The 418619-nt window shown below is 44.8% G+C and carries 433 protein-coding genes, 23 tRNA genes, 1 other RNA gene, 2 pseudogenes, 1 riboswitch and 1 other annotated feature (1 of these 461 cut by a window edge); of the genes and pseudogenes, 138 read left to right on the top strand and 321 right to left on the bottom strand.

Translation table 11 applies throughout. The annotated features are described in order from the left end of the window. Window positions 1-15 precede the first annotated feature (15 nt). Window positions 16-291: a hypothetical protein gene (locus IPO96_05230; GenBank protein QQS64931.1), complete on the top strand. Its 276-nt coding sequence runs from the start codon at window positions 16-18 to the stop codon at window positions 289-291. Between the two features lie 4 nt (window positions 292-295). On the opposite strand, the gene IPO96_05225 is transcribed toward IPO96_05230, so the two are convergent. The 4 genes from IPO96_05225 to IPO96_05210 form a co-directional block, all read right to left on the bottom strand. Further along, window positions 296-865: a cob(I)yrinic acid a,c-diamide adenosyltransferase gene (locus IPO96_05225; GenBank protein QQS64930.1), complete on the bottom strand. Its 570-nt coding sequence runs from the start codon at window positions 863-865 to the stop codon at window positions 296-298. 166 nt (window positions 866-1031) lie between these two features. Beyond that, the gene (locus IPO96_05220) at window positions 1032-1706 is read right to left on the bottom strand and encodes a hypothetical protein (GenBank protein QQS64929.1); all 675 of its coding nucleotides are present in this window, start codon (window positions 1704-1706) and stop codon (window positions 1032-1034) included. Window positions 1707-1737: 31 nt separating this feature from the next. Further along, window positions 1738-2247 (bottom strand): hypothetical protein, encoded by a 510-nt coding sequence (locus IPO96_05215; GenBank protein QQS64928.1) that lies wholly within the window; start codon window positions 2245-2247, stop codon window positions 1738-1740. Between the two features lie 12 nt (window positions 2248-2259). Further along, entirely contained in the window at window positions 2260-2517 is a 258-nt protein-coding gene (locus IPO96_05210) for a glutaredoxin family protein (protein QQS64927.1), read from the bottom strand. A gap of 134 nt (window positions 2518-2651) precedes the next feature. On the opposite strand from IPO96_05210, the gene IPO96_05205 reads away from it, so the two are divergent. From IPO96_05205 to IPO96_05115, 19 genes are all read left to right on the top strand, one after another. Continuing rightward, on the top strand, window positions 2652-2993 hold the full coding sequence (locus IPO96_05205) for an AtpZ/AtpI family protein (GenBank protein QQS64926.1): 342 nt from the start codon (window positions 2652-2654) through the stop codon (window positions 2991-2993). Continuing rightward, on the top strand, window positions 2986-3813 hold the full coding sequence (locus IPO96_05200) for a F0F1 ATP synthase subunit A (GenBank protein ID QQS64925.1): 828 nt from the start codon (window positions 2986-2988) through the stop codon (window positions 3811-3813). Before IPO96_05205 ends, IPO96_05200 begins: the two co-directional genes overlap by 8 nt. A 110-nt stretch (window positions 3814-3923) precedes the next feature. After that, on the top strand, window positions 3924-4130 hold the full coding sequence (locus tag IPO96_05195) for an ATP synthase F0 subunit C (protein QQS64924.1): 207 nt from the start codon (window positions 3924-3926) through the stop codon (window positions 4128-4130). Between the two features lie 23 nt (window positions 4131-4153). After that, complete coding sequence (gene atpF / locus IPO96_05190) at window positions 4154-4747, top strand: F0F1 ATP synthase subunit B (GenBank protein ID QQS64923.1); 594 nt, start codon at window positions 4154-4156, stop codon at window positions 4745-4747. Between the two features lie 16 nt (window positions 4748-4763). After that, window positions 4764-5174: a F0F1 ATP synthase subunit delta gene (locus tag IPO96_05185; GenBank protein QQS64922.1), complete on the top strand. Its 411-nt coding sequence runs from the start codon at window positions 4764-4766 to the stop codon at window positions 5172-5174. A 12-nt stretch (window positions 5175-5186) separates the two neighbouring features. Further along, entirely contained in the window at window positions 5187-6731 is a 1545-nt protein-coding gene (locus IPO96_05180; protein QQS65429.1) for a F0F1 ATP synthase subunit alpha, read from the top strand. 8 nt (window positions 6732-6739) lie between these two features. After that, window positions 6740-7120, top strand: a complete 381-nt coding sequence (locus tag IPO96_05175; GenBank protein QQS64921.1) for a four helix bundle protein — start codon at window positions 6740-6742, stop codon at window positions 7118-7120. A gap of 51 nt (window positions 7121-7171) precedes the next feature. After that, window positions 7172-8044, top strand: coding sequence for an ATP synthase F1 subunit gamma (gene atpG, locus IPO96_05170; protein QQS64920.1), 873 nt, complete (start codon window positions 7172-7174; stop codon window positions 8042-8044). A gap of 204 nt (window positions 8045-8248) precedes the next feature. Next, window positions 8249-8512, top strand: coding sequence for a hypothetical protein (locus IPO96_05165; protein QQS64919.1), 264 nt, complete (start codon window positions 8249-8251; stop codon window positions 8510-8512). A gap of 51 nt (window positions 8513-8563) precedes the next feature. Beyond that, window positions 8564-8815, top strand: coding sequence for a hypothetical protein (locus IPO96_05160; protein QQS64918.1), 252 nt, complete (start codon window positions 8564-8566; stop codon window positions 8813-8815). Between the two features lie 47 nt (window positions 8816-8862). Continuing rightward, window positions 8863-10266 (top strand): F0F1 ATP synthase subunit beta, encoded by a 1404-nt coding sequence (atpD, locus tag IPO96_05155; GenBank protein ID QQS64917.1) that lies wholly within the window; start codon window positions 8863-8865, stop codon window positions 10264-10266. A gap of 1 nt (window position 10267) precedes the next feature. Then, complete coding sequence (locus tag IPO96_05150) at window positions 10268-10540, top strand: hypothetical protein (GenBank protein QQS64916.1); 273 nt, start codon at window positions 10268-10270, stop codon at window positions 10538-10540. Further along, on the top strand, window positions 10537-10755 hold the full coding sequence (locus tag IPO96_05145) for a hypothetical protein (GenBank protein QQS64915.1): 219 nt from the start codon (window positions 10537-10539) through the stop codon (window positions 10753-10755). The genes IPO96_05150 and IPO96_05145 overlap by 4 nt, the downstream gene beginning before the upstream one ends. Further along, complete coding sequence (gene atpC / locus IPO96_05140) at window positions 10755-11174, top strand: ATP synthase F1 subunit epsilon (GenBank protein ID QQS65428.1); 420 nt, start codon at window positions 10755-10757, stop codon at window positions 11172-11174. The genes IPO96_05145 and atpC overlap by 1 nt, the downstream gene beginning before the upstream one ends. Window positions 11175-11220: 46 nt before the next feature. Next, window positions 11221-12483 carry a hypothetical protein gene (locus tag IPO96_05135; GenBank protein ID QQS64914.1) on the top strand — a complete coding sequence of 421 codons (1263 nt, stop codon included), beginning with the start codon at window positions 11221-11223 and terminating at the stop codon, window positions 12481-12483. 48 nt (window positions 12484-12531) lie between these two features. Then, window positions 12532-13275 (top strand): aquaporin, encoded by a 744-nt coding sequence (locus IPO96_05130; GenBank protein ID QQS64913.1) that lies wholly within the window; start codon window positions 12532-12534, stop codon window positions 13273-13275. A 142-nt stretch (window positions 13276-13417) separates the two neighbouring features. Beyond that, complete coding sequence (locus IPO96_05125) at window positions 13418-14647, top strand: CapA family protein (GenBank protein ID QQS64912.1); 1230 nt, start codon at window positions 13418-13420, stop codon at window positions 14645-14647. Window positions 14648-14692: 45 nt separating this feature from the next. Further along, on the top strand, window positions 14693-15028 hold the full coding sequence (locus IPO96_05120; GenBank protein ID QQS64911.1) for a hypothetical protein: 336 nt from the start codon (window positions 14693-14695) through the stop codon (window positions 15026-15028). Window positions 15029-15068: 40 nt separating this feature from the next. After that, window positions 15069-15662: a hypothetical protein gene (locus IPO96_05115; protein ID QQS64910.1), complete on the top strand. Its 594-nt coding sequence runs from the start codon at window positions 15069-15071 to the stop codon at window positions 15660-15662. 309 nt (window positions 15663-15971) lie between these two features. Here IPO96_05115 and IPO96_05110 read toward each other — a convergent pair whose 3' ends face one another. Together IPO96_05110 and IPO96_05105 are read right to left on the bottom strand one after the other, a co-directional pair. Beyond that, entirely contained in the window at window positions 15972-18791 is a 2820-nt protein-coding gene (locus tag IPO96_05110; protein QQS64909.1) for an ATP-dependent helicase, read from the bottom strand. A 32-nt stretch (window positions 18792-18823) separates the two neighbouring features. Continuing rightward, window positions 18824-20254 carry a hypothetical protein gene (locus tag IPO96_05105; protein QQS64908.1) on the bottom strand — a complete coding sequence of 477 codons (1431 nt, stop codon included), beginning with the start codon at window positions 20252-20254 and terminating at the stop codon, window positions 18824-18826. 71 nt (window positions 20255-20325) lie between these two features. Here IPO96_05105 and queA point away from each other — a divergent pair, with 71 nt between their 5' ends. The 3 genes from queA to IPO96_05090 all read left to right on the top strand — a co-directional run bounded on the left by queA (window position 20326) and on the right by IPO96_05090 (window position 22513). Then, window positions 20326-21336: a tRNA preQ1(34) S-adenosylmethionine ribosyltransferase-isomerase QueA gene (gene queA / locus IPO96_05100; GenBank protein ID QQS64907.1), complete on the top strand. Its 1011-nt coding sequence runs from the start codon at window positions 20326-20328 to the stop codon at window positions 21334-21336. A 77-nt stretch (window positions 21337-21413) separates the two neighbouring features. Then, window positions 21414-21935, top strand: a complete 522-nt coding sequence (locus IPO96_05095) for a hypothetical protein (protein ID QQS64906.1) — start codon at window positions 21414-21416, stop codon at window positions 21933-21935. Window positions 21936-22009: 74 nt separating this feature from the next. Then, entirely contained in the window at window positions 22010-22513 is a 504-nt protein-coding gene (locus IPO96_05090; GenBank protein QQS64905.1) for a hypothetical protein, read from the top strand. 67 nt (window positions 22514-22580) lie between these two features. Here IPO96_05090 and IPO96_05085 read toward each other — a convergent pair whose 3' ends face one another. Both IPO96_05085 and IPO96_05080 read right to left on the bottom strand, forming a co-directional pair. Then, entirely contained in the window at window positions 22581-22898 is a 318-nt protein-coding gene (locus tag IPO96_05085; protein QQS64904.1) for a hypothetical protein, read from the bottom strand. A 38-nt stretch (window positions 22899-22936) separates the two neighbouring features. Beyond that, window positions 22937-23011 (bottom strand) — tRNA-Gln (locus IPO96_05080). Between the two features lie 136 nt (window positions 23012-23147). Between IPO96_05080 and IPO96_05075 the strand changes: the two genes are divergently transcribed. The 7 genes from IPO96_05075 (at window position 23148) to IPO96_05045 (ending at window position 30393) form a co-directional block, all read left to right on the top strand. Then, window positions 23148-24005, top strand: a complete 858-nt coding sequence (locus IPO96_05075) for a D-alanyl-D-alanine carboxypeptidase family protein (protein QQS64903.1) — start codon at window positions 23148-23150, stop codon at window positions 24003-24005. A 60-nt stretch (window positions 24006-24065) separates the two neighbouring features. Beyond that, window positions 24066-25148, top strand: coding sequence for a hypothetical protein (locus tag IPO96_05070; GenBank protein QQS64902.1), 1083 nt, complete (start codon window positions 24066-24068; stop codon window positions 25146-25148). Between the two features lies 1 nt (window position 25149). Beyond that, a complete protein-coding gene (locus tag IPO96_05065; protein ID QQS64901.1) occupies window positions 25150-25965 on the top strand; it encodes a hypothetical protein in 816 nt (271 codons plus the stop codon). Window positions 25966-26094: 129 nt separating this feature from the next. Next, on the top strand, window positions 26095-27027 hold the full coding sequence (locus IPO96_05060; protein ID QQS64900.1) for an alpha/beta hydrolase: 933 nt from the start codon (window positions 26095-26097) through the stop codon (window positions 27025-27027). After that, complete coding sequence (locus IPO96_05055; protein QQS64899.1) at window positions 27024-28130, top strand: glycosyltransferase family 4 protein; 1107 nt, start codon at window positions 27024-27026, stop codon at window positions 28128-28130. Before IPO96_05060 ends, IPO96_05055 begins: the two co-directional genes overlap by 4 nt. After that, the gene (locus IPO96_05050) at window positions 28127-29293 is read left to right on the top strand and encodes a glycosyltransferase family 4 protein (protein QQS64898.1); all 1167 of its coding nucleotides are present in this window, start codon (window positions 28127-28129) and stop codon (window positions 29291-29293) included. The genes IPO96_05055 and IPO96_05050 overlap by 4 nt, the downstream gene beginning before the upstream one ends. Continuing rightward, on the top strand, window positions 29290-30393 hold the full coding sequence (locus tag IPO96_05045; protein QQS64897.1) for an AI-2E family transporter: 1104 nt from the start codon (window positions 29290-29292) through the stop codon (window positions 30391-30393). The genes IPO96_05050 and IPO96_05045 overlap by 4 nt, the downstream gene beginning before the upstream one ends. Here the strand turns inward: IPO96_05045 and IPO96_05040 are convergent. From IPO96_05040 to IPO96_04990, 11 genes are all read right to left on the bottom strand, one after another. Beyond that, window positions 30387-31358, bottom strand: coding sequence for an alpha/beta fold hydrolase (locus IPO96_05040; GenBank protein ID QQS64896.1), 972 nt, complete (start codon window positions 31356-31358; stop codon window positions 30387-30389). The genes IPO96_05045 and IPO96_05040 overlap by 7 nt on opposite strands. Beyond that, window positions 31343-32710 (bottom strand): cysteine--tRNA ligase, encoded by a 1368-nt coding sequence (locus tag IPO96_05035; protein QQS65427.1) that lies wholly within the window; start codon window positions 32708-32710, stop codon window positions 31343-31345. The genes IPO96_05040 and IPO96_05035 overlap by 16 nt, the downstream gene beginning before the upstream one ends. After that, window positions 32694-33314, bottom strand: a complete 621-nt coding sequence (locus IPO96_05030) for a cyclase family protein (GenBank protein QQS64895.1) — start codon at window positions 33312-33314, stop codon at window positions 32694-32696. Before IPO96_05030 ends, IPO96_05035 begins: the two co-directional genes overlap by 17 nt. Further along, window positions 33311-34297, bottom strand: a complete 987-nt coding sequence (locus tag IPO96_05025; protein ID QQS64894.1) for a DHH family phosphoesterase — start codon at window positions 34295-34297, stop codon at window positions 33311-33313. The genes IPO96_05030 and IPO96_05025 overlap by 4 nt, the downstream gene beginning before the upstream one ends. Before the next feature lie 40 nt (window positions 34298-34337). Further along, on the bottom strand, window positions 34338-34943 hold the full coding sequence (gene recR, locus IPO96_05020) for a recombination protein RecR (protein QQS64893.1): 606 nt from the start codon (window positions 34941-34943) through the stop codon (window positions 34338-34340). A gap of 84 nt (window positions 34944-35027) precedes the next feature. Next, a complete protein-coding gene (locus IPO96_05015) occupies window positions 35028-35321 on the bottom strand; it encodes a YbaB/EbfC family nucleoid-associated protein (GenBank protein ID QQS64892.1) in 294 nt (97 codons plus the stop codon). A gap of 54 nt (window positions 35322-35375) precedes the next feature. After that, the gene (locus IPO96_05010) at window positions 35376-36557 is read right to left on the bottom strand and encodes a hypothetical protein (GenBank protein QQS64891.1); all 1182 of its coding nucleotides are present in this window, start codon (window positions 36555-36557) and stop codon (window positions 35376-35378) included. A gap of 531 nt (window positions 36558-37088) precedes the next feature. Then, window positions 37089-38450 (bottom strand): replicative DNA helicase, encoded by a 1362-nt coding sequence (gene dnaB, locus IPO96_05005; GenBank protein QQS64890.1) that lies wholly within the window; start codon window positions 38448-38450, stop codon window positions 37089-37091. Between the two features lie 4 nt (window positions 38451-38454). After that, window positions 38455-39996 carry a DNA polymerase III subunit gamma/tau gene (gene dnaX / locus IPO96_05000; GenBank protein ID QQS64889.1) on the bottom strand — a complete coding sequence of 514 codons (1542 nt, stop codon included), beginning with the start codon at window positions 39994-39996 and terminating at the stop codon, window positions 38455-38457. 70 nt (window positions 39997-40066) lie between these two features. Further along, entirely contained in the window at window positions 40067-40951 is an 885-nt protein-coding gene (locus tag IPO96_04995; protein QQS64888.1) for an EamA family transporter, read from the bottom strand. Window positions 40952-40963: 12 nt separating this feature from the next. Then, entirely contained in the window at window positions 40964-41473 is a 510-nt protein-coding gene (locus tag IPO96_04990) for a hypothetical protein (protein ID QQS64887.1), read from the bottom strand. Between the two features lie 253 nt (window positions 41474-41726). On the opposite strand from IPO96_04990, the gene IPO96_04985 reads away from it, so the two are divergent. After that, the gene (locus IPO96_04985) at window positions 41727-42404 is read left to right on the top strand and encodes a hypothetical protein (protein QQS64886.1); all 678 of its coding nucleotides are present in this window, start codon (window positions 41727-41729) and stop codon (window positions 42402-42404) included. Window position 42405: 1 nt separating this feature from the next. Here IPO96_04985 and IPO96_04980 read toward each other — a convergent pair whose 3' ends face one another. The 6 genes from IPO96_04980 to IPO96_04955 all read right to left on the bottom strand — a co-directional run bounded on the left by IPO96_04980 (window position 42406) and on the right by IPO96_04955 (window position 46299). Continuing rightward, a complete protein-coding gene (locus IPO96_04980) occupies window positions 42406-43377 on the bottom strand; it encodes a methionine adenosyltransferase domain-containing protein (protein QQS64885.1) in 972 nt (323 codons plus the stop codon). Window positions 43378-43497: 120 nt separating this feature from the next. Further along, window positions 43498-43598, bottom strand: a riboswitch (SAM riboswitch). Between the two features lie 31 nt (window positions 43599-43629). Further along, the gene (locus IPO96_04975) at window positions 43630-44250 is read right to left on the bottom strand and encodes a hypothetical protein (protein ID QQS64884.1); all 621 of its coding nucleotides are present in this window, start codon (window positions 44248-44250) and stop codon (window positions 43630-43632) included. A gap of 72 nt (window positions 44251-44322) precedes the next feature. Continuing rightward, window positions 44323-44703, bottom strand: a complete 381-nt coding sequence (gene rplL, locus IPO96_04970) for a 50S ribosomal protein L7/L12 (protein ID QQS64883.1) — start codon at window positions 44701-44703, stop codon at window positions 44323-44325. Window positions 44704-44783: 80 nt separating this feature from the next. After that, window positions 44784-45308 carry a 50S ribosomal protein L10 gene (locus tag IPO96_04965; GenBank protein QQS64882.1) on the bottom strand — a complete coding sequence of 175 codons (525 nt, stop codon included), beginning with the start codon at window positions 45306-45308 and terminating at the stop codon, window positions 44784-44786. 153 nt (window positions 45309-45461) lie between these two features. Further along, window positions 45462-45592, bottom strand: a sequence feature (ribosomal protein L10 leader region). A 30-nt stretch (window positions 45593-45622) separates the two neighbouring features. Further along, the gene (locus tag IPO96_04960; protein ID QQS64881.1) at window positions 45623-46087 is read right to left on the bottom strand and encodes a hypothetical protein; all 465 of its coding nucleotides are present in this window, start codon (window positions 46085-46087) and stop codon (window positions 45623-45625) included. A gap of 50 nt (window positions 46088-46137) precedes the next feature. Then, the gene (locus IPO96_04955; protein QQS64880.1) at window positions 46138-46299 is read right to left on the bottom strand and encodes a hypothetical protein; all 162 of its coding nucleotides are present in this window, start codon (window positions 46297-46299) and stop codon (window positions 46138-46140) included. Window positions 46300-46660: 361 nt separating this feature from the next. On the opposite strand from IPO96_04955, the gene IPO96_04950 reads away from it, so the two are divergent. Continuing rightward, window positions 46661-47080 carry a hypothetical protein gene (locus IPO96_04950; GenBank protein QQS64879.1) on the top strand — a complete coding sequence of 140 codons (420 nt, stop codon included), beginning with the start codon at window positions 46661-46663 and terminating at the stop codon, window positions 47078-47080. On the opposite strand, the gene IPO96_04945 is transcribed toward IPO96_04950, so the two are convergent. From IPO96_04945 to IPO96_04935, 3 genes are all read right to left on the bottom strand, one after another. Further along, window positions 47058-49421, bottom strand: a complete 2364-nt coding sequence (locus IPO96_04945) for an FAD-dependent thymidylate synthase (GenBank protein QQS64878.1) — start codon at window positions 49419-49421, stop codon at window positions 47058-47060. The two genes, IPO96_04950 and IPO96_04945, sit on opposite strands and share 23 nt — an antisense overlap. Window positions 49422-49447: 26 nt before the next feature. Next, window positions 49448-50221, bottom strand: coding sequence for a deoxycytidine triphosphate deaminase (locus IPO96_04940; protein QQS64877.1), 774 nt, complete (start codon window positions 50219-50221; stop codon window positions 49448-49450). Between the two features lie 83 nt (window positions 50222-50304). Continuing rightward, complete coding sequence (locus IPO96_04935; GenBank protein QQS64876.1) at window positions 50305-50793, bottom strand: NUDIX domain-containing protein; 489 nt, start codon at window positions 50791-50793, stop codon at window positions 50305-50307. A 299-nt stretch (window positions 50794-51092) separates the two neighbouring features. On the opposite strand from IPO96_04935, the gene IPO96_04930 reads away from it, so the two are divergent. Continuing rightward, complete coding sequence (locus tag IPO96_04930) at window positions 51093-52895, top strand: hypothetical protein (protein QQS64875.1); 1803 nt, start codon at window positions 51093-51095, stop codon at window positions 52893-52895. Window positions 52896-53774: 879 nt separating this feature from the next. Here the strand turns inward: IPO96_04930 and rplA are convergent. The 6 genes from rplA to secE form a co-directional block, all read right to left on the bottom strand. Continuing rightward, window positions 53775-54752, bottom strand: a complete 978-nt coding sequence (gene rplA / locus IPO96_04925; GenBank protein QQS64874.1) for a 50S ribosomal protein L1 — start codon at window positions 54750-54752, stop codon at window positions 53775-53777. A gap of 210 nt (window positions 54753-54962) precedes the next feature. After that, the gene (locus IPO96_04920; protein ID QQS64873.1) at window positions 54963-55265 is read right to left on the bottom strand and encodes a hypothetical protein; all 303 of its coding nucleotides are present in this window, start codon (window positions 55263-55265) and stop codon (window positions 54963-54965) included. A gap of 336 nt (window positions 55266-55601) precedes the next feature. Continuing rightward, window positions 55602-56030 carry a 50S ribosomal protein L11 gene (locus IPO96_04915; protein ID QQS64872.1) on the bottom strand — a complete coding sequence of 143 codons (429 nt, stop codon included), beginning with the start codon at window positions 56028-56030 and terminating at the stop codon, window positions 55602-55604. A gap of 141 nt (window positions 56031-56171) precedes the next feature. Beyond that, on the bottom strand, window positions 56172-56399 hold the full coding sequence (locus IPO96_04910; protein QQS64871.1) for a hypothetical protein: 228 nt from the start codon (window positions 56397-56399) through the stop codon (window positions 56172-56174). A gap of 39 nt (window positions 56400-56438) precedes the next feature. Beyond that, on the bottom strand, window positions 56439-56981 hold the full coding sequence (gene nusG, locus IPO96_04905) for a transcription termination/antitermination factor NusG (GenBank protein QQS64870.1): 543 nt from the start codon (window positions 56979-56981) through the stop codon (window positions 56439-56441). A 13-nt stretch (window positions 56982-56994) separates the two neighbouring features. Next, entirely contained in the window at window positions 56995-57399 is a 405-nt protein-coding gene (gene secE / locus IPO96_04900; GenBank protein QQS64869.1) for a preprotein translocase subunit SecE, read from the bottom strand. A 172-nt stretch (window positions 57400-57571) separates the two neighbouring features. Between secE and IPO96_04895 the strand changes: the two genes are divergently transcribed. Continuing rightward, window positions 57572-59065 (top strand): glycosyltransferase, encoded by a 1494-nt coding sequence (locus tag IPO96_04895; protein QQS64868.1) that lies wholly within the window; start codon window positions 57572-57574, stop codon window positions 59063-59065. A 278-nt stretch (window positions 59066-59343) separates the two neighbouring features. Here IPO96_04895 and IPO96_04890 read toward each other — a convergent pair whose 3' ends face one another. The 3 genes from IPO96_04890 to IPO96_04880 form a co-directional block, all read right to left on the bottom strand. Then, window positions 59344-60450 (bottom strand): PAS domain S-box protein, encoded by a 1107-nt coding sequence (locus tag IPO96_04890; GenBank protein ID QQS64867.1) that lies wholly within the window; start codon window positions 60448-60450, stop codon window positions 59344-59346. 108 nt (window positions 60451-60558) lie between these two features. Then, a complete protein-coding gene (locus IPO96_04885) occupies window positions 60559-61278 on the bottom strand; it encodes a M48 family metallopeptidase (protein QQS64866.1) in 720 nt (239 codons plus the stop codon). A gap of 77 nt (window positions 61279-61355) precedes the next feature. Then, window positions 61356-62009: an ATP-binding protein gene (locus IPO96_04880; GenBank protein QQS64865.1), complete on the bottom strand. Its 654-nt coding sequence runs from the start codon at window positions 62007-62009 to the stop codon at window positions 61356-61358. Window positions 62010-62083: 74 nt separating this feature from the next. Here IPO96_04880 and IPO96_04875 point away from each other — a divergent pair. Next, window positions 62084-62158 (top strand) — tRNA-Trp (locus tag IPO96_04875). Between the two features lie 321 nt (window positions 62159-62479). On the opposite strand, the gene IPO96_04870 is transcribed toward IPO96_04875, so the two are convergent. Then, window positions 62480-63274 (bottom strand): hypothetical protein, encoded by a 795-nt coding sequence (locus IPO96_04870; GenBank protein QQS64864.1) that lies wholly within the window; start codon window positions 63272-63274, stop codon window positions 62480-62482. 68 nt (window positions 63275-63342) lie between these two features. On the opposite strand from IPO96_04870, the gene IPO96_04865 reads away from it, so the two are divergent. Continuing rightward, window positions 63343-64089 carry a coenzyme F420-0:L-glutamate ligase gene (locus IPO96_04865; protein QQS64863.1) on the top strand — a complete coding sequence of 249 codons (747 nt, stop codon included), beginning with the start codon at window positions 63343-63345 and terminating at the stop codon, window positions 64087-64089. Between the two features lies 1 nt (window position 64090). Here the strand turns inward: IPO96_04865 and IPO96_04860 are convergent, their stop codons facing one another. The 4 genes from IPO96_04860 to IPO96_04845 all read right to left on the bottom strand — a co-directional run bounded on the left by IPO96_04860 (window position 64091) and on the right by IPO96_04845 (window position 68363). After that, a complete protein-coding gene (locus tag IPO96_04860) occupies window positions 64091-64765 on the bottom strand; it encodes a cytochrome o ubiquinol/quinol oxidase subunit IV (GenBank protein QQS64862.1) in 675 nt (224 codons plus the stop codon). A gap of 9 nt (window positions 64766-64774) precedes the next feature. Next, entirely contained in the window at window positions 64775-65392 is a 618-nt protein-coding gene (cyoC, locus tag IPO96_04855) for a cytochrome o ubiquinol oxidase subunit III (GenBank protein ID QQS64861.1), read from the bottom strand. Beyond that, window positions 65359-67359, bottom strand: coding sequence for a cbb3-type cytochrome c oxidase subunit I (locus IPO96_04850; GenBank protein ID QQS65426.1), 2001 nt, complete (start codon window positions 67357-67359; stop codon window positions 65359-65361). The genes cyoC and IPO96_04850 overlap by 34 nt, the downstream gene beginning before the upstream one ends. 83 nt (window positions 67360-67442) lie before the next feature. Further along, complete coding sequence (locus tag IPO96_04845; GenBank protein ID QQS64860.1) at window positions 67443-68363, bottom strand: COX aromatic rich motif-containing protein; 921 nt, start codon at window positions 68361-68363, stop codon at window positions 67443-67445. Between the two features lie 126 nt (window positions 68364-68489). Between IPO96_04845 and cyoE the strand changes: the two genes are divergently transcribed. Further along, window positions 68490-69356 (top strand): protoheme IX farnesyltransferase, encoded by an 867-nt coding sequence (gene cyoE / locus IPO96_04840; GenBank protein ID QQS64859.1) that lies wholly within the window; start codon window positions 68490-68492, stop codon window positions 69354-69356. Here cyoE and IPO96_04835 read toward each other — a convergent pair. Beyond that, a complete protein-coding gene (locus IPO96_04835; protein QQS65425.1) occupies window positions 69351-69827 on the bottom strand; it encodes a transglycosylase family protein in 477 nt (158 codons plus the stop codon). The two genes, cyoE and IPO96_04835, sit on opposite strands and share 6 nt — an antisense overlap. A gap of 430 nt (window positions 69828-70257) precedes the next feature. Beyond that, entirely contained in the window at window positions 70258-70467 is a 210-nt protein-coding gene (locus IPO96_04830; GenBank protein ID QQS64858.1) for a DUF378 domain-containing protein, read from the bottom strand. 406 nt (window positions 70468-70873) lie between these two features. Between IPO96_04830 and IPO96_04825 the strand changes: the two genes are divergently transcribed. From IPO96_04825 to IPO96_04815, 3 genes are all read left to right on the top strand, one after another. Continuing rightward, window positions 70874-71074, top strand: a complete 201-nt coding sequence (locus IPO96_04825; protein QQS64857.1) for a hypothetical protein — start codon at window positions 70874-70876, stop codon at window positions 71072-71074. Window positions 71075-71334: 260 nt separating this feature from the next. Continuing rightward, window positions 71335-71526 (top strand): hypothetical protein, encoded by a 192-nt coding sequence (locus IPO96_04820; protein QQS64856.1) that lies wholly within the window; start codon window positions 71335-71337, stop codon window positions 71524-71526. Further along, the gene (locus IPO96_04815; GenBank protein ID QQS64855.1) at window positions 71523-71813 is read left to right on the top strand and encodes a hypothetical protein; all 291 of its coding nucleotides are present in this window, start codon (window positions 71523-71525) and stop codon (window positions 71811-71813) included. The genes IPO96_04820 and IPO96_04815 overlap by 4 nt, the downstream gene beginning before the upstream one ends. A gap of 45 nt (window positions 71814-71858) precedes the next feature. On the opposite strand, the gene IPO96_04810 is transcribed toward IPO96_04815, so the two are convergent. Further along, a complete protein-coding gene (locus IPO96_04810) occupies window positions 71859-72155 on the bottom strand; it encodes a hypothetical protein (protein ID QQS64854.1) in 297 nt (98 codons plus the stop codon). Window positions 72156-72199: 44 nt separating this feature from the next. On the opposite strand from IPO96_04810, the gene IPO96_04805 reads away from it, so the two are divergent. Next, entirely contained in the window at window positions 72200-73783 is a 1584-nt protein-coding gene (locus IPO96_04805; GenBank protein QQS64853.1) for a hypothetical protein, read from the top strand. 19 nt (window positions 73784-73802) lie between these two features. Beyond that, entirely contained in the window at window positions 73803-74006 is a 204-nt protein-coding gene (locus IPO96_04800) for a hypothetical protein (GenBank protein QQS64852.1), read from the top strand. 148 nt (window positions 74007-74154) lie between these two features. Here the strand turns inward: IPO96_04800 and IPO96_04795 are convergent, their stop codons facing one another. Together IPO96_04795 and typA are read right to left on the bottom strand one after the other, a co-directional pair. After that, a complete protein-coding gene (locus IPO96_04795; GenBank protein QQS64851.1) occupies window positions 74155-74343 on the bottom strand; it encodes a hypothetical protein in 189 nt (62 codons plus the stop codon). Between the two features lie 36 nt (window positions 74344-74379). After that, window positions 74380-76194 carry a translational GTPase TypA gene (typA, locus tag IPO96_04790; GenBank protein ID QQS64850.1) on the bottom strand — a complete coding sequence of 605 codons (1815 nt, stop codon included), beginning with the start codon at window positions 76192-76194 and terminating at the stop codon, window positions 74380-74382. 122 nt (window positions 76195-76316) lie between these two features. Between typA and IPO96_04785 the strand changes: the two genes are divergently transcribed. The 3 genes from IPO96_04785 to IPO96_04775 are packed head-to-tail and all read left to right on the top strand — an operon-like array spanning window position 76317 to window position 80706. Then, window positions 76317-77567 carry a glycosyltransferase family 4 protein gene (locus IPO96_04785; protein ID QQS64849.1) on the top strand — a complete coding sequence of 417 codons (1251 nt, stop codon included), beginning with the start codon at window positions 76317-76319 and terminating at the stop codon, window positions 77565-77567. After that, window positions 77560-78771, top strand: coding sequence for a polysaccharide deacetylase family protein (locus IPO96_04780; protein QQS64848.1), 1212 nt, complete (start codon window positions 77560-77562; stop codon window positions 78769-78771). The genes IPO96_04785 and IPO96_04780 overlap by 8 nt, the downstream gene beginning before the upstream one ends. Further along, window positions 78772-80706, top strand: a complete 1935-nt coding sequence (locus IPO96_04775) for a glycoside hydrolase family 15 protein (protein ID QQS64847.1) — start codon at window positions 78772-78774, stop codon at window positions 80704-80706. A 96-nt stretch (window positions 80707-80802) separates the two neighbouring features. Here the strand turns inward: IPO96_04775 and rpmG are convergent, their stop codons facing one another. From rpmG to rplC, 38 genes are all read right to left on the bottom strand, one after another. After that, window positions 80803-81009: a 50S ribosomal protein L33 gene (rpmG, locus tag IPO96_04770; GenBank protein QQS64846.1), complete on the bottom strand. Its 207-nt coding sequence runs from the start codon at window positions 81007-81009 to the stop codon at window positions 80803-80805. A gap of 256 nt (window positions 81010-81265) precedes the next feature. After that, window positions 81266-81340, bottom strand: a tRNA-Thr gene (locus IPO96_04765). A gap of 493 nt (window positions 81341-81833) precedes the next feature. Continuing rightward, window positions 81834-81910, bottom strand: a tRNA-Thr gene (locus tag IPO96_04760). A 3-nt stretch (window positions 81911-81913) separates the two neighbouring features. Continuing rightward, a tRNA-Tyr gene (locus IPO96_04755) sits at window positions 81914-81999 on the bottom strand. Window positions 82000-82054: 55 nt separating this feature from the next. Beyond that, on the bottom strand, window positions 82055-82711 hold the full coding sequence (locus tag IPO96_04750; protein QQS64845.1) for a tetratricopeptide repeat protein: 657 nt from the start codon (window positions 82709-82711) through the stop codon (window positions 82055-82057). Window positions 82712-82735: 24 nt separating this feature from the next. Next, entirely contained in the window at window positions 82736-83557 is an 822-nt protein-coding gene (locus IPO96_04745; GenBank protein ID QQS64844.1) for a hypothetical protein, read from the bottom strand. Beyond that, window positions 83554-84417, bottom strand: a complete 864-nt coding sequence (locus tag IPO96_04740) for an RluA family pseudouridine synthase (GenBank protein QQS64843.1) — start codon at window positions 84415-84417, stop codon at window positions 83554-83556. Before IPO96_04740 ends, IPO96_04745 begins: the two co-directional genes overlap by 4 nt. 106 nt (window positions 84418-84523) lie before the next feature. Further along, window positions 84524-85537 (bottom strand): tryptophan--tRNA ligase, encoded by a 1014-nt coding sequence (gene trpS / locus IPO96_04735; protein QQS64842.1) that lies wholly within the window; start codon window positions 85535-85537, stop codon window positions 84524-84526. 701 nt (window positions 85538-86238) lie between these two features. Continuing rightward, on the bottom strand, window positions 86239-86634 hold the full coding sequence (gene rpsI, locus IPO96_04730) for a 30S ribosomal protein S9 (protein QQS64841.1): 396 nt from the start codon (window positions 86632-86634) through the stop codon (window positions 86239-86241). A 1-nt stretch (window position 86635) separates the two neighbouring features. Continuing rightward, the gene (gene rplM, locus IPO96_04725; protein ID QQS64840.1) at window positions 86636-87085 is read right to left on the bottom strand and encodes a 50S ribosomal protein L13; all 450 of its coding nucleotides are present in this window, start codon (window positions 87083-87085) and stop codon (window positions 86636-86638) included. Continuing rightward, window positions 87085-87561: a 50S ribosomal protein L17 gene (rplQ, locus tag IPO96_04720; GenBank protein QQS64839.1), complete on the bottom strand. Its 477-nt coding sequence runs from the start codon at window positions 87559-87561 to the stop codon at window positions 87085-87087. The genes rplM and rplQ overlap by 1 nt, the downstream gene beginning before the upstream one ends. 1 nt (window position 87562) lies before the next feature. Then, window positions 87563-88510, bottom strand: coding sequence for a DNA-directed RNA polymerase subunit alpha (locus IPO96_04715; protein QQS64838.1), 948 nt, complete (start codon window positions 88508-88510; stop codon window positions 87563-87565). 13 nt (window positions 88511-88523) lie between these two features. Continuing rightward, entirely contained in the window at window positions 88524-89141 is a 618-nt protein-coding gene (rpsD, locus tag IPO96_04710; protein ID QQS64837.1) for a 30S ribosomal protein S4, read from the bottom strand. 1 nt (window position 89142) lies between these two features. Next, window positions 89143-89547, bottom strand: coding sequence for a 30S ribosomal protein S11 (rpsK, locus tag IPO96_04705; GenBank protein QQS65424.1), 405 nt, complete (start codon window positions 89545-89547; stop codon window positions 89143-89145). A 73-nt stretch (window positions 89548-89620) separates the two neighbouring features. Continuing rightward, entirely contained in the window at window positions 89621-90007 is a 387-nt protein-coding gene (gene rpsM, locus IPO96_04700; protein ID QQS64836.1) for a 30S ribosomal protein S13, read from the bottom strand. A 1-nt stretch (window position 90008) separates the two neighbouring features. Further along, window positions 90009-90125, bottom strand: coding sequence for a 50S ribosomal protein L36 (gene rpmJ / locus IPO96_04695; GenBank protein ID QQS64835.1), 117 nt, complete (start codon window positions 90123-90125; stop codon window positions 90009-90011). A 97-nt stretch (window positions 90126-90222) separates the two neighbouring features. Then, window positions 90223-90444 (bottom strand): translation initiation factor IF-1, encoded by a 222-nt coding sequence (infA, locus tag IPO96_04690; protein ID QQS64834.1) that lies wholly within the window; start codon window positions 90442-90444, stop codon window positions 90223-90225. Between the two features lie 53 nt (window positions 90445-90497). After that, a complete protein-coding gene (secY, locus tag IPO96_04685) occupies window positions 90498-91973 on the bottom strand; it encodes a preprotein translocase subunit SecY (protein QQS64833.1) in 1476 nt (491 codons plus the stop codon). A 125-nt stretch (window positions 91974-92098) separates the two neighbouring features. After that, window positions 92099-92569: a 50S ribosomal protein L15 gene (rplO, locus tag IPO96_04680; GenBank protein ID QQS64832.1), complete on the bottom strand. Its 471-nt coding sequence runs from the start codon at window positions 92567-92569 to the stop codon at window positions 92099-92101. Continuing rightward, the gene (gene rpsE, locus IPO96_04675) at window positions 92569-93234 is read right to left on the bottom strand and encodes a 30S ribosomal protein S5 (protein QQS64831.1); all 666 of its coding nucleotides are present in this window, start codon (window positions 93232-93234) and stop codon (window positions 92569-92571) included. Before rpsE ends, rplO begins: the two co-directional genes overlap by 1 nt. Beyond that, entirely contained in the window at window positions 93203-93559 is a 357-nt protein-coding gene (locus tag IPO96_04670) for a 50S ribosomal protein L18 (protein ID QQS64830.1), read from the bottom strand. Before IPO96_04670 ends, rpsE begins: the two co-directional genes overlap by 32 nt. 124 nt (window positions 93560-93683) lie before the next feature. Next, the gene (rplF, locus tag IPO96_04665; protein ID QQS64829.1) at window positions 93684-94223 is read right to left on the bottom strand and encodes a 50S ribosomal protein L6; all 540 of its coding nucleotides are present in this window, start codon (window positions 94221-94223) and stop codon (window positions 93684-93686) included. A 96-nt stretch (window positions 94224-94319) separates the two neighbouring features. After that, entirely contained in the window at window positions 94320-94715 is a 396-nt protein-coding gene (gene rpsH / locus IPO96_04660; protein ID QQS64828.1) for a 30S ribosomal protein S8, read from the bottom strand. 106 nt (window positions 94716-94821) lie between these two features. Further along, a complete protein-coding gene (rpsN, locus tag IPO96_04655) occupies window positions 94822-95091 on the bottom strand; it encodes a 30S ribosomal protein S14 (GenBank protein QQS64827.1) in 270 nt (89 codons plus the stop codon). Beyond that, complete coding sequence (rplE, locus tag IPO96_04650; GenBank protein ID QQS64826.1) at window positions 95091-95687, bottom strand: 50S ribosomal protein L5; 597 nt, start codon at window positions 95685-95687, stop codon at window positions 95091-95093. The genes rpsN and rplE overlap by 1 nt, the downstream gene beginning before the upstream one ends. Further along, window positions 95687-95998, bottom strand: coding sequence for a 50S ribosomal protein L24 (rplX, locus tag IPO96_04645; protein QQS65423.1), 312 nt, complete (start codon window positions 95996-95998; stop codon window positions 95687-95689). The genes rplE and rplX overlap by 1 nt, the downstream gene beginning before the upstream one ends. A 27-nt stretch (window positions 95999-96025) precedes the next feature. Beyond that, entirely contained in the window at window positions 96026-96394 is a 369-nt protein-coding gene (gene rplN / locus IPO96_04640; protein ID QQS64825.1) for a 50S ribosomal protein L14, read from the bottom strand. Next, window positions 96391-96693 carry a 30S ribosomal protein S17 gene (rpsQ, locus tag IPO96_04635; GenBank protein QQS64824.1) on the bottom strand — a complete coding sequence of 101 codons (303 nt, stop codon included), beginning with the start codon at window positions 96691-96693 and terminating at the stop codon, window positions 96391-96393. Before rpsQ ends, rplN begins: the two co-directional genes overlap by 4 nt. After that, on the bottom strand, window positions 96693-96893 hold the full coding sequence (gene rpmC, locus IPO96_04630; protein QQS64823.1) for a 50S ribosomal protein L29: 201 nt from the start codon (window positions 96891-96893) through the stop codon (window positions 96693-96695). Before rpmC ends, rpsQ begins: the two co-directional genes overlap by 1 nt. Next, window positions 96893-97306, bottom strand: coding sequence for a 50S ribosomal protein L16 (gene rplP, locus IPO96_04625; protein QQS64822.1), 414 nt, complete (start codon window positions 97304-97306; stop codon window positions 96893-96895). The genes rpmC and rplP overlap by 1 nt, the downstream gene beginning before the upstream one ends. Then, window positions 97306-97935: a 30S ribosomal protein S3 gene (rpsC, locus tag IPO96_04620; protein QQS64821.1), complete on the bottom strand. Its 630-nt coding sequence runs from the start codon at window positions 97933-97935 to the stop codon at window positions 97306-97308. The genes rplP and rpsC overlap by 1 nt, the downstream gene beginning before the upstream one ends. A 1-nt stretch (window position 97936) precedes the next feature. Further along, a complete protein-coding gene (gene rplV, locus IPO96_04615; GenBank protein QQS64820.1) occupies window positions 97937-98311 on the bottom strand; it encodes a 50S ribosomal protein L22 in 375 nt (124 codons plus the stop codon). 3 nt (window positions 98312-98314) lie between these two features. Beyond that, window positions 98315-98587, bottom strand: coding sequence for a 30S ribosomal protein S19 (gene rpsS, locus IPO96_04610; protein QQS64819.1), 273 nt, complete (start codon window positions 98585-98587; stop codon window positions 98315-98317). Then, a complete protein-coding gene (locus IPO96_04605) occupies window positions 98580-98801 on the bottom strand; it encodes a hypothetical protein (GenBank protein QQS64818.1) in 222 nt (73 codons plus the stop codon). The genes rpsS and IPO96_04605 overlap by 8 nt, the downstream gene beginning before the upstream one ends. Before the next feature lie 2 nt (window positions 98802-98803). Beyond that, window positions 98804-99658, bottom strand: coding sequence for a 50S ribosomal protein L2 (rplB, locus tag IPO96_04600; protein QQS64817.1), 855 nt, complete (start codon window positions 99656-99658; stop codon window positions 98804-98806). Window positions 99659-99660: 2 nt separating this feature from the next. After that, on the bottom strand, window positions 99661-100053 hold the full coding sequence (locus tag IPO96_04595; protein QQS64816.1) for a 50S ribosomal protein L23: 393 nt from the start codon (window positions 100051-100053) through the stop codon (window positions 99661-99663). Next, window positions 100046-100717, bottom strand: a complete 672-nt coding sequence (gene rplD, locus IPO96_04590) for a 50S ribosomal protein L4 (GenBank protein ID QQS64815.1) — start codon at window positions 100715-100717, stop codon at window positions 100046-100048. The genes IPO96_04595 and rplD overlap by 8 nt, the downstream gene beginning before the upstream one ends. Further along, the gene (gene rplC / locus IPO96_04585; GenBank protein ID QQS64814.1) at window positions 100717-101328 is read right to left on the bottom strand and encodes a 50S ribosomal protein L3; all 612 of its coding nucleotides are present in this window, start codon (window positions 101326-101328) and stop codon (window positions 100717-100719) included. The genes rplD and rplC overlap by 1 nt, the downstream gene beginning before the upstream one ends. Window positions 101329-101560: 232 nt before the next feature. Here rplC and IPO96_04580 point away from each other — a divergent pair. After that, window positions 101561-101766, top strand: a pseudogene (locus IPO96_04580) (four helix bundle protein). 190 nt (window positions 101767-101956) lie between these two features. On the opposite strand, the gene IPO96_04575 reads toward IPO96_04580, so the two are convergent. The 13 genes from IPO96_04575 to tig form a co-directional block, all read right to left on the bottom strand. After that, window positions 101957-102226 carry a hypothetical protein gene (locus IPO96_04575; protein ID QQS64813.1) on the bottom strand — a complete coding sequence of 90 codons (270 nt, stop codon included), beginning with the start codon at window positions 102224-102226 and terminating at the stop codon, window positions 101957-101959. Window positions 102227-102268: 42 nt separating this feature from the next. Next, window positions 102269-102547 (bottom strand): hypothetical protein, encoded by a 279-nt coding sequence (locus IPO96_04570; protein QQS64812.1) that lies wholly within the window; start codon window positions 102545-102547, stop codon window positions 102269-102271. Window positions 102548-102551: 4 nt separating this feature from the next. Then, the gene (gene rpsJ, locus IPO96_04565; GenBank protein QQS64811.1) at window positions 102552-102893 is read right to left on the bottom strand and encodes a 30S ribosomal protein S10; all 342 of its coding nucleotides are present in this window, start codon (window positions 102891-102893) and stop codon (window positions 102552-102554) included. A 271-nt stretch (window positions 102894-103164) separates the two neighbouring features. Next, window positions 103165-104346: an elongation factor Tu gene (gene tuf / locus IPO96_04560; protein QQS64810.1), complete on the bottom strand. Its 1182-nt coding sequence runs from the start codon at window positions 104344-104346 to the stop codon at window positions 103165-103167. Between the two features lie 414 nt (window positions 104347-104760). After that, window positions 104761-106848 (bottom strand): elongation factor G, encoded by a 2088-nt coding sequence (gene fusA / locus IPO96_04555; protein QQS64809.1) that lies wholly within the window; start codon window positions 106846-106848, stop codon window positions 104761-104763. Window positions 106849-106923: 75 nt separating this feature from the next. Continuing rightward, window positions 106924-107334 (bottom strand): hypothetical protein, encoded by a 411-nt coding sequence (locus IPO96_04550; GenBank protein QQS64808.1) that lies wholly within the window; start codon window positions 107332-107334, stop codon window positions 106924-106926. A 1-nt stretch (window position 107335) separates the two neighbouring features. Next, a complete protein-coding gene (gene rpsG / locus IPO96_04545; GenBank protein QQS64807.1) occupies window positions 107336-107809 on the bottom strand; it encodes a 30S ribosomal protein S7 in 474 nt (157 codons plus the stop codon). Further along, complete coding sequence (gene rpsL, locus IPO96_04540) at window positions 107806-108240, bottom strand: 30S ribosomal protein S12 (protein QQS64806.1); 435 nt, start codon at window positions 108238-108240, stop codon at window positions 107806-107808. Before rpsL ends, rpsG begins: the two co-directional genes overlap by 4 nt. 188 nt (window positions 108241-108428) lie before the next feature. Then, on the bottom strand, window positions 108429-112235 hold the full coding sequence (gene rpoC / locus IPO96_04535; protein QQS64805.1) for a DNA-directed RNA polymerase subunit beta': 3807 nt from the start codon (window positions 112233-112235) through the stop codon (window positions 108429-108431). Window position 112236: 1 nt separating this feature from the next. Next, window positions 112237-115653 carry a DNA-directed RNA polymerase subunit beta gene (locus IPO96_04530; protein QQS64804.1) on the bottom strand — a complete coding sequence of 1139 codons (3417 nt, stop codon included), beginning with the start codon at window positions 115651-115653 and terminating at the stop codon, window positions 112237-112239. A gap of 220 nt (window positions 115654-115873) precedes the next feature. Beyond that, complete coding sequence (locus IPO96_04525; protein QQS64803.1) at window positions 115874-116626, bottom strand: hypothetical protein; 753 nt, start codon at window positions 116624-116626, stop codon at window positions 115874-115876. Between the two features lie 388 nt (window positions 116627-117014). Further along, on the bottom strand, window positions 117015-117599 hold the full coding sequence (locus tag IPO96_04520; GenBank protein QQS64802.1) for an ATP-dependent Clp protease proteolytic subunit: 585 nt from the start codon (window positions 117597-117599) through the stop codon (window positions 117015-117017). Between the two features lie 235 nt (window positions 117600-117834). Beyond that, the gene (tig, locus tag IPO96_04515) at window positions 117835-119115 is read right to left on the bottom strand and encodes a trigger factor (protein ID QQS64801.1); all 1281 of its coding nucleotides are present in this window, start codon (window positions 119113-119115) and stop codon (window positions 117835-117837) included. Between the two features lie 305 nt (window positions 119116-119420). Between tig and IPO96_04510 the strand changes: the two genes are divergently transcribed. Continuing rightward, window positions 119421-119954 (top strand): CDP-archaeol synthase, encoded by a 534-nt coding sequence (locus IPO96_04510; protein QQS64800.1) that lies wholly within the window; start codon window positions 119421-119423, stop codon window positions 119952-119954. Between the two features lie 6 nt (window positions 119955-119960). On the opposite strand, the gene IPO96_04505 is transcribed toward IPO96_04510, so the two are convergent. From IPO96_04505 to IPO96_04490, 4 genes are all read right to left on the bottom strand, one after another. Then, on the bottom strand, window positions 119961-121271 hold the full coding sequence (locus tag IPO96_04505) for a histidine--tRNA ligase (GenBank protein QQS64799.1): 1311 nt from the start codon (window positions 121269-121271) through the stop codon (window positions 119961-119963). A 77-nt stretch (window positions 121272-121348) separates the two neighbouring features. Continuing rightward, window positions 121349-121609, bottom strand: a complete 261-nt coding sequence (locus tag IPO96_04500) for a hypothetical protein (protein QQS64798.1) — start codon at window positions 121607-121609, stop codon at window positions 121349-121351. Window positions 121610-121784: 175 nt separating this feature from the next. Next, entirely contained in the window at window positions 121785-122198 is a 414-nt protein-coding gene (locus IPO96_04495) for a hypothetical protein (GenBank protein ID QQS64797.1), read from the bottom strand. 46 nt (window positions 122199-122244) lie between these two features. Further along, window positions 122245-122979, bottom strand: coding sequence for a CDP-alcohol phosphatidyltransferase family protein (locus tag IPO96_04490; GenBank protein QQS64796.1), 735 nt, complete (start codon window positions 122977-122979; stop codon window positions 122245-122247). A gap of 169 nt (window positions 122980-123148) precedes the next feature. On the opposite strand from IPO96_04490, the gene IPO96_04485 reads away from it, so the two are divergent. Then, a complete protein-coding gene (locus IPO96_04485; protein QQS64795.1) occupies window positions 123149-123571 on the top strand; it encodes a hypothetical protein in 423 nt (140 codons plus the stop codon). Here the strand turns inward: IPO96_04485 and IPO96_04480 are convergent. Then, window positions 123561-123842: a hypothetical protein gene (locus IPO96_04480; protein QQS64794.1), complete on the bottom strand. Its 282-nt coding sequence runs from the start codon at window positions 123840-123842 to the stop codon at window positions 123561-123563. The two genes, IPO96_04485 and IPO96_04480, sit on opposite strands and share 11 nt — an antisense overlap. Window positions 123843-123927: 85 nt before the next feature. Between IPO96_04480 and IPO96_04475 the strand changes: the two genes are divergently transcribed. Continuing rightward, the gene (locus IPO96_04475) at window positions 123928-124884 is read left to right on the top strand and encodes an IS30 family transposase (GenBank protein QQS64793.1); all 957 of its coding nucleotides are present in this window, start codon (window positions 123928-123930) and stop codon (window positions 124882-124884) included. A gap of 158 nt (window positions 124885-125042) precedes the next feature. Here IPO96_04475 and IPO96_04470 read toward each other — a convergent pair. The 6 genes from IPO96_04470 to IPO96_04445 all read right to left on the bottom strand — a co-directional run bounded on the left by IPO96_04470 (window position 125043) and on the right by IPO96_04445 (window position 130810). Then, window positions 125043-125127, bottom strand: a tRNA-Leu gene (locus tag IPO96_04470). 25 nt (window positions 125128-125152) lie between these two features. Next, entirely contained in the window at window positions 125153-125731 is a 579-nt protein-coding gene (locus IPO96_04465; protein QQS64792.1) for an RsmD family RNA methyltransferase, read from the bottom strand. Window positions 125732-125791: 60 nt separating this feature from the next. Then, window positions 125792-126529, bottom strand: a complete 738-nt coding sequence (locus tag IPO96_04460) for a hypothetical protein (GenBank protein ID QQS64791.1) — start codon at window positions 126527-126529, stop codon at window positions 125792-125794. Between the two features lie 186 nt (window positions 126530-126715). After that, window positions 126716-128740: an ATP-dependent DNA helicase RecG gene (gene recG, locus IPO96_04455; GenBank protein QQS64790.1), complete on the bottom strand. Its 2025-nt coding sequence runs from the start codon at window positions 128738-128740 to the stop codon at window positions 126716-126718. A gap of 49 nt (window positions 128741-128789) precedes the next feature. Then, window positions 128790-129554: a class I SAM-dependent methyltransferase gene (locus IPO96_04450; GenBank protein ID QQS64789.1), complete on the bottom strand. Its 765-nt coding sequence runs from the start codon at window positions 129552-129554 to the stop codon at window positions 128790-128792. A gap of 8 nt (window positions 129555-129562) precedes the next feature. Beyond that, window positions 129563-130810 carry a tyrosine--tRNA ligase gene (locus IPO96_04445; GenBank protein ID QQS64788.1) on the bottom strand — a complete coding sequence of 416 codons (1248 nt, stop codon included), beginning with the start codon at window positions 130808-130810 and terminating at the stop codon, window positions 129563-129565. A 342-nt stretch (window positions 130811-131152) separates the two neighbouring features. On the opposite strand from IPO96_04445, the gene radA reads away from it, so the two are divergent. Continuing rightward, window positions 131153-132505: a DNA repair protein RadA gene (gene radA, locus IPO96_04440; protein ID QQS65422.1), complete on the top strand. Its 1353-nt coding sequence runs from the start codon at window positions 131153-131155 to the stop codon at window positions 132503-132505. Here radA and IPO96_04435 read toward each other — a convergent pair whose 3' ends face one another. The 4 genes from IPO96_04435 to nusA form a co-directional block, all read right to left on the bottom strand. Then, entirely contained in the window at window positions 132506-135364 is a 2859-nt protein-coding gene (locus IPO96_04435; protein ID QQS64787.1) for a penicillin-binding protein, read from the bottom strand. 451 nt (window positions 135365-135815) lie between these two features. Beyond that, on the bottom strand, window positions 135816-136781 hold the full coding sequence (locus IPO96_04430; protein QQS64786.1) for a hypothetical protein: 966 nt from the start codon (window positions 136779-136781) through the stop codon (window positions 135816-135818). A gap of 54 nt (window positions 136782-136835) precedes the next feature. Next, window positions 136836-139304: an ATP-dependent Clp protease ATP-binding subunit gene (locus IPO96_04425; protein QQS64785.1), complete on the bottom strand. Its 2469-nt coding sequence runs from the start codon at window positions 139302-139304 to the stop codon at window positions 136836-136838. A gap of 175 nt (window positions 139305-139479) precedes the next feature. Then, window positions 139480-140637: a transcription termination/antitermination protein NusA gene (gene nusA / locus IPO96_04420; GenBank protein QQS64784.1), complete on the bottom strand. Its 1158-nt coding sequence runs from the start codon at window positions 140635-140637 to the stop codon at window positions 139480-139482. 149 nt (window positions 140638-140786) lie between these two features. On the opposite strand from nusA, the gene IPO96_04415 reads away from it, so the two are divergent. Further along, entirely contained in the window at window positions 140787-143408 is a 2622-nt protein-coding gene (locus IPO96_04415) for a M1 family metallopeptidase (protein QQS64783.1), read from the top strand. Here the strand turns inward: IPO96_04415 and IPO96_04410 are convergent. The 4 genes from IPO96_04410 to tadA form a co-directional block, all read right to left on the bottom strand. Continuing rightward, entirely contained in the window at window positions 143386-143727 is a 342-nt protein-coding gene (locus tag IPO96_04410) for a YraN family protein (GenBank protein ID QQS64782.1), read from the bottom strand. The two genes, IPO96_04415 and IPO96_04410, sit on opposite strands and share 23 nt — an antisense overlap. Before the next feature lie 21 nt (window positions 143728-143748). Next, entirely contained in the window at window positions 143749-144321 is a 573-nt protein-coding gene (locus IPO96_04405; GenBank protein ID QQS64781.1) for a ribonuclease HII, read from the bottom strand. 86 nt (window positions 144322-144407) lie between these two features. Beyond that, on the bottom strand, window positions 144408-144923 hold the full coding sequence (gene rplS, locus IPO96_04400) for a 50S ribosomal protein L19 (GenBank protein ID QQS64780.1): 516 nt from the start codon (window positions 144921-144923) through the stop codon (window positions 144408-144410). A 75-nt stretch (window positions 144924-144998) separates the two neighbouring features. Next, window positions 144999-146597: a Flp pilus assembly complex ATPase component TadA gene (tadA, locus tag IPO96_04395; protein ID QQS64779.1), complete on the bottom strand. Its 1599-nt coding sequence runs from the start codon at window positions 146595-146597 to the stop codon at window positions 144999-145001. Window positions 146598-146711: 114 nt separating this feature from the next. Here tadA and IPO96_04390 point away from each other — a divergent pair, with 114 nt between their 5' ends. Both IPO96_04390 and IPO96_04385 read left to right on the top strand, forming a co-directional pair. Further along, a complete protein-coding gene (locus tag IPO96_04390; protein ID QQS64778.1) occupies window positions 146712-147212 on the top strand; it encodes an RNA methyltransferase in 501 nt (166 codons plus the stop codon). Between the two features lie 29 nt (window positions 147213-147241). Beyond that, on the top strand, window positions 147242-148300 hold the full coding sequence (locus IPO96_04385; GenBank protein QQS64777.1) for a CAP domain-containing protein: 1059 nt from the start codon (window positions 147242-147244) through the stop codon (window positions 148298-148300). A gap of 312 nt (window positions 148301-148612) precedes the next feature. On the opposite strand, the gene dnaE is transcribed toward IPO96_04385, so the two are convergent. From dnaE to uvrB, 15 genes are all read right to left on the bottom strand, one after another. After that, window positions 148613-152245, bottom strand: coding sequence for a DNA polymerase III subunit alpha (dnaE, locus tag IPO96_04380; protein ID QQS64776.1), 3633 nt, complete (start codon window positions 152243-152245; stop codon window positions 148613-148615). A gap of 167 nt (window positions 152246-152412) precedes the next feature. Beyond that, on the bottom strand, window positions 152413-152679 hold the full coding sequence (locus tag IPO96_04375; GenBank protein QQS64775.1) for a hypothetical protein: 267 nt from the start codon (window positions 152677-152679) through the stop codon (window positions 152413-152415). Then, entirely contained in the window at window positions 152660-153064 is a 405-nt protein-coding gene (locus IPO96_04370; GenBank protein ID QQS64774.1) for a YtxH domain-containing protein, read from the bottom strand. The genes IPO96_04375 and IPO96_04370 overlap by 20 nt, the downstream gene beginning before the upstream one ends. 8 nt (window positions 153065-153072) lie before the next feature. Then, a complete protein-coding gene (locus IPO96_04365) occupies window positions 153073-153321 on the bottom strand; it encodes a hypothetical protein (GenBank protein ID QQS64773.1) in 249 nt (82 codons plus the stop codon). A 43-nt stretch (window positions 153322-153364) separates the two neighbouring features. Then, complete coding sequence (locus IPO96_04360; protein QQS64772.1) at window positions 153365-154246, bottom strand: NTP transferase domain-containing protein; 882 nt, start codon at window positions 154244-154246, stop codon at window positions 153365-153367. Beyond that, a complete protein-coding gene (locus IPO96_04355; GenBank protein ID QQS64771.1) occupies window positions 154246-154794 on the bottom strand; it encodes an NUDIX hydrolase in 549 nt (182 codons plus the stop codon). Before IPO96_04355 ends, IPO96_04360 begins: the two co-directional genes overlap by 1 nt. Before the next feature lies 1 nt (window position 154795). After that, window positions 154796-156271: an Asp-tRNA(Asn)/Glu-tRNA(Gln) amidotransferase subunit GatB gene (gene gatB, locus IPO96_04350; GenBank protein QQS64770.1), complete on the bottom strand. Its 1476-nt coding sequence runs from the start codon at window positions 156269-156271 to the stop codon at window positions 154796-154798. Window positions 156272-156403: 132 nt separating this feature from the next. Further along, window positions 156404-156832, bottom strand: a complete 429-nt coding sequence (locus IPO96_04345; GenBank protein QQS64769.1) for a hypothetical protein — start codon at window positions 156830-156832, stop codon at window positions 156404-156406. Next, on the bottom strand, window positions 156833-158299 hold the full coding sequence (gene gatA, locus IPO96_04340; protein QQS64768.1) for an Asp-tRNA(Asn)/Glu-tRNA(Gln) amidotransferase subunit GatA: 1467 nt from the start codon (window positions 158297-158299) through the stop codon (window positions 156833-156835). Further along, window positions 158296-158589, bottom strand: a complete 294-nt coding sequence (gatC, locus tag IPO96_04335) for an Asp-tRNA(Asn)/Glu-tRNA(Gln) amidotransferase subunit GatC (protein ID QQS64767.1) — start codon at window positions 158587-158589, stop codon at window positions 158296-158298. Before gatC ends, gatA begins: the two co-directional genes overlap by 4 nt. 67 nt (window positions 158590-158656) lie before the next feature. Further along, the gene (locus IPO96_04330) at window positions 158657-159178 is read right to left on the bottom strand and encodes a hypothetical protein (protein ID QQS64766.1); all 522 of its coding nucleotides are present in this window, start codon (window positions 159176-159178) and stop codon (window positions 158657-158659) included. 20 nt (window positions 159179-159198) lie between these two features. Beyond that, the gene (locus tag IPO96_04325) at window positions 159199-160536 is read right to left on the bottom strand and encodes a nucleotide sugar dehydrogenase (protein QQS64765.1); all 1338 of its coding nucleotides are present in this window, start codon (window positions 160534-160536) and stop codon (window positions 159199-159201) included. Between the two features lie 17 nt (window positions 160537-160553). Continuing rightward, window positions 160554-160724: an LPXTG cell wall anchor domain-containing protein gene (locus tag IPO96_04320; protein ID QQS64764.1), complete on the bottom strand. Its 171-nt coding sequence runs from the start codon at window positions 160722-160724 to the stop codon at window positions 160554-160556. Window positions 160725-160804: 80 nt separating this feature from the next. Continuing rightward, window positions 160805-161818: a glycosyltransferase gene (locus tag IPO96_04315; GenBank protein ID QQS64763.1), complete on the bottom strand. Its 1014-nt coding sequence runs from the start codon at window positions 161816-161818 to the stop codon at window positions 160805-160807. A gap of 370 nt (window positions 161819-162188) precedes the next feature. Continuing rightward, window positions 162189-164156: an excinuclease ABC subunit UvrB gene (gene uvrB / locus IPO96_04310; protein QQS64762.1), complete on the bottom strand. Its 1968-nt coding sequence runs from the start codon at window positions 164154-164156 to the stop codon at window positions 162189-162191. Between the two features lie 620 nt (window positions 164157-164776). On the opposite strand from uvrB, the gene IPO96_04305 reads away from it, so the two are divergent. Continuing rightward, window positions 164777-165259, top strand: a complete 483-nt coding sequence (locus tag IPO96_04305; GenBank protein ID QQS64761.1) for an LOG family protein — start codon at window positions 164777-164779, stop codon at window positions 165257-165259. Continuing rightward, the gene (locus IPO96_04300; GenBank protein ID QQS65421.1) at window positions 165256-165489 is read left to right on the top strand and encodes an LOG family protein; all 234 of its coding nucleotides are present in this window, start codon (window positions 165256-165258) and stop codon (window positions 165487-165489) included. The genes IPO96_04305 and IPO96_04300 overlap by 4 nt, the downstream gene beginning before the upstream one ends. A gap of 142 nt (window positions 165490-165631) precedes the next feature. Here IPO96_04300 and IPO96_04295 read toward each other — a convergent pair whose 3' ends face one another. The 6 genes from IPO96_04295 to IPO96_04270 form a co-directional block, all read right to left on the bottom strand. Beyond that, complete coding sequence (locus IPO96_04295) at window positions 165632-166867, bottom strand: hypothetical protein (protein QQS64760.1); 1236 nt, start codon at window positions 166865-166867, stop codon at window positions 165632-165634. 13 nt (window positions 166868-166880) lie between these two features. Continuing rightward, on the bottom strand, window positions 166881-167456 hold the full coding sequence (locus tag IPO96_04290) for a carbohydrate kinase family protein (GenBank protein ID QQS65420.1): 576 nt from the start codon (window positions 167454-167456) through the stop codon (window positions 166881-166883). Window positions 167457-167487: 31 nt separating this feature from the next. Continuing rightward, window positions 167488-167898, bottom strand: coding sequence for a carbohydrate kinase family protein (locus tag IPO96_04285; GenBank protein ID QQS64759.1), 411 nt, complete (start codon window positions 167896-167898; stop codon window positions 167488-167490). 157 nt (window positions 167899-168055) lie between these two features. After that, window positions 168056-168967: a class II fructose-bisphosphate aldolase gene (locus tag IPO96_04280; protein ID QQS64758.1), complete on the bottom strand. Its 912-nt coding sequence runs from the start codon at window positions 168965-168967 to the stop codon at window positions 168056-168058. Window positions 168968-169026: 59 nt separating this feature from the next. Beyond that, entirely contained in the window at window positions 169027-170004 is a 978-nt protein-coding gene (locus tag IPO96_04275; protein ID QQS64757.1) for a transketolase family protein, read from the bottom strand. 138 nt (window positions 170005-170142) lie between these two features. After that, a complete protein-coding gene (locus IPO96_04270; protein ID QQS64756.1) occupies window positions 170143-171021 on the bottom strand; it encodes a transketolase in 879 nt (292 codons plus the stop codon). Window positions 171022-171120: 99 nt separating this feature from the next. On the opposite strand from IPO96_04270, the gene IPO96_04265 reads away from it, so the two are divergent. Continuing rightward, window positions 171121-172041: a hypothetical protein gene (locus IPO96_04265; protein ID QQS64755.1), complete on the top strand. Its 921-nt coding sequence runs from the start codon at window positions 171121-171123 to the stop codon at window positions 172039-172041. On the opposite strand, the gene IPO96_04260 is transcribed toward IPO96_04265, so the two are convergent. The 5 genes from IPO96_04260 to IPO96_04240 form a co-directional block, all read right to left on the bottom strand. After that, entirely contained in the window at window positions 172038-172673 is a 636-nt protein-coding gene (locus IPO96_04260) for a hypothetical protein (GenBank protein ID QQS64754.1), read from the bottom strand. The two genes, IPO96_04265 and IPO96_04260, sit on opposite strands and share 4 nt — an antisense overlap. A 149-nt stretch (window positions 172674-172822) precedes the next feature. Beyond that, complete coding sequence (locus IPO96_04255) at window positions 172823-173272, bottom strand: RpiB/LacA/LacB family sugar-phosphate isomerase (protein QQS64753.1); 450 nt, start codon at window positions 173270-173272, stop codon at window positions 172823-172825. A 132-nt stretch (window positions 173273-173404) separates the two neighbouring features. Further along, complete coding sequence (gene gap / locus IPO96_04250) at window positions 173405-174415, bottom strand: type I glyceraldehyde-3-phosphate dehydrogenase (GenBank protein ID QQS64752.1); 1011 nt, start codon at window positions 174413-174415, stop codon at window positions 173405-173407. A 95-nt stretch (window positions 174416-174510) separates the two neighbouring features. Beyond that, entirely contained in the window at window positions 174511-175098 is a 588-nt protein-coding gene (locus tag IPO96_04245) for an NUDIX hydrolase (GenBank protein ID QQS64751.1), read from the bottom strand. Beyond that, a complete protein-coding gene (locus tag IPO96_04240; protein ID QQS64750.1) occupies window positions 175099-175626 on the bottom strand; it encodes an inorganic diphosphatase in 528 nt (175 codons plus the stop codon). It abuts the gene before it with no gap. Window positions 175627-175698: 72 nt separating this feature from the next. Between IPO96_04240 and IPO96_04235 the strand changes: the two genes are divergently transcribed. Continuing rightward, complete coding sequence (locus tag IPO96_04235; protein QQS64749.1) at window positions 175699-176373, top strand: glycerophosphodiester phosphodiesterase; 675 nt, start codon at window positions 175699-175701, stop codon at window positions 176371-176373. A gap of 19 nt (window positions 176374-176392) precedes the next feature. On the opposite strand, the gene IPO96_04230 is transcribed toward IPO96_04235, so the two are convergent. From IPO96_04230 to IPO96_04215, 4 genes are all read right to left on the bottom strand, one after another. Continuing rightward, complete coding sequence (locus IPO96_04230) at window positions 176393-177436, bottom strand: FAD-dependent oxidoreductase (protein ID QQS65419.1); 1044 nt, start codon at window positions 177434-177436, stop codon at window positions 176393-176395. 183 nt (window positions 177437-177619) lie between these two features. After that, on the bottom strand, window positions 177620-177970 hold the full coding sequence (locus IPO96_04225; protein ID QQS64748.1) for a four helix bundle protein: 351 nt from the start codon (window positions 177968-177970) through the stop codon (window positions 177620-177622). A gap of 108 nt (window positions 177971-178078) precedes the next feature. Next, window positions 178079-178327, bottom strand: a complete 249-nt coding sequence (locus IPO96_04220) for a glutaredoxin family protein (protein ID QQS64747.1) — start codon at window positions 178325-178327, stop codon at window positions 178079-178081. Window positions 178328-178491: 164 nt separating this feature from the next. Further along, entirely contained in the window at window positions 178492-178968 is a 477-nt protein-coding gene (locus IPO96_04215) for an FKBP-type peptidyl-prolyl cis-trans isomerase (protein ID QQS65418.1), read from the bottom strand. 245 nt (window positions 178969-179213) lie between these two features. On the opposite strand from IPO96_04215, the gene IPO96_04210 reads away from it, so the two are divergent. After that, the gene (locus IPO96_04210) at window positions 179214-180020 is read left to right on the top strand and encodes a hypothetical protein (protein ID QQS64746.1); all 807 of its coding nucleotides are present in this window, start codon (window positions 179214-179216) and stop codon (window positions 180018-180020) included. A 154-nt stretch (window positions 180021-180174) separates the two neighbouring features. Then, complete coding sequence (locus tag IPO96_04205) at window positions 180175-181395, top strand: hypothetical protein (protein ID QQS64745.1); 1221 nt, start codon at window positions 180175-180177, stop codon at window positions 181393-181395. A 126-nt stretch (window positions 181396-181521) separates the two neighbouring features. Here IPO96_04205 and IPO96_04200 read toward each other — a convergent pair whose 3' ends face one another. Both IPO96_04200 and IPO96_04195 read right to left on the bottom strand, forming a co-directional pair. Further along, entirely contained in the window at window positions 181522-182700 is a 1179-nt protein-coding gene (locus IPO96_04200; protein QQS64744.1) for an aminotransferase class I/II-fold pyridoxal phosphate-dependent enzyme, read from the bottom strand. A 47-nt stretch (window positions 182701-182747) separates the two neighbouring features. Then, entirely contained in the window at window positions 182748-184520 is a 1773-nt protein-coding gene (locus IPO96_04195) for an ABC transporter ATP-binding protein (GenBank protein QQS64743.1), read from the bottom strand. 35 nt (window positions 184521-184555) lie between these two features. On the opposite strand from IPO96_04195, the gene IPO96_04190 reads away from it, so the two are divergent. After that, entirely contained in the window at window positions 184556-185239 is a 684-nt protein-coding gene (locus tag IPO96_04190; protein ID QQS64742.1) for an HD domain-containing protein, read from the top strand. Between the two features lie 159 nt (window positions 185240-185398). Beyond that, window positions 185399-186031 carry an MgtC/SapB family protein gene (locus IPO96_04185; GenBank protein ID QQS64741.1) on the top strand — a complete coding sequence of 211 codons (633 nt, stop codon included), beginning with the start codon at window positions 185399-185401 and terminating at the stop codon, window positions 186029-186031. Here IPO96_04185 and pheT read toward each other — a convergent pair. From pheT to pheS, 5 genes are read right to left on the bottom strand one after another with little or no spacing between them, the layout of a single operon-like run. Beyond that, window positions 186028-188529 (bottom strand): phenylalanine--tRNA ligase subunit beta, encoded by a 2502-nt coding sequence (gene pheT, locus IPO96_04180; protein ID QQS64740.1) that lies wholly within the window; start codon window positions 188527-188529, stop codon window positions 186028-186030. The two genes, IPO96_04185 and pheT, sit on opposite strands and share 4 nt — an antisense overlap. Before the next feature lie 4 nt (window positions 188530-188533). Then, on the bottom strand, window positions 188534-188968 hold the full coding sequence (locus tag IPO96_04175) for a pyridoxamine 5'-phosphate oxidase family protein (GenBank protein ID QQS64739.1): 435 nt from the start codon (window positions 188966-188968) through the stop codon (window positions 188534-188536). Further along, window positions 188961-189350, bottom strand: a complete 390-nt coding sequence (locus IPO96_04170) for a RidA family protein (protein ID QQS64738.1) — start codon at window positions 189348-189350, stop codon at window positions 188961-188963. The genes IPO96_04175 and IPO96_04170 overlap by 8 nt, the downstream gene beginning before the upstream one ends. Next, a complete protein-coding gene (locus tag IPO96_04165; GenBank protein ID QQS64737.1) occupies window positions 189334-190074 on the bottom strand; it encodes an alpha/beta fold hydrolase in 741 nt (246 codons plus the stop codon). The genes IPO96_04170 and IPO96_04165 overlap by 17 nt, the downstream gene beginning before the upstream one ends. Window positions 190075-190095: 21 nt before the next feature. Next, window positions 190096-191112 carry a phenylalanine--tRNA ligase subunit alpha gene (pheS, locus tag IPO96_04160; protein QQS64736.1) on the bottom strand — a complete coding sequence of 339 codons (1017 nt, stop codon included), beginning with the start codon at window positions 191110-191112 and terminating at the stop codon, window positions 190096-190098. A gap of 81 nt (window positions 191113-191193) precedes the next feature. Here pheS and IPO96_04155 point away from each other — a divergent pair, with 81 nt between their 5' ends. Genes IPO96_04155 through IPO96_04145 form a run of 3 tightly spaced genes read left to right on the top strand, consistent with a single transcriptional unit; the run spans window position 191194 to window position 193648 of the window. Beyond that, the gene (locus tag IPO96_04155; protein QQS64735.1) at window positions 191194-191769 is read left to right on the top strand and encodes a hypothetical protein; all 576 of its coding nucleotides are present in this window, start codon (window positions 191194-191196) and stop codon (window positions 191767-191769) included. Between the two features lie 16 nt (window positions 191770-191785). Next, a complete protein-coding gene (locus IPO96_04150; GenBank protein QQS64734.1) occupies window positions 191786-192283 on the top strand; it encodes a YajQ family cyclic di-GMP-binding protein in 498 nt (165 codons plus the stop codon). A 39-nt stretch (window positions 192284-192322) separates the two neighbouring features. Then, complete coding sequence (locus IPO96_04145; protein QQS64733.1) at window positions 192323-193648, top strand: glycoside hydrolase; 1326 nt, start codon at window positions 192323-192325, stop codon at window positions 193646-193648. Here IPO96_04145 and IPO96_04140 read toward each other — a convergent pair. Further along, the gene (locus IPO96_04140; GenBank protein ID QQS64732.1) at window positions 193645-194214 is read right to left on the bottom strand and encodes a hypothetical protein; all 570 of its coding nucleotides are present in this window, start codon (window positions 194212-194214) and stop codon (window positions 193645-193647) included. The two genes, IPO96_04145 and IPO96_04140, sit on opposite strands and share 4 nt — an antisense overlap. 68 nt (window positions 194215-194282) lie before the next feature. Next, window positions 194283-195338, bottom strand: coding sequence for a DNA recombination protein RmuC (locus IPO96_04135; protein ID QQS64731.1), 1056 nt, complete (start codon window positions 195336-195338; stop codon window positions 194283-194285). A 355-nt stretch (window positions 195339-195693) separates the two neighbouring features. On the opposite strand from IPO96_04135, the gene IPO96_04130 reads away from it, so the two are divergent. Continuing rightward, window positions 195694-196878 (top strand): replication-associated recombination protein A, encoded by a 1185-nt coding sequence (locus tag IPO96_04130; GenBank protein QQS64730.1) that lies wholly within the window; start codon window positions 195694-195696, stop codon window positions 196876-196878. Between the two features lie 83 nt (window positions 196879-196961). Here IPO96_04130 and IPO96_04125 read toward each other — a convergent pair whose 3' ends face one another. Both IPO96_04125 and IPO96_04120 read right to left on the bottom strand, forming a co-directional pair. Continuing rightward, window positions 196962-197813: a hypothetical protein gene (locus tag IPO96_04125; GenBank protein QQS64729.1), complete on the bottom strand. Its 852-nt coding sequence runs from the start codon at window positions 197811-197813 to the stop codon at window positions 196962-196964. A 178-nt stretch (window positions 197814-197991) separates the two neighbouring features. After that, the gene (locus tag IPO96_04120; GenBank protein ID QQS64728.1) at window positions 197992-199644 is read right to left on the bottom strand and encodes an FAD-binding oxidoreductase; all 1653 of its coding nucleotides are present in this window, start codon (window positions 199642-199644) and stop codon (window positions 197992-197994) included. A 65-nt stretch (window positions 199645-199709) separates the two neighbouring features. Here IPO96_04120 and IPO96_04115 point away from each other — a divergent pair, with 65 nt between their 5' ends. Together IPO96_04115 and IPO96_04110 are read left to right on the top strand one after the other, a co-directional pair. Then, on the top strand, window positions 199710-200894 hold the full coding sequence (locus IPO96_04115) for an FAD-dependent oxidoreductase (GenBank protein ID QQS64727.1): 1185 nt from the start codon (window positions 199710-199712) through the stop codon (window positions 200892-200894). A gap of 91 nt (window positions 200895-200985) precedes the next feature. Continuing rightward, entirely contained in the window at window positions 200986-201729 is a 744-nt protein-coding gene (locus IPO96_04110; GenBank protein ID QQS64726.1) for a hypothetical protein, read from the top strand. A 227-nt stretch (window positions 201730-201956) separates the two neighbouring features. Here IPO96_04110 and IPO96_04105 read toward each other — a convergent pair whose 3' ends face one another. From IPO96_04105 to IPO96_04095, 3 genes are all read right to left on the bottom strand, one after another. Continuing rightward, window positions 201957-202505 carry a hypothetical protein gene (locus IPO96_04105; protein QQS64725.1) on the bottom strand — a complete coding sequence of 183 codons (549 nt, stop codon included), beginning with the start codon at window positions 202503-202505 and terminating at the stop codon, window positions 201957-201959. Window positions 202506-202751: 246 nt separating this feature from the next. Further along, window positions 202752-203225, bottom strand: coding sequence for a hypothetical protein (locus tag IPO96_04100; GenBank protein QQS64724.1), 474 nt, complete (start codon window positions 203223-203225; stop codon window positions 202752-202754). Window positions 203226-203315: 90 nt separating this feature from the next. Then, on the bottom strand, window positions 203316-203963 hold the full coding sequence (locus IPO96_04095; protein QQS64723.1) for a hypothetical protein: 648 nt from the start codon (window positions 203961-203963) through the stop codon (window positions 203316-203318). Window positions 203964-204263: 300 nt separating this feature from the next. Here IPO96_04095 and IPO96_04090 point away from each other — a divergent pair, with 300 nt between their 5' ends. Further along, window positions 204264-204914: a Type 1 glutamine amidotransferase-like domain-containing protein gene (locus IPO96_04090; GenBank protein ID QQS64722.1), complete on the top strand. Its 651-nt coding sequence runs from the start codon at window positions 204264-204266 to the stop codon at window positions 204912-204914. Here the strand turns inward: IPO96_04090 and IPO96_04085 are convergent. Continuing rightward, window positions 204904-205593, bottom strand: coding sequence for an aspartate/glutamate racemase family protein (locus IPO96_04085; protein ID QQS64721.1), 690 nt, complete (start codon window positions 205591-205593; stop codon window positions 204904-204906). The genes IPO96_04090 and IPO96_04085 overlap by 11 nt on opposite strands. Before the next feature lie 690 nt (window positions 205594-206283). Between IPO96_04085 and IPO96_04080 the strand changes: the two are divergent. After that, a pseudogene (locus tag IPO96_04080) lies at window positions 206284-206736 on the top strand (recombinase family protein). Here IPO96_04080 and IPO96_04075 read toward each other — a convergent pair. From IPO96_04075 to IPO96_04065, 3 genes are all read right to left on the bottom strand, one after another. Continuing rightward, the gene (locus IPO96_04075; GenBank protein ID QQS64720.1) at window positions 206710-206973 is read right to left on the bottom strand and encodes a hypothetical protein; all 264 of its coding nucleotides are present in this window, start codon (window positions 206971-206973) and stop codon (window positions 206710-206712) included. The pseudogene IPO96_04080 and the gene IPO96_04075 overlap by 27 nt on opposite strands. Before the next feature lie 473 nt (window positions 206974-207446). Next, a complete protein-coding gene (locus tag IPO96_04070) occupies window positions 207447-207641 on the bottom strand; it encodes a hypothetical protein (protein ID QQS64719.1) in 195 nt (64 codons plus the stop codon). A 173-nt stretch (window positions 207642-207814) separates the two neighbouring features. After that, window positions 207815-207888, bottom strand: a tRNA-Gln gene (locus IPO96_04065). Between the two features lie 470 nt (window positions 207889-208358). Here IPO96_04065 and IPO96_04060 point away from each other — a divergent pair. Further along, complete coding sequence (locus tag IPO96_04060) at window positions 208359-208967, top strand: hypothetical protein (GenBank protein QQS64718.1); 609 nt, start codon at window positions 208359-208361, stop codon at window positions 208965-208967. Between the two features lie 3 nt (window positions 208968-208970). Here IPO96_04060 and IPO96_04055 read toward each other — a convergent pair whose 3' ends face one another. Beyond that, entirely contained in the window at window positions 208971-209495 is a 525-nt protein-coding gene (locus IPO96_04055) for a hypothetical protein (GenBank protein ID QQS64717.1), read from the bottom strand. A 124-nt stretch (window positions 209496-209619) separates the two neighbouring features. On the opposite strand from IPO96_04055, the gene IPO96_04050 reads away from it, so the two are divergent. The 3 genes from IPO96_04050 to IPO96_04040 all read left to right on the top strand — a co-directional run bounded on the left by IPO96_04050 (window position 209620) and on the right by IPO96_04040 (window position 211187). Then, window positions 209620-209793 carry a DUF1508 domain-containing protein gene (locus IPO96_04050; GenBank protein ID QQS64716.1) on the top strand — a complete coding sequence of 58 codons (174 nt, stop codon included), beginning with the start codon at window positions 209620-209622 and terminating at the stop codon, window positions 209791-209793. Window positions 209794-209867: 74 nt separating this feature from the next. Continuing rightward, the gene (locus IPO96_04045) at window positions 209868-210437 is read left to right on the top strand and encodes a hypothetical protein (GenBank protein QQS64715.1); all 570 of its coding nucleotides are present in this window, start codon (window positions 209868-209870) and stop codon (window positions 210435-210437) included. Between the two features lie 96 nt (window positions 210438-210533). After that, window positions 210534-211187: a hypothetical protein gene (locus IPO96_04040; protein ID QQS64714.1), complete on the top strand. Its 654-nt coding sequence runs from the start codon at window positions 210534-210536 to the stop codon at window positions 211185-211187. Window positions 211188-211530: 343 nt separating this feature from the next. Here IPO96_04040 and trmD read toward each other — a convergent pair whose 3' ends face one another. Beyond that, window positions 211531-212178 (bottom strand): tRNA (guanosine(37)-N1)-methyltransferase TrmD, encoded by a 648-nt coding sequence (gene trmD, locus IPO96_04035; protein ID QQS64713.1) that lies wholly within the window; start codon window positions 212176-212178, stop codon window positions 211531-211533. 14 nt (window positions 212179-212192) lie between these two features. Here trmD and IPO96_04030 point away from each other — a divergent pair, with 14 nt between their 5' ends. Beyond that, complete coding sequence (locus tag IPO96_04030; GenBank protein ID QQS64712.1) at window positions 212193-212630, top strand: hypothetical protein; 438 nt, start codon at window positions 212193-212195, stop codon at window positions 212628-212630. Between the two features lie 427 nt (window positions 212631-213057). On the opposite strand, the gene IPO96_04025 is transcribed toward IPO96_04030, so the two are convergent. The 17 genes from IPO96_04025 to IPO96_03945 form a co-directional block, all read right to left on the bottom strand. Further along, window positions 213058-213564 carry a KH domain-containing protein gene (locus tag IPO96_04025; GenBank protein QQS65417.1) on the bottom strand — a complete coding sequence of 169 codons (507 nt, stop codon included), beginning with the start codon at window positions 213562-213564 and terminating at the stop codon, window positions 213058-213060. Window positions 213565-213630: 66 nt separating this feature from the next. Continuing rightward, the gene (rpsP, locus tag IPO96_04020; GenBank protein QQS64711.1) at window positions 213631-214092 is read right to left on the bottom strand and encodes a 30S ribosomal protein S16; all 462 of its coding nucleotides are present in this window, start codon (window positions 214090-214092) and stop codon (window positions 213631-213633) included. Between the two features lie 322 nt (window positions 214093-214414). Further along, entirely contained in the window at window positions 214415-215113 is a 699-nt protein-coding gene (gene rnc / locus IPO96_04015) for a ribonuclease III (protein ID QQS64710.1), read from the bottom strand. After that, complete coding sequence (locus IPO96_04010) at window positions 215113-215613, bottom strand: NUDIX domain-containing protein (protein ID QQS64709.1); 501 nt, start codon at window positions 215611-215613, stop codon at window positions 215113-215115. The genes rnc and IPO96_04010 overlap by 1 nt, the downstream gene beginning before the upstream one ends. Before the next feature lie 7 nt (window positions 215614-215620). Next, window positions 215621-216112 (bottom strand): transcription antitermination factor NusB, encoded by a 492-nt coding sequence (gene nusB, locus IPO96_04005; protein QQS64708.1) that lies wholly within the window; start codon window positions 216110-216112, stop codon window positions 215621-215623. A gap of 38 nt (window positions 216113-216150) precedes the next feature. After that, window positions 216151-216357 (bottom strand): 50S ribosomal protein L32, encoded by a 207-nt coding sequence (locus IPO96_04000; GenBank protein ID QQS64707.1) that lies wholly within the window; start codon window positions 216355-216357, stop codon window positions 216151-216153. Between the two features lie 190 nt (window positions 216358-216547). Continuing rightward, entirely contained in the window at window positions 216548-217003 is a 456-nt protein-coding gene (locus IPO96_03995) for a hypothetical protein (GenBank protein QQS64706.1), read from the bottom strand. Between the two features lie 392 nt (window positions 217004-217395). Further along, window positions 217396-219936, bottom strand: a complete 2541-nt coding sequence (locus IPO96_03990; protein ID QQS64705.1) for a leucine--tRNA ligase — start codon at window positions 219934-219936, stop codon at window positions 217396-217398. A 61-nt stretch (window positions 219937-219997) separates the two neighbouring features. Further along, window positions 219998-221512: a hypothetical protein gene (locus tag IPO96_03985; GenBank protein ID QQS64704.1), complete on the bottom strand. Its 1515-nt coding sequence runs from the start codon at window positions 221510-221512 to the stop codon at window positions 219998-220000. 232 nt (window positions 221513-221744) lie between these two features. Continuing rightward, on the bottom strand, window positions 221745-222530 hold the full coding sequence (locus tag IPO96_03980) for a hypothetical protein (GenBank protein ID QQS64703.1): 786 nt from the start codon (window positions 222528-222530) through the stop codon (window positions 221745-221747). 40 nt (window positions 222531-222570) lie between these two features. Continuing rightward, window positions 222571-223494, bottom strand: a complete 924-nt coding sequence (locus IPO96_03975) for an aminotransferase class IV (protein ID QQS64702.1) — start codon at window positions 223492-223494, stop codon at window positions 222571-222573. 5 nt (window positions 223495-223499) lie between these two features. Further along, window positions 223500-224405 carry an ATP-grasp domain-containing protein gene (locus IPO96_03970; GenBank protein ID QQS64701.1) on the bottom strand — a complete coding sequence of 302 codons (906 nt, stop codon included), beginning with the start codon at window positions 224403-224405 and terminating at the stop codon, window positions 223500-223502. Between the two features lie 9 nt (window positions 224406-224414). Further along, window positions 224415-225611 (bottom strand): hypothetical protein, encoded by a 1197-nt coding sequence (locus IPO96_03965; protein QQS64700.1) that lies wholly within the window; start codon window positions 225609-225611, stop codon window positions 224415-224417. A 12-nt stretch (window positions 225612-225623) separates the two neighbouring features. After that, complete coding sequence (locus tag IPO96_03960) at window positions 225624-226979, bottom strand: hypothetical protein (GenBank protein ID QQS64699.1); 1356 nt, start codon at window positions 226977-226979, stop codon at window positions 225624-225626. A 61-nt stretch (window positions 226980-227040) separates the two neighbouring features. Next, window positions 227041-227952, bottom strand: coding sequence for a hypothetical protein (locus IPO96_03955; protein QQS64698.1), 912 nt, complete (start codon window positions 227950-227952; stop codon window positions 227041-227043). 58 nt (window positions 227953-228010) lie between these two features. Next, window positions 228011-228196, bottom strand: a complete 186-nt coding sequence (locus IPO96_03950; protein ID QQS64697.1) for a hypothetical protein — start codon at window positions 228194-228196, stop codon at window positions 228011-228013. Window positions 228197-228219: 23 nt separating this feature from the next. Then, a tRNA-Ala gene (locus IPO96_03945) sits at window positions 228220-228296 on the bottom strand. Between the two features lie 288 nt (window positions 228297-228584). Here IPO96_03945 and nadE point away from each other — a divergent pair. After that, a complete protein-coding gene (gene nadE, locus IPO96_03940) occupies window positions 228585-229415 on the top strand; it encodes an ammonia-dependent NAD(+) synthetase (GenBank protein ID QQS64696.1) in 831 nt (276 codons plus the stop codon). 19 nt (window positions 229416-229434) lie between these two features. Continuing rightward, window positions 229435-230112 (top strand): NUDIX hydrolase, encoded by a 678-nt coding sequence (locus IPO96_03935; GenBank protein QQS64695.1) that lies wholly within the window; start codon window positions 229435-229437, stop codon window positions 230110-230112. A 45-nt stretch (window positions 230113-230157) separates the two neighbouring features. On the opposite strand, the gene IPO96_03930 is transcribed toward IPO96_03935, so the two are convergent. From IPO96_03930 to IPO96_03920, 3 genes are read right to left on the bottom strand one after another with little or no spacing between them, the layout of a single operon-like run. Next, on the bottom strand, window positions 230158-231156 hold the full coding sequence (locus IPO96_03930; GenBank protein ID QQS64694.1) for an ADP-ribosylglycohydrolase family protein: 999 nt from the start codon (window positions 231154-231156) through the stop codon (window positions 230158-230160). Then, window positions 231156-232172: a hypothetical protein gene (locus IPO96_03925; protein QQS64693.1), complete on the bottom strand. Its 1017-nt coding sequence runs from the start codon at window positions 232170-232172 to the stop codon at window positions 231156-231158. Before IPO96_03925 ends, IPO96_03930 begins: the two co-directional genes overlap by 1 nt. Next, entirely contained in the window at window positions 232159-233031 is an 873-nt protein-coding gene (locus IPO96_03920) for a hypothetical protein (protein QQS64692.1), read from the bottom strand. The genes IPO96_03925 and IPO96_03920 overlap by 14 nt, the downstream gene beginning before the upstream one ends. A 117-nt stretch (window positions 233032-233148) precedes the next feature. Between IPO96_03920 and IPO96_03915 the strand changes: the two genes are divergently transcribed. From IPO96_03915 to IPO96_03890, 6 genes are read left to right on the top strand one after another with little or no spacing between them, the layout of a single operon-like run. After that, window positions 233149-233841 (top strand): isochorismatase family protein, encoded by a 693-nt coding sequence (locus IPO96_03915; GenBank protein ID QQS64691.1) that lies wholly within the window; start codon window positions 233149-233151, stop codon window positions 233839-233841. Beyond that, window positions 233838-235118: a nicotinate phosphoribosyltransferase gene (gene pncB / locus IPO96_03910; GenBank protein QQS64690.1), complete on the top strand. Its 1281-nt coding sequence runs from the start codon at window positions 233838-233840 to the stop codon at window positions 235116-235118. The genes IPO96_03915 and pncB overlap by 4 nt, the downstream gene beginning before the upstream one ends. A 10-nt stretch (window positions 235119-235128) precedes the next feature. Next, window positions 235129-235788, top strand: a complete 660-nt coding sequence (locus IPO96_03905) for a nicotinamide mononucleotide transporter (protein QQS64689.1) — start codon at window positions 235129-235131, stop codon at window positions 235786-235788. Then, on the top strand, window positions 235775-236770 hold the full coding sequence (locus IPO96_03900; protein QQS64688.1) for an AAA family ATPase: 996 nt from the start codon (window positions 235775-235777) through the stop codon (window positions 236768-236770). Before IPO96_03905 ends, IPO96_03900 begins: the two co-directional genes overlap by 14 nt. Beyond that, the gene (locus IPO96_03895; GenBank protein ID QQS64687.1) at window positions 236763-237425 is read left to right on the top strand and encodes an NUDIX hydrolase; all 663 of its coding nucleotides are present in this window, start codon (window positions 236763-236765) and stop codon (window positions 237423-237425) included. Before IPO96_03900 ends, IPO96_03895 begins: the two co-directional genes overlap by 8 nt. Then, entirely contained in the window at window positions 237425-237616 is a 192-nt protein-coding gene (locus tag IPO96_03890) for a hypothetical protein (protein QQS64686.1), read from the top strand. Before IPO96_03895 ends, IPO96_03890 begins: the two co-directional genes overlap by 1 nt. Before the next feature lie 53 nt (window positions 237617-237669). Here the strand turns inward: IPO96_03890 and ligA are convergent, their stop codons facing one another. The 4 genes from ligA to IPO96_03870 all read right to left on the bottom strand — a co-directional run bounded on the left by ligA (window position 237670) and on the right by IPO96_03870 (window position 242190). Further along, a complete protein-coding gene (gene ligA, locus IPO96_03885; GenBank protein QQS64685.1) occupies window positions 237670-239670 on the bottom strand; it encodes an NAD-dependent DNA ligase LigA in 2001 nt (666 codons plus the stop codon). Continuing rightward, a complete protein-coding gene (locus IPO96_03880) occupies window positions 239667-240671 on the bottom strand; it encodes a hypothetical protein (GenBank protein ID QQS64684.1) in 1005 nt (334 codons plus the stop codon). The genes ligA and IPO96_03880 overlap by 4 nt, the downstream gene beginning before the upstream one ends. Window positions 240672-240674: 3 nt before the next feature. Further along, on the bottom strand, window positions 240675-241550 hold the full coding sequence (locus tag IPO96_03875; protein ID QQS64683.1) for a M48 family metalloprotease: 876 nt from the start codon (window positions 241548-241550) through the stop codon (window positions 240675-240677). Window positions 241551-241617: 67 nt separating this feature from the next. After that, on the bottom strand, window positions 241618-242190 hold the full coding sequence (locus IPO96_03870; protein QQS64682.1) for a LemA family protein: 573 nt from the start codon (window positions 242188-242190) through the stop codon (window positions 241618-241620). Window positions 242191-242362: 172 nt separating this feature from the next. Between IPO96_03870 and IPO96_03865 the strand changes: the two genes are divergently transcribed. Next, window positions 242363-242683 carry a hypothetical protein gene (locus tag IPO96_03865; protein QQS64681.1) on the top strand — a complete coding sequence of 107 codons (321 nt, stop codon included), beginning with the start codon at window positions 242363-242365 and terminating at the stop codon, window positions 242681-242683. A gap of 213 nt (window positions 242684-242896) precedes the next feature. On the opposite strand, the gene IPO96_03860 is transcribed toward IPO96_03865, so the two are convergent. Then, window positions 242897-242973: transfer RNA gene (locus tag IPO96_03860), tRNA-Val, on the bottom strand. A gap of 57 nt (window positions 242974-243030) precedes the next feature. Here IPO96_03860 and IPO96_03855 point away from each other — a divergent pair. Then, window positions 243031-243735, top strand: a complete 705-nt coding sequence (locus IPO96_03855) for an LAGLIDADG family homing endonuclease (GenBank protein ID QQS64680.1) — start codon at window positions 243031-243033, stop codon at window positions 243733-243735. Next, window positions 243700-243786, top strand: a tRNA-Leu gene (locus IPO96_03850). The genes IPO96_03855 and IPO96_03850 overlap by 36 nt, the downstream gene beginning before the upstream one ends. Window positions 243787-244112: 326 nt before the next feature. Here IPO96_03850 and IPO96_03845 read toward each other — a convergent pair. The 4 genes from IPO96_03845 to IPO96_03830 form a co-directional block, all read right to left on the bottom strand. Then, window positions 244113-244682, bottom strand: a complete 570-nt coding sequence (locus IPO96_03845; protein ID QQS64679.1) for a hypothetical protein — start codon at window positions 244680-244682, stop codon at window positions 244113-244115. Window positions 244683-244729: 47 nt separating this feature from the next. Continuing rightward, a complete protein-coding gene (locus IPO96_03840) occupies window positions 244730-245353 on the bottom strand; it encodes a hypothetical protein (protein QQS64678.1) in 624 nt (207 codons plus the stop codon). A 395-nt stretch (window positions 245354-245748) separates the two neighbouring features. Then, the gene (locus IPO96_03835) at window positions 245749-246906 is read right to left on the bottom strand and encodes a hypothetical protein (protein ID QQS64677.1); all 1158 of its coding nucleotides are present in this window, start codon (window positions 246904-246906) and stop codon (window positions 245749-245751) included. 95 nt (window positions 246907-247001) lie between these two features. Beyond that, the gene (locus IPO96_03830; GenBank protein QQS64676.1) at window positions 247002-247958 is read right to left on the bottom strand and encodes an IS30 family transposase; all 957 of its coding nucleotides are present in this window, start codon (window positions 247956-247958) and stop codon (window positions 247002-247004) included. Window positions 247959-248085: 127 nt separating this feature from the next. On the opposite strand from IPO96_03830, the gene IPO96_03825 reads away from it, so the two are divergent. From IPO96_03825 to IPO96_03815, 3 genes are all read left to right on the top strand, one after another. Further along, entirely contained in the window at window positions 248086-248805 is a 720-nt protein-coding gene (locus tag IPO96_03825; protein ID QQS64675.1) for a hypothetical protein, read from the top strand. A gap of 456 nt (window positions 248806-249261) precedes the next feature. Further along, window positions 249262-249642 (top strand): DUF4406 domain-containing protein, encoded by a 381-nt coding sequence (locus IPO96_03820; protein QQS64674.1) that lies wholly within the window; start codon window positions 249262-249264, stop codon window positions 249640-249642. 48 nt (window positions 249643-249690) lie between these two features. After that, the gene (locus IPO96_03815; protein QQS64673.1) at window positions 249691-250455 is read left to right on the top strand and encodes a slipin family protein; all 765 of its coding nucleotides are present in this window, start codon (window positions 249691-249693) and stop codon (window positions 250453-250455) included. Window positions 250456-250585: 130 nt separating this feature from the next. On the opposite strand, the gene IPO96_03810 is transcribed toward IPO96_03815, so the two are convergent. The 11 genes from IPO96_03810 to IPO96_03760 all read right to left on the bottom strand — a co-directional run bounded on the left by IPO96_03810 (window position 250586) and on the right by IPO96_03760 (window position 261376). Further along, window positions 250586-252223 (bottom strand): FAD-binding oxidoreductase, encoded by a 1638-nt coding sequence (locus IPO96_03810; protein ID QQS64672.1) that lies wholly within the window; start codon window positions 252221-252223, stop codon window positions 250586-250588. A gap of 132 nt (window positions 252224-252355) precedes the next feature. Beyond that, window positions 252356-253093, bottom strand: coding sequence for an SDR family oxidoreductase (locus tag IPO96_03805; GenBank protein QQS64671.1), 738 nt, complete (start codon window positions 253091-253093; stop codon window positions 252356-252358). Window positions 253094-253110: 17 nt separating this feature from the next. Continuing rightward, a tRNA-Leu gene (locus IPO96_03800) sits at window positions 253111-253196 on the bottom strand. A 417-nt stretch (window positions 253197-253613) separates the two neighbouring features. Beyond that, window positions 253614-255404 (bottom strand): peptide ABC transporter substrate-binding protein, encoded by a 1791-nt coding sequence (locus tag IPO96_03795; GenBank protein ID QQS64670.1) that lies wholly within the window; start codon window positions 255402-255404, stop codon window positions 253614-253616. 33 nt (window positions 255405-255437) lie between these two features. Further along, on the bottom strand, window positions 255438-255653 hold the full coding sequence (secG, locus tag IPO96_03790; GenBank protein QQS64669.1) for a preprotein translocase subunit SecG: 216 nt from the start codon (window positions 255651-255653) through the stop codon (window positions 255438-255440). Next, window positions 255646-256017, bottom strand: a complete 372-nt coding sequence (locus tag IPO96_03785) for a phage holin family protein (protein QQS64668.1) — start codon at window positions 256015-256017, stop codon at window positions 255646-255648. The genes secG and IPO96_03785 overlap by 8 nt, the downstream gene beginning before the upstream one ends. A 111-nt stretch (window positions 256018-256128) precedes the next feature. Then, window positions 256129-257316: an aminopeptidase P family protein gene (locus IPO96_03780; GenBank protein QQS64667.1), complete on the bottom strand. Its 1188-nt coding sequence runs from the start codon at window positions 257314-257316 to the stop codon at window positions 256129-256131. Between the two features lie 5 nt (window positions 257317-257321). Continuing rightward, the gene (locus IPO96_03775; protein ID QQS64666.1) at window positions 257322-258134 is read right to left on the bottom strand and encodes a prephenate dehydrogenase; all 813 of its coding nucleotides are present in this window, start codon (window positions 258132-258134) and stop codon (window positions 257322-257324) included. A 199-nt stretch (window positions 258135-258333) separates the two neighbouring features. After that, window positions 258334-259953, bottom strand: coding sequence for an excinuclease ABC subunit UvrC (locus IPO96_03770; protein QQS64665.1), 1620 nt, complete (start codon window positions 259951-259953; stop codon window positions 258334-258336). Window positions 259954-259980: 27 nt separating this feature from the next. After that, entirely contained in the window at window positions 259981-260301 is a 321-nt protein-coding gene (locus IPO96_03765; protein ID QQS64664.1) for a hypothetical protein, read from the bottom strand. A gap of 217 nt (window positions 260302-260518) precedes the next feature. Beyond that, window positions 260519-261376, bottom strand: a complete 858-nt coding sequence (locus tag IPO96_03760) for a rhodanese-related sulfurtransferase (protein ID QQS64663.1) — start codon at window positions 261374-261376, stop codon at window positions 260519-260521. 186 nt (window positions 261377-261562) lie between these two features. Here IPO96_03760 and IPO96_03755 point away from each other — a divergent pair, with 186 nt between their 5' ends. Continuing rightward, entirely contained in the window at window positions 261563-263353 is a 1791-nt protein-coding gene (locus IPO96_03755; protein ID QQS64662.1) for an ABC transporter ATP-binding protein, read from the top strand. A gap of 98 nt (window positions 263354-263451) precedes the next feature. Here the strand turns inward: IPO96_03755 and IPO96_03750 are convergent, their stop codons facing one another. Next, window positions 263452-264129: a 50S ribosomal protein L25 gene (locus IPO96_03750; protein ID QQS64661.1), complete on the bottom strand. Its 678-nt coding sequence runs from the start codon at window positions 264127-264129 to the stop codon at window positions 263452-263454. A 133-nt stretch (window positions 264130-264262) separates the two neighbouring features. Here IPO96_03750 and IPO96_03745 point away from each other — a divergent pair, with 133 nt between their 5' ends. After that, the gene (locus IPO96_03745; protein QQS64660.1) at window positions 264263-264898 is read left to right on the top strand and encodes a DedA family protein; all 636 of its coding nucleotides are present in this window, start codon (window positions 264263-264265) and stop codon (window positions 264896-264898) included. Here the strand turns inward: IPO96_03745 and IPO96_03740 are convergent. The 4 genes from IPO96_03740 to IPO96_03725 all read right to left on the bottom strand — a co-directional run bounded on the left by IPO96_03740 (window position 264895) and on the right by IPO96_03725 (window position 271496). Beyond that, window positions 264895-265908, bottom strand: a complete 1014-nt coding sequence (locus IPO96_03740; protein QQS64659.1) for a class F sortase — start codon at window positions 265906-265908, stop codon at window positions 264895-264897. The genes IPO96_03745 and IPO96_03740 overlap by 4 nt on opposite strands. A 199-nt stretch (window positions 265909-266107) precedes the next feature. Continuing rightward, the gene (locus tag IPO96_03735) at window positions 266108-267694 is read right to left on the bottom strand and encodes a BspA family leucine-rich repeat surface protein (protein ID QQS64658.1); all 1587 of its coding nucleotides are present in this window, start codon (window positions 267692-267694) and stop codon (window positions 266108-266110) included. 43 nt (window positions 267695-267737) lie between these two features. Continuing rightward, the gene (uvrA, locus tag IPO96_03730; GenBank protein ID QQS64657.1) at window positions 267738-270548 is read right to left on the bottom strand and encodes an excinuclease ABC subunit UvrA; all 2811 of its coding nucleotides are present in this window, start codon (window positions 270546-270548) and stop codon (window positions 267738-267740) included. A 48-nt stretch (window positions 270549-270596) separates the two neighbouring features. Further along, entirely contained in the window at window positions 270597-271496 is a 900-nt protein-coding gene (locus IPO96_03725; GenBank protein ID QQS64656.1) for a hypothetical protein, read from the bottom strand. A 92-nt stretch (window positions 271497-271588) separates the two neighbouring features. Between IPO96_03725 and IPO96_03720 the strand changes: the two genes are divergently transcribed. Next, complete coding sequence (locus IPO96_03720) at window positions 271589-272020, top strand: hypothetical protein (protein ID QQS64655.1); 432 nt, start codon at window positions 271589-271591, stop codon at window positions 272018-272020. Between the two features lie 121 nt (window positions 272021-272141). Then, window positions 272142-272327 (top strand): hypothetical protein, encoded by a 186-nt coding sequence (locus IPO96_03715; protein ID QQS64654.1) that lies wholly within the window; start codon window positions 272142-272144, stop codon window positions 272325-272327. Window positions 272328-272336: 9 nt separating this feature from the next. Here IPO96_03715 and sbcB read toward each other — a convergent pair whose 3' ends face one another. Together sbcB and obgE are read right to left on the bottom strand one after the other, a co-directional pair. Continuing rightward, on the bottom strand, window positions 272337-273761 hold the full coding sequence (sbcB, locus tag IPO96_03710) for an exodeoxyribonuclease I (protein ID QQS64653.1): 1425 nt from the start codon (window positions 273759-273761) through the stop codon (window positions 272337-272339). Window positions 273762-273763: 2 nt separating this feature from the next. Continuing rightward, window positions 273764-275044: a GTPase ObgE gene (gene obgE / locus IPO96_03705; protein QQS64652.1), complete on the bottom strand. Its 1281-nt coding sequence runs from the start codon at window positions 275042-275044 to the stop codon at window positions 273764-273766. Window positions 275045-275231: 187 nt separating this feature from the next. On the opposite strand from obgE, the gene IPO96_03700 reads away from it, so the two are divergent. Then, window positions 275232-275885 carry an HAD-IA family hydrolase gene (locus IPO96_03700; GenBank protein ID QQS64651.1) on the top strand — a complete coding sequence of 218 codons (654 nt, stop codon included), beginning with the start codon at window positions 275232-275234 and terminating at the stop codon, window positions 275883-275885. Window positions 275886-276436: 551 nt separating this feature from the next. Here IPO96_03700 and IPO96_03695 read toward each other — a convergent pair. The 16 genes from IPO96_03695 to IPO96_03620 all read right to left on the bottom strand — a co-directional run bounded on the left by IPO96_03695 (window position 276437) and on the right by IPO96_03620 (window position 295427). Continuing rightward, window positions 276437-277570: a CHAP domain-containing protein gene (locus IPO96_03695; GenBank protein ID QQS64650.1), complete on the bottom strand. Its 1134-nt coding sequence runs from the start codon at window positions 277568-277570 to the stop codon at window positions 276437-276439. A gap of 238 nt (window positions 277571-277808) precedes the next feature. Further along, complete coding sequence (gene mltG / locus IPO96_03690; GenBank protein ID QQS64649.1) at window positions 277809-278852, bottom strand: endolytic transglycosylase MltG; 1044 nt, start codon at window positions 278850-278852, stop codon at window positions 277809-277811. Beyond that, on the bottom strand, window positions 278852-279247 hold the full coding sequence (gene ruvX, locus IPO96_03685; GenBank protein QQS64648.1) for a Holliday junction resolvase RuvX: 396 nt from the start codon (window positions 279245-279247) through the stop codon (window positions 278852-278854). The genes mltG and ruvX overlap by 1 nt, the downstream gene beginning before the upstream one ends. A gap of 3 nt (window positions 279248-279250) precedes the next feature. Beyond that, the gene (locus IPO96_03680; protein QQS64647.1) at window positions 279251-280876 is read right to left on the bottom strand and encodes a hypothetical protein; all 1626 of its coding nucleotides are present in this window, start codon (window positions 280874-280876) and stop codon (window positions 279251-279253) included. Between the two features lie 7 nt (window positions 280877-280883). Continuing rightward, window positions 280884-282197, bottom strand: coding sequence for a pilus assembly protein PilM (gene pilM / locus IPO96_03675; GenBank protein QQS64646.1), 1314 nt, complete (start codon window positions 282195-282197; stop codon window positions 280884-280886). 52 nt (window positions 282198-282249) lie between these two features. After that, entirely contained in the window at window positions 282250-282450 is a 201-nt protein-coding gene (locus IPO96_03670; GenBank protein ID QQS64645.1) for a hypothetical protein, read from the bottom strand. Beyond that, window positions 282447-284408 (bottom strand): alanine--tRNA ligase, encoded by a 1962-nt coding sequence (locus IPO96_03665; protein QQS64644.1) that lies wholly within the window; start codon window positions 284406-284408, stop codon window positions 282447-282449. Before IPO96_03665 ends, IPO96_03670 begins: the two co-directional genes overlap by 4 nt. A gap of 27 nt (window positions 284409-284435) precedes the next feature. After that, entirely contained in the window at window positions 284436-285479 is a 1044-nt protein-coding gene (gene mnmA, locus IPO96_03660) for a tRNA 2-thiouridine(34) synthase MnmA (protein QQS64643.1), read from the bottom strand. 118 nt (window positions 285480-285597) lie between these two features. Continuing rightward, the gene (locus IPO96_03655; GenBank protein ID QQS64642.1) at window positions 285598-286326 is read right to left on the bottom strand and encodes a DUF3800 domain-containing protein; all 729 of its coding nucleotides are present in this window, start codon (window positions 286324-286326) and stop codon (window positions 285598-285600) included. 551 nt (window positions 286327-286877) lie between these two features. After that, on the bottom strand, window positions 286878-287747 hold the full coding sequence (locus IPO96_03650; GenBank protein QQS64641.1) for a PKD domain-containing protein: 870 nt from the start codon (window positions 287745-287747) through the stop codon (window positions 286878-286880). Between the two features lie 85 nt (window positions 287748-287832). Further along, a complete protein-coding gene (locus IPO96_03645) occupies window positions 287833-288807 on the bottom strand; it encodes a hypothetical protein (protein ID QQS64640.1) in 975 nt (324 codons plus the stop codon). A gap of 381 nt (window positions 288808-289188) precedes the next feature. Beyond that, window positions 289189-290244 carry a hypothetical protein gene (locus tag IPO96_03640; GenBank protein ID QQS64639.1) on the bottom strand — a complete coding sequence of 352 codons (1056 nt, stop codon included), beginning with the start codon at window positions 290242-290244 and terminating at the stop codon, window positions 289189-289191. A 74-nt stretch (window positions 290245-290318) separates the two neighbouring features. Next, on the bottom strand, window positions 290319-291569 hold the full coding sequence (locus IPO96_03635) for a hypothetical protein (protein QQS64638.1): 1251 nt from the start codon (window positions 291567-291569) through the stop codon (window positions 290319-290321). Window positions 291570-292138: 569 nt separating this feature from the next. After that, entirely contained in the window at window positions 292139-293419 is a 1281-nt protein-coding gene (locus IPO96_03630) for a hypothetical protein (protein QQS64637.1), read from the bottom strand. Between the two features lie 493 nt (window positions 293420-293912). After that, window positions 293913-294698 carry a hypothetical protein gene (locus IPO96_03625; protein ID QQS64636.1) on the bottom strand — a complete coding sequence of 262 codons (786 nt, stop codon included), beginning with the start codon at window positions 294696-294698 and terminating at the stop codon, window positions 293913-293915. A gap of 36 nt (window positions 294699-294734) precedes the next feature. Further along, window positions 294735-295427 (bottom strand): hypothetical protein, encoded by a 693-nt coding sequence (locus IPO96_03620; GenBank protein QQS64635.1) that lies wholly within the window; start codon window positions 295425-295427, stop codon window positions 294735-294737. Between the two features lie 140 nt (window positions 295428-295567). Here IPO96_03620 and IPO96_03615 point away from each other — a divergent pair, with 140 nt between their 5' ends. Continuing rightward, complete coding sequence (locus IPO96_03615; GenBank protein ID QQS64634.1) at window positions 295568-296611, top strand: hypothetical protein; 1044 nt, start codon at window positions 295568-295570, stop codon at window positions 296609-296611. Here the strand turns inward: IPO96_03615 and IPO96_03610 are convergent. The 19 genes from IPO96_03610 to IPO96_03520 form a co-directional block, all read right to left on the bottom strand. Next, on the bottom strand, window positions 296608-296949 hold the full coding sequence (locus IPO96_03610) for a hypothetical protein (protein ID QQS64633.1): 342 nt from the start codon (window positions 296947-296949) through the stop codon (window positions 296608-296610). The two genes, IPO96_03615 and IPO96_03610, sit on opposite strands and share 4 nt — an antisense overlap. Window positions 296950-296951: 2 nt before the next feature. Further along, window positions 296952-298235 carry a F0F1 ATP synthase subunit beta gene (locus tag IPO96_03605; protein ID QQS64632.1) on the bottom strand — a complete coding sequence of 428 codons (1284 nt, stop codon included), beginning with the start codon at window positions 298233-298235 and terminating at the stop codon, window positions 296952-296954. Between the two features lie 20 nt (window positions 298236-298255). Continuing rightward, a complete protein-coding gene (locus tag IPO96_03600) occupies window positions 298256-299113 on the bottom strand; it encodes a F0F1 ATP synthase subunit gamma (protein QQS64631.1) in 858 nt (285 codons plus the stop codon). A 144-nt stretch (window positions 299114-299257) separates the two neighbouring features. After that, entirely contained in the window at window positions 299258-300685 is a 1428-nt protein-coding gene (locus tag IPO96_03595; GenBank protein ID QQS64630.1) for a sodium-transporting two-sector ATPase, read from the bottom strand. Beyond that, window positions 300682-301350: a hypothetical protein gene (locus IPO96_03590; protein QQS64629.1), complete on the bottom strand. Its 669-nt coding sequence runs from the start codon at window positions 301348-301350 to the stop codon at window positions 300682-300684. Before IPO96_03590 ends, IPO96_03595 begins: the two co-directional genes overlap by 4 nt. A 6-nt stretch (window positions 301351-301356) precedes the next feature. Next, complete coding sequence (locus IPO96_03585; protein ID QQS64628.1) at window positions 301357-301974, bottom strand: hypothetical protein; 618 nt, start codon at window positions 301972-301974, stop codon at window positions 301357-301359. Between the two features lie 36 nt (window positions 301975-302010). Further along, window positions 302011-302844, bottom strand: coding sequence for a hypothetical protein (locus tag IPO96_03580; GenBank protein ID QQS64627.1), 834 nt, complete (start codon window positions 302842-302844; stop codon window positions 302011-302013). Between the two features lie 165 nt (window positions 302845-303009). After that, window positions 303010-304137 (bottom strand): cysteine desulfurase, encoded by a 1128-nt coding sequence (locus IPO96_03575; protein ID QQS64626.1) that lies wholly within the window; start codon window positions 304135-304137, stop codon window positions 303010-303012. Window positions 304138-304140: 3 nt separating this feature from the next. After that, window positions 304141-304506 (bottom strand): hypothetical protein, encoded by a 366-nt coding sequence (locus IPO96_03570; GenBank protein ID QQS64625.1) that lies wholly within the window; start codon window positions 304504-304506, stop codon window positions 304141-304143. Between the two features lie 9 nt (window positions 304507-304515). Then, window positions 304516-304884 carry a hypothetical protein gene (locus tag IPO96_03565; GenBank protein QQS64624.1) on the bottom strand — a complete coding sequence of 123 codons (369 nt, stop codon included), beginning with the start codon at window positions 304882-304884 and terminating at the stop codon, window positions 304516-304518. Then, window positions 304881-305654: a TatD family hydrolase gene (locus tag IPO96_03560; protein ID QQS64623.1), complete on the bottom strand. Its 774-nt coding sequence runs from the start codon at window positions 305652-305654 to the stop codon at window positions 304881-304883. Before IPO96_03560 ends, IPO96_03565 begins: the two co-directional genes overlap by 4 nt. 320 nt (window positions 305655-305974) lie before the next feature. Further along, on the bottom strand, window positions 305975-307417 hold the full coding sequence (locus IPO96_03555; protein ID QQS64622.1) for a methionine--tRNA ligase: 1443 nt from the start codon (window positions 307415-307417) through the stop codon (window positions 305975-305977). Between the two features lie 295 nt (window positions 307418-307712). Further along, on the bottom strand, window positions 307713-309110 hold the full coding sequence (locus IPO96_03550; protein ID QQS64621.1) for an aldehyde dehydrogenase: 1398 nt from the start codon (window positions 309108-309110) through the stop codon (window positions 307713-307715). A 176-nt stretch (window positions 309111-309286) separates the two neighbouring features. Then, a tRNA-Leu gene (locus tag IPO96_03545) sits at window positions 309287-309372 on the bottom strand. 33 nt (window positions 309373-309405) lie between these two features. Continuing rightward, window positions 309406-309479 (bottom strand) — tRNA-Cys (locus IPO96_03540). A gap of 34 nt (window positions 309480-309513) precedes the next feature. Further along, window positions 309514-310224, bottom strand: coding sequence for a hypothetical protein (locus IPO96_03535; GenBank protein QQS64620.1), 711 nt, complete (start codon window positions 310222-310224; stop codon window positions 309514-309516). A gap of 343 nt (window positions 310225-310567) precedes the next feature. After that, window positions 310568-310644, bottom strand: a tRNA-Gly gene (locus IPO96_03530). A gap of 246 nt (window positions 310645-310890) precedes the next feature. After that, the gene (locus tag IPO96_03525) at window positions 310891-312840 is read right to left on the bottom strand and encodes an ABC transporter permease (GenBank protein ID QQS64619.1); all 1950 of its coding nucleotides are present in this window, start codon (window positions 312838-312840) and stop codon (window positions 310891-310893) included. After that, window positions 312837-313499: an ABC transporter ATP-binding protein gene (locus IPO96_03520; protein QQS65416.1), complete on the bottom strand. Its 663-nt coding sequence runs from the start codon at window positions 313497-313499 to the stop codon at window positions 312837-312839. Before IPO96_03520 ends, IPO96_03525 begins: the two co-directional genes overlap by 4 nt. 471 nt (window positions 313500-313970) lie before the next feature. Between IPO96_03520 and IPO96_03515 the strand changes: the two genes are divergently transcribed. Next, the gene (locus tag IPO96_03515) at window positions 313971-314381 is read left to right on the top strand and encodes a hypothetical protein (GenBank protein ID QQS64618.1); all 411 of its coding nucleotides are present in this window, start codon (window positions 313971-313973) and stop codon (window positions 314379-314381) included. A gap of 80 nt (window positions 314382-314461) precedes the next feature. Beyond that, window positions 314462-315442: a Fic family protein gene (locus IPO96_03510; protein QQS64617.1), complete on the top strand. Its 981-nt coding sequence runs from the start codon at window positions 314462-314464 to the stop codon at window positions 315440-315442. A gap of 228 nt (window positions 315443-315670) precedes the next feature. Here the strand turns inward: IPO96_03510 and IPO96_03505 are convergent. Beyond that, window positions 315671-315746: transfer RNA gene (locus IPO96_03505), tRNA-Phe, on the bottom strand. A 477-nt stretch (window positions 315747-316223) separates the two neighbouring features. Between IPO96_03505 and IPO96_03500 the strand changes: the two genes are divergently transcribed. Further along, window positions 316224-317234, top strand: coding sequence for a beta-lactamase family protein (locus IPO96_03500; GenBank protein ID QQS64616.1), 1011 nt, complete (start codon window positions 316224-316226; stop codon window positions 317232-317234). Here IPO96_03500 and IPO96_03495 read toward each other — a convergent pair. Both IPO96_03495 and IPO96_03490 read right to left on the bottom strand, forming a co-directional pair. Further along, window positions 317231-317407 (bottom strand): hypothetical protein, encoded by a 177-nt coding sequence (locus tag IPO96_03495; GenBank protein QQS64615.1) that lies wholly within the window; start codon window positions 317405-317407, stop codon window positions 317231-317233. The two genes, IPO96_03500 and IPO96_03495, sit on opposite strands and share 4 nt — an antisense overlap. 1 nt (window position 317408) lies before the next feature. Beyond that, a complete protein-coding gene (locus tag IPO96_03490) occupies window positions 317409-317846 on the bottom strand; it encodes a hypothetical protein (protein QQS64614.1) in 438 nt (145 codons plus the stop codon). Window positions 317847-318006: 160 nt separating this feature from the next. On the opposite strand from IPO96_03490, the gene ssrA reads away from it, so the two are divergent. Then, window positions 318007-318401, top strand: a transfer-messenger RNA (tmRNA) gene (gene ssrA, locus IPO96_03485). Between the two features lie 70 nt (window positions 318402-318471). On the opposite strand, the gene IPO96_03480 is transcribed toward ssrA, so the two are convergent. Next, the gene (locus IPO96_03480) at window positions 318472-319227 is read right to left on the bottom strand and encodes an SIMPL domain-containing protein (protein ID QQS64613.1); all 756 of its coding nucleotides are present in this window, start codon (window positions 319225-319227) and stop codon (window positions 318472-318474) included. A gap of 110 nt (window positions 319228-319337) precedes the next feature. Here IPO96_03480 and IPO96_03475 point away from each other — a divergent pair, with 110 nt between their 5' ends. Then, window positions 319338-319517 (top strand): hypothetical protein, encoded by a 180-nt coding sequence (locus IPO96_03475; GenBank protein ID QQS64612.1) that lies wholly within the window; start codon window positions 319338-319340, stop codon window positions 319515-319517. A 3-nt stretch (window positions 319518-319520) separates the two neighbouring features. Here the strand turns inward: IPO96_03475 and IPO96_03470 are convergent, their stop codons facing one another. The 10 genes from IPO96_03470 to ppsA form a co-directional block, all read right to left on the bottom strand. Then, the gene (locus tag IPO96_03470; protein ID QQS64611.1) at window positions 319521-320804 is read right to left on the bottom strand and encodes an MFS transporter; all 1284 of its coding nucleotides are present in this window, start codon (window positions 320802-320804) and stop codon (window positions 319521-319523) included. Between the two features lie 173 nt (window positions 320805-320977). Then, window positions 320978-321772 carry a ribosomal RNA small subunit methyltransferase A gene (gene rsmA, locus IPO96_03465; protein QQS65415.1) on the bottom strand — a complete coding sequence of 265 codons (795 nt, stop codon included), beginning with the start codon at window positions 321770-321772 and terminating at the stop codon, window positions 320978-320980. A 21-nt stretch (window positions 321773-321793) separates the two neighbouring features. Beyond that, on the bottom strand, window positions 321794-322123 hold the full coding sequence (locus IPO96_03460) for a hypothetical protein (protein QQS64610.1): 330 nt from the start codon (window positions 322121-322123) through the stop codon (window positions 321794-321796). 238 nt (window positions 322124-322361) lie between these two features. After that, window positions 322362-323579 (bottom strand): G5 domain-containing protein, encoded by a 1218-nt coding sequence (locus IPO96_03455; protein ID QQS64609.1) that lies wholly within the window; start codon window positions 323577-323579, stop codon window positions 322362-322364. Window positions 323580-323634: 55 nt separating this feature from the next. Further along, the gene (locus IPO96_03450) at window positions 323635-325791 is read right to left on the bottom strand and encodes a UvrD-helicase domain-containing protein (GenBank protein QQS64608.1); all 2157 of its coding nucleotides are present in this window, start codon (window positions 325789-325791) and stop codon (window positions 323635-323637) included. A 22-nt stretch (window positions 325792-325813) separates the two neighbouring features. Next, window positions 325814-326329, bottom strand: coding sequence for a hypothetical protein (locus tag IPO96_03445; protein QQS64607.1), 516 nt, complete (start codon window positions 326327-326329; stop codon window positions 325814-325816). Beyond that, on the bottom strand, window positions 326329-327126 hold the full coding sequence (locus IPO96_03440; protein ID QQS64606.1) for a triosephosphate isomerase: 798 nt from the start codon (window positions 327124-327126) through the stop codon (window positions 326329-326331). Before IPO96_03440 ends, IPO96_03445 begins: the two co-directional genes overlap by 1 nt. Window positions 327127-327290: 164 nt before the next feature. Then, window positions 327291-328592 (bottom strand): phosphoglycerate kinase, encoded by a 1302-nt coding sequence (locus tag IPO96_03435; GenBank protein QQS64605.1) that lies wholly within the window; start codon window positions 328590-328592, stop codon window positions 327291-327293. An 11-nt stretch (window positions 328593-328603) separates the two neighbouring features. Further along, window positions 328604-330043: a pyruvate kinase gene (pyk, locus tag IPO96_03430; protein QQS64604.1), complete on the bottom strand. Its 1440-nt coding sequence runs from the start codon at window positions 330041-330043 to the stop codon at window positions 328604-328606. 94 nt (window positions 330044-330137) lie between these two features. Then, window positions 330138-332510, bottom strand: a complete 2373-nt coding sequence (gene ppsA / locus IPO96_03425) for a phosphoenolpyruvate synthase (protein ID QQS64603.1) — start codon at window positions 332508-332510, stop codon at window positions 330138-330140. Between the two features lie 89 nt (window positions 332511-332599). Here ppsA and IPO96_03420 point away from each other — a divergent pair, with 89 nt between their 5' ends. Continuing rightward, window positions 332600-333220, top strand: a complete 621-nt coding sequence (locus IPO96_03420) for a nucleoside monophosphate kinase (protein QQS64602.1) — start codon at window positions 332600-332602, stop codon at window positions 333218-333220. 93 nt (window positions 333221-333313) lie between these two features. Here IPO96_03420 and IPO96_03415 read toward each other — a convergent pair whose 3' ends face one another. Beyond that, the gene (locus IPO96_03415) at window positions 333314-334972 is read right to left on the bottom strand and encodes a 2,3-bisphosphoglycerate-dependent phosphoglycerate mutase (GenBank protein QQS64601.1); all 1659 of its coding nucleotides are present in this window, start codon (window positions 334970-334972) and stop codon (window positions 333314-333316) included. Window positions 334973-335014: 42 nt separating this feature from the next. On the opposite strand from IPO96_03415, the gene eno reads away from it, so the two are divergent. The 3 genes from eno to IPO96_03400 all read left to right on the top strand — a co-directional run bounded on the left by eno (window position 335015) and on the right by IPO96_03400 (window position 338631). Beyond that, window positions 335015-336289, top strand: a complete 1275-nt coding sequence (eno, locus tag IPO96_03410; GenBank protein ID QQS64600.1) for a phosphopyruvate hydratase — start codon at window positions 335015-335017, stop codon at window positions 336287-336289. A gap of 56 nt (window positions 336290-336345) precedes the next feature. Continuing rightward, entirely contained in the window at window positions 336346-337176 is an 831-nt protein-coding gene (locus IPO96_03405) for a hypothetical protein (protein QQS64599.1), read from the top strand. 72 nt (window positions 337177-337248) lie between these two features. After that, window positions 337249-338631: a hypothetical protein gene (locus tag IPO96_03400; protein QQS64598.1), complete on the top strand. Its 1383-nt coding sequence runs from the start codon at window positions 337249-337251 to the stop codon at window positions 338629-338631. Here IPO96_03400 and IPO96_03395 read toward each other — a convergent pair. Next, complete coding sequence (locus tag IPO96_03395) at window positions 338587-339066, bottom strand: hypothetical protein (protein ID QQS64597.1); 480 nt, start codon at window positions 339064-339066, stop codon at window positions 338587-338589. The two genes, IPO96_03400 and IPO96_03395, sit on opposite strands and share 45 nt — an antisense overlap. Window positions 339067-339400: 334 nt before the next feature. On the opposite strand from IPO96_03395, the gene IPO96_03390 reads away from it, so the two are divergent. Together IPO96_03390 and IPO96_03385 are read left to right on the top strand one after the other, a co-directional pair. Beyond that, window positions 339401-339475: transfer RNA gene (locus tag IPO96_03390), tRNA-Glu, on the top strand. 281 nt (window positions 339476-339756) lie between these two features. Then, on the top strand, window positions 339757-340548 hold the full coding sequence (locus IPO96_03385) for a hypothetical protein (GenBank protein QQS64596.1): 792 nt from the start codon (window positions 339757-339759) through the stop codon (window positions 340546-340548). Window positions 340549-341139: 591 nt separating this feature from the next. On the opposite strand, the gene IPO96_03380 is transcribed toward IPO96_03385, so the two are convergent. The 5 genes from IPO96_03380 to IPO96_03360 all read right to left on the bottom strand — a co-directional run bounded on the left by IPO96_03380 (window position 341140) and on the right by IPO96_03360 (window position 351257). Beyond that, window positions 341140-343842, bottom strand: coding sequence for an efflux RND transporter permease subunit (locus IPO96_03380; protein QQS64595.1), 2703 nt, complete (start codon window positions 343840-343842; stop codon window positions 341140-341142). Window positions 343843-344021: 179 nt separating this feature from the next. Then, complete coding sequence (locus IPO96_03375) at window positions 344022-346031, bottom strand: DUF11 domain-containing protein (GenBank protein ID QQS64594.1); 2010 nt, start codon at window positions 346029-346031, stop codon at window positions 344022-344024. A gap of 234 nt (window positions 346032-346265) precedes the next feature. Then, complete coding sequence (locus tag IPO96_03370; GenBank protein ID QQS64593.1) at window positions 346266-347945, bottom strand: hypothetical protein; 1680 nt, start codon at window positions 347943-347945, stop codon at window positions 346266-346268. A 53-nt stretch (window positions 347946-347998) separates the two neighbouring features. Next, window positions 347999-350170 (bottom strand): hypothetical protein, encoded by a 2172-nt coding sequence (locus tag IPO96_03365; GenBank protein ID QQS64592.1) that lies wholly within the window; start codon window positions 350168-350170, stop codon window positions 347999-348001. A 25-nt stretch (window positions 350171-350195) separates the two neighbouring features. Continuing rightward, window positions 350196-351257 carry a hypothetical protein gene (locus IPO96_03360; GenBank protein ID QQS64591.1) on the bottom strand — a complete coding sequence of 354 codons (1062 nt, stop codon included), beginning with the start codon at window positions 351255-351257 and terminating at the stop codon, window positions 350196-350198. Between the two features lie 64 nt (window positions 351258-351321). On the opposite strand from IPO96_03360, the gene IPO96_03355 reads away from it, so the two are divergent. The 3 genes from IPO96_03355 to murD are packed head-to-tail and all read left to right on the top strand — an operon-like array spanning window position 351322 to window position 353618. After that, on the top strand, window positions 351322-351906 hold the full coding sequence (locus tag IPO96_03355; protein QQS64590.1) for a 1-acyl-sn-glycerol-3-phosphate acyltransferase: 585 nt from the start codon (window positions 351322-351324) through the stop codon (window positions 351904-351906). 11 nt (window positions 351907-351917) lie between these two features. Beyond that, entirely contained in the window at window positions 351918-352286 is a 369-nt protein-coding gene (locus tag IPO96_03350; GenBank protein QQS64589.1) for a response regulator, read from the top strand. A 21-nt stretch (window positions 352287-352307) separates the two neighbouring features. Next, entirely contained in the window at window positions 352308-353618 is a 1311-nt protein-coding gene (gene murD / locus IPO96_03345) for a UDP-N-acetylmuramoyl-L-alanine--D-glutamate ligase (GenBank protein QQS64588.1), read from the top strand. Here the strand turns inward: murD and murI are convergent. Both murI and IPO96_03335 read right to left on the bottom strand, forming a co-directional pair. After that, window positions 353613-354275 carry a glutamate racemase gene (gene murI / locus IPO96_03340; protein QQS64587.1) on the bottom strand — a complete coding sequence of 221 codons (663 nt, stop codon included), beginning with the start codon at window positions 354273-354275 and terminating at the stop codon, window positions 353613-353615. The two genes, murD and murI, sit on opposite strands and share 6 nt — an antisense overlap. Next, the gene (locus IPO96_03335; GenBank protein QQS64586.1) at window positions 354272-355084 is read right to left on the bottom strand and encodes a bifunctional 5,10-methylenetetrahydrofolate dehydrogenase/5,10-methenyltetrahydrofolate cyclohydrolase; all 813 of its coding nucleotides are present in this window, start codon (window positions 355082-355084) and stop codon (window positions 354272-354274) included. Before IPO96_03335 ends, murI begins: the two co-directional genes overlap by 4 nt. Before the next feature lie 88 nt (window positions 355085-355172). Between IPO96_03335 and IPO96_03330 the strand changes: the two genes are divergently transcribed. Beyond that, window positions 355173-356150, top strand: coding sequence for a hypothetical protein (locus tag IPO96_03330; protein QQS64585.1), 978 nt, complete (start codon window positions 355173-355175; stop codon window positions 356148-356150). Between the two features lie 415 nt (window positions 356151-356565). On the opposite strand, the gene IPO96_03325 is transcribed toward IPO96_03330, so the two are convergent. The 4 genes from IPO96_03325 to IPO96_03310 form a co-directional block, all read right to left on the bottom strand. Further along, a complete protein-coding gene (locus IPO96_03325) occupies window positions 356566-357135 on the bottom strand; it encodes a hypothetical protein (GenBank protein QQS64584.1) in 570 nt (189 codons plus the stop codon). 281 nt (window positions 357136-357416) lie between these two features. Then, window positions 357417-357493: transfer RNA gene (locus IPO96_03320), tRNA-Arg, on the bottom strand. Window positions 357494-357514: 21 nt separating this feature from the next. Continuing rightward, complete coding sequence (locus tag IPO96_03315; GenBank protein ID QQS64583.1) at window positions 357515-357688, bottom strand: hypothetical protein; 174 nt, start codon at window positions 357686-357688, stop codon at window positions 357515-357517. Between the two features lie 80 nt (window positions 357689-357768). Continuing rightward, window positions 357769-358602, bottom strand: coding sequence for a DUF817 domain-containing protein (locus IPO96_03310; protein QQS64582.1), 834 nt, complete (start codon window positions 358600-358602; stop codon window positions 357769-357771). Between the two features lie 17 nt (window positions 358603-358619). Between IPO96_03310 and IPO96_03305 the strand changes: the two genes are divergently transcribed. Together IPO96_03305 and IPO96_03300 are read left to right on the top strand one after the other, a co-directional pair. Further along, window positions 358620-359468: an N-formylglutamate amidohydrolase gene (locus tag IPO96_03305; GenBank protein ID QQS64581.1), complete on the top strand. Its 849-nt coding sequence runs from the start codon at window positions 358620-358622 to the stop codon at window positions 359466-359468. After that, window positions 359465-359932 (top strand): dihydrofolate reductase, encoded by a 468-nt coding sequence (locus IPO96_03300; GenBank protein ID QQS64580.1) that lies wholly within the window; start codon window positions 359465-359467, stop codon window positions 359930-359932. The genes IPO96_03305 and IPO96_03300 overlap by 4 nt, the downstream gene beginning before the upstream one ends. A gap of 199 nt (window positions 359933-360131) precedes the next feature. On the opposite strand, the gene IPO96_03295 is transcribed toward IPO96_03300, so the two are convergent. Both IPO96_03295 and IPO96_03290 read right to left on the bottom strand, forming a co-directional pair. Continuing rightward, a tRNA-Lys gene (locus tag IPO96_03295) sits at window positions 360132-360208 on the bottom strand. A 179-nt stretch (window positions 360209-360387) separates the two neighbouring features. After that, window positions 360388-360948: a hypothetical protein gene (locus IPO96_03290; GenBank protein QQS64579.1), complete on the bottom strand. Its 561-nt coding sequence runs from the start codon at window positions 360946-360948 to the stop codon at window positions 360388-360390. Between the two features lie 35 nt (window positions 360949-360983). Between IPO96_03290 and murB the strand changes: the two genes are divergently transcribed. Together murB and IPO96_03280 are read left to right on the top strand one after the other, a co-directional pair. After that, window positions 360984-362000 (top strand): UDP-N-acetylmuramate dehydrogenase, encoded by a 1017-nt coding sequence (gene murB, locus IPO96_03285; protein QQS64578.1) that lies wholly within the window; start codon window positions 360984-360986, stop codon window positions 361998-362000. A gap of 8 nt (window positions 362001-362008) precedes the next feature. Further along, a complete protein-coding gene (locus IPO96_03280) occupies window positions 362009-362713 on the top strand; it encodes a YdcF family protein (protein ID QQS64577.1) in 705 nt (234 codons plus the stop codon). On the opposite strand, the gene IPO96_03275 is transcribed toward IPO96_03280, so the two are convergent. After that, window positions 362676-363941 (bottom strand): serine hydroxymethyltransferase, encoded by a 1266-nt coding sequence (locus IPO96_03275; protein ID QQS64576.1) that lies wholly within the window; start codon window positions 363939-363941, stop codon window positions 362676-362678. The genes IPO96_03280 and IPO96_03275 overlap by 38 nt on opposite strands. Before the next feature lie 406 nt (window positions 363942-364347). Here IPO96_03275 and IPO96_03270 point away from each other — a divergent pair, with 406 nt between their 5' ends. Both IPO96_03270 and IPO96_03265 read left to right on the top strand, forming a co-directional pair. Then, window positions 364348-365877, top strand: a complete 1530-nt coding sequence (locus IPO96_03270; GenBank protein QQS64575.1) for a helix-turn-helix domain-containing protein — start codon at window positions 364348-364350, stop codon at window positions 365875-365877. 36 nt (window positions 365878-365913) lie between these two features. After that, window positions 365914-365988: transfer RNA gene (locus IPO96_03265), tRNA-Gly, on the top strand. 345 nt (window positions 365989-366333) lie between these two features. Here IPO96_03265 and IPO96_03260 read toward each other — a convergent pair. Together IPO96_03260 and IPO96_03255 are read right to left on the bottom strand one after the other, a co-directional pair. After that, window positions 366334-367674: a hypothetical protein gene (locus tag IPO96_03260; GenBank protein QQS64574.1), complete on the bottom strand. Its 1341-nt coding sequence runs from the start codon at window positions 367672-367674 to the stop codon at window positions 366334-366336. A 437-nt stretch (window positions 367675-368111) separates the two neighbouring features. Further along, window positions 368112-368188: transfer RNA gene (locus IPO96_03255), tRNA-Arg, on the bottom strand. 330 nt (window positions 368189-368518) lie between these two features. Here IPO96_03255 and IPO96_03250 point away from each other — a divergent pair. Continuing rightward, a tRNA-His gene (locus IPO96_03250) sits at window positions 368519-368593 on the top strand. 186 nt (window positions 368594-368779) lie between these two features. Here IPO96_03250 and IPO96_03245 read toward each other — a convergent pair. Genes IPO96_03245 through IPO96_03235 form a run of 3 tightly spaced genes read right to left on the bottom strand, consistent with a single transcriptional unit; the run spans window position 368780 to window position 371522 of the window. After that, on the bottom strand, window positions 368780-369424 hold the full coding sequence (locus IPO96_03245) for a hypothetical protein (protein ID QQS64573.1): 645 nt from the start codon (window positions 369422-369424) through the stop codon (window positions 368780-368782). After that, window positions 369424-371346 carry a KUP/HAK/KT family potassium transporter gene (locus IPO96_03240; protein ID QQS64572.1) on the bottom strand — a complete coding sequence of 641 codons (1923 nt, stop codon included), beginning with the start codon at window positions 371344-371346 and terminating at the stop codon, window positions 369424-369426. The genes IPO96_03245 and IPO96_03240 overlap by 1 nt, the downstream gene beginning before the upstream one ends. Continuing rightward, complete coding sequence (locus IPO96_03235) at window positions 371343-371522, bottom strand: hypothetical protein (protein QQS64571.1); 180 nt, start codon at window positions 371520-371522, stop codon at window positions 371343-371345. The genes IPO96_03240 and IPO96_03235 overlap by 4 nt, the downstream gene beginning before the upstream one ends. A gap of 93 nt (window positions 371523-371615) precedes the next feature. On the opposite strand from IPO96_03235, the gene cadA reads away from it, so the two are divergent. After that, on the top strand, window positions 371616-373478 hold the full coding sequence (cadA, locus tag IPO96_03230; GenBank protein ID QQS64570.1) for a cadmium-translocating P-type ATPase: 1863 nt from the start codon (window positions 371616-371618) through the stop codon (window positions 373476-373478). Here cadA and IPO96_03225 read toward each other — a convergent pair. From IPO96_03225 to IPO96_03215, 3 genes are all read right to left on the bottom strand, one after another. Further along, on the bottom strand, window positions 373471-374040 hold the full coding sequence (locus tag IPO96_03225; GenBank protein QQS64569.1) for a DUF4352 domain-containing protein: 570 nt from the start codon (window positions 374038-374040) through the stop codon (window positions 373471-373473). The two genes, cadA and IPO96_03225, sit on opposite strands and share 8 nt — an antisense overlap. Before the next feature lie 299 nt (window positions 374041-374339). Further along, on the bottom strand, window positions 374340-375695 hold the full coding sequence (locus tag IPO96_03220; protein ID QQS64568.1) for a hypothetical protein: 1356 nt from the start codon (window positions 375693-375695) through the stop codon (window positions 374340-374342). A 210-nt stretch (window positions 375696-375905) separates the two neighbouring features. Beyond that, complete coding sequence (locus IPO96_03215; GenBank protein ID QQS64567.1) at window positions 375906-377357, bottom strand: ADP-ribosylglycohydrolase family protein; 1452 nt, start codon at window positions 377355-377357, stop codon at window positions 375906-375908. 773 nt (window positions 377358-378130) lie between these two features. On the opposite strand from IPO96_03215, the gene IPO96_03210 reads away from it, so the two are divergent. The 6 genes from IPO96_03210 to IPO96_03185 all read left to right on the top strand — a co-directional run bounded on the left by IPO96_03210 (window position 378131) and on the right by IPO96_03185 (window position 381594). Then, complete coding sequence (locus tag IPO96_03210) at window positions 378131-378397, top strand: hypothetical protein (protein QQS64566.1); 267 nt, start codon at window positions 378131-378133, stop codon at window positions 378395-378397. A 49-nt stretch (window positions 378398-378446) separates the two neighbouring features. After that, window positions 378447-379523: a hypothetical protein gene (locus IPO96_03205; protein ID QQS64565.1), complete on the top strand. Its 1077-nt coding sequence runs from the start codon at window positions 378447-378449 to the stop codon at window positions 379521-379523. Window positions 379524-379697: 174 nt separating this feature from the next. Beyond that, a complete protein-coding gene (locus IPO96_03200) occupies window positions 379698-380027 on the top strand; it encodes a hypothetical protein (protein ID QQS64564.1) in 330 nt (109 codons plus the stop codon). A 68-nt stretch (window positions 380028-380095) separates the two neighbouring features. Continuing rightward, window positions 380096-380392 carry a transposase gene (locus tag IPO96_03195; GenBank protein QQS64563.1) on the top strand — a complete coding sequence of 99 codons (297 nt, stop codon included), beginning with the start codon at window positions 380096-380098 and terminating at the stop codon, window positions 380390-380392. Next, a complete protein-coding gene (locus tag IPO96_03190) occupies window positions 380389-381279 on the top strand; it encodes an IS3 family transposase (GenBank protein QQS64562.1) in 891 nt (296 codons plus the stop codon). Before IPO96_03195 ends, IPO96_03190 begins: the two co-directional genes overlap by 4 nt. 30 nt (window positions 381280-381309) lie before the next feature. After that, window positions 381310-381594: a hypothetical protein gene (locus IPO96_03185; GenBank protein ID QQS64561.1), complete on the top strand. Its 285-nt coding sequence runs from the start codon at window positions 381310-381312 to the stop codon at window positions 381592-381594. A 563-nt stretch (window positions 381595-382157) separates the two neighbouring features. Here the strand turns inward: IPO96_03185 and IPO96_03180 are convergent. The 7 genes from IPO96_03180 to IPO96_03150 form a co-directional block, all read right to left on the bottom strand. Then, a complete protein-coding gene (locus IPO96_03180; GenBank protein ID QQS64560.1) occupies window positions 382158-382949 on the bottom strand; it encodes a methyltransferase domain-containing protein in 792 nt (263 codons plus the stop codon). Next, on the bottom strand, window positions 382946-383659 hold the full coding sequence (locus IPO96_03175) for a hypothetical protein (protein QQS64559.1): 714 nt from the start codon (window positions 383657-383659) through the stop codon (window positions 382946-382948). The genes IPO96_03180 and IPO96_03175 overlap by 4 nt, the downstream gene beginning before the upstream one ends. Window positions 383660-383916: 257 nt before the next feature. Continuing rightward, a complete protein-coding gene (locus IPO96_03170; protein ID QQS64558.1) occupies window positions 383917-385032 on the bottom strand; it encodes a hypothetical protein in 1116 nt (371 codons plus the stop codon). A gap of 48 nt (window positions 385033-385080) precedes the next feature. Beyond that, window positions 385081-385599 carry a DUF4365 domain-containing protein gene (locus IPO96_03165; GenBank protein QQS64557.1) on the bottom strand — a complete coding sequence of 173 codons (519 nt, stop codon included), beginning with the start codon at window positions 385597-385599 and terminating at the stop codon, window positions 385081-385083. Further along, the gene (locus IPO96_03160; protein ID QQS64556.1) at window positions 385541-385957 is read right to left on the bottom strand and encodes a hypothetical protein; all 417 of its coding nucleotides are present in this window, start codon (window positions 385955-385957) and stop codon (window positions 385541-385543) included. Before IPO96_03160 ends, IPO96_03165 begins: the two co-directional genes overlap by 59 nt. 60 nt (window positions 385958-386017) lie before the next feature. Further along, window positions 386018-386875 (bottom strand): hypothetical protein, encoded by an 858-nt coding sequence (locus IPO96_03155; protein QQS64555.1) that lies wholly within the window; start codon window positions 386873-386875, stop codon window positions 386018-386020. Beyond that, entirely contained in the window at window positions 386875-387135 is a 261-nt protein-coding gene (locus IPO96_03150) for a hypothetical protein (GenBank protein QQS64554.1), read from the bottom strand. Before IPO96_03150 ends, IPO96_03155 begins: the two co-directional genes overlap by 1 nt. A gap of 86 nt (window positions 387136-387221) precedes the next feature. On the opposite strand from IPO96_03150, the gene IPO96_03145 reads away from it, so the two are divergent. Next, on the top strand, window positions 387222-387608 hold the full coding sequence (locus IPO96_03145) for a hypothetical protein (protein QQS64553.1): 387 nt from the start codon (window positions 387222-387224) through the stop codon (window positions 387606-387608). On the opposite strand, the gene IPO96_03140 is transcribed toward IPO96_03145, so the two are convergent. The 9 genes from IPO96_03140 to IPO96_03100 form a co-directional block, all read right to left on the bottom strand. Beyond that, window positions 387574-387650: transfer RNA gene (locus IPO96_03140), tRNA-Pro, on the bottom strand. The two genes, IPO96_03145 and IPO96_03140, sit on opposite strands and share 35 nt — an antisense overlap. Before the next feature lie 283 nt (window positions 387651-387933). Further along, window positions 387934-388545 (bottom strand): class IV adenylate cyclase, encoded by a 612-nt coding sequence (locus tag IPO96_03135; GenBank protein QQS64552.1) that lies wholly within the window; start codon window positions 388543-388545, stop codon window positions 387934-387936. Then, window positions 388542-388865 (bottom strand): nucleotide pyrophosphohydrolase, encoded by a 324-nt coding sequence (locus IPO96_03130; GenBank protein ID QQS64551.1) that lies wholly within the window; start codon window positions 388863-388865, stop codon window positions 388542-388544. Before IPO96_03130 ends, IPO96_03135 begins: the two co-directional genes overlap by 4 nt. Further along, a complete protein-coding gene (locus IPO96_03125; protein QQS64550.1) occupies window positions 388862-389230 on the bottom strand; it encodes a histidine phosphatase family protein in 369 nt (122 codons plus the stop codon). The genes IPO96_03130 and IPO96_03125 overlap by 4 nt, the downstream gene beginning before the upstream one ends. 14 nt (window positions 389231-389244) lie before the next feature. Further along, window positions 389245-389397: a histidine phosphatase family protein gene (locus IPO96_03120; GenBank protein QQS64549.1), complete on the bottom strand. Its 153-nt coding sequence runs from the start codon at window positions 389395-389397 to the stop codon at window positions 389245-389247. Window positions 389398-389460: 63 nt separating this feature from the next. Next, a complete protein-coding gene (gene rny, locus IPO96_03115; GenBank protein ID QQS64548.1) occupies window positions 389461-390975 on the bottom strand; it encodes a ribonuclease Y in 1515 nt (504 codons plus the stop codon). A gap of 165 nt (window positions 390976-391140) precedes the next feature. After that, window positions 391141-391530 carry a tRNA (adenosine(37)-N6)-threonylcarbamoyltransferase complex dimerization subunit type 1 TsaB gene (gene tsaB, locus IPO96_03110; protein ID QQS64547.1) on the bottom strand — a complete coding sequence of 130 codons (390 nt, stop codon included), beginning with the start codon at window positions 391528-391530 and terminating at the stop codon, window positions 391141-391143. Then, complete coding sequence (tsaE, locus tag IPO96_03105; protein QQS64546.1) at window positions 391527-392009, bottom strand: tRNA (adenosine(37)-N6)-threonylcarbamoyltransferase complex ATPase subunit type 1 TsaE; 483 nt, start codon at window positions 392007-392009, stop codon at window positions 391527-391529. The genes tsaB and tsaE overlap by 4 nt, the downstream gene beginning before the upstream one ends. Further along, complete coding sequence (locus IPO96_03100) at window positions 391924-393471, bottom strand: lamin tail domain-containing protein (protein ID QQS64545.1); 1548 nt, start codon at window positions 393469-393471, stop codon at window positions 391924-391926. Before IPO96_03100 ends, tsaE begins: the two co-directional genes overlap by 86 nt. 195 nt (window positions 393472-393666) lie before the next feature. On the opposite strand from IPO96_03100, the gene IPO96_03095 reads away from it, so the two are divergent. Further along, entirely contained in the window at window positions 393667-394188 is a 522-nt protein-coding gene (locus IPO96_03095) for a hypothetical protein (GenBank protein QQS64544.1), read from the top strand. 72 nt (window positions 394189-394260) lie between these two features. Next, a complete protein-coding gene (locus tag IPO96_03090; GenBank protein ID QQS64543.1) occupies window positions 394261-394566 on the top strand; it encodes a hypothetical protein in 306 nt (101 codons plus the stop codon). 4 nt (window positions 394567-394570) lie between these two features. Here the strand turns inward: IPO96_03090 and IPO96_03085 are convergent, their stop codons facing one another. From IPO96_03085 to recA, 4 genes are read right to left on the bottom strand one after another with little or no spacing between them, the layout of a single operon-like run. Further along, window positions 394571-395170, bottom strand: a complete 600-nt coding sequence (locus IPO96_03085; protein ID QQS64542.1) for a RecX family transcriptional regulator — start codon at window positions 395168-395170, stop codon at window positions 394571-394573. Continuing rightward, complete coding sequence (locus tag IPO96_03080; protein QQS64541.1) at window positions 395167-395604, bottom strand: hypothetical protein; 438 nt, start codon at window positions 395602-395604, stop codon at window positions 395167-395169. Before IPO96_03080 ends, IPO96_03085 begins: the two co-directional genes overlap by 4 nt. Then, entirely contained in the window at window positions 395601-396041 is a 441-nt protein-coding gene (locus IPO96_03075) for a hypothetical protein (protein ID QQS64540.1), read from the bottom strand. Before IPO96_03075 ends, IPO96_03080 begins: the two co-directional genes overlap by 4 nt. A 5-nt stretch (window positions 396042-396046) precedes the next feature. Further along, a complete protein-coding gene (recA, locus tag IPO96_03070) occupies window positions 396047-397069 on the bottom strand; it encodes a recombinase RecA (protein ID QQS64539.1) in 1023 nt (340 codons plus the stop codon). A gap of 173 nt (window positions 397070-397242) precedes the next feature. On the opposite strand from recA, the gene IPO96_03065 reads away from it, so the two are divergent. From IPO96_03065 to IPO96_03015, 11 genes are all read left to right on the top strand, one after another. Continuing rightward, a complete protein-coding gene (locus tag IPO96_03065; GenBank protein QQS64538.1) occupies window positions 397243-399015 on the top strand; it encodes a type II/IV secretion system protein in 1773 nt (590 codons plus the stop codon). A gap of 1 nt (window position 399016) precedes the next feature. Beyond that, a complete protein-coding gene (locus IPO96_03060) occupies window positions 399017-400228 on the top strand; it encodes a type II secretion system F family protein (protein QQS64537.1) in 1212 nt (403 codons plus the stop codon). Window positions 400229-400324: 96 nt separating this feature from the next. After that, window positions 400325-400849 (top strand): prepilin-type N-terminal cleavage/methylation domain-containing protein, encoded by a 525-nt coding sequence (locus IPO96_03055; GenBank protein QQS64536.1) that lies wholly within the window; start codon window positions 400325-400327, stop codon window positions 400847-400849. Window positions 400850-400935: 86 nt separating this feature from the next. After that, window positions 400936-402504, top strand: a complete 1569-nt coding sequence (locus IPO96_03050) for a prepilin-type N-terminal cleavage/methylation domain-containing protein (GenBank protein ID QQS64535.1) — start codon at window positions 400936-400938, stop codon at window positions 402502-402504. 2 nt (window positions 402505-402506) lie between these two features. Then, window positions 402507-403097: a prepilin-type N-terminal cleavage/methylation domain-containing protein gene (locus IPO96_03045; GenBank protein QQS64534.1), complete on the top strand. Its 591-nt coding sequence runs from the start codon at window positions 402507-402509 to the stop codon at window positions 403095-403097. Next, window positions 403094-404683 carry a type II secretion system protein gene (locus IPO96_03040; protein ID QQS64533.1) on the top strand — a complete coding sequence of 530 codons (1590 nt, stop codon included), beginning with the start codon at window positions 403094-403096 and terminating at the stop codon, window positions 404681-404683. The genes IPO96_03045 and IPO96_03040 overlap by 4 nt, the downstream gene beginning before the upstream one ends. Window positions 404684-404720: 37 nt before the next feature. Beyond that, window positions 404721-405047, top strand: coding sequence for a hypothetical protein (locus IPO96_03035; protein ID QQS64532.1), 327 nt, complete (start codon window positions 404721-404723; stop codon window positions 405045-405047). Between the two features lie 20 nt (window positions 405048-405067). Further along, entirely contained in the window at window positions 405068-405787 is a 720-nt protein-coding gene (gene pilM, locus IPO96_03030; GenBank protein QQS65414.1) for a pilus assembly protein PilM, read from the top strand. Continuing rightward, complete coding sequence (locus tag IPO96_03025) at window positions 405784-406398, top strand: hypothetical protein (GenBank protein ID QQS64531.1); 615 nt, start codon at window positions 405784-405786, stop codon at window positions 406396-406398. Before pilM (IPO96_03030) ends, IPO96_03025 begins: the two co-directional genes overlap by 4 nt. Beyond that, entirely contained in the window at window positions 406395-406988 is a 594-nt protein-coding gene (gene pilO / locus IPO96_03020) for a type 4a pilus biogenesis protein PilO (protein QQS64530.1), read from the top strand. Before IPO96_03025 ends, pilO begins: the two co-directional genes overlap by 4 nt. Beyond that, complete coding sequence (locus IPO96_03015; protein QQS64529.1) at window positions 406985-407293, top strand: hypothetical protein; 309 nt, start codon at window positions 406985-406987, stop codon at window positions 407291-407293. The genes pilO and IPO96_03015 overlap by 4 nt, the downstream gene beginning before the upstream one ends. Before the next feature lie 80 nt (window positions 407294-407373). Here IPO96_03015 and IPO96_03010 read toward each other — a convergent pair whose 3' ends face one another. The 9 genes from IPO96_03010 to IPO96_02970 all read right to left on the bottom strand — a co-directional run bounded on the left by IPO96_03010 (window position 407374) and on the right by IPO96_02970 (window position 414651). After that, window positions 407374-408210, bottom strand: a complete 837-nt coding sequence (locus IPO96_03010) for a PH domain-containing protein (protein QQS64528.1) — start codon at window positions 408208-408210, stop codon at window positions 407374-407376. Between the two features lie 8 nt (window positions 408211-408218). Further along, complete coding sequence (gene ruvB / locus IPO96_03005; protein QQS64527.1) at window positions 408219-409259, bottom strand: Holliday junction branch migration DNA helicase RuvB; 1041 nt, start codon at window positions 409257-409259, stop codon at window positions 408219-408221. Between the two features lie 89 nt (window positions 409260-409348). Further along, window positions 409349-409924, bottom strand: coding sequence for a CDP-alcohol phosphatidyltransferase family protein (locus IPO96_03000; GenBank protein ID QQS64526.1), 576 nt, complete (start codon window positions 409922-409924; stop codon window positions 409349-409351). A gap of 8 nt (window positions 409925-409932) precedes the next feature. Next, window positions 409933-410511, bottom strand: coding sequence for a Holliday junction branch migration protein RuvA (gene ruvA / locus IPO96_02995; protein ID QQS64525.1), 579 nt, complete (start codon window positions 410509-410511; stop codon window positions 409933-409935). Window positions 410512-410643: 132 nt separating this feature from the next. Next, entirely contained in the window at window positions 410644-411204 is a 561-nt protein-coding gene (locus IPO96_02990) for a hypothetical protein (GenBank protein ID QQS64524.1), read from the bottom strand. A gap of 159 nt (window positions 411205-411363) precedes the next feature. Continuing rightward, window positions 411364-411840, bottom strand: a complete 477-nt coding sequence (ruvC, locus tag IPO96_02985; protein ID QQS64523.1) for a crossover junction endodeoxyribonuclease RuvC — start codon at window positions 411838-411840, stop codon at window positions 411364-411366. Beyond that, window positions 411837-412475, bottom strand: a complete 639-nt coding sequence (locus tag IPO96_02980; GenBank protein ID QQS64522.1) for a Type 1 glutamine amidotransferase-like domain-containing protein — start codon at window positions 412473-412475, stop codon at window positions 411837-411839. Before IPO96_02980 ends, ruvC begins: the two co-directional genes overlap by 4 nt. Then, on the bottom strand, window positions 412472-413176 hold the full coding sequence (locus IPO96_02975) for a YebC/PmpR family DNA-binding transcriptional regulator (GenBank protein ID QQS64521.1): 705 nt from the start codon (window positions 413174-413176) through the stop codon (window positions 412472-412474). Before IPO96_02975 ends, IPO96_02980 begins: the two co-directional genes overlap by 4 nt. A 35-nt stretch (window positions 413177-413211) precedes the next feature. Next, entirely contained in the window at window positions 413212-414651 is a 1440-nt protein-coding gene (locus IPO96_02970; protein ID QQS64520.1) for a ComEC/Rec2 family competence protein, read from the bottom strand. Window positions 414652-414772: 121 nt separating this feature from the next. On the opposite strand from IPO96_02970, the gene IPO96_02965 reads away from it, so the two are divergent. After that, window positions 414773-415633: a zinc metallopeptidase gene (locus tag IPO96_02965; protein ID QQS65413.1), complete on the top strand. Its 861-nt coding sequence runs from the start codon at window positions 414773-414775 to the stop codon at window positions 415631-415633. A 95-nt stretch (window positions 415634-415728) separates the two neighbouring features. Here the strand turns inward: IPO96_02965 and IPO96_02960 are convergent, their stop codons facing one another. The 5 genes from IPO96_02960 to rimK form a co-directional block, all read right to left on the bottom strand. Further along, on the bottom strand, window positions 415729-416496 hold the full coding sequence (locus tag IPO96_02960; protein ID QQS64519.1) for a hypothetical protein: 768 nt from the start codon (window positions 416494-416496) through the stop codon (window positions 415729-415731). A 237-nt stretch (window positions 416497-416733) separates the two neighbouring features. Next, window positions 416734-416810 (bottom strand) — tRNA-Lys (locus IPO96_02955). 102 nt (window positions 416811-416912) lie between these two features. Next, on the bottom strand, window positions 416913-417392 hold the full coding sequence (locus tag IPO96_02950) for a hypothetical protein (GenBank protein QQS64518.1): 480 nt from the start codon (window positions 417390-417392) through the stop codon (window positions 416913-416915). A 66-nt stretch (window positions 417393-417458) separates the two neighbouring features. Continuing rightward, window positions 417459-417950 (bottom strand): DUF192 domain-containing protein, encoded by a 492-nt coding sequence (locus IPO96_02945; GenBank protein QQS64517.1) that lies wholly within the window; start codon window positions 417948-417950, stop codon window positions 417459-417461. Beyond that, window positions 417898-418619, bottom strand: partial view of a 30S ribosomal protein S6--L-glutamate ligase gene (gene rimK / locus IPO96_02940; protein QQS64516.1) — the 3' portion only. Its footprint extends 190 nt past the window's final position; only the last 722 of its 912 coding nucleotides appear in the window; its start codon lies off the right edge, out of view — the gene reads right to left on this strand; the stop codon is at window positions 417898-417900. Before rimK ends, IPO96_02945 begins: the two co-directional genes overlap by 53 nt.

The raw sequence follows: 418619 nt of genomic DNA, 5'->3' as shown, positions 1-418619 counted from the left end.
GATCCTGAATGTCCGGTGCTAAAAGATCCTAGCTTAAAAACCTGTAAGAGGTGTGTAGAAGGGTCGGTTGGCTTCGTAATTGGTCTGTTGGAGGGCAATGGATATGGTCAAAAAAACGCTGAGCTCCTAGCTGAAAGTATTATGCCTAGCATAGCTACGATTACACAGTCTAATTCTCCAGCTTGGATGGTTCGAGATCAAGGTATCTCTTTCGACTGCGATGCTATGAAAGCTACCATAAAAAGCGCAGCAATAGCGATAGTAGATAGCCAAGCAAAACCAAGTAAATAACTGTTTAGTAGTCGATGCCCTTATTGGCCAGGAACTTATCGTCGAAATGGTGCTTGAGCTTGGTCATATTTGTGGCTATGTCTGTTAGTGCTAATAGTTTTGTCGGAAAATTGCGTCCAGTAAGACACAAACTCGTTTGAGGCGCACGAGATTTGATTAGTTCCTCGATACGTGCCAGCTTTAGTAATTTGTCATTTACGGCATTGTTGATTTCGTCACAGATAACTATGTCGTATTTACCGCTTGTGGCGGCTTCTAAACTGACCCTAAAAGTCTCTTCTGCGGCTAGTTTGTGTTCTTTTGCGCTCACATCTTTGGCGCTGAGATCGCCAGCGTTGTAAAAACCCTTGCCGCCTTTGTAAAACATGAAATCGTCAGCATAGAGTGGTGCGATTTTTGCAAAAAACTTATGTTCGCTTACTTCCCAATGCTTAATAAATTGGATGTAAGCTACCCGCCATCCCGCACCTAGGGCGCGTACGCATAGGCCGACGCTTGCGCTAGTTTTACCCTTCCCTTCGCCGGTATATACTACCACTACAGATTGTTTGGTCTTAAAATCCTCAAAAGCCATAATTAAAGTTTAGCAGACAGGAATCACGCGTTTGCACCTTTTTGGCGAAAATCTCCGTTCCGTGCTCAACACAGGTTAAGTACGGCTCGGCTTGCGGTACTCGATTTTCATCCGAAAATGCACTAAACGCGTAATTCCTGGCGGAATAATCTGATTTTAAGAGGCACTAGAATAGTTTAAAAAGGTGTGGATATATATTTGTAGATAATCTTTTATGCCCCCGTACCGACTCAATCTGGTGAAAAACAGTTGGAATCTCTTTTTCGGGGCTCATACCTATTGCCCATGAAACGATATGGGGTCCAGTTAGAGTTAAGTCTAAAAAATCACCATTTCTATCAGCTTTAATTATGTTATGCCCTGTAACTTGTGGGCTTGTTGTCTCGTCTGATAGTTCTTCTAGTTCTTGCGAGATTTCAGATGGGTCAAAACTAGCTGCTTGCTTTAGTAGTAGTCTAGCTGCCCCCTCAACTAGAAACCAAGTCCCTAAAACACCAATCCCTTCTGCCGCAAAGCCGTTTTCGCTTTTGAGGTCAGTGTGTACTCCAGTTATTGGCGTGAGCCTTCCAAATATCGGTGGGTTTTTTATTATTTTTGCATTTGGTGAAAGTTTTGGAGTCGAATGAGTGTTGATTGTATGTATGGCAGTATCACGAACTAAAGCCGGTACTTCCGAAGATTTTATAGCGTCTCGGCCATCTGCTTGAGTAATCACACGGGGATTTTGCTGGCCGATATAGTCAGCAATTGGTAATACAAGAGCCGTTAGTCCACCGCCGTTAAAATCCGGAAGTGTCTTGATGTATTCGTCATGACTCTTGGCGTACAAGACCGTACTCATGTAGATATTATATACGAAAAATATAAAATAATCAAGCGGCAGTCATGTGACTGCTAGAAAAGTTTTGGTCTGGCTGAGTTTTTAGGCCATGAACAGTATTAATCAGCCCCTCATAGCAAATTAAGAGAGTTGAAGATCTCGATTCTTTAAATTCATCCGGAAAATGGACTGCACGTTGTTCTTCGATTAGCAGAACCAAGCCTGTTATCGGGTCGTATTGTTGGGCGTAAGAGCTTATATCGTCATCAGACATATGCTCCGTAAGTGCCACTGAAAGCTCATGATTGTCCGTGTTTTTCCATTTTTGGTAAAGCAACCTCACCTCTTTGTCGGCAATGTGTCGCGGTTCAATACCCCGCTTTGCAAAGCCAATTGCTGTCAAGCCAGGAGAAAAAGATAGTCTTAGGCCGCCAATAAATAGTCGGCCATTTTCGTTTACGTATCTTGCCAATTCAGGGTAGGACTTTTGAGGCTCTGTTGACTCAGCGAGAGCGCCAAAGAACTCCGCCCTTTCGTATCTTTGCTCGGGCGTTTCGTACATCCTTGGTCCTCCTTATATTAAATGCAGTTCTTGTAGTGCAGCATCTATGCGTGGTCGATCAAAGCCAATGATGTATTTACCGCCGATGTTCGTAACAGGAACGCCCATCTGACCAGTAGCTTCAATAATCTGTTGTCCGGCGGCGCGGTCTTCCTCGATATCTACTTCATCAAAATCAACACTGCGGCCCTTGAGGTAAGTTTTGAGCATTTTGCAATAACCACACCATGTAGTTGAGTATACTGTCACCTTTGCTTTTGAGTTTGCCATTTGTACTCCTCTGTAAGTATGGATATATTTTACTATTTTGGAGGTGTACAGGTCAAACTAAAAACAGAGTAATTATAAAAAACCAAGTATCTGCTTGTAACAGGCTAGCGCATCTGTTACAATACTATCAAAATATGGGTAAAAAGCTTATTGGTAAGCGCAAATTAGCATTGGGCAATGACCCTGCTTTAGCGTATCTGCCAGAGTTTGACGCTCGAAATGAACTAATTTCAAACATTGCTGGTATCGGCTGGCGCATGGCCTTGATGATTATTGTTCCTGTAATTGCGGGCATTAAGCTCGACGAGAAGCTTAACAGCAAGCCGTCATACACTTTGGCGGCTTTTTTTATTGCAATTTTTGGCTGCGGCTACCTAATAAACCGTACTTACAAACAGATAAATGCAGACATGGCATCCCGATTTAAGTCAAAAAAGAAAATTAAACCAACACCACAGAAAGGATTAGATGATTAATTTACTTAGTAGATTTGCGGAAGCCGAAAGCAAAGGTCCGGCTATCCACATTACGCCGTCCGAGCTTTTTACTTACAATGGCCTACACATTAGTAATTCAATGTTTTATGGAGTTATAACATCCTTGGTTATACTGCTCGGGCTGAAAATTATTGCTCGCAAGATGACTCTGCGACCAAAGCGAGGCATTTTTCAGCTAGTCGAGATTGGTACGGAATTTATTATTAGTACCATTCAGAACTCGCTAGGTAGCCGTGAAAAAGCCATAAAGTATGCGCCGTTTTTCACTAGTGCGTTCTTTTTCGTGATGTTCTCTAACTGGCTTGGTCTACTACCAGGAGTTGGCGAAGCGATTACCTACAACCATTCACCGCTTTTTAGACCTTTTACGGCTGACTTGAACGGGACTCTTGCAGCTAGTACCGTGATGATGATTTTGGTGCAGGTTTTTGCGATCCGTGAGAGCGGCTTCAAAAAGCACATTCGCCACTACTTTGCTGGCTCGCTAAAAAATCCTGCTACTTATTTACTGGGTATCTTTGAGCTCTTCAGCGAACTAACCCGTATCGGTTCTTTGGCACTTAGGTTGTTCTTAAACGTTGCCATTGGCGAAATCATTATCTCGATCTTTACCTACCTAGGCAGCAAAATCGGGCCGGTCACTGCCCTGCCGTTTGTTGGCCTGGAGCTTTTCGTAGGCGCTTTACAGGCCTACATCTTCACCATGCTTACCATTATGTATCTGTCGGCAGCGATCCATCACGACCATGAGTCGGAGGATCATTTGCAGGCAGAGTTAGCCAAGGAGGCTACCGCATAAGGGGAGAAATGAAGTACTAGGTACGTAGTACACGGTACGAAGACAACTGCGTTTAACAAATTAACAAAATAATTTAATTGTCCGGCTTAATCCCGGAAGGAGTAAAAAATATGGACTTAACAGTTCTAGCAAAAGGAATCATGATGGGCTTTGGTATGCTTGGCCCAGCTATTGGTATCGGTTTGATCGGCTCAGCGTTCATGAATGCTGTTGGTCGAAACCCAGAGGCTGCCAAATACTTTGGTCAGACCTTCGTGATCATCGCTATCGTCGAGTTGATGGCGCTTTTGGTATTCGCAAGCTTGTTCATTATTTAATATTTAGCCTAAAGGAAAATTGAATGACATATAAGATTTTAGGCGCAAGCGAAGGCCATAACATGAGTGAGCCACAGGCTGAGACGCATACTTCAACCGAAGCTACTCCAGCCCCAGCAGAACACTCAACCGGTGGGATTCTCGGTTTCAGCGTTGAGGCTTTCTTGTTTCAGATCATAACTTTTGTGTTAATTTTTACGTTACTCAAAAAGTTTGCATTTGATCGGATCGTCAAAATGCTCGACAAGCGCCACAAAACAATCGAAGCCGGTGTAAAGCATGGCCTCGAGATGGAAAAAGAAAAAGCAAAAATGGAAGAAATGACAGCCAAAATCGTGCGAGATGCACGTCACGAGGCTGATGCGATAATTGGCGACGCCCAAAAAGAAGGCCGCGAACTTGTTCGTGAGGCTGAGAAGTCTGCTCACAAGAAGTCGGAGGCAATGCTATCTGATGCAGAAGAGCGGATCAATGAAGAGGCTCGACAAGCAAAACACCGTTTAGAAAAAGAAATTGCCGGTTTGGTTTCTGAAGCAACTGAAGCAGTTGTTGAAAGTAAGGTTGATGCCAAAAAAGACGCCGACATAATTGACCGCGCGGTCAAGAAAGGTCGCTAAAGGTACAAAAAGCCCTATGCAAAGCATTACCCGCGCTCAACTAGCAACAATCATCGGCCAAAAAACCTTAGAGATTAAAGACTCTAAAGAGTTAGCAAGCGCCGTAAGCGCCTACTTGGCTGAGGAGCGTTTGGCGACGATTGATGTGAGTGTTTTGATGCGCGATGTAATGCAATATCGTTTAGAAAATGGACTTTTAGAGGCGCACGTTGTTTCGGCGCACGAGCTTACTCCTCTCGTGCTGAACGATGTAGAAGCGCTGCTAAGACGCCACTACCCTGCTGTTAAATCGATTACACTAGTGCCGATTGTCGACACTAATTTGGTTGGGGGTGTCAGGATTGAACTGCCTCAAGAGATTCTCGATTTGTCGGTACGTGGTAAGCTGAACAGATTTAAACGATTAGTGGCAGAAGGCAAAGCCTAAGGAATTATTATGATGAAAGATTTTACGATTACAGAATTATCCAAAGACATTCGTGCGGCCATAGCTGAGCTAAAGAATCGGCCGGAGATTGAAGAGACAGGCGTTGTTACTCGTGTTGGCGACGGCGTTATCTGGATTTACGGTCTAACCCGCGTTGGTTATAACGAAATGATTGAAGTTGAAGCGACTGACGGATCAAGTATCACGGCTTTTGCCTTCAACTTAGGTAGTGATGAAATTGGTGCTGTGCTTCTCGGAGACGATACGTTGGTCAAAGCAGGCGCTCGCGCCTCTAGGACTCGCCGCATCGTCGAAGTGCCAGTTGGCCCAGAACTAGTCGGACGAGTAGTTGACCCACTTGGTCGGCCACTTGACGGCAAAGGCGCTATCAAAGCCAGCGCTACCAGCCCTACAGAGAAAATCGCTCCCGGCGTGCTAGCTCGTAAGGGCGTGCATGAGCCAATGATGACAGGTATTATCGCTATTGATTCAATGGTGCCAATCGGTCGCGGTCAGCGTGAGCTTATCATTGGCGACCGTCAAACTGGTAAAACGGCCGTGGCGCTCGACACTATGATCAACCAACACCGTCAAGGAACCGGTGTGATCAACATTTACGTTGCAATTGGGCAAAAAATGAGCAAAATAGCTAGACTTGTCGAGCGATTAAAGCGTGAAGGCGTCATGGATCAGACGATTGTGGTAGCTACAAGCGCAGCCGACCCTGCTCCAATGCAGTATCTTGCGCCATATTCTGGTGCAGCGATGGGTGAGTATTTCCGTGACAACAAGCAACACGCTTTGATTATCTATGACGACCTAACCAAGCACGCTGCGGCTTATCGACAGATGAGCTTGCTGCTGAGGCGTCCACCGGGCCGCGAAGCTTATCCGGGTGATGTGTTTTACTTGCACTCTCGCCTACTTGAGCGAGCCGCCAAACTTAGTGATGAGCTAGGCGCAGGATCTTTGACAGCTCTACCGATAATTGAGACGCAAGCCGGCGACATTAGCGCCTATATCCCTACTAACGTGATTAGTATTACTGATGGTCAGATTTTCATGGAAACTAACCTGTTCTACCAGGGTATTCGCCCAGCTGTTTCAGTTGGTTTGTCTGTGTCCCGTGTTGGTGGTTCGGCCCAGACCAAGGCTGTTAAATCGGTTGCTAAATCACTTCGTGTTGATCTAGCACAGTTCCGTGAATTGGCTAGCTTTAGCCAGTTCTCGACTGACCTAGATGCTGACACCAAACAGCGCATCGAGCGCGGTCAGCGTCTAACTGAGCTACTTAAACAACCTCAGTACACCCCGTACGCTACATGGCAAATGTACGTCATGCTGCTGGCTGCTACCGAAGGCTGTTTTGACAAAGTTGAGATCAGCAAAATCAAAAATGCCGAAGGTGCCCTGCTCCGTGAATTCAAGAGCAAGCACGGCAAATTACTAGAGAAAATTGACGCTGGCGCAGAACCAGATGACAAAGAAAAAGAAGCTATTTTGGCACTAGCCAAAAAAGTAGCCGAAAGCTACCACCCAGTGGAGAAAAACAAGTAGGTAGTAGTATGCAGCAAGTAGCAAGCAAAATAACTAGCTTTACAGATTTAACAGCGTGGCAAAAAGGCCATGAGCTTGTGCTTGGCATCTACAGTGTGGCGCAGAGATTCCCTGTCGCAGAACAGTACGGTCTAACTAGTCAGATTAAGAGGGCTAGTGTTTCGATAACATCAAATATAGCCGAAGGCTTTAGTAGACGCACAAAGGCAGACAAGATAAACTACTATCATATTGCGCTTGGGTCGACTACTGAAGTTCAAAACCAACTATTAATTGCGCGTGACCTAAAATTTGTAGACAAAGCTTTATTTAAACAGCTTGCTGATCTCAGCGTAGAAGTTAGCAAGGTACTAAACGGGCTAATTAAATCGTTGAAGGTGGTTAAGTAAAAATGCTTACTACTTACTACTTACTACTTACTACTATGAACGGAGTTCATTGTGGCTAGTACGCAGCAGCTTAAGAGACGTATCGCGAGTGTCAAAAACACTAAGCAGATTACTAAAGCTATGGAGCTAGTGGCTGCCAGTAAGATGCGCAAGGCTACGGAAGCCGCACATTCGGGCCGTGCCTACCGTGAGGCAGCTCACTCTATGCTGGCGCGACTTGCAAGCGTTGTAGAAATTGCTGATCACCCACTTTACACTAAGCGCAGTGTACGAACACGGCTATATGTAGTTATTACTAGTGATCGCGGTCTAGCCGGTGCGTACAACTCGAATATTATTAAACTGCTAGCTAAAAACGTTAAAGCGGATCGTGAGAAGTCGATCAAGAGCCAGATTATTATCATAGGTAAACGGGGGGCACAGTTCCTCAGGCGCGTCGAGGGCGTCGAAATAACGGCCGCTTATTCTGAATTCGGCGATCGGCCAAGCGCCAATGACATACGTCCAATTCTTAACACCGTTGTCGAAGAGTATTCGCGGGCTAAAGTAGATCAAGTGGTGGTGTTATTTACCGAACACAAGAGCAATATCTCACAGATAGCCGAACAATCTGTTATCCTGCCAGCTGAGTTCCGTGAAGAAGCCACTGACGAGCAAGGTTTGAGCAATGTGACGTTCGAGCCGAGCGTACAAGAGGTGCTCGACAACGTGACGGAGCGTCTTTTAGAGGTGGAAATCTGGCAAGCGCTGCTAGAGTCGATTGCAAGTGAACAGTCGATGCGTATGCTTAGCATGAAAAACGCTACCGATAACGCGACAGAGATTATTGACGACCTGACACTAGAGTTTAACACCGCTCGCCAGTCTGCTATTACTCAGGAACTCGCCGAAATAACAGGAGGCGCCGAAGCGATTGCGGCATAGGTCTATGATTAGCAATATTTTATCCACACTGGTTAAACAAAATCGCAAGAGGAATTGCGATTTTGAGAGGAGAAGCAGCGGTAAGCTGCAGACACAAAATTTAATTTTGTTGTCGGAAGCTGGTAGCTTGCTTGGACGAGGCGCGGAGGCGATGAAATGATGATGATTAATGATGAACGATTAATGATTAAAGGAGGCCTTTAAATGAGTGGCATTCCTTTAGGAACACGAGAAGAGGTTGATAGCTTTATCAGTGGTGTTGAGAATACTGGGGCTATTCAAAAGGAGGCTTGGGGGCCAAATGCCGACATTTATCGGGGCAGTACTCTATTAACGCTTGAGGAGTTTGCCACCAGACTAGCTGTGCTAGCTGGAATAGATGACCCGACAGCGAACAGGGTAGCCAGCGTTTTGTCCAGCACAGCAATGTTGTCTTTCGCAAAGCCAAAACCGGAGGTTATGAAATAATGTCTGAGAGTCAGCGGCGAGGAATAAACAAGGAAGGGCTTGAAGGTTAGAATGGCTGAATTGATGCCCGGAGAGGCTACCGCTAGAGAGCTCGCTAAACCTATTGCTGAGAGGTTTAAATACCTTGACCTGCCCGATGGTGTGTTGGCATATATCGTAGAAGCAGTGGTAGATGCCGCCCACGAAGGATTAACAGTTGCCGAAGGGCTACGCGGCAATATTCAGCCCCCCCTAACTCACTATGTACTTGGCTATATTCATGGCTTAACAGATGTAGAAAGAGGTCACAGAGATTCGGTATGAAAAGTAATTGTATAAGCAGTAATTCATAAAGTCGATAAGGAGATAATATGGCGGAAGCAACAGTAAAAAGTAAACAGTCAGCAGTCAACAAAAAAGGCCGAATCAGCCAGGTAGTGGGAGTCGTTGTCGACGTAGCGTTTGACGACGGACATTTGCCGGCGATCTATAACGCTTTGACTGTCGATACAAGCGGACAGGTGCTTTATTTTGAAGTTGCGCAGCACCTCAGCGAAAACAGCGTGCGAGCCGTTGCGCTGGGTTCAACTGACGGCCTAGAGCGCGGCACAGAAGTTACCGACACTGGCGCGCCAATCAGTGTGCCGATCGGTGAGGAAACTTTGGGTAGAATGTTTGACGTTACAGGTGCGCCGATTGACGGCGGAAAAGCCCTCAACAACGAACGAGCTCCGATCCACCGCTCTGCCCCAGCCTTTACCGAGCAGTCAGGCAGCGTCGAGATTTTGGAGACGGGCATCAAGGTCATCGATCTTATCAGCCCAATCACCAAAGGTGGTAAAGTCGGTTTGTTCGGTGGCGCTGGTGTCGGTAAAACGGTTTTGATCCAGGAGCTTATCAGTAACATTGCCAAGTTCCACAGTGGTTACTCGGTGTTTGCGGGCGTTGGTGAGCGTACTCGTGAAGGTAACGATCTTTACTACGAGATGAAAGATTCTGGTGTGCTAGACAAAACCAGTCTAGTTTTCGGCCAGATGAATGAGCCGCCAGGCGCTCGCCTGAGAGTTGCGCTAAGTGGCCTTACGATTGCAGAAGGTTTCCGCGACAAAGGTAGCGACGTGCTGCTTTTTGTTGACAACATATTCCGTTTCACTCAAGCTGGTGCCGAAGTATCGGCCTTGCTTGGACGTTTGCCTTCGGCTGTGGGCTATCAGCCAAACTTGGCCGTCGAGATGGGTGCTTTGCAGGAGCGCATTACTTCAACACGCAAAGGTTCGATCACTAGCGTTCAGGCCGTCTATGTGCCAGCCGATGACCTTACCGACCCAGCTCCAGCTACGACTTTTGCTCACCTCGACAGCACAATCGTGCTAAACCGTGCATTGACTGAGCTAGGTCTCTACCCTGCTGTTGATCCACTAGATTCCAGCTCGACAATCCTAGACCCAGAAATCGTAGGTGAGGAACATTACCAAGTTGCTCGTGAAGTGCAGCGAATCTTGCAGCGCTATAAAGACCTCCAAGACATCATCGCTATTTTGGGAATGGAGGAGCTTAGCGACGAAGATAAGTTGACGGTGGCTAGAGCTCGCAAAATTCAGCGCTTTTTGACTCAGCCATTCCACGTGGCCGAAGTCTTTGTGGGTAAGCCTGGTAAATATGTCTCGCTTGCTGACACGGTTGCTGGCTTCCGCGAGATTTTGGATGGTAAACACGACGACAAACCTGAGTCAGCCTTCTATATGAAAGGTGATATCAGCGAGGTAAAGGCATAGTATGGGCGATTCACTAGAAGGATTTAGTTTGCCGCACCGGTTTCTGTTTGCGAACGAGGGAGCAGACACTATCGCCCAAATGCGCGAGGGCTATGCTCCGCAACCAAACCTCAATGATCAGATGTCGCCAGAGCAAATGCGGCTTTTTAGGACCTACATGCAACTAGGCGATGGAGCGTTGGCTGAAGTGGATGATGATGGAGTAGAAATACGCTTTCTGGATCAAAATATGCCGGCCCACCTAACAGGTCGGCCAGAAGGAGAGGAAGCATGAGTGCACCGAGACCAATCCGTGATTTTGACATGGGAGCTGACAACTCCTCAGTTTTGCGACCAGAGACACCCGAAGTTGACGTTAGTAAAATCGCTTTAGTGATGGCTGTTGGTGCAGTAGCCACGGCTGGTATGCTGGTAAAAATCGGCGCCGACAGCGCCGCAGGGTTTTTTGCTAGAGCTTCTGCCAAAGCTAAGGAGTTGATAAAAAGATGATCAGGTTTCAGCTAGTGTCACTCGATGGCCTGCAGTTTGACGAGGATGTTTACGAAGTAACTATCCCGACTATGGCTGGCTATATCGGTGTGCTGCCAGGTCACATGCCACTTATCAGTGTGGCAAAAACCGGCATTGTTTCGGTGCGCCGCACAGCTGGAGAGCGCGACGACATGCGTGAGCAGTTTGCGATTAGTGGTGGCGCAGTGGAAGTTAGCGGTAACACTCTAAGGGTCTTAGTAGACGAAGCTGACAATAGCGAAGAGATCAATGAAGAAGAAGCCAAAGCGGCACACGACAGAGCCCTAAAACTTAAAGCTGACGCCAAAGATCAGTTAAGCCTAGAGCACGCACAAGCGTTGCTGGATCGCACCGCTGTCCGATTGCAAGTAGCCGGCCTAAAACGCCGCAAACGCTAGCAGAATGCTATAACCACATTAAATTAGTGTATCGAGAATAATTACAATGAACTCTTCGAAAATCAGTCTTTCAAGATATCTACCTAAAAATTCATATTATTATTATGGTTATCCAAGTGGTCAAAATGACGATTTTTTAAATCTTGTACCTCCAGAGGTAGAAGAATTAGTTGCAGCAAGGGCACTTGTTTGTGCGGGTGAAGATGTTAAAGTTTTATGTTTTAAACAAGCTTATGAGGCTTGTCAGAGTGAAATTTACAATATCTTTGGTACTAAAAATATTTATTCAGAAAATGTAGTATTATTCCCATCTCAAATTGATGTCGGTCTTTTCGGGGATAAAAGGAATGCTGCGGTCAAAGAATTCCTAAAAACAAATTTACAAAATAAAGAATTGCTGATGGCTCAGCCCTTTACTAACGACGAAATGAAAGGGTTATTTTTGATAGACCCATCTTTGACAAATTGGCTGAATGATAAAAGAAATATTCCTGAATTTATTCCTAGCGAGTATCATACTAAAAGATTGGCAATGTACAAAAACGGTAGAGATTTTTTAAGAAATATACCGAATGATATTGATGCATGCGTCGTAAAGGTGTCTTCTTCTAGTGCTGGGGACGGGGTGTATCTGTGTAAGAGTAAATCAAGATTAGCAGATGTAGCCAATGAATTGTCAAACTCAACGTCAAATATACTAATTGAGGAATATGTTGATGCTGTAAGAAACTACGGAATTCAATTCGCTATCGATTACAACAATAGCAGCAAAATCGAAATAATCGGAATAAGTAATCAAGTAACTACAACTAAAGGGGAGTTTATAGGGGGGCTAATTCTCAATAATGAAGATTCATCGGATCTAGATGGGGTAATACAATGTATTAAAGATATCATTTTACCTGGGGTAGCAAAGTTGGGTTGGTATGGAGTAGGATGTTTCGATGTTTTGGTGGATAGATCAGGCAGATCATATATAATCGACTGCAACTTTAGGATGACAGGAATGACTGCATATTTGATGCTAAAAGCTAACGGTATTATCGCCAAAAATGTTGCTACGTTTAACGGGCTTTTTGCTGAAGGATCAGAAAAATTAACACAAAAACTAATGATGTTAAAAGAAACGATGGGTGAAGAATTTCTTCACATTTTAGCCCTTACTGTTAATGATGGAATATGTCGTATGAACGCAGCCATACTATTTGATGACATAAATAGCATGAAAAATATCGCTAAGTTATTTTTGGGCATAGGGATCCAGTCGAAGGCATTAAAAAAGTATGCCTCATATAACGCTATTGATTAATAATACAAATAATGTACGATTAAGGTATAACTAGGAGGGTTATAGGATATGCAAAGAAATAAAATAGGCATGGTGATGGCCGAGTTTGTCGGCACGCTAATGCTAGCTAGTCTTGTGCTGGCACAGGCAAATGCGGTGGGCGCAATATTAACATCAACTTGGTTTGTAGCTGCAACGGCTGGGCTAACACTGGCGGTTTTGGTGCTGGCGTTAGGTAGAGTTTCTGGTGGCCACTTCAACCCGGCGGTTACGCTGGGTGCTTGGTCCGTCAGAAAAGTAGAAACAACCACAGCGTTGGTCTACATTGCTGCGCAAATGTTTGGCGGTTTGTTGGCGTTGGTCTTGTTCCAGTACTTCAGTAACTCAACAGTTGCAAATGTTGGCGGTGGTTTTGATAGCCGCGTCTTCTTTGCTGAAATGGGCGGAGCTTTCGTGTTTACGCATGGAATTGCGGCGGCCGTTATGCAAAAGCTAAGTGGCTATAAGCAAGCATTTTTGATCGGTACTTCGTTAATGCTGGGTGCAATTGTGGCTTCAACAGCCAGTAGTGGTATACTAAACCCAGCTGTAGCACTTGGGCTAAATTCATGGAGTTGGACGTACGCTTTGGCCCCTGTAGTTGGTAGTCTTCTAGGTTTTAACGTGTATGCGCTATTCTTTGCCCCAATGGAAGAAATGAAGCTTGCTGAAAGCCGAAAAGTAGCCAGTGTAGTTAGCGGCGACGCTCCAAAAGTCACTGTTACAACTAAAAAGGTAACAACCAAAAAAGCTAAGACCAAAAAACGCCGATAATAAGCGTTGGTAGTTGGTAGTTGGTAGTTGGTAGATGGTAGATGGTAGATGGTAGTTAGTAGTTAGGAGTAGGGCTAGAGTCTATCTAGCCCTATGTATTAGTTGTTTTTATTAACGTGATTACTGTGTAATAATCAGATTTGTGAGAGTCGAAAGGCATTTGGATAAATACAATCGACGCAGAAGTTCAAGAATTATTTTGGCTTTGGCTATTGTGCTGTTGATAGTTACTGTTGCTTCTCTAGCATGGTTGTTATTAAGTTCACAAAATAAAGCAAAACCGAAAACCTCTTCACCGAATCAGTCACTAAACAATAATGCCTTTTCAGCGAAAACGCCGACCAAAATTAGTGGCCGTTACTTATTCAGTGGTACGGTTGTTATTGCTAGAGCGACAGCTTATTACGCCAATGGCGATTTTAACCAGCCATTCTCAAAACTAGCTAGCTTTAGCCCAGAAAAATATGATGAATGGGCGGTTGATTTGGAATGTCCGATGACTACCAAGCGGCAAAGCTTTCAGTATGAGGTTGCTAACATAGTCTTTAATTGTCACCCAGAATTCCTGACCGCTATGAGTAAGTATTTTTCAATTTATGCCCTGTCTAATAATCATACTGCTGACTTAGGGCCGACCAGTATGGCTGAGACGCAAAAACATCTAGAGGATGGCGGAGTACAATCTTATGGGAATTACGACCCTTCCGTAGTCGAAGATGCGTGCAGCATCCTGGCGGTTAAGACTCATCTAATCTACCCCGACGGCAAAGCTGATGTGGCTTCGCTACCAATCGCTTTTTGTGCCTGGCATTATTTTGAGCGGGCCCCTGCCCCGGGCGAGATGGAAATCATGAAGCAATACGCAGAAATAATGCCTGTCTGGGGCTTTTCTCAAGTAGGCGTGGAATACCAATCTAGTGCAGACGAAAGGCAGATAGATATTGGTCATAAATTGATCGATTACGGGGCAGATTTTGCCATCGAAAATTCGCCTCATTGGGTGCAGCAGAGCGAGGTCTACAAAGGCAAGCCAATTTTTTATTCTACCGGCAACTTCATTTTTGATCAGCTAGATCCTGAGACTAATCGTGGCGTGTCGATCGATGTGAGTATGCAAATAAAATACGACGAAAATGTTGGGAAGTGGCTCGAGCTTGCTAGAACATGTAACCCCATGAAGCTACGTGATAATTGTTTAGAGCAAGCTCGCTTGCGACAATTAAAAAAGTTTTTCCCCGAATACAGATATGAAGTTATAGCAAGCAAAACTGGCCTACGAAAAATAACTGAACGCGGTGATGATGAGCTGCAAAAGGCAGTTGAGCAAAGGTTAGATTGGACGGATACGAGGGCACAATTAGGCCAAAGATAAATAGTTTTTCTTGCATTCTCTACAATTAAGAGTATAAGTATGTTTATGAATAAAAGATTCGGGGCCATAGTAGCAGCAAGTTTACTGGGCAGTACCTCATGTGCTGAGAAACCCCCTTCTAGTCTTGAGGTGTTTGATAGCTCACGAGGTGCGTTGGTCAGACTTGTGCTAGGCAATAATGTTTATTTGGAACAGTGCCCAGTTTCGTTTGATGGTGTGGTTGATGGAAGACATAGTGAAGACGTATTGTCTTGCCCGACATTTGTTGTAATTCTCCCCCGGGGGGATACGGCAGAAAGATTTTTTAAGCAGAGGCGTGTACCGCCCGGAGATATTGTCGGCTTTCAGGTTAGCTCAAGTAGAATGCCATCCGGCAACTAGATTTTTTTTCGGAGATTGGCAAAAGGTATATAATTGAAGTATGAAATCGATTAAAGACTTGTTTAAAAGAACAGATAAAAAATATTGGAAAATACTAACTGCTGGAGCTGGGTTGGGCGCCCTGGCCTCATTTATACAGTTGATTGAGAGGATTTCTTGGGCAGATAAACCAGACCAAATACTGCGATGTAACATCAATAGCGTTTTTTCTTGCAGCAGTGTTTTTGATGCATGGCAATCCTCCGTTTTTGGTTTCTCTAACACGATTATGTGCCTGCTCTTTTTTGGTGTGATGTTAGGAGTGGGACTCACCATGTGGTTTTCGGATGGCAAGCTTAACAAAAACTTTAGATTGGTTATGCAGTTTTTATCGGTGTTTTTCTTGCTATTTGGCTATTGGTACTTAAGCCAAAGTGCGCTTTCGATTGGTGCGCTGTGTGTATTCTGCATTTTTTGCTATATCGGGGTTATCGCTGTCAATTATTCGTGGCTTAGGCTAAATGTCGATGACTTGCCTCTAAGCAGAAAAGCGGCTAGCAATCTCAAAAAATCTATCGAACAAAACAATGACATCTTTGGCTGGGCACTCCTGGCAACTTCATTGCTGCTGATTTTTCTATATGCGTTCTTGTAAGACAATTAGGTTAGAGGTTAGAGGTTAGAGGTTAGAGGTTAGAGGTTAGAGGTTAGAGTGATTAGGACTACGGACTAGTTGTTGGTAGTTAGTAGTTGGTAGCTAGTAGATATTACTCCGTACCGCGTACCCTGTACTGCGTACTGTTCAAATAGAGCCAAGAGTCAAGAGTCATGAGCCAAGAGCTAGGGTCTAGGGTCTAGGGTCTAGGGTCCTGGGTCCAGGGTCTATTTAGAATTTAGTGCTTAGGATTTAGAATTTTACGCTTACTACCAACTACCAACTACTTACTACTATTCCCCTATCTCCTTACGGGTGTATGCAATGTTCATGGCGACTTGAGCCGAGTGGAAAATGCTTGGACTTAACCATTTCTGCGGAGTCAGCAAGGCGTTTTCTCAAACTTTCAATTCCCTTATCGGTTTTGCGTACCGACGCCTCAATCCCAGTGTCGATGAACTCGAGACTGAGCTTGTCGGGCAGTTGGCCTTTTTGGACAAACCAAGCTAGCGCATACATACTAAGCTGGACACTGCCTTGAGCTCGCTTTTTGGCTTTTTCTTCACTATTAACGCCTATACCAGATTTGTAGTCTCTAATCTCAACACCTGCTTCGTCATCATAAGCAACGTCGTATCGTCCGCGCAAGACTACGCCTTCGTCTTCGAGTAGGACGGTAAAAGGCTCCTCGATATATGTCGGTGTGCGCCTTTCGGCTAATGCGTTGAATAGCCTCGTAAGGGTGGCTTTTGCCGTTTTGTAAGCGCGTCTCTCCTGTGCCTTACTGGCGTAGCCTGATTTTACCCAGTTAAGTGACAGCTCTTGTTCTAGAGATTCTAAACTTACGGCTTCACCACCCGGCATCAGCGAGCGGTTCATGTGCTCTATAAGAGCGTGAAGTGCTGTACCATAGCTGGTCTGAGGTTCGGGTTTTTCTGGAGCTCGTAGAATAAATTTGTAGTAAAAATCTAATGGGCAGTTCAGTAAGCTAGCTGCCTGACTAACACTTAAGTAAACGTATTTGCCATCGTAAATCTCGGTCGGTATTTCTAGTGCTGTGGATAGGTGTTGTTCAGGATTTTCAATATCGTTAGAATTGTTGTGCGAAGGAGTAGTTTCTGGCAAAAGCTCAAATATTTCACCCAAAAAGCGTGAAGCTGTACGCTTGCTGCTACTACTTCCCTGAAAATCTGAATAACTAAAGATGAGATTTTGTTTGGCTCTAGTCATTGCGACATACATGAGTCGTCTTTCTTCGTGGTAGTGATCTTTGGCCTCGTCGTACGGACTCATGAAAAGCCCATCGGGTAGCTGCAAACCTTCGGCCATTTTCTTGAGCGGAAAGCTGCCTTCCACTAATTGGGGTATATACACCGTCTCCCATTCTAGACCTTTGGCTTTATGGACTGTTAGGACGTTTACTTGGTCTTCAGAAATATCTAGCGTGTCGTCAAGTCTGTCTCCAGCAGACTTTAAGGCTGGCAAGCTTAACATATATTCATAGACCGTTGGTTGCGAGGCGATGGCCTCAAAGCTCTTAAGAGAGCCGAAGTACTGCCCAAGAGCCAGAACGGTATCGGCGGAATTTTCGTCGTGCTCGGCAGCTTTAAATAGCTCTGCTTTAAAGCCTGTTTGCTCAATTGCTTGGAATAATAGTTGTCCGACGCTTTTGGTCGCAGCAGATTCTCGCCATTTTTGAATCAATAAAATCGGCTCGATCACATGCTTCTTACCGCTTGAAAGCAGAATGTCTTCGAGCGGCTCGTGGTTATAGCGTGCGTTGACGGCTTCGTTGGCTAGATCGGCGTTTGGAATACTAAAAAGTGCACTGGTGAGGGTGTGGTGTAGTGAATTATTGTTGCTTGGTTCGGCAATGGTGCGTGCTAGCTCAGTTAGCATGCGCACTGCTGGTTGGGCATACATATCTTCACGAAAACCTACCAGCTTATGGCTAACTTGGTGCCTTGTTAGGGCGCTAGCTACAAGCTTGGCTGTTTGTCGCCGTCTTGCAAGAACTGCAATTGAGCCAGGTTTCTGGCCGCTGTTTATGCGCTTGGCGATATCTTCTGCTAACCACTCAATCTCAAAGTCTATGTGCTCGAAATGCCGAAGCTGCGGCTCTTCACCAATTACATCACTGACTAGCTTTTTGTTGATCTTGAGCGTTGTTTCGAGCCGATGAGGGTTGTTGTTTTGAATTAGTTTGTAAGCAGCATCTAGTATCGGCTGACTACTGCGGTAGTTCTTTGTTAGAGCGACTTCTTTTGCAGTTTTGAATCGCTCTTTGAAGCTCAAAATATTGCTTAAATCTGCACCGCGAAAACCGTAGATACTTTGATCATCATCACCGACTACTATTAGGTTTTGCTCTGCCGAAACTAGTAGGTCGATTAGTGACGACTGCATGAAGTTAGTATCCTGAAACTCGTCTACAAAGATGTAGGCGTATCGTTTCTGGAGGACCTGGCGGATGTTGGGTCGTTTATGAAGCAGTTGAACTAAGAGGAAGATTTGATCATCATAGTCGATCAGGTTCTCGGCTGCGCAGAGTCTGACGTAGGAGTTGTAGGCACTCGCTAGCTCAATGTGTTGTTTTCTTTCCAGCTGTTCGGCTTCGCTGGTTGTCGGCATCTTATCCGCAAAAGCCTTGTACTGCTCTGGTGTTACCAGGCTTTGTTTGGCTCTACTAAACAGATCAAGCAGATCGCTGATGACGGAATCTGGCAAGTTGGCGAGCGGCAGAAAATAGTCTAGTCCAAATTCGTCTATCCGCTCGCGGACAAAAACTATCTGTGCTTGCTCGCCTAAAACACGGAAAGATCGCCCGAGACCAATATGGTTAGCGAATTCACGCAATATCGACTCGCCAAAAGCGTTAAACGTCATCATCGGGATTTCAAGGTTTAGCTTGTCAGTTTCTTCTAGAAGCCGGTCTAGCATCTCGCGAGCTGCTTTTTCGGTGAAAGTAAGCGCCAGTATTGACTCTGATTTTATACCAGATCCCAGCAGCTGTTTGACCTTCTCTATTACAGTGGTGGTTTTACCGGTACCAGCTCCTGCTACAATAAGCATCGGGCCTTTGTCGTGCTCCAACACTTCTTTCTGCTTATTGTTTAACTCGGTAGCCATGGTTATATTCTACCGAAGTTCGACACTCATAGCTAACTTGGTGGAATTAAATTATCCTTTATCAAACTATATGGCATATAGATAAATTCACGTCTTTTTTCCGAGATTAAGTGTCCGTCCTCGTTAAGCTCTGTAACTTGCCCCGCAATAATGCCAAAAATGAAGATATCGGTTATTGGACTATCTCCGTCTAAAGATCTAGGAATGGCACCAAGATATGCAAATGGGAATAACGATGATTTATTGTGCTGAGTCGCCTCTATCAATTCTGAGTTTACCAATGTCCAAAATCGAGGTGTTCTTACATAAATTCTGTTTGTGCCTTCGTCTAACATCAGATTGAGCAAGTTATTGTCTTCAATTTTGTCGGCTATATTGGGTATAAGGCCGTAGCATTTCTCAAATTTTTCTTTGAAAGTATTTATCGATAGGCTAAGTAAGTCAGTCAGGGCTTTAGCTTGGGCTTCGTGGTTACCCTCATCGAAATATTGTTTGAGAAGTTCGATTGAGTCTTGATAACTTTGCTCGAGAGAAAGCTCGGAGTTTCGGTAAAGTTCTAACTCCATGTTTGACGCATACTCCTCAACATTAGAATCGTACAATGAGCTCAAAACGCTAGCGACACTATCGGCATCGGCGTAATCTTGTGTCGGGCTAATCGCATCAACGAACCTGTCCTCTGTGTCTTCGATAGTTTCTGTGACTGCAGCAAGGCTTAGCGCTGCTCTATTAAAGTGCGTCGTAATACCATTTCGACTGTCTTTGAGTGAGATAGCTAAAGAACAGTAATCTTGGTACTTGTCACTATATTTCTGTCTTTTAGACCCAAGCACGGTTAGGAATCTGCCATCCTTCAGTAAGTGTTGGTATAGTTGGCGCTCGAATACTATATCTTGATTTGTCCGCGTGAAATCTAAGTATCCATTAATACTTGATAGGCTCAGATTTGCTTGCTGATCTTCAGCTAAGCCGTTACGTCTAAAATCTATATATTTGTTGAGTATATCTTCGACTGAACTAACAAAACCTAATGCTACTCCTCTGTTCTTTAGCTTATCCAATGCCACTTTAACAAAAGCAGCATTGTCATAAGAGAGAGAATCACTGTCTAGTTCATCACCAAAAAGGTTGAAGCTTGCCAGCTTTCCTGTCCCGTCAAAAATAACTCTGATTACTACCGCCTCCTCGTTATTCAGAGGATCATAGTCGCTGGTATCTTCACCATCATGAATAGTGAACTCCATAGATTCTAAAAATCCGTCACTTCCAACAGTACTAGTAAATACTGCAAAACAATCATCAAGGTCGACTTTGGCAATAGTTTCGGTGTATTTTAGCCCGTGTAAGTCTAGAGTTTCGGCCGATAGGTTACATAGATGATCTATCTGACTAACATCGGCCTCTTGGCCCCAATCGCCGTAATTAACACGTCCCCATTCACTTTCATAATTCTCGCCTGGCATTTGCGAATTATAACAAAAGGTAGTTGCAAAAACTACCATATTTATAAGATTTAAAGTTATAATTAGTATAAGTGAACGATCTGTACAATTTTATATTGCCCAAAGAGCTAATTGCTCAAGAACCAGCCAGCCCCAGGGACTCCGCTAGGCTGTTAGTATATGAGTGTAGCACCGGTAAAATCGTGGACTCGGTATTTAGGGTACTTGGGAAACATCTCAAAACCTCAACCACAATTGCACTAAATAATTCTAAAGTTGAGCATTGCCGGTGGCTTTTCGATGGGGGAATAGAAATTTTTGTTTTGCAGAAGCTAGACACAAACACGATTACAGCAATGGTTCGAAAAGGTAAAAAATTTCAACCCGGTAAAGATGTACAACTTACCGATTGGCTTACTGTCTCGACTGTGGCCATAGATGAAAACGGGCTAAGAACTTTGAGATTAAGCGTCCCACACGATGATAGACGCTTGCAAAAGTATGAGCATGTCCCGATGCCTCCATACATTGAGCAAAATGATAAATTAGCAGATGAATATCAGACAGTTTACGCTAAGCCCCTCGGTAGCAAAGCTGCGCCAACTGCCGGGCTTCACTTCACCGAAGAGTTACTTACCGAACTGTCCAAAAGTTTCCCTATTGAGGAGATTACACTTCACGTTGGTCTGGGTACTTTTGCGCCGTTGACAGAGAAGCAGCTTAGCACAGGCAAGCTACACCAAGAGTACTTTGAAATAAGTGATCGTAGCCTTGTAGCTATAAACGCCGCTAAACACATAACAGCTGTAGGCACCACAACGGTGAGAACACTCGAAACAATTTTTGGCCGTAGCGGTCAAAAAACCTACGGATACACCGACATTTTGATAAGAGCTGGTTATGATTTCAGAAGAGTTGATGCAATGATTACAAATTTTCACTTACCTTCAACTTCCCTGCTCATGTTGGTGGCGGCGTTTATAGCTGACAAAAAAGGCTTATCCGAAAAACAGGCTGCCGCAGAGCTAATGCGAATATATGCTCACGCTATTGCCAAAAAATACCGATTTTACTCATTCGGCGACGCTATGCTGATCGTATAAAAAAGTACTTGTGCTTATTAAGAACTAAAGCTATATTTATGTTGAGGTTCAAAAATCGAAATAAAAAGGATCGATGTATGAAAAGAGGCCATTATCCAAGGAATTTTAAAGGATTAGTGATGCCGCCATCTCCAGTAGAATCATGCGAAGAGCTAATAATGCAAGGAACAGCGCCGAATCACCGGCGCTGTTTCGTTTCAAGACACCACTTGTATTGGCCACGAACCCTGTATGAAAAAGACGAACTAAGCCATGAATTTAGAGAGCACCCTTTTAACAGAGTTTGGATGCTAGATTGCCAGCATGGGTTAATTCACAAAGAGTATATCGGAACGCGGATTCCTGACGCTCAAACCATGGCAGAATTTTTAAAGGAAGCAGATTTACTTCGTACTTTGGGGGTATCCATTAGGGCTGTTGAGGGTATCAATAATGCGCTAGAACAGAGTAAAGTGCGTAGGCTTAATCACTCTCTTGATAACCGTGCGCATCATCTGGAAGTCATAAGAGGTATTACCCGGACTCCAATAGAAATTATTCACCCACAAATTGCAATGCCAATACTTAGAACTGCATTAATACATCTTAATGCCGCATAAATTGATATAAAATGCTTGTATTTATCATTAACTAAGACTATATTTGAGCTATAAATGAGGGAGGTTATTGCATTATGGAAAACAATCAACTAAAAAAAGCAGAGGACGGACTTGCTGGACTATTTAGTAAGCTGCCGGCGATGCCAGAAAACGGTAAAAAAACGCTGGTAGAGTGGTTTCCTTGGATTTCACTTGTTTTTGGTGTGCTGAGCTTGCTAGCTGTGTTGTCTTTCTGGCGGACTGCGCATGCCGTAGATAGGTTAATTGATTACAGTAATGCTTTTAGTAGGGCTTACGGTACGGGTACAGTATCAAATAATCTAGGGTTATTTTTCTATCTTACATTGGCTGTCGCTTTAGTCACTGGACTTTTGGGTGTAGTAGCCTTCTCTGGTTTGAAAGCAAGAAGCAAGAAAAAGGGTTGGAATTTATTGTTTCTATCACAATTAGTTAGCTTGGGAGCAGGAATCCTAGGCGCTTTTAGCGATTACCGTTACGGTGCGGGGATAATCGGCACCTTATTGGGGGCAGCTATCGGATTTTATCTTCTTTATCAAGTGCGCAGTTACTACAAATAAGATAAGCAATAAGTAATTATTATCCGAATTTTTGGGTAGTTCTACGAAAAACCTTAGGGCCCTCTTCTTAGAGCCCTAAGGTTTTATCCGCCCCACTTTTCTCAATTGCCGCGAGTAGTTCTCGATGCCTTAGTTTATCTCTTTTATTTTTTCTGTCACCTCTGCGGATCAACCTGTAGGGAACAAGCCAGATTCCGAAAAAAAGATACCAAGATGCAACAACGATCCATGCAAAAGAAATCAGCAAAAGAGCTACCGGGACGAATACCAACCACCTTTTCACTGTATTATCTGTATCTGTGATTTTCCATATTCTAGCAGCCGAGCCATGAAAAGACATTGGCGCTGAGACGACAACTTTTTCAGATGATAAGCGATTTTCCATTGTGTTTCTCCTCTTAGCTAGATTAATATATCAATTTTTGGCTGGGGCGAAGAGATTCGAACTCCTGAATGCCAGGACCAAAACCTGGTGCCTTACCACTTGGCGACGCCCCATGACTTTTTAAATTCTAAATCTCAAATGCTAAATTCTAGATTGCTTGCGAGCATTTTTGAATAAATTTGTAGATTTATAAATTTGCTCTGTTATTATACTGTATTTGCTGGCAAAAGTCTCTATAATGGTTAGCATATGCGGATTATTGAACCAATAAAGACAATTGACGGTAAACCAAAACGTAATTTGCGTAAGATAATAATTTTTGTGGTTGGAGTGATGGCGATCTTGGTTAGTTTGTGGCTAATATTTGCCAAAAAACAAGCACCAACCTCTTCGAAAACATACTCTCAACCAACAGCCGCAAGCTCACAGGCAGCATCTGCTGAACCAGAGCAGGCTAAACCAAAGCAGCTGCGTAAGCTCACCGGTGCAGAAATCAAAACTTTTCTGGACAGCTTTTCTTACCCGAATGTTAGTGAGATTCAAGATCTGCCGTTAATCACTGGCAATATTGAAGCTGACAAAAAAATTAGGCAGCTAGCTGAAGCTCGCGGTTATAGGCAACGCGCCATACCAAACACTTCTTTAGTCAAAGTAGATAATTACAGTTTGCAGCAAAAGGCTATAACTTCTTGGCAAGCACTCAAAGCTGCTGCGGCCCGGGACAGCATAAGTCTGCAGTTAAACGAGGGTTTTAGATCAATTGACGATCAAAGGCAGCTTTTTATGGCGCGATTTTCGGCAGCAGGCGGTACTGCCAGTAGCGTTGCCGCTGGCAATCAGGATGCACTTGTCGACAAACTCTTGGAGGTTACCGCGATACCTGGTTATTCCAAACATCATACTGGCTTCACGGTCGATATTGCCTGCGGAGACTCTGGAGACGTTTTTGAACGAACTCCCTGCTTTGCATGGCTCTCGAAAGATAATTACGTCAACGCCAAGCTAGCTGGCTGGTTGCCTAGCTACCCGGAAGGGGCACCCGCACAAGGTCCGAACCCTGAGCCTTGGGAATACGTTTGGGTCGGCCCCGATTCACTTTATGAGTAGGGCCTATTAGCACCAATCAACTATTGAGTTTATACAATAGTTTTGATACAATTACCACTTATGAGTTTTGAGTTTGACCCACATGCAGTACAGATGTACATTGATTTTGCCGCACAGCAGTGTAATATCCCCGTAAAGAATACAATTTATAATGCTAATGGCCTGATCAGTAATATTGAAAACTTGAGAATTATGAGGTTCTATGATCAGGATAATCCAAGTCCTGACCTTCAAATGACAAAAGTTGCGTGGGTTGCTAAAGATAGCCGTGGGGTAGATTATTACTTCTGGGAGGAGAAAAGTAACTTAGATGACCAGCAAGATCGAATTGTTTTTGGTTACGGTAGCGGTTTGGCTGCTACAAAAATATGTACTTTTGTCGACAGAAACAAAAAAGGAACTAGTTGTAGCTACGCGCTATTTGACAGTAGCTACCTAAACGCTGATGTAGTGGGTACTATGGTGTGCACGGATGCTGACACTGAGAAGCCGCTAGTTATGAGGGTCGACGCTGAGACCCAAGAAGAGGTGCTGACTCTGACCGGCGAAGTTTGCGAGTTGGTAGAACAGCTTAGTGGGCCTGGCAGTCGACAGTCAAAAGAGATAGCCGATAGACTTTCCGAAGTGTTAGAAATACCAGATGTATATCCATCTCTAAGCTTAGACATTAAAGATAAATCAAGGTTCCCTGATGTAGAAGAAGTTTTAGCCAAACTAGCACTTAATACAAGTGGCATAGAAAAAGAAGAACATATAGACATAAGAGGAAACGTTATTATCACCAAAATTACCGTTGACCCAGCCAGAAAAGCGATTATTAGCACCGCGCAAGTCGGGGCGTTAGGCGATAACCAAGACACATTAGAGCTATCTCGCATAGTCGGTGATCCTAACGATAGTACTAGGATCAACTACTTAGTAGGCGAACATCACGGTCTTATTGGTTCGCCGGACGCCGAGAATGTTCGAAAAAACCTGCACAGAATCGCAGGGTTACTAGGGCTAAGATACTTCCTGCACCCAGAGCGGGATGCGGTAATACCGGGTCTGATAGAAGACTACAGAGCTTTTGTCGATATACTTAACGACGCAGCGCGGGCTCAGATAGGAACTGATACATTTCAGACAGACAGACAGACATAATTTGCCCATCACAGAGCTAGATTCAGCCGATGAAGAATTAAGAAGGAAGTATCCCTTCATTAATCCCGGCAATAATCTTGCGGTAGATAAAGTCCTATTGCCCAACGACCATAGCAGATATTTCAATCACTCTGAATATGCAAGATTAATGACTGTACTAAGAAATCGAATAAGCGCCGAAGATGTCGTGTTAGGCAATGATGTATTGCTGATGGCTGACGATAGCGAATTAAAGGCATACTATGGGAGGAGGCTCAAACCACTTGGTGGGATTTCCGGCCAAGACAATGAAATCATAAACAAAGTATTGATTAATTGTAATTCAGTTGATGGTACACATAACTGTGTAATTTTTGGGACTAGAAATGAGGAAAGTATAGGCAACTACACCGAATCAGCTATGATTAATCCTCGAATCGACAATGATAGTTTGCGACTACATTACTATCGTAGTCCAACTGTGTATTTTAGCTTAGGAAACTCAAAACTACTGCTCACTACAATTTCTGCGGATGACGGCTATAATCGTACTAGAAGGGTTAAATCTGTAGTCGTAGATTTAGATAATTATAAAAAGCGTAATCTTCCTTGGCGGTATCGAGCAGAGGTGGACTTACCGGATGTATTAGCAAGATTTAAGGAAGCTAAAGCTAAAACCGAAGCAGCAGGAGTTGACTTCAAAAAAGCTTGTGAAGTTAGTCTTGCTACAGTATTGCCTAACCTAGTGCCTGAAATTGCAGCTAAAATACCAGAACTAATGGATGCGCAAGGGGCGACCCAGCCCTTACGAAAACGTGGCTGGTTCCAACGACACTAAAGGTAGCTTTGATAAACATCAAACAAGACTAAAATTTTGCCTATCCAAACTACTGTCTAGACAGTGGGTCCAAGCTATTTCTGTTAAGTTGGTTGCGGCTGAGCGCTATATCTGTTAGCTTATATCTATATGGCAAAAAGAATAATCAACAAAAATCCGTTCATACAACCCCTTGAAATCAATGGCCTAACAGGCAGAGTGTTACAGATCCCTGCTCCAAAGAATAAAAAACGAGAAATAATGTTCATTTACGGTCATCATTCGTCAATCGAGCGGTGGTATGGCGTGGCAGAGGCACTAAACCAATACGGGAGAGTAACCGTACCAGATTTGCCGGGTTTCGGCGGGATGGATTCGTTTTATAAGATTGGCATGGAGCCGACAATTGATAACTTTGCCGACTATTTGGCGGCTTTCGTTAAACTCAAATATAGTCGCAAGAAAGTGACCATTCTTGGAATGTCCCTCGGCTTTGTGGTAGTTACAAGAATGCTCCAGCGCTATCCGGAGTTAGTAGATCGAGTGAATATGCTAGTTAGTTTCGCAGGATTTTCTCACAAAGATGATTTTATTTTGTCGAAGCGAAACATGGTTTTCTACAGAACAATGTCCAGTCTATTGGGTCGGAAATACCCAGCAAAGTTCTATAAGAATGTAGTACTTCATCCATCATTAATCCGAGCAGCATACAGTAAAGCTCCCAATGCCAGACAGAAGTTTAGCGGAATAAGTGAGTTGGAGAAGAAAAGGTATCTCGAACTAGAGGTAGAGCTTTGGCGTAATAATGAAGCCAGGACTTATTTAAACACGGCTCGCGAGTTTCTAAATTTAGACCAGCTTGCTCCTCCAGTTCGCGCAAAGGTGTGGCATATTGCAATCGACGGCGATAGATATTTTGATAATAAGGTGGTGGAGCAACATCTAAAAATTATTTATGATGATGTAAAGGTCGCTTACGCCGAAGCTGACAATCATGCCCCAACAATCCTAGCCACTAAAGATGAGGCTATGAAATTTATTCCTGCTATACTTCAAAGAGAAATCAATAAGACTCCAAAATGAAGATAGCAATAGTTTGTCCTTATAACCTAGAGATTCACGGTGGGGTGCAGGAACATGTCATGGCGGAAGCTATAGAATTGCGCAAGCGGGGCCACAAGGTAGTGGTTGTTACACCTAAGCCGAGAAGACGAAAAACCCCAGCCGACAAAGGCATATACTACATTGGTCAGTCTGCGCGCATACCTACACCCGGCTCGACTAGCTCCGATGTTTCGGCCGCAATCGACAACAGTTCAATAGACGAATTCTATGAGACTTTCCAGCCTGATTTAGTTCACGTACATGAACCGGTTGTGCCTTTTATGGCGCGCCAAGTTATCGCCGAAGCCACCTGCCCCGTCGTTGGGACATACCACGCTGCGCGACCAGAGAACGCTATGGGTCGCTCGCTGATCACATCGGCAATGCCGTATACCAGAACAATAACTAAGCAGTTGACGGCGATTACGATTGTGTCCAGAGCAGCCATGATGCTACTCCAAGACAGTATGAATAGTCCGCAGATTATACCTAATGGTGTCGATCTAAAAACCTATAAGCCCCTCAAAGTGGCTCGCGACGAAAATAATGTTTTATATGTCGGGCGGCTAGAAAAACGTAAAGGTGTTTATCAGTTATTAGACGCTTTTTATGTACTACGGCAGATTAATCCAAAGGCTAACCTAGATATCGTTGGCGGCGGTCCCTTGTGGAAAAAACTTCAGGCCAGAGTTATCGAATTAGGCCTAAGTGGAGCTGTGACCTTTCATGGCTTTGTGAGTGCGGCCGAAAAGCGACGGCTAATGTCGAAGTGCGGTGTATTTGTGTCGTTAGCGTTATATGGTGAGAGCTTCGGCATAGTTCTAGTTGAGGCTATGGCAATGGGAGCGCCAACTGTCGCTGGTAACAATGAGGGTTATGCTTCGGTTCTGTCAGGCAGAGGACAATTGTCACTGGTGGATCCGTATGACAGTGTTGAGGTTGCCAATCGACTCAATCTACTAATGCAGGATAAGTCCCTTGCTAATTTGTGGCGGCAGTGGGCTAGACAATCAGTCAAGCAGTACGATTGGCCGCGAGTCGTCGACAAATATGAAGCGCTGTTTAATTCTTTGGTTAGATGAAAAAACTGAAAATTGGTTTTGTGCTAGACGATAGGCTTGACAAGCCAGATGGTGTCCAGGCCTATGTCACGACTGTTGGCGGTTGGATGAGCAAGCAAGGACACGAGGTTCATTATTTAGTCGGCAACAGTCCTGGCTATAGCGGTGATACCCGGGTGCACCACCTAAGTAAAACCAAAAGTGTACGATTCAATAAAAACCGCATGAGCATCCCCTTGCCCGCCAATAAAAAAGCCATCAAGCAGCTTCTAGGCCAAATAGATTTTGACGTTCTGCATGTGCAGATGCCTTACAGCCCATATTTGGCTGGTAGGGTCATAAAGAGCATGAAGCAAAAAACGGTGTTAGTTGGTACGTTCCATATTTTGCCGTATTCGCTAAAAGAAAAACTTGGTACCAGGGCTCTGAGCCGTTTGGTTGGCTCTACAAAAAAGCGTTTCGACCGCGTTTTTAGCGTCAGCAGTGCAGCGCAAACTTTTGCCCGCTCGCACTTTGGCATTAAGTCAATTGTCATCCCGAATGCTGTAAATCTAACAAATTACAAAACCCCAAAACCAGTTCAAGAGGAGCGTGCTAGAATCGTCTATTTAGGCAGATTAGTCGAGCGCAAAGGTCCGGCGTATCTCATAGCAGCTTACGCCAAGATTTTGGATAATGACCGAAGTATGGCCAAGAAGACAGAGTTAATAATTGGCGGCAAGGGCCCTGATCTTCAAAAATTAAAAAAACAAGCCGACTCAATTGCCAAAATCCACAAAGACGTCAAAATCCAATTTCTTGGGTTTGTATCTGACGCCGAAAAACCTAGTTTTCTCGCTACGGCCAAAATAGCCGCCTTCCCTTCTACTGGAGGTGAAAGCTTCGGCATTGTGCTCGTAGAAGCGATGGCTGCTGGCGCTAGTGTGGTAATTGGCGGCAATAATGACGGCTACAAAACTGTTTTAGGTGATGAGCTACCAGTTGTTTTTAATCCTAAGGATACTACGCAGTTTGCCGAGTGCCTTAAAACCCTACTTAGCGATCACGAGCTATTAAAAAAACTGCACAATAAACAGCAAAAAGATGTTCTTCAGTACGATGTGAGCGTGATCGGCAAAGAGCTAATAGAACAGTATTCTCAGCTTGTGCAAAAAAGATCATTAAGGCATAATAAAGCTAGATGAAGCACTACCAAGAGACACATGTAACTATCTCGAACAAAACACTGGTACGGATTGTGCTGTTCATAATCGGCACATTCTTTATATTCAAGTTTATTAGTCAAGTAGTTCATCCGCTGACGATGATCTTTGTTTCGGCTTTTTTGGCCATGGCCTTGAATCCTTTTGTTAACCTAGTGAAAAAGCGCCTAAAAATTAAGAAACGTGGAGCTGCGACCGCCCTCGCCTACTTGATTGTGTTACTAGTTCTCGGGGCTTTCTTTGCACTAGTGTTGCCGCCATTTATTTCGCAGACGGTCGAATTCTTACGAAACGTACCAGGCCACATCCGTGGGCTAGAAGATCAAAGCGGCTGGGCTGGTGACCTGGTCAGGCGCTATCATCTTGGCGATCAGCTAAACAATTACGCCAAAGATTTCGCAAACAATTTCAACTTTACCAACGTTGGTACTACTGCTATTAGTTTCGCTAATCGGGTTTTAGGTAATGTTATATCCATAATTACAGTGTTGATTTTAACATTTATGATGTTAGTTGAAGGACCTTCTGTATTCAAATGGTTTATCGCGCAGTTCCCGAAACAGCGTGGTGAGCGCTTAGCAAAGCTCATTTTACGGATGTATAACGTTGTTCGGGGATATGTCACCGGCCAGGTTATTGTCGCGCTACTTGGTGCTTTCTTCTCGTTTATTATGCTGACGATCGCCAGCACAGTCATAAAGGCTGATGTTAATGCTCTGGCTTTGGCGGCGCTTGTATTTGTTTTTGGATTAATCCCTACGATTGGCAGTTACATCAACGCCCTAGTAATCACACTAGTTTCGCTGTTTAGCTCGCCGACGTTGGCCATAATTATGCTAATTTACTATGTAGTCTACCAGCAGATTGAAAACGCCACGATTCAGCCTTATGTACAGTCTAAAACGAACGAGCTAACACCCCTGACTATTTTTATTGCTGCGCTTTTAGGTCTTGGTTTTGGCGGCATCTTGGGCGGTTTGGTCGCAATACCGCTTGCTGGTTGTGGCAAAATTCTATTAGAAGATTGGCTAGATGACGGCGAGTATAACGCTTCATCGATAGTCGAAAAAAAAGATCAATAGATTGTTTGAATTAGTGCCTGGTTTACAGACCTAGTTTCGGGGTCGTTACTATGAGAAGCAAGCGTCATGAACAGCTTACTATTTTTTACTAGTTTGTGAATCTTATATGCCGTTATTGGCGGGCAGCACATGTCGTATCTTCCTTGTATTATGAAGAGCGGGCAGTTTATTTTGCTGGCGTTTTTTAAGATGTAGCTCTCACTCAAAAAACATGAGTGGCTTAGGTACCAGGCAAATATTTTGTAAGGCACAAAGTCAAATTCTTCGGGCATATCATTTGGTTTATTGTCTAGCTGTATGTCATTGAAACCCGGCCAATCGAAGGCTAGTAGCGGACCTTCAAGCTCAGACAAAGCTTTTGCAGAAGTCTGAAAGTTTTCGGGGTCGCTGCCATTTAAAATCTCATAATGATATTCCGCCGGCTTGCTTCGGTTTTCAGCAGGTACGGTTCCCAAAAAGCGCTCCCAGACTTCTGGATAATGGTTGATGAATAAGCCTTTATCTATCCAGTTAATTTCGGATTGGGTACCCGTAAAAACTCCACGGATAACTAAGTCCTGGCACTTTTCTGGGTGCTTTATGGCAAAAAGAAGTGCTAGCGTTGAACCCCATGAGCCACCTTGAATGTGAACTTTTTTTACTCCCAACTCGTCGAGTATCATAAGCGCATCATTAATTAGATCTTCGGTACGATTATGATCAGTGCGGCCGTAAGGTAGCGAATTGCCACAACCTCGTTGGTCGAAGATGATAGCCTGGTGTTTCTTTGGGTCTAGATTGTATTTGTGAGATGGCTTATAACCGCCGCCGGGACCTCCGTGAAAATAGAGAACTGGAACGCTTGCATCTTTGTTGCCCCACTGCTCATACCACACTTTATGGCCATGACCGACTTCTAACCAGCCCGACTTTATTGTGTGCTCGTCTGTCTTAATTTGACGGGGTTCTTCTATACTCGAAACCACAGCGTTCCTTCCTTGGTGTCATTTAGCTCAACCCCCTGCTCTTTTAGACTATCTCTTATTTTGTCAGACTTACTCCAGTCGCTAGATGTGCGGGCTTTTTGCCTTTCCCCCATGAGGGCTTTTTGATCGGGGCTGATGTCGTCGCCAAGTAGTTTGATGCCTAGTGTGTTTGTGATCAACTCAATTAGTTCTCGACTAGGAGCGCGTGATTCTTTCTCGCACAGATCAAAAGCTTGTTCGATTAATGATAAAGCTTCAGGACTGTTTAGATCATTTTGCAGTGACTCAATAATAGCGGCGTTGCTGTCGTCGTCGTTTTGAGGCGGTAATTGCCAGATCCGATCAGCCATAGCCCGCCAGTTATTTAGGCGGTTCTGCGCGGCCTCTAGAATCTCCCAAGTAAAATTGCCTTCTGTTCGGTAATGCTTTCCTAGAATCATGAGTTTGAAAGCATCTAGACTATACCCTTTGTCTAGAATGTCTTGAAGTGTATAAATATTTCCAAGAGATTTGGACATCTTGCCGCCATCTACTTTGAGATGGTTGTTGTGTACCCATATCTGCGCAAATTGTTTGCCTGTGACGCTTTCTGTCTGAGCGATTTCGTTGGTATGATGCACGGCTATGTGGTCAACCCCGCCACAGTGGATATCGATCTGGTCACCCAGGTTCTCTCTAGCGATTACAGAACATTCAAGATGCCATCCTGGGAATCCTTTGCCCCATGGGCTGTCCCACTCCATGTCACGCTTGGCATCTTTTGGGCTAAATTTCCATAACGCAAAGTCTGTTGGATTACGCTTGCCGGCTACCTCTACTCTGGCGCCTTGCTTGAGCCCTTTGATATCGAGCCGCGCAAGCTTACCATAGTCTTTAAGCTTGGAGGAGTCAAAGTAGACTCCTTCACTCTCTATGGTATAAGTAAACTCTTTTGCTTCAAGTTCTTTGACGAAATCTATCTGCTCGTCTATGCACGAGGTTGCACGGATGAGAGTTGGTCTTATCAGTTCGAGTTGCTCATAGCCCTCGTGTTCTACGATGTCGATATACTTCTCTGCTACTTGCCATGCCGTAATACCTTCGGCTCGAGCACCTTTTTCCATCTTGTCTTCACCGCTGTCATCATCACTAACAAGGTGTCCAACATCGGTGTAGTTTTGCACTCTCTTAACAGTTAAGCCTTCAGCTTGCAGTGTGCGCTGTAGTACGTCCCAGTAGATATAACCAACCCAATTGCCAATGTGGGGTTGGCCGTATACGGTAGGCCCACAGGTATACACTGTGACTTCATTGCTATTGAGCGGGTTTAGTACTTCGATGGTTCTTGTGAGTGTGTTATACAGCTTCATCATGAACCTCTGCAAAAACTCTAGCTGGCGAAGCATCTACAGTCAACTTTAATGGTATGGCATAAACTCGAAATTCTTTTTGAAAAAGTTTGTCCAAGTTGGCTAAGTTTTCGATTAAAAGGATCTCACTAGAAAGTAGTTTCTTGTGAACTGGAAAATTGTCGTCTTTGTCGAAAGAACAGGCATCGATGCCGACCATCATTGGTTTTTTGCTGATGATATATTCTATAACCTGCTCACTCATAACCGGGTAATCCGTAAAGTACGTCGCATCATGGTAGTCTTTTATTCGGCCGGAATGTAGTAATAATATTCCACCCTGCTCTAGATCTGAAGCTAAAACCTCACTGTAGTCAGAGCTTGAAATGTTAATTACCTGACCCTTTCCGATGAGTTTGTCTAGCGAAAATGAATCTATAGATTTAGCGTTTTGCAACATATGCATAGGAGCATCTATGTGTGTCCCGACATGTGTGCCAACAGAAATTAGGTGATCACAAAAACCGTCTCTAGAAAGTACACCGGCAGGTTTAATAGACGTTTCTGGATCCCCGGGATAAACTGGCGTAAACTCGTCAAGCTTAACAGATAGATCTACAAAGCTCATGATAGTAGCTCCTCTGCCTTTCTGATTGTCTCTTGCTTAATTTCTTCAAATTTACGGCCATCGGTGACCTTGAAACCGGCTGCATATGGGTGACCTCCACCTCCAAAATGGGCAGCTAGTTTGTCGGCAATGTGTCCACCTGGGTTTGATCGGATTTTGGCGGTTATTCGTCCGTCGGGATAGGTTTTGAAGCCTATGCAGACTCTTACACCAACCGTCATACGCATGTCATCGATCGCCAGCATAGTTGGATTATATATACTGCTATACTTTTCGATCTCTGGCCAAGGGATAGTAATAGTAGCGATCTGGCCGCCGCCGTGCAACTCGACTCGCTGCAGCAGCTCACCTTTATAATTCAGTAATTCAGGCTCTCGTTTGTTTAGTTCGCGGCGAGCTGTATCTAGCTTAGCTAGGTCGACTCCGCGGTCGACTAAATCAGCTACTATCCTTAAATCATCAGCAGAAGTTGCCTCACTGGTAAACCCCAGCGAATCACTCAGAATAGAAACAGTGAGCATCTCACAGGCGTCTACAGGCAGTGGCCACCCGGCCTCTTTGGCAATACGGTAAATAATTGCACCCGTAGCCACCGTTTCTTCGCTAAGAGTCTCGCTGGCCCAGCTTATACCGCCCGCTTCAGTATGGTGGTCGATAACTATAGTTGGTTTGGTTTTTAGCCAGGCCATCTGGCCGTTTTTGTCGAGCGATTCAAACATAGTTTCGGTATTGGCATCGACGATCACAACCAAATCTGTCTCTCTTGGAGCATCTTTTGCTACTCTGTCCCAACCGCTTAGGTATTTTAAATGGGCTGGCATGTCGATACCGCAGACCATCGACACTCGCTTGCCAAGATCGCTGAAAATCGCTTCTAAAGCCAAGCTAGAAGCCAGACTGTCGCCGTCGGGGTTATCAGCCTGAATAATACAGATGTTTTTTGCACTGACGACTAGGCTAATAATTTTTTTGTAATTATTCATCATCTCTAATTCTAAACAGTAAACAGTAAACAGTAAACAGTTATAAAATGGTGCGGCCTTCTAAGGCGCGGCCGAGCGAGAGTTGATCGGCGTATTCTAAGTCGACTCCTACGCTCAGGCCTTGTGCAAGACGCGTTATTTTTACTTTTGTGTCACTTAACTGTTGCTGAATATATAATGCGGTTGTTTGACCTTCGACGCCAGCATTAGTCGCTAAAATGACTTCAGCCACATTGTCTTTATCGATACGCTTAATTAGCTCGGGAATGTGAAGTTCATTTGGCCCGACGCCGTCTATCGGCGATATTAGCCCTCCCAGAACATGGTAAGTTCCGCGGTACAGACCGGTTCGTTCTAAGGCGATCACGTCAAATGCATCAGCCACAACTGCAACAACCGTTTTGTCACGGTTATTGTCGTCGTATAGCTCGCTTACATTTTTAGAACTATCGATCCACATGTAGGTTATAGGACATGTCTTAATGCCTTCGTGTAACGTGCGGAGAGCATCAGCCAGTTTCTGGGAGGTTGCGGGCTCGCGCTTCAATAAAAAGTAGGCGTAGCGCTCCGCACTGCGAATGCCGACTCCGGGCAAAGCACCCAAAGCTTCGATCAAATCCTGTAATGACTTGGGTAAAACACTCAACTTTGGACTCCGTCAGAGGTAAGTAACGATAAACGATGAACGATGAACGAAGAAGATTCTTTGAAAATTGAAAACTGGTCCACTCTACATTCCCATATTGCCGAGCATGCCCATAAACGGCGCCATCTTCTCTTGAGCATGTTTTTGACTGGCTGCAATTGCTTCCTTGACGCCTTCTTCAACCCAGCGCTCCAACTGGCCGATGTCCTCAAGGTCGACATAATCTGGATCGATTTTGACTTTTTTTAGCTTCATCTCGCCAGTCATTTCTACGGTTACTGCTCCCTCACCGGCGGTTACTCGAATAACTGCGTTCTGCAATTCTTTTTGAACTTTTTTCACTTGCATTAACATTTTAGCCTGATCAAATTTTGACATATCATCTCCTTACTTTGCTTATATTTTAACAGATAGACCCAGATCGTTGTAGCTCTATTGTTTGATCGAGTAAAGCTCTTTAGTGGCGGGAGATTTTGGCCAAGCCACAAAGTATCGTTCAAAGTGGTAAAACATACTAAAGCCAATAGCTATCGCCATAATCACTACACCAAGATTCTTTGCAATTGGATTTTTCGGGAAAGTTTCAAACCAAGTACCGAGCATAAATGTCATGCCATTGGCGATAACTATGTACAAAAACGGAACCAGCATTATGGCTACCTCTAGACCGGCGAATCCAACTATCGAGGTGATTGTAAGCAGACATATCCAGACTAAAGGAGTGCGTTTCATACGCAGGTAATAGCGGTAAGCGTAAAGTCCTAGAAGCAGCATTGTTCCACTGAATAAATCAAGTAGTGGCAAGCCGGCAATCCAAAACTCAGGTCGGTACGGCGCAGCATAGAATAACGCTCTTGGTAATGCGATTAAGTTTTGCATGAAGATTTTTGGTGTCAGCGGGTCTGGTATTAACAGCCATTCCTTAATCAGATGGTTCTTAAACAGCGCGTAGGATAGCAGACCAACAAAGATTGCCGTAAATGTTATCAAGATCAGTTGGTGCTTTAGTGCTAGTTTTCTAAATAAAGTTGACGCCCTTTTTCCATATAAAATGGCGAAGATTATCAACAAATATATGGTTCCTGGGACGTAGAGCGCGACTAAAGTTACTAGAGTAGCTAGGTAAATAGCCAAACGACGACGAGAACTATGTCTTATCCAGAATAAACCCTCAATCAGTACAAACCATATCAAAAATAACGAAGTAGGTGTCGCGTTTCGTCCAACTGCTAATAGCCAGCTAGAACTAGCTAGCAGTGCCGTGCTGACAGCTGCAATTTTTGGAGAGTGCCATTTGCGCATCAACCGGTAGAACAGGAATATAACTGCGACTACAAAAAATGCGGAAATTGCACGGTAGGCTTCGACTTTTTGAATACCTAAACGATTTAACACATACGACCCTGCTCTATGTGGTAGGTATAGAGGATTAGCCTGAATGTCTTCTCTCGTAACCGAACGACCAATACTCGTAACTTCACGGCTGGACATATTTGGCTGAACACCATCAAGATTATAGGTATAAAGAAAGAATACTGCTAATAAGCCAATCATTCCCAGTATGGTACTTCTGGTTGCAAACCTTTTGGCAAAATCGGCGACATCCACCTTCATAATTTTAGTATACACCCCAATTCGTCAGAATGACGAATGAGCAGCGAGGTGGGCTAGCGATTAGCTTGTAGCGTTGAGGGGCTAGTAGCAAGTAGCTAGTAGTTAGTAGTAAGTAGCAAGCGTAAAATTCTAAATTCTAAAGCCCTAAATTCTAAAATAGACCCTGGACCCTAGACCCTAGTTCTTGGCTCGTGACTATTGACTCTTGGCTCTATTTGGACGACAGGTACGCAGTACAGTCTCCCCCCCCCCCGCCCCCCTGTGGTACGCGGTACGGAGTAATTTTTACTAACTACTAACTACTAACTACTAACTACTAACTACTAACTACCAGTCCCTAGTCCCTAGTTCTTGGCTCATGACTCTTGACTCTTGACTCTACTTGAACGGTACGCGGTACGGAGTAATTTTTACTAACTACTAACTGCTAGCTACTTGCTACTAGTCCGTAGCCCTAATCACTCTAACCTCTAACCTAACCCTGGCTCTTCTATAAACCATCAACCATAAACTATCAACTCGCCCTAACCCCTAGCTATCAAAAGTCGGCTCGCTGCGCCTTGTATCGAGGCTTCTGAATCGCTGCTTTTCGTTATCAAAGAATAGTTCTATCTGTCCAACAGGACCGTTACGATGCTTCTTAATTAATAGATCAACAATTCCTTTTCGCTCGGTATCAGGATTATAGTAATCTTCACGATAAATGAACATTACAAGGTCGGCATCCTGCTCAATCGAACCCGACTCACGAAGGTCGGCCAGTTGCGGTATCTGTGGGTGACGGCTCTCAACGGAGCGGCTTAATTGGCTTAGTGCAATAACGGGCACATTTAGCTCTCTGGCTATGCCTTTGAGGCCACGAGAAATCTCAGAAATTTCCTGAACGCGGTTCGAGTCGCCGCCAAAACGAGAGCCGCCACTCATCAGCTGTAAGTAGTCGACAATTACTAAGCCGACATCTCTCTTGTGGGCTTCTCGACGGGCCTTGGTGCGCAAATCACTGACTGTTAGCCCAGGTGTGTCGTCGATATAAATCGGCGCCTCACCAAGGGTGCCCATAGCGTGGCTGATCTTCTCAAAATCTTGGTCGGTCAGGTTGCCTGTGCGCAAGTTCCACGAGTCTACTCCTGCTTCACTGGCTAGCATACGATCGACCAACTGTTCTTTACTCATTTCGAGCGAGAAAAACAGCACGCTTGATTTGGCCTTAATTGCCACATTCTGCGCAAAGTTTAGAGCTAGCGCCGTTTTACCCATGCTTGGTCTCGCAGCCAAAACTATGAGGTCACTTTTTTGGAAGCCAGCGAGCTTGTTGTCTAGGTCTCTATAGCCAGTAGATACGCCGCGAATCTTGCCCTTGTCCTTGTGGAGCTCGTCAAGTCGCTCAAAACTATCGCCTAGAACGTCCTCAATACTGACTAGGTCCTGACCAGTTCCGGCCTGGCTAACTTCAAAGAGTCGTTGCTCTGCTGTTTCGATTAATTCTTGCAAAGATTTTTGTTCGTTAAAGCCTAGCTCGGCAATGTCTTGCGAGGCGCGGATTAAACGGCGGCGCATGGCTTTGGTGGCAACTATGTTGGCATATTCTTCGACGTGGGCCGCAGTCGGTACAAAGTTTGTTAATTCAGTGATGTAGCTAGCCCCACCAACCTCATCGAGTATATCCGCTCCCTTCAGCTGGTCAGTTAGTGTCAGAACATCAATCGGTCGGTGATTGTCGTAGAGGGATTTAGCAGCTTCATAAATATAGCGGTGACGTTGCTCATAAAAATCGTCGGCGCTAACAATGTCAGCGATCTTAACGATCGCTTCGGCATCGAGCATCAGTGCGCCTAGAAGTGAACTTTCAGCGTCTAAACTTTGGGGTGGAATTTTAGCAGAACTTGGTTCCATGATCTTAGTCTAACAACTCCGCTCCGCCAAAAATATTGCTTATGGTTTCTATCTCGTCGTTTTTTTGGATTTCGCTCTCCTCATTTTTTATTGGCTCAGCTAACTCAAAATTATTTTGATCAATGGACTCGGGCTGACAAGGCTCAATTTCTATTTTGCTGACAGGGTAGCCTAGGTCGTTGATAATCGACAGCAGTTTGGCGTTGTTCTTGGAATTACCAGCTTGCTTAGCATGAAACGGGAACGCAAAGCTCAAATAGAGGTTGTCCCCTTCTAACCGAGCGCTTGCCATGCGCAGCATACCATACAGCGAACCATGGGTTGTTTTTGCGCTGTTCAGTACCGCTAGCCAGTCAAAGTCAATCTTCGCAGAGTTAGTAAGCCTAGGAAGTTCAGGCGGAACCTTTTCTTTTCGTATAGAATCTTTAGAAGCTTTGCTTTCATTTGGAGATTCTGTTTGAGGTTTTGTCTCGGTTTCGGGCTGTGCTTCGTCCTTGCCTGAAGTCAGAGCTTGGTTTTCTTTAGAACTATCCTGCTCTACACTAGTTTCATGATTAGGCGGCACATAGTCGTTAGGTGCGGAGCTATCAGGCGGACTGGCAGCCTCAATCAGAGCTATTTCGAGTGCAGCCATTGGATCGGCGAACTCATTTAGGCTAAGAAGCTCGCGCAGCAAGTTGAGTATTGCGCGTTTATTTAGATTCGTACTATCTAAAAGCATAGCTCGCAAGTGTTTTGCTAAGCTGGTTGCTGCTTGATTGGCGGAAACGCCCTCAATTGTCAGCTGATTGATGGTCGCAATTATACCAGAAATATCTTTGGCCTGCAGGTGATCGATGATTAGTTTAATTTGCTCGTCTGCGGGCAGCCCAAGGCTAGATTCAACTTCGGCTTTATTGATTTTTCGCTTACTTGAAGAGATTTGGTCTAGCAAGCTAATTGAGTCACGAGCGCTGCCTTCTCCGTATGTCACAATTTTGTCGATTGCTTCATCGTCGATGTCGATTTTTTCAGCATTTGCAATCTTTTTGAGGTGAGCTTTCATGTCATTGCTAGAAATTTGGCGAAAAGGAAAACGCTGAGTTCGGCTGATTATCGTAGCCGGCACTTTGTGCAACTCGGTGGTGGCAAGGATAAAAATAGCGTGCTCCGGTGGTTCTTCGAGCGTTTTTAAAAGCGCGTTAAAAGCCTCTCTTGTCAACATATGGACTTCGTCAATAATGTAGACTTTATACTTTGCGCTAGTTGGTGTAATGTGAACTTTGTCGCGCAAGTCTCGAATCTCATCAATACGGCGATTACTAGCGGCATCAATCTCTATGATATCTAAGTGCGTTGACTCATCTGTGTATTCAAGCTCATTTATCTCGTGAGCTAGGATTCGTGCCACCGTAGTCTTGCCGACACCTCTAGGGCCAGTAAACAGGTAGGCATGACGTACATTGCCGTTTTTGAGTGCGTTTGTAAGAGTCGTTACGACATGCTCCTGTCCTACGACTTCCGATAGTTTTTTAGGCCGCCAGCGGCGGTACAAGGCATCCCTCATTTAGTACTTATTATGACTGATTGTCGCCAGCTTTAACAGATAAATGCTACGTAATTTTAGCTACATTTGCCTACAAAGCAACAACCAGTAAGCCGATAAACGACAGAGTTGCGGCTAGAACTAATAGCCAGCCGTTATCTTTTTCTTTTAGCCAAAAGTGGCTAACAATTATACTGAGTGGCATCTGAAAAGTGGTGAGTAGAATAGCAAAACCAATGTTGTTAAGCTTATTTAAAACCGAGATGTAAGTAAAACCGCCCATTGCAGCAAAAAAGCCAGTAAGAGCTGCACCAGTTAACTCAAAGCGGTTTAGTTGATGAACAGTTTTACGGCGAAACTCTGGTAACGCCGCTACTGTCGTGCCTAAAGCCTGAACGCCATAGCCGACGATGAAGTAGGCTGCCGCATTGAACTTACCCAAAGCCGCCTTCTCTGCCACTAATACAATGCCCAGTGCAATACCTGAAATTGCAGCCAGCACTGAACCACGTAGCGAATGCTTGTCTTTGCCGGCTTTTCGCTTGGCAGAGTGGATTGCTAAGTAGCAACCGACTAGCATTATTATGCCTCCAATAACTTGTTTGGGCGTTAGTTTCTCGCCTAGCAGTGCCCAACCAAGAAGCGTAGCCACCAAAACATAAAGTTGCGACAGTGTTAGGTAATTTGTTACAGTAATCAGTTTCTTAGAATCATAGGCAGCGATACCAAAAACAGATATAAATAAGCCAATCACAAAAAGTAGCGAAAAAGTTGCGACATTCCAAACAAACACTCTTTTGTCCGCTAACAGCCCGATTACCAATCCTACAGGTAGAACTCCGAGAGTATAAGAAACTGCTGAAACTAGCCTAGCTGAAAGCTTGGTACGAACTGCGAACCAACGCGAAAAAACTGAATGACCTACGGCAAAAAAGTAATAAGAAACAAGATAAACTGGCCAACTCATATCAGTCACCTAGTAATTCTACTAGAGTGCGGCTTCTAGTGCTGCCCACTCGGCGTCTTTATCGTCTTCGGGAACATTAATACTAACCTGATCGCCAGGCTTGGCTTTGAAGTAGGTGACGCTTGCTAGTAGTACTCGGAACTCTCTTTCCCCGACAGTAACGATATAGTGTCCTTGGTCCTGGGTTAATACACCTACAACTTGCTTACGTGGGATTGGGCCTATTTGTTTGTACATAAAGGCCCCGTCATCAGCGATAGTGAGCTTCAAGATGTCGCCTTGAACTAGTTTTGATTTACTGGCGTAGTTAGCTGGAACTGGGTAGGTTTTGCCGTCTGCGCCCACCATATTTTGCCCGTCGAAAACTCCTTCGATTACTTTACCGATGTTTTCCTCGGTTGTTGCATGAGTTGCTGCCGGATCATCTCCTACAAGTGAAGATAACAATTCCTTGGCTGCCGCTAAGTTTGTTTCGGCTTCGCCGATTAAGGCTCTCAACCTCTTAATCTGTTTATCTGGTACATCTGCCATTTTTGTTTACCCCTATTTCCTAGAAACCCCTTTTGTTTTACTCGCAATATTCCACCTAAACGTAGCACGAACCCACAATTTAGTCAAAGAAAAACATGGGAATCTGTGGATAAATTAAGTATCTCCTGCTCTGTCTTCTTGTTAGAAATTATCCTGAAGTCAACTTAAATGCTACTTAAAATTTTCATTTTCTAACGCTTATGCTATAGTAAAGTTATAAATCAAAAATGGTGGGACAAAAATGGAGGGTAAAATGAAAAGCTCTAATTTCCGCCGTAGCACAAGTATCGTAATAGCAATACTTTTGGGTATTGCTGTTGCTAGTGTATTTCATAAAACAAAACAAGAGTTAGCCGAGCCAAAAAATCAATCAGCCCAGAACCAACTTGAAACAGTAGAAAAAGAATCTGGTTCGGGAGACGGTCTTACTGTTACATCAGAGGGTAGTATTGATGCCTCGGCTGTGCAACAGGCTGCACCGACGGCCGAAGCGCCAACTACTCAAGCAGCCGATGCGGCCGCTTCTTCGTCGACAACCGCGACAGCTGGTAATAGTACACCGTCTACAACAAAGGTTGCAGAAGAAGCTAACGGCATGGTAGGCGGCGCCACTGTAACTACGAGCGGCGATGTATTTAGTTATACGGCTCAAACTGGCGATTCCTACACCGTCCTTGCGCGTAAGGCTATTCAAACTTACGGTCTGACGGAAAAGGTTAACCTGTCTGAAGCCCAGATTGTCGCTGCCGAAACAGCATTAACCCAAAACGGCCACGATAAACTGCTAGAGATCGGCCAAAAAGTAGATATTGCTAAAAATGATGTAGCCACTGCCGTAAAAAACGCTCAAAGTTTGTCGACTAGTCAGCTAGCCGACTGGCAAGTCTATGTGCCAAGTGTTAATTTCGACACTAGTAAAGCCGGCCAGTAGCCTAACACTCCCAGGAGAAGTCGGGGTGACCGAAGTGTCCGTAACGAGCTGTTTGCTCGTACTGCGGACGCTTTAAGTCTAAGTAATCAATAATACCCTTCGGTGTCAGGTTGTAACCTTTTACTTCTTCTTGCTTGCCGTCGATTGTCACTGTGGCTTCTAGCGGTTCGGCGTAGCCAATCGCGTAGGCTAAGTGGCAAAATACTTCACGAGCGCCGCTTTTTTTCAGATAGTCGATAGCTATTTGTCGTGCCATATATGCAGCAGAGCGATCAACTTTGCTTGGGTCTTTACCACTAAAACAACCACCGCCAATCGGTATGCGTGGTCCGTAGTTGTCAACTACTAGTTTTCGCCCGGTTAGTCCCGTATCGGCGTCAAAACCTCCCTGGTGCCAGTCGCCAGCCGGGTTTATGTGTAGATTTGCAGACTTTTCGGTAGGCGAGTCTATCGTCGAGAGCCAATCTTTGACAGCGTTTTCTAGCTCGGTTTTTTTTGCGTTTTGAAAACTAGCAACAACGCTAGTGATCATGTTATTTTTGAGTGTAATTTGTGTTTTTCCGTCGTAGGGCCATTTATCAAACAAAAATTGATTCAAACTTCTCGAAAGAACTACCTCGAGTGGTAAAAGCTGAGGAGTTTCATTGCAAGCATAGCCAACCATAATACCTTGATCTCCTGCTCCGCCGATGTCAACACCTGCCGCAATTTCTGGACTCTGCTTAACTAGCCGAACTTCTACTTCGACATCTTCGCCAGCTATTCTTTTAACTATTGGTTCTATTTCTGGGTGTACTTTAGAAGTGACTTCGCCGACAACAAACACTTTGCCATGACCTCCAACAGTTTCAATCGCTACTCGTGAATTAGGATCTCCGCTAAGATAGGCGTCCAATACTGCATCGCTAATTTGATCACAAAGTTTATCTGGATGCTTAGGGCTAACACTTTCTGCTGTTCTGAAGTTTGACATGTAATTTTATTCTCCTTGTTTTGAAAAATTGTAAATTGATAATTGAAAATTAAGCCTAGTTTCACAAAAAATATAAAAAGCCCGGCTATACAGGCCAAGCTTTAGTTGTCGATAATCTTATGCATATCTTTCCTTTCGGCTGAATTTGACACCGTTTGACTTATCGTCTCGGTTGTCGGCGGATCAGAGGGTCAGTTCCCTTCCCGCACTCTAGATATTATTATGCAAATTCATTTTACCACATTAAGCCTACTACTTGAGAAGTTCTTCCCAATTTTGTTCAGCTATAGCTTGTTCGTTGGCGTAGATTGCCCACAGTCGTTCTTTTTCCCAAGACTCTGTCAATCGAAAAGCGGTGACCCCAATACCCGTGTTGATTGCTAGGGTGCAGAGTTCGTCGCTGATTGTTAAGGCTGGGTAGAACTCCTGAAAACGTTTGGCTGCCAGAGAATCTAGTAACGGAACGGTTTCCGGACGCCTTTTTATGCCCAAGGCCATCACATCAAAAATAGTAGAGATTTTTTGAGCTGGGTCTGCTTTAACTGAGTAAGGATTATCATTTATGAAATCTCTTGCCACAGACTTCTTGAACTCTGCATCTACGCCTATAGTAAGTAGCATTTGAGCAACTACTAAAGTGCCCGAGTAAGCAACAATCATGTCAAATTCGGCTTGCAACGCTTCGCTTTGACAAGGCAGTCTAGAATCTACAATTGACATACAGGATTTACTGACGTCTGCTGGCATAAGTCGCAATGTTGAGACCGTCAACTCGGCTTGCTGGTATGCAGCATGCAAGCTGCTTTGGGCGTATGTAGACATCAAGCCACATCCGTCATATGTATAACTATCGGGCGGAACGTACCTACTCATAAAGTTAATTTATAACAAATTCGTAAAAAAATAAAGCGGGTGTTACCCCGCTAAATTTTTTAACAGTACTTATTAAGCTAGCTCTACTGTAGCGCCTGCCTCTTCGAGGGCTTTCTTGGCAGCTTCAGCGTCTTCTTTCTTAGCTTTTTCTAAGACGGTTTTTGGAGCGCCATCAACAATTGCTTTGGCTTCACCAAGACCAAGACCAGTTACGTCTTTAACGGCCTTGATAACAGCAACTTTCTGTGCGCCTGCGTCCTTAAGGACTACATCGTACTCTGCTTTTTCCTCGGCAGCTGGAGCAGCATCGCCGCCTGCGGCAGGGCCAGCAACAGCAACAGCAGCAGCTGCAGGCTCGATGCCGTACTCATCTTTTAGGATATTTTTTAGTTCGTTTACTTCGAGAACGCTAAGCTTGGTTAGTTCCTCTGCTAGTTTCTTTACATCTGACATTTGAATTCCCTTTCGATTAATGATTTGTGATGAATGATTAAAGAAGTAAATCCTTAATCGTTAATCGTTCTTTTTGGCCTTTAGGCCGATGCTTTGGCGGCTACTGCGTCGAGCAATCCGTGCAAGTTGCCAGAAAGTGCGTTGGTAACATCGTTGACTGGCGCTAGTAGCATAGCAACTGTTTCAGCGATAAGCTGATTTTTGCTAGGCATTTTAGCCAGTGTTGTCACCTCATTAGCGTCCAAAAACTTGCCGTCTGCGCTAATTGCTCCGACAAATTTGAGGCTTGGCTCGTCTTTGGCAAATTTATCCAAAACTTGAGCAGCAGCTACTTCGTCTTGCGGGTTGAAGGCATAAAGCAGCATGCCTTTTAGCTCGCTTGTCGAAACGTCCTTTAGGCCGTCATTTGCCTTCAGGGCTTGTACTACAAGTCGGTTTTTAACAACTTTTACAGTTGTGCCAGCTTGCTTTGCATGCTTTCTGAGGGACTGTAGTGATTTAACAGTGGCTCCTTGGTACTGGCTGACCACTGTCATCTTTGAAGTTGCCAGAAGGTCTGAGACTTCTTGCACAACTTCGTTCTTTTTTACTTTGGTTAGTGCCATGAAAATAGAGTTATGAGTCGCGAGTCACGAGCAAGAGAAGTAATGTATTCTTATCTCTTGTCTCTTATCTCTTGTCTCTAACTAATTCTCCTTTTCAGTTAGTTTATTTTTTGTTGAGCAGCTCGACCTTTGTATTGTTGCTCGCCTTTTGTTACCGAGAATCAAAAAACGTCCTCTTAATCGAAGACGCAATCTAATGCTCAAAAACAATAAAGATTTATTGCCTCGGCGACCTTTTCAAGAATTTCTTCCGTCGCTGTCTTCGGTAACAGATGAATTATAGCAGATTTAACCGACAACTACAATACAAAAATCTATGCTCTAGTCATCAATAAATCTCTGATTTTTCGATGGACGTCGGCGCCTTTTTGGCTTTGAACTGTTTTTGTGGCATACGACGTAGCGACCGGGTAAAACTTACCAAAAATACGAGGGCTTGTTAGGTTGATAGTATCTAAGGCATGGGCTAAGGCCAACTTACCCATATTACCTATTAGAGGGATATGAATGTTTTCGGGTATGTTTGGGTAGTCGTATAGCGCATGCCGCATTTTTTCAATGAGCATCAACGCCCTCACTTCATTTAGTTGTTCCGCTATAGATTGCGCGCTTTCGTATGGTGTTCTTTTGCTCGTATCTACAGCGAGCTGGATAGACAGTACGTCGCACTCTGGGCTAGACGACACGTCAGTATTAACTGTGAACCCTGCGTGAGTCCAGCCTGTAGAATGGACAAACATAAACCTAACAGATCTGTCGGCTAACGGTATAATGGACATTTCATAATTAGTTTGGGTGCTTCCCCACGCTATTGCTGGACCCCTAGTCTTCATTTTTCGGTTTCGTTTCTTACTAATTTTAGATCTGGCAGCATAGCAACTAAGTGTGTTGGTACGACTGCGCCATTTTTTATTCTCCACTCGGCGTCTTCTAGCGCGGACTGCGGTCTTCTCATTTTTTCTGGGTTAAAGCCGTATATTTCGTATTCCATACTAGTCGCTGTAATCCTCGTAGTAAACATAAGTCGCATTTTCGGTAGCGCTAGCGCCTAACTCTAAGATGTAGCTTAGCGGTATTCTGTGTTCGTAATGAGCTGGTGACGGGTATTTTGATTCCACTTTGTAAAACTCCTAAATATTAAAAAACTTCGATTTTGGATCGAAGCTTCTGTTTTTTGGCTTGTGCAGGTTGTTTTATCTATGCTTCGACCCAATTCCAACACAAGCCACGTCGAGAATCACGAGACTTACCTTGCTGAAATCTGCTGTATTTAACATATACAAACCAGAATAAACATGACATCAAAGGCTGTCAATATTGACAAAAATAGAAACTAGAGTATAGTACTGTCGATGTCGGATATTTCTAGACAAAGGTTCTCGGATCCAAATTGCGAGTCAAAGGTGACGGATAGCGCTGTTGTAGGTGAGCGCGTAGCTTCGTTTACCTTACAACATTTACTGACACAGGATTTTGTAGATGTTCTTTTTTCGGGCGTTAGTTCTTATGACGAAAAGGAGAGGAGAGCGAGGTTTTTAGTCGATGAATCGTCATTATTCACCATAGGTTTTCTTGGTGTCTTCGGCGTCACTACGATAGAAGATTTTAACAGTGTATTAGCAGACATGGAACCACCATTCGGTGCCGTTGCGCTGTCTATAAACTGCGAACAAGTGAGTGAGCAACAGAGAAAAGACTTACTTTCGCGAGTGTCGGCCGTGCCGAATCCTCCTGTGATTCTAAGGATATCTAGACTAACTGATCTAGCTTAAATTGCGTTGCTCGCTCCGCTGCGAGTCTTGTAAGTTCGGGATCCTCTGCCACATTGACGAACTTCATTCCCCCGGCAATGATTGGATGTACCTCGGAGAGTTTTTCGTGCATTTGTAGCACTAGTTTTCGGTAACCAGGATGACCTTGAGGGCTGGTGCGAAGTTCATTGAAGTGGTAGGCTTCGCGTGCATTGTAAGTCATCTTCCAGCGCATCTTGTGGCCCAGTAAAGTGGCGTATTGTGATTCTAAACTATAGCCCTTCTCTGTAAGATAGCTGTGCAGCGCCAAACTTAAAGCGAAGGCTTGCTCAAATAATTCTGTCAGGCCCGCTTCTTCGACAAGTTCAGGGATCTCGTATCCGTAGCGAGGCGTCAGCTGCTGCCATTCCATATCGTCTACCATTCGATGACGCTGAAGGTCGCGGAAAATCCCATAATCACAGATCAGATCCCAGCTATAGTGAGCTTTTTCGAATGCCCGCCCAGGCTTGTGTCGTCTATTTAGTCGTTCGCCGATGTATGCTTTAAGAGTTTCGATTTTTTTGTCTACGGGCCAGCTTGTCACCTCATTTCTGATGGTCAGAAGCGGTAAATTACTGTGTTCGTAGACTATTTCAGCAACCAAATCTAATTCGTTTCTTGGCCATACATCTGTCAAGACCACTGGGTTCTTAGCCGCAGGCGCAAGATTTTGTGGAAGATTCTGGTTGGCTATATTGGCAACCGCTTTTTTAGTAATATTGCGGTAGGCGATTGTTGCGCCGCCACGATCAGGCTTATCGGCTCTCTCTAAGAAAGTACTGACTACTTTTCGTGATTCTTGTAATATCTGCTGTCCAACTTCTCGTGCTTCTGGCAGCTCATCGGCTAGAAGATTCATAATCATATTCTCGAGTGCCTGGCCGCTAGCAAAAATTCCGACGGTAGATTTGGTGGCAACTGGCAACATGTGTCGTGCAGCATCGCAAGCTTGAGCCCGAGTTGCTCCCTGCCAGGCCACGTCTCGCTCATCCTGAGGAGTTTTTGAATTACTTCGGACGTAAGTTGTCAGATCATGCACCAGCTTAGAGTAGACATCAAAGATAGCATCCATAACTTTACAATACTGAGTTTTGACGGCTTCATTGAAGTGAGTTGGCACAAAGTATTTATAGTTCCCCTGGCTATCCTTCTGATCGTAATAAATGTAGCGGGTTGATTGCTCCAAGTAAGCTGCTAATCTTCCCCATTCGAGCTTCTTTGTTAGCAAATTACTAGCATTCTCGACTACAATGTGTTGGCCGACTAACTGTTGGACGGAATCATCGCCATAGGCCGTGATCACACGTTGCAGTAGCTTCTCGTCTTTGTTGGCTTTGCTGCTGGCAAATTCATCAAGTAGTGTTACTCGCATATCATCACCGCGGCGGCTAAGCCTAGCCATGGCGGCAGCGATAGTTATAGGGCTCATTTCATCTGTAAATGCGTAAACATTACCGCTGACGTTGGTGACGGCTGATTGCAAAAAGCGCTTGCCAGATTCCGTTATCTCATAAGACCCGTTTGGTTGTTTCTGAACGAGTGGTTCGTTGGTTAGATCAAGAGGCGGCGGCGAAGTTTCACCCCTTGGACTCTCGTGCTTAATAAGCTTACCTTGGCCCTTTTTGGCCTTAGGCAGGTCCTGCTCAATCAGTTTCCACAGCATATCGTGAATAGCCGCTTTACTCATCATCTCGCCGCTTCTAACGCAGTCCACTCGAGCGAAATCCTTCGGCATCAAAGTGCAGAGTTCATCATAAACCATCACTGCTTTTTTGAGGTGTTCTAAGTCTGCTTCATGAAGATCGCGTTTTTTGTCGGTGTAGTCTCGCTTAGCTTTTTGATCGACAAGCTTCTGGGCAATTTCTGCCGTAGCACGCAGGACAAAATTCTTTGTAGGACGAGGAATCCCGAGCATGCCAAACTCCAGATTATCGAGCCACAAAAAATAGCCTTTTCGTTCTTCACTGGTGTCAAATTTAGTTCCCTGATGGCCCATGTTACTGGCAACAAAGCGATTTGACAGTACTATATAACCATCTGCTAGAGCTTCTTTGATCTGATCGCGTGCGGCGAAACGATCTAGTGCATAAAAAAGCGAAGCTGTGAACGGCCCAACTTCTTCGCTTGTGCCATAGTTGCCATTCAAATACTCTCTGACGTAGTAGCTGCTGGGCTCGCTGTATCTAGGGAAATCGAAGACTGCTACTTTGTGACCAGCCTCAACTAAGCGTTTGGTCAGTAGCTCAAATTGAGTTCCTTTACCTGTTCCGTCGGTGCCCTCAATTACAAAAAACAGACCGTTTTTTTCGCTAATGTTCATTTTGCGTCTTCCATTCTCTTCATTTACTATCGTGCTTTTAAACCGGCGATCACTCCCGGTAATGTTCTTTGATCTTTGTAGGCTCTAGGCAACATTTGCTCTGGCGTCCAGCTGGCAATGATCTCCTCGAGGTCACTTCCCTGCTGGTACTTGCCGCTGAATCCTTGGTCGCGGCCTTCGCCATAACTGCCTTCAACTTCACCGGTTGTCAAGAAAACGGCCTGGGCTATTCTCTCACCTACTGGTAGTAGAACAGTTTCGTGTTCGTTCAGGTTATAAATCTCCAGAGTAAGACGATTGATGTAACCCGGGTCGACCCAGCCAGCATCAAAACAAACCGAAACACCGTTACGTCCCCAACTTGAACGAGCTTTTACTTGGTAAGCACCAGGCGGTTTGATGCCAAAAAATTCATGGGTGTGGGCCAGAATTCTCTCGCCAGGGCGAAGTGGTATTACGGGATGATCAAGCGGAATGTTAGCTAACGGCTTTACGCCGTTGGCGTTGCACCAATCTTGGTGGCTAACGGCTTGTTGTAGTTCGCCGAAGTAGCGGCGTACGTCAGATTCGTCAAAAGGATTATAGACAAAGCCGCGCTTCTCTTGACCGGTTCGGTAGTAATAATAGCCTAAGGTGACGTCGAGGCTTGCGTGGGCTACATGTTTAGGGTTATAGGGCTGGCAAATTATGTGGCCATCAGCTATAGCCTTTCGGATGTCAATATTGCTATAAACACCGGCCTGTGGCAAATTAGACTGCGTGCTGTCATTACTAGACGAACTGTTACCCTCACTCGACATACCTATAGTTTACTTATATTGAGAGCTGGTGTGAATAGCGGTTTGTTGTGTTTTTGTAAAAGTTGTTATTATTACGCTATTGCTTAAAAGTATTTTTTGGCGATCCACTCGCAAATTTGATACGTCGCCTTAAACAATTTACCATCGTCTAACTTTGCCGCTACTTGTTCGAGTGTGAACCAGCCTATGGCGCTGGCACCATCAGGATTTTTGGTTAGAGTAGCCGTTTTTGCCTTGACTAGGTACGTTAGGTCTATGTGCTGGTGGGTAGGACTAAAGTTATGTTCACTCAGATAAAAAGGCAGTGGTAAGGTCGCTTCGGTAGTTAAGTCGTGATCTACTTTTGGGTAGTCTGGTTGGCCGACGAAACCCCACTGGTCTGGCTTAAGGCCAGTTTCTTCATATAATTCGTGATTCAGAGCTTGGATAGGGTTTTCTTTTAGCTCAATGTGCCCGCCCGGCTGTAGCCACCTCCCAATTTTGTTGTGATGTAGTAGCAAAAACTGTGGTTTTTCAGGGTGCAAGACAAAAGCGCTGACAGTGAAGTCCTTTAACTCGTGTATGTGTGCCATAATTCCACTATACTGACCCTAGCTCGACATAACAACACCTATAAATATACATTTTAGCTAGTAAAAACTTAGTTTCGGAGTGTTTTACGTAGCGGTTAACACGTAAAATACGTCGTAGCGATAAGATTTACAGATACAAATTAATATTTACTTGGGCTGACTAATGTCGAGCTGGGGTTAAACTATAAAAATTATGTTAATTTAGGAAGACATTAAGAAAAGAAAAGGATAGTTGTCTAACACAGACCGCCACTCGCGGACTATTGAATAATAGTTAAAATATGATACAATAAAACAACATGCACGGAGATTTACTTACTAAACAACCTATTTATGGGTTCTTATCGACAACCGAGTTAGGTGTTGGAGATATTAGTGGCGTTATGGTTCCAGGTACAGCTGGCGATAAACGTACGCAGTTTTATCTTGAAAGCACAGCTGAGAGTACGCCGTGCTTAAGTTCTAGAGAGCTTGGCGCTACTGCTCTAACCGACAGATCAGAAAGCCATCAATCAGACACAGAAACACCAGTCACTTTAGACACCGAAGAGGCAGCCAGAAAAAAGATATTAAGGTCTAACACTAACCGGCTAAATAACTGGTATGGCGACTCGTTTATTAAAGGCGAGCTTAATAGCGACGGAAGCTATGCCGGTAACGGTGCCCGTGAGTTATTAGCTCCCTACATGGAACAATTGGACTTTGCTTTTCAGCTGAAGAAGATTATACCCAACCCCCACCAGGCCCTACAGACACTGCGAGCTAACCACAGTTATATAGCCGCAATTTTAGAGAGACACTACTATGAGCAGGGAGAGATTCGGCTGACGGAGCCTAAGAACCCATACGAGCTAGCCGCGTCGGTAGGCTACAAACTTCATGGTCCGCTTAACTTGGTAGATGAAGTAGCGGCCTTTGAGCGTGATTACAGAGGCGGCGAGAGGCTTTGCACCTTTAAAGAAATACCAGAGAGACTAAAGCAGTACCATATTATGTGGCTGCGTCACAACGATGCCGATGATACTCTGCCGGCTAATGAGCTGACTGCCGATAACTTAAGCGAGGCCTGGAAGCAGTACCTTCGTATCATAAACAGGTACGACCCTGAAACTGATAGGTATGATCTAATCAGGCTTGCACCAACCCGTGAAGACCCATACGGAGTATCCAGTATGTCGGTACAGATCAGCCGCAGTGGCAACCATGTATCTATTAAAAACCGCTACAATCATACAGTCACTAACCCAGATAATACTTACAGCAACGATCTTGACGCTGTTGCTCACGGACTAAGACATGCACTTTATCATCATGTTGGGCGTGATGATTTGATGAAGCTTGGAAATACGAAACTGGGTGACAACTATACATTAGACAATGACGGCGGTATCCACTATTACTACTACGAACAGGACAACGTATACCTAGGTCATTATGAGCACATCAAAAACGGCCTAGTAACAAAAATAGACAAAGGTCACTACGACATGCTCTCGCCAACACTCTACGTCAGTAAAGACGGTCAGGGTAAACTAGCAGGGATTGATCACGATACCAGATCTAATATTAAAGTCCTTGCTGATGGCCGACATGAGCTAGTGCTTTACGGTGATAAAGGTAGTCCAACCCATACTTACCACTATACCTATAACGATAAAGGCTTTGTCGTAAACCTAGAACTAGCAGTTGAAGCGGCAGCAGAGGTAAATGATATTTTTCTATATCCGAACCTTACCAGCCTAACCATTGCTGAGGGTGCAAAAACTTGGAGTATATATGGTAACCCGAACCTTACCAGCCTAACCATTGCTGAGGGTGCAGAAGCTGGGAGTATATATGATAACCCGAACCTTACCAACCTAACCATTGCTGAGGGTGCAAAAACTTGGAGTATATATGGTAACCCGAACCTTACCAGCCTAACCACTGCTGAGGGTGCAAGAACTCTGGGCATATGTGAAAATCCGAACCTTACCAACCTAACCATTGCTGAGGGTGCAGAAGCTGGGGACATATATGATAACCCGAACCTTACCAACCTAACCATTGCTGCGGGTGCAGAAGCTGGGACATATATGATAACCCGAACCTTACCAACCTAACCATTGCTGAGGGTGCAAAAACTTGGAGTATATATGGTAACCCGAACCTTACCAACCTAACCATTGCTGAGGGTGCAGAAGCTGGGAGTATATATGATAACCCGAACCTTACCAACCTAACCATTGCTGAGGGTGCAAAAGCTTGGAGTATATATGATAACCCGAACCTTACCAACCTAACCATTGCTGAGGGTGCAAAAACTTGGAGTATATATGGTAACCCGAACCTTACCAGCCTAACCATTGCTGAGGGTGCAATTGTCGGCGGATAAAAGGTAATAAGCTTAATTTCAGGAGATACCGTTAGTTAGTTTATTATCTATAGATAGTTAACGTTTAAACCTTAAACTCCAGGAATTACGCGTTTAGTGCATTTTCGGATGAAAATCAAGTACCGAAAGCCGAGCCGTACTTAACGTACAGTGAGCGCGGAACGGAGATTTTCGCCAAAAAGGTGCAAACGCGTGATTCCTGAAGTCTAAGCACTAGATAGTATCAAGTATTAAGTATCATGTATAAAGTATGAACCTTTGAGTAGTAGTAAGTAGTTGGTAGTTGGTAGTAAGCGTAAAATTCTAAATCCTAAGCACTAAATTCTAAAATAGACCCTGGACCCTAGACCCTAGACCCTAGACCCTAGTTCTTGGCTCTACTTGAACTGTACGCGGTACGGGGTACGCGGTAGGGTAATATCTACTTGCTACTAGCTACAACCTACTAACTACTACTACCTACTAACTACTACTAGCCCATAGCTCTAATCACTCTAACCTCTAACCTATAACCTCTAACCTAATCATGGCTCTTGGCTCTATTTGAACAGTACGCAGTACGGAGTACGAGGTACTATGTATACGGTATTCAGTGTTCGGTATTTTTCTATAGCTCGGAGTTTAGAACCTTGATGCTTGGGCCCATGGTGGTTGTCAGGTATATGCTCTTAACGTAAATACCTTTGATACTTGATGGCTTGTTAGACTTGATGCTTGCTAAAATTGCGGCAGCGTTTTTCTCGAGCCGGACAGCCCCAAAACTAATTTTTCCAGCTCCTACATGGATAATGCCAGTTGAGTCGACTCGGTACTCTACTCGACCAGCCTTTGCCTCTGCGACTGCTTTGGCGGGAGTAGGTGTAACCGTGCCGCTCTTTGGGTTTGGCATGAGTCCTTTTGGCCCCAAAACGCGGGCATATTTACCAAGTTTTGCCATGACTTTAGGGGTAGCGATTAAAATATCAAAGTTAATTATGCCTTTTTCGAGCTGAGCCAGTAGCTCCTCGTCGCCTGCAATGTCGGCGCCGGCTTCTTTGGCGGCTTTGGCATCGTCAGGTTCGGCAAACACAGCCACCCTTACAGTCTTGCCAGTTCCTTCGGGTAACATAAGATTGTCTCGAAGGTTCTGGTCGGCTTGGCGTGGGTCGACGTTTAAGCGTATATGCAGCTCGAGCGTTGAGTCGAATTTGGTGGTACTAGTTTTGGTGGCGAGTTCAAGTGCTTCTTTGAGGGTGTATTCTTTAGACCTGTCGATAAGTTTGGCAGCCTCTTTCATTTTCTTACCAGCTCGTTCTAGACGCGTGCGGGTAGGTTTGATCGTAGTTTTAGAGGGCGAAACGGTTGACTCATCTTCATTTGTCTTTGACAGAGCTTCTTCTTTTTCGGCTACAGCCTTGGCGCTTCTTTTGCCAGCTTTGGCAAACTCTGCCTTGTGATCGCTCACAGGCAATGCTTCTTTGTCGTGTTTTTTGGGGGCTGCTTTGGCGATTTCTTCGCGTAGCTCTGCCATGGTGTTGTTGGCGTTGACGTGTTCAATGCCAAGCGCTTTTGCTTGTTTGATTAGATCGGCTTTTGTTTCGGCCATAAGTTTTTTCGCTTCGCTTTTGAGGACAACCTATCGGTTTTCCTCAACGCGCCGAGCAAAAAATATGATTTTTTGCTCGGGCTGCTCTTTTCCCTTTTTCGGAGCCCGCGAAGCTCTCCTTTCGTGGTAGTGGCGCCTTACTATGATTCAGACTCCCACAAATTAATTGTTTATAATGAGATTATATCATTTTACGCACGCTAACTCAAACTAACTGATATTCATGCGGCTAGCGTGGTGGTCATCGTATCTGACTTTACCCATAAGATATGGAAGTCCAAGTTTATCCATAAAGTATCGTGCTTGATGGCTCGGAGGGGTTTGATTTGCTAATCTACGAAGGTTTGATTCAAGAAATTTGTTAGGCATTGTTCGTCTATCTTCATTGAACGCCGCTACTGCGGCATGAGCGAGTGTGCGGAGTTGCTCGGTAAATAGATATTTGCCGTCTATGCCTGGTATAGTTTCTGGCTCACCAGCATCTTGGCCATTATAGTTTTCGACAACACTCATTAAGCTTATTGTAAGCCAGTGGGGCATTCATTTCCACTAAAAGGCTCTACTAGATTTTGGAAAAATCAGATTTAGCTGGGGGTTCTAGAATTGGCGGAGTCGTTTGTCTTAGTCTGTTAACTATATTCAGCTCTCTACTAAGTTGTTCGGGAGTGTATTGCGAATTTTGATTACTATTGTCCGCTCTTGTGGGGTAGTTACCAAAAAATGCAGCGCTAGGAAGTGATATACGGGTATCCGGTGGCCCGAAGACTCTTATAAAAGTATCTCTTTCGGAATCATTAGCGCGTGTAAGCCCCTGCTCAACTCTTTGACCCCAGCTTCTAGAAGACATGGTTAGCTTTCGACTTCTACACCCATGCTGCGGGCAGTGCCAGCCACCATTTTTTTGACAGCCTCTACGTCGTCGGTATTCATGTCTATCGCTTTTTCTTCGGCAATTTTGGTTAGTTGCGCCTGAGTGAGCTTCTTGCTAACCTTTTCCTTGTTGGGTACACCCGAACCTTTTTGAACTCCAAGCTCTTTAAGGATACGAACATCAGTTGGAGTGCTGACGACGCGCCAAGCCATGGTGCGGTCTTCGAAAATCTGGATGTGAACTGTTACGTCCTGACCCATCATGTCTTTGGTTTGGTCGTTGAAAGGCTGGATAAAGTCCATCATGTTCACGCCGTACTGACCAAGTGTGCTACCAACTGGAGGCGCAGCCGATGCCTGGCCGCCTTTTAGTTTCATCTTGAGGTTTGCTTTTACTACTTTTGCCATAATTTACGATTTTTGATTATCGATTACCGATTCTCGGTATTACGATAAGCTTAATAACCTTTCGTGATTCTTGGGCTAGAAGCTCCCAAGTAGTTTATGTGCGTAACTTCGTATAATATTACTACTTTTTATCCCTGTTGTCTATAGATGTGGTGGAATTCTGTAGTCGTCAAGAAAAGGTTCGGGTTGTAAGGCGCGCATTTTAAGCATTGCCGCAGCTCTATCCCAAACTGCCGCGTATTCTTCGGCTCTGTCGTCATGTTTCGTAGTGTATTCTAGTGAAATTGCACTAAGTCCAATCCTCGCCACTTTATCTGGATTTTTGGCAAAAAAAGCTCTTGCAAGATCTTCTTCAAGTTGCCAAGGCATCCTTTCAATGATGTTTTCAGATGTTTTTCGGAAAACATCTTAGACCTTCTTAACTTGCAGGCCGTCGAGCTCGACTGGGGTTTCGCGGCCAAACATATTTACCAGTACCTTAAGCTTGCCTTTAGCTTCGTCAACCTCGGCAATCGATCCTTCGAAGCCCTTGAATGGACCATCAGTTATGCTTACAACTTCGCTAACAGAATAATCCATCCTGTGTTTTGGCTCTTCTTTGCCCATGCGCTTCATAATTTTGTCCATTTCATCTTGCTCTACTGGGCTAGGCTCGGTGCCTGTGCCGACAAAGCCGGTAACACTTGGTGTGTTTCTGACAATATACCAAGCATCTTCGCTCATTTTCATCTGAACAAGTACATAGCCCTGGAAAATACGCTTTTCGACAACTTTGCGCTTACCGTTCTTGATCTCGATCATCTTCTCTTTTGGCACTAGAACGGCAAAAATCTTATCTTTCATATCTAGTGAGTCGGCGCGCTGGCGTATTGACTCAGCCACTTTCTCTTCATAGCCGCTGTAGGTGTGAATTGCGTACCACTGTTTGCTAGTATCATATCGTTTTGTCATATATAACCTTTTCTTATTTACGAAGTAATAATTGTTTAAAGATTTTATCAAGGCCAAAGTCGACTAAAGCAATGACCAGCCCAAAGAAAACAGCAAAGATAAATACAGCCAGTACTAGTTTCCAGGTTGTGCGACGATCTGGCCAAGTTACCTGTTTAAGCTCGCGCCAACTGTTGATGAGATACATCGGTGTGAAACGGCGAGTTTTGGTCATAAAACCCCAAAAACCTTTGTCTTTTTGCGGAATAGCGTGGTAAGGTTTGTGTCCGGCTTGCCAAAGACGTTTGACAGGGATCCTAAGCCGTCCAGCACCGCCCTTAAGTCGTCGGATTCGGCCAGCTCTCAGTCGGCTACTTTTTGCCGCGCGCTCTCGAATGGACTCTGTTTTTCTGATAGCTTTTTTCTTCTTTTCTACCACTTATGTCTCCTAGAATTAAAAAAGACTATTTGAATATAGTCTTCTTGCTAGTTGTCAATATAGCATATTCTGCTCTGACCTGACAAGGAATAAAATGCCCAAGCAGTTGCAGGGGATGTTAGTGTCTGCCAAGATCGTTGTTTAATAGTAGTCTGGCACTTATAATGAGCTTATGGTTGCAGCGGTATATATTTTGTTAGGCGTCGAGGCTGTAATGGAGTTCATTCTGACTAGAATTGAATATCAAAAAACCATATACCGTCTAATGTCGGCTTCAATCCTACTCTTCTGTTTATTGTTCTGTGCTTTTTGGATATTTTTTGATCATATAACTTGGACGACCACAATCCTATTTGCGGTAAGCCTCTTTAGAGCGCTCAATATCATGCGTTTTGGTTACGGTCGTATGGGCCAAGGCTACCTAAAGAAAGTAGTCAGTCGAAGCAGCTGGCGCCTAACGATTCTACAGATTATCTCGTTTTTACTTGTTTATCTGGTAGTAAATCAGCCAACCATTCTTGTCCCGCTGCTGTTAGGCAGCAGTTTACTAGGCCTATGCCTTATGCTAAAAAGCCTATTGAATAATATTAGACCAACCAAGATTGTAGACGTAGACATAACTGGCAACGATGTGCCCGTAGTGACAGTTGCCATACCTGCCCGAAACGAAACTGATGACATGGCGGCCTGTATCCAGTCAATTCTGGAAAGCGACTATCCTAAACTTGAGGTTTTGGTGCTTGATGATTGCTCGCACGATCAAACCCCAGAAGTAATCAGGCAGTTTGCCCACGCAGGCGTGCGTTTTATTCAGGGAGAAGAACCCGAGAATGGCTGGTTGGCAAAAAATTCAGCTTATCAACGGCTTAGTGATGAAGCTACGGGTGAATATATACTTTTTTGCGGTGTTGATATTAGGTTTGACAGTGGTGGAATAACCGACCTTATCAATTACATGTGTTCAAAAAAGTTAAATATGATCAGCTTGCTACCAAGAAGAGTGAGGCACATTCAACAAGCTCTGTTCTTCCAGGCAGCTCGCTATGGCTGGGAAATTGTGCTACCCCGTTTTTTGGACAAAGAACGTCCACCCGCACTTTCATCTTGCTGGATGGTGAAAAAAAGCTTTTTGGGTGCGGGCGGTTTTAAGGCCGTATCTCATAGCGTAATGCCTGAGCGGTTTTTTGCTCGTAAAGCCTCGGCTATAAACTCTTATAATTTTTTGGCAAATCGCAACCTAAAACTAGCCCATAGCCATAAAACTGCTAAGCAGCAACATCAGACGGGTATACGTCTTCGCTATCCTCAGCTTCGAAAAAGGCCTGAGAACGTAGCTTTGTATCTGATGAGTTTGGTCTGGCTGTTCTTTTTACCGAGTACCCTACTGCTCTCTGGACTTATTTCTTCAATCCCTATGTCTTGGGCAATTTTATCGATTACCATTATATTATGCTGGTCGATTATTTCTTACAAACTATTCACAGTTGTGACTGGGCGAACTGTAGCAACCTTGTTGGCGGTTATTTTTCCACTGGTAATTTTGGTTGACATATATACCTGCCTGATTTCACTCTGGCGATATGAATTTGGGCAAATCGAATGGAAGGGTCGCAACGTTTGCTTGCCAATAATGCATGTACTGCCAAAATTGCCAGAGATTGAGTAGTGCCGCAAGCTTTGATTAGGTTAGAGGTTAGAGGTTAGAGTGATTAGAGCTATGGGCTAGTAGTTAGTAGTTGGTAGTTGGTAGTAGTTAGCAAGTATTAACCCCGTACCGACTAGGGACTAGGGACCAGGGTCCAGGGTCTAGGGACTGGTAGTTAGTAGTTAGTAGTTAGCAAGTATTACCCCCGTACCGACTAGGGACCAGGGCCCAGGGTCTAGGGTCTATTTTAGAATTTAGTGCTTAGAATTTAGAATTTTACGCTTACTACTAACTACTAACTACTCGCCACTTTCTGGCAAGTTCGGTACGTGTATCGTAAACGTACTCCCCTCGCCTAGCTGGCTCTCCAAAGATATATCTGCTCCTAGTATCTTAGCCAACTTCATAGTGACGTAGAGTCCCAGCCCAGTGCCGCTTTGTTCGCGGGTTTTACTATTGTCGGCTCGAAAAAACTTTTCAAAAACTTTTTCGCGGTCGGCTTTGCCAATGCCAATGCCACTATCGCTTACCCGGAACTCTACACCGTCTTGGTAAGGTCTGGCAGAAACACTGACGTGACCCGTCTCGGTGTACTTAATGGCATTTGTAATAAAGTTTTGTAGTACTTCGCGGACGTATAGTTTACTCGAGTATAAAACTTCTAAATCTGGTGCTGTTTCTGTGAATAGTTTTAACCCCTTGGCAAATGCGCTTTGCTCGTAGTTTTTCTGAAGATCTTTTAACAGATCTGTAATGTTTATTATTTCCCTATCGGCCTGAAGTTTGCCTCGTTCGGCGCGAGATAGAGTCGAAAGGTCATTAATCATCTGAGCCAAGAATAAAACTTGTTCATGGGCGCTTTTGAGCATCGACTTAATTTGATTTATATCTGATGATTTATCGAGTAAAAATTCGGCGTTACCAATCATACCCTCTGTTACGGCGATAGGCGTGCGTAGCTCGTGACTAACAACGCTAATAAACTCGTTACGTTCTTCTTCAAGAGATTTCTCATGAGTTATGTCACGGAGTAGAATTACAAAACCTCGATCCCCTTGCTGGCCATAGCCTAAGTGTACCGGTGCGATGCTGGTGTATAAGTTTACTTGGCTTTCATCTTCATAAACAATTCGGAGGTCACGGCTGGCGGTTTGAGTTTCTGTTCCCAGTACCATTTTTTGGAAATCTACTTCTTCGTGTTTGCCGTTGATGGTTTTGATGACGTTTCCGATTTTTCTGCCCTTGATCTCTGTGTTGCGATCAAGAATGTTCATCGCCGCGCCGTTATAGAGCACGATAGTGCCTTTTTGATCAGTGGCAATAACGCCATCTGCCATGCTGTTGACGAGGCTTTTTAGGCGCTGCTGGTCTAGCGTAGCGTCTTCGGTGTTTGTTGTGAATGCCATTACATATATTTAAACACAAGCGGGAAAAAATTCTAAATTCTAAGAACTAAGTCCAAAGAAATACTAAAAATGAAAGCTAAAAAATTTTAAAGTTTTAGAGCTCATGTTTTAGAGTTTAGGGCTTTCTGTTGCATTTGCAACGACTGCAGTTTGTTTGTTTTTTAGTTCTTTTCGCAAAGTTTTGTGTGGTGGACAGTGTTTGGCGACAAGAGACCAAAATTTATCAGAATGATCGTGGTGCGCGGTGTGTGCTAGTTCATGCACAATCACGTAATCTATTAGTTTCCAGTCGTATTGGACTAGGTATGAGTTTAGTGTGATTTCTCCCCTGTTACTACAGTGTCCCCAGCGACTTTTCATGAATTTCACATCGCCGATTTTGTAGTCTAGCTCGGTTTTGTCGGACCATGCTTTTAGTCGTGGTAGAAGGTATTTTTCGGCTTCTTTTTGTAAGGCTTTTTTTGATCCGCGGGTGGCAGCTTCTTGGACTTCATTCATATAAGATTTTAGGTTTCTTGGGAACTTTACGACTATAGTTTGCCCGTGTAGTCTTGCTGTTGGTTTGGTAACTTCAAATGGCTCAAAGAATAATTTGTGGCTTTTGCCAATTTGGTCGCCACTTTTTAATACCCTTGCCTCATCTTTTTTGTGTTTTAGAATCCAATGGCGGCGGCTATTTAAAAACTGAAGCGCAGCTGCTTCGCTAACGCCAAAAGGCATACCAAGACGGACTTTGTCGCCACTGATACTAATACGAATATTTCTAGTGCCCTTGCGCTTAGCTAGTATTACTTCGCCAATTCCCTCAACCTCAATTAATTTCTGCATTTTCTATATTTTAACAACTAATTTACGTTATGACGCCTCTGCAAAATAGCTTCCAATAAAAGCTACTGGTTAGAAAATTAGCGGATTAATACGTTACGACGAGCCATGTTAACGCGGCCTTGAGACTGAGGAACTAGGTTTACTAGTCCAGGCTTAGTTATCGGGGTCTCTTGAGTCCGTTCGACCAAGCCCTTCTCAATCAAATGCCTGACGATCGTGTTGCGTTGAGTATTAAAAGTGTGTTTGCCAGAAATAACTACATAATCTTCGTTTTTTGGATTTTGCATACGGCTGATAGCTTGTTTAAACATTTCAGTGCTATAGGCGGCTGCATATTTGTCGTCGGCTTTACGTCGATCTCGGCGTTGCAAACGAGCATAGGCACTTTCAAAATCTGTCTGCAGCCAAACCAGTACAGGTTCAGCCTTTTTACTTCTGGCCATGTTTCGCAACGACATGCGTTTTGCTGCTCTGTCGGCATTTTCATCTAAGATTACAGATACGCCAGCCTGTAAAAATTGCTCAGCCATGAATTCATTTAGATTATCTACAACCTCATTTTCATCAGTACTAAAGCTAGGCTTTTCAAAAAGTTCAGCGCGAATCCGATCGCTCTGTAGGTGTGCGCAAGGCAAAACTTCACATAACTGACGTGCAAAATTTGTCTTGCCGGATCCTGGCGAGCCATAAAGCAAGATAAACAGAGGTTTGGTGGTCGTTAACTTCTGCATTTGATTTCTATAGTAACAGATTTTACTAGACTTCCGCTAGTAGCCGATATAATCTATAATACTGCTATTGCCATAGGGGCATAGTACATCGGCTAGTATAAAGGTCTCCAAAACCTTAGAGGTAGGTTCGACTCCTACTGCCCCTGCCACGAACAATCGAACGATTTATCACAGAGTCGAACCATAGCGCCATACAATCAGATAAGTATGTACCAATTCGAAACACGACTTTTAAACATATAAGCAATCTACCCGTGAACTCATAGTGCCACTGGCACTATTCGGGTTCGACTCCTACTGCCCCTGCCACGAACAATCGAACGATTTATCACAGAGTCGAACCATAGCGCCATACAATCAGATAAGTATGTACCAATTCGAAACACGACTTTTAAACATATAAGCAATCTACCCGTGAACTCATAGTGCCACTGGCACTATTCGGGTTCGACTCCTACTGCCCCTGCCATTTATCCTTGAATAGAACTTCTAGCGGCTTTTTCTAAAGTACCATTACGACGAGATTTGTTGTAATTTATTATTCCTGAGAATAAAGCTAAGCCACCAAACAGCATTGGTCCCCAGAAAATCATATAGCTACCGCCATTGTTTCTGACGCTCAAGTACCACACTAAAGTAACGACTGCTGCACCGGAGGCAATCAGAGACGACTTAAAAAGTTCATTTTTTGATTGCTGAGCCAGCTTGTTAGCTGCGTCTTGGTGCATAGGATTTTCTGTCCTTGTGCGTGTTGGTTTACGTGACCAGGCGAAAAGGTAAGCCGAAAGCAGACAGAAAAATCCTGCTAAACCACCGTAAATGTACATTAGCCTGCTATCAGTCGATTTTGCCTTATTGTATTCCTGCTCAAAGATTCTATCTTCATTCTCTACTGCCGCTTGTAGCTCATCTGAGGCCACCCCAAGACTCTGGACATTACCTGTTTCGTATGCGAGCTTAAACGAATTAAACTTGATCTTAACTTTTTCTATTGCGTTAGCAATCAATTTGTTTGAAATGACCGAGCTAGCTCTAAGTTCGTCTATAGCAGCGTCCATAGTGCCTGAAAAAGCTGGGTAATCTTTGCCCAAAAAATCATCAAATTTTGCAGTGTCGCCTTCTGGGATTTCGGACATTTTTTGCCAAAAAGACAGCCTCGTATTAATATAGTTTTCGAATTTCGGATATGCCGAAGCGTAAACAGCACTACTTGATATTAGAATCGTAGCTAAACTGGCGAAACTGAGTTTAAAGACATTTTTCACTTATTGCTCCCTCTTTATATGCGTAGATTACGCTTAAAAAATCTAAAATTCAAGGTATAATTAAATCAATGAAAGCGGTAGCAATAAAAACCGAGCGAGTAAGTACTGGATCAATCTCTTTAACCGAACTCCTAGATAAATATTTGACTGAGTTTAAAGAGGGTAATGTGCTGGCTATTACATCAAAAATAGTTGCGATTTGTGAAGGGTCGGTGGTGGCAAAAAATACTATAGTAGATAAACAGGCCTTTGTGGCCGAGCATGCCGATTTTACTCAGCTAGAGGCCCATAGTAAGTATGGTATAAACTTTACAATTAAAAATAACACCTTAATACCTAATGCCGGTATAGACGAGTCTAACGCTGGTGGTTTCTACATACTTTGGCCAAAAGACTCGCAACGTACGGCTGCAGAGGTGAGAGCTTATATCAAACATCGCTTTGGAATTAAATACTGCGGGGTTGTTATTACGGATAGTACTTGTAGAACTATGAGACGAGGCGTAAGCGGTATAGCGTTAGGTTTTAGCGGCTTTAATCCACTCCATAACTATGTTGGCACACCAGATCTTTTTGGGCGTGATTTTAAGGTCTCGCAGGCTGACATTGTTGGCGGGCTAGCCGGCATAGGCGTGTTTGTGATGGGCGAAGGCAGCGAATCGACACCACTAGCTGTCATTTCGGAGTTAGATAATGTAGAGTTTGCTGACCGAGAACCGACCGACGAAGAACTAAAAAATATCGCCATACCGCTAGAAGAAGATTTGTTTGAGCCATTTCTGAGTAGGGTAAAATGGCTGCGAAAGCCGGACTAGGTTACTTCTCTACAGTAAAGAACGCACCAACAGTTGGGTCTACGTGATCGTGAAACTTATACTGCCCCGCAGTGTTGAGGGTTATGGTTTTAGACCTACCAGCCGCTAGTGATATCTCGTATACACCACCATAGGCTTCGTGGTTTTCGTGCTCGCCGAAAGTTATTTCGCGGTTGATGCTGTCAAGATTGGTAATCGTCAGCGTGTCGCATAAAACCGCATGAATATGATCTGGAGTGACTAGCTCGTCTTTTATTACAGCTTTGTGGTTAACGCCTAAACCTTGGCATCCACCTGTTTTCTTGCCAGCAATTTCGGCGATACCTTCTTTTTCGCCAATTTTTGTGGTCACCTCAGCAGGACTCATGTTGCGATAAAGATTGTCCATGATGAATATCGAACCAAAGACCACGACCAAAATCATACCGAATGTAGCAGTGAAAAATATAACATTATAAAAAGGCTTTGGCCCGCGACCAAGGTGAAGAAAGAAAAATATCTGGATAAACATTTGTATGAAGGCAAAAGCCAAAACAGTAATCAATAATTTTTGGCCGGTCATACCGCCGGACCTAACCATATAGTAAGGAACCAATGTAAATGCTAGCGAAAGAAGATAGCCAACTACATATGATTTTATGCTACCGTGCGAAGATTTGTGTTCGTGACTTCTCATACCTCAGCCTCAATTTATGAATGACATTAAATAAACTACCGTGAAGATAAAAATCCAAACGATGTCCAAAAAGTGCCAAAATAAACTAATGAGTGCCAGCTTTCGAATCTTATGATGATTCAGGCCCTGGCGTGCAATGTAGCGTAAAGTAACTGCCAACCACAGTATGCCAGATGTAATATGCAGTCCATGAGTGCCAACAAGCACAAAAAATGAAGACAAAAAGGCACTGTCGCGCCAACTATGCCCTTCGTGAAGAATGGTACTAAATTCTTTAATTTCAAGTGTTAAGAATATTAAACCAAGTAGCATGGTTACACCGAACCAAAGCATTACTTTAGCTTTATCCTTGTTTCGTGCAGCAATCATGCCAAGGCCACAGGTAAAACTGCTGGTAAGAAGTATCAACGTCTCAATTAAAACGAACGGTAGGCTAAAAATATCTTTCCCTGAGGGCTCGCCCGCCGTATTGTTACGCAGTACAGCAAAAACAGCAAACAGCGCAGCGAACATAAGGAGGTCGGTCATAAGATAGATCCAAAAGCCAAACATCACTCGGTCGGTTGAAGCTTCTTCGTGCGACTCTACATGATTCATTTTTTGTGCCTCGCTAAGCCAAGCAACCATTTCCAAACGATCTTAATGAAGTCACTTAAGCCCATATCATACTCAGGGCCGATCTTGCTCTGATCTCGGCTTTTCTCTACTTCTTGCATCTTGACAAAATGTTCTTGCTCCGATTTTTCTACATCGCTTGCTGCAATCTTGTATTCCGAGTCTTCATCAAAGGTCCGAGTGATAAACGTGTATATCATTCCAACAATACCGACGATAATCAGCCACTTAATATCCCACACAAAACCAAAACCAGTTAAGAATGCGTAGATAGATAGGTATATGCCGCTTGCGGTATTTTTGGGCATATGAATATCTTCGTATGTCGGCTTTTGTAGCCCAGTTTGTTTCATTGCCCAGAAACCGTCGCGTTCACTTACGTCAGGAAGCGCGGCGAAGTTGTAGGCTGGAGCTGGTGATGCTACTGACCACTCTAGCGTGCGGGCGTCCCAAGGGTCTCCTGTAGTATCCATCAAACGCTTCTTCTCTATAAAACTAGCTATAATTTGCACTACTTGCATGGTAACCCCAGCAGTGATAACTATGCCACCGATCAACGAAACAATGAAAAATGGTTGCCAGCCGGTCGAAGCATCATAATGGTCTAATCTTCTTGAAGCGCCCATCAGACCTAAAATAAACATCGGTACAAAGGACATAAAGTAACCAACAATCCATAGCCAAAAGGCATATCTTCCTAAACGCTCATTTAGTCTGAATCCTGTAAATTTTGGGAACCAATATGATATACCGGCGAATACCCCGAACACTACTCCGCCGATAACCGTCGAGTGAAAATGAGCCACCAAAAATAGGCTATTGTGTAGCTGGAAATCAATTGAAGGAACAGCCAATAAGACTCCAGTTATGCCGCCGATAGCAAAGACGCCGGCAAAACCCAGAAACCAGAGCATGGGTGTGTCTAGCCTAATCCGTCCCTTGTACATTGTAGCTATCCAGTTAAAAACCAGAACAGTTGTTGGTATGGCGACGAAAACCGTCATTATACCGAAGAAGGCATTAACATCGGCACTCGAACCCATAGTGAAGAAGTGATGTAACCAAACTACGAGTGATAGCGACGCGACGCCAATAAGACCAAAAACGTTTGATTTATAATTAGCCACCGGTTTGCGACTAAATACTGCAACTATCTCAGAGAAAATAGCATATGCTGGCAAAATTAATACATAGACTTCCGGATGTCCCCACATCCAAATCAGGTTTGAATATAGCATGGCGTTACCACCGGCAGTTGTCGTAAAAAAGTGAGTGCCTAAGTAGCGATCAAAAAAGACTAAAAAAAGCGTCATGGTAAGAATTGGAAAAATAGTTGCTGCCATTAACATGCTGCATAGAGATCCCCAGGTGAAAGCCGGCATCTTCCACAGCGTCATTCCTTTTACACGCATTTTTAATATTGTCATTATGAAGTTAATCGCGCCGAGAGTCGTACCAATACCTGAAATCTGTAAACTCCATATCCAATAATCGACCCCGACCCCAGGGCTAAACTCCTTTCCGGAAAGTGGTGCTACAGCCAGCCAGCCGGTTGCAGCGTATTGTCCGCCAAAAAGGAAAAACATATTCACCATCACCACGCCGCCGACAAACAGCCAAAAGCCTAATGTATTCATGAATGGAGAAGCCAGATCTCGCGCGCCAATCTGGAGGGGTACTATGTAGTTTATCAGCCCAAAAATAAAAGCCATGGCCACAAAAAAGACCATGATATTGCCATGAGCCGTAAATATTTCCTGAAAGTGTTCAGAAGATAGGTAGCCATGAGAGGCACCAGCTGCTAGAGATTGCTGCAGCCAAATCATTAGTGCGTCAAGGATTCCGCGCAAAAGCATAAATCCGCCGACTATGAAATACATTATGCCAATTTTTTTGGGATCAACAGATGTTAACCATTCTTTCCATAGCCATTTCCAGCGTTTTTTGTAAGTGAGATAGCCAGCAATCAATAGCATCATTAAAACGAAGGCAGCCGTTCCACCAATTGTGAACCACTCGTGAGGCAATGAATTGCCGTCTAGCTTACCGATTAAAAATTCTCTCAATGGTGCCCTTCGTGATTAGTTTCGCTGTCGTCGCCGTGCATCGACATGTATTTCATAAGCATTTTATCATAGAGATTTTGATCATAGCTTGCGTAAAAAACACTGTCCGTTTTTTCGGTTGGCAGTAGTAGTTCATCATATTTACTTAAAGAAAGGGTGTTGTTATTAGCTTTTGTACTAATTACCCATGCCTCAAAGTCTTGCGCCGAGCTAACACGGGTTTTAAATCTCATTCCAGCGAATCCTTCACCATTAATCTCAGGGGTGCTACCAGTATAGTCACCTACTTCGGTACCCATTACGTTGATTCTATTAACATGTCCTGTCATTGAGTATATTTGCCCGCTCAAATGCGGTATCCAAAAAGAGGTCATAGGCGCATCGTCGGCCGTTACCTCAAACCTAACGGGTGTGTTTTCGGGAATTTGAACGTAGTTCAGCGAAGCGATTTGCTGCTCTGGGTAAAGGAATAACCATTTCCAACGCATCGCAACAACCTTAACCACCAGAGGTTTTTCGATCTCACTAATTGGTTTTTGTGGTGCTAGGCGGTGGGTAGACTCCCAAACTATCAGTGAAATAAGTACCCCGACGCTAATTGGTATCATCCAAAGCACAAACAGGAATAGCGCACTGCGTTCTGATTCTGTTTCGCGAGTGGCCTTGGTGTTGGTATCACGGTATCGCCAGACAATTAAATATAGCAATCCCACAGAGGGAATCCCAATTGCTAAAACAATTGCTAAGACCGTCATCGACAATTTGAATTGTTCGTGGGATATAAAACCTTTAGGCTGTAATAGCGCCACATCTTGACCAGCCAGGAAGTAGGCCATCAGTAGTATTAGCCCTAAAAAGCCTAAAAATACCAAAAATATCGACATCTTCTGTTTTTTATGTCTCTTGATTTGTTTCATCTAAAACTCACCCAATCTACTCTGCCTTTTGCTTCTAGTTAAGCATAATCAATTCTGTAAAATCAATGAAATTCTTTGTAGTTGCACATGAGGGCGTGGTCTAGTTATCGTGCTAAACTTACCTAAGTGATAAAGGTTTACTTACTCTTAACAAAGCCCGGTATAGTGCTTGGTAACCTTCTGGCTGCAGTAGGCGGTTTCATGCTAGCCTATTCTTTAGGTGGTACTACTGCTTTTAGGTGGGCGGCTTTTTGGGCGTTTATGATTTCTACTGCTCTAATTATTGCTAGCGCCGGGATAATAAATAACTATATTGATAGAAACATTGATAAAAAAATGGAGCGAACCAAGAGTAGAGCCTTTGTCTTGGGTTCCGTCGTTGTTAGTAGGGCTTTATCTCTAGCAGTTTTATTGGCAATTTGCGGTTTTATGTTGCTGTATTTTCATACTAATAAAGTTGCTTTTTTAGCTGGGATAGTTGGCTTTTTGGGGTATCTAATACCATATGGGCTGGCTAAGCGCCATGGATCTTATGGCACGCTTGTTGGCAGTATCCCTGGTGCCGTTCCGCCGCTAGCTGGATACTTAAGTTTTGCTGGGCGTATTGATGTCACTGCGATCTGGCTATTTACTGCAATGGTATTGTGGCAGATGCCTCATTTTTATGCCATCGCCGTTCGCCGCCTTGATGATTATAAGAATGCCTCTATACCTGTTCTGCCGTCCGTTCATGGCGTTAACCGTACTGTCAAATCCAGCTTATTCTATCTTGCATTATTCGTAGTGGCTGTGGCAATGGTTTTTCGGACGCAGCCCAGAGGGGCTTGGGTGTTCATCGGAATCATGACGGCTATGGGCGCCTGGTGGATGTACGTTGGTTACAAAGGTTTTCGCGCCCTAGATAAGGTAGTCTGGGCGCGAAAATTCATGAAAGCTTCAGTTAAGGTTTTACTAGTTTGGAGTCTTTTAATGCTAGTAACGCCGTTACTATAGTAAGCCAAGCTTACGTGCGCAGGCTGGCCAAGGGCCCCAGCCTCTGCGGGATTGAAGACGAGTCGCAATATCGATCTGTTGTTCTCGTGTGGCTAGATCAGCGCGTGGTGCGTAGGCGCCACCGCCATTAGAAAGCCAAGTCCCGTAGTCAAACTGGACTCCACCGTAGAAACCATTACCAGTGTTGATGTTCCAGCGTCCACCTGATTCGCACTGTGCTAAACGGTCCCAAACGCTACCGCTTGGAGCAACTGGCGCGGCTGCTTGCGGCTGAGTCGTAGTTTGACGATGTGTGCTAGCTTTTGGCTTAGTAACCACAACTGGCGCAACTACAGGCAAAGCTCTGTCTGTAAGCTGCTCATCTGCCTTAGGAATGCGCAGTTTTTGACCCGGATAAATAATATCTGGGTTTTTAATTTCTTCGTTAGCGTTATAAATTCGCACATAAGTCGTCTCGTTTTCTTGTGCTATTTTGCTAAGGTAGTCGCCAGGCTGAACCTCGACGATTTTTGGTTGATTGGTTTCTGTTTTTACTTCTTCGGCATGTACTGCCTTAGGACTGGCTAAAATGGCGATGACGCCAAAAGTAGCTAGACCGATTGTGTATGCGGATTTACGCATAACCCTCCTTTTTTGGGGTGCTTTAAAAGACCTTTTTAGTCTTTATGTTTTTGCACCACCTTTATTTACTATTTTAACCAGTAAGCGATCATTGTAAGCGCACCTTTAAACGCCCATTCGCATAAACTGATTTTCGCTCTCCACCTCATTTTTGAAGAGACGAATTAGTAGAGTAGCTTAAGCGCCTTCAATTTGTCAAAATTGTTGTGCTATAAAATGTAAATGCCTCCGCGAATAACGGAGGCACTACCTTCTACGTTGTGGAATTTACTATACTAACTTATTCAGCTGACTTTTTTCCGCCCATTTTAGCCCAAAGAACGTAGAGTGTTGCTAGGCCCACAAGCACGTAGACTACCCTGGCAAGGTCGAAGTCTAGTTTCAGGTAACCGACTAGTAGGTCTTTTTCAGAAAGCCCAACCAACAGCCAGTTGAGTCCGCCGATCACCATCAGGGCCATCGCTACTTTGTGTGCGCTTAGGTTTTCCATTATAGTTTCCTCCCTTAGACACCGTTTATCTGGTGCTAATTTGAATATACTCTTTGCCCGCCAAAAAGCAATAGCGCTTTGGGCATTTGTGCTACAATTAGGGCAAGTTGTGTTAGGGCTTCAGCGGCCGCTCTCGGCGAGATTCCTCCTAACAAACTCTATCAATACGCATCGTAGCCGAATAAAATCGCCTACTCGTCTCGGCTGAAGCCGAAAGTAGTAAAATCTAAATCATAAATTCTAAAGGAACGTTTTCTGGTTTTATAGCTTTTTAGGATTTAGAGCTCTCTCCGTTGGTGGTATGAGCGTTAAACCACGCAAAAATTGAGCAGGCAAACAGATGTCTGTCGAATTTCTGTAATCTTCCCTATGACTAATTACTAAATTATCTGAATGGAGTTTAAAAATGCGTATTTATTATTTTGGGAAACTTATTAAAGATACCGATGATCCTGGTGTCGAACAGAGCTTGAACAATATGGCTGAAGCGCCTGGCGCGGGGTCAATCGATCAGGCGGTCAATAAAGAGCCAGAGGCGGTGGGCAGTATCTTGTCTCGACTAGATATAGCTAGCGCTTCTCGCCGTATTCATCTGAGGATATTGTAGGGTATATAATCGATCCCGCTAAGACCACACAAGTATTGCATCGTTTTGCCAGCATCACGCCACAGGAGGCTTATTCTATGTACAAGTTAAGGAAAACAAAAAAACAAAAAGACTTAATGTCAATCTTTCCTAAAAAATAAAAAGGCCTTCCGCAAGTGTGGTGTATAAACCACCGCCGAAGGTCTTATGCCACCAATATAACATAAGCATTCAGATATTGTCAATAAAAAGACCCTAGAAGCATTAGGAGCTAACATCATATGAGAGAAAGTTGGAAACTTTTGTCAGAAGCCTTGCATTTGCCGATTTTGCAAGGCGCCGGCGAAGCCCGCAGTGAGGCGTATTGTCCATACGTTGAGCGAGTACTACGGCCGGCAACACAGCAAAAAGGTAAAAACCTAGCCAGAGCGCAGGCTCTGCCTGTATTTGGCAGGAGGTGCAAGGGCTTATGAGAGAAAGTTTAGATGAGCCCGTTAGCGTAGTGACACTGTACAACGCCAAACTTCAGCGCTTTCAGCCCTACCGGCTAACATGGCAAAACCAAGACTACATACTCGGCAAGGTTGACTATCATCACAAAACAAAAAACGGTAACAAACTGATACACCACTTTAGCTTGTGTGATCAAAAAGAAACTATGTACTTTAAATTAGCGCTCGATACCGAAACTCTCCACTGGGTAATAGAAGAATACATGCCCGCCAGCGAAGCCACGGTGGTTTGCCAGACTGTAAGCTAGGTGAAAATTTTAAACTGTGGCTGCTGGCAAGAAAGTCCTAGCGTTTTATCGTCCGTTATTCAAGTCTTCTAGAAGTACTGCGGCACATCCCCTAACGGTAGTAACTCCTACTAACTCAAAATCTGGTCCTCTTCTGTACCCTGCGTCCCTAGGCCCTTTAGCCTTCATTAGCCCTTCAGCATCTAAGGCATTTAGAATGTTAGAGTGATCAAATGTACTCCTTTGGAGGCGATCGTCGTAACCAGCTACAGTAACGAACCGTACGTGCTCTCCTGTTTTTGGTAGCGTTTCGCATGTAATACCGTCTATAGAATTGATTTTTTTAAAACCTTCGTAGTCCACAGTAACTCCTTAATAATTTTATCTAAACTATATTTTAGCAAATTATGAAAGAAAAGTCAAGCCCCCATCTACCACTTACTACCTACCATCTACCATCAAAGGCTTTGCCTTTGATTATGCACATTGATCTCAATAGTTGCTTTGCAACAATTGAGGCGCAGGCCAATCGCCTGTTACGCGGGCGGCCAGTCGGTGTAGCGGCCTATGATACTCCCAGAGGTTTTGTTTTGGCTGCTAACTATGCGGCGAAGGCCAAAGGCGTGAAACTAGGCGTAAATGTGGCTGAAGCTCGAGTGCTGGCACCTGGCATCGTGATTATGACACCTGATCCAGCTAAGTACCGCGATGCTCACAACAAGTTCAAAGAACTTTTACTGGAGTACACCGATGACGTGCACCCGAAGTCGATAGATGAATTCGTGCTGAACCTGCAGGGTTCCCAGGTACTGAAGAAAAAAAAGAAGCTTATTGTTATGATTGGGACTGTAATTTTCAGTTCTCAATTTTCAATTTCTAATCAATCCTTAAAGTCCAATTATCAGACTGACTACTCTTTGCTTATATCGTCTAAAATGTCACCGATAAAAGACGAACATAGACTTTATAGCCAGGCCATGCGAATAATAGGCTATGAGATAAAGCAAAAGATCTATGAGCGGCTGGGCGAGGCCGTAACAGTTAATGTCGGCATTGGGCCGAACAGGTTTTTGGCTAAGTACGCCGCCGGCTTCAATAAACCAAATGGCATGACACTAATTGACCATACTAATCTTTTGGAGTTCTACCAAGGAATGGATCTGGTTGATCTTCCGGGTATCAATACGCGGTTTCGACGAAGGTTATTCGCTTGTGGTGTCACTACGCCGCTACAGTTTTTGGAGGCCGATCGTTGGCTACTGCAAAAGCAGGTTTTTAAAAGCATAGTTGGCTACTACTGGTATTTGCGGCTGCGTGGCTACGAAATTGATAGCGCTGAAAGCAAGCGTTCGAGCATTGGGCATCAGTATGCTCTGCCCCACAAAACGACAGACGTTACTGAGCTCAAAAGGTTGCTGCTGAAGCTGTGCGAGAAAACCGGCCGTAGGCTGCGTAAGAGCGGGCTTTATGGGCAGGGCATACATTTGTATTTTGGCTTTGTAAGCCAGGAATTTAGCAAGTTCCAATTTTCAATTTCCAATAAATTTTCAGATGACAGGTTTTCAAGAGAGCTGCCGTCATCTTTTGAGAATATGCATAAGTTGCGCAGTTGGAAACAAGGCATGAAAGTCGACCATAGGCTATATAGCACCGAGGATATTTACCGTGCGGCCTGCTACTTGCTAGAGAGGGCTGCGATTTATGACAAAGTCAAACTAATGTCGGTTACAGTCTTCGACCTACACGACTGGGACCCAGAGCAACTTGGGCTGTTTGACGCCGAGAATGACGCTAAACAGTCTTTGCTAAACGATAAACAAGCTATTGTGCAGTCTGATTTTAGGGCTATGAGCGCCAAGCGGCGAATGAGTGATGCGATAGACATTATCAACAATCGCTACGGCGAATACGTCGTCACGCCGGCCACGATGATGGATATGCGCGGCGAGATACTAGACCGCATTGCCTTCGGCCAGGTGAGGGATATGTAAAGCGGTGTATAATAAAACTATGAGTGATTACGTAAACAAAAAAGATCTCGAAGAAGCTCTAGAAAAAAACAATAAGCTAATTGTTGGTGAACTTGCAGAGGTCATGGATAGTATGATGTCACGCATTGATGAAAGATTTAACAATCTTGAGCTGAGAGTTGACAGACTGGAAGCACGGATGAGCAACTTACCAACACGATTGATGGCTTTGTTAAGCGGCTAGATGATAATGATACAGAAAATGCTGCCCGCGATGCGCAGTATGCAAGGTTGGTAGTTTGGGCGAAAGAAGTTTCTGCCAAGACCGGCATTGCTATGCCCCAGTTATAGCTATGCCCATGGCCGGATAGCCTCGGCCAGGTAAGAGACAATTAGGAGAAAACAACTTCAAGTAGCTGGCCAGAACCAAAAGCAGCTGCAGCAAACTCGGCTTCAGAAAACGGCCTATCTAATGGCCTAACAGCCTCCATCGTAGTACCTTTGACTTTGTAGCCCTTGACGTAATTTGTGTCATTGCCAAGATCAAAAGTGTTAGTTTTTGGGTCAAAAAAATGTTCCATAGTGCTATAGTAACACAGATATGAGAAATTTACAAACTAATTTTTATTATTTCTTTTTCGGAGGTTATGGTCTAGTTCTCGTTTTCTAAGACGCAAGGATTTCGGTGTCACTTCAAGTAGTTCATCATTCTCAATAAAGTCCAGGCATTGTTCAAGGCTCATTTTGATCGCAGGCGTAAGCTGAGTAACGCCATCGGAAGCTTTACTACGCATGTTGGTGAGGTGCTTTTCTTTACAAACGTTAACCTCGAGGTCGCCCGAGCGGTTGTAAAGGCCAACAATTTGTCCGGCATAAATCGGCTCATTTGGGCCGACAAAGAGTACGCCCCTCTCTTCAACTGGCTCTAGTGCATAAGGTGTCGAGGTACCCGATTCCCAGGCGACAAGAGCGCCGTTTCTTAGTTGTTCTAGGGCAGCTGAAAGTGGTGCGAAGCCGTCTAATAGTGTGTTCATAATAATCGTACCGCGAGTTGCGGTGAGTAAAATGTTTCTCGCTCCTAACAGCGAGCGAGTTGGAAGTTTGTAGACTAATTTTGTTACGCCTTTGTTTGAACTGAATTGATCGATCTGCTCTGCTCGCCTGCGTCCAAGCTCCATCTGGACTGCACCTACGTGTTCAGCCGGGACTTCGACGTTAAGCTCTTCAATTGGCTCGACTTCAACGCCGTTTTCGATATGCGTTACAACTTGCGGTCGCCCAACCTCTAGCTCGTAGCCTTCGCGGCGCATCGTTTCGATCAAAACGCTTAGGTGTAGCTCGCCTCGACCAGAAACCAAGAAGCCAATTCCCTGTTCTACGACTCTTAGGCCAACGTTTGTTTCGAGTTCTTGGCGCAAACGGTCGCCGATTTGTCGACTAGTTGTGAACTCACCTTCTTTAGACTTAAATGGGCTGGTGTTGGGCCCCAGGTATATCTGAAGAGTTGGAGCCTCAATTTCTATAGGAGGCAGTGACTCAGGGCTATCAATATCAGTAACAGTATCACCTATCTGGGCGGTGCTTAGACCCGTTACGCTGACAATGTCGCCAGCGACTGCTTCTTCAACCTCAAAGTATGATAAGCCTATAGTACGGTAGATTTTATCAACTTTTGTTTTGATAGTTTTATCTTTTTGGCAAAGGCTGACTGCTTGGCCGCGCTTTAAATGTCCGCGTTCAACTCGTCCGACTGCGTATTTACCCTGAAAACTGTCGTAACGTAGAGAAGAGACTAGTAACTGTAGATTGCCAGAGGTCTCTACTTTTGGAGGAGAAATTTGATCTCGAATAGCTTCAAAAATCGGCACCAAATCAGCGTTTGCGGTTGGGTCAGTTGGAATGTTGTTCCACGCCTTGCCTTCCCGACCAATCGCATAATATATGGGATAATGTAGCTGATCTTCATGAACCGCCAATTCCAAAAACAGGTCAGCTAACTCGTCTTCGACTTCTTTTAGGCGTGAAGCCTGTTTGTCGATTTTGTTGATCACAACAATCGGTTTGAGCTCTAATTGTAGGGCCTTACTAAGGACGAATTTGGTTTGAGGCATTGGCCCTTCTTGGGCATCAACAACCAAGATTACGCCGTCGGCCATGCGCAAGGTGCGCTCAACTTCGCCACTAAAATCAGCGTGACCAGGTGTGTCGATGATGTTTATGCGAAGCCCCTCCCAGTCAACGGCCGTGATTTTGGCTGTTATGGTAATGCCACGCTCCCGTTCTTGGTCGCCACTGTCCATAATTAGGTCTTGGCTCATCTCAGCTTGGTTATCACGAAAGGTGTGGGATTGTTTTAATAGACCATCAACAAGCGTTGTTTTGCCGTGATCAACGTGTGCGATTATAGCTATGTTACGGATATTATCTTGCATAAAATAAACGCGTTTTACTAACGCGTCCCTTCAGATTTATTATAGCTCGTATAACAGATTAAATCAAGCGCTAAAACGGTTGTGTTTAAAGAGTTAAGTTATTATAATTAAATCAAACGAATGTGTGGGATAAAGAAAAAATGCGTATCTTAATGCTTGGCTGGGAACTACCACCGCACTATGTCGGTGGTATGGGTATTGTTTGCGATCAGTTGACTCGTCACATGGCTAACAGCGGTGCAGAGATTGAGTTCATTCTGCCTTTTGAGGCCGATTACTCTCACATATCTCACATGAAAGTCACTCCAGCGATTCACCAACACGCAAAACTACTGATGGACGGCGGTAGTACGTATGACTCGTTCCGTTACGAGGTAACTACAATAAATGGCACAAAAAATGTGAGGACATTGCATGAACAGGTTGAGTTATTTGCACAAAATGTTTCAAGCATGACTAATCTTGGCGAGTACGACGTTATTCACGCTCACGATTGGCTAACATTTAGAGCTGGCCTAGCATTAAAACAAAAAAGCGGTATGCCACTTTTTGTGCATGTTCATGCGACAGAGTTTGACAGGGCTGGCGGAAAACACGGTAACCCGCTCGTCCACGATATTGAGTACGTCGGTTTTCACATGGCAGATCATATCTTCGTACTTTGTGAACGACAAAAAAATATTATCGTCGAAAATTATCACGTTTCGCCAGACAAGATTTCGATTGCTGAAAACTACATGGAAATTCCAGCTCATCTACGCATTGAAGAACATGAGACCTACCCCTATCTAGTAAAAATGAGAGAATTGGGTTATGGCGTGGTGCTTAACGCTGGAAGAATGACGGTTCAAAAAGGCATTTTTCATCTTATTACTGCTGCACAAAAAGTAGTAGCTACTCGTCCAAAAACTTTGTTTTTGTTTGTTGGTGGGGGCGAGCAGATACCAGAACTATTGGAGTACGCTGCATCGTTAGGCCTGGCCGGGAACGTGATTTTTACAGGAAGAGTCGAAGGTGTTGGTAAGCAATGGCGTGATAGTTTCAGAGCTGCTGACTTGTTCGTGATGCCATCGGTGTCTGAGCCAATGGGTTTAGTGCCTTATGAATCGATAGCATACGGAGCGCCAACACTAGTTTCCAAGCAATCTGGGATTGTCGAGTATCTCACCAACACTTTGAAGGTTGACTACTGGGATACGGACGAGATGGCTAATCAAATTTGTGCGGTTCTTGAAAATAACGACCTAAGACAAACACTACTCCAAAATGCACAAAACGAATACGATAAACGGTCGTGGAAAGGCACAGCATCTCATATTTTGGACAGTTACAATAGGGTGCTTACTCAGCAAAGAGAGGCTAGCTATGTCTGATAAGCGAGCTTTGGTGCTATATCTCCATGTCCATCAGCCATTTAGACTGCGCCATTACACTATATTTGACGCAGGCATTAAGCATGACTATTTTGATTCGCCGGGTGGTTCAAGACAAAACAATTACGACATCGTTCGTAAGGTCGCAGAAAAGTCGTATTTGCCAACAAATCAAACGCTAATGCAGTTAATTGACAAGCACCCTGAATTTCGTCTTTCCCTCTCTATTAGCGGCACTGCTTTGGAACAGTTTGAAGTTTATGCGCCAGATGTGCTTGAGAGCTTTAAAAGACTAGTTGCAACAGGCAGAGCTGAAATACTAGCCGAGACATACCACCACTCGCTGGCGTTTTTCTACTCAAGAGGTGAGTTCGAAGCTCAAGTACAGATGCACAAGGAAAAGATTCAACAGCATTTTGGCATTACTCCGACTGCTTTTAGAAACACGGAGCTTGCTTATAACAACGATCTGGCTCACTGGGCAGATCAAAAAGGCTACAAAGCTATTGTCGCTGAAGGTTGGGATCCGGTACTTGGACATCGTAGCCCTAATTTTATGTACAGACCTGCTTATACAAAAAACATCAGACTTCTGATGAAAAATTACCGTTTAAGCGACGATATTGCTTTTCGTTTTAGCGATAAAAACTGGGCTGAACATCCATTCAATACTGATAAGTTCATGGATTGGACTTCAAAATTCTGGGATCAGCCACTTTTGAACTTATTTATGGATTACGAAACCTTCGGCGAGCATCAGTGGTCGGATAGTGGTATTTTTGACTTCTTAAGCCACTTGCCTACTGCATGGCTATCCAACAAAAGCCATACATTCATGACTGTATCTGAAGCGGCGGAAGCATATCAATCGAGCGACTATGTAGATGTGCCGCAAACTGTTACTTGGGCAGATACCGAGCGAGACCTAACAGCCTGGCTAGGTAATTCTATGCAGCAAGGCGCAATTTTGTCGCTGTATAATCTGGAAAAACAGGTTATATCTACTAGCGATCTTGGGCTGATCGAAGATTGGCGTAAGCTTCAGACCAGTGATCATTTTTATTATATGTGTACCAAATGGTGGAGTGACGGCGATGTCCACGCATATTTTAGCCCTTATGACACGCCGTATGAAGCCTATATGAACTTTATGAATGCTTACCATGACATCAAGTTCCGGCTTGCCGAAAAAGGACTGTACTAAATGGGTCGGCCTGTAGTTTTAAGTAACGGTCAGTTAGTTGTTGGTTTGAATGAAAAAGGTTTTGTTCACGATTTTTATTTTCCGTATGTCGGGCAAGAAAATCTGACTACTTCACGCAAGATCCACCACCGCATAGGCGTTCATGTGGATAATCAGTTCAGTTGGCTAGATGACGAGAATTGGCATACCGAGCTCGGTATTGATTCAACAAGTCTGACCACATCGATAGTTATGAGAAGCGACAAATTTGGGTTAAGACTGCATTTTTCAGATTTCGTAGACACTGAAAAAAACGTGTTTTGTCGCCTTTTGAATATCCAGAATCTTAGAAACGAAAAGCGCGATGTAAAGGTATTTTTCCATCAGGTTTTTGAAATTAGCAATCATGGTCGTAGCGATACGGCAATGTTTGTCCCGGACGGCCCATACCTACTTGATTACAAGGGTCGACTTTGCCTGTTAGCCTATGCGCGGAATAATGAAGGTAAAGATTTTGATCAATATACCTGTGGCTCATACGGCATTGAAGGTAAAGAAGGTTCTTTCAAAGATGCCGAGGACGGCGAATTAACAAATAATGCCGTTGAACATGGCGGAGTCGATTCAGTTTTAAGAGTGTCACAACAGCTAGAAGCTGCCGCAGAGGCTGAGATCGAGTACTGGGTTTTAGCGCACAGTTCTCAGTTCCATTTAGAGCGCGAACATGAATTTATGAAGCGCGAAGGCGCTCAAGCAAGGCTTGAACATACAAAGGATTGGTGGAAGAATTGGTTGGCTCCTGCCATGCTTCGTATTGATAAGCTGCCTCTTAGTGACGATGAGAGGTCTGCAGTCGTGCGCTCCCTCATGATTATTAAAGCTCACTGTGATCAACGAGGCGGTATTGTCGCTTCGTGTGACTCCTCAATCTACAACTATAACCGAGATTACTACAGTTACGTATGGCCACGTGATGGCTGCTTTGTAATTTGGCCACTGATTAGACTTGGATTATACAAAGAGGCTAGAAAGTTTTTCAATTTCTGCTCTGATATACAAACCGAAGACGGTTATCTGATGCACAAGTACCTTAGCGATCGCTCTATAGGAAGTACGTGGCATCCGCTTATGCGCGGTCAAAGACACGAGCTGGCAATACAGGAAGATGAAACTGCTATTGTCGTATTTATGCTCGGGGAGTATTTAGACTATTCCAAAGACGAAGAGTTTACTAATGAAATGTTTCAAAAGTTTGTGGTGCCGGCGGCGAACTTTATGGCTCGATTTATTGACCTAGACACTGGATTGCCGCACGCCAGTTACGATTTGTGGGAAGAAAAGTTTTTGACTCACACTTACACAGTTGCGTTAACCTATAGGGCACTACTGGTTGCAGTAAGTTTAGCCAAAAGATTCGGAGAAGATCAAAATAGTGATGAATGGGAAAACGCAGCACGTAAGATGCAGCAAAATTCTAAGATACTATTCAATGAGGATTCTAAGTCTTATCGAAAAGGAATCTTGCTCGATGCTAGTGGAGACATAACCTTCGATAATACGATCGACGTTTCCAGTATGTACGGTCCAATGATGTTTGAATTTGGTCTCGATAAAGCTTTAACTGCTCAGACTGCTCACGCTGTCGAGTCGAAATTAAAAGATTCATGCCCAGAAGGCGGCGTACCACGTTATGAACATGACAACTACTTTGCTACACAACCGCAATATGAGGGTAACCCATGGTTTGTGACATCTTTATGGCTAGCTCAGTACTATATAAGAACAGGTAGATTAGAAGATGCTCGACAACTAATTGATTGGGCACTAGAGCATCGAAGCAGCACCGAAACGCTACCAGAGCAGATAGGTGCAAGTGGCGGAGCAAGAGTCGGTGTCGAGCCATTAGTTTGGAGCCACGCCGAACTCGTAAATACCCTCCTAGACTACTATGGCTAATGAGAGTTTAAAGTTGATCGTTCATAGTTTAAAGAACAAAAAAGCAGCAGCTACTAACTGCTATCAACTATTAACCATAAACTATTAACTTATAGTTTAGCCTTTACGAGGTTTGACTTCGTTGCGGCCTAGGTTTTTCTTAGTCTCTTCATAGACCACGTGTTTTCTTGCAATCGGGTCGTATTTTTTGAGCTTAAGTTTGTCTGGAGTATTCATCGTATTTTTAACAGTATAGTAAGTACGATGGTTTGTCTCACTGCTAACCAGGCCAACTAGTTTTCTTTTATCGCCTTTTTTCGCCATAGATCTTATTTTAACAGATATAGATTATCATTACAACATGTTAACCAAATTTGGTGGATATTCAATTAGACCTAGTCCGTAATCAATCTCGTTTATTTGGCGTAAAAGTGTAACAATGCAAGACCTAGCCAATTTTCTGCTAGAAATAAGAAATAAATTCATATTTAATTTTGAAAGGAGTACTTCAACTAGACCAAACTAAAAGTCGGCCATTTGATTGCCGACTTTGCATGTTTGTTTGATTAGTTGTACGGCATGGAGCCACGTTCGAGACTTGAACTCGAGACCCCTTCCTTACCATGGAAGTGCTCTACCACTGAGCTAACGCGGCACTAAAATAATGGAGCCACCTGTCGGATTATTGCTTCGCTTTTAGCTTCAGCATATATTCAATCGAACAGCCCGCTACGCTGGGGATTACTACTGAATATCGAACCTTCAATTCTCATCCGCCATGTGTCTGGAGCCACCTGTCGGATTATAGCTTCAGTGTGGTGCACTTTAGCATATATTCCGCCCGTTTTGTCCGCTTTGCAGCGGACGGGGGAATATCGAACCTTCGGTTCTCATCCTCCATGTGTCTGGAGCCACCTGTCGGATTATAGCTTCAGTGCGGTGCACTTTAGCATATATTCCGCCCGTTTTGTCCGCTTTGCAGCGGACGGGGGAATATCGAACCTTCGGTTCTTATCCTCCATGTGTCTGGAGCCACCTGTCGGATTATAGCTTCAGTGCGGTGCACTTTAGCATATATTCCGCCCGTTTTGTCCGCTTTGCAGCGGACGGGGGAATATCGAACCTTCGTTTCTCATCCTCCATGTGTCTGGAGCCACCTGTCGGATTCGAACCGACGACATTCAGTTTACAAAACTGACGCTCTAACCAACTGAGCTAAGGTGGCATGTGGTGCAGAGGGAGGGATTCGAACCCCCGAAGGCGAAAGCCAACAGATTTACAGTCTGCCGTGTTTGACCGCTTCACTACCTCTGCATTTCTTTAAGACACTAAAGCATTTTAACAGAGAGGTAAATATTTTTAAAGTACTTTAGACAACGACGCGCTTGGGGCGAAGTATGCGACGGCGTTTGCCTGTGGTGGTTGTAATCATCTTTTGCAGCCTACGCTCAATTACGCTTGCCTGCTCGTGCATATCGCGGTCCAAATAGGCTTTGTGCAGAAGTTTAAAAGATTCTTGGTTTGGTTCTAGTTCAGCTGCTTTCTCTAGTTCGCTTAGCACCACCCTGCCGTTACCTAACTTTTCTTGAACTTTTGCGTAGGCAATATGTCTTGCAGCTAGGTCGCCCTCTAGCTTAAGGGCTTGTTCGAATGCCAGTGCTGCTTTTTCGTAATGCTCCGTTTCGTAATATATTAGACCGAGATTATGTAGTGAAGACGCTGATGGCTCGATGCTACTGGCAATTTCGAAACAATCAATAGCATCTTTGAACTCTTTCTGTTTGGCATAAAGGATACCGAGACGGTTGTAGGCAGCTGCATTTTTTTGATCAATTTTCAGTATTGTTAGCAGTGCTTTTTCAGCTCTTAAAAAACGGTTTTCACGCATACCGTTATGGGCAATATCCCATAAACCGCCTAGCCGATCGCTTAATTTGAGGGGTACGGGTGAAGCTTCCTCGTCTTTTAGCTTTCCACTTAGTAGAGCAAAAACGGCCAAACCAAAAACGATTAAAATTGCAGACATATATTTATTATAACTTGGAATTAGCTAGAGTGACAAAGCCAAAGCACTTAAAACGGTTTTTTTGTTAACTTTTGCTGCTAGCTGCCTCTCGGCCAAGCGTGCTTGTTTGTGAATTCCGATCAGTTTATGTAGGCGGTTGGCTGGAGGTGACTGTTCGATTGCTGCTTGCGTTACAATAATCAAATTCGCGACCAATTCCCCAGCGCGGTCTTTGTTGTCTTCTGCGAAGCATAAGCGGTCAAACTTACTCGCACTCAAAAAATTCTTTGCTTCATTTAAACCATTCGTTAGATTCTCGTTCTCATTTTTTAGTATGCTAGTTAGTGCCTCTGGGTAGCCACGGCTTAGGATGTATGCGCGTTTGATCTCGCTCGGATCATAACCTTCATAGTGAGCTGAGGCAGCAACTTCGCTCACTGGTAGGATTTTTAATATTTTGCAGCGCGACATAACGGTTGGCAGTAGAGTATTGACTTGTCGTGCGAGCAAAATAATCATACTGCCCGCGGCGGGCTCCTCTAGTGTTTTTAAGAGTGCGTTTTGGGCTTCTTCGGTCATGAGATCAGCAGGTGCGATAATTGCGACACTCGTAACAAGATCACCACTACTCTTGCGACTCATTAGAGAGTTTAGTTCCCTTACCTGGTCTATACCGATCATCTTGTTTTCTTCGGGTTTCACAAAAACAGGCTTCAAGAGTGGATTTATACGACGAACTAAAATATTGGCCATAGCAGTTTTGCCGCTTGCCATGGGTCCAGAAATAATAAGTCCGTGTGGAGGATTTGCAACAAAAAGATCTAACGTCTTGTCGTTTTTTGGGTTAATTAATGGCCCTAACGTCATAAGTAAAAAGCCTTCGGTATCTTACTCGTAAAGGTTTTGTCCTCACCGTTAGGTAGCTTAAGCTTTAGACTGGCTGCATGCAAAAAAAGCCGATCTGCGGGTTTACCGTCATAGAATTCGTCCCCAATTATCGGACGATTTATGTATTTTAGATGGAGTCTAAGTTGGTGGGTCCGGCCAGTCCGTGGCTCTAGCTGCAAGAGTACACCGCTCGGTGTTGGAGTCAAAGTTTTGTAGTGCGTCAAAGCAGACTTACCCTGCGCGCTGACCATAAAACGCTTTGGATCATTTGGATTTCTGGAAATCGCTGCATCGATGATTGCTTCGGCTTTTTCTGGCGCTGACTCGATAAGCGCTATGTATGTTTTTTTTACATTACGTTTTTGAAATTGATTCTGCAAAAATTTCATGGCGCGCTCGTTCTTGGCTGTAATCATGACGCCGCTAGTTGCTCTATCAAGACGGTGGACTATGCCGCTACGCTCTGGTGTGCCGTTCTGCGGAAGGGCACTTTTGCTATGAGACCGAATAAAAGACGCGACAGACGGCTCTTGCCAATAACGACCTCGGCTATGGCTAATAATACCGGCTGGTTTATCTACTACCAGAACGTCGTTATCCTCGTATAGAATAGGTAGTTCGACAACGTCGGGCTCTTGATCTAGGGGTGAGATGTCGGCCTCGATTAGTGTGCCTGGCTTTAGTTTTTCACCGGGTTTAATACTTTTACTGTCTTTTTTTACGAGGTCATATTCAAACAATTTTGCTATTGCAGCTCTGGAGTACTGAGGATAAAGGCCAGCTAAAAACTTATCGGCTCTTACGACACCCTGCTCTTCTGATACAGTAAAACTTTTCATTTCTTGAACGATTTAAATGGCGACAAAAGGATATGGCCAATAAATTCGGCAATTTTGTCTAAGGGCCAAAAAATTGATCTTTCGCCAGAACTTTTTAGTTGCTCACTCATCTAAGTCCGACAGCTTTCTGGACTGCTGCCAATACCTCGCCAGCCTGACTGTTCATGGCCGCTTCGCTTGACGCCAACTTAGCTCGGAGTTGGTTCTCATTAACTTGTGACAACCTTGCTTGAAAATCGATCAAAAACTCTACGACTTTATCGGCAGCAGCAGTCTTGAGCTCCCCATAACTAGCCGAGCCAATAAAATCTTGGGCGTTTCCTCCAAATAGCTCTAGCAGCTCAAGCAGATTGGATATACCGGGTTGTCGCTCTCTATCATGCGCAATTTTGCCAAAACTGTCAGTTTCGGCCGACATAATCTTTTTACGTGCATCTTCTGGGCTGTCATTTAAGAATATTACACCCTTGCCTGTTTCGTCACTTTTGCTCATCTTTTTGGTAGGATCGGCTAGGTCTTTGATACGTAAACCTTGGTCTTTGCCAAAAAATTCGTGCTGTTCTTTGACTGATACTGGCACGGTAAACAGGTTGCCAAATTTAGCGTTCATACGTACGGCAATATCTCGGGTAAATTCTAGGTGTTGAGTCTGGTCATCGCCAACAGGTATATACGAAGCACCATACAACAATATATCGGCAGCTTGCAGCACTGGGTAATCAAGTAGACCTAGACTAACCCTATCCTTACCCAGTTTTGTCGATTTTTCTTTATACTGGATCATTCTTTCCATTTCGCCAACGCCAGTAAAGTTGTTTAGTAGCAAGGTTAGCTCACTGTGCGCTGCTACGTAACTTTGCCGATAAATATGTACATTTGGGTTTTCTAAAGGTAAACCTGCAGCCACAAAAACTCTCAACGAGTTCATGATGCTCGACTGTAATTTATTATGGTCGATTGGCGTAGTAAAACTATGTAGATCAGGCATAAACAAATTAATCTGATATTTTTCAGATTTTGCCTTTGCCATGTCTACAATTGGCAATAACGCACCAAAGTAGTTGCCAATGTGCAGATCATTATTGGCGCGTATGCCAGTTAATATTACTTTATTACTCATATTGTTAATTATATCTCATTTGTTACTTCTATGCTGGCCTGTAAGACTGCTGTCGGCATTTTTTTTTTTTTCCCCCCCGGCATTTCAACTAGTTACTTGTGGAAGCAATAGGGTCACGGTTTGAAGGTTCTACCGACACCCCGTTGAAGTACAACTTATAAGTCTAACTTCCACAACGTGCTACTAATTGTCACGTTCTGGCTTCCACAGTAAAAGGTGGACGGAAAGTCAAAATGTCTATTACAAGTGCCTATGGGACGCAGCTTTTTTGATTAAATTTGATCGAGTTCCAGCACCGCTGAACATGGACTCAAAATGATTTAATTTCGTTACTGTCTTGTTTAACTAGTATATCCATCTACTAAATTTCCTGATTAATGTTATGTTTACAAAAACCCCCGCTAAGGTTAGCACTTCAACTGATTAAATATGATTTTTCAATATAAACAATACCGCCAACTTTGAGTGCTTACATACCAGTGATAAATGCTAAATTAACTCTCATCCAGGTTCTCCCCCCCCCCCCCCCCCCCCCCCCCGCTCCTACCCCTTGAAAAAGCCTTCTGGGCAAAGCCCTTTGTTTTGTACTTTTCAGGGTCAGACGATATTATTAAATCTAATCTTGTCTCCCCCTGAGACACATAGTGGTCAAGGATTTCACCAAAACTTGGGTTGCTCCTGTTACTCATATTTACAATACCCTATCGCTTGGTAAACTGGCGTTGTTTTCGGGCGCCTTTGAGACCGAACTTCTTGCGCTCTTTCTCTCGGGTGTCTCGGCTAAGTTGCCCGGCTCGCCGTAGCGTGCTTTTGAGCTCTTCTTTTTCAGTAGCTAGGCACTTGGCAATTCCAAGTCGTATTGCGTCAATTTGTGCTGAATGGCCACCGCCAGTAACTTTTACAGAAACGTTGTGTGACTTCTCATTTTCAATAGCTCTAAAAGGAGCAAACAGTTCATGCATCAAGCTGGCACTTCCGGCAAAGTAATCGTTGGCTGGTTTCCCGTTCACTGTGATTTCGCCCTTGCCTTTTGTTAAGCGTACGCTAGCTACGGCGCTTTTGCGGCGTCCGAGCGAGTAAGTATATCTTTCGGCCATATTATTTTGCTTCCTTTCCTACGCGTACCGCTACTGGCTTCTGGGCAGCGTGCGTGTGTTCACTACCAGCGTAAACTTTAAGTCGCTTTAATCTTTCAGGTCGTAGTTTGTTGACTGGCAGCATTCCTCTAACGGCCTTCTCAATAATCAAAGTAGGGTCTTTTACACGTTGCTGAGCTAAACTTGTCTCTGTTAAACCACCCGGAAAACCGCTGTGGTGATAGTACATTTTGTCGGTTTCGGCTGTGTTGCCGGTAACAATTAGCTTGTCGGCGTTGATGACGACCACAAAATCTCCGCAATCAATGTGATGAGTGAATTGAGGTTTTTCTTTGCCTGTTAGAAGCGTCGCGATCTTGGTGCTTAGACGTCCAAGTGGGACTTCTGCAGCATCGACAACCCACCAGTTTCTAGTCACATCTGAAGGCTTGGCGCTGTAAGTCTTATTCATTATTTTGCCTCCTTCTTGGCCGCAGGTTTCTTAGCCTGGGTAGCTTTAGCGGCCGGCTTTTTCTTTGGAGTTTGCTCAGTCTTTGCAGTTGCAGTATTTTCCTCTTTGACCGCAGCATCGAACTCAACAAATGAGACTGTAGCTAATTGTGCGTTATCGCCTCTTCTTAGGCTTGTTCGCTCAACTCGTACATGACCGCTGTTTCTTGATTTTAATTTTGGCGCTAACTCATCAACTAATTTGTGGGCGGCCTCTACTGTCATCAGATCGGCAATTACTTGTCGACGGCTATGAAGATCACCTTTTTTAGCCTTAGTAATTAGTTTTTCAATGTATGGTACGATTTCCTTTGCCTTAGGCAAAGTAGTCTCGATTTTTTCGTGCAGTACAAGTGATTCAGCGAGACCCTTCATCAACGCTCGCCGTTGATCGGTTTCTCGTCCGAATTTCTTGCCTTTATATCCGTGTCTATGCATCTTATAGTTCCAATTCCGCCATATATTGTTTGACTTCATCGAGGGCTTTACTGCCAAAGCCTTTAAGGTCTCGTAGCTCTACATCAGTTAACGACACTAAGTCTTTTAGTGTGGCAATGTCGTTGTTAATTAGCGCATTGGTTGTTCGAGCACTTAGATTGAGATCCTCGATTGACATACTAAGGCTAGCCGTGCCCGGATCTTCGCTTATCTCGGTATCGGCCGACTTCTGCGATGAACCCAGCGGCGCACTGACAGCAACACGAGTTTGTCCGGCAAGCGCTGTATACTGATTAACCAAAATAGCAGCAGCTTCTTCAAAAGCATCTTGAGGTGAAATGCTGCCATCTGTTTCGATTGTCATGACGACCTTATCAAGATCAGTCATTTGTCCTACGCGTGTATTCTCTACTTTGTAACGAACTCGAAGCACTGGGCTAAAGATAGCGTCAATAGCTACCATGTCAGTGCTAGCACGTCGTGCACCAGATTCTTCGATGGTGCGATAGCCACGCCCAGTGTCGACGACAATATCAGCACCAAAACTAGCTTTGTCGGCTAAAGTGGCAATAAGCTGATCCGGGTTTACTATCTCAACATCTGCATTAGTCTTGATGTCCTTAGCGGTTACTGCGCCGGCACCTTTCTTCTCGATACGTAGTGTTTGTGGTTCATCGCTGTAGACCCTAAAGCGAATTTGCTTGAGATTTTGCATGATATCAATGACGTCTTCTACGACGCCTTTAATAGTTGTGAATTCGTGTGTTGCACCGTCGATCTTAAATGACGTGACCGCTGCGCCTGCGACGCTAGATAATAGTACTCGACGAAGGCTGTTTCCAAGAGTCATACCGTAACCAGTGTGTAGTGGCTCAATAACAAAAGTTGCCGAAGTCTTACCATGGTCGGTTACTGATGCTAGTGAAGGTGTGTGAATAGTTTTTGACATTAAGTTCTCTCCTTTAGCGTGAGTAATACTCGACGATTAATTGTTCGTTAATTCCGAGCTCCGCATCATCACGAGTTGGGGCGCCGGTTACTTTGATTGTTAGTTTCTTGCGATCAGCGTTAATCCAGCTAGCTGTTACTTCGCTCGGTGGGCTGACAGTGTCAAGATTCTTAAAATATTGGCTACTTTTGCTGTGATCACGAACTATTAGCTCGTCTCCAGCAACTAGTCTTACTGAAGGAATATCGAATCGGCGTCCGTTAAGCATGAAATGTCCATGGCTAACTAGCTGTCTTGCGGCTCTACGACTAGGCGCTAAACCTGCTCTATAGACTGCATTGTCGGCTCGCTGCTCTAGGAACCTCAGCAAGGTCTGGCCGGTCTGGCCGCGAGAACGGGAGGCTTCCTTCATTAGATTTTCAAATTGTCTCTCAAGAAGACCGTAAAGTCTTTTGACTTTCTGCTTCTCGCGCATCTGTAGCGCGTATTGGCTAGGTTTGTTTGGTCGTCTACCGTTTGCACTAGCGCCGGGCATTCCGCTGCGTTTTACTAAAGCTTTGTGTGCTTTAGGATGAAGAGCGTAGCCTTCTCGGCGAGACTGCTTAACAATACTGCTTCTATCTCTTGCCATACTAGTTCCTCCTTGCCTTTCTTGGACGAACTCCGCCATGAGGAACACCGGTGACGTCCTTGATGCTTTCAATAGCAATGTCCATATTCAAAATAGCTCTCATCGCCATATCTCGTCCTTGGCCAATACCTTTAACAAAAATGTCTACCTTTGAAAGTCCGTATTGGGTTTTAGCTACGTTAGCAGCTTTTTCGGCCGCAACCTGGGCTGCGTATGCAGTGCCTTTTTTGCTGCCGCGGAATCCGCAAGCACCCGCGCTGGACGTCGATAATACGCCTCCAGCTTGGTCTGTGAAGCTAACAATGGTGTTGTTGAACGTTGCCTGGACATGCATTTGTCCGTAAGCAACAGTTTTTTTCAGTTTTTTCTTTTTTGATGGTGCTGTTGCAGCTGGACTGTCTGGCATTTCCTGACTAACAGGAGTGTCAGTAGTCTCAGTAGCTGTGGTTTTAATCTCTTCTTCAGCCATAACTTACCCCTTAAGTCTTAGACGGCGCTTTCTTCGCCGTTCCGCCTACAGTTACCTTCTTACCACGCCTAGTACGTGCGTTGGTGCGAGTTCGCTGTCCTCTGGAGGGAAGATTAGCGGCGTGCCGCAATCCGCGGTATGATTTGATTTCTTTAAGGCGTTTAATATTCGTGCTAACTACGCGCTGAAGCTCACCTTCAACAGTGTAGGTTTCGTTAATATAATCTTGGATTCTAGAGACCTCTTCGTCAGTCAGGTTTTTTACTCTAACCGTAGGATCGACTTTGGCTGCCGCTAAAACATCTTTAGCAAACTTCGGTCCGATGCCGTAAACATAAGTCAAGGCAATCTGAATCTGCTTTTCGTTTGGAATGGTTACACCAGAAATTCTAGCCATACTATCCCTGCCTTTGCTTGTGTTTAGGCTTTAATTTATTTATAACGTAAAGGCGTCCTTTACGGCGCACCAACTTATCGTCGGGGCTGATTTTTTTTACGCTTGCACGGACTTTCATTATTTACTAATGATCCTTTCATCCGGATCCACCATATTTTTTAAGTGGTGGACTCACTGCATTAATTTATTAAATTCGTAAGTCTTAATATATAAAACTACGATTTTCGGTAGGTTATTCGACCCTTACTGAGATCGTAAGGTGTCAGCTCAACCGTTACCTGGTCGCCAGGTACTATGCGAATGAAGTGCTTGCGCATTCTTCCGGCGACATGGGCTATAATCTGATGGCCATTGTTGAGCTCGACACGAAACTGAGTACCCGGAAGGGTCTCTACAATAACGCCTTCAAGCTCGATCACTTCCTTATTGCTAGCCATAGAGTATATTCAAGGTTGATTATAGCAAATTCTACCACACCCTGTAAAGAGTTTTATTTCTTTTTACGCTTTAGAAAATTAAATCTTTTCTTCGAAGATTTTTCGGTTTCACCATAGAAGAAATCTGGTCTTGAATAGTCATCATAAGTAACCATCAGTGCCCTGGATTCGATTGCTCGTAGTGTTTCAAGTGATACCGCTACCAAGATCAAGATAGAAGTTCCACCAAGGCTGATGCTTGTGTTTAGGAAAACTTGGCCGATGATTGGTACGATTGCTAAAAAGCCCAAAGCCAATGCACCAAAAAAGGTTAGGCGATTGATGGTTTTCTTTAGATGCTTTTCGGTGCTGTTGCCAGTTCTGACGCCTTCAATAAATCCGCCTTGCTTCTGTAGGTTCTCGGCTATCTCCTTGGTGTTAAAAGTAATAGAAGTATAAAAATACGTAAATACAAAGACCAAGAAGAAGTAAGTGATTGGGTAGATATAGGGTATCCAACCACCTTGGGCAAAAGTTTGGGCGCTTGGGTTTTGGAACCATAGCGAGAGATTGGCGCCGAGTTCCGCCAAACGCGCGCTACTGTTTGTCGTAAGGAGCTGACCTGCAAAAGCTGGAACGCTTAAAAACGCCAAGGCAAAGATAATCGGAATCACCCCGGCCGTTATGAGCTTAACTGGTAGAATTGTGGTCACTCCGCCATACGTCCTGTTGCCTTGAACTCTTTTGGCATAGTGTATTGTGATCTTCCTTGCGGCCTCATTTAACTTAACCACAAAATAAGTAAGTAGCACCGTCACGAACGCAATAACGCCAACAGTAATAATTGTGTCGCTGCTAGCTTTTATAGTAATGCCAAATATTCTAGTTGTGTCTGATCCTGTGAACAGTGCCGAACCAATGCTAGCAATTGTACTAGGAAGTGACGATACGATACCAGCGGTTATGAGTAGACTTATGCCATTGCCGACACCTTGCTCAGTTATTATTTCACCTAGCCACATAAGAAGCATCGAGCCAGCAGTAAGTGCACCGACCATAACAAACCAGGTCAGAGGGCTTGCGCCAGCAGTGATGCTGCCGACACCAGCTACCTGGGTTGCAGTTTGTTGTACTAAGTAAATCGCGCCAACAGATTGAATGATGGCAAGCGGGAACGCGAGAAGCCGAGTATATTGATTGATTTTTTTGCGCCCAAACTCACCTTCTTTGTTTAAGGCCTCCAGCTTAGGTATGGCCTGGGTTAGAAGTTGCATGATGATGCTGGCATTAATGAACGGGCCCAAACCTAGTAGTACTATAGAAAAACGGGACAGAGCGCCGCCAGAGAGCACATTCAAAAAGCCGAGTAAGCTCGACCCTTGCGAAGCGGTGAATAAATTTTCTAGTAGCTGTTTTAGTGTTTCGCCATTTCCAATCGGAATAGGTATCTGTGCCAATACACGAAATATCAGGATCATACCCATGACTGCCAACAGGCGCTTTCGCATGTCGCCATGTTTTAGACTTTGAAAAATTAGCTTCCAGTTCATCTACTACGCTTACCGTTACTTGGGTTTGCATTTGTTAGTCTAGGGGTTAAATCCAAAAACACACTAATTACTAAAACCTAACGGCTCCCTCTCATTATTATTTAACTATTTTTATTATAGCAAAATTATTTTGTGTCTGATGATTTGGCGCTAACTCTAGCGACGCGATCAATCTTTTCAAAAGTTCCACCGGCTTTTTCGATAGCTGCTATGGCCATCTTGCTTGCACCCTGAAGTTTTACACTAAGTTTCGTTGTAACAGGCTTTTTACCTAATACCAATCTGACGGATAAGTGTTTGTTGTCAATTAAGCCGGCCTCTGCAAGACTATCGTTAGTAACGGTGATCAACTCAGCTACTTTATCGGTCGTAACAGTAATTGCGCTTGCCCAAAATGGTTTGAAACCACGTAATTTTGGAACTCTCTGCATTAGAGGGTTTGAGCCGCCTTCGAAACCAGGCTTTGCGGTTTTACCAGTACGAGATTTTTGACCCTTAGTGCCGCGACCGGCAGTTTTACCTTGTCCAGCAGAAATACCGCGACCAATGCGGTTACGGCTTTTGTTGGCGTTTAGGCTTAGTTGGTTGTATTTCATTATTTGTTGCCCTCCTTAGCTTTAGCGGCGGTTGGAGTTTTCTTTTTTGTGGCTTCTTTCTTAGCTGCTTTGTCGTCATTCTTGACTCTTGTCTCTTGACTCTTGTTGCTACTATTTAGCCATTTGTCTTTTGGTAGGCTAATTCCCAGAGCCTCTAGAGTAGCGTAAGCCATATTTATCTTGTTGCTACTACCTAGGCTCTTGCTTAGAGCATTTTGAACGCCTCCAACTTCGAGTATTGTACGAACTACGCTGCCGGCGATAAGACCAGTACCTGAAGTTGCTGGCTTAATCAAAATTCTAGCTCCACCAACGCGTCCTTCGACTTCGTGCGGGATAGTCTTGGCCTCATTTTTTGTAACCGCTATATAAACAAAATTCTTTTTAGCAATTTCGGCGGCTTTACTTACTGCGGCAGTGACATCTGCTCCTTTGGCTACACCTGCGCCAACTTTTGACTTATTGTCGCCAACGACAACTAGTGCGCGAAAACGGAACCTTCGTCCGCCCTTTACGACACGAGCAACACGATCGACGGCAACTACTCTTTCGTCAAACTCCTTAGGCTCTGGCGCCTGGTCGCGCCCACGACGACCTTGCCTTGGATTATCCGATGAATAAGATGACTGCATGTTAAAAGTCCAATCCTTCCTGGCGTGCTGCATCTGCTAGGGCCTTAACCCTACCGTGGTAGCGATTCCCGCCTCTGTCGAAAACAACAGTTTTTACTTTAGCTTTCTTGGCTTTTCCGGCTACTTCGGCGCCGATTATTGCGGCCTTTTCACTCATTGTCTTACCCGTGAGCTTTGCTCCGACGGTCGTTGCGGCTGCTAGCGTTTGATGGGTGTCATCGTTTATTATCTGTGCTGAAATATGAAGATTACTGATGTGTATACTAAGTCGTGGCCTGACTTCGGTGCCTTTAGTGGTTTTACGTACTCTGGCCTGTCGGCGGAGCTTATTTTGCTTTGCAAGTTTTAATTCAGACATTATTATTTATCCTTCCCTGGTTTAGCGGCTTTGCCTTTTGAGGACAACCTACGGTTTTCCTCAACGCGCAGGGTTTGAAGTAAATCCAAACTCTGGCTGCTCTTTTCCCTATAGCCAAACATCATTATTTATCCTTCCCTGATTTACCGCTCTTACGTAAGACTCGTTCACCCTCGTAACGAATACCCTTACCCTTGTAAGGTTCGGGTTTCTTTAGGGCTCTGATTTCGGCCGCTACTTGACCAACTTGTTGTTTGTCGATACCGCTAATAGTTATGGTATTTTGCTCAACAGTTGCCACAGTTCCTTGAGGCATCTTGTAGATAACGTCATGAGAAAAACCTAAGTTAAGTTTGAGGTCAGTGCCCTGCATAGCCACGCGGTAGCCAACACCTTGAATTTCTAGTTTTTTCTTATAACCTTCGGTTACACCTGTGGCCATGTTAGACACTAGTGTTCTAAGCAACCCGTGCCTTGCGCGGTGTTCACGTGCTTCGCTGGCACGCTTTAATTCAGCAACTCCTTCAGAAATGTTAAGCGTTATGCCTTCCAGTAAGGGCGTAGATAGCTCTCCTTTGGGGCCCTTAACGTGAACACGGTCATTATCGACAGTGATTGTCACGCCCGATGGGATTTGGATCGGTAGTTTTCCTATTCGACTCATTATTTAAATCTCCGATTTAAATGATTAATGATTTACGATTGATGATTAACGAATTTATTGATTCTTTAATCTTTTATCTTTAATCCTTAATCTTAATTAATATACTTTACAAATTACTTCACCGCCCAAACGCTCTTTTCGAGCATTTGCACCGGTCATAACACCCTTGCTAGTTGAAACAATCAACAGCCCTCTTCCCTGCTTTACTTGAGGAAGTTCACTTGATCCCATATAGACTCGTCGTCCTGGGCGACTAACTCGCTCAATCTCAGTTATAGTGGCATTTTGGGTGTCTTCATTAATCTTAATAACTAGTTCTTTGAATACGCCGCTGTCATCTACAACGACTGACTGAAGATATTTATTGTCAGCCAATACCTTGGCAACAGACTCTTTTACGCCGCTGTGTGGCATCCGAACTTCGTTTTTACGTACGGCAATCGCATTTCTGATGCGGGTTAGCATATCTGAAATTGGATCTGAACTTACCATATAATCGCTCCTTTCGTCACTTTAGAGCCCTGAGTCACGAGACTCGAGACACGAGCAACTGCTTTTGAAAATTGAAAACTACGGAAAATTGTAAACTTCATACCACTTACCAACTAGCTTTCGTTACGCCCGGGATTTCGCCCTTTACAGCGTGTTCACGGAACGATAGACGACTTAAGCCAAACTTTCGCATGTAACTTCGTGGTCGTCCGCTTTCGACACAACGGTTTTTTCGTCTAGTCGGGCTAGAGTTACGTGGAAGCTTAGCTAGTCCTTCTTGGTCGCCAAGTTTCTTCAGCTCCGCTCTTTTATCCGCATACTGTTGGTACATTCGCTCGCGCTTAGCATCTCTAGCGATAATTGATTTCTTAGCCATTATTTTTTCTCCTTTTCAAATGGCATTCCAAACTTTTCAAGTAGTGCCCTACTGTGCTCAGCGCCATGAGATTTAATCACGAAAGTTATTTGTAGGCCGTGAGGACTACTGATCTCGTCAAAAGTTAGCTCCGGAAAAACAGACTGGTCTACGAAACCTAAAGAGTAATTACCTTGAGCATCGAACTTGGTGCCGACACCGTGGAAGTCACGAAGACGAGGTAGTACAATGTTAATGATCCTATCCATGAACTCATACATGCGATCACCGCGCAATGTGACCTTGATACCAATCTTGCTGCCTTCGCGAAGCTTGAACGTAGCGATAGACATCCGAGCGATAGTCTCGACTGGTTTCTGGCCAGTGATTTTAGTCAAAGTATTGGTTGCAATCTCGATAACCTTCTTATCGTCCTTGGCTTTACCTAGTCCGCAAGATACAACTATTTTTTGGAGTTTAGGAACGTCGTTAACGTTCTTGATGCCTAGTTCTTTTTCCAGTTCAAGCGCTATCTTGTCGTTGTACTGGCTTTTAAGCCTAGCTGTATATTTGCTTGCTGACTTAGTCTGAGGTTTTGAGGCTTTAGTGTCTGCCATTACTTCATCTCCTTGCCGGATCGCTTAAAGACGCGGACTTTGTTGCCCTTGGTGTCTAGTTTAAAAGCAATTTTGCTTGGTTTTTTGCTGTTGGGCTCTACAACCGCAACCTTGCTGACCCAGATTGGCTTGGTTATTTCTTCGATACCGCCTTGAGGCTTGGCCTGTGATGGTTTCCGGTGTTTCTTAACAATATTGATCCCGGCAACCGTAACCTTGTTGAGATTGGGATGGGTGGCGGTTACCTCACCAGTTTTACCCTTGTCTTTGCCAGATAGAACGACGACATTGTCGCCTTTTTTGAGGCGAATTTTGTAAATCATATTAGAAGCTTTCATCTAAAGTACCTCCGGTGCTAAGGATATTATCTTGGCGTAACCGAGGTCACGCAGCTCTCGCGGAATTGGGCCAAAAATTCGAGTACCCTTAGGCAATTTGTCGTCACCGATAATTACTGCTGCGTTATCGTCGAAACGAATGGTTGAGCCGTCAGCTCGTTTAAGTTCGCGTCGGCTGCGCACTACTACTGCCTTAACGACTGATTTTTTCTTAACGTTACCACTAGGGTTGGCCTGCTTAACGGTTGCCACAATGATATCGCCAACTCGTGCGTATCGGCGGCGCGTACCGCCAAGTACACGAATACACAAAATCTCTTTAGCGCCACTGTTGTCACAGACGACTAGTCTTGACTCTTGTTGTATCATGACTTGGCCTCCTCTTCTGGTAATGCCGCTACGGCGTCAACTCTATCAGACTCTGTGATTGCAGCCTTTTCGATTACTTTGCGAAGCGCAAAACGCTTACGAGCGCTAAGCGGTCTGGTTTCGATAATCGAAACACGATCGCCAACCTTGGCTTCGTTTTTCTCGTCATGTGCCATGAATTTCTTAGTAGAAACATAGGTCTTTTTATAAATTGGATGTGTTTTTCGGGTACGCGAGGCTACGACAATAGTTTTGTCTGCTTTGTCGGATACGACTGTACCTACTATTCGACGCGCCATTATGCATTCTCCTTTGTCAATTGTTCACTTAGAACCGTTAGAACTCTAGCTAGATCTTTGCGCTTTGCTCGCACAACTCGTACGTTTTGCATTTCACCCATTTTGAGCCGTCGTTTCATCTCTGAAATTTCTTCACGAAGGCGTACGCTCTCCTCAGTTAGTTTCTCTGTTGGCAGTTTACGGATTTCAACGATTTTCATTATCTGCCCTCCTTCTCAATGAACTTTGTCTTAACTGGCAACTTGTGGCCAGCAAGGCGCATAGCTTCTTGGGCTACTTCGCGTGTGACGCCGCCCATTTCGAACAAGACTGTTCCGGTTTGGACTTTTGCCACAAAAAATTCTGGATTGCCTTTGCCGCTACCCATCTTTACATCATGTGGCTTGCGACTAACAGGAGTATGCGGGAAAATTCTTATCCAGATTTGACCACCACGCTTAATGTAGCGAGTCATTGCCTGACGCGCAGCCTCGATCTGTCTGCTGGTAATGCGCTCGTTTTCGAGCGACTGTAGACCAAAATCACCATGAGCAATGTAGTTAAGTCTAGTTGCGACACCTTCGTTGGTGCCTTTTCGTACCTTGCGGTACTTGGTTTTGTTAGGTAACAACATTACAAAACCTCCCCTTTGTAAATCCAGACTTTGATACCGATAATCCCGGCAGGAGTCTGAGCGTCAACTTGTGCAAAATCAATATCGGCACGAATGGTATGCAGCGGCACACTTCCGGCTACTTCTTTTTCGCGACGAGACATTTCAGCGCCATTAAGACGACCAGCAATCTCGATACGAACGCCTTTAGCGCCAGCACGCATGGCATTGGCACTGGCTTGTTTAATCGCACGGCGGAATGAAATACGTCGTTCAATCTGGTTGGCGATGTTTTCGCCGACCAACTTTGCGTAAAGCTCTGGCTTTTTAACTTCCTCTATATTTAGTCTTGTAGGAGTCTGATATACCTTCTCGATAGCAGTCTTCAATTCTTGAACGCCTGCACCACCACGCCCAATCACTACACCAGCCTTGGCTGTCTGAAGAGTTACAGTTATAAGGTTTGGCGACCGCTCAATGTCAACTTTGTTAATAGCTGCTCTTTTGCCTAGCTTATCTTTGATAAGTTTTCGAACCTCGAGGTCGTCTTTTAGATACTTAGCGTAATCTTTGCGACTAGCAAACCATTTGCTGCGCCAGTCTTTATTCACTTGCAATCTCATGGAGATCGGGTTAACTTTTTGTCCCATACTATTTCTCCTCTACTTTCGTCGCTTTAGCTGGTTTCTGACGTACTTCACCAGTTACAACAACACGAATATGGCTTGAACGACGCTGAAAAGGCAATGCGCGACCATGAGCCGCTGGGCGGTAGCGCTTGATACGCGGTCCACTTGTAACACTGATCTCGACTATTTTAAGTGTGTCTGGCTTTAGGTTGAAGTTGTGTTCGGCATTAGCTCTAGCACTAGCAATCACTTTCTCAACAACAGAAGCAGATCTGCGGGGTGTGTGGCTTAAAATGACCATAGCGTCAGCAACAGTGCGGTTGCGAACAAGGCTGGCAACAACACCAACTTTGCGTGGGCTCATTCGTACACCTTTGGCGGTAGCAATAACGTTCATACTTTATGCTCCCTTCGCCATCTTACCGCCATGTTTGCGGAACTTACGGGTTGGGGCAAATTCTCCGAGTTTGTGGCCAACCATGTTCTCTGTTACGAAAACAGGAACATGCACCTTGCCATTATGCACAGCAATGGTGCGGCCGACAAATTCTGGCGGAATAGTACTGGCTCTTGCCCAGGTCTTAATAATTGTGCGGTCTTCAGCGCCAAGAGCATTCACCTTCTTAGCAAGCTTGAAATCCACGAATGGTCCTTTTTTAAGACTCCTACTCATTTTCCGCCCCTATACTTACGATTTTACCTAACTGTTGCTCGACAAGAAGTGTTTCGTATATTGAAGGCTTGATATATTTTTCATCCAATAAATTTTCTAATGATGTTATACATTCAGGAGAGCCCGCATTGTTGCCGCTGCAGATAGCACCCTCTGATAGTCTGCGGATCTGCATAACTGGACAATTTCTGCAAATATTTAAAGTATTACTCATAATTATTTCCTCTTGGCCGCGTGACGGCTTCTTACGATAAATTTATTAGTACTCTTACGGGTTCGGGTCTTGAATCCGAGTGTCTTCTGGCCCCAAGGTGTGCGAGGCGCTGCACCGTGATTAGTGCTACCACCAACACCGTGACGACCACCGTCTCCACCACCGTGAGGGTGATCGACAGCGTTCTGGACAACACCACGCACGGTTGGACGAATACCTCGTTTGCGAGTTCGGCCGGCCTTACCGTAATTGATGTTCTGATGTTGCTCGTTACCAATTACGCCAATGTGTGCCATACAAGTAGGCAAAACGATGCGGATTTCACCGCTTGGCATTTTTAGCTGAATTTGGTGGTCTTCTTTGGCGACAATTTGAACGCTCTGGCCAGCAGAACGAGCGATTTGGCCGCCTTTGCCTGGCTGCAATTCTACAGCATAAACACTGGTGCCGGTCGGTATGTTCTTAAGCTGTATTCTATTGCCGATAACAATTGGAGCTTCATCTCCACTCTCGATCTTGGCGCCCACTTTTATGCCGTTGGCCGCCAAAATGTAATGGTATTTGCCGTTTGCTTCCTTGATACGGGCAAGTCTTGCTGTGCGGTTAGGGTCATATTCTATGTGCTCCACAACAGCCTTGGTGCCGCTTGCAAGATTAAAGTTTACTAGTCGGTAGTACTGCTTGACTCCGCCCCCCTTGTGCCTAGTGGTTATACGGCCTTGGTTGTTTCGGCCACTAGTTTTTTTCTTGATCTTAATTAGCGAACGAACGGGTTTACGGGTAGTAATGCCGTCAAAATCCTGCGTACTCATACCGCGCTGGCCAGGAGTAGTAGGTTTAATGGATCTTAGAGCCATGATTATTTTTCCTCCTTCTTAGAAGCACGCTTTAGCAAGCTTTTTTTGGGTTTATCTGACGACTTAGCCTCTTTGGCAGGTTTTGGAGCTTCCGCTTCTTCAACTGCTGCAAAAATTGGCAATGACTGTCCGGCCTTAATGGTTACATAAGCCTTTTTGTAGTCGCTACGGCTACCGCTGACCATTCGCTTGCTGCGATAGGCACGCGTTGTCTTGCCAAGTTGATTAACGATCGCAACCGACACTACTTCGACGCCGTATTGTGCGGCAACAGCTCTGGCTACCTCATGCTTGTTTGCGGTCTTAGGAACCACAAAAGCAAATCGATTGAGTGAGCTGCTGGCGCCATATGCCTTTTCGCTAACCACAGGGATGAGGATTGTAGTCTTACTCATTATTTTTTCCTCCTTTGGCTGCTGGTTTTTCGGAAGCCGCCAGCCAATCGTGCACGGTCGATACTGCATCTGCGGTAAGTACGATGTGATCTGCATTGATGATGTCAAATACGTTTAGGTAGCTAGCTGCCGCTAGTTTGACATTGGCAAGATTTCTGAAGGCTCTAACTAGCTCTGGAGTTTTTGCAGAAACCACAACCAGAACACTACCGGTTGCGCCGATTCTACTTAATAGGTTGTTTGCTGCACTGGTTTTAGCTTCCTTTAGCTCGATCGATTCAATTATTATCAGTTTTGATGAGCTAGCAGATAAACTAAGCGCTTGCTTAATGGCTGTTTTCTTGGCTGCTTTGTTTAGCTTGATCGAGTAGTTCTCATTTCCGGTTGGGCCAAAAACAATACCACCACCGCGCCAGATTGGCACTCTTGAAGAGCCAAAACGAGCGCGTCCAGTACCTTTTTGTTTCCACGGTTTCTTGCCGCCACCACGCACTTCACCGCGCTTTTTGGTCACAGCTAGGTTAGCCCTGGTATTAGCTTGATCCGCGAGGTAAGCCTGCTTGATAAGATCATGCGTTTTTACTTCTAGCTCAAAAACTTCCTTCTTAAGACGACTAGGAGCTGCAGCTTTGGTGCCAGACTTTGTATATGTTGCAACACTCATTATTTCGCCTCCTTAATTAAAACAATTCCCTTTTTTGGTCCGGGAACTGCTCCATAAACACCGATAACATTGTTGGTAACATCGACAATCGCTACTTTAAGGCGCTTTACTGTAACTTGTTCATCGCCCATTTGGCCGGCCATGCGCTTGCCTTTAAAAATCTTTTGAGGATACATCGAGCCGATAGAGCCAACTCGTCTGTAGGAACGGCCACCATGAGTTTTGCGGCCTCGTTTGAAATTGTGGCGCTTGATAGTACCGGCCCAACCTTTACCCTTGCTAGTTCCAGTAACGTCTACTTGGTCGCCAACAGAAAAGACCTCGGCTGTAAGCTCTTTGCCTACTGCGAGGTCTTCGCTGGGTTCTGTTATTCTAAATTCACGGATAATTTTTGGTGTGGCTTTTGATTTTGCTAGATGGCCAGCGAGTGGCTTAGCTATATTTTTACCTTCTTCGAAGCCAAGCTGTACGGAATTATAACCGTCGTTGTCCTCGGTCTTGAGTTGTGTAATTACACATGGTGTAGCGGAAAGCAGCGTCACAGCAGCGACAGAACCGTCTTCGGCCATAGCGCTGATCATACCAATCTTTCTCGTAATGAGAGCTTTCATACTGGTTTAAACCTTTTGTTTATAGTTAATAATTTGATACCGGCCGATTGTTGCCTCAAGGAGTTTTGGATCCATTCCTTAAGGCACAAAAATTCTTGGCTTCAAGCAGTATCCGTAGACTTGCTCGATAACCAAGTTTCGATATTGATTACAGATTAGCACAAAACTATAACACCTGTCAAGATGTTGAGGATTCTACAATGAAGTTAGTAAAGTTAGGATTATGAAGTTTATGTCATTCGAACAGATAAATGCCTGGCAAAAATCAAAACTGCTTGCTGTAGGCATATACAAAATCCTTAAAAACTGCAATGATTATTCATTCAAGGATCAGTTGCAGCGGTCAGCTGTGTCTGTAATGAGCAATATGCCGAAGGTTACGAGCGAAATGGTAACAAAGAGTTCAGAAACTTCTTATACATATCAAAAGGCTCATGAGCTGAAGTAAGGTCAATGCTTAGCTTAGGAATAGAAATTGGACTTTTCGATGAGAAAGAGGCTGTTGAACTTTCGGAGCTAGCTATTGAAATATCAAAAATGCTTTCAGGTTTGATAAAAACTCTATAACTAAAAACTTTATGAACTCTATAACCTTATCAACTTTAAAAACTTTATATACTTTTGAACTTTATAAACTAACTCGTACGCCAATTGGTAGCCAGAAGCCAACCAAACAAGCAAGCAGCAGTACCGCGTATTCTATCTTACGATTGATCGCAAAATGGTCGCGGCTCGCAAACCAAAGACCCAGCAGAAGCCCAAATGGAATCGGTAACTGCCACTCAGGAAAACGTTCTACTCTCAGCCACAAACAGCCAAAGACCAAGAACATAACTAACTTCAGAAAAAACTCTTCATCAGAGTCTTTTATTAGACTTTTTCTATTTTTCTTAACCATAAGCATATTTTACACTAAAAGTTAACTTTATTAAGCTCAATATTAGTGCTTGAATAATGTGGTTGCTTTAGACTGCTCCTCAGGGCAGAAAGTCCGCTGTATTAAGAACGCTGCCTTATCTGCAAAGTTTACAACTTGCATAGGATCTTCTGTTGGAACGACATGAGTTGTCTCTACGGATGCTATAGTCACTTGTTCTGTGTCTATGGTGTTTGCGCTTATCATACCGCAAGTAAGGTTAGACAGTACAAAAAAACGCACACGTATTTGGCCTTTCGGAATCGGAAAATTTATTTGATTACCGACGAATTCGATGTTCATTAGTTTACATCTTGATTTCGGCGTCGCAGCCTGCGGGCAACGAAAGGTTCATCAATGAATCGATTGTTTTTGGAGTAGGGTTTAGCACATCGATTAGGCGCTTATGGACACGCATCTCAAACTGTTCACGGCCCTTTTTGTAGACATGCGGGCTCTTAACTACTGTGTAGGTAGTTTTACGAGTTGGCAAGGGGATCGGCCCTGCAAGTGTAGCTCCGGTTCGAAGTGCAGTATCTACAATCTGCTTAGCAGACTGATCAATCACTTTGTGATCATAGGCCTTAAGGCGAATGCGGATTCTCGCCTGCTGGCTTGGTTGGTTTGTTGGTTTCTTGGCCTCTGCCATAATTTGACTCCTCTCAGTCATCTGTGCAGACCATGGTCCTTGGCTCTTAGTCCATAGAAGCTACTGTGGACTATTTACTACAGTCTATGGTCTATCTTGGTGTAACATCTGTTTGCTGAGGGGCATTTTTGGGGCCATCGCTCTAAGTCAAACCGACTTTTAGTCACCTTAAAATGTTATTACAATATGATTGTACAACAAATCTTCTAATGACACAATCAAAAGAAAAAGCCCGGTCTTACAACCGAGCTTTGTTCTGACCTTAGCGTTACTACTTATTAATTTTAGTAACAACACCAGCGCCGACGGTACGGCCACCTTCGCGAATAGCGAAACGTAGGCCCTGTTCCATGGCGATTGGAGCAAGTAGTTTTACCTTGAAGGTGATAGTGTCACCAGGCATAACCATTTCTTTGTCAGCTGGAAGCTCAACCTCACCAGTAACGTCCGTAGTACGGAAGTAGAACTGTGGCTTGTAGCCCTTGAAGAATGGAGTATGACGTCCGCCCTCTTCTTTGGTAAGGATATAAACTTCTGCGTCAAACTCTGTGTGTGGAGTGATTGAACCTGGCTTGGCAATAACCTGGCCACGCTCGATATCATCACGCTCAACACCACGAAGCAGCAAGCCAACATTGTCACCGGCTTGACCTTGGTTAAGGTTCTTTTTGAACATTTCGACACCAGTCACAACACTCTTAGTCGTTGGACGGATACCGACGATTTCAACTTCTTCATTAACTTTAACGATACCAGTCTCAATACGTCCTGTAGCTACAGTTCCACGACCTTTGATCGAGAAGACGTCTTCGACGCTCATCATGAATGGCTTGTCTAGATCGCGCTTTGGTTCTGGAATGTAGTCGTCCATAGCTTTGACAAGTTCCATAATTGCATCTTCGTTGGCTGCATCGCCCTCAAGAGCCTTAAGAGCAGAACCCTTAACGATAGGAGCGTTTTCATCAAAACCGTTCTTAGCAAGAAGTTCACGGATATCCATCTCGACTAGCTCAACGAGCTCAGCGTCGGCCATGTCCATCTTGTTAAGGAAAACAAGGATAGAAGGTACGCCCACTTGACGAGCAAGCAGTACGTGTTCGCGAGTCTGAGGCATAGGGCCGTCGGCGGCAGACACGACAAGAATTGCACCGTCTACCTGAGCAGCACCAGTAATCATGTTCTTGACGTAGTCAGCGTGTCCTGGCATGTCAACGTGCGCATAGTGACGCTTCTCTGACTCGTACTCTTGGTGAGAAGTAGCAATGGTAATACCACGAGCTTTCTCTTCTGGAGCGTTGTCGATTTGGTCGTAATTAATTGGTTTGTTAACGTCACTTGGTAGCTTCTTGGCTAGTACGTGAGTAATAGCAGCTGTAAGAGTAGTTTTACCGTGGTCAACGTGACCCATAGTACCTACGTTTACGTGTGGCTTGCTTCGATCAAAATCTGCCATGTTTTAAAAATCCTTTCATGATTTTTATTAGGGTTAGCGATTGGCTCGTAGGTTTTAGCTTTCTATACCTCCGACCCTATACGCATTACCCTGATTTTTTAAGGGTTTAATGAATTTTTAACTTTCGCGATCCATATTTCTTTTAACATTAAGAAAAGCCCTCACGCGAGTTACACTTAAGATTATATAGTAGCTAGCCTAAAGTAGCAAGACTTAGGTTGATCTAAGCCTGACCGGTGAGCGGGCAAACTGCTTGAGCATTCGGCTTCACGTGCCAGATGGGCGCCAATAATGTAAACTGCTTGTCAATTTGCGTGCAGAGCGCAGTCTTAAACCGCTCTTACCTTTTGGCTACGCAGGTGGGCACTTTGAGACCTATTTCATCTCAGGTGTTTGTATACCAAAAGCCTATACTTATTTTCCGTTTTTGGCGATGATTGCTTCGGTTACGTTGTTTGGCACGTCGGCATAGTGGTCTAGCTCCATCGAGCTACTGGCACGGCCCTGAGTCATCGAACGGAGGTTAGTGGTATAGCCAAACATCTCGCCAAGTGGAACGAAGGCAGTGATCTCCTTTACTCCGGCACTTAGGTCTTCCATGGTTTCGATTCGGCCACGCTTGCTGTTAAGATCACCGATCACGTCACCCATAAATTCTTCTGGCGTGACAACGACGACCTTCATGACTGGCTCAAGTAGTACTGGGCTGGCTTTCTTGACGCCTTCTTGCAGCGCCATGCTACCAGCAATTTTGAAGGCCATTTCGTTACTGTCAACTTCGTGGTAGCTACCGTCGTAAAGCTCGGCTTTGACGTCAACTACAGGGTAGCCAGCCAAAACACCGTTGTTCATCGCTTCTTCGATACCTTGCTGGACTGGCTTGATGTATTCACTAGGAACAACTCCACCCTTGATAGAGTTTATGAACTCAAAGCCGGCTCCTTGATCGTTAGGTGAAATTCTTAGCCAAACATCACCGTATTGACCACGACCACCGGACTGGCGGATGAACTTGCCCTGGACTTCTACGTTGGCTTTTCTGATAGTCTCACGATAAGCAACTTGTGGCTGTCCGATGTTTGCTTCGACGTTGAATTCTCGCTTCATACGGTCAACCAGAATTTCTAGGTGAAGCTCACCCATACCACTGATAATTGTTTGACCGGTTTCGTCATCTACACGAACTCGGAAAGTTGGGTCCTCTTCGGCAAGCCGCTGAAGAGCAATACTCATCTTTTCTTGGTCAGCCTTAGTTTTTGGCTCGATCGCAATAGAGACAGGTGGCTCTGGGAACGTAATGCTTTCTAGCTCGATCGGATTGGCTGGATCGCACAGAGTGTTACCGGTTGTTGTGCCTTTTAGACCCACAATGGCTGCAATGTCGCCAGCCCCAACTTCGGTTACGTCGGCTCTCTTGTCAGCTTGGAGCCTTACGATACGTCCAACGCGCTCTTTTTCTCCTGTTGAACTGTTTAGCACGTAAGAACCGGCAGTGATCTTACCAGAATAAACACGGAAGTAAGCTAGCTTACCGACAAATGGATCAGTTGTGATCTTGAAAGCTAAGCTTGCAAATGGCTCGCTTTCGCTAGGTTTGCGCTCAATTTCGTCGCCGCTTTTTGGGTGTTTGCCCCAAGTAGAGCCTTTATCAAGTGGGCTTGGCAGATAGTCGTTAACCATGTCTAGGACTTTTTCGACAATCACACCACGACCGTCACCGCCGGTTACAGCATAGAACTTACCTGTTAGTACGGCTGAGCGAATGGCCTGTTTGATCTCATCGACGCTCAGACCCTCTTCGCCAACTTCAAAGTATTTCTCTAACATGGCTTCGTCTTCAGCTACAGCATTTTCGATCAAAAGGCTGCGATATTTCTTGACTGAGTCCATCATGTCGGCAGGAATCTCTCCCTCGACAAGTTCGTGATCGGTAAAGTCCTTGTAGGTATAAGCCTTCATGCTTACTAGATCAACAAGGCCATTGATGCTCTGCTCAAAGCCAATCGGTAAGTGAACAGGAAACGCGCGTTTACTAAGTCGGTTGTGAATAGAGTCAAGCGACTTATAAAAATCCCCACCTGTTTGATTGATCTTGTTGATAAAGCAAATACGAGGCACACCATATTTATCTGCTTGGCGCCAGACTGTCTCTGACTGGCTTTCAACGCCCATTTTTCCGTCGAAGACAACGCAGGCCCCATCAAGCACACGCAGTGAACGCTCTACCTCGACAGTAAAGTCAATGTGACCTGGTGTGTCGATGATGTTAATCTGCTTACCCTTCCAGAAACAAGTAACACTAGCGGCCACAATGGTGATTCCTCGCTCACGCTCCTGTGCCATCCAGTCAGTTGTAGTCTCGCCTTCGTGTACGGCGCCAATCTTGTGTTTAAGACCCGTACGATACAAAATACCTTCGGTTGTTGTTGTCTTACCCGCATCAATGTGGGCAATAATCCCTAGGTTGCGAATGTCTTTCATTTCAGTTTTTTTATCTGCCATAATCTTTGAGAGAAACTGCGTTTCCCTCAACGCGCCGGGCAAAAAGCGTGGTTTTTGCTCGGGCTGCTCCTTTCCTTAATTAGTGTCTATGGTTAAAAAATTTCTTCTTGCTGCTGTTTCAAAATCGCCTTTGTCCCATAGCCAGCTAGATGGATCTGTTTTTGGTCGCCCCTGTAGTTCTTGTTCTAGTCCTTCTGGTCCAATTATGAAACATAAAGTTCCTTGCGTTCCCAGAAAACTACCCTTTTCTATCCTAGCTATTGCTTCAGCATCATTATTATCCGTATTTAACACTAGTTCTACTTGACCATCGCCACAGATTACTTTGTCTATTAATCTTGTTGTGAAATCTATACACTCTTGCGTTGGCATATAGTATCTGGGTAAATCGCCAAGGTTATACAGACCTAAAAATTGAGAATTTACGACATTGGCAACAGAATTTTGCGGGGAAAAGTAATGTTTTTCTGGTAGTACTAAGCCCATTTCATCTCGCGAAGTGAGCGAAGGCTCGGTTAGATTCGGCCATTTTGTGAGTATCGTCTTTTTTCTTGAACGCTGTACCAGTTTGGTTATAAGCATCAGCAAGTTCAGCTGCAATACGTTGGCTCATTGGAATGCCTTTTTTGGCACGAGCAGCAGCTACAAACCACATGATTGCTAGGTGTTTTTGGCGCTGACCTTTTACTTCAAATGGAATCTGGTAGTTAGCGCCACCGACTCTGCGAGAGCGAGTTTCGACAAACGGAGTGATGTTTTTGAAAGCCTTATCGAAAACCTCTAATGGGTTATCGCTGTTAACCTTCTTGGCCGCTAGTTCCATACCTTCGTAAACCAAACGTTCAGCGAGCTGTTTTTTACCATCACGCATGACACGATTAATAAGTCTCTGGACCATCTCATTGTCATATTTGCGATCTGGTAGTTTTTCTCTTACTAGAGCTTTGGTAGTCTTTCTCATTTTTGACCTCCTTCTAATGCCGTCCCGTCCTTCTTGGTACCGTACTTACTACGTCCACGCTTACGGTTGTTTACTCCCTGAAGGTCAAGTGCGCCACGCACTATGTGGTACCGCACACCAGGAAGGTCAGGCACACGACCGCCACGAACTAGCACTACCGCATGTTCCTGAAGGTTGTGACCTTCACCGCCAATATAGGCCCATACTTCGTAGCCATTGTTTAAACGAACACGAGCTACCTTACGTAGAGCTGAGTTTGGTTTTTTGGGTGTTTTGGTAGTTACTTTTACGCAGACGCCTCGTTTGAACGGGCCGTCTTTTTCGTAAGACTTGGTTTTGAGGTTGTTGACAACTCGCTGCAAGGCCGGAGACTTTGTCTTGGCCCTGATAATACGGCGAGGTTTCCTCACTAGTTGATTTATTGTTGGCATTTATCCTCCTAAACTTTGGATGTTTAAGATATACATAGAGAAAGATAGCAACAATCGTACTACTCATTAGCCACAGCAGTGGCTAATGATGAATTCTCTTTGTAATCTACCGCTACGATCGCCCTGCCTTGGTGGCGATAGCTCGGATTACACTTATTAACATATTTATATTAGCAGATTTATAGCACTTATGCAATCTGTTCGTCGGTGTCGATATCTTCGACTTTTTTGACACCCGTTCCAACTGGGATCCTGCGACCCAAGATAACGTTTTCTTTCAACCCATAAAGATGATCGACTTTACCACTTGTAGCAGCACCAATTAGTACACGTGTAGTGTCCTGGAAACTTGCGGCGCTAAGGAATGAATCTGTAGAAAGCGATGCCTTCGTGATTCCAAGCAGCAACTGAGAGTATTGCACTAGCCCCTTGCCTTCGGCACTCAAACGCTCGTTTTCGCCTAAGACAGCTTGCTTGCTAACTACGTCTCCGGTTACGAACTCGCTATCACCAGCGTCCTCGATAATGACACGGCTAAACATCTGTCGAACAATCACTTCTAGGTGCTTGTCGGAAATATTCTGACCTTGAGCGGCAAAAATACGAAGGATCTCGTTCATGATGTAGCGCTGGGTCTCTTCGATTCCAGCTAGTCTCATTAGGTCATGAAGATTGATCGAACCGTTAGTTAGACGTTGTCCAGCCTTGACTTTGTCGCCATCTTTTACCATCACCTGTTTGAAACCAGGGATTTCATAGCGAACAATACTCTGCTTAGTCGGTACAAGATAGCTGCCCTTTTTGTTGTACTCTAGGTGTCCAGCAATCGGAGCGACCAATGGGTTTGCGCCCTCATCGTCTGTAGCTAGTACGTCGCCAGCTGCGACACTACTGCCTGATTTGAGCTTCCAAGTCCGGCCGTTTAGCAGTAGTTCTACTTTTGCGCCTTCGTCGGCCGTGATTTGGGCGATATATTTCTCACCTTCTTCCCAAACATTAACAACTCCGTCGATATCTGCCAAAAAGGCTTGTCCTTTAGGCGCACGAACTTCAAACAACTCTTCTACTCGAGGTAGACCTTGGGTGATGTCGTCGGCAGCGGCCGAACCACCACCGTGGTAAGAACGAAGCGTTAGCTGCGTACCTGGTTCACCAATACTTTGGGCAGCGATTACGCCAATAGGATGAAACTCAGTTACTAATTGGCCCGTGGCTAGGTCAAGGCCATAACTACGCTGAGGAATCCCTCTGATAGATGGAGCTGTTAGAGCGCTCATAATACGCACGACTGTTACGTTTTCGTCTTTTTCAATGGCGGCTGCAATTTCTGGTGTAATGATCTGGGCTTTTTTGACATGTCCAGTCACAGCGGCTGCAGCATAACGTCCAACCAAACGCGAAGCGTAATCAACGTTTATATCGATGGCATCTTGACGATACATCGGAAAGCCTGGGTCATCTAGTTCTTCGTTAGTCGTGAAGACGTCTTGTGCGACGTCGACCAATCGGCGAGTTAAGTAGCCAGAGTCAGCCGTCTTTAGTGCAGTGTCAATCATAGTTTTTCGAGCACCACGAGTAGCCGTAAAGTACTCTAGTGGTGTGAGCCCTTGCTTATAGTTGCTCTTAATTGGCAGCTCGATCGCCTTACCAAGAGTGTCCATCGTTACGCCGAGCATACCGACAGCAGTCTTAACCTGACCGATGTTACCTCGAGCACCAGATACAACGGCAATCGACATTGAGTTGTCCTCACTGGCGAATTGCTCAGTAAGCATTGCTTGGACTTCACTATCTGTATCGAGCCAGTTATCGACTGTCAAACGGTAGCGTTCTTCGTTGGTGATGAATCCATCTTCGTATTGCTTGCTAATTTCGGCAGCTTTTTTGTCACCACCAGCAAGTGCCTTGTCTAGACCAACAATTTCACTGAAATCGTCCATGCCCATTGAAAGGCCAGATCCTGTTGCATATTCAAAGCCAATATCCTTAAGGTCGTCGGCGATTTCGGCCGTCTTCTCCTGTCCATAGGCTTGGTAAACTGCCGCCATGACGCGGCCAAGCATCTTCTTGGTCATGGGCTCATTAACAAATGGGAAGTCACTAGGGAACACCTCGTTAAAGAGGATTCTGCCTAATGTTGTGTCGTGTACTTCACCGCGGAATTCAACTCTGATTGGATCCTGTAGGCTTAACTCTGCATAATCACGAGCCATAATAGCTTCGTCAAGCGAGCTAAAGCTTCGTCGCTGCTTTTTCTCGACTCCAGGACGGTCGTAGGTCAGGTAGTAGCAACCAAGCACGATATCTTGTTCAAGGTGAAGGATCGGAGATCCGTCTGCTGGCTTGAGCAGGTTGTGGTTACTGGCCATGATCTCTTTAGCTTCTGCCTGGGCTGCATCGCTAAGTGGAAGATGCACCGCCATCTGGTCGCCGTCGAAGTCAGCATTGAAGCCTTTACAGACCAATGGGTGTAGCTGGATAGCTTTGCCTTCGATCAAAACTGGCTGGAAAGCCTGAATACTCAAGCGGTGAAGACTTGGGGCTCGGTTTAATAGCACATATTTGCCACGAATTACGTAGTCAAGTGCATCCCAAACCTCGGCATCACCAAGTTCGATTAGTCGAGTTGCGCTGCGGATATTGTGAGCGTGATCGTTCTCGATAAGATAGCCGATTACGAATGGCTTAAACAGCTCAAGTGCCATCATCTTCGGCAAGCCACACTGGTCAATCTTAAGCTCAGGTCCGGCCACTATTACCGATCGGCCAGAATAGTCAACACGCTTACCAAGTAGGTTCTGACGGAAGCGTCCTTGTTTGCCTTTTAGCATGTCAGACAAAGACTTAAGTCGTCGTCTCTGTCCGGTAGCGGCTACAGCACGTCCGGATCGAGTTGAGTTATTGTCGATCAAAGCATCTACTGCTTCTTGAAGCATACGCATTTCGTTGCGCCTAATTACCTCTGGCGCGTTAAGCTCGATCAGTTTCTTCAAGCGGTTATTGCGGTTTATCACTCGACGGTACAGGTCGTTAAGATCACTAGTAGCGAAACGTCCACCGGTTAATTGCACCATTGGTCGAAGATCTGGAGGGATCACCGGAAGAACAGTCAGACACATACTTTGAGGCTTAATACCTGCTCGCTCCATACCTTCGAGCATACGCAGTCGTTTCATCAACTTCTTCTTGCGCTGGCCTTTGGCCTCCTCGGTTTCTGCACGTAGATCTTCTATAAGCTTATCCAGATCAATCTGGTCAAGCAGTCGTTTAATTGCTGAACCACCCATATCCACATGAACTAGCTCTTGCAGCTCATCTGGCATATTGCGGAAATCTGTTTCGTTGATGAGGTTAAACTGGCGAAGTGAGTCAAGCTGAGCTTTGAGCTCTTCAAATTCCTTAGCAATTTCTTCAAGTTCTTTGGTCTGCATTTGTGCCAAAGCCTTAACATTTGCGCCTTCTTCTTTAGCTTCAGCTTCGTAGCGAGCTTTGACAGCTTCTTGGGCATTTGAGTAGGCCGTTTCACGGTCAAGCAGCATTTGCTCAAGCTTAGCTTCATCAACATCTATAACGACATAGGAAGCAAAGTATGCAATACGTTCAAGATTCTTAACGGTCATGCCCAGTAGCAGGCCAACCGCGCTAGGAGTGCCTCGCAAAAACCAAATGTGCGCAACAGGACTAGCAAGTTGAATATGGCCCATGCGTTCACGACGTACAATCGACTTGGTCACAACTTCGCCGTTCTTGTCGACAGCAGCTTCGCGACTCCTTACGCCTTTATACTTAGCATCATGCGGGTTAATATCCTTGACTGGTCCGAAAATTCTTTCACAAAACAAACCATCTCGCTCAGGTTTTTGAGTTCGGTAATTTATAGTTTCAGGTTTTAGGACCTCGCCATGACTCCATCTTGAAATATCATCTGCGCTAGCTACGCTAAGACGCACGGCATCAAAATCACTGATATTGACTCCGGTTCCGTATTTTCTCATATTAGACCTCCGTCCCTTCGTCATCTTTATCGACTGAATAATCATGCTCCTCGGCAGCGATATCGTTAGCAATTACTTCTTCTATTTGTTCACCATCTGAATCTACTACAGCAAATTCTTCGCTGATGGCAGCATCCTCGCTGACATCGATATCTGAGATTTCATCTTTTGGCACTTCGACTGCAGGCATGTGTTCTGCTTCGTCTTTGATAGTGCTAGCAAGCACTGTCTCAGCGTCAAGGGACTGCTCGGTAGACTTCTCGATTAAATCGACCTTCAAGCCTAGGCCTTGAAGTTCTTTGACAAGCACGTTGAAGCTTTCTGGAACCTTAGGACCAACAATCTCGGTTCCTTTAATTATTGATTCGTAGGCTTTTGAGCGTCCATATACATCATCAGACTTAATCGTTAGCATTTCTTGAAGCGTATTTGATGCGCCGTAAGCTTCAAGCGCCCAAACTTCCATTTCTCCGAACCTTTGACCACCATTTTGGGCCTTACCACCAAGTGGCTGTTGAGTCACCATAGTGTATGGACCCGTTGATCGTGCGTGTATTTTGTCGGTAATCATGTGGTTGAGCTTGATCATATACATGCTGCCGACTGTGGTGTGCTCTTGGAACGGTTGACCAGTACGGCCATCATAAAGCTGCTGTTTACCGCTTTCTGGCAGCCCTGCTTCTTTGAGTAGCTCTTTGACTTTTTTGTTCGTTACACCATTAAAAGACGGACTGGCAACATTGATACCTAGAGCCCTTGCCGCCATACCAAGGTGAGACTCAAACAACTGCCCAACGTTCATACGACTCGGCACACCTAGAGGGTTCAAAACGATATCAACTGGAGTACCATCTTCCATAAATGGCATATCTTCGACAGGCAGAACACGGGCAATAACGCCCTTGTTTCCGTGGCGGCCACCAAGCTTGTCGCCAACACTGATCTTGCGCATTTGGGCAACGAAAACTTGGATCTGCATAATGACACCTGCTTTGAGCTCGTGTCCTGTCGCGCGACTGAAGATTTTAACACCGACAACTTTACCATGTTTACCGTTACTCATTCGTTGAGAAGTATCTCGGACTTCTTTGGCTTTCTCGCCGAAAATAGCTCGCAATAGCCTCTCTTCGCTAGAAAGTTCCTGCTCACCTTTTGGTGTAATCTTACCAACCAAAATGTCTCCCGGATGAACCTCGGCTCCAATTCGGACAATTCCGTCTTCATCTAGATGTCGTAGCGCTTCTTCTGAAACATTTGGAATATCACTTGTAACAATTTCAGGGCCTAATTTGGTCTCACGAACTTCTGTCATGTAATCGACAATGTGAACACTAGTAAGCTCATCATTCTCTACGAGTTTACGTGAGATAACGATAGCGTCTTCGAAGTTATAGCCATTCCACGGCATGAAGGCAACCAGTAAGTTCTTGCCAAGGGCGAGCTCACCGCCGGATACGCTCATGCCCTCAATCATTATGTCGCCTTTTTTAACTTTGTCGCCAACACGCACAACAATTTTTTGATTTATTGAAGTACCCTCGTTACTACGAACAAAATGCAAAGGACGATAAGTTTTTTTAACTTTCGCATAAGATACGACTAATTCGTTGGCTTCTGCGTGAACAACTTCACCGTCATCTTCGGCAAGAACCACTTGACCAGAGTTGCGCGCAACTACTCCTTCTAGACCCGTACCAACAATTGGCGCTTCGGGATTTACTAGCGGTACGGCCTGACGTTGTTGGTTACTACCCATCAATGAACGATATACGTAATTCTTTTCAACAAATGGAATCAAGCCAGCGCTAGAACCAATGATCTGCCGATTAGCTGCATCCATGTGAGTCACATCGGCAGCATCTACAGTCCCGGCAACTAGTCTGTTACGGGCGCTAACACGCTTATTAACAAATTTGCCACTAGCATCTAAAGGCTCGCCACCAGCTGCGATAACGGCTTTTTCTTCTTCAGATGCATCTAGGTATATTACTTCATTTGTTACCTTGCCTTTAACAACTTTTCGGTATGGCGTCTCCATGAAACCATAGTCGTTAATCTTGGTATACATAGCCATATTGAGAACTAGTCCAATGTTGGCACCTTCAGGGGTTTCTACAGGACAAATTCGGCCATAGTGCGTTGCATGAGCATCACGGACTTCAAAACCTGCTCGCTCACGGCTCAATCCGCCAGGGCCCATCGAGCTTAGGCGACGTTTGTGAGCAAGCTCACTCAGTGGATTAATTTGATCCATGAACTGGCTCAACTGGCTGCTGGCAAAAAACTCTCGCACGGCTGCTACTACTGGCCGAGCATTAATAAGTTGAGCTGGAGTAACTGTCTCGATTTCGCTCATACTCATGCGATCTTTGGCATTTCTTTCCATTCGCAGCAGACCAATACGGAACTGCCTTTGAACTAATTCTCCAACCAATTTAACTCGTCGATTGGCGAGGCTGTCGATGTCATCAGCTGGTTCTTGAGTGTTGTTTAATCTAATAACTTCAGAAACTACCGCAACTAGGTCTTCGAGTCGCATGACACGGTTCTCGGCGGTATTGGCAATATCCATACCGAGGCGCTTATTCATTTTGTAACGACCTACACGACTAAAGTCGAAACGTTTGTAATTAAAGAACATGTTTTCTATCAAGCTTTTGGCGTTATCAACTGTTGCTAAGTCACCTGGTCGGATTCTTCGATACACTTCAATCAATGATTCGTTAAAACCCTTGGCTGGGTCTTTGTCATGGGTAGCTTGAATATAGCTTAACTTACCGTTATCAACTTTTTTGAAGGCGTCACGCATCTGCGCATCGCTCATGCCAAGAGCACGCATCAAAGTTGTGACTGCAATCTTTCGTTTGCGGTCAATCTTGACATAGATTGCTCCATTATTGGCAGTTTCAAACTCAAGCCATGCCCCACGGCCAGGTATAACTTTGGCTCCATAAAGTGTGCCATTGTTTCCGGCTTCAGCTGTAAAGAATACACCGGGTGAGCGAATAAGCTGACTAACCACAACTCGCTCAGCACCATTGATAACAAAGGTGCCACGGTCAGTCATCCACGGGTAGTCGCCTAGGTAAATCTCTTGGTCTTTTACTTCGCCAGTAACTTTATTAGTTAGTTCTAGTGTTGCTTTAAGGGGTGCTTCGAAGCTCACGTTGTTTTCACGTGCTTCGTTCTCAGTCATTTTTGGCTCTTCGAAGTGATACTGTTTGAACCTAACGCTTAGTTTCTGACCGGTGTAATCATCGATTGGGCTAATCTCGCCAAAAAGCTCTCCCAGACCTTCGTCGACAAACCATTGAAAAGATCGTTTTTGATGATCAACAAGATTTGGTAGATCTAGCTCGTCTTGCTTTGTGTAATAAATTCGTTGTTTGTTTTTTGCTTTTAGAGTCACTTTTGCCATAAGCGAACACATACCCCTTCCCACAACTAGTGGTGTAATTATTACTATGTTTTGTTGGTCGAAGATTCCCTACGCATACTAGATGCTTTTTGCAATTCACCTCTGTTTTACAGGCAAACTTGAGTGCGCGCGTACACTACTTCTTATATGATAGAGTACAGATTAAAGAGTCATGAGTCAAGGAAAACAACAAATATACTAAGATATCAAAAGCCAAAGCCTAGGCTATAACCACTGCGGGGCGGAATGCAACGTAACGGTAGTCGATCTGGCGATCGCGCATGCCACGGCCCGTCTGCGACTCGTACACGTACGCAACCGGAGCGCTGCGGCGGTCCGCCCTTTTCGCTTCACCGGTAAGCCATACCCATTCGTTGATTTCAGGGTTGACAGCAGCTAAGGCTGCAGCATCCTCAAGTGTAATGCCAGAGAGGTTTAGTCGTTTTGTCTCTGCAACGCTACTATCCCAATTGCGTTTTGGATCATAATCTTTGTTTGGGTTGTTGCCCAAGTCGATACCTTTAGTTGCTGTGTGCATCACTTTAAATACGTCGGCTATAACGTTGTCGTTTTCATCTACAATTTTAGATATTATAAGATCAAACTCATCTTCAGGTCGCTTAAACTCGCCAGCAAGCCTTGTGATTTCCTGCTTTGCTTTAGCCCTTTGCTCTGTAGTAAGTAGTTTCCAGATGTCAATTTTCTCTGGTGCTGGCTGTTCAGTGCCCAGTGCGTCTTGAGTTTCTACTTCTTCTAGTGGATTCAGAAAAGTAACTCCGGTTTCTTGCGACAGTGCAAGCGCGTAATCAGCTGCTTTACTAAATCGAGTATGCAGTTCATCTCTTTTAGCTTGGAGCGGGCCTATGGCATCGCCAGTTAATCCGGGTGTAGCTAGATGTGTGTCTAATACTCTTAGCTCACGTAGCATCTCTAGGCCAGTTCTGTTGATTGTGGTATTATGAGGCTTATTCATAAGCAACATAATATTACAAATCAACCTTTTTGTCAACAAAATCGTAAGCAAACCTCTTATGGTAACGCTTCGGCTTGTGGGCCTTAACCAGCGACTGATAGCTTGCACTGTTCTTTGTGGACAGTCTGGCGTCTAAGAGCTATCATGCATAAGCTTGTCCTTAGTCCCTAGACGGTACGTGGTACGGGGTAGCTTGCCCTAGTCCTGGACCTAGCCTTGGCTCTGACTCTTGCTCTTGGTCTTGAACGGTAGTATCCGCGGTAGGGGACTTTTGCTGACCTAGCTCCTAGTCCCTAGACCCTGGTCCCTAGTCGGTACGGGGTAATACTTGCTAACTACCAACTACTAACTACCAACTACTAGTCCATAGCCCTAATCACTCTAACCTCTAACCTTTATCGGCTATCCCGTATTTCACGGCTTCGTCGGCTGTCATCCAGCGATCACGTTCCATATCATCATGAATTTTGGACTGCTTTTGTCCGGTGTTTTTAACCATTATCTCTTCTAGAAGTTTTTTGACTCTTAGACTTTCTTTTAGATCAATCTCTTGGTCTGTAACTTTCCCACGAGTGCCGCTACTTGGCTGGTGAATCATAACAGTTGCGTTAGGTAAGATCATGCGCTTACCTTTAGTGCCACTACTGAGTAGAAATGCGGCTGCACTGGCCTGCATACCAATTCCTACTGTCTGGATGTCACATTTAACAAAATTCATCGTGTCGTAGATTGCTAAAGCGTCGTAAACGCTGCCGCCTGGACTGTTGATATAAAAGATGATGTCTTTGTCTGGATCTTGATTCTCCAAGAATAGAATCTGTGCAACCACCAAATTGGCAGTGTGCTCGCTAACCGCATCCCCTAAGAATATTATGCGGTCTTTTAAAAGCCTACTATAAATATCATAAGCCCGCTCATACTGACCTTCTTTTTCTATTACTGTTGGGATTAAAACAGATTGATGTTTGTTCATAATAACCAAGTATATCGTACCTAATTAGCACTCGTCAAGTCCGAGTGCTAATTGTGTGCTTTTCGTGAGGTTTTTTCCTCAAAAACCACAGGACCACCTAGGTCAACGAACCGTTTCCCAAGGGCTCTTAGCACTTTTCTCAGAGGAGTTTTTTGTCTTAAACTTTCAGCTCCGTAGACTGATGTAGCTATTGCGGCGTATGATTCGTGCCAACTTAATTCGGGCTAGTATTCCATTAGTTAATTTTTTTTGTTAGGAACGCTATGGTTTTTTCACTTAGAATTCTAGCGGCTATGTCCTGCTGATTCTCACGCTTATCAAGTTGTTTCACCATTTCAGCATCACTATACTGCTTCTTAAGCGCCATTATCCTTTTATCAAGCTCACTCTCACTTACTGTAAGTTTTTCGGCTTCAGCAATTGCACTTAACACTAGCCCTGCTTTTATTCTTTCGGCGGCGGCTGGTTTGATCACTTCTTCAAGATATTCATCTTCAGTTTTGCTCAAATTTTTAACAAACTCCGGCCAAGTTTGCCCCTGAGCTGCCAAGTCACGCTTAAATTGACCAAGCATTTCCTCAGCCTGCTTATCTATAATGATTTGCGGTAGCTCAACGCTCGATTTTTCAGAAATCTCCTTGATCACAGCGGCCTCGTAATCACGCCTACTGGCTTCATCTTTCTCAAACTGTAGCTGTGTTTCTATGTCGGCTTTTAGTTGCTCAATCGACTTAAAAGGCCCCATTTTTTTGGCAAATTCATCATTGAAATCTGGTTTAATAACTTCTTCAACCTTGTTTAGACTGACCTCAAAAGTTACTTTTTTGTTCTGTAGGTCAGCTTGCCCATAATTTTTTGGAAAAGTAACTGTAAAATTAGTTTTATCGCCTGCTTTAAAACCGCTAAGGTTCTCCTCAAAACCAGGAATAAACGTTTTACTACCCAATATAAGTGGATAATCTTTGCCGTCAGCTCGTTCGATAGGGTTGCCTTTACTGTCTTTGCCAACAAAATCTATCCAAACACGGTCGCCCTGCTTGCTTTTTCGTTCCACCAACTTATATTCGCTAGCTCTAATAGCTAAGTTATCCAAAACAGTTTGAATTTCTTTGTCTGAAACTTTTGCTTCTAACAACTTTGCTTTGTGTTTTTTGTAGTCCCCGAGTTTTAGTGGCCCGACAGTCGGTACCTCGAAGTCTAATTCGAGCTGCGTGAAGGGCACAAAAGCCTTTATTGAAACTTTTGGTTGATCGACAGGCCGAAGCTTTTCCTTTTTTACAGCAGCTTGATAAAGCAAATTTATTGCCTCGTCCAAAAACACTGATTGTAGTCGATTGCTGTCGATATTCTTCTCGACAACTTCACTAGGCACATGTCCAGCTCTAAAGCCAGGAACCTTTATTTCACTGCTTAAGCTCTTTAGTACCTTGTTTTTTATGGAGTTGAGCTCTTCGCTACTAGCTGTAATTTCAAGCATGGCTAAAGTAGGATTTTGATATGTGGTATTTAATTGCATTAGGCTATTTTAACAGATAAGAGGAAAAAGGAGCAAGCCTAATTCCTAGTCCCTAGACCCTTGTCCCTTGTCCCTAGTCGGTACGCAGTAGTATCCGCTAGATTTTAGCTCCTAGTCCCTAGTCCCGAGACAGTACACGGTACAGGGTACGAGGTACGGGGTAATACTTACTAACTACCAATTACTAGTCCCTAGCCCTAATCACTCTAACCTATAACCTCTAACCCAATCATGGCTCTTCTATAAGCTATCAACTTGCTCCCTGCAATTCCTCATTCACCACTTCTGGCCTATAATATCTAAGAATGAACACAGTTATTGACGCGTTATACTTCTTCCTTCCTGCAGGATTAGCCAACATGGCACCGGTTTTTGCCACTCTAGTACCAGGCTTAAAGAACATTAACGCACCCCTAGACTTTGGCCGCAGCTATCGAGGCAGGCGTATATTTGGAAGCAACAAAACTTTGCGCGGAATTGTAAGTGGCGGACTTTTAGGAAGTCTTACGGCGTTAGCTCAATTCTACGCCTCCAAACCAGAACTTCTAAGCGCTCAGAGCCTAGGCAGATGCCTATTGTGTGGTGGAGCAATGGGATTAGCTGCATTACTGGCTGATGCCATTAAAAGCTTTTTCAAAAGACAGATTGGCGTCGCGCCAGGCAAGCCTTGGATACCCTTCGATCAAACCGATTATATATTAGGGGGTCTGCTCGTTTCGATACAGTTCGTACACTTAAGCGCCTTGCAAGTTGGTTCTATTTTGGTGATCTATACTGGGGGACATTTACTAGCTAACTTCGTCGGCCATCGCCTCGGTTTAAGAAAATCTCCTATCTAAACCGAGCTAACGTCGGTTGCGCTGATCTTTGATAATACTGACTACTCGCTGGGGACTGTGTTTCTCTTCTTTGCCGGAAATAATATCTTTAATAGTTAGCTGATCTTCGGCTAGTTCATTCTCGCCCAAAAATGCGACGAAGCGAATTGATTTTTTCTCGGCAGACCTAATACACTTGTCTAGTTTGCGACCACTCGCATCGACGGCCACATTCAAACCCATTTCACGTAGTTCATGTATCAGCTTTTGAGCTTTTTCGTAATAGCCTTCGAATACTACTGCATACAACTCGGTCTCGCTGTTCAGTTTTGGCAGCAGATCATGGCTCTCCAAGAAAAGCTGCATTCCTACATCACCCTGACCAAAGCCAACTGTTGGCACTGGGTCGACGCCAAACATACCAACTAGCCCGTCATAACGGCCACCACCGAACATCGCACGATTATTGTCGGGATGAAGATCGAAAACCTCAAAAACTACCCCTGTGTAGTAATCGAAGCCTCTCATTAGGGTAATGTCAAAACGGGCGTTAGACACACCAGCTTTTGCCAGCATCGAAAGTACTGTAGCAATTTGGCGCAACGATCGATGAGTCTTCAACTCTTCTGGTAATAGCTCAATGTCCTTTACTTTCAGTATCGACTGCAACTTGTCGAGCACTCCACTCTCTCTGTGTGACGGGGCAAGGCTTGCCTCAGCTAAGACCTCAAACTCGCCATCTGGAAGTTTATACATTTTATCAATAAGCTTAGCGATTGAGTGTGCCTCAGTATCGCTAAGTCCTAGATGATCTTTAAGCAAAAAATCGACAAACTGACGGTTGTTCAGGCGAATCTCATACATATTTCTCTTAGCTCCAAATTCACGCATAATCTGGTCAGCGAGCAAGATTATCTCGTGTTCTGCCTGCGCTCCCTCAACGCCGAATATGTCGACATTTAGCTGCCAGTGTTGCCTAAGTCTACCTCTTTGTGGTCTATCGTATCTCCATAAATCTGGGATCGAATACCAACGAAGCGGGTACGCTAGCTCTTGCCGTCGACCAGCCACCATACGACTAACGCTAGGTGTCATTTCTGGCCTTAGCGCAAGTCGACGATCACCTTTATCTACTAAAGTGTACATCTCTTCGTTCACAATCTCTTGGCCACTTTTAGCCTCAAATATTTCAGCAGATTCTAAAACCGGTGCAGTATATTCCTCATAACCAAAGCGCTCACAAATCTGACGCCAAACATCAAAAATATGTTTCTGAAGCCTCATGTCTTCGGGATAGAAATCCCTAGTACCTTTATACGGTTGTGTTGATAGACTCATAATTCCTCCTTATGTTAACAAATTTACTGCAAAATATTAACTTTCTAAGCAGCAGATAAAAATCAGCGACTTATTTATCACCTTATTTTTCGCAATCGTATAGACTCTTGAATATAGTCTAAACATACTTCTGCCGGCACTAACAGCCTCTCAGGACCTTGTATATTTAAGTCTACCGTTCTTGGGCCAAAAGTATTGTATCTTTTTGATTCTAACCTAGCACGCCTGTCGAACAGCAGCCTTGCTTGATTAACGTAAAGCCCTTCAACAACTCCTAAATCGCCTTCAATAGCACAACGCCACTCACCGACGTCTTTATAAATTTCAAAATCATTCATATATATCCTTTCTTAACTATATTTTTTTTAAGACTAAAAAACGCCGGAGATACCCGGCGTCGTTTGTGCAAAAAAATATTTAAACTACCGGGTGGACTCCGGCGATATATGTGTCAATTTTGTAATCTCAAATATCATAACAATACTTTAACAGTGTATGGAGGATCGTGCAAGCCTAGTTCTTAACAACGTTAATGTTTACGGCGTTCAGAGTAAATGCGGCCTGCCGCAAAATATCGGCGCCTGACCGTCTAAAGTTCTTGCGGAATACTCTCGCAAGTTCGGGGTTCTTTAAAAAAGATTTAACTAATTCATCGGCTGGCAATGAACAGAAGTCTGGAACTTCAACTGTAAAGCCCCTACCGTTTAGCGTTTGGCAAGCGTAAGCTAATTCATTGTCCTCTGACCGTTGCGACAAAACATCAACAAATGTAATATCACCTACCTGAGGGCCAAAAACTTGAATTCTCCTTTGTGCCACTGTCATACCTTCGGCGAGGTTTACGTAAGCAGAACCGCTCCCAACTATTTCGTATGGCCCACACCTACTCGCAAAATCAGCAATTGGTATAAAATTCCATAAACTCATAAAGTTACTTTAACATATTTTTATGCTTGCGAATACTTTGTTACACTTACTCTAGCTCATCGGGCTGCAGACTGCGCCAAACCGTCATAAGAATAACGTAAATATTCCATACCACCAGCACTACCCGCCCAAAGGAGTTGTGATGTTCTCGGAAACTGGCCATACATGCCATAGCCAACATCGCCGCAGTGGTCAAAGGTATTGTGACTACACGAAACTGCTTTGAACTTAGCGCATGAAAAAACTTAACCTTGGGCGTTAGCGTCAACACAACAAGCACGCTTGAGGCCATAAGGTTAAATGATTGGCTAGTGCCAAGCATCCAGAATGCAGTAACTACTAGGTTCCATGCTGTCGGGAAACCCCTAAACCACATATCTTTGGTTTCGATGTCCTTGCGGGCAAACCAGATGACAGAAACGTACAAAATCGCACCGATTATCCAGTTTTCAACTTGAGCTGGAAAAATATCAAACCTAGCTGCGAATGCCATTGGCACTACAACGCACGTAAGATAATCAATAACCAAATCTAAGATGTTACCGTCAACGACCGGGACATACTTTTGCACCTGATACTTACGAGCCAAAGGGCCGTCTAAACCATCTACAACCTGGGCAAGCAGCAGCCAGAGCAACGCGTGCCCCGGCTTATGATGATAAATACTTACAACAGCGGCCATGGCAAGTAGCACCCCACTCGTTGTAAACAAATGAACACCCCAAGCAATCGCTTTATTTCTGGTCGTTACTGTGTTTTTTCTTTCAAAGCTAAGTTTCATAACTCACCTTAAAGTCTATCATGACTTCTACTGGTCCACCATACCACCTGTTAGTCGACATAAAAGCCACGATCGTGGCTTTTATGTCGACACCTTTCTTATAAGAAAATTAGTTGTCTAGGATTTAGTCGCTATCAAACTTCATGTTTGCTGGTATAATTTTTAAGTCGTGAGTATAAAAAATATAAAAAATCTATTTTCAAATGAAACAAGACAAAAAACCGAAAAGTACTGGCTAGTTATTTGCATAGTTTATGCAGCACTGCGCACTATCCTAGTAAATTATATATTTGGCAAGCATGGGGTTAACCCCTGGGGTTATTTTGCCTGCGACCTAGTTTCATCAATCTTTTTCGCCAAGTTTTCGTTTGGCCTAATCACAGCGTGGGTCGACAACGACAAGTCAAAATTCCGCCTTTATCTCATCTTAACAGCTACCAGTTTTTTTGCCCCCGATTTGTATATTTTTATAAACGGTCAGTCCGTACCACATACGACTTATATATTATTTTTCATGTATCTCATTGGTGCGACAGTCATTACATTACTTTCTTTGATGAGTGATTATAGGAAAAAACGAACTAATCAATAGGGAACTGAAGTCCAGTAGCCCTTTCATAAGTTTCGGCTTTCGCAATATTATCAAAGTATTCCTGCCTTCTTAATTCTCGCAATCCGTCAGCCCCTAGTCTCCTCAATAATGCAACACTTGGGTGAATCCCAGTACCCCTTTCGTAGCGCGTAGGTCGTTTTATTTTCAAAAGTGGCACATCTACAGGGAAAGATAAAGTATCTATTACAGTACCAGTTTCTAAGTAAAGCTCGTACGAACTCTTTATTTGTGTCTTTTGTGTATCAACCATTGACACAAGTATAGTCTATTGGCATGCAAAAAAAAAGCTCCAGGCTCGTTTGAAGTAGGACACTAACCAAGAAAGGTTGGTGTCAGTGAAGAGATCAAAAGATAATGATCAGATGGGAAAGCACTATGATCATTTAAGCTATGAGGATCGAGTCAAGATTGAACATTGGCACAAAAGCGGAAAGAGTATCCGCTTCATAGCACGTGAGCTGGGGCGAAGCCCCAATACCATCAGCTATGAACTAAATAACCTTCGAGTGTCTGGTGAATACGTTGCCAAGAAAGCTAAGGTGAAAGCATACCAAAAACGTAGGCTGGCTCGAACTTGGAGTAACAAAGTTGCCAGAGACAAAGACCTGCGAACCTATGTTGACGATAAACTGGATCTCGGCTGGTCACCCAAAGTCATTGCTGGTCGCGCTCAAGCCGATCTCAACATTGCTGTGTCGAAGGATGCGGTCTACCGCTATGTACGTCTGTACGCCCTTCACCACAAGCTGTACTTCAAAGGTAAGCCAAAGAGACGGAAGACAATGTATCGTCGCTCGCTGATTGGTGACCGGAAATGGATCGAGGAACGTATCCTGCGTGATGAGATCGGTCACTACGAGCTCGACTTCATTGTCAGCAGGCACAGTAGAGCTGTGTTGTTGGTTGCTGTAGATACGCTGAGCAAAAAGACACTCATCGAGCTTCTACCCAACAGAACGAAGAAAGAGGTGTCAAAGGCTCTGAGAGTGATGTTTGACGGTTGCACCGTTAAAACCATCCTGACCGACAATGACATTGCTTTCAAGCAGTGGCAGGAGTTTGAGAAACTATTGCATGCCCCAATCTACTTCTGTCACCCATACCACTCGTGGGAGAAAGGGCTTGTTGAGAACGCCAACAAGTGGATACGGCACTTTATACCGAAGAAGACAGACCTACAATTCGTTACTAAAGAAAAAATACACGAGTGCCTCGTGTATTTAAATGATCGTCCAAGAGAAGTGCTTCAGTTCAGAACCGCCAATGAAGTATACTGGGAGGAATTAACTTGAAGTGTCCTACTTCAGTGCCGACTGTACGAATATGTCTATAAAAAAATAATGACACGGTTCTTACCCTTTGACAAGCGGATCCCATATTTCTACAGTTTAAGGACTAACTCTCAACAAAAAGTCCTCCATAGTTTGGCAAAAAGCCAAACGACAGAGGATGGTGCGCGAGAAAGGACTTGAACCTTCACGTCTTGCGACACTAGCTCCTAAGGCTAGCGTGTCTACCAATTCCACCACTCGCGCATGAGATACGGGAATAAGATACATTCTACCCTACACGTCGGTAAAAATCCAGCCTTGCGTCGCCATAAAGCTTAGTAGACAGTAGGTGGTAGGTAGTAGGTGATAGTTCGAAGTTAGTGTCAGACGGCAAAGAAAGCACTACAATACCTGATATCTTTACGGAGTTGGCAATTTTTTCCAACAACTCTGGGCGCACATCATCATAGGGTGGGTCAAGAATAACAACATCAAAAGTGGCATCGAGATTTGTATCTAGCCAAGAACTAATATTGGCCTGGGATAACTTAATAACAGATGACAATTTGAGCTCATCAATATTTTTACGTATACACCTTACAGCTTCTTTGTCTTGGTCGACAGCTTGTACGAACTTAGCACCTCGGCTCACTGCCTCGGCGCTAACTGCTCCGCTACCTGCAAAGGCATCCAGTAAGCTCAAGCCCTCAATATCACCAAGCGCGTTAAAAATTGCCCCTCGAATCTTTTCACTCATTGGGTGAGTACGATGGCCGTGCGGCTCGTGTAAAATCCTGCCCTTCAGATAACCAGCAATAACTCTCATGTCATTAGTATTATGTATCAAGTATTTTGTATCAAGTATCATGAATCAGGTATGGGGTATTTTTATACATGATACCTGATACAAAATACTAAATACAAAATTTTACTTCTTAGTTCTCAGAAGCCCAGCGTCTCTCATGGCCGAATACCATGCCAATGTAACTGTTTTGATAATGGTCGGCGCAAGCTCGTTACGCACTTCTCGCGCCAACTTGAGCGTCCAGCCGCGAGAACAAAATCTATCGTACATGTCTAGCATCGCAATTTGTCTAGCACTTCTGGCGAACCATTCTTCTATTCCGATTTCATTAACTTTTTTCATATTTGCTTCTGTAGGAATAGCTTTTTTGAATTTTAAGGGCGATATCATGACAGCAATCCCTATCTCAAATAATCCGTGCATACTCATCAATCCGTCCGGGCCCCACATCTTCCAGTTGTTTTTTAGTGAATCCAGCACTGTTTCACCCGGCATCAACAACTTATCTTTGATACTGGTTCTGGTGTCGATGCTCTCCCCTCGAATTTCGATCAATTTTTCTTCGTATGGGAAGTGATGTGCCGGAGTGAGCCCGTCGACTATAGCGTGAGCTAGCCAGGCTGCGTCATAGGCTGCGCGGGTTGGCGTGCCCTTACGGAGATTAGCCACTAGTTCGTCATAATGCATCCTAAAATACTCAAGTAGGCGTGTGTCTTCGTTGTCGAAGGGGTTAAAATAATGCCACTGCTCATCTTGTGCAGGACTTTTGCGTTTTATGCCGTCTGGGCCATTTTTACCCTCAAAATGCAAAATATCACGAATAGTTGGAAAGCCTTTGGCACCGTTTGTATTTTTTTCCAAATGCGAAAACGCTGTACGGTCAATCTTTTGATGCGCTCCCAGTACAGCTCCCGAAAAATTAGTTAAAGTTGTCCCCGAATACATATTTACTGTCTTTTGCAGTTAGTTTTAGAGATTTCTCTCGAGTGAGTTTTCTGTAATACCTTATGTAGCAAGCATATAATACAGCACGATCGTTAGTACTTACTAGTTTAGTTTTACGATTTTCCTTAGCTCATTAGTTGAATTACCTAGCTGCGGCCACTCTGAGATTTTTTCTCTTGCAATAAAGTCGACAGCAGCTTGGCGTGCCAGGATAATAAGCTTAGTGTCGGTAAGCTGGGCTATCCGGAGGTCTAACGCGCCATGTTGGAGTGTGCCATAAATTGCGCCAGGGCCTCGTGACTTTAGATCAAATTCAGCAAGCTTAAAACCATCGTAGACTGTAGTCATTGTCTGAAGACGGCTTGGAGTCTGCTCGCTATCGCTAGGAACTAGTATGCAGAACGATTGATGCTCGGCTCGGCCAACACGCCCACGCAACTGATGAAGCTGCGCCAACCCGAACTTGTCGGCACCCATGACTACCATTAGACTGGCGTTAGGAACATCGACTCCAACCTCGATAACGGTAGTAGCTACCAATACATCGACCGTTCCCGAGACAACAGCTGCCATTATTGATTCTTTTTCTGCTTGTTTTTGTTTACCATGAACTAGACCGACCTTGGTGTGTGTTAATTTTTGCCGCAAATATTCATGCATGTTTTCGGCAGCCAGTAGATCATTTTTATTTTTTTCATTCGAAATTAGTGGACAAACCACAAAAACCTGCCTGCCGAGCTCTAGTTCTCGTTCAATAGTTCGAAGTACCTCATTCAATACTGCCGGTGAGACAATAGAAGTTAGAACATTTTTTCGCCCCAAAGGTTTCTCGTCTAGGACGGAAACATCGAGTTCTCCATAGAGTGTTAGAGCCAAACTTCTAGGAATAGGGGTGGCAGTCAGATAGATAGCATGTGGCGTTAGCTGGGCTTTGTTTTGAAGTTTTTTACGCTGCTGCACACCAAAACGATGCTGCTCGTCTACTATAACAAGCTGCAGTTTCGGAATCTCCACGGCATCCTCGATGAGTGCGTGCGTACCGACAATTAGGCTAACTTTTCCATTTTTTATAGCCTCTTGCGCTAGTTTCTTGGCTTTGGGGCTTAAAGAACCGACCAGCAGACTTACCCTGTCATCAAGCCCAACTGAGCTCAAAATCTTGCGTAACGTTTCGGCGTGTTGACGGGCCAAAATTTCAGTTGGGGCCATGAACGCTACTTGACCGCCAGATTCCATCACCATTACCGCCACCATCGCCGCTACAACTGTTTTGCCCGCTCCAACATCACCTTCAATTAACCGATTGGACGGCTCTGATTTTTCAATATCCTTATATACTTGCCAGGTAACTTTACGCTGAGCATTGGTTAATTTGTAGGGAAGTTGTGAAACAAATTTTTTTGCTAATTCCAGCCTGAATGGTACTGGTTTGGCTTTAACCTCCAACAGCTGCCGGCGAGACAACTGGCTTGCTAGCACTAACCTAAACAACTCTTCGAACTTAAGCCGTCTTATAGCCAGCTCAAGTGCTGATTGTGAAACTGGAAAGTGAATATCAGCCATGGCTGTAGAAAACTTTACAAAATTGTACTTTTCGATAAGCCAGCCTGGCAGCGTTTCGGCTACTTCAGTAGCCGCTAGCGCTGATTTAACGAACTTTCTTATCTGCTTGGAGCTTAAACCGGCGGACTCTCGGTAAATCGGCACAATTCGCCCGGTGTGCAGTGGCTCGTCGTCGGCTGGCTCGATCATCGGACTAACAATGTTGACCCTTCCTCTTTGAAACTTTAGCTCTCCGCTTATGAACCATTCGTTAGAAGATTCTAGCTGCTTGACTCGGTAGGGCTGCTTGAACCAGATAACCTTTAAACTGCCTGTACTGTCACTAGCGATTGCCTCTGTAACGTGCATGCCTTTTCGGGCGTAACGAGCTTTTATAGAACTAAAGCGCACTCTGGCTGTTATGTGTCCGAGCTGCGCACTTTTCAGCGCTGTAAACCTACTTTCATCACGATAATCACGCGGCAGATACCATAGTAGATCTCTAACAGTAGACAATCCGGCTTTTTTGAGGCTTTCGGCTGTTTTTTGGCCAATACCAGTAAGATTAGCTAACTCCTGATCCATAACTACAATACTACTTTAAAAAAGTCGACTTTCGAAATATATAGGCCGATTACTTTGAGCGCTTACGAAGTAGGTAAACCGTGCTTGGTCCAAAATAGCTTTTGGCGAGTGGCTGTTGTAGTGATTTTTCAAGCCCCAACAAAACTTTTTTCGGAAGAAACTTTTTTAATACCGGAGAGCGCAGATTGCTGACACTCAAGACTTTTTCGAGCTTAAATCCTGCATGAGCAAGCAGTTTTTTAACCGTTTTTGGGTTATAGTTGACGAATGGGATATTGCTGGTCTTGTCGGTTCTGATGTCTACTGGTTCGACGGGTAACTTCTTGAATTTTGCAGCGTATTTAAGGCGATTTTTGAAGTTTGAGTAGTTGGCAAACTCAATCAGGAAGTAGCCACCGTCTTTTGTGACTCGTGCGATTTCAGCGAAGAATTCTGCAGGATCTGGAATGTGGTGAATTACACGAATAACCATTGCTAAATCAATCTCGCCGTCGTCAAATGGCAGCACTTGGCCTTTTGTTAAAACCATGTCTACTTTTGGTTTGTTTTTGAGAAAATCTTTGGCTATGTTTAGCTGCTGCTTGGACGGCTCACACAAAAACACTTTGTCGGCATAGTTCCGCAGCACTACGCTCATACGGCCATAGCCGCCGCCTACATCTATAGCCTTGTTAAATTTCTTCCCCTTTAGTAAACGATGTAGTGCGATTTCCTCGGCTGCCTGTTCGTAGTCACGACCGTCCCAGTATCTTAAATAGTTGTGAGACGGGTCATTGTATTGATCGGCACCTTTAACAGAGGTTTTTTTGTTCATGGCTTCCTTTAGTTTAGCTTTACTAAAATTGTGTTGTTTTTACCACGTCGGAGAACCGCATAGCCGTGAATGTTATCTGAGCCGTCAAGCGTTTGCTTCTCGCTAGAAAACTGTTCGCCGTTAATATAAACGGCATTAGAGGCCAAAAATCTTCGTGCTTCGCTCTTGCTGGCCGCCAAATCACCTTCGATCAAGATATCACTCAGTGTTTTGTCGTACCCCGATTCGACAACCGGTAACTCACCTGCTAACACTTCCATATCCTCCGAGCTAAGCTCTGAATAGTTTTGGCCGCCAAAGAGAGTTTCGCTTATCCTCTGCATAGAGTCAGCCGTTTTTTCACCATGCAATATTTTTGAAACTTGATAAGCAAGATGCTTCTGTGCCAAACGATTGCCCTTTGACTGATTATGAGATTCCATTATTTCGTCTATTGATTCTTTGTCTAGCTCTGTGTAGACCTTGAGATAGCCCTCCACACCGTCGTCATCTAGGTTTATCCAGAACTGGTAAAACTTAAACGGACTAGTCTTGGTTGGATCTAACCACACTGCCCCTTCTTCACTCTTACCAAACTTTTTACCTGTAGCTCTGTTTATGACTAGAGGTAGTGTTATTGTATGGACCTCAACGCCACGAGCTTTACGTATTAGATCAACACCAGAGAGGCAGTTGCCCCACTGATCTGAACCACCAAGCTGCAGTGTTACTCCATACTTGTCGTATAAATGAAGAAAGTCCATTCCTTGCAGAAGTGTATAGCTAAACTCAGTGTAGCTAATACCAGCTCCGCCTTCACCGATACGCTGCGCAATGTAGTCTCGTTGTATCAGCGGCGTCATCGAGTAATGCTTACCGATATCGCGCAGGAAACTCAGAACAGTCATATCCCTAGTCCAGTCAAGATTATTAACCATCTCAAACTCCAGGCCATCAAAAATTTTGCTTAACTGAATCTGTGCCTGAGCGACGTTGTGAGCAATTGTTTTTTCATCCTGAAGAACTCTCTCTTTGTCTTTGCCGCCGGGGTCGCCAATCAAACTAGTCGCACCGCCCGCCAAAATCACCGCCTTACAACCGTGCCGCATGAGAACTTTGTCGAACATCATCGCCGCAAGATTGCCGACAGTCTGTGAATCAGCACTGGCATCAAAGCCGTGATAAAAAGCTGGCTTCGTCTTGTCGATTGCTTTTAGGTCTTGGTACGTTGTTTGCTGGACGAATCCTCGCCACAGTAGCTCCTCTGATAATGTCATGCTTACATCTTACAACGTTAAGCGATTGGGGTAAAGGGATTGGGGGATTAGCGTAAAGGGTTCAGGGTTTAGTGGTTAAGGTTTAGTAGCAAGTAGTTAGTAGTAAGCATCAAGCATGATATTCTAAATCCTAAACTTTAAACGATGATAGTATCAAGTATTAAGTATCATGTATAAAGTATGAGTTTCTCTCAGTAAACAGTCATCAGTAAACAGTAGCCAGTAATTTTCTATAAACCATAAACTATCAACCATAAACTCCCCCTAACCCTTATACGCTATATGCTAACTGCTAGCCCCCTCGTTCCTCTTGACTCCTACCCACCACCTAAACCATACTAACTGCAAATGGCCAAGAGTAAAACTAGTTTTTTGTGTGCAAATTGTGGGGCTGTCTACGGTAGTTGGAGCGGCAAGTGTAGTTCGTGCGGCGAATGGAACACACTAGAAGAACAAGTCTCCATAGCTGCCAGTCCAGGCACAAAAGCGGCACATGGTGTCCCGCTAAAAGCCGAGAAACTAGTTAAGGGATTCCGTGATGATGAGAAACGACTAAAAACTGGCGTAGGCGAGATAGATACAGTTTTAGGTGGAGGTTTTGTACCCGCTAGCGTGCTACTTCTCGCTGGAGAACCCGGCGTTGGCAAGAGCACGCTACTGATGCAGATCGCCAAAGCGATAGCAGATTCAGCCAAGGTGCTTTACGTTAGCGGCGAAGAATCTGTCGGCCAGGTTGCAGACCGCGCTCGCAGGCTAAAGGCCAATCATGATGAAATAGAGCTTGCTGCTAGCAGCTCAGCCAACGATATAGCGGCCGCCATCGCCAGCAAAAATTATGGATTGGTTATCGTCGATTCTATTCAAACTGTTGCATGCGCAGAAATCAGTTCTGCTGCCGGAACGATGAGTCAAATAACGCATAGCTCGCAGCTGCTCACTCAAGCTGCCAAAAGAAGCGCAACCATACTGATAATTGTTGGGCATGTGACCAAGGAAGGCTCGATTGCCGGCCCTAAACTACTTGAACACAGCGTAGATGTAGTACTCAATCTCGAAGGCGACAAATTCGGAGGATTCAAGCTGTTACGCGCTCAGAAAAATAGATACGGCGCGACGCATGAGGTGGGAATTTTTGAGATGGCTGAATCTGGCCTTTCGCCGGTCGCTAACCCTTCTGCCGCTCTTTTAGCCGAACGGGTAAGTAGCGACGGTTCAGTCGTAATGGCAACTATCGAAGGTAGCCGCGCGCTATTAGTCGAAATCCAGGCATTAGTGAATCGTAGCAGTTTTGGCTACCCTAAGCGTACAGCCAGCGGCTTTGATGTCAATCGACTAAATCTACTGGTCGCTATGCTCGAAAAGCGAACAAAGCTCCAGCTTTCTGACAAAGATATTTTTTTGAATGTTGTTGGCGGCATAAAACTAAGCGAGCCAGCTAGTGATCTTGCAGTTTGCATGGCAATCGGCTCAGCAGCGAAGGGTCTCAAGCTATCCAAAAATGCTGTTGTCTTCGGTGAGGTCGGACTTTCTGGCGAAGTCAGACACGTGCCATTTGTAGATAAACGCGTCGATGAAGCCACAAAGATCGGCTTCGAAGTTGCCATAGGACCAAAAGTACTAGGTAAAGGCAAAAGCCCAACCAAGCTTGAAACAGTCGGCGATATCAAGACCGCGCTTAACACTTATTTGAAGTAATTAGAAGCCAGTAGCCGCAACCAAGCGCCAACCGCGGCTTATTGAAGAAACTGTATTGTTTTGGTTCGAAGGAACGCTAGCAACCGAGAATGTAAAGCTCTTGGTATCGCTAGCAGAGTACAGGACACTGTCAACCACTTCTGCGAAAACATCTTTTGAGCCGCCGCTAAGAGCCGTGAATTCAGCAGTAACACTACCTGAAGCTGCAACTTCGAAGCTACCGTTTGGAATGTCGGCGCCTGCAACTTTTATTCTTACAGTACCCTTTCTCGCATCAGAAGAAAGCGGGTGCGTTCCACTAGCATAGACAGCACTTATGATATAAACACCTGGGCTACCGGGTTTAGCCGCCACAGAGACGGTGATCGTTGGTTTTACATCGTCACATTTATGTACATCGTCTTTTTCTTCGTTTGTGACAGTACCGCCCCCAACAAACTTATCCCCAGAGAAACTGGCGATTGCTGAATCGTTTAATGTCTTTTTGGCGAGTTCTGGTGTACAATCGGTGGCAAGTTTATTGGATACAGTGTCGATAGTCTTGGTCTCGGTTTTTACGTTAGGCTTTTTGTACCAAGACGGATATAGGTCGGTGGCCGAGCTAGGCTCTTGTGATCCGAGGCCCACATGCGTACGAACAACATATGCTGGTAGTGTCTGAACCCCTGCTGGCTTCTCTCTCTTGACTGGCGTTAGTCCATCATGCGCGCGGTTCATCCAACCTTGCCAAATTGGCTGAGTCATAACCTCCATAAACTGTCTGGTAGCCACTCTTCCTGTATGATGCCCAACCCATACGCCAGCTGAATATTTAGTCGAAAAGCCCATCAACCAACCGTCTTTGCTATCATTTGTCGTACCAGTCTTAAGTGAAAACTCCCAGCCTTTGTAGCGGTGTGGTTTATTACTAAAATAACTCGCTCTAGGGTCGGCCATCATATCAGCTACGATGTAAGCTGAATCTGGTCGAACCACTTGTTCTCCATTACTGGGTTTCCACTCTTTGACTAGACGACCACTGCCATCTGTTACTTTCAAGATATAGGTTTGGGGAATCTTATTACCGTTTCGTGAAATTGTAGCATATGCATGAACATGCCTGTCCAAGCTCAAGTATGCACCGTCTCCGATACCAGCCGAAGCATAGCAGTCTCGAACTATGGTTTTGGCATCATCCTCAAAACATCGATAACCATCATTCCCGCCACCATCACCCATTTCGTTCGATGCAGCCTCGCCTTTTAAGCCCAACGAGTCAGCTACGCCAATTGTCTCTTTAACTCCAGTTGTTAAAATCGCTTTGATGGCTGGCACATTACGCGAGCCACCTAATGCGTACCTAAGAGTCATAGGCCCAGGGTATCTGAAATCGTAGTCCCAAAGACAGTTACCACCAGCCGTCGGACGGGCTTTACTGGTACAAGGATAGCCTTCTAGCGGGCCTTGGGTATCATATAAAACTGTACCGGCACCAAAATTTTCGTTCTTCTCGATAAGCGCAAGGTAATCATACGGCTTAAAGCTAGAACCGGGTGGCAGCGGCGTTTGGGCATAGTTTATTTCGCCAGACCTTGCCTGATCGAAGAAATCAGAACCGCCCACAAGCGCCACAACCTGTCCTGTAGTTACGTCTTCAGCCGCAAATGCTGCTTTATCAAAACCGTTGGCGAAAATTCTGGGCATACCTTTCTGGACTTCTTCTTCAGCTATTTTCTGCTTTTCCATATCTAGAGTTGTAGTGACCTCGAAACCACCGGTTTTGTAACCCTGCTCTCCAATAATACTTTCGAGCTGTCGTTTGGCGGCTAGCACAAAATATGGTGCTGTGACGCCTTGATACTTGTTGGGTTGACGTTGTTTGATAGTTGCAATTACGTCTACCTTTTTAGCCGCCTCAGCTTGCTCGCGGGTTATTCTTCCCATATCGGCCATTCCGTCGAGTACATAACCTATGCGCCCTTGGAGTGTCTCTTTTTCGAAGTCACCAGAATATGGCGAGAGATAGCGGATCGACTTAGGGATAGAGGCCAAGAATGCAGCTTCTTCCAGAGTTAAATCTTTGGCATCTTTTTGGAAGTAGGTTTTAGACGCTACCTGCACACCGTATTCTAAACCGCCATATGGAGCAGAGTTTAGATAGCCGTTGAGGATTTCTTCTTTTGAATAACTACGTTCTAGCTCTACAGATAAGATTAGCTCTTTTATCTTTCTTGAAATTGTACGTTGATTTATAAAATCTGGGTTATTTAGCTTAACGACTTGCTGGGTGATAGTCGAACCACCCTGTGTGCTACCGCCTCTAGCATTGTTAAGTGTGGCCCTAACAATTCCTTTGACATTAAAGCCATTATGGTTATAGAAGTCTCTGTCTTCTGCCGCTATAGTTGCATCGCGCATGACTTGTGCGATTTGCTCTCGCTCAACTGGGTTGCGTTTTACAGCATCATAATCTTCCCAAAGCAGCGTTTTACGTTCACGGTCGTAATACCTAATACTACCGCCAATCGAATCGCCAGAAATGTCTTTTAAGTTTGGCAAGTCTTTTCTAAAATAAGCAAAAACAGCCATCAGGCTGAAAAATAACACCACGATCGCCACACCTGTAAGTTTGAGAGCCATAATCGCACCGTCTCGACTGAACCAGTATCTTACAACTCTTTTTGGATGCAGCCTAAATAATACTCTTTTTAGTCGTGATTTTGGTAAGCCCCTCATTCGCTCGGCCTTGCGAAGCGCCTTAGCCTCCTGGCGAGCCTTAGAGCGCTCCATAAGAGTACGATTTACTTTGATAGTTTTGCCCGACTTAGTCAAAAATTTGTTACCCGATACCCGGCGTTTGCCGGTGAACTTGTTTGCCATATCTTATAGTTTCCTCATTAGTTCTGGACTCAATTATACATGAGAGTCGGGCCATGTGTTAAGTTTTAATGATCGCGACTTAACGAAACTAGCAGCCAGTCTATAAAAATATGCTGCGTACCGTGTACCGTTCAAGTAGAGCCAAGAGCCATGATTAGGTTAGAGGTTATAGGTTAGAGTGATTAGGACTACGGACTAGTAGTTAGTAGTTGGTAGTTAGTAGTTGGTAGTTAGTAGTTGGTAGTTGGTAGTTGGTAGTTAGCAAGTATTACCCCGTACTGCGTACTGTTCAAATAGAGCCAAGAGTCAAGAGTCATGAGCCAAGAACTAGGGACTAGGGACTAGGGACTAGGGACTGGTAGTTAGTAGTTGGTAGACTAGGAGCTAGTAGATAGTAGTTAGTACCGCGTACCATTTACTGTTCTTGTTCGTCGCCCCTACTCACAACCCTCTAAAGCGCATCCACTCTCGTATCGATGGCATCGAGGAGTGTTTGCTCTTCTAGAGCAACATTGTTACGTTCGGTAACAATTTGATTGTAGTCGTTTACTAATTTTTTTACTGCACTAAGCGCTGCATTATATTGCCGTACCTGTAGATTGTATTGCGCAGCCAACTGATTAAACTCGGCAGCGCTATTTGAATTACGCTTTGATTCTAAGCTACTTCTTTGCGATTCTAAGGAGTCAGCCTGCCGTTTTAGGTCAGCCTCGCTACTATCGATTTTTGTTTTTAGATCAGCTAGTCGCACATCATAGCTCTGCACCAACGCCTCTCGTTTAGTAAATTCTTCAGCGTAGGAACTGGCATGGGCTGTAACCTTGCTGCGATCAGAAAAATACTTTTTGTAATACTCTTCCAACTCTGAAGTCAAGTTTTTTAGTTCACTGCCAAAAATCGAATGCATTTCGTTGACAACACTTTGGGCGTCACTCTTACGGTAGGCTTCGATGGTTTCGAGTACTCGTTTGTCGGTTACTAGTTTCTCTTGTTCCAACAATAGCTTGTTTAGATTTGTTTTGTCTTTAGGGCTTAGTCTGGCATAAGCAGCGTGAAGCATCTCATGGGCAGCCGTGACTTCTTCAACTCCATCCAACCGCTCGTCTGTCACATCTAGCAGATAAATGTTTTGGGTACTTATATAGCAACCTAGAACTATTGATTCTTCAGAATTTGTACAGTAGCTACGGAAATTTTTTCTATCTTTTAGCGTAGGATAGTTTATGTAAAAAAGTTTTCTACCCTGATCATTAAAGCCTGAATTCGAAACCAGCGAGCTAATAGTTGCGTCTGGGGTATACTTTCTAAGTCTGAGCCAATCACTAATGTTTTGCTGGTTCTTCCAAAACCAAAAAATACAAACCAAAAAAAGCAGATAGGCTAGAAACTTAAAAACAGACTTTGGTTTTCCTGGCATAAGCACATTATACGGGAGAAATTTATGACAGCGAAGTAATAATATTCATAGCCGTTAACTAAATTTAAGCTCGTTGTTTGCTTCAGAAACATGCACCACTGTTCCTTTGGCGTATTTTTCGTCGAGGATATTAACTGCTAGATGATCTTCGATATCGTCTTGGATAAGCCTTCTGAGAGGCCTCGCGCCGTTCTTTGCATCATAGCCATGCTCAATTAAGTAGTCACGAGCTTTATTGTCCAAGACTATACTAAGCCCATGTTTGACCAGTCTTTCTTTGAGTTCATTTATCTGCAGGTCGATAATTAACCGAATATTTTCTTTTGTCAGTGCTCGAAAAACCACGACCTTGTCGATACGGTTAAGCAGCTCTGGTCGTAATAGCTTTTTGAGTTCATCTTTTACTTTCTGCTGGTTAGCTTTGTGTAGTTCGTCAAGATTTTCAAGGTCCTTGGCAGAACTGGCACCGAAACCAAAAGTAGCTTCTTTTTGCAATTTATCGGCACCAATGTTGCTAGTCATGATTACAATTGTATTAGTAAAATCGACACGTCGACCTTTGGCATCCGTTAGGGAGCCGTCTTCTAGCATTTGCAGTAGCATATTAAAAATATCTGGATGAGCTTTTTCGATTTCATCGAAAAGTACTAGGCTGTATGGCTGACGGCGAACTTTGTCTGTTAACTGACCACCATCTTCGTATCCAACATAGCCAGCTGGTGCGCCTACTAGTCTTGCCGAGGTATGGCGTTCAGAAAATTCGCTCATGTCGATCTTGATAAGGGCCTTTTCGCTACCAAAATATTCGCGCGCCAAGACCTTGGCTAGTTCGGTTTTACCGACTCCGGTCGGGCCTAAGAAAATAAATGAACCAACGGGCCGCTTCTCGCTGGCAACCCCACTGCGGTTTCGCCTAACTGCTCGGGCAACAGATTCGACAGCTTCTTCTTGACCTATGATATTGTTTTTGAGCTTTGACTCTAAGTTTAGCAGGTACTTTGCCTCAGCGCGCATAACCTTACTAGCTGGCACGCCCGTCATCCGCGAGACAACCTCAGCAATATCATCGCTATTTAGTCTTATTCTTTTGCCGCCCTTGGATTTGGCTTTGACGGCCTCGAGTTTTTGCTCAACTAGCTTGGCCTTCTGCTTCTGTTTGGCGGCTTCTTCGTAGTCTTCTCGCTCAACTGCGTCTTCGATTTTTACTCCAAGTAGTTTCAGTTCTTTTTCAAGGTTTCTAAGCTCAGGCGGTGTCTTGCCCTTTGCCACTCTGAGATGAGCGGCTGTTTCGTCTAACAAATCAATCGCTTTGTCAGGCATATAACGGTCGTTAATGTATCTTGCAGACAGTTGAACAGCGTCGTCTATCACTTCATCAGAAATTATTACATTATGAAAATCCTCGTAATGCTTTCGCAGACCTTTGAGAATAGCGACCGTTTCTGTTTTGCTAGTTTCTGGTACTATTATCGGCTGGAATCGACGCTCTAGCGCTGCGTCTTTTTCGATATGCTTGGTGTATTCGTTGGTCGTAGTGGCGCCAATTAGTTGAATTTTGCCCCGAGAAAGTGCGGGCTTTAAGATATTGCCGGCATCCATTGAGCCTTCGGCGCTGCCTGCCCCTACAATTAGATGAAGCTCGTCAATAAAGACTATCTTATCGCGATCTTCTTCGAGCTCAACCATTACTTTTTTGAGTCTTTCTTCAAACTCACCGCGGTATTTCGTACCAGCCACCATCGCTGCCATATCGAGCATCAGGATTTGCTTATCAAGTAAGGAGTCTGGCACATCCTCGGCGATAATGCGCTGTGCAACACCTTCGACAATAGCTGTTTTACCAACTCCGGGCTCGCCTATCAGCACGGGGTTGTTTTTGGTTCGGCGATTCAGGATCGTAACCAGTCGTCGAATTTGAGTTTCGCGGCCCACGACCGGGTCGAGCTTGCCGGCTCTAGCTTGCTCAGTTAGATTGATAGAATACTGCTCGACAACTGATTGTTTGCGTGTTTTGGTTCGCGTTTTCACATTTACACCGGCACCACTGGAGTGCGTTTGTCCTGCCTTTTGCTCTAATGCCCTCTCTATTTCAGTCGCCAATATATCAGTGTTTACATTTAACTGTCTTAATAGGTTTACGGCACTGGCTTTGCGCTGTCCCAGAAGACTAAGCAGTATATGTTCTGTACCGCAGAATTCTTGGTCGTACTCCTGGGCAATTTCCCATGCCATTCTTAGTGTCAACTTTGCGGCTTCGCTTAAGCCTTTGCTGGCATCGCTCATGACTACTTTGGCAGGATTCATATCCATGGCCAATCTGGCACGATTTAAGCTAACCCCCGCTGACTTTAACAGCTTAGACCCCATTGATTCTTCTTGAGCTAAAATCCCGAGCATCATATGTTCTGTGCCAACATAGGCCTTACCTGTACCACGCGATATAGCTTCGGCGTGCTTAAGGCTATGTAGCGCATTATCGGTTAGATGGTTAAGAATATTCTGCAAGTCTTCGTCGTTATTCATAGCGATTCCTAAAATAGTTTAATTATCGTAAGGCCATTCTAACAAAACAAATTAGCACTCGTCAACCCCGAGTGCTAATTATTCACTTAAAATGACCTTTTGTTTAGTACTGATTGACCCACAGCTCTAATTAAATTCGAGCAAATACTGAGGGTAAGACCCTCCCTAAAAATCATCACTCGCCGTGCTGTTCGACAGCTTCTAATAGAGAGTTTTCAAGGTCGCTCTTACGTTTCAGCTTAGGCTTCTGTACGCTGTCAACGGTTTCTGGAGCTTTACGCTCTCGCTTTGTTTCACCTTCTGCCTCGATATCAATGTCAAAACCTGTCAGTTTGCTGGCCAGACGAACGTTTTGGCCGCCCTTGCCGATGGCAATGCTTAGCTGGTCGTCCATAACATAAACTGTCGCCTTATTGGTTGCCTTGTCTACTAGCACGCGGCTAACCTTGGTTGGACTAAGTGCATTCTCAATGTATGTGACTGGATTTTCGTCCCAAACTATTATATCGATTTTTTCTTGCTCGCCGACTTCGCTCATAACGGCATTGACCCTAGTACCATGCCCACCAACAAATGTACCGACTGGGTCTACACCTTGAACCAAGGAGCTTACGGCGATTTTGCTTCGAACACCAGCTTCACGTGAGATATTCTTGATTTCTACAGCTCCACCATCCATTTCTGGCACTTCGGCAGCAAAAAGTTGTCTCATAAAATCGGCACTACCGCGGCTAACGATCGGCTGTGGTCCACGAAATCCCTTTTCGATATCCTTCAACAGCACTTTGATTCTTTGACCCGGGAAGTAACGCTCGCTTTGAATCTGTTCGCTAGCAGGCATGATGGCCTGGGTTTTACCAAGATCTACTCGGACAATCCTAGCCTCAACTCGGGTGACAATGCCATTGATGAGTGTGCCGATTTTGTCCTCGTACTCGGCCATGACGATTTCGCGCTCGGCTTCACGAAGACGCTGCAAGATAACCTGCTTTGCAGTCTGAGCAGCTACACGGCCGAAACTTTCAACTTTATGATGAACCTCTATTGTCTCGCCAAGTGTAGCGTTTTTGCGCATTACTTGAGCTTCTTTAAGCGAAATCTGATTTTGCTTGTTTTCAACTTCATTAACGATTTCTTTTGAGATATATGCGTCGACGTCTCCCGTGTTAAGGTTCATCGTTACGCGCACTTCTTGCTCACGATCACCGAAGTCTCGGCGAAAAGCGGCAGCCAAAGCTTGCTCTACAATCTCTTGTACTGCGGCGCTATCAAGATTTTTTTCTTCGGCGATCAGCTTGATTGCTGCTGCCAGTTGTTTCATGTCTAAATCCATAGTTTTCCTTTATTATTTTTACAGCGTAAATATTGCTATGTACGGTTTGGTTATTAAAAAGTCCGACCTGTCGGCCGGATTACAAATACAGTATAATGTACCTAGACTAAAATATGCAAATTAAGCTTTAGAGGGGAGAAACAAAAGTAGTGCCCAAAGATGTCGACAGACTGTATCATCAATTTAAACCAGAGCATTACGACCTGTCACTGAAGCTCGATCACAAAGACTTAAAATTCGAAGGCAGGGTAGTTATCAGAGGCCATAAAGTCGGTCGCCCCAGCAAACGCCTAACCTTTCACCAAAAAGACTTAAAAGTAGATAAGGCCGAGCTGATACATTTTGACAAAAAAGGTACCTCCTCGACTATTCAGCTAGACCGCACTAACAATCACGCAAAATACGACGAGCTAAGACTACACTCGACCCAGATGCTTTATCCTGGCCTTTACCAAGTCACTATCCATTTTAGCGGCAAGATCACTAAGCCAATGGACGGCATTTATCCTTGTTATTTTGAGGCTGACGGCAAAAAACAACACCTGCTTGCGACACAGTTCGAAAGTCACCATGCACGCCAAGCCTTCCCATGTATTGACGAGCCCGAGGCCAAAGCGACCTTCCAGCTTTCAATTACTACCAACTCTGATCATAGTGTTATCTCCAATACTCCAATACTTGAAACAAAATCAACCACGTCCAATGCCCATAAAACAGTTTACTTTGAAAAAACTCCTGTTATGAGTACCTACCTATTGGCCTTTGTGAGTGGTAATATTTCTTATAAAGAGGCCAAGACGAAGTCCGGCGTGCTGGTGCGTACTTATGCCACTCCAGACAATGTTGAGCACACTAGTTTTGCGCTAGACACAGCCGTAAGAGTGCTAGACTTCTACGAAGATTACTTCGGTATCGCCTATCCCCTGGCCAAATGCGATCATATAGCCTTACCGGACTTTGCTTCTGGGGCAATGGAAAACTGGGGCTGCATCACGTACCGCGAACAATGCATGCTGGTTGATCCAAAATACACATCACTAGCCACAAAACAGTTTACAGCACTAGTGGTCGCCCACGAATTAGCTCATCAATGGTTCGGCAATCTTGTGACTATGAAGTGGTGGAACGATTTATGGCTTAATGAAGGTTTTGCCAGCTGGATTGAGTACCTGGCGATCGACCACATCTATCCAGAGTGGCAGCTATGGACACAGTTCCTAGTCGACGACCGCGAAACTGGACTCAAGCTTGACGCACTTGAGCACACTCATCCCATCGAAGTACCGGTTCATCATCCTGACGAAATCAGAACTATTTTTGACGCCATTAGCTACAGTAAGGGCGCGGCGATTATTAATATGCTTCATCAATACCTGGGACCAAAGAACTTTCAAGATGGCCTACGCCACTACCTGAACGAGCACGCATACAAAAACACTACCACGGCAGACTTATGGAGATCGCTCGGAGATGCATCAAATCAAGACGTAGAGCAGTTTATGAACGCTTGGACAACACAACCAGGCTTTCCTGTCATCGCAGCAGAGGCGACTAACAATTTTGAGATGAAATTGTCTCAACACCGTTTTTACTTACGCAAACCGACAAAAGACCAAGCTGCAACTTGGCCAATACCGCTCTTAAATGATGCTTTTGATAAGAAGCTATTGACTGCAGAATCAAATACTTTTAGTCACAATAGAGATTTTATTATTAATCAAAGCCAGAAAGGTTTCTACAGGGTAGTTTATGATAGAAGTTTTCTATCGCAGATTGAGGACTTGATCGTTACTGGTAAACTAAACACCGAAACTAGATTGGGCATTTTGAGCGACAGCTTTGAGACTTCCAAGGCGGGCTATCAATCTATAATCAACACTTTGAATTTAATTGAATCTTACAAAAACGAGGATAATGCTGCAGTATGGGATGTGCTTGCTGCTGGCATAGCTACTATTCGATCGGTTATGGATGATGAGGAACTAAGAGAAAATATGAAGCCATATATCCGAAATCTCACCGCAAAACAGCTTAGGCGTCTAGGCTGGGAGAAGAAAAAGAATGAAGCTCATTTTGACAGTTTGCTGCGACCGATTATCCTGGCGATGGCTGCGGCAGCTGATGATCCTAAGATCACAAAAAAATGCTTAGATTTATTCAGTCACATGGCTGCCAGCAACGAGCTAAACCCAGAGTTAACTCAATCTACACTGCCAAAGCTCACTGGTCTGCCTAACGAAATTGACCCAGATACTCGAGGTGTCATATACGGTACCGTCGCCAGACTTGGTGGCCATGATGAATTCAACAAATTACTCGCACTACACAATGCCACGACAAACAGCGAAGAGCGAACTAACATTGCTGCCGCTCTTACGGGTTTTAATCAGCCGGAATTAATTGATAAAGCGCTGGGACTAATTACAACCGATGCTGTCCGTTTGCAAGATGTTGCTTATTGGGTTGCTTATTCTTTCATGAATCGTTTTGCTCGAGATAAAACATGGCTATGGCTTAAAGATAATTGGAAGTGGCTCGAAGAAAACTTCGAAGGCGATCTAGGATTTTACCGTATGCCAGTTTTTGCGGCACGCTCTTATAGCAGTGAGGATTTCAGAGAAAAGTTTGAAGAGTTTTTTGCCAAAAAACGTAGCCCTGCCTTTAACCGCTCTATCGATCAGGGACTTGAAATATTGGATTGGCACATTTCCTGGCGGAAGCGCGACCTTCAGGCTGCTTCAGCTTGGTTTAAAAAATTAGCGTTTCGATAAAGTCCACCCCACCGTAGGAATTAACGGCAGCTGCTGCCAAACAGCACTCACCTTCCCAGTTATGATTTGCCAACCAAAACTCAGCTGCAAATTTCATCTGATTAAGCTTCTTCCTCGTAATGTAATCTAGCCCGCCTCCCCATACATCACGTGCTCGAAACTTTGATTCAACAAAATAGAGGCATTTACCCTTAAGAGCGATAATATCAATTTCACACCAGCGTGTTTTCCAGTTACGAGCGATTATCTCATAACCGGTCATCTCTAGGTACATAACAACTGCGTCTTCGCCGATATCACCGTAATCCTTATTGCTCATGAGCTTAGTATCGCCGATTTTTTATCGGTTTGCTACTAATGCTTTAATTGGCTTGAAAGAGTTTCGGTGAACTCTGCATGGGCCAAATAAACTAAGGGCTTGCCGATGATTGACTGTACCATAGCCAACATTTTTTTGAAAATTATAGTCTGGATACTTTTGCGATATTTCTACCATCAACTGATCTCTAAGCACTTTCGCAACCACTGACGCAGCTGACACGATTGGTAGCGTTTGATCAGCTTTGATTTTTGTTCGAACGTTTACATATGAGGTGCTGTCTAAAAAATTAATGTTTCCATCGATAACTATTTCTTCATTCTTGGAAACTGCAACATCCATCACGGCAAGCATCGTCGCACTCTTCAGAGAACGACTAAGGCCTAGTTTATCAATCATATCAGCGCTGACCCAGCCCTGGCCGATATCGCATGATTTTACGATTTCGACGGCTAACGATTGTCTTTGTTTCGCGGACAACAACTTTGAGTCTCTTAGCCCAAGGGGTAATTTTTGTCCTGGCTTAAGTCTAGCGGCTACCACTAAAAGCGGTCCTGCCCAAGCACCCCTGCCCACCTCATCAATGCCTATCATTATACTGATTATAGTTTAGTGGCTGCAGATTAGCCAAGAAACCTTCAGCTATGAGGAATTGATTTTAGATTTAGAAAATCGAGTTTTTAGGCGTCGTGAGCTTTGACAGCTTCTTCGAACTTAGCTTCTTCGGCAGCTTTTGCAGCTGCTTCTTCAGCCTCTTTAGCGGCGTGTTCAGCCTCAGCCTTAGCCTTAAGCTCTGCTTCGGCTTTTTCGGCTTCGGCGTCATGAACAGTGTTGACTGCTCGTTTGTCAAAATCTACACCTGAGAGTCTTGCTGACTTACCTTTAAGTGCACGCATATAGCTTAAGTAGTTGCGGCGGACTTTGCTGCGTTTGGTTACTTCAACTTTTGTTACTAGCGGACTATGAAGAAGATAGGTTTTCTCAACGCCGATGCCGCTTGAAATACGTCGGACAGTGATAGTACTGCCAACACTTTGCTTCTTGCTGGTACGGATAACTAGACCTTCGAAAATCTGTACACGCTCTTTGTTGCCTTCTTTAATTTTTTGATGAACACGCACTGTGTCACCGCTTTTAACATCAACCACTTGCTTTTTTAGAGCAGCATTTTCTACTTTTCGTAAGATCGATTCCATATAAACCTCTGATTATTTTTACTTAGATTACAAGCATTGTACCATATCTGTTACGATATTGAAAATGAAATATGTCTAACCAACGACGCGGGCGACTTCTTCTAGTGTGGTTTCCCCGCGTAAAACCTTGATAAGTCCGTCCTGATACATTGTTCGCATGCCGCTTTTTACGGCTGCTTCTTCTATGTCTTGGGCGGTAATGTTTTTGCCGCGACTCTCTAAAAGTTTACGTAGTTCGCCGGTCATCAAAAATTGTTCGCGTATCGCGGTTTGTCCGCGATATCCATATGGGTTATCAGAGTTAGGAACAGGATTATACAGGGTCGGATTGTCAACGTTTTCGGGTATCTGAGACACATCTAAACCAGCTAGCCCCTGATGGATTCTGTCTATTGTCGCATCGTCGGGTTGGTAGCCAGATTTGGAACTGTCATCAAGTTTCCTAACCAGCCTTTGGGCCATAACTAACCTGATTGCCGACAAGAATAGTGGGTTATCGCCTATAATATCGCCAAGTCTAGTAAGTGCGGCAGCTGCAGATGAGGCGTGGAAAGTACAAAGAACCAGATGCCCAGTGAGCGATGCTTGTAATGCAGTTTTGGCGGTCTCCATATCTCTAATCTCACCAACCATAACGATATCTGGGTCTAGACGTAAAACCGCCTTTAGCCGATCGGCGAAAGATATATTGTTATTGACGGTGTTGATTGGCAGTTGGCTGATCCCCGGAAACTGGTACTCGACCGGATCTTCTAGAGTTATGATTTTGCGTTCTTCGTTGTTCAATGAATTGAGCATTGAATAAAGCGTAGTTGTCTTACCGGAACCAGTAGGCCCCACCACCATAACCATGCCTGATGGTTTGTTAATAATGTCATCAACTACTTGCCTCTCATCGGGCGATAGACCAAGCCTATCCAGTTGATACATCTCAGAGCTCATATTAAACAATCGCATTACAACTTCTATACCGTTGATTCCTGGTACAGTTTCGAGCCTTAGGTTGACGTCTACCTCTGCGCCATCAGCCATTATTATGTGCTGTGCAATATGACCTTGCTGCGCATCTTCACTTGACGTGTAAATATTGCCTGCGGCTGCAACTGCCGACATGAGCACCCTAAATTTCTCATAAGATAACCTAGCGATCACATGAAGCACACCATCGACGCGGAACCTGATTCGAACGTACCCCCGCTGTGGCTCGAGATGTATATCTGAGCCGCCAAGGCGGTGAGCTTGCTGAACAAGGTAAGCCAAAATATCGTTGGCCTTTACTTGCTCTAAAATTGCCGAGACTTCTTTGACTTTGTCGATGTTGCCTGCATTCGACATCTCAATGTTGGTATACTCTACTTTCTTGGGCGGGTCGTAGAGAGACATGTATTCCCGATAGCCGGCATCAGATATCAGTAAAAAACTTACCTGCTGGTCGAGAAATTGATTTTTTAGATTCCGCATCGTGTCGCGTGAAGTAGTATTTGTGATACCAAATTGAATAAAGTGATCACCAATATTCAGCGGGATAATCCTTAATGCATACAGGTCATTAAGAGGCAAGAAATCTTTAAAAAGAGGCTTATCCTTGTTGTAAGTATCAGCATAGGCCAAGCCAAGAATCTGCGCCCGATTACGCGTGTTCCTTTCTTCGTCAGCCCTTGCGTCTTGCGACATCTATAGCCCCCACCATTTCATCATGCTTATCATTATAATCGGAGTGCGCCCTATGAACAATCAAATTGTTTACTTGTTGCTAGTGGGCGTGGTCTTTAGCTAGACTAATAAATAATGGCTAGTATAGTTTTGGTTCTAGACGGTCTAAGAAGCACCCACAATGTTGGCTCAATTCTAAGGACAGCCGACGGTTTTGGCGTTAGTCGCATCTATCTTTGTGGCATAACACCTTACCCAACCAATTCAGAAGACAAAAGACTACCACATCTATCAGAAAAAATCACCAAACAAATCAGTAAGACGGCTTTGGGCGCCGAACAGAACTTGAATATACACTACCATAAGCACATCTTAGAAGTGATAGAAAAACTCAAAATAGAAGGTTACAGTATAGTGGCACTTGAACAGTCTAAGAAGTCTGTGAAATTAATCGATTTTTTACCTGGGACCAAGACTGCTTTGGTTGTTGGTAATGAAGTAACCGGAGTGGACAGCCAAGTCTTGTCTCTGGCAAATAAAATTGTAGAAATACCCATGATGGGGCGCAAGGAATCTTTTAATGTAGCAGTTTCGACAGCTATCGCGCTATATGACCTCATGCAGAAGACAAAATAAAGCAATAATATGATATATTAAAAACAGTTATGGCTAAAAAACAAACAAAAAAAGTTACTAGGACTTCGAGAACCAGTCGAGCCCACCCTTCAAAGACTAATCACTCTCAAAGCTTTCTTAAAGTTTATTGGCCCTATATACCGTTGTTAATAGTGGCTTTTGCCGGTCTACTAGTTACCTTTTTTCAGCCTGCTCGCAAAGTTGCCCAAAAAGCAGTTCTAGCTTACGCAACAGAAATGAGCCGTGAGGGGCTCATAAGTGGCCATAATGCCAATCGGGCTAGTGCTGGCCTGGCTCCCTTAACGATAAATTCTTTACTGAACCAAGCAGCTACCAACAAGGCCAATGACATGAAAAACCGAGATTACTGGTCGCACAATACGCCAGACGGTCAAGAGCCGTGGATCTTTTTTGATCAGGTCGGCTACAGCTACTACAAAGCTGGCGAAAACCTAGCTTATGGCTTTGCTTCTAGCGCCGATACTATTCAAGGATGGATGAATAGCCCAGGTCACAGGGCCAATATCATGGACTCTAATTTTACGGAGGTGGGCTTCGGCTTTGTTAATATCCCTAATTATGTCGGTTCTGGCGAAGAAACACTTGTTGTTGCTATGTATGGAAAACCGAAAGTTGTTACACCAGCCCCAGCGCCGGCTGTAGCTCCAACACCTAAGCCCACTCCTACAACAGTAACAGCTCCAACTAGTACTGAACCAGCTAATGTGCCTGCCGAGGTTCTAATCAACAAACCTGTCGAAGAGGCTACCAAACAGCCCGAACCAGAAAATATCTCAGAGGCTTTAGCTTTTTCTAGTGACCTGCCAGCCGGCACGGAAAAAGCAAGCACCCAGATTACAAGAGTACAATCCTGGACAAAAGGCACCTTGCCTTGGAGTGCCGCCTTCCTCGCCATAATATCGTTTACTGTTGCGGGGGTTTGGATGGGTAAACATGCAAGAGCAGTAAAACGAGTGTTGATCCACGGAGAAGAACTGGTACTACATCATCCTATGATTGATATAGCTGTGGTCGTATTTATTCTTTTAGTCGCCTACCTAACGATGACAACTGGCGTTGTTAAGTAAAGTATCGACTCGGCCCGAGACAGTACGCGGTAGTATCTGCTAGACCTTAGCTACTAGTCCCTAGTCCCTGGACCCTAGTCCCTAGTCGGTACGCGGTAATATTTGCTAACTACCAACTACTAACTACCAACTACTAGTCCTAATCACTCTAATCCTCTAACCTCTAACCTCTAACCTAATCATGGCTCTTGGCTCATGACTCTTGGCTCTACTTGAACGGTACACGGTACGGGGTAATATTTGCTAACTACCAACTACCAACTACTAACTACTAACTACTAGTCCATAGCCCTAATCACTCTAACCTCTAACCTAGTGTAATTTGACGTTTTCAGCTCCAAAAAGCTCAGCCACTGCACGCATACTCTGTTCGTTGACATTAATTTTGTATGGAATTTTTATAGCTTTTTTATGATCTGCCGGCCCCGTCACCAAGACTACATCAGTTTCGCCGCTGTAATCATCCAGTGTTTGTTTTAGGCCTTCGAGTAGACCTAGATTACTACTGTCGGCACAGCGTATAAACAGCCTTTTCGGCTTAGAATTTTCAGTTTTTAGACTTGACTTTGAAGACGCAGGTTTTTTCGGAGGCTTGCCCGTAGGTTTATAACTCACTGCTTGCTCATGCGTTACCTCGCGAAGTTTATTGGCCATTATTTTAACCTCGTCACCCATGCTGCCATCCCGGGATTTAGCGTCGACTTTGCCTTCGATTATCAGAACGTTATCAATTTTAATAATTGAAGGTGTGAGCTCATAAACTTTAGGAAAAATAATAACCTCTATATCTTTGTACTCGTCAGCTAGTTTCAAGAACGCCATTTGACTGCCAGTTTTAGTAGTAACTGTTTTAACTTCTAAAATAGTACCTCCGACTGTCGCTTTTTGGTCATGCATTTCGGGCTTGAGTTCATTAATCGGTATCGTTTTTTCTCCAAGTATACTTCTAAAATCCTGCAATGGATGTTCAGACAAGTACAACCCTAGAAGCTCTCTCTCCCACTGTAGCTGATCGCGTTTTTCAATCACTGAAGATTTTGGTAGCAAGCTAATGCGTGCAACTTGGTGTTCGTCAATAGTGCCGCTTTCTCCGAATAGATCTGTTTGACCGCTGTCCAGCTCTTTTTGTTTCTTAGCAGAAAATGCGATCAAATTATCAATATTTTCTAAGAGATGTGCCCGGTCGCCAAACCGATCGAATGCTCCAGTTTTTATCAGACTTTCTAGTACCTTTTTATTTATTATGCGGCTGTTGTTGCGCGCAAAAAAATCCTCCAGTGACTGATAGTTACCACCTTCAGTTCGTACCCGAACTATCTCTTCAGCTGCGCCATGACCAACGTTCTTAATAGCTGCCATGCCAAAACGAATTGCTTTTTGACCAGGCACAACCGCAAACTCAGCAAAAGATTCATTAACGTCTGGCGTTAAAACATTAATACCCTGATGCAAACATTCGCTTATTTCAATACTGAGGCGATCGGTATCATCGGAATCACTAGTCATCAGGGCCGCCATAAATGCGTCTGGAAAGTGCGCTTTAAGATATGCAGTCCAGTACGAGATCATGCCATAGCAGGCCGAGTGTGACTTATTAAAACAGTAGTCGGCAAAGCCTAGTAGTTTTTTCCAAAAATCCTCGATCATAGCGCGGCTGATACCTGAATGTTCGATAGCGCCTTCTATGAACCGTGTTTCCATTTTGGCCATGACATCACGCTTTTTCTTACCGATTGCCTTTCTGAGCGTATCGGCCTCACCCCCACTAAAACCACATACATCGCGGCTTATTTGCATAAATTGCTCCTGATAGACAAGCACGCCAAAGGTGCTTTCAAGTGCTGGTTTCATCGCAGGATGATCGTATGTCACTTTTTGCAGGCCGTTTTTACGCTTGATAAAGCTATCAGTTAGGCCCGCACTTAGAGGCCCAGGACGATACAGGGCACCCATGGCCACAATATCGTCGAACTGTGTTGGCTTAAGTTCGCGTAAGTATTTTTTCATTCCGGCCGATTCAAACTGAAAAACCCCAGTTGTATCACCACGTTGCAAAAGCTCGTAGGCGGCACTGTCATCAAGCGGTAAACTATTAATGTCTATATCCTGGCCATGGACACGTTTAACTATGCGCAAAGTATTCTTAATAATGGTGAGATTAGAAAGCCCCAAAAAATCCATTTTTAGAAGTCCGAGCTCTTCAATAGGCCCCATGGAATACTGGGTAGTAACAACGCCTTTTTGAGCCATCTCGAGTGGTGTAAATTTTACAATTTCATCAGGTGCTATCACCACACCGGCCGCATGGACACCGTGACTTCTGATAGTCCCCTCGATCCGAACTGCTAGATCAAAGACTTTTTTGCTAATCTCGCTGGCATTGTATTCGTTTTTAAGGTCTGCGTTATCTTCTAATGATTTAATCAATGGGATATGGCGACCCTGAACAGGTGGTGGTATCATCTTGGCTATCCGATCAGCCTCTGCGTAAGGTACTTGTAAAACTCTGGCAACGTCGCGTACGGCGTTGCGAGCGGCCATTTTACCAAAAGTTACGATGTTGGCTACTCTATCAGAACCATATTTTTCAACACAATACTTTATGACTTCGTCTCTTCTTGTATCCTGGATATCTATATCAATATCTGGCATTGATATTCGATCAGGGTTGAGAAAACGCTCGAAAAGCAGATCGTATTTCATTGGGTCAAGCGTAGTAATATTTAGGGCATAAGCAATTATCGAACCTGCAGCACTTCCCCTTCCAGGACCAAAAACAATCCCTTGGTCCTTGCCCCAGTTAATAAAGTCGGCAATAATCAAAAAATAACCATTAAATCCCATTTGTTGAACAACTGAAAGTTCATATTTAGCTCGTTTCCTAACATCTTCTGATAGTTTTTTGATCGATTGGTCTACTGATAGCAGCTTTGATTTCACTCGATCAACCCCGCCATAACGCCACGCTAAACCCTGATAAACCAACTTATCAAGATATGATTTTTCGTTTTCTCCTTTGGGTACTGGGAATTTTGGAATTAGAATCTTGCCAAGCTCAATTTGAACGTTGCAGCGGTCTGCAATTTCTCTAGAATTTAGTATCACTTCTGGGTTAGTTTTTGCCCATCGGTCGACAATCTCTTGAGGGTCAGTAAGATGAAGTTCAAAATTCTTTAGACTCATCCTGTTTTCGTCGCTTAAAAAGGAGCCTGTCTGAACACACAATAGGATCTCATGCGCCTCTTGGTCTTCATGACGTAAATAATGAGCGTCGCAAGTAACGACCGTCTTAATCCTTAACTCACCTGCCAACTGAAGCAACTGGGTATTAACTTTAGCCTGCTCACTCCAATGAGAGGGATGATCTGGATGTCCATGATCTTGGATTTCAATGTAGTAACGATCACCAAAAATTTGCTTATACAGTTTAGCTCGTTCTAGGGCCTGATCGTACTGATCTTGGCGCAAGAAATCCCCTAGCTCTCCTCCGATACAACCAGAAAGTACGATTAAACCTTCATTATACTTTTTAAGTAAATTGTGATCGATTCTCGGCCTGTAGTAAAAACCTTCGAGGTTAGCTATTGTAGAAAGCTGAAGTAAATTTTGATAACCCTGATTGTTCATAGCTAAAAGTGTAAGATGGTAGTTTGGCTTATCCTTTACCGCTTCCTTTTCTCGGTGACTTCTGGCGGCTATGTAAGTCTCCATGCCGATAATCGGCTTAATACCGACAGCTTCGGCCTCCTTATAAAACTCAATGCTACCACTTAAAGTGCCATGGTCTGTAATGGCCACAGCCTTCATATTAAATTCTTTAACTGCCGCTACCATTGGTGCGATTTTCTGGAGACCATCTAAAAGAGAATAGTGAGTGTGGTTATGCAAATGAACATAGTCACTAGCACTCACTTCTATAGATTTCTGTTTTTTACCCTCGCTCATTAGCTATATTATAGCGTTAATGGCGCTGTAATTTGTCCGTGATAATAACAACAAACTAGCTAACCTACCCAACCCCGGCTCGACATTGGTCAACCCAAGAAAATATAATACAATCTCTACTAGCTAAAATGTACATTTATAGCTGTTGTTATATCTAGTTAGGGGGGTTAATTAGCCGCATTGACTGCGTTGACTATTTTTTCAACTAGACTGTCCAAAAACCAGACATTTTTGAATAAACTTATCAACCAAAGAAATAATGCCACGCCAACAGTAGCGCCAATAACTCCACCGAAACCCGTTACCACACCTTTAAAAAAGCTGGTTTTGAAAAGCTCTTTTCGGTTTATTTTTCCGGTTTCAAAAATGGCTACTACAGCACTGCCGATTTCGATTAGTTCGCTCTGACTGCGCTTATTTTTTCTTGGCAACATTCTTGACGAAAGCTTTTAGATTAGAAAAAGCGCTGTGTGCATCATCTAGCGCAGCTTGAAGTGCGGCGTCGTCTTTTTTGTCTGCAGCTTTAGAAGCAGCAGCCTTTACTTTGTCTCGCGCTTCTTCTGCTTTATGTTTTAACCTGACAAGCTCGGCCTTAGCTTTTTCTTCCAAAGTTGACTCGACTTTTTTTGCTTGAGCGAAAATATCTTCAGCTTCCTTCTGAACTTTATCTATGAGTTTTTCGGCAGCTTGTTTAATATCTGCCCTAGTTTCTTTGCCGCTTTTTGGAGCAAACAAAAGTCCGGCTACAAATCCGCCTACAACCCCAAGAACTGCACCGACAGCGACCTTTGCACCATTCGATTTGTTATTCTCTGACATAATTCCTCCTAGCGCTTATTACGTGCCTTTTTAAATATCCTATCAACCATTGAAAGCAGCATTCCTCCGCTTGCAAGTTTACTTACTGAACCTGTAAGCTGTGATACATTATCAGCTACAAGGCTTACCTTTTCGCTTGCGTTTTTAGCTTTTTTTAACAACCTCAGGACCATAAACAATGCCGCGATTGCAACAAATAAGAAGATCGTTAATGTTACTGATAATATTATTACTAGTACTTGAAACCATGTGTTCATAATCTAATTATACTCTTTCTTTATTAATTTCGTGCGCAGTTAGCTATAACATTGTTCTAAGGTAATCTTTAAGCGGCTCGGCCATTTTTTCATTTTTGAGCGCAAAGTTAAAAACTGTTTTTAAGTATTCTAGTTTTGTGCCTGTGTCAAAGTACTCAGCTCCGACAATCTTTCTTGCATAAAAATCATGCCCGTCATCTATCATTTTTTGCACTATAGGCTGGAGCATTAGCTCCCCATCAGTATGCGACTCGGCAGCTTTCTCGACATATTTTATTACATCTGGAGTGAATAAGTAGCCACTGACACTAGCCATATCTGATGGGGCGTTTTGTTTGCCTGGTTTTTCGATTATTGTCGACATTTTTATGGTGTTTTCATCTATATTTTCACCCGCTGCAATGCCATATCGGTCGTACTCTACGTCGTTAATCACTTTTTTGCAGGCGAACACACTGGACTGATACTGTTCGTGGACTTCAATAAGTTGTTTTGTCCTGCCCGTTTCTGCAACAAAAAAGTCATCGGCGAGCGTAAAAATAAATGGCTCGTCTCCGATCAGATGCGCTGCCGAAAGTATAGGGGTGGCAAGACCATACGGCCCCTTTTGTCTGACGTAAATAAAATTGGCTAGGTTGGCGATTTGCCTAACCTCGTCCAGTAATTCCGCTTTTGCCTCACCCCCAGCCTTTAAATTTGCTACGAGGTCTTGGTTTGGGTAGTCAAAGTGATCCTCAATACTACGCTTGCTGTAGCCTGTGACGATAATAATATCTTGGATGCCGGCAGAGACCAGTTCCTCAACAACGTACTGAATAACTGGTTTATCGATTAGGGGCAACATCTCTTTTGGCATGGCTTTTGTTTGCGGCAAAAATCTAGTTCCAAAACCAGCAGCTGCGATAATTGCTTTTCTAACTCTCATCATTCCCCCTTTTTTATTTCCATAAGCCTATCATACGCCATAAGTACAGCTTGCGGATCGGACATTAGACCAATCTTTGCGTTTTTTATCAACTGATCAATGCTAATTTTACGCACCTCAATATTTTCAGAAATATCTGGATTATTCCCTCTAGCAAGAGGCTCACAGTTGAGTGCCAGATAAAAATAATAATACCCATTGGTATATGAGTCTTTGAAAGCAGACCCTATGCACTCTATAGCTCCAACGCGATACCCTGCTTCTTCGGCTAATTCTCTCTTTGCTGCTTCGAGGGGTACTTCGCCATCCTCAACGGCGCCACCAATGACTTCATCAAATATTGCTTCTGGGCCAGGCCTAAATTGACGAACTATTATAACCTCGTTCTGTTTAGTAAGAGCAATTACGCATGCATATTTTTTGCCAACACTATCTAAAGTAGTAAATACGCCTTCATACCCATTTGGTAGGCGGAATTTTTTATGAACCAGCCACCTCCAGCCAACTTTTTCCGTTTTGTCCGTGCCCACTCTTTGCCACTTTTGCATCTTATACCCCAAGTTGCTTTTTGATTAGTTCTTGAAATAGTTGTGGGTTTCCCTGCCCTTTAGAAAGTTTCATGCACTGACCAATCAGGAATCCAATAGCTTTTGTCTCGCCATTTCGTACATCGTCTGCCGCCTTTTGATTGCCCGTTAGTACTTCGCTGACTATTTTATCAAGCTCGCTAGTATCTGACAGCTGGATTAGCCCTTCTGCTTTGGCAAAGCCTGCTATGTCCTTCGGCAGTTTTTTTGACTGCAAGACACTCTCAATCAACTGTTTTGCGGCTGTCGAACTTAGTTTGTTTGTTTTGAGTAAGTCGTCCACTGCTACGATCAGAGTTTTTAGGTCTGGCATTTTCAAGCCAATATTTTTTTCTCGTTTCAAGGGTGCCAGAAGATTCACCACCCAATTTGCATAACGCTTAGTCAGTACTTTATCGTCCGAGAACTCGACTATAAGATCTAGATACTTAGAGTCTTCAAACTCAACTTCAGCGTCCAAAAGCGCCTCGGCTAGTGACGTGTCAAAACCCAGCTCAGTAAACTTTTTGCGCCATTCATGCGGTAAAATCGGTGTTTCAGCCTTGGCTTTCTCAATCTGTGCATCTGTCAGCACCACAGGTGGAACATCTGACTCCGGCATATAGCGATAATCGTGGGCATCTTCCTTACTACGCTGTGAAAAAGTTTTTTGTTTGTCATCATGCCAGCCACGGGTCTCTTGAACAACTTGCTCACCTTTCTCTAATAGCTCGATCTGGCGTTTAATTTCATACTCGACAGCCTTTTCGACACTGCGGAAAGAGTTGAGGTTTTTGGTCTCGCTGCGAGTACCAAATTTACTTGGGTCACGACTTACGCTTACATTAACATCGAAACGCATGTTGCCGTAATACAAATTAGCATCAGATACATCGGCAAACTTCATGCGCAGGTACAGCTCACGCGCATAAGCTTTGGCTTCGGCCGCTGAGTGAATTTGCGGCTCGCTGACAATTTCTAGTAGTGGCGTACCGGCGCGGTTCAAATCTACTAAAGAATAATCGGCGCCATTTGGGTGTGTAGACTTACCAGCATCTTCTTCTAGGTGCGCTCGCGTAATTGCAATCTGTTTAACTTTGCCATTGACATTTATCTCAACCGACCCACCCAGAATTATTGGTTCATCATACTGAGTAATCTGATAGCCCTTGGGTAGGTCCGGATAAAAATAGTGCTTACGATCAAATTTACTAAATTGTTGTGGCACTGTCTCTAGTGCAAAAGCGGCGCGACATGCAATCTCGATTGCCTTTTCATTTAGTACTGGCAATGCTCCGGGCATACCAAAACATATATGGCTAACGAGTGTATTCGGGGCAGCTTCACGTGCATCATTACCAACTGCAGCAAACAGCTTTGTTGCGGTTTTGAGCTGCACATGACACTCTATCCCTATAGTTGGATAATAGCCATTTACTTTATATTTCTCCTCAACCATATATTACCGCTTCACAATTTACAATTTTCAATTTGCAATTTTTAATCAATTTCCAATAATCAATATCTAATAAACTACTTTTTCTTTTAATGGGAGTGGATGCAATTCTGAAAATTGAAAATTGCCTTGTAATCACTTAAGCGCTCCTATGTCTTTTAAAGCTTGTCTTATCGCAAGTAACGCACTTTTAACATCTTCTTGGTTAGGCATCTTTAACTCTCCATGAGCAATTTTGTTTCGAAGTTTATGAGCCGCCCAAACAGCATCGTGATCTGAAAACTTTTTTTGAACTTTAACCATTCTTTCGCCCATGCTAGATCCGCGCACCTTACGTTTTTTGAGCACTTCATCAAGTAGAGCATCAGCATTTAATACTGCCATCGGCCACTGTTTTTTGTCTTTCAAAAGAGACTGAATCTCACGCCATCGCTCTAGGTACATGTCTGACTTTAATTTCCGTGGTTTTTTCTTTAGCAGCAATACAAAGCCCAGAATTAGAACTATCCCAACAAGCATAATCACGAGGAGCTTCTCTGGTGTAATATTGGTTAAGTCTTTCATTTATATCTCCTTTTCAACAAGCTTACTAAGTTTCAATAGTTTGGCATCTTGTTTTTGTGGCGCCATTAACTGTAGACCGACTGGTAGCTGCCCAGCGCTTACTGATAGAGGTAAGCTTATAGCGGGCACGCCCACCAGATTAGCTGAAACAGTCATAATATCTGATAGATACATCTGCAGCGGGTTATCTGTGTTTTCGCCAATTTTGAACGCCTGGGAAGGTGTAGTCGGCCCGACAAGCAAATCTATCTTTGTAAATGCATCATTAAATTCTTTGATAAGTTTGGTTCGTACTGTCTGAGCCTTTTTGTAGTATGCATCATAGTAGCCGCTACTAAGAACATAGGTACCAATCATAATTCTCCGCTTAGCCTCTGCACCGAAACCTTGGCTTCGACTTAGAGAATAACTGTCTTCAAGAGACTTAGCATCGGCATTGGAGTACCCATAACGCTGACCATCATAACGGGCCAGATTACTGCTAACCTCAGCAGGCACAACTATATAATAAACTGCTAAAGCAAGTGGCAGACTAGGCAGCGAAATGTCGATAATCTCGGCCCCGGCCGCCCTTAGCTTGTCAATGCTGGCTAGGACTTTTTCTTTAACAATTGGCTCGAGTCCTTCTTTCATGTACTCGCTAACCAATCCGATTTTTAGACCCTTTAGACTAGCTTTGTTTGTAGATCGGTATGAATCTTCGCGTTCGATGGTAGTAGAATCTAGCGGATCCTTACCCGCCATCACATCAATCACAACGCCCATGTCTCGGCTGTTAGTAGTAAAAGCGCCGATACAGTCGGTGCTACTGGCCATAGCCACTACTCCGCTACGACTAATTAACCCGTAGGTTGGTTTGTAGCCCACAATGCCGCATAAGCTAGCTGGCTGACGGATTGAACCGCCAGTATCACTACCAAGGGCGAACGGTACACAGCCGAGTGCTACAACAGCTGCCGAACCACCCGAAGACCCGCCAGGAACTCTAGACTTATCATGCGGGTTTTTAGTGACCATAAAGTCGCTATTTTCGGTGCTAGACCCATGAGCAAAGGCATCAAGATTGGCCTTGGCTACACAAATCGCACCTGCTGCCTCTAGTTTGTTAATGGCCGTTGCCTGATAAGGTGCTTCAAAATTTTCCAGGATGTTGCTCGCAGCGGTAGTTTGCCCGCTCAGTACCAAAAAATTATCTTTGGCGACAAAAGGCACACCGGCCAAAACCCCCACGTCTTCGCCGCGCGATAGTCTATTATCAATCTGCTTGGCTCTAGCAACCGCTGAGTCTTCTAGTAAACAGATGCTGTGATTGAAGTCACTAGTTTCTTTTAGTCTCTTTAAAGCCTCGTTAACGTTTCTAAGAGCACCAAATTTACTATCGGTAACCTCTTTGGCTATGTCTTCAATCAGCGGCCAAGCCGAACGCGCTCCGTCATCATCGCTAACAGTATTGGCCAGCCCGCTCATACAATCATCCTTTTAACCTTGATCTGGTCATCTTGGGTAGCCGGAAGGTTTTTGAACAGGTCGGCTTTTAAGGTTTGATTAGTATCGACTACGTCTGGCCTGGTCACATTTTGTAAGCCAGTCACCTGATAAGTCGGCATAAGGTCGCCAACATCAACGTTATTCAGCATCTCGACGTAGCTCAAAATTGCGCTTAACTCGTCCTTAAAATGTAGCGCTTCATCTTCAGACAATTTGAGGCGAGCCAATTTGGCCAAATGAAAAACTTCATCCAGAGTTAATTTCGACATCTTATAAATAATTATACCAGAAAAGCCCCGGCCAATGCTGGGGCTTTTCTTTTTTGCGTTTTAGGATTTATCGATCTGTTTTGATTTTGCGCGTGGCTAGCAACAAACTAACAGCAAAGATTATCGACAGTCCACAGACTAGCTGCGCTGTCGTGCCATGCCCTGTAGTTTGAAGTCCTAGAACTTTTGGAATAGTCAAGCTGTGCTTGTCGCTACTGCAAACCTGTAGCTGCAAGCCGTCCCTAACGCAGACAACCACTGTGTTATTAACATTGGCGGTTTGGCTAGATGGTACCATGTACTGCGCTTGGTACAGCCAGATCTCACCGGCATCTAGCTTAGCATTTGAGTTGGTGTCGCCTGATACGTAAGTACCCACTCCGGCAATATCGTCTATAACCGATTCAATCGACAAAGTTGTATCACCTGTGTTTGTAACGCTGAAGTTGTAGGTGACTTTGCCGCCTGCTGGAGCCGATGCAGGCCCTTCCTTGACTACTTTGATGGCCGGATGAAGAATATCGGTAGTATGAGTGCTAGTTCCACAAACATCGCCCGAAAGATCTTCGAAGGTTATCGGTCGCATCATTTCTTTAAAGAAATGAGTACCTATTTTAAGTTTTTACCTATTCCGGAGTACCTAACATCTACGTTTCTAAACATTTCCGTATCAAACGCATTACGTCCATCAAGCACATATTTAATGCTACTCTTCTTAATAATTTCTTTATTAATAGAATCTATATATACCGTATGAGCTGTTGCTAGAATAAACGCATCACATGTGTTTAATAACTCATCTAGTGTGCTTGACACTCCCACGTTCTTTATTGATTCAAGGTACGACCTATCAACATACGGGTCATGTATAATAACTTTTTGACATTTTTGGACGAGCGAATTCACGAGATCAATTGCAGGGCTCCTTCTTGGGTCAGCTACGTTTTCTTTGTAGGCTATTCCTAGTATTCCAACTTTCATACTCTTAAAATTTTTACCATCAGATTTGACCATAGTTTCAAGTTTATACACTGCGTAACTCGGCATACCGTCATTAAAACGTACAGCACCGTCTAAGAGACTAGTGTCTAAACCGCTTTGTCTTGCCCTGCTAATAACATAGTGAATATCTTCTGGGATACAATGCCCACCAGGTCCAATACCGGGCTTAGCTAGCTTGAGACCGAATTGTTCAACTTTTGAATTGAGCCCAAGTAGTACATTATCGATATTCATTCCTAATGAATCACAAATAACCGCAGCTTGATTTGCTAGCGCTATCATTACATTGCGGTGACTATTTTCCCATGATTTTACAAATTCGGCTTCTTCAGTCGTATCAAGTTGAATGATTTTAGCGTTTATAATTTTTCTATAAAACGCGGCCGCTTTTTCGCTACACTCTAAGCTAATTCCACCCACGACACGATTTAGGTTTTTAACATTAAATCTTTTGTTGCCTGGGTCAATTCTTTCTGGACAATGCGCAAGGTGGAAATCTATTCCTGCTGTAAGGCCCGACGCTGACTCAAGGATTGGTAAAACTTTGTCTCGTGTTACTCCAGGATTAATAGTACTCTCTAATAGTATAAGATGACCTTTTTTCAATCTTTTAGCTATTTCTTCCGCAGTAGATTCTACATAACTATAATCTGGGATGTTATTATCAGTAGGAGTCGGAACACATATGATAACTACATCAGAAGATACGATAGGGCCATAAGATGTATGGGCTTTTAGGCTACCACTTTCAAGGCTTTGTAACTCATGTTCAAATCCAGGATCATTTACAAAAGGTGAGATTCTGCTGTTTACTTTATCGACAATGTCTTTATTAAGATCGATACCAAATACGGTAAATCCTTTGTGCGCCGCTTGTACGGCAAGAGGTAAGCCAACATATCCAAGACCAATAACACAAACTGAACCAAGATCATTCTTAGTCATACTGTTTGGCTATTTTTTTAGTTGCTTTTTCTTCTGCTAAGAAAAACAGTAAGTGTTAAAGTTATTAGCGTCGCGCCTACGGCTATAGACATCACTAACGGAGCTCCTGTCTTAGCTAACGCCACAGTGCTTGCTACTGTTGTTGACGCTCCGAGAACTGCTGTTCCTGTATTTCCAGTTTCACTCATTAAAAATCACTCCTTTAAAAAAACCTATTACAACTATTATACATGAATTGTTAAATTCTTCAAAAAAAGAAAAATCTCTCTTATCGCGTACCCCACTTGGTATCTTTTAGCGTCATAAGTGCGTATGGCAATTGCCAGAATAAAATAATGCTGACCAGCGATGAAATTAGCGAAGCTCGAAGCCAGTTTTTACTTTGTGAATTGTGTATTTTGTAAAATAAGCCGAAACAACTCGCAAATATTAAAATTCCGACTAGGTAAGCATAAAATGACGCAGTGTTAACAAAAGAGTGGAAAAGGAAGATCTGAATAATTACTATTGGTGCAAGGAAAGGTGTAATGATATCTATACCAATCATGAGAGATACTATAGGATTTCTCTTCCATACGAACGACATTACTACGACACTTTCACGTGCCCAAGATTTTTTCCATCTTAATTGCTGTTTAGCAAATTTTTTATATGTATGCGGGGCTATCGTATATGCTACAGCTTTTTGGTTATATACAGTATGATGTCCGTCTTTAAGAATGAAATTAGTGAGACTTCTGTCATCGCCATATGTACATTTGGCTCCTAAGAATGATTGATCTAACCACGGTTTTAGGATCTTTTTCATAGCGGTTCTTTCGTATGCAGAACAACATCCTGGACAACATGAAACAAAACCAAGAAGACTCTCGGCAGCTTTAGTGGATCTGAAAGCATTGAAATATCTAATTTCTTGCATTTTTGTTAGTAGATTTACATCACTATTCCATACTAGTGCATGACCAGATACGGCACGAATCTTTGAATTTTTACTATAAAAAGGACGAATCAACTCTTTCAAACAATCTTTTTTTATTTTACTATCACTATCAACAAAAACTACGTACTCACTTTTTGTTTTTCGAAAACCAGCCGCCATCGCTTCTTTTTTACCTTTATTTTTTCTAAAGTTAATGACAGCAACATTTCGCTTTTTGTATTTTTCTTGAGCTCGCTTCATATGTGCAAGCGTATCATCTGTTGAACCATCGTTAATTAGGACGATATTCAATCTATCTTTAGGATAGTTTGAATTATTTATACTTCGTACAGTTTCATACACAGCACTTCCTTCATTATAACCAGGTATTATAATGTCTATTGACGGCCATTTTCGAGGCCTAATCATCGCCCATCTATCTTGTGGGTGGAAAAGACATGCAACGTATTTTATCAGTAGTGTTACAAGAGTCAGGACAGAGTATAGATAAAATATGTCAGAAAGACTACTGGAGTTGAATGACTTAAATTTATAGTAAATTATAAAAATTATGCCATTAAAAAATAAAAATATATATAAATATATAATGCTGTTATTTTTTAATTCGTCCCAGAACTCATCAACAATAGATTTCAAATAGTTCGCCTAATTACTTATTAAAAGTTATTATAACACTATTCTATTACTCATGTAAAATTTTTTTAATCTATTTCTATTCAAGCTTTGCGTTTATCTCTTTTATTAGGTCACGCAGCTCGGCTGCTTTTTCGAATTCGAGGTTGGCACTAGCCAAGTTCATCTGCGATGTTAGATCACGGATCAGGTGCTTATATTCTTCTTTTGGAATTTTGCGCAGGTCAATCTTTTTCTTCTTGTCGTCGGCCGAATCTTCATGGCTGAGCCGCTCGGCAATACGCTTCTTGACACTAGTAGGCGTGATCCCGTGTTTTTCGTTGTAGCTTTGCTGGATTGTGCGTCGTCGATTGGTTTCATCAATCGCAGTTTTCATGCTACCGGTTATTACGTCGCCATACATAATTACCTTGCCCTGTTCATGTCTTGCGGCGCGACCAATTGTCTGGATAAGCGCTGGAGCTGAACGCAAGAAACCTTCTTTGTCGGCGTCTAAAATTGCAACCAGCGACACTTCCGGCAAGTCTAGCCCTTCTCTTAGTAGATTTATGCCCACCAAAACATCATAAACACCGAGTCTTAGATCCCTCAATATATCGCTTCGCTCCATCGTATCAACATCGCTGTGAAGATATGCAACCTTCATTCCTAGTTCCTGGAGATACTCGGTGAGGTCTTCGCTCATACGCTTGGTTAAAGTTGTCACCAAAACTCGTTGGTTGGCGTTAACCCGTTGGCGAATTTCTGCTATCAGATCATCAACTTGGCCTTCGACGGGCCTCACCTCAATCGGCGGATCAATTAGCCCGGTCGGTCGAATCACCTGCTCAACGGGCTTAGGGCTGCGGCTCAGCTCGTACTCGGCCGGGGTTGCACTAACATATACAACCTGATTAACGTGCCGCTCAAACTCACTAAACGTTAGGGGGCGGTTGTCCAATGCACTAGGCAATCGGAAGCCGTAATCTACCAAAACCTCTTTGCGAGCTCGGTCGCCATTATACATTCCTCTAATTTGCGGTAAGGTCATATGACTCTCATCGATCAGCATCAAAAAATCATCTGGGAAGTAATCTAGCAGCGTTGCGGGCTGTTCACCTGGTTCGCGGTCTGTCAGGTAGCGACTGTAATTCTCGATACCTTTCACAAACCCTGTTTCTTCGAGCATCTCGACGTCAAAACGTGTACGCTGGTTAAGCCGCTGTGCCTCAAGGAGTTGATTATGTTTCTTAAAGTATGCTGTGCGCTCAGCTAGCTCAACCTCAATCTTGGCAAGCGCTGATTTTACCTTTTCCTGCGGTGTAACATAGTGACTGCTTGGGAAAATACCGATTCTCTCTGGCTTAGCCAGTATTTCTCCAGTCAAAGGATCAATTTTGAGGATCCTCTCTACTTCGTCGCCAAAAAACTCTATCCGGTAAGCTAGCTCTTCGGCCGCCGGGAAAACATCAATAGAATCGCCGCGTACCCGGAAAGTACCTCGATGAAAGTCAATGTCGTTTCTCTGATACTGGATATCCGTCAAGCGACGAATAAACTTATCACGAACCTTACGCTGGCCTTTTACGACATGTTCGGCCAGATCGGCGTAGTCTGTGGGGCTGCCAATACCGTAGATACAAGACACACTGGCCACTATCAAAACATCACGGCGGGTTAGCAGAGAGTCCGTCGCTGCGTGGCGCAGGCGGTCGATCTCTTCATTTATGTCACTGTCTTTTTCTATATATGTGTCGCTTCTTGGTATATAGGCTTCCGGCTGATAGTAATCAAAGTATGATACAAAATAGTGCACTGCATTGTCTGGGAAGAAACTTTTAAACTCTTCGTACAGCTGGGCTGCTAAAGTTTTGTTATGGCAAATTACTAACGTTGGGCGTTGAACCCGCTCCACAACATTAGCCATGGTAAAAGTCTTACCAGAACCAGTTACTCCAAGCAAAACTTGTTCCTTGGCCCCATTTTCTAGCCCCTTTACTAGGCTTTCTATGGCCTCCGGCTGATCTCCTTCGGGCTTATAGTCGCTCGTTATCTTAAACTTAGTCATTAGCTACATTATAGACAATGGAATGATAACTGAATACTGTTTACTGAGTAATGACGAGTTGATAGTTTATGGTTGATAGTTGATAGAAGAGCCATGATTAGGTTAGAGGTTAGAGGTTAAAGTGATTAGGGCTACGGACTAGTAGTTGGTAGTTGGTAGTTGGTAGTTGGTAGTTAGTAGCTAGTAGTTAGTAGTTGGTAGTTAGTAGTTAGTAGATATTACCCCGTACCGCGTACCACGTACCATCCAGGGTCGAGGGTCGAGGGTCTAGGGACTAGTAGTTAGTAGTTAGTAAAAATTACTCCGTACCGCGTACCTACTAGGGACCAGGGTCCAGGGACTAGGGACCAGCAAATATTACCCCGTACCCCGTACCCTGTACTGCGTACCGCTCAAATAGAGCCAAGAGTCATGAGCCAAGAGCTAGGGTCTATTTTAGAATTTAGTGCTTAGAGTTTAGAATTTTACGCTTACTACTAAACCCTAACCCCTATACGCTAACCGCTAGCTTTCCCTCGTTCATAGTTCCTCGTTCATCGTTCCAAGCCGCCATCGGCGGACTTGCTACTTGCTATTTACCGCTTCACCCTAACCGCTATACGCTGTACAATGATAAGCATATGCACAAACACACACACGAAGATAAAGTATGGAAAATGAGCGCCGAGCAGATTGCCAGTATCCAGAAATCATCACGCAAGCTACGTACAAGTGACGAAGAATTCGAAGAAGCCTTCAAGATCTTAAAAAAATACCCAAAGCGAGTAACTTTTTTCGGGTCAGCAAGAATTTCCAACAGATTCAAAGCTTACCGCGAAGCCCACGATTTAGCTGCCATGCTAGCACAAGACGGCTTTGCTATAGTTTCTGGCGGTGGTGGTGGCGTCATGGAAGCGAGCAACCGCGGCGCGTTCGATGAGCAGCATGTCTCGATTGGATTTAACATAGTATTGCCTAAAGAACAACACCTCAACCCTTACACTACCAGCAGCCTCGCCTTTAACTACTTTTTCACTCGTAAAGTTATGATGACTTTCTATTCACATGGTTTCATTTTTTTCCTGGGGGTTTTGGCACATTCGACGAGTTTTTTGAGGTTATAACAATAATCCAAACTGGCAAAATGGCGCCGGTTCCAATAATCCTAGTTGGTAAGAAATTCTGGAACCCGCTCGATCGCTACATCAAGCGTCATATGCTCAAGAATGGTTTAATCAGCAAAGGAGATCGTAAGCTCTACCATATTACGAACGACCTAAACTACGCCCGAAAAATAATCAACGAACAATATGAACACAATAAAACACGCATCGAAAACTCCTTCATAAAATAGTCAGGAATTACGCGCTTGCACCTTTTTGGCGCAAATCTCCGTTCCGCGCTCACCGTACGTTAAGTACGGCTCGGCTTTCGGTACTCGATTTTCATCCGAAAATGCACTAAACACGTAATTCCTGATAGTGATTGGCGACAGATTATATATCGTTGAAATCTGCGGAAGTGCCGAAATTGCTCGCGGCGTTTAACATGTCATATATTCTGCTTTGGAGTATGTCATTTTTCAAGTAGCGAGATCTAAGCAGATGATCTATTTCTCGACGCATAGCAACTAATGTATGCTGTCCAAACTCACGCGAAAAGGCGAGATTGCGGGCCATATCGTAGATATTACACGAAACTGTTATGCTACCCTCGTTGTACCCAACCGCCAGCCGGCTAAGCCACCAACCATAAGCCTTGGTTACATTATTTAGAAGTTGTACGAAGCTATCGCCTTCTATATCTGATTCTGTGATGTGCGGCTCAAAAAGAGCTAATGATCGAGACGATTCTACTAAATGATGATGCAGATCTTGCCATCCAAAATGTACACTCCTGATAACCAACGAGCCTTGATCCAGGTCATTAAGATGTTCGCTTATGCTGGTCGGCACAGACTCGTCGAGTAGAACTCTAACCGTGAAACTACTATGAATTCTGAGTTTTTGTGTAGCACTGATGCAAGCCGCAAGCGTCAAGCTTGCAACACCAGGCTTTAGCTCGTGTGACGAAGGCACGATAATAATCCCTCCCGCAACATTGACTCGGTAAACAGAGTGTCCGCTACGAGATATGAGTTTAGCGTGTAACATTCTCCATTTTTTATCATCAACGCTAGAGTATTCAATCGCACGTTTTTCAAAATCGTTACTCTTGAGCCTATCAATCGCTTCATTAAAAGAAATAAGCCATTTTTTCGACTCCGTTAATTCACATGCTGCCATAAGCACCGACTCTGGGCAACGTCTTAGTGCCGAATCGAGCGACCGATAGTGTAGAAGCTTTAGGGCATTTTTTGGTGGTAGTTTTTTTAGGATTGATTTTACGACACTTCTTTTCGGTACAAGCAGCATTTTGGTACTAAAAACCTGATTGAGTTTAAAAGATAATTTATCCACGAATTCTTGCTCACTTGTGGTAGTTAAACTTAGCTCATCAACAAAACTAGTTTCGTCTCGATTTAGCCTAGCTAGAAGAGCAGCATATAACTCTTTCAAAGATGTGTCTTTAGGGTCGAGTTTTAGCTCGATAAATGTTTGCTTGAGAGTCGAGGCTAACTCGGTAGCCAAAACAATGTCTATCCCATTATTGCCGCTGAGCTGCTCAAGCCTCGCTAGAAGCTGCTTAGCTTGTTCGGGTTCGACATAGAGTTCTCGTATTATTCTGCTCATATGAATTTTCTAACTAAAGTACTTCAGGACGATAGTTGGCTGGAGCATTTCGTAGGTAGTAGTCGATCTCCTTAGTCGTTAGCAACCCGGCTTGAGCGCCAGTGTGCTGGACAACGTTCATAGAGTTAATCGGCGCCCAGAGCATGGCACCTTGTAAGTCAGCGCCTTTTATCAGTGCCGCCACAAATGTCGAAGCATAGGCATCGCCAGCTCCGGTACGTTCAAATGGTGGTGCCGGGTCTGGGTAGTTGATCATCTTAAACCTATTAGTACCGTCACTGGCGTAACTACCAGCCGGCCCATCTGTTATAACAACGTTCTTTGGGCCAAGAGCATGTAGTTTATCGAATAAGTCATGCATATTATCATAGTCACCGCCACCGACAGTTACTGCCTCCTCACGGTTAAGGAACAGTATCTCCGCACGCCTATAGAGCGCCTTCAGCCGCTCTGCACCAGCTTTTATCTGGAAAGTTCCAGGCTGAAAGGCAAATTTGACAGAAGGGTTTTCCTCAAGCCACTCAGCGATTTCGTCATGATAAGGCAGCGCATTATCGCTAACCGAGCTGAAGTAAACCCACTTTGGCAGATCACTTTTTCGAAAACGTGGCCAATCATAATCAGTATTGCTCGTGTTTTATCAGAATTGTCCGTTCTTCTTTGTACCAGAGTACATAGTGATAGTTACTCTTCTTGCCGTGATTGACGTGGACAAAGCGGGTGTCTACCTTCTTTTTCTGGAGCGCATTTATGATGTCCCGACCCCAAGAGTCGCTACCAACATTACTAACCAAACCTGAGTCTAGCCCAAGCCGCGAAAAGGAAACAGCGGCGTTGGCGGCATTGCCGACACCCTCAAGAACTTCAGCATGATCGTAAGGTGTTTTAGTGCCATACTCCATAGCGAGCACTTTCATTCCGTTTTCGTCTTTATAAGACCAAGCCTTATCGTCAATTAGTTTGATAAAGGCATCAGTAACTACGTCTCCTACCGACAAAACGTCTAACTGTCTTTTTTCGCTATCACTCACTTGACACCTCCAGAACTTAAATTTGTCAAACAACACTTAGCATCTTGCAGAAATTTAGCATTTAGCATTTTACAGACTAAAACTTCTGTCTTCAGTCTGCCGCCTGATACCTGAAAATTTTCTGTCACCTGTTCCTTGCTTCCTGCTAAATACATTATTAAGGCCTCGCTTTGCCGGCACTATTAAATAAAGCGATTTTACTTTCTACTACAGCCTGGACAGCATCCTCAACTTCCTTCATAAGTTTAACGACGGCATACTCTGTTTTATTGTCGGCTAAAACTTTTTCAAGTGTATCGCGGTAAGCCTTGCGCATATCGCTATTGATATTGATTTTTTGTACTCCAACCTTAACTGCTTCTTCAAAATAATTCCCAGGCGTGCCGCTGCCACCGTGCAAACTGATATTGCACCCAATCGCTTCTCTAACACGTTTTAGTAGTTCGATGTCCAATACTTTTGGCACAGGGTACAGACCATGCAAATTACCAATCGCGGCCGCAAAAGTATCTATGCCTGTCGCTTCGACAAAATGCTTGGCTCCTTCGGGCGTACTGAATGTCTTTTTGACCTCATTGTAGTCAAAGGCTTCGCTGTGAATATTGCTACTACCACCAAAGTAATGTGGTTCACTTTCTACGATCGCGCCAGTTAGTTTGGCACAAGTCACGACTTGTTTAGTGGCCTCGATAATCTGTTCTTCGCTAGCATCGTGGTTCGCTTGGCTGACATCGATATGGATAAATTCGAAGCCCGCCTCGATTCCAGCAATAGCGTCGGCAACAGTTGGGCTGTGATCGAGGTTTACATATATTTCAATGCCGAACTGCTGTTTGTAATTATCAACCATGTCCCGAACGTTTTCGAGACCGATAGCATCCACTTCACCCTTACTAACTTCGACCAATACTGGTGAGTTGTGTTTCTGAGCAGCTCGACAAACAGCAATTAGCGTTTCTTGATTGTCGATATTAAAGGCGCCGACCGCAAACTTCTGAGCATGTGCTCGCTGCATCAGCTCTCGTGCTTTTGCGCAGTTTTCCCTAATCTGTCTCAGACTTTGCGACATAAGTTAATAGAATCTCCCACCATTAGTTAGTTATATTGTAAGTGCTTAAGCTTGGGCAGTCAACGATTATTGTTGAGAAGTTCATGAACCGTAATAGCTATGTGCTTGTCTGTCAGTCCGTGAAGTTTAAAAAGCTCATCTGGCTTACCCGATTCACCATATTTATCGCGTACTCCGATTCGCCTCATCGGCGTTGGCAAGTTCTCTCCTAGCAGCTCAGCCACTGCGCCACCGAGCCCGCCCGCAATTTGCGCTTCTTCTACCGTCACTACATAACCAGTCTTGCGCACACTAGTCAAAATGGTGGCCGCATCAAGTGGCTTTATTGTCGCCACATGTACAACCTCGGCATCTATGCCGTCTTTAAACAGCTTTTCCGCCGCCTGAAGTGCGATATAAGTCATTGGACCAGTTGAGATAATCGTCACGTCGGATCCTTCGCTCCAAACCTGAGCTTTGCCAATTTCAAACGGTGTTTGTTCAGTTGTCATAATTGGTGTTGCCTCACGAGCAAGTCGGATATAGCCTGGGTGCTTTTTGTCTGCCGCAAGCGCCAAAGTAGCTTTCTCAGCCTCGATTGAGTCAGCAGGCACTACTACAACCATATTTGGCATGACACGCATCAAAGCAATGTCCTCAAGCATCTGGTGAGTAGCTCCGTCAGCACCTGTGTATAGTCCTGCATGCGCTCCAACAATCTTGACCGGAAGCTCGTTGAGAGCCGCAGTCGTCTTGATCTGTTCCCAGTTGCGCCCTGGGCTAAAAGCCGCATAGCTCGCGACAAAAGGTATTTTACCCATCTTAGCCAACCCCGCGCCCACGGTAGCCAGGTTTTGCTCGCCAATGCCAACCTCGACAAATCTTTCGGGAAACGCTTCAGCAAAAATGCTTATCTGTGTAGACTCAGTAAGATCGGCACATGCCGCCACGACGTTTTCATCAAGTTCACCTGCCTTTTTTAAGCCCCGTCCAAAACCTTTTCGGGTCGGCTCTTTCGGCATATCATCTGACAAAGAATTAAGAAACAAACTACTCATATTCCATCTCCAGACAGAAGAGTTAATCGCCTACTAAAGAGCGAGGATTTGACTAAGCAGGTAGTTAGGCGAAGTGCAGCCGAAGAGGCTAATGCCTCTTCGCGCGAAAACGCTGCCTGCGTGTTCAAATGCGAGCGGCTACTCATGTTCGCTCCTAATCTTCCCCTTCAAAGTCCTCAGTTCATGCAGTGCCTTTTTAGCCTCCTCATGATTAGGCGGTTTACCGTGCCAATGGAAGTCATACTCCATAAAATCAACACCCTTGCCAGGAATAGTATGGGCCAAAATCATAATAGGTTTGTCGGCCACCGCCCGAGCCATTGCGCAAGCATCTATTACAGCTTCAATGTCATTACCATTTATGTCGATCACATGCCAGCCAAATGACTCCCACTTGGCCTTAAGGTCCTCTAGAGGCATGACGTTTTCGGTGTTACCGTCAATCTGTATATAATTTCGGTCTGTAATGGCAATGATGTTGTTCAGCTGATACTTTGCTGCCAACATCGCCGCTTCCCAAACGTTACCTTCATTCTGCTCACCATCTCCCATCACAACATAAATCCAACGGTGCATGTCTTTGTCCATTCGAAGCGCAAGCGCCATACCAGCCGCCTGACTGAGCCCGCAACCCAAGGGTCCACTTGTTGTTTCAAGCCCCGGAAGTTTAGTTCTCTCTGGGTGACCCTGCAGCCTAGAACCGAACTTTCTGAGGGTTTTCAGCTCGCTTTTCTCAAAGTAACCGCTCGCTGCCATCGCAGCATATAATACCGGCGCACAATGACCGTTACTCAAGATGAGAATATCTCGATCTTCCCAATCAGGGTTCTTAGGGTCATGTTTCATTACGTCAAAATATAGCGCCGTAAATATATCGGCCAAACCGAGCGGCCCGGCTGAGTGCCCGCTACCAGCTACCTCAAGCATCTTGATAATGTCGATTCGCATATCATCGGCAATCAACTCAAGGTCTTCAAGACTACGTTTAGTCTTATTAAAATTCTTTGGCTCACTCATTCTGCTTATGATTGTAACAAAGTATTGACTTATATAGAACTTAATTGTGCGATATTATGAATGTCAGTAGTTGTATCCCCCGAACTCAAGCGATTTGATATGCCACCCACATCGGCAGCAGCTTTTGAACGCGCCCAGAGTGTCTCAGCTGAGCTAGATGCTGGCTGGCTAATAAACTGTGGCATTGAACCAGACGTTGGTGTGCTTATTCAGCTCAATGAGCTACTAGGAAGCGACGTCGAACACCTTACACACAAACCAGTAGACTACTCTCAAGCACTTTTGGCACGCAGAAACTTTTTTGACTTGACTGACATGCCCTATACGCCAGAAGGCATTGAGGCCCCAAACGGCAGAACAAACTTCGAGAATCAAAAACATACCCTTATGCCTCTCGCTACAGTGCTTGCAACCTTTAGAACCTATAATCAATACAGTATTAATATTCCTAAACTTGTTAACTCGTTTGCTTCTGCGATTAGTTACGCACCGGAATCAGTGGCAGAGAAGATGGAGAACTTTAAGGCTCTTGGAATTGATGGAGCTAAACTTGTTAACTCGTTTGCCTCGGCGATTAGCTACGCTCCGGAATCAGTGGCAGAGAAGATGGAGAACTTTAAGGCTCTTGGAATTGATGGAGCTAAACTTGTTAACTCGTTTGCCTCGGCGATTAGCTACGCTCCGGAATCAATAAAGCTAAAGAAGTTATTGTGTCAGAAACTGGGTATATGGGAAACTGTGCTTAAAAACTTAAATAGCGGTAAGTATATAGATTGGCTTATCCTTCCCATCGAGTCCTCTATAATCGCCGTAGCGGAGAGAACCGAAGCTGGCGGCACACCAATTTCCCTCAAATCAATCAGAAGAACCTCTGACCTACGCGCAAAAGGCCGCGCCGAAAGACTCGCCTATGTAAGAGGGAGAATTGCCGACATCAAGACGGCCAAGCAACACCGAGAATTCGCTAACAAGCTTGGTGCACCAGTTCTACTGGCCTACTTTAAAAGTCAAAAAAGCTAGTTCAGAATAGTTTGTAATTTTTTGTAACTCTCTTTTGGGTTTTCTGATTTCTGGATAAACCCACCGACGTTCAGAACATCTACCCCGGCTTCGACAATCTGCTTAGTGTTTTTACCATTAACGCCGCCGTCCCAGTGAATTTCTAACCAGCGATGTTCGTCTTTGAGCTCTTTAATTTTGTTTAGCTGTGACAAGTCGGCCTCGCCTCCGTGATAACCTAGTTTGCCTGCAAATACCAATGCTGCCTGACAGTGAGGCAGTAAGTATTTTATTGATTCGACACTAGTCTGAGGCAGCAAGGCTAAACCGAACTTTATCCCAGCTTCACGTAACTGAGTCGCCATAAAGGGAAGATCATTTGCTTCATGTATTTCAGCATGTACAATCACCATGTTCGGCTTAAGAGCTACCAACCCCTTGATGAAGTCACTCGGATTCTGGTACATCAAGTGGATATCACAAATTAGTTTTTCAGACAGCCAAATCTCGCTTAGTGCTGGCGACATTGTCGGCGCAAGCTTACCGTCCATAAGATCAATATGCACCCGCTCAGCAAAGCTCTCAACTCGCTCCAGCTGCTCGCGGTATTCATGTAAATCATTGGCCGTCACAGTCGGACAAATTCTACTCATACCCAAATTATACCCCAAAAACCTTTAACCCCTATAAGGTTACAGCGGTGTGTCAACATAAAAACCACGATCGTGGTTTTTATGTCGTACATTCATGCAAATTGAGTTGCTCCCAAATATTACGATTGGAGCCTTGAAGAGTTTTAGGCTTAGAGGTTATCGAGTTCTTGGATGCGGCGCTTGAAGCGCTCAGCTGCAGCAAACGGCGTAAGCATAAAGATTTCTACAATTACCGATGCCTCATGCAAGTCGCCTGCGAGTAGATGCGCTGGCAGCGCCATCACATTCGCGTCGTCATCGTTACGAGAACTACGCGCCGACTCACGATCGTAAATCAAGGCAGCCCTAATCCCACGGTGCCTGTTAGCCGCCATAACCATTCCCTGCCCGCTGCCACAAATCAAAATCCCTCGCGCATCTTTGTCGTCAGAGCCAAGTACAGCAGTAACTACCTTTGCGGCAAAAACTGGAAAGTCATCATTTGGATCAAGTTTATCTGGGCCATCATCAACCACTTCATAACCAGAGCGCTTAAGATGATCAACTAAAGTCGCCTTAAGCCGAAAACCATTATGATCGCTACCAAGATAAATCTTCATCAGTGTAGCTCCGATATAGAGTCGTTGAATGACGAATGATGAATGATGAATGATGACGCTATTACGATGTTTCTCACTAGCATTTTCTAAATTTCCTGTCTTTTTAGAATTTAGAATTTATCATTTAGATTTTTACTTTAGTGCTTTGCCAATATCAGCTACTAGCTCAACTAAACGATTAGAGTAGCCCCATTCGTTGTCATACCAGACAACTACTTTGACCAGGTTTCCGGCAACAACATTAGTGAGTAACAGGTCAACCACACCAGAATGGCTATTTCCAACATAGTCTTTGCTCACCAAAGGTTCTTCACTAACACCTACTATTCCCTGATAGTAAGGCTCTTTGGCAGCCTTCTTAAAAACTTCGTTTATTTCTTCTTTGGTGGTATCGCGCTTTAGCACCATTGTGACGTCACTAATCGAAACAACTGGGGTAGGTACTCGGATGCTTAGTCCATCGAACCTACCCTTGAGGTTAGGCACCGTCAAGGCAACTGCAATTGCTGCCCCCGTAGTAGTCGGGACTATGTTTTCTGCTGCTGCACGGCCTTCGCGGAGATCTTTTGCCGGGGCATCTTGAAGCACCTGACTGGCAGTGTAACTGTGCACCGTTGTTAGCATGGCTTTTTCGACGCCAAACTCACGATCCATAATATCCATCACTGCCGCAACCGAGTTTGTTGTGCAGGAAGCGTTGCTGACAATCGGACCGCTCTTGGACATTTCGTCTTCATTGGCGCCGATTACCAGTGTTTGGACATCATCGCCTTTGGCAGGAGCGCTGATAACGACTTTGCGGGCACCGGCTTTGATATGCGCCATGGCGTCTTCACCCTTGGTAAAGCGCCCGGTCGATTCAATCACAACGTCAACGCCCAGCTTCTTCCACGGCAACACTGAAGGGTCTTTTTCGGCGCTAATTGGGATCTTGACTCCCTTGACAATAATGTGGGTGTCGTCATGCGCGACTTCGTGATGATACTTGCCGTAGCTTGTATCGTACTTAAGCAGGTGCGCTAACGTCTTGGTATCTGTCAGATCGTTAATCCCGACAATTTCTACGTCACTTCTGTCAAAGGCTATTCTAAAGGCGTTACGGCCAATTCGTCCGAATCCATTAATTGCAACTTTTGTTTTCATTTAGTTATCTCCACCTTAAGTTTTTAATGCTTATGGCTTTATTGTACGAGTTTAGAAAAGAATAGACAATGAGATATGTATTGAACAAAGGGATTTTACCTGTCAACTTCTACGCCGACAAACTCCGGTGCCTCCAAAAACGACCTTAAACCACTAGCCTTAATCAGCACATCTTGCTCGGTAAATCTTTTTTCGCCTTTTAGTGCCAGGTTTTTAACCTCTTCGAAAGACAAAAATTTAACTTTTATTTTTTCTCCAGCGTCGATATGTGGCTCGCTAATTTTTTTCACCCCACTTGCTATGTATGTGTATATAAACCACTCTATTTTTTCTAAGGGTTTATTTACGTATACCAACTTCCAATCAGCGAACTCATAGCCTGTCTCTTCTTTTACTTCGCGCTTTGCCGCTTCAAGCGTAGAGGTATCGTCAAAGTCCACACGACCTCCTGGCAAAGCTATGACCATCGAACGGTGTGGCTGCTCATCTTCTAATATGATGATTTTGTCATTAACTACAGCGAACACCGATACTGTGTCTGGACGCTTTAGTGCTTCGAATACACCACTAGACCCATCATAGAGCGTTTGATCCCACTGATAAACATCAAAAATTTTTCCAGTAAAAACTTTAGAGGCGCGATCTGGTATTAGGTTTACTCCGGTCGGTATTATCTTTTTCATCTATTTACTATATCGGGTGATGCACTCTTTAATAATCCGTTTGGCCTCTTCGGCGTCACCCCAACCGATAACTTTCGTGCTTCCGGGTTTCTTCAAATCTTTGTAATGGGTAAAATGATGCTCGATTTTCTGACGCCAGCGCGCGTGTAGATCATCAATTGAACTAATGGCATTATCGGTGTTGCGATCATCAGCCGGCACACAGATGATTTTGTCATCGACCTCTCCGTCGTCTTCAAACTTGAGCACACCTATTACCGTCGCCTCCAAGAATACCCCGGTCGGGATCGGATCATTGGTAAGCACGAGCGTATCCAACTCATCGCCGTCTTCATCTAGAGTCTGAGGAATAAAGCCGTAATTAACAGGCTTGGCAAAAATACTAGGCTCCACGCGGTCAAGCTGAAAAGCTGCCACCTTACGGTTCCACTCTATCTTGAGCGTTGACCATTTTGGTATTTCAATTACTGTATTGATGACTCCATTATCAACATCGCCCGGTGTTAAAACTTGGTTAAAATCCGCCATTTACCCTCCTAAATTTTATTTCTACTTTTATTATAACTAGAAACTATCAACTATAAACTATAAACTATCTTTATGGCTTTAATTTCTCATCGAGGAGCTGCCGGTCTAGCACCAGAAAATTCGTTAGATAGCATCACGATAGCTAACCGTTTTAGACCTAAGTTCATAGAAGTTGACTTACATCGTACCATTGACGGTGTATTCATTCTTTTTCACGGGGCCCTCAAACAGACATTAAGTGGCGCTCCCCGCAAGGAAACTTTTGAGCAGCTCAAAGCTGAGCACCCATACCTAGCCACCCTAAATCAAGCCCTCAAGCACAAAACCGAGGCGCCGCTACTTTTCGATATCAAATGCACAACAGCTACTGACGAGCTGATTAGCACCCTCAAAAACGAAGGCATGCCAAGGGAGTTTAGCTTCACCTCACCGCACCCTGGCACATTGTATGAGTTAAAAAAGGCTTTCCCTCACAGCAGAACATTTATTTCTCAGCCTTACTGGCACGGCCCTGTTGCGGCAATAGAACTGGCACGTGACTACGGCTTTAGCGGTGTCACACTTAACAAATGGTGGCTAAACCCCTCGACCTATTGGCTATGCGGCAAGTACGGCAAAGAGATAAACGCCTATACAATCAACCATAGTCTGTGGATCTGGCTGGCGCAGAAGTTTTACAAGCGGGCTTTCATTACCACCAATCACCCCGATCGGTACCGTAAGCATTACCCTTTACACCAAGACTAACCGACTTTAGCGGCAGGAATTATCGGTTTTTTGCTTCGAGGTATTCACGAATTTTGAGAGCAGCGGTAGCGCCCTCGCCGACAGCACTAGCGATTTGCATAGTTGCACCGCTTCGAACGTCGCCAGATGCGAAAACGCCTTCCATGCTGGTTTGCAAACGCTCGTCGGTTTTCACGAACCCAACTTCATCGAGTTCGAGGCTATGTTTTAAGAAGTCGGTGTTAGGCAGTAGGCCTATGAATACAAAAACACCGTCACACTCAAACAACTTGTCCTGACCGTCAGACTTCGTCTTTATACCACTAACAAACTTGTTGCCAACCACCTCTAGCGGCTGAGTTTTAAAGTGTATAGTTATCTTATCCTTGTGTTTTTCTAACTCGTGCTGCAGAACATCGCTAGCTCGCATCTGGTCGCCTCGGACTAGAAGGTCAATATGTGAAGCAAACTTGGTTAAGAAAATCGCTTCTTGAACGGCAGAATTGCCACCGCCAACTACCACTAACTTTTTATCACGAAACACGGGACCGTCACAGGTCGCACAGTAGTGAACGCCACGTCCATAGAACTCCTGCTCACCAGGTATACCCAGCTTCTTGTAGTCGCTACCTGTTGCCACTAATACTGCTCTGGCAAAAAGCTCGCCGTCAGTGGTAACTACGCGTTTTTCGCCACTTGGTCGGGTCTCAATCGCCTCAACCTGGGCAAATTCAAACTTCGTACCAAATCTCTCTGCCTGTTTTTGTAGATTATCAGCAAGATCCAAACCAGTTACACCTTCTGGGAATCCAGGATAGTTATCCACCTGATCGGTGATGGCTGCCAAGCCACCAATGACGCCTTTTTCAATCAACACCGTGTCAAGGTCTTCGCGGGTTGTATAGATTGCGGCACTCAAAGCCGACGGTCCGGCGCCAACTACTGCTACATCGTAGACTTTTTTGTCTGTGGCCGCAGCAATGTTAAGCTCTTGAGCCAAGAAACTAATTTCGGGGTTAACATAGCCTTTGCCGTCGATAACTATGACTGGAATTGTTTCGTTGTTGGGCACATGCGTTTTCATTTCATCGCGCACGCCAGCCTCATCAACATCTTTATAAGAGTATTTGATGCCTTTGGTGTCCAGCCAATTCTTGACTGCACGACAGAACGGACACCACGAAGCCCCATATAATAAAACATCTTTCATGTATTAAAATTCTAATTTCTAAACTCTAAATTCTAAAAAATTTAAAAAGCTCAAAAATTAGCTCCTTTCTTTTTCACTCAATTTATTAATTATAGAAGCTAATATGAATGATATTTGTCTTGCTTCCTCTATGAGATCTTCAGGGGCATCTAGGAGCTTTAGCCAATAAATGGTTTCGCGTGCCTCTTTTTTGGCTATCTTCATCCTTAAGATACTGTCTTTTTTGCTTAGTCCATCATTAGCTTCAATATAGTTAGCGCCTATTGAGCCAGACGATCTAATAACTTGTTTTAGATCGTCTTGTATCAAGTAGGCACTTTGTTTTCCTAGGTAATACCCTCTTATTGACCTAGCGAATTCCAGAGTCCTCTCTTCTAAATCATACTTCGTCTGTACACCCTCATTCACAAACTTATTGTAACTCTTTTTGATGTTTTTTACTCAAAAATAATTAGCACTTTAAATTTTATATAGATTTTTTAGAATTTATGATTTAGGATTTAGATTTTATAGATCTTATGCAATAGCTGGCGCTAGTTTTGACAGATTGAAACCAACAATCACTTGTTCGCTCAAGTCATCGTTCTGCACCAGCGTGACTGGCACTGTCATAGCCCCACTTTTAGCCATGACTTCTGCTTGGCGTTGTGGCTGCTCTTCTAGGTTTACTACATCGTAGGCTACGCCTTTGCTGTCTAGGTATTTTTTAACCATAACGCAATAAGCGCATGTTGAAGTCGTGAAAACGGTTACTTTTTTACTCATTTTTTCTGGTTTCCTTTTTGCCCACTTTTTAGGGGTTTTTCTATTAGTTTTTAATGCTTTTTCTCTTCATTTTTGTTTATTAGAAGAGCTTATGGTTCTAATTGTATATAGGGTCTGAAAATTTTTCAATACGCTATATGTTGTGGTTTTTAGTCCATTTTTCGCTATTTTACATCAAGTAGTTCGATGTCAAAAACGAGGTCTTTGCCGTCGTTGTAAGCTTGAGCCGATGGTATCAGCAGACGTCGTTTACCGCCAACTTTCATACCGGGCACGCCATCTAGCCAGCCTTTAATTAGACCAGATAGGGGGCTAGTTAGCGGTTGGCTGTCGAGCGAGCTTTCGCGAACTACACCATCGTCCATATTGGCTAGCGTATAATTAACTGTCACCGTACTCGACGCCACAGCTTCTGCTCCAGAGCCTACAACTGTGTCGATTTTTTGAATAGAACTGATCGGCTCTTTGGTTGGCGTGAAATCCGCTAGCGGTGTACCTTTTAGCACTTTTTTCTCCGTTTGGTTGTTATTAGTTGGTGTCTGAATTTGATCGCCCGTTGCGACTGGGTCTTCGCGGTTAATTTGCCAAATAACGTAAGCTGTTGTTCCGACCGTAGTCAAAAAGAACAAACCCGCTAACATCAATGCCGCAGCCCGTTGAGATTTATTTGCCATAAATTTTTGTGTTATCCCTCCTTTGAGTCAATAAGCCTGGGTCAGTCTCTCAATTCTGAACCTAAGCTTCTAAACTCATTTATTACTACTCAAGTATCGCACCCCATCGCCTAGCTTTCAAGCTATTCCGCTAGTACTTTTTACAATATACTACAAAATCATGTTGACATTTTAGTATCTATTTGTTATAATCTAATTTAGAAAGGTGTATTATGTCAAACAGTAAAACTTTCATCAAAAGACCTACCTACAGGACTGTCACAGCAGAAACCCTAAATCCTAACTACCCTTATGCCAGCCGTACAACAAATATTCCTGAAACAATAGATGTACATATAGGCGTGCAGCCTAGACCGGGTTTTTTTAAGCGAATACGAGAGAAAATTTTCGGCACTGAGCGAGAACATGAACCGACAAACGACAATAACGAGACATCCGCTGGTGTTAGAGCCAAAAAAAATAAAAAACGAACTGTATTACTTCTAGGAACAGCTGTGCTTGGCTATGGTCCTCAGGTACAAAACGAGCACACAGATGCAAAGTTGTTTGGTATCCCCTTACCCCAACCTATAGAAATCATCGTGGATTTGAACAACAGGCCTGATCACACTGCACGACAATTCCCGTCTCCAGATATTAATGAAACATTCTCGGCCCAGAAACCAAGGAACAATATTCCGGTTATATGGGATTATGACACTAAAGGTGTGCCGAGCACTGCTTTTCGTAGACTTCCGTTCATGCAGCCCGAGAGACAAGAATCTTCACCTGGACTGTACGCTCTAGACTTGAATAATCCTAAAGATGAAGCACCAGATAATGATTGTTTTGTTGTAGAGGGTAATTATGGACCTGGAAAAACAAAAATATTTGTTACTGATAGCTCGGTTGCAGAACATATCTACGTATATCCAACAAGAATGGGTGACGAGAGACGCATGAGTGTCTGTATAGCCGGCGAAGATTCGCTAAGCCCAAATAGTAGGCTGTACATATACCAAGATCCGCACAATAATTAGGATAACTCAGGCTTTGATGACGCGTTTAACCGGATTTGTATGCGTGCTTATGTTCAGAACATCAAGTGACAATAAGATTTAGAAATACTTTTATTATAATATAGTGTTGACCCTATGTTATTTTTCTAGTATACTATATATCATAGGAGAGATTATGTCATACAATCCAGAAATCGAAACGGCAGAATCAGATTATCCAGAGCTTAGAGCAGCATTGTCGAGTGACACAGGCTTTGCCGATACCCTGTCTGCTACCTGCGGGGCTATACTAAAAACTGATAGTTATAATGCAGTTATTGACTCTCGCCGGGCAGTAGTAAGCAAAGCTTACGCCCCGCAATGCTTAAAAGGGAACGATACGTTTTATTACGCACGAATAGCAGCGTTCACGGACACAAAAGGTAAAGTTGAAGGTTTGCCATTTATTGTATTCGACGAGACCGAAGACACTAAAATTGATTCTAACAATCCTCAGGCAATGAAATTCTTTAAAGATCCGGTTTCGGGCAATGCTTTCTTACAAGTCTTTAATGGAATTGAATTCTCAGACCCTCTAGTCAATGACCCTAGATATCTGAAGCTCGCAAAAGATATTATTGACAGAATTTCCGAACAAACTAGCGAAAAACTCACTCCCAAAGAGAAGGGCGCAAGTCATGCTAAAAAAGCAGCAAACTCTATACTGAACATGTTAGGCAAAATCAAGACATACTACACTGACCCTGTAGGAGTTAGCGCTGCATTTACTGGCAACCGTATACCGCTCGGAAGGCGGCGGATGAAGAGAGCTTTGTACTCACTAATAGCGGTAACGATTGGTTGGGGCCCACAGATATTTGATAACAGCTCTGATGCCAAGCTACTAGGCATACCTTTACCAAACCCTATAGAGGCACTTGTTGACTGGAACAACAGCCCAGATCACGTAGCACAAGGCTTCCCCGAACCAGATGGAGCAGCCCCTGTCCTGATTGGCAAGCGAGTTGAGCAAATACCCCTGATGGTCGAATATGATACAACCGATGCGCCTAGCTCACTCTATACGACTTCCAAAGAAGGTCAAACCTTTCACGAGTCTTCGCCAGGACTTTACGCCGTTAGTCTAAGCAGAAAGATTGCTATAAAAGATGACGACGAGTCCTCAGGTGGTTCTTTGCTCGTAAAAGAGCTGGATGAAGGTCAGTGTATTAATGTACTAGGTAACTACACCGCAGGCAAAACCTCTGTCTTCACCCAGACTCCAGAAGTACAAAAAGACGTTACAGTCACTGCGGTTGATGGACAAAACTTGTCCGTTTGCCTTAAGCCGGATCTTAGAAAGAATAACCTATCAGATAGTAGTAAACTATTTATATACCAAAAGCATGATAAATAATCACATAAGTAGCTATGGACTTCGTCAACTACTTAAACTTTAAGAAAAAAGTCAAACGCTAGCTGACACAGCACAATATTAATACTAATCACTTTAGTTAGACAAGGAAGATAAGGAGCACAGAAACTACAAAACGTTTTTTATTGCTTCGGCTACAGAGGGTATTTTGGGAGTCGGCACGCCGCCAATGTTCACTCTGGAGCTTGGCAAGATTATGACTCCTTGTTCTTCGACCTTTTTATGTTGATCTTCGCTAAAACCACTAGGTAAAATTTTAGCGAACAGCCCGTTTCCATCGCTTACGTGTTTGAAGCCACCTCCCAAAACGGATGCAAACCTCCTTCTTCTTGCAGCCAATGTTTGGGCCATCTCATTTTGCTCTAAAGTAAGTAAACTGCCGTCATACATAGCTCGATAAGCTGCCTCTGCTGGTAAATAAGCTAGGCTGGACACGCTTCTACGTACAGCTTTTTCTAGCACATTCTGAACCCCAGCAACCTGGCTACTATTACCGCCAAAAACCATTAACGCTCCCAAACGGTTATGATACAAGCCTAGATTTTTTGAACTTGAATAAGTAACTAGGTGAGGATATTCGGAATCAAGATATTTCCCGATAGGATCTGCCACAGACTCGAGCATGGGATTCGTCAGACCAGAGTAAGCGCAATCAATAATTGGCAGTAAGCCCCTTCTTCCAATTATTTGGACAATATCGTCCCACTGTTCTGGCGAGCGGTCCATGCCGTCGTCATTAAAGCCAGACGACTGCATCAAGACAATGCTACCTGCATCAGCTGAGTCAATCTCACCAAGAAAACTCTGATGATCGTATCGCCCCTCGCTATCCAAATGCCTAGCTTGTAGAACATTATAATCACTAAAAATGGCTTCGTAGTTTGGCCAACCCCCATCGCTAAAAATCTGGCTGCTAGCCGGAAGATCAAATAATGTCGGTAAAACCGCTGCGGCTAGTGACAATGCGCCCGTACCGCCCGCAGTCTGAACACTTGCAATTCTACTACTATCACCCAACTCATGCAGTTCGACCAGTTTACTTAAGTAGCCGACGTGCCCACGAGGTGTCTGATAACCGATTGGGTTCTCACTAAGTTCGCTGGCAATGTCGGCATAGGCTGAACGCACGTCCGTTGGCATGAATATGTCACCGCTGTCAGCCACCACAACACCAATGCCGGTGTTTATAACATCTCTGCCAGCAGCAACAGCCTGTTGGTAGCGTGCATTAGCCCGCATAATCACATCCGGCGGAACAGGAATTTCTAGCGTATTTCTAAAAACCATAGTACAAGATAGTATATCATGAAGATTTTTAGCGATTATTACAAAATTTAGGCGTTGATGTCGTACTGGCTGAGTTTGAGTTTGGTTGATTCCTTATCTTTGCCATGTTGAAGTTTTAGAAGATTAGCATAAATACCGCCGCTTTTGGCTAGTTTGGCTGGGCTGCCTACTTCATTAATCTGGCCGTTCTTGAGAGTCACAATTTGATCAACATGAGCGATGGTGCTAAGGCGGTGAGCAATAATAATGGTAGTACGCCCCTGCATCAGACGCTCCAAAGCCTCTTGCACCATAATCTCGCTTTTGCTGTCTAGGCTACTGGTTGCTTCATCAAGTATCAAGATTGGTGCGTCTTTGAGCAGCGCTCTAGCAATAGCGATACGCTGTTTTTGGCCGCCTGACAGTTTCAGTCCTCGTTCGCCGATCTCTGTGTCGTAGCCTTTTTTAAGTTTTGATACAAACTCATCGGCATTGGCAGCTTTGGCGGCCGCCAATATCTGCCGATCGGTCGCCTTTGGATTAGCATAAGAAATATTCTCGGCTATAGTGCCGCTAAAAAGCGCTGGATCCTGGAATACTACACCGATGTTGCCCCTTAGTGAGCTCTGCGTTACCTTACGTATGTTCTGAGAATCAATGAAGATCTCGCCATCTCGCGCTTCGTAGAGCCGCAGCAGCAAGTTGGTTAGCGTAGTCTTGCCTTCGCCGCTCTCTCCTACCAACGCTACCTTAGTTCCCGGTTCAATCAGTAGTGAAATATTTTTCAGCACGTCCTGATCGCCATAACCAAAAACGACATCCCGAAACTCCACCCGCGCCGACTTCACAACTAAGTCTTCGGCTGCCAGCTCATCTTTGATATCAGGTTTTATCTCCATAATCTCAAAGTAATCTCGGCTATCGGCAACTGCTCGCTGAGTGTTTTCGACCAGATAACTAATCGAAAAAATAGGGATGCGGATATTCATGGCATAGAGAATCAAAGCCACAGCTTGGCCTGGTGTGAAGACACCTTGCGCTCCTTTGACAAAGATGAATAAATAAACCGCAAAGAAAATTATGTTTAAAATCAGTCGCCTGATGACGTCTTGCTTATGCCACAGTGCCGACTGCGGCTTAGAGATATCTACCATCGATCGATAGTGCCGGTTAAAAAACTTCAGCTCCCGCGCTTCTTGGACGAAGCTTTTCACCACCTTGACTTGGTTGATCGACTCGCCAAAGCGACCGCTCGCAATGTCATTGTGCTCGTTTTTTTGCTTTTGAAAAACTTGCCAGCGGGCGCTTGTCCTGACTGTCATCCAGATAAAGATAGGGTAAAGCGCAAAGAGCATTAGTGCTACCTGCCAGGAATAATAAGCGACCACTCCCAAGCTTAAAACAGTACTAAAAATAAACTGCAAAAAGTTATTGCTCATCATATGAATAAACTGAGTTATTTGAGAGATTGAGCGGTTTAGGCGGTTGATGATTTTCCCAGATAGCTCGCGATCGAAGTAACTTTGCGGCAAAGTCAGCAGATGCGAGTAATAGTCTCGGCTTAAAATGGCCGTCAGTTTAGCCAGCACCCTATCACCAATATAGCCATTGATGTTACTGACCACTGTTTGCATTAAGTCGAGAGCAAAGATCCCCACCGCCAGCAAGGCGGCGTAGCGCACATTCGCACCCGTGCCCTTTCTTATCTCATCGATCGCCCAGCCACTCAAAAGAGGCGTCATGATTGTGACTAGCGACAGAACGGTCGTCAGTAGGCTAATGGCAAAGTAGTGCCACTTCAGCTCCCGACCGGATTTTAGGATCCTCAAAATATCTTTCATTACCACTATTTAAACATGATAAAATTACAGCGGCAATGAAAAGGTCAAATAAATTAGATAAAGCCAGTGAGCTATTGATAGCTCATTCCTATGCTTACACTCGTAGGGTTTATGGCGAATTCGGCCGATTGCCGCTTCCCTACCATAACCACCTACACACACTTGATGTTGTTGCGGCCGCTAGTTCACTTGGAGAACTAGCCATGACCAAGGGCAAAATTAGCCCTACTGAGCTAGCTATCTTGCAAATTGCGGCTGCCGGGCACGACCTCGTTCATGGTATGACTGGGAATGGTGTGAATGAGCAGCAAAGTGCTAAAAAAATCGCCAAGTGGATGATCAAGCAAACACCCGACGTCTTTAAAAAGCCATTAGTCTCCCGAGTAGAAAATATTATTATGGCGACCGTCTGCGGCGTAAATCAACACGGTTTCTGGCAGTCAGCCGGCGAAGATTATCTTGGGCAGCTAATGTGTGATGCCGACGTGTCGGCCGCCGGCCTGCCGCCCGAGGAGTCAAAAGTTCGCAGTGATCGGCTTTACTCAGAGTCTCTGAAGGGCGAACAGCCAGGACCAGAGAATCGATTAGTGTTTTTGCAGAACCAGGTCGTATTTTATTCGACCCACAATTGGTACACCGAAGAAGCCAAAGTACTACTTCCCTACCAAGAACGCAACTTACACATGACTTTAGCCGAGATTGAGACGCTCCAAGCTTAACAGGAATCACGCGTTGCACCTTTTTGGCGAAAATCTCCGTTCCGCGCTCACCGTACGTTAAGTACGGCTCGGCTTGCGGCACTCGATTTTCATCCGAAAGTGCACTAAACGCGTAATTCCTGCTTAAGCATGAGTAATTATGGTGCTATAATTCTCTTTATGGAATTCACAGATGCAGTATTGAGGTTATTAGTTGCCGCAGGCCTAGGCGGCATCATCGGCTTAGAGCGTGAGTACCGCGATAAATCAGCTGGCTTTCGAACACAGCTATTAATCGCTCTGGGCACAGCCTTGTTCACTATCTCGGCGCTCGACCTCTCGTCAATGCATGGCAGTAGCGATCCTGCAAGAATCATCGGCTATATTATTGCTGGCATAGGTTTTATCGGTGCTGGAGCTATCGCTAAAGACGGCTTCTCAATCAAAGGCCTCACTACATCTTCAACGATCTGGGTTGGTGCCGGGATTGGTATCGCGTCAGGTATGGGTGACTTTTCGCTTGCTGCTGTGGCAACAATAATTGCTATGTTCGCACTTATTGCTCTACCGGGCTTCGAGCACTGGATAGACCACCTCAAGCGCGAACGCACCTACACCATCACCGCAACTAGCCTTGTTGGCCTAGACGACGTCATGTCTAAGTTTCGTTCTAGCTCATTGAAAGTACATGACTATCGACGCTCGATGAATGGCGGCAACTTTGTCCTAAGATTAGTAACTTCTGGCAAACCTAATGCCCATCGCCATATGGAAGACTACCTACTCAATGAAGAACAAGTGATCGACTTTTAAACTCTTTCAGCTTGCGCGGCCAGGGTCAAATCATCAAGTAATTGGTTGGCCTCAATAGTGGTCAATGTTCTATCTTTGTGGCTTAGCGTAAGCCTGAAAGTAAAGTTCTTTGTAGGTTCTTGTTCTTTTTGAAAAATACTTACTGGTTCCAATGTCCAGGCATAGCCTGTCGATTTAAGTGCTTCCTCGATTTTTGATTCTAGTTCTGAGTAAACTACGGTTGCTGGTAGTCTAAGTGTTAGATCTTGTTCAGTCGATGGGTATTTACCCAATCGCCTGTAGATCTTGCCTTTGTATTTTCTTGAGGCTTCGAGAAAAACTTCTGGTCCAATCTCAAACCCCGCCGAAGCCGGAAGCTTGAAGTTAGTAGTCACTTCATCGCGAAAACAGCCTACCATTCCCAGAAAATCACCCGTCTCTTTGATACTTACATAACTGGATCTAGACAAGCCAAACGGCTTTGTGACAGGAAACTCCACCTGTTCTGCCTTTTTGAACTCTAGCGTGAAACCAAGTTGTTCAGCCAAAAACTCGAGATATTTTTTGGCCTCAAAATAGGCATAGTCAGATTTGCCATTTTTACTGGCAAAAACTAGAGCCAGCATGTTTAGTTCTCCCGGCAACCCCTGCTCGTCATTGCCATGAACTTTGTTATGGGTTTTATTGAGTTCGTAAATAGCAAACTCGTCATTGCCAGCTTTGATATTTGGGTGGACTTTTTCGAGCAGTGACGGAGTTAGAGTTTGACGATAATACTGAAGATCCGGGCTGAGCGCATTACGAATGGCGAAGGAGTCTTCTGGTTTTTGCCCGGCCTTTTTTAGCAGATTGCCATGCACAAAACTATAACTGAGCACCTCATTTGCACCAGCTCGCGCTAGAATATGGCGAATCTTAGTCTTTAGCTTCAAATAAGCGTCTTGGCCCACAGGCTTTGCTAATCGATGTGGTAAGCCTGACGGCAAACGACTGAAACCATAGAGCCTGCCAACTTCTTCGACAATATCCTCGGGTAGTTCTATATCAGTACGCCAAAATGGGGATTTTATAATAACTTTTTCATCCTGATACGTACAGTCAAACTCAACATTAGCCAGGATCTGGGCGATATCTTCTTTTGTAAGTTCTGTGCCCAAACGACTATTTACGAAATCAGGACTGATCATAATAGACTTACGTACCGAATCCAGCTTTGCTTGATCAAAAATATCGAGGGCATCGCTGGCAACCACCCCACCAACCGAATGAACAAGCTCATCAACAAACTTAGCCAAAACCTGAGGATTCTGCAAAGGACTTTGATTCTTGGTGTAGCGAGTAACGGCATCGGTGAACAAACCATGCCGCATGCTGGTACGCCGCACAGCGTACATGTCAAAAGTTGCGCATTCAATAACTATTGTCTTGGTTGTGCTGTCAACTTCGCTCTGCTGACCGCCCATAACTCCCGCTAGCGCAACAGGCACTCCGCAAGCATCAATAACCATGTCTTTATCGGATAGTTCAACAGTTTTGCCGTTCAAAAGTGCTAGTTTTTCGCCTTTTTTAGCAAGTCTCGGACCAAGAGTTATTTTTGACTGGCCCGTCAACTTAACGAGCTTATCGTAGTCGAAGGCATGTGTTGGTTGAGCGGTCAGCAGCATGAAATAGTTTGAGTAATCAACAACATTGTTAATGCTCTTTACTCCCATTCGATTCAAATAACTCTGAAGCCATACTGGCGAGGTCTGTACGCTAAGCCCTGTAACTGCTTGGCACATAAATCTCGGCACAAGTTCAGGCACTTGATTTACGGCTTCAATTGCAACTGGATTGGGGCCGACGGCATGGCTGATTGGCTCTACGTACCAATCTGGTGATTTAAATTGTTGATCAAAAATTCCGCTAACCTCACGAGCGATACCAAGATTGCCAAAGCAGTCTGGCCGATGAGTAAACATCTTGTTTTCGCAGGTAACTACAAAGTCATCCAGGCCATAAAGCTTCACAAATGCAGTACCAGGCCTTGCTAGTTCCTCACCTACATCACTTGCCTCTATCTCTAGAATGCCACCATGCTCCTCGCTAACGCCAAGCTCTCTAGGACTTCCTAGCATACCGTTACTGACAATCCCGCGAATAGCCCGAGCCTCGAGCACGAATGGCTCTTTGTCATACGTAGAAGGTACTGTTGCGCCCGGCGGGATCCATACAACAAGTAAGCCCGCTCGAACATTTGGCGCACCACAAACTACTGTTATAAGGCCCTGCTGGTCGCGTTCAACATTCTGCGCAGCACCATCATCATCAATTCTGCAAACACTTAGCTTGTCAGCATCAGAATGTTTTTCGCAATTGACCACCTTGACGACTATTACACCTGCATACTTAGGCGCAAGCTCCTCAACTTGCTCAATCGCTCCGATCCTGTCGCCAATTCGACCGATAAGCTCGTCCCGATCGAAAGATTTGAGGTCAACATTCGAGTAATACTGCGCTAAGTTTAGACTGAACTTCATAATACTATTCTACTTCCTCACGAGCATCGATGAAATAGCCGTTTTCTTCGGCGTCTACGTTCCGCCATTTTTTCTTCGGCTTTGCGCAGTAGATTCTAGTAGGAGCTTCGCCCAAAATATCTTTTGCTTCCAACTTAAAAAACTTAGCTTTTTTGTTATAAAGTAATCTGGCTTCTTCAGCCTCGTCATTTTCGAGCTCAGTTGCTTCACACTGCATATATAGAGCTTGCCCTTTACCCTCTTGAACACTGGAATCAAACACTGTCACAAAAACCGTGCCTGTTCTTCTTATGTTAATGGAATGAACTGATTTTACAGGGGACCACCAATATATATTCCCCGCCTCGTCAGCCACAAAAAAGACAGGACTACCCCAAGGTTGACCGTCTTCGCAAACTGTTGAAAGCGTACAATATTTATTTTCGTTCAGCTTATTCACTCTTAGTGCTCCTAGCCGCTATGACGCTCAGCTCAATTGTTGCACCACGAGGTAGGGCCTGCACACAAATCAGTTCACGTGCTGGCAACGGCTGGACAAAATACCTTCCGTAAGCTGCATTGAACTCTTTAGCATCATCGATGCTTGTGAGATAAACTGTGATTTTTACTATGTTGTCTAGTTTTAGACCGGCTTCTTTTAGTATTGCCGTGATGTTGTCCATAATTTGCTCCAGCTTTCCCTCGACACTAGCCTCAACCACTACACCCTCAGTCGTCATATGAATTTGCCCCGAAACAAAGACAAAACCATTTGACTCAATAGCTTGTGAATAAATATCGGTCGACCTTGGAGCATGAACGCTACTAATTGCTTTTTTCATTTTTTAACCAATCAATTATTTTATTGTAATATTTTTCGGCCTGAGCCTTAGTGACACCACTTTCGCGGAATGAATGCCCCAAGCCAGTCTCCACCCAATGATCAGCCCGGAAAGCCTTAATAAAAGGGGCCGTTGAGTTCGGCGGACAGATCGTGTCTAGTTCATGTGTCACAACCAGCGTCTTGCCCTTAAAATCGGCTGCCCTTTTTAGCAGTGGGTGAGATCCAAGATCCTTGGCGTTAAGTCTGTAATCGTGTCTTGTTTCGATTGAATCATATTCGCCCCACTTAGTATAAAAGTCATGCGGCTTGTATAGTGCCGGCACTCGCAGCACTAACTTATCAAACTCACGGTATTTGGTGAGCTGGGTCGCCATAAATCCGCCATAGCTTGTACCAATAACAAACATCTGACGCTTCGGATACTTTGCCTTTAGCAAGTCAAAGGCCGTGATCGACTCAAGGAAGTTTTGAGCCGGACAAACATCATCAATATCGAACGGACTTGCGCCATGGCCACTGTAATCAAGCACCAAAACCGAAGCGCCTAGTTGCTCGTTTAGCAAGCCGGCTAGCGCCTTGTACCTAGACTTATTCGATGTAAAGCCAATATAAATCATTACTGCAATGTCGGCGTCGCCTTCGTAGAAGTCAGCTTTCACATCATAGCCAACACAAGGAATATCAATTTGTTGGTTAGCTACGGAGCTCTCTTCCACAATCATTAATCTTTAATCCTTAATCGGTTATCTAAACTGCCTCAAAAATGCCAACTTACCACTGTTAAAATGCCTGATGTCATCTATGTCATACTTCATCATCACTAACCTTTCAACTCCCATTCCCCAGGCAAAGCCAGTGTAAACTTCTGGGTCAACACCCGCTTCTTTAAGTACATTTGGGTGGATCATACCGCAGCCGAGTAGCTCAATCCAGCCCTCTTGACTACAGATATGGCACCCTTCACCCTTACAAAACGGGCAGCTAAGCGAAAATTCAAAGCTTGGTTCAGTAAACGGGAAGTAAAACGGTGTGATTCTGGTCTTTAGTTCTTGCTCGTAATAACTCTCCAGAAAAGTCTTCAGTGTCGCAATAAGATTGCCGACAGTCACGTTTTTTCCAACATAAACACCCTCGATCTGATGAAATGTATGTTCATGCCGAGCATCAAGATCTTCGTTTCGGAAGACTCTACCGGCGACCATTACAGCAATCGGCTCACCGTTTTCAAGATTTTTGAGACGCTCTTTTATCACTCGGTTTTGCATTGTGCTAGTATGCGCTGGAGCGATTAACCCCTCTTCTGTCATAAACGTATCGTAGTCATCACGAGCTGGGTGGTCCGCCGGAAAGTTCAGCGTCTCGAACATGTGATAGTCGTCGTCAATCTGGCGGCTTTCCACAATCTCGAAGCCCATTAGCTCAAAGATATCTGATGCGCGTTCAAGCTCAGTTGTTATAGGGTGCTGCGAACCATTTTCAGTATTCAGTAGTTGTGGCGCTCCGTGATTAGTCGACATCGGCGCAGTTACATCCAGAGCGCCTTTGTCTGGAACCTGGTTAGCGGGCTCGGTGCTACGTGAAAGTTGCTCCAGTTCTGCTCGAAGCTCATTGACTGCTTCGCCGTAAGCGGCCTTTTGTTCTGCTGGCAGAGTCTTGATAACATCGAAGAGTGCTCTAAATTCATCAGAACGAAGGACGTTCTCACCTGCCTCAGCACGTACTCTCAACTCTTGCACTAGTTTTTGGTCTAACTCGTTCATAGTTTTATTGTACAACAGATAGCGTACAAAATAAGCATGGCCCTTATGATTTTTACAAAGGGTGTAGTATCCTAAAAAAACATGTTTAAGGAACTATACGGAACGAGTGGGTGGAACCCGGGATTTTATCCTGAGCAGCTATTAACAGCTATTGATACCCATATCCTAGATTTTGCTCACAATTTTCCGGCAGGCGAGCCTCATACTTCGGAAGTTCAAAAAGACTGTTTCATTAATTTTTTTACAAAGATATTAGACAGATGCGTCTTAAAGCAAATAGCTTTTGAGACGGATTTTACAACAAGGTATGCACCCTCACCAATAAGATTTGCCGGTAACTTCCTAAAGGTCGTGCCCAAATCACCTACAAGCTCTGATCAAGAGATAATCTTAAATAATATGCCTCCACTGGCCGTTTGGCCATATCGGATTCTAGACAGCCAAACCATGTCTGCGGAGGTTAAGGAAAATCCGATATTTGGTAAAGATAGGGATCCAGAACTTTTTGACCGCCTTGCTAATCCCGAATATGACGGTTTTTGGCTCGGCATGAACTTCTGCCCACCACTCACACCGGAGCTAACAGATTCTTCGCCGAAGGCATACGCGTATTTTCCAGGCGTTAGATTGTATTGGTGTGACGAAATAGCAAACTAGCTGCTAAAATATCCTTATGGCGCAATTTAGTTTTGACTGTGTTAGTGATTACGACAAAGCCGAGATGAACAACGTCTTCGACCAAGTTCAGCGCGAGATCTCCAGTCGTTATGATTTTAAAGGAACTTCAGCTAGCATTGACTGGCTGGACGACAAGCAGGGTTTAAAAATTACTGGTGACAATCAGTTTCAACTAGACTCAATTATCGATATGGTCCGCAAAAAAGCTGCCTCGCGCGGCTTGAGCCAAAAAACTTTTGATACTAGTTCTAAGGAACCAGTGACTAGCAACTTAAAAATGAGCTGGGAAGTAAGCTTTGTCAAAGGCCTCACTGCAGACAAAGCCAAAAAGATCACAAATCTTCTTCGTGAAAAACTGCCAAAAGTAAAAGCCCAGATTCAAGGCGAAGAAGTTCGCATTATGAGCCCCAAAAAAGACGAACTACAGCTAGCGATGCAGCTTCTGCGAGAAGCTAACTTCGGCTTCCCTGTTTCGTTTACAAACTTCCGCTAGAAAATACTATGATTCTACCAGAAGCGTTATAATTCCTAGGTGGACAATAAAGAACTGCTAGAAAAATGTAAAAAAGTACTCTCCGACAACTACAGCGGCGAGTACACTATGCCCGCACCAAACTTTTACCCGCATCAGTGGTTATGGGATAGTTGTTTTACAGCAATAGGACTCGCTAACTACGACCTTGATCGTGCCAAAAAAGAGATCTTGAGCTTGTTGAGAGGACAATGGGGCAACGGTATGATCCCAAACATGATTTTTACTGATCATGCCGAGCATAAACAAGATCGTGATATGTGGAAAAGCTGGCGTAGCCCTTATGCGCCCGACGACCAAAAAACCAGCGGCATCACCCAGCCGCCAATGCTTGCAGAGGCTATTGTTAGGATTGGTAAAAAGCTAGAACCCGAAGCACGGCGGCAATGGTACCTCGATACTTTCCCGGCACTTCTGGCATACCACGAATGGTTGTACCGCGAACGAGACCCGCACGAAGAGGGGTTAGTTCTCCTGATACACCCGTGGGAATCCGGCCTAGACAACACACCACCCTGGATGCACGAACTTCACATGCATCAAACTCCATGGTGGGCTAGCGGTTTTCAGAAACTTCACTTAGATCGATTAGTAAATCTATTTCGCCGCGACACCAAACACTCTCCCCCTGGCCAACGCATTAGTAACATGGACGCTCTGCTGTATTACAACGTCATTCGACGGCTTAGGCGTAAGAATTGGGATATAGAAGGCATACTAAACAAATCTGACTTCGCCGTACAGGACCTAACCTTCAACTGCATACTGATCAGAGCCCATAGCCACCTAAAAACGATCTCCAAGACTATTGGACACGAGATTCCGCAGTGGCTGCATGAGCGGGTTCATAAAGGCCGCGAACATATAAACGAGAAGCTTTGGGATCCATATACTGGCCAATTCTACAGCCGAAACTTCGTCACACATAAACTCATCAAAGAGCCTTCAATAGCCACTTTCATGCCTCTTTATGCTGGCTGTATTGAACCAGAACGCGCCAAGATTTTAGTCAAAATGCTAAAAAATAATAAGGATTACTGGGGCAAATACCCTGTACCGTCAGTACCGTTTAGCAGCCACGCCTTTCGAGAACTCGGCTATTGGCAAGGTCCAACCTGGGTAAATACTAACTGGCTTATCATTGACGGGCTAAAACGCTACGACATGACTGAGGAGGCGCGAGAACTATCTGAACACACTCTAAGCCTTGTCAAAAATCATGGCCCAAGTGAATACTTTTCGGCGCACTCGGGTAAGCCCGCCGGGGCCGAAAATTTTAGCTGGACAGCAGCTCTTACCATCGATCTACTAAACAACAAAGATTAATTGGTTGGAAACAGACCAGCCGGAATAGAAAATTTGCTAATGTCGGCTTGGCTAGGGTTCCCCTGCCCTTCATAGACACGTACCCATAGGCTGTTGGACTTTTTCAGCACCATAGCATAGCCGCCGCCTTCTGGCACGCCGACGTTAACTCTTGCGAAATCAGATTCCTTTTTCATAATTGTATAAGTAAAATTGGCATCATTTTGAGTGGCAGTTACAGCTCGAACATAAGCCCTCGCAGCATCCTTTATTGATTCATCATCAGATTTTGTATCTGGAGCAGGCGCAGCGGTTAAGTTTTTTACCTTATCTTTGAGATCAGAAACTTGATTTTGAACGAGGTTTTTATCTTTCTCCAACTGCGACAATTGTTCCTTAGCCGTCTTTATCTCGTTATTTTTTGTCCGACTCTGGAGCATTTGCCAGACTATAGCTATTCCGCACAACACTAAGAGTAAACTGAGTAAACTTCTTGTAAAGATGTTGCTTAGTTTATTCTTTTCTTTGTAGACGATTTGCGTGCTTTGGTTCTCTGTTTTTGCTGGTTCATTCGCAACATTGTCCATAAAATAATCTCCCTCTTATGCTTAAAATCATACCATGGATTAGGTTATAGATAGAACCTCTACCTAGTTTACTCATCAGCTAGTGGCTTATCGAGAATCTCATTCTCCAAAACACTCTCACCACCACCAATTTTGACTATCGTTTTGTCGATCTTGCCTAATTCTTTTGAGGCATTGTTATAGTGCCCGACTGTTGCACCTAGCGAATTACCGACCTTTTTGAAATGAGCATCATAAGCTAGTAGATGTTTTTGAAGTTGCTCTATGTTTTTTCTAATTACTTCTGTGTCTTTCTGGATTTCGAGACTTCTTAGGCCCTGAACAATCACCTGGATCATGGCGCTAAGAGTGCTCGGACCGACAATGACGACTCTTTTCTCTACTGCTGCGTACTGCATCAAATCACGACCATTTACCCCAGCCGCACCAACTTTGTTTGCCAAAAGATCGTAATAGATCGCCTCGCTAGGGATAAACATTAAAGCTTGGTCGAGCGTACCTTTTTTGGTCTGAATGTATTTGCTAGTTTCATCAATTCGGCGTTTTAAATCTTCTTTGAAGGTCTTTTCCAAAGCCTCGCGCTGTTCCCCTTCGGCATCAATTAGTCGATTATAGTTTTCTAGCGAAAACTTGCTATCAATCGGCAACATCTTGCCATCTAGATGAATCACAGCGTCAACGACCATGCCTTCGGTCAGTTTATATTGCAGGCTGTAGCTATTTGGTGGCAGCAAGTTCTGCAAAATCTGATCGAGGTAAAACTCGCCGAGTACGCCGCGCTGCTTCGGATTCTGTAGCACATTCTTCAGCACTTTTAGTTCGTCCGCAACATCGACCACTCGCTTATTTGTATCATCTAACCGAGTCAGCCTTTCGGTTACATTGCCGATCAATTTGGCACTAGCCGCCAGCTGCTCACTCATACTACGTTGGTTTTTATCAAGTTTTGTATCTAGCTGAGACTGTAGCTGATCTTTCAGCTTTGTCACATTATCTGTCAGATGCAGTATGTTCTGCTGTAGCATCTGACTAGAGCTACTATCTTTTGTGCGGTAGGTTCTAGCAATCAGCCAAGTAAGTAGCAGCCCAACAATCGCCAAAAAAACATAACTCACCTCATTCATAAGCACTATTGTACCTCAATCTAAGAAATGGTGCGCAATATTTATCTGGCAAACTGCACAATCTTTGATTTTTCACAACTTACCTTGATATTTATTTTTGGTTAATAGTTTTAAAAAAATTAGATTTTTTGGCAAGCTGCTGAAAATGCCCACGCGCGTAACACTTACTATTAACCCCAGCTCGACATAACAACACCTATAAATATACATATACATTTTAGCTAGTAAAGATTGCATTTTTAATGTATTTTACGTAGCCGTTAACACATAAACTACGCCGTAGTGATAAGATTTACAGATACAAATTTATATTCACTTGGGTTGACTAACGTCGAGCTGGGGTTATTATGAGTATATGCAAACAAACCGGCCTCTAGCCGAAGCTTTACGACCAAAAAAGCCTGAAGAAGTTTTTGGTCAAGACGAGTTATTATCCTCTAACGGACTGCTAAGGCATATGTTTAATTCAAAATCGGTTAGCAGTCTGATATTTTGGGGGCCGCCAGGAAGTGGTAAAACAACCCTAGCTCGCATGTTGGCCAGTAACGCAGATGCCGACTTTATCGAAATTAGCGCTGTTACGTCTGGATTAGCTGATGTAAGGAAAATAGTCGAGCATGCCCGCCAAAATCAGCGTCTAAAAACAGACACCGTGCTCTTTGTTGATGAAATTCACCGCTTCAACAAAGCTCAACAAGACGCTTTTTTGCCGCATGTCGAATCTGGGTTAATAACCCTGATTGGCGCTACAACTGAAAACCCTAGTTTCGAAGTTATCCGGCCGCTTCTGTCTCGGGCGAGAGTAGTTGTTTTAAAGCCAATTGGTAACAGCGATATGTCCAAAATCATTGCCCGAGCGAGCAAGAACTTAAAACTTGGCGGTAAATTAACCAAACAGGCCATAGATACTATTGTCACCCTTAGTCACGGTGATGCGCGTAGCGCACTTGGTAATTTGGAGTTGGCCGTAAAGCTAGCCAGAGGTCAGAAGATAACCAAAGATACTATCGAACAAGCCGCCCAAACAGTAGCTCCTGCCTATGATAAGAAAGGCGACAGTCACTACGATATTGTCAGCGCGTTTATCAAATCCATGCGAGGCAGCGATGAAAAAGCAGCTTGCTACTACCTTGCCCGCATGCTCCAAGCCGGTGAAGACCCTAAGTTTATTGCACGTCGTATGGTGATTTTTGCTAGTGAGGATATTGGTCTGGCAGCTAGCGCCGCACTAAATTTGGCAGTTAGTACATTCCTAGCCGCTGAGCGAATCGGCATGCCAGAGTGTCAATACAACCTTTTTCACTGTGCAGCTGTTTTAGCCAAAGCACCAAAGTCACGAGAAGCAACCGATTTAATGGCAAGTGCGATTGATCTTGCCAAACGCTTTCCTAACGCAAGCGTACCGCTCTGGATCCGCAACGCCCCAACTGAGCTAATGAAAGACTTAGGCTATGGCAAGGACTATCAGTGGCAGGCAGGTTTCAAACCCAAAGACAGCTTCTTACCCCAAGAGATGACAGAATCAGAATGCAGAGCTTAAGCTTTAGAGTTTAGTGAGTAAGGGTCGGCACATTACTATACAAATTATTTAGCTTCAAAACAAGAAAAAAGAAATGCCAAGGCTTAAAGCTCAATACGATCGCTTACTAGCCCCGCCGAAAGGCCAACGCCAGCGTCGTCATCCGCGTAGCCATTGCCCCTGCCGAAGTTAGCCTGACCATCGTCCGAGCGAACGCTCGCGACGAACGAGTTGCCGCCCACAGTTTTGCGCGGCAGGTTGCCGTCGTACATAAAGCCCCATTCTATTGGCATCGGCTGGCCACAAATACGCCGCATTAGGCCTAAGACTGCTATTTCGCGGTGGGCGGCAGCTCGTAATTCTAGTTGTGAGTATGTTCGCTGAAAATCAGCTTTTGTAGCTGCTGTTTTGTCTAACTGAGTCTGCTGGCTGTCTTTAGCATACTTCGCATCGAATGGATCGCCTAAGAAGTGGAGTAGCGGTTCTGCTGAATAACCTTTGTTTTTGCTGTTTTTATGTGGATTATTGACTAGGAACCTGACGGTGGTAAGCTTACCGCTAGCAGCACCTAGTTGCTCATCAGTGTAACTATCGGCGTCTGTGCCTGGGGTCCAAAGCTCATGAAAAACAACAGCTTCCAAAAACTTTTTGCCTTGGTTAGCACCTCTGAACTTACGGCTATCTGCACTGTCTATCCCTTCGATTAGCTCAGCTGTAGTTAAAAGACTATATGGGATGTTTAATACGGCTTCGCCTGTCACGGCTTGACCAGCAAATTTGGCAGTTGCTAGTCTGGTAGCCAGATCATCTGTGTCTTTAGCAAGCTCTTGCCTGACCGCGTCATCAACAACAAAGCCTAATATACCTAAGACTTCACCGAAAAGTTCGGCTGTTTGGCCTGGATCAAAGGGAAGTTTTGGTTTCTGTTCCGGTCGCACTAAACTAGTGATTGCCATGAATCTGTTACTCCGTTAAATTCGCAATTATTATACCATGGGATACCAAGTTAGGTCAATTATCTTTTTTGCCACTTTATACAGGCTTTTAGACCAAGAGGTGAGGAAGCCTGAACTGCATATATTAGGGTTAAGGCTAGGGGCTTAGTTAAGGGTAGTTGCTACCGCCTAAACTAGGCTAGAACTTTTCACGAAGGTGCTTCATCGAATATTGCCAGTCAGAGTCTGTCTTTTTGTGTGGGTTAAATATGTAGTTTGGGTCAAATATTTCCTTGAGTGTTTTAAAATGCTTGAACATTTTTGGTCCATACATTTCGCGTAACCACGGCCCACGAATCATACCGTCATTATGCTCACCACTGAGAGAACCTTGATAGTCCAGTACCACTTTGTTTATCTCGCGCATGGCAGGCTCTAGTTTGGCTTTTTCATCTTCACGCTCTATGTTCATCAGCGGAATAATATGAAAGTTTCCATCTCCCATGTGGCCTGCAATGGTCGCTAGCAAGTTATACTTTTTGATAATCGTACGGATCTTTGGCAAAAACTCTGGCAAAAACTCTGGGCGTACAATTAGATCGTCCATAAACGGCGCCGTGTGCTTGTCGTGGACTTTGTCGCGGAGCAACTTGAAGCTCTCACGCCGCATTATCCAGAACTTCTTGCTCTTAGCCTCTGTCTCATCTTCCTCGAACAGGCTTTCGTGGTCGTAATTATGCAAAGATTCCCGTAAAGCATGGACTTTTGCGGCAACCTCGCTCGGATCGTTGCCGTCAAACTCAATCAACATAACCATTTTCGGTATTCCACGGAAAAGCATGAAAGCGTTAGGTATTAGCTGGATTGCTAGCTTGATCATGCCCCACCAACCTAGCCGCTTGTGAAAAAGCGGGAAGAGTTTAAAGCTCAACATCAACGTGTAATTATCAAAGCCTTCAAAAGTAGCAGGTTTATGCGCCATAACATCATTTATCAGGCTGCCAAGATCATCAATTGAACGTAGGAACATAACTAAAGTACCAGAATGCTTATAAGCCGGCACAAGCTTGAAGTTGATATCTGTCACCAATCCGAGCGTACCTTGACTACCGATAATGGCTTGGCAGAGGTCAAAAATTCCAGTTTCACGGTTCCAAATATCCCACAAATGATAGCCAGTTGAATCTTTGCTAACTTTTGGTCGAGCCGCTTGAATTTCATCATAATGCTTATCAACAAGTTCAAAAACTTTACGGTAAATTCCGCCCTCGTAGTCCCCTTGAGCGATTTTGGCTTCCAGCTCACGTTTGGTGAGTGGTTTTACCTCGTACTCATTGCCGTCGGCAAAAACTACCTTTAGTGAATTTACAAATTTTTCTACTTTTCCATATCGAAGCGATTTTTCTCCACCTGAGTTGTTAGCTACCATTCCACCAACCGTACAAAGGTCTCGACTAGCCGGATAGCTAGGCATTATTGCGTCTTTTTGGAGTGTCAGTGGTTCAAAATCTCGATAAAAAACACCCGGTTGTACCTGCGCGGAAGTGCTAGTTACTTCGCCAATTTTAGTAAAATGTTTGCTAAAATCTAGCACAACAGATTCTGAAATGGCTGCACCGCTCATATCTGTCCCGCCGCTTCGAGCTGTCAGGGAGATTCGTTGACCCTTCTTGTGTTTTTCTTGGGCATACTTTACCAAAGTCTTAACATCTTCACTATCCTGCGGCGCTACTACGACCTCTGGGATAAGCTCAAACATGCTAGCGTCATGGCTATAAAATTCTTTGAACTCAGGCGAGTCTTCAGCCTCACCCTTGATTAACCCCAATATCTCGTCTTTAAGATTGCCCATCGTTTACTAATAGCTTAAGCGAAATTAGCAAGGCACGCAAGAGCGCTTATGCTAAAATTAAACTAATGAAACATCTTGTAATTGTCGGCGGCGGCTTTGCTGGCGTCCGCTTAGCTAGGAAACTACGCAGGACCAAAAACGTCTATATTACCCTGATAAGCGACGGCGAGGAATTCCGTTACTGCCCGGCACTTTACCGCTCTGCGACCGGCCATAAAGTGGGAGTCTCACGCCTGCCGCTAGAATGGATGCTTTTAGACTGCCCCAACCTCAACCTAATTATCGACAAAGCACTGAGTATCGACGTCGACACCAAGAAGTTAAACCTAGAGTCTGGCCAGATTATCGAATATGACGAGATCGTTTTTGCGATCGGCGTTGTCAGTACTTTCTTCAATATCGAGGGCCTCCACGAATACGCCTACGGCATGAAAACCAGCCAAGAAGTCGTCAAACTTCGCAAGCATTTGCACGACACACTTATGTTAGACGACGAGGCGTCGCGCAACTTTGTGGTGGTCGGTGGTGGCCCAACTGGTGTTGAATTAGCAGCAGGTCTCGGAAACTACCTGCGTAAAATTGCCCGCAAACATCGCCGCAGTCGCAAACGCATCAATATCTGGCTAGTCGAAGGCGCACCGCGGCTTTTGCCTGTTATGAGCGAGCGCGCCAGCAGAATTGCTAAACGTAGACTTGAGAAGTTAGGTGTCAAAATCCGACTCAATACCAAAGTTACAGCTGGCAGATTAGATGAGCTGCGCACCAACGAAGGGCCAATCCCAACTCACGCCATTATCTGGACGGCTGGGGCTATCAACAATCCATTTTTTGCCGATAAGGCGGATGTTTTCCCCGTTGGCGAACGCAACAAAATCAAAGTCAACCAGTATCTACAGATTCGGCCGAGTATTTATGTAATCGGCGATAACGCAGCGACCAAATACTCTGGTCTAGCCTTAACTGCGGTTCAAAATGGCAATTTTGTCTATAAGGACATAACCAGACGACTTAACAACAAAAAAAGAAAAGCTTACAACCCCGCCAAGCCTATCCAAATCGTGCCTATCGGCGACCGCAGCGCCGTGTTGCAATGGGGTCGCCTGACAATTGGCGGCATTTTACCTGCTATTCTGAGGCGCTTCGCTGACTTTATCGGCTACTCCGACCTGATGGGCCCACTTAGAGCGCTCACTATCTGGCGTGCTAGCGATACCACCGAGGATAACTGCCAAACTTGTGCCCGCCGCTAGAAGAATATTTTAACTTGCAAATTTTTCATCAGCTTATGTTCTAAAACAACTTAAACTACTTAGACTGCTACTTTTGTGTGACAATATATATGTGAATGATGAACTTATGACAATAGAAGAAAAACTAGCCAGAGCTCGCAGTAACGAAAGTGTAGATTTCTCTAAATATCAGTCGAGCGATCAAAAAGATTCTTTGGTGAGGGTTGAATCTGCAGAAAGATTACTCGTTGAACCTTGTTGGACACTCGATAACGACTGGGAGGGTCAACGCTACAGAGATTACATGTCACTTCATCCAGAATATGATGCCATCTATCTACGTTCCGAACTTGCAAAGCGGCTGCTTGTCGCAGCAAATCATCTTGACAGTAGATACAAACTAGTACTACGTGCAGGCCATCGACCAATCGATGTGCAAAGAAAAATACTTATTGACTGTGCAGATGATTACAAGAAGGATAACCCGCAAGTTAGTGATGAAGAAGCATTAGAGCATGCACGCGAATTTGTGAGTGATCCCGAAACCACTTTACCGCCCCATGTATGTGGAGCTGCAGTCGATGTAGACATGATAGATACCACGACAGGAAAGCTGGTTGATTTTGGTAGCAAGCTAAACGATGACACCGAAAAGTCTTACCTATTTTGTGAAGAGCTGACTGACACGCAAAAATCTAACAGGCTTATTCTACTTACTGCAATGCTCCAGGCTGGTCTTGCCAGTTGCATGGTTGAATGGTGGCACTACTCGTATGGAGATCAGTTGTGGGCTTGGTTCTATGGTAAAGAAAATTCGCTATACAGCCTCATAGATCTGGATCCGATGCACAGCTAACAGAGATAATCTGATCTACTTATCATAGACTTAGCTCTTTATTATCGTCATACAGATGCACTTCATCAAAGAAAGTCAGTTCGTCATGGCTTGGCTTTACTAACATTTTTGAAGCTTTTGGTCATTTCCAAAATGCCGGTTTGGTAATCTGAACTTTAAAATTCTAGGAGGGCAATAGCCAACCATGTTGTACATATCTACAGGTTTCTTGGATTTAACGAGTCGCATCATGGTTGCTTTGAGTACCAGTTACCAAACGCTTCCCATGCACTTGGTCCATCTGGCTTAATCTCAAGATTTTGTGAATGTAGTTCAGCTAAAGTATGTCCAGAGAATTCAGCGATGGTTTCGATGCTTGTGCCGGAGCCGCGAGGGCTCAGAATAATAGTACCTTGAAGCTTGTGCGAAAAAGTCTGGGTAGTATCGCCGTCGATATAGGTCACGGTTTCTGTTATCGTTAGACTCTTGTCTTTCTTGAATCTAAGCAGTGATAGAAAATCTTCTGTAGTAAACCACTGTACGACGTCCTTTATATATCCCCCGGGGAACCCACCGAGTGCCGGAAAGGACCAAGAGGCATCGTTTACCACGAGTGGTTGTTGAATTGCATCGTGAGCTTGCTGCGCTTTGTGCATGGCGATACGGTGTGGATCGTGAGACTGTATCTCTTCTAGCTCTAAGCTGCGTGGCCTTACCGTAATACCATACGCAGTGAGGGCGGCTTTAGCGTCAGATATTTTCCACTTATTTCCTGTTACAAAAACAACCTGTTTCATAGAGTGATTATCACACGCTAAACGGGGGTAAGTCAATGCGTCAATTGGTCTGCGAATGGCGTTCCGTAGCTTTGCTGTTTTTTCAGGCTCGCGACGCCGGCGAACCGTTCGCGGAATGCCAATGAACAAGGTTTGTGTCTGTTCGAGTCCCCAAAGACACAATCTGTTGTGTCTTTGATCCAAGCCAAGAAAAAACCACCCATGAACGGGTGGATTTTCCTTGGCTGAGCTTACGGGTCTAATATTTTAATCTTCCGCAGGCATTATCATCGCAAGGTCATTTTCAACTGCTAACTCAAAGTTCAGAACAATCTCACGGAGACAAAGTCCAAAGACACCACGCAACTCTCCTAAATTACTATAGAAAACCCATGAGTCGTAGCTATTTGGGAATCTATTGACTGGTTCTGGGCTAGAATCAAGAAAACGTCGGCACGCTGCGCGCATGATCTTGAGATTAAGCTTTAGGTTACTCTGATCCTTCAACCCATCAATCTCGGACGTAAGAAAATGCATGATTTCGTTAACTGAGTTAAGACAATGATGTGGCATCTCGAGTTCAGTGGGATTGTAAAGCACGCGTCTATCTTCTAGGTAATTAATCACTGATTTTGCACATGCAAGTTCACTCTTGCTAGTCTGCCACTGTACACCAGCAATTGATGTACTAACGCCACTTATCTTTGAAAGAATATCCTTGAATCTCAATATTTTATTCATAATTGTTAGCTTAACTGATGCAAAACAGGATAACTGACATGGGTCTAATATTCAACTGTCGCATCTGGCTGAGCATATGGGTCTGGAACATTAATCTAGATATGGATTGTCTTCGCCTAATTTGTTATAAAAATACACGAGAAAGTTTTTGGCGATGATATTCGAGTATTTTGCTGTTTCGTATCCTAGATATTGCAGTAATGGAACACCTCCGTACTCTTTGCCGTAAAAATGTGATTTCTTAAGGCCTAGATCATCAAGTAATTTGAAATTTACTCTAGACGCAGAATCTTCATCGTTATTAGGTTCAGGAATAATTTCGTTTGTGGCAAATGACTTATAATGTGTGGTTTCATTTCTCAGATTGTAGAGATTATGCATATCACGGACTATATCTTCATCGTAATTCATCGGTTCCTTACCCAATATTTGCAAAATAACAGAATATCTATCTACAATAGGCATCCTATCGATTTTCGCCGCATCTGTATGTAGGGCAACAATCGATTCTAAGTTGTAACCGTTAGAGCCCTTCGTATGTCCTATGCCATAGTTAATAATATTAAATGCTTCTGCTTCTAAGGCTGCTACAGATTGAGAAATACTTGCAATGACATATGATAAATACAAAAAGCTATCACTATCTGAGTGTTTTGTTGCCTCCAATCCAGCTGCCAGTTTGGCTTGATTTGAAGAGCCTTTGAAGAATGCACTGACGATATTAAATGATGCTTCCATATGTAATAGCAGAATTAGGGACTTAGGTCTGAAATTCTGCTGTCGCATTTGGCTCATTTTTACAACGAGGCTAGAACCTATTTCCAACAAGATGTGTAAATGTAAGCCCCACCGTTTGCCAGCCAAAGGCTGACCCGCCCCGCCAGCCCTGACTTTTGCATTTTTGATGTTCCCCCCGCCGAATTTCTTCTTTCAGTTGAGAAAAGTCAGGTCTGTCGGGTCGGCTGCGCTGGAGCGCAGAAACGGCTGGGCTTGGTCGGTGGCGTAGCTGCAAGCCTAGCGATTTGCTATGCTTATCTTATGAAACTCTATATGTCATCGTATCGCCTCGGAGATCACACCGAAAAACTAAAAGAGCTGGTTGGTAAGCCAGCGGCAAAAGTGGCCGTTTGCGTTAATGCTCTTGATAGTACAGAGCCAGATGTCAGAAATGACATCGTCCTCAAACGAGAACTTGAAGATATGAAAAGCCTCGGCTATCAGCCAGAAGAACTAGATTTACGCCACTATTTTGGCAAAGACGGCATCGTTGAAAAAATGGAGCAATACGACTTAGTTTGGTTCAGTGGTGGAAATGTATTTATACTCGCAAAAGCCTTTAAGCAAAGTGGTTTTGACAAAGTTTTTCGGGAACTCATAGAAACCGACAAACTGGTCTATGCTGGTTATAGTGCAGCGTTCTGTGTACTCACAAAATCGCTCAAAGGCGTTGAGCTGGTCGATGACAAAGACGCAAGCGCAGCAGGCTACGAGTCTGGCGAAATATGGGACGGTTTGGGCTATATAGATTTCTACCCAATCGTACACTTTCACTCAAACCACCACGAGTCCGAAGCAGTCGAAAAGGAATATGAGTATGTTGTGGGCAACAACATACCACATAAAACCTTTCGTGACGGTGATGTTTACATCATCAACGGTTCGAGCCAAGAGAAACTTGCTAAGGAGTAAAATACTCTTTCAGCAGCTCATCGGCTAGAACTTGCAACGTGTCGATGACATCCGCACTATCAATGGCACCGTATACTAGCGGCAATTCTGTACAGCCTAGAATAATTGTTTCTAGGTTGTACGCTTCCTTAAATGTTTTAACCTGTCGCCTAAATTGCTGCCTTTCACGTTCCGTCAAACTGTCATTGAGCTTTTTATAGATGTATTGCTCAATTTGCTCTGCAAATGTAGTGTCTGGCCGCACTATTTCAGCGACATCGGCTAAAGCCTCGTCATATATCGTAGAGTTTAAGGTTGTGGGCGTAGCCAACAAGCCTACTCGCTTGTAGCCAGCGGCCTTAATGTTATCTGCCACTAACGCGGGTATGGCCAAGAACGGCACTTTTGTTACTGCTTGCAGTTCGGGCAGTAAGATGTGTGCTGTATTACAGGCGATACCATTGACGGTACAGCCTGCTTGTTCAAGCAGCTTTGTGCGTTCGATAAGCATTTGCCTCGCATTTGGCAATTCGCTTTTGTCTGATATGAAGTTGGGTACGGGGACGTTCAGCAAGACAATTTCTGGATAGTCATCATCAACGGCGGCAGGCGTATAGTTCTGCGTACCCTTAATGAGTAGCTCATACAGCTTATTGCTTGCTTGAGGCCCCATACCGCCAAGTATTCCTATGGCGGACATGGTCTTTCTCCTAAAAGTTTAAGAAATAATATAGATTCAAATGGTAATTTAAGACAATTCGGGACTAAGCCCAGTGCAAGAGATGCAGAGCAACGAGTGATTTAACTGATGAGAAATTGTTGCTCAATTTCATAAAATATATTGTAGCATAGGTACAATGAAAAGTCCAGCATTTTTTGGTTTTTTGTACGTTGTGCCACCGACCAAGCCCAGCCGTTTCTGCGCTCCAGCGCAGCCGACCCGACAGACCTGACTTTTCTCAACTGAAAGAAGAAATTCGGCGGGGGGAACATCAAAAATGCAAAAGTCAGGGCTGGCGGGGCGGGTCAGCCTTTGGCTGGCAAACGGTGGGGCTTACATTTACACATCTTGTTGGAAATAGGTTCTAGCCTCGTTGTAAAAATGAGCCATTTTCGGACTTTTTAAGAATTGGTCGCCCAAATGGGCGGCTTTTTCTTTGGCTGCGCGGAGCGCAAGCCAGATGTTTTCTTGGGGGGAATTGGAGCTACGGCGCGGCAGAAGCCGCGCTTGTTTTTTAGACCGCCACAGGCGGTTTTCTTGATATAATGAAAGAGCAACCAACCAGTGAAGAACTATTTTTATTTGAGGGCTTAAATGGCCGTCTTGGACAATCTAGTTCTTCTAGGTTGGTTGCACCAGGACGGTCATTTAAGTTTTAGGGGGTAAACTATGAACGAAAAATACTTTTTGTACGCTCGCAAGAGTACAGACGTAGAGGACAAGCAGGTTTTAAGTATTGAAGCGCAGATTGCCGAACTGCGGAAGTATGCCAGAGATAACAGCTTGCATATTGTAGATACCATTATTGAAAAGCGCACCGCTAAAATACCAGGCCGCCCGAAGTTCGGCACGATGTTGAAGCGCATTGAGGCTGGCGAAGCCAGCGGTATAATCGCGTGGCACCCCGACAGACTTGCCCGTAATTCCATTGACGGCGGACAAATCGTATATTTGCTAGACCAAACGCACCTGACCAATCTGAAGTTTCCGACATTTTGGTTTGAGAACACATCACAGGGCAAGTTTATGCTGTCCATCGCATTTGGTCAGAGCAAATACTATGTAGACAATCTGTCCGAGAACACCAAGCGTGGGCTACGCCAAAAAGTCAGACGCGGTGAAATGCCTGGACTTGCACCGCTCGGCTACATAAATGATGTGCGTACCCGCACTATTGTTGTAGATAAACGGCGTGCGCCGCTGGTTGTATCGGCTTTTGAGCTGTACAGCAAAGGCGACAAAGGGTTGCAGGAGATTGCCGACTATTTTGCCGACAACGGCATAAAAACCAGCGGCGGCTTGCCCCTCAAAAAAGACCAAATCAAATATATGCTGACAAATCCGTTTTACTACGGACATTTTAGATATGCTGGTGAGATGTACGAGGGCAAGCACACGCCGATTATGTCCAAGAAACTGTTTGACGCGGTGCAAGCAGTAGCCGAAAAGCGCGGGCACAAGCGAAAAGGCGCGAACGCGCCACAAGCCTTATGCGGTTTGCTAATTTGCGGCGTGTGCAATATGGCAATTACTGCCGAAAAGAAAGTCAAGCACCAAAAGAACGGCAATATACACGAATACACCTATTACCGTTGCACGCGCAAAAGTAAAATAATGAAGTGCATTGAACTAGCCATAACCGAACCACAGCTTGTGGCGCAGTTGTCCGATATTTTGCAGGGCTACGCCCTGCCGAGCGCGTGGGCAACTACGCTTGAGCAAATGCTGAACGAGGACGAGAAAACAGCCGAGCGAACCACTGGCGTATTCATAGCCGAAGCACAAGAAAAGGTGCGTAACTTGCAAAGCAAGTTACAGCGACTTCTGGACAGTTACCTAGACCAAGACATTGACCAGCCGACATACAAAACCAAGCAAGCCGAACTAATGAGTGAAAAGAAGTCGCTTGAAGAACAAATCGCCAAACTTACACTTGCCGCTAATAGTTGGGTTGAACCTATGCGCCAGTGGCTCAAAACGGCTGTTTCTCTCAAGAAAATAGCCACAAACGCCGAGCCGATTGCCATAAAAGCCGCTTTTGCTGAAATTGACGGATTGAACCTCTTTTTATCTAAAAAACAAGCGCGGCTTCTGCCGCGCCGTAGCTCCAATTCCCCCCAAGAAAACATCTGGCTTGCGCTCCGCGCAGCCAAAGAAAAAGCCGCCCATTTGGGCGACCAATTCTTAAAAAGTCCGAAAATGGCTGGGGATGAGGGATTCGAACCCCCGATCACGGGACCAGAACCCGTTGCCTTACCGCTTGGCCAATCCCCAATATATGATTGATTATACCTTAAAGGTGCGAGGTGTTCGAATGGGATTGTCGTCACGATCTTGGTGAAACAAGTTTCAGCCGAGTCCCGGTCACATTCTGCGACCCCTTCGCCACCTCTTTGAAAATGAATCTTCAAGAGTGGACTCACTTGCAGCAATTCACAGGATTGCTTCACCGCTCTCAACATACTTTGAACAAGTTCAAAATCTGTTTCCGAGTTTCCGAAGCACCGCTGGTGCTTCTCACCCGAATGTGGAACCTGAAAAGTTCTCTTACGATCTGCCATCAGAAAGATCTTCAGGGCTTTTTCACGCTTAGTGCATAAACAAGTGTTACTAGGATATCATAGCCTAAAACTCGGTCCAATCTAAAATCTGACTAGCGTCGAAAAACGCGGCCAATCATAAAACTTACGACTAAAACAATACCGGGGTATTGAATATTATTCTAAATGTTGTAAGATATTCTCATGCCTGTTTATCCAGAGGCTTTGGTTTTAGACCCTCTGTCCAATGTCTATGAGAGAGCGTTGGCTGATCCTACGAAATTAGTAGGCAGCATCGAAAATCTTTTTGACTCAGAAATTAAAGCTGCGTGTACTTTGCTCGCTGAGACGGTATTTCCGCTTTTTGATACTGCTTCTGGTGTTGCTAAGTGCAGGGATGCGTTTGTTATTGGATCAGGCATTACTAGCTTAGCATTAGATCAAAGTGTCCTTCCAATAGCCGATTTTCCAGAGTGCAGAAGGCTAGCCAGCACCCAGCTTCAGGGTTTCGGTCGCACCATTCTGGCAGTCAATGATCCCACATCAATGTTTTATAACATATCCTCAAGGGGTTTCAAATCTCACCCAGAGCTCTATAAGCTATCTGACTTACTTGCAAGCCACAAGGCTAAGGCTGAAAATAAGGAGCTAGGAGATTTTCTAGCGGACGGCATTGGCGTCACCGCCCAGGCAGTTTATTTAGCATTCAATTCCCTAAAGCAGCGTCATAAAATAGCTGCAGCGAACAAAGAAGCGGATGCGATTATCGCCGAGACTGACTTCGACAACTTGCCTAGCAGCTTTCGACCCTAGTAACTACTTTTTGGCTTTTCGTTTTGCAACCGTATGGGCTGGCAGCGATTTACGAGTACCACTGTCGGCTACTGCCCACACTAACAGTCCAACCGAAACTATGAACACTGCATACGAGGCCCATAGAGCAATTTTTCCAACTAAGCCCCAACCCCACGCGTTGAGTAGTAAACCGCGTAACGTCTCGCCCATGAAAAGATTAGTTCTCTGGGCCTCTAGGGTTTTGTTGGTTCGATCTTTTTGAAACTCGCCGCTTACCTCCGAATAGGTTTTGCCATTGGCAACTTTTGCCAAGTGGCCTTTGATGTAATCCGAATAAGCTTTCGCTTCATCACCCGTATCTACAGCTTTGTCGGCAAAAGAGACCAGCTTGGAGTTGTCTTTTTCTAACGTTGCCTTATCTGGAAATGATATTTTTTGGGCTGAAAGCTGATCCTTTACGGTGAGGGATGCATAATTACTCCCTAGCATGAGCAAGCTTGCGGCTATTAGGCAGAAGGCAGCGCTCATAAGTTTTATTTTTTTCATTGTTTTTCTCCTTTAGTCTTATGCTTTTATTATAGTCTTAATGTCAACAATAGCCATTTTCCGTAGACCGATAGGCCACGGAGAGAGTAAAATGAAGATACTAAATTAAGGAGGTTACTTAAACATGGCAGCAAAATTTGAGATTTATGAAAGTAAAAACGGTTACCGTTGGCGTCTAAAAGCCGGTAATGGCGAAGTAGTTGCTACAGGCGAAGAATACGCCGACAAAGCAGGTGCCAAGCGAGGCTGTGAGGCTGTTGCACGAGCTTCCGCCGATGCCGAAATCGTAGAAGCCTAAAAATTACGATAACAATCAAGATCCTGTGAACTTTTTTGCGCAGGATCTTGTTTTATGCTTTACTTATTAGGTTAATGAAAAAACAAAAAGTCATCGAAAAAAAACTCGATCATTGGCTAGAATCTGTTTCAAGACCTGCGGCTAAACTACACATAGTTCTAGCATTAATTTATGCAGTCTACATCGTCCTCTCTGATGCCTGGAATCTAATCACACCTTTCGCTGCCAAACAGCGTTGGCTAGCGCTTTTTGTCGTAACCAGCGTCTACATTTTAGCCTGGTTTTACTCTTCAAAACCAAACAGAGATCACGGCCATCATAGGAGAGTTATCTGGGCTCTAATAACTGCCGATCTAGCTCTCGCAACTTTCAGTATTTACACTCAGCGCGGTATGTCGAGTAGAGCCGTAATATTGTTTACTCTGCCGATTGTGGTTTCTTCACTGCTGCTAAAAAAGTTTTCAATACTTGTCACCACCCTATGCACGATTGCCTTATATATACTTAGCGCTTGGTGGTACTTCCATACGCATTTCAACGAAGGCTACAAAGCAGAGCTTGCCATAGAAGTAGGGTTTTACTGTGTATTCTTCCTGATTTTAGCAGAAGTACTATGGCTGCTGATTAGGCCGAAGAAGAGCTAGACAGTCCTTTTCCTAATACGCGATGCACCGTAGATCGCTAACCCTGAACCAGTAATTATACTGGCCCATAATACTACGCCGCCTGGTTCTGAACCGGTGCCTGGAGTCTCTCTGTCGCTAACAGTGGTTGTAGTGTGCACAACATCAGAAGTTGTTGTGGTTGTTGGAGCTTCTGTGGCTGAAGTCGTTGTTGGGGCTTCGGTAGTTGTCGTTGTTGGAGCTTCAGTGGTTGAGGTGGTTGTAGGAGCCTCAGTGGTGGATGTAGTCGTTGTTGGAGCTTCAGTGGTGGATGTAGTCGTTGTTGGAGCTTCGGTGGTTGTGGTAGTTGTAGGAGCCTCAGTGGTAGATGTAGTCGTAGTTGGAGCTTCGGTGGTTGTGGTAGTTGTAGGAGCCTCAGTGGTGGATGTAGTCGTAGTTGGAGCTTCAGTGGTAGATGTAGTAGTCGTAGTTGGGGCTTCAGTTGTCGACGTAGTCGTAGTTGGAGCTTCAGTGGTAGATGTAGTCGTAGTTGGGGCTTCAGTTGTCGACGTAGTCGTAGTTGGAGCTTCAGTGGTAGATGTAGTCGTAGTTGGAGCTTCAGTGGTAGATGTAGTCGTAGTTGGAGCTTCGGTGGTGGATGTAGTCGTTGAAGCTTCGGTACTTTCTGTGGGGTCGGTTGGAGACACGCACTTCTCAGTGGTACCGCTAGTTGAAAAATCCCATTTTACAGGATCGCCAATCAACCTGTTGGCGTCTACTGTGACCTCATAGTCATGTTTCTGTGCGGGATTCAGCTCTATAGATTTGACATATCTGCTGCCGAATAATGAGTTCGTAACTAGAGTACCATCTACAACAACTCTGATAATGTTGTTTTGGCCCGTACCATTATCCTCATACCTTGATAGATCGATATCCAGAGAGTCACAGGTCGGAGTAACTAAAGGCACGTGTGCGCTAACCTCTCCCCCTTTTAGCAACGACCCACCAACTCCAGCACCAAATAATCCTACTGTTAAACCTATAGCTCTAGCACGTCCCATTATATCTCCTCCGATACACTACTTATTAAACGTGATTATACGCTTTACATGCAGATCATGCAAGTTTAATGTTAGTTTTCGGCTCGCCACTTTTCAATTTCTGCGTGATGCCCGTTTAATAGCACCTTGGGCACATTTTGGCCCCTGAACTTTTCGGGTCTGGTGTACTGGGGAAACTCGATCTTTTTATCGTCCTCCTGAAAGGACTCTATCTCAACACTTTTTTCGCCGCCCAACACACCTGGCAGGAGTCTGACAACTGAATCGATAATTACCATAGCCGGCAATTCGCCGCCAGTTAGAACGTAATTACCGACGCAAAACTGCTCGTCTACCCAATTAGTAACCCGCTCATCATAGCCTTCGTAGCGTGGGCAAACGATTATCAGATCATTTGATGCTGCTGCTAGCCTCTTGGCGTCCGATTGCTTGTAGGTTTTGCCGCGAGGCGTAGGCAAAATTACTTTGGCCGATGGCGAGTTAACTTTAGCAAATTCTATAGCTCTAACCAGCGGCTCGATCATCAGAAGCATGCCGTCACCGCCACCGTACGGAGTATCATCAACTTGCCGACGGGGACCCAACCCAAATTGCCTCAGATCTATCAGCTCAAATTCGACTTTAGCTTTGTCTTGAGCCTTCCACATCATACTTTGACCCAAAACACCCTCAAACATCTGCGGGAATAATGTTATTACTTGTATTTTCATTAGTTTCATTATAACATATTGTGATGTTGCGAGATAAAGAGAAGATAAAATTTAGTCCCCAGGAAGCACTTTTAGCTAACGATGGCCTAAATATGTCTGATGAACCAAATCCGAGGGCTTTTACAATAAAGCTCAACCTAGCGATTGATGTTTATAAAACGAATAGTAATCAATTTCTAAAAAAAAGATATCCTCACTTATTTGCTGTAAATAATGATAATGAACAAGATACCGCCGCTACTATTAGCCGCAGACTGCTAGCTGAGATGGTTATGACTAAGTACCACAGCGAGCAGTATTGCCAGCCTGTACTAGAGCTGCCATACGACGAGGTGATCTGGAGCATTCTTTCTAAAGCAATAGATGCGGGTAAAGAAATTAGTAACCATTGGAATGGCACTCCCGAGATCAAGGCAGTACGACGTACCTCCCGGGCTAGACACTTGACTCTTGTAAGGTAATTCTCGCCCTAACTTAAATGACCGCCAGTTCGACAGTCATTTAATCACATAAAGCCCCCATCTGGCTTACTTATTGAACCCGATGGCTCGCAATGAGCTTTGAATTGTTTTTGTTTTTGTTGCCGCTTTTGTTTTTAACGGACGTAATAAATATCCTAACAGACCACGAACACTAGCACAAGCGCTTTATACGTCTTCGGCGCTGAATAACGATTGACGATTAAGGATTAATGAAGTAGATATGGGCTTCAAACCACATTAGCATCTGAGTAACATGCTCTGAGCTAGCGTACGGTTTTTAGCGAGTAACGCAACAAGACGTATTTAATATACGGCGAGTGAGCAACACAGTAAAAAAGCGTTCGATAGCCAGAGAAGTCGGCAGAGTTTGGGACTGCGCCCCAAAGAAGGCCGGCTGGCATGTTGCTCAGATATCGAGGTCGTCGAGATCTTCTAGCTCTTTGCGGGTCTTGGACATAACCGATTCGTGATCTGCTTCATCTTTATCAGAACTTGGTTCTGGCATACCCCAAGCATCATCGCTCGCTTTATTAATGGTATCATTCGATGAGTCATCAGAGACGCTTGTCACCGAATCGTCACTACTGGTTGAATCGTCTGATCCGTAGCTAGAAGAAGAGTCGTTGCTTGCAGAATATCTGCTTTCATCACGAGACGCTCGCTCTGGTCTTGGCTCACCGTTGTCAACAATCTTCAGGTTGTAGCGAGCCTCGTTTTTTGTACCCAATGCCCGCAACAATGTCCTTAGGCTCTGAGCAGTTGCCCCTCTTTTACCGATAACACGGCCGAGATCCTCAGGATCAACAGTGAGTTCCAAGAGCACACCTTTTTCGTCAATGGTCCGCACTAGCTTGACTGCGTCAGGATTACCAACTAGTGACTTTACGATGTATTCGATAAACTGTTCGTCTATAGTTTTGCTCATTATTTTCCCCTTTATTGTAGTAAGTTGTTAGTAGCAAGTAGTAAGCGAGACAAATTAGGCTTCGGTAGCTGGCTCTTCAGCAACTATGGCTTCGGAATCATGTACAGCTTCTTCAGCTGAAGTTTCGGCAACTGGCTCTTCACTTACGGCTGGCTCGGCTGCCACATCTGCTGGCTTGCTTTCTTCTACTTCTTTTTCTTTGGCTGGTTGGTTGCGTCGAAGTTTGTCACTATTCTTGATGCTTTTGCTCTTTTTGTCTGGGGTTGTTACCCATTGCGGCATCTTGATTTTTTGTGAAGCAAAAAGCTTAACGATTCTCTCGCTAGGCTGCGCGCCATTTGCCATAAAACGCTCGGCCTCTTCTTTTTTAATAATTGTTTCTTTGGTGTGTGGGTTATATGAACCCAACTGAGCGATTACTTTGCCGCTGGTTGGAGCGGTGCGCGAATCTTGCACTACAACACGAAATTGTGCGTGCCCGGAGCGACCTGTGCGCTGAAGACGGATTGTTAGCATGTATTTACATACTCCTGTTTAGTTAATAAATAGCAAGCAAATCCTATATACACTCACCTGCTTTTCAAGATGTAATTGTAGCAGAATCGAGCTCTATAGACAAGGGCCGATATCTTTTTGTATCAAGTATTAAGTATCATGTATAAAGTATTATGCATAAATCCTAGATACTAAGCTCTAAACTCTAAACAAATTAAAAAATGAAAAACTGAAAAAACAAAACTCGTAACTCAGTACTCATAACTCAGCACTCACAGCTCACGGCTCTCTGCCTTCTGCTCTCGGCAATTTTCTATAAAAACTATAGACTATAAACCAGAATCTAAAGCCCGCTGCTTCCAAGCGCTTCTTTGGCGGCTTCCTGCTGAGCTGCTTGCTTGCTTGGGCCTTTGCCTTGAGCCCTGAGGCTCTCGCCAACAAAAACGCCAACTGTGAAGACCTTATCGTGATCTGGGCCATCTTCGCTCAAAACTCGATATTGAGGCGTGACACCTTCTTGGCTTTGGACTACTTCTTGATAACGACTCTTAGGATCAAGCCACGCGCCTGTGTGCAGGATTTCTTCGAAGGTACTAAGAATATTCATAGTAATGAACTTCTCAGCAGCTTCGTAGCCTTGATCAAGGTAAATCGCCCCAATCACAGCCTCAAAACAGTTGGCAAGGATCTGAGCTTTTGCTCTGTCCGTTCCCCGTTTTTCACCTCTCGATAATCTCAGAAGTTCAGCAAATCCAAGTCGCTCTGCTGCTGCGCCAATGCTCTCGGTACGGACTAAGCTCGAACGCCAATTGGTCAAAATCCCTTCTGGCTCAGAATAGTTAGAATACAAGAAGTTGGTTACAACGAGCTCCAAAACAGCGTCTCCTAGAAACTCAAGACGCTCATTGTGCTCACTGACAGTTTTCTTATGCTCATTGAGGTAGCTTCGATGAGTAAAGGCCGTCATCAGCAGGCTAACATCTTTAAATGCACCAACTAGCTTGCTGCTGGCAAAATTTTGATACAGATTACTGTCAAGCATTAGAGGCCTGCACTCCTGATCTTTTTAAGCCCAATCAAAATCGCCTTGCCGATATCTTCATATTCTATTTTGTCGAGAGCTTCGTTGACGCTGAACCACCTAATACCGTTCATCCACTCTTCGGGATTAAGCGCATCAGTATCTCCCAGAGCTTGCACCAAGAAAACCTCAGTCGTCATAAGTACTAGGCTTTGATTTCTGCGGTACTGAAAGCTGACCTTATTGAGCCAGCCTATAATCTTCATTTTTTGCAAACCAGTTTCTTCGGTGATTTCTCGCTCGGCAGTCTGACGAGGTGACTCACCTTCCTCGATGTGTCCTTTCGGGATTGTCCATCGGTCTTTCGCATCTGCTGTTAGCAGTATTTCGATTTGATTTGTAGTTTTGTTACGACGAAAAATCACCCCGCCGGCGGTGCGCTCCCTGACCACCTCGTTAATTGCCGGGGCCCTTGTCACAATCTTCTTAAACCTTTGTAGTGGCTTTGGTCTTTTCATCATAAAATATTTACTTCTTGGTGGTTGATTTGGTTTTTTTGACCTTTTTGGCGGTGGTTATGGTAAATTTTGTGCCTTTTTCTTTTTCTTTGAGCAGCGTACCAAGTACACCGTTAATAAATTTGCTCGAATTATCACCACCAAAGGCCTTGGCCAGCTCTACAGCTTCATTGATGACTACCTTCGGCGGCACATCCTTAGTAGTTAGTAGCTCATAGGCAGCCAAACGAAGAGTGGTTCTGTCCATCTTCGCTATCTGATCAATTGGCCATTCTGGCGCAATTGGTTGCAAGATAGCATCCAACTCAGCTTCGTGCTCAGTAACTCCCTGGACTAAGTCTTCTATAAACTTTCGGTCGTCAAGCACCTCGCTATAGCGTAGAATGTTACGATCCAAAACATCAGCATCAACCATCTGCTTATCGCCGCAATCGCGACGAAAATCTACTTCGTAAAGTGTCTGAAGCGCTACGATACGTCCTAAATGACGGTTGGATGCCATTCTGCTAATCCTAACTATTCGTTTTAATTGTTAAACTTTTACTCGGCGCTGCCGGCAGCTAGCTTTTTGCCTGACTGTTTAGCGGTGGTACGTGCTTTTACTGGCGACTTTGAATTGACTGCACGGGCTAGCTCGAGAACCAAATGGCTTCGGCGCATACCTGTACGACGTGAACTGGTTCGTTTCTTGGGTTTACCCACGGTTGAAGTAGCTCCCTTCTTAAAACTGATAAATATTGCGCTCATTATAGCGCTTTTTACTACCTTTTGGCAAGGTCAATAGACTGAACTGGAAACTAGATAGCTACCAAAGCCTTCGCTGAAAACCTAAGCTATTGAATTTCACTGCGCTAGTATCAAGCAAAAACTAGAAATAATTACTGGTTTTGCAAGAAAAAACGTATCACTAACCAGAACTTTTTGACCGCTGCTTCAACTAACAATAAACTATATTACCTAAAGACAGCTCACTACCCCAAAAAAATGAAGAGGTACTTGTTCCCATACCGTAGGCTACCCGAAGTGTTGAGTCGCTTTTTGGACCATAAACCGGTCCATATGTCACAGGGATAGCTCCAGAAATAACTGTTGCGTAATCTCTAGAGATCGCTCCTCCTGAGATAGCGGAGTTCACTAACACTCTTGAGGTTTGCGTCACGCCAGTGGAATTTGATGCACGCGCACGAACTTTCCACAGAGGGCCATAAGCAGAACCAACCAACTCTTTACAAACCCACATTTTCCTGTTGCTCTCATTTATTACTTGCGTCCAGCTATATGCACTTACTACTCTCGGCAGTAATATTGATTGCAACGATACGACAGAAAATAGTACCGCAGCAATTAACTTGTAGTCTAGTTTTAGTGTTCTGCTCAAGGATGCTATTGACATAATATTCTCCCTCTAATTTATAGATTAAGGCTACCATGTTGGTATGTATATTGCAATATCAACGATCAATGCTAAATAGAGTTCATACTTTGAACTTAATTGTATTTATTTTCTCCCTGAGGACGAAAAGTTAGACATAAGATACAATAAACGCGAACGCGGCTGAAGGATAATGCATACAAACCAAAAAATATCGAAAAAGTCAGAGTCTCTATTCACCACTCGTATTGGCAATAAAAATAGAAAAGTTGTCTTTTGGCGACTCTATAAATGATCAGGTATCATAATATCGTGTAGGAGTGAAAACGACTGTATTTTGATCACAGCGCAGACAAAATATCAAAATACATAAAACCCTAGTCCATAAGATCGATCGCCTATCGCCGAAAAATTCAAGGAACAATACTGATAAGCTTCTTAGCCACGTATATGACTTTGCTCGGCTCTTTTCCACCAAGGAATTTAGCAACGTTTGGCTCTGCAAGCGCCAAGGATCTAATATTATGCTCGTCAGAGTCAGAGGAGACTAGTAGCTGTGCGCGAACCTTACCATTCACCTGCACCACAATTGTCATGGTGTCGCTAACTAGGTACTTATCTTCAAATACTGGCCAATGGTCGACGTGAACACTGTCTGTTTCGCCCAATTCATGCCACAGTTCTTCGGTAATATGTGGCGCAAAAGGTGCTAAGAGCTGAGTTAGGGATTTAAGGGCAAACTCCCAGGATTCCTCCGCAGCAAAACCGTCCGTAGCTTTTATTTTGTATAGCTCGTTGACACACTCCATCATAGCCGAAACAGCGGTGTTGAAACTCAGGTTCTGCAGATCGTGGCTCACCTTTTTAATAGTTTTGTGCGCAGAAGCAAGGAGAGTTGATGGTTTATGGTTTATAGTTGATAGAGCTTCTCTTGACTCCTGGCTCCTGACTCCTGACTCTTGCAAATTTTTGGCATCCAAAAATTCTTGGACCAAAGTCCAATAGCGCTGCAAGAACCTGTAAGTGCCTGGCACGCCGTTAGTATTCCAACTGGTATCTTGATCATAAGGGGCAATGAATAGCTCGAATACACGTAAAGCGTCAGCCCCGTAGCCCTGTTCGATAATATCCATTGGGTCGACAGTATTGCCTTTACTTTTGCTCATTTTGGCCCCATTTTCGGCATTGATGTAGCCGTTATAGACAAGCTTTTTGACAGGTTCGATCGTCTTTTTATCCATAAGCCCAGCATCAACTAACACTCGCTGGAAAAAACGAATGTAAAGCAAATGCGCCACAGCATGATCTGCCCCAAAGTAAAAGTCTAGCGGGAACCAATAATTAGCCTTCTCGCTGTCAAAAGCCTTCTCGGTGTTGTGCGGGTCTGTGTAGCGATGCAAATACCAGGTACTGCAGACGTAGCCGTCCATAGTATCAGTCTCACGCTTGCCCATTTTGCCGCACGTAGGGCATGGTGCGTTAACCCAACTCTCTACTCCCGCTAAAACTGAGCTATTATTGCCGTCTGGCACGTAATTGGCTACCTCAGGAAGCTCAACCGGCAGATCACTCTCTGGAACTAGCACCGCTCCATGATCGGGACAATAAATAATAGGAACTGGCGCACCCCAATAACGCTGGCGACTAATCAACCAATCCCGGATTCTGTAATTAACCTTTTCCTCGGCCAACCCTTTTTGTGCCAGCCATTCAATGATTTTGTCCCTAGCAATTTCGCTACGCATTCCAGAAAATTGCTCAGATTTTATCAATATTCCTTCATTCACATAAGGATATTCTTTATTCAAAACCCTTTCAGCTTCTTGCTTGTCCTCTGGCACTACAGTAACTTCTGCCGGGATGTCGTATTTTTTCAAAAATTCAAAATCGCGCTCGTCATGAATATCGCCAAATACTGCGCCCGTACCATAACTGGCCAGTACAAAATCACCAATCCAGATAGGAATTTTCTTATCATTTGCTGGGTTTATTGCATACGAACCGGTGAACACACCTGTTTTTCCCTTATTTTCTTGTCTTTCAAGCTCGGATTTTTTGGACGCAGTTTTTATGTAGTCTTCAATTTCGGCCTTGTGTTCGTCGGTAGTTAACTGTGCTACGAGCTTATGTTCAGGAGCTAGTACTATAAACGCTCCACTAAAAATGGTATCAGCGCGTGTCGTAAACACTTCAAGGAATTTAGCCTCGTTCCTCGTTCCTCGTTCCTCGTTCTGGAGTGCGAATTTTATGAGCGCTCCACGCGAGCGGCCGATCCAGTTCTTCTGCATCGCTTTGATTTTATCTGGCCAGTCCAGATCATCCGTCGCATCCAAGATTTGATCAGCATACTCAGTGATCTTCAAAAACCACTGGCTTACGTCCCTTTTGGTAACTTTGTCGTCCTCAGGACTGTCATGGCGCCAACATTTACCGCTAGCATCGACTTGCTCATCGGCTAACACGGTGTTACATTTTTCGCACCACCATTGAGCTTTCTCAGCCTTATAGGCTAGGCCCCGACTGTACATCAGCCCAAAAACCCACTGAGTCCATTTGTAATAACTTGGGTCACTCGTCGTAAACTCACGGCTCCAGTCGTAGCTCATAGCTAGCGCCTGAAGCTGTTTTTTGAAATAAACAGTGTTTTGAGCTGTCGATACAGCCGGTGGCGTACCGGTCTTGATTGCATAGTTTTCGGCCGGCAAACCGAAGGCGTCCCAAGCCATAGTATGAAGAGTATTGTAGCCCTTTTGGCGATAAAAACGAGCGACAACGTCAGCTATAGCATAGTTACGAACATGCCCGGTGTGCATGGCCGAGCCACTTGGGTATGGCAGCATAGGTGTAGCATAAATCTTAGGCTTTTGGGCGCCATCTACTGCTTCATAGACTTTGTCTTCTGCCCAGCGCGCCTGCCATTTAGGCTCGATGCTTTTCGGATCATACCTCTTCATAAGAGTTATTTTACCATATCTGTTACCTGTCTGAATTAAACCAGGATATCCATTGGCAAAATCAAGATCGAGCCAGTTGCTTAGTCAAGGTACTCGCTTGTTTGATTTGCTGACTCAGCTGCCAAGTCTCCATAGCTTCCCGCCTAAGAGGATGGGCTTCGGACTTTTGGGCTCTAACGGCCTCCCAACCACTTCGTACTAGGTTACAGCCATATTCTAGTTCCTTGATAATCGAGGCCGGCAGAATTATTCTGGCGAGGTATGGCCCAAGCCACTTCAATCTATCTTCAGCAAATTTACTTAGATTAGTATCGATTTCGCTAACTCTTTGTAAGCCAGATTTCGTAGTCACCAAAGAGTCGATCGGTGCCCGATACTTATGCGAAGGCAACCCTACCCAGAGCTCACCCGTTTTATCATACTTTGATTCTAGGCTGGCATTAACTGTCGGCTTTGGCCTGTTTACGCTTTTTTCAATCGATACACCTTGGATTTTGACGGGTCCGCCGTACACCTCATCATCATTCTGCACCGGCTGCATTGCTTGTTTTATTTCCGTAGCCAAGTTGGCAGCTACATTTTGAATATTCAACACAAAAGAATCTCGGTCAGCGAGGCCATACCATTCAGACTGTGAGTTATGAAGGTGATCGGTAGGAAGATTGGTTTGGAAGTCGCGGTATAAGCCTGTTGGCTCTAGGAATCTATATTTATCAGACCAGGATAAAAGCTCTTCCACAATGTGATGTGCGGCGTCGCCCCAATGTTCCGCTAAATGCCTAACCGACAGTTGGTAAAGTAGTCTCGCGGCATCTACATCATTAAAAGCCATTCGCTCTTCAACTCCGTTTTTCCCATTAACCTCGACTCTGACCAACGAATCAGCGGCGTCACGTACAAGCTTATGATCTACCAAATAAAGTCCTTCAATTAATGTAAACGGTGTACGATCGGCGTTCCCATCTGGTCTTGGGCACTCTATAATGTCGTGCCTCCTTGGGTTATTAGGATTAGCTAACAACTCAAGAGTTAAGGGCGAGCCTGCCAGTCGACCATCTTCTTCCATGAGCTCATTGTGTTTTAGATCTTCATATAGCCCGCTACGGCGAATATAGTCCCATAGCTTATCATCCCGAGCCGACTGCTTGTCGTAATCCCCAACCAGTTGATCACCAAGCCTATGCGAATCAATTGTTACGTTTAGATCACTTAGCATAACCTGTACAATCTGCTCAAAAGTTGCGCCAAGCTTAGCGGCCATTACTGCGCTTTCCAGTAGCGTCGTAAGTCTGTCCATGCTGCCAGCGCCATCACGCGTCTCAAATTTTTCCGGCATCGAGAGTTGCCTTATGTCTATTAAATGAAACTGGTGATCAACCAACGCTGTTACAAAACTGCCTGCCCGCTTGTCCCCAAAACCGTTTTCTAAGTCAATCCGTTCATCATACAAAACACTATTGAGGTACATCCTGCCATCTAGGACTTCTATCGAGGACTGCGGATAATCGTCAAACCTCTTTGCTGGTCCAATCTTTGGGGTTTTATATAACCCATCTTTAAAGTCTATGCCCCTCATACTTTAAAGATAGTATCCAAAAAAACACCTACACTCAACCATAAGCGTCTTTAATTATTGATGTGTTTTCTCCAACAACTACCGTAGCTCGATACCTTAGGGCCACGACATAGTAAATATTGAGCTCAGACTAAGACGGTTTTAGTAAAAATCATAATTATTTTCAGTTGATCTTATTTCTGATATAGCCTAGAGTACCGAGTACTTTTATCGAATTGTTACCCGTCGGTGCTTAAGCACCTAATCGTTTACGAGTGCTCACCCAATGAAAACGGACTTGAGTTGGATCTTTACTTGCAGTATTACCAGTCATCTTTACTTCGGCGCGTGCTAAGTGTTTCTTACCATTAATTTTCTTTACAACGCTTAGAAACTCTTGGGCAAGATTATCGAAATCATAGTCGTTCATTTGGGCGAATTTAGATTTGTAGGTCTCGAGCGTTTCTGCAAGATTTAGTCCCAACTCAGCGCTGTCGATTAAATCTCTAAGAAGCAGTACCTGAACATATGACCAGTTACGAAGTCCTAGGTTCGATACTAGAATCGGTCTAGTATCTTCAAGCCTATCTATCCAGTGCTTGGCGTCGGCTTCTGCAGGGCTTAGTATAGCTTCAGTTGACTTTTCGCTAGGTGCTACCTCGACAATGCTTTTAAATATCGCCCCATACTTATTACCAGACCTTCTACTGGTACGTTCTGCTTGACATACCCAAGGATTCCCCAGCCCAAGTTTTCCCGTAAAAGCATTTAGCTGGCTCACGGCACCCGGCACTAAGCCAGTTGCCCTAACCCCATAATCTTTAAGCTTTTGATCTGAGACATACTCGTCAGGACTGGCGAGCGTTGCAAGTGCAACCATTTCACAGGTTATGCCGCCCAACAATAGCTCACCGCCGCCTACTAACAGCTTGCTATTTCCGATATTATCTTTGTTAAGCGTAATTGGTAATTTCGGCTTACCCAAAACCTCTAAATATGCAAAAATAGGTAGCTCTGGAAGTGGAATTTTGGGTCTCATGAATCAATAATACCGCTGAACATATTTATATGCACAAGCGCTATAATTTAGTTAGCCAGTTGCGGTGCTTGGCTGAGCGGCCATGCAGGATATCGGAGTGAAGTTTCTGAATCTTTAACGCAATATCACCCAACTTACCATGCCCAACTTTGCGACCATCTATCTCTGTAATCGGGGCAATCAAAGCGCTTGTGCCAGTCGCAAAAACCTCGTCGGCCACGTAGAGCTCGGTTAAGTCTACTTGCCGCTCCCTCACCTTAATACCAAATTCTTCGCGTGCAATCTGGATAATTGACTTTCGATTAATCCCCTCAAGCAAGTCGCTAGTTGTATCGGGTGTAATCAGCTCTTCGTGCCGGATCAAAAAAATGTTTGCTGCCGAAAGCTCACAAACGTGCCCGTGGCTGTCTAGAAAAATGCAGTCATCGTAGCCGCTATCTAGGGCGTCCTGCTTGGCCAGCACAGAGTTGACATAAGCGCCGTTAACCTTAGCTCGAGACGGAATCGCGAAGTCTGGAATCCGCCGCCAAACGCTTGTTTTTAGTCTGGCGCCGTCTTGTGGCAAGATGGGGTTAGCGTCGTAAACAAAAATACTAAGTACTGTTTCTAGCCCGCGCGAGCGTGTACCAGCAATCTCACTTGAAACGTGAATTGTCGCCCGCACAAAAACGTCTTTGTCTACCGAATTTGCATCAATCAGTTTGCGGCAAGCAGCTTCGAACTTCGGGTAAGTCCATTTTTCTTCAAAGCCATCAATCCCGATAATCCGCGCTGAGTTTTTGAGCCTCTTAAAATGCTCATCGAGCCTAAAAGCAAACTTTTCGCCTTTTTCACCGATGCATACTGGAAATACTGTGTAGACACTCAAACCATACAGGACTGCGGAGCTAGCAATGCTAAGGCTGGCGCTATCCGCCTCAACCAGCTCTTTCCCAAACCAAACTTTTTTATACATCATAGCCATTATTCTTACTCAACCAGTCTTACAAATTCGTGAACAAGCTGCGGCATACTAAAACCGACAGCTCGAGCTGATTTGGGATAAAAACTTTCTTTAGTCATACCTGGAAGAGTGTTGATTTCTAACACAAATGGCTTTAAATCCTTATCTAGCATGATGTCTGTTCGAGATAGGTGTTTACAACCCGTAAGATGATGAACCCTCAGCGCTAGCTCTTCCAACTCTCGCTGTTTATCAATAGACAGCATCGAATCAGGAATTGGTACTATCTCTTGGCTCAGTCCGTTATACTTGTTCTCATAGTCAAATTCACTTCCTTCTGGCGGGATGGCAAGAATAGACGGCAGTACCTTTTTTCCTAAAACAGGCACACTTACTTCAGAACCGACTATCAGCTGCTCTACTAACATGGTTTTGTATTTTGTTAATAGCTTACGGCACTGTTCAAGCTTTTCCTTATCTCGCTCTTGCCGTACTACTACTGTGTCTAGACTTGAGCCGTTATTGATTGGTTTCATAACAAATTTTGACCTCGTCAGCTCACAGTCATCAAAGTTACTGGCGGAAACTACGCAATATTTGGGCATCGTAATACCGTGACTCTCGAGCAGCTCGTGAGTTTTGACTTTATCGAAGGTTAAAGCTGAAACAGCGCTATCCGAGCCTAGAAATTTGGCATTAAGAGCTTCGAGCTTTCCTTGAATTACGCCGTCCTCAGCGCCTACACCATGCATAGCAATTATTACTAGATCGGCGGCACGAACGGCACTCGCAAGCCCTTCGTCACCATTTACCGGATTATACTTAGAAACTTCGTAGCCCGCTTCGGCAGCCGCATTGCAGATATTTTCAGCAGACAGCTCAGAGATGTCTTTTTCGGGCGAGTCGCCGCCGTGCAATACTAAAAGCTTCATAATCATATTTTAACCCACCAAACGTAGTGTTTTAGCCTTTTTCTTTAGCCAAGCCGGGCTTTGCCTTACTAGTCTGCTGGCGTCTTCTTTGTTTTGCAGCAGTTGTTTTACAGCCTCTTCGGCAAAAACACCGTTTTGCGAGCCTTTGAGTAATACTACTTTTTTGCCTTTGGCCCGCTTTAGCTCAGTTCTGAGCACGTCGGCGGCTTGGCTCGGCGTTTGGGTACGAACGACTTTACAGCCACGCTTCTCGGCCGCTACTGCCGCAAATTTATTGGCGTCAGGGCCAAGAGTTACAACTACTTGCAGCTTCTTGGGATCACAGTACATACCGATTCTAGTGTGCTCGTCTGCGGAGCTAGCCCCCAGCTCGTTCATGTTACCGAGTAGAAGTAGCCTTACACAGTTTTTCTGCTGGTACAAAAAGTCTAACGCAGCAATATAAGCTTCTGGACTAGCATTGTAAGTATCGTCTACCAAGATGCCATCACAAACACCCCTCAGAAGTTGCATTCTCCCAGCTTGTGGAGCAAGTTTGGCTAGTCCCGCCTCAGTAGCAACCTTACCAATGCCCACTTTTTCCGCTACCCAGACGGCCGCTGCTGCAGTTTGCCTTCCCTGCTCGCCTAGCACTTTTGGCTTGGTTTTATATTTATCTAAAATCTGCACTGAATACCAATTGACGTCTTTGATGCCTAGATACTTATCTGGCACTAGGTGCTCATTGCAGGCCACGCTTTCAGCAAAATCGAAAACAGCAAGCTCCTCTTCTGCAACAGATTCAATCGTTCCAAAAAACTCCATGTGCTCTGGCGCAATCGCCGTCACAACCGCGATATGAGGCTTTAGATAGGCGAAGTCAGCAATCTCGCCAGGTTTATCGGTACCTAGCTCAAGTACAAGCGTATCGAACTCAGGATTTCTGCTGAGGGTTAGTTCGTTTTTTATTACAATTCTGATCCATGCGAAGGGGTTGAGCAACGTTTCGGGCAAGTCATGACCAAAGACCGAACAAGGCACTCCAACATCGGTGTTGTAGTTGTGTCGTGTAGCTCTTACCCGCTTAGTGGCAGCCAGCATTGTGGCGATAGCCTGAGTGGTAGAGGTCTTGCCGACGCTACCAGTAACCACGATCACCAAAGGCTTCCACTTTTCCAATAATCTCTCAGTTTGAAGTTGGAGAATTTTGGCAATTACTCTTCGCATCAGCTACCTTGTTCAATTTGACTGAAAGTCATCTAGGAGTGATTGTTCTTGCTGGGTCAATGAACTACTAGATCCGCCAGTAAACTGGCTGAAAAGCTCCATAATATTTCGAGCTCCACTTGGTTTTTCTGGTTTAACGTCGTCTTTACTTGGTTCTGTCTCTAGCTTCATATTAGCTTTAACCCCGCTAGCCCCTCCCATGTCTGCGTCAAACGCAACCGTCATTTTACCGCTTGCGCGGTTGATTGTGTCACTCAAACTAAACTTAATCTGTGTGTTGTCGCTGTCTGTACCATCTGCCTTGAGATAGAATGGAAAATCATCGCCCCCGGTATAATTTAACCCGATATTGATCACTCCCTTACCATCACTGTCGTTATTGTCATCAGTGAAGCGAATATTACGGACATACTTGAGTGACTTATCCGCCCAAACTTCGGCACGATATTCCTCAGGCTTCATGCTTTCTATAGTCTTAAAAATATCGTCAAGCTTCAAGGAATCATCAACCGTAGAACCATTTGCTTCAATCAAATCCTTTAGCTTTGTGTCTTTGACTGCCTGCTTCATGGCGGTAAGAAATGCTTTCATGTTTTCTTTCTGTGGCTCTACGACATACTTGACGCTTGCTCGACCCTCGAAGTCTTCACTAACTGGCTCTCCGGTACGCTTGACAATTGATTTAGCTTCATCAGTAGTGAAAACATACTGCGCCATAACATCAGCGAACTTTTCACGGATATTCTTGATGTCCTGTTCGTTCATTGTGACATTTGCTGCCTTTGGAACGTCAGTAGCCTGTAGGGCTTGTTGAGCGCCCTGAGCCAGCAGTGTGTGGTCAGCAAAAAACCACTTGTCCTCTACTTGAGTCAATAATCCTGGGCCAATTTGCGCTACCTGCGGCACAGAGGCCAAGCCCTTTACTTTAAAATAAACGTCTGGGTATTCAGAGCCTTCGGCCTTGATTGTGTTGAGGTTAAAATCTACCTTAGAGCCTACAGCACTAACACTCCCAGAAACAGAAGAATTAAGATCCTTGGTTTTTCCTTCAAAAGATGCGCTAGCTCCAGTTGGTTTATCGAGATTGAATGAACCCTTGAAATTTGCCCCACCACTAGCAAGCTTATCGACAGCATTAAATGCCTTCAGGCCTTTAGCAGTGTTTTGCATTGAGGTTTTCCAGATGTTTTCAGGGCTATTCAGAACTACCGACTGATAAGCAAACGCACCTCCGCCTAAAAGCAGAACGGCCACAAGACCACCGATCAAGAATTTTTTAGACTTTGGTTTTTTGGGAACCACCGGAGGGCTTGTCGCCTCCGCTGACGTAGTTTGCAGTGGCTGCTCGTTAGGTTTATTTTCGTCCATAACACCTCCCTTATATATCTAACTTAATCTTAGCTTAACATTAAAGTAAGCGAAAGAGGATTTATTTTTGAAGCTTAGTCAGTCTATTCTGCAGCTCGCTAAAGTTGATGGCTGATTTCGTCGCGGGATTAACAACTACTTGCGCTCCATAATCGCGGTAGGACTCAAATGACGGCCCGTTATTACCTGATTGAGGATAGGCGACTTTGCGCACAATGTTGGCCCCGTCAATTGCAATCTGTATTTTGAGACTGCTGCTACCGTCATATTGAGTCGGATCTAGATTGGACGACTCACCAAAGCCGATTTTTTGGTAAATTTCTTGTAACACGCTAACGTATGCACGGGCATTCAGAGTCGCGTTGTAGACAGTTAGATTATTCTGATGGTCTTCGGCGGCAGATTGATAATCTACCTCGTAAGCACCAGTTGCTCTTAGTTTACCCACCATTTCTTGGGCGGTTGCTTCGTCAAGGTTTGCGAATGGGATCGTCTGAATATATGCACCTGACAGCCTATCTTTGAGGTCGTTCTCTGAATAATCCGAGCTATCACGCTTAGCCCAAACACCATTTATTGGGCTGAAATCGAAACTGCTACCATCCGGTTTTTTCTCATTACTTCTAATCGAATCGTAGCGGACGTAGGCATCCTTAGGGGTCGTAAGCGTACGGGTAACCACATCAGAGCTGGTCTGTGTGTCGATTCGTTGGTGAGTTTCTGTCTTAGTTTCAGTGTAAGCAAGCGGCGTGAAAGTAAGTCGAGTATTTATCTTACTCTCTCCATTTGGGTTATCTGTAACTACTTCCTTGACCACGCTAGATGTACGCAAGCCATTCTCGATGGCCGCCCAGAAGCGACGTTCTTTAGTCCAATACAGTCTTGTATACCACAAAGATGCGCTAACGATACCTAAAACTAGCCCAGTTACAATTAATAAACTTGCCACCCTCTTTTTCGACATTTTAATCATAATGTTATTGTAACAGACGTTTTGCTAAACATAATAAACACGTTATCAAGTTTCGACTTTAAACCGGTGTTACTCTATCAAAACTGATATACCTGCTTACCTGGGCTCCCATAAATTTTGATCTATTTACACCACCAGATAAAGTACGTGGAGTCTCAGCAATAGCGCCATTTACTGCTTCTTTTATTACTTGCCGTCTAAGTGCTTGTTCTGTTATTTCTTTGATACACTCTGGAGTATTCATAAAAATTCCTTAATGTTCCGACTTGGTGGAGCATAAGGGATTCGAACCCTTGACCTCTTCCATGCCATGGAAGCGCGCTAGCCAACTGCGCCAATGCCCCAGATACTTAGCCTATTTTAACAGATGTGCACTTATTAAAAAAGATTCACTTTTTTGGTGAATCTTTTTTAATTGAGTAGTCGGGTGTGCCCACCCGGCTCGGGTTTTTTGTTTTTAATAATTTTTGTTTACTCGAGCCATTTGACATCCGACTCCTAAAAGGTATTTTGCCATAAGCATAAGCAAAGTGTCAAACAATTATAAATGTTAGTGTGCTATTGACACTATTTAATTTTGAGAGTACACTCCCTGTTAGGAGCATTTATTTTTAAACAGGAGGAGCTAAAATATGGAAACTTTACAGCATAAAATAATTAATGAGCTTGGCGTAAAGCCAGAGATAGACCCTGTTGAAGAAATTGCAGACAGGACTTTATTTTTAGAACAGTACCTTGATAAGTCTGGAATGAATGGTTACGTTTTAGGCATATCTGGCGGGCAAGACTCGCTACTGGCGGGTATGTTAGCGCAACGAGCTGTCATGAATTTACACGAACGTACTGGTAAAAATGTAACTTTTCACCCCGTTTTATTGCCGTACGGAACTCAGACCGACAGATATGATGCCGAATTAGCCTGTAAGGTCATAGATTCTGAGATTACGCCGCACGATTTCGATATCAGAAGCGCAACAGATGCATTAGCAAAAACTTTTGCAAGCAGTGAAAATTTGGAGCTGCCCGATTATCATAAAGGTAATGTCAAGGCTAGAATGCGCATGATAGCCCAGTACGCCATAGCTGGTCAGTATGGTTTATTAGTGATTGGCACGGACCATGCTGCCGAAGCGGCAGTTGGCTTCTTTACTAAGTTTGGTGACGGCGGAGCTGATGTGTTACCACTATCTGGTCTTAATAAACGTCAAGGCCGCCAATTATTGCAAGAGCTTGGTGCCCCCAAGATTTTTGTTAGCAAACGGCCAACGGCAGATCTTTTGGATAATAAACCAGCTCAGGCAGACGAGGATGAACTGGGCTTAACATATGATCAGTTAGATGACTACCTAGAAGGTAAAAAGGTTAGCACTTCTGTTGCTTCTAGGATAGAACAACATTTTTTGAAGACCGAACACAAGAGAAGCTTGCCTCGGGCCTACACTGATTTATTGATTGCACGCTAAAGTGATGTAAGCTAAGTGTATGCACTACGCTAATACATACATACCACCAACTCTTACAGTCGATGCTGTGATATTCCAACTAACTAATCACAAGCTTGAGGTAATGTTGATAAAAAGAAGCAACGCCCCCTTTAAGGGTAGCTGGGCCTTGCCCGGAGGATATAATCCAGCAGGCGAAACAACTAAAGAAGCCTTGAGAAATATAGTCAACCGCAAAGCCGGAACAGATGTCTTAAAAAACCTAAGATACATCGAACAGCTCTATACTTTTGATACCGTCGCCCGTGACCCCCGCGGCCACGCCGTATCAGTTACCTATATGGGCTGCGGAACGAATATCGCACACTCTGGAGGCAGCGAAGAAACGTCATTTTTTGCTGTCGATGAATTACCGCCACTGGCATACGACCACCAAAAAATTATTGCCTACGCTCGTGAAAGGTTGGCAGCCAAGCTAACTTACACTAATGCCGTATATGGGCTATTACAGCCAAAATTCACACTGACTGAACTGCAAAAGTCTTACGAAGCAGTATTTGGCAGAGAACTAGATAAGCGTAATTTTCGCAAAAAGTTTTTAAGCCTAAATCTAATCAAGGAAACCAATGAAATAAGTAAAAGTGGCGCCCACCGCCCGGCACGCCTGTTTGAGTTCAATAGCAAATCACTCGATACACTATCCAGAAGCTTCGATTAGCTATCAAAACTATCTTTTTACTTAAATTTTCCAGCTAGCTTCAGCTTACTCGGCCACTTTACTAATAAAGCCTCCGAACTTTATCGATAAATCATTAAGTTTATCTATATCTGCTATTTTGTTGGCATCGTGAGGCAACTCTGCACTACCCCAAGCTAAGGTCCAACATGCAGCAACAATAGAAGCAATACTATCAGTATCGCCTCCCATATTTACGGCCGCAAAAATAGCGTCATTGAAAGTTTCCGGCCGAGTTGCAAGAACCCCATATGCCATCGCTAGTGTTTGAGGTGCATAAAACCCTTTCCCGTCTGTATAGCTAAGTACATCTTCTATGGATACGATCTTTTGAATAAAATAAGAAAGTGCGTTTTGTAGCTCGGGTTTAAAACCTTTGTTTTTTACAAAATCTAAAGCAATGATACCAGCCTTTGCCATCAGCTCTGGAGCATCGGTAAGCGTCTTCTGAACTTCAAGATGAGTCAGCGTGACTTGTCTAGATAGCTCGTTATTGTGGGTCATGTTCGTTAACAACACGGCCTGTTTCTCCGCTAAATCACTGCTTATACCCGCCGCCTGCTGCCAGAGTGCCAACGGCGCTAATTTCATCAGCACACCGTTACCAACTCCCTCAGTGCTGCCAGACAATAATGGTGAGCAGCCATTAGCTAGACGCTTTACGCTTTCAATCGTTGAGCCGCCCCAACCACGATAAACAGGCATTTTATTCGGGCGAGACACCAAAGGAGTGCTATTTAATGCATCAACGTGTTTTAAGGCCATATCATCAATATCAAAACCATTTGAATCCAAGATTGATCTGATCATGGCGCAACTGAGCTGCGTATCATCACTCCAAGAACCGGCTTCAGCATAGCCATAACCTAAATGTGAAGAAGGGATATCAATTAATTTATCCACAAGCCCATACTTTGAAGCTATGTCATACCTAGTTAAAGACTCTAATGGCAATCCGGCAGAATCGCCATATGCGATCGCAGGCAACAATTGCTCAGCTGTTTGTCTATAATTTTTGGCGGTCATTAAATCTCTTTTTCCAAATCTTCGAATAACTTAGTTAAACCAAACCTATAAGCTCCAGCACGCCGGTAGTGTTCGTAGTCTGCGTGAACAGGGCCCGGACTGTTGGCCAATAGTAGTACGTCGCTCGGCATCACTAAAGAACCAACCTTTTGAGCAAGTTTACTACAAATAAGTTCTTGCGTACTACAATATTTTTCAGCCAGCTGTCCGTCGCCAAAATTTTCATAAAGACTAAGCGTTGCAAACAGGGCCGGTATATCCTTAAACCACTTGCTCCCGTACATACACTCGACCGGCTCGCGCACGTACGTAACGCCGGTATTACGGTAACGAAAAACTCCGAAAATTTTCGACGGCGAGGTTAAGACTGCCATGATATTTGGCGAGCTGACATCAAGTTGTCGCTGATCAGACGTCAAGCCAACGTATGCCGCATCGAGCACTATATTATGGCCGGCTTCTACAAATTGCTGCCAAGCGTCTGAATCTATCCAGTTACCTGCCCTAGCGTTTGGGTTCGAAACGAACCAAACTCGACCTGGCTCAACACTAGCATCGGCTAGCTCAGCAAAACACTCCACCTTAATATTCAATGATTTTGCATAGGCCGCGTAGCCGTCATACTCACCATCTATAACAGCAAGGGACTCCATCTTGCCTTTAGCCGACCACTCGGCCATCAGATTAAACATAGCTTGGCTAGATCCATGCATCGGATAAGCCTCACTAAAACCGCTGAGGCCCGGTAAAAATCTTTCCTGGACCAGTCTTATTCTCTCGATAGCTGCAAGATGCAGTTCATCAAGGTCGATACTACCAGAATTAGTGACAGGCAGATCTAGGGGCGGATCAAAGTTATAGCCACTCAGCATGATCTGCGCTTCAGGTCTAGTTATAGTATTAATAGTTAGATCTGGATCAAACTGTTGTTCTCTTAGCAAATCTCTAACTTCTGGAAATGGATAACTATATACATCCTTCATTATATGCTCTGGGTTGACTTCAAACTCTTGCATGATGTCCCTCCAGTTCTTTAGCGGCGGCTAAAGCATCACCAAAGGAATAGAACTCAGGTTCAGCTAGGCCGCACATTAAATAGCCAAATTTTACATTTCTAATGATATTTTCTTCGTATTCTTCTTGATCTATATGTGGTTCATAGGCTGCTATAGTAGCCTCGTATTCTCCGTCTGCTAAACCAATCGACTGGGCTAAGTTGGTTGCATCAAAAAGACTTCTGATTCGGTTAAAGCGGGCTATTGCCCAACTTCGATTGCCACCGTACTGTTTTAGGCGTGATAGTATCGTTGCATCATCTTGATTTTTGCTAAAGTATTCGTCTAGCAGACTAGTTTCTATTAGTAAGGGCCTCAATAATGACAAGCTATATGAATCTGTTACATTAATACCGTGTTCCTTCAACATATCGTATGCTATTTTCATACCACCAAAGCAAAACTCACGTATGCCCGGTATCCGATAATGAACTAATATTTCACTTTCATTGCTTGCTCTATATTCACTTTTTGTGAAATCTTCAGCATATTCTTGAGCACTTATATTACTTAAGCTAGTAGGCAGACGATGGGTCATATGAGTAAATTCATGAACCGCGTATAAACTAGCGATTGTGTCTGGTGGTCCTAGCTTTGTTTTTGAATAATCTCGTAAAAGTAGCCAATTAAAATTAATACTAAAATTAGCATACTCATCATCATATTCTTGCTCGTATAATATTGGCGTCTTTCGATCGATTACCCAGCCTGCCAAGTTTTTGTAAAAATCATTTTCAGCAATTGTTTTATCAAGTAAAGTTCTTTCAATTATGTCGGCTCTATATTCTTCGACCGTAGACGGAATAAATATATTCTTCATTCTTTTAACTCTTTCTAACTTAGTTTTGTGAAATAGTGTTGACAATACACTAACTATTATATATACTCCTAATGTCAGTAAGTGTCAAGTACACACTAACTATAAAGGAGGTAGGTTATGAATAAAGATATAGCGCTTGGGATAATTGATGCTCAGCGCGGGTTTATGCCAGCTGGCGAGGGTGAACGCCTAGGACAACAAGGCTTTGGTGAGCTGACAGTCCCCGACGGCGAAAAAATTATAGCCCCGCTTAATAAATTGTTGCTTAGTGGTTCTTTTGATTTAGTGTTCACTACACAAGATTGGCACCCTAAAGAAACTGCCCATTTTAATGAAAACCCAAATTACATGACGACTTGGCCTACCCACTGTGTAGCCCATACAGATGGAGCAAAATTGCACCAAGACATAAAACTACCCGAAATGACACATAAGTTCAAAAAAGGACAAGAAATTCTACATGATGGCAAAGACGACACTAGCTATAGTGGCTTCAATGCTTTTCGAATCAACGAATATTACTTAGGCATGGGTGAGTTATCTAGCCAAAAGAAAGAAACACTACCCCAATTTTTAAATAAAAACAATGTAAAAACCCTTGTCTTAGGTGGCTTGGCGCTTGATTACTGCGTAAAAGCCACCGCGATAGATTTTAAGCGAAAGTCCGCTATCGATGTAGTTGTCGTGACAGATGCCACTAAACCAGTCGCTCAAGAAACTGGCGAACAGGCTTTAGTAGATCTACGCGCCGCTGGGGTAAGACTAATGAATACTAACGAATTAATAGTAGAGTTAGGCGGCCCACAATGACGACCTCAGAAATTATGATTGGTCCAGAAATCGGACAAAATAGATTGACCGCCGACCTAGACTTTTACAAGCCAACCATGAGCCAGCTAGCTTTCGAGAAACACCCAGATGCGCAGGTAACATTCTCGCTAATCAACAGGAACCACGACCAGCCGCTATCAGTGTATGTAAGTGCCCAGGAATTACAGCAAAGACTTGATAGCCTTAGATCTGGCTGGACCGAAAAAGACATTGAGTCAATCTCGGGTATCAAAAGAAGCGATGGACAACCGCTTTTTAGTAAAGACTTCTTGGGCTACCTGGCAGTAAGCAAACTACCAGAAATTAAAGTCGACTACGATTCATCGGGCGAAATAACCGCCCAGCCAACTGGTGATATGCCCCTAGTAAGTTTTTGGGAAACAGTTGTTATGGCTGAAGAAAATGAGATTTATTTTAACAATAAAGTACGCAGCGAAGGCCTGGATGTAACCGAACTGTACGAAGAAGGCGACAAAAGACTAGACAAAAAAATCGAGACCCTAAAGTCTCGCCCCGACATAAAAATTATAGATTTCGGCACCAGGCGACGCTTTTCTTTCCGCTGGCATCAACATGTTATTGAGCGTTTAGTTAATGAGTGTCCGCAAAATATTATTGGAACATCCAATGTCTACTTTGCTCACAAATATGGTCTTCCGGCAGTCGGCACATTTGCGCATGAGCTACCAATGGTCTACGCCGGATTAGCCGACCAAACTGGTCGTAACCCGCTAGAAGGCCACAAGGAAATGCTAGAAGATTGGCAGGAACTTTATGGCCCCGATTTGAGTATTGCGTTATCCGATACTTTTGGCAGCGATTTCTTTTTGGCCAATTTCTCTAGTGAGCAGGCCAAAGCCTGGAAAGGCTTAAGGCACGATTCTGGTGATCCAATCGAATTTGCTAATAAAGTCATCGACTTTTACGAATCAAATAATATTGATCCCGCGACTAAAACCCTAGTATTTAGTGACGGTTTAGATATTGACCAAATCGTTCGACTGGCCGACAAGTTTAACGGTCGAATAAAGCTCCTATTCGGTTGGGGCACCAGCCTAACCAATGACCTTGGCCTAAAACCCAACAATATTGTTATGAAAGCTACGGCCGTTAACGGCACGCCGACAGTAAAACTGAGCGACAGCCCAACCAAGCACACAGGGCCAGAGTATAAAGTCAAACAATATGCTCAGGCAGTAGCACGAAAATTAGTCGAAAGCGCCCTAGAAAACAACAAGCAACTAATAACGCTCTAGGAGGAATATTATGAGTAACTTGCTAAACCTACTTAACGTAAATACGACATTCTTTACCATCCTTGGCTACCAAATGAGTTACATAGAATTCTTTGGCACATTAGCAAACCTAGCCTGTGTCTGGTTGGTTGCTAAAAAACACATACTAAACTGGCCGATTGGTATTATCGGGGTTTTGTTGTTTGGCACATTGTTTTACCAGCTTCACCTATACGCTGACTTGTCAGAACAGGTCTACTATCTAATCACTGGCTTCTGGGGCTGGTACGTCTGGGCTAAACGCAAGACCAAGGCAGAAGATGATCAAAATATTATTGTTACCAAAAACACTGATCATGAAAACCAAGCCTGGATAATCACAGCCATACTCGGCACCATCGTTTACGCCTGGGCAATGAGCAACATACACATCTGGCTGCCGAGTCTTTTTCCAGAACCCGCCAGCTTTGTGCTACTAGACGTCTTTACTACGGTACTTAGTTTTATCGCTCAATATCTACTAATTATTAAAAGACTAGAAAACTGGCCTATTTGGATAGTCGTAGATGTAATTGGCGTAGGCCTTTACGCCAAAAAAGGCGTGCCCTTCGTCGCCCTGCTCTATCTGATCTTCTTATTTCTGGCTATCAAGGGCTACATCACTTGGAGGAAGACCTATGAAAAGCAATAAACCACGCCGAGCGGTAATAGTTGGAAAATTCCACCCACCACACAAAGGTCACCACCACCTAATTAACACTGCACTAGAAGAGTGTGATGAAGTTTATGTTCTGCCCTGTGACAATCCAAACTATACCATCCCAGCTGAGATACGGGCTAATTGGCTAAGACTAGCTCATCCAAAGGCAATAGTAAAACCGATACCCGAGCTACCACCCGAGCTAGATGATTCACCTCATTGGTCGGAGCACACTATTAAGTTTCTAGGCTTCAGACCTGACGTTTGCTACACAAGCGAAAATTACGGCATAACCTGGGCGCAAGAAATGGGCTGCAAACATCGAATGGTTGATTTTGGCCGCACCAAGATTCCGATCTCGGCTACCAAAGTCAGAGATGATGTGGCTACAAACTGGGGCTTTATGTTGCCCAGGATAAGACAGGCTTTCTGTCGGCGCATAGTTGTGCTTGGCGCCGAATCAACCGGTACGACAACCTTGGCCGAGGGCTTAGCTAAACACTACTCCAGTCCATGGACTGTTGAACTAGGTCGGTACTATACCATGTCACTGGCAAGCGCCAAGCATGATTGGCAAGATGAAGACTTTGCAAATATTGCCAGACTTCAGCAACAGTACGAGGACGATTTAGCCGGTCTTTGCAACGGTAAGCTTATTTGCGACACGAACGCTTTCGCAACAAAAATATGGCAGACGCGTTATATGGGGGAATCAACAGCCGAAGTAGATAGAATAGCTAAAACAGCACCGGCAGATCTATACATTTTGACCGGCGATGAAATACCATTTGTGCAAGATGGGTTCCGTGACGGTGAGCACATCCGTCACTGGATGCACCAAGCATTTGTAAGTGCTTTGTCTGATCTAAAAACACCTTATATTATAGTAACTGGCAGTCACAAAAAGAGATTACAGCAAGCCATCAAAGCGATTGATGCATTGCCGAGAAAGAGGATAAAACTTTATGCATAACAATTATGAGCTAAACAAACCCACCCAGCTAATAGACTACCCGCAAACCAGATACTTTAGTAACGAAAGTCTGCCAACGATACCAGAGGGGCCATGGGATGCCTCCAATAACACATTACCGTGCACAGAAGAAGTCAGGCGCTTCACTGATTTAGGCTTAAAAATTGATTCGCTAGGTCGCCCTTTACACCCAAATTTAGCCGAAAAACTAAAGCATGGCGTCTTGGCTAATAAAGGTTTCTTTTGGGAATGGGGGCCAAACTACACCGTCGACCCAGTTGTATTAGCCGAAAATAAAACTAAAATTCTTTTAGTTTTACGAAGCGATAATCACAAGTGGGCTTTCCCTGGTGGATTTATGAACCCAAACGAGACGGTTGCAGTTGCCGCTGCTCGCGAAGCTAAAGAAGAAACAACGATATCGCTAGACATTGATGAGGCAAAAATCATATTTAAGGGCATACTTGGCGATCACAGGTCTACGGCTCATTCTTGGACAGAGACTACGGCCGTAAGATGGCTTTTAGGTACTAGCGTCTTCGTCGAAGGCAAAGATGATGCCCTTGCGGCCGCCTGGTTCAACGTGAAGCAATTGCCAAAAAATATGTTTGAACCACACTTGCCAATAATTGATGTAGCGGTAAGTGCGGAATAATGAAAGCACCGAGCCAAACTTTGCTTAATGGAGCAAGTATTTACGCTGATTTAGCCATTGATCCACAACAGTTCGACATCGAACAACTACATGCTGGCCACATGGCATCCAACCAACACGTGATGGTGACCCAACAGTACGATTTCACCAACTTGCTTCTGCTGCAACTGCGTTTGGTCTACTTTAGATAAAATTCTACTCTTAGAACTTATAAGACCTCGGCCCGGCAACCATAGAGACCATATTAATTTAACAATTCAAGGAGTGCAGCTTCATTTATAACTTCAGTGCCGAGTTTGCGGGCTTTTTCGGCTTTACTAGCACCAGCTTTACTACCCATAACTAAATAAGTGGTGCCTTTGGCGACAGATGACTGAAAAGTCCCGCCTAGAGCGCGGATACGTTCAGCGGCTAATTCCCTGCTCATAGATTCTAGGGTGCCAGTAATGACAAAGCTTTGTCCGCTTAAAGGACCGCCAATATGTTTTACGTCTTGTGGCCAGACACCTAACGCTCTAAATTTTGCTAACATCGCTTGGTTATCATCATCGACAAACCAACCCAAAATCGAGTCGGCTACAATTTCGCCGACGCCCTCAACTTCTTTGAGTTGATCGTAGGTAGCCGAACCTAAATTGTCTAAGTTCTTGAACTTGTTGGCGAGGTCTATCGCCGTTTGAGCGCCAACATGCCGTATACCTAAAGCATAAATGAAGCGAGCCAGCGGTGGGTTCCTTTTTTCGGCAATAGCGTCAATTAGTTTGCGGGCTGAGATTTCTGCAAATCTTTCTAGCTCCACGACTTGCTCGAAGGTAAGTTGATAAATGTCAGCTAGCGACTCCACAAAACCAGCATCGACAATTGCAGATACGTTTTTCTCACCCAAAGTATCTATGTCTAGTGCTGATTTACTGGCAAAATGCTCGATGCTTTTTTTCAGTAAAATCGGCCCAGATGCGCCGTGCACACGGTAAACCGCTTCGCCTTCTGGGCGCTCAAATTCTAGCTCAGGATATTGGCGACTTAGCTCCTTTTCCATATTAAATGGCCAAGAAGGTTTGGGCCGAAGCTGCTCGATTACGCGGTTAACTTGCGGGATAATATCGCCAGCTTTAAAAATCACGACAGTGTCGCCTACTCTAATGTCTTTTCTGGCAATCTCGTCGGGGTTGTGCAAACTAGCATGTTGGACGGTTGTGCCGGCAACAACTACGGGGTCAAAAACGGCCACCGGAGTTGCCGCGCCAGTACGACCAAGACTAATGACAATATCTTTGACAATAGTCGTGGCCTCTTCGGCAGGATATTTATAAGCAATCGCACCACGTGGAACTTTGCCAACGACGCCGAGAGAATTCATGAGCCTGCGATTGTTGATTTTAATGACTAGCCCGTCCGTGTTATACGGCAAATTGGGCCGTTCTTGCTCAAAGCTGGCTGCAAACTCTAGCACTGACTCAAAATCGGCTTCCTTGTGCGCAGCAGCACTCACAACAAACCCCATTTCTCGCGCCGCGTCGTAGGCCGCTTGATTTGTTTTAACCTGACCAGGATCATCTCTAAGCACATCGTAGGCAACAAACCTGAGCGGCCGCTTAGCCACAAGGCTTGGGTCTAGCTGCCTTACAGTACCAGCCGCAAGGTTGCGCGGGTTGGCAAAAGTAGCCTCACCTTTTTTGAGCCGCTCTGAGTTCAACTTCTCAAAAGCCTGCTTCGTCATAATAATTTCGCCGCGCACCTCCGTATGCCCCTCGGAAAACCTTGCAGACTTTGGCAGTCTCAGCGGCACTGAAGCCAATGTCCTAAGATTATTTGTGACAACTTCTCCAACACGCCCATCACCACGTGTCACGGCTCGAACCAACAATCCATCCTCGTAGTGTAAGGCACAGGCCAGACCATCTTTTTTGGAATCAACATAGTAGTCGGCAGCTGCCACACTTGGGTTTAGCTTAATAACGCGTTGCTGCCATAACTTCGCTTCTTCAGCACTAAAACAATCAAGCAGGCTAATCATCGGCTGTTTATGTTCAAACTTCTCAAAACCGCCTTTAAGTGCTGGGGCAATACGTTGACTAGGAGATTCCGGCAAGATCCACTGAGGGTGTGCTGCTTCAATAGCCTTCAACTCCTGATTCAGCCCATCGTAAACAGCATCGCTGACGGTTGGCGCGTCATCTATATAATACTCACGTCCGTAACGATTAAGCAGCTCAACCAGCTCTGTATATCTTAGTTGGGTCATAAAAGTTCTCTATAAAGTGTGTAAAAAAACGCCAGAACGTAAGGGTATAATAGGCTGGTTAGAGCAAAGTAAGTCCACCCCGCAGCAGCCGGCCAAAAGAAAATCAGCGGTAACATAATGCCAGCCCCTGCCAGCAAAATGAAGAAAGCAAAACCAATAATTCGCCCCATAACATGAAGCCTTCTGTGACGCACTAGGTTCCTTGCGCTACGCAAAGTTTTCATCGGAGTCATGCTCGGTAGCGTTGCTACAAAAACGGCAAAAACAGATGAACTTATCATATACAGACTTAAAAGTCCGGTAGAGCCCAGTAGCAGCCACCAAATAAATTCTTCGTAAGCATTAACAGCAATACCGTTTTGCATCACAATTTGAAAAAGCGTTGAGCCTATCACAAAAGGTAAGGTTTGCAGTGCTATTACAAGCAGAATTAGCAAGACGACTACGATAGGATAAGGGCTTCTATAGATTGCTTCTTTAACCTTGAACTTATTACCAGCCCGTGTCTGTCGGTATATCCAAATAAACGACAAGCCAATAAACAATGTTATAAAAAAGTTATAAGCGTTCGAGGCTTCACTGACTTGACTGCTCTGTGAGCCAAAAAGCGCTCCGACTACCGTCGCTGCTGATTCGACATTTCCTAGTTTCTCACCTATGGCCTCATTGACCGTTTGCTTAAACTCAGCCACGTTAAGAGGTGCGCTAAATCCGCGAACCAACATCAGCTGCATTAAGGTGAACAAGAAGGTGATGACCAGCACTGGTTTCCAGCACGCCTTAAGTAAAGCACTAGTTCTAGCAAGCAGTACCCGAAGCCTTACCGGCGTGCCTTTTTCATGACGAAGTTTTTTTTGTAGTCTAAAATGTTTATATTTTGGTTTCTTTAAATGGCGCTTACCAGTAGGGGCTATTTTCTGTTTTTGCTTTTTGGGATTTAGTTTATAACTCTTATCGTCTAGGCTGCTATTTGGTGTTTTGACGGTACGCTTAATGCCCATTTATCACAAGCTCCTGCCCATTTCCTTTAGTCGAGCAATGCGATCTTCAATTGGCGGGTGGGTACTAAAAAGCGTTCCAAAGAAGTTACCCTTCAATGGGTTTGCAAAAAACAAATGCGCCGTCGAGGAATTCTGTCGCTGGGTTTGCGAGCCGTAAGCCTGAATTTTCTCAAGAGCACCTATAAGTCCTTCAGGGTAGCGGGTTGTGGCTGCGCCAGTTGCATCTGCTAGGTATTCACGTCTACGAGAGAGCGCCATCTGGATCATCATAGCCACAAATGGAGCGATAACTGCAGCCACGATGCCAAAAATTTGCAGCTGAGTGTTGTTATTATCGTCGTCCCCGCCACCAAACCAGCTAATTCTCAGGAAAAAATCGCACAACAGACTAATGACACTTGCTAGTGCAAAAGCTACCATACTGACTCGAATATCATAGTTTTTTACATGACCAAGCTCATGCGCCATAACACCCTGAAGCTCAGCCTTGGTCAATGTTTCTAGCAAGCCGCTGGTAATCGCCACAGAAGCGTTCTCGGGGTTTCGGCCTGTCGCAAAAGCGTTTAAGCCCGGGTCATCAATTATATAAACGCGCGGCATTGGTAGCCCGTCAGTCATCGAAATATTTTCAACCACGTTCCATAGCTGCGGATTATCGCGGCGGGTAATCTCGCGTGCACCGTTGAGAGCTAGAGCCATTTTTGACGAGCTGTAGTAGCTTATTAGCGCATAAACTAGCGAGCCGAGTAGTGCGTAAATCATTATGCTGGGATTACGATACCAAATTGAAAACAGGTAGGAAAGTAGCGCCACAAAGCCAAAAAAGCCCATCAAAATGAGGGCTGATTTGGTTTTGTTGGCTTGTATTTGACTATACATTTTAGTTATCTAAACGTTTTTGTTTGCCTTCGTTTGGGTTCGGAGGCTTGCTGTTTTATGCGGCAGATTACTTTGTATCAAAATCTACTTTTACAGGCTCTTGAACACTGGCGTTTTCGGCTTCGTCAAGCTCGAAAAATTGTCGCTCAGTAAATCCAAGCATGCGAGCAAAAATAATAGTTGGAAAAGTACGGATTTTGATGTTGAGATCACGAGCTGCACCATTGTAGAAGCGTCGGCTAGCCTGAATCTTGTCTTCAGTATCTACCAGCTCCATCTGTAGCTGCTGGAAGTTCTGATTAGCCTTGAGATCAGGGTAAGCTTCTGCTACCGCAAACAAGCTTTTTAGCGCACCAGCCATCATGTTTTCAGCTTTTGCAGCTTCGGCAGGAGTGCCGGCACTCATCATAGCCGATCTAGCGGCTGTGACTTCTTCGAAAACGCCTTTTTCATGCTTGGCGTACGCTTTTACAGTCTCTACAAGATTCGGGATCAGGTCGGCACGGCGCTTCAACTGAACCGTAATATCGCTCCAGGCCTCATCGACCCTTACTTTTGCTTTGACTAGTCCGTTGTACATACCGATAACAGCTAGCACGACTAGCGCTACCGCACCTACAACAATCCAAATAATTGGCATTTTTACCCCCTTAGGTTTAGTGATTATATTGTAGCATCTTACTTAACATGATGGAAATTATGTAGCATTTAGGCCACCACAAATTTCGCACGGGACGTGGTATAATGTCTACCGAAAGGGTCTGGCGGGACCGTTCGCGTTACCAAGTAAGACCAGACAGATGGCCTTAGAAATGACCAGAAGTCCAAAATTCTACTCCGCTCTGGAGGCAGAGTATGACGACATACTGTCTGCATCCAACGGCGATGTTGGTGCAATAATCCCATGCGATGCGTGGCGGGGCGCGCCGAACATCTCGGAGCAAGTGGCGTTGGCAGCCTTAGCCGGGGCATATGGACCGGCTTATGAGACTGACGTGGCATTTATCCAGGCGGCGCTGGAGGGTACGTTAGAACCGACACAGATTGAGGCTGTCAATCTGCTGGAGCGGCAACGGGATGGGATATTCCGTCAAAGTATTCGCGATGACGGGCTAGCAACGGACGCTGCCTAGCTTGGCGACACCCAGCACCAGCACTTGACTCCGGGGTAGGATGCGCAAGCTGCCGGGGTTCTTGCGTTTCGGGTACCCTATCACACGCGGTGCCTCGGCGGCGCCCGGAAAAGGGTATGCTCACCGATCTGGTGACGATGCTGGCGATAGCGGTCGGAAGCGTTGAACGACGAACCCCGGCCTTTGCAGGCCGGGGTTCGGAAAATGACTACTTGGTGGGCGCTGAGGGACTTGAACCCGCGACCCCCTCGGTGTAAACGAGGTGCTCTAGCCAACTGAGCTAAGCGCCCTTTGAAAGTATTGTACACAAGCAACTCTTAAAAAACAAATTGGTATATACTTATACCATGAGAAGATACAAGAAAACAAAAAGTTACTTATGGACACAGGAGTTAGCATACATTGCGGGGCTATTCGCTTCTGACGGTTGTCTTATTAGCAACGGCCGCCACCTTAATATAACCTCAAAAGACTATGAGATAATTGAATATTGCCAGGAGGCGCTAGGCGGGATAGGTAAGAAGGTCCAAATCAAAAAGGGAGAGCTAGGAAACCTTGCCTTTTGCTGGCAATTTAGCGATGTATCATTGTACGACTTTTTTAATACTCATGGGATTACTCCAAGAAAGAGCAAGACAATCAAACAAGTAAAACTGCCAAACGAGTACTGGGGCGACTTTTTAAGAGGGTATTTCGATGGTGACGGCACTACTTATGCATACACGGATAAGCGATGGCGGTCTAGTTATATGTACTACACTGGTTTCACTTCTGCCAGTCTCGATTATATTAAATGGCTTCAGAAACAAAATAAAATCTTATGTGGTACTACTCAAGGGTCTATAAAAAAATCCAACAGAGCGTATACGCTCGCTTATGCCAAGCTAGACTCAGAAAAGATTAGTAATGCTATGTATAGCACGGCCTGTTCAGAAAAATTTTCTCTAAGGAGAAAAAAAGACAAACTACTTAGCTTCATAGCAAGAGATAAAAATGATAGAATAAATCGTGCAAACGCGCGAGTGGTGAAACTGGCAAACACGCAGCCTTGAGGTGGCTGTGCCTTAAAAAGCTTGGAGGTTCAAGTCCTCTCTCGCGCACCAGAAATGGACAAAAATTGGAATTAGCGGCGCGCTGCGCCGTTTTTTCTTTGGTTTTGCGCAGCAAAAACCAAAGAAAAAGCCGTTCTTTCGGGCGACAATTCTGACTTTAGTCCATTTTTGGTGAAGTTTTACAACTCCGCTAGAACCTATTTTGAGGAAAAATGCTGAAAAGTACGGCCCCGCCGCCTAGCACAGCAGAGCTGTGCTGCGCCCCGCCCAGAAAGCCCTTTGCATATTTTTTGAATTTCCCCCGCAGAGATTTTTTAGAAAAGGAAAAGGGTGTTTCTGGTTGGGTCGTCTGCGTTAAAGCGCAGGTGCGGCAATCCTTAAAGTTTAAAGATAGACAGGATTTCGTCAGCAATCTTATCGTATTCGTGTTCGGTGGTATCAAAAACTCTATTATTAACTTTTGATGTGGCGAGTAGTTCAATTTGGCTACGCTGTTGGTCAACATAATACCGCGCTATCTCCTCAATGGTTTTGCCTTTTGTTTTTATGTACTCGACCCACGATTGTTCGCGGTGTTCAGCGGCAGTTTGCACTCTTTTCGCGGTAGTCTTTTCGTCCACTTTCAAAAATACAGTAAGTGTTTGATGTTGTAGTAGCACATTTTCTATATCTTCATACTTTGAAATGTCAGCTTTTGCTCTAAACGCTTGGGTCAGATAAAGTCGGTCAAAGATTATGTAATCAGCTTCGGTATTTAACGAGGTATCAAGCAGTGATTTGAAAAAATCCAGATGCAACTCTGCTGGCTGTTCCATTATAGGTATATGTGTATCTGGTTCACCATATACCTTAATCTTTTTGTCGCTTAACTTTTTCTGCAACAACTCAATCATGGTTGATTTACCACTAGTTGCTATGCCCTCAATGATTAGGATCTTCAGGCTCATAAGTTTATATTTCCACTGTCATTACTTTGCCACCCAACCCCATAGCACTACTCAAAGAGCTTCCAGCTTTTAAATTCTTCGGCATCGGCGGCCTTTGCGCGTTCAAAAGCCTCTGCCAAACTTAAGTTTGTGTAGTTAGTCAGAAAATAGAAAAGCAATGTCGGGAATAATGAACTTACATAATGAAAGGGTGAAGATGTCTCGGCAATATAGGCTTTTGCGCCACCTTTTTCTATAAATACTTTCGCTAATTCTTTTTCGCCGCCAACACACGCAACATTTATCACGACCTTATCTTTTACATCTACAAATTTTGAAAGGTCTTCTGGTGTCATTTGGCCGTGAAAGTCCTGTGTAGCTGCAAGTTCATCAGCCAAAGTGTCCATATGTAGCGAGCCTTCTTGTTCGGCACCGTGCGCGGCAATAATAAGGTACGGAGCTTTAGCATAATCGCTGCCCCCCAGAACTTTCTTAAGATGTTCGGCAAGTGCCGCAGGAAAGTAGTTGGTTTTTATGCCGTAATTCTCCAGAGTAGCTTTTAGAACATTAGCCGTCTGAGTATCGCTTAGGTCTAAGATATCTACTTCAGTCCAAAATAATTCACCTCTGGCTATTGTTTGCACTCTTGAAGTGCGAAACTCCTCACTAAAATCAAATTTATCTTTGCTCATACTTTTAATTTTAACAGATTTTCCCCTGTTTGCGTGTCGCAAGCGACACGAGGGCGGCAGTGCCGCCCCAGACACGCCGTCTGTTTCGGCCTATGCCGAAACGCGACCCAACCAGAAACACCCTTTTCCTTTTCTAAAAAATCTCTGCGGGGGAAATTCAAAAAATATGCAAAGGGCTTTCTGGGCGGGGCGCAGCACAGCTCTGCTGTGCTAGGCGGCGGGGCCGTACTTTTCAGCATTTTTCCTCAAAATAGGTTCTAGCGGAGTTGTAAAAATCCACCACGTCCGAAATAAGACCAGCCTCGTGTATTTTTATGCTAGCAAGTGGCATATAAATAAACGGGGTCTTGTCTTGTTCCTCAGCTACCCCAAACAATGGGAATTGTTTGGGGACCCTAATTCAATCCGCCCCGATATCTATTATTACCCGCGGTAGCTCCAAGAGCAGAAATGACAGAGAGCATATCTAATCTCTCTTTTCTTAGTTCTTTACCGGTTACAGAAACAAAGCGTCTTGGAATTGAGTTTGCCGCATCGTCGAGTTGCTCTAGAACGCTGTCAGGGCTTAGGACAAGTTGCACGTATTCATCCCACTCCGCATCAGTGGGCTCTTGTGTTCTATCTTTTATCTTTCTTAATAGACGAGCCTCATTTATTAGCCTGGCAACCATTGGATTTGAGTCATCAATAAACGGTATGAGGAGCTCGTGTAATTTAGTGTACGGCACATAGTTTTCACCTGGCCGGATAGGCTCGTACCATCCGTAGTCTATTAGCTCTGTTATCGTTCCAGCAACATACGCCAGTTCCGAGTCAATATAGCTGACATCTTTTCGTGGACCAAAAGTTCGAACAAGCTCATTGAACGCCGGCGTCCTCAGTAGTATATTGCCATATAAGTGTAGTATGTTGTCGTGTATAGCTGACCATGCAATGTTTGTAACGTTTACGCCTTCTTCTGGTACTGGCGCAACTAAAACTGTTCCGTCTTTTAGCCCTTCGATCAGCTGCTCGCCCTCGTAACTCATATTGTTTCCTGGGTTAGTATTGCTGTGGTAATCGGTAAATTTCACAGAATCCCCCAGGCCGCGCACTCTGTCATATAGCTCACTTAGCGCTTTTGCGCCGAGGGTGCAGCGTACGTCAAGAAAATCTTTTCCATCTCCATCAATCCCGCGTTCTGAACGAATACCCAGATGTTCTGCAATACGCGTATGGGGGTCAGGGCTTGAAGCACTTGGTGCTCCTGGTTCCAAGGGCACCACAAGCATTGAATTAAGCAAATTGTAACGAATTACCCCCCAGGTAAGACCGTCAAACCAAGGTATGCGTTGTTGATCTAATCCATAACTGGCGATTATCTCTTTTCGCCTATCGTCTACTACTGGGCTAACATCAAATTGCAAGATAGTATTGCCTAATAAACCATCAGGATCAAAGAAAACTCTTAACGACACATCCGATGAAATGCCCTTACCTTCTATAAGTGACATCTCGTATGTAGCCTCTCCAACACGATCAAAATTGCGAGGAATAATAGAACGATTGCTCATTAATATTACTATACACTTATTATTGAAATATTACAATTTTATTATTTTGGTTGTTTAAGAATTCTCTCGTACAGTCGGCACTGAAGTAGGACACTTCAAGTTAATTTCTCCCAGTATACTTCATTGGCAGTTCTGAACTGAAGCACTTCTCTTGGACGATCATTTAAATACACGAGGCACTCGTGTATTTTTTCTTTAGTAACGAATTGTAGGTCTGTTTTCTTCGGTATGAAGTGCCGTATCCACTTGTTGGCGTTCTCAACTAGACCTTTCTCCCACGAGTGGTATGGGTGACAGAAGTAGATTGGGGCATGCAATAGTCTCTCAAACTCCTGCCACTGCTTGAAAGCAATGTCATTGTCGGTCAGGATGGTTTTAACGGTGCAACCGTCAAACATCACTCTCAGAGCCTTTGACACCTCTTTCTTCGTTCTGTTGGGTAGAAGCTCGATGAGTGTCTTTTTGCTCAGCGTATCTACAGCAACCAACAACACAGCTCTACTGTGCCTGCTGACAATGAAGTCGAGCTCGTAGTGACCGATCTCATCACGTAGGATACGTTCTTCGATCCATTTCCGGTCACCAATCAGTGAGCGACGATACATTGTCTTCCGTCTCTTTGGCTTACCTTTGAAGTGCAGCTTGTGGTGAAGGGCGTACAGACGTACATAGCGGTAGACCGCATCCTTCGACACAGCAATGTTGAGATCGGCTTGAGTGCGACCGGCTATGACTTTGGGTGACCAGCCGAGATCCAGTTTATCGTCAACATAGGTTCGCAGGTCTTTGTCTCTGGCAACTTTGTTACTCCAAGTTCGAGCCAGCCTACGTTTTTGGTATGCTTTCACCTTAGCTTTCTTGGCAACGTATTCACCAGACACCCGAAGGTTATTTAGTTCATAGCTGATGGTATTGGGGCTTCGCCCCAGCTCACGTGCTATGAACCGGATACTCTTTCCGCTTTTGTGCCAATGTTCAATCTTGACTCGATCTTCATAGCTTAAATGATCATAGTGCTTTCCCATCTGATCATTATCTTTTGATCTCTTCACTGACACCAAACCTTCGTTAGGTTTAGTGTCCTACTTCAAACGAGCCTGGAGCGTGTCGCACAATACTTATTGTGCGACACAACAAAGCTATTGCATTATTAGCAATTATATGATAGAATAGTGCCATATGGGAAGCCCCGAAGGATTTAGTGGTGGTGGCAATTACGCTGCTGAAATAAGACGTGACCCTGAAGTAGACGGACTACTTGAATTTCTTGGCGTCTATGTAAAGATACAAGAAATAATGTCTTGGCTAGTTGAGGCTAGTGCAAATGCCGACTTCACAATTAAAGCTGTAAGGCGTGGTCACCTGCAAAAGCTTATGCAGCAGCTTGGTTTAGACCCTGAAAGCCCTGATTCGTTCACCCAACTTGAGGATATGAAAGCTGGTCTTACAGATAGGACACAACATCCTAAGCCAAGAATTGAAGTCCCAGAAGTCGGCTTCTTCAAATCTCGAATTAAAGAGCTTATTACCGAACAACAAAGGCATGGTAACCCTACTGCATTCGACTATGCTGTTGAAGGCAGAGCCGACCTTGCGGGAGTTGCTCGATACAGTCATACGGATTGGGCTAATGTACAATCACGCACTGGCGGAAAGCATATCAGCGAGTGGATACACGGTGTTGCAAGAATAATGGCTGATCCAGTTGCCTATCATGCAGAGTTCGCAGGGCTTGGAATTGACTCTGGTCATAGGGCTCCTGACCATTTGGAGATAGCAGGAGATTGGTCAATCCAGAATGGTAGGCATCGTTCACTTGCTACCCGTAGTCTGGGCGAAGAATACGTTCTTGAAGCTGGCATGGCACAGTGGATACCAGTTACTGTTGAGCAACCCTAGTATTGCTAAGGTTCAAACGACTTCTAGCGAGAGTAATAACACACTAATATCAGAGCTGATACTGTGGCACGAACCGTGATAGAGAAGCATTCCTGAGCTGTAAATTCCAGTCTATATCTGGACTACTCAGTAGCCAATCACTTATATTGTCAAAAGGTTCAAGACATCTGTCTTCAGGTGCACCACGTCCGAACTAAGTTCAACCCCGTCTATTTTTATGCTAGCAAGTGGCAAATAAATAGACGGGGTCTTGTCTTGTTCCTCAGCTACCCCAAACAATTGGAATTGTTTGGGGACTTTTGGGCGTTTTGATATTTTGTAGCACTGGCCTTGAAAAAACATAGCCGTCTTTGCCTAAAACATCCATACAATAGACATCCAAAAGATTGATTATTATTTCTCTCAAAGATATTGATGCTATATTATTTGTGTATATAAAGTGTAGAAAGGGAAACCATGGAGCGTATTATTATTCCAAAAAACGTTAATGAGGTGGAAAATTTGTATCTATCAGGACCAATGACAGGATACCCGAAGCATAATTTTAGTGCTTTCGAGGCAGGTGCTACACAACTCAGAGGTGCTGGCTATAAAGTTTTTAGCCCACACGAAGTAAAAGGAGAGCAGGATTGGGGTTGGGCTGACTATATGCGCGCCGACTTTCCAGGGGTTTTAGGCGCTCAAGGAATTGCCGTGCTTGATGGTTGGACCGAAAGTCGTGGCGCTAGAGCTGAAGTAGATTTGGCACATTTATTAGGTGCTTTCGTATTACCGAAAGATGTTTGGCTCTCTTATAGACTTACGCAAAATTACAACACGTATCTGCGGTTTCATTGATGGTAGGCCAGAATAGGGTTACAATATCAGTATGAATAAGGAGGGGTTATGGGTTTTGTGTGGTTTCTGATAGCGCTATTTGTTATCGCGGTGCTTATGGGGCTTAGGCTAGTCAACCAGTTTGAAAGAGGTGTGGTTTTTCGCCTGGGACGGGTACAGCCCACCCCAAAAGAGGCGGGGCTCAGGGTTATCATCCCTTTTATCGACCAGATGAAAAAGGTCGACATGCGTATCATTACTTTACCTGTAGATAGTCAGCAGATTATTACGAAGGACAACGTCAGCATCGACGTAGCAGCGGTTGCATATTACCAGGTTGTAGATGCCACCAAGTCGCTCGTCGAAATTAGTAACGTTGTATCTGCGACCTACCAAATTGCCCAAACTACTGTTCGAAATGTTATCGGCCAGTGTGCTCTCGACCAAGTGCTCAGTGAAACTTCTACTATCAACGAAAAGATCAAAGCGATTCTCGACACCGCTACCGAGAAGTGGGGTATATATGTCAGTACAGTTGAGTTAAAAGACATACGCCTTCCCGAAACTATGCAGCGCGCTATGGCCAAGCAAGCCGAAGCCGAGCGTGAGAAACGAGCCAAAATTATTGCCGCCGAGGGTGAAGCCCAGTCTGCCGCCAAACTTGGGGAAGCTGCCGATATCATTGCGGCCCACCCAATCGCACTCCAGCTCAGAAACCTACAGGTTATGAGTGAGATAGCAGTCGAAAAAAACAGCACAATCATCTTCCCTGCCCAATTTATGGACACCGTGGATGCTATGAAAAAGTTCATGTCCAAAGACGGACTTAAGTAACACTAGTCTTTAGCCCTTAGACCATAGCACGCTGCTTGTGGTGTCTAAAATGTTTATTGTCTAGCTACAAAAAATACTAATTAACTAACAGCATACTAGGGCCTAAGGACTACGGTCAGAGGTCTAGAGCTTAGCTCCTGGGCATGTGGTCGGCGAATTTGCGAATTGAATATTCGTTCCGCATCCAAGCTTTGGACTGTTCTTCTGTGGCATCGAATTTTACACCAGGATTAAAAATACCATGCGGGTCAAAAATTTTCTTCACTTTTGTACAGAGTTCGATCATGGAGGAGTCCAGCTGCATTGGTAGCAGATGCCCTCGTAAACGCCCGTCACCATGCTCACCACTCAGTGACCCACCAAGTTTCATGACTATCTCGTAGTATTCTTTGAGCATTTTGAAGACTTTTTGACGGTCGCCAACTAGAGATAGATCCAAAAACGGAGCGGCATGGACAATAGAACTGCCGGCATGGCCCCAAATACCGTATTGTTTCTGATTATAGCGCTGCATGAGTGCTCTTATTTCGCCAATTAGCGCACCAAGCTTTTCTGGAGGTACAGCCGCATCGTCTATAACAGGCACGGCGCGGTAAGAGCTCTCGCTGTGTGACAACAGTCCGGCTGCGGTATCACGCACAGCTCTGACCCTGTCGATATACTCTTCTTGTTTGCTTTCAAGCACAATCTGGCCGTACTTTTCGACGATTTTATTGAACTTCTTCACAACTTTACGCTGCAGGCGAATGCTCTCGTCATCAAATTCGGCAAACAATAGTATATCTGGCATCGCCTCATTGAAATAACCTTTCAAGACATGTGGGTTTGTAGCTAGTGCGAACTCTAGCAGATTACGATCAACAAAGTCTAACTCACTTGGGCCAAATTTCATCTTTTTGATTTCATCGATCGCCTGCAAACAAGCTTCGATACTATCAAAACCAGCCATGACCAAAGATGTCTCGGGATTATGTGTCTCCGTATCTAGTACAACTTCCGTAATAACTCCAAGCGACCCCTGACTACCAACCAATAGCGGCGTAAGATTAAAGCTTCCGTCCTTGCTACGTACAGCCGATACGTTATACCCAATATTAGTTTTGGCTTGCGGAGAATAGTTCTTGATCGTCTCTTTGTATTCTTCAAGTAAGCTGTCAAGCTGACGATATATTTCGCCTTCCATTCCAGATAAACCTAGCTTGGCTTTGAGCTCTCGCTTATTGAGCTTACCTGTCTCAATCAGTTCACCGTTAGCCAGCACAACCCTTAGACCCCGAACATATTCGAGCGTGTCGCTGTATTTATAACTCTTAGACCCAGAAGCATTATTTGCTACTGCTCCTCCGATTGTGGAGTACTCGCCACTTGCTGGAAAAGACGGCAGAAAACGACCATGCGTAAAGAGTGTTTGTTGAAGCTTTCCGAAATTAGCGCCCGGTTGGACTGCTACCAGTCCGTTTTTGGGATCTAGCTCCAAAATTTTGTGCATGTGAGCCGGAAAAACTAACATAATTCCGCTACCTATGGCCGCTCCAGTCAAGTCAGTACCCGAACCTCGTGCCGTGATTGGTATTACACGCCCGCGCTCAGCCAGCTGCCAACTAAAACGCACGGCCTTGCGAACATCATTTTCACTGCGAGGATAAACGACAATCGCAGGAGCTTGCTTAAAGATACTGGCGTCGGTTGAAAAGTGCTCGCGCACATCGTGCGAAGCGTAGACTTCACCGACTACGTGTTCTTGCAGATAATGTGCTACCTTATTCACCTGTAACTCCGGATTGTACCGCCTGCTTCGCAGCAGTAAAACTGACTCTACCAAAATGTGAAGCACAGACTAAACTTATCTCTATCATACTTATGATTATAATAGCATATGTAGTTATCTTGAAGAATGGCTTTAACCTAAAGTTTTTAAACTCATACCACCGTCCACAACAAGCACTTCACCGCAGACTGCGTCATTTTTTGCTAAGAAGACTACTGCGTCGGCTATTTGCTCAGGTGTAATCCATTTTTTGGTAAGGTGACCTTCCGCTAAACTATTTTTTTCAGCATCTGACAGTTTGCCCCACATTGGTGTTAGGGTTCTGCCAGGAGCTACCGCGTTTACTAAGATTGTAGGAGCAAGTTCTTTTGCCAAGTTTTTCATGTAAGATTCAGTCGCCGCTTTTGAAGCAGAATAGGCAATTGCGCTCGGTCTACCGTTGCCCAATTTAGCATGAATTGAAGAGATAAAAATGATCTTCCCACTCTCCATCATCTCCTTGGCTTTTCTGGTAACATCAATCTGTGCAAAAAAGTTCGTCTCAAAGGTATTCCTAAAAGCTTCTAGATTAAACGGGCCATCTTGAGAATCAAAAATACCAGCGTTATTTATAAGTATGTCGATTTTGCCAAATTCTTTTTTTATTTTTTCAAACATTTTTGTTACTTCGCTCCCACTAGAAATGTCTGCTTTTACGGTTAAGCAGTTAGACTTAGTCTTTAAGCTAATAGAGAGCTTTTCGGCAGCAGTATCATTGGACGTGTAGTTGATAACTACGTTTGCGCCTTCATTTGCCATAGCCAAGGCTATTGCCTTACCCATCCCACTTGTTGCACCAGTAATCAAAACCGTTTTACCTTGTAAAATCATTACCTTCTCCGTTTAAATGGTGCGCGAGAGAGGACTTGAACCTCCACAGGGTTGCCCCCACTAGTACCTGAAACTAGCGTGTCTACCGTTCCACCACTCGCGCATATTAGATATTATAAGGTTCAAGTCAGGACTTGGCCACCTTTTCGGCGGCCACTTACAGCGGCCCCGAAACTTCGTCTATGAAAACAAGTTTTCAAGAGAAGATTTCCTTGCAAAAGTTCATTGAGCTTTTTCACCCGCCTCAACTTACTTACTGCAAGCAGTAAATCAGTTTCCGGCCTTGCGCCGTGCCACTGGCACGGCTCACCTCCACAGGGTTGCCCCCACTAGGTCACGATCTCGGTGATCCGCCTAATGGCGGATTCAGCCGAGTCCCGACCCGCCCTCGTCAGACTGTCAACAAGTCGCCAATCTGGACTGCGGGTTTCCGAAGCGCCCCTGGCGCTTCTCACCTGAAACTACGCTTTGTCTACCTCCGCCAGCAGGAGTACCACCACTCCAACTTATTGAGTCTAAATTAATCTAGCTCACTTTGGCCGGTACGGATGCGCCAAAGGCGCACATTGCGGAAGCGATCGGCCGCAGCGTTTATCCGCTTGGGGTCAAAACCACTTAAACCACCATGAACAACGTAATAAAAACGTGGTTGGTAGAGCCCGATTGCCGGGACTTGCTCGTTCCAGGCTTCTGAAAAAGGCTTGTACTTTATCGCTCTAATAGCTGGGTCAATTCTAGTCCGCCCGGCTTCAAGAGCTTTATCAGCTATGGAGTTTTTAAATTCCGAGAGATTGAGTCGTGTTTGTGACCGCGGATCGGCCTGACTACTGTGCCAGTACGGAAAAATGTCTGAATCCGAGCCTATCGTAATTCCATACACCAACACATCGTAATCGTGCCGTGCGATTGCTCCGCTCTGTAGCTCTTGTTCCGGCTGCAAAATAACATCTAAGGCAACTCCGACGTCGTACCACTGCTTTTGCAGGGCTTGGGTGACAACTGCGTATTCGGTCAAACTTTGTGAGAATAAGCGTAAGGACAAACTTTTGCCGTCTTTCTCCCTGATACCCGAGGCTGTTTTTAGCCAGCCAGCCTCGTCAAGTAGCTTTTCGGCGCCATTTTTGTCATAGACAGCCTGTGCATATTCTGACGAATAGCCTAGTTGGCCTTTCAGAAACGGTTGATCTACCTTGATTAGAGGGTAACCAATCGCCTTTAAAATCGCATCTTTGTCGGTGGCTTGATTAAGAGCACGACGCACCTTGGCGTCGCTAAGTATCGGCGAAGAATTATTCAAAAAAGTCATCACCGCACTGGTTAAAGGAATATTATAGATTGATACATTCTCTTCACCCTCGACATCAGTCTCACTCATACCGACGGCGGCATTTATACTTTTTTGCTTGAAAGCCTTAGTCAACTCTGCCGAGTCCCTAAACGACAATACAACAAAACGTTCTATGCCGGGTTTACCTCTAAAATATTCGTCGTTACGGTCCATACTGATCACTTCTTGGCGATCTTCTGGCGTTGCACCCGAAACCTCTACCGACTGAAGTTTGAACGGACCCGTCCCAACCAAACGTGCCGTATTGAAAACATCGCTCCTTAGCTGCTCAGGCTTCACCCCCCACAGAATGTGCTTTGGTACTATTGCCGTGGTCAATGAATATTCGAAGCCTGCGAGTGAAGAGCTAAGACTAAATTCCACAGTTAACCTATCGGGTGCGCTAATTTTTACATCTTGCCAGCTGCGCTGTAAAGGCGAACGAGTATCGGGGTTTTGGATTGTTTGAAAAGTGTAAACTACATCATCGGAACTAAAACTTGCGCCGTCATGCCATCTGACATCGTCACGCAACTTAACTGTATAGACTTTTCCACTAGAGTCGACGGACCATTCTTGTGCCAAGGATGGAACCAGATTGTTGGAAGAATCATAGGTCAGTAGTCCGTTGAAAATTAAACCACTTACAGCGCTGTCGACTGTGCCAGTCGCAAAGATAGGATTGCCGTTTGTAAATGTTCCTACTATGCCCTCGCGATAGGTTCCGCCTTCTATTGGTCCCTGTCGTAGGTAATAGCGTCCTAGGCCACTTGTTTGATAAATTACGCCGACAACCAAGACGGTCAAAAGACCTAGCCAGCTAATGAGAAAGCGCTTTACGCTAGCGACTTTTTGGATTTTGTCAAAAACATACTTATCAACACCAGCACCTGCATCTTGACCAACCCGATTTAACTGTTTACGTTTCAGCCTGAACTTACGCCTCAGCCGCTTTCTGGTTTCTTGCTCAAAGTCGTTTGTCATAAATCGTTATAATAGATCCCACCCAGACTAATCTTAGGAAGTAACAATTCCTGCTAAGATGCAAAACACAAAAATAACTGCAAGGATTATCGTTAACTTGAAGATTGATGCCTCGGAACCGCGCCTAACGGTGTTGACTTCGCCGCCGCCGCCAAGTCCAGCGCCCAGACTGGCGCCTCTTGTTTGTAGCAAAATTAAGACAATCATCAAAAGCCCTGATACAACACTAATTACAAACCATTTACTCATATTTTTCCTCCTCAATTAACCCGGTTACAAAAAAGTTTACTAATCCTATTACAACTCCAGCCAGCATTGCACTAACAAAATCAGCAACTTCTAGCCTTGAGTAAAAATGAGCAGCCAACATCACTGTGAGGCCGTTTATCACAACCATAAAAATACCCAGAGTAAGGAGAACTGCCGGCAGACTCAAAAAAACAATCAGAGGCTTGATAAAGGTATTTATCAGGGCCAAAACTAGCCCAGCAGTCATCATCACCCGAAAGCTGTCCTGATAGTTAATCCGGTCACCGCCCAACAGATTAGCCGCAATCCACAAACCCAGACTGCAAACCAACCAGCGCAAAGCAAATTTACCAAACCTGTTCATTAACTATTAGTATAAAGTAGAAAGTGGAAAGTAGAAAGTACTAAAGCTACTTATGTATTGAGCATTAGAAGTTACCTTACTAGCGACCATAAACTATAAACATTTAACCCTTCATTTGCTAAGCCACCTGGCACCAGTCTTCGTAATCAGCACGTCGTCTTCGATTCTTACGCCGATCCTTTCGGCAGGCAAGTAAATTCCTGGCTCTATCGTCAAAACCATATTTTCCTCCAGAGGACGTTCGTAATCACCTGCATCGTGCACATCTAACCCTAGAAAATGACTTATGGCGTGCGGCAATACTTCGTCAATCTGTTGTTTATGCTCAATTAGCCGGTTTTGCTTGTAACAATCAGCCGCAAACTTTCTAACTTGACTAGCGTAATCTCTGAGATACATCCCCGGTCTTAATAGACTAAAAGCAAAATCCTGCACTTCTTTTACGGCCGCTACACACTTGACTTGCTTGGCAGACACCTCACCAATCACCCAAGTCCGCGAAATGTCGGCCGCGTAATTCGAGAACTCTGCACCGACATCCAATAGCAGAAGATTGTCATTTTTTACCGATTGGTCAGAAGCACGATGATGGATAGTCGCCGCATTTTTGGCGCTCGCTATGACCGATTCGAAAGCAACTCCATTTGCTCCACGTTTCAAGAACTCTGCCAACAAGTAGTTGCTGAGCTCCAGCTCTGATTTTTGTGATGACAATTTTTTCTTTAAAGATTTTAGGCTTTCGATCGTTATGTCTATAGCTTGCTGAATGGCCTCTAATTCTATTTTTTGCTTAACTGAGCGTAGCCGGGCTAAGTCCATGCGGCAATCAACTCTTTTGACGCCTGCTTTTATTAAGCGTTTTTCTAAAATGGCGCGGGCCGGGTTAGTAAACATCCCGTAGGTACTTAAGTAAGGATCTGGCGGACTAGGTCTAGCAACCTTTATCTTAGCGAGTTTTAATTGTTCTAATTTTTCGCTAAACTGTTTGCTCGAAATGTAGTTCTTGATGCCGCTAACTTCTTCGTAACTTCGAGTGTTTACTTCGCCGTCCCAAAGGTTTCTGTGATCGTCTCGATCAGGTAGTACAATATATTCTTCAGCGTCTTGATCTATGTACAAGATCAGATCTGGCTCAGTAATCCCTGTTAAATACCAGAAGTTGCTATCTTGCCGAAAAACAAATGGTGTATCTGCCGAACGCTGCAACTGCCCGTTGGCCGCTACAACTATCGCAGAACCGGGTAGCACCTTACATAGGCGCTGCCGGTTTGCGACAAAAAACTTCGCACTAAATTTCATCTAGTTTATAATAGCAAGCCCACACCCGCTAGTGCCATGCCCCCTTTCATACATAATGACTCTAGTTGCCATAAAGATTGTTCAAGTTTCAAGATTTCTGTTTTCACAAAGGGATTAAAAGCTACTATGGTTTCTAGTAAAGCCTCACTGTGAGCGGCATCAAGTAAAGCTAGCTCTCCTGCGATAGAGCTCGAAAATGTTGCGAGAGCTGAATCTTTAAGCTGCCCTAAGCCAGCCTGATTCGCCAATCTGCCCAAAACAAACGTTACAGCTTGAATTTTTGCCATCTCACGGTCATGTTCTTCAGCAGTCATTTCGACTATGTCTAGGCCTCTTTCGTTTTGCCAGAAATCGAGAATTGCTTCAGCTTTCTCACCTTGTTTCTTGGTAACAATTACTGTTTTACCCTCTAATCCATCCTTAGTACTTTGTGGCCCAAACAGTGGGTGACAATGCAAGAGTTGCGGAAAGTCAGGATCTATCGTTTCCACAACCTTCTCTGGGAACATTTTTACAGAACAGGCATCGATAATTAAAGGGTCAACCCAGCCCGCTTTAATTGACGGGTCGATCTCGTCCCACGAACTTTTTACTTTAGGAGGAACGATTACATCTTTTAGTACACCTTGTAAATTTTGTGCAGGAACTGTTAGTAGCACTGCATCACAGGCACTAAGGTTTATCGCCAATACATTATCCTTGCTTTTTGGTAGTCCGGGGTCAGATATTAATATTTTTGCATTTGGTAACATGTGCTGCTTCATTAGTTGACCCATAGGACCAAAGCCAGCAATACCAATAGTTTCAATACTTTTCATAGTATATACACCTCGATTTAAGATTAGTTATTAAATCTTAATAAGTGCCAGATCAAAGATCAGATATAAAAAAATACTTTGATTTTTATTAGCAACGAGGCATTAATAGCGATCTACCGTATCGTAATACGGAGCATTTTTGCGAGATATTTGTCTATACGTTAAGTTGATCATAGTTTGTATTAATTATATTTAGTTTTCATTTACTGTCAAGCTTTCGGTTTGCTCGCATATATTGTTTTAGTATCGAGGCACGTTTTTCACCTAAGATTTTGTCTAGCTCAAAATCTCGAGCCTGTTCCACTCCTCTTGCCGATCCAAATTCTTTGATAAGCTTTTTCTTTAGGGTCGGGCCAATGCCTGGCACTTCCTCTAGCCAGCTTCTGGTCTGCCGCGAGCGCTTGAGTGTTGAATGATATGAAACGGCAAAACGATGACTTTCATCGCGGATCCGCTGCAAGAGCTTAACGATATGCGATTCATGGGGTAGACCAATCATAATAAAATCTTCTGTTTCCCGAACCAGAGCTCGCATAGCCCTTGCCTTTAATATCAGCTGTTCTTCGTCAATCCCTAATCTTTCATCTTGTTTCTTTATGACAATCTCTTCTTCTTTCTTAGCAAGCCCAATCATCGGCACTTGACTAAACTCCAAGGATAGTCCTTGGAAAGTAGTTTTGTCTCTGTTATTTTGGGTTGATGGATTAACTTTAAGATGTGTTATGGTATTATTTATTAATGTTTCGCGAGCCTCTAGGGCGGCGGCCAATTGCCCCTTACCACCATCAATCAGCAATAGGTTCGGCAAGCCCCAATCTTTGACATGTTTTTCGCTAAGTCTTCTAGTTATAACTTCGCGCATGTGAGCAAAATCGTCGTTTCCCGGCAGTCTCATTTTGAATTTTCTGTAAGCCGCCTTATTTGGAATGCCCTGCTCAAACACGACCATACTCGCGACAGTGTCTGTGCCGCTCATATGAGAAATATCAAAACCCTCGATTCGACGTGGTGGCTTCTGTAAACCGAGCAAACTAGCCAGCCCATTGAGGCCTTCGTCTTTTGATAAATCCAGAAACTCTCGATCAGAAAAAATAATTTGTTTGCCTAAGCCTTTCATAGCACTCAAACGGTTTCGATAATACGCAGCTTCCTCAAAACGTTGTTCGCGGGCTGCAAGCTTCATTTCCCGCTCAAGCTGCTTAGTTAGGTCAACCTTTTCTCCTCGCATATACTTTGCAAGCATTTTGAGATTAGCTTTGTACTGTTTAATCTCTTCGGGGCTACTCACTTTTGGTTCTAGGCCGATCTGCTCGGGCAATTTACTTTTTAGTTGATAACTGTTTACTGATGACTGTTTGCCGAAATAGGGAAATACCCTCCGCAGATATTTAAGTGCCCTTCGTACCGCCCAACCGTTCACAAACGGACCGATATACTCTGCACCGTCGTCTAATGGACGCCTAGTGAACGCAACAGTAGGCACTTCTGATTTATGATCGATTCTAACGTAGCTAAGAGATTTATCATCGCGCAGTAATATGTTGTAGCGCGGCATATAGCGCCTAATCATCTCTGCTTCTAAAAAGAGTGCATCGATCTCGCTCTGCGTCTCAATCCAGTCTGTATCAGTAATCTCCAAGACTAGTGCTTCGGTTTTCGGATCACGGTTTCTGGAATTTTGGAAGTACTGTCTGACTCTATTTTTAAGCACCGCCGCTTTGCCGACATATATAACTTCTCCACTTGCCGACTTATGGAAGTATACTCCGCTGCTAGCGGGTAACGTTTTGAACTTTTCTAATAGCGCATGGCTTGGCATGACAATATTATATAGTTTATTTAGTTTTCAATTGCATGGATTATCGTACTGCTCACCAAAAACGAGCACCTTACTCGCCAATTTATTTGCCCTGTAGCATTTTAGGGCTTTACTTCGCGACATACCGAAATCAGTTTGCAAAAAATTAATCCAGTTTTCGCCAATTTCTGGTGTCTGTAATCCGCTATCCTTACCGTTGGAAGGCTTATGGCCAACAGCTTTTTTAGTGTCTTCATCATTGCCATTGCCAGTAAGTGCGCTATCTACAAATTTGCCGAGACCAACTATTGCTCTGCCTAGATTAATAACGACTATGTCATGAGCATCCGCCACCATAACTACTGGCACACGCTCCAGATACTCGCCACCCCTTTCATAAGCACTACCCCCCCCACAAGCCAAGACCTAAAGTAGCAGCCGCGCCTACAGAAAACTTTTTGCTACTTAGTGAATTTATCATCCCCATTTTTACTCCTTAATGGCTGAGTTGAGTTTGTTTTAGCCAATTATTGGTATTCTATAACTATATTAACTAATCAGCAATAATTTGACGGCCTGATAGTTATTAAGCGACTTTACTTGTGCAATCTTCACAAATTACATGTAGTTTGCGGCGGATATTGGTAGAGTTAACCTGATTACTGGTCTTGGCACCACACGTTTCGCAACTAGCTATGTCTTTGGCCTTTGGGCTAAAACCCATTTTCATACGGTCGTCAAAAACAAAAAGTTTGCCTTCCCATAGACCATCGTCGCCAAACTTTTCGCCGTACTTCACTATGCCGCCATCGATCTGATAGACCTCTTTAAAGCCGCGATTCTTCATCATAGCACTCAAGATTTCGCAGCGGATTCCGCCCGTACAATAAGTAACTATCGGCTTATTTTTGTAATTGGCTATTTCTCCATTTTCGAGGTCATTTTTGAAGTCTCGGCTTGTGACGGTGTCGGGCACAATAGTGTTTTTGAAGCGACCAATCTGAGCTTCGTATTTGTTGCGTCCATCATAAAATATGACGTCGTCGCCTCTTTCCTCTATCAGCTTGTGAACTTGGGCTGGCTTGAGGTGTTTACCGCCGTTTTCGATACCATTTTCGCTCACCACTATCTCGTCGGCGGCATCAAATGCCACAATTTCAGGTTTTACTTTGACCTTCAGCTTTGGAAAATCTTCCAGTCCGCCCTGGCTCCATTTGTAAGTAATACCCCGGAAAATAACTGATTCGTTCATGGCTTTTTTGTATGACTTAAGACTTTCAACTTCGCCACCTAACGTACCGTTGATACCATGAGGACTTATCAAAATTCTACCTTTAAGCCCCAACCGTAGACACAGCTCCCGCTGCCAGCGCATTGTCATCTCTGGGTCTTTAACGGGAGTGAATTTATAATAGAGAATAATCTTTTGCTCTTTAGTATTCATCCTTAGTATTATACACCTCTTAAAAAGTCTTGACATCGCAATTTTATAGATGTAAAATTGTAGACATATTTACAAAATAATGAGGCGGCCAAAAACTTAGCTTATCGAGGCAAGTAATGATAAGCAAAAAAACAAAAACTATCTAACATATTAATAATTAAGCAGGCCTATTAGGAGGAGCTTGCTATGAAAAAACGTACCGACTCAACTGCCAAGCAAACTCTTGCTATCTACTGGCAGCATGCCCGAAAATACAAACGCCAGATGTGGATCATTTATCCGAGTATGGTAGCCGCGCAAGTAGCCGAGGATTTCATCCAACCGTTAATCATCAGTGGCCTACTTAACCAAATTGCCTTAGGCCAAGGCAATAGCTTAACCAACAGTTACTTGGCTAAAATCTTTTTGGCTGTAGCTGCACTAGATGTTTTTGGGCACCTAATGTGGAACCGTGTGATAGTTCCAACTTTTTGGCGTACCCAAGAATCGATAATGCGCGACCTCAATATGAGTGTTTTTAAACACTTGCAGACAATGAGCTACCGCTTTTTTTCCGACCGTTTTGCGGGATCACTAGTTAGTCAAACCAACAAGTTCGTCGGTAGTTTTGAAAGGCTAACCGACCCGTTAACCTGGAACGTATTCAAACTAATCGTGGCACTTACCGCAACCTCCGTGATTATTGCGCCCAAATCACAGGTAATAATCATCGCCCTCTGGGTACTGATCTTCATTTATGTGCCGGTAATTTGGACATACCGCCGTCGGCAGCTACCATTCAACAAACGCTGGGCTTCTGCCGACACCAAGCGCACTGGCCAGATTGCTGATGCCATCACCAATATCCAGGCTGTAAAGGCATTCAGCGGCGAGGACTTCGAGGTTGCCAGAATGCAGCAGCGCGCAGACGAAGTATTTAGTAGATCGATGGAAACCATGAAGATCGCTATGCGTCAGGAACTTGTCAGTGGATCACTGCAGCGCAGTATCAACATCATTGCTATTATTGCATCCCTAGCCTTGGCTGCTAGAGGTAAGATCGAAATTGGCCTGGTATACCTGGTTTCGAGCTATATTATGGGTATTATGCGCCGTCTCTGGGATCTCAATAACACTTTTAGACAGTTTACCAGGGTATTTGGCGACTCGCATGACATGGCAGAGATTATGCAAGTTGAGCCTGAAATTTCTGACTCGGATCATGCATCAGCCTTTCGGGCAACTAGCGGCAAAGTAGAACTGCGCAAAGTCGGCTTTAGGTATCCAGGTAGCAGTTTAGACGATTATCTGTTCAAGGACTTTAACCTAAGTATAAAGTCGGGCGAAAAAATCGGTCTAGTCGGCCCATCGGGAGGTGGAAAAACAAGTATCACTAAACTACTTTTGCGTTATATGGATATTAATCAGGGCGAGATTCTGATTGACGGCTTTTCGACAACCAAAATGACACAAGCAGATCTAAGAAAATCGATCACATATGTCCCCCAAGAACCTTTGCTTTTTCATCGTACAATCACCGAAAACATCGCTTACGGACAAAGCAAAATTGACCAGCAAGCTGTGATTGCGGCCGCAAAAAAGGCCAATGCGCATGAGTTTATCGAAAAACTATCGGATGGTTACGATACACTTGTCGGCGAGCGTGGTGTCAAGCTTTCTGGCGGCCAGAAACAACGAATTGCTATAGCTAGAGCTATGCTAAAAGACGCACCGATAGTAATTCTAGACGAAGCAACCAGCGCTCTAGACAGCGAAAGCGAAGCGCTGATTCAAGCAGCCCTCAAAGATCTACTGATAGGCAAAACCGCGATTGTCATTGCTCATCGTTTAAGCACTATCGCTAGTTTAGACAGAATCGTAGTCCTCGAAGACGGCAAGATCGTAGAAGAAGGTAATCACGAAACCCTCAAAAAGAAAAAGAACGGCCTTTACGCTCGACTATGGTCACACCAGTCTGGCGGCTTCATACAGGAATAGGCTTGCTAAGATAAAAATAGAGCCCCGGAGTAAAATGGGCTCTATTTTTCTTCGACTTAGCGAACAAATCTGTCTAACTTCAAAATAGAGCAAATACACTATTCTGGTTTTTTATCGTTGTCTGCTGGCGCTTCAGTCGCTTCAATTCCACCATTGTCCGAAGGTACTTCAGTCGCACTTGCTTCGGCGTTGGCAGCTGCTTCTGCTTCAGCTTGGGCAGCTTTGACGGCTGGGTCTTCAACTACCGCTATAACCCGACCAGTATCGGTCAAGATTTCTACATTGGCCGACAGCTTTATGTCCGAAACCTTCAAAAGATCTCCAACATTTATCAAAGTCGATCCATCGACTTCTAGCACTTCTGGCAAGTCTGCAGGTAGAGCCTTAATTTCAACAGTATCTAGTTGGCGAGATACATACCAACTAGCTTTTTCGGCTGGTATTTCGCCAACAATTTTCACTGGCACTTCGGTCGTAACGGCTTCGTTTTGCTTGATAGCATAGAGAGCAGCATGGTTGATTGTACCGCGCGCTGGGTCACGACTAACGTCCTTGAACATCACTGCCTTGCTTTTGCCATCAACTAGCAAATCAACGATATGGTTTTTGCCGGCTTCTCGCCATACCTTGGTCAGGTCAGCCGCAAGAGCTGAAATATGAATTGAGTCTTTGCCGCGTTCATGAATAACAGCCGGCACTCGGCCTTCTCGACGCATAACTTTGACTTTTTTGCCTAAAACCGTTCGTGATTCTGCCTGTAATGAAATTTTATCCATAATTGTTAGTTAATTCCTCTTTCGTTAAACAGTATTATAACAGATTGAGTGCCGCTCGCAAAACCAATAATTTTTATTCTTGAAAAAAAGAACCATAGGCTAAGTCATTGTCGGGATAGTATACTGAGTGTAAATGAGTTTTTTAAACCCTGAGCACTTAATTCAGAGTGGCGGCCTGCTGCTGATAGGCCTGATTGTATTCGCCGAAAGCGGGCTGCTTATCGGCTTTTTTTTGCCGGGCGACACGCTGCTTTTGAGCGCTGGCTTCTTCGCTGCTCAAGGGAAATTACCGCTGGTTGGTGTTATAGGCATTGTGATAGTTGCAGCAATCGCAGGCGATAATCTTGGTTATCATATTGGCCGACGAACAGGCCACAGAATATTTCGCAAGAAAGATGGCATAATCTTTAGGCAAGAATACTTAGAAAGAGCTGAGAAGTTTTATGAAAGTCATGGTGGTAAAACCGTGACACTGGCGAGATTTATTCCGATTGTGCGCACCTTTGCGCCGATAGTCGCTGGGGCCGCCAAGATGGATCCAAAACGTTTTATGATATATAACGTTGCAGGAGCAGTAATATGGAGTATTAGCGTCACGCTTTTGGGCTATTTCATAGGCGGGTTGATTCCTGATATCGACAAATACCTACTCCCAGTGGTTGGGATTGCCACTTTAGTCACTTTTTTGCCAACAATTACCCATATCTTGGGCGACCCCGAAACCAGAGACAGACTCTTTGCTAGAATTAAGCAAATTTTTAGGCGCTAATTGTCTACGGGTTTAGAAACGATAATAATCCTTTCACTAAACTGATTTTTATAATCGTCCCAAACACCATTATTTGAGGCAATTACCAGGCTCTCGCCTTGGTTCTCTGTGACTAGTCGGTAAAGTGGCGAGTCTTTTGCGGCGTAGAAGTCAATCGTCTGTATTTTGTACCACTTACTATCTCCACCGTGATTTCGTACCTCGATCACATCGCCTGTCTTGAGCTGATCAATTTTCGAGAAAATGGGTGTGTCACCAAAACGATACCCGACCAGTAGAACAGTCGAATTAGCATTAGTTGGCGCGCTTCCCATATACCAACCTACTTTGCGCCGATCTTGAGTCTGACCGACCGTGCCGTTTTCATGCGCTCCTACTGGTTCGATAGCAGCCGACATGCCTAGTGCAGGTATGTTAAGTGTTGAAGGAACCCTGTCAGGATTCTTTGGCTCGATGTTTGCACCCAATACTGCCGGTGTAGCTGATATGTCGATTGGGGGACCATTCACACTAGATAGAGTAGGATACAGACGACTAAGTAGTGAGCGGTTTGAATGTTTGGCGTTAAAGAAGTAACCAGACGTAGCAACAATCAGAAGAACTGCGAAGGCTGCTGACAATTTTAAGCGCGTATGTCTATAATTCAGTTTTCTTTGGCTACTCTTGCGGCGCTTTATCAGAGATTCAGCTTTTTGATCCACCGTTTTTGGTTGGTAACGAATTTCACGATTTTTGTGATGATAAGGGCTAGCTATCGTACGCTTAAAAAGTGATCTACGGGGTGCGACGTTTTTGGTAATATTGATAGTTTTCGGGGCAAGCTCTGAAACTAGATCTATGAAACGATCAATGTCTTGTTCGTAATCTGATGAAAGTTTGGCGTTTTCTTCGCTTTTTAGCTCACTTAATTTTCGGCCAAACAAAGTCCTGCGCAACTGTGGATTGAGGCGATGGCTGCGCCTTGTAAAGGTTTGATAATTGCTCCGTAGAGCTCGGGCATGATTTTTCATGCGATTTGTTTTTTGTTTAGCTGTTGATCGTGTCGTAGGTGAACACCGAAAGTACGTAACGCTGCTTGTGCATAAGAGATACTTTTCTTTTTCCTTTTAAATTTTAGTTTGTGATTTTTATCACACTAAAAAGATTGTAGCACAAAATTTTCAAAAATGCTAACGTTTTAAACAGCTTTCGACTTAACCGAGTTGATAATTACTCGTACCTTTTATGGCGTCGAGGGCGGCGCTTCAGGACAAGGCCAAAACTGGTCAAGCTCAGTCCATAGTAGATTCCGGCTAATCCCACAGCCACTCCGGTAGCACCAAGCACCTTACCCGTGGAATTGCTGGCCGAAGGCTTGGTAGACGCTTCTGCTGTTGACGTTCCAAGTACTTGCCCCGTACCGCCATTACCACTGCCCACCCCGCCTGCCTGCTGATCAGTATCCGCCGTATCACCAACACCAACTAAGACATACTTTTGTATGGAAGCTCCGGTACTTGCGCTGGTTATCTTTATACACACTTCGTAATAGTTGTCCTTGTTCTCATCTAGCGGAGTTTCATAATCAAAGCTCCGCTTAGTGTAGAGATTAGAATTATTTAACTCGAAGAATCTGCTATCGGAAGGGTTGTTTGGGCAGATTGATATATCGAAATTACTACCGAGACTAGAATTCACTGAGAGTTTTCCTACCAACGACCCAGCTGCTTGGTTTTCTTTCAGTGCTGGTAGACTAACAAAGCTAACATCGACACCGCCACAGAAAACGTTGTCTGCTCCACCATCAGTTATCTTCCAGCCTAGCTTGTTTATCAAATGATCCCGAGCACTGGCTGATGTACAATACATACTCCTACCTGCATCGAATACTACATTGCTGGCTGTTTGATTCGTTGCCCAAGTGTCTAGCATTTGGTCATAGGCGCTTGTGGATAGCGTGGAACCATTAAGTAAGCGTGAGATGTAGGTTATATTGCCAATATTCCATTTCGATATTGATTGGTCATAAGCGGCAGCATTACGAAACATATCTTCAACGTTGAAAACCCGACTCAGGTTCCAATTGTTGAGGGATTGATTAAACGAGCTGGCACCAAAAAACATTCCCTTAGCATTTCCCAGTCGACTAGTGTTCCAACCGCTGATATTTTGGTTGAACGAACCTGCCTGAGAAAACATGTACTCCGTATTAACGGCACTGCTCATATTCCAGCCACTGATGTTTGCGTTAAAATTAGTCGCCCCTGCAAACATATAACCAAAGCCCTCCACACCGGCAACATTCCAGTTTTCAACCCCACCTGTTAAAGATTTTGCATTTTGAAACATGTAGGTTAGACTTTTGACACGAGTTAGGTCTGGAGCGTCGCGAGCATTTATCACCAGATTGGTCGCTCCTTTGAATGCCGCTTCGCCAGATGACCAGGCAATGCTACCCCACTGCACAACACTCAAGATCTTCGCTCGATCGCCGCCATCAGCAAAATAAATCCTTGGGAATTGCCCACTAATTTTTACGGTGTACGTGCCGGGCGAAGCATAAGTATGCACAATTGACCCGTTAACATTTGAATCAGAGCTACCGTCACCCCAGCTAACGGTGTAATCGTAGCTCTCAGCCGGATTAACTGGAATAGCAATCTGATTGGGCGCAGTCACGCCTTCGTTATCAGTCTTCCAAGTCGTAATGAACGGTGTAGCAACTGCACCGGCAGGGGCAACTACAAAAATAGTTGGCAGTATTAGAGCTAGAGCAAAGAATAAATTTTTCACCCTTTTAATAATGTTTATTTTCATTTTTTGACTTCCAAGTATAAGTGTAATACTTTTCGACTAAAAGTTAAAGTGAGTGTTTAAGAAAATGCCCGGTATATGATGCCTTATTAGCTGCGACCTGTTCGGGAGTACCTTCCGCGACAACCTGCCCGCCTCCCTCGCCACCCTCAGGGCCCATATCGATAAGCCAATCGGCTGATTTTATCACATCGAGGTTATGCTCAATGATTATCATGCTGTTGCCTGTGTCAACCAAGGCGTGAAGCACTTGTAGCAGGCGATTGACATCGTCCATGTGCAACCCGGTTGTTGGCTCGTCTAAGATGTAAAGGGTTCGACCAGTCGCTCGCCGCGACAGCTCAGTCGCTAACTTAACACGCTGAGCTTCGCCACCAGATAATGTCGTGGCTGATTGACCAAGTGTCATATAGCCCAGACCAACCTTGACTAGTGTCTCTAGTTTGTTGGCAATACTAGGAATATTAGCGAAAAATTCAGCCCCTTCTTCAATCGTCATCGCCAAAATGTCACTAATGGTTTTACCCTTGTAGTGAATCTCGAGCGCCTCACGATTGTAGCGCTTGCCTGAGCAGGTCTCACACGGTACATAGACATCCGGCAAGAAATGCATTTCTATCTTGATCGTGCCATCTCCCTGGCAAGTTTCGCAGCGTCCGCCACGAACATTAAAGCTGAAGCGGCCGGCTTTGTAGCCACGGATCTTGGCCTCAGGCGTACTAGCAAAAAGCTCCCGTATAGGCGTAAATAAGCCGACGTAAGTTGCAGGGTTACTACGCGGCGTCCTTCCAATCGGCGATTGGTCAATAATAATCACTTTGTCGAGGTTTTCAGAACCCAAGACATCGTCATGGCGGCCCGCAGGCTCATGGGCATTATGCAGGCGAGCATGGAGTTCTTTTGCCAAGATATCGTTAATCAACGTACTCTTACCCGAACCAGAAACACCGCTGACTACGACCAGTTTGCCGAGAGGAATCTTGACATCAAGATTTTTGAGATTATGCTCACGGGCATTTTTGATCTCAAGACTTTTGCCGTTGCACTTTCGGCGCGATTTAGGCACCTCAACTTTTAGTTCGCCTCGAAGATATTTACCGGTTATGCTGGCGGGAACTTTCTCGACCTGAGACGGTGTGCCTTCTGCGATTACTTGCCCACCGTGAACGCCAGCTCCCGGCCCGATGTCTAGCAGATAATCCGCCGTTCGGATGGTATCCTCATCGTGCTCCACAACTATGACAGAGTTACCGATATCGCGCAGTCGCTTTAAGGTGTTGATAAGTTTCTCGTTGTCGCGCTGATGAAGCCCAATCGAAGGTTCGTCTAGAACGTACAACACCCCCTGTAAGCCACTACCAATCTGCGTGGCAAGCCTTATACGCTGAGCTTCGCCGCCACTTAAAGAGTTAGCTCCACGCGCTAAAGTTAGGTAATTTAGCCCGACTTCATTCAAAAAGCCTAGTCTTGCCTTGATCTCTTTCAGAACTTGGGCGACGATTTTGGTGTCTTTTTCGCTCAGTTTTAGGCCGTCAAAGAACTCAACAGCTTGGTCAACCGCTAAACCACAGATGTCCATGATCGATCGATCGGCAACCGTCACCGCCAAAACCTCTGGTTTTAATCTTTTGCCGCCGCAAGCAAAACAAGGTTTTTCAACCATGAATCTCTCAATTTCTCGGCGCATAAAGTCACTGTCTGTTTCTTTGTGGCGTCGCTCTAAGTTTGGAATGACGCCTTCGTATGTCGTATTAAAAAAGCGGCCGTAGCTTAAGCTAACCCGAAATGTCTCGTCACCAGTGCCATAAAGTATTTTTTGTAGGTCACCGGCTCGCATTTGCCCAGTCGGTGTCGACAGATCAAACTTATAGCGATCAGCTACGGCTTGCATTTTTTTGACGTTCCAGGCATCTGGCGCCATGCGGTTATAGGGCCTGATGGCGCCTTCTAAAATTGTCAGATTACCATTTGGAATGACTAGCTCGGTGTCAATCTCTAGCCGATTGCCAAGACCTGTGCATGTAGGGCATGCGCCATGCGGGCTATTAAAGCTGAACGTCCTCGGCTCCATGATTGGCGCCACAAAATCCGGGTAATCCTCGTTGTAGTAACGCTGAGAAAAATGATGAATTTTGTCTGCGTCATCAGCATCGATGATGGTCAGTTGTCCCTCTGCAAGTTGCAGTGCCGCCTCAACACTTTGGAAAATTCGACTAGCCGAATCATCATCATTAACGACACGATCAACTACTATTTCGATTGAGTGTTTGTACTTTTTATCTAATTCAGGAAACTCATCTAGAGCATAAATTACGCCGTCGATTCGGGCCCGAGCGTAGCCTTGGCGAGTGTAAAGCTCTGGAATGTGGGCATGCTCACCTTTTTTATCAACTACTACAGGGGCTAGCACCATCAAGCGGTGGCCTTCTGGCAAATTGCGTACTCCATCACTTATTTCCTCGACTGTCATCTGCTTGATCGGCTTGCCATCCGGGCCGTGAGCGATACCAATTCGGGCATACAACAGACGCAAATAGTCATAAATTTCGGTAACGGTTGCGACGGTTGAGCGTGGATTACGGCTGGTCGATTTCTGGTCAATACTAATTGCCGGACTTAAACCATCTATCTGGTCTACATCTGGTTTTTCCATGAGGCCTAAAAACTGCCTTGCGTAGGCACTAAGGCTTTCGACATATCGCCTCTGCCCTTCGGCATAAATCGTATCAAATGCCAAAGAAGACTTGCCGGAGCCCGACAAGCCAGTAATCACAACCAGCTTCTCGCGCGGCAGTGTAACGCTAATATTTTTCAGGTTATGCTCACGAGCACCCTGAACCGAAATCACCTCAGACATATCAGTTAATTATACCCTCGAACAGCTTATCCGGTCAAAGCGACATCATCATGCGGCGCGTCTTGTAAGGCTTGCCCGCAATTCTTGTCCACCCACAAAACTATCAAATTTCGGACGACGCACATACAAACCGGCATTAGTTATATCGGCTACACTCATATTGTTTGTGTACCCACCTCTGGTTTGTCGTTCTAATGCGAGATGCACTACAGGATCAAAAAATCTTAGTTCAGGCGGCATGAATTCTTCTACTTCACCCGCAATCGTAGCTCTTTCATCATTTGTTACACCTTTACCCTTAACTTTTTTTGCAAATGAAAAGTGAGGTGTTTGTTTTACGATTACAGACATATCTACTTCTGTGTAGTCCCCTTTACTATTGGGACCGCCAGAAACAAATTGAACAACTTCAGCTACTGTAGCGTTTATTTCTCTAACGATTTGGGGCTTATCTGCTAGCGAACCGTCATCGTTCTTTGGTGCATAGTGCTTACCAAAACCTTTCCAACCTTGTAGCGTAGCTGATAATACATTATTATTACCGAAAACTGCAATATTCCCCATTGCAACAGTCAATAAATGTGGTTTGGACTTTACGACTTCAGCAACATGTTCTCTTACATTTTTTGCCAAATTTAGCATTTCTTTGGGTTCTGGGGCAACATCTGCGACTCTGAAAGCATCTTGCAGCGCCCGCATACCCAGGATAGTTATACCCATTTTAGATAATTCATAAGGTTCATACGGTCTTTTTTTGCAATAAGCAGTTAACGCAGTATGGAAATCTTTTGCTGCCTCATCGGGGTGTAGGTGCCGTCTTACAAAAAAAGCAGGAATAAAGAAATCACGATGCGGCAAAACCTCACCACGGACAACAGTATTTCTGTTATCTCTTATATTAGCGGGCAAATTACTACGTGCAGCGGTCCACCTTCGGTTTTTTCCCATTTTTTATTTCTCCCTTTATCTAAGGCTAGGATACTCCTCGTAAGCCTGGTTTTCAATAAAATTTTACAAATTTACTACGCTATACTGTTTGTATGACAAAACTAAAGCAAGAGCGGCCGTTCTGGAAGAGAGTTTTGGTAGATATTGCTGGCTTTGGGCTTATCCTAGCTTCCGGCCTGGTAGGCTGGCTGCCTGGACCAGGCGGTATCCCCGTGCTTCTAGCTGGCCTAGGGCTACTTGCGACTAATCATGAATGGGCCGAGCGGATGTTGCACAATATCAAGACTAACGGCACACGTCTTTATGATATTGTTTTCCCAGATAACAAACGTCGCTATCTTTTATATGATCTACTGGGTCTCTTTTTACTCGCTGGCGCAACACTAGTAAAATACAAAACCACTAAGCTTTGGCTAGACACCATTGGGTTTATGGTCGTTTTTTTCTGCATTAGTTTGCTGCTACTCAACCGAAAACGCCTAGAAAAATTTACTAATTTCGTAACTCGTAAACCTAAACGCTAAAGCTTTCTCTAAAAGCCTATTGCTTTTTATGCTAGTTTGTGATACAATGCATTTCATAAAAGTTGGTTTTTTTGCAGTCAAAACAGCCTGCACTTAAAACCAAAAAGAGGAATAAAGAGAGATGCTAAAATTTTTGGTTCTAGGTATTATCCCCGGCACTTCTATCCAGATTGAGTTCTGGCAAGTATTAATACTATTGGTTTTGGTTTTGACAATAATTGAATCTTACGTGCACTATCGATTACTGCCAGAGTACCAAGAATTTAAAAAGCTTGGTCAACAAAAAACAGATCTTTACAAAGCCTAGTTCCCCAAATTAATAAGGCAAGATCGATTCGGCATACAGCTGAAGTTCGCCAAGTAAGTACTTCTGGTTTTCGGTATTTGCCTGCTTGAGTGCCTCGGCTAGTTTCAAACCAAATTTTGCTAATCTAGATTTTTCGGCACCCGCCATTAGCAAGTCTGAGCGTTTTTTCTCCCATGATTCTGCTTGCAGATCAGTCAGCATTTTTGGAAAGTTTCTAGCTACGTAACGAAAGGCCAGCTCGTTAATCTTCGGATCGCCAAAACTCTCGGCTTGGGAGATTAGGTTTTTTATGTCGGTTGAGAGCAATTGGTTGAGCTGACGTTTCTGCTGGTCGCTCCAAAACCCATCATAGATCGAGTCGTCGACGTCCGGACTACTCGCAAAAAGCTCGGACTGCTCTTTGTCCAGCAGCCTGACAGCTTCAGAAATTTTGTCGATAAATTCTTGGCCAAGATCCTTTAGTTTCTGCTGGTTGAGACTTACTAACGACATATCAATCGCCAATCTGGCTTTGCAAGATTCGTCCAGAACGCTTATCGGAGCCACTGCCGGACAGCGGTTGAACTGCAAGGTTTTAAGCGGCAATCGGTCTTCAGGGTCGCGGCTGCGCCACTTTTGCGCAATCTCAAGTGCCGACAACTTTGACAGCCCGGTAGGATCAAATCTCAAATCATAAACCACAACAACGCCATCTCGACTGTAGTGTTCCAGCAGCTTCACAGCAACGGTTGTTTTATTAAATTCCGAGGCATACTTACCGCTGGTATACACAAAAGGCTGGTTGGCAGAGACCAAAGCTGCTACTTTTTTCTTATCGCGCATTTGTAGCAGATATTCAAATAGTTTGGGTTGAGCATTCCTAAACTTACGAGCCACCTCAATCAAAGCTTGAATATCAGCAAGTGCGTCATGAGCATTTGAGTGCTCAATATTATTGACTGCCGTCATCGAAGTCAGCGAAACCGTCGGTTTACCATCGGAAGCGAATGGCCACTCTAGCCCCTCCGGCCGAAGTGCGCGCATCATCCTGATCGGATCTAGTAAATCCCAGCGGCTTCGTCTGTCCTTCCACTGCCACTCATATGGGTCGCGCAGGCACCTATAGAACAATCGCCTCATAAATTCATCATCGAAGCGCACGCTGTTATAGCCAACGAATATTGTTCCGGGCTTAGCGATTTCTTTGTTGAAATAACCAACCAACTCAGCCTCGCTGATTCCTTCAGCATTGGCGCGTTGCGGCGTTATACCGTGAACTAATATGGCAAAAGGGTCGGGCAAAGCATCTGAAGCTAGCTTGACCAAGATGTTATCAGGCTCGCCTATCGGCTCAAGCTCTAAGGTAGTACGCTGTCCAGCAAACTGCATAATCCGACCGTCACTAGCTCTACCGGAGCTGGTTTCTAGATCGTAAAAGTAAAGCTCATTTCTCATATCTAGTATGTTATTTCACCGCTAGTTCCGATAATGATCTTGTCACCCGGTTCAATGCCCTGCTTCTCAAGCTCTTTCAGCACACCATTACGCCTAAGGATATCGCGCAGTCTATAAACGCCGTCTTCGTTATCGAAGTCGGTTCGCCTCGCAAAACGACTAAACTTATCACTACTAATTAGGTAACCTTTTTCTGTTTGCTCGACAGTCCAAGGCCGACGGTCTTCGCCGGCGGTGATAACTGGGATAGCAGCTTCTTTTTCGTCTTGCGCTTTTTGCTCGGCTCTTCGAGACTTTTCGACAATTTTCATCGCCTCGCCAAACAGTTTTTTGATCCCGTTGCCGTCGTGAGATGAGATTGCATAAACCGCGGCTTTCTTGGGCAAAACTTCTGTCAGTTTTGCAATCTGATCCTCGACAATATCGTCGTCGAGCCCGTCGATCTTTGTTAGCACAATCAAACGAGGTTTTTTGGCAAGATCTTGGCTATAATCTTTTAGTTCTTTGTCGATAGTTTTGTAGTCGGCCACGACATCATCGCTCCAGCAATCGATAAGATGAAGCAGAACTTTCGTACGCTCGACGTGACGCAAAAATTCGTCTCCCAAGCCCTTCCCGCTACTTGCTCCTTCGATCAAACCCGGAATGTCAGCCATCAGAAAAGAGGTGTCATGACCCAAATCAATCACACCTAAGTTCGGTGTCAGTGTGGTAAAAGCATAATTAGCTACTTCTGGATTGGCGTTTGAGTTCTTGGCAAGAAGCGTAGACTTGCCGGCATTTGGTAGCCCCACAAGGCCTACATCTGCAATCATTTTTATCTCAAATACAGCTGCAAAAGTCTCGCCCGGTTCGCCTTTTTCTGCGACTTTTGGCGCTTGTCGGACACTGCTCTTAAAATGCGCATTGCCGTAGCCGCCTTTTCCACCAGCAGCAATAACTTCCATCTGGCCCGCATAAGTAAGATCAGCCAAAATACGGCCGCCTTCATCGACAACCGTTGTGCCGACGGGCACACGTACTATCAGGTCATGAGCCGAGCGTCCATGCCGCTTATTTGGCTCGCCCGGTTTGCCGTCTTCGGCTTTTAATTCTTTCTGGTAGCGAAACTTTGCTAGAGTGTCTTCGCTGTTGCTCGCCATACAAACTATGTCACCGCCATCGCCGCCGTCGCCTCCATCTGGGCCACCACGAGCTACAAACTTCTCACGTCTAAAACTAACCAGCCCATTGCCGCCACTGCCAGCGCTCACCAAAACCTTTGCTATATCCACAAATGCCATTAATTAACAGTATAAAGTAGTAAGTAGAAAGTAGAAAGCTCAGCTTCTTCAAACGACCCTAGGCTGAGTGCCATAATAAAGCAAACATCCGATAATACTCTAGTCATTAATTGTTGATTGCGCGACCTGGAAATACTCAATTCGCTATTGCTTGTGAGTTGACCTCTAATAAAGGATAATGCTCCTTATGAGTGAGCATATAGGCGAAAACATCAAAGCAGTTCTTTTTGACCATGACGACACACTTGTCGGGACTATTGGAACAAAATGGGCACAGCATAAACATGTTGCCAGAAAGCACTACGGCAAAGAGCTGACTGACGATGAGATTAAGCTTCATTGGGGTAAGCCACTACGTGAATTAGTTTGTTTATTGTATGGAACTGATGACGTAGAGCAAGCTATGGCGAACAATACGGCATGTCATGAGGATTTTCCTAAAGAATTATTCGTTGCATCTATTCCTACACTCAGGCATCTAAAGGCTGCTGGTAAGCTAGTTGGAATCATTACCGCCACAAGTCGCTTTAGTTTTGAGCACGATTTAACAACGCATGAAATACCACAAGAAGTGTTGGATTACACGCAGACTGCTGACGATACCCCTTTCCATAAACCAGACCCAAGAGTTTTTGAACCTGCACTTACTTGGTTAGAGGCTCAAGATGTTCGACCAGAAGAAGTCTACTATATCGGAGATGAGCTCCATGATATGAAGGCAGCATTAGGAGCGGGGCTTAATTTCTTAGGTGTTGAAACGGGTTTAGTAACTGCTGAACAGTTTGCAGAGAATAATGTAATAAGCATACCAACTATAGCCGACCCAGCACCTAGAGCTTAATGCTCAGAATTTTAGGCTGAATAGCCTTGCTTTTTGCGTTACATGCGCTTCTTAGATCATCAAGCATACTTTTGGCATCATCCGAGTGTTCCAACAGATGATTTAGTAGTTCGTGTAGGATATGTCCGCCCCGACCCAACCCAGTCCTATATAGGCTTCAGGAGATTAAATATTAACGATTGACGACAAGGTACGTAGCCTCTGTAAAAGTATTTGGAATAGTGCATTCTGGGACGAAACGCGAGCTAAGTAACGCACGAGCCGAAGGCGAGCTTTAGGCGGGAGGAGCCGAAGTTCGAACTTGTTTCGAACAAGGCGGAGGGTAAGACCCTTCTTTGTGATTCAAGCGAGCGAAGCGAAGCCGATTCATGAAGTAGCGGCACGAGCCAAAGGCGAGCTTTAGGCAGTAACAAAACTCCGTAAAACTATTTGGAATAGTGCAGTCTGGGACGAAACGCGAGCTAAGTAACGCACGAGCCGATGGCGAGCTTTAGGCGGGTGGAAAGCGAAGCTAGAATTTACTTCTAGCGAGCTTGGAGGGTAAGACCCTCCTAATAGATATAGCCGTAGTTGGCAGCTTGAGCGGCAGTCAGAGTTTTCGTAGAAACCCTATTCCACCCTGCAACGTTCATCTCTGAAACGTGAGTTGTACCATCAGGATCAACACTATCCACAAAACCAACGTGCCCATAATAATCGCGTGGTGGAGTCCATATTACCGCTCCTGCCTGTGGTGTTGAACCGGTAGCTAACCCAGCCGCTCGCGCTAGCGATAACCACGTGCTGGCATTGCCAAGATTGCTAGGTACGGGTCTGCCAATTGCTGCACGCTTAGAAGCCGCATACCAAGTACAATAACCGTAATCATAGCCGTTTGCACCGCCCCAGATAGGCGAACTACCACCAAACGCAAAACCATTACTGCGATTATACGAAGGAGTAGCGCGAACTTGCACTACCGTGACTGTTCCATCGGGAATAACGATGAATTCATCTCTTACTAGACCAGTTATTTCAGCGTCATTGAAAGCTACAATTTGATCTTTTGAGGCCTTGAACTTCGAAGCTAGGGTATCTGGAGTATCATTTGGTTTAACCTGATAAACAATCCCGTTGACCGGTGGAATGCGCAAAGTTCGGCCCGCAGGAATCGAGTCAGCACTTAGATCGTTTGACCATTTGATGCTATCACTAGTAACGCCATACTTCTGAGCCAACGCAGTAACACTGTCGCCAGCTATTGTAGTATAGGTCTTTATGTCTTTTTTAGATTTCAAACCAGTACTAACAATCTGAGGCTTTGCTACAACCTGACTATCAGTAGGCACGATTGCTAGCTGCGCATTAACGCTATCGGCGTTATTAACTACTGCCCTAGTTTCTTCTAACTGAACCATTTGGGCAGCATGAACAGCAATATCTGCACTGGAAAGCTGATCTAACGGGTTAGTAACATCTATATCTGTAGCTTTTACAGACGCCTGAGTAGCTAGAGGGGTGTCGGCATTGCTGCCACCAAACACAAAGAAAGCCACTAATAGTAGTAGGCCGATATTTCCAGTGACTATAGAAAAACGTATGAAACGCTTTTTCTGACGATTCGATTTAAAACCAGTAAACTTTAGCTTGCGCTTAATTTGCTTGGTAATTGGATTACGGATAATTACTCCTAGCACCAGAAACAAACACAGGCGGTGCAAGCGTTAAGAGTTGTTACTTATTATTTTTTCAAGTTTTCGACCACTTGATTATCTTATTTAGCTTATCTCTCTTAACACAAACGAATCTAGAAGGAACACTAGTGTCCCCCGTTTACGCTTCTTTTTGAGTATCGTAAACACTAGATCGTTGTAACAGATATAGTAACAGTTATAACGCGCGCATGTCAAGCAAACGATGCCAACCAAAAGCTATATTATCTCATCAATTACAGAGGATAACGCAGTGCTCCTGTGTCAACGCTTCGTGTTCAGCTAAAGTACGAGAGAAAAACGTTTTGCCCTTGTCGGCACCGTTATCGTCGGCTACAAAATAGAGAAAATCTCCTTGTGCAGGGTACGCCACGGCTTTTAGCGCGGCCAGATTGACATTGCCAATTGGCGTAGGCGGGAGCCCGGCATTAATCCTAGTATTATATGGCGAGCTAGCGAAGACGGAATCGGGCTGTCCAGCCGCTCGGGATTCATAAAAAGCCGTTGGGTCGCTGCCAAGCGGCATGCCTTTTTTTAACCTCAAATAGAATACCTGTGCAACTTGGGCCTCGTCCTCGGGGTTGCTTACCTCTTGCTGAATAATTGAAGCCAGTATTATTCCTTGATAAATGGTGATACCTTGAGCATTGATCCCAGAACGAATTTCTGGTGTTAGGGCTTTAGCCATTTCATCTAACGATTGTTTGACGATGGTTTGCGGCGTAACATCTGACGACCTAAAGAAGCTCTCGGGATACAAGAAGCCCTCAAGATTTGATGGCAGTGGGATACCAGTAAAGACTGGATGGCTAGCATAAAGCTTAGGGTCTAGAGCGGCGGCTACTTGATCAGAAGGGTAGCCAGCATCGATAAATGCAGCCTTGATCTGATCGATGCGCTGAGCAGGGAAAATAGTGAATAGATCGGTCGCAACCTTACCTTCGTTAAGATACTTTACTATGTCTTCGACGCTCATGCTCGGGCTAAGCTTATAACTCCCGGCTTTGGGCTGGGTATCCTTATGAAGTTTAAGGTACCATAAGAAGGCGCGGCTGTCCCTTATCAAGCCGTTAGAGTGCAATTTTTCAGCGATGCTAGAATTATCGGAGCCAGGTGCTATTTCTACTATGACAACTTTTTCGGACATGCTTACCGGCCTTAAATTGCCATAATATGTGAAGCCAATATAACCAAGTAATAAAAATACTAGTATGAGAATGCCAGCGATTAATCTAGGCAGAAGTTGACGGCGATTATTCGTCATAATGCTATGCATTAGGTTACGGAGCCTTCCTCAAAATAACGTTCTAGAATAACACAAGCAGCCAGACTATCTTCATCTGAACCAGGATACCTTACGCTCCACTTAGCGGCCGACTGGGTGCTCAAGGTTTCGTCAACCAACTCAACTGGGCACTGAATTTTGGCGGCTAGTTGTTTGGTAAATTGCCTTATGATTTTTGACTGCTCCGTCTCTTGGCCAGCGAGGCTTCTAGGCAACCCCACTAACACCTTTGCAGGTTTTTGCACAATTATTTCCTCGTACAATTTGTCCAGATTTTGATTATTGAGATTCTGAAAAATAGGTAGAGGCTCTGGAATGCGCACCACAGAATTTGCCCTAGCTCGACCAATTTTTTTGCTACCAAAATCTAGCGCCAAAATATCCATAAACTAGCGCGTCTGCTCCAGCACAACTTTTATTTTTGAGGCGCTTTTTGGAGTTGTTAGAACCCAGAAAGGGCTGTATTCAACCGTCACATCACGAATACCTTCCTTGGCTCTTAAAAGCTGCTCGATATCGCCACGTTTTTTGCCGGCAGACAGTTTTGCAATTTCTACTTCGTCGACTTTCGGCCCTACCGTCGCAATTGTTTTTAGTGAAATTTTTTGTTCGGTAACTGATTTTTTCTCTATTAATAAGTAATTTGCAGCTGACAGACCATCATCTTGAATATTTTGCTGATTTTCGCCAGCAGCCTTCTTGATAGACATTTCAAGTAGTGCTTTTAGATCCTCTTGTTTAACACCGAGCATCTTATAAACCGTGGTCACCGTAACTTTAACGCTTTCAGCCTGGGAATCGGCTGCAACACTAGCCTCAACTTTCGGCTCTCCTTCTTCAAGAGTTTGCTCCAAAGGCTTTTTGTTCGAACTGATTAGCTTAGAATTTATCTCATCTAGTGCAGCACTTTTTGACCTGCCAACTAGTCGATCTTTGGCGGATGATATATCAGCGGCGGTGACTACTTTTACTACATTATTCGTTCCACCTGTCATGGCTGATCCACTACCCGAAAGATCACTGTTGGTCGTAGAATATGATCTCGCGGTTAAGTTATAGTTATCGCCAGGCTCACTGGCTGCAACTTCCACGCTAGCCGATTTGTCGCGTTTACATAGCCCACCACCAGTGAAGTTGCTGGCAGCAACAGTAACTGGGGCAGTGGTAACAAAGTTAAAGCCACCAGCGCTAAAAACGGTTCCGGCTGGGGCTGTGATTGATTCATCGTCTTTGTTGCAATTAACAATCGTCATGGTGCCGCTGGCTTTTTCGCCAATGTTTTTTGTGCCAGTTGCTGGTGCAACCTCACTATCTGATTTTGCAGACTCGGCTAACTCTGCCGGCACTACGCTGTTCGCTTGGTCCATTTCTGTCGCTGCAGTGCTGGCTAAGATTTGCAAATCAGCTGAAACAGATTTTGTGTCGGTTTTTACGATGATTGTCGCTTTGGGCAAGATCACAAAGGCAAAAACTGAACCAACGATAGCTAGTACTAACAGCATACAAAACAAAACTACTTTAGTTCTGAATGAGGAGAAATCGGGGATTTTAATAACTTTTTTGCCGATTTTTTTATCAGTTATTGGTAACCCTTTAGGCGAGGTGTTGTCGAGCTCAATCGTGTCGGGTTCGGCGACCACTTCAGCGACAGCTGCATTTCCGGCCGCATCGGCCACAACTGCCTCTTCAACTATTTTAGCCGGCGTTTCGCTCTCGCCGTCTAGCTGGTCGCTTGACGGAACCTCCGGCTTTGATGATAGCGACTTTGCTATGGGAACTCCGCTTAAGCCAGCTAACTTGATAATCGACTGATTGGAGGTGACCAGGACTGGCTGTTTCTTGGACCTCTTCGCCGCCTTCATCAAAAGTTTCATGTTCACCACACTCTGAAAAACGCTAGCCTGTTTTGGTAAAACCAGAGCCACAACATTGCTTTTAGCCGACTGAAGCTTGTCGATAACGGTTGTTATTTCGTCCTCGGCTTCGAGATAAATTGTATCTTTTTTCGGTTGCATATGATTATTATACTTTCAATAAGCGATTAAACTTGTCTTTTATTGTTTGCACAGCCGGAGAAGCACCTGTCTGTTCCATTGTATCAACAGCCACTCTAAGTAGCCCCATAGCTGTAATAAATGTATGGTCAGTTAGGTTGTTTGAAACATCGCGAAAACCATCGATTTCCTCTGGCATTATCAGATCAACTTGGGGCTGACGTGCAAAAGGCAGATCTCTGTACCACGCGCTGTTTTTTAGCTCATTGACCAGCATGCTCAGCGACGAACCTCCACCGCAGAGCAGAACCCGTGACGGCATCTGGTCTACGTTTGTGAACTCGTCAAGCGCTAACTCAACGCCGCTACGCCATACTTCTAAAGTTTTCTTCAGCGGCTTTTCGACACTCGCTAGTTTAGCAGCAGGCACTCTGCCTTCACTAAGACCTACTTTTAGTGCTTCTGCCTGCAAAAACGTAACGCCACTGTCACGTTCAATCGATTTGGTAAAAGCTCGGCCACCAATACCAAACATTTTTGTACCCTGAACCCCGCCCTCTTGCACAACTGCAATATCTGTAGTGCCGCCGCCGACATCCATCAGAATAGCATTTGTACTGGCGTTTGGATCATCACCAACCACTGCTCTCGCAACAGCAAATGGCTCGGCCGCAACCGCCATGAGACTTAGATCTAATTCACTTGCTACCCTTTCCAGAGCACCTATATGAATCATCGGCGCGAAAGCTGTGTAGAGCTGTACTTCGACTTCCCGGCCCTGAAAACCTACGGGGTTAGTGATCGGATAGCCGTCTATAGTAATACGGACTAAAGCACTGTTCACTAAACGTACTTCGACGTTTTTTCCGCCAAGCTCGATGCTGAGCTGCTTTTTAGCAGCCGTCTCGGCCCGGTCTTGTACAAGCGAAATGATCTTCTCAACCTCATCAACATCTAGCGGTTTTTGCGGATCTTTGCGACTAATCTTTACACTGTTGGTTGTACCTTTAACCAGCTCTCCAGCGATTCCTATGACCACACTGTCAGCTGTCAAACCCGCTTGTGCTTCTGCATCACTGAGGGCTTTGTCGCAATTGGCAGTAACTGCAGCAATGTCTGCAATTGCTCCAGCAGCCATGTCTGTTAGGTTCTGGTGAGCCCGGCCGACTCCTACTATCTCAATTTGACCTTCGCCATAAACTCTACCAATAATCGCCTTGACGTTTTCTGTGCCAATATCCAGCGCCAAAATATGCCTGTCACTAGAGTGGATAGCCGGTTGTTTTAGGGTTTTTGCTTTGGCGGCAGCCGATTTGGCAGCCCCTTTTAGTTTAGAAAGCATATGCGTTATTTTAGCACGAAAATCGCTTTTCGAACAGGTTAAGCAGCCTTACTTAGGGGGCCGCAATATACCTGGCCTGTCGTTCTTGGTAAGCAGCGTCTAAGTCGCCTTCAAATACTTCTAGGGCGACATCCTCTAAAACGTGAGTAGGCGCACCAACAATCCAAGCCTTGCCAACAAATTTTGAGATAACTTTAGCAACTGCTTGCGTTTCGTATACGTTTGGGCCAACTACTGGGCACTCCCTGCTCATACTAGTACGGCCTTGATTCTGCGAACTCCAGCTGATGAAGCCTCTTCTTTGAGGATTTTGAATTTTTTATTGTCTTCAAATAATTGCAGGGTGTGGTCAACATGTGGACCTCCGCAAATTTCAAAAGAGAAAGGTCGCTCGGTTGGGTCCGATTTGGCATCTTTCATGGTGTAGACTTTGACGGTTGCGCCGTAGCGATCGCCAAACTGACCAAGTGCGCCAAGAGAGCCAGTGGCCTCTTCTGTCGGATATTCTGCCCAAGACACTTTAAGGTCTTTGGCGATCTCACGATTTACGATTTCTTCTACTTTGGCGATTTGCTCCGGTGTAACTTTTTCTGGATGACTGAAGTCAAAGCGCAGTCGCTCTTCAGTAATGTTACTGCCGCGCTGAATAACATGGTCGCCAAGCACATCGCGCAGCGCTTGATACATTAGATGAGTTGCCGTGTGGTATTTCTTGTGCTGCATGGTTTGGCCACCAAGCCCACCTTTGAACACTCCCTTGCTCGCTGTCTGACTACGCGCTTTTTGCTCAGCCATTTTGCCGTCAAATTGCTCACGCCAATCTGATTCTAATTCAATGCCTCGTTTAGAAGCTTCCTCAACGCTTAATTCAATAGGAAAACCATAGGTGTCATAAAGCCTAAACAGAGCTTCTCCTTGACTCATGACTCCTGACTCTTGACTCGATTGGAATATTTTCTCAAACTCTTTCAGGCCTTTTCTTAGAGTCTGGCGGAAGACTTTTTCTTCCTTGACTAGCGTTTCGATAACTTGCTGGCGATTGGCGGCAACTTCCGGGAAATCTGCATGGTAAATATCGGCAATAACTGGCACGATCTGTTCTAAGAAGTTCTGTTCAATACCCAGATCAAATGCAAAGCGAATAGCACGGCGCAAGAGTCGGCGCATCACATAACCCTGCTCTTTGTTGCTCGGGCTTACTCCATCGACAGCCAAGAAAGTTGCTGCCCGCAAATGATCAGCGATCACACGCATCGACTTCATAGTATCTAGCCAGCAATCCGGCATCTTCTCGTATCCCAAATCACCGGGAGTAAAATCATATTTCACACCGCTGATAGCTTCGAGTTTCTCGACTATTGGCCAGATGACGCTGATCTTGAACATGTCTGGACTGTTTATCGCAGCAGCGGCGATACGCTCCAGGCCAGCACCGAAGTCAACATTTTGCTTCGGTAGCTTTTCAAAGCCTTTCTCTGTGCGTAAATACTCCATGAAAACACTGTTACCAATTTCCATGTAGCGACCACAGTCACAGTTTGGGTGACAGTTTTGGCCCCATTTTGGATCATGTTCTACAAAGTCAAATTCGTAGAAAACTTCGCTGTCTGGCCCCCCGGGCTCACCTGCCGGCATATCGCCAATTTTGCCAGCTCTGCACCACCAGTTTTTGCTAGCGTCATAATAAAAAATACGGCCACCTTGCATACCTTTGGCGTAGCCATCTGCTTCAGAGCCTATTTCGACGGCTTTAGCCTCGATACCTTTTTGCTTGAACAATCCAGCCCAAAGTTCAGCACTTTCTGTGTCTCGTGGGATCCCGTTATCCTTATCACCAATAAAAGTCGTGACATAGAGTTTGTTCGGATCCAAGCCAACCACATCTGTCAAAAATTCAAAAAACCAAGGCAACTGCTCGGCCTTAAAATAGTCGCCCAAACTCCAATTACCAAGCATTTCAAAGAAAGTTGTGTGGCGGTTGTCACCAACCTCATCTATGTCCTGAGCCCTAAGACAAGTCTGGCTATCGACTAATTTGGTGCCTTCTGGATGAGGCTCGCCTAGCAAATACTGAATTAGCGGCTGCATGCCGGAGCCAGTAAAAAGAGTAGTTGGGTCGTTATATGGTACCAACAAAGCACGCGGAATTTGGGCATGTCCACGTTTAGAAAAAAAATCTAAATACTTGTTTCTAATTTCCTGCGCTGTCATATCTGTTATTCTAGCATGGATTTGTCTCTAAGTAATTATTCCGCCGCCGAGGCAGATTTGACCGTTGTAAAAAACTGCAGATTGGCCTGGAGTAAGTGCTCTTTGCGGCTCATCGAAAATAAGCTTATTGCCTTCTAGCTTGGCAGGCACAAGGGGGCCGCGATGGCGTGTCCGAACGAGCAAGGGTTTATGGTTGATAGTTGGTAGTTTATGGTTGATGAGATGAATACTATTTAGACGAACTTTACTAAGCCACAGTTTAGGGTCATCAAGTTGGCTAGTTACGTATACTTCGTTTTTAGTCATATTCTTACCCGTAACGTAATACGGCAAACCGCCGCCAACACCGAGCCCGTTACGTTGCCCAATTGTGTAAAAAATTGCGCCGTCATGCTCACCAAGAACCACACCGTTCTGGTCTTTTATCTTACCGGGTTTAGTTTCGATGTATTGGCTCAAAAACTCCTTGATGCCAACTTTACCGACAAAACAAATGCCCATAGATTCTTTTTTGTCGGCCGTAACTAGCCCGGCCTTTTTGGCAATTCCTCGCACCTCTTTCTTAGTTAGATCTCCCAGCGGAAAAAGAGTCTTTTTGAGCGCCTTTTCCGTTACGCGGTACAGAAAGTAGGTTTGATCTTTGTTCGCGTCCTTAGCCATACTTAAACTGACGGCCGAAGGCTGATGGCTGATGGCTGCGTAGTGTCCTGTAGCTATAAAATCTGCGTCACGGTCAAGCGCCATGTCTAAAAACAGCTTAAACTTAATTTCTTGATTACACATGACATCAGGGTTTGGTGTAACACCTCGCTTAAACTCATCGAGCATATACTGCACAACCTTGTCGAAGTACTGCTGCTCAAAATCAAATAACTCAAATGGTATACCTAACTGCACGGCGACTCTTTTGGCGTCCTGATAATCCTCCCGCCAAGGACAAGCAAAACCCGGCAAACTTTTAGTCCAGTTTTTCATATGCGCGCCGACCACGTCGTAGCCCTGCTCTTTTAAAAGCAAAGCCGCAACGGAACTATCAACACCACCAGATAGCCCTACGAACACCTTTTTCATTAGCTAGCACCACGCATTCTGATTGACTTTTTTGATATAATAGTGTAACCTCTAATTGTAGATGGAAGTGCGTGGGTTGATCCTTGTTGATTGTAGGACCCAAAGCGCCATCTATTTTTCATTTTTCGACAACCTCAAACCTGTCCCCTTTTCTAAGCTGGATAACTTGTGTTTTTGCCATGATATCTACCTTAAGGCTTAGCTGCAAATGTTTCAGTAAACGCAATTTTGCACCAGAACCATTAATAATCCCATACTTAATTTTGAAACTATAGGCCACTAAGCCCAAAAGAACGTCTACTAGCTGAATCTCAGAAACGGCATGAGACTCGAATCTCGCTATTCCGAATAAAGCATTACGCCTGTGATCTTTTCGTATCCTTTCCCTAACTGTTTTTTCAAACTTATCGTCTTTTCTGGTCGAAACATCGTCAGCCAGAACAGTTATATACTCGCTCTGATGTGAATTCCCTTTGTCTATCGCATTAGAGATAAGCTCTGCAGCAAACTTATTATATGCTTTTTGATGTGACTTCTTAAGCTCTGTCACAGATAGCGATGCCTTATCTATTACCAAAGAATGAAACCTAGCATTAGTGCAGGCAAAAAATATATCAATCAACTCCACATAAATGGGCAGGTTTTGCTTACTAATATCAGAGAACTTGAATTCCTTATGGAATCTCCTTTTGTTCTTTAGTGTGATTATTGCTCTATGCAGCTCTTTAGTGTTTGGAGTACAAATAAACCCAAGCCCGAAAACCCTATCAATTGGGTTGTGCAATAAACCTGTTTCGTCAAGAAATCCAAATAAATGTAATCTTGGCTTTGGCCCCATATTATCCATGGCTAAATTGTAGCATCAAATCTTACAATTATTGTAGTAATACGAAGTTTTTCTAGTTTTTTAATAATATTGCAACGCAAATCTCGTTATGATTTACAATTAACACCCGAACTCTTTTAATACCTGAAGAACCCACATCTAGGCTCTTTGTTATGCAAATGGCTCGCTAAATTTTAGAGCTGTTTGTTTGATGGCGAAGTTCAAGCTACTACTAACTGCAATTGGTGATAAAGTCCATTCTCACTTCTAGGCTATTAGGATTGAGCTAGTTCGGATTTTATGACTGCGAACCGCCAAGCGCCATGGTTAAACGAGCCGTCAGGCGAACTTTAGGCGGGAGGGCCGAAGTTCGAACTCGTTTCGGACAAGGCGGAGGGTAAGCCACCCCTGATGAATCAGGATTGAGCTAGGTTGCGTATTTGCCTTACCGAACGCAACGAGCCGTACACCAGGTACGGTGCAGTGAGTACCGTAAGAACAAAAACGCAAGATAGCCAATAATCAGAAAGAACAAGCTACTTGTTCGCTTGTGCTTTCTGGTGCCTGTTTTATCAGAAAGGGCGTTCGCCGCGGGCTATTTTGGACTTGATAACCTTCAGCTGATGCTTTCGGCCCAGCCAAAAAGTTGTAATAACAAAAGGGATCAAAAAGAAAAGTGGCCATATAACAATCTTAGTTTTTGTAGTAGTTGTGTTGGTGCCTCCAGCAGTGCCGTCGTTAGTCTGACTCAAAGGACCGTTAGCCACCCCAACCACCTGTAAAAAGGCGGTCGTGCCATCTTTATCACTGACCTTAATTGTTACATTATAGACACCGGGCGTGTCATAAACGTGCGTCAGATCCATCCCCCCAGGAAAAGACCGACTTATTAGATCGGCTTTTTTACCATCACCCCAGTCTACACTGACAGCGTATGGACCTGCTCCACCACTAATCAGAATCGGCCATGTCAGCGGCGAGCCTGGGTTTGTACCGCGCTTAGCAAAGTTAGTAGTTACAGTAACGCGCGAGCCGGCACCCGGCGGTTTGGTGTCGTTAAAGGTGACGCTAACTGTATTTGAGTCGGGGCCCTGCTGATCTAAATCATCATAAACTCTTGCGACTAACTCGTTTGCACCACTAAAAAGATCGATTTCGATCGAGAAGCTGCCCGTTGTACACTGTTGACTACCAGCAAAGACATTGTTCTTGAAAAGCTTGACCAGCAGATCTTTAGGGCAAATTCCATTGACCTTCACGGGTATCTGCGTAAAAGTCTGGCCGCTGGTCGGCGTACTAATTGTAGCCCCAACTTTTGGCGGGTCGGCGGGTATCGTACCGGTCAAACCAACCGAACCCTGCTCGCTAGCAGCAAAAACAGAAGCAGGAACAAAAACCGCTACCAACAGAGACAATACGACACCTTTAATGCTTATGCTCATTAGTAATTACTTTAGACGAAAACCTCTATAAAAACAACAGTCCCGCGTATCGCGGAACTGTTGCTGTTTGACTCTCGAGCCGTATCTATTTCTTACGCTTTGTTACTGACTGCGAGATATAGCGTCGGTAAAGTAGCCATGCGCTGAAGATTAGCGCGAACAGCACTACAAGCAAAATTGCCACAAACCAGAATGGCAGATACCAGAATGTCTTGGTAGCACTAATGATATCTCCGCCTCTACCGTATGAGATGTTTGACGATATTGTGTAGCGGCCAGGAAGATTAACGCCCTCCACAGAATCCTTGAACAAGCGTTTAGACTCTGGCAAGACCACTCCACGAGGGTTAGAGTTGTTTAGCTCATAAGCTTTTACTAGCTTACCAAACATGTTCTTAACTTCTACACGACCGAATGGCTTAGCAAAGCCGTTACCGAGGTTTTCGATCTCAATACCAACTTCTGTAGGCTTTGCAGTCATGATACTGCGGGAGACATTGCCAGCATAAGCACCGACTTTGTTAACGCGGATTTTCTCAGTAATATTTCCTGGGACTTCAATCAGAACAATCGAACCAACACTTGCTGTCAACGCCACCTGGCCATCACCAGGAGCTGCCTGATCGACAGGAACAGCTTGGAAGCGTATAACCCCATAGTAAGCGCCTGGGGGCGTATCAGCAGGAATATTAACACTCATTTTGACATCTTTTGATTCGCCTTTAGCGAGTGGCACATCGTTTAATCCATTCAAGAACTTCTTGATACTTCCTACGACTTGTTGGTTAGGATCAACAATTAACTTTGGCTCGCCAGACACGTTGTCGCTCTGGAAATCATTGACAAAAGCTTTGGCTGTAACGCCGCCACCAGTTACGTTCTTGATTGATATTGTTAAATCAGCAGAAGTTCCAGCATCCACCACTAGATCGGTCCTAGTTGGCGAAATGCTCAAGCCACTACCTGTTTGTGCTTGTTGTTGTGCTAGTACTATTGCTGGCTGTATGAACAAGCCAAAAGCCATGAACAATGCTGCAATAATTTGTTTTGTTTTTTTCATTCTTTCCCTCACTTTAAAATGATACTTACCACTAGCATAATAGAGAGTTAGAAAAAGCGCAAGCAGCATTATAAAATTCACAACTGTTTCTTGCTATTAGGTTAGAGGTTATAGGTTAGAGTGATTAGGGCAATGGACCAGTAGTTAGTAGTTGGTAGTTGGTAGTTGGTAGTTGGTAGTTAGCAAATATTACCCCGTACCGCGTACCTCTTACTGCGTACTGTTCAAGTAGAGCCAAGAGCTAGGGACCAGGGACTAGGGTCCAGGGTCCAGGGTCTATTTTAGAATTTAGAATTTAACGCTTGCTACTTACTACTAACTACTTGCTACTAACCGCTAACTCCCCCCTCGTTCCTAGTCCGACTTAGGCGGACTTACTACTCAAAAACTAGCAACAGCTGTATATAAAAGAGTTGTCGCATAAACGCCTGGCTTTTGTAAGGCTGAGACGTTAACTAAATAGCTTTGGGTGAAGACATTGAAATCAGTTGTGATGGGCGAACTAACGACCTTATCGCCATCGCCAAAAGCAAAAAGATTAGAAGTGTTATATTTAGGATCAACCACTGCTGTGCCGCTTCCGGATGGGTTATTGCCAACTACTGGCGCGTTGTTTAAGCGCAGATTTAGCCCAAACTGACTAACGCCCTGGCTGCTTGATCCTGGAATAGTCAGCTCTGGAATAGCATTGTTACCTGATGTCATAGTTTGGCCGTTTACAAAAACTTGGTAGCCTGTAAAATCGTTTGTTGCTCCAGCAAACTGCGTAGTTGCCAAAGCCGTTATAGTAGGTGCCAGTACGCCAAAATCTATTAAATTACCTGTGGTAGACGAACAATCAGGTGCCACAGTAACACCTACACAAAAGATCAGAAAAGGCGGGACGTAGGCGCCTATATTAAACGACCCACTGGTCGAAAATGCTACCGCACCTTGATCGATTGCTGGCCCGCTGCCGTCACTACTTGCGTGCATGCTTATGCGTCCGAAGAATGTTTGGTCGGCAAGGGTTGGGTTGATCACATTATTTAAGGTATAGCTGCTATTGATGCTCAGGCTGCCGGCCGGCGCTCTGGAAAGTACGATACGACTGGCTGTACTCGAGGCGTCCTTTACGAATCCGACATTGCCGGTTTGGCTGGCCAAACTAGCTGCTGTCGCATCAAGCCCTGCTGGCGCGGCGCAAGGATCAATAAAAAGCGGACTATTGGCGCAATATTGTAATACGATTGATCCAACTACCGAAACGGTCGGGTTCGTAAAGCTAAAGGTGTGATTAGAAGCCTCTCCCGCAGATGGCGAAGACAACCTTATCGACCTGTTCTGAAAATCAGCAGCGTCGGCGCGCGGGCCAAAATTGACAATTAAAAGAGCGAGCAGGAAACAGATTCCTGCCCGCCCAAATACCACAACCGCATTACTAGACCTATGTCTCATTGCTTATATTGTAGTATTAAATGCATTTTCCTAAAACGTTTATCTTTATCGTGCCCAAAAACAATTGTTAGCTTTTAGTAAGATGCTGTAGCAATATAGGTGCTCGTAACACCATATTGACCGGTTGGGGTTGTTACAGCAGCTTGTGCAGCAAAGCGCAAAGTCATCAACTCATCGTCAACAACTTTTACGCCAGATGCCGTTGAGCTAGCAATAGTATCGGTTGTGGTTGCAGACCAAGCAAATCCGCCTGCGACACCGTCGTATTGAGTATCGCGAGTTAGGTTGGCTGTCGTACCGTTAGAGGTGTCAACAGGGTCAAGCGTCATACCAAAGCCTTCGTCAGTAATCGCAGTTTGGGTAAGCCCCATACTGTTAAAACATTGGTCGGTTTTGCTACCTGTAGCAAAGGTACCGTCGCCAGTACAAGTTGCTCCAGAGACACGGAGCGCACCCATGTGGGTTGAGCCTGTGTCGCCGGTTACTGCTTCAGCAAAGTAGTCTATAGTCACACCATTTACAGCGTTTGTACGCACCATGGCTAGACCATTCTTGTTGTTGCCGCCCTGACTTGTAGCTACTGGCGAAGTGCTCAAAGCACCCGCCTGAACAACTCCCAAATCTACTGTATTACCAGTTATATCTGAACAGTCATTAGCTGCGTTTGCGTCATCAGTACCAACACAGAAGACCAATACTTCCTGAACGCGAGCGTTAACGGTAAGTTGGTTAGCTGTGCTCATGGCTACACCGCCAGCGTCTGTTGCAGCGCCAGGGTTATTTGCACCCGTTGTAGAAGAATCGTATGCCACGGCAGTCGCACTGCTAGTGTAAGTGATGATCCTTCCATAGAAGCTACCTGCAGCAGATGGGTTTGTTACGCCATCGTTACCGCCGGTATTTCCGAGAGTTATTGTGTACGCTGTGCCCGCTGTGAGGCTCGCACTACCCGTGAGTACGATCGTATTTGTATCTGTTGCCGCATCCAAAGTTAGCCCTGTAGCTGTCACTGCTAAGTTCGCCTCGTTACTGTCGAAGCCACTTGAACCACCAGCCGAAGAACAGACTGTTCCCACTAAAGGACTATCGCAAATTTCTACCACAATACCTTGTGCTGTAATTGTAGTCGCAGGCTTGAACGAAACCGTATAAGTCACGTCAGTCGCACCCGCTTCTGAAGTCGATATATTAATCGACCTTTCACTTGGCTGTGCATAAGCTTCTACGCGCATTTTTGCAAATGCCGGCAGAATTGCAGCAGCAACCATCAGGCCCGCAAAAGCGAGCAGTTGCACCCTCTTACTGAGGGCGTTAGTTTTATTCATAAGCGCTCCTTTTAAACGCTACTCCGAGCTACTACTCACTAGCGCACGACCGCTACACTGTAGTAGTTGGAATATTGATTTAATTAATGTTTTTGTTTTAGGTTATGCTCTATCTTTATAGCAAGTTTTAAGCTTAAGCGCAACCCTTTATCCACAGTAATGAGGTAAGTTGGTAGATGGTAGTTGGTAGCAAGCATGAAGTATAAAATCCTAAATCCAAAGCACTAAATTCTAAAATAGACCCTGTTCCCTAGACTTTAGTCCCTAGTCGGTACGTGGTACGAGGTACGCGGTACGGCGTAATACTTGCTACCTACTAACTACTACCTACTAACTACTAGTCCGTAGTCCTACTAATCACTATAACCTCTAACCTCTAACCTAATCTTGTCTCTTCCATAAACCTCTAACCTAATCTTGGCTCTTCCTATAACCTCTAACCTAATCTTGGCTCTTCTATCAACTATCAACTATAAACTATAAACTCGTCCTATACCCCTATTAGCTAAACGCATACACATAAAAAGCTCCGCATTAATTCGCGGAGCTTTTGTTCGAACGTTAAGCTTTTAGAAGCTAGAGGTTGCTACGTAAGTGCTTGTTACGCCGTATTGACCAGTTGGAGTCGTTACAGCTGCCTGAGCAGCAAAGCGCAAGATCAGCATTTCGTCGTCTACAACTTTAACACCTGAAGCTGTGGAGCTGGCTAGACGATCTGGAGTAGTTTGAGCCCATGCCCAACCATTACCAGCACCGTTAGTGCCGTCACCATCATACTCAGTGTCACGCACTAAGTTAGTAGTAGTACCATTTGTTGTATCAACACTGGATGAGGTCATACCGAAACCTTCGTCACTCGTACCAAAGACTGCTTGAGTTGTTCCTGAGCTGTTAAAACATTGGTCAGTTTTGCTACCAGTAGCAATTGTACCGTCGCCAGTACAGGTTGAACCAGATACACGCAGCGCACCCATGTGGGTTGAACCACTATCGCCAGTTACGGCTTCTGCAAAGTAATCCACTACTACACCGTTGACGGCGTTTGTACGTATCATGGCTAGACCATTCTTATTGTTACCACCGCTACTTGTTGCAACAGGGGAAATACTCGGCGTGCCGCTTTGAACTACTCCAAGGTCAACGGTCGTACCAGAAATGTCTGAACAATCGTTAGCTGCGTTAGCGTCATCAGTACCAACACAGAAGACCAAGACTTCCTGAACGCGAGCGTTAACGGTAAGTTGGTTAGCTGTGCTCATGGCTACACCGCCAGCGTCAACAGCCGTACCACCGGTATTGATGGCGTTAGATACGTAACCTGTTGCACCAGCCGCAGTGGCATAAGTTACAATACGAGCATAGAAACTACCATTAGTTGAAGGGTTGGTTTCTCCGTCTGTACCGCCACTAGATCCAAGATCGAAGCTGACTGTTGTTCCAGCTGAAATAGATCCGCCAGAACCATTAGTTAATACTACCTTGTTGGAGCTAGAGCTGCCTGTTACGATCGAAAAGCCTGAAATACCTGATTGGTTAGCAAGAACCAAGGTTGTAGGCGCTTTGGTATCCAAACCTGTCGGAGCAGTACATGATGTATCTACTAGCGGGCTAGTACAATAATCAACAACGATACCTTGCACGGCTCCAGTCGTAGCGACCTTGAAGCTTACTGTGTGCGTAACATCTGTTGCGCTTACTTTAGATGTTGATAGTTTTATTTGCCGCTCAGTCATCTGAACAGCAGCATTGGCGCGGCGTGAAAGCAGTGCCGGTAGCATTGCTGCACAGACAAACATCGCCGCAACGGCCGCAAAAGTATTGCGACGTACGAAGTTTTTCGTACTTGTCATAAGGGGTCTCCTTTTTTTATTTTGTTTTTTAGTTTTTGTAACTAACGGCTGTAGTCTAGCACGAGCGTTTTGGGCATTGCAAGCTAATTTTGATATTTTATAGCACTTATCCACAGGATTGTAGTGAGTCGTGAGGAGTGAGGACGAAATTCGAAACTAGACCCTAGTCCCTAGACGGTACGCAGTACGGGGTACGGGGTAGTATTCGCTAGACCCTAGCTCCTAGTCCCTAGCTCTTGGCTCATGACTCTTGCGTCTTGTCTCTTGCCTCACGGCTCTTCCATAAACCATCAACTATAAACTATAAACTCGTCCCTAGGCCCTAGGAGGTACGGGGTACGCAGTACAGGGTACGGGGTAATATTTGCTAACTACTAACTACTAACTACCAACTACTAACTACCAACTACTAACTACTAGTCCGTAGCTCTAATCACTATAACCTCTAACCTATAACCTCAAACCTAATCTTGGCTCTTAAATAAACTCGTCCCTAATAAAGTGCGGTCGCCACAATATCATGTGACATAGAGTAAAGCCCAGCAGGAGTGGTAGTTTTACTTTTAACAATGTAGCTTATGGTGTAATTGGTCTGGCCGGTAGCTTGATTGCTTGAGGTAGCAGCGCTACGCGCGATAATGTCGCCCTTGTTGTACTTGTATTGATTGACCGTATCGTAGCCAGTTTCTGCCTTCCCATCGGCAAAAGTTCCGTCAGGAACGTTAACCGGGTTTGCCCCCATCGAACCAGGGCTTGTATTGGCAACGAGATTGATACCGAACTCCTCGACTGCATCGCTTGAACTAGGGATACCGAGCGTTGTTTTGGCGGCCAGGATTACCCCAGCTTCGCTAGTTGGCGGCTCGCTCATAGTTGTTACTACATATTGATCTGACAGATAGGTTCTTACAAAAAATGAGCAGTTACACACCCCTCCTTGAGCCGCCCCAAACTTAGTGGTTGTAGGGTCAAGTTCGCCCAGATTAATCGTCACATTTTCGACATTTAACTCTAAGTACTCTTGGTTGGGGGTTATTAGCCCGGCTGTGGCGTCGTAGCTTGCGCTAGAGGCATCGCCTACCCCCAAAACTCCTGCAGCACCCTGCGCTCGGTAACTAGCCGAGCTGGTATCTAACTCACCTCCTGTTCCAAAGGTGGCCTCTTCAACCTTATAACTACCAGATGAATACTGGGCGTAAGCATTAGAAAAACTAGCCATAAGGAGCACGGCAACGAGCATAGCTGATTTTTTTGGCCAAAAACTTTTTATTGTTCGCATAGTATTCTACTCAAATAAATCATACCATAAGCCTTTTTACCTTGTCTGAAAGGTCGGCAAAATGTAGCCGATCTGATTACCGGAAGGGTTAGCCGTCACGTCGTCATAAACCAAAGTATATGTTGCATTCTCGCCATTTGGCCGTTTCATCTCTATAGAGTTGGTCCCATTTCTAACACCGACCAATACCCTATAGTTAGTACCGCCAACGTTGCAATTAATCTTCACGTCCAAAAACTTTAGCAATAGCGGCTCATTTTTGGCCCCAGCAGGAGCAGCTTTTTTGCAATGTTCTGAAACACTATCTATATTGGTAAACCGCCCTTCTGGCAGAACATCTACTGCTACCAGCCGAGTACCGAAGTAGTCTGACGGAGGTGGAATTTCGTTGACATAGACTGCTAGTTGGTGCTCAACCAGCGGGCCATTTTTAGCCTTAAAAACAAACTTATTTTTGGTGCTTGCCTCAGGGATTTCGACCCACTTGTTATCTGCTTGAAATTGGAAAAATTCTGTAGTAAAAAGCCTTACTTGGGCACCTTCATTGGCAGAAACGCTAGTTGTACTTTCGGGTTTTTTGTCTTCAATCGGTTTCTGTTTGAAGCGATCATAGATTAGAAAAGCAAAAAACAAAACTAAACCCATAGCAAATACCATCGCTACCAGCCTCACCTTGCGGGCCTTTAAGCGTTTATGGTAATAACTCCTTTGGTATTCGTATCTGGACATTCTTCTCCGTGACGTTTATGTTTTGTCAGAAGACGTTACGATGTAATTATCTCAACTGAGTTAAAATATGGCAAACTGTTTATGTTTTTGAACGTATATGTCTTATAATAATAGCTAGATTGAAATAGAGAGAAACAAGGGTGGAAGAAAAAAAACCAGAAACACCAGCACAAGCGAGTCCGGTCCCTGACCAGACTGCATCGACGACCTCAGAACCAGCACCAGCTGCCACAGAGCCGTCTACCGAAACTAGCCCCGATGCAACACCGGAAGTTCAGGATGCAACCGGAGGACAGGCCGCGCCCCAAAAAGCTGGCGGCGAGGCGCCAAAGAAGAGTTCCAACGGTAAAATCCGAAATTTTATCAGCAGTTTAAACCTATACCTCGTACTGTTTATTTTTATAGTTATAGTCGCAGCCGTAATTAGTGCTATCGCTTACTTACAAGGCAAAAAGGCCGAGCAAAAGCCAACTACTCAGACGCAGACCCTAACTCCAGAAAAGCTCAAGGAACTATCTAGCAACGAAATCAAAGTTGGCGACCCTAAGTCCCTTTTGACGATCGAATCTAACACCGTTTTTAACGGCACTACCCTTATCCGCGGCGATCTTGACGTCGCTGGCATCATTAAAGTTGGCGGCGCATTGTCTTTGCCCGGCATTAGTGTTTCCGGTAAGTCTACGCTTGATGATGTAACCATGAATCAGCTTGGGCTATCGGGAGATGGCACAATCAACGGTCAGCTGATAGTCCAAAAAGGCCTAACTGTATCTGGATCAGCCAACTTTGCCGGCCCAATAAGTGCGCCCAGTATCAATATCGATAGAATAAACTTAAGCGGCGACCTACAGATTAGCAACCACATAGATGCAGGCGGCAGCACTCCAAGAGTAAACGGCGGAACCGCGCTAGGTAGCGGCGGTACTGTCTCGATAAGCGGCACCGATACCGCTGGAACAGTAGGCGTAAACGTTGGCACCGGCTCCCCAGCCGGTGTGTTAGCCCAAATCACATTTGCCAAAGCTTTTAACGGCATACCGCACGTCATTATTACTCCTGTTGGATCAAGTGCTGCCAATATCGGCTGGTATGTAGTTTCTAGGACTTCGACTGGTTTTTCTATCGCCTGCGTTAATGCGCCAAGCCCTAGTTCGTTCTCATTCGACTTTATCGTAATTGACTAAACATCCAAAAAGACAATTATCTCGTTGGATTTTACGTGCATGACTGCCTGGTTTATTTTGATACGGCTTTCCTTCTTGTCGTTTCGGATCATAATCTCACATGGGCTAAGTAGTGTCATAAAGTTTTTGTGACCTGCCAGAATATCAAAAGGTCCAGTCAAATTTTCAGCACTGACGCTCTCCGCTAGTCCATTAAAATATGTTTTAAATGGTGCATAAATTTTTACATGCATTTTACCAGCTGGTATGTTCTGTTTTGGCAGATCAGTGGCTGTTTTATCGGTCGGCTTACCGCTGGAAACGTCCTTGGCTGGCTTGTCTGTCGTTAGATCACCCATAATTAAACAATTATTTCTTCTATGCTCTGTAGAGTTTGTTCACGGGTGAAATAATCACCCTTAATGCCGTTGTGCTTTTCCATAACATTCATATTTTGAGTAAAGTTAGCGATTAATTTCTTAGCCTTGGCATAATCGGCTCTATCAGCCGCCGAGAGCTCGTTCTCACCAATAATTGCGATAATGCTCTTGAGGGATTCGTATTTTTGTAGCAAGGCCAATACCTGAACGCTTAGTACGTAGTGACGTTCACCGACTACATCGGGAGTTAGTAGACTAGAGCTAGATTTTGCAAGGTCAACAGCTGGTCTTATTCCTTGCTCGGCAACTTTACGGCTAAGCACGATTGTACCGTCTAACTCATGTTGAATCAGCTGCACCGCTGGGTCAGAAAGGTCGTCTGCTGGCACGTAAATAGTCTGCACAGATGTGATAGAGCCATTCTCATTGGAGCTTAGTCTGTCTTGCAATACCTTGATATCAGAAAAAATAGTAGGTTCGTAACCACCTTCGTTTGGAACTTGATCAAGAATTGTTGCAAGCTCGTTTCGTGCCTGGATGAAACGATAGATATTGTCCGCGAAGAACAAAATATCCTTGTGCTCACTGTCACGGAAGTACTCGGCACTAGCAACAGCCGAAACACCAATCAAACTACGCTGAACCGGATTCTCATTCATCTGACCGAAGAACATACAAGTGTTTTTCAGTAGATCATTCTCTCTTAAGGTGTCCCAAAGCTCATGGCCTTCACGAATACGCTCACCAATTCCTGCAAAGTAAGACAGGCCAGAACCGCTGCGGGCAATGTTATTTATAAGCTCCATCGTTAGAACCGTCTTACCAACACCAGCACCGCCGATAATTCCCATTTTGCGGCCTTTCACAAAAGGTGTGAAGAAATCGATAACTTTGATACCGGTCTCCAAAATCTCTGGCTTGGCAACGCTAAAATCAGTTGTCCGTGGCGGGAGCGCCAAGATGTCTTTATACACCAATCCTTCGGCCACAACTGCCGGCTGGCCGTCTAGAGGATCACCAAGTGCGTCAAGAATACGGCCAATAGTTGGCTGCCCGACTGGAATCTCTATCCCCTTGCCAGTAGTCAGAACGGCCATTCCCTTCTGGATTGCACGATCGCTTCGTACATTCAAACAAAAAGCGATGCCACCAGTTTCTAAGTGATCAACTAGAAGTTTGGTCCTCTTCTCATTATCAACGACGATTAGCTCGCCAATAGATGGCGGACTGTCGTCAAACTGAACCTTGACTACTAGATCTTTCATTGACACCACATAACCAGTACTCATACGGTAGCCCTGCTCTTTCTCATGCCATTGATAATCTCTTTGAGACGCTCATCTTTTATAGCACGCCTTGCGCGGTTGTATAACAGATGTAGCTCGGCCTTGCCCTCCTCGGCACGTGTATGCGAGGCGCTCATAGCCCTAAACCTAGAAGCGTACTGTGCGAGCTTGGAATTTAGGATTAATTGGCTCATGGCGATTTTCATCATTGAGCTTTCGAGGTGGTCTACTACATCATAGCTACTGGGTTCAAAGATATAATTTTCCTCGCTGATAAATTCCTCGGCCTCACTGGCTTGTTTTCCCTGATTTTGGACTGCGCTTGAAAGCTCAATTTTTTTCACATCCTGCACCATTAGCGAGACGTATTCCTGATAATAGACACTGGTTTGTTTATACTTTTTTACCTCTTCAATAATTTCTTCCACGTTAATGTCGGTATCTTTTTCTGGCAATTTGAAATACTTTTCGTAAGAAATATTGCGCTGACTTAGCTGTAGAGCGCCATGGTGACCAATTACGACGATAGCATTTTTGGCCGGATCATAGCTTTTGAGCATTAATTGGATAAGTTTTTGGTCAATATCACCCGAGAAACCGCCTTCAGCGGTAATAATAATAAACAGTTCCTTCTCAATGACTTTTTCCTCAGACTGTGAACGACCAAAACCGAAGTAACTGCTGACTCTGATCTGAGAATAAATATGCCATAGCTCATTGAAAAACTCTGTCGCTTGTAGCACCTGGTTTTTGACCTGTGCGATGCGCATACTAGCAATACCCTCGAATACACTGGTTAACTCCGTTAGGGTAGCCATAGCTTTTTCCTCGCGTTCGATTTCGTTGGGTCGCCTCATCTTGACGCCTCCGACGTTAAAGTAGCAGATGGTAGATGGTAGATGGTAGATAGACGTAAGTTGTTGAAAATTGAGAATTGAGAATTGAAAATTGAAAATTCAACCTTCTTGCTGTCTCTATACTCAATACTCTTTATTCTCATATTATTTCTTTAGCTCCACTATGCATTTAGCCTTCAGCTCATCGCGCACTTTCTCAAATTCCTCGTCTTTGGTAATTTTGGCGGCGAATTCTTTCACATTGAGTTTTAGCTGCGAGACATCGAGTTTTTCCTCTGTTTTTAGATTAAGCACAATATCAAGCATCAGTTCCTGCGCCACAAAAGAATAGGTATCTGTCGGGCTCTGTGTCATTACCGAAAAGAGATTTTTGCCAACTTCAAGCGCATGCTTTGCCTCAAGTGCAAGTTCGCTTCCGAAGTGAGAAAACTCTTCGGCTTGACGATAATCTGCTAGTATCTTTAGCGTTTGCGCAGCCAAACCTTTTTGGCGTTTATTATGACCGACTCCACCAACACGAGTCACCGACAGACCAATGTTTAGGGCCGGCCTAATCCCGTTTCGGAAAATATCCATGTCCAAAATCCACTGTCCATCAGTAATAGACATGATGTTTGTTGGCAGGTAGGCTGTAATGTCGCCTCCTGCGGCGTTGACTAGCGGGATACTAGTTAGATGAGCAGCGTTGCTGTCAAGGCGCCCGGCGCGCTCCAAAAGGCTAGAATGGGCGTAGAACATGTCTCCAGGATAGCTATCTCGACCTGGGCTAACGCCACTCATGAGAGCCACCTCTCGGTATGCGTGGGCATGACTAGTAAGATCGTCATAAATAATGATCGTATCCTGGCCCAGCTCCTGCCAAAGGTACTCGGCCATCGCCACACCTACGTAAGGAGCGATATAGCTGGCTATCAAACTCTCAAACATTGTCGAGACTATAACCACTGCCTTGTCCAGGCCTTTGCTGTCATTGAGGCGACTCAATAGCGTATCAACATCGGTACGTCTCTTGGCAATTAACACAAACACAACCACTTGATCAGTGTTTTGTTGGTTTATAGTAAGTTGAGTTACGAGAGTACTTTTGCCAGACTTACTGTCACCCAGTAGTGCCATACGCTGTCCACGGACAATCGGGAACAATGAGTCAATCGCAATCACTCCGCTTTCTAGCTGTGTGTCTAACAGCTTCCTGGCGTACAATGGCGGCGCAGTACGGAACACAGGCCAAACGCTATCAGCTGCAATCGGACCTTTTCCATCTAATGGCTCGCCTTGGACCGATATGACTCTGCCGATAAAATCTTTGCCGACTTTACTGACAAGTTCTTGATGCTGGATTACTGCGATCATCCCGACTGTTAGGTTGTGATCGCCAAGATGCAGCACGATTACCTCGTCTTTTAGCACCTGATGAACAAAGCCCTTGCTGCCATCATCAAATAATACGAGAGCGTGAATCTGGCACGGCTGCAGGCCATGAATCCGCACCAAGAACTTATCGACTGCAACAACTTCACCAACCGGATTGCCGGCTGCTACTAGTTTGTCAAAGTGTTGGCCAGCGCTCACTTTTTAGTACCTTGTTTACTGTTTACCGACGACTGCTGACTATCGACCGGTTGCTGTTGGCCGTCGGCTGTTGGCAGGTGACTGCTGGCCGGTGGCTGTTGGCCGTCGGCTGGTGGCCGTTGGCCGTCGGCTGTTAGCTGTTGGCTGGTGGCTGGTGACTCTTGGCTCGACTTGGGATCTTCCATAACAGCGTGCAGATGATCGACGAAGTACTGATAGTGCTTCTTGAAATATTGCCTCAGGCTCATATCAAAAACCTTATTGTTGGTCCTGATCATACAACCTGCACCTATGTTTGGCTGCAAACCGACCCGAATCATCAAGAATTGATGAATATTTTGGCGGAACCAAGCTACTAGTTTTTGTAGAAATACTGGGCTAGGGTCAGCGCCAAAACTAATATGTACAACTGGGGCTTTTTTCTTAATTGCGGTTAGCCATTTAATCAGTTTTTGGCGTTCTGTACTTTGTAATCCGTTCATTTTGTTGGTCTGCATTAGTTCGTCTAGCATTCGGCTAGTCTTAGGCATCTTCATCGGTTCGCCTGTCTTACGGATTGCAGCTTGCTCTAGAAAATCGTGTAGAGACTCAGCCTCACGTAACAACCGTCCCAAATCAGTTGGTGTCGCTACGCTTAAGGGTAGTATGAAATCGACTTTTTCCACTGCCTCTTACGCCCCCTCGGTAATATCCTGAATTAGAGCTTGCTTGTTTTCCTCGAGGTTTCCGAGAATAAAGTCAAGCTGGTCGTTTAGGTCAATTTGATCGCCAATAGCCTGCAAGACGTAATGATTGACGATATCGGCCATGTGTTTTTCGAATCTTGCCAGTTGTCGGCTTTTTTCGGCTGACAACTGTACTTCAATCTGTTTAGTTAATGCCTCACGCTGTTCTTCGATTGTCTTTTGAGTCTTTTGGATAGAGTCGATTGCCAATTGTTTCGCATCATTAATTGACTCCTCATAGCGCGCAAACTCTTCTTTGAGAGTACGCGTAATCTCAGTTTTCATAAATTCATTAAGCTGAGAGGTTGTAAGCCGTAGATCTTGCTGTAAGAACATGGCGTTTTCACCAATTATCTTTTCAAAGTGCAAGCGTCCTCGATTTCTTAACTCTTCACGAAACTGATCATTAAAGATATGTTCTACATCTTTTTGGGCTAGTGATGCATAGTCATCTTTAACAGTACTCCCGGCCTTTACGTCGTCATTTTTTAGATAGTACCAAACAAAGCCGCCAACGGCAGCCGCTATTGCCATAAGTGCTCCCACCAAAACACCGAGACTCATACTTTTTTTACTCCCACCAAAAATTTAAAAATATAGCTAAAGCTTTATTAATAAATATACCCCAAAAATGCCCACAACCAAAATCATAATGCTAGTAATGATAACCTGTATCAAGCCGCGAATGATGGATTTTTTGCTTAAAGGATTGCGACCAATTGAAATTAAACTACTTCTAACACCGCCGTAGATTAGGCTGCCAGCGATAGTCCCTGACACAGCCAACAATATAAGACCCAGATAAATACGGATTGAATTGACTGGCTTGTCGGCGATGCCATCGGCCATTTTTTGCAGATATTCAGGCAAATTGGATTGCTTGGGACGGGCCAGCGGATTTGAGCCGATGCCAATGTCTAACTGAACACGCCCAATGCTAACTTTTTGGACGCCTCCAGAAGAATCCTTGAGATCTACTGTGCTTACAACCGTAGTTTTGCCATCAAACGCCGTCAGCGCTTTGCCGACACTTACATATTGATTTTCGTCGGCTTTCATTGCGATACCTTCGACTGCTGAAAGCGTTAAGTAATCACCTGGTGCAATCGGTCCGTTCTGGTCGCTAACTAAAACATCGTAACGGCCGACTGTAGCAACAAAGACTTTTTGATTCTCGCTACTGATAGTCACCGGCGAATCATTCGGATCAACAATCACTCCGTGTGCCTGCGTAGCATTGTCTAGGGTAGAAAGCTCGATCTTACTAGCGTCGTCTTGTTTCAAAGATACAACCATCCCACGCTGCGCTACACCATCAAAAGTATAACCTTGAGTTACAGATTGAGCGCTTAAAGGGTGGCTTAACGAAATAATAATCAGAGCAAAAAGACCAAACAAAGCACTAATACGCCTCCGTGTTATCAAGTGTGACATTTTGAGAAATTTCATTTTTTTGTTTTTTGTTTTTAATCCTACAATGCTAGTATACCCTCCTTAAGTCTTTTTGCAAGCCCCTACAAAATATAATGACGACATTTTTTCTACGATCGTAGTTTTTATGTCGTCTTTTTTGTTATTAACAACTTTGCTAAAAGGCATTCAGTCTCTTAGAATCTTTGTCAGAGCTAAGATTGCCTGGCTTATGTGCTCTTCAGTAGTCATTAATCCAAACGAGAACCGCAGCACTTCGCCGGCTTCTTTTTCGGATAGTCCGATCGCTTTAAGAACTGTTGAGCTCTCTCCGCTAGATGCTTTGCAGGCAGATCCACTTGCAACTTGTACGCCAGCTTCATCCAACTCCATTACTAACCGCTCGTTGTCGAAGCCCGAAAAACGAACACTTACAATATGAGGCGTGTGGTATTTTTCATGACCTAAAACTTGCCCGCCTAGATTTTCAAGATTGTTCACGAATATCGCCCGCAGGTCAGAAAGTCGTCTGTTCTCCAATTGAGCCCGTTTATTCGCTAACTCCAAAGCCGTAGTAAAACCACATATCTGCGCCAATGATTCAGTCCCAGCTCTCAAACCAAACTCCTGACCACCGCCAACTATTTGTGGCGTTAGCACAATGCCAGCACGGACATACAGGGCCGCCGATTGCTTAGGCCCGTACATCTTACCACCGCTTATTGTCATTAGATCAACACCTAAGCGGCTAACATGCACATCTAAATACAGCGATTGTGATGCGTCTGTGTGAAGCAAAAGCGGTAGCTTAACACCTCTTTTTTGACGGTCTTTACGAACTTCAGCGACCAGCTCGCTAACTGCGTTAAGCGGCTGTACCACTCCCAATTCATTACTAATATGCGCAACCGAAATTAGGCTAACTTGGTCATCTATCCTACTCTTCAAGTTAGTGATATTTAGCCGACCTTTCTTGTCTACAGTCAGCTGTTGTCGAGGTAATAAATTATGATTTTTTATAACCGAATCATGCTCAATGGCCGAGCTTATAACATTCCCTCCATAAGCTCCAACCACCCCATTTAATGCTAGATTGTTGGCTTCGCTTGCACCAGCACAAAAAACTATCTCATTACGACTGGCTCCGATTACCTTTGCGGTTCTAGCCCTGAAATCTTCTAGTTCAATTCGACATTCTCGTGCCGCCAAATAAATAGCAGACGGATTGTAGAATTTTTCGCTGTAATAAGGCATCATCGCTGCCAACACCGTCTTATCGACCGGTGTCGCGGCTGCATAATCCAGATAGACCGCCAATGCCTAAACTCCGTAAACTTCTTTTGATACTCGGCGCTGATAGGTTTCGGCAGCTTTAAGCAAGTTCTCAGCCTCAGACAAACTCACCAAATGATACTCACCGTTATCCTGTTTTTTGATTATCGAATCCTCGCGTATAACGTAACGAGTCGTACGAATTCGGCGCTGACCGCTCTGGTCTAGCCATTCTTCATGCCAAATCCAAGTATGCTCATCAAGACAGAAAAACTCTCTTCGGCCGCCTTCAGGAACCGGGCCAAAAAGCTCACCACCAATGGCTGCCTCTTTTCGAAGCAAACTGCGTTGAATCGCCGCTCGTTTTGACACGGTGTCATCGTTCTTCGAAACTTTGAACAACTGGTTTAACATCAAATGTCCTTAAGCTGCTTTATCTAGTGGAGTAATGGCTGCGGTGCTTTCGTTGGCAGCAGCTTCGACCGCTGCCTGAAGTCCGCTCAAATAGTCATCATGACCAATTGCAGGCTCCGCGGGAGCAGTTATGCCGCCGAGCTGACGTTGAGTAGAAATATCGATTACATTGGAGGCCTGGCGCTCTACTACCGGGTTGTCTCCGGCCTTTACAAAACTACCAAATTGTCCTCGTTTTTCGTACATGCCATTAACGCTTCTTTTCAAAAGGAATACTGAATGCCTAAGAATAGTTTCGCGATTTTTTCTGCCTTCATAAACAAGCCCGGGATCACTCTCGGTTCGGCTGAGTATTTTTGGTAGTTTGGGTTGTTTCATAGTTTGAATAATTTTATTGCATTTGCCGTGGTAGTAGCTACTAAATCTTCGAGTTTTTCTCCTCTTAATGAAGCTAAAAACTCGGCCGTTACTGCCACATGCTTGGGCTCACAGATTGTACCACGAAAGGGCTTAGGAGTCAAGTATGGCGAATCAGTTTCAAGAAGTAACCGATCCAGTGGTACTTTTTTGGCCGCTGCGAGCTGCCCCTGGTCGTGCGTAAATGTCATAATGCCATTTAGCCCAACATACAGACCCCGTTTAAGAATTTCGTGAAGCTCTGCCTCACCTGAGCTAAAACAGTGTACCACGCCTCGGATATTTTGGTAAGTATCAAGTATCTCAAAAAATTCAGTAAAAGCGCTGCGTACATGAAAAATAAGCGGCAAATCATGCTTTGCGGCCAGATCAAGCTGAAAACGAAAAAGTTTCTCCTGAGTTATTCGATCAGAGTGGTTATAGTAATAATCTAAACCCGTTTCGCCAATTGCAACCACCTCGGGACGCGTAGCAAGCTCGCTAAATTCAGCCAACGCCAGCTCATCGCCAGCATATACTGAACCTTCGTGTGGATGCAGTCCAATACTGATATAGCTTTTTAGATCGCCTGTTTTTTTGGCATAATCAAAGGCTGCGATACTGTCCTCTAAGGTACAGCCCACTAGCATCTGATATTTTACGCCTGCGGCCAGCGAGTTTTTACTGACCTGCTGGACGTCAATTTTATAATCCGCAAAATGAACATGGCAATGCGTATCAAATAATTCCATCTATAGCGCCCTCCTGACATTTAAAAGTAGTTAGTAGAAAGTAGCAAGTAGTTAGCATAAATTCTAAATCCTAAGCACTAAATTCTAAACAAAGATAGTATCAAGTATTAACTATAAACTATAAACTGGTCCCTAGACCCTGGACCCTAGTCCCTAGGAGGTACGGGGTACGCAGTACAGGGTACGGGGTAATACCTGCTAGACCCTAGACCCTAGACCCTAGTCCCTAGCTCTTGGCTCTTGGCTCTTGGCTCTTGGCTCATGACTCTTGCGTCTTATCTCTTGTCTCTTGCTTCTTGTCTCTTCTATCAACTATCAACTCACCCGATTTCAAGTCTTGGGAATAAATTCTCTTTCGGCATGCGCACTACGCCTTTAACAAAAATATGCTCAATCTTGCTTGCTGTGTCTGGCATGAACGGTACCAATAGCTCAGCTACCTGTAGCAGATCGCTGACGGCCTGCGCCAGTACATCTTGTAGATGCTCCGGATCTTGCTCCTTTGCTATCACCCAGGGCTTGGTTTCGTCGATAAACTGATTTAGACCCCGAACTTGCTCCCAAACCTCCGAGAGCGCAATGTCGAATTGGCATTTTTCCATTGCTGCGTCATACTCACGACGATCGTGCTTGCTTTCTGGCACGTCGCCTATCACGCCTGCTTGGTAACGCGTTATCATGCTTGCCACACGGCTAACAGCATTCCCAAGTTCGTTAGCCAGTTCGCCGTTGTAAGCCTTAGCCAACTTGTCCCATGTAAAATCACCGTCGTCACTACTGCTAGTGTGGCGTAGGAAAAAGTAGCGGTATGTATCTACGCCGTACTTACCAAGGATCTCTTTTGGTGCAATAACATTGCCTATACTTTTGCTCATTTTTTGGCCGTCAACATTTATGAATCCGTGAACATAAAGCTTTTTAGGTAAACTAAGTCCAAGACTCAGTAGCATTGCAGGCCAAATCGCCGCATGAAAACGAATAATATCTTTGCCGATTACTTGCACGTTGGCTGGCCAGAACCTCTTAAAATCATCGAATTCCGGGTAACCAAGTACCGTGATGTAGTTCATCAGCGCCTCAAACCAAACGTACATTACTTGGGTGTCATCACCCGGCACAGGCACACCCCAACTTATCTTGTCTTTTGGCCTAGACACACTAATGTCTTCTAAGCCTTTCTCTAGCACTGCCAAAATCTCATTACGGCGTTTTTGAGGGATAATCTCAAACTTACCACTTTTAATGGCTTGCTTAACTTCTTCGGTGTAGGCACTGAGCTTAAAGAAGTAGTTTTCTTCTTCGAGTTTGCGGTAGGCTTGAGGATGATCGGGCTTCATACGTTCTGGATCGGCCTGGCTCTCGGTGACAAATTCCTCCTGTCGAACATCATACCAACCTACGTACTTACCTTTGTAAATGTCGCCTTTTTTTAGATTCTGCCAGATAATCTGCGAGCGCTGCTCATGACCTTTGTCAGTGGTACGAATAAAGCGATCATTGCTGATGTTCAGCGCTTTGCATAGCTCTCTAAAACTGTCAGACTTTTCTTGTACAAATTCAACAACGTCTTTGTTTTCCTCGATCGCCTTTTCGGCTACTTTTGTGCCGTGTTCATCTGTTCCGGTGGAGAATAGCACCTCATTACCCTGCTGCCTGGCATAGCGTGCCAGTACATCAGCTTGGATAATCTCCATGCCAAAACCAATGTGAGGGTCGCCATTCACATATGGTATAGAAGTTGTAACGTAGTATGCTTTTTTCATCTGTTTTTAGTATAACAAAATATTTATTTTTCCTCTCAAGTTTACTCTAATCAACAAAAAAACCAGCTTATGCTGGCTTCATATTTGGTGAAGTTCTACAACTCCGCTAGAACCTATTTTGAGGAAAAATGGTGAGTAACGCAAGTGGGTGCAGGCTTGCGCCCACTACGCCCCGACCGCCCCGACTATTGCATATTTTTTGAACTTTCCCCCGCCGAATTTTTTTGGATTTGGAAAAAGTCTGGGCGGTCGGTTCGCTGCCGCTTTGCGGCAAATGCGAGGAAGTAGTGCGCGTTTAACCTTCGCCGGCTTGCATACTTTTGTTTTCCTGCATAACTTTAATTTGGCATAATTCTCGTAACCCATGAATACCGCGTTCGCGTCCCATACCAGAATTTTTATAACCCCCGAATGGATCAGCTGGTAGGAACCGTGATTCAAGGTTTAGGCTTACTGTACCAGCATCAATTTTTGCTGCAACTCTCCTGGCCCGATCAATGTCTTTTGACATAACGCGTGCAGTCAAACCATAAAGTGTATCGTTAGCTAATTCCACGCTTTCTGCCTCTGTTGCAAAAGTAACAATTGGAAATATTGGCCCAAAGACTTCTTCTTTCCAGACGCGCATATCTCTTGTGACGTTAGTAAGGAGTGTGGGCGGGAAAAACGCGCCTTTGAGGTCTTTGGGTACTTTAGTTTGAGCAGCGATTTTGGCACCTTTAACAAGTGCGTCGTTATATTGCTCTTGCAAGAGTGTCACCTGCCGCTCAGCAACTAAACTACCACGATTAAAGCTTTGATTAAGTGGATCACCTATTTTCTGTTGGTCAAGAAGCATTTTTAGCTCGGATAACAATTTATCAGCAATATCTTCGTGCACTATGAGGCGTTTTAGTGCGCTACACACTTGGCCATTATGCTGGAAACGCCCACTAAAAATAATAGGTGCTGCTTCAGCTATATCCACATCATCAAAAACAACACAAGGGCTCGAGCCACCCATTTCAAGAACAGCTTTTATGAATTTGTTAGCTGCGGTTTTGTACAGCGCCTTACCTGTGGCTGTGCTACCAGTGAACCATATAAGGTCGATGTCCTGTTCTGTAAGCAACTTTCCGACTTTGCCGTCGCCGTACACTTCGCCGAACACACCTTCAGGCAAGTTGTGACTGGTGATAATCTGTTCAATGAGTTTACCAACTAATGGGCATTCTTCCGATATTTTAAAGACAACTGTATTTCCGGCAATCAAATTAGGGAAAATGCCCCATATCGCCATGCCAAAAGGAAAGTTCCACGGTGCGATTGCTGCGACAACGCCATGCGGTTCGTAGACAATATAGTGGCGTGACTCATCGTCTTCGAAAACAGTTTCGCCAGCAAGAGCCTTCAAACCGTTTTCTAGGAACCAGCCAAGTTCAATATTAGTATAGCGTTCTGCTTCACTCAGTGCTTCGACAATAGGCTTACCTGTTTCAAGGCTAATAAGCTCGGCGATCTCAGTTGCACGATCTCGAAATTCAGCTTGGATTGGGCGCAGAAGTTCGATACGAGCAGTAACGCCTAGCTCCTTCCATATGGTCTTCACTTTCTGAGCACTGGCTACCTTTTGTTTTATTTCCTCTGGTGTAGATACATCGACATAACCAATAATTTTGTAACTATCCGCTGGATTGGTAGAGGCAAGTTTCATGGTCAAATAATATCATATTAATCAGTGATACGTCGCACACTACTCCCGCACATTTGCCGCAATGCGGCAGCAAACTGCCCGACCGGACTTTTTCCAAATCCAAAAAAGAAATTCGGCGGGGGTAAAAATCCAAAAATGCAAAAGTCTGGGCGCAGATTTGGATTTTTTCTCTGAAATGGTGGGCGAGGTGGGATTCGAACCCACAACCGTTTTAGCGGCAAGGATTTTAAGTCCTCTGTGTAAACCATTCCACCACTCGCCCGAATTGTCAAATTTATTATTTTTTAAAGAGCTTTGGAGGCACCTGCGGGTAACGCTCCCGCCTACGAGGTTTTGCAGACCTCTGCCTAACTTCTCGGCCAAGGCGCCATTACAGCTTATTATAACCCATTAATAGTTTTGTTTAGCAACCAGCAGAATGATATATGGCAGGGGCAGCACTTTTTGCATACAGCTCCTTTGGATCGGCAACCTCGATCGCCGCACGGATACCTAGCCCATGTGCAACAGCGTGAAAATACTCAGCACCGCGGCAATTTGCTTCACCCTCATCTGAGATCCCGCTAACGTGAGCAATTTCGTGGGCAATAACTCGTACGGATAGAATAGCATTCGTATCCCCCCACTTAGTCGGATCGTCCGCAGAGTACGGCATAGATGTGTTATAGATAATGCCGAGGCAAATTTCTGGTGTCAGTGTAATCTTGGGACTTTTGCCTGCAACAGTTCTTGTGTACATACCACTGACCTTGTATCCAGCGAATTGGCTACTCCTGCCTATGTTCTCGCAACGTACAGCGACATCCTCTCCAGTAAGTTTATGTGCAAGGAAAGAAATAGAGCCTTCTAGTTCTACGACCGATCTTGCCTGATCTTTTAGTTCGGAAGTGATCCCTGCCGCATCTCGTCTGCTTGTATCCGGTTCTGCCCAGCTTTTACCGGCAGTAAAAGAAACAGCGCAAGCCGCAACAACAGATAGCGGCAATATTGACCCTCTAAGGAAACCTCCTAACAAGCGACGCTCTGCTTGAATCGGGGCTTGAAGTTCATTAACCTCTAAATATTGATCATAAGGAGGAGTAAAGGATTCCCTCTCCCAATCATAAATGGACATAAATCTTATTTTATAACTAAAATACTATTTTTGCAAAATAACGAGATTTCAAACATTGAGTTAAAGGATAAAAAGCTGTCCTATGTGCTAAACGGTCCCTCTAAAACCATCGTTGAGGCAAAGAAAAAGAGCCTTTCGGCTCATAATTCAGATATTTGGTGCGGGTTAAGAGACTCTCCCACGTTCCGCGGGCCCGAAATTACGTGATTGAAAACAAGTTTTCATCAGTAAGTTTCCTTGCAAAAGTCCACTGGACTTTCTCACTCTCGACCTCTAGGTCGAGAATCTGAGAGTAACTTAATTCAAACCAAGTAAAAACCCCACGCTTGGTGGGGCCTTAACTTGGTGCGGGTTAAGAGACTCTAACTCTCGACCTCTTCCTTGGCAAGGAAGCGCTCTAAACAACTGAGCTAAACCCGCGAAAATTTAGTTACCGTTATGTAAACAAAAGACGTGACTTTTTGTTTACAATTACGTTACAAAATTTTCGCGGCCTTCCGACAAAACAATCCCCTCTTTTGTCGGGCACAATAACCTAATTCCATATCTAACAGATACAGATTATATATGAAAAACCTGGCTCGGACAATCACAAAATTACTTAGTTGGGCTAAAATGTATTAAGCCCCGATGCTGACGGTATTGTAAGCCAAATAGGAAGTAACTTTAGCGCTCGTCGCGCATGTCTTTGATGGGGTTGCGCTTGAGATTAGAGACCAGCGGCCCAACAGCGCTCAAAAGCGCCCCTGCCAAAACCAAAACGGATATGCTAGCGAGCTGCATAAAGTCTATGCCAACTAGTTCAAATTTTCTCGACAAATTAGTCGAATTAAAAGCAGTCAGAGCATCAATTGTGATCGAACTGGCATACCTAGATTGTGCCAAAGACGCCAAAAGCCATGCCACACCTGCTGCAAAAACAACCACAATTATTCCAAGCATTAGCGCATAGGTCATATATACCTGCGCAATATCTAAACGCTTAGCACCTATCGCGCGGAACACGGCCGTTTCACGCCGACTATCGGCAATTACTTTGCCTATCGTCCCCATAGTAATAATCACAGATATTGCTGCAACGACCAAAGCCACCCTAATAAACCCAACCGAGAATGATTTCTTGGCGCTTTCTAGCGCAACACTGTTACTGCCAAATCCGCTAAGAAAAAATGGTGTCCCCCGTTCCTTACAACCATTTATGGCCTGAGCTGGATCACCAAATATAGTGCCTAGATCGCAGCTTTTTTCTTTACTAAAACGCCTGGCCTCATCGGCTGAAGCAAACTCAAACAGCTTATTTACTGAAAATTGGTTGACCTTACCTATTTGATCAAAAATCTCAGAGTACTCCGGAATCTTATCTTTGGATTCCAAAGGCATAAACCAGCCACTGCCGAGATTCGAGACTAGTAATGACGATATAAGACTAGACACCGAAAAAGCTCCAGAAAAATCTGGTGGGTCGGGCGCAATACCCACAATCTTGAAGCTTGCAATCCGCTGTTTAGCAAGCTGCTTGCCAAACTTCGCGTCAAACTGCTCCTTTTTTAGATCGATTGCTTTGCTGTCAGCGCTGCGAACGTCTCTACTAACAACAACATCCTCGCAAGGTTTGTCGCTCTTAGCGTAAATTAGTTCTGGCTTAATGTATTCTTTGTTATTCTTGTTTCTCTCAAGCTGCTCTGCTACCGACTGCGCTTCGGATTGTCTGGACAATGAAGTCGAGTTCCTTAGACAAACCTGGAAAGTTATGCCTGCAGCTTTTGTCCGAACCTCTTTAAGTCGTTCTAGTCTCGCGGATGTTGTACTCGACTGTGGTAGCTTAGCTAATCCCAAAGCTTCTTCTGCGGCAGAAAACGGAGCAATTACAGCTATCGGCTCACCAGGCCCTGAGCTAAGAGCCTGATTCGGCAGCAAGAAAGCGCTTAGCAAACCGCTACTTGCGGCGTTGAGTCCCTGACTAAAGCTTTTAAGTCCTGAGGGTGGTTGTATCATACTGCTGCCAGTCGCCTCTGAATCTTCCTTACCGCCACTGATTATGGACATCGAAGTTGAGTCTAAGTTCTGTGAAGGTGCCCCATAATTCATACCTGTAAGCGAAACAATCCAGTACGACCCGACTGTCTTATATGATTTTTCGACTTCATCAGTTGCCTCGAAAAAAGCTTTTGAAGCTTCGGCTCTTTTGGCTTTGATCAGCGGAGAACTCTGAGGAGTTTCTTGAACCATTGGCTTACCGATCGGGCCGATCGCTTGATCGTTAACAGAAAGTACTTCTGTCTTAGGATCGTAATCTATCCCTAACCGTCTTGCTTCAGCGGTCTTAGCTTCTACTAGATTTTTGTCGGCTTGTTTGGCGTCTGCCAGTAGGTCTGAGTCACTTAGAAGCGTAAAATCATCCCCAAAAGGGCTTGAATCGATTCTTGTGATATACCTTTTGCCGAAGCCATCTTCACCAAACTTTTCGACACTTTTCATCGCTCCATTGAAAATCAAAGAAGCCAAAAACAAGCCGACAAAGAGTAGTCCTGCAACAATTATTGTTATAATCAGCCGGATTTTTCTGCTGTTTAGTTTTGTTCTGGCAAGCAAGAAAGAGTCTGCTACTCGAATCATACAATTTCTCCATCCTGCAGTTTTACTTCTCTATCAGCTCTAGCTGCTAGTTCGGCATCGTGCGTTACTACAATAACTGTCGTTCCGAAAGTATCTCTAACGCTCGAGAGAAGATCCATGATGGCAAAAGCGTTTTTGCGATCAAGATTGCCCGTTGGCTCATCGGCTAAGATTATTTTGGGATTATTAAGTAAGGCTCTAGCAATCGCAGCGCGCTGCATTTGTCCACCAGACAGCTCATTTGGTAAGTGCTTGATTCGATCTGAAAGGTCAACTTTCTCCGCCAGTTCCATCGCCTTTGCCTGTCGCAAACGAGGCTTAGTGCGCGCAAAAATGCCCGGAACTTCTAAGTTGCGTCCAAGATTCAAAAACGGCTGCAAATAGAAGAACTGAAAAACAAATCCGATTGTTCGACCTCTAAACTCGGCCAATTTACGGTCTTTGAGTTTAGATATATCGTCACCATTAACCGTTAAAATACCGCTAGTGGCTTTATCCAGACCGCCAATTAGCTGCAGCAACGTACTCTTTCCAGAGCCGCTAGTACCGGTTAGAGCTAAGAATTCACCCTGCATCACTTCTAGGGAAACATTTTTTAACGCCTCTACTTTGTCGCGTCCGACTTTGTAAACCTTGTTGACCCCCTGAACATTAACCACTACATCGCCGTACTCACGTTTTGTTTTTCTGTCACGAATCTCGTGTTGGAGTTTTCTTAGAACTTCTGTAATTTGAGCAATATCCCCAGAATATTTATCTAGCAACTGCTGTTCTACACTCATATTGCTTGCCATATGGCTTAAGCATAGCAAAAAGCTTAATTGTTTGATATGGATGTTTGAATACTTACTCGAGCGCAAGGCTCACCTTGTGTCCCAAAAAAACAAAAACGCCAACAATATCGCTGACGTTCTTATCTGGTGGACTCTAACAGGGGCAACTGGCACTACATTTTCTTTGACCTTATTGAGCTAAACAATCGTTTAGAACAACTAAAGGTAGATGCAATAGTCCTTGATTCAGATAAACTCGCATCATTCTTACCTATAAATCCTCAAACTGCATCTGCGGTTCATGCCGTGCAGTAAGAAACTCGTGATCAATAGTCGATACTCATGTATAGTCATCCTATGATGGAGGATATAGTCTACTTTGTAATATTTGCTAGTGTTGGCGTCACCGTAGAGGTAGTTTTTACCGCAATAGCTAGATTTAGAAAGTCTCAAGATAATAGCCTAAAAGGTTACAGCTATATATGGATGATACCTATCTATGGCTTGGCATATCCCTTGTTAGCTATTGCAGAAAACTATTACGAAGCTGTTCATCTATTGATAAGAGGGGTTGCTTATACCTTAATTCTTTACATACTTGAGTACAAGTTTGGACTCTTCCTCCGTAAGATACTTGGAAAATGTCCGTGGGAGGATAATTACAAGGGATCAAGGTATTCTGTGAATAATTTAATACGTCTAGATTTTATACCAGCATGGTTCGTGCTTACACTATTACTAGAAAGGCTCTACGTATTCCTGCATTGAAATATATAGACCACTAAAAATAGATGACCCTCATGCGACAAAAATGCAAATAAAAATGAAATACGTGTTAAAATTGTCGTATGAAACTAAACAAAGGCACTTCGTTTGCACTGATTCATGTATTGAACGGGCTTATGCAGGCGAGTCAAATAGCAGCGCAGCCTAATGCGCCCGATGTACGTTCAGTTCAACGTGCTCTTCAGCGCCTTGTTGAGCTTGGTCTAGTTACAAAACAAGGAAGCAATAACAATCCAAAATACAACTGTGTCTATGAAAACATTTTACAGACCAGCGTGCCGGCTAAGCTTTTTGACAATGACCAAAGACCCGATTCACAATATAGATTTCAATTCATAGACTGGCTGGACTCACTTAATGGCAGTGAGCTAGACGCATTGTTCCCGTATGGCGTAAACGTATCTGAAACTAAAATATCTGCAAAAGAACTCGAGCATCTTACAGTTGAACTTTCCTGGAAGTCCTCTTCGCTCGAAGGTAATACGTATACACTTTTGGACACGCAGTTGTTGCTTACTGAAGGCGTGCGTGCAAAAAACCGAACAGAGTTCGAAACACAAATGATTTTGAATCATAAAGATGCCATTGCATTTATTATGACTAATCTAGAATTGTTTAGAAGTTCAGTGAGTTTTGCGACTCTAGAAGAGCTACACAAAATTATAGGTAAAAACCTGGATATAGAATCAGGACTGCGCAGGAAGCTAGTGGGTATTACTGCAAGCAACTACAAGCTTCTATCTGGCCCACAGCAATTACGCGAACAAGCAGACAAGATACTGGGCATAATTAGTAAAGCAGCACAACCATACGGTAGGGCTTTACTAGCGCTCTCACTCATTCCGTACTTGCAAGCATTTGAAGATGGCAACAAGAGGACGGGGCGCTTGCTAGCAAATGCGTTGCTACTAGCATCTGTTGGGCGTGGGTTTAGCTTGCGCAAAACCGATGCACGCTCACTGTCTATTGCATACCTAAGTTTTTATGAATTTAGTAGCTTACAATCGTTAGATGTAATCTTAAAAGCTGAATTAAAGGAGTAACTTAGTTACTTAACTAGCCGTAAGGCATCTAGCTCTGCTTTATCATTCTAATGAGTATATCCGCTAGTTCTTTATAGCTATTCTTAGCAGCCCGTAAAATCTCTTCACAAAGTTCTTTCTTAGTCACGCGTATACAACCCCAACAAACTCGAACTAAAATAACAGATTGAAAACTAAAAAGTTCTAGAAAATATATTTTCTAGAACTTTTCGTATCTGTTGATAATTTTGGTGGCTCCTCCCAGACTTGAACTGGGGACACAAGGCTCTTCAGGCCTCTGCTCTACCAACTGAGCTAAAGAGCCATTTGGGTAACTAAATTTTATCAGTAAAGGTACGTTCTTTGCTAGCAGAGGCCCTCTGCTCTGGCAAGCTTCGCCTGCCCACAGAATTTTCATGCATACAACAAGTTGTATCCTGAAAAGTTCTCTTACAGACTGCCACAGGCAATCCTCACAACTAAAGCTAAAGAGCCATTTGGTTTGCTTTAGTTTAACAAACAAAGCAGTCTCTGCGCTAGTGACGGCCGAATTTCAGGCCTCGTTACAATCTGACTTGCAAGCAAATCAGTTGCGACCCCGCCTCAACTAATTTTAAACAAGTTCAAAATTAGTTTCCGGCCTTGCGATCCGCCAGCTGGCGGATCCACTGGACTTTCTCACTCTACCAACTGAGCTAAAGAGCCATTTGGTTTAACTATATTTTAGCACATTATCCCTCCAGACCGCACATTGTTAAACAATTATTTTGCAATTCTAGGTTTTTCTGTTATACTTGTGTTTATGAAGAAGTTTTTTGGTGTCGTTTCCACACTTATTGTCACGTTATCGGTTTTGATAAATATAGCTGCCAGCCCCGTTTTGGCTCTTAGCTCGTGTTACATGACTGCAAGCGGCGTAAATGTTTCTAAGTTTAGTGGCGCAACAAAAGCAGCAGATTTATCATCAACCTGCCTCAATAGTTCGCCGAATACGCGCTATGGCGTTGCTAGCGTGTCAAAAATGATAACCTCGCTTACAGTTCTAAGTTTAGTAGACGAGGGCAAAATTAGTCTCGACTCGCCTTTTATCGGCCAACTGGCGGCCGGCACAATGAAAAAACCCAGCGACACTAGATGGAACAAAATTACAGTAAGGCAGCTACTGAATCATACCAGCGGTATTCAGGTTTCAAAGAACTGGTATTTCAGCCAAACAACGGCTGCAAAGTATAACTACGACTGGCGAAATATTGCTAAGAATGCAACCAGCATTAGCCTACAGAGCACTCCAGGCCGCGCCTATCAGTACTCAAACACTAACTACACCATACTAGGCTTACTCATCGATCAAAAAGCTGAAAAACCATACCTACAAGCGGCTAGCGAAAAGGTTTTTCAGCCTCTTGGACTCGGCTCTGCTGAGTATATGCTTAATTCGGAGCAAGCTTTAACTACCCAGGATTTTAAGTACTATGGCTATGCGGCATGGAAAAATAAAGCTCTCGGTCCAGCCGGTGCTTGGTTCTTAACACCACATGCTGCATCTATACTACCCATCGCATTTAAGAAGTTACTTAGCCCAACATTATCATCTCAGGCGATGAAGGGTTCAACTGCTAACTCTGCTTATGGATTAGGGTTAATGAAAATGCCTGGCGGTTGGGGTCACACTGGTACAATAACAGGCGTCAGAGCGGCTGTTGCTTACAATATATCTAGCGGCAAGTCAGGAGCAGTACTATACAATGGAGCGAGTTTTAGCTCTGGCTCCGACCTAAAATACGCCGCATACAAACTCACAACAAAATATTAGGCCAACCATTTAGTAGCTAAGTGCCATAGTTGGCAAGACTTGCATTGGTAGGCTTTCAGCTTGGTTTTTTCTCCTCTATGATGCTGGAAGCTCGCAACTGTAGCAGCTGTCATAGCCGCTTTCTTGCTGTCAAAGCTCAGTTTCTGCTGACATTTTTCGGAGGTTGTACTCATGCTAAGTATTATATCCACCACCTGCAATCCACCACAATGATGGCCTCTGTTTGAGCTGTCTATTAACTGGCCAGAGACCGGTTATATTATCATATTTAGTTGATTTAATCGGAATATTGAAATATCTTTCTACTACAACAATCGGACCAATTAAGGCCGCTCCAAATGATTCTATCTCTACTTTAGTTTTAGTGTCACCAACAATTAAAATATCAGTGGTATTGACTCGGTCTCTTGGCAGCTTATAGCCTTCCCCGTCGCGGTAAGTCGAGGGCAGATTTAGCACAGCTCTACCGATTTTTAACGCGAATGTTTGAGATAGATAGGGCCAGAGGTTAGCAGATATCTGATTAAAGGTTTCGACGCAATCATCGGCTGGATTGTCTGGAAATCGTGCCAAAAGCTCTCGTAACTGACTAAACTGCTCTGGGTAATTCATTCCTCTAAAGTACCAGAAACTTTCTATTTTTGAAATTGCTCAAGCTTTGTGCTATAATAAAACTATTCTCATTTTTTGCGATATTTCGTAAACTTGAGAGGAGTGTGCAAGGGTACAATATCAAAGCTCTTGACGATTGATAGTGCGCAGCATACGACTAGGGGCTGAATTTAAGCTCGACGTTAGTTTAATAAGTTGGAATGGCAAGCGGGGCTGATCTGCACCTTAGCCGGATCAAAAAACTAGATGCAAAATCTAAGTTAGCTAGCGCAATTGACAGCATACTTAATGCTCGCCAGTTCGCTGCACAAGCTGCCTAATTATTTAGACAGCCGCTATATTTTCGACGTCAGATAGAGAATTATTAGCGCCAAATTTTCTGAACGCTCTTTGCTCCACTATTTGAGGAGTAAAGCTAAGATTATCAAGTTGCCCTTTAGCTAACATTTTGTTTGTTAAGAGTTAACTTAAGGAAAGAAAATTAAACAAACTAAGCTTGTAGTCATCCAATAAGTTAACAGACGGACGCGGGGGCGGTACCCGCCAGCTCCTCCATGAAAAATGCCTGATCTTTTGATCGGGCTTTTTTCATTGCCGGAGTGGAGGGCTACCGCCCCTAACGATACTACTTCAAAAAGTAAGTTACTGAGACGCTATAGCTGACTTCATTCTGACCTGACTGAACGGGCAGAGTTGAGTCTGCTACTGGAGCAACAGCCTTGATACTATCTTCGGCGTACATTGGCATAACACCGCCAAAACCAGCCCCATCGCTAACCGACTTAACCTTACCTACACTAAACCCAAGATTTTTGGCAGATTGATCGGCTTTTTTGCGAGCATCTTTGGTAGCCTCGTCGCGAGCTTGGCTCTCAAGTTCTTTACGCTTTGCTTCACTGAAACCAGCTTGTGGCGAAACAGCACCTTTTGGAGACGTACTGACCAAATAGTCTTGAACTTTTTGAGTTTTATCTTTGTCGTTGTTTGTAATTTCTAGCCGCAAGGTGTAAGTTGGCGTGTTGCTTGAATCTGGCGCAAAGTAGTATCTGTCATAGCCATCACTGTTAGTCTTGATATCTTTGTCCTCAACACCCAACTCTTTGAGTTTTGCCACAAGCTCGGTGCTTTTTGCTTTCAACTGAGCGAGTGCTGCATCTTTATTGGTATTTTGGAACTCGTAGTATGGATAAAACACGAACTGATCTGGCTGAGATTTAACTGTAGCCTGGCCAGTTACATCTATCGTCCGACTGCCGCTGTCAGCCTTTGATTGCCAAGGTTTCCAGACGATTAGCATAGCAGCAATAACAGCAGCCAAAAACAAACTTAGCCATTTATAATCGAGCGAAATACTTAGTTTCGTTTTTTTATCCTGTTCCACGCTTTTTAACCCTCCGATTGTTTATGAACACAGTATGCCTCAGGCGATGTGCACTTGACAAGCATAAACATAAGGAGTATTACAAAATTATTATATAAAGGAACACAAAAATGCCCCACGAAGCCTACAAAAGTCCTGACGGAGTACCTGTACACGGATTAATTCACGAAACCGGCTTAAAAGTAATAACTTTTGCGCAAGTCGCGGGAGTAGCTCTAAGAGGTTTTGCGCCGACCCTAAAAGAGGCATTTAGTCCAGACGGTCTAGTATTTAGTCGTCAGACTCGCTAGTGATTAGTGTGAACCAGCGAATTCAGGATGATCGTGCTCGGTTTTACGATGTCTTTGGGGGTCAAAAAATACCCAAAAAGCGATTTGTCCAAGCAGCACAACTGCCGCGCCAGTTAATACGACTTTTGACTGGCTAATAGAAGCAATATAGCCCGACATAGCCGCCAAAATTCCTTGAGCCAGTGCCTGCACGCTCGACGATATGCCAAGTGCTTCCCCCCTGTTGCCATCTGGAGCGACTCGGCTAACAATCGTTGGCATATTAGCAAAAGACAATCCGTTAAAAATTGCCATCAGCGGCGCTACAGCAAACAGCCAGTGATAGTTCGACACCCAGGCGTAAAGCGCCAAGGCCACAGCCGTTCCGGCGACAGCAAATCTTAGTACCTGATAATCCTTCAGCTTTTTGGATACCACAGCCACTACCAATCCTTGAGCGGCAGCAATACAAATTCCGACATAGGCAAAGTAGTCGCCGATGTTTCCTTGCGAGAAACCAAACTTTTGACGCAAAATCACTCCAAAGAAAGTCGTGAAGAACGTAAAACCGCCAGTAAAAAGGAAAACTGTCGGCATTACAGCACGTACACCTGGCATGGTCACAGCATGACGAACATTGGTAATAGAACGAGCCCAATCCATCGGCTCGCCCGAAGGCTTGCTGTGAGTCTCAGGAAACTTAAATAGCACGAAAAGCGTGTTGGCCAGACTCAAAAACATCGCAAACCAAAACGGCGTAGAAGTATGAAACCAGCTTACAACGCTTGGGTCGGCTAGTTTGCCGCCGATGTATGGTCCAATCACAAAACCAAGTCCAAAGGCCATCCCAACTCGGCCAAAGTTTTTGGCGCGGTTAGCGGGTGTAGAGACATCGCTCACCGCAGCTTGTGCAACCGAAATATTACCGCCGGTAAGACCATCAATTATTCTACCCAAGAAAAGCAAGCCTATATTTTTAGATAAAATACCGTAAGCGAATATCGCGTAGCCGACCGCCGTTCCAAAGATTGAGTAAGCCAGAACTCGCTTTCGACCATGACGGTCAGATAGTTGTCCAAGAATCGGTGCGGCCAAAAACTGTGCAATCGGGTAAGCAGCAGTAAGCCAGCCGAGCAGTATAAACCCACCCTTAATACTCCAGTAATCTGGTGTGATCCGGTATTCCCCAGGCGTTACCAGTAGCGGCATGACTGGTATCAAAATTCCGACTCCGAGCAGGTCTATAAAAATCGTCGTAAAGACAGCAGTCAAAGGACTAGGTGCTTTTTTCTGTAGTTTGTTCTTCAACTTTTTCTCCTTCAACCAATTATAACTTATGCGCCAGGATTAACTTAGCGCCGATCCCTCCACTCCTGTGATTAATACCGATGTCAACATAAAAACCACGACCAAAGGTTTTTATGTTGACATTTTTTGATATTAACCCCCCCTCGGTATAAAGCAACCCGGCTAGGTAGTATCTAAGAAGAGAAGGCTCGATAAAGATTCAGCCAATCTTCGATCGACAGGGTTTGTGCGCGCTGACTTGGTTCGATTTTGGCTTGTTTCAGAATAATTTCGACTTGGTTTTTGCCTAGACCCAGTCCGCCACTCAGTGAATTCAAAAGAGTTTTGCGCCTTTCTGAAAAACCGGCTTTGACCAACCGAAAAAAACTTTTTTCATCAACATTACTGGCCGCTATCTTAGTCTTCATGATCACAACTTGACTATCAACTTTTGGTGGTGGGGTGAACGATTTAGCAGGAACTACTACACCCAGCGAGCATTCAAAATACCACTGCGCTACCACGCTTAACATGCTCATTTGACCCGGTTTGGCACAAATCCGCTCAGCTACTTCCTTTTGCACAAGTAGCACTGCCCGCTCAGGCTTATTGCTCGACTCACCGAGCAGTCTAACAAGATTACTCGTCAGATAATAAGGAATGTTAGCCACGATCTTATAGCCTGCGGGTAACTGCCTCAGATCAAAAGTCCTGATGTCCCCCTCTAAAATTTTAACTCGATTTTCCGTGTTCCTATCTTCTGCTATAGCGTATCTTAGGAACAAGTTTTTGACTAATTCGTTGTCGAACTCAAGAGCAGTAACTTTGGCACCCCGGGCCAAAAGCTCATCTGTTAAAACTCCCTGCCCCGGCCCAATTTCAAATACTGTCTCTTCAGAAACGACTTCGGCAGCATCAACAATAGCCTTGAGAGCAACCTCATCATTAAGCCAATGCTGCCCAAGAGCTTTTTTAGGTTCAGAAGCGATTTTATTTGCACTCACTAAAAACTAATCTTCGAGTACGACTTTTGCTGGAGTTTTATAAAGTCGATTACCAATAACAAATCTACCCATTGCTTTGTGTAGTTTTGGAAACCGAACAATAGCATAAAAGTTAGCTTGCCCTTGCATCAACAATCCTCCCATAATCTCATGTATAGCTTCTTCCTTCTGGGTTTGGTTCACTTTACGATCTCCAATATACCCAAAGACCACCTGTGACATATCGATCTCTCTGTCAGCCCTAATCGCTGCTCCTACCTGAACAGGTGATGAACTAACGGCGCTCAATATCTCATGATTTATACCCTGGTCATAATATGTTTCTACAGTGCTCATTCTGATCTCCTGTTTACTAAGTATATATTTACATTAAACACTGCTATCTTTCAAGAGCCTTCTTCTAAATAATCGGCGTGGTATTGAACATATTTTTATAATACCCGGGGCCTTTTCAGTTTACGAGAGAATTAGCTTGGCAGAATCAATTTGCAGTGAGCTATGTAATATGGGTGAGAGATATTTGACTGAGCTAGAAGTTTTATTGTTAATTAGAAAAGATCGCGGCAAATATCCCTTACCACCAGTGTTGGGCGAGCCAGGCTTGGTAGGCTCCCCCCCAGCCACCATATCGTCCATTAGCATAGCCAGTGCACCAGATCAGCTGAGTGACGGGGTTGGTGAGATAATCCGCACCGGCTGTTGCCATTTTGCTGGCTGGCAGCGCTTGGCACAGACCATAGGCGCCACTGCTGGTATTCACGGCGCCCGGGCGCCAGCCAGATTCACGGCTTATGATATAGTCAGCTGCGCCATAATACTCTGGCGCAATACCTGCCGCCGCCATTAAGGCCTGCTTATCGCCAGAGACCGAAAGAGTAGAAGGTAGGAATGAAGCTTTGGCCCGCACCTCATTGATCGGCGGCCTAGTCGTAACCGTGCTCAGCTCAACTCTTCCGACTTCTTTGTCGCCATCGTAACTTACTTGGTATATCACAGCGCGCTCTCCCGCCACACCGGCACTAATAACTTTTGACTGGCCAGGGGACAAACTAGGGTCTGTTTTTGTTTCGATAGAGAATGGGATTGGTCTGACAGATGAAACTATCTTGGTGTTTTTACTATTCACAGAAATCAGCATACCCGCCGTAATCCCCGCATAGATTGCTTCTGGCTGAGTCGTCTCACCTTCGTTGAGAGTAATTTGGTTCTCTCTTAAAAACTCGGCCACTGTTTTAGCCTGAGTGTTGTACTGCGAAATCTTACCGTAAAGTATAGCCGTTACTGGTATGGCTCTAAAAACTGATATTTTTTCGGCGGTCAAACCACTACTAAGCGGTTCGTCTGAAGCCTGACTGGCAGCGATATCTTTGTCGCCCAAACTTAAACCGGCAGCTGCGGCGACCGCTTTGGGGTCTTGCTCGGCACTGACAACGTCATACTGATTGGCTCCGTCAATTACTATAACTGGCCTTGAACGATAAACCACAATCTCTTGTTTGTCCTCGATAATTGGCGTGTCTATACCTGGCACGACTTTGTCGGTTGGCTTGATCTCTATGCTCGAGGCTTTGAGAAGCTCGCCGACGGTTTTGGCACGAGTCGGTACTTCACGGATTGAGTTGTCGGCAGTTATTTTTACAATTCGCGTATCTTTGGCGCCGATTGTTTCCCCTCCATAAGCCACAAAAGCCCCCAGAACCGCTATAACAAAACCAAATACCATTACCGTCGGCAACAAGTATGGATGGCGAAAATTGAAAGTATCAAATTTTTTGTTGTGCAAAAATTTCATTTGTAGTTTTATTATAGCCTAGTCTATAGAGCTTGTTGCCCATAGATACTGCGGGCTAAAGCTTCTCTAGTGGTGCAAAAGTAATGTTGAGCGTTTTGGTGCCTTTATTTTTGAAATAGATTGCCGCATTGTCTCCGTCCAACTCAACAACTACACCTTCGCCAAAAAGCTGATGTCGAACACGGTCTCCTTCCATCAACTCTGGCGCATAACGGGGTTCTTGACTGATCTTTCCGCCTAACTTCTGTGTCCAGTTAGCATTAGCACCACTGTCAAAAGAATTACCAAAACCAGCACTACGGACTTCCTCACCGCTGACTTCGCTCAGAAATCGCGATGGCGGATTATGCTGTAATCCCCCATAAAGTAGCCTTGAGGCAGCATGCACCAAGTACAGTTCTTCGCGCGCCCTGGTCATACCTACGTAGCAAAGCCGCCTTTCCTCCTCAAGCTCACCGGCATCGTACATGGCACGACTATGCGGCATTATTGTTTCCTCCATGCCAACCATGTAGACCACTGGAAATTCCAAGCCTTTGGCAGCGTGAAGTGTCATGAGCGTCAGCGCATCGGCATCAAAATCTGCTTTATCGACGTCGCTGACCAGCGCTACTTCTTCCAAAAACCCCGCCAACCCAACTTCAGAATACTCGCGAGTAACACTGAGTAGTTCCTTGACATTCTCTTTGCGGGCCTCGCCAGCTGGCGTGCCGTCATCAAGATAGTCAAGATAATCTGTGCGCTGCAGCACTAACCTTAGTGTTTCTGAGGCTGAAATCTCTTCCATGTTCTCTCTGGCGCGAGTAATCAGATTGTTTAACTCTACTAGCCCGTTAAGTGCCTTTGCTGTGACTGTTGACTGGCTTACATGCTCGAGCGCCTGACTCAAACTCATGCCGGTACTTGCCGCCCATTCATAAAACTTAGCGATTGATGTTGCCCCAACTCCACGGGTAGGCACATTAACTATGCGCTCAAAACTAGCACGATCATTTGGCTGATAAATAAGCCTAAGGTAGGCAACAATATCTTTGATCTCTTTACGGTCATAAAAACGCACTCCTCCAACGATGCGGTAGGGCACACCGTACTGTATCAAAACTTCTTCTAGCGAACGGCTTTGAGCGTTAGTGCGGTAAAGTATGGCAAAATCTCGGTAGTTTCTTGCGCCGGTTCCGGCTGCTGCTTGGACGTGGCGGACAATAGTCTCAGCCTCTTGACGCGAGCTGCCAACAGCCACAACCTGAACGGGCTTACCGCCAGCAGCTGCCGTCCACAACTTCTTATCGCTGCGCTGCTGGTTCTTGGTAATAATCGAATGAGCGGCGTCCAAAATATGTTTGGTGCTGCGATAATTTTGTTCCAGTTTGATAATCGTAGTGTTGGGATAGTCTTTTTCGAACCGTAATATATTTCGAAAATCCGCGCCTCTAAACATATAAATTGATTGCCAGTCGTCACCTATGGCGGCGATGTTTTGGTGTTTTCCTAGTAGTAGCTTTAGTAGCTTATATTGCGTACCGTTGGTGTCTTGGTACTCATCGACTAAAACGTACTTAAATTGATTTTGCCACTTCGAGCGAATCTCATTGGAATCAATCAGCATTCTTGCGGTGTAGCCAATTAGGTCGTCGAAGTCCAGTGCGTTAGCTTCTTTTTTGATCTTTTCGTAAACTGGGTATACTTGAGCGGCAACTCGTTGAGCTGGTGAGCCGGCCGGAAGACTAGCGTATTCAGCCGGATCGATCATTTCGTTTTTAGCACTGGAAATAATATGACTAAGAACATTTGCCGGAAAATCCTTATCGTTTATTTGTAGTTGTTTACTGGCCTGTTTGATGGTACTAGTCCGATCAGGCTCATCGTAGATAACGAAGTTTCTGGCAATACCTACTTGCTCACCGTCTTGGCGTAAAATTCTAACGCAGACACTATGAAACGTGCCCATGAAAGGCAAGAAGAATCGATCGGACGGATTGCCGCCGATAAGGTGAGCAATGCGCTCTCTCATCTCGCGTGCCGCTTTGTTAGTAAATGTCACGGCCAGAATTTCGGCAGGCTGGGCTAAGCCTTGTTGCAAAATATATGCAATGCGGTGCGTCAAGGTTTTGGTCTTGCCTGAACCGGCGCCAGCTTGAATTAAAAGCGGTCCCTCAGTTGTTTGGACCGCCCTTTTTTGCTCGTCATTAAGTCCCTCTAATACATCTTGCACTAATAACTATTTTAGCAGAAAGTTACCTGATTAGGTCGAATGGCAACTTGATGCCCAGATCAATTGCCCCAGCGTCATGTAAAAAAGCTAGCACGGCAAGACCTATTATCACCACAAACAGTGCAGTTAGCACAAATGCTGTGGCTGAAGACCTGGCGGGGTTGGATGGCTCTACGAAGTATTTTTTGGTAGCGACGAGTTCCTTAATCTCTGCTTGCAGCACAGCCTCTTTTTCTAATTCTTCATCGGCAGTTTTTGACGCATCTTTTACCTCTTTAAAGTCTGCTGCTTCGTCAGTTTTAGGAGCTTCTTCCCCTAATTGCGACTGGTGTTTAAGGTCTGAAGATACTGGCTTTACTGCGACGGCCTGAGTTGAAGCTGGAGTTTCTGAAGCTGTATCTTGATTAGGCATGGGTTTTTCTTCGTTGACCATAGGATCGAGAACCTTCGGACGATGACCGACAATCACTGGTTTTGCTGTCTCGTCTGCCGGCGTAGTCCCTGGCTTAGCTACGTCAAGAATCTTTTTTTCAGCCATTACTTTATATCCCCTGTTTTACGCGCTGATTCTGCTGCGGCTTCGACAATCTTGGTGAACTTATGGTAATTCAGGCTGGCCGCTCCAACTAGCGCACCATCACACCCCGGAAGAGACATGAAAAATCCAGCATCATGATCGTCAACACTACCACCGTATAGAACGTGTACCTGCTCGGCTATATTTTGCCCATAGAGATCGGCTATCTGCGATCGAATATATTTTATTTCTCTTATAACAACAGCCGGTTTTGGTATTTCCCCATCAAAAGTTGAAATCGCCCAAACAGGTTCATAAGTAATAACAACATCGGCAACTTCCTCTGCTGTTAGGTCGGCGAGGGCCGTTGTTAGCTGATCGTGCAGAACACGCCGAGTCTCTTTGCCTAGGCGCTCTTGCTTGGTTTCACCGACGCATAAAACTGGCACTATGCCATTTCGGACAGCCGCCGCCATTTTCTTCCGCACCGCATCTAAGTTGTCGTCGTAATAAAGTCGTCTAGATGAATGCCCGATAATTGAGTAGTGAATAAGGCCTCGCATCATAGAAAAACTAACCTCCCCAGTCAAAGCACTTTCGTCTTGGTCGTTGCCGTTTTGTGCACAAAGGCGGAACTTCCGTCTGTTGATCTGTAGGCTTAACGGCTGTAGTGCCAAAAAAGTTGGTGCCAAAGCAATCTCAACCGTACGATTAACTTTGATATGATCGTCAAGACGCTTAAGCAGTAAACTAGACTCACGCACGTTCATGTGACTCTTCCAGTTTCCGATGACTAGTTTTTTTCTAACGCCGTGCATAAAATCCTCCTAATAAAGGGAAAAGAGTAGCCCGAGTGGCGAATTCACTTCGCACTCGGCGCGATGAGGAAAACCGTAGGTTGTCCTCATAAGCGAAGCGTTGACTCTTCCAATTTCCGATGACTAGTTTTTTTCTAACGCCGTGCATAATACTTAAGTTTATATTACCTTTTCTTTTGTAAACTTACTACACCTGGCAGTTTGTTACCACTTAAAACCTCTAAAGATGCGCCGCCGCCTGTCGACACATGTCCAAACTGAGCCGTTAAATCACGTTCTTCAACGTAGGCCGTGGTATCTCCGCCTCCGATAACACTAAATGGCTTGCAGCCAAATTCTCCAAGTAAAGCTTCAATCACAACCTCACTACCATGAGCAAACGGCCCCACCGGCCCCTGCACTCCAACAACCTCTGTCACGCCCATCGTCCCATTCCAGAGTACAGTTGAAGACAACTGAATTAGCCCTGCGATAAAAGCCCCACTAAATGGGCCAATATCTAGTATTTTCTCGTCTTCTGCAACAATGGCGCTCGAGCGCTTTGGCTTATTTGGGTAACTCTCTACACTGGCTATAACGTGAGCATCCCAGTCAACAATTCGAGTCGGCGATTTACTGTCCAATTTTTTGGCGACAACACCGTCCTGAGGCAAGTAAAATACAAATTTCCTTTTAGCTGTCTCCTTACGAGCAGCTGCGATAATCTTACGGGCAAGCGGTAGGTCTTCTTTATCATAAAGACTATCACCAACTTCTACGCCCTCGCTTTTCAAGAAAGTATTAGCCATTGCACCACCGATCACTACCGCATCAGCTAGACTAATGAATTTCTCGATAATAGTTATTTTGTCGCTGATTTTTGCACCACCGATAATTGCCAATAGCGGTTTTTGCGGTTTGTCAATAATGCCCTCAAGAGTAGTGACCTCTCTCTCTAACAGGAGACCGGCGACCGAGGGCAGGAGCTTAGTCACAGCCGAAGTGCTTGCATGGGCTCGGTGCACGACACCAAAGCCGTCTTGTACAAAAACTTGGGCGTCCGTTGCTTCGACTAGCTTCCTAGCAAAAGCAGCGTCGTTTTCTTCCTCTTCCTTGTAGTAGCGCAGGTTCTCTAGTAGCAGAACTTCGCCGCGAGCGAGTTTTGAGCAGCTTTCGCGAACTTCATCGCCGACGCAGTCACTCACAAACTTCACTGGCTGGTCTAAGAGCTTGGCTAGTCGTTTCGCGACAGGCTCTAAACTAGTCTTTGGATCCCCAAAAGCTTTTGGCCGACCTAAATGTGAGCAAATAACAACCGAGCAGTTCTTATCTAGCAAGTATTGAATCGTCGGTAAGCTCATTTTGATTCGATAATCACTAGTGATTTTATTTGACCCATCAAGTGGCACGTTGTAGTCAGCTCGTAACAAAACTCGCTTGCCCTTCAGATCAATATCTCGAACCGTTTTGAAGCCAAACTTCCCCACCCCTAAACTCCTTATTCCAAAGCTCTCACTTTTATAGTATCAGTTGTACCGACGACGCCGGGGTACTTACCTGATGCGGTAATAACAATATCGCCTTTTTCGAGCACTTTATGCTTGAGCAACCAATCTGTAAGCTTGCTTGCGGCGTATTTTCCATCTTTTCTGACATAGCTTTTGACTCCATAACAAATTGCCAATTGGTTAGCTACCCTTGCATCGCTAGTGACAGCAAGTAAGCTAATTTCCGGACGACGAGCAGCAATCTGTAGCGCCGTTGCCCCAGATTTTGTTTCTGCGACAATCGCCGTAGCAGGGAGTTGTTTCGCTAATGTAATAATCGAATTACATATGGCAGATTGTTTGCTAAATTCGTTAGCCCCATCATGAAGACGAAGCTGTAAAGGCAAGTTTGTCTCGCTATAGCGAATAACTTTTTTCATCATCTTGACAGCCTCAATAGGATATTTGCCGTTTGCGGTTTCGTCACTCAACATGACACAGTCGGCTCCAATTAGCACAGCAGTCGCAACGTCAGATACCTCAGCACGAGATGGCTCAGGATTTTCAACCATGCTACCCATCATTTGGGTAGCAACAATCGTTGGCTTACTATGTAAATGGCCGAGTCCAATGATTTTACGTTGCACAACTGGCACTAGTTCATGTTGAGTTTCAATGGCTAGGTCACCTCGCGCTACCATGACGGCATCGGTTTCGATAACAATTTCCTCGATATTCTCTACCGCTCCAGCTGTTTCAATTTTGGCTATAATACGAGCTTTACTGTTTAAATTATTCAGTTTAGTTCTAAGTGTTCTTATATCATTGGCAGTCTGAACAAAACTAAGTGCCACATAATCAATATCAACTGTTGATCCGTAAGCAATATCAGATTTATCTTTTTCTGTGATTATGTCACCGCCAAAGTCGGTGTCGGGTAGATTAATGCCCTTTCGGGCAATCAAAAATCCGTCATTCTCTACAGTTACATGAAGTACACCATCACGTACACTAGTTACAGTCGTTTGCACCTTGCCATCAAAAAGCAAAACGCGCTCTCCGCGTTTAACTTTTTTGCTAAGATCATATTGCGTTGGCAGATGGCCAGTTCTTTGATAATCAGCCTTGTACTTGAACGACAGACTCTGGCCCTTCTTAACTTCTAAGACACCCTCGAAGTCGCCAAGCCGTATCTTTGGCCCTTGCAAGTCCTGGATTATTGCAACATTTTCTCCTAGCTCGGTAGCAGCTTTTCTAATCCATTTGATCTGTTTCGCTCGCTCTTCGTAAGTGCCGTGACTAAAATTGAGACGCAGACCATTAGCGCCCGCCTCGATTAGTTTATAAATCTGTTCATAAGAATCAGTTGCAGGACCTACGGTTGCAATGATTTTAGCCCGCTTTAGTGTCGAAGAATGCGGGTGATCGACGTGTTTTGTGAGTAATTTCATTTTTCTAATTTTACATTAATTTACGTGAAAAATACAGGGGAAAATAGATGATATTTCGTAGACTAAAACTCAACAATAAATCCCGAACAAACTTTTAGCGACCGAGATTATTCTCGGTCTGTTTTAGGTCAATGGTTGTCTTAACGATAGTGTCGGGAGCAAGCGAAATACTATCGATCCCTGTCTCAACCAGAAACCTAGCAAATTCTGGATAGTCAGACGGCGCTTGGCCACACAAACCAATCTTGCGCCCCTTGGCCTTAGCTACCCTAACTGCCTCGCGGATCAAAATCTTAACTGCTTCGTTATTCTCATCGTAAACATGGGCCACGGTGTGGTTGTCGCGGTCTACTCCAAGAGTCAGCTGCGTTAGGTCATTGCTACCGATAGAAAATCCATCAAATAGATCAGCAAACTGCTCAGCCAGTATGACATTTGCTGGAATTTCGACCATTACGTAAAGCTCAAAGCCGTTTTCACCACGCCTTAGTCCGGTTTCAGCCATGACTTCTTGGACTTTTTTGGCTTCGTCGATACTACGGCAGAAAGGCACCATCGCCTTAACATTAGTTAACCCCATTTCATTTCTGACTTTCAGAAAAGCCTGGCATTCAAGCTTAAATGCATCACGGTACTGTTCGCTATAGTAACGACTCGCCCCGCGCCAACCGATCATCGGGTTGTTTTCGCTAGGCTCAAATTGTGTGCCGCCAATTAGGTTTGCGTACTCATTTGTCTTAAAGTCGCTAAACCTCACAATCACAGGGTTTGGGTGAAAAGCAGCTCCGATTATCGCTATGCCTTCAGCCAATTTGTCGATAAAGTATTGAGCTTTATCATCGTAACCTTTGGTTAGTTTGTTGATCTGAGCACGAACTGCTTTGTCTTTAACTTGGTCGAAATGCAGTAGTGCTTGAGGGTGAATCTTGATGTGCGAGTCGATAATAAACTCTTCCCTGGCCAGACCGACACCGTCGTTGGGTATTAGCGAGTAGGCAAAGGCATGATCTGGCGAACCAATATTCATCATTATCTTGGTCTTTGGTCGCTCGAGGTCTTTGATGTCAGTTCGTTGTACCTCGAACTCAATAATGCCGTCATAGACATGACCCTCGTCGCCACCGCCGCCGCAGCTCACCGTAACTGATTGGCCGTCCTTAATAATCTCGGAAGCGTTACCCGTACCGACTACACAAGGTATACCTAGCTCACGGCTGACAATTGCTGCGTGACAAGTACGTCCGCCCTTGTCGGTCACAATGGCGCTAGCAATCTTCATAATTGGCACCCAGTCCGGATCTGTCATTTCTGTGACCAAGACGTCACCCTCTTTGAAGTCATCAATATCTTTAACGCTCATGATTTTGCTGGCTCGGCCATTACCGATTTTATTGCCAACACTAGTTCCAGTAACAATAACGTTTCCTTCGCCCTTCAGCTTGTACTCTTCGACAACATTGGCATCACGGCGGGACTGAACAGTCTCGGCGCGCGCCTGCACGATGTAGAGCTGTTTGTCGTCTTCATCTAGCGCCCACTCAATATCCATCGGATGACCATAGTGCTGCTCAATTTTTATTCCCCAGTCAGCCAGTGTGCGCACTTGGTCATCGTTGATCGAGTAGCGATCTTGGTCGGCCTGCGAAACAGCAATGTTTTTGGTTTTACTGCCTCCAACAGGGATCATTTTCATCTTTTTGGTTCCCAAATGGCGCTTTAGGATTGCTCTGGTTGGCTTAAAGACAATAAACTCGTCCGGGCTAACGTGGCCTTGCACGATGTTTTCGCCCAAACCATAAATAGAACTAACGACGACGGCGTTTTTGAAGCCCGACTCTGTATCGATAGTAAACATTACGCCAGCACATTCGCTTTTCACAGCCACCATTTGTTGAATGCCAACACTTAAGGCTACTTTCATGTGATCAAAACCATTGGTAACACGGTAGACAATGGCGCGATCGGTAAACAATGATGCTATGCACTCTTTGACTGACTCTAATACATGGTGCTCCCCCTTGATGTTGAGGAAGGTTGCTTGCTGACCGGCGAACGAAGCATTTGGCAAATCTTCGGCTGTAGCGCTCGAGCGAATTGCCACCACCATGTCACGGTCACCATGACCGCATTTTTCACATAATTCTCGATAACCGCGCTTAATCTCTTCCTCAAAATCGTCGGGCAACTTAGCATCAACAATCATCTGCCTAATCCGAGCACCTCGAGAGGCTAAATCATGTACATTGCTAACATCTAGACCGTACAGGGCCTCTTCGATACCTGCGTTCAGCCCCGCTTGCTCTAGGAAGTAGCGATAAGCATCAGCAGTTGTAGCAACACCGTTCGGCAGATTAACTCCTTGAGGTCGCAAATGATGATACATTTCGCCCAGCGAAGCATTTTTGCCGCCAACTTGGGGAATATCACCGATTGACAGTTCTTCAAAAAACTTTAAGTATTTGTACATAGAAAGCCCACCTTTTAAATTGTTATTTAGTTTTCGTTACTTTTATGATACCTCTTATGCTAGTAGAGTTCAAATGCTATAATTTTGATATGGAAAAAAACAAAATAGACAAAATCAAACAGTGGCTCGGAAGCGGCTCGATCAATTTTTACGGCCCGCCCTTTTCAGGAAAAGACACTCAAGCACAAGCTCTTGCGGAACTGCTCGGCGGCAAGGTTGTCTCTGGTGGCGATATTTTGCGGCACAATCATGGTAATCAAGAGGTCCAGCGAATAATGGCTGAAGGTGGGATCATACCCAGCGAGCTTTTTCTTCAGATTATCCCACCGTTTTTTAATCATCATGAGTATAGTGGCGTACCGCTACTTCTCAGCTCAGTCGGCCGTCTGCCAGAAGAAGTTGCGGTCATCGAAAACGCCTGCCTAAGTTCCGGACACGAAATTAAAGCCGTGATTTTACTTGACCTCCCGGAAGCAGGCGTCTGGCATCATTTTGAAATCTCGAAAAAGCTTCATGATCGGGGTGTGCGTGCCGACGACGGCCGAGAGGCGCTAAAGAAACGTCTCGAAGAATACGCCAAAACCCAAGCTGTTATAGATCATTTTAGGGAAAAAGACTTGCTACTAGTTATTGACGACAACAAAGACCGCGAAGTAGTAGGCCAAGAAATCATCGACGCCCTATACCAATTAGCTACTGCAAAAAACTAGCCTCTTAGCATAAATTAACGAACGTTTCTGATAATCGATGGTTTTGGTTGGCAACAAGTAAGTTAAAGCAAAATCATATCAGCTATTTAGACCCTAGGCCTTTGGTGCGGGCGAATCAATCTGTTTTTCAATCTTACTGTTCATTTTGCCATCATCGTCAAGGTCGTAAATTACAATTCGACCAAAAAGCATCTCTAGCGACTCAACCGCATCGTCATCTAAGTTCTCGAGATACTTGATTAAAGATCTCATACTATTTCCATGCCCAACTAACATGACATTCTTGCCGCTCTTGAGTAGCGGCAATACCGTATCCTCGTAGAACGGCACTACTCGCTCGTAAACCATTTTCAGAGTTTCACCATTTGGTACTGAGTGATCCCAGCCACGCCTAATGAGATTAAATTCACTCTCGCCAACAAGTTTTTGGACTTCCCATTTGTTTTTGCCGGTATAGTCGCCATAATCCCGCTCATCAATTGCACCACTGCGCTCAGCGTCGACGTTGAACTGCTGTGCCGAGTCAAGTATTCCTTCTAAAGTTTCAAGAGTTCGAATTAGATTTGAACAGTAGGCTTTATCGATTTTTATACCTGTTTCAGCTAGCGCAATTCCAAGCATCGCCGCCTCTCGAAAGCCTTTTTGACTCAAGTGAACGTCCGTTGTACCCGTCCACTTACCTGAAGCGTTCCATTCCGACTCTGCGTGCCTAGTAATAAGTAGTTTGCCCATCTTTGGCTTGCCAGGTTCGACTTTGTTTGGCGTCTCACCGTACCAAAAGCGAATGATATTTTGACATGTGGTGCCATTAATCCGGCCAACTGCCTCAAGCGTATTAAAAGCATTATGCGGTGCTAGAATTACGTTGTCCATTTTATTCAGCGCCATAATCGCCATGCTATGATTTAGTGCATTTGGCGCTAAAGTATGCCGACGGAGCAACGCTACTTCCTCGTTCAGATCCATCAATTTCTCGCCCTCAAGCACATCTAAGGCTGCACCCGCTATTAGCTTGTTTCTTAGAGCTTCAACAAGTGCTTGAGTGTCTACTAGCTCACCGCGAGCGGTATTAATGATGACAGCAGTAGGTTTCATCAAACTAAGCTTCTCAGAATTAATTAAATGGTTATTTGACGGTAAATACGGAGCGTGAACACTAATCACATCACTAGTTGACATCAACTCATCCAGCGACACATACTCAAAGCCCAACTCTTTGGCAGCTTTTTCGTTTGGATAAGGGTCGTAGGCCACGACACGCATTTCAAAGCCTTTAGCAATCTTGATAGTATGTTGGCCGATGTGACCGGTCCCTACTACACCCATGGTTTTGCCGTTGAGATCCCAGCCAATGAGCGCACGAACATCATTGTCGCGCCCGACAAAATCCAAGCTTTGCGGCAACTTGCGTGCCAGCGCCAACAGAAGTGTAAAGGCGTACTCCGCTACCGTCGCTTCACCGTAAGTTGGAACATTTACCACCGTTATGCCATGCTCAGTAGCGGCTGCTAGATCAATGTTGTTGAATCCTGTTGAGCGACAGGCAATCAGCTTTAGTTTTGGCAATCTAGTGATGATTTCTCTGGTCACAACACTAGTCACAAAAACCGATATTACTTCGGTCTCCGGATCTAGATTTTCGGCATTTATGCTATCTTTGACAAATTCCCAGTGGTGGTCTGTCCCTGACAAACCTTCCGTAATCTGAGATACGTCAATTTCTGAAGCATCATAAAAATATATCAGCGCCATATTACTTTCTATTATAAGCACAAGCTTGTTAAAATTATATATATGGACATAAAACAAATTATTGCTAGACAAATTTTAGATTCGCGCGGCTACCCAACTGTTGAGGCAGATGTGATACTTTCTACTGGTATTCTGGGTCGGGCAGCCGTACCCTCGGGAGCGAGTACCGGCAGCCACGAAGCGCATGAGCTACGTGACGGTGACCCAAAAAATTACAGTGGCAAAAGCGTACTAAAGGCAGTAGCCAACGTTAACGGTGAGATTGCCAATGCGCTGCTCGGCAAACCAGCCGATGACCAGTTTCGCTTAGACCAAATCATGATCGATCTCGACGGTACACCAAACAAATCACGTCTCGGGGCCAATGCGATTTTGGCGGTTTCTCTAGCAGCTGCCCGCGCCGCCGCCAATCAGCGCGGCTTACCACTCTTTAGACACCTCAATGATGTCTCTGGCAACCCACAAATGAACCTACCAATGCCAATGATGAACCTCATCAACGGCGGCAAGCACGCACTTGGCGGCGCTGACATTCAAGAGGCAATGGTCCTGCCAATTGGCGCACAGTCTATGGCCGATGCGGTCCGCATGGGAGCAGAAGTTTTTCATTCACTAAAAACTATTCTTGAGCAGCAGAAGCTACCAACCCAAGTAGGCGACGAGGGCGGATTCGCTGTGCCAGTAAATAGCAATGAAGCTGTTTTAGAAATGCTAGTTGAAGCAGTGCGTAAGGCTGGTTTCAAACTTGGTGAGCAGATTGCTTTTGGGCTCGATGTCGCCTCTAGCGAACTTTATAAAGATGAGCTCTACCACTTCCCTGTTGACCAGAAAGAACTTGAAGCTACCGAAGTAATTAACTGGTACAAAAAGCTCTGTAGCGCGTACCCAATCGTGTCTATCGAAGACGGTCTAGCAGAAGATGATTGGGCTAACTGGGCTAGAATGACAGCTAACTACGGAGCTGATATTCAACTTGTCGGAGACGATCTTCTAGTAACTAATATCGAAAGGTTGCGAAAAGCTATCGACCAGAAAGCTGGCAACGCCATTCTGATTAAACTCAATCAGATCGGCACGCTTACCGAAACAATCAAGGCCATAAACATGGCTAGAGACAACGGCTGGAAAACGATTATTTCACATCGAAGCGGTGAAACTGAGGACACATTCATCGCCCATTTGGCAGTTGGAACTGGTGCTGGGCAGGTCAAAACAGGTTCGCTATCGCGCAGCGAAAGAGTAGCCAAATACAACGAGCTCCTCCGCATCGCCGAGCAAGCACCAGATTTGGTAATCGTAAGGCCTTTTGTACAATAACTTTGCTATCGAAATAATAATTTGACAGAATTATAAATAATTACTAAGTTATTACTGTGTCAAACTCAAGAGGCGGCGATATCCGCACATATCGTATTGGGGACTTCGAAGCCGAAAGTCGATTGTGGGCCCCAACAGCTTTTACGCCCCTAAACGAATGTATAGTTGGTCTGCCAGATAAAACTGCAATGGATGTTGTAGAAGAATCCGGTACACAGGTTCTTATCGCTTCTGCACCATCGGCTTTTAACAAAGTTGACTTAGAAGCCTTCCGTGAAAGTAGGATCGCCACCATTGAAGCTTTGAAGAATAGACTAGGAGAACTCGGCAGACCGTACGTTCTACTTAATAACACTGCCCGAAGTACAAGCGCAGACCAGGCTGTGGAAAGAGCTCTTGATGGCTCCAGGGCCACTGGGTCACCATATGTTAAGCTGGAAGTTTTTGAAGAGGTGATGATAGAAGGCAGACCCGTACTCGTGCCAAACGACGAGGCTGTGGAGATTGCCACAGCAAACCTACTAGTAGCAGCATCAGAACTTTGTGTTATCCCTTATATCAGCCAGGAAATTCCGCTTGCCGAAAGATTAATATCAGGATACGGTGTCACCGCCTTGAGGGCTTACTTCGGATATATCGGTCAGTCTACGGGGCCAATAAACTCAGATGAGTTTAGAAAATTTTGTGATGTCGTACATAGCAATTATCCAGAGGTGACGATCGTAGCAGAGGGCGGAATAGGCAATCCGGAACACGCCAAGCTAGCACTGGAGCTAGGAGCTGATGCGGTACTGGTAAACCATGCGATTACTGCTGACCCAACCAACGCTGTCAATGCGGCCGCGTCCTTTAAGCGTGCTGTTGAGTCTGTCACCAGGCACCAATAACTCTATTTTTTGTCATAATATTGTTGCCGAAAACATGGTAATTGTTTCAGAAAATGCATATAATCTCTAACCATGACAAAAACATTATTTGGAACCGACGGAGTTAGAGGGCTATATAAGCAACATGGTGTGCCTGGGGAGATTTGCCCTCCAACATTTTATGGGTTAGCTGCAGCTTGTGCTGAGTTTTCTGGCGCTGATACAGTTGTCCTTGGCCGCGACACACGAGTTTCAGGGGGAGATTTAGCTGACGCTGCAATGCGCGGCGCTTACGATCAGGGTTTAAAAGTTTATGACCTTGGCATAGCACCGACACCCGTCATTGGTGCCTCGGTTGAAAGATTAAGCTCTGAAGAAGGAGCTTTTGGTATCTCTATCACCGCTAGTCATAACCCGGAAGAATATAACGGATTTAAGTTTTTGTGGCCAAAGGGGCTTAAGCCGAGCGAGGCAGAAGCCAGAGTAATCGAAGATATGTTTTGGGGTATGGCGGGTAGCAGCAGGAGCAAACAAAACGGTAAATATTTCGATGTAGTATCCATACCCTACTTAACTGAGACTATAGACAAACTAAAATCTGCTTTTGGCGAAAGACCCCTAGCAGACAAGACAATCGCTCTGGACACCGCCAACGGTGCAGCCGCAAACTACACAAGTCTAATCTTTAAAGCCCTAGGAGCTAGAGTTATCCATATAGACAAACCGGGTGGCAAGATCAACGACGGCTGCGGCGCCAACGATCTTGCGCTAGCGACAAGATTTATTGAACAATACAGCGAAGCTTCGGACAAGGACTTCTTGGGTGTGCTGGCTAATGATGGCGACGGCGACAGAGTAATGGGTGTATGTAAGGTTGACGGTAAGATCGTCAAAATCACAGGCAACCATATTATGTACTACCTTGCCCAAGGCCAGCCAGGGATAGTTGGCACTGATTACACTAACAGTGGTCTGGTAAAAAAGCTAAGAGAAGAAAACATAGCTTTTGAATACTGCGAGAACGGTGATAGCAATGTCACTGAAGCCCTTATCATTAAGCAACAAGAAGGTCGTCAATGGACGCGCGGTGGCGAATTCACCGGACACCTTATAGACACCGACCACCTAATGAGCGGTGACGGCGTATATATGGCAGCTTGGTTCGCCTGCAAAGTCGCTAGCCTAGACGAAACATTTGCCAACGTATACAAAGAGTTACCCTTGTGGCATGAAAAAATGCAAAACATCAAACTAGTCCCAGGAATAGAAATAGCAAATGACCCTGAAACAATTAGCTTCATCAACGATACAGCAAAAAGTGTTGCGGGAGTAGTAAGAATCCACACTAGAGGTTCAGGCACCGAGCCTGTTTACCGCATTTGGGCTGAATCAGCAGTTGAAAGGAAACTAAATGAAACTGTTAATAAATTATCAGCTTTTATTACTAGCAGGGTTGGAGTTCTTTCTCAAAAGTGAGGATACGATAATCCAGGTTAACAGTGCGCCGGCAGAATTTGCCACTAGATCCCGCCAAGTATCGTGCGTATCGAAGCTCATTGTCCCAAGATGCGCTAACTCGTAAGCATACTCAGCCAGTTCGTTGATTGCTCCGAGCGCCGATACGAGCATAAAAAGCATGACAGCATCCACTCTCCAAGACCATTTTGGCCTGACGTGAGCCTTGAAATAGAAGTAAGTTAGAGCCGTTACCGCGCCGCCACCAACAGAATGTAAGATCCAATTGGCAACCAAGTCGCTAAAGACATCGTAAGAAAGTACCGCCAAAACCCCAAAAACCACGCCTACGGCCAACCAGCCCCAGTGTTTGCGCGGCTCGAACTTTCTACCAAACTCTCTCGTCAAAAGCCAAAGCCCCACATAAGCAAAAATCAAATGAAAAAATACGTGCATGCTTTTAATTATACACTTCCTCTTTTACCTCTGTTGTGTTATAATTTTGTTGTTGAAAATCTAGTTAGTTAGAAATCTTAACAAACGAAGTTTCTTGGGGTAGCTAAATTCCGATTTAGTTTTTCTAACGAGGAAGCTTGGTGAAGTTTCTAGTAGTGTCGAGCAAACTTGTTTTGTCGACACTACGGAAAGTACACCATCACATTCCGAAGTGGTCTCATCCATACCACCCTACAAAAACAAGTTTTTGTAGGGACCCCAAAAGCACAACAAAGTGCCTAATTAGGTAGGTCGATTCCCAATCGAACCCCGTTCATTTACAATGTTATATCAAGGTCTCATCGTCTAACGGTTAGGACACCAGGTTTTCATCCTGGCAATCGGAGTTCGATTCTCCGTGAGATCACCAAGATATGAACCTCAGGATTTATCCTGGGGTTTTTATCTTGGCGGATTTACAGAGTAAATCTTGAACTCCGAAGGAGTTCGCTAATCCCCCGCTCTACAAAGCTTTAGCGAAGTAGGGCAAACGGGCGGATTATACAAAGTATTCTCCGTGAGATAAACAAGAAATTACAGAGAAGAAATATAAGTACCACCGTGTATTTTGGAAACAACAGACGAAGTAATCTGTTGTTTTTCGTTTTGCTCATGCTTGCATTGGCTATCTTTTATTAGGATAATATCGCTATGAGCGAGAGAGAAACCAGAGGATTCCTTCAAGAATTAGAGGGTATAGAGAAAAGTCCCGAAGTGTCCGAAGCTGAGATGAAAGCTTGGTATGACGCCGTAACGATTTCGGACTATATTGGTATGTCTCGTGCTGGCTCAGTATTGAAAACAACTATTTATGGTTCACCTTATCCAACGGATTCGGACGCCTTAAGAGATAGTGAATATAGCGATCGGATTGCTGCATTACATGCCCAACTTACAGGCGAGGGCTTCCTGACAATTGACATCGCAAAGCCTAAGCCAGAAGAGCTTTTCCCAGGACCAGTCAGTAGAACTCCCACCGAACATCAGGCGGAGATGTTCACAAGCTCTAATTCAGATCATCTTCGAAAAGTTTACCAAAGCCATTTTCACAAGATGATGTACGGTTGGGGCTTTAGAGACATACTGCTTACTGGCGTTCAGGGTTATCTTGACCAAGTGCCCGATAAGCATTCACTCTTAACATTTTGTAGCCCAGACGGTACGAAATCATTTATTACGCAAGATGGTTACTTTGCAATGGGCTACGATCCAAAACCTGACTTTGAGCGACCAATGAGCCAGAGAGGTGGCGAGAGCGGTTTTATGAGAACAGAATACTTAAGCCATGCTCATTATTTTGAAGAACTAACTTCTCAGTTAGGATTCTTAGCACTGCATAAAGATAGGTTTGATTTTGATGCTGCGGACTTGCTTGGCTATCGACCAAAAGATATGACAGAGACTGGTATAGCTAGTGCATGGGAGGGCTGGCAGCCAAAGTAGTTGAGAGTGTTGAAAGACAAGCTCTAAGATATACTGTAGGTTCTACTCTGCAAGAGAATGTTATCCATCGCTGTTATAGCTCTCATGTAGCTGTATACTTCAAGTAGCTCAGTACAGATTGCGTTCGATTTCGACTTAACATAGTTCACCAAGATATGAACCTCAGGATTTATCCTGGGGTTTTTATCTTGGCGGATTTACAGTGTAAATCTTGAACTCCGAAGGAGTTCGCTAATCCCCCGCTCTACAAAGCTTTAGCGAAGTAGGGCAAACGGGCGGATTATACAAAGTATTCTCCGTGAGATAAACAAATCAGAATTTTTGACGGAATTATCCGTCATTTTTTCTATTAACAGATAAGATTTTATCTTTTCTGCGGTTCCAAAACCAGTTTCAAAGTCGTACACAATTCCATTCGGGAAAAGTAACAGTTGTACAACTTGTCGTATCTTAGTATTTGCACGGTTCCAGCAAATGTCAGGCGTTTTGATGAATAACAAGCATCTAATCTATTTCACTTAACTGACTTATATCGTTCTTGTCATCTTACCTGCAGGCGCTGTACATTTTAAGCAACTGGTTCGCGTATTTCTAAGCTTTTCTGGTTTTGTGCCTTAAGACTTTCCTAAAAACTCTGCCCAGAATGCTATTGAATGACTCATCAATTAGGTAAAAGTATGGGAAGACCAGAAGCACCAAAAGCGTACTAGATATCAAACCGAAGATCAGCGCATAAGCTAAACCTTCCCAGAATGGGTCGTTAAGCGCCAGCGGCAAAAGCGCCAAGACACTAGTGATACTGGTGGTGAGGAGAGGCCGTAAACGTTCTTTGATGGCTGCAGCCATCGCTTCTGAAGGCTTTAGGCCCTTGTCTCTGGAATGATTGGCATAGTCGGTTAGCAGGATCGTGTTGTTAAGGCTAATCCCAATTAGCGCGAAAACTCCAAGCATCGAGAAAAAGCTAATTTCATTTTTGGTTAAATATAGCCCAGCCGCTACACCAAAGAAGGCAAAAGGCAGAGCTGTTAGAATCAAGATTGGCTGCAACAAGCTCCTAAATAGAATCGCCATGATCAAGAACATCGCTAGAAACAAAGGCCCTGCGGCTTTACCCATTGAGGCGAATGATTCCTGGTTTTCTTCTTCGAAACCAAAATCAAAGGAAATGTTTGACTGCTCTGCCCCAATCGACTTAATGTAGCCAGCCGTATATTTGTCCTCAACTAGCTTTTGCCCCAGCTGTACCAATGCCGAGGTGTCATCAGCATTGAACCTGGCATCTACAGTTACCACTCTTTGGTTGCCACTACGAGTAACTATCACCGATGGTGTCACACTAGACTCAATAAACTTAGCCTCACTGCCATCAGGTCGCTTGATTGAAGTAGTCTCGAGGAACTTTTTCACATCATTAGCCAAGACATAGGCCTGCTGTTCATTGTCGGCATTTACTTGAACACTAAAGCTGCCCGGAGGAGGACCGGCTCCCTGAGGCGTAACCTTGAAAAACATTTCTGGTACGCTTGCGTTCAACTCTGTCTCAAGCTTACGAGACAAATCCACCGAACCAGTCTTTCGCTCGTTCATTGGCGATAGCCTGATGTTCGCGCCGTAACCTTGAGAGGAGGCACTGCCACTGTTACCAACTAAAGATAGATGTCTTAGGTCATCGCCTAAAACGTCTTTTATTAGCAATAAGGAACGGTCTGTCACTGCAGAAGTTGAATCTATAGAAGCTGCTTCTGAGTTCTTGACTTTTGCCGTAACGACAATTTCTGTTCCGTCTTTAGGGCTAGGAAAAATATTGAACTTAACTTTTGAAAATATTAGACCGCCAGCCACTAAGAACGAAAGCCCGACCATGACAGCGCCAAGACGCATTAGTATGCGCCTTTGCCTAGTTTGATCCGACCAACGGAGCGTAGACGACAGTCTATTGCCCAGAGCTTCTTCGATTTTACCGGCTGGGTGAAACTCCCTTTTCTTATGCTTTATTATTTTGCCGTATGTCGCTCGTTTTAATAGCGGAATAAAGATAAATGACACCAGCAGGCTTACACCAAGACTAGTGATTATTGTTACAGGTATGGCCTTGATGAATTTACCTAGTATGCCACCAATAAAAAGCATCGGCGCAAAAGCCAACATCGTGGCCAGTGTCCCGGTTGCGGAAGCGCGGATAACCTTGCCAATAGCCTCTAGCACCGTATCGCGATATTTTTTGCCTTTTTTGAAGCCTGCATCAATTGCTTCTACCATAATCGTCGTGTCATCAACTATCAGTGCCAGGCAAAGCACCAGCGAAAACAGTGTGATCGTATTTAGACTATAGCCAATTGCATATAGTACGGCGACGGTACCAAGCACAGTTATCGTCATGGAAAGAGCGGTTACGATTGAGCTTCTAAATGATATCAATATGAAGCTGACAAGTAGCACAACCGCTAAACCTTCAAGTAAGTTTCGTTGAAGCCCTGATATCTGCTCGCGAATATTCTCAGCAAAGCTAAGCGCGATCTCACCATCTATATTTGCGTCCTTGACTCTTGCGGAGTGCAGGAACTCATTTACCTGATCATAAAGCTTTAGTTGGTCTGCCTTGTCCACCCCTGTCACTCCAACTAGTGTAGAGGTTAGGAACTTATCGCTTGATTGATCATAGAATCTGTCGAACCTAACTTGGCTAATCTTTGACTCCCCAGTTACGGGGTTAACATTTCGCTCAAATGAAGGAAAATTATGGACGTCTTTAACCTGACTTAAACCAGCACTTTTGATCATTGACGCTAACTCTGCTGCTTTTTTGTCGACCGCATCAGCATCAGATGATTCGTCATGAACGCTGACTAGTAAATCATCGCCCTCAGGCGTAAACTTACTAGCATTGATTTTGACATAAACAACCCGAGCGCCATTTTGCGGTAATTTGTCTTTCAGCCCTGCCTCAAGCTTATTTAGCTCCGATTGAACATCTGTACCGTCTTTAAATGTAATGCTAACGGCACTACCCTGTTCACTACTTGAAGCTTGGACTTTTTTGAAACCATTAGCTTGTTTAGCGGCTTCGATTATCGGCAACGCGAAGGTCTGATCATTAGATTTGGCGTCGCTCCCAAGCGAAACCACCTGTACAAACCCGACAGGTATTTCAACAGAAGGAAACCCTTCCCTACGCATCATTGTCGTGTAAGCGACTAAACCAAAACCGGCTACCACAGCTATGAGCAATGAGGTATAGCGCCACTTATCATAAAAGAAGATTCCGAAACGCTGCCAAACTGATTTTTTCTGCATCTTTACTCCTAGTTATTATTACCATTGTAGCAGCCAGACATTTAAGCTCAAAAATAAGCACCCCCGAAGCAATTACTTCGGGGGTGCCTTTTGGTTTTTTGAAGAGTAGCGGTCAGTCAATGAACCTCACTTGCTCTTGCCTATATTGTAGCAGTAGGCTCGCTTTCTTACCAAGACTGTTAGCGGCTGATTCGTCGGGCATATGTGCTGTGAGCTACCGCTGCACCAGCCGTCATAGCTACTATGAATACCATCAAGGTTGTCCCAGCACCAGTGTCAGGCAAGGTTGACTCACCTAATACTACTGGCGGCTTTTTACAGTCTGGACTGTCCTTTGGAAGATTCTCGTTGTATGGGCATACTTCTGGTTTCTTACAATCTGGGCTATCTGCTGGCAAAGTTTCGTCGTATGGGCACTTTGGCTCTTCACTGACGTTAATCTTTACTACGCAGTTTGCATTTGTATCGCTACCCTTATCGGTTACAACCTTCACAGAAACAGTGTACTCACCCGCTTTATCTTTTGAGAAATTGAAGCTGTTAGCAGTAGTATCCTGTACGACTGCACCATCTACGCTGAACTCATAAGATTTAAGTGTTGCGTTGGTAAGTTTTGCTGTAACAGTGATAACTGAAGTTTCGCCGATCTTTAGACCTAGTTTGCTTGCGGTTACGTTGACACACTTGAAATCTACAACTTGTGTAACTTTAACTTTCTTCTCACAAGCTGCACTAGTGGCATTGCCCTTGTCGGTCATGACGGTTGCTTTGATTGTGTATTCTCCAACGGCAGTTGGTTTGAAAACGTAGCTTGCACTAGAGGTATTCTGAACAACTTCACCATTTACACGGAACTCATAGGACTTGATAGTCGCACCCGTTGCGCTTGCTTTTGCAGTCGCTGTTGTTGATTCGCCCAGCTCAAACGCGTAATCGCTTAGAGAAAGCTCGTCACATTTGAAAACTGGTTCCTGCGTAACAGTAAGTGTTTTCTCACATGCTGCGCTAGTGGCGTTACCCTTGTCGCTCATGACAGTTACTTTGACTGTGAAAGTCCCAACGTTTGTCGTTTTGAGATCTAGAACATTACTAGTTGTGTTCTGAACCACTACGTTGTTAACCTTAAACTCGTAAGATTTTAATGTGGCATTTGTCAGAGTCGCACTCGCCGTGTACTTTACAGTATCACCGAGCTTCGCTGTTGTTGAGCTAGCTGTTAATGCATCACATTTTACGACTGCACAAACTACATTCGTGTTTCCGCCAGCGGTATCTTCGTCAGCAGAAGTTTTATCTCCATCGACTACTGCTTTGTTAGTGAAAGCGGTATTACCACACTTGTCAGTTGCGACCGACACTTTGGCCTGGAATGTAATTTCAACGCTCGTTCCAGCCGCAACCGTGCCTAGATTTAAACCACTTGAAGTTAGAAGAGAGTTGCCTGCAGCGCCTTTACTGACGCCGTTTACCTTAACGGAACCCGCAACAAAGGTGTTGTATGAAGGAAGAGTGTCTTTAACGATAACGTTTGTATCGGCGGCTTTACCAGTATTTTTTACGACCAATCGATAAGTTATCGTGGAGCCGTTTGCAAAGGTATCGTTTTCAACCCATGCAGTGTTAGCTGCGTTTCGTACTGTCTTTTCAATTTCAATAGCTGGTTTATTCCATTTAATCGGGTTACCACAACCGGCTAGAACTGCCCAGGCTGGCGAGCCGTTGCGGAAGCCAATGAAGGCTTCGATCGCGTCGCTCGCAAAAGCAACTTGAGTGCTTCGAGCATAGGCTTTTGTTCCAGGAATTGCAGTACTACCGGGTTTATTAACACGGCCAGCCGTTACTGCTCCTGAACCAATTTGCTTACCATTTAGCCAAACAGTACCGTCTTTGTGAACCTGTCCCATTTTAAATGTTGAACCCATATTCTGGATATCACTTGCTGAAATTCCAAAATAGCTATATACAGCTGCGATATCTGGGTATCGTCCACCGTCACGGCTAGCATAATCATTCTTAAGTTCGGTAACACTAGTTGCACCACAATATATGATTGCGGTCGGGTCACAGTTCCTAATAATTGTTAGGGCGTCACTTTCGCTGCTTTTCAAAGCAAGGCCAGTTGCGCCAACAGCACCCACTACCAACACAGCAGCAAGTAATGTCTTAAACTTATTAAAAATCCTTTTCATTTTCTCTCCTTCAACTCCTGGCCCTCACGGCTTTTTATAGAGTTATTGATTGCATTATACTACTGCTTAGCATTTTTGTCAACATACTTTTGTTTATTTTTTTATTTTGACGGCTTAATTAGCTAGTTTTACCAACCCGCCCCTGTTATTTTGGTTAACTTAAGTATAGGAAACTGGAATAAATAAGTCAATCACATAATGGTTTAGGAATATTTACAATGCTTATGCTTTGAATTATGAGTTTACGAGTTCAAGTAAAGGGTTGTTGCAAGCCAAACGCTCCAACACAATGGCTTTTGTTTCGTCATCTACGTCTATTATAACTATATTTTCTGGGATACTCGCTCCACTAGCCTGCATATCTGCTAACTGTTCAGGAGTTAATTCAATTACCCACACCTGGTCATTCTCTTTAAGATTATTATATCTATTGTTTGGACCATCATGCCTAGTAATCTCGCCAGTTTTGGGGTCACATTGATGGTTTTGTAAACGCATATCGTTACCCAGCGCATAGGCAACTGTGCGAGCTTTGAGCGCCCTCACACCGCTGTCTATACCACCGTCAAGTACATCATCATTGGTAATTGAAACATTTTTCCTGATGTAGTCTATCCAAGCCGTGTTGCCGCTGCTACTAAGCTCATAGAATCTGTTTAAGCCAAGTTCTACTTGTGGGTTTTCGTTCAAAAATTCAGCGGTTTCACCTGGCTTAACTATTGTCTCGCCATTTAACATTCGCAGAGCTACTTCTTCTGCACTGACATTTGGGCCGCAGGGCTTATAGCCAATTACGTTTGGCTCCATATAGGCCAACTCTGGTTCAACTAACTCTATGGTTGTAGTGGTAACTTCTACGGTTGACGCGGGCTCCTCGGTTGTAGTTGTAGTGGGAGAATCTTTGATGGTGGTTGGGACCTCGGTCGTGGCAGTACCGACATGGACTTCTGCGGTTGTGGTAGTGAAACTTGTAGTAGTCGTTGGAGCTTCAGTGTTGGTGGTCAGAGGCGCTTCAGTCAAAATAGTTGTAGATGTCTCAGTAGGGGTGGTAGTCACAGGTATTGCTAGGTCAAGCTTTCCAAAACTTCCATCAATATTATCGCCTTCACAATTGTGAGCAATAACTGCCATCGATGTAAGAAGCGCGGCAGCAAGTAAATATCGATTTTTGCGAGGTCTGCGCCACCAACTTTCACCACCATTCGGGATAATTGGCCCTCCACCGCCATTATTTCCACCAGAACCTCCAGTACCAAATCTTGCTTTTATCCTAGACCAAAAACCTTGATTATTCCAATTGGGAGTACCTACTGGCGGTATTACGGTGGTTATGACATTTGTTGGCGGTGCGTTCGGAACCTGCTGGTTAACCACATTATGTGACTGTGAGTTCGGTGCGCCACCCTCTGACGGCACTACTTTACTACTTAATGATCCATTAGAGCTAAGTGCAAGCCAGTTACTGGGTTTCTCTGAATGATTTAAGGCAAGATCAATCAAAAAGCCAGAAATCTTTATTTCTTGAGGGACATCGAGGGACACCCTGTCAAATTCCGTATAAACATTGGGGGAATTAAGACGATCAAAATCATAACTTTGGTAATGAGATTTTACGTCTATTGCCTTGAGTCGATGGAGCCTGTATCCAGTTGGACTACCGTCTTGATCATATGAGGTACATTCAGCTCCGTAGTAACTTAGATATTTAATTTCTTTGCCTTGTTTGTTGGTATAAGAAACCTGCCTCATTTCTATTCTTGCGTAATCGCATATTTCTAGTTCGGGAGTAGAAATAATCTTGCAGTCAGCGCGTTGCTTATCACTATCAAAATCTGGAACAACACTCAAATGACGATCATTAGTGGAGGATATCAGGCGGTTGGATCCGTTTTGATAATAACCTAGTGGTCTCATAGTCTTCCTTATGAGATTAATAATACCCTAAAAAAACAAATTTGTAAAGTTGTCTATACAACAGGAAAGCTAAAACCAAAGGTACTGCCCTTACCCTCACTACTTCTGAATATTATACTTCCGCCCTGCGCTGTTATCACTTTTTTCGCCATGAATAAACCGATGCCAGTCCCGTCAGGTCGCATTTTGCGAGCATTATCTGCCCTGTAAAACTTCGTGAATAGGTGATGCTGTACGTGTTTTGGTACCCCAATCCCACTATCTGTAACTGTAAATTCGATTTTTCTATTGGTTACTACGAGTTTAATGTCCACATTTCCTCCGTCGGGGGTGTAATATATAGCATTGTCAACAAAGTTCATTACTACTTGTCTAATCTTAGTTTCGTCGAGTTCAATTGTTGGAAAATCCTCTGGTAAGCTAGTAGCTAACTTGAGGTGTTTTGCATCGAATGCACCTTTGAGCTGCGATAACTCTTCATCAATCAACTTTGCAAGATTAGTCGGAATCTTTTCTATCACGAACTTACCAGTCTTGAGCCTAGAAACGTTGAGCAGATCAGAAATCAAGTAAACCATGCGCTGACTACTTGCAAAAGACTGCTCAACGAACTGCTGCTGCGTCGGGTTTAGCTTGCCGGCATCGCCTTCGGCCAACATACTGAGGTAGCCTTTTACGCTGGTTAGAGGCGTGCGAAGCTGATGGCTCGCCATGCTAACAAATTCATCTTTGGCTTGGTCTAATGCTCTAAGTTTATCGTTGGACTGCTTCAACTCACGTGTCGCAGTAAATATCTTCTCCTGCAGAGTCTCGTTAAACTGCTCAATTTCCTCAAACCTCAATGCGTTTTGGATTGCCAAGACCATTTCGTTAACGATAATCTCAAACACTTCAGCGTCTTGACTAGTATATTTATTGCCGCTCTTTTTTGGGCCCAGCAGTAGGTAGCCGCTTGATTGCTGCTTAGTATCCCGTCTATCGACCAGACGCGCCAAAAGTTCAATGGAGTATTTTTTTAGAATCTTTGAGATCCCTGCTTGAGCTGAATCATTCTTATCAAGAAGTTCGCGAATTATTATGCTGTTGCTCATATGAACTGTTAGACGACGAAGCTCACTTAAATCCTCTTCTTTATACGATTTCTTGATAGTACCTACTAGACGACGGGGCATGCGCTCTGTTTCACGTAAACCGAAAACTACATATTCACTCTTAAGATGTTTTTGGATTATTCTTGCTGCTGAGCCGAGTAGCGTGTCAACATCTGCCGTGACAGCTAACAACTGGTTAAACTCGTTTAGTAGATCTTGAGAATTGTAAGAATCCCTGTAGAATATAAAATTTGTTGCCTTATCAAAAAAACGCTTCAAAGGTGTAAAGATCGCCGCGGTTATTACTGCAAAAATGGTATAGATAAACCTGACGACAGTTGTATTGGCCTGGTTGCTACTGAAAATCTTTTCGCCAATAACGTACGCAAAACCACCGTATACAAGTATTATCAAAGAAAGAGAAAAGGTATAAGCTGTTGCTCTGGCTACCGTCTTTCTAATATCGAACAAACTTGCTTTACCGATTCCGATGCCAATAAATGCAAGGAATACTATCGAGAACATCGGCCCTACCCATATGAAGGCGAAATTATCAAACCACGGTAGTACAAGGTTGAAAATTATACCAAAAATTGCTGCAGTCACAAGTGCGAGCAGCATATAGTCCAGTTGCTGCCTAAGCAAACTATCCGTCGAGGCTATGCGTTTTTTGGCCATAAGCCATACCGCCATAAAGTATTCGATCAGAAAGACCAAGGAGTAGAGTAGATAACCTAAATGATCGAGGCTGTAATACGTGCCGTTCACGAGCTGCTCAGCATAAACTACGAGAAAATCTTTTACGATGATAATCGGTAAGCTAATAGAAATAAAAACAAAGAAAATAATGATTTTATGCAAGCTATTCATCTTATTGGCACGATCAATCGCCATGAGTAGAACTATGTGACTAATAGCTATTGCCGACAGATAGAAAATTTTTATCGACCAGTAGACTAGTTCAGGTGAGTTAGCAATATAATACAATCCCAGCCCACCAGCCCAACCAGCAACTGCAGCTGCAAGATAAAAAAAGTGACGATTTAATGCTTTACGGGTTCCGTTTGATAATACAAAAATACCGCTCAAAAGATTGAGAAGTGAGACTGTTAATAGCAAACCTGACCGCAGCAAACCGTATTCCTCTTATACTTATATCCTAACTTATTCTGTGTAAAACATACAGTGCATAAACACCGTCTTCTGGTAAGTAGATACTAATTTCATACTTGCCTGGTAATTGTGCGTGTTTGACAATATCGAGCACCTCTTTGATTGATCGAGGTTTAATGTGCGGCCACTGGATAACGTCCAAAGTAAACGAGAGGTGAGGGTGGCTATCTAGCATATTGCCAAATATTAGGACTCCTCCAACATCAACAAATGAGTATGCGAGATTTAGAAAATTTTTAGCACCTAATAGTTTCCTTTTAAACCTTACAACTACTTTGTGGTACCTATAAAACCAATCCTCTTCGTTTAAGTACTCGAAGAGCCCGAGAATCTCTACAACATCTGATTTTTTGTCTTTTAGAACTTTACGAAGCGACTTTTCGTCTAAGATGTTTGCTCTAGAGATCTTAAACTTTCTTACGTCAAACTGCGAAGCTAAGTTTTTAGAAATTTTCAGTGCATTTTTGTCGTAATCTACAGCTGTTATCGAGGGCTCTTTGTTACTTTTTTTTACCTCTACTGCAGCCTGTAGAATTGGCAAACTTGCTCCGCTGGCTAAGCTAAGCCAGTTTTTGTACTCAGCTTTTTTGCTGATTCGGGCTAAAACTTCCTGCATTACTGCCGCGCGACTCCTCAAACCTATAGCATCTAGCGTGTGCGCAAACCAAGCAGCTTCCTCATTAGATAAAACAGTTCCATCGTAGAGCATTCCTAGATCTGGTCTCTGTAGGGGTATTAGCGCTTCTGCGGTCGGAACGTACTTGGTTCGCCAGCGGTGAATTGCAGGAAATTTAGTCTTGTCGAATATCTCTGTTGTCGCAGGGTTAGTCCAGTCTACCCTGCTAGTTCTCTTTGGCCGAATACCAAGCTTCTGGTAGTGCTTTGCCGCATGATCACTGAGTCTCTTTGACTCATCATGAATTCTGGAAGTTTTGTCAGATGAAAAAGGATCAATATACGAGCACTTAAAAACCTTAGCTCCTTTAGTGGCTTTTTCTGGTAAGATTGTTACCCTGTTGTTTAGTGGTTGAATTTTTATTTTTGGCATTTTTGTTAGTAGTTATGTTTATTTTTCTGTATGATGAGTCTAAGTATACAGATATAAACAAAAGATGAAAACAAACCCGCTCATCAGTCTGACAGAAAAGTTAGTCGCGCTTACAACAAAGCTGCTGGTTAGAAACAAAAAAATATCTATCAAAGTCAATAAACCCTTAAAAGTCGCGAACATTAATAAACCCGTAATAATAGTTGCCAATCACCGAAGCAAGCTGGATCCATTTGTAATTATTTCCTACCTACCGAAAGAATTACGTAGTCAGTTACTGCCAATTCGTTTTATGACGGCAAACATTTACTACTTTTCTTGGCAAAGGCCTCTGATGTACCTTATGGGCTGCTTCCCTTCTCACCCACACAAGAATTTTCGTAATTTTGGAGTTGATGGGGCTGTAAACTCGCTAAATAAAGGCTACAGCATGTTGATCTTTCCTGAAGGCAAAAGAACTAAACAACGAATAGCGGCAAAGAAAGGCGTCACTACTATTGCCCAATCGGTCGAAAAGCCGAATTTCTTACTCTGTCACATAGACTGGGAGGGCAAAGAAGTCGAACTTTCTTTTAAACTGTTGGGCAGCAGCTCAACGCCAGAGAAATTAACACCAGATCAAGTAATGGACGCGATTTATGCGTTATAATAAAACGTAATATGGCACAAAAAATAGCAATTATCGAAGACGACGCTGCAATTTCGCAGATGTACCGCATCAAGTTTGAAGCTGAGGGCTACAAAGTCGATACTGCAGACAACGGTTTTTTAGGATTAAAGCTGATAGAAGAGTTCGAGCCGGACATAGTTTTGCTTGATCTGATGATGCCTCAGATGAACGGCGATGAAATGCTAAAAAAACTCCGAAGCAGTAAATTTGGAAAAGACATGAAAGTCGTGATCCTGACTAACATGGGTGAAAGTGAAGCTCCCGACATCATAAAGCAGCTAGGAGTTTCAGCCTTTATCGTCAAGGCAAATATGACACCGAGACAAGTTACTGAACTGGTGAAAAAACACCTTAGCTAGTAAAAACTGTATACTAGAAGTATGAAGATTGCGATAGTCGGCTACGGAGTAGAGAATCAGTCAGTTTACCGATATTTCCAGCGTATGGGCGGCCAAGAGGTTACAATTTGCGACCAAAACGAAAACGCTGAAGTTCCGGTAGAATCTTCCTCCAGACTCGGCCCTAGCTACCTAGAAGATTTGGATAGTTTTGACGTGATAGTTCGCACTCCCGGTATGAACCGTCAGACGATTCTAGACAAAAACCCTAATGTATCAAGCAAAATCACAACCGCAGTTAATATTTTTTTTGAGAACAATATCACACCTACCATAGGGGTGACAGGTACTAAAGGTAAAGGCACCACAAGTACTCTAATATCTAAAATACTTGAGGCGAGTGGCAAAAAGGTCGTGCTCTGCGGCAACATTGGTACTCCGATGCTAGACAAACTTGAAGAGGCCGCGGTTTCTGACTACGTTGTCATGGAACTGTCCAGCTTCCAGCTTAGTGACGTCCGCCATAGCCCAGAAACTGCGGTTTGCCTGATGGTAGTTCCAGAACATCTCAACTGGCACAGCGATCTCAACGATTACATCTCGGCAAAGCAGAACATCTTTAAATTCCAGCTCCGTGATAACGTTACGATTCATAACTCCAACAACCAGCTAAGCGCCAGAGTAGCCAACATAGCACTAACCGACAACAAACTTAGTTATGACTCAAGCGGCAATGAAGCCGACTGTTGGGTCAATGACGGCGCTATTTATTTTCGGGACGCTCGGGTTTGTGAGATTTCTGATATCGCGCTAATTGGATCACACAACATAGAGAATGTTTGTGCAGCAATCTGTGCGACATACGAAAAAATTAATGGTAATGTAGAGGCTATAAAAAGTGTAGTTACTACATTCACTGGCTTGCCTTTGCGACTAGAGTTTACTAAAGAAGTTGAGGGAGTCAAATATTATAATGATTCGTTTTCGACTACTCCCGAAACCGCTATCGCAGCTATCAGATCCTTCCCGAACCCGAAAGTGGTTATACTTGGGGGTGCTGATAAAGGAGTACCCTTTGATGAGTTAGCAGATGCAGTAATACGCAATAACGTCAAACATGTAATAGCTATAGGTGAGCGCGGACCAGTCATTGCAAGCTTACTCCGCGATCGTGGCTACAACGCCATAACTGAAGAAGGCCTCGACAACATGCAATCTATTGTTCTTAAAGCAAAGCAGTTTAGCTCACAAGGTGACATTGTTCTGCTATCGCCTGCCTGTGCAAGTTTTGGCATGTTTCGAGACTACAAAGATCGAGGCGCTCAGTTTACGAGAGAAGTTGAAAAACTATAGCTGCTTCAAGACCGTTTTGAGTCTAGCTATTATTGCCGGCTGCGGCTGCAGCACCAATGCTCTACCTTTGGCCGCAGCCTTGATTCGATCTTCGATCCAATGATAGTGTGTACAGGCTAAAACAAAAACGTCTGCGCCCCTACTCAGGCCTTCATCTACATTTTTCTGGATTACTGCTTTGTCCATAGCATTATCCTCGATAAGTTTCGACCACTTACTACAATCAGGCTCAACTATTTCCACACCCTGGGCAAAGTCTTCTTTCAATTCTTTGTAACGTTTACTTGCAAGAGTTGTCGGAGTGGCAAAAACTGCGATAGTTTTTGACCTAGAAGCTTCGGCGGCAGGCTTTACCATTGGTTCAATGCCGATGAGCGGTACAGCTATTCGCTCCCTGAGCTGATTAATAATCGTCGTCGTCACCGTGTTACAAGCTACTACTATGACTTGGCAGCCTGCCTCCACCATCGATTGTAAGATCGGGGTAACCAAACTAAGTAAGGTCTCGGGGCTTTTGTTGCCATAAGGTAAATTCTTACTGTCTTCACGAAGTATAATATTAAGTTCAGGGATAGCGGTCGCAATAGCATTGGCCACGCTCTTACCACCGACGCCAGAATCAAAAACACCTACGCTGAAACCTGACTCATCTTTCATTGAGTTTCCGCAATATTTCTTGCGGCGGTTATTACATTTTCGAACAAGGCACAAACTGTAAGTGGCCCTACCCCACCTTTTTCCGGAGTTATTGTGATGCCTTTTAGCTCACGGACCTCAGCAGCTACATCGCCAACTAGGCCGTTACTATCTGTAGCGACTCCAGCATCGACAATTGTCATACCCGGCATTATCATCTCTTGCTTTATTAGCCCAGGTACTCCTGTCGCCGACACCAAAACATCTGCTTTAGAGACTACGTTTGCTAGATCATTGGTAGTCTTGTCGGCAACTTCTACATCTAGGTTCGATTCTCGCCAAATTTTTGCCAAAGGTTTACCTACCAAGCGCCCTTGCCCTACAATTACTATTTTTTTACCACTAAGTTCAACGTTGTAGCCCGCCAAAAGCCAGTTTATAGCCATTGGGGTAGCCGGATCAAAACGACTATTTTTACCCAGACCGTCAACGTCTTTGGAGGGGCTAACTGAGTTAAGCACCTCATCTGTTTGGCTTGGATCAGGGAGAGGGATTTGCACAATTATTGCGTGCACGTCGTCGTCTGCATTGAGTTCTTTAATAGTGTCGATACAGTCTGCCTGCTTGACAGTATGAATACCCACTTCCACCAGAATGTCCGCACCATAAGCTTGCTTAAGGTTCATGTAACTATCCACCACCGGATCGGGATTAGTGCGCACTATTGCTAGTTTTGGAAAAACTTTCTTTGACTGTCTGAGTCTTCGCACCTCGTGAGCCTGTCTTTCTTTAATATACAGCGAGAGTTCACGACCATTTAATTCCTTCATATCTGTTATTGTAACATTTTAAATTATTGTTATTGATTCGTCGTTTCTTTAAGCATATATTTAAGTCATAAATGGAGGAGCGCTTTTTATGAGTAAGAGATATACATCAAACCCATTTACCGCCAGTGCGGTGGGTCTAGGAAGGGCGCTGGTTGTCAACCCGGTGTCTTCACTATTAATTTTGGTGCTAACTACGTTGATGCTTTTGGGTATTTACCTGTTAGCTATTCTGCTAGCAGTAGCTACTCGAGGGAGCAGTGGTTTAGTTTTTGTATTTATGTTGGCAGCCTTTATTGGGGTAGTAATTGTCTCCGCACGTGCCTCTTTGGGCTCAATGTTTATTCTAAAAGCTAGCCGTGAAGATAAAGAATTATCTGCCAAAGAAGCTTTGACCGTTCAAGCAAAGCCATACGTTGGCCGGATGATATTAATCATAGTTTTAGAGCTAGTGCTTTTTCTTGTCATTTTCCTTGTTACAATGGCATTAATTTCTGTCTTCGGAAGTTCAAACTTTGCCACTATTATCGTGGGCATATTGGGAGCTGCAGGAGTTTCCTGCATAAGTGCCAAAGTCAGCTTAGCTCCATTCGTACTGGTGAACGAAAATACTAGTTCTATCGATAGCTTAAAAACAAGTTGGGAGCTAACAAAAGACCACGTAGTAGAAATGCTGGGCGTAATGTTCGCGCAATCTCTAGTGACTTTTGGTGGCTTAGCGTCAATGGTGGGCGGGGTTTCAGGAGTAGACACGCGTTACCAACAGATTAAGGCTTACAAAGCTGCTGGCACGGCTAAGCCTAGAGTCCACTGGTTAAACTGGCTAACTATTGTACTGATGCTACTATTTTGGGGTATTTACATTGCGGTTCTTAATACGAGCTTAAGAAGTAAAGGCGGCCTGAAAACCAATAGCACAAATCTGTCATCTCAATACTGTTACTTCGATTCTAGCGACAGATACAAATATAAATGTGCTGACTCAAAATCAGACTGCGAGAGCATCCAAGCTTGTGCTAAGATTATTGAATCAACAGATAGATTCAATAAAAATCTTTATAGCAACTAATCAAAGCTCTAAGATCAAACTAAACAGCCTCCAAACCAGGAGGTTGTTTAATATTCACAAGTATCTACAACTAATGACAACTTTTTTTGGTACGGCCGGACGGATTCGACTCACCTTCGGCGGTCACTTTCAGCGACCCCGACTTTGTCTTTCTTCAAACAAGTTTGAAATCAGACAATAGTCCTTGCGACGATTCACTGAATCGTCTCACCCGAAAATTCATCTTTGCAAACAAGTTTGCAAGAGAAGATTCGTTTCCGGACTGCCACAGGCAGTTCTCACACCGACCCTCTTTTGAGTGGCCGACAATTCGAATCCGCCGATCACAGCCACGAAAATACCTCAGACAGTCTGAGGTATTTTTGTTGGTACAGCATCCTTATCGAGCTTAGAAAAAAATTGCTAGTAAAATCAGTTAACTATCTAGAAACGGGCCAGTATATACGGGAGCAGGCAGGAGCATACTCCTTCCAGTATGCTTTGCAATGACATACAAATCAGGTAAATCTTTAGGTCGTTGCAATGCTACTTTAGATTTCCAAACATCGTCTAGCGGTGCTACTGCATGGCCTCCAAAAAGCTCCAGGTCTACATCATCATACATAGCATATGAAATAGGATAGTATCCGTCACCCATTTCAGTAGCTCCGCTTATTGGAATCTTCGTCCAGTCAGTATTGATCCATACTGAAGTGTTGGTTGCTCCATTGTTAATTGCCCTTTTTGGAGGGTATTTAATCTTCGCACCTTCTATTTGTGACATTGTGTAGAAAACTCCATCTGAGACCAGTATATCTACATCAACAGTGGTTCTTTTGATTCCACGCAGAACCAAGTTAGCACCTCCAATGACAACAAACTCTTCAGAGAATTCGCCAAGTTGTTCGTTAAATCGATCAAGGGTTTCGAGAATATCTTGCCTACCTCTCTCATGTAGCAATTCTTGAGTTGCGGGGTAAGATGATATGTCGAGACTTCTAAGCATGGAATTATTATTTCAATACAGTTGGCACAATGCAAGCAATAGCACGATGAAAGTGCAAATCTCGTAGAAGGTGCTCTGTGGAGTTAACCTATTATGAACAAAACAAACGGATAGGAAGTTAGGTATAAGTACAGAAATGTTACACCCGGACGGATTACTTAGGTATAATCCGCCCGTCTGCCAACAAGTTGACGGGGGATTATCGAACCGACCACGGCGGCTCGCGGTTCTGTGCCAGAACTACCAACAAAAATACCTCAGACAGTCTGAGGAATTTTTGTTGGTACACCCGGACGGATTCGAACCGCCGACCCTCTGTTCCGAAGACAGATGCTCTAATCCGCTGAGCTACGGGTGCTCTCCAAAACTTTCTGGCTTTTCAAGCGTACAAAATGTGAATTTTGTGCGCTAGTGGTAGCCATAAAGTTTTGTCGCTATTCAAAACAAAATCGGAATTTTGTTTTGGGTTAGCAGCTTCTAATACATTTAGCTGCAATTCTTTCTGGCTTTTCAAACGTACAAAATGTGAATTTTGTGCGCTAGTGGTAGCCATAAAGTTTTGTCGCTATTCAAAACAAAATCGGAATTTTGTTTTTGTAGTTAACCTAAACTAGCCGTATAGCCTCTGTTATACTAGCACTTCTGTTGTCTTTCTGCCAAACGCTTCTGCCGTAAATAATGCAGTATGTCGATCAAAACAAAGCTAATATACATAAGTAGCAGCCAGGCACTAAGTTTTTGTAGGCTTACAAAATGCCAATGCTGCTCCTGACTGGGATATAGCCAGCTCTGAGTGAATGTACCAATGTTCTCTGCAACCCAAATAAAAAATGCCGACAAAAACGCAGACAGCAAGAACGGCATATGATGCTGTCTCTGATTGATCCTGTAATGTATATCGCAGCGCCAATAAAATAGCGCCATTAAGGCTAACAACAGCCATCTGAAATCAAAAATGTAATGATGCGTGAAGAAGTTTATATAGATAGCTACAGCCAAAAGCAGAGAGTGAAGTTTTCTAGGGCTATTGGTATACTTTAGATCTAACACTCGCCAAGCTCTTGCTATAAAACTACCAACCGAAGCGTACATAAAGCCAGAGTATAGCGGTACGTTGCCAGCATGGAAAAATCCAACACTTAAGTATTGCCACGAACCGATTGTATTTGAAGTTTTAAAAATCTCCATGCCCAGGCCAACAAGGTGGAATACAAAAATCGTTATGACCTCATGAGGCTTCTCCAGTTTTGTTAGTAAAAGTACCAACTGCACGGCAACAGCCCACAAAAAAAGCCAGTCTGCTCTTGCGAGCCATGGTAGCTCAACATATCGGGTTACTATGATAGCCAGAAGCATTAGCCCGCCAAAAACTGCAGCCCAACCTAGTTTAATAACGAAGGATAATAGCCAACCAAGAGGCAACTTCCGAAGACTTTGTAAAAATTTTTGTTTTTTAGTCCGGTTCATTGCTCTATTATAGATGAATGATAGTTATTGCGGGCAGTGGAAAATATCCAGTTATTTATACGGTTGAGCATGCCAGTGCAAATTTGCATAGGTTCGCTGAGCGCTGCGCGCTTTCGCCGAACGATGTTAGACGCTTTTCTGACTATGACACAGAACTTACTGTTCCATCCACTAATGCCACAGCCACGGTTATATCTGGCCATAGTCGCGCGCTTGGTGATGCAAATCGACCGCCAAATAACGAAGAGCTATTTCCACTCCAAGACTTTGGCAAACCCCGAAACAATGTCTGGCTACCAGGTCGAGAACTAACAAAATCAGAGCAAAGAGTACTTCGTAAAAAGTATTATAATCCTTACCACGATGCAATTATCTCCCAGCTGAAAGAAGCTCCCGCTAAAGTCTTGCTGGTATCTTGGCATAACACCGCTAATAAGCAACTAGCCATAAACGACGACGGCAAACCGGTAATGATGCCTTCAATAATTTTGAGTAACCGCGGTCTCCCCGACACTGCTGAAATAGGCGATGAGTTAGTTACCTGCAATCCTGAGCTTTTACGCTCTCTGGGATTTGAGCTTTCCAAACAACTCGGACTAGCAGGATTAGCAAGTGATGTTTGCTTGAATTATGTCTTTAAGGGAGGCTATGCCACTCAGCGCTATTCATCACTCCGAAACTCAGGAGAGCTTAAATCTTTGGGTATCGGAAATTTCGTCCAATCCCTCCAAGTTGAATACAATACTCGACTTACGAACGACCAGAAAAGCCTCGAGCCAAATCTAATGGCCATGAGAGCTTTAAGTAGTGCCTTCGAGAAAGCCTTAGCAATAACACTTGAAGTAGTCGGTTTAGATGTAAGATGATAAGACTAATCGTGGCAGTTGATAGTAAAAGCGGCATTGCCAAGGACGGCCGAATGCCGTGGAGCCTGCCAAACGAACTAGCTTATTTTCATAATAGAATCCGTGGTTCAAGTATTATCATAGGCCACAATACACACAATGCAATCGGCCGAGCTCTGCCCGAAAGCCATAACTACGTTTGTTCTCGACGTTCTCAACCCGCAAAACCTGGAGTTACTTGGATCAAAGATCCGACAAAGTTTATAGATAGTTTTACTAACGATCTCTGGGTTATTGGCGGCCAAGAGATTTACGAGTTGGCGCTACCTCACGCAGACGAGGTATACATCACAAGAATCGATGCTGATTTTAGCTGTGATAAGTTCTTCCCACAGCTACCAAAGGCTTTCAAGCTTCAATCAAGCTCAGCCCCAAAAGCCGAGAACGGCCTCAGCTATCATTTCGAAATTTGGACAAAAGACTAAGATAGTTGGAGGGGCCACTGGGACTTGGTCACGTTCCGCGACCCCCGAACTTCGCGATCAAAAAACAAGTTTTTGTCGGAAGATTCGTTTCCGAAATGCCACTGGCATTTCTCACCCATGACACTCTGAAACCGGGTGCCCCGGGTTGAAGCTTATAGACCCTCCAAATAAAAAACCCAGACATGCTGGGTTTTTTATTTGGAGGGGCCACTGGGACTTGAACCCAGGACACTCTGCTTAAGAGGCAGATGCTCTAACCAACTGAGCTATGGCCCCTCGTCAACGGGTGATGGCGCTTGCGCCGGAACCGTTGACGAAACAAGTTCACTCAACAATTCCGGCACCCCCGCCAAGCCGTTTCCTCTTAATTTTGCGATTCCTCTCGCAAAATTGTGTAATTTCTAGAACAAATCCTTGAAATACTAGTACTAAACTAGCAGTTTAACAGAGAAAAATCAACTTTTTTTGCTTGCTCCTGGATCAGTAGTAGCACCACCTTCCAGAAGTCGCGGTCCTCGCTCACTAGACTCAATGGCGCTACTTAAGAGCTTGACTACACTTTTGGCATGCTCTAAGCTCATGCCAATCCGAGCAATAGCGACCGGTTGTTTGTTCGGCCCCAAAGAGCCACCAACCTGCATAAAGTTCATGACTACCCCATGATTGTTGACTGAAACTTGAACCATATCGCTATAGACAATCCTAGGGTCAAAAGGAAGAAGAGTCATTGTCATCATCTGCATATGAGGAATGTTCTGATCTGATTCTTTAGGTGAATCGTTGAACCCGGCCAGTTCCCAGATTTTGTCTTCTTCAGACTGAGCAGGCGAAAAATGACCGATTAAAAGATCCAGTGTTTCCTCTGCAGGCCTCAACTCACCCTTCTCTAACTTGGCAATCTCGGCCTCTTCAACTTCAATTGCATCGGACACATCAGACAATGTCTCATTTGCCTGTTCCCTCAAAGATTTGATAAGTTCGCCTAGTCTAGCTAACTGCGGTTTATCTTTTCCCATAAGTCATAGTTTAACACATTAGGTATAATGTTTAAGTGATAGATATTCAAGAAAACATAAGCCTAGCTATGTATAGCACCATGCGGCTCGGTGGTCGCGCCCGTTTTTTGACGGAAATACAGACAGCTGATCAAGTAATCGAGGCCTTGCAGTTTGCTCAAAGCCAGGAATTAAAATTCATCGTAATTGGTTGTGGCAGTAACATTGTGTGGCAAGACTCTGGTTTTGACGGACTAGTGATTATCAACCATATCGTAGGTAAAAGAATCGAGGGTAATAAGCTAGTAGTAGCGGCTGGTGAAAACTGGGATGAGGCAGTAGCCTACTCTGTTGAAAATGGCCTATCGGGCCTAGAATTTTTAAGTCTAATACCAGGCTCTGCCGGCGCCACACCAGTCCAAAATGTCGGGGCCTACGGCAGCGAGATTAGTCATAGCTTAATTGAGCTCAGTGCTATCGACACCACTACAAACAAGATTGTCTGCCTGCAAAATCAAGACTGCGAACTTGCTTATCGATCTAGCATTTTTAAAACATCACAAAAAAACCGCTATATAATACTGGAGCTGACCTTTGGGCTTTCGCGGCAAGAACCACGCCCACCATTTTACCCTGCGCTACAAGATTACCTTAACGCCAAAAGCATAAGGACTCCATCAGCCCTAGAGATAAGACAGGCAGTAATCGCGATACGTTCATCAAAACTGCCTGATCCCGCAAAAGTCGCCAACAATGGCTCGTTTTTTGCTAATCCTATCGTTAGCAGAACAAAGGCCGAAGCACTAAAAGCTGAGTTCCCTACTATGCCCTCCTGGCCCGTTGATGACAATAATGTAAAATTGTCTGCCGCTTGGTTGATTGACCAGGCAGGTCTAAAGGATTTTCATGATCCTAAAACTGGTATGGCAACATGGGCCTCACAGCCTCTGGTTTTGGTTAATGAAAAAGCCAAAAGCACTAGCGATCTATTATTATTTAGAGACCGAATAGTCGATACCGTCCGGCATAAATTTGATGTGCACTTAGTCCAAGAACCAGAACTGGTCCCATAGACTTGAGTATGAAATTTGAAAAACCAACGCTTAGTAAACGCTCTAGCATCGGCCTAGTGGTTATTAGTTATTGTTTTTTTGCCGTGGTGCTTTTGGTCACAGCCTCAGCGATCATTGTTGGACAAAATGACAAATTCATCTTAAGCACACCCAGTGATGTTGGAAACAAACTGACTGAAAAAAGAGTAGCAATCGTCTTTGGTGCAGGAGTATACGATAGTCGACCAAGCCCGCTACTGCGTGACAGGCTAGACGCCGCCGCCGAACTATATTTGTCTGGCAAAATTGACAAAATAATTGTCAGTGGCGATAACCGCTTCGCCGACTACAACGAACCTCAGGCAATGTATAAATACCTTGACCAAACTTACCAAATTCCAGATGATGTCTTACAGCCAGATTTTGCGGGTTTTTCAACCTTTGAATCTTGCGAACGAGCTCGAAAAATATTCGGCGTCACCAAAGCAGTTCTGATTTCACAGCGGACGCATTTAGCACGTGCAATCTACCTATGCCGTGCGTTCGGTATTGAAGCTTACGGCTATGCCTCAAAAAGTGACAAAGCGCGAGTTAGTCAGACAATCCGCGAACTTGGTGCAAATGTAAGGGCGGTTTTTAACCTTTACTTTTCACCAAAAGATTCCATTTTAGGTAATCCAATAAACCTCTGGGGACCTAGTTCGGCAGAGGAAAACCCGCTGCAAAAGCCGTGATTTGTTGATGTAGATTTTTTAGTAGCGTTTCGTCATCAGCATTCTCGACTGCTTGCTGGATCCAGCCTGCAACCAACTCCATTTCAGCCTCTTTCATACCGCGCGTAGTTAGCGCAGGAGTACCTAGCCTGATACCACTCGGATCAAACGGGCTTCTTGGATCATACGGGATAGTATTTTTGTTAACCGTTATACCCGCTTTACTCAAAGCTTTTTCGGCGTCTTTTCCGCTGATATTTTTATTTGTCAGATCAAGCAAAAGCAAGTGTGAGTCAGTTCCGCCTGTCACCAGCTCAAAACCTTTAGATTGGAGTATGTCGGCCAGTTTTTTGGCGTTTTTTACCACTTGTTTTGCATAGGTTTTAAACTCTGGCTGCAAAGCCTCGCCTAGTGCAACTGCAATCGCAGCAGTCTGGTGATTGTGCGGACCTCCCTGTAACCCAGGTATCAGCGCTCGATCAATGAGGCTGGGTAGGTTTTCCCTAGTCCGCTCAGGTTTTTTGAGTGGATTGCTTGGATTTCCGTTACAAAGTATCAGTGCACCACGCGGCCCGCGAAGTGTCTTGTGGGTAGTCGTTGTCACGACATCGGCTATACCAACCGGACTTGGGTAAACACCGCCGGCTACTAGCCCGGCGACATGGCTCATATCGGCAATCATCCAGGCGCCAACGGCATCAGCAACTTCTTTATACTTGGCCCATTCGTAAACACGAGCATAGGCGCTACCACCAGTCATAATTACTTTTGGCTTATGCTCACGAGCTAGTTTGTACATTTCGTCAATATCGACGTAGCCGTTTTTGTCGGTGTGATACTGAACACTATTGTAAAAAGTGCTCGAAAAGTTCAGCTTCAAACCGTGAGTCATATGGCCGCCGTGAGTCAGGCTAAGGCCCATTAGCGTATCACCCGGATCCATAATTGCATAATAGGTTATTAGATTTGCTGGGCAACCAGAGTGAGCTTGTACGTTTGCATGGGTTGAACCAAATAATTCTTTAGCAAGATCGCGCGCTAGATTCTCTACTTCGTCTACAACCTGACAACCACCGTAGTAGCGCATTCCAGGGTAGCCCTCAGAATATTTGTCAGTTAGGCGCGAACCAAGTGCGTTCAGAACCGCTGCTGACGTGTGGTTCTCGCTAGGTATCATTTCTAGCCCGTCTGTCTGACGAGCAATTTCTTTTTTGATTAATTCTTCAATTTTTTTGTCTACATTAGCCATGGGGTACCCTCCTAAACGTAAAAATTAATATAACCGGTCTCCCACTTGTGTCAGATCATAAGCATATTATAGATGGACAATGGACAATGGACAATCCTTCTTTACTAAAGCTTTGAAGAACATATGGGGTTGTGGAAAGTTGATTAAGGATTAAGGAAAGAGTGCGGGCTCAGATTGATAGTTTATAGTTTAAGGTCTATGGAAGAGCCAAGAGGCAGGATTAGGTTATAGGTTAGAGGTTAGAGTGATTAGGCTCTAGGTGCGAGTTCATACTTTATACATGATACTAACTACTAACTACTAACTACTAACTACTAACTACTAACTACTAACTACTAACTACTAACTACTAACTACTAACTACTAACTACTAATTTTATACTCTTTGTGATATAATTGACCCATTATGAATGACACAAACCAAAAAATCGGACAACTAATTACCAACCTAAGGCAAGAACGTGAGATGACACAGACTGCTTTTGCCGAAGCACTTGGCACCAGCCAGTCAGCGGTTAATCGTATCGAGAAGGGAAAGCAGAACCTCTCTCTAGACATGTTAGCTCGCATCAGTGAAGTCCTTCAAAAACCACTCGTCAAAGTAGAGACCAGCGGTGCGATCAATCTCAAAATAGAAGGTGGCCACGAACTAAAAGGTGAGATAACTGTCAAAACTAGCAAAAACGCTGCGGTAGCTATTCTCTGTGCCAGTCTAATCAATTACGGTGTTACCAAACTCAAATCGGTGGCTAGGATCGAGGAAGTAAACCGAATTATAGAAGTTCTGCAGAGTATAGGCGTACAAATTAAATGGCTGCCCGGCAACGACCTAGAAATCCGCCGCCCCCAAAAACTACTGCTCGACAAAATGAACGAAAATGCAGCGCGTAAGACTCGAACGGTTATTATGTTCGTCGGTGCGCTTATGCGTGAATACCCCAATCTTAGGATTCCTTATGCAGGCGGTTGTGAGCTAGGTAAAAGAACGGTTCTACCCCATATCTATGCCCTCGAGGAGTTTGGCGCAAAGATCGAAGCAAAAACCGGACATTATCAAATCAGCGGGAAAATGCATTTACCAAACCGGGACATAGTTCTTTACGAAACGGGTGACACTACTACCGAAAACGCTCTGATTGCAGCAGCCACTTTTGAAGGCGAAACTGTTATTAAACTCGCCAGCAGCAACTACATGGTGCAAGACACCTGCCTATTCCTACAGAGACTTGGTGTTCGCATAGACGGAATAGGCACACCAACACTGCGTGTTCATGGTCATAAATATATCAAGAAAAACATTTCGTACTCTCCTAGCGAAGATCCTGTTGAAGCCATGACTTTCATCGCCGCAGCTATCACCACCGACTCTTCGGTAACTATCAAGCGCTCACCTATCGATTTTCTAGAATTAGAGATGCTAAAACTTGAAAAAATGGGGCTAAAATATGAGGTTTTGTCCGCTTATAAAGCCGAAAACGGCTATACCAATCTCGCGGATATAAAAATATATAAACACGGCGGCAAGCTCAAAGCGCCCGGCGAGAAAATACACCCGCTTCCTAGCACAGGATTGAATATAGACAACTTGCCGTATTTCGTCCCCATTTGCGCTGTGGCAAACGGCCGCACATTGATACACGACTGGGTCTACGAAGACCGAGCCCTAATGTTTACCGAGATCAAAAAGATTGGTGTCGAGCTTGAGTTGGCGGATCCTCACCGGGTTTACGTCAATGGCCCAACTCGTTGGCGAGCGGGTGATGTTGTCTGTCCTAGCGGGATTCGTCCAGCCGTAATGCTATTGATCGGAATGTTGGCAGCGCCAGGAAAATCCACTCTTAGAAATATATACACCATAAATCGTGGTTACGAAGATTTAGCCTCCAGACTAAACTCTTTGGGAGCAAGAATCACCATTCAAAGTGATATAAGCTAGAAAAGACAAATTTATAGTGCTATAATTACCTCTGTTGCGGGTGTAGTTCATCGGCTAGAATGCAAGTTTTCCAAACTTGAGAGGAGAGTTCGATTCTCTCTACCCGCACCACGTCGGAATCAACTCCAACCCTACCTAAATTTTGCCAATCAAGTGGTCAAAATTTGGTAGGGTCTTGCATTGTTCCTCCTCTACCCCAAACAATCGGAATTGTTTGGGGACCCCTGTAGCAGACTGGCTAATGCCAGTGAATCAACTCCAACCCTACCTAAATTTTGCCAATCAAGTGGTCAAAATTTGGTAGGGTCTTGCATTGTTCCTCCTCTACCCCAAACAATCGGAATTGTTTGGGGACCCCCTTGAAGATAGCAGCACTGGCTAATGCCAGTGAATCAACTCCAACCCTACCTAAATTTTGCCAATCAAGTGGTCAAAATTTGGTAGGGTCTTGCATTGTTATTTTGTAGAGGTAACACCGATAATAGTTGTTTGCTGATCACCTTCTAGCACTTTGATGATTGATTTGTCAGTTAGTTTGAAGGTGCTTAAGCTATAGTCTTTTATGTATCCATAAGCGTCGGCAACCCCAGTCGCTACGACTACTTCCGTGTCCGACACGTATGCAGCTTCTGAAATTTGTTTATCGGCTTCAAATTTTGTCACCGGCGTGCTAACTAATTCCACTACTTTTTTGTCACTTACATAATACGGTTGAACGTTAGAGATGTACGCTACATCCTGGACTTTGTCATTGGTTTCACCTACTTGTTTTTTATCCCCAGATTTAATATTGACAGATATAAATTTGTAAGGGGGTTGAGTAATCGGTCCACCTAAACCTTCAGATGGAGGACCTGTATATTTTGAACCTTCAGCCACGATCATTTCAGTACCGTCACTTGTTACTCCTAGAGAAAGGCCACCGATTGGTGATTGATATAGCGACTTCCTGGCTTTAGCGTTTATATCGTAAGAAAATATTTCTTTGTTGTTGAAGCCATCACAGTTCCAGCAACCTTCCGAGAAAACAATTGACGATGCTTTTGTGCTGTAAGAATACATCGCTACTCCCGCTGTAGCAGCTGTGAATAGCTCTTTTATTGAACCTGAACCATCAAGAGGCACCTCGTAGACTTTATTTTTGGAAGCTGGCGTTTCGAGTAAGGCCATTGTAAGAGAGGTAGCATCGTCCGACAGCATCAAGCTTGTTACCTGTAGCTCGGAGTTTGCCTTCTGATAGATCGGCTTGAAGGTTACTCCACCGTCCGAACTAAACATTATTTTGAGTCCCTTAGGGCTACCACCAGTAATAGCAAGGGCAATGCTCTGGCCTCGAACGCTGTAGCTCTCCATGATTTCACCCGCGGTAAAATTGAGAAGCTCCTTCTTGTCACCGCCGCCTGCGGACCGGCTGTAAATCTTCAAGTCATTAGCGCCCGAGTTTGAATATGCATAGATAATTTTATCGGCACTGATTTTCTTCTGGGCTGGCTGATTAGATGTAACCTGTGCAGAATTTGTGTCTGTCGTGACATTACTAACTGGTGCTTCGGCTTTTTTGGGATTATTAAAAACCAATAGCCACAGCACAACCCCTACGGCAATTAGACCGATTAAGGTCAGCACATAAACTTTACTTTTGTTGAACTTCTTTGGGGATGATGCACTTGAACTAATTGCCGTTGAAGGCTGCCCCAATTGTGATATCTCGTTATCCGGATTACTAGTTTCATTATTATCACTGTTACTTGCTTGGACATTATCTGCTTTAGCAGTTAAGTCTTGTTTTTCGTCCACGTTAGTCTCCTCGCTTATGCTTAAATGTTAGCACAAAACCCGTCAAAATCTATCTCACATAAAACTTTAATCTAACTCTTTAGCTCCGGTGTTCGAATCCGTTAAGATAAACAATAAAAAAAGTACCCTAGACAAGCTAAGGTATTTTTATTGGTACCCCGGGAGGGATTCGACTCACCTTCGGCGGTCACTTTCAGCGACCCCGACTTTGTCTTTCTTCAAACAAGTTTGAAATCAGACAATAGTCCTTGCGACGATTCACTGAATCGTCTCACCCGAAAAAACATCTTTGAAAACAAGTTTTCAAGAGTTTGTTTCCTTGCGATCCGCCAGCTGGCGGATCCACTGGACTTTCTCACCCCGACCTTTTTGGTCGGGCGTTCTAATCCACCAATATAACCAATAATAATACCTCAGACAAGCTGAGGTATTATTATTGGTACCCCGGGAGGGATTCGAACCCCCGACCTGTGGGATAGAAGCCCATCGCTCTAATCCACTGAGCTACCGGGGCAGGTACCGAAGTATATTATAACAGGGGTTCAAATTATATAAACCCAACATAAATCTGATTCTCGCCACGATCTCGGTAATCCGCCTTAGGCGGATATAGCCGAGTCTCGGCTCCGCCTCAACTTACTTACTGCAAGCAGTAAATCAGTTTCCGTCCTTGCGATCCGCCAGCTGGCGGATCCACTGGACTTTCTCACCCGACCTGTGGGATAGAAGCCCATCGCTCCGAGTCCCTTGAGCTACCGGGGCGAGTATCACCAAATGATTGTAGCAAAAATCGCTAGCAAAATACAGGGGTAGGTGATAAAATAACACAGTATTTATAGTCGTGGCGAATGTAGTTCAACGGTTAGAACGTCGGGTTGTGGTTCCGAAGACGAGGGTTCGATTCCCTTCATTCGCCCCACGTCGAAGCTTGCTTCGCTATAAACCAAAATGCCGAAATCAAGTGTCGGCATTTTTTGTTTACGCTTGAGCAGCTTCTCCTTCTCAAAACTCAATCGGAATTGAGTTTTGTTTTTTTAGCTTCCCTAGAGCTTGCTTCGCTATAAACCAAAATGCCGAAATCAAGTGTCGGCATTTTTTGTTTCAATTATAAAAATCTTAGTACTGCCATCAAAGCCACGGGGATCACTAAATTATCTAATCCATACGCAAGAACATTCTCTAATAACGTAGCAATTCCAGTAAACACAAAAATGCTAATCCAAGACAACACATCAAAATCACCAATCGTTTTGAAAATTGTAAAGATTGCCATCGTAAGCAAGAAATAACTTGCGGTTCCCTGAACCGTTTTTGTATGATTATAAACTCTATACATTATAGCCTTTTTGCCAAAATGGCCCCCAATTATTGCCGCCATTCCGTCTGGGATTGCCAGTACCAAAACCGCCAAAGTAAACTGCCAGTTTTCCCTAGCCAAAAATGCTAGAATAGCAATTGAGAGTGGGTAGATATACTGCCCGATGGTTTTACGAGGCACATCATAGCCTACATGTATTAGCGGCAAAAAACGAAATAGTAGAGTACCAAAAAACATCAATATGCACAGAAAAACGATTTCGTTAAAACTAATAAACAAAGGCCAAAAAGCTATCCATATGCCAAATAAAATGTGCACTAGCTTTCTCCCAAGTTCACCCTGCATGATCTTTTTACGCCATAGCTGCTCGGCGACTAGGCCAAAAGCAAAAAGCGGTATCACTGCGATCAGCGATGGCAGAATCCGGATCATCAATTAAACCTCACCGGAATATTCTGCACAACTAGTCGTAAATCTTCCGACAAACCATAAAATTCATAAGTCGGTAGCGTTGTATGGTTCATAAACTTGAAAACGCCGTATCGCAACCTATACCACCAAGACGTAACCCCAGAGCCGAGCGACAATCGGTCACGACCAGCTAGCACCACCCAATCGTCTAGATTACCCAATATTTCTAAATCGCCAAACTGGCTAATCTGCTCCAAGATTTGCGGAACACTTACTCTTTCCATGTAACCGAAGCGTGCCTGAATACTCAAAAACTCCTGCTCAGCCTCGCTTCTAAACCATGTGTAGCGAAAACGATCATTTTTATTTATCTTCGGGGTGTGAAGTGTAGAGACCGTCAATACGACTAGTCGCTTCGGCAATGCCTTAAACTCGTCATAGAACAACTGTAGCTGGGCTGGAACCAGATCACTTGATTGATTAACTAGCGTACCTGTCAGCACTAGCACCGGCTTTGGGAACATTTCATTACTCTGTTCTTGTAGTTTGATAAGATCTCCTACCGTCTGCTGTCGATCGGCCATGTAGCCGCTGAGCACTTTTCGCCTACCCCATTGCCAGGTTATCATCAAGAAGAATAACGTAACCCCAATAGCTAGCGGGATATAGCCGCCACTCCTAAACTTAAGTGAATTAGCGCTCAAGAACAACAGATCAATTGCTAATAAAGGCAACCAAACTAACAATGTCTTAGGTAAATTCCAGCGCCAAATTTGCCTAACAACAAAGATCATCGCCAGACTGGTCACCACCATATCGAACGATACAGCCAATCCATAAGCCGAAGCCAAAGCGCCGCTCGTTCGAAAAGCGAGAACTATCAGCACACAACCAAGATAAAGCGTCCAGTTGACGAAGTTCAAATACACCTGTCCCTCACGCTTAAGGTTAGTGTAGTTTTTGCGCAGCTTAGGCAGTAGGTCAAGAGCTATGGCTTGAGAGGTTAGCGAGAATGCCCCAGAGATTAGTGCCTGACTAGCGATAATCGTCGCCAGAGTGGCCAGTATCACCATTGGTAACAGTAGACCACTTGGCACCATACTGTAAAAAATGCTACCCCCCAAAACCGGCTGCCCGCTTAAGAGTAATGCCCCCTGACCCATGTAGTTTAGTAGCAGTGCGGGCATCACAACGTAAAACCAGCCGAGCCGAATCGGCGCTTTGCCGAAATGCCCAACGTCAGCAAACACAGCTTCACCGCCCGTCACTACCAAAACAATTGAGCCAAAAATCAAGAAAGTTTTATGAAGCTCAGAATGTCTGATAAAATCAACCGCTTTAAGTGGATTAATTGCTTCTAGCACACTCGGATTCTTAACTATTTGAACGAGGCCCAAACCAGCAATTACGCTGAACCACAGCAGCATTACAGGACCAAAAACAGAACCAACCCGAGCCGTACCTTTGTGCTGGAAAGCAAATAAAAGTGTCAAAATCACTAGGGTAGCTGGCAAAACATAGCTTGCAAAACTTGCATTAACTACCTGCAAGCCTTCTGTCGCCGAAAGAACGCTAATCGCTGGCGTAATCAAACCATCACCATATAAAAATCCAGCAGCTAAGATTAGCAGAACTAGCATTATTTTGGTCGAACGTTTACCAGCGTGCTGATGAAGTTGCCCGAAAAAAGCAAAAACACCTCCTTCGCCTGCGTTGTCAGCTCGCAGCACCAAGCTCATGTATTTTACTGCGATGACTATTACTAGCGTCCAAAGAATTAGGGAAATAACTCCGATAATCGACTGCGAATTGTGCGAAACACCGGTGTGACCGAAGAATATCTGGTTAGCCGCATAGAGCGGCGAGGTACCAATGTCGCCGTAAACTATACCTAGCGCTCCAACGCCTAGGCCGGACATACCTAATCTTTTTGACTTGTTCATTTTAGCCCGAATCCTAACTCATATGCAGCAAACGTTTCTTTAACCGCTGCCTCAAGATTGTTATGCTGGCACATATAAAGGCTAGCAAAACCCTCAAAGCTTACCCCGTTTTTTAGTTTTCTTTTATGGCTTTGGTTCTTGCTTCGTTTTGTTCTTATTTGTTTTTTAGCAGTCATTAATTGTTATTATACCTCTTTTCGCGTTGCTTACAGGCTTTTATAAACTAGAGGTATTGAACTATAATTAGACTAAAGGAAGAGAGACTAAAAATGCCAAAAAAATGGAAAGATTTTGAATACAAACCGGCCTTTTTTGCTATAAGTTCTTTTACTGTCGGTATTGCTAGCTACGTCTTAGGTTACAAAACCGCCGGCAACTGGATTCTGGGTCTCAGCGCTAGCATGCAAGTACTGCCAATGGCCTATGAGATGATAAAAAACGTTTTTGAAGGCGAACTCGGTATTGATCTGCTAGCAGTTACGGCAATCGCGACAGCGCTGCTACTCGGTGAATACGTTACAGCGGCGTTGATCGTGGTAATGCTCACCAGCGGAGAGGCGCTTGAGAACTACGCAGAAACTCGAGCCAAACGCGAACTAAATAGCCTACTCGAGCGCGCCCCGAAAACCGCCACAGTAGAAAGAGGCAGCAAGACCCTGACTATCAAAGTTTCGGAAGTAATTGTAGGTGACATACTAATTATCAAGCCTGGTGATGTGGTGGCAGTTGATGCCCAAATTGTCGAGGGAAGCTCGAGCTTTGACGAGTCCGCCCTTACTGGAGAGCCGATGCCGGTCGAACACAAAAAAGGAGATGACCTACTTTCTGGCTCAGTCAACGGAACCAAACTCATCAAAGCAAAAGCCCTAAAAACTTCCAAAAACAGCCAGTATGAGCAGATTATTCAGCTAGTTAAAGAAGCCACTTCTAGCAAAGCCCGATTTATCCGCATGGCCGATCGTTACTCGGTTGTATTTACAGCAATCTCTTTCGCGATAGCCTTCGCCGCTCTTTATATTTCAGGTGGGCAGTGGCTAAGGTTCTTGCAAGTACTAGTAGTTGCTACCCCGTGCCCGTTACTGCTGGGAGCGCCAATAGCCCTCGTCAGCGGCATGAGTCGGGCTGCCAAACACGGTATCATTGTCAAAAACGGTTCGTCACTGGAACGTTTGGCCCGCGTAAAAACTTTTGCGTTCGACAAAACCGGCACACTAACTCACGGCGTACCAGAGCTAGCAGCTATTAAAGTGTTGAAAGGCTACGAACAAAATCAAGTAGTCGCCCTGGCTGCCGCATTAGAGGAAGGTTCCAATCATATTCTAGCCAAGACTATAGTCGATAAAGCACGCGAGCTAAAGTTAACCTTTCCCAAAGTTAGTGCCGTGCACGAAGAAAGCGGCTTCGGGATACTCGCCAATCAAGGCAGCAAAAAGGTGATGATCGGCAAACACGGTCTAATGATTAAGCACAAAGTTACAGTGCCCAAATCCCATGAGGCCAGCTCAACCGCTGCTTTTTTGGCGATCGACGGCAAGCTAGCGGCTATTTTTGAATTTGCCGATCAGCTACGCGCCGAGACAAAAAGCACCCTGTTAACTCTAAAAAAACTAGGCATGCGAGACTCGTTGATGCTAACGGGAGATAACCATAATGCGGCAAAGCAAATTGCCGAGAAAGTCGGTATCTCCGTAGTTCACGCCGACGCCCTACCTAGTGATAAACTGCACACACTCAAAAGTCTTGATGAGTCAAAACGACTAGTGGCTATGGTCGGTGATGGTGTCAACGATGCACCAACGCTTGCGGCAGCCGATGTAGGCATTGCACTCGGAGCACGTGGCTCAACTGCCGCAAGCGAATCTGCGGACGTGGTAGTAATGTTAGATTCTCTTGCTAAAGTCGCTGAAAGTTACAAAATCGCAAAAGATACTTTCAAGATTGCTAAGCAAGCTATTTTGCTCGGTATATGTATCAGTGTGGGCCTCATGTTAGTTTATTCAACCGGTAAGTTCTCACCAGTGTCTGGCGCTGCCGTTCAGGAGCTAGTCGACGTCGTTGTAATGATCTATGCCCTACGCGCCCACGGGCCTTGGAAACGCCACGAAAACGTCCTTGAAAAGATACTTACTTAACTCTTACAACGGCACGGTCTGCATTGAATGCATTTGGCTTCCAGATCACATACTGATGCCCATCTTCGACCGGAACCTCAAAAACTATTTTGCCAGAGGCCTTTCCGCCAGCAACCATATCTCCAGAACCCAGATTAGCTACTGTAGAAAACGTACCGTCTAACACTTGTCCCCCGGCTGTTTGAATTCTAAAGTTAAAAACGTTATAAGGCTTCGTGTCTTTGTTTGTGTTTTCAAGTGCCACATCTGCTAGGACGTATGTCTTACCGCTTGCGGCAGTTTCAAAATCACTGAGTGATGTCTTAACTTCGACATTGGTAAGCGTCATCTTAACCCCGTCAACGGTCGCAGCTTCGCCTGGCAGTACTTCTACGTCTTTATTTTGTTTATCTGCCCTATCGTCGAACTTGTAAGTCTTTTCATTACTTTGTTTAGCGCTGCTGCTAGACTTGTTTGAGTTGTCTGAGGACTTCTTGGATCCCCCCGTCGCTCCTGCAATACCGACGAGTAATACCAGTGCGAGTATAACTGTTACTATTTTGTGTTTTTTAAACCATTCCATGGCATCACTCCCTAATTACTTAATATCTTTAATATAGAACAACCCCCGTTAAAATAAAACACCCAAGAAAAGCTTTCGTGAATAAATGTTAAATCGTTTCTAGCCTTGCCAAAGGTGAATAGTTTTTAACTTATACCTGACTTTTTTAATACGCACCTAAACAAAGCGTGGGGCACAGAAAACATACGAAAAAACTGCAACGATTATAGCTGCGATAGATGAGTCGAAGGCTCTTATCAGATCAAAGGCAAAATATATGCCTATTAAATATCATTAACCAATATGGGTTTGAACCAGTTTTATTTACTAATCGTGGAGACAAGTTTTTCTGCTCTTGCCAGTAAGCCACCATTAGCAAGCTGTTCTCTTTGTATAAGTGCAAGCACTGGTAATTGTGCAACACCCATAATTTGATTATGGATTCTTTCAGGCCAAGTTCTCGTTATATCTGGCTGTGCAGCAGCAGCTAAGATAACTCCAAAAATACCGCTTCTTACAATACGCCGACCCTGAACTTCTCTTTGCTCATCATCTAAAACAAACTCACGTTGGTTGCCGTCAGCATTTGTACGCCAACGTATTTCAGGCTTAACAAGTGGAGCGGTGGGAGCAGAACGCAAACTTCCTCGTTGAACAGCACGGTCTGCTAAAAGCATTGGTCTGTAGCCATAACCGTAGCTATCGTTAAAAGCAGGATTCGTTAAAGTTGCTGTTTTTCGTACAGTGCCATTCTGTTCCCATTCTGTAAAACTGTCCCATTCTGGTATCAGCCATAACCCCGATTTATGAGTGTAACCCTCTCTTGCAAATGGCACGGCTGTTACGTTGCCTTCTTCATCTCGTTTAGCTTGGACACAATATCGTTCACCAAAGAAAGACGAAGGTATTATAAGTTTGGTTTTATATCTACCAGTATTGTAATCAAGCTCCTTCAAACCGAAACTGTCTAGTACGATTGCTGGCTTAACCGTTGCATTTACGACCTTCTTTGTAACAGTTTTAGGTAATTCGGATAGCATTTGTTTGATAGCGTCAGCGGTTTCTTGTGCATTATCACCAAGCCTGTAATGGAAATCCATACTGAATGAACCTCTTGGTGGCGATACTAGAAATGGTCGTATTGAGTTCCAAATAGCTGTTGTATGCTTTTTATCAACTCCTGCGTTACTCAATATCTTTAGGGCAGTTTCTGCGTCATTAGGATTAACTAGATATGCTGCTGCAAAACTTGCTAATTCATCTGGTTCGGTAATTGGGCGAACTTCTTGTTCGTTTATATCAAGCTGTGGTACTGCTTCAACTACTTCCATAAACACAGGTCGTGAAATCATAAAGTCGTGCCAGTTCTGACCAAGCAATCGTTCGTGTCTTACTATTCGTTCTTTAGCTTCGGTAGTGTGATTATCTGGCTCTTGCCAATCGGCAATTACATCTCTTGGTGTTTCAAATTGTCCATCATAAGGTGCTGCAACACGCATTACTCCGTATGCTGTTTCAGGAGCAAGAGAACCACCCTTAAAGATAAGGGAGTAATCATAACCACCGTCTTGGCTAGGCTGTTGCGAAATAGTTACATCACGCTGAAAAAGGTCGCCAACTTCACTATCGGCAACTTGACTATCTATAAGTGCTTCGGGTGCTATTGAAACTCTCATTAGGTGCTATATTATACTACACTTAACACCTTTATGCAATACTTACTTATATGCTAATTTATTGTGTCGTACAATCTACCTTGAGCGACATACCCTAACAGGGGTAGTGTCATTTTCTTAGCAAGATAAGCGCTTGTCAATTGTTAGTGCTTTTCCCGACCACCCCTGTTAAAAAACCTATTATACAATGACGAAGAATTTGAATCGTAATTACACTTTTGTTTTAGATAATGCTACGCCAAGCACTGCCTGAAATACTTCGCTTAGCGTATCACGGATCGCTTGCTCATCTGTTTCGGTGTATCGCTCTGGGTCTTGCTCTACTTCAAATTGGCTAACCGTGTAAGTATCATTGTCTGCTGGCTGTAAAGTAAAGCGAAACAGCTCCATGCCTGTCCAACTTCGGTGAAGATGTACAGTGTTATCTTCCATATAGACGTTCCACTTATCTTCCATTTCGTGAGCCAAATGACCAAGTTGTAAACGCTTATATGTTTCTTGGTCAAGCTTCCAATTTACAGCTATTGTCTTAGGGGTGTTGATGGGCTTAAACTGCTGCCTTTGCTCCTCAGTAGGCACAAAGGGTGTTGTAGGTGCTGGTCCTGGCGAGCCAACATTACTCCATGATTTCAACACAGCTTTATCTTCATCTGTTAGTGGTTCTTGTGGTTGGTTGTCGTCAGCCATCGGGTTCTCCTTATTTTCTAATTGTACTCGCTTATCATCTTTATCTTCGGCGAATCGTGTTCTAATAATTCCAAAGGTCTTAATACCAGTCAGCTGCTCCGCTAATTTTACTATATCGCTATAATCATAAAGCTGCTCAAGCCACTCTTGCGGTATGCCAGCTAAACCGTAATATGCACCTGCGAGCTGACCGTAAACAGCACCAATCGTATCTGAATCACCTCCTAAGTTAACCGCTTTGAGTGCACCCTCTTTGAAGTTGTTAGTAGTCATGAAAGCCCAGACAGCTACTTCCAACGTGTCCAGTATATAGCCCGTAGGCTTTAACTCATCTGCCGTCTTTTGGTTCGCTTTATTGACGACTGTAATTAACTGCGTATCTTGCGTTGCCGTCGTGCGCATTTGCAACACATCATCTTTGTTAGTTGCACTCACAGCATTAAAAAGCAAACCAGCGAATAGAGCTGTTGCTTCTTCGGCAAGAGTAGAATAGTGAGTTTCTCTACCACTAATAGCGGCAAGTTGCATAGTCCGCTTTAGACTATTATTTGCTGCCATTGAAGCAATCACAACTGGTGCAAGCCGCATAATACAACCATTACCAGCCGATTCAGTTCTTTGTTCGTCAATAACTACTTCGGGTTGAGCTTTATAGTGACCTATCGCCGAAGACACCTGATTGCCAATGTCAAAACAAACGCCTGTTGAACTTCTATAACCATTATCTTGCCAATCAACATAACGATCCATAACGTCATAAGAATCGTAGCCTTGTTTCGCAAGAATACTATCAGCTAAGCACAGAGCCATTGACGTATCGTCAGTCCAATAGCCGAGGGGTAAATTAAAAGGTCCACCTTCAGCAAGCGTTTCTAACGGCGTAAAAGTGCCTCGCTGTTTAAACTCTAAAGGCATACCGAGCGTATCACCAATCGCCAAGCCAACGAGCATACCTATTCGTTTGTCTTCAATCATAAATAAAATTATAGCCTATCTCTTGGCAAAGTGAGCTATCACCAAACTTATTGGGGAAAAGATGACTGTCCTCTAACAGATAGTTAATGTGCAAAACCTGAATTTACTGATAAAGATTCGAATTTTTATAACTACAACTGGCAATCCTGGCTTTCGACCTCTTGTCGGTCGAAGATTCGAGTTATTCATAACCAACTAAAAAACCCAGCAAGAATGCTGGATTCATTAGTTGGTCGGGGTGATGCGCCGTTACTCAAACTTCGGGTACCGGGGGCAACTCGTTCAGCGGCTGGTTGGGTTACCGTTGCGGGATGAGACGGATGAGGTCGAGCGCGTGGTGGTTCCTGCCCGGGTTCGAGCTGCTCTGTCTGGTTCGGACAGGGATCGTCTTGCCGAGGCGTACGTGTCGGGGGCGACGATTGATGAGTTGTCGAGGCGATTCGGGATCAATCGGGGGACCGTCTCGAAGATCCTGGCGGGGCGCGGTGTCGATCGCCGGTATCACCAGTCGTTGGTGGTGGACATGCGGCGCGCTGCCGAGCTGTCGGCGGCGGGGTTGAACGTGACGGCGACTGCAACTGTGCTGGGAATGGGTCGTACGACCCTGATCCGGGCTCGCAAGCGGGCGAGAGAAGCCCTGTTGTCGGCTGGGGCGGTGGGCGATCCAGGTGGCCAGGCTGGTGGCGGTTGATGTGCAGCTGCGATGCGTTACGTTCTCATCGGTGATTCTGTCGGACGCCGTGTGAAGCTCGCAGAGGCTGCAGGAGGGCTGTGTGGTGAGAGTTGAGGTGGACCTCGGGTGGCAGGGTCGGAGGTTCTGTCTGGTGGGTCGTGGTGCGCGAGGCGATGATTTTGATGGAGGGTGTCGGAGAGATGGGCGGGGGTGCTGGGGGGTTGGCCGTCCTGAGTCGCCTGTTGAGGCGGCTCAGGACGGACTTAGAGCCCGAACGCTTAAAACGCGCCAAAAACGGATCGGTACAGGCAGTCAGCACGGGACAGTAAAAATGCCCGCTAGCGCTGCTAGGCCAAAGTTAAGCTAACTAATCATCTGAGCGTAACCCCCAAGGCTCAGGTAAGGAGCAGAAAGCCATGAGTGCAAGCAACAGAAGCAACGAATTATCACGATCCCCAGAGATGGGTGCTATGCCTATGGCTAAGACAAAAGAAAAAAGAGGTTTTGGGGCTAAAGTTGGCGCTGTACTTGCAGGCGTAGCATTGGTAACTGGAGCAAAAGTAGCTAGCGAGCCCAAAGCTGTAGAAGCCGCACCGGTTCAGGTAGAGGGTATGAGACCTGCTGGGAGTGTCTGCGTGAATTGGGACGATAATGGTATTTGTACGGAAACCAGTATTGTCAACAACCCTTCCACAACAAAGGTAAAGCCACCTCGCACCACAACCACTAAGCCACAAGGCGGTGGTAATGGCGGTGGTAACAATGGCGGCAATAACGGCGGCGGAAGTAACAACGGAGGCGGCACAACTAAATCCACCAAGGCCGTGACGAGTTCGACGTTGTCGCTCGAGGACGTATCGAAGCGGTTGTGGGAGCGTATCGATGCGAATGCCGCGGTCAGCGAGGGTCGATTCTGTTTGCAAGATGAGCCGTTGAAGTGGGTGGAGGGGTCGGTGCTCTTCCCTGACTTCAAGAACCGAGACGGTGAGGCGACCACGGAGTCGGTGTCGACAACGACGTCTGTAGCGCCGGGTGACACAGGCGTCACAACCGCTGTTCCAGTGGTCGAGCAGTTCTCGACGCCGGAGAAATACATCGGCAATGTGGCTGCCGCCGTCCGGTTCACGCAACAGTTTGAGGATCCTCAGACTGGTGACTCACAACCCGGTAGCCGGGTGTTCCACGAGGTGGTGGAGCGTTGTGAGTTCAGGTTCCTGACCAGAGAACAGTACGTCGCGATGTTCGCTGCCTCAGCTCGTGAGGAGCGCGCCAAGACCTATGACGCTTACCTGTCCTTCTTCGACCTTCCGCCCACCACGTGGACGGTGCTGGCAGAGCTTGGTGGCGATCTCAGCGAACTGAACCCGCCTCAGGCTCAGACGGTGATGGACTTCACCAGGGAACGCTGGGCGACGTTGGGCGCTCTGTCGGATCCTACGTTGACGCTCGAGGCGTTCGCCGACGGGAGTGTGCCGCTGGGCGGCGATGCGTGAGGGAGGTGGCGAGCGCCTGACTCGGTGAGGTTCCAAAGTGGCGCTTCGGATCTGAGGGTGGGTTGATCGCCGCGTAGGTGATCCGCGACGCGATACAGGGGCTCTGTGATTCTCAGCGGTGTTCGAAGTCGTTGAGTCTCGAGGAGCCCCTGCTTGGAAACGGATCCTAGGCGCATGTGCGCGCTGCTGGTCGGCCGCCAGCTCGGTTGGGGCGACAGCTGGATCGACCAGGTCTGTGTGATCGGCCTCGCGTTCGTCTGCTTGACCAGCAACCGTCGACTCGACGACGTCGACGCCGCGGTGTTCGCGTCGACGACCACGGCGCTTGACGCGTCAACGACAGTGACCACGAACCATCGCCGCGTCCTCCACGGACGACTGCGAGCGTTGCAGCAGGTGTGCTTCCAGCTCGGTCTGCTCGACGACCAGCCGCCACACCCCAACACCCGGCATCGCAGCCTCGCCGACCAGCTCGCCCGGGTGCCGCAACCCGAATCGCTCTAGTGATGTGAACGTGACCCGGTTTCTTGGACACCTGATTACGCGGGAGACCGTGTAGGAAGGAGCCCGTCATGGGGCGTCCAAGCAAGTATCCGGAGAAGTTTCGTCGGGACGCGCTCGAGTTGGTGAAGAACTCGGGGCGCCCGATCGCGGAGGTGGCGCGTTCGTTGGGGATCAGCGAGGGGACGTTGTGGAACTGGGTCAAGCAGGCCCGTGACGCGACGCAGCGGGCGGCTGATCCGGACGAGTTGACGGAGTCCGAGCGTGACGAGTTGCGCCGGTTGCGTCGGCAGGTGATCGAGTTGGAGACCGACACCGAGATCCTGCGTCGGGCGGCCGCATATTTTGCCCGAGAGACGATGAGGTGATCCGCTTCCGCTTCGTCCAGGACAACATGACCGAGCTGCCGGTCAAGCGGATGTGTGAACTCGCCGAGATCCCACGCTCGTCGTTCTACGCGTGGCTGACCCGCAAGCCGTCAGCTCGCGACATCACCGACGAGGCGCTGCTCGTGACGATCCGTGACATCTATGCCCGGTCACGCAAGACCTATGGGGTGCCGCGGATGCTCGGGCAGTTGCAACGCCGCGGGCATCGGGTCGCCCGGTCCCATGTCGCCCGGTTGATGCGCGCAAACGGCCTGGTCGGCGCACACGCCAGCAAGAAGTGGCGGCGTGGGCGCCCTGATGCCGGTGGTGTCCCGGACCTGTTGAGCCGCGACTTCCGTGCGGTCGCCCCGAACCAGCGGTGGGTCGCGGACATCACCGAGTTCCCGACCGGTGAGGGCAAGCTGTATCTCGCTGGGATCCGGGATCTGTTCCATCGTGGGATCGTCGGCTGGGACACCGCCGGCCGCCAGGACGCCGCTCTCGTGGTGTCGGCGTTGACGATGGCGTTGGCCCGCACCGGCCACCCGGGCGACGTGATCCATCACTCGGACAAGGGGTCGCAGTACACGTCGCTCGACTTCGCGTTCGCTGCCGGGAACGCCGACATGCAGCTCTCGTTCGGGTCGACCGGCGACGCGTTCGACAACGCCGCGATGGAGACCGCCTGGGCCAGGCTCAAGGTCGAGATCGCCTGGATCCGCGGCAGCATCTGGTTCCCGACCCGCGCCGAGTGTCACGCCTACTTGTTCGAGTTCATCGAGGTGTTCTACAACCGGCAACGCCACCAGACCGGCCTCGGCCACCTCACCCCAGCCGAGTACGCTGACCAATGGCGCCACGACCACGGACAACCGAATCTGGCATAACCCCGTGTCCAGGATTCCGGGTCACGTTCAATGAACCGCTACCTCCAAGCCTGCTCGACCACGCTGCGACCATCCACGATCGAGGACCGCTGCGACAGCTTCGAGCTGTTCGCCATGTGGCTCCACGACCACCACCCCAACACCGCCGGCCTCGACCAGCTCGACCGGCAGATGATCGAGGAGTTCCTGGCCTGGAACCACACCCGACCATCACGAGGACGACGCGCCCACGGGCGACCGGTGTCGATCGCCCGCCAGCACGGGACCGTGTCGGCGCTCAAGTCGTTCTTCGAAGACATCACGTTGTGGGGCTAATGGACTACCGTCCCCACCTACAGAATCAGAGGCCGCAACCCAGCGTTGGCCGCGTAGAGCCGCATTCGGGATCCGGAACTTCGAGCACTACCGCATCCGGTCACTGCTCTACGCCGGACGCCCCAACTGGGCCCTGCTCGGCACGCTCACTCCACCGTGAAATCCGAAGTCCCTCCAAAGTTCCGATGACGGCCGCTTCCGTAGGCATCAGCCGTGACCGCATGTCTGCGATCGTGCAAGCCCACGGGGTTGAACGTCGCTACCACGGGACTGTGCCCGATTGCGGGCTCGTGCTCTATGCCGAACAGGTCGAGAACCTGGTCGGCGTCACCGCTCAACCCTCAGCGAAGAGACGAGCCGAGATGAGAACCGGCGTTCGCCCCGGTTTCTACGGCCCGGCGTGGAAATGCGTGTGAAGTTGTTCCATGGGGGGGCCCAGCATGCGCCTGGCGGCGGCAAAGGGGTCCGGACCGCCCCCACGCCGAGCGCATGCATACCCGCAACGCTCCATCGACCAAATCTGCCACCACTGATCAGCTTCGACCCGGACAGAATTGCCTCTGTCAGTCGCGTAATTCAGGTTTGCTTGCCAGAACCGCGAGAAATCGAGGAAAGCGAGCCGGAGTCGTACCGTATTGCCGTGCAACTTTGGCCGAAGGCATTAGCTCAACGAATCTTTCTATGAGGAATCCCCGATTGCATAGAACGTCCGAATATCTTTCCAATGGGCGATGGAAATGAAAGGTCTCCACTTCACTAATGGCCTTCGTAATTCTGAAAGTGGCTTCGATGGCAACTTCCTTTGGGTATTCGAACCAATCTTCATAGGCGTAGCCCCAGTAATATGGCCAATGGCATGGATGCAGGACGCTGATCACTACGGTTCCGCCTGGAACAACCAACCGATCAATAGCAGAAACAGTAGACTCCAGGTCTGGGGTATCCATGAAAACCATATTAGCCACGACCAGATCAAACTGTTGGTCATCGGACATTTCCTCAACCCATCTCTGAATATAGCTCGCTCTCGTAGGTTGAGCACGTGCCAGCTCGATCGACAGCGCTGACGGGTCTATTCCAAGCACTGTGTCAAACCTCCGAGCGAGACGTTCGGTCAAGTAACCGCTCCCGCAACCCACATCGAGTACCCGGGTCTGCCTCCCCAGCTGGGCGCTCCTTATCAACCCAACGACCCCAGGGATAATCACGTGTCGCATACTGATATCTACGCCACTTCTGATCTGACCGTCACGTTCCTCGGCAATAAGGTCCCAACGAGCGCAGACTTCGGCTCGCGTGGGAGGCCGAACCGGCCGCATACGTATAGGTCGTGTATCACCCGCCAGGTCGATCATTGTTCGCTCGCTGGGGTGTCGGAGGTGGGTTGAGTTAGCTCGGATGCTTCACAGGCGGCGCTATCGAGCGGCTCCGGCATCCCGTTGCCACTCACGTGTCGAACATCTCCCGTTGACCCGCTATCTTTAGTAAGCCGCAGAGACTTCTTCTTTGGCTTTTTCTGCGACTTCTTGACATACCCGGCGAGGTCCTTTGCCAGCGAAATGACGGGCGACATCGGATCTGAGTACTTTTCGATCACGTGGTTCTGGTTGTCTGGACGTCCGATCAAAACACACGCACCCAACTTGGAATCGTTGATTATCGTGAACCGCGACTGAGGAACAAAGCCTTTCATACCATAATAGTATACCTGGGCACCCTGTCTCGCAAGCTCCTGTATGTCCCCCTCACCAGGCTCCTGGGCAAGGATGGTCAAATCTCCAGTCTTGGCCTTTTTGGTTAGCTCATCTCGCGCCTCTTCGTTTAGCCAGGACATGTCACGCGTAAGAATCGTTGTTCTTCCACCCGACTTGATCCAGGCAATCATGTAGCGCTGGATTTCGCGATCTTTTTTGGACTTATCGTTCTTATCTTCTTTAAAAATCCGCGAGCGATTGGCTCGATATTCTTTAACATCGTAAAGAAGGTTCACCGACAGGGCTGCAACACTCAAGGCAATCAATAGAACCCAACCAATTGAAAACGACCTTGCCGGGTCTTTGAACACCAGGGCGAAGCCGAGCAACGTCGCCCACGAAGCAACAGACGTCACCAGTTGCCGAACAAGTTTGGTTTTCATTTTTGATTCCCCAGAGCCACGGCCTAGTGCCCGTAGCGAATATAGATCGTTGACCGGCTGAGCTGTGCCCGGTGCGGCAGTCCAGTCGATTCGCGTACCTGCCGTCCGATCCCGGGCAACAGACCATCGACCACGAACTGAAGCCGAACGAGCGCTCGGCTGAGGGCATCCCGTCGCTACGCATATCAGTCATCGATCACCCGCCAGTTTCGCACGTGCTGAACGACAAGTCCTGACGGACCGGGCACAACCTGGAGCCGTGCGGTGACTGGGCGACCGGCCCTATGTGCAAGGACTGCCTCGTTGTAGCTCAACTCGTCGAGTGGAACCTTGACAGTACGTGAACGTCCGGAGTCGTCTGCCCCCTCAATCACACCACGGATCGTTACCTCACCCGCACCAAGTTGATTCTCTCGATGAAGCTTGACGACTAGGCCGGTAGCTCTGATCTCCAGCTGCTCCGACTGAGAGCGCAAGTACACACCGCCAACCTCCAGGCCCGGCGATGCCCCGGCGGGGATACTGACCATGTCGGAATCCGAGACGCCCGACTGCCAGGCCCTGCCGACACTGAGTTCAGTGGTCATGGCCTCGCTGCCGCCGCCAGTGAGCCGCGCCAACGCATCACAGAGATTTGAGCTCACGCCTTGGGGTACGGCGGCGTCCCACGAATTGAGCTCTCCTCCGCCTGAGATTGCCGACGCCGTCGCCACCGCCACTCGCGTTGCCTTCATCAGAAGGTCCGATACTGCTCTGTGTTCCGGAACCGCGATAGCCGAGCCCTCCAATTCCAGCTGTGGGTCGTCCGACAGCGGTTCAACCGGAAGAAGTGCTCGGACTACGAAACTTCCCGGCAATGACGGGATGAGTCGAACCTGCTCCACGTATCGATCGACGGCTGCCGGCCGACGGCCGCGATGATGTGCGTTCGGAGCAATCGACGACCTAGTCGCAGCAATGATGAGGTCTTGCAAAGCCTCGTGCATCTCCAAGCCGGTTGCTAGCGATACCGACGCATCCGCGGTGAGGCGACGAACCTGGAGATGATCACGACGCTGCCAGAGCAGCGAGCTCCACACATCCTGCTCGTCTCGGCTCTCCGCTGCCGCGATGCTGACGACGGCCGCGGCAACAAGTTCGGCATAATCCACCTCTACCGATCCCGGCACAAAGGCGCGCTGACCACTCACATGCTCAAAGATGGTGCGTCGATCGTTCGTGACGGCCACGCTCCAATCCGGTGTGCGTAAGAAGTAGCTGGTCAAAGACTTGGGACTTACAAGGACATCATCCTCGCTCACTTTGCACACCCCCTTCGGCAGGAAACAGCAACGGCACCTGATCTTGCGTCAGCATGTTGCCAGAGGGGAGTCGCACAGTGATCGTGGAGGCGTTGTTCGTCGGCGGTAGACCACCCAACCGAAGCCAGTATCCTGAGGCGCGCACGACAACCCACGGCCGAAGTGACGCGCGATCACCTCGAGCCTGCGGTGCAGGACGACAACCACCAGAAATCCGGGGGTTGTGCCTTGTCTGAGCTTGTCGTATGTGGCGACGTCAAGGTCGAAGGCCAAGCTTCCGTCACGCCATTGTGGCTGTTCGGTCGCTTTGACTTGAACTCGGATCGTCTCGCTCTGCTGGTCTGTGACCAGAAAGTCAAAACCTGCCGTGTCCTGATTAGGTTTCGAATGAATGCAGCGAGACGCGATACACATCGTTCCAAACCACTGCTCGCCGAATGATCCGATCCAGTTTGAATTCATCCCGTCTCGAGAGAACGAAGAATCTAATGAGAGCATCGAAGAGTCGTCAGCCCGCACCGGGCGAGTCGGCAGTGGTGTTTGGAGGTAGAGCCAATTGAATCGCATTGTCACCCAGCTCGTTGAAGAACCAAGCAATATTGTCAGATGCTTCGCCTATACCTGCAGGAGTCGTTGCTAGGCTTGCTTCATAGCTGTACAGCAGGCAGATGAGGATTCGTATTATTCCGGTGAGACGGTTCTCTCTGAAGTTGTCGTAGGTTATGCCATGGTCCTTCAGATATTGCCAACAGTGAATCCTTGCAGGTTCTAGATCAATCGGCTCACCCATTAACCAGCAAGCCCTGGCGTCTGCGAAGTGGGGTCGGAGCTCGACTGGAAGTTCTCCAGAAAGCGGCCCAAAGGTTCTCGTTGCAATCTGCATGAGCCGTTGATACACAGCTTCTGATTCCGCCTCGCCGGCCATTAGCGCCGCGTTATAGAGTCTGTCATAGTCAATCATAGTTTGAATCAATTCTACCACACATCAGGCGTGCGCAATTCCAAATTCCTTGCGGACCCAGCTGCAAGATGAGCAGTTGCCTTTGGTGTCCCCATGCTTAAGCCTTCCACGGTCGCCAATCTGAGTGGCATGGATCGACCCTCCGCTGGGGTCAATACCCTCGTGGAGCGCGTCACTGATAGCCCATATCTCGGCACACTTTCCATGTGTTTTAGACTGCTGACCTTCGGGCACTCGATCCAGCACCTCCTGCATAGCAGGATGTAAGGAGCCCACTGAGGGGCCAGCCTCGTCTGATGTTCGAACAAACTTGCGCCCACCAACCGTGAGCTCTGCTGCTGCTCCATAGTTACGTCCGGTCGCACGCGCAAAGTCGGCTTCGGCTGAAGCGCTCGATTGAGGGGTCGGGACCGACGCAAGCTGATCGACCCGTCGAGGCAGGACGACACTCGGCGCAACTTGCCCGGCATGCCCAGGGCACCCGTTGCATGAATGGTTCGCCTGGTCGATGAGTGATCGAAACTTGGTTTCGATCTGTCCGACGGTCTGCTCGTGCCGGAGAGTCTGGTCTAGGAAGCTGTGGGCAGATTGCTCGTGACGCTTCGCCCGGTCGACTTCAGCGTTGACGACCTCGACAACGGCAAACGCCTGTTGCTGGTAGCCGTATGCCTCCTCGGCATGGTTGCTTGCGGCACTGTCGTGCTCATCCTGCTCGGCCAGGCCTTCGAGAATCCCCGCAGCGGCGGACGCATGAGGCCGGAGATACCGCTTGTGGATGTGCTCCGACGCTTGATCACGCCACAGCCCTGCGGACTGGGCGACCACGTCGGCCAAATGCCGTGTTTCGTAACTCAGACGATCAATGCTCTCGTGGGTCGCCATCAGCCGGCTCTCTCGAAGTCCTGCAGCTGGCCAATCCGCATCTCGATGTCACTCAGTCCACCAACTGCCGTGTTGCCAGCCTCTTGGTATCTATCATCGGCTCGGCGTTGCGCCTGACGAGCGCTGTCTGCATCAACCACCCAACCAACAGCGAAGTTGCCCGCCACGGCACGACGGAGAGCACGCTGAAGCAGCTGCGTTCGCTGATGCCCTCCCGCGTCCTGACCCTGGGAGAGGCGCTTCAGATCGCCGAGCGGCAAGCCAACCGACTACTGAGCCTCCATCACGTGGTCGGACCGGCAGTGCCGATCGAGCTGATCACCGAGCAGCCGCGCACCGCCAGCGCTTGCGAGACGAGCTTGCCGGACTGAACTCCGACATCCAAGTAGGAGCAGAGCTGATCAACTTCATCCTCGACCTGCTCGCCAAGCCATCAGGGCTATACGGGAAGCTGACGGACTCAGGGCGACGCCAGCTCAACCAGGCAGTATTCAACAAGATCTACATCCACCGCCATCAGGTCGTGGCCGACGACATCAACGAGCCGTTCCGGCAGATCGTGCACATGGAACGTGAAGCGAGACGGCTCGGCCGCGAGGACTGCCGTCGGCGAATGAGGCACGAAGCCCCGGAAACAGAAACTCCCGGCTTGCCGTCCAGTGAGGACGGGCAAGCCGGGAGTTTGAGTAAGACTTCTCTGGTCGGGGAGACAGGATTTGAACCTGCGACCTGACGGTCCCAAACCGCCCGCGCTACCAAACTGCGCCACTCCCCGATAAATACATTATAACTAAAAAGTTCGTTACACGACTTGCGACTTTACGACCACGATCACGATCACGGTAGCCTATGGCCAGCCATGCCTCGGCCCCGCTTCAACATACTTTGAACAGGTTCAAAATCTGTTTCCGGCCTTGCAATCCGCCAGCTGGCGGAGCCACTGGCACTTCTCACTCAAACCGCCCGCGCTTGCCTTACTAGCGCCACTCCCGAATATAACAGAGATAATTATACTTAAAAATTACAGCCAACACAAATGCTGGCATCTACGGAAAAAGTTACTGCCTATCGATGAAGAATTGGGGTAGTGGTGCGTCAAAACAAACTTCGGCCAGCTCGCCTACACTCTCCCCTGGTTTCATCTTTTTGTATTTTTCCCTGTAGGCTGTGTCGACACTGCCGAATTTTGCATCGGCCCAATCAAGTGCCAGTCTAGCTGCTGCATCTTTAACTAATTCTTCGCTTTCGGCTTCGATTTCGATGTAACTTGGCAGCCATAGCCATTCATCGATAACGACCTCTACTTGACCCAGCTGCCAGGTCTCTCGCCTAGATTCTTGATAACTGAATACTTTAAACCCAACCGCCAAAAGTAGCTCTATCATTGCATCGTAATCTCCAACGGTCGTTTCGAGTTCGTGAGCATAATTTGTACGGTTAGATTTTTTGTAAGTGATCGTGACTTTGTCGCCTTCATCGCGAACTCTTAGGCGTTCCGAAAACTGTTCTTTGTTTTTGACACTTTTTTGAAATCTTCCGTCAGGATAGTCGAACATCGCCCGTCGCATCAAACGCATAGGCTTTAGGCAACTACCTCCAGCCTGTGTAAGCTTTGTTCTAATCTCTTCGATGTTGATATTCAAAAACTTAGCTTCTATTTCGTAATTCATAACTTCTTCTTAAACCTCTCCTTGTCTCTAATAAGCAATTTGTCTATGGACCTCTGAATGCCATGATCAAGATCTATTCCTTCTTGGTTAGCAAGGCAAATAACCGTCCACAGCACATCGGCAAGTTCGTCTTCAAGGTCATCGGCTTTCTCGTTAGACTTCTTTGGCTTATCACCATATCGGTGGTTAATGACTCGTGCCACTTCGCCAACTTCCTCGGCTAGTCGCGCGACATTGCTTAATGGACCCCAATAAGGCTTCTCGTACTGTTGGAGAATGTCATCTATGCGCTTCTGTAAACTATTGAGCGAATCGCTCACAAGTCTACCTCCAGCAACTCGGCGTTGCCGATCGATGCTAATGAATTAATTGTCCGATGTTGCTCGTCACGATAAATTGCTCGCAGCATTCGACCCGGTCCACCGTGGCTAACAACCAAAATCCTATCGGCCTCAAGAGTCTTTAGCCATGATAAGCCCTCAATAATTCTCGCATAAACCTGCTCAGTACTTTCACCACCGGGTGGTGTGGCATTTATATCAAAGTAGAGCTGAACCTCGTCATGAGGCTTTCCCGTCAGATCGCCCAAGTGCCTCTCTCTGAAAAAATCACTCAAAACTATCTTATCTGCGGGATAGCCCAGTTCATTAGCCAGAACCACTGCACTATGGTAGGCTCGCTTCATCGGCGAGCTGACTATCAGCTGTATTTTTTGTCTTTCAGTTGCCGGCCGACTTTGGCCGCTTGCTCCATTCCTAGTCTGGTCAAAGGACTATCCAGTCCACCGCCCGCTACAAGTTTGGCCGCATTTGCTTCACTTTGCCCATGCCTCATGAAATATATTTTTTTCATCTAGATTTGTAGTTAAAATTACTTGGTGGATCAAGTAGTGTGCCGTCAGATATCTACAGCCTGCTACTTGGCGAACTCTATGGCACGGGTTTCACGAATGACATTCACCTTGATCGTACCAGGATACTGCATGGTACTCTCAATTTTTGTAGCAATATCTCGGGCCAATTTGATTGCTCCAAGATCATCAATCGCGGTTGGCTTAACAAAAACTCGTACTTCACGGCCAGCGCTAATGGCATAGGCTTTGTCGATACCTTCAAAAGTGAGCGCTGTATTTTCAAGATCCCGCATGCGCTCAGCGAAGTTTTCGGCACTGATGTTCCTTGCACCAGGGCGGGAAGCACTAATCGCGTCGACTACTCGAATAATTACAGCTTCGACACTTGTGGCCTCAACGTCATCGTGATGTTGCTCGGCTGCTTGCGCAACTTCTTCTGGCACGCCGTATTTACGAGCCATTTCACCACTAATGTGGTGGTGTTTGCCTTCCATTTTGTGAGTGAGAGCCTTGCCCATGTCATGGATAAGAGCTGCATACTTAGCTGTCTTGACGTTAGCGCCAAGCTGCTCGGCCAAGATCCCAGCCATGTGCGCCATTTCGGTAGAGTGCTTAAGCACGTTCTGGCCGTAGCTAGTACGGAACTTCAGCTCACCAAGAAGCTGCAACACCTCCTTAGGAATACCAATGATACCTACTTCTCGAGCAGCGTCTTCACCGGCGCGTGTGATTTCCTTTTGGACTTCTTTTTGGGCTTTGTCGACGATTTCTTCGATCCTACCTGGGTGAATACGACCGTCCTTCATCAACATTTCCATGGTTTTGCGAGCAACTTCTCGCCTGACTGGATCAAAGCTAGAAAGAATAATCATGCCTGGAGTGTCGTCAACCATAATGTCAACGCCAGTAGCGCGCTGAAGCGCCTGAATGTTACGACCCTCTTTACCGATAATGCGGCCTTTCATTTCCTCGTCTTCAAGCTTGAGCGCTGTGACTGTGCGCTCGGCTGTAACCTCACTTGCCATTCTCTCCATGGCCTGAACAATAACTGTCGTAGCTAGTTCTTCGGCATTATCTTTGGCTTCGTTTTGCAGCTTAGCAACCAACCCCTCGAGATCGTGCTTTATGTCACGCTCGGTCATCTGCATTAGCTTCTCGGCTGCTTCTGTCTTTTTGAGACCAGCAATCTTCTCGAGTTTTTCTTGCTGCTTAACGCGAATGTCACGAATCTCGTTTTTTAGCTCTTCTACCTCTGTTTCAGAGGTTCGAAGCTTCTCGCTTCGTTTATCGATTTCGTCTAGTTTTTTGTCTAGAGACTCTTCTCGGGCTAATAAACGCTTTTCTATCTCTTTTGTTTCGTTTCGTCTTTTCTGGTCTTCTCTGCGTGCTTCGTCAGCTAGCTCTGCCGCCTTTTCTTTTGCGTCAGCGATAACTTTTGCAGCTTCTTTCTTGGCTTTGTCGGCCTGCTTTGCCGCTTCTTCTTCGACGTTACCTAGCTTTTTTTTGCTTGAAACAGTGCTTGCACCATAGCCCGCAATAGCAGCCACAACAGCTGCGATAATAACTTCTGGACCCATAATAGTCCCTTTCTATCTACTACCTATTTCCACAGAGCATCACTATCACTTCATTAGCTAAGAGATAACGGTAGGAAATCAAAAATTAATTTAAATAATCAGTATAAGATCTCAAAACTCCGAAATCTTAAATACATTATATCGTTAGCCGGCTAAATCCGACAATCACTTTTTTTGCTCCGTAATGTGAACAGGCGCCCCGTAATTAGGGGTCAGCGGCTCACGAGGCTCATTCCCTAGATCCACTACGCCTTTTTCAAACCAGTGATCATCTTCGCGGCCAGCAATCGGGATTCCTAAGCCGTAAGCTAGCGCATTCGCGACACTCAAGCCTATCCTCAGCCCAGTAAATGAACCAGGCCCCAAAAAGCCAACAATGCCAGTCAAACTTTGAAGATCACTTTCGTGCCTACTCAATAGATTTCGCATCTCAAGATGTATTGTCTCAGCCAGTTGACGGTGAGCTTGCCACTTATAAACTTCAACCAACTTGCCCGCTGCATCCGCCAACCAAAGTTCCGATTCTGGCTTGTCAGTCCTAATGCCTAAAATCATCTTACTGCTAAAAACCCTTCAAATAAATATGCCAAGCCCCCGGGGAAAGTGCAGAGTATCTCTCGAGAGTCTTCAGAGTCTGGCGTACGCCGAAGCTCCACTTTCAACCTACTTACTTCTAATGCCCCTGGCACCTGGCTCGCCCATTCAACCACCACCACACTACCTTCTTCAATTGACTCATGCAATGTCTGCTGAATTAGCCTTTCATCGCCACCTAAACGATAAAGGTCAAAGTGCTGAATCAAAAATTTTGGGCAAACATACTGCTTCTCAATAACAAAAGTCGGGCTTGCAACTATATCGCTACTTCTCGCCCCGCGCGCCAAACCGCGCACAAAAGTAGTTTTTCCTCCGCCTAAATCACTAATGAGTTCAATCGTCTCGCCACCCTTAAGCTTGCGACCGAGCTGCTCGGCGAAGTTCTCGGTATCGTCGGAGCTTTTGGATACGATTACGAAAGTCTTGTCGATATTCATACACCATATAGACTAGCGCGCTAGCACCGACGGTGGCAAGCACGACCGGATTAACCGGCAAAACTTGTCCGTCTTCTGAAGGTGCCTGAAATATCTGTCGCCCGGGCGAAGTAGTTGTCTTTTTGGAAGTTGTTTTAGCCGATGCAGTTTTAGCAGACGAAGTAGTAGCCTTTTTTGCGGCGGTTTTCTTGGCGGCTACTTTAGGTGCAGACACGAGCTCGACTCTTGACGTCAGAACATTAGGCAGCAGTGGTGTTGCCGTAGTCGTCCACTGCCATACCCCATTAATTTCGGCCCAAGCTTCGCCAGGCTTGGCCTCCTCATAAAGATCGGCTTCACTGATTGTTACGCCACCATCGTCAACCAACCGCGCCGCGCCAGCCGTGTTTGACAAAGTCAAACTCGTCTCTCCGGAAGTTATGGTCAGATAGCCACCGGCACCGATGGTTTTGCCGTCTAGATAAACTCGGTAGGAAAAGCTTTTGCCGGTTTCGATATACCAACCGTCCAACTTAACTGCTTCATCATTTGGATTATATATTTCGACATATTCGTCACTACTGTCATTTTGCGGACTGGCTGGATTAGGCAAAAGTTCACTTAGAAGAAGAGGTTTTAGGGATTTTGGACTTGGAGCAGGAGTTCCGCCGGTACCGCCAGAGCCACCACCTGTCTCTCCGCTGTTATCTGTGCTGCCTCCATCATTCTCTGTACCGCCGCCATTTCCTGTCTCACCAGCGTCATCACCATCGCCTGAGTCACTACCGGTGTCGCCGTCCGTATCACCGCTACCACTGCCGTCATCAACTGGCGGATCTTCATCGTCAACTGGTGGTGTGTATTCCAGCTTTCTGCTTTGGGGGTCTGGTGTGATTGTCGAAAGAAAGTCTGACTGGTTATTGTCGGTATCAACATACTTCCCTATTTCATCTATTTGTCTTTGAAGGCTCTGACCGGCGATGTGCTTGGCGGCCGCCACCGTCTCGGGCTGCAAGGCCGTCCCCCATCCTAGAGTATCCAAAACTTCAAGAACCACAGTTGCGTCATCAGGATTTACTCTAACAACACGGACATGCCCGCCAACTTCAGCAAGCTTTGCCGAGTAAAAAAAGTCGGCTTCTTCTGCTAAGTAATCTGTGGTTGCAAGCAGTAAGTGGTCTTGGGGCGCGAGCCAACCAGTCACGGGTAAGGTGGGGTTCAGAAACAACCACGTAGAGCCTGTAGCCGAAAGAGATTGTAGGCGTATTGAGCTAAGATCCAAGCCCACCTCGGAAGTATTATAAAGTTCGATGAATTCCTTGGTGGCAGCACTGCTGCCGTCATCGTTTTTGCCTGTAGTTTGTAACTCTGTTATCAGCAACTGCTTTGTCGCGCTAGGCTCAAGATCCACAGCCACAGCAGCCAGCGGTGTTACCGCCAGCCCAAGTACGAAAATTCCAGTAATTACCCTCCGAAACATCATCCTAAGTTAAAATATATTCTTAAAGAGTAAATTATAAAATTGTTTTTTGCACAACTATACATTTTTAACCATAATCACAATGCTCATACCTCAATTTCACATCTTAAATACGACATAAAAACCACGATAGTGGTTTTTATGTCGTCATTGAACTTGATGATGGTGGGCGGGTTGGTGAGCTTGTATAATGAGGTTATGCTGTTTTTATCGCAATTATTGTTCAGGCGTGAGATTCTCTCGCTTAGAAACGGCCAGGTAGTCGGCACCGCGAGGGCACCAATTATTAACCCCAATAACCTCAAAATTGAGGGTTGGTATGCTGTCGACCGATTTAGCGGCGAGGAGTTGGTCCTTCCAGAAAGCCAAGTACGAGAGTTCAGCCAGCTTGGCTTGGCCGTCAATGACCACACCGCCATGACGCCAGCCGAAGATCTTGTACGGATGCAAAAGACCTTAAAAATCAATTTTCAACTCCTCAAGAAAAACGTCGTGACAGAGTCAAGGCAGGTTCTAGGCAAGGTTAGTGACTTTAGCTTTGACAAAGACAGCATGATGATCCAAAAACTTTACGTCACCCCGAGAGGTATTAAAGGTTTTGCAGCCAGTGACAAAGTTATTGGCCGCAGCCAGATCTTAAACATTACTGACCGCCAAATTACCGTCCGCGACACCCTAGACAAAGTAGGCGCTGGCATACCAGCCCGAGCTAGTATTTAGTTTCCATACAATAAATTGCTTACGCTTGCAAAATGTTTGTAACAAGACGATAATAAACCCCGAGGAGTTATAATGAAGCTAAAAAAAGATATCGGTGAGTTTGTTAGGTTCTGTCAACAAAACAATGCAGACGATACGCTGCCAGAAACTGTACAAGAAGCAGTAGGTTTCGCTGATTTTTGTGAAGACCTAGAGCGCGCCTACGGTGGGCACAGACAAACTGTCGGTGATTTTATTCAGTTAGCGTTTGAGAGGGCCTATCAGCGACCCAGCCATAAAGATCTTAAAAAATTTGGTTCGGTACTGACAAGGCTCTGGGCTCACGGTGATGCTTTTGAAGTATGGCACCGTTCAATTACGCCCCTAGAATACGAATAAGCTATTAACTATTCAGGTTATCCTTTATATCTGTGTAGCTAAAGCCTTTAGAAATTAAATACTGAATTAATTTTTGCTTATTTTGGTAACGAGACTTATTTGACATTTTGTCAATCAGTTTCTGAAGCGCTTCAGAGTCGTTTTTAGCCGAATTAAGCTCACTTGCTATACTTTGTATAGTTACCAGGGAAATGCCCTTAGCCTTTAGCTCAGCCTGAACAGCTCGCCATGATTTATTTTTGCGCAAGCGACCTTCGGCAAACCACTTCCCAAAATACTCGTCATTTTGATAACCCTTGGCTTGGACATATTCAACTAGCTGCTCAATCTGTTCTTTTTCGACCTTTTTGCGGTATAAATAATCTCTTAGCTCGCGCTCCGAATGCGGCCGAATTGTCAGCCACTCAAGCACTCTCATGCGCAGCTTTCCATCGTCGCTAAGTTTTTTGAGACTTTTAAGTTTTACTTCATCTATCTCCTGCCCTACCTTCAGCTTAGTGTCGAGTAGTTCTGATATTGTCAATGAAAAGCTGTACTTAGAATCAACAAAAACGCTAACCCTATCCTTGTTCTTAACTTGTTCTTTGAGACTGGTAACTATCATAGGTATTTTCTTAATAAAATGTACGCGGTCACAGACCAAATAACCTCAATTATCAATCCCCAACGTCTTTCAAATTTTTGAATTGAGACATGGAATCGATTAAATTTATTTTCGGGCTTAGGCGGCATTTTGCCAAACTTCTCCTGAACTGTGAATCTATAAACCCAGGCGTAATCCGGCGACATCGCAACTAATGAACATAGCAAGATGAGCCAATGATTATTGACTAGCAAAAACAGATTAAAAACTACACTCAGAGTGATGTCTATGGTCCAAACGGTTTTTGAAAGCCGTTTTCGTTTTTCAAAAATTTCACCAAAGTGAGGCAATGAGTCAAGAACGAAGTGGCTAACAAACGCTGCTGGAACTGCTACAGACACAGGCAAAAATACACTTATGAGGCTGCCTGTTAAAGAGTGGTTTAAACCTGTCATCTAATACCAAAATAAACTAAACCACCAAAAAATACTACAAACCACACCGCTTCTAAATAATAGCCTCTGAAAGTTTCTGACCATTGGATTTTTTTATGAAAGCTAGCTAGAACCCCATGAGTTTTGTCAGTGTGTAAATATCTGTAATATAACCACATTAAATCTGGGCTGGCTGCTAAAAAAGCACAAGAAATCACCGACCACCAGTACTGTTTCCAAATAGCAGCTACAATGAGAGTAGTAACCACTGCTAATGCCATATCTAAATAAAGAATTTTGAGAAACTTCGGATCACGAACTGACAAATCACCGGTGCCTGAATGGGGGATGGCATCGCATAAGAAGTGGCTAGCAAACGCCAGCGGGATTGCTAGAGCTGGCTGTCTAGCAACAACGGCTATTGCCGCGCCGGTTAGCCCATGATTTACTGCTCTCATTTTGGCTATGCTGTATGCTTTTCGCGGACTTTTTTGTCTAGTTCGGCGAGGACTTTTGGATTTTCTTTGAGGTATTGCTTGGCCGCTTCGCGGCCTTGACCAATTTTTTCACCATTATAAGCAAACCAAGCACCGCTTTTTTCGACGATTTCGGCTGCTGTTGCTAGGTCTAATACATCGCCGGCAGTACTAATACCTTCGTTATACATAATGTCGAACTCGGCTTCACGGAATGGCGGTGCGATCTTGTTTTTGACTACCTTAACGCGTACTCGGTTACCGATGACGGATTCTGCCGTCTTGATCTGTGAGATTCTGCGAATATCTAGACGAACCGAGGCATAGAACTTGAGAGCATTTCCGCCTGTGGTAGTCTCTGGGTTACCAAACATCACCCCAATCTTCATACGCAGCTGGTTGATGAAAATAACTGTGCATTTGCTTTTGCTAATAATCGCCGTCAGCTTGCGCAGAGCCTGGCTCATCAAACGAGCCTGAAGACCCATGTGGCTGTCGCCCATGTCTCCTTCGATTTCAGCTTGCGGAACAAGAGCTGCAACAGAGTCAACCACGATCAAGTCAACCGCATTCGAGCGTACCAGCGTCTCAACAATCTCAAGAGCCTGTTCACCGCTATCGGGCTGACTTACCAGTAGCTGCTCCAAATTGACGCCGAGTCGGCCAGCATATTGTGGATCAAGGGCATGCTCAGCATCGACAAAAGCCGCAACACCACCGCGTTTCTGAAACTCAGCCACAGCATGGAGTGTGAGTGTAGTTTTACCGCTGGACTCCGGCCCGTAAATTTCGATGATTCGACCCTTCGGTATGCCTCCCCCAAGTGCCAAATCCAAAGACAACGCACCAGTTGGGACTGTTTCAACATTGACGTGGGTGCTGCCATCAAGCTTCATAATTGCACCTTTGCCAAATGACTTCTCGATCTGATCAATCGCCAGCCCTAATGCCTTGATCTTGCCACCCTCTTCTGATGTATCACCCATAGTTTTTTTAGCCTTTTCAGCCATAATTTACTTCCCTCTTTAAATTACTTAATCTCAGTATAGCAACCAGCTCTAGCACTACAAGCATGAGCACATTAAATACTGCAAAATCCAATACAAAAAGGCGCGAATTTGCAGAAAAAATGATATTATTAATCGCAGATAAACATAAGCGGTGGGACTAAAACCAACAAGTCATGAGAATCAGTGATGCAACCGTAAAACAGCTTCTAACCAAAGCTGGTAAGATCAAAACCGAAGATTTCGCGGCCCTTGAAGAGGAAGCCTTAGCCGAAAAGCTACCACTTCAACTGCTGGTAGTACAGAAAAACTTAGTAAGCGACTCAGAGCTTACCAAAATTTATGCCGAGGAAATTGGCGTGCCCTTTGTCGATATTAACGTCAAAGAATTAAGCCGAGAAGTTATCCGGCAGATTCCTGAGAACATCGCCAAACTTTACAACATGGTCGTTTTCGAGGGTAGCCTAGACGTTAAAGATTCACCTCGCAAAGTGGCGATGGAAGACCCCGATGATCTCCAAGCAATCGACATTTTGCACAAAGTCTTTGGCCAAAACATCGAAATATACATGGCTACTCACAACAACATTCTGTCCGCTCTCGACCAGTATCGGGGCAATATCGGTAGCGAAATCAGCAAAGTTATGACAGACGCCGGAGCAAGCGCTGATGATGACGAAGACGACGAAGGTGTCAAAGCCGAAGATGTTGCAGAAGACTCGCCGATCGCACAGACCGTAAACCTTATCATCGAGTATGCCGTCAAAGCCGGCGCCAGTGATATACACATTGAGCCTCGTGACAAGCATCTGCAAATCCGTTACCGTATCGACGGCGTACTGCGAGAAGCCAATCGATTGCCGAAGCGCACAATGAGCGCTCTGGTCAGCCGTGTCAAAATATTGGCCAACCTCAAAATCGATGAACGCCGCGCACCGCAAGACGGACGCTTCAAGATAAATATGAACGGCAGAATTTTTGCCTTCCGCGTCAGCACCCTACCAATTGCCGAAGGCGAGAAAGTTGTTATGCGTATCTTGGACGAATCCAGCGAGCCGCTGTCGCTCGAGAAACTTGGCTTTTGGGGCAAAGCACTGGCCGACATTCAAGACGCCAGCCGTCAGCCACACGGCATGATACTGGTTACCGGACCAACGGGCTCAGGCAAATCGACCACTTTGCACAGCGTGCTTCACATCCTCAACAAACCGGATGTTAACATCTCCACAATTGAGGACCCGGTAGAGTACAAGCTTGAAGGAGTGAACCAAACTCAGGTTAACCCTGTCGCAGGCATGACCTTTGCTGCCGGTCTCAGGGCCCTACTACGTCAAGACCCAAATATAATCATGGTTGGTGAGATTCGTGATGGAGAAACAGCGGGCCTAGGCGTACAGGCAGCCCTAACCGGTCACTTAGTTTTCAGCACACTTCACACTAACAATGCCGCAACTTGTCTGCCACGTCTTCTTGATATGGGCATTGAACCGTTTTTGATCGCCAGTGTTGTTCGGGTTGTGATAGGGCAACGCTTGGTCCGTCGATTGGTTGCCGATGACTGTGAAGCTTACGAACCTAGCCAGTCTGAGATAAAAGAGATCGAGCGAGTCTTCGGGCTAAAGTCGAAGCAGGACTGGGAAAACATCGTTAAACTAATGCAGTCGGCTCAAGAAACTTTCGGCAAGCCAAAAACAACCAAGATACAGCTATACCGCCCCAAAACCAATTTACCTCAAGACCACACCGGCTACAAGGGCAGAATGGGCATTTATGAAGTACTGAAAAACACGACTGATGTTCAAAAAATGATTGTAGGCGCAGCAACAAGCGAAGAAATCCAGAACCAAGCGATTAAAGAAGGCATGCTGACAATGCAGTTAGACGGCCTGATTAAGGCTTTACTTGGAATGACAAGCATTGAGGAAATTTTGAGAGTAACGAGGGAATAAAATGCCAAAATTTACGTATAACGCTGTTGACAAAAACGGCAAACAACGCCAAGGCACCGCCGATTCTGCTAGTGAAGCCGCACTCGGCGCGCTACTAGCAAAACAAGGACTCAGACCAGTATCGATCAAAAAAGCAGGCGGCGGCAACAACTTTTTGAGTTCACTAACAAAGAAAAAAGTTAAGTCCAAAGACATTACCGTTTTTACTAGACAATTAGCAACAATGATAAATGCCGGCGTACCTCTGGTCAGAAGCCTTGCTACTTTGCAGAATCAGACAGAGAGTGAAATTTTCAAAACTCACATCTCTGAGGTAAGCAAAGATGTTGAGAGCGGGACTAATTTTGCAGATTCTTTAGCCAAACACCCAAGCGTATTTTCACCTGTATACATAAATATGGTTGCAGCTGGTGAAGCTGGAGGGATTTTGGATGAAATCTTGAAAAAACTTGCTACGCAGCAGGAAAAAGATGAACGTATAAAGACTAAATTCAAAAGTGCCATGACCTACCCTACGGTATTAATTGGAATTACAACTGCTGTTTTTATCGGTCTTATGACTGTAGCAGTCCCAAAAATTGGCAAAATCATTAAAGACCTTACCAACGGTGGCGAGCTGCCGACAATGACAAAAATTATGCTCGATATTAGTAACTTTTTGACCAAATTTTGGTATATACACATTACGGTAGTTGTCGTCGGTGTATACCTTTTAAGAAGATTCCTAAAAACACCAGATGGCAGACGCAAAAGAGACCAAATACTACTCAAGACACCAGCAATCAAGACAATAATTATCAAGATAGCGGTTGCGAGATTCTCGCGAATTTTCGCAAGCCTCATGAGCGCTGGTGTCAGCGTATTGGACGCCATCGACATTACCTCTAAGGCCATAGGCAACAGTGTACTAGAAGATGAGCTGGCGGCGGCTGCCAAAGAAGTCGCCAATGGTAAACAGTTCAGTGAGCCACTTTCCAATAGCAAAATCTTTCCACCAATTGTGGCGCAAATGCTGTCGATTGGAGAAGAAACTGGTCAGACCGATACAGTCCTGCTGAAAGTCGCCGACTTCTACGAGGAAGAGGTAGACGCCGCCGTAGATGGACTGAGTTCAATACTTGAGCCTGTGATGATTGTGGTAATGGGTGCGATGGTGGGGCTTATTGCAGCATCTGTTATCGGACCAATCAGCAATCTAAGCAATCAGATCTAGATCGCGTCCAGGCAAAAAAGCTATTGCAAAGCGTAAGCTTTTTGATATAGTTAGATTTGTAGATATTAAATAAGTAAAAAACGGAGGTGGGCTCCAATGCTCAAGACCAAACAAGTCATCAAACAAGGCTTCACTATCATCGAACTTTTGATCGTGATTGCTATCATTGCTATCCTTGCACTACTAGTACTAAATAACTTCCAGGGTGCACAAGCCAAGGCTCGCGACTCTCAACGCAGAACGGACATCAACAACATTCACGGTAAGCTCGAAGAATATTACAACGAAAAGGGTGGCTACCCCAATGAAGCTCTAACCATCGCATCGATAACAACATTGTTACCCGGTATGGACGAAGGCTCAATCCAAGATGCAGATAATGTTGTTATTACTAGCTCATTCTCTACTGGAGCAGCGGCCTCAACGACTAACCCAGGCAATTCTGGCGAATATAGATACGACGCCTATGACTGTTCATCCGCTACTACCGCCCCGAGTACTCCGGCAGTACCCACTTCTTGTTCCAAATACGAACTCAAGGCTTTCGTTGAAAAGCGGATTGGTAATGAGGCAGCACTTACTGGTGATAGCGGCGTCTACCTAAAGAAGAGCCTTAACTAAATATAGTTAAACTTCACACGAAACACCTCTGTAAATCAGGGGTGTTTTTTTGTGAAATTGAAGCGTATAATTTAAACATAAGTATTATGGGGAAAAATAAAACTAAAGCAGGTTTTTCAATTGTCGAGGTATTAGTTAGTATCGCTATCCTATCGGCTATGGCAACATCAGTTCTTTTATTTTATGCAACCATGGTGCAATCCGCCCTAACATCCAGGCTTAAAGCCGAGGCAACTGTGTTGGCGAACAATCAGATAGAGTATCTAAAGTCACTACCCTACAACTCACTGGCAGTTGTAGGTGGCAGTATCGTGGCCACAAACCCACTACCCGCAAGCTTTAGTACAACTATCAATAATTTCACCTATACCACGTCTACGAGCATCAACTATGTAGATGATGCGTTTGACGGTTGCGGCTATTACCCTACTGTGACCTTAAAAAATCTTTACTGCCAAAACCAACCCGCTCCAGCTGGGGCCCCCGCAACCGACACGAACGCCGCCGACTATAAGACAGCCAATGTAAAAGTTAAGTCTGCTAAAGGCTTGGTATTGGCAGAGATTGATACAAAAATTTCTGCAAGAGTTGCCGAAACAGCTAGCAACACTGGTGCAATGTTTATCAAGGTTATTGATGCAAGCGGCAACCCACTTTCAGGCGTGAATGTAGCAGTTGCCAACACAAGTCTTAATCCCAATATTAACGTCAATGATTCGACAGATAGTAACGGTGTGGCGATTTTCTACGGGCTACCTCCAGATACATCAGGTTACGACTACAAAATTACCGCTAGCCTTAGTGGCTACTCTACTCTCAGCACAATCGCCCCGTCTGGTAGCTTACAACCAATCTACTCTAATCTACAGTTGATTTCTCAGCAATCTTCTTCATCAACACTCACACTGTTGCCTCAAGGCACTTACAGCTTACTAGCTGAAGCGGTCGATACGGCTGGCAATCCGATTAATAACTTAAAAGTATATGTGAAGGGCGGTTACAAAAAGTATACCTCAACAGCCAACACTAGTTATTATTTTGACAATTTCAGTCCGAGCGACAACAGACCCACGACGGACTCAAACGGTAACTTTGTATTGACCGACTTGGCACCGGGACCTTACTTCGCATGTGGAGATAATGGGTCTTCAAACTGTAAGATTGGTAGCACAACCTACTACTTGCTAGCAGCAGCGCCCTACGCTGGCACTGATGTATTGAACCCAATTACAATACCGTCTTACATTTCTTCAAGCCCGCCATCAACTACTTTTGCTTTTGGAGGCAATGAATACTTGCAGAAAGTCAGATTAATTTTTTCTACTAACTCTTCTTATCCTCGCCTAACAGATATGACACCATCCACAGAGTCCCTGTCTTCAGGCGTACTAAATAATTTTGCCTTCACTCTAACTGGTGTAAATCTGCCATGCAGCAGCAATCCGGCATCGTGCTCTACAACTGTAAAGATATCTCAGGGTTCAAATTTATATACGGCTAGCTGCACTGGCTCTGCTGCAGGTACATCAATTACGTGTACGGCAAATCTTAGCGGTGTTATTGCCGGCAACACGGGATTAGTAATAACCAGTGGCGGCAATACGTTAACAATACCTGCAGGAGCTACGATTGGAGGGCCAATCATAACACCATGAGTATGAGAACGGTTAAATCTGGCTTTAGCATGGTTGAGTTATTAGTAGTAATTGCCATTAGTACAATACTCTCGTTAACAGTTTATAGCTTTTTTGGTTCATCGATTCGCCAATATCTTAATCTAAGCTCTGACACACAGAGATTTACAGATGCTTCTGTGCAATCACAACGTATCGCTCGTACACTAAGAGGTCTATCCGACATTTTGTCTGTAAGTGCTGATGAAATTACCGTATACGCTTATTTCTCGCCAGCAGATACTTATGTTTCGCAAATCAGGTATTACAAATCTGTGGACGGTAAATCGTTGCTTGCGGATGTCACTCAGATGACCGCAAACCCACCTACAGGGTCGCTTATTCCTTCAACCAATAAAACATATATAATAATCCAGGAATACGCTACTATAGCGGGCGTTAACCTATTTACTTACCTAGACAGTGTCGGAAACCCCATTACTCTACCTATAAGTGACCTACATACAATAAAAGGGATTAAGGTAACTCTTGCGACAAATACAGACAGCGCACATAAAGAACCAGTTATTATTTACACTTCTGTAAGCCTTAGAAATAGGAAAACTAACCTATGAAAATTATTCACAAAAACACAAAGACCGTTATAAAAAGTGGTTTTATGACAGTCACGCTTCTGGGTATGCTAGTTGTCTTCTCGATACTTATGGTTGCCATACTGAGCATGATTAATTTGACATCTAGTAGTGCTTCTAAAAGCCTAGAAAGTCAAAAAGCTTTCAATATTGCAGAGGCTGGTGTCAACTACTACCTATGGCACCTAAGCCATAACCCTACCGATTTTAAAGATGGTGGCACTACCCCAGCAACACCTGACCCTAAGCTTGGTTATGGCCCTTACACACACAACTACATTGACGACAATGCTAAAAAACAAGGTACTTTTACTATCTGGGTTAATCCCCAGGGAAGCGGATCTACTATTGCAACAATTACCTCGATTGGTAATACAAATTCTGGCAAGACAACGAGAACTATCGAGGCAAAAATTGGCTCGCCCTCTTTCGCAAACTATAGTGTTGTTTCCGACACTGCCCTGTGGTTTGGATCTACTGAGAGTGCGAATGGGCCAGTTCATTCAAACCAAGGCGTACGCATGGATGGCTCAAGCTCTACAGACGTATCTAGCGCAAACACAACCTACAACCCACCAGTCTCTCTAGGTGGTGACGGCTCGTCACACCCAGGCGTATGGTGCAGCAGCAGCATAATAACTCCAGTAAACTGCAATACTCGCCCAAAAACAGATTGGCTTTACCCAATGCCAAGCGTAGATTTCAATAAAATTAGCGGGGATTTATGCACAATAAAAAAAGAAGCGTTCAAAGTTGACCCAGCCACCTCAGCCTTAGCCTCACAAGCGAATGCTTGCACTCAGACCCCAACTACTAGGACTGCTGCATACTTACCACAACGAAGCACTAGCGGGACATACTCAATCAGCAAGGGGTACTTAATCGAGTTAAACAATGACAACACATACAACCTTTCGCAGGTAAACGCTGAAACAGACACGAATTCAACTTATCTAACAGCGCTTACACGAGTTAGTGTTGCCAGCAATATTGCAATTCCTACAAGTGGCATAATATTTGCCGAGGATAATGTATGGGTGCGTTCAAACAGCACATTTAAAGGTAGACTGACGATTGGCGCAGGTAGACTAGCAACCGCAAGCACAACGCACATTACTATTGCAGACGATATTGTGTATAGTCAAAAAAATGGCTCAGATGCCCTAGGGCTAATTACTGAAGGCGACGTTGTATTATCGCCATATGCGCCACCTGCTAGTGGCAATTTTAACTTCGAAGTAGATGCAGCCGTAATATCACAAACGGGTAGTGTAATATACCCACTGTATTATAGGAGTGCTGGCTCTACATGCACAAAGGGTTGGACATCTGCTAACCAAACTTTTACTTACTATGGAGCAGTAGCTTCTAGGCAAAGTTGGACATGGACTTGGCAGTTAGGCGGACCTTGCGGAAATGCAGTAAGCTACTCGGGTCACTACATAACAGGCATTCTTAACAACAGTACTCAATATGACTACAATTTACAGTACGCACCACCACCATTTTTCCCAATAACAGGTTCTTATAACATACTGGCTTGGCACGAAATAATAACGTCGCCTTAAGACTCAATCATGATACAATATTATCGAAGGTATTAAGGTGGGCAATAGACTAATATATAAAGACAGATCAATATTTGGCTTCGACATCGGTCGAAGTTCTATAAAAGTTATGCAAATAGATTGGTCAGACAAGTTGCCGGTCGTAACGGGCTACGGATCGACCAAATTTAACCCAGATGCAATCGTCAACGGTCGAGTGGTTGACCCGATTGAGATCGCAAAACAGACTTATGGGCTTTTTGCCAAAGAGCTAGTTGGACAGATTACAACCAAGCGAGCAGCTATTTCGCTACCGAATGAACATAGTTTTAGCCGAATAATCACTCTCCCGAAAATGGATCAAAAGAGGTTGCTACAGCCGTAAAACTAGAAGCCGAACAATCCATTCCGGTACCAATTGACGATCTTTATTACGACTACATCGTTAGCCACCAACTACCGGACGGTGGCCAAGAGATTCAAATTGTTGCTTGCCCAAAAGAAATTGTCGACTCCTACACCACTGTTTTTGACCTATTAGGACTAGAGATAGCACTTGTTGAACCAAACATATTTGCTGTGTCACGAATGGTTGCACAAGCTGAAGCTCATGACGTTGGGACGCTAATAGTCGATTTTGGCTCTACAGCGTGTGATTTGTCTGTTTACGACAACAATACTATACGTGCAACCAGTACAGTGAGCTGTAGCGGTGAAAATATCACCAAACTAATTGCCGACAAACTAGGACTCACCGAACAGCAAGCACACAGTATCAAAACACGTTACGGCTTAGAAAAAAGTAAGAAGCAAGACGAGATTGTGGATGCGCTTACTCCCGAGCTCAACAAACTTATTAGTGAAATCAAGAAATTCGTCCGTTACTACGCTGAACGAACAGAAAGTGACAGGCAAATTGGGCAGATAATTGTTCTTGGCGGCGGTGCTAACTTACCAGGTTTGGCAACCTATATAACCAGCCATATTCGTATACCTGCGAGACTTTGTGCCCCATGGAGCAATCTAACTTTTGGTAAGCTACAGCCTCCGCATGAGCTCGAGACAACACTTTTTACTACAGCCGGAGGCCTTAGTTTGGTAACTGCTAAGGAGCTTTCGCAATGATAAACCTTCTACCAAACAAAACCCGAGACGAAAGGCGCTACGGACGACTAAACCGTAAAACCCTCGCTGCAAGCTTGTGGGTCTTTGCTGTTGCTTTAGTTAGCTCCTCTATAATTGCTTTCTCTTGGATGCGCATCAAAAGTGAGAAATCAAAGGTAGAAAAACAAATTTCTGAAAACAGTAATCAGATAGCAAGCCTAGATGACGCCAGAAAGCAGATAGACGAAACGGCTAAGCAACTTGCCATTATCAAGAAGCTCTATACGGGTGAAGTACAATTCTCAAAGATAATACCCGAGATTGGAGGCGTGATCCCGCCTGGTGCAATACTTACTAGCTTGTCTTTAACTGGCAACAAAGACGAGCCTTTACAGCTATCATTCCGCACCAAAACACAGGAGCTAGCCCCGATTATTAGAGCTAACCTAGTCAACTCCTCTCTCTTTCAGTCCGCAGACATCATAAACGTAAGCGGTACATCCGAACAAGGCACTGGTGGAGGTACACCCACTACAGGAACCGCCTTAGCTTACCCCTACAGTATTAGCATCGTAGTTGCGCTCAAAGGTGCTTCTACTGCCAAGCCAACCGCAACTGGAGCAGCACAATGAGCGCCAAAAAATTCTTTATTGTCATGATCGCCTTACTCACTTTGAGTGTCGCTGCCGCAGTCGGAGCAATTTACAACGGCACTAAGTTCTTAAGTAAGAAATCACTTGAACTTAGTGAAAAAATGGCGGAAAAAGATGCCCAAGTTGACGTTATCCAACGCATAAAATCCTCTAGTTCTAACACTAAAGACTTAGAACAACTAAAAGTGCTAGTAAATGAAGTTCTGCCGATAGATAAAAGACAAGGTGAGTTAGTTGCTGACTTCCTCTATACCGCTACTAGTGAGGCAGGCCTACCTGTTAGCTCAATATCAACGATCTCTTTCTCCGGCAACGCAAAACCAGACGCACTATCAGGGGCAATAAAAAGTAAATCCGTACCAGAAGTTTACGAATACCCTTTTACAATTCAGTTGAAATCTATTCCTTACACAAAATTACTGGACTTTCTAGGACAGATCGAAAAAAACAAACGTATCATAACCGTCGACAACATACAACTAACCCCTAGTGCCACCAACCCTTCTGACATTGAGAGCATCTCATTGTCGCTAAAGACATACCTAAAACCGGCAGGAGCTACAAAATGAAACTTTCGTTACCGGCAGACTTTGGCAAAAAGCTAAAAAAAACTGCCGACTTCTTTGTTCGTCACCGTCTGATAATCTTTGTGGTAATGACAGCTGTCGCAATCGGTTATACCACAACTACTTCTCAGAAGTTATTATCTCCGCAGCGTAACGAAACAACTTACGATAGCAAACAAAAAGAACTAAATAACTTTCAAACGATTGACTATAAATTTGCCGAACAGCTTCGTAACGATCTTAGCGATGTAGAAGTACAAGTTAACCAGCAACTGCCGAGCAACCGCACAAACCCATTCACCGAGTAGTACCCAGTATCCAGTATCCAGTATCCAGTACATATTATGTTTAACTGCATGCTAAATTGTTAGCTACAAATTGCTCCAGATTAATTACCGTAACGATGTAGATTGGCTTCGTGTGCGCCAACAATTAATTTTGAACTATCATATGGCGCAGGCACGTAATTAAAAATTAAATTAGATTGTTCACCTGCCGTTTCAATAGTCAGCGTGCCAAAGTTAAACGCCCTAGGAAATATACCTTTCTGTCTGACCGTCACATCTTGTAGATCGCCTATGCTTAGCTGTGATATTTTTCGATTAAAAAGGCTGGTATAAACAATCTGAGCTAGCTTCTCGCTCGTCACAAAAATCACATTATTTTTATAAAGAATAGAATTGATAAAGGTCACGACTAATCCACTTATACCTAAAACTATACCGACCACAAAAAGTATAACTTGCGCCGAGCTAACTGATGCGGCAGAAATACCTACTACGTTTGTGCTGGACAAAAACGCAGCAACCAGTATCGGAATAAAGAGCAGAATTAGCGAAACAAATATGCCAACCACCCAAATAATAAGCAGACCAAAGGGGTGTTTACGGATTTCGAGAACCAATTGTTCGTTTTCATCGTACTCAATCAAATCAAAAAACTTACGCCCCATACTACTTAGTCGAGCACTAGCCTCTTCTCGGTGCTTTTTTAGTCCATCTTGAGTGGCCATTAAAGGCTCGGCGGGCAGTTTTGGTGTATCACTTGGGCCACCACCTTCCGGGAAGAAGGGATGAGGAATATCTTCGGCTGCCTTTGCAGCCTCGACTTGCGACTCAAATATCTGTTCTTTATCTGTCTTAGCGGGTGAATCCTGCATGTATGGCGGTAGCTTGTAGCCGTTGTCTCCCGTTTTTCTAGCTGTATTTAGTGGTTCCGGATCCATTAACAATATTATAGCAAGCTTGCTTGCGAATCCTGCTTACTTTTTTGGTCTTTGCCTAGATGTTTATATGCCTTAGGCGTTACCTTTCGGCCCCTCGGAGTCCGTTCGACCAAACCTATCTGCATCAGATATGGCTCATAAAAGTCTTCGATTGTTGTCATTTCGTCACCCAAGACAGCGCTCAGAGTATTGAGCCCTACCGGCCCGCCGCCGTGATTGTCTATAATTGCACTCAGTAGCAGCCTGTCGGCGGGATCAAGTCCTAGTTCATCGATCTCGAGCAATTTCAGAGCCTCTACAGTGATTTTGGTATCAATGATCCCATCTCCGTTGACGTCGGCAAAATCACGTACACGTTTTAGTAGACGATTGGCAATACGCGGAGTCAGCCGCGAACGGTGGCTGAGCATTGCGGCTGCCTCTTGATTGATCTTACTGCCAAGCAGCTCTGCGGAACGGTTAACAATCTGTGATATTTCATCTGGTTTATAAAACTCTAAGCGGTGCAGCATACCAAATCTATCGCGCAAAGGTGCAGCCAACGCTCCAGTTCTAGTAGTTGCACCAATCAGAGTGAATTTGGGAATATCCAACCTAAGCGAGCGCGCGCTTGGCCCCTTGCCGAGCATGATGTCGATTGCATAATCTTCCATCGCCGAATAAAGTACCTCTTCAACCGATCTATTGAGGCGGTGAATTTCATCAATAAATAGCACGTCACCATCCTGTAGGTTTGTGAGCAAGCTCGCCAAATCACCTGCCCGTTCGATTGCTGGGCCCGATGTAACTCGTATCTGAGCGCCCATCTCGTTTGCAATAATTGTCGCGAGTGTCGTCTTACCCAAACCAGGTGGCCCATAAAGCAAGATGTGGTCGAGTGCTTCTTTGCGTTTTTTGGCAGCCTTTATTGCCAGCTGAAGATTGTTTTTTATCCTATCTTGGCCGACGTATTCATTAAAGTTTTTTGGCCGCAGCACATTATCCATCCGCTGTTCTTCACGGCTTTCTTGCTCATCTGGCTCCGGCGTTACAATTCTCTCAATCGCCATACCAAAAACCCTTCGGGTTTCGATAGTTGATTGTTGATAGTTGATAGTTGATAGATAATTTCATCTATGTTAATTGTAGCAGTTACTTGTTAGATATGTCTTATGCCGTTTTCGTCGACGAAACCACGCGGATGCATAGCATTACCGATGAAGTCCGCCGCACAAACCCATTTTACTGCGCAGATGATAGATCCGGTTATACGTTGAGAGGGGTTATCTTCCGCTGCCATTAGTCCATAAAGAGCAGTCCCTAAAGAATCTATTTTGTGTATCCCTGACGAATGTAGAATTTCTCCGCTTCTCCTTGTGTGTATCAAATTTGCCGTAGCTCCTATAAGCTCAGCACAAGCCATAACGGCTAGTTTTGGTCGAGAATCGATATTTTTTTTAGCAACTTCGCAGGCTACTCTAACAATACTGATTCTGTCCACCACAGAGTCCAAGCCGCGACGAGTTGAAGTTTCTACATCAAGCCTTCTAGACACAACTCCGTCTAGTACATCAGCAAGTACAAAAACACCCATCTTTCTTCGAATACTCTTACCGTTTTTCACGTCACGCGCAATGTTATCAGCAATCGGCAGCCTTGCAATAGTTATTCCTACTGCAAATGCCTTGACTAAATTACTATAAGAAACTAGTTTATCGCTTTTTGATTTTTCCATGGCTAGACTTACTTTTTTTTCAAAGCTTGTTTAATTCGTGTTTCGGTTGGGAGAGTTTCATTAATACCAGAAAGAGCGGCCTGGGCATCGGCTTCACTATACCCTAATGCAACAAGTGCTTGCGCGGCCTCGTCCATTCTGCCAGTGCCCGCGCGCCCTACGACATTTTCGGCACCCTCACCAACAGGCGCACCGACTTTGTCTCTTAGCTCCACCACAACCTGCTCAGCCGCTCGTTTGCCGACACCTTTTGCCGATTGAAGCATACGAACGTCGCCATTAGCAATCGCCAATCTGACTTCGCCTTCGTTCCCTATATCCAAGATCGCTTGCGCAACCTTTGGGCCGACGTTTTTAACACTCAAAAGTTGTACAAATAAGTTCTTAGTGCTCTGTTCAACAAAACCAAACAAATCGTGCATATCCTCACGTATGTGCTCATAGATATAAACTTTTGCCTCTCTTCCAATTGAAAGTTTAGCCAGATCATTCAAGCAAACTCTCAATCCATACCCAACACCACCAACGTCCAAAACTACAGCTCCCTCGATAACTTCGGCAACGACTCCTCTCAAACTTGCAATCATACTCAAATTATACCACTCCCACTCCTCCCCTGTTTTTTATTCACCCCGTGTTCCTATCACCCGCTATAGCAGATCATAGGAACACGGATTATTTTGGATAGTTTTAGGCCTAAATCAGGTATTAGTAAGGTATTACTTTAAATTGAAGCGCGGTTTAAGGGCTTTGTCGTTCTCTAGGTGTGTTGTTTCGATGTAGCTTACGAAACGCCTTATGCTAAAGTGGTCGGCTGCCAATAAAACCTCATCTCGACATGGATCTGGATGAACAAAAACGCTGCGTTGGATTGGTATCATGCCAATCTTCTTAAGTTTAGCCGAAAATCCGTCACGCGAATGTTTCTTCTGTTCTGGAACGTCAAAAAAGACTATTCGCCACTTACCATCCCACTTTTCCAAAGGCTTAATTTCGAGATTAATATAGTCTAGATTTTTAAGGCGCTCTTTTGCTTTATTAGTAAGTTTCAGCCCATGCTCATAATCCCATGAAACTAAGTTTTTGTTTTTTACATACCTTAGTAATCGTTGAATTTCGCGCCTTCTTTCGCGCTCATCCATCTTCTTCAAGAATTTACTAAGCGGCTTGTCAAAAGCTACCCACGCGTTTGGGGCAACTAACGAAAGAGCAGTTACGCTACTGATAGCAATAAACTCCAAAAGCGCATCTACAGCTCTAGACCCTTCTGTTCTTTTCATGTTCCTATTATACGCTATAGCAGATCATAGGAACACGAAATGTGAAGTTCAAGAACTATGTCGACTACAGTGATGCTTGTAGCGATAACACTTGTAACAATAGTACTTGTAAAAAATAATTCTTGTAAAAATAATGCCGTAGCAATAATGCTAGTAATTTTATGTGATTATGAGTGAGGAGGAGTGGGTTAGAGCGGCAGCTAGCGCGTCGGCGCAGTCGTCGGGTTTAGGCTTAGTCTTGAGACTAAGTTGCACGCGCACCATCTCCTGGATCTGTGCTTTAGTAGCGCGTCCGTAACCAGTCATAGCCATTTTAATTTGGAGCGGCGTGTACTCATAAATTTTTACCCCTGCCCGCTCTAAAGCTAATAATATAACTCCCCTGGCCTGGCTCACATTCATGGCTGTCGTGACATTTTGTGCAAAAAATAACTTTTCAACGCTAGCTTCGTCCGGCTTGAGCTCATCAAGCAGCTCACAAAGGTTTTCGTATAGTTCATTCAAACGAGTCGGTACTTCATCGCCAATTTTGGTCTGGATCACACCTGCATCAAATAGTTTAGGTTTTCCTTTCGCTAGCTCAATCAGCCCAAAGCCGATCGTGCCACTCCCAGGATCAATCCCTAAAATTTTCATCCGACCAGCTCTTCTTTCTCACCGTCGACAATGATAGCCTGGCCGTCACGTAGAGTCTTATAGGGTAGACCAAGCTTATCAAGTTTTTCAATTTCTTTATCAATATCAGCACTCTCTGGATGTTCAGATTTGTAGTGCGGCTCAAACGTATAATTTATCACGCTAAGCCCATTGTAGTTTGGCTCTAGATTATAAGCCCGTTTGGTCATGGTTGGATCGTCGACTATGTCGTAGCCGATTAATGATGGCGACAGGACACAGCCAGCCGCACTGTAACCGCCATAGGCGAAGAGTTCTTTTTGCAGGCTATCCACCAATAATGAATCAAAACCACTCAGTAACATTGCCATCCTCAGAACAAACACATTTCCACCACGCACCCATACTAAGCCAGCGCCTTTCAAATCTTCTACTTGAATTGGGCTGTCAAAAAAATCTCTCAGATCAACCTCGAACGGCTCGAATCCTACACGAACTAAATCGGCTTTTTCTTCATTAGATTTTTCTTTTCTTTCGACTGGAATTTTGTAGTCTTGAGCATTAATAATCATTGCAACCTTTTTATTTTCGCCTACTAATTGGTGCAGTTTGTCACCATGGTCGCCAATTTTATAGGATGACAAGAAAAGTCTCATGCCAAATTCGTATGGGTATTTACCACGTCGTCTAGATCTTCGAGTGCTTCCATCAGTCGCATAAGCTTGGCTTCGGTAGACTCGTCGCTGATCTCTACGGTATTAAGTGGCTGATAAGTAAGCTCAGCGTCGAGAATTTCGACTCCGGCCGACCTGAGGTTATCTCGAACCTTACCAAGCTCTTTCGGATCAGTCACAATATGCATTTCGCCGTCCTCTTCGCTTGCGTCTTCCGCACCTGCATCAAGCACAGCTAGTAGCAGATCCTCGCCAGTTCCCCGAACGCGAATATTTCCTTTGCGCGCAAACTGAAAGGCAACCGCACCCTTCTCGGCCATATTACCACCATGCTTAGTGAAAGCCGTACGAACTTCTGGCAACGTACGATTGATGTTATCCGTGGCACATTCGACTAAAATAGCTGTTCCGCCTGGGCCATAGCCCTCGTACATAACCTCCATGAGCTGAGCAGCGTTTTTGTCGGCCACACGAGCTATAGCACGGTCGATGTTGCTCATAGGCATGTTGGCAGCACGAGCTTTTTCGATAGCTGTGTAAAGCGCAGGATTGAGTAGCGGGTCAGTCCCGCTACGAGCCGCGATGGCGATCATATTGCCTAATTTTGTAAAAACTGCGCCGCGCTTGGCATCGTTGGCGCCTTTTGCTCGTTTGATGGTTGCCCATTTGCTATGCCCTGACATGTGCCTACTCTCTTTCCTATCTTTGCTAACCCTAATTATAGCTTCACATCTGTTTTTTGGCTAGTTTGACTACGGCTAAACTTAATCGCTACTAAGATAACTAAGCCATACATTAGTATCATTGTAGTGAGCGTCGCCACAATCTGTACTGAGGCATGTGGCACACGTGAGAACAGCACACTACCATCCAATATACCTCTCAGAAGAATGTTGGCCGGCCAAGCCAAAACAAAACCAAGCTCCTTCAAGAACGGGATCATTCCGACCACGCCCGCCAGTGCCGTTAGGCCCATTGCTAGAGGTATTAAAGGTAGAACAAGCATGTTAGTAATTAGCGAGACCAGAGAAACTTGGTGAAAAACAAACATAATATACGGCAAGGTCATGGCCTGCGCACAAAAACTGCTGAGCACAATTTGAGCCATTATCTTAGGCTCTTTTTTCTTCCAAAATCTTTTTTGAATCGCTGGCGCTAACACCAAAACTCCAAAAAAAGCCAGAAACGACAAGTACCAACCGATGTCACCCCAAAGATTCAGTGGGTTCCATAAAGCAGAGCCAGCAGCTACAAGTAAAATTAAAACTAGGGGCTTAAAGTTTCTTCCATAATAACTAGCGACAGCCACCAGCATTGATACTACCGCAGCTCTGGCAATTGAAGCGCTAGTGCCAGCAAGCAGCACAAAAATGTTTATTAGCAGCAACGACAAAATAAGTCTAAAAAACTTAGAGCCACGCTTAAACTTTTTGTTAAAAACTTCGGCCATAATTGTCAGGTTGTACCCCGAGACTGCCACAATATGTGATAGCCCTACGATCCTCAAAACGTCTACATATTCTTTGCCGAGATCACTCGTCTGACCGATCAGCAGTCCAATACCGAACGACGCCGAAGGTTCTGGCAGAACCGTGTGTAGTGAAGCCAAAAACTTCCTCCTAGTCTTCTCGATAACTGAGCTACTGCGCTCTACGACCTTCATTTGTGCATAACTCATTCGAGCCTGTTTTCCGCCGATTGTCGGAAAAAGCTTACCCTCTACCTCTACCCGATCACCCCGCCGAACATCGCTTGTACCAAAGCCGGCAATTTTCGCCCTTCCTACAAGCCAATAACCGTCCTGATCTAACACTTGTATATGTGATGCATCGAAAGCAATTTGAGTTTTATCGTCGTACGAACCATCCGTATCGGCGGTTACTTCAAGTACCACTTTTTGACCGTATAGATCTTCATAATCGCCAAGACGTATAAGCGTTTTCGATGCACTCCACCAGCCAAAAACGAAGCAAGCCAACACGATACTCAGGATTTTAATCGGTCGATTTCGAGAAACAAATACAAGGGGTAAGAAAACCAGTGCCACATAAAGCCAGGAACCACTTAGCTGAGTAAGGCTAAGCTTGGCTGCTGCGACACCAACAATCAAAGCACAAGCGCCCACCGAAATAAGAGTAGTACGCTTTATCCTTCTCATAGTCAGTATGATTGTTGCAGTTTATGACAAAGAATAAAATTGCTTATGCAAAGTTTTGTAATTTTCTTAACAAAATTGACGTTATTCGTGGTATAAAATGGTTAGAGAAAGAGAGATTCATATGGCAAACTGGGACAAAATAGGTAGCAGCGGCAACGTAGAAGACAGGCGTGGTGCAGCAACGCAGTTTGCTCTGGGCGGTGGCGGTATGGGACTGGCGGTTCTGGCAATTGTGACGCTTTTTAACATTTTTAGTGGAGGCCAAACTAATATCCCGGTTGACGAAATCCTAAATCAGTTGCAACAGGTTAGTGTCCAGCAACAGCCCAAACAAGATGCTACACAGTTTCAAGGAGTCGACAGTTATGAGAAGTTTGCATCGACTGTTCTAGGTAGCACCAACGATGTTTGGACGAGCGTTTTCAAGCAGAAGAACAAAGTTTACCAGCCTAGTAAACTTGTGTTGTTTAGAGACGCTACTCAGTCTGGCTGTGGCTTTGCCACCAGTCAAGTCGGCCCGCACTATTGCCCCGTCGATCAGACAATTTATCTAGATGAAACATTTTTTGATGAGCTTACTAAGCGTTTTGGCGCAAAAGGAGGTGATGTAGCCCAGGCTTATGTTATCGCGCACGAAGTCGGCCATCATGTCCAGAACCAACTTGGTATTATGGACGAGCTAGAGTCTACTCAAGCTCGTGGTTCTCACCAAGCCAACAAAGTTTCGGTTCAGGTTGAGCTCCAGGCCGACTGCTTCGCTGGAGTCTGGGCTAATTCTCTCAAAGACGTAGGAGTGTTTGAAAATGGCGAAATCAATGAGGCGATCGATGCTGCAGCAGCCGTAGGCGATGATCGAATTCAAGAAAAAGCCCAAGGTTACACGGACCCAGAAAGCTGGACGCACGGCTCAAGTGAAGAGAGAGTTTACTGGTTTAACCAGGGCTACGAAACTGGCCAACCCAGCAAATGCAGCACTATCTAAAGACTAAATTTATTAGCTATCAATCATAAACAATACCCATCTTCCGATAAGGCATTATTTTGGAGGGACATCGTACAAACTAAAGCAACTATTTTTCAGGAAAGAAGCTCAGACAAAGCCATTTTTATTTGTTTGACTTGTTTCTGCTTTCTGGAGTCTGCTTCAGCGGCATACTCTTTGCTCATATTATTATGTTCTTCGATTAGGTTATCCCCGACATAAAGTGAAGCTGCCGAAGGTACATCAAAATGTTTTGAAACGGCGAAAACTGTCGACGCCTCCATTTCAACACCAAAATAACCGTCTGCAGACCACTTTTTTACGTCATCTAATGTTTCACCTATCATCGCCTGGCAGGTTACAATCGGGCCATTCCAAACTTTTGTTCCGTCTTCAGCCAAAGTTTTTGAAATTTTTTCACTTAGGTTTTTGTCTGAGGTATGTATATTACTTTCCCTATTGTATATTTTAGCGGAGCTTTCTTCGCCATAACTACTGCCAGGAACTACAAAATCACCTTGTTTCATCCCAAGTTTTAGCCCACCACAAGAACCAAGTAGAATATTTTTCTTCGATCCAAATAAACAGGCCCAGTGTAAATACTCGCTCAGCCAAGCACCTCCGTATCCAATTGCAAACCAGATGTTTTTGTTGCCAACTTTTAGTTCTTTCGCAAATCTAAGAAATTCATGCGGCATTTCATTTAATTCTGCTTCAAGCCCAAGGTCTTCTAATGCTTCTTTAAGTTGCGACAGCACCCCTTGCTCATAAAGTGTTCCATAGCAAAGCATAGCATCAACTTTGTAATTATATGGGAATCCTAGGTGCTCACGATATTGTTCTGCGGAGATATTTCTATACATTTTGTTAGTATAGCAAAAAACGGAGCTAATTATCTCTGTTTTGAGCATAGACTGGAGGGGCCACTGGGACTTTTGATTCACAAGTCAAAATGCGTTGCATTTTGCTCGCGAACCCGGCTCGCGGTTGGACGAGTAGCGTCCAACAACGCTCCGCCCGTTCAAGTCCCACGCAAGCCAAGCAGTTGGCTTGCTTTGCTATCTCCAAATAAAAACCCCAGCATGTCTGGGTTTTTTATTTGGAGGGACCACTGGGACTTGAACCCAGGACACCCTGCTTAAAAGGCAGGTGCTCTAACCAGCTGAGCTATGGTCCCCTACTAATCGACGCTTGATCTACACTTTATATATTCAACTATGACATAGATAAATATAACAGGGGTAATTATCTCAAAAATATCTTTAAAAGTAAAGGCTAATTAATGCTCGTGTTTTTTGTGGTGGTCACGGTTGCGGCCAGGATGCATGATAAAAATGCCAAGCAAAAGTCCAGTAGCAATAATAATAGTTTGATAATCACGTATTATTTTCGCAACATTAGAACCGTTATAGCTGACTACCCAAGCGCTCGGCAAAAACCTATCAGCGACCAAAAGTGCAGAAAGCCCAGCCAAAACTGCCAGCAGAAGATGCAGTACAATTAAAGATTTTTTGACGCTTCCAGAATAAAGAACCGCCACAAAAACTAGTGGCAGCAAAAAAACGATCAACGACATGTAGTCGATACCGGTTTTTGGCAGCAACCCGTTTACTACTTGCGCCGCATCAGCATCCAAGAACTGCTGAAGCAGAACACTCACTGCTACGCTGAAAAAAAGCATGGCGCCATTTGTGCGCAAAAACGCCACCAAAACAAGCGGGATACCCACAAAAACAGCCAGCAGAATATAAGAAGTCATATACTTCAACTATAGCACAAGCGTTATATTTACCCCGTTACAAGGACTGTCCTTGTAAGAATCGCACTAGAATTTGGTTTGAACCCCAATGATTAGACCGTTTTTGAGAGCTTGGCCGGCTGGCAGCTCAAGTACGTAGCGCGCTGCTGATTTTGGGCAAAACTCTTCGGGGTACGAACTTGGGCTAGCCGCATATTTTGCATCGACAATACGCTTCTTTGAATCCAACCACAATATATCAATATCAAACTTCATGCCCTTCATCCAAAAACAGTACCTATCTGACTCGATATCAAAAACGAACAGCATTGCGCTGCTTTCAGACAAGCTCGACCGCCCAGAAAGTCCCTGTACCCGCCCGATTTCGTCGTCACGCACCTCCAGATTCAGCCTTTTGCCGTTCGGTAATATAAGAACTCGTCCGTTGTCCAAAAATACATAATAAGTGAGTATGGCAGCAGCCAACAGCGCTAGAATTAACTCAACAGATTCGATCAAGCTAAATCTACGCGCCGACACGATCTTTTTTGCGTCGGCCACGGGCGTTTTGCTCAACATAATCAATAATCTTTTCTGCCACATTGCGCCCAGTTACAGTTTCGATACCAAAACCAGGGCTAGAGTTCACTTCCAAAATCAGTGGTCCCCTACTAGAGCGCATTAAGTCAACGCCACAGATTGACAAGCCCATAGCTCTAGCTGCTTTCAAAACAACTTTGCGCTCTTCATCCGTCAATTTAACCGTAACTCCCTCACCGCCCTGGTGAAGATTAGAACGAAAATCATCATCAAGACTTTGGCGCTTCATGCTGGCTACGATCTTGCCGCCGACTACGAAGGCACGAATATCGGTTCCGGCCGATTCCTTGATAAATTCTTGCAGCAAAATGTTAGTCCCATCGTCATCCATGACGTAGAATGCCTGTAGTACACTTTTGGCGGCCTTCTTGGTTTCGGCGAGAACCACGCCGTTGCCATGAGTACCACGTGCCAATTTGATAATTAGCGGCGCACCGCCAACTTCTTCGATAACATCGTCTACATCACTGGCATCACGCATAAATACCGTCTTAGGAACGCCTACCCCCGCCCTAGCCAGAAGCTGCAGGGTACGAAGCTTGTCTCGAGAGCGTACAATAGCCATCGAACTAGCTGTTGTGTAAACTCCCTGCATTTCAAACTGTCGAACGATTGCCGTACCATAGCGCGTCATGCTGCTAGCAATAC

It is taken from the genome of Candidatus Saccharibacteria bacterium (assembly GCA_016700315.1).
GTDB lineage: Bacteria > Patescibacteriota > Saccharimonadia > Saccharimonadales > SZUA-47.
Note: the sequence above shows the minus strand (reverse complement) of the source record. Positions and strands in the feature narration are given on the sequence as shown.

Coding starts and splice junctions, on each gene's coding strand:
- IPO96_05095 (QQS64906.1), top strand. CDS start 21,414: ATGAAAAGAGGCCATTATCCAAGGAATTTTAAAGGATTAGTGATGCCG.
- IPO96_03925 (QQS64693.1), bottom strand. CDS start 232,172: ATGCAAGAGTTTGAAGTCAACCCAGAGCATATAATGAAGGATGTATAT.
- IPO96_03645 (QQS64640.1), bottom strand. CDS start 288,807: ATGAAAAAAACAAAACAAATTATTGCAGCATTGTTCATGGCTTTTGGC.
- IPO96_04500 (QQS64798.1), bottom strand. CDS start 121,609: ATGAATGATTTTGAAATTTATAAAGACGTCGGTGAGTGGCGTTGTGCT.
- IPO96_03975 (QQS64702.1), bottom strand. CDS start 223,494: ATGGCTATGATGTATAAAAAAGTTTGGTTTGGGAAAGAGCTGGTTGAG.
- IPO96_03325 (QQS64584.1), bottom strand. CDS start 357,135: ATGCTTAGAAGTCTCGACATATCATCTTACCCCGCAACTCAAGAATTG.
- IPO96_04115 (QQS64727.1), top strand. CDS start 199,710: ATGAAACATCTTGTAATTGTCGGCGGCGGCTTTGCTGGCGTCCGCTTA.
- pilM (QQS64646.1), bottom strand. CDS start 282,197: ATGCTTTCTAAACTAAAAGGGGCTGCCAAATCGGCTGCCGCCAAAGCA.
- cadA (QQS64570.1), top strand. CDS start 371,616: ATGCCAAAAAAATGGAAAGATTTTGAATACAAACCGGCCTTTTTTGCT.
- IPO96_03335 (QQS64586.1), bottom strand. CDS start 355,084: ATGAAGGAATTAAATGGTCGTGAACTCTCGCTGTATATTAAAGAAAGA.
- IPO96_02950 (QQS64518.1), bottom strand. CDS start 417,392: ATGACTTCTTATATTCTGCTGGCTGTTTTTGTGGGTATCCCGCTTGTT.
- IPO96_04075 (QQS64720.1), bottom strand. CDS start 206,973: ATGTCCGTAGTAAAACGGATTTGTCAGCATATATTTGATTTGGTCTTT.
- IPO96_04200 (QQS64744.1), bottom strand. CDS start 182,700: ATGGTTTTTAGAAATACGCTAGAAATTCCTGTTCCGCCGGATGTGATT.
- IPO96_02965 (QQS65413.1), top strand. CDS start 414,773: ATGGCAAACTGGGACAAAATAGGTAGCAGCGGCAACGTAGAAGACAGG.
- IPO96_03795 (QQS64670.1), bottom strand. CDS start 255,404: ATGACAAACGACTTTGAGCAAGAAACCAGAAAGCGGCTGAGGCGTAAG.
- IPO96_03050 (QQS64535.1), top strand. CDS start 400,936: ATGGGGAAAAATAAAACTAAAGCAGGTTTTTCAATTGTCGAGGTATTA.
- IPO96_04495 (QQS64797.1), bottom strand. CDS start 122,198: ATGAGTTTATGGAATTTTATACCAATTGCTGATTTTGCGAGTAGGTGT.
- rplQ (QQS64839.1), bottom strand. CDS start 87,561: ATGCATAGACACGGATATAAAGGCAAGAAATTCGGACGAGAAACCGAT.
- rpsJ (QQS64811.1), bottom strand. CDS start 102,893: ATGGCAGAGGCCAAGAAACCAACAAACCAACCAAGCCAGCAGGCGAGA.
- IPO96_05150 (QQS64916.1), top strand. CDS start 10,268: ATGGGCGATTCACTAGAAGGATTTAGTTTGCCGCACCGGTTTCTGTTT.
- nusA (QQS64784.1), bottom strand. CDS start 140,637: ATGGATTTAGACATGAAACAACTGGCAGCAGCAATCAAGCTGATCGCC.
- IPO96_04185 (QQS64741.1), top strand. CDS start 185,399: ATGGAATTCACAGATGCAGTATTGAGGTTATTAGTTGCCGCAGGCCTA.
- IPO96_04140 (QQS64732.1), bottom strand. CDS start 194,214: ATGGACAATGTTGCGAATGAACCAGCAAAAACAGAGAACCAAAGCACG.
- IPO96_03500 (QQS64616.1), top strand. CDS start 316,224: ATGAAGAAGTTTTTTGGTGTCGTTTCCACACTTATTGTCACGTTATCG.
- IPO96_04910 (QQS64871.1), bottom strand. CDS start 56,399: ATGCCTTGGCAACTTGAAGAAGATCTTGCAAGAGCTTTTTTTGCCAAA.
- IPO96_05215 (QQS64928.1), bottom strand. CDS start 2,247: ATGTACGAAACGCCCGAGCAAAGATACGAAAGGGCGGAGTTCTTTGGC.
- IPO96_05035 (QQS65427.1), bottom strand. CDS start 32,710: ATGATGAAGCTGTATAACACACTCACAAGAACCATCGAAGTACTAAAC.
- IPO96_04325 (QQS64765.1), bottom strand. CDS start 160,536: ATGACTAAGAATGATCTTGGTTCAGTTTGTGTTATTGGTCTTGGATAT.
- IPO96_04425 (QQS64785.1), bottom strand. CDS start 139,304: ATGAATAACGACGAAGACTTGCAGAATATTCTTAACCATCTAACCGAT.
- rplM (QQS64840.1), bottom strand. CDS start 87,085: ATGAATAAGACTTACAGCGCCAAGCCTTCAGATGTGACTAGAAACTGG.
- IPO96_03740 (QQS64659.1), bottom strand. CDS start 265,908: ATGAAAAATCATGCCCGAGCTCTACGGAGCAATTATCAAACCTTTACA.
- IPO96_03565 (QQS64624.1), bottom strand. CDS start 304,884: ATGAAACAACCCAAACTACCAAAAATACTCAGCCGAACCGAGAGTGAT.
- IPO96_05085 (QQS64904.1), bottom strand. CDS start 22,898: ATGGAAAATCGCTTATCATCTGAAAAAGTTGTCGTCTCAGCGCCAATG.
- IPO96_04850 (QQS65426.1), bottom strand. CDS start 67,359: ATGATGCTATTGATTGCTGGCTATCTCACTTACAAAAAACGCTGGAAA.
- dnaB (QQS64890.1), bottom strand. CDS start 38,450: ATGGAACCAAGTTCTGCTAAAATTCCACCCCAAAGTTTAGACGCTGAA.
- obgE (QQS64652.1), bottom strand. CDS start 275,044: ATGGCATTTGTGGATATAGCAAAGGTTTTGGTGAGCGCTGGCAGTGGC.
- rplV (QQS64820.1), bottom strand. CDS start 98,311: ATGAACGTTATTGCTACCGCCAAAGGTGTACGAATGAGCCCACGCAAA.
- IPO96_04385 (QQS64777.1), top strand. CDS start 147,242: ATGGCTAAAAAACAAACAAAAAAAGTTACTAGGACTTCGAGAACCAGT.
- IPO96_03350 (QQS64589.1), top strand. CDS start 351,918: ATGGCACAAAAAATAGCAATTATCGAAGACGACGCTGCAATTTCGCAG.
- IPO96_03930 (QQS64694.1), bottom strand. CDS start 231,156: ATGACCGCCAAAAATTATAGACAAACAGCTGAGCAATTGTTGCCTGCG.
- IPO96_03825 (QQS64675.1), top strand. CDS start 248,086: ATGGGAAGCCCCGAAGGATTTAGTGGTGGTGGCAATTACGCTGCTGAA.
- IPO96_03970 (QQS64701.1), bottom strand. CDS start 224,405: ATGAAGCTTTTAGTATTGCACGGCGGCGACTCGCCCGAAAAAGACATC.
- rpsE (QQS64831.1), bottom strand. CDS start 93,234: ATGCAGCACGCCAGGAAGGATTGGACTTTTAACATGCAGTCATCTTAT.
- IPO96_03155 (QQS64555.1), bottom strand. CDS start 386,875: ATGGCGACCCACGAGAGCATTGATCGTCTGAGTTACGAAACACGGCAT.
- ppsA (QQS64603.1), bottom strand. CDS start 332,510: ATGTACAAATACTTAAAGTTTTTTGAAGAACTGTCAATCGGTGATATT.
- IPO96_03725 (QQS64656.1), bottom strand. CDS start 271,496: ATGGGAAAAAACCGAAGGTGGACCGCTGCACGTAGTAATTTGCCCGCT.
- IPO96_04920 (QQS64873.1), bottom strand. CDS start 55,265: ATGAGTGTTGTCGAAAACTATAATGGCCAAGATGCTGGTGAGCCAGAA.
- ruvX (QQS64648.1), bottom strand. CDS start 279,247: ATGGATATTTTGGCGCTAGATTTTGGTAGCAAAAAAATTGGTCGAGCT.
- IPO96_03300 (QQS64580.1), top strand. CDS start 359,465: ATGATAAGACTAATCGTGGCAGTTGATAGTAAAAGCGGCATTGCCAAG.
- atpF (QQS64923.1), top strand. CDS start 4,154: ATGACATATAAGATTTTAGGCGCAAGCGAAGGCCATAACATGAGTGAG.
- rpsI (QQS64841.1), bottom strand. CDS start 86,634: ATGGCCGAAAGATATACTTACTCGCTCGGACGCCGCAAAAGCGCCGTA.
- IPO96_04715 (QQS64838.1), bottom strand. CDS start 88,510: ATGTCAAAAACTATTCACACACCTTCACTAGCATCAGTAACCGACCAT.
- IPO96_03835 (QQS64677.1), bottom strand. CDS start 246,906: ATGAGCAATCGTTCTATTATTCCTCGCAATTTTGATCGTGTTGGAGAG.
- IPO96_04390 (QQS64778.1), top strand. CDS start 146,712: ATGGCTAGTATAGTTTTGGTTCTAGACGGTCTAAGAAGCACCCACAAT.
- murI (QQS64587.1), bottom strand. CDS start 354,275: ATGAAAGATGAGTCAGGTTTCAGCGTAGGTGTTTTTGATTCTGGCGTC.
- IPO96_04215 (QQS65418.1), bottom strand. CDS start 178,968: ATGTTAGCGGGTTTGTTCTTTTTGACTACGGTCGGAACAACAGCTTAC.
- ruvB (QQS64527.1), bottom strand. CDS start 409,259: ATGGCGATTGAGAGAATTGTAACGCCGGAGCCAGATGAGCAAGAAAGC.
- rpsM (QQS64836.1), bottom strand. CDS start 90,007: ATGGCTAGAATTTCTGGTGTAACCATTCCAAACGAAAAGCAGATTCAG.
- IPO96_03875 (QQS64683.1), bottom strand. CDS start 241,550: ATGTATAGTCAAATACAAGCCAACAAAACCAAATCAGCCCTCATTTTG.
- IPO96_05185 (QQS64922.1), top strand. CDS start 4,764: ATGCAAAGCATTACCCGCGCTCAACTAGCAACAATCATCGGCCAAAAA.
- recG (QQS64790.1), bottom strand. CDS start 128,740: ATGGATCAGGAGTTAGCTAATCTTACTGGTATTGGCCAAAAAACAGCC.
- IPO96_04860 (QQS64862.1), bottom strand. CDS start 64,765: ATGAGAAGTCACGAACACAAATCTTCGCACGGTAGCATAAAATCATAT.
- IPO96_04240 (QQS64750.1), bottom strand. CDS start 175,626: ATGGCGGATTTTAACCAAGTTTTAACACCGGGCGATGTTGATAATGGA.
- IPO96_04135 (QQS64731.1), bottom strand. CDS start 195,338: ATGAATGAGGTGAGTTATGTTTTTTTGGCGATTGTTGGGCTGCTACTT.
- IPO96_04090 (QQS64722.1), top strand. CDS start 204,264: ATGAAACTCTATATGTCATCGTATCGCCTCGGAGATCACACCGAAAAA.
- IPO96_04165 (QQS64737.1), bottom strand. CDS start 190,074: ATGATTGTGGAAGAGAGCTCCGTAGCTAACCAACAAATTGATATTCCT.
- rplO (QQS64832.1), bottom strand. CDS start 92,569: ATGAAATACAACCAACTAAGCCTAAACGCCAACAAAAGCCGTAACCGC.
- IPO96_05130 (QQS64913.1), top strand. CDS start 12,532: ATGCAAAGAAATAAAATAGGCATGGTGATGGCCGAGTTTGTCGGCACG.
- IPO96_04890 (QQS64867.1), bottom strand. CDS start 60,450: ATGGCATTCACAACAAACACCGAAGACGCTACGCTAGACCAGCAGCGC.
- IPO96_03980 (QQS64703.1), bottom strand. CDS start 222,530: ATGAGACCCAAAATTCCACTTCCAGAGCTACCTATTTTTGCATATTTA.
- IPO96_03205 (QQS64565.1), top strand. CDS start 378,447: ATGAGTGCAAGCAACAGAAGCAACGAATTATCACGATCCCCAGAGATG.
- IPO96_02975 (QQS64521.1), bottom strand. CDS start 413,176: ATGTCAGGGCATAGCAAATGGGCAACCATCAAACGAGCAAAAGGCGCC.
- rplF (QQS64829.1), bottom strand. CDS start 94,223: ATGAGTCGAATAGGAAAACTACCGATCCAAATCCCATCGGGCGTGACA.
- rplB (QQS64817.1), bottom strand. CDS start 99,658: ATGGCTCTAAGATCCATTAAACCTACTACTCCTGGCCAGCGCGGTATG.
- IPO96_04880 (QQS64865.1), bottom strand. CDS start 62,009: ATGCAGAAGTTAACGACCACCAAACCTCTGTTTATCTTGCTTTATGGC.
- IPO96_04265 (QQS64755.1), top strand. CDS start 171,121: ATGCCACCCACATCGGCAGCAGCTTTTGAACGCGCCCAGAGTGTCTCA.
- IPO96_03000 (QQS64526.1), bottom strand. CDS start 409,924: ATGGAAAAATCAAAAAGCGATAAACTAGTTTCTTATAGTAATTTAGTC.
- IPO96_04820 (QQS64856.1), top strand. CDS start 71,335: ATGAGAGAAAGTTGGAAACTTTTGTCAGAAGCCTTGCATTTGCCGATT.
- IPO96_04595 (QQS64816.1), bottom strand. CDS start 100,053: ATGAGTAAGACTACAATCCTCATCCCTGTGGTTAGCGAAAAGGCATAT.
- IPO96_03060 (QQS64537.1), top strand. CDS start 399,017: ATGCCAAAATTTACGTATAACGCTGTTGACAAAAACGGCAAACAACGC.
- IPO96_03240 (QQS64572.1), bottom strand. CDS start 371,346: ATGAACAAGTCAAAAAGATTAGGTATGTCCGGCCTAGGCGTTGGAGCG.
- IPO96_05025 (QQS64894.1), bottom strand. CDS start 34,297: ATGAATAATTACAAAAAAATTATTAGCCTAGTCGTCAGTGCAAAAAAC.
- rpmJ (QQS64835.1), bottom strand. CDS start 90,125: ATGAAAGTCCGTGCAAGCGTAAAAAAAATCAGCCCCGACGATAAGTTG.
- nadE (QQS64696.1), top strand. CDS start 228,585: ATGGAAACTTTACAGCATAAAATAATTAATGAGCTTGGCGTAAAGCCA.
- IPO96_03550 (QQS64621.1), bottom strand. CDS start 309,110: ATGAAACTTGCCTCTACCAATCCAGCGGATAGTTACAAAATTATTGGT.
- IPO96_03180 (QQS64560.1), bottom strand. CDS start 382,949: ATGATCGACCTGGCGGGTGATACACGACCTATACGTATGCGGCCGGTT.
- IPO96_03755 (QQS64662.1), top strand. CDS start 261,563: ATGAAAAAACGTACCGACTCAACTGCCAAGCAAACTCTTGCTATCTAC.
- IPO96_03905 (QQS64689.1), top strand. CDS start 235,129: ATGAGTAACTTGCTAAACCTACTTAACGTAAATACGACATTCTTTACC.
- IPO96_04445 (QQS64788.1), bottom strand. CDS start 130,810: ATGACATTATCAGAGGAGCTACTGTGGCGAGGATTCGTCCAGCAAACA.
- tsaB (QQS64547.1), bottom strand. CDS start 391,530: ATGATTTTAGGCATTAGGACTGACAAGCCAGAATCGGAACTTTGGTTG.
- IPO96_05115 (QQS64910.1), top strand. CDS start 15,069: ATGAAATCGATTAAAGACTTGTTTAAAAGAACAGATAAAAAATATTGG.
- rplS (QQS64780.1), bottom strand. CDS start 144,923: ATGGAATCGATCTTACGAAAAGTAGAAAATGCTGCTCTAAAAAAGCAA.
- IPO96_04955 (QQS64880.1), bottom strand. CDS start 46,299: ATGGAATACGAAATATACGGCTTTAACCCAGAAAAAATGAGAAGACCG.
- IPO96_03965 (QQS64700.1), bottom strand. CDS start 225,611: ATGCGAAGAGTAATTGCCAAAATTCTCCAACTTCAAACTGAGAGATTA.
- IPO96_04815 (QQS64855.1), top strand. CDS start 71,523: ATGAGAGAAAGTTTAGATGAGCCCGTTAGCGTAGTGACACTGTACAAC.
- IPO96_04450 (QQS64789.1), bottom strand. CDS start 129,554: ATGAACAAAAAAACCTCTGTTAAAGGTGCCGATCAATACAATGACCCG.
- atpD (QQS64917.1), top strand. CDS start 8,863: ATGGCGGAAGCAACAGTAAAAAGTAAACAGTCAGCAGTCAACAAAAAA.
- IPO96_04230 (QQS65419.1), bottom strand. CDS start 177,436: ATGAAAACGCATGTGCCCAACAACGAAACAATTCCAGTCATAGTTATC.
- IPO96_03125 (QQS64550.1), bottom strand. CDS start 389,230: ATGAAGCGAGCCTACCATAGTGCAGTGGTTCTGGCTAATGAACTGGGC.
- IPO96_03960 (QQS64699.1), bottom strand. CDS start 226,979: ATGGACGAAAATAAACCTAACGAGCAGCCACTGCAAACTACGTCAGCG.
- IPO96_03515 (QQS64618.1), top strand. CDS start 313,971: ATGATGGAGGATATAGTCTACTTTGTAATATTTGCTAGTGTTGGCGTC.
- IPO96_03625 (QQS64636.1), bottom strand. CDS start 294,698: ATGCGAACAATAAAAAGTTTTTGGCCAAAAAAATCAGCTATGCTCGTT.
- rpsH (QQS64828.1), bottom strand. CDS start 94,715: ATGGTAAGTTCAGATCCAATTTCAGATATGCTAACCCGCATCAGAAAT.
- IPO96_03780 (QQS64667.1), bottom strand. CDS start 257,316: ATGAAATTTAGTGCGAAGTTTTTTGTCGCAAACCGGCAGCGCCTATGT.
- IPO96_04965 (QQS64882.1), bottom strand. CDS start 45,308: ATGGCACTAACCAAAGTAAAAAAGAACGAAGTTGTGCAAGAAGTCTCA.
- tig (QQS64801.1), bottom strand. CDS start 119,115: ATGCAATTAAATACCACATATCAAAATCCTACTTTAGCCATGCTTGAA.
- IPO96_05160 (QQS64918.1), top strand. CDS start 8,564: ATGGCTGAATTGATGCCCGGAGAGGCTACCGCTAGAGAGCTCGCTAAA.
- IPO96_04055 (QQS64717.1), bottom strand. CDS start 209,495: ATGAAAAAAATAAAACTTATGAGCGCTGCCTTCTGCCTAATAGCCGCA.
- rpsQ (QQS64824.1), bottom strand. CDS start 96,693: ATGGCGCGTCGAATAGTAGGTACAGTCGTATCCGACAAAGCAGACAAA.
- IPO96_05120 (QQS64911.1), top strand. CDS start 14,693: ATGAATAAAAGATTCGGGGCCATAGTAGCAGCAAGTTTACTGGGCAGT.
- IPO96_05060 (QQS64900.1), top strand. CDS start 26,095: ATGGCAAAAAGAATAATCAACAAAAATCCGTTCATACAACCCCTTGAA.
- eno (QQS64600.1), top strand. CDS start 335,015: ATGGACATAAAACAAATTATTGCTAGACAAATTTTAGATTCGCGCGGC.
- IPO96_05070 (QQS64902.1), top strand. CDS start 24,066: ATGAGTTTTGAGTTTGACCCACATGCAGTACAGATGTACATTGATTTT.
- dnaX (QQS64889.1), bottom strand. CDS start 39,996: ATGAGGGATGCCTTGTACCGCCGCTGGCGGCCTAAAAAACTATCGGAA.
- IPO96_02970 (QQS64520.1), bottom strand. CDS start 414,651: ATGAGAAGGATAAAGCGTACTACTCTTATTTCGGTGGGCGCTTGTGCT.
- uvrA (QQS64657.1), bottom strand. CDS start 270,548: ATGTCTGAGGTGATTTCGGTTCAGGGTGCTCGTGAGCATAACCTGAAA.
- IPO96_03890 (QQS64686.1), top strand. CDS start 237,425: ATGAAAGCACCGAGCCAAACTTTGCTTAATGGAGCAAGTATTTACGCT.
- IPO96_03495 (QQS64615.1), bottom strand. CDS start 317,407: ATGAGTACAACCTCCGAAAAATGTCAGCAGAAACTGAGCTTTGACAGC.
- rpoC (QQS64805.1), bottom strand. CDS start 112,235: ATGAGAAAATACGGAACCGGAGTCAATATCAGTGATTTTGATGCCGTG.
- IPO96_04915 (QQS64872.1), bottom strand. CDS start 56,030: ATGGCAAAAGTAGTAAAAGCAAACCTCAAGATGAAACTAAAAGGCGGC.
- IPO96_03360 (QQS64591.1), bottom strand. CDS start 351,257: ATGCCAAAAATAAAAATTCAACCACTAAACAACAGGGTAACAATCTTA.
- IPO96_04945 (QQS64878.1), bottom strand. CDS start 49,421: ATGAACATTAGCGAAAAAAACGGTCTGTTTTTTGTAATTGAGGGCACC.
- rpsD (QQS64837.1), bottom strand. CDS start 89,141: ATGGCAAGAGATAGAAGCAGTATTGTTAAGCAGTCTCGCCGAGAAGGC.
- IPO96_03375 (QQS64594.1), bottom strand. CDS start 346,031: ATGAAAAGGATTTTTAATAAGTTTAAGACATTACTTGCTGCTGTGTTG.
- IPO96_03935 (QQS64695.1), top strand. CDS start 229,435: ATGCACTACGCTAATACATACATACCACCAACTCTTACAGTCGATGCT.
- secY (QQS64833.1), bottom strand. CDS start 91,973: ATGAACTGGAAGCTAATTTTTCAAAGTCTAAAACATGGCGACATGCGA.
- IPO96_03165 (QQS64557.1), bottom strand. CDS start 385,599: ATGCGATTCAATTGGCTCTACCTCCAAACACCACTGCCGACTCGCCCG.
- IPO96_04670 (QQS64830.1), bottom strand. CDS start 93,559: ATGTCTGAATTAAAACTTGCAAAGCAAAATAAGCTCCGCCGACAGGCC.
- trpS (QQS64842.1), bottom strand. CDS start 85,537: ATGAGTAATAAAGTAATATTAACTGGCATACGCGCCAATAATGATCTG.
- IPO96_04345 (QQS64769.1), bottom strand. CDS start 156,832: ATGAAAGACTTAACCAATATTACACCAGAGAAGCTCCTCGTGATTATG.
- IPO96_03040 (QQS64533.1), top strand. CDS start 403,094: ATGAAAATTATTCACAAAAACACAAAGACCGTTATAAAAAGTGGTTTT.
- IPO96_03415 (QQS64601.1), bottom strand. CDS start 334,972: ATGGCGCTGATATATTTTTATGATGCTTCAGAAATTGACGTATCTCAG.
- gatB (QQS64770.1), bottom strand. CDS start 156,271: ATGGTTGAGGAGAAATATAAAGTAAATGGCTATTATCCAACTATAGGG.
- IPO96_03510 (QQS64617.1), top strand. CDS start 314,462: ATGAAACTAAACAAAGGCACTTCGTTTGCACTGATTCATGTATTGAAC.
- IPO96_03290 (QQS64579.1), bottom strand. CDS start 360,948: ATGGGAAAAGATAAACCGCAGTTAGCTAGACTAGGCGAACTTATCAAA.
- IPO96_04355 (QQS64771.1), bottom strand. CDS start 154,794: ATGCAAAAGTGGCAAAGAGTGGGCACGGACAAAACGGAAAAAGTTGGC.
- IPO96_03610 (QQS64633.1), bottom strand. CDS start 296,949: ATGGGTGATCTAACGACAGACAAGCCAGCCAAGGACGTTTCCAGCGGT.
- rpsK (QQS65424.1), bottom strand. CDS start 89,547: ATGCCAGACAGTCCAGCTGCAACAGCACCATCAAAAAAGAAAAAACTG.
- IPO96_03720 (QQS64655.1), top strand. CDS start 271,589: ATGACAAAACTAAAGCAAGAGCGGCCGTTCTGGAAGAGAGTTTTGGTA.
- IPO96_04950 (QQS64879.1), top strand. CDS start 46,661: ATGTCGGATATTTCTAGACAAAGGTTCTCGGATCCAAATTGCGAGTCA.
- IPO96_04480 (QQS64794.1), bottom strand. CDS start 123,842: ATGGTTGATACACAAAAGACACAAATAAAGAGTTCGTACGAGCTTTAC.
- IPO96_03185 (QQS64561.1), top strand. CDS start 381,310: ATGAACCGCTACCTCCAAGCCTGCTCGACCACGCTGCGACCATCCACG.
- IPO96_05210 (QQS64927.1), bottom strand. CDS start 2,517: ATGGCAAACTCAAAAGCAAAGGTGACAGTATACTCAACTACATGGTGT.
- IPO96_03535 (QQS64620.1), bottom strand. CDS start 310,224: ATGTCCATTTATGATTGGGAGAGGGAATCCTTTACTCCTCCTTATGAT.
- IPO96_05175 (QQS64921.1), top strand. CDS start 6,740: ATGCAGCAAGTAGCAAGCAAAATAACTAGCTTTACAGATTTAACAGCG.
- ligA (QQS64685.1), bottom strand. CDS start 239,670: ATGACCCAACTAAGATATACAGAGCTGGTTGAGCTGCTTAATCGTTAC.
- IPO96_03420 (QQS64602.1), top strand. CDS start 332,600: ATGGAAAAAAACAAAATAGACAAAATCAAACAGTGGCTCGGAAGCGGC.
- IPO96_03475 (QQS64612.1), top strand. CDS start 319,338: ATGCCCCACGAAGCCTACAAAAGTCCTGACGGAGTACCTGTACACGGA.
- IPO96_03120 (QQS64549.1), bottom strand. CDS start 389,397: ATGAAAAAAATATATTTCATGAGGCATGGGCAAAGTGAAGCAAATGCG.
- nusB (QQS64708.1), bottom strand. CDS start 216,112: ATGGCATCCAACCGTCATTTAGGACGTATCGTAGCGCTTCAGACACTT.
- sbcB (QQS64653.1), bottom strand. CDS start 273,761: ATGAGAAATGAGCTTTACTTTTACGATCTAGAAACCAGCTCCGGTAGA.
- IPO96_03865 (QQS64681.1), top strand. CDS start 242,363: ATGACCAGAAGTCCAAAATTCTACTCCGCTCTGGAGGCAGAGTATGAC.
- IPO96_04845 (QQS64860.1), bottom strand. CDS start 68,363: ATGAAACAAATCAAGAGACATAAAAAACAGAAGATGTCGATATTTTTG.
- IPO96_03760 (QQS64663.1), bottom strand. CDS start 261,376: ATGAATACTAAAGAGCAAAAGATTATTCTCTATTATAAATTCACTCCC.
- IPO96_03855 (QQS64680.1), top strand. CDS start 243,031: ATGAGAAGATACAAGAAAACAAAAAGTTACTTATGGACACAGGAGTTA.
- IPO96_04895 (QQS64868.1), top strand. CDS start 57,572: ATGGTTGCAGCGGTATATATTTTGTTAGGCGTCGAGGCTGTAATGGAG.
- IPO96_05180 (QQS65429.1), top strand. CDS start 5,187: ATGAAAGATTTTACGATTACAGAATTATCCAAAGACATTCGTGCGGCC.
- rpsP (QQS64711.1), bottom strand. CDS start 214,092: ATGCTAACAATCCGTCTTCAGCGCACAGGTCGCTCCGGGCACGCACAA.
- IPO96_04985 (QQS64886.1), top strand. CDS start 41,727: ATGAAAAGCTCTAATTTCCGCCGTAGCACAAGTATCGTAATAGCAATA.
- tsaE (QQS64546.1), bottom strand. CDS start 392,009: ATGAATATCGACAAGACTTTCGTAATCGTATCCAAAAGCTCCGACGAT.
- cyoC (QQS64861.1), bottom strand. CDS start 65,392: ATGGTTGCTTGGCTTAGCGAGGCACAAAAAATGAATCATGTAGAGTCG.
- IPO96_04155 (QQS64735.1), top strand. CDS start 191,194: ATGTTTAAGGAACTATACGGAACGAGTGGGTGGAACCCGGGATTTTAT.
- pheS (QQS64736.1), bottom strand. CDS start 191,112: ATGAACGAGTTAGACCAAAAACTAGTGCAAGAGTTGAGAGTACGTGCT.
- tuf (QQS64810.1), bottom strand. CDS start 104,346: ATGGCAGATTTTGATCGAAGCAAGCCACACGTAAACGTAGGTACTATG.
- IPO96_04260 (QQS64754.1), bottom strand. CDS start 172,673: ATGAGTAGAATTTGTCCGACTGTGACGGCCAATGATTTACATGAATAC.
- IPO96_03135 (QQS64552.1), bottom strand. CDS start 388,545: ATGAATTACGAAATAGAAGCTAAGTTTTTGAATATCAACATCGAAGAG.
- IPO96_03315 (QQS64583.1), bottom strand. CDS start 357,688: ATGGCTACCACTAGCGCACAAAATTCACATTTTGTACGTTTGAAAAGC.
- IPO96_04885 (QQS64866.1), bottom strand. CDS start 61,278: ATGCAGAAATTAATTGAGGTTGAGGGAATTGGCGAAGTAATACTAGCT.
- IPO96_03025 (QQS64531.1), top strand. CDS start 405,784: ATGATAAACCTTCTACCAAACAAAACCCGAGACGAAAGGCGCTACGGA.
- IPO96_04430 (QQS64786.1), bottom strand. CDS start 136,781: ATGCCAGGAAAACCAAAGTCTGTTTTTAAGTTTCTAGCCTATCTGCTT.
- IPO96_03745 (QQS64660.1), top strand. CDS start 264,263: ATGAGTTTTTTAAACCCTGAGCACTTAATTCAGAGTGGCGGCCTGCTG.
- dnaE (QQS64776.1), bottom strand. CDS start 152,245: ATGAGCGAGGGTAAAAAACAGAAATCTATAGAAGTGAGTGCTAGTGAC.
- IPO96_04120 (QQS64728.1), bottom strand. CDS start 199,644: ATGGGCAATCTTAAAGACGAGATATTGGGGTTAATCAAGGGTGAGGCT.
- rplA (QQS64874.1), bottom strand. CDS start 54,752: ATGGCCGAAACAAAAGCCGATCTAATCAAACAAGCAAAAGCGCTTGGC.
- IPO96_03815 (QQS64673.1), top strand. CDS start 249,691: ATGGGTTTTGTGTGGTTTCTGATAGCGCTATTTGTTATCGCGGTGCTT.
- IPO96_04975 (QQS64884.1), bottom strand. CDS start 44,250: ATGAGTAGGTACGTTCCGCCCGATAGTTATACATATGACGGATGTGGC.
- IPO96_02990 (QQS64524.1), bottom strand. CDS start 411,204: ATGAAAAGAACAGAAGGGTCTAGAGCTGTAGATGCGCTTTTGGAGTTT.
- IPO96_04990 (QQS64887.1), bottom strand. CDS start 41,473: ATGGCAGATGTACCAGATAAACAGATTAAGAGGTTGAGAGCCTTAATC.
- IPO96_03670 (QQS64645.1), bottom strand. CDS start 282,450: ATGAGCAGGGAGTGCCCAGTAGTTGGCCCAAACGTATACGAAACGCAA.
- rplD (QQS64815.1), bottom strand. CDS start 100,717: ATGAGTGTTGCAACATATACAAAGTCTGGCACCAAAGCTGCAGCTCCT.
- IPO96_03490 (QQS64614.1), bottom strand. CDS start 317,846: ATGAATTACCCAGAGCAGTTTAGTCAGTTACGAGAGCTTTTGGCACGA.
- IPO96_03985 (QQS64704.1), bottom strand. CDS start 221,512: ATGAGGGGCATAGACTTTAAAGATGGGTTATATAAAACCCCAAAGATT.
- IPO96_05045 (QQS64897.1), top strand. CDS start 29,290: ATGAAGCACTACCAAGAGACACATGTAACTATCTCGAACAAAACACTG.
- IPO96_04150 (QQS64734.1), top strand. CDS start 191,786: ATGGCGCAATTTAGTTTTGACTGTGTTAGTGATTACGACAAAGCCGAG.
- rplC (QQS64814.1), bottom strand. CDS start 101,328: ATGAAAGCTCTCATTACGAGAAAGATTGGTATGATCAGCGCTATGGCC.
- rpsC (QQS64821.1), bottom strand. CDS start 97,935: ATGGGACAAAAAGTTAACCCGATCTCCATGAGATTGCAAGTGAATAAA.
- IPO96_04085 (QQS64721.1), bottom strand. CDS start 205,593: ATGTCCGCCATAGGAATACTTGGCGGTATGGGGCCTCAAGCAAGCAAT.
- IPO96_04070 (QQS64719.1), bottom strand. CDS start 207,641: ATGGCAATCGGCTCGGCGTTTGTGGCTATTTTCTTGAGAGAAACAGCC.
- IPO96_04510 (QQS64800.1), top strand. CDS start 119,421: ATGAACACAGTTATTGACGCGTTATACTTCTTCCTTCCTGCAGGATTA.
- IPO96_04935 (QQS64876.1), bottom strand. CDS start 50,793: ATGGCACACATACACGAGTTAAAGGACTTCACTGTCAGCGCTTTTGTC.
- IPO96_03220 (QQS64568.1), bottom strand. CDS start 375,695: ATGAGAGTTTCAATAGCACCCGAAGCACTTATAGATAGTCAAGTTGCC.
- IPO96_03075 (QQS64540.1), bottom strand. CDS start 396,041: ATGAGAGCAGTAAATCATGGGCTAACCGGCGCGGCAATAGCCGTTGTT.
- IPO96_04275 (QQS64757.1), bottom strand. CDS start 170,004: ATGAGTAGTTTGTTTCTTAATTCTTTGTCAGATGATATGCCGAAAGAG.
- IPO96_03735 (QQS64658.1), bottom strand. CDS start 267,694: ATGAAAATAAACATTATTAAAAGGGTGAAAAATTTATTCTTTGCTCTA.
- IPO96_04575 (QQS64813.1), bottom strand. CDS start 102,226: ATGGTTAAGAAAAATAGAAAAAGTCTAATAAAAGACTCTGATGAAGAG.
- IPO96_04805 (QQS64853.1), top strand. CDS start 72,200: ATGAAAGAAAAGTCAAGCCCCCATCTACCACTTACTACCTACCATCTA.
- IPO96_03785 (QQS64668.1), bottom strand. CDS start 256,017: ATGAACAGGTTTGGTAAATTTGCTTTGCGCTGGTTGGTTTGCAGTCTG.
- IPO96_03580 (QQS64627.1), bottom strand. CDS start 302,844: ATGTCACACTTGATAACACGGAGGCGTATTAGTGCTTTGTTTGGTCTT.
- IPO96_03820 (QQS64674.1), top strand. CDS start 249,262: ATGGAGCGTATTATTATTCCAAAAAACGTTAATGAGGTGGAAAATTTG.
- IPO96_03160 (QQS64556.1), bottom strand. CDS start 385,957: ATGGCCGGCGAGGCGGAATCAGAAGCTGTGTATCAACGGCTCATGCAG.
- IPO96_05200 (QQS64925.1), top strand. CDS start 2,986: ATGATTAATTTACTTAGTAGATTTGCGGAAGCCGAAAGCAAAGGTCCG.
- IPO96_04000 (QQS64707.1), bottom strand. CDS start 216,357: ATGAGCGCAATATTTATCAGTTTTAAGAAGGGAGCTACTTCAACCGTG.
- IPO96_05075 (QQS64903.1), top strand. CDS start 23,148: ATGCGGATTATTGAACCAATAAAGACAATTGACGGTAAACCAAAACGT.
- IPO96_03770 (QQS64665.1), bottom strand. CDS start 259,953: ATGCCAAGCCATGCGCTATTAGAAAAGTTCAAAACGTTACCCGCTAGC.
- IPO96_04010 (QQS64709.1), bottom strand. CDS start 215,613: ATGATGAAAAGACCAAAGCCACTACAAAGGTTTAAGAAGATTGTGACA.
- IPO96_04195 (QQS64743.1), bottom strand. CDS start 184,520: ATGAAAGATATTTTGAGGATCCTAAAATCCGGTCGGGAGCTGAAGTGG.
- IPO96_03280 (QQS64577.1), top strand. CDS start 362,009: ATGAAATTTGAAAAACCAACGCTTAGTAAACGCTCTAGCATCGGCCTA.
- IPO96_03775 (QQS64666.1), bottom strand. CDS start 258,134: ATGAAAAGTATTGAAACTATTGGTATTGCTGGCTTTGGTCCTATGGGT.
- IPO96_03370 (QQS64593.1), bottom strand. CDS start 347,945: ATGAGACCACTAGGTTATTATCAAAACGGATCCAACCGCCTGATATCC.
- IPO96_04795 (QQS64851.1), bottom strand. CDS start 74,343: ATGGAACATTTTTTTGACCCAAAAACTAACACTTTTGATCTTGGCAAT.
- IPO96_03900 (QQS64688.1), top strand. CDS start 235,775: ATGAAAAGCAATAAACCACGCCGAGCGGTAATAGTTGGAAAATTCCAC.
- gatC (QQS64767.1), bottom strand. CDS start 158,589: ATGTCGAAATTAACTCTGGATGAAGTTTTTCATTTGGCCAAATTGGCT.
- IPO96_03095 (QQS64544.1), top strand. CDS start 393,667: ATGCTGTTTTTATCGCAATTATTGTTCAGGCGTGAGATTCTCTCGCTT.
- IPO96_05015 (QQS64892.1), bottom strand. CDS start 35,321: ATGTCAAAATTTGATCAGGCTAAAATGTTAATGCAAGTGAAAAAAGTT.
- IPO96_05090 (QQS64905.1), top strand. CDS start 22,010: ATGGAAAACAATCAACTAAAAAAAGCAGAGGACGGACTTGCTGGACTA.
- infA (QQS64834.1), bottom strand. CDS start 90,444: ATGGCTAGCAATAAGGAAGTGATCGAGCTTGAAGGCGTTATTGTAGAG.
- IPO96_04980 (QQS64885.1), bottom strand. CDS start 43,377: ATGTCAAACTTCAGAACAGCAGAAAGTGTTAGCCCTAAGCATCCAGAT.
- IPO96_05165 (QQS64919.1), top strand. CDS start 8,249: ATGAGTGGCATTCCTTTAGGAACACGAGAAGAGGTTGATAGCTTTATC.
- IPO96_03455 (QQS64609.1), bottom strand. CDS start 323,579: ATGAAATTTTTGCACAACAAAAAATTTGATACTTTCAATTTTCGCCAT.
- IPO96_02980 (QQS64522.1), bottom strand. CDS start 412,475: ATGAGACTTTTCTTGTCATCCTATAAAATTGGCGACCATGGTGACAAA.
- IPO96_05145 (QQS64915.1), top strand. CDS start 10,537: ATGAGTGCACCGAGACCAATCCGTGATTTTGACATGGGAGCTGACAAC.
- rplL (QQS64883.1), bottom strand. CDS start 44,703: ATGTCAGATGTAAAGAAACTAGCAGAGGAACTAACCAAGCTTAGCGTT.
- IPO96_04370 (QQS64774.1), bottom strand. CDS start 153,064: ATGTCAGAGAATAACAAATCGAATGGTGCAAAGGTCGCTGTCGGTGCA.
- IPO96_03640 (QQS64639.1), bottom strand. CDS start 290,244: ATGAGACATAGGTCTAGTAATGCGGTTGTGGTATTTGGGCGGGCAGGA.
- IPO96_04235 (QQS64749.1), top strand. CDS start 175,699: ATGGCTTTAATTTCTCATCGAGGAGCTGCCGGTCTAGCACCAGAAAAT.
- IPO96_03440 (QQS64606.1), bottom strand. CDS start 327,126: ATGCACGGCGTTAGAAAAAAACTAGTCATCGGAAACTGGAAGAGTCAC.
- IPO96_04255 (QQS64753.1), bottom strand. CDS start 173,272: ATGAAGATTTATCTTGGTAGCGATCATAATGGTTTTCGGCTTAAGGCG.
- IPO96_03055 (QQS64536.1), top strand. CDS start 400,325: ATGCTCAAGACCAAACAAGTCATCAAACAAGGCTTCACTATCATCGAA.
- IPO96_04940 (QQS64877.1), bottom strand. CDS start 50,221: ATGTCGAGTGAGGGTAACAGTTCGTCTAGTAATGACAGCACGCAGTCT.
- IPO96_03195 (QQS64563.1), top strand. CDS start 380,096: ATGGGGCGTCCAAGCAAGTATCCGGAGAAGTTTCGTCGGGACGCGCTC.
- IPO96_04525 (QQS64803.1), bottom strand. CDS start 116,626: ATGAATAAGCCTCATAATACCACAATCAACAGAACTGGCCTAGAGATG.
- IPO96_04100 (QQS64724.1), bottom strand. CDS start 203,225: ATGAATAAAATATTGAGATTCAAGGATATTCTTTCAAAGATAAGTGGC.
- IPO96_03620 (QQS64635.1), bottom strand. CDS start 295,427: ATGTCCAGATACGAATACCAAAGGAGTTATTACCATAAACGCTTAAAG.
- IPO96_03805 (QQS64671.1), bottom strand. CDS start 253,093: ATGATTTTACAAGGTAAAACGGTTTTGATTACTGGTGCAACAAGTGGG.
- IPO96_04360 (QQS64772.1), bottom strand. CDS start 154,246: ATGAGAGTTAGAAAAGCAATTATCGCAGCTGCTGGTTTTGGAACTAGA.
- rpmG (QQS64846.1), bottom strand. CDS start 81,009: ATGGCGAAAAAAGGCGATAAAAGAAAACTAGTTGGCCTGGTTAGCAGT.
- rpmC (QQS64823.1), bottom strand. CDS start 96,893: ATGAAAATCGTTGAAATCCGTAAACTGCCAACAGAGAAACTAACTGAG.
- IPO96_04320 (QQS64764.1), bottom strand. CDS start 160,724: ATGAGTGAAACTGGAAATACAGGAACAGCAGTTCTCGGAGCGTCAACA.
- IPO96_03630 (QQS64637.1), bottom strand. CDS start 293,419: ATGACAAGTACGAAAAACTTCGTACGTCGCAATACTTTTGCGGCCGTT.
- IPO96_04800 (QQS64852.1), top strand. CDS start 73,803: ATGAGTGATTACGTAAACAAAAAAGATCTCGAAGAAGCTCTAGAAAAA.
- IPO96_05205 (QQS64926.1), top strand. CDS start 2,652: ATGGGTAAAAAGCTTATTGGTAAGCGCAAATTAGCATTGGGCAATGAC.
- typA (QQS64850.1), bottom strand. CDS start 76,194: ATGCAAGATAATATCCGTAACATAGCTATAATCGCACACGTTGATCAC.
- IPO96_03680 (QQS64647.1), bottom strand. CDS start 280,876: ATGCAACCGAAAAAAGATACAATTTATCTCGAAGCCGAGGACGAAATA.
- IPO96_03275 (QQS64576.1), bottom strand. CDS start 363,941: ATGGCTAATGTAGACAAAAAAATTGAAGAATTAATCAAAAAAGAAATT.
- IPO96_03870 (QQS64682.1), bottom strand. CDS start 242,190: ATGCCAATTATTTGGATTGTTGTAGGTGCGGTAGCGCTAGTCGTGCTA.
- IPO96_04130 (QQS64730.1), top strand. CDS start 195,694: ATGCAAACAAACCGGCCTCTAGCCGAAGCTTTACGACCAAAAAAGCCT.
- IPO96_03605 (QQS64632.1), bottom strand. CDS start 298,235: ATGAAAGATCTAGTAGTCAAGGTTCAGTTTGACGACAGTCCGCCATCT.
- IPO96_03845 (QQS64679.1), bottom strand. CDS start 244,682: ATGAGCCTGAAGATCCTAATCATTGAGGGCATAGCAACTAGTGGTAAA.
- IPO96_04465 (QQS64792.1), bottom strand. CDS start 125,731: ATGATACTTGATACAAAATACTTGATACATAATACTAATGACATGAGA.
- IPO96_04105 (QQS64725.1), bottom strand. CDS start 202,505: ATGAAACAGGTTGTTTTTGTAACAGGAAATAAGTGGAAAATATCTGAC.
- IPO96_03600 (QQS64631.1), bottom strand. CDS start 299,113: ATGAGGCGACCCAACGAAATCGAACGCGAGGAAAAAGCTATGGCTACC.
- IPO96_03655 (QQS64642.1), bottom strand. CDS start 286,326: ATGGATAATATGGGGCCAAAGCCAAGATTACATTTATTTGGATTTCTT.
- trmD (QQS64713.1), bottom strand. CDS start 212,178: ATGAAACTAATGAAAATACAAGTAATAACATTATTCCCGCAGATGTTT.
- rny (QQS64548.1), bottom strand. CDS start 390,975: ATGGGTCCAGAAGTTATTATCGCAGCTGTTGTGGCTGCTATTGCGGGC.
- IPO96_04190 (QQS64742.1), top strand. CDS start 184,556: ATGAAAAGGTCAAATAAATTAGATAAAGCCAGTGAGCTATTGATAGCT.
- IPO96_05220 (QQS64929.1), bottom strand. CDS start 1,706: ATGAGTACGGTCTTGTACGCCAAGAGTCATGACGAATACATCAAGACA.
- IPO96_03650 (QQS64641.1), bottom strand. CDS start 287,747: ATGAGCATAAGCATTAAAGGTGTCGTATTGTCTCTGTTGGTAGCGGTT.
- IPO96_04865 (QQS64863.1), top strand. CDS start 63,343: ATGAAAGCGGTAGCAATAAAAACCGAGCGAGTAAGTACTGGATCAATC.
- rpsL (QQS64806.1), bottom strand. CDS start 108,240: ATGCCAACAATAAATCAACTAGTGAGGAAACCTCGCCGTATTATCAGG.
- IPO96_04375 (QQS64775.1), bottom strand. CDS start 152,679: ATGTTGCCAAGAAAAAATAAGCGCAGTCAGAGCGAACTAATCGAAATC.
- IPO96_04780 (QQS64848.1), top strand. CDS start 77,560: ATGTCTGATAAGCGAGCTTTGGTGCTATATCTCCATGTCCATCAGCCA.
- IPO96_03990 (QQS64705.1), bottom strand. CDS start 219,936: ATGAAGAGGTATGATCCGAAAAGCATCGAGCCTAAATGGCAGGCGCGC.
- IPO96_03915 (QQS64691.1), top strand. CDS start 233,149: ATGAATAAAGATATAGCGCTTGGGATAATTGATGCTCAGCGCGGGTTT.
- IPO96_05030 (QQS64895.1), bottom strand. CDS start 33,314: ATGAGCTTTGTAGATCTATCTGTTAAGCTTGACGAGTTTACGCCAGTT.
- IPO96_05225 (QQS64930.1), bottom strand. CDS start 865: ATGGCTTTTGAGGATTTTAAGACCAAACAATCTGTAGTGGTAGTATAT.
- IPO96_05195 (QQS64924.1), top strand. CDS start 3,924: ATGGACTTAACAGTTCTAGCAAAAGGAATCATGATGGGCTTTGGTATG.
- IPO96_04170 (QQS64738.1), bottom strand. CDS start 189,350: ATGAAAAAAGCAATTAGTAGCGTTCATGCTCCAAGGTCGACCGATATT.
- IPO96_03880 (QQS64684.1), bottom strand. CDS start 240,671: ATGGGCATTAAGCGTACCGTCAAAACACCAAATAGCAGCCTAGACGAT.
- IPO96_04750 (QQS64845.1), bottom strand. CDS start 82,711: ATGTCTGCAATTTTAATCGTTTTTGGTTTGGCCGTTTTTGCTCTACTA.
- gap (QQS64752.1), bottom strand. CDS start 174,415: ATGAAAACAAAAGTTGCAATTAATGGATTCGGACGAATTGGCCGTAAC.
- IPO96_03225 (QQS64569.1), bottom strand. CDS start 374,040: ATGGAATGGTTTAAAAAACACAAAATAGTAACAGTTATACTCGCACTG.
- IPO96_04410 (QQS64782.1), bottom strand. CDS start 143,727: ATGAGCAATAAGGATTACGGTGATATCGGCGAAGACGCAGTTGTTATG.
- IPO96_04280 (QQS64758.1), bottom strand. CDS start 168,967: ATGTCGCAAAGTCTGAGACAGATTAGGGAAAACTGCGCAAAAGCACGA.
- IPO96_03395 (QQS64597.1), bottom strand. CDS start 339,066: ATGCACGTATTTTTTCATTTGATTTTTGCTTATGTGGGGCTTTGGCTT.
- IPO96_03570 (QQS64625.1), bottom strand. CDS start 304,506: ATGTTAAACCAGTTGTTCAAAGTTTCGAAGAACGATGACACCGTGTCA.
- IPO96_05010 (QQS64891.1), bottom strand. CDS start 36,557: ATGAAGGTGGATGTCGCCGATTTTGCCAAAAGGTTTGCAACCAGAAGT.
- tadA (QQS64779.1), bottom strand. CDS start 146,597: ATGTCGCAAGACGCAAGGGCTGACGAAGAAAGGAACACGCGTAATCGG.
- IPO96_03525 (QQS64619.1), bottom strand. CDS start 312,840: ATGATTCGAGTAGCAGACTCTTTCTTGCTTGCCAGAACAAAACTAAAC.
- IPO96_05055 (QQS64899.1), top strand. CDS start 27,024: ATGAAGATAGCAATAGTTTGTCCTTATAACCTAGAGATTCACGGTGGG.
- IPO96_04505 (QQS64799.1), bottom strand. CDS start 121,271: ATGAGTCTATCAACACAACCGTATAAAGGTACTAGGGATTTCTATCCC.
- IPO96_05110 (QQS64909.1), bottom strand. CDS start 18,791: ATGGCTACCGAGTTAAACAATAAGCAGAAAGAAGTGTTGGAGCACGAC.
- IPO96_03305 (QQS64581.1), top strand. CDS start 358,620: ATGATAGTTATTGCGGGCAGTGGAAAATATCCAGTTATTTATACGGTT.
- pheT (QQS64740.1), bottom strand. CDS start 188,529: ATGAAGTTCAGTCTAAACTTAGCGCAGTATTACTCGAATGTTGACCTC.
- IPO96_03215 (QQS64567.1), bottom strand. CDS start 377,357: ATGATTGAAGACAAACGAATAGGTATGCTCGTTGGCTTGGCGATTGGT.
- pilO (QQS64530.1), top strand. CDS start 406,395: ATGAGCGCCAAAAAATTCTTTATTGTCATGATCGCCTTACTCACTTTG.
- IPO96_03015 (QQS64529.1), top strand. CDS start 406,985: ATGAAACTTTCGTTACCGGCAGACTTTGGCAAAAAGCTAAAAAAAACT.
- IPO96_04330 (QQS64766.1), bottom strand. CDS start 159,178: ATGATGCGACCGATAACCTTCGAAGATCTTTCGGGCGATGTTTGTGGA.
- ruvC (QQS64523.1), bottom strand. CDS start 411,840: ATGAAAATTTTAGGGATTGATCCTGGGAGTGGCACGATCGGCTTTGGG.
- IPO96_04490 (QQS64796.1), bottom strand. CDS start 122,979: ATGAAACTTAGCTTTGAAAGAAAAAACACAGTAACGACCAGAAATAAA.
- IPO96_04220 (QQS64747.1), bottom strand. CDS start 178,327: ATGAGTAAAAAAGTAACCGTTTTCACGACTTCAACATGCGCTTATTGC.
- nusG (QQS64870.1), bottom strand. CDS start 56,981: ATGACAAAACGATATGATACTAGCAAACAGTGGTACGCAATTCACACC.
- rnc (QQS64710.1), bottom strand. CDS start 215,113: ATGCTTGACAGTAATCTGTATCAAAATTTTGCCAGCAGCAAGCTAGTT.
- rpsS (QQS64819.1), bottom strand. CDS start 98,587: ATGAGTAGGAGTCTTAAAAAAGGACCATTCGTGGATTTCAAGCTTGCT.
- IPO96_03460 (QQS64610.1), bottom strand. CDS start 322,123: ATGAGCACTGTAGAAACATATTATGACCAGGGTATAAATCATGAGATA.
- IPO96_05050 (QQS64898.1), top strand. CDS start 28,127: ATGAAAAAACTGAAAATTGGTTTTGTGCTAGACGATAGGCTTGACAAG.
- rplN (QQS64825.1), bottom strand. CDS start 96,394: ATGATACAACAAGAGTCAAGACTAGTCGTCTGTGACAACAGTGGCGCT.
- IPO96_03445 (QQS64607.1), bottom strand. CDS start 326,329: ATGGCTGAAAAAAAGATTCTTGACGTAGCTAAGCCAGGGACTACGCCG.
- mltG (QQS64649.1), bottom strand. CDS start 278,852: ATGCATAGCATTATGACGAATAATCGCCGTCAACTTCTGCCTAGATTA.
- IPO96_03635 (QQS64638.1), bottom strand. CDS start 291,569: ATGAATAAAACTAACGCCCTCAGTAAGAGGGTGCAACTGCTCGCTTTT.
- IPO96_03840 (QQS64678.1), bottom strand. CDS start 245,353: ATGAGCAAAGATAAATTTGATTTTAGTGAGGAGTTTCGCACTTCAAGA.
- IPO96_04520 (QQS64802.1), bottom strand. CDS start 117,599: ATGAACAAACATCAATCTGTTTTAATCCCAACAGTAATAGAAAAAGAA.
- IPO96_04295 (QQS64760.1), bottom strand. CDS start 166,867: ATGAGCAGAATAATACGAGAACTCTATGTCGAACCCGAACAAGCTAAG.
- IPO96_03100 (QQS64545.1), bottom strand. CDS start 393,471: ATGATGTTTCGGAGGGTAATTACTGGAATTTTCGTACTTGGGCTGGCG.
- IPO96_04210 (QQS64746.1), top strand. CDS start 179,214: ATGTCAAACAGTAAAACTTTCATCAAAAGACCTACCTACAGGACTGTC.
- IPO96_03065 (QQS64538.1), top strand. CDS start 397,243: ATGAGAATCAGTGATGCAACCGTAAAACAGCTTCTAACCAAAGCTGGT.
- IPO96_03750 (QQS64661.1), bottom strand. CDS start 264,129: ATGGATAAAATTTCATTACAGGCAGAATCACGAACGGTTTTAGGCAAA.
- IPO96_03235 (QQS64571.1), bottom strand. CDS start 371,522: ATGACTGCTAAAAAACAAATAAGAACAAAACGAAGCAAGAACCAAAGC.
- IPO96_04245 (QQS64751.1), bottom strand. CDS start 175,098: ATGAAAAAGATAATACCGACCGGAGTAAACCTAATACCAGATCGCGCC.
- IPO96_04305 (QQS64761.1), top strand. CDS start 164,777: ATGCACAAACACACACACGAAGATAAAGTATGGAAAATGAGCGCCGAG.
- pncB (QQS64690.1), top strand. CDS start 233,838: ATGACGACCTCAGAAATTATGATTGGTCCAGAAATCGGACAAAATAGA.
- IPO96_04830 (QQS64858.1), bottom strand. CDS start 70,467: ATGGAAAACCTAAGCGCACACAAAGTAGCGATGGCCCTGATGGTGATC.
- ruvA (QQS64525.1), bottom strand. CDS start 410,511: ATGATTGCAAGTTTGAGAGGAGTCGTTGCCGAAGTTATCGAGGGAGCT.
- uvrB (QQS64762.1), bottom strand. CDS start 164,156: ATGACTAAGTTTAAGATAACGAGCGACTATAAGCCCGAAGGAGATCAG.
- IPO96_03090 (QQS64543.1), top strand. CDS start 394,261: ATGAAGCTAAAAAAAGATATCGGTGAGTTTGTTAGGTTCTGTCAACAA.
- IPO96_03700 (QQS64651.1), top strand. CDS start 275,232: ATGAGTGAGCATATAGGCGAAAACATCAAAGCAGTTCTTTTTGACCAT.
- IPO96_04205 (QQS64745.1), top strand. CDS start 180,175: ATGTCATACAATCCAGAAATCGAAACGGCAGAATCAGATTATCCAGAG.
- IPO96_03200 (QQS64564.1), top strand. CDS start 379,698: ATGTGCGCGCTGCTGGTCGGCCGCCAGCTCGGTTGGGGCGACAGCTGG.
- IPO96_04365 (QQS64773.1), bottom strand. CDS start 153,321: ATGAACACATGGTTTCAAGTACTAGTAATAATATTATCAGTAACATTA.
- IPO96_03995 (QQS64706.1), bottom strand. CDS start 217,003: ATGTCAATAGCATCCTTGAGCAGAACACTAAAACTAGACTACAAGTTA.
- IPO96_03380 (QQS64595.1), bottom strand. CDS start 343,842: ATGCAGAAAAAATCAGTTTGGCAGCGTTTCGGAATCTTCTTTTATGAT.
- IPO96_03355 (QQS64590.1), top strand. CDS start 351,322: ATGAAAACAAACCCGCTCATCAGTCTGACAGAAAAGTTAGTCGCGCTT.
- secG (QQS64669.1), bottom strand. CDS start 255,653: ATGAGTAAATGGTTTGTAATTAGTGTTGTATCAGGGCTTTTGATGATT.
- IPO96_03385 (QQS64596.1), top strand. CDS start 339,757: ATGAGCGAGAGAGAAACCAGAGGATTCCTTCAAGAATTAGAGGGTATA.
- IPO96_02945 (QQS64517.1), bottom strand. CDS start 417,950: ATGTTGAGCAAAACGCCCGTGGCCGACGCAAAAAAGATCGTGTCGGCG.
- IPO96_03955 (QQS64698.1), bottom strand. CDS start 227,952: ATGATTAAAATGTCGAAAAAGAGGGTGGCAAGTTTATTAATTGTAACT.
- IPO96_04605 (QQS64818.1), bottom strand. CDS start 98,801: ATGAGTAATACTTTAAATATTTGCAGAAATTGTCCAGTTATGCAGATC.
- IPO96_04095 (QQS64723.1), bottom strand. CDS start 203,963: ATGGAAGCATCATTTAATATCGTCAGTGCATTCTTCAAAGGCTCTTCA.
- IPO96_04960 (QQS64881.1), bottom strand. CDS start 46,087: ATGTCCATTATACCGTTAGCCGACAGATCTGTTAGGTTTATGTTTGTC.
- IPO96_04270 (QQS64756.1), bottom strand. CDS start 171,021: ATGAGTGAGCCAAAGAATTTTAATAAGACTAAACGTAGTCTTGAAGAC.
- IPO96_04050 (QQS64716.1), top strand. CDS start 209,620: ATGGCAGCAAAATTTGAGATTTATGAAAGTAAAAACGGTTACCGTTGG.
- IPO96_04435 (QQS64787.1), bottom strand. CDS start 135,364: ATGGCAAACAAGTTCACCGGCAAACGCCGGGTATCGGGTAACAAATTT.
- IPO96_02960 (QQS64519.1), bottom strand. CDS start 416,496: ATGTATAGAAATATCTCCGCAGAACAATATCGTGAGCACCTAGGATTC.
- IPO96_03085 (QQS64542.1), bottom strand. CDS start 395,170: ATGATAGTTACCAGTCTCAAAGAACAAGTTAAGAACAAGGATAGGGTT.
- IPO96_03895 (QQS64687.1), top strand. CDS start 236,763: ATGCATAACAATTATGAGCTAAACAAACCCACCCAGCTAATAGACTAC.
- fusA (QQS64809.1), bottom strand. CDS start 106,848: ATGGCAGATAAAAAAACTGAAATGAAAGACATTCGCAACCTAGGGATT.
- IPO96_04060 (QQS64718.1), top strand. CDS start 208,359: ATGCCTGTTTATCCAGAGGCTTTGGTTTTAGACCCTCTGTCCAATGTC.
- IPO96_04550 (QQS64808.1), bottom strand. CDS start 107,334: ATGGGCTTAGTACTACCAGAAAAACATTACTTTTCCCCGCAAAATTCT.
- rpsG (QQS64807.1), bottom strand. CDS start 107,809: ATGAGAAAGACTACCAAAGCTCTAGTAAGAGAAAAACTACCAGATCGC.
- IPO96_03270 (QQS64575.1), top strand. CDS start 364,348: ATGAATGACACAAACCAAAAAATCGGACAACTAATTACCAACCTAAGG.
- IPO96_05105 (QQS64908.1), bottom strand. CDS start 20,254: ATGCCAGGCGAGAATTATGAAAGTGAATGGGGACGTGTTAATTACGGC.
- pyk (QQS64604.1), bottom strand. CDS start 330,043: ATGAAATTACTCACAAAACACGTCGATCACCCGCATTCTTCGACACTA.
- IPO96_03010 (QQS64528.1), bottom strand. CDS start 408,210: ATGGATCCGGAACCACTAAATACAGCTAGAAAAACGGGAGACAACGGC.
- IPO96_04745 (QQS64844.1), bottom strand. CDS start 83,557: ATGACGTTAGGGCCATTAATTAACCCAAAAAACGACAAGACGTTAGAT.
- IPO96_03245 (QQS64573.1), bottom strand. CDS start 369,424: ATGATCCGGATTCTGCCATCGCTGATCGCAGTGATACCGCTTTTTGCT.
- rpsN (QQS64827.1), bottom strand. CDS start 95,091: ATGGCTAAGAAATCAATTATCGCTAGAGATGCTAAGCGCGAGCGAATG.
- IPO96_05135 (QQS64914.1), top strand. CDS start 11,221: ATGAACTCTTCGAAAATCAGTCTTTCAAGATATCTACCTAAAAATTCA.
- IPO96_03400 (QQS64598.1), top strand. CDS start 337,249: ATGACAAAAACATTATTTGGAACCGACGGAGTTAGAGGGCTATATAAG.
- mnmA (QQS64643.1), bottom strand. CDS start 285,479: ATGAAAAAGGTGTTCGTAGGGCTATCTGGTGGTGTTGATAGTTCCGTT.
- IPO96_04030 (QQS64712.1), top strand. CDS start 212,193: ATGTTGCGAGATAAAGAGAAGATAAAATTTAGTCCCCAGGAAGCACTT.
- rplE (QQS64826.1), bottom strand. CDS start 95,687: ATGGCAGACACTAAAGCCTCAAAACCTCAGACTAAGTCAGCAAGCAAA.
- IPO96_04530 (QQS64804.1), bottom strand. CDS start 115,653: ATGGCAAAAGTGACTCTAAAAGCAAAAAACAAACAACGAATTTATTAC.
- IPO96_03950 (QQS64697.1), bottom strand. CDS start 228,196: ATGAATACTCCAGAGTGTATCAAAGAAATAACAGAACAAGCACTTAGA.
- IPO96_04740 (QQS64843.1), bottom strand. CDS start 84,417: ATGAAAAGTTTTACTGTATCAGAAGAGCAGGGTGTCGTAAGAGCCGAT.
- IPO96_03310 (QQS64582.1), bottom strand. CDS start 358,602: ATGAACCGGACTAAAAAACAAAAATTTTTACAAAGTCTTCGGAAGTTG.
- murD (QQS64588.1), top strand. CDS start 352,308: ATGAAGATTGCGATAGTCGGCTACGGAGTAGAGAATCAGTCAGTTTAC.
- IPO96_03045 (QQS64534.1), top strand. CDS start 402,507: ATGAGAACGGTTAAATCTGGCTTTAGCATGGTTGAGTTATTAGTAGTA.
- gatA (QQS64768.1), bottom strand. CDS start 158,299: ATGAGCGGGCTGGCCAATACTGTTAGCGATGATGACGGAGCGCGTTCG.
- IPO96_03330 (QQS64585.1), top strand. CDS start 355,173: ATGAGTAAGAGATATACATCAAACCCATTTACCGCCAGTGCGGTGGGT.
- IPO96_03665 (QQS64644.1), bottom strand. CDS start 284,408: ATGACAGCGCAGGAAATTAGAAACAAGTATTTAGATTTTTTTTCTAAA.
- IPO96_03585 (QQS64628.1), bottom strand. CDS start 301,974: ATGAGTCTCGGTGTTTTGGTGGGAGCACTTATGGCAATAGCGGCTGCC.
- IPO96_03555 (QQS64622.1), bottom strand. CDS start 307,417: ATGAAAAAAGCATACTACGTTACAACTTCTATACCATATGTGAATGGC.
- IPO96_04825 (QQS64857.1), top strand. CDS start 70,874: ATGCGTATTTATTATTTTGGGAAACTTATTAAAGATACCGATGATCCT.
- IPO96_03715 (QQS64654.1), top strand. CDS start 272,142: ATGCTAAAATTTTTGGTTCTAGGTATTATCCCCGGCACTTCTATCCAG.
- IPO96_04405 (QQS64781.1), bottom strand. CDS start 144,321: ATGATAGGCATTGATGAGGTGGGCAGGGGTGCTTGGGCAGGACCGCTT.
- IPO96_04570 (QQS64812.1), bottom strand. CDS start 102,547: ATGAACATCGAATTCGTCGGTAATCAAATAAATTTTCCGATTCCGAAA.
- IPO96_03920 (QQS64692.1), bottom strand. CDS start 233,031: ATGAAGAATATATTTATTCCGTCTACGGTCGAAGAATATAGAGCCGAC.
- IPO96_04125 (QQS64729.1), bottom strand. CDS start 197,813: ATGGCAATCACTAGTTTAGTGCGACCGGAACAGAAACCAAAACTTCCC.
- IPO96_04045 (QQS64715.1), top strand. CDS start 209,868: ATGAAAAAACAAAAAGTCATCGAAAAAAAACTCGATCATTGGCTAGAA.
- IPO96_03080 (QQS64541.1), bottom strand. CDS start 395,604: ATGACAGGTTTAAACCACTCTTTAACAGGCAGCCTCATAAGTGTATTT.
- recA (QQS64539.1), bottom strand. CDS start 397,069: ATGGCTGAAAAGGCTAAAAAAACTATGGGTGATACATCAGAAGAGGGT.
- IPO96_04775 (QQS64847.1), top strand. CDS start 78,772: ATGGGTCGGCCTGTAGTTTTAAGTAACGGTCAGTTAGTTGTTGGTTTG.
- rplP (QQS64822.1), bottom strand. CDS start 97,306: ATGTTGTTACCTAACAAAACCAAGTACCGCAAGGTACGAAAAGGCACC.
- IPO96_03560 (QQS64623.1), bottom strand. CDS start 305,654: ATGGAATTATTTGATACGCATTGCCATGTTCATTTTGCGGATTATAAA.
- IPO96_04930 (QQS64875.1), top strand. CDS start 51,093: ATGCACGGAGATTTACTTACTAAACAACCTATTTATGGGTTCTTATCG.